This window comes from Luteimonas sp. MC1750 (assembly GCF_016615955.1).
Classification (GTDB): Bacteria; Pseudomonadota; Gammaproteobacteria; order Xanthomonadales; family Xanthomonadaceae; genus Luteimonas.
The window spans coordinates 1,472,519-1,925,383 of the sequence record NZ_CP067113.1 but is presented as its reverse complement, the minus strand read 5'-3'; the positions used below and the strand labels follow the sequence as shown (position 1 = coordinate 1,925,383).

The window sequence follows — 452,865 nt, the reverse complement described above, 5'->3', positions numbered from 1 at the left end:
GTCGACCATCAGCGCGATCAGTACCAGGCCGGAAAAACCGGCCCACAACCAGGGATTGCCTATCGTTTCCATCGTGATGTCCGGACAAGGGGAGAGGACGGCCGCGGACGCAGGCGGCACGGAACCCTTGCTCGGAGATCCGGGGACGCACCTTCGCCATCGCGGCGAAGGTCTTGCTCACAGCCCAGTGGGCTGCCGTGGGACCGGAGCATCGCTGCTCGAACTGACGGCCTGCACGTTGGGAGCTACTCCCCTTCGGCGGGCATTGTGCGGTGACCCGGTCGCGGCGCGCAACCCGCGTGGCCGTGCCGGGCTGCACCGCGCGTTCACGCTGCATCGGCCCTCCGCGGGCCGGACCCGGGAGATCGGCCATGCAGATCACACGACGCAGGTTGCTTGCGGCACCCGCCGCGCTTTCCGCCGCCCTGCTGCCCACCAGCCTGCTGGCCGCGCTCGAGGCCGAGACTCCACCCGCGCCGGACCTCTCCACCTGGGAATCCGTCCGCGCCCAGTTCGCGCTGGACCCGGCCTGGATGCACTTCGCCAGCTTCTTCATCGCCAGCCACCCGGCGCCGGTGCCCGCGCGGCGGAAACGCAGGCCATCGGTTGAGCCGGCTTCCATGTAGGGCACGCGACTGGCGCCGGCGGCACGGGCGGCGAGGGTGCGGTCCAGCGCTGCACCGTGGCCACGGCGCGCGTGGGCAGCACGTTCTCGGCCTGTCCCGCGCTGAGCAGGGTGGGCGTGCAGGTGGTGCGCAGCTCGCGGTCGATCCATGTGGGCGAGGAAGACGACGGGTGCCTTGCCCGCGCCGGGATGGCCACGGTAGCGGAGCATCAACGAGGCGGTGTCGCCCAGCGGCTCGACCGTGACGTCATCGGCGGCGAAACCGGCATGAGGCGCGCTGGCGGCCAGCGGGAGCCTGGACGCGCTGCGATTGGCGCTGGATCAGCGCGCCGCGCCGTTCGCTGCTTCGATGAACCTTGCGGCCAGAACCTCTGCGGGAAGACGCAGCAGCGTGGCGTTGACCTCCATCGCGAACCTGCCGGTATCCGGATGGCCATGCGACAGGACGACGTCCTGCGCGGCAAGGCGTTCGCGCAGGGCAGCGGGGTCCACGCCTGTCGCCGTCATGAAGAAGCGGCTGGTTCCGTTTGGAAGCGTCTCGAACGAGAACCGGCCGTCATCCTGCAGCAGCGCGACCAAGCGGTCCGCCACCTGCCAGGACTTCGCGTAGTCCTCCAGGTAGCCGTCGACGAAGCGCAGGGCGACCGCGGCCGAGGGCCAGGCGTGGGGCAGGGCGCCGCCGAACATGCGGCGCTGGTGGAAAAGGCCTTCGATGAAGCCGGCATCCCCGGCGAGGATCGCGCCGGATCCGGCGTTGAAGTGTTTCCACAGCGAGACGTAGACCGTGTCGAACAGCGCGCCATACGCGTGCAGGCCGTGCCCGGAGTGCAGCGGCAGGTTGAACAGCCGCGCGCCGTCCAGGTGCAGGCGGATGCCGCGTTCGCGGGCGAGGCGGCTGATGCGCGCGAGCGTGTCGAAGTCCACCATCTCGTGGTGGCGTCGCCGCACCGGTGACTCGATGGCGATGACGCCGACGCGGGTCTCGACCCGGCCGCCGTCCGAGCGCCGCAGCCAGCGCTCGACCTCGTCGACCGACGGCGTGCTGGCGCCGTCCGCCAGGGGCACGAGATTCAGCCCGCTCAGGGTCTGCGCGCAGTCGCCGCTGTCGTTGTAGAGGTGGCTTTCCGCTTGCACCAGCACGCGGCGGTCGTTCCCGGCGAGCTTGCGCACCGCCAGATGGTTCGCCAGCGTCCCGGTCGGCAGGTAGATCGCGTCGTCCTTGCCCAACAGGCGCGCGAACCTGGTTTCCAGGGCACGGATGATGCCGCCCTGCGAGTAGTTGTCGGGCTGGAAGTCGCCGTCGGCCACGACCTGCGACAGCACCGCCGCGTACTCGGCGGGGTCAAGCCCGAGACCGTCGGAGGCGAAGTTCACGCGCCTCGACTCCGGCGCGGAGGCGTTCGCTGCGGCCGGCATGCCCAGGCCGGACAACATCGGCGAAGCGACCGCAATGCTGCCTGCGCCGAGGAAACAGCGACGATCCATGTGGAGCCCTCGGGTGGGTCGCTGTCGGGTGCGACGCTTCACGCAGCATGCCCGCAGGCCATGCACGCACGGCCGCGCCTGCAGGCGACCCGGCGTGGTGCCGCCGGGGTGGTACAGCTGCAGGTGCGCGCTGATGCAGCTCGCCTCGAGGGTGGTGCGTTCGCCGTCATCACCGGGGCTCCCGGGTGCCACTGGCATATTTGTTGCTTGCGGTGGGGGGCTCCCGGAGGGAACAGCCCTGCGCGCACGCCGCGCCCGCCCACGCACCTCGAGGCATGCATTCAATGGACATGCTTTTCACCTACGTGATCGGCGGCTTCGGCGCGTGGGCCGCGGCCCTGATGCTGCTGATCGCGGTCCAGGGCGACAGTCTCAATCGCGGCGGGCTGGCGCGCTCCGCCCTGGGCTTCGCGCTGCTGGGCGCCGGCATGGTGACCAGCGGAGTCGCCGAACGCGCCGCGCGATGGCCGCTCCTGGTCCTCGCCCTGACGGCGGTCGTGGGCACGGCGGTGATCTATCGCGCGCTGCGGCCGCTGGTCGGCGCGCGCCCGGTCGCCATCACCCGGCTGGCGCTGGAGATCGGCGTGCCCAGCCTGGCCCTGCTGCTGGCCTGGTTCGCGGGGCCGCGCAGCTTCGCGCTGACCTTCCATGCGCTGTGCCTGGCGGTGTCGCTGGGTATCACCTGGACCATGCGCCGGGCGCTGGTGGCGCCGCGCAACGCGGCCGAGGCCGCGGTGGCGGTGACCCTGCTGGTCTACGCGTGCAGCTGGATCGTGGCGCTGGACGCGGCGATCCGCCACGACGGGCCCGAGCATCGCCACCTGCTTTACGTCGAGGCGCCGCTGCTGCCCGCCTATGCGGTGCTCTATGCGCTGCTGCCCCTGCTGGTGGGCGCGCTGGTGCTCAACCTGGCCAACGCCCGGCTGCACTACCGGCTGCGCCGGTACGCGGACATCGACGAGCTGACCGGGCTGCTGACGCGCCGCGCGCTGCTCGAGCGCGCCGCGGTGTGGCAGGCCGACGTGCTGGCACGTGGACGCCTGCCGGCGGTGCTGCTGCTGGACGTCGACCATTTCAAGCCGATCAACGACACCCACGGCCACGAGCGCGGCGACGAGGTGCTGCGCGCGGTGTCCGGCCGCCTGCGCGGGACGCTGCGCACCGGCACGCCGCTGGCCCGCTGGGGCGGCGAGGAGTTCCTGGTGCTGCTGGACGCGTCCGGCATGGAAGGGGCCGGCGCGGCTGCCGAGCGCATGCGCGCGGCGGTAGGCGGGACGCCGTTCCGATTCGGCGAGTCACGCCTATCGGTCACTGCCAGCATCGGCGTGGCCGCATGGGCGGCGGGCGACGATTTCACCAACGCGGTGGCCGAGGCCGATACCGCGCTGTACAGCGCCAAGCGTGCGGGCCGGGACCAGGCCCATGTGGCCGAGCCGGCATAGCCGCGAAGCGCTTCACCTTGCGGCGAGGCCGCCTGTACGATTCGGCATCGACTTTCCTTCCCCAGTTGCAGGCGATGCATGAGCCGCATCATTCCGCTGCGCTGCCGCTGCGGCCAGGTCCAGGGCGAAGCACGGGCTGCCCGGACCTATGCCCGCGTCAGCTGCCATTGCCGGGACTGCCAGGCCTATGCGCGTTGGCTGGGAACACCGGGGCTGCTCGATGCGTGCGGCGGCACCGACATCGTCGCCATGGCGCCGTCGGGGCTGCGATTCACCGCGGGCAGCGGGCAGATCGCCTGCGGCACGCTGAGCGGCAGGGTGTACCGCTGGTACGCCGCCTGCTGCCGCACGCCGCTGGGAAACACCGCACGCAATCCCCGCGTGCATTACGTGGGCCTGTGCACGGCGTGCCTGCCCGATGCCGCGGCGGTGGACGCGGCCGTGGGACCGGCGGGCAGCTGCGTAGTGCATTCGGCGTCGGCGAACGCGCCGGTGCGTGCGACGCCGCTGGCCTTCCTGTGGGGCGGCCTGTGCATCGCGAAGGGCGTGCTCGGTGCGCGCCTGCGCGGGCAGCGCGAGTCTCCCTTCTTCGATGCTGCAACGGGTCGCCCGATGCAGGAGTCGGAGCGGATTGGCGTCGAAAACTGATCGCCGGCGTGGCGACGCCCTTCCGCACGCGCCATCGTCGCGCCGACGCCGAAGTGGATGCAGGACCCGCGGCGGATGTCGGCGAGGTTCACGCCTCTGCCACCACCGTGCGGTTGCGGCCGCCGCGCTTGGCCGCGTACATCGCGGCATCGGCGCGCGCCAACCATTCGGCAGGCGTCTCGCCGGCGCGGACCGGCGCCGCACCGATGGAGATGGTGACGGGATGTCCCTCGGCCTGGACCTCGCGTTCCACCGCCTGGCGCAGCTTTTCGGCCACGTCGCGCAGCGCCGCGGGGCTGGTGCCGGGAAGGAGGAGTGCGAATTCTTCGCCGCCGAGGCGAAAGAACCGGTCCTGCCTGCGCGTGTTCGCGTGCACCAGGGCAGCGATCCCGCGCAGGACCTGGTCGCCCGCTTCATGGCCGAAGCTGTCGTTCACACGCTTGAAATGGTCGATGTCGAAGACCAGCATTCCCAGCGGCTCGCTGCTGCGCTTGCTCGAAGCCATGGCGATCTCGAGTTCCGCGTCCAGGCCGCGGCGGTTGTTGGCGCCGGTCAGCGGATCGCGCAGGGCGATGGCCTCGAGCTGGGCACGCTGCAGCGCCGTGCGCGACGCGAAGACGAACGCGAACGTGCTCACCATCAGCGCCGTGCCAAGGAAGGTGAGCTGGTCGACGACGGCGGCGAGCTGGACGTTGCCGATCATCACCCCCGCGACCACGCCCGAGGACAGCAGCAGCGCGCGGCTCCGGCTGGCGAGCAGGAAATTGGCCACCAGCACCGGATAGGCCCACAGCGCGCCGGACGGCTGCACCAGGTGCACGATGGCGATGCAGAAGACGCAGTAGATGGCGGCGATGAAGTTCGCGGCGCCCTGGGTACGACCGGTCCGCCAGGCGTAGGCGACGCCGGATGCGATGCAGGCCATGATCAGCAATCCGAAGGTGCCGGCAAGCGCCTCGTCCACGAAGAAGCGGCGGATCGAGAAGGGCAGCACCACCAGAACGGTGATCGTGCCGAACAGCAGGACGATGGCGAGGTGGAAGTCGGCCTTGATCCTGTCCTTCCACGCTTCGGATCCTGTCATGGGTGGCCCTCGTCTCGGCGGTGGTTCGCGGGCTCCGCCGTTGCGGTGCTGGGAATCAGGCAAGACTAGCAATCGCGTCCTGACGTGGCGGTGAGAGCGGCGTGCGCGGCTCACGTCGCCTCCATCGACGGACCTGCATGCTCGTCGGCCCCGCGGTCGGGCACCGCGAGATTCCCCCGGAGGCACCATGCACAAGACCCTCGAGAACCGCCGCGTCGCCATCCTCGCCACCGATGGCTTCGAGCAGGTGGAACTGACCGAACCGCGGAAGGCCGTGGAAGAGGCGGGCGCCAAGGTCAGCCTGCTGTCGATCAAGGCGGGCGAGATCCAGGGCATGCACCACGACAAGCCCGGTGACCGGTTGCAGGTCGATGGCCTGGTGGCCGAGGCCAGCATCGACGACTTCGACGCGCTGATCCTGCCCGGCGGCGTGGCAAACCCGGACACGCTGCGCATGGACGAGGCGGCGGTGGGCTTCGTGCGCGACTTCGCGCGCAGTGGCAAGCCGATCGGGGTGATCTGCCACGGACCCTGGGTGCTGATCGAGGCCGACGTGGTGCGCGGCCGCCGCATGACGTCCTGGCCGAGCGTGCGCACCGACCTGCGCAATGCCGGGGCCGAGGTGGTGGACGAGGAGGTGGTGACCGACCAGGGCTTGGTCTCGAGCCGCAAGCCGGACGACCTGCCGGCGTTCTGCCGCAAGATCGTGGAAGAGTTCGCGGAGGGGCGGCACCCGCCGCGGAGCTGAGCCGGTGTACCCGCACCTGCTCTCACCCCTGAAGGCCGGCGCCGTCGCGCTGCCCAACCGCGTGCTCATGGCGCCGCTGACCCGCTCGCGTGCAGGCCAGCCGGGCGACGTGCCCACCGCCAGGAACGCGGAGTACTACGCACAGCGTGCGGGCGCCGGCCTCATCGTGTCCGAGGCGACGCAGGTCTCGCGCCAGGGCCAGGGCTATGCGCTGACCCCCGGCATCTACAGCGACGCGCAGGAAGCCGGCTGGAAGCAGGTCACCGACGCGGTGCACGCGCGCGGCGGCCGGATCGCGGCGCAGCTGTGGCACGTCGGGCGCATCTCGCATCCGCTCGTGCGGCCGGATGGTGCGGCGCCGGTGGCACCCTCGGCGATCGTCGCCAAGGGCGCGTCCTGCTTCGTCATCCAGCCGGATGGCACGCCGGCCAACCTGCCGGCCGCGCCGCCGCGTGCGCTGGACACCGGGGAAATCCCGGGCGTGGTCGCCGAGTTCGCACAGGCGGCACGGCGCGCCGACCGCGCCGGGTTCGACATGGTCGAGATCCACGCGGCCAACGGCTACCTGCTGCAGCAGTTCCTGGCGACCAACAGCAACACGCGCAGCGACCGCTACGGTGGTGCGCTCGAAAACCGCGCACGCATCACCTTGGACGTGGTGGACGCGGTGATCACCGAACTCGGCGCAGGTCGCGTCGGGGTGCGCATCTCGCCGCACTTCACCGGCCACGACATCGCCGACCGGGAGCCGGAAGACAGCGCGCTCTACCTGGCGCGCGCGTTCGGCCAGCGCGGCATCGCCTACCTGCACATCGCCGAACCGGACTGGGCCGGCGGCCCGAAGCTGGGCGACGGGTTCCGGCGCGCGCTGCGCGAGGCCTTCGCCGGCACGCTGGTGTTCTGTGGCGGCTATACGGCCGAACGGGCCGAAGCCCTGGTCGCCTCGGGCGCGGCGGACGCCGTGGCTTTTGGCCGGCCGTTCATCGCCAACCCCGATCTGGTGCAACGCTTCCGCGCCGGTGCCGGACTCAACACACCGGACCGCTCCACGTTCTATGGCGGCGATGCGCGCGGGTACACCGACTATCCGACGCTCGAGCAGGCGCAGCCGCAGCCGCCGCAGCCGCAGCCGTAGCCACAGCCGCAGGTGCGGCGGCAGGACGGCTGACGCGCGTGCCTAGCGCTTCGCCTGCCCGGGAATGAAGACGGTGATCGACACCAGCGCGGCCAGCGCCATCAGCGCGTTGAAGGCCAGGCCGACCATGCCGGCCTGGCGCACCGCCAGGTTGTCCTGGCGGCCGGTGAACTCGATCGCCGCGCCGACGGCCTCGAGCCCGGACTGCGCGAGTGCGGTGAAGATCGCCGCCGAGATCGCCACGCCGAACGCGGCGCCCAGCGCCGAGGCCATCTTGTAGATGCCCGAGCCCGCACCGGTCTGCGCGTCCGGCAGGTTGGACAGCGCCGCATCCACCGACGGCGTGGCGTAGAACGCCAGGCCGAGCCCGAACAGCGCGTAGGCCACCACCGCCAGCGCGGTGTATTGCCACTGCAGGGTGTGCGTGGCCATGAGCAGGAGGATGGCGGCCAGCACGATCAGGCTGCCCCAGGCCATCGGCTTGCGCGGGCCGTGGCGCTGCAGCAGTTTTTCGCCCACGCGGATGAAGGCGATGATGGCGACGGCATAGCCGATGGTGAGATAGCCCGTCGTTGCCGCGGACATGCCCGCCGCGCCCTGCAGCACCCACAGCGACACCGCCAGCGCGCCGGCGGTGCCGTTGATCAGGAAGTTGGACAGCGCGGCGCCGGTGAACACCGGGTTGCGGAACAGCCTGAAGTCCACCAGCGGACTGGCCGCGTGCCGCTCGGCGTTGACGAAGACGCCCAGGGCGACGAGGAAGACCGCCAGCAGGGCCCAGGTGACCAGGCTGCCCCAGCCGATCGCCGATCCCTGGGTGACCACGACCAGCAGGGCCGCCAGGCCCACGGCGAGGGAAGCGATGCCCGCCCAGTCGGTCTCCGGATCGCGCCCGGCCGCCGGGGCCGACTCCGGGATCCGCCGCACCAGCGCGATGGACGCCAGCGAGACCAGCGCGCTGATGATGAAGATGGCGCGCCATCCCAGCGCGGTCGAGGCCATGAAGCCGCCGAAGACATTGGTCAGGCCGGAGCCGCCCCAGGACCCGATCGACCACATCGAAATGGCGCGCTGGCGCTCGCGGCCGTCCCAGTAGGTCTTCAGCAGGGCCATGGTCGACGGCATGATCGCGCCGGCGGCCAGGCCCTGCAGCACGCGGCCGGCAAGGATCATCGGAGTGGAGGCGGCGCCGAAGGCGAAGGCGATCAGCAGCGAGCCGGCGATGCCCAGGCCATTGCCCACCAGGACCATCCGCACCCGGCCGTACCTGTCGCCGAAGCCGCCCAGGACCACGGTGAACATTCCCGAGAACAGGGCCGCGAGCGAGATCGCGATGTTCATGACCGGCATCGGCATGCCGAGGTCCGCGGCCATCACCGGCCCGATGTTCATCGTGGTCTGGGCGAACAGCCAGAAGGTGACGACGGCCAGCACGATGCCGAGCAGCGCGGCGTCGTCGCCCTTGAACACGGATGCGTTGCGCTCGCGCGGGGAGTGCAGGCTGGAGCCGGTGCCGGGCGGGAGGGTCTGGCTGGACATCGGAGACTCCGGGACGGCCGCGCGGCCTCCGGCGAGTCTAATCGCCTCGCGCGGCGGTTGATCGACGCCACGACGGTACGATCGCGTTCATGACCATCCACACGGATGGTGCTAGGCTGGCGCTCGCCATCCGAAAGCGACCTCTGCCCATGCCAGATCCACGACCGCGACCCGTCGCCGACAGCGAGAAGATCACCATCAACCTCGGCGTCGTCGACCTCGGGCAGATCGACCTGCTGGTGCAGGAGGGCTTCTACGCCAACCGCACCGATCTGATCCGCACCGCCATCCGCAACCAGCTCACCGTGCATGGCGACGCGCTGCGCAACACCGTGTCGCGCCGCACGCTGGTGATGGGACTGCAGGACTACGGGCGGCGCGAACTCGAGGCCGCGCGCGATGCCGGCGAGCGCCTGCGCATCCAGGCCCTGGGGCTGGTGCGCATCGCCGACGACGTCACGCCCGAGCTCGCGCTGGAAGCCATCGAGTCGATCACCGTGCTCGGCGCGCTGCATGCAAGCCCACGGGTGAAAGCCGCATTGGCCGGCCGCATCCACTGACCAGGAACACCATGAACAACGACACCATGCGCCAGGCGATGCGCCTGATGCAGGCCGGCGACCTGCAGGCCGCGACGCGCACGCTCCAGCACCGGCTCACCGGAGGGGTTGGCCGCGGATCCACGGACACTGCACCGGCCGCGGCTGGCCGCACAGGCGCGGGACCGGACGATTGCATCGAGGGCGAATTCCGGATCGTCGACGACGGGCGTGCGACGGATGCCCCGCAGGCGGGCCCTGCTCCACGGCCGACGCCCGCCCCGCGACCCGGAGCGCCGCGCCCGCCCGCCCGGGGGCGCCGCCGGTTCTCCTGCGAGGCCGGGGAGCTCGACTACCGGCTCCATGTTCCCGACGGGCTCGACACCCGGGGTGCGCCCCTGCTGGTGATGCTGCACGGCTGCACCCAGACGCCGGAAGACTTCGCGCGCGGTACGCGCATGGACGTGCTGGCCGGTGCGCAGGGCTACGTGGTCGCCTGGCCCGCCCAGTCGTCCGCGCGCAACCCGAACCGCTGCTGGAACTGGTTCCGCGGCAGCGACCAGCAGCGCGACAGCGGCGAGCCGGCGATCCTCGCGGCGCTGACCCGCGCACTGGTCGCGACCCGCGGCCTCGACGCCGGGCGCGTGTACGTGGCGGGTCTGTCGGCGGGCGGGGCGATGGCGGCGGTGCTGGCCGATACGCATCCCGAGCTGTACGCCGCCATCGGCGTGCACTCCGGACTGCCCACGGGACTGGCCAGCGACATGCCCTCGGCGTTCGCGGCCATGCGCAAGGGTGGCGCCGGCCGGCGCGTCGCGGCCGCGGGCACCACCGTTCCGGCGATCGTCTTCCACGGTGACGGCGACACCACCGTGCATCCCGACAACGCGCGGGGCGTGGTCGAGCAGAGCCTCGGTGGCCGCCCGGTCGCGGAAGTCCGCTCCACATCGAGCACGCGCGAACAGGCTGCGGGCGCAGGCGGACGAAGCGCGACGCGCACCCTGCATCGCGCCGCCGACGGCCGCGTGCTGGCCGAGCACTGGATGATCCATGGCGCGGGCCACGCCTGGTCGGGTGGCGACGCGGCCGGCACCTACACCGATCCGCAGGGGCCGGATGCATCGGCCGGGATGCTGCGCTTCTTCGCCGACTGCCGGCGCGCCGGATGACGCTGCGGAGGCGGTCTGCCAGACTCGTGCGCCTCCGTCCCCGGCGCCGGACCTTCCGCTTCCGATGCTCGCCCACGTCAGCCTGATCGCGTTCCTGGCCGTACTGGCGGCTGCATCCGGCTGCGCCGGCCTGCCGGCGACAGCCGCGCCCGCGCAGGACCGCGCGCTCGTGACCCACGAGACCCGGACCCATCGCACGCACGGCGCCCTGCCGCGCAAGGTCGTGCGCCCCCGCGCGGCCACCGCGGCGCAGGCGCCGCCCGCGGCGGCTCCGGCGTTCGACTACGCCTACGCGCCGCCGCGCTCCGCCGGCCTGCAGGACATCCATGCCCGCGTCCGCGACGCCGACCTGTGGCGCCGCCTGCCGGAAGTGCAGGCAATCGACGGGATGTTCGCGCTGCCACGCGCGCTGCGCTACGTCACCGCGGAATGCGGCGAGTTCGGCGCCTTCTACCGTCCGGCCGGGGCCGAAGTGGTGCTCTGCTACGAGACCCTGCGCACGCTGTACGAGCGCGGCCTCGAGCAGCAGCGCGCCGGCGCGCTGGGCGCCGACTATCCCAACCGCTACGTGCTCGCCAACGTCCGCTTCATCGTGCTGCACGAGACCGGGCACGCCCTGGTGCACCTGCTCGACCTGCCGGTCACCGGCCGCCAGGAGGATGCGGTCGACCAGCTGGCCGCGATCCTGATGCTGCGTTTCGCCGGCCTCGACGAGACGCCCGACGCGGTCGTGGGCAACCTGCGCATGGCGGCGAACTGGCTGCTGTCGCGCAGCACCGGCGCCTACAACCTGCGCGCCTATGCCGACGAGCACGCGCTGGGCGAGCAGCGCTACTTCAACCTGCAGTGCCTGATCTACGGCACCGATCCCGCGGGCTTCGCCGACATGGTCGACGCGGGCGACCTTACGCCCGAACGTGCGCGCGGCTGTCCGCGCGAGACGCGGATGGCCAGCCGCGCCTGGCTGCGCCTGCTGCTGCCGCACCTCGCGCCGGGGCTGGAGCCCTATGAGGAAGAAGCCGCACGCTACCTGGAGCGGCGCGAAGAGGGCCCGGACGGGGGAGTGTCCGGCTAGAGCGCGGCGACCCGTCCGCGCTGACATCCGCGCGCGCGGGCGGTCACCGGGCGACGCACGGGCGATGCGGCATCATGGGGTCTTGGCCGCTCCGGCGGCATCCCGCCATGAGTGGACCCGCAGCAGATGCGCAAGCTTCCCCCGAATCCCGACGACCTCGGGCGCCTCGACCTCGACGACATCCTCGGCACCATCAACGAGGAGGTGCGCAAGCGCTTCGGCGAAGGAAAGGTGGCCGACTACATCCCGATGCTCGCCGAAGTGCCCCTGGACCGCTTCGGCATGGCCCTGGCCATGGTCGATGGCCGGGTGCACGAGGTGGGCGATGCGCGCGAGCGCTTCTCGATCCAGAGCATCTCCAAGGTCTACACGCTGACCCTGGCGCTGGAGGCGATCGGCGATGCGCTGTGGACGCGGGTCGACCGCGAGCCTTCGGGTGATCCGTACAACTCGCTGATCCAGCTCGAGCTCGAGAAGGGCATCCCGCGCAATCCCTTCATGAACGCCGGCGCGCTGGTGACCGCGGACGTGGTGCTGTCGAACTTCGACGACGCCGAACGCACACTGCTGGCGTTCATGCGCGCGCGTTCGGGCAACAGCGAGGTCGGAACCGACGAGGTGGTGGCGAAATCCGAGCGCGAAAGCGGCCACCGCAACGTCGCGCTGGCCAACTTCATCCGCAGCTACGACAACCTGCGCAACGAGGTGCAGGACGTACTCGACTTCTACTACCTGCAGTGCTCGCTGTGCATGGACTGCGTGGACCTGGCGCGCAGCATGCAGTACCTCGCCGACGGCGGTCGCTGCGGGAGCTCCGGCGAGCAGGTGACCACCGCCGAAGGCGCCACCCGCATCAATTCGGTGATGATGACCGCCGGGACCTACGACGCCGCCGGGGACTTCGCGTTCTACGTCGGCCTGCCGGCGAAGAGCGGGGTGGGCGGCGGGATCGTGGCGGTGGTGCCGCGGGTGATGGGCCTCTGCGTCTGGTCGCCGGGCCTGGACGAAAAGGGCAACTCGCTGCTTGGCCGCTATGCGCTGCACCGCTTCACGCGGATGACGGGGCTGTCGGTGTTCTGACCGGCGACCGGGTCACGGAACAGGCTCGGCCGGCGTCATGGAGTGACGGGCCGATGGGGAAGGAGAAGAAGGGAATGCACGCAAGACGCGTACTGCGCGCGAGCGCATGGGCGGTTGCCGCGCTGCTGGGCTTCGTGGTCCTCGCGTACCTGGTGCTGTTGGCAGTGAACTGGAGCGACGAGGCGCCGTCCGCGGACGCGCAGCGGCTCGCCGCACTGGCACACGACCGTCCGGCGCTGGCCGACGCGGCGAACGGATACGTCCACGCGATCACCCTGGCCGGCGACTCGCGCGACACCGATGCGCGCAGCGCGGAGGTCGCGGCGCTGGCCGCGTCCTGCAGCCGCGCCCTGGCGTGCATCGCGGCATCCGAAGCGGATCCCGCGGCGCTTGCGCAGTGGCGCGCGTCGGAGCAGTGGCTGCTGGACGGCTATCGCCGCATGCTCGAGACCGACAGATGGCGGGAAGCCGTTCCGGGCGATGCGTTCACGCCGCTGGCCGACTACCGGCACGCGCTCGGCGGGCAGACGCTGCACCTGCTGGCGGTCCGGGAGAAGGCGCTTGCCGGTGATCCGGCCGCGGTGCGCGAGCTGCTGGAGCGCGACCTGGTGTTCTGGCGCCGGGTGCTCGCCTCGTCGGACCTGCTGCTGACGAAGATGGTCGCAGTCGCCGCGGTCGAGCGGAATCTCGACCACGGCAACCTGGCGCTGCGCGAGCTTGCGCCGGATCTGGTTGCCGCCGCGGTGCCACCGTCCTGGCAGCAGCCGCTGACGACGCAGGAGCGGTCGCTGCTGCGACCACTGGGCGGAGAGTGGGAGATGATCGGTGGCACGCTGCGCAACATGCTGTCACCGGACCCGGCCAAGGGGGGTGCGGGCGAGCGCTGGAGCCGCCGCCTGCAGCGTCCGCTGTTCCAGGAGCAGGCCACGCGCAACCTGTTCGCCACGCGGATGGTACGGATGGGCGAGCTGTCGGAGCTGCCGTATCCGGCGCTGGGGCCGGCCGTGGAGGCGCTTGGGACCGAAGCGGCGCCTGTCCGGTTCCGTCCGTACAACCTGCTTGGCACCGTGCTCGAGGCAACCGGACCGGCCACCGTCTATTCCACCTACGCGTCCCGGATCGCCGATCTGGAGGGCCTGCGCCGCGCCACGCTGCTGGTCGCGACGCTGCGCAGCGAGGGCATCGCGCGCGAGCACGCCGCGGCCGCCGTGGCCACCGCCGCGCTTCGCAATCCTTACGACGACACCGCCTTCGTGTGGGATGCTGCCGACGCCGCGGTGCTGTTCCGCGGCCTGCAGCGCGGGGACCGCGAACCGTACGCCGTCCCCTGGTAACCCGAGGACCGCCACCATGCCGACACCCGACAACGCCCGCCTGGACCGTATCGTCGCCGACGCCCGCCGCGCGGCCGAGCAGCGCGGGCACGGTTACCGCGAGCGCGCGCTCAACATGTATCCGTGGATCTGCGGCCGCTGCGCCCGCGAGTTCACCCGCGCCAACCTGCGCGAGCTCACCGTGCACCATCGCAACCACAACCACGACGACAATCCGGCCGACGGCAGCAACTGGGAGCTGTTGTGCCTGTACTGCCACGACAACGAGCACTCGCGCCAGCTCGACCACACCGGCGTCAGCGCGCTCCACGCGGAGGACGCGCCCGCCGCGGCGACGTCCAATCCCTTTGCCGACCTGAAGTCACTGCTCGGCGCGAAGCACAAGGACGGCTAGGCGGCGGTTGCCGACCGCAGGGCGCCGGCTACACCCGGACTGCACCGCGGGCATGGTTGGATGCGGCCCGCCCCTGGAGACCGTGCATGCGCCGCCAACTGCTTCCCCGTGACCTTGGCTTCGATCTGCTCGAGGGCGACGAGACGTCGCTGTTCAAGTGGTTCCTGGCCAGCTTCCTGTTCGGCAACCGCATCTCGCAGGCGATCGCCGCCGGCACCTGGCGGGTCATCGTCGAAACGCACGGCCGCGACACCCCCGGCAGGCTCTGCGAGTGCAGCCATGCCCAGCTGGTGCGGATGCTGGGCGAGGGCGGCTATCGCCGCTACGACGAATCCACTGCCACCCGGCTCGCGCGCTTGTGCCGGACCCTGGTCGACGACTATGACGGGCGCATCCTGGGCATCGCCGAGGCGGCCGGCAGCCGCGAGGAGTTCGAGCGCCGCCTGCTGGAGTTCCGCGGCGTGGGACCGGTGACGCTGGCCATCTTCATGCGCGAGGCCGGGCCGGCGATCTTCGGCCCGGACTGAGCGCGGCGGGCACTTCGTCCCGGCTTCACGCGTGCGCCCGCATGGCTTCACCGCCGGGCATGACGATGGGCCACCATCCGGTCCCGAGGAAGCCGTCATGTCCACCCTCCCGAAGCCCGCACCCGCCCGCCGCGCCAACCGGTTCCGGACCCTGGTCTGGGGCGGTGCGGCCGGGCTCCTGCTGCTGCCGGCCGTCGCGATGCACCTGGACGCGCCGGGCGTGCACTGGACCGGCAGCGACTTCCTGGTGATGGGGCTGCTGCTCGCGGCGGTCTGCGGGCTGTACGAGTTCGCCACCCGGCGCCGCGCCGGCACGGCCTGGCGCGCCGGCTTCGCGCTGGCGCTCGCCGCCGCCTTCCTGACCGTGTCGGTCAATCTGGCGGTGGGCATGCTGGGAGGCGAGGGCGATCCGCTCAACCTGCTGTTCGTCGCCGTGCTGCTGGTGGCGGCCGTCGGCGCCTTGCGCGCGAAGTTCCGCGCGCGCGGCATGGCCCGGGCGATGGCCCTGACCGCGCTGGCGCAGCTGGTGGCCGCGCTGGCCGGGCTGGGCGTCGGGCTGGCGTCGGCCGACGGGGACGCGGGCCGCCTGTCGCTGCTGCGGGAGATCGTGCTGGTGGCCGCCTTCGCGCTTCCGTGGGGCGCGTCGGCGCTGCTGTTCCGCCGGGCCGACGCCCGGCGTCACCTTGTGCCGCATGACTGAGCCGTTCGCGCCGGGCCCTGCCCTTGGGCCCAGCGACAGGCGGGCCAGGCGCTGGCACGCCTTGTGCGTGCAACCCGTGGTTGATGTCGGCAGGGCGCAGGCTGGAGATGGCGATTTCGGTTGGAAACGTGTTCGCGGCCGCGATGGCTGCGTGTCTGGTGGTGGGCTGCGTCCAGGGCATGCCGGGGGGTGGACCCCAGGCCGGGGTGCTGGACGGGGCCCAGCCGGTGGCCGCGGTGGCGGAACCGGCCCCGGCCCCGGCCCCGGCCGTTCACGCCGCCGAGCCGACCGGTGAGCAGGCGCGCCGCACCGCGCTCATGTACCAGCCACAGCCGATGCGCGCGGTCGCCGCCGCGCTGCGCGCGGGGCAGCGGCAGATGCAGCCCGGCAGGAGCGCAGGCGACCGTGCCCTGGCCAGCCCGGCGCGCTTCACCGGCCCCTGAGGCCGGCGGGCACGTCGCCGCGCCCGCGCCGGTAGACTGCACGCTCCTTCGCCACGCCCGGATTCCATGATCAACAACGACGTCCTGCGCAGCCTCCGTTACATGCTCGACCTGGGCGACCAGCACGTGGTCGAACTGGTCCGGCTGGCCGATCCGGACTTTCCGCTGGAGAAGGACGACGTCCGCGCCTTCCTGCTGCGCGAGGAGGAGCCCGGCTACCAGGCCTGCAGCGACGCGGTGCTGGCCCACGTGCTGGACGGCCTGATCGTCCACCTGCGCGGGCGCGACGCGAGCGTTGCGCCGCGGCCGGTGGAAAAGCGCATCAGCAACAACGTGGTGCTGAAGAAGCTGCGGGTGGCCTTCGAACTCAAGGACGTGGACATGCACCAGGTGTTCGCGGATGCCGGCTTCCCGGTGTCCAGGCCGGAGCTGTCGGCGCTGTTCCGCCAGCCGGGACACAAGAACTACCGCGCCTGCGGCGACCAGCTGCTGCGGAACTTCCTCAAGGGGCTGACGCTGAGGGTCCGGGGCGGGTGATGCGGTTGCGGGGCGGATCGCGGCTGTAGCCGCTCCTACAGGATTGGGTCGGGGCGGGTGGGGGCGGGCTGGTCCAGGGCGTGGTGGATGAGGACCACGCACTGCGAGGCGAACAGCATGGTCGGGCCGAGGCTGATCTTCTTCGCGCCCATGCGCTCGAGGCCGGGAATCACCTTCTTCGGCATCGGGATGTGGTCGGTCAGCAGGAAGCAGGGGTTGTCGCCAAAGGCCTGGGCGTGGATCGGGGCGCCCTTGCGGTCCATCAGGAACAGCTGGTGGCTGTCGGCCAGCTGCTGCACCAGGCGCTCGAAGCTGAGCGTCTGCACGGTGACGCCGGGCTCCACCGGTCGGGTCTCCTCCTTGCCCATGCCCCTGGACGTGTCCAGCGCGTGGGCGATCCTGGCCAGCAGGGTGCGTTCGTCGAAGCCGCCGATATCGCGGATGGCGCTGGACTCGAAGCGGATCGTGCGCGAGAAGTCGCGGGTGCTTTCCAGCACCAGGTAGACGACGACGCCGGGCCGGTGGGACTGCGCCACGAAGATGGCGTTCATCAGCGTGTGCGCGAGGATCTCGGCGTGGGCCGCCTGGCCGACGGAGGCCAGCAGCGCCTGGCTGTCGGTCGGGGCCGCCCGCGCGCGCAGGACGAAGGTCCGCATCGCCGTGCTCAGAAGCGTTCGCCGACGGGCAGGTAGCGCCAGGCACCCTCGGGCATCTTCGCCAGCGCGATCCGGCCGATGCGGATGCGCCGGATCGCCACCACGTCCAGGCCCACCTGGGCGCACATGTCGCGCAGCTGGCCGCCCTGCACGCCCTTGATCGCGAAGCGCAGGCGGATCTCGTTCTGCCAGCTGACCTTGCACGGCGGCAGGGCCCGGCCGCCGTAGGACAGGCCGTGCTGGAGCTTCGCCAGGCCCCAGGGGCCGATCTCGCCGCCGACCTCGACCACGAACTCCTGCTCGATGTCGTCGCGGTCCTCGCTCAGCCGCCGCCAGACGCGGCCGTCCTGGGTGAACACCAGCAGGCCGCTGGCCTCGGCGTCGAGCGGCATCAGCGGGGTCAGCCGATGGAAGTGGCGCTGCAGCAGGCGCACGCCCGAGGGATCGTCGGCCCAGCGGCTGGAGGGGTCGACCAGCGCCGCCGCCGGCCGGGCGCCGCTGATGGCGTCGTAGCCGGCCGGCTTGTGCAGCAGGATCGTCGCCGGCTCGCTGGCTTCCTGCCGCGCCGCGGGATCGAGCACCAGGGTTTCGTTGGTGACCGGGTGCGCGGGGTTCTCGACCGGCTCACCGTCAACCGTCACCCAGCCGCCCTTGATGTACTGCTCGGCGTCGGCGCGCGAGCAGCCGGTGAGGGCGATGAGGCGTTTCGCCAGCCGAACCGGTTCGACCTCCACGCTCACGCCGGGGCGAACGGCTTGGCGGCGTTCTTGTCGCGCTTTTCCGCCTTCTTCTCCTTGGCGGTCTTCAGCGGTTTCTTCTTGGTCTCTTTCTTCTGGTTCAGGCCCTTGCTCATGCTCGTGCTCCTCGCGCTGGCGCGGGATTGCGGGCGCAATCCACGCTTGCAGTATGCGCCCACCGGGCTGGTTAGACTGCATGGATGCACAGCATCGACGACGCCGGCCACGGCGAATACAAGGTCCCCGGCGGCAAGCTGGTGGTGGTCGACCTGGCGCTGGCCGGGGGACGCATCGCCAGCGTGCAGGTCAGCGGGGACTTCTTCCTCGAACCCGCCAGCGCGCTGGACGCCATCAACGCCGCCCTGGTCGGATTTCCCGCCGATGCCGGCGAGGCTGAGCTCAGCGCCGCCGTGACCGCCGCGCTGGACGCGGACACGCAGCTCTACGGCCTCACGCCCGAGGGCGTGGCGGTGGCGGTGCGGCGCGCGCTGGGCGCAGGCGGGGCGATGCGGTCCGGGCAGGCCGGGGCATGAGCGCCGTGGACCGCAGCGCCTGGCAGGACCACGCCTGGCACCTCGTGCACGCGGGTCCGCAGGCGCCCGCGCTGCACATGGCGCTCGACGACGTGATGCTCGACGAGGTGGCCGCGGGCCGCCGCCCGCCGACGCTGCGGGTCTGGGAATGGGCGGGCCCGGCGGTGGTGATGGGCCGCTTCCAGTCGCTGCGCAACGAGGTCGACGCCGCGGCCGCGGCGCGCCACGGGATCGAGGTGGTGCGGCGGATCAGCGGCGGCGGCGCGATGTTCATCGAGCCGGGCAACACCATCACCTATTCGATCGTCGCGCCGGTGTCCCTGGTCGGGGGCATGTCCTTCGAGCAGGCCTATGCCTTCATGGACGAGTGGGTGATCGAGGCGCTGGCCGGGCTGGGCATCGAGGCCTGGTACCAGCCGCTGAACGACATCACCTCGAAGGCCGGCAAGATCGCCGGCGCCGCCCAGACCCGGCGTCGCGGCGCGGTGCTGCACCACGTCACCATGGCCTACGACATCGACGCGGCGAAGATGTTGGAGGTGCTGCGCGTCGGCCGCGAGAAGCTGTCCGACAAGGGCACCACCAGCGCGGCGAAGCGCGTCGACCCGCTGCGCAGCCAGACCGGCCTGTCGCGCGCGGCGGTGATCGATCACATGGTCGACACCTTCCGCCAGCGGCACGGTGGCCTGGTGCGCGACGTGCTGCATCCGGACGAGCTGGGCCGCGCCGAGGCGCTGGCGACGGAGCGCTTCTCGACCGCCGGGTGGACGGCGCTGCTGCCCTAGTGCAGCAGCGTGCAGCCGTCCTGCCGTGCCGCCGCGCCGGCCGCTGACCCGGGGTTCACGATCGAGGCGGCATATGGGATCCAGGCCCGCTGGAGCAGACGCATGACCCACCTTCGCCGCATCACCCTCGTGCTGGTCGCCAGCGTCCTCGCCCTTGCCGGCTGCGCGAGCGGCGGAGGCTACGGCTATCCGGACCAGCGCTACCCGGACCAGCCGCGCTACCCGGACCAGGGCTATCCCGACCAGGGCTATCCCTCGCCGTATGGCGACGGGATCCTCGGCACGGTCGAGCGGCTGGATGCCGGCTACGGCCGCATCCTGCTGCTGGTCGACGACCCGCGCAGCGGCCGCAGGCTGCAGCAGGAGGTGCGCTACGACCAGCGCACGCGTCTCTTCTACCAGGGGCGCGAGAGCGCCGTGGAAGGCCTGGAGCGCGGCGACGTGGTGCGGATCGACGCCGCGGCCTCGGGTCGCGAGACCTGGGCGCGCACCATCGAGGTGGTGCGCAACGTCCGCGAAGGCGGCTTTGGCGGCGGCTACGACGGCGGCCAGGCTGACGGGACCGACCTGCGCGGATCGGTCGCCTACGTGGACACGCGTGCCAGGACGATCCGCCTGGACGCGGACGCCCGGGGCTATCGCGGCGGCGTGCAGGTGGCCTATGACGGGCGCACCACGGTCGAATACCAGGGCCGACGCTATCGCCCCGAAGACCTCGAGCGCGGCGACCTGGTGCGCGTGCAGGCGCGGCAGCTGGGCCGCGACCAGTGGCTGGCGGAGCGCATCATCGTCGAGCGCTCGGTGGGCGACTGAGGGCATGCGGGAAGGGCCGGCGTGACAGGAGGCGATGGCGCCGGCGGCGGGCCTGCAGCCGTGCGTGCCGGGCGTCCTGTGCGGCCCGTGCGCGATGGCATCCCGGCCAGCCGGCTGCAGCTTCCGCCCGGGCCATGGGCCACGGTGCTGGAGGCGCTGTGCGCGCGGTTTCCCCGCGTGCCCGCGGCGACCTGGCATGGGCGCTTCGCGCGCGGACGCGTGCTGGACGCCGACGGCTACGCGCTGGCCGCGTCCGCGGCCTTCAGGGCGGGCGCCGAGGTGCACTACTTCCGCGAGGTGGACGACGAGCCTGCGATTCCGTTCGCCGAGTCCATCGTGCATGTCGATGCGCACCTGGTGGTCGCCGACAAGCCGCATTTCCTTCCGGTCGCGCCCACGGGCGCTTGGGTGCGTGAAACCCTGCTGACCCGCCTGGTGCACCGCCTGGACAACCCGGCGCTGGTGCCGCTGCACCGCCTGGACCGCGAGACCGCCGGGCTGGTGATGTTCTCGGCCGAGCCGGCCAGCCGTGCGCGCTACCAGGCGCTGTTCCGGGAGCGCCGGATCGACAAGGTCTACCACGCGCTGGCGCCGCCGCTTCCGGGCGTCGCCTTCCCGCGCGTGCATCGCAGCCGCCTGGAGCGCGGCGAGCCCTTCTTCCGCATGCGCGAGGTGCCCGACGGGTGCAACAGCGAAACCATGGTCGACGTGCTCGAGCGCGGTGCCGATGTCTGGCTCTACCGCCTGCAGCCGGTGACCGGGCGCAAGCACCAGCTGCGCGTGCACATGGCGGCCCTGGGCGCGCCGATCCTCAATGACCGCCTGTATCCCGACTTGGGCGACCTGGACGCGGACGACCATGCGCGCCCGCTGCAGCTGTTCGCCACGTCGCTCGGCTTCGACGACCCGTTGACCGGCGACCGCCGTTGCTTCCAGTCGGCTTCCGCGTTGCGGATACCGGAGGCCCTGGCCCGCGTCAGGCCGCGTGCATGCCCCGAGCGCCGACCAGGATCATCCTGACCATGGTCGTGAGCGCGTCGATCTGTTCCTGGTCGCGTTCCGGCGGCAGGTCGATCGCGCTCGCGCCGACGGCGAACACGAGCCGGGTGATGGCACGCGCCACGAGCTCCGGGGCATGCAGCGGCCGTGCGGCGGGGTCTGCCGTCCGGGCCAGGTCCACATGCAGTTCCTCCTCGAAGAAGCGCAGCTGCGCGTCCACGGCCTGCTTGTAGGCATCCGAGCCGGCCAGGCCCTCGCGCAGGAGCAGCAGGAGGAACCGGTCGTCGGCGCGCAGCCGGTCGAAGAATGCTTCCACCGATCCGCGCACCACGCCGTGTCCGTTGCTGGCGCGATGGCGCGCCTGGCCGATGACCGCGCGTAGCGAGGTGCCGGCGAGTTCGATCAGCGTCACCGCCAGCTCGTCGATGTCGCGGAAGTGGCGGTAGAAGCTGTTGGGCGCGATGCCCGCCTGCCGGGCCACCTCGCGCAGGCCCAGGGTGGACACGCTGCGGTTGGGGCCGAGCAGCGCCAGCGCGGCGTTGATCAGGTCCTCGCGGGTGATCGACGGCCGGCGGCCGAGCGGTCGGCGCGTGGCTGGAGCGGAGTGGGGCACGTCGGGACTGCATCGGGCGAAGAGGGCCCATGATCGCGCAATCGGAGCGCCAACGCCGCGCCGCGCGCCGCGCGCCGGCGCGACGCGGTGAATCGGACCTGACCACCGCGGCCGCGACGCCGGTGCGCTCACGTCCTGATCGCAGCGCCGTCGATAGCGTGGGCGGCCATGAATACCGCCACCCTGTCCCTGCCGGCACATCCCCGCACCGGCCCGCTGACCCGCAGCTTCCTTGACCACGTCGCCAATCCCGCCTTCCCCTGCGTGGGATCCAAGGCGGCGCTGGCCCGCGACGCCATCGAGACCTTCGAGCTTGGCGCGCTCGGCGACCGGCGCAACGATGTCCCGCTGCTCGACGCGCTGGCGGAGTTCGGCGCCGTGCTGGATGCCTCGGCCGAGGACGACCTGACGGTGCGCGCGTTCGTCGCACTGTTCGACGGCCCCGGCGACACCAGCGAGCAGCGCTTCGAGGCCCTGCTGTGGTCGCAGCTGCAGCGCCTGCATGAGCTGGACGTGGGTCGCGGCGCGCGCTGGTCGTCCGACGTCAGCCGCGATCCAGCCGACCCGCGCTTCAGCCTCAGCCTGGCCGGTCATCCGTTCTTCGTGATCGGGCTGCACGCGGGCGCTTCGCGCACGGCGCGTCGCTTCGAGTCGCCTGCGCTGGTGTTCAACTCGCACCGGCAGTTCGATCGCCTGAAGGGCGACGGCCGCTACGCGAAGATGCAGGCCGCCACCCGCGAGCGCGACATCGCGCTGCAGGGTTCGATCAACCCGAACCTGGCCGACTACGGCGCGGCGTCGGAGGCGCGCCAGTACAGCGGACGCGCCGTCGGCAGCGACTGGACCTGCCCGTTCCGCCCCAAGCCCGCGCGATGAGCGCCGATGCCGCCGGGACCGTGCGCATCCCGCCGTGCTCCGGTCACGCGGTGGAGCTGGCAGCCGGCGATGTGCTGGTGGTGATCGACCCGATGGGCCAGCAGGTCAGCGACCTCACCGCCTTCTGCCGCGACGACCTCGACGAATACCTCTCGTCCGGGCGCTCGATCGACTACGCGTCCAGGCTCTGGCTCAGCACCGGCGACGTGCTGTACTCCAACCGCAGCCGCCCGATGTTCACCATCATCGAGGACACCTGCGGCCGGCACGACTTCACCCTGACGCCGTGCTCGAAGGAGATGTTCGAAAAACTGTACGGTGAGGAGGTCGGGCGCCCCGGCTGCGAGGGCAACCTGGCCGGTGCGCTGGCGCCCTGGGGTATCGGACGCGACCGCGTGCCGGTGGCCTTCAACATCTTCATGAACGTCACCGTGGACGGGCAGAGCGGGGAAGTGGCCGTGCTGCCGCCGCTCAGCCGCGCCGGTGACCACATCAGCCTGCGCGCGGAAATGCCGCTGGTCGTGGCCATGACGGCGTGCTCGGCCGGCCAGTCGAACAACTTCAGCTACAAGCCGATCGACTTCCGCGTCGAGCGCGCCTGACCGCGGATCAGGCGTCCTGGTAGAGCCGCTGGCAGGTGTCGCACCAGAAGGCGCGGCGCTGCGCCTTGCCGAGATGCTTGCGGTAGCTGAGCCGGGTGCCGTCGCGCGGACAGGTCGATTTGGTGTGTACCTGGTAGTTCTTCTTCAGCACGAAATCCTTCTTCCACCGGTAGAAGTCGAAGCTGTATTCGCGCGCCTGGGTGACGAGCTCGCCCAGCTTGCGCGGCGGCAGGGCGCCGACGGCGCTCTCCGGGTGCACGCGGATCCGGTGCAGCACCTCGTTCTTGATGATGTTGCCCACGCCGGCGAACAGGTCCTGGTCGAGCAGGGCATCGGCCGCGAGCGTCGCGGGCTGGGCGCGCAGCTTGCGGCGGGCCGCCTTGGCGTCCCAGGCGGCGTTCATCACGTCGGCGCTCCAGTCGTAATGGGCGTCGAGATCGCCCTCGAGGAAACGCACCGAACACGCGTAGAGGTTGAGCACCTCACCCTTGCTGAATCCCAGCGAGAGCCGGGGCGGGCGGTCGCGCTCCTCGTTGAGGCGCCAGCTGCCGAACAGCAGGAAGTGGATGCGTAGGCTGAAGCCCTTGAACTCCAGCAGGAAGTGCTTGCCCCAGCTGCGCACGGCCAGGACCTTCTGCCCCTGCATGCGCGCGATGTCCTGAGTGCTGTTGCCCGACACCCGCAGCACCTTGCGGCCCGCGAGGCCGGCGGCGGCCTCGCGCAGGATGACGATGGAAGGACCTTCGGGCATGCCGCGAGTATCGGTGCGGCCATCATGAGGCGGGCGTCAAAGCCGGCGTGGCACCCGCTCTGCACGCGGTGCGGACGGCTGGCGGTCCATGCTCGCCCGACCCCACCCTGGAGATCCCTACATGCTCGGACGACTGATCAAACTTGGCGTACTGGCCGGCGCCGGTTACGCGGCCTGGAAGACCATGGCGAAGCGACCCGCGCGGGTCGGCAGCGGCTTCTTCGAGCAGGCGCTGCAGTCCGGCGTGGCCGATGTCGCGGCGGCGCGCTCGGCGCAGCTGCGTGGTGCCTCGGCCGACGTGCGCGCGTTCGCACAGCAGATCGAGCACGACCACGGCGAGCACAACAGCGAACTGGCGCAGGCGTCCGGCCTCGAACTCCCCGAGCCCGACGCCCGGCAGGCCGACGCGCTGCATGCGCTGGACCTGCTGCAGGGCGAAGCCTACGACCGCGCCTGGCTCCAGCACATGGCCAAGTGCCATCGCGATTCCATCCGCGCCTACGAACGCGAGGTTTCGCAGGGCGGCGCCGGTGGCCCGCTCGCCGAGGGCGTGCTGCCGAAGCTGCGCGCTCACGCCGAACGGCTGGCGGAGCTGCAGTCCACCGCGTCGGGCAAGGGCACGTCGGGTACGGAGGCGTCCGCGGATGCGGCGGTTTCGGATGCGGCGGGTTCGACGGGAGGCGAAGAGGGCGCCGCGTCGACCGGCGGTCCCCGCGCGACGATCTAGGCGCTTTCTACGGTGAAACGGTCAGGCCCTGCCAAGGGGCCTGACCCGCAGCGGCGAGTGTTGCCGCGCAGCGTCGGAGAGGTGGTCCGGAGGTCCCATGGACGCTCCGCGATCGATTGGCACGTCCCCTGCTTCCAGGGATGACCGCACGCCAGGAAGGCAGCACGCCGACCGTGCATCATCCATTGAAGGGGACACCATGAAGAACACCAGGCAGGCCGCAGCGACGGTCGCCCTGATCGCATGCGCCATCGGCGGCGCCGCGACGGCACACGCGCAGACCCGGCCGCTCGAGGGCTGGAAGCCGCCGGCCCAGCGCGAAGCCGATCCGGCCAAGCGCATTCCGCCGGTGTCGACGCCGGCACCGGTCGCGCGTGATGCGACGGCACCGCAGGCCCGGGACGCCGCGGCGCCGCGGACCTCCGCCACGGGCAACCCGCCGGCCGCGCCGATGATCCACGCCTACGAGATCCCGGCACCGGCGCCTGCACCGGAGGCACGCCAGGCCCATGTCGAAAGCCGTGGCGGATTCTTCGTTGGCGCCAAGGGCGGCCGTGGCTGGGTCTACGACGACGTCGACCAGTCGACACGCGAACTCAATGCCGGATACCGCTGGCAGGCCGGTTCGGTGACCCTGATCGGCATCGAGCTGGCCCGCGGCGAACTCGGCGCGAAGACCGAGGACGGCTTCTTCGTGGACGACGTCGACTATGCGAGCATCGGCGTCAACGCGCGCTTCAACTTCGGACGGACCAGCCCGGTCTATGCCCTGGTCCGCGCCGGCTACTGGGCCGCGGAAGAGAAGGGCGACGACGCCATGGACGTCGACGGCGGCTACTTTGGCCTGGGCCTCGGCGTCGACGTCAACCGCCACGTCAACCTCGGCCTGACGTACACCAACTACGTCTACTTCGACAGCTACTACTGGGACGCGGGCTACTACGAGGTCAACCGCGCGGACACCCTGATGCTGGGCGCCGAAGTCCGCTTCTGAGTCCAGGCGGCGCACCCCGAACCGGGTGCGCCGCTCCGCTGCACGACCGTGCGCGAAGGTGATCAGGCGGCGGTCAGCCGCGCCAGGAAGACCAGCAGCGTGGCCACCAGCAGCATCATGAAATAGACGTAGCCGACCACCAGGTACTTGAGCAGGGTCAGCCACCACGCCTGCCGGTACACGCGCTTCTGCATCAGCAGCAGGTAGATCGGCATCCAGGCCATCACCGCCGCGAAGCAGGCGCCGAGGGCGAAGCTTCCCAGGGTCGACGAGACCCAGCTGTTGGCGGCCGCCAGCACGAACGCCAGCGTCAGCATGATCAGCAGGAAGACGTGGCTGTACAGCGCCACCACCAGGTGCTCGAGGTAGACCCGGCCGCTGAAAAGGTAGGCGATGCGCAGCAGCACGGCGAACACCGGCACCAGCAGGAACAGCGCCGATGGCGCCGAGGCCATCATCGCCTTCAGCCAGCTGTCGGCGGTGCCCGCCCCCAGCGACTGCATGTTCTTCTCGAGGTTGCCCAGCTTGCGATTGAGCCAGTCGTTGGCGAAGCCGGGCCACCAGCCGACGATGAAGGGGTTGTCCTGCGGGTGCCACTCGCCCCGGTGACCGAGGATGTTGAGCTGCAGACGCGCGGGGCGCACCGATGGCGGAAGCGCGTCATCGACCGGAGCGGCGGCGGGCTTGCCTTCCAGCTCGCGGATGCGGTTCGCGGCGGCGCTCTGGACGCGCACCTCGGCCATCACCAGCGCCGGGTCGACGCCCGGCGTCTCTCCCGCATCGACGCGCGCCTGCTCGATGCCGGCGACCAGCGCGTCGCGTACGCGCTCCACCTCGGCGGGCGTCCGCGCATTGGCGATGTCTGCCACCGCGTCGGGGTCCACGCCACCGTCCTCGACGTGGATGACCACCGCGCCGATGAAGAAGGTCAGCACGCTCAGCACCACGAACAGCCGCAGCGGCGCGATATAGCGCGCGCGGTGGCCGGCCAGGTAGTTGATCGCCACCTTGCCGGGCGACCAGAGGTCGCGCAGGGTGCGGAAGAGGCGGCCGTCGAGGTGCCAGAACGCTTCGAAGAACTCCTCGACGGCGTGGCCGAGATGCCGGATGGGGTTGTGCACCGACTGGCCGCAGGCATGGCAGAAGACGCCATGCAGGGTGGCCGCGCAGTTCTCGCACTGGGCGGGCACGTCATCCGCGACCGCACCGGCTGCCTGCTTGCTCACGTTCGCTCGTCCCCGGGGCCGTGATCTGGGCGGGGCGTAACGATAGCGGTGGGCGCACCCGCGCGCCAGCGTCGGGTGCGCCTTGGGGTCCGGCGAGGGTGCCGTCCCGCGAGGGTCAGGCGCTCTGCGGCGTATCGATCAGCGGCGTCAGGTCGAAGCCCTGCGCGCGGGCGATGGCGAGGTAGTGCTCGCGGGTGGCAGGTTCGATCCGCGGCGTGCGCGCAAGCAGCCACAGGTACTTGCGGTCCGGGCTGCCGACCAGGGCCACGCTGTAGTCCGGCTCGAGGCCGATGATCCAGTAGTCGCCCTTGGTGAAGGGGATCCAGCGCAGGCCTTCGGGCAGGAAGCTCACCTCCAGGCGGCTTGCACTGTCGTCGAGCGCCGTGGCCTCCCCCAGCGCCTCGTCGACCTCGCCGCCACGGCGCATGCGGTTGCAGACCTCGACCTTGCCATCCGCCTTGAGCGAGTAGGTCGCGGTGATGTCGGTCGCATCCTCCGGCTCGTGGCGCATCGGCAGCCGCGCGATCTCGTACCACGTGCCCATGTAGCGCTCGATGTCGACCTTGGGAACGGTGGCGAGTCCGGGGTGCGTGCTCATGGGTGGTCCTTCGTGTTCGAACGTGGGCTGGCAGCTTAGGTCCGCCAGAGTGAACACGTTGTCCAGCGGGGCGACCGTCCGCTGCACGTACACTCGGCGGATCGGGAACCAGGACCGGACATGCACAGACGCGCTTTCATCGGCCACATGGCGCTTGCCGGCCTGCTGCTGCCGCTCGCCGGCGGCCGTGGCGCCATGGCGGCGGGGCAGGAGCGGCTGCTGCCACGCGCGCTGCGCGAAGGCGACACCGTCGCCCTGGTCAGTCCGTCGTCGGCCACCGATGACCGCCTCAACCTGCAGCTTTCGCGGGACGTCATGGAGGCGCTCGGCTTCCGGGTGAAGACCGGGGCGCACCACGCGTCGCGCCGCGGCCACCTGGCCGGCAGCGACGCCGCGCGCGCCGGCGACATCAATGCCGCGTTCGCCGACCCCGAGGTGCGCGCGGTCGTCGCCGTGCGCGGCGGCTCGGGCGCCGCGCGCCTGCTGCCCCTGCTCGACTACGACGCGATCCGCGCCAACCCCAAGGTGCTGCTGGGCTATTCCGACATCTCCGCGCTGCACAGCGGCATCCATGCGCGCACCGGACTGGTGACCTTCCACGGACCCAATGGCACCGGCAGCTGGAACGCCTTCAATGCCGACCAGTTCCGCCGCCTGTTCTTCCAGCGCGAGCTGATGCACTACCGCAACCGGGTGGAGGCGGGCGACGAACTGGTGCCACGCCGCAACCGCACGCTGACCATCACCGGTGGCCGCGCGCAGGGCCAGCTGGTGGGCGGCAACCTGGCGGTGCTGACGGCGCTGGCCGGATCGCCCTACCTGCCGGACTTCCGCGGCAAGGTGCTGTTCCTCGAGGACGTGTCCGAAGCGCCGTACCGGATCGACCGGATGTTCAGCACGCTCCGGCTGATGGGCGCGCTGGACGGACTGGCCGGCTTCATCTTCGGCGAGTGCACCGACTGCGATCCGGGAGACGGCTACGGGTCGCTGACGCTCGACGAGATCCTGGACGACTACATCCGCCCGCTGGGCATCCCGGCCTACCGCGGCGCGATGATCGGGCACATCCGCGAACAGTTCATCGTGCCGGTGGGCGGGCAGGTCGAGATGGATGCCGACGACGGGAGCTTCCGGCTGCTGGGGCCGGTCTTCCAGGACTGAGCCGGCCGCGCTAGCCTGAGGTCCCGCGCCCGAAGGATCCGCCATGGCGATCACCTGTCCGCGCCGCCTGCCCATGCTGGCGCTCGTCTCACTGCTGCTGGCCGTCGGCGGCTGCGGCGGCGTAGGCACCATCGCGTTCGACAGCCCCGCGACCCAGGCCAGCGGAACCGCCGCCGCGACGCTGGGCTCGCCGGCGTTTGCAGACGGGCAGCCGATTCCGGCGCGCCACAGCGCCTACGCCGATGACGTCTCGCTGCCGCTGTCATGGGTGCCGGTCGACGGCGCGGTGTCGTATGCGCTGCTGATGGAAGACCCCGACGCCGACCGTCCCGAGCCTTATGTCCACTGGGTGGCATGGAACATCCCGGCCGGCGCCACCGCGCTGCCCGAAGGGCTGGCCGCCGACGCGCGCCTGGCCGATCCGGCCGGCATGCGCCAGGGCCTGAACGACCGCGGCACCGTGGGCTACTTCGGGCCAAGGCCGCCGGAGGGCAGCGGCCTGCACCATTACCAGCTGCAGCTCTTCGCGCTCGATGCGACGCTGGAGCTTGCCGACGACGCCGACCGCGCCGCCCTGGTGGACGCCATGCGCGGCCATGTCCTGGCCAAGGCGAAGCTGGTGGGCACCTACGCCGCGCCGGGCGGCTGACGCGGGCTCAGCCCCGGGGCGCCGCGACCGCGGTGACTTCCTCGATGACCGAGTAGTGGGAGATGCGCGCACCGTCCCAGTGGTAGTGCAGGTGCGGACCCTGGCGCGCGGGCGAGACCAGGTCGGGGTAGAACACCGCCACGCACTGGCCGCCGTCGCGCCGCGCGCTGTCGTAGACGATGCCGTCGCTGCCGGCCTCGCGCAGCGTGCGCGCCGCGGCCTGGCTCGCCGCGTACGCATCGGGATCGTGCAGCGCGGGCCATCCGCCGCGGATGTCGTGCAGCCGCCCGGTGACGTCGGCCAGGTAGCAGCGCATCTGCAGCACGCAGGGTGGTTCGCCGGTGTGGCGCAGGAACGCCTGGCGGTGATGGATGGTTTCGGCGATGGCGGTATCGCGCTCGCGTGCCGCGTAGTACACGCCCCAGCTGCCGTCCGAGAAGCGCGAACCGTCCGGGTTGGCGTGCAGGAAGGCGGCCATCACCGGGGTGGTGCCGGGCCCGCTGATGCGGCGCCCGCGCGGCACCATGGAGAGGTCGCCGAGCTCCTGGCGCAGGCGCGGGTTGGTCAGGCCCTCGATCTCGAACAGCGCATCGAGGTCGGCCGGCGACGCGATGCGGTCGAACAGGCCCACGGGCGGGAAGCGGCTGGGCACGATCCGGTAGCTCGGGCGCCATGCCACGCGGGCGCGGCCGATGCCGCGCGGCGCGCTCATCCGCGCTGTGCGTCGAGGTACCGGCGCACGCTGTAGAGGTCGGCAACCTGCCCGGCGAGCATGCGCTCGAGCGCGCTCTGGCCGCCGAAGAGCGGGGCGTCGTTGGCCCGCCTGACCCAGGCGTCGGCCTGGCTCGGCTCGGGGAACAGGATCTGCAGCGCCTTCCAGATGCCCAGCAGGTAGCTGATCCGCTCCAGCGTGTCCTGCGACAGCGCACCGTCGAGATCGCGCTTCCAGCGGAAGAACGTCGAACGCCCCGGGTTACCGAGGAGCACGCGCTCCTGGTCGGCGGTGAGCTCCCAGCGGCGGGTGATGTTGAAGAAGGCGCGCAGCGCCGGTCCGGTCAGGTCCCGGCGCGGGGCGCAGGCAGGCAGTGCGACGGCGGCTTTCATGGCTCGAATCTAGTCCCGATCGGGACCAAAGTCAAGGCGAATGGTGCTCCGGGGACTCCCGGTGCCGGGGAACCGCTGGCCACGGTTTAGCATCCACGCCCATGTCCATCGTCCTCACCGATTTCGCCCGCGCGCGGCTGTTTCCGCGCGAACCACGGCGCAACACCATCCAGGACTGCACCCCTGCGCAGTTCGAACGCCATCTCAACGACGTCGCGCCGCTGCAGGTGCTCGAGGGTTACGCGCCGTTCTGCCGGCTGCACGTGCACCGCAACTGGACCTCGACGCGGTGCCTCGCGGTTCCGGTCACCGACGCCAACCGCCACCTGCTGCGTTCGGCCTACGAGGCGCGCACCCGCGAGGAGCTGCCGGTGCTGGTGCGCTGGTTCGAAGGCCTCGAGCCGCCGGTCGCCGACTACCTGGTGGTGATCCTCTACAGCCGCGAGCAGATGGCGAAGGAAGGCACGCCGATCGATGCCGACTGGGGCGTGGTCGGCTGCATGTACACCGCCGAGCCGGTGGAAACGCCGATGGCCCCGATCACCATGATGCGCAACGCGCTGGGCGTGGAGGAGGGCGGCTCGGGCGTGCCGATCGACCGCGATGCCTACCGCCGCGCCGTCGCGTTCTGGGACGCGCACGCCAACTGGCGCGGCTGACCAGCCCCATTGGCACGTAGCGCCCAAGCGGGGGAGCGAGTGCCCCCGATGGCTACTGGCGCAGGTCGCTGGCTTCACGGGCGCTGTCGACGCCTTCCATGCAGTCGCGCAGCGCCTGCTCCTGCAGGCCGGCGCAGCGCGCATCGGGGTTGGCGCTGTCGGCCGGACGCGAGGCGTCGCCGGCCGTACCGGCCGGCTGGATCTCGGTGTCGGCTGCGCGCGATTCGTCGGGCGCATCGGTCACGCGGCGGTCGCAGGCGCCGAGCGCGAGCAGCAGGCAGGCGGCAGCCAGCAGGGACAGCGGGAAGCGGGCGTTCATCGGGAATCTCCGGCGGATCAGTGGCGGCGCCACGTGGATCCCGAGCCTGCGCGTGCGTGCATGAAGCGGGCGCGCCCGTGTGACCGCGGCGCGCGGGCTCGGCTACCCTGCAGCGTCCATCACAGCGGGGAAGCGCGATGCACGAGGCGACGTGGTCCAGGCGGCAGGTGCTGGCAACGCTGGCCGCGGCCGCCGCCAGCGCGGCCCTTCCACGCGCCCGCGCGCGGCGGCCGGCAGCCGGGACAGTCGGGGTGGCCGGGGCAGGCGATGCGGGCGATGCGGGCCTGCTGCTGCGCGACGTGCGCCTGGTCGACGGCAGCGGCGCGCCGGCACGCGCCACCGACGTGCTGGTACGCGGTGACGCGATCGCCGGCATCGGACAGATCCCGGCGCGCGGTGCGCACGGGCTGCGCGTGGTCGAGGGCGGCGGCCGCGTGCTCGCGCCGGGCTTCATCGACCTGCACACCCACGGCGATCCGCTCGAGTCCGCGTTCACGCCCTTCCTGGCGATGGGCGTGACCACGGTGGTGCTGGGCCAGGACGGCGGCAGCCCCGCGCTGGCCGGCGCAGGGCGGGAGGCCGGCAGCCTGCCCGCGTGGATGGGCGCGGTCGCCGCCGCCACGCCCGACATCAATATCGCCACCCTGTCGGGCCACGGCGCGCTGCGCCGCCGGGCCGGGATCGACGACGGGACGCGCAGGCCCTCGGACGCGGAGCTCGAACGGCTGCAGGCGGTGCTCGAGGCCGACCTGCGTGCCGGCGCCTTCGGCCTGTCGACGGGGCTCGAATACGTGCCCGGCCGCTATGCGGAGATGCGCGAACTGGCGGCGCTGGGGCCGGTGGTCGCGCGCTTCGACGGCGTGGCGATGAGCCATATGCGCTCCGAGGACGCCGACGACGTGCGCGCGTCGATCCGCGAACTGGTGGAGGCGGCGGGCCCGGCACGCGCGCACGTCTCGCACCTGAAGATGGTCTATGGCCAGGGCGAAGCCGCCGCCGTGGAGCTGCTGGCCTTCCTGCAGGGACTGCGCGGCCGGGGCAATAGCCCCACCGCCGACGCCTACCCGTACGAGGCCAGCTACACCGGCATCGCCATCCTGTTCCCGGAATGGGCGCTGCCGCCGAACGACTATGCGGCGGTCGTCGCGGCCCGCGGCGACGCGCTGCGCGCGCACCTGCAGGCGCGGATGGCGAAGCGCAATGGCCCCGGCGCACTCCTCTTCGGCACCGGCCCGCACGCCGGACGCCGCCTGGACCAGGTCGCGGAGGCCGAAGGTCGTCCGTTCGTCGAGGTGCTGGTCGAGCTCGGCCCCGGCGGCGGCCAGGCGGCACATTTCGTCATGGACCGCGCGCTGCAGGACCGGCTGCTGCTCGAGCCCTTCGTCGCCATCGCCAGCGACGGCTCGCCCGGCGGCAGCCATCCGCGGGGCGCCGGCACGTTCGCGAAGTGGATCGGGGAGTTCGCCGCGGCGGATGCGCGGGTGCCGCTGGAGGAAGCGGTGCGCAAGGCCACCTCGCTGCCGGCGTCGATCCTGGGACTGCGCGACCGCGGGCTGGTGCGCATCGGCGCGAAAGCCGATCTGGTCCTGTTCGATCCGGGCCGCGTGCAGGCCCGTGCCGATTACATCGATCCCACGGCGCTGGCCGAAGGCTTCGACCTGGTGCTGGTGAACGGCCGGCCCGCCTTCGGGGCCGGCACGGCCGGCGTGCGTGCCGGCCGGCTGCTGCGCAGGGGCCACCAGGTCGCGGGTGCCTGAGGCGCCGCGCGCGACGCGCTTTACATCACCGCCAGCTCCACGTTCGACAGGATGCCGTGGTACTGCTCGCGCAGCCGCACCTTGCGCGCGAAGTCCGCGATGATGTGGCTGCTGAAGTCGACGCCGGTCAGCTCCTCGGCCATGTTGATGCCGCCGGGCGTGTCGACGTTCACCTCCATCAGCTTGTCGCCGACGATGTCGAGGCCGGCGAGGTACATGCCGTCGCGGATCAGCTTGGGCGCCACCGCCTCGGCCAGCCGCAGCGCGTCGGCATCCGGTTCGGCGAGCTCGATCTTGCCGCCGGCGCTGATGTTGCTGCGCGCGTCGCCGCTGTCGTTGTAGCGGCGGAAGCAGGCGTAGCGGCCGTCGACCTGCAGCGGGCGGCCGTTGAGCGTCAGCAGGCGCAGGTCGCCGTCGGCGGCCTTGGGCAGGTATTCCTGGGCGATGGCATAGCCGTCGCGGGTCACCGCCTCGATCATCTGGTTGAGGTTGGCGGCCTCGCCATCCTTGACCACGAACACGCCGTGTCCGCCGGAGCCCTGCAGCGGCTTGATCACGCCGCGGCCGCCGTGGGTGGCGATGAAGGCGCGCAGCTCGTCGGGGTCGCGGCTGATGCAGGTGACCGGGCGCACTTCCTCGGGGAAATGCTGGAAATAGGTCTTGTTCGAAGCGTTGGTGAGATGGAAGGGGTCGTTGAGCACGATCACGCCGCGCCGGGTCACCAGCTGGGCGAACAGCAGCGCGCTGTTCGACGCCCAGGGACGGTCGACCAGTTCCTCGGCCGGGTCGCTGCGCAGCATCAGCACGTCCAGCTCTTCCACGCTGATGCGCTGGGTGGCGGCCTCGTCGCCCTGGATCTCGTCCAGCAGCGCCTGGTCGTCGGCGTAGGCGCTGCCCGACGGCAGGTGCGCCATGGCGCAGACGCTGCCGTTGGCGTCGTAGATGAAGTCCGCCAGTCCGATCAGCGCCACGCTGTGTCCCTGGTTGGCCGCGGTGCGTGCAAGGCGGATGGTGGTGTAGTTGTCCTGCTCGGTGGCGACGTCGTTGACGACGAACCCGAGGCGCAGTGGACGGTCGCTCATGGCGTGGGATCCTGCATGGGAAGGGAAGGGGGATGGGCGTGGTGCAGTGCCTCGAGGGCGGTGCCGCGACAGCGCTCCAGCGACTGCTCGAAGCCCTCGGCCGAGGCGTAGCGGGGCAGGAGCGCCGGCGCGACCACCCAGCCGGCATCGGCCAGCTGTTCGAGGACCACGAGGTGGTCGAGCGCGAACTTGCCCGCGAACAGCAGCTCGAAGCTGCCGCCCGCGCGCAGGTGCTCCAGCAGGTCGCGCAGGCCGCGCAGGTAGACCGCGTCCTTGGTCAGTCCGCCGCCGCGGCAGGCGCGCACCGCGATGTCGAAGGCGTCGGCGGTGGAGAACGCGTGGGTGTCATGCAGGCAGGCGAAGATGGCCGGGATGTCCTCGCCGTGGATCGCCATGTCGGCGGCCACCACGCGCGCGGCCAGGACGCGCAGCCGTTCGCCCGGGAGGTAGCCGGCAAGGAATTCGGCCAGTACGCCCAGGCCTTCCTGCAGCGGGTCGTAGTGGGCAAGGCCCACGGAGAGCTGTCGCAGCGGCTGCTGCAGGCCGTTGTGGCGGGTCAGCACGTGGGTGCCGACCTCGTGCTGCACGAGGGGCTGCAGCCGCGCGCGCGGCAGCCGCAGGCGGGCGTCCAGGTACAGGCGGCCGTGCGAGACCATCATCAGCGAACCGATGTCCGCGTCCACCACCACGTCCAGGCTGAAGCCCGGCGCACGTTCGCGGTACCAGGCGACTTCGTCCTCGATTGCGGCGACCACGGCATCCACGCCGGTGTCGGCTTCCAGCGGCTCGCCGTCACCGACGCCGGCGAGGATCTCGCGGGCGACAGCCAGCAGGCCCGCCTCGACGCCGCCGAAGAGATCGATGCTCGCGCCCACGAAGCCGTCGGTGCCGCGTAGCCGGACCAGTTCGATCATGCGTGCGAGTTCGCGCTGCTTCTCGCCGAGCACGCCGGCCAGCAGGGGTGATTCGATGTCCCCGATCGGCAGCGCCAGCAGGCGCTCGCGCATCACCTCGAGCCCGGCCGGCGGATCGGCGTAGCGCAGCGGCGCGACGCGGGTCCGCCCCGACGCCTCGAAATCGTCCCAGAGTGCGTCGGTGCCGAGCGGCGTGAGCGCGATCAGCCAGTCCAGCCCGGCATCCAGCTCGATGAGCGCGGCGTCGACCTCGGCCGCCACGGGTGGCAGCGGCCGCGGCGACGCGGCTGTTGCGGGGCGCGCGCTCACGACCTGGCCCTGAAGTCGCCGCGGACCGCGTCCACCGCCACCCGCAGCCCGTCGCGCAGGGCATAGAGTGCGGCGATGTCGACCTGGCCGCTGTGCTCGTCCATGAAGATCTTCTTGTACTCGGGCGAGATCGTGCACACCCGTCCGCCCCAGCGCGAGTACACCCACTCCGGGAAATCGCCGCCGGTCGGGAAGCGCACGTTGGCGCGCACGTCGGGCACGCGGCCGCCGATGGGCGTCGCCTGCAGCGCCGAGGTGAAGCGCCTGGCGACATCGCCCCAGCGCTCCGGGTCGGCGGTCGTCAGGCCCAGCTCGATGTCGGGATTGCCGTCCTGCGGCGCGGCCTCGCCATCGGGACCGTCGCGGCGGTGGTTGTAGCTGTGGATGTCGACCAGCAGCACCGCCTCCCAGCGCTCCAGCAGCCGGTCCAGCAGTTCGGCGAACATCGAGCGGAAGCGGTCCCAGCCCGCGAGCGAGCGCGCGATCTCGGCCTCCGGCAACGGCCTGCGCCAGACCTCCAGCCCCCAGCAGTCCTCCGGCCGGGCATAGACCGCGCCCTTGCGCGGGCGGTTGTGGTCGAGTTCGAAGCGCGAGGACGGGACCTGGATGCGCACGTCGCCGACCTCGGTCAGCACGCCGGTCAGCGGGTCCTCCTCGCGGAAGCGTGCCGCGTCGGACAGGGCCAGCAGCGACCGCAGCGCCGGACGGATGTGGTGCCCGTCGTGGATCGCCGTGGCGACGACCGGTCCATCGGCCACCGCGATGTTCCATTCGCGCGCCGCGTCGGAGGGAATCGGCAGCTCGCTGCCGGTGAAATAGCGACCGCGTGCGGCCGTGACGTCTCGCAAAGCCATGGGCGGCGATGCTGGCAGCCCGGCAATGATCATGCCGTGACCATGGGCGGCGCGTGGCGTGCGCGGTGTGGAGCGCCCCACCCGCCGACGTTGTGGACACGCGAACGCTGCGAAGCTCCGCTGATGCCGACACGCACGATGCCCATGCACGCGACGTCCGCCCGCGAAACCTCTACCCGCATCACGTCCGCCCGTCCCAGGGCTCCGCGCACGATGGCCGGCCGTGCCAGGTCCAGGCGCCTGATCGCGATGGTCGTGCTGGCGGCGTTTGCGCAGCTCGCGTGTGGCAGGACGCCGGAGAGCGCGCTGTCGCAGGCTCCGCGGACGCACGCGACGCAGTCGACGCAGATGCCAGCCGCTGCGCTGGAGGTGCGGCGCTGCTCCACCGGTCCCGACGCCCGGGACCTGTCCACGACGGTCGAAGCCCTGCTGGAGGACGCCGATGCGATCGCGTCGCTGCGCGCGGTCGTCGTCGCCCGCAGCGGCGTCGTCCTTGCCGAGCGCGGCTACGACGGCGCGCGTCCGGACACGCCGGCCAACATCAAGTCGGCGTCGAAGACGGTGATGTCCGCGCTGGTCGGCATCGCGATCGACAAGGGACTGCTCGACGGCGTCGACCAGCCCATCGCGCCGCTGCTCAAGTCGGATCTCCCCCGGGATCCCGACCCCCGGCTGGCACGCGTGACCATCGGACACCTGCTGTCGATGCAGGCCGGACTGGAGCGCACGTCGGGACCGTATTACGGCCGCTGGGTGAGCAGCGACAACTGGGTGCGCGATGCGCTCGCGCGCCCCTTCGTCGACGAGCCCGGCGGCGGGATGCTGTACTCGACCGGATCGACCCACCTGCTGTCGGCGATCCTGGCGCGTGCCAGCGGGCGGCCGGTCCGCGAGCTCGCGCGCGAATGGCTGGGCCCGCAGGCCGGCTTCGTCATCGCGTCCTGGGACCGCGACCCGCAGGGCATCCACTTCGGCGGCAACAACATGGCGATGGACACGCGCTCCCTGCTGGCCTTCGGCGAGCTCTACCGCAGCGGCGGCGTGTCGCGCGACGGGCGTCGCCTGCTGTCGCAGGCGTGGATCGATGCATCGTGGCAGCCGCGGACCCGCTCGCGCTTCACCGGCGACGGCTACGGTTACGGTTGGTTCCTGCGCAATATCGCCGGTGAGCCGGTGCGCTACGCCTGGGGCTATGGCGGGCAGATGCTCTACGTCGTTCCGTCGCTGGACCTGGTGCTGGCGATGACGTCGGACGATGGCGTCGCGTCGGCGCGCAGCGGCCATCGCGACGCGCTGCACGCGCTGGCAGGAGCGATCATCGAGGCGGTCGGCTGCAGCCCGTGAAGCGGCCTGGCGGCTGCCGGACGGCCGCCTGCCTGTGCTAATGTCGTTCGATCCTGCGGAGCCGGGGGGGAAAGGGGTCCCGGCCAGACCATGGACGTTCGAACATCTAAGGGGACACCACGATGCTGACGCTGCTCGACCTGATGAGGAAGCTCGCGAGCGATGCCGCGCTCGCCGCGGAGTACGAGAAGGATCCTGACTCGGTGGTGCGGCGCTCCGGCCTCACCGACGAGGAGCAGAAAGCGATGCTGTCCAAGGACTACGCGTCCATCAAGAAGCTCACCGGGCTGACCGACGGACAGTTCGCGACCAACCACATCGTGAAGGCGTACTAGCCGCCGTCCTCGCCGCCGTCCGCTGACGACCGCCAGTCCATGAGCCGGCTGGTCCGCATTGTCGCCATCCTGCTGCTGGTGCTGGCGGGACCGCGCGCGTTCGCCAACGATGCCCTGGAAGCGCAGGTCGCGGAAATCGAGCAGCTGTCGATTTCCGCGCACTGGCGCGAATCCGAGCGCAAGGTCGACGACCTGGCGACGCGTCTGGACGAACTCTCGCCGGAACAGCGCGCGCGGGTCGAGTTCGTGCGCCTGCGCAACCTCGGGCTCGCCGGCAGGGAACCCGCGGCGCTCGAGGGATTCGCCCGGCTGCTGCAGCAGCAGGAGATCTCCCCGGCGCAGCGCGTGCGCGCCTATACCACCGCGATCAGCATCGCCGCCAACGTCGAGGACTGGCCGCGGGCGTTCGGCTGGCTGAGCGAGGGCCTGGAGTACCTGCCGGACGCCCCGGAGAGCGCGCCCGCGCTGCTCGGCGTGGCCAGCTACCTGCACACCCTCGTGGGCGAGATCGGCAAGGCGCGCGACCTGGCGCGCCAGGGACTGGACGCGGTCGAGTCCGGTGGGGACGCGCGTGCGCGCTGCCTGGCCATTGCCGACCTGGCCATGGCCGAGGACCACGCGGGCAACTTCAGCGAGGCCGAGGCCTGGAGGCGCCAGCAGCTCGAGGCCTGCCAGGCGGCCGGCGACCTGGTTTTCGTCGCCAACGCCAAGTACGGCGTGGGCAAGATGGTCGCCGCCCAGGGCCGGCCGGAAGAGGCGCTGGAGTGGTCGCGCCAGGCGCTTGCCGAGTTCGAGGCCGCCGGGTTCACCGCCGGCAGCTGGAGCGCGCGGCTGGAGATGGCCGGCAACCTCATCGCGCTCGACCGCGACCTGCGCCGTGCGGAGAGCCTGCTGCTGGACACGCTGGAGTACTACCGCGGGCAGAAGACCGAACTCGCGGTGGCCGAGACCGAGCGCCTGCTGGCCAGGCTGGCCGAGCAGCGCGGCGACAACGCCGGTGCGCTCACCCACCTGCAGCGCGCGATGGCGGCCCAGGAGGTCGCCGAGCGTGAATCGCGCGAACGCCGGCTGGCCTACCTGCAGGTCGAGTTCGACACGCGGCTGAAGGAGCAGCAGATCGCGCTGCTCGAGGCCGAGAAGGAGCTGGCCGCGCTGCAGGTCACCGCCACGCAGCGCCGGCAGTGGCTGCTGGGCCTGGGCATCTTCGGCCTGATGGCGACCGCGCTGCTGCTCCTGCTGCTGCTGCGCCACAGCTCGCGCGAGCGGGGCCGCTACCGCCGGCAGTCCGAACGCGACGGACTGACCGGCCTGTTCAACTACCAGCAGGTGCGCATGCGCGGGAGCGAAGCCTTCAAGCGCGCGCGCCAGGGCAACCGTCCATTCACCGCGATCATCGCCGACATCGACCTGTTCAAGCAGGTCAACGACCGCCATGGACATGCCGCGGGCGACGAGGCGCTGCGCTGCCTCGGCGGCTGGATCAGCGAGGTGGTCGGCAACGACGGCATCGCCGGACGCAGCGGCGGCGACGAGTTCACCATCCTGCTCGAGGGCAGTGCCGCCGACGCCGACGCGCTGATGCAGCGGCTGCGCGAACGGATCGGGCCGGTCACCGTGTTCGGACAGACCTTCAGCTTCAACCTCAGCGCCGGCGTCTGCCAGTACGACGGCAGCACCAGCACCCTCGAGCAGCTCATCCACAACGCCGACCAGGCGCTCTACCGGGCCAAGCACGGCGGCCGCGACCGCGTGGTCCGCGCGCAGGGCGAAGGCGCGCTGCAGGACGAGGGCCCGCGCGGCTCGCTGGTGGTGGTGGGCAGCGGCATCCAGTTCGGCCGCCACGCGAGCGAGCGCACGCTGTCCGAGATCCGCGAGGCCGAGGTGGTGTTCTGCCTGGTCGATCCCTTCGCCCTGGGCATGATCCTGGGCTTCCGGCCGGACGCGGTGAACCTCGGGATGCATTACGCACCGGGCAAGGACCGGCGCGAGACCTATCGCGAGATCGACGCCGCGATCATGGCCGAGGTCGAGGCCGGCCGGCAGGTCTGCGCGGTGTTCTATGGCCATCCCGGCGTCTTCGCCGACGTGCCGCATGCGGTGGTCCGCAAGACCCGCGAACTCGGCCTGCCGGCGCGGATGGAGCCCGGGATCTCGGCCGAGGCCTGTCTCTACGCCGATCTCGGCGTCGATCCGGGGCTGCGCGGCGTGCAGTCGCTGGAAGCCACGCATTTCCTCATCCACGAGCGCGAGCCCGATACCGCCGCGCTGGTGCTGCTGTGGCAGGTGACGCTGGCGGGCGACCTGTCCTGCACCCGCCTGCATGCGGAGCCGGAAGGCCTCGAGGCCCTGGTGGCCAAGCTGCTGCGCTGGTATCCGGCCGACCACGAGGTGGTGCTGTACGAGGCGGCGCAGCTGCCGATCGACGCGCCGCGCATCGAGCGCCTGCCGCTGTCGGGCCTGCCGACGGCGCACTACGAGGAATACACCACCCTGGTCATCCCGCCACTGCGCGTGCCGCGCAGGGTGCAGGCGACGGGCTGACCGCGCCGCAGCCGACGGCTGTCGGCGAGCGGTCGGCGAGTGCTGCGGGCCTACTTCGGATCGAGCAGCGGCTTGCGCGGCATGCGCTCTTCGCGCATCGCCGCGTGGTACGCAAACGAGGCGACGATCGCCGCGGCCTGCTTCAGGTCCTCGGGCTCGATGTGGTCCCAGGTGTCCAGGTGGGTGTGGTGGACGTTGGTGAAGTAGTCCAGCCGGTCCTGGATGAACTGGAAGCCGGGCAGGCCGACGCGGTCGAAGGCGATGTGGTCGGTGCTGCCGGTGTTGCGGGTCGCGACCGTGGTCGCGCCGACGTCATGGAACGGCTCCAGCCAGGCCTTGAAGACCGGCATCGCCGCCAGGTTCTCCTGGGCGTAGATGCCGCGGAAGCGGCCCGAGCCGTTGTCCATGTTGAAGTAGACCGAGAAGCGCTCGTAGTCGCGCGTCTTCTGCAGCGGGCCGGTCGGCTCGCGCAGCGACGCCGGCAGCGCCTTCTGCGCCGGGTCGGCCGGCTCCGGGTAGGCCGCGAAGTGGCGGGCGACGTAGTCCTGCGAACCGACCAGGCCCTGTTCCTCGCCGCTCCACAGCGCGACGCGGATCGTGCGCTCGGGACGGGCGCCCACGGCCTTGAGGATGCGCATGGCCTCCATCATCACCGCCACGCCGGCGGCGTTGTCCGCCGCGCCGGTGCCGGTGTGCCAGGAATCCAGGTGCGCGCCGATCATCACGATCTCGTTGGCCTTGCGCCCGCGGCCGGGGATCTCGGCGATGGTGTTGTGGCCGGGCTGGTTGGCCTCGTCGGTGAAGCGCGCGTCCACGTTGACGCGCAGGCGCACCGGCTGGCTGGCCTCGAGCGCGCGAACCAGCGGATTGAAGTGCTCGGCGATCATCGCCAGCTCCGGGATTCCGATCGGCTCGCCGGCCTTGCGCGACCCGCCGCCCGCCACGCGGATGATGCCGTTGTCCCAGCTGCTGATGCTGATCGCGGCCAGCGCGCCTTCCTCGGCGAAGAAGCTGTTGACGGCGCGGGTGAGCGCCTGGCGCTCGCCATATTCCTTGACCCGCTTCGCGCGGTCCGCGGCGGCCGACCTGGGCACGGTGAACTCCTGCAGGCCTTCCAGCGAAGTGGCGTCGTGGCGGTGCGAGTCCGGCTCGGTGCCGCGCTTGTACTCGCGCGCCTCGCCCAGCAGCAGGATCTTCCCGCCCAGCGTGCCGCGCAGGGCGTCGATGTCGGACAGCTTCTTGATGTCCACCCGCACCAGTTCGCCCTCGACCGGTCCGTTGGTGCCCGGCGTCCAGGCCTTGGGCAGGGCATGCAGCGGCTGGACGCGCTCGCCCAGCATCTCGACGCTGGCGGCGCTGAACTCCCAGCCGCGGCCGAAGTCGTCGAACGCGTCGTCGTGGACGTTGGCCAGGCCCCATTCGCTGAACTTGCCGCGGGTCCAGGCGTTCGCTTCGGCCATCTGCGGCGAGTTGGTCAGGCGCGGGCCGATGGTTTCGGTGAGGTGGCTGAAGGTCGCCATGACCTGCGAGTTGTGGAAAGCCTCCTGGCGGATCCGGCTGACCATGTCCAGGTCGACGGGCTCGTTGGCCATCGCCAGGCCACTGGCACCGAGGAGCACCGCCACCGCGCAACGCTTCAACATCCTGATTCCTTCCGCGCCGGAACGTGGCGCGCCAAGCCCCGGACTGTAGCGGTGCGGGACCTCGCGATCACCCGCCTTTAGTCACGCACGGGCACCTGCGGCACGCGGCCGCCTGCCAACGCCGCGCGGCGTTTGCTACGCTTCCACATCGTTTCCGGATCCTGCGTCGTGCCCATGATGTCGTTGCTGCGCGCCGCGCTGGTCCTGTCGCTGATCGCCATCCACACCGTGCTGCACGCCGCGCCGCTGCTGCTGCTGGCGCTGTTCAAGGCGCTGCTGCCGTTCGCGGGCGTGCGCAGGGCGCTGGGCCGCGCGCTGTCGGCCATCGCCGAAAGCTGGATCGCCGCCAACACCTGGATGATCGACACCCTGACCGGCACCCGCTTCCACGTGTCGGGCGACGAAGGGCTGATGTACGACGGCCACTACCTGGTGCTGGCCAACCACCAGAGCTGGGTCGACATCGTGGTGCTGCAGAAGGTGTTCAACCGCCGCATCCCGCTGATGCGCTTCTTCCTCAAGCAGCAGCTGTTCTGGGTGCCGGTGCTGGGCCTGGCCTGGTGGGCGCTGGATTTCCCCTTCATGGGCCGCTACAGCCGCGCGCAGATCGCCCGCGATCCGGGCCTGGGGCAGCGCGACATGGAGGCCACGCGCCGGGCCTGCGGGAAATTCCGCGAGATGCCGGTGGCGGTGATGAACTTCGTCGAAGGCACGCGCTTCACGCCCGGCAAGCACGCGCGCCAGGCATCACCCTACCGCCACCTGCTCAAGCCCAAGGCGGGCGGCGTGGCCTTCGTGATCGACGCCATGGGCGATGCGCTGCATGCGCTGCTGGACGTCACCATCGTCTATCCCGCGGGCCGGCCGACGATGGTCGACCTGATGGGCGGGCGCATCCCGGAGGTGCACGTGGTCGTGCGCCAGCGCCCGATTCCCGATGCCGCGGAGATGGGCGGGCGCTACCAGGAGGACCGCGCGACGCGCGCGCGCTTCCAGCAGTGGCTCAACGGGCTCTGGCAGGACAAGGACGCCACGCTCGAGCAGCTGTCGGGCCGCTGACCGGCGCTCAGTCCGGCGCGTGTTCCGGCGTGTCGGGCCGCGGCTCGGTCGCCGCCTTGGCCTCGCGCTCGGCGCGCTTCCTGGCGTCCTTCTCGTCCTGCTTCTTCTTCTTGGCCAGCTCGCGCTGGCGTTTTTCGAATGAGTAGTTGGGCTTTGCCATGGGTCACCGGAGGGGAACAGGACGCCCAGTGTACGAAAACGCGGCTCCGATGCAGCAGCCGCCGGCCGCGCCGGGGTCAGAACATCTGCAACGGTATGTTGCGGGCGTTCCGGTCGGCGTAGTCCTCGCGGATGGCGCGGCAGTAGGGCCCGGCCATGAGGAACCGGCGGCAGACCTCGGGGCGCGCGTCGTAGATCGAGCAGCCGCGGCCGGCCGGATCCACCGCCACGCACCAGCCGAACTCGTCGCGCGCCATGACGTGCAGCCCGGCGTCGGTGTAGTCGGTGAGGTGCTCGGCGATGTCATCGCCGGCCTGCAGCACCACGGTCATGCGGCAGCAGACGGCGTCGCAGCTCGCGCAGCTGATGGTGGCCGCGGGCGCGGGCGGAGCTTCGAGGGCGGGAATGTGGGACATCGTCACGGCGCGTGATAGGCCGTACACCCTACCGCGGCGCGGGTGAACCGCCGCCATGGAGCGGGCTGCCGATAGAATCGGTCCAGGCCTTCCGCGGGGAGGCAACCGGGGAATGGCCATGAAGGTCTGGATGCGCAACGTCGCGGCGGTGCTCGCGGGGCTGGTGGTTGGCAGCGTGGTCAACATGGCGATCATCGCGGTCGGGCCGGCCCTGGCACCGCCGCCGGTGGGCGTGGACACCACCACGGCCGAAGGGCTCAAGGCGGGCATCCACCTGTTCGAGCCCCGGCATTTCCTCGTCCCGTTCCTGGCGCACGCGCTGGGGACGCTGGCCGGCGCCTGCGTCGCCTTCCTGGTCGCCGGCAGCCACAGGGCGGCGTTCGCCTGGACCATCGGCGTGCTGTTCCTGGCCGGCGGGATCGTGGCCGCGGCCATGATCCCGGCCCCGGCGTGGTTTATCGCCGCCGACCTGCTGCTGGCCTACCTGCCGCCCGCGTGGCTGGCGATCGTGCTGGCCAGACGCATCGGCGGGTCCCGACGCGCCATCGCCTGACCGCGCGTGCCCGGGTCCCGTGCTGCTCCCGGGTGCCCGCTCCCCGCTAGCCGACCTCGACCCGCACCGGCCCGGCCCGCGTCTCGCCGATGACCGAGGCCCCGGCGAAGCCCTCGCGGTGGAAGATGTCCAGCACCTCGCCGAGCGCCTGCGGGGCGCATGACACGAGCAGTCCGCCCGAAGTCTGCGGATCGGTGAGCAGGTCGCGCGCGACCGTGTCGAGGTCCGCGCCGAGCTGCACGTGCTCGCCGCAGGCCGCCCAGTTGCGGGCGGACGCGCCGGTGACCACGCCGTCGGCGGCCAGTGCCTGCACGCCCGGCAGCCAGGGCAGGTCGTCGTAGCGCAGGCGCAGGGTGAGGCCCGCGCCGCGCGCCAGTTCGAGCGCATGGCCGAGCAGGCCGAAGCCGGTGACATCGGTCATCGCGTGCACGCCGTCCAGCGCGGCCAGCGCGATGCCCGGGGTGTTGAGACGGGTGGTGGCGTCGATCATGGCGCGATAGCCGGCAGCGTCGAGCCGGCCGCGCTTCAGCGCCGCGGACTGGATCCCCACGCCCAGCGGCTTGCCCAGCACCAGCAGGTCGCCGGGCCGCGCGTCGACGTTGCGGCGGATGCGGTCGGGATGGGCCAGGCCCATCGCGGCCAGGCCGTAGATCGGCTCCACCGAATCGATGCTGTGGCCGCCGGCGACCGGGATGCCCGCGGCGGCGCAGGCATCCTCGCCGCCGCGCAGGATCCCGGCGATCACCGCGTGCGGCAGCACGTTGACCGGCATCCCCACCAGCGCAAGCGCCATCACCGGCGTGCCGCCCATGGCGTAGACGTCGGACAGCGCGTTGGTGGCGGCGATGCGGCCGAAGTCGTAGGGATCGTCGACGATCGGCATGAAGAAGTCGGTGGTGGCGATCAGCGCCTGCTGGTCGTTGAGGCGGTAGACCGCGGCGTCGTCGGCGGTGTCGTTGCCGACCATCAGCTGCGGCCAGGCACGTGCCGGCGCCGAGCGCTTCAGCAGGTCGGCGAGCACGCCGGGCGCGATCTTGCAGCCGCAGCCGCCGCCGTGGGACAGCGAGGTGAGACGCGGAGCTTTGGTCGCGCCGGCGGGCGCAGGGGTATCTGCGGACATGCTGCACTCGGGTCGTTCGCGCGCGCGCGGCGCGGGATGGCGGAAGGCAACAGGAGTCGAACCTGCCTGGGAGCGGCTGACGCCCCCAACCGGGTTTGAAGCCCGGCCACGCCACCGGGCGCGCTTGCCTTCCATCGTGGTGTCCGCGTGACCCGCGGAGCCCGGGTCACGCTATCACAGGGGATCCGCGGCGGTGCCCAGCGCCCGCAGCCAGGCGCTGTCCGCGCGCACGACGTGGCTGTCGCGGACGCGACGGGTCAGGCCGGTGCGGTCGAAATGCTCCAGCAGCTGGATCGCGCGCTTGCGCCCCAGGCCGGTGGCATCGCGGAAGCCGGCGGCCGCCACCGCGCCGTCGTCGCAGGCCAGGCCGACCGCAAGCGCGGCGAGCGCCTGCATCCGCTCGCGGTGGTAGAACAGGTCGCGCACCACCTGGTGCGCCTCGCCCTGCAGGGCCAGCATGCGCAGCAGGCGGCGCACGCGCTCTTCGGGCGCGTCCTCGATGCGCGCGAGGTCGCGCACCCACGGCGGGTCAAAGCCGCCCGCATCCAGCGCTGCGAGCAGGCGCCGGGCCAGCGCGGCGTCGTCGGCATCCATCGCCACCGTATGCCCCGGCAGATGCAGCCAGGGTCCCTTGCGCTGGATGCGTCCGGCCGCCGCCAGCTCATCGAGGACGGCCTCCCAGAGTGCGGCGGACGCCGTGGGCAGGGCGATGCGCCGCAGGCGGGTGGCTTCGGGCCCCGGTTCGTCGGGCGCGTCGCGGTGGAAGTCGGCCAGCGCCTGTTCGATGCGGGCCTGCAGCGCGTGGCGCGGGCCATCGGCGATCGCGATCGGCGCGCCGCCGCGCGGCCTGAGCCAGCGCGCGTCCGGGGGCAGCTCGAGCTGTCCGGGCGGGCGGCTGGCCAGGCGCACCAGGGCCGCCTCGTCGATGCCGTGCGCGGCATCGCGGAGCAGCGCCGCGAGGCCGCCGCCGTCGAGCATCGCGGCGATCCCGTCCAGCCAGGCCAGGCGCTGCGGCGAGCGCCGGCGTCGCGTCGGCGCCTCCGGATCGAGCACGCGCCCGCCGCCGATGGTGCGGCTGGCCTGGGCGTCGCGGAGGATGAAGCGGTCGCCGGGCGCAGCGCACAGCGCCTCGTCGACCACCAGCTGAACGAGGCCCGTCGTCCCGGGGGCCACGCCCGCGTCCGCCAGCGGCACCGCGTGCGCCAGCCGGCGTGCGGTGCCCAGGTGCAGGTGGACCGGCGCCCAGTTGCCCAGCGTGGCAGCGGCGGCATCCAGCAGCTGCAGTTCGACATCGAGGTTGCGCGTGGGCCGGAACGCGCGCGCGTCGGCGATCCAGTCGCCGCGTTCGATCGCGTCGCGCCCGGTGCCGGCAAGGTTCAGCGCGCAGCGCTGGCCGGCGCGCGCCTCGGGGCTCGGCTGGCTCTGGGCATGGATGGACCGCACCCGCACCGGCGTGCCCGCCGGCGCGAGCACCAGCCGTGCGCCCTCGTCACCCGCCTGGGTGCGGCCGCCGAACACCGTCCCGGTGACCATCGTGCCGTGGCCGGGCAGGGTGAAGACGCGGTCCACGGCCAGGCGGAACAGTCCCCCGGCATCACGCCCGGGTGCCGTGCGCGCCTCGTGTTCCAGGTGCCGGCGCAGCGCCGCGACGCCCGGGTCGCCATCCGCCGCGGCGTCGGTGGCGAACATCGGCGCACCGGCCAGCGGTCCGTCCTGCAGCAGCGCGGCGACATCGGCGCGCACCTGGTCGACCCGCCCGGCATCGACCCGGTCCGCCTTGCTGATCGCGACTGCGCCGCGCGCCACGCCCAGCAGCCCGAGGATGGCCAGGTGTTCGCGGGTCTGCGGCATCACGCCGTCGTCGGCGGCCACCACCAGCAGGCCGAAGTCGATGCCGCAGGCGCCGGCGGCCATGGTGTGCACCAGCTTCTCGTGGCCGGGCACGTCGACATAGCCGAGCACCCCGCCGTCCGGCAGGGGCGCATAGGCGTAGCCGAGCTCGATCGAGATGCCGCGCGCCTGCTCCTCCTTCAGCCGGTCGGTCTCGACCCCGGTCAGGGCCCGCACCAGTCGGGTCTTGCCGTGGTCGATATGCCCGGCGGTGCCGACGATCACGCGCGCAGCGCCGCCAGTTGCGCGGCGAAGGCGGCTTCGTCGGACTCCTCCAGGCAGCGCAGGTCGAGCCAGAGCGCATCGTCGGCGATGCGCCCGATCACCGGGCGCGGCAGGCCGCGCAGCGACTGGCCCAGGCCGGCGAGGGCGCGCCCGCGTCCGCGAGCCGCCGCGGGGCGCAGCACCAGGCCGTGGCTGGGCAGCGCTTCGACCGGCATCGCCCCGCTGCCGATCTGGCTCGCCATGGCCGCGTCGCCGACCATCCACGCCGGTCCCAGCGCGGCCTGCAACGGCGCGACCAGGCGCAGCGCCTGGGCGTGCATGGCGGCGGGGCGACGCAGCAGCAGGCGCAGGGTGGTCAGGCGTTCGGGCAGGTGTTCGGGCGCGCGGTACAGGGCCAGCACCGGCTCCAGCGCGGCCAGGGTGAGCTTGCCCACGCGCAGCGCGCGCTTGAGCGGATTCCGGCGGATCTTCCCGACCAGGTCGGCGCTGCCCACGATCAGGCCGGCCTGCGGGCCGCCGAGCAGCTTGTCGCCGCTGAAGGTCACCAGGTCGGCGCCGGCTTCGAGGGTCTCGCGCACGGTCGGCCCGTGCGGCAGGCCCCAGCGCGCCGGATCCACCAGCGAGCCGCTGCCCAGGTCCACGCCAACCGGCAGGCCACGTGCGTGCGCGATCTCCGCCAGGGCCGGCGTGTCCACGCTGCTGGTGAAGCCGGTGATCGCGTAGTTGCTGCAGTGCACCTTCATCAGCATGGCGGTGCGCGGACCGATGGCGCCGGCGTAGTCGCCGGGATGGGTCCGGTTGGTGGTCCCGACCTCGACCAGCTTCGCCCCGGCGCGCGACATGATGTCCGGCACGCGGAAGGCGCCGCCGATCTCGACCAGCTCGCCGCGCGACACCACCACTTCGCGGCGGTTGGCCAGCGAATTGAGCATCAGCAGCACTGCGGCGGCGTTGTTGTTGACCACGGTCGCGGCTTCGGCGCCGGTGAGTTCGCACAGCAGGGCTTCGACCAGGTCGTCGCGGTCGCCGCGCGCGCCGCGCTCGAGGTCGTACTCCAGCGCCATCGGCGAGGACAGGGCCTGGACCACCGACTGCACGGCGACGTCCGGCAGCACGGCGCGGCCGAGGTTGGTGTGCAGCACGGTGCCGGTGAGGTTGTAGACCGCGCGCAGGCGCGGGCGCGCGGCGCGCTCCAGCGTTGCGCCGAGATCTTCGGCGAGCGTGGCGGGCGCCAGCGCGGCGTGCCGGAGCGTCCCCGCCCGCGCCTCGTCGCGCAGCGCCTGCAGTCGTGCGCGCAGCGCCGAGGTCACGCCAGCCAGTCCGTGCGCGGTGGCCAGGGCCGCGATCGCCGGATCCTTCAGCAGGCGGTCGAGCGAGGGAATGTCGCTCGCGCCCGCCGCTGCGTCGTCGTCGGGCACGGTCACGGTCAGTCCCCGCTGTCCTGCCACAGCAGCGGATTGCCGCTGCGGCGCGCATAGGCTTCGTCGCCCATCAGCATGTCGAGCGCCAGGCTGCCGAGGTCATCGGCCACCGGCTCCATGAAGGGATCGGTGTCCTGGTAGAAGATCTTGCGGTAGCTGCGGCAGCCATCGCAGGTCTCGGCCTTGACGCCTTCGCGGCCGCCTTCGATGTAGTGGTAGGCGATGTCCCGGGTGCCGGCGCAGTGCGAGCACTTCACCCGCTCCAGGTGCCATTCGCAGCTGCACAGCGGGCAGCACAGGTAGCGGTAGCCGTCATGCGCGCCGCCGATGCGCACCACGCTCGCCACCGGCGGCGTGCCGCAGGTGGGGCAGAGGCCGAAGGCACCGACCGGCAGCTGCGCCTCCTGCAGCCCCGAGGCCATCGCGGTCCAGTAGACCTGCAGGGCGGCCATGACGAAGGGCGCGGGCGCCACGTCGGCACCCTCGACGCGCCCGGCCAGGAGGCCATCGGCGATCTGCTCGACGCGCTCGGGCATCGCGTCGAGCGCGCGCGCGAGCGCGGTGCAGGCCTCGACCGCCTGCGCCGGCGTCCCGGGGTCGGACGCGACTTCGTCCAGCAGTCCGGCGAGCACGGCCCGCCACGCCGGGTCGCGCGCCAGGCTGGTGGCCGGCAGCGGCGGCATGTCGTGCCTGCGGGCCTCGGCCAGCGCGCCGGCATCGACCTCCGGGGCGATGAACACCTTCAGCGCGCGCTGCTGCGCATCCGCCAGGCGCGCCATCAGCAGCAGGTAGTCGCCGACCGTGCTCGACGCTGCCAGCTGGCGCAGGCGCGTGGCGCGATCGGAGAACACGCCGGCGCGTTCGGGGATGCGCAGGCGCGGGATGCGGGTGTGGTCGAGGTTTTCGATCTCGCCTCGCGGCAGGATGCGCGGCACGGTGCCTCCTTCGGAGCGTGAAAAAAGGACGGCGCGCCGGGGGCGCGCCGGTCTGCCCACGTCGGGGCAGGTTAGGGCATCGGTGCCGGCCGGGGCAAAGGCCGCGGCCGGCCCGCGCTCAGTCCCGCTGGGAGTCGCGGTCGATGTCGCGCAGCCATGCGCGGTGGTGTTTCCAGGCCCAGCCGCGGCTGACCCGGCCGCGGACCATGGCGCCCATCGAACCCTTGACCCAGAACGCCGAATAGGCGTGGAAGATGATCATGCAGATGATCACCGTGGCCAGGATCGCGTGCAGCACCGAGGCGATGCGGACCAGGACGATCGGGAAGGCCGGCGCGAACCACGGCTGCCACATCGCGATGCCGGTCAGCAGCAGCCCGAGCATGCACAGCACCAGGCCCCAGAACAGCAGCTTCTGCCCGGCGTTGTAGCGCCCCACCTCCGGCAGGCGCTCCTCGCGCCCGGCGACCACGTCGTCGATCTGCCGCAGCCACTGGCGGTCGCGCGCGTCGACCCGGTTCGAGCCGCGCATGTGCCAGGCGAAGACGATGAACACCAGGAACATGAAGACGCCGAAGAACGGGTGCAGCACGCGCGTCCACGGCCCACCGCCGAACAGGGCGTAGAGCCACGCCATGGCCGGGTGGTACAGCGCCAGCCCCGACAGGCCGGCCAGCACGAAGCCGATCGCCACCAGCCAGTGGTTGGTGCGCTCGTTGGCGGTGTAGCGCACGACTTCGCGCGGATGCCCGCCCTGGATGCGCTCAGTCATGGCGGTGTGCCTCCTCGCGTGCGCGCTGCAGGCTGCCTGGCGGGTAATCGCCCGCAGGCGGACCGTCGCCCAGCGAGGTCGCAGCCTCCTGCTCGTCCACTTCGCTCACCGTCTGGCGCCCGGTGCGGATGAAGTGGAAGAAGCCGACGAAGGCGGTGAGCGCCATCGCCGCCAGGCCGATCGGCTTGGCCACGCCCTTCCACAGCGCCACCATCGGGCTGATCGTCGGATTCTCCGGCAGGCCGCTGTACAGCCCCGGCCTGTCGGCGTGGTGCAGCACGTACATCACGTGGGTGCCGCCGACGCCCTGCGGGTCGTACAGGCCGGCGTTGTCGAAGCCGCGCGACTTCAGGTCGACGATGCGCCCCGCGGCGTGGTCGGTCATCGCCTCCTTGGTGCCGAACACGATCGCGCCGGTCGGGCAGACCTTGGCGCAGGCCGGGGACTGGCCCACGGCCACGCGGTCCGAGCACAGCGTGCACTTGTAGGCCTTGTTGTCCTTCTTCGAGATGCGCGGGACGTCGAACGGACAGCCGGTGATGCAGTAGCCGCAGCCGATGCAGTTCTCCTCGTGGAAATCCACGATGCCGTTGGCGTACTGGATGATCGCACCCGGCGCCGGGCAGGCCTTGAGGCAGCCCGGGTCCTCGCAGTGCATGCAGCCGTCCTTGCGGATCAGCCACTCGAGGCCGCCGTCGTCGCGCTCGTGCTCGGCGAAGCGCATCACCGTCCACGACTGCGGCGTGAGGTCGGCGGGGTTGTCGTAGGCGCCGATGTTCTCGCCGACCTCGTCGCGCAGGTCGTTCCACTCCATGCACGCCGCCTGGCAGGCCTTGCAGCCGATGCACTTGGAGGTGTCGATCAGCTTGGCGACCGAGCCGCCGGCGTGCGGCTCGCGCGCGCCGGGCGGCTCCCAGGTGGTCGCGGAGCGCCGCTTGATGTCGAGTGATTGCAGTGCCATCGCCGCGCTCCTATGCCTTTTCCACGTTCACGAGGAACGACTTGAACTCGGGTGTCTGCGAGTTGCCGTCGCCCACCGAGGGCGTGAGGGTGTTGGCCAGGTAGCCGGGCTTGGCGACCCCGGTGAAGCCCCAGTGGATCGGGATGCCGACATGGTGCACGGTCTTGCCGTCGACCTTGAGCGCGCGGATGCGCTTGGTGACCACGGCCACCGCCTCGATGTGGCCGCGCATGGACGAGACGCGCACGCGCTCGCCGTTGGCCACGCCGATCTGGTGCGCCAGCCCTTCGCCGATCTCGACGAACTGCTCGGGCTGCAGGATCGCGTTGAGCGGGACGTGCTTGGTCCAGTAGTGGAAGTGCTCGGTCAGGCGGTAGGTGGTGCCGACGAAGGGGAAGTCCTTTACCGTGCCCATGGTCGCGAGGTCGCTCTCGAACACGCGTGCAGCCGGGTTGCTGGTGGCGCCGGGGGTGTCCGGGTTCAGCGGGTTGTAGCCGAGCGGGGTCTCGAACGGCTCGTAGTGCTCGGGGAACGGGCCCTCGGCCATCCCGTCGCGGGCGAAGAAGCGCGCCACGCCCTCGGGATTCATGATGAAGGGCCCCATGCCGCCGGCGGGATCCTCGTCGGCCTTGAAGTCCGGCACGTCGGAGCCGACCCAGGCGGTTCCGTTCCAGGCCACGAGGGCGCGGGTCGGATCGAAGGGCCTGCCCGTGGGGTCGGCGGAGGCGCGGTTGTACAGGATGCGGCGGTTGGCCGGCCAGGCCCAGGCCCACTTGAGGGTCTGGCCGATGCCGGTCGGATCGCTGTTGTCGCGCCGCGCCATCATGTTGCCGTCCTGGGTCCAGCAGCCGGCATAGATCCAGCAGCCGCTGGCGGTGCTGCCGTCGTCGCGCAGCTCGCCGAAGCCGGACACCTGCTCGCCCTTGCGGCGGGTGATGCGGGTCGGGTCGCGCGGGTCGGCCAGGTCCTGGAGCGCGCGGCCGTTGTACTCCATCGCCAGCTCGGTGGCGCTGGGGTGCGCGGGCTGGGCGTAGTTCCAGGCCAGGTTGACGATCGGATCCGGGAACGCGCCGCCCTCGGTGTTGTACAGCTCGCGGATGCGCAGGTGCAGCCCGGCCATGATCTCGATGTCGGGCTTGGCGGTGCCTGGCGGCTCGGCGCCCTTCCAGTGCCACTGCAGCCACCGGCCGGAATTCACCAGCGCGCCTTCCTCTTCCGCGAAGCAGGTGGTCGGCAGGCGGAAGACCTCGGTCTGGATCGCCGAGGAATCGACGTCGTGGTGCTTGCCGTGGTTCTTCCAGAACTCCGAGGTGTCGGTCACCAGCGGGTCCATGATCACCATGAACTTCAGCTTCGACAGCGCCGAGACCATCTTGGCCTTGTTCGGCGCCGCCGCCAGCGGGTTGAAGCCCTGGCAGATGTAGCCGTTGACCTTGCCCTGGTCCATCAGCTCGTAGGTCTGGAGCATGTCGTAGGGCTTGTCGAGCTTGGGCAGGTAGTCGAAGGCCCAGTCGTTCTCCGCCGTCGCCGCGTCGCCCCACCAGGTCTTCATCAGGCTGACGTGGAACTTGGCGTAGTGCTGCCAGTAGCTGAGCTGGTTCTCGCGCAGGGGTTTCAGCGTGCGCGAGGCGATATAGGTGCCGTAGTCCTGCTCGTGCTCGTTGGGCAGGGTCATGTAGCCCGGCAGCAGGTTCGACATCAGCCCGAGGTCGGTGAGTCCCTGGATGTTGGAATGGCCGCGCAGCGCGTTCATGCCGCCGCCGGCCGCGCCGATGTTGCCCAGCAGCAGCTGCAGCATCGCGCCGGTGCGGATGATCTGCGAGCCGATCGAGTGCTGGGTCCAGCCCAGCGCGTAGAGGATCGTCGCCACGCGGTCGGGGCGGGCGGTCGACGCAAGCATGTCCAGGACCGTGTGGAACTGCTCCTGCGTGGTCCCGCAGACCCGCTCGACCATCTCCGGCGTGTAGCGCGCGTAGTGCTTCCTCAGCAGCTGGTAGACGCAGCGCGGGTGCTGCAGCGTGGGATCGGTGACGACGTAGCCGTCGTCGCCGCGCTCGTAGTCCCAGGTCGCCTTGTCGTAGCGCCGGCGGTCGGCGTCATAGCCCGAGTAGATGCCGCCGTCGAAGGCGAAGTCCTCGCGCACGACGAAGGACATGTCCGTGTAGTTGCGGACGTACTCGTGGTGGATCCGGTCAGTCTCGAGCAGGTTGCTGATGGCCGCGCCCAGGAACACGATGTCCGTGCCGGTGCGGATCGGGGCGTAGTAGTCCGCGACCGATGCCGAGCGGTTGAAGCGCGGATCGACCACGATCAGCTTGGCGGCGTTGTGCGCCTTGGCTTCAGTGACCCACTTGAACCCGCAGGGATGGGCCTCGGCTGCATTGCCGCCCATGATCAGGATCACGTCCGCGTTCTTGATGTCGACCCAATGGTTCGTCATCGCTCCACGGCCAAACGTCGGGGCAAGACCTGCCACCGTCGGGCCGTGTCAAACGCGGGCCTGGTTGTCGAATGCGAGAAGGCCGAGGCTGCGCGCGACCTTGTGGGTGATGTAGGCGGTCTCGTTGCTGGTGGCCGAGGCCGCCAGCATGCCGGTGGTGAGCCAGCGGTTGACCGTGCGGCCTTCGGGCGTCTGCGCGACGAAGTTCGCGTCGCGATCGTCCTTCATCAGGCGCGCGATGCGGTCAAGCGCGTCGTTCCAGCTGATCGGCTGCCACGTGTCCGAGCCGGGCGCCCGGTATTCGGGCTGCTTCAGCCGGTTGGGGCTGTGGATGAAGTCGATCAGCCCGGCGCCCTTCGGACACAGCGTGCCGCGGTTCACCGGATGGTCCGGATCGCCCTCGATATGGACGATGGCGGCCGCGGAATTCTTGGCGCCGTCACCCAGCCCGTAGAGGAGCAGGCCGCAGGCAACCGAACAGTAGGGACAGGTGTTCCGGGTCTCGGTCATGCGCGCCAGCTTGAACTGGCGGACTTCGGCCATGGCCGGCGCAGGACTGGCGCCGAGCAGCGCCAGGCTGGAGCCTGCCAGGCCGGTGCCCGAGACCTTGAGGAACTGCCGTCGATTCATGCTGACCATGAAGCGATCCTCGCGTGGTGGTGGCGGGTCGGCCGTGTTTCCGGCCGCCGTGGTGTGCCCTCGTGATGCAGGCAGGCACGGCCCAGCATAGTCCGCGCCGCAGGCCGGGTAAACGCGTGCAGGATCGCGACAATGCGGTGGGCCGCGTCCGGCGCCGCCCATTAAGATGCGGCGAATCCTCTGCGCGCGACGCCATGGCCCAGTCACCCGATCGCGATCCCTATCCCGATGCACTGCGCGCCTGCGCGCTGCTGGTGGTGGTGCTGGGGCACTGGGTCGCGACGCTGCCGCGGCTGGTCGACGGCCGGCTGGTCGAGACCGACCACCTGCTCGGCATCTGGGACGCGGCCGGCGTGTTGACCTGGCTGGTGCAGGTGGTGCCGCTGTTCGTCTTCGTGTCGGCGGCGGTGAGCGCGGGCAGCGTGGAGCGGCGGCTGCGGGACGGACGGCAGGCCCAGTGGTGGGCGGCGCGCGCGCTCGGGCTGGCGCGGCCGACCGTCACCTACCTGGCGGCGCTGGTGCTGCTGGCCGCGCTGTCGCTGTTCACCGGCGGACGCCTGCTGGCCGTCTTCAACCAGTCGCTGACCATCCACCTCTGGTTCCTGCTGATGCTGCTGACGGTGCAGGCGCTGCTGCCCTGGTGCCTGCGCCTGGATGCGCGCTTCGGCCTGCGCGCCGTGCTTGGCCTGGTGGCCGTGGCGGCGGTGCTCGACGTGGTGCGCGCGCAGGCCTGGACGCCGCAGGCGCTGCGCTGGCTGGGCCGCGGCGTTGCCGACAGCGCGGCCGGCATCGCCTGGATCAACATGCTGCTGGTCTGGCTGGTGCCGCAGCAGCTGGGCATCGCGTGGAAGCGCGGGCGCTTCGGCGGCGTGCGCGCAGGCGTGGGCCTGCTGCTGCTGGGCACGGCGTGGCTCGCCCTGGCGATGGCCAGCGGCTATCCGGTGGCGATGGTGGGCGTGGCGCTGGCGGGCAACAACATGCTGCCGCCGACGCTGGCCCTGGTCGGCGTCATGTGGCTGCAGGCCGGCGCGGTGCTCGCCTTCGAACCGCTGGCGCGCCGGCTGCTGGCCGGGCGCGCGCTGGGGCGCGTGATCGCGGTGCTGGGCGCGCTCGGCATGCCGCTGTACCTGTGGCACAAGCTGGCCGAACTCCCGGCCGCCTGGCTGGGCGAGCGCCTGGGCCTGCCGATCGACGCCGGCAGTCCCGGCGAGCCGGGGTTCTGGCTCGGCCGGCTGGGTTGGATCGCGCTGTGCCTGCTGGTCGTGGCACCGCTGGTCGCGCTCGTGGTCCGCTTCGAACTGCGACGCACGCGCGAGGTGCCCGCGGTGGAGGCCCTGCGGCCAACGCTGGCCGGCGGACTCGTGCTGTACCTCGGCCTCGCGTCGGCGCTGGTCTGGGGCGTCTGGCCGGGCGCCGTCGTCGGGCTGGCGTGCGTGGCGCTCGCGTCCCGGCAGCTCCGGAGGCGCGGCAATGGCTGAGTCCGTCCATCGCCAGCGACTGGCCCGCGGGATTTCGATCCTGTGCCATCCCGTGCCCTTGATGGCGGTGGCGTCGGCCGTGGCGACAGGGGCCGGCGCTCCCTCCGGGCTGCAACGCCAGGTGCTGGCCAGCGTCGCGCTCGCAGCAGGCGCGGTGATGCTGTACAGCGTTGCCAAGGCACGCTCGGGGCGCTGGGCGCACATCGATGCTTCGCAGCGGCACGAACGCGCCGAGTTCAACCGCTTCGCGTCATGGCTGTTCTTCGGGCTCGCGCTCGCGCTCGCGGCCGCCGGCGCGCATCGCGACGTGGTGGTCGCGGTCGCCCTGCCGGGCGCGATCGTGCTCGGGGGCCGCCTCCTGCACGGGCGGCTGAAGAGTTCGCTGCATGTCGCGTTTGCCGCATTCGCTGCCGGCATCGCCTGGCCCCACGCCCTGGCATCGGGCCTGCTACTCGCCGCGATGCTGGCGGTGGCATGGTCGCGGTGGGTGCTCGGCCGTCATGTGGCCGCCGAGCTGCTTTCTGGCGCGGGGCTAGGACTGGCGGCGGGCGTCGCCTTCCAGGTCACCACCCGCGCCTAGGGACCGCACTCGCGCTCCGCGCCACCCCACGTCACGCAAGGTGGCGGCGGAACCAGGCGATGCTGCGTTCCCACGCCAACTTCGCCGGGGCCTCGTCGTAGCGCGGGGTCGAGTCGTTGTGGAAGCCGTGCTGGGTGCCGGGATAGACGTGTGCCTCGTAGTCCGTGCCGGCGGCCTTCAGCGCCGCCTCGTAGGCCGGCCAGGTCGCGTTGACGTTGTCGTCGGTCTCGGCGAAGTGGATCAGCAGCGGCGCCTTGATGCGCGGCACGTCCTCCGGCCTGGCCTGGCGGCCGTAGAAGGGCACGGCCGCGGCCAGCTCGGGGTAGGCCACCGCCGCCGCGTGCGACACCCCGCCCCCGTAGCAGAAGCCGGTGATGCCGACGCGGTGGGTCGTGCGCGGATCGGCGAGCAGGAACTCGATGGCGGCGAAGAAGTCGTTCATGAGCTTTTCCGGATCGACGCCGCGCTGCAGCTCGCGGCCGCGCTCGTCGTTGCCGGGATAGCCGCCGACCGAGCTCAGGCCGTCGGGCGCCAGCGCCGCGAAGCCCGCCTTGGCCACGCGCCGCGCGACGTCCTCGATATAGGGATTGAGGCCGCGGTTCTCGTGCACCACCACGACGCCGGGCACCGGGCCCTGGGCGGCGACCGGCAGGACCAGGTAGCCGCGCACCTCGCCGTGGCCGCGCGGCGAGGGATAGCTGATGTACTCCGCGCGGATCTCCGGGTCGGTGAATTGCACCTGCTGGGCGAGCGCGTAGTTCGGGCTCAGCGCGGCCAGGATGCCGACGGCCGTCATGCCGCCGACCGCCAGCAGGCTGGCGCGGTCGAGGAACTGGCGGCGGGTGATCCGCCCGTGCACGTAGCCGTCGTAGAGCTCGAGCAGCTCGGGGGAGAAATCCTTCGCGGTCAGGCGGGGCATGCGGGACTCCTGGGTGCGGTGGTCATGCCCACGATAGCGCAGGACTGGCGGACGCTTGATCCGCATCAAGGACGCGGGCGGGACGCGCCGCCGACCATGGCGACGCCGGGCATGCCGGCGCCATGACCCGGAGATCCCCATGCAGTTCGACATCAACGGCCGGCCGGACGCCGCCACCCTCGCCGCGGCGCTGCGCCCGCTGGACCCCGCGGCCCAGGTCGCGCTCGACGCCGACAGCGGCCGGCTCGACATCGTCACCCGCGCGGGCACCGCGGAGGTGACCGAGGCGCTGCGCCGGGCCGGCTTTGGCGTCACCCCGGTCGTGCAGGAACTGCATGTCAGCGGTGGCAGCACCTGCTGCGGCGGCTGCAGCTGAGGACGCGCCTGCTTCAGCGGGGCTGACCACGGCGCGGGAGTGGCTCACGCTGGCGGCGCAGCCGCTCACGCCGGCGGGACGGTGCGGTTGCCATCATCGCCGCAGTCCATCAGGAGCCGGGTCATGTCCGACAACCCGCTGACCGGAGAGGTCTCCAACAGCAAGCTCGCCGCGGTGTTCGACAGCGCCGCGGCGGCGCGTGACGCAGCTTCCGCGCTGCTGTCCGAGGCCGGCCTGCAGCCCCAGCAGGTCAAAGTGATCTCGCCCGACGAGCCCGATGCCAACATCAAGCTCGAGCCGGAGGGCAAGGGCATCTGGCGCACCATCCTGGTGGCGCACGTGAAGCTGGGCATCCTTGGCGCAATCCTGGGCGCGATCGCGTTCGGCATCATGATGTGGGCCGGGCTGCCGTTCGTGACCCGCTCGCCGGTGGCCGCGGGCCTGGCCACGATCTTCTTCGCCACCATTGGCGGACTGCTCCTCGGCGGCCTGGTGTCGATCCGTCCCGACCACGACCGCTATGTGCACGCCACGCACGAGGCGATGGAAGCGCGCCGCACGACGGTCGTCGTGCATGCGCTGTCGCGCGACGAGCAGCAGCGCGCGAAGGATCTCCTGGCGGGCCGCGGCGGCGAGGTCACGGCAACGCTCTGAGGCTCAGCGCGGCGTGGGAATCCCGGGACGTCCATCCGCGAAGGCATCGGCCAGGTAGTCGATCATCACCCGCACCTTGGCCGGTGGGCGGCGGTCGGGCGGGTAGAGCACGTGGATGCCGCCGAGCGCCACGGTCGGCCGATCCAGCTCCAGCGCCACCAGTTCGCCGCGCGCGAGCGCCGCGTCGACGATGAAACCGGGCTGGTAGATGATCCCCTGGCCGCGCACCGCCGCGGCCAGCAGCGCGTCGCCGTTGTTCGCCAGCAGGTTGCCGCTGGCAGGCACGCGGATGTCGCCATCGATGCCGAAGGCCCAGGTTCCGCGGCCCTGCGTGGCCGACAGGGTGTAGCCCAGGCAGTTGTGCTGCACCAGTTCCGCCACCCGGCGGGGCACGCCGCGGGTATCGAGGTAGTGCGGCGAGGCGCAGACGCGCATCGGGCTGTCACCCAGCCGGCGCGCCTGCAGGGGGCTGTCGGCCAGGCGCCCGATCCGCACCCCCAGGTCCCAGCCGCCCGCGAGGAGGTCGAGCTCGGCGTCGCTCAGCCCCAGCTCCACCGTGACCTCCGGAAAGCGGTGGCAGAACTCCGGGATGAGCGGCGCCACGAAGGCCTGGCCGAATGACAGCGGCACGTTCATGCGCAGCAGGCCGCTGGCCTTGACCCGCTGGGAGGCGGTGGCGGCTTCCGCCTCGTCGATGTCGGGCAGGATCCGCAGGCAGGCCTCGAGATAGTCGCTGCCGGCCTCGGTCAGCGCGAGCCGCCGGGTGCTGCGATGGAGCAGCTTCACGCCGAGGCGGGCCTCCAGGGCATTCACATGCTTGGTGGCCATGGCCGGCGACATGCCGAGGTGCCGGGCCGCGGCCGACAGGCTGCCATCGGTGGCCGCGCGGACGAAGACGCGCATGCTGGTGATCCGGTCCATGCCGCCAATCTAACACTAAGAGTGCGAACTGTTGGCCAGGATTGGCCGATTCCAATCAGAATCGGTAAGGCCGACACTGGTCGCCATGAATATGACCACCGCAAACTCCACAGCCTCCGCCACGGATTCCACCGCCCCGGGCCCCGCCCGGATGCCCGTCTTCTTCGTCCCGCACGGCGCCGGGCCCTGCTTCTTCATGGACTGGAATCCGGCCGACACCTGGGACCGGATGGCCGGCTTCCTCAAGGGCGTTGCCGCCACCCTGCCGGAGCCACCGCGCGCGATCGCGCTGGTGTCCGGGCACTGGCTGGAGCCGGCCTTCGCCGCCACCGGCCAGGCGCGCCCCGGCCTCATCTACGACTACAGCGGTTTCCCGGCGCACACCTACGAGCTGTCCTACCCGGCGCCCGGCGAACCGTCGCTTGCGGCGCGGATCGCCGGGTTGCTGGGGGAGGCCGGGCAGCCTGCGGGCGTTGATCCCTCGCGCGGCTTCGACCATGGCGTCTTCATCCCGCTGAAGCTGATGTTCCCGAAGGCCGACGTGCCGGTGGTGCAGCTCTCGCTGCGCGGCGACCTGGATGTCGCCGCGCACATTGCCGCCGGCCGTGCCCTCGCCGGACTGCGCGATGAAGGCGTGCTGATCGTCGGCAGCGGCATGAGCTTCCACAACATGCGCGGCTACGGTGATCCGCGCTATACCCCGGTGTCGGCGCGCTTCGATGCGTGGCTGACCGCGGCGGTGGAGAGTGACGCGCCGCTGCGCGAGTCGTTGCTGCGCGACTGGGCCGCTGCGCCCGACGCCCGCGCCTGCCATCCGCCGGGCGGCGAGGAGCACCTGCTTCCGCTGCTCGTCGCCGCCGGCGCAGGCGCGGGTTCGCCGGGCCGCAAGGTCTATTCCGAGGAGGTCATGAAGACCACCTTGTCCGCATTCCGTTTCGGCTGAACCACGCCGGACCCCAACAGGAGATTCCCCATGAAGATCGATCTTTCCGGCAAGCGCGCGATCGTCACCGGCTCCACCGGTGGCATCGGCCTGGCCATCGCCACCGGACTGGCGCAGGCCGGCGCCACGGTCACCGTCGTGGGCCGCAGCCAGGCGCGCGTGGATGCCGCGCTGGCGACGCTGCGCGAGGCCGCCGGCGGCACCGACGCCACCGGCGTGGTCGCCGACCTCGGCACCGCGGACGGCTGTGGCGCCCTCGTCGCCGCGCGTCCGGACGCGGACATCCTGGTCAACAACCTCGGCATCTATGGCGCACGCGGGTTCTTCGACATCGACGACGCGCTGTGGGACGAGTACTGGCAGGTCAACGTGATGAGCGGCGTGCGCCTGGCCAGGCATTACGCGTCGGGCATGCGCGAGCGCGGATGGGGCCGGATCCAGTTCGTGTCCAGCGAATCGGCGCTCAACATCCCGACCGGGATGGTGCACTACGGCGTCAGCAAGGCGGCCCTGCAGGGCCTCTCGCGCGGCCTGGCCAAGGCGCTGGCTGGTACCGGCGTCACGGTCAACACCATCCTGCCGGGCCCCACCCGCACCGACGGTGCGGTGGACATGATGGCCGGGCTTGCCGCCGAGCGCGGCGTGTCGCCGTCGGAGATGGAGGCCCTGTTCCTGGCCGAGAACCGGCCCTCGAACCTGCTCGGGCGCTTCGCCACCCCCGAAGAGGTCGCCAACCTCAGCGTCTACGCCGCATCATCGCAGGCCAGCGCCACCACCGGCTCCGCGTTGCGCGTCGATGGCGGCACCGTGGAAACCATCGCCTGAGGAGTCGATCGCATGAAGACCCGCAAACTGGGCCGCAGCGGCCCCGACGTCGCACCGCTGGTGCTGGGTGGCAACGTCTTCGGCTGGACCGCCGACGAGGCGACGTCGTTCGCGCTGCTCGATCGTTTCGTCGAGCGCGGCTTCAACGCCATCGACACCGCCGACGTCTACTCCGCCTGGGCCCCCGGCCTGTCAGGCGGCGAGTCCGAGACCGTGATCGGGCGCTGGCTGGCGGCGCGCGGCCGCCGCGACCGGGTCGTGCTGATGACCAAGGTCGGGAAGTGGGCGCCGCGCACCGGCCTGTCGGCGGCCAATATCGAGGCCGCGGTGGAGGATTCGCTGCGTCGCCTACGCACCGACCATCTCGACGTCTACTTCGCGCACGCGGATGACGCCAGCGTGCCGCTGCAGGAAACCCTCGCCGCGTTTTCCAGGCTGGTGGACGCGGGCAAGGTGCGCACGGTGGGCGCGTCGAACTACGACGCGCCGCGGCTGCGCGAGGCGCTCGCGGTGTCGGAAGACCAGGGGCTGGCGCGCTACGAGGTGCTGCAGCCGGGCTACAACCTGTACGACCGCGCGGGCTACGAGTCGGCGCTGGCCGCGGTGGCCGACGCGCACGCGCTGGGCGTGGTGAGCTATTTCTCGCTGGCGAGCGGCTTCCTGACCGGCAAGTACCGCCGCGTGGAGGACCTGGCGGGCAGTGCCCGCGCGGGATTCCTCGGCGGCTACTTCGACGCGCGCGGGCTGGCCCTGCTGGACGCGCTGCGCGGTGTCGCCGACGCCGTCTCGGCAACCCCGGCGCAGGTCGCGCTCGCCTGGCTCATGGCGCAGCCGCGCGTGACGCCGATCGCCAGCGCCACCCGCCTGGACCAGCTCGAGGACATCATGGCCGCGGCCGACCTGGTGCTGCCGGCGTCCGCGCACGAGGCACTCGACGCCGCGAGCCGTCCTGCCTCATGAGCCGCGGGGTCGACGATCGTCGGCTGCCGATGCATCCTCCAGCCACGACGTCCGCCGACCGCCAGGGAGCCTTCGATGAGCCGTGACACCAGGGAACGCTATGGAACCGTCTCCCGTTTCTTCCACTGGACGGTGGCCCTGCTGGTCATCTGGCAGGCGCTGAAGCTCTTCGACCGCATCGACGACGGCGAACACTGGGTCGGCCAGACGCTGGTGCCCTGGCACATCTCCATCGGCGTGCTGGTGCTGCTGCTGGTGGTTCCACGCATCGTCTGGGCGCTGCGCAACCAGGGGAACCGCCCGCCCGCGCCGCCGCCGCGCGCGCTGGGCCTGCTGGCGAAGGCCGGACACGTGGCGCTGTACGTGGCGCTGCTGCTGATGCCCCTGACCGGCCTCGCGATCATGCTCGGCAATGGCTACGGGCTGACCGTGTTCGGCATGGAGCTGGTGGCCAAGGGCGCGGAAATTCCGTGGCTGGCGAACGTCGGCGGCGCGCTGCACTCGCCCCTGGCGTGGCTGCTGGTCGCCATGGTGCTCGGGCACGCCGGCATGGCCCTGGTGCACCATTTCATCAGGAAGGATGGCGTGCTGCGGCGCATGCTCTGACCCGCATGCCCTGACGGGACGCCCGGGCCGGGAAGCTGTCGCGGCGGCGGAAGCCTGTCAAACTCCGGCTTCCGCCGCCAATGCCATCGCAATGCACACCATCGAACTGCAGCGCAAGGTCTTCCTCTTCCTGTTGCTGGCGGTGACGCTGGCGTTCGGCTGGATCCTGCTGCCGTTCTACGGCGCGGTGTTCTGGGCGGTGATCCTGGCGCTGCTGTTCGCGCCGCTGCACCGCTGGCTGCTGCAGCGGATGCCGGGGCGGCGCAACCTGGCGGCGCTGGCGGCCCTGGGCGTCTGCCTGGTGATCGCGATCCTGCCGGTCAGCCTGATCGCGGTGTCGCTGGTGCAGGAGGCGACGTCGATCTTCCAGCGCGCGCGCGAAGGCGACATCGGGTTCGCGCACTACTTCCAGCAGGTCATGCGCGTGCTGCCCGACTGGGCGAGCAACCTGCTGGATCGCCTGGGCCTGGGTACCGTCGCCGAGCTGCAGGACAAGCTGGCCGACGGTGCCGCCAGCCTCAGCCAGTTCGTCGCGACCCAGGCGCTCAACCTGGGCCAGGGCACGGTGCAGTTCTTCATCGCCTTCGCGATGATGCTCTACCTGCTGTTCTTCCTGTTCCGCGACGGCGCGATGCTGGCCGCGCGCATCCACCGCGCGATCCCGCTCAACGAGGCGCACAAGCGCGCCCTGATCGGCAAGTTCACCACCGTCATCCGCGCCACGGTCAAGGGCAACATCGTCGTGGCCCTGGTGCAGGGCGCGCTCGGTGGCCTGATCTTCTGGATCCTCGGCGTGCAGGGCGTGGTGCTGTGGTCGGTGGTGATGGCCTTCCTGTCGCTGCTGCCGGCGCTGGGCACTTTCCTGGTCTGGGGCCCGGTGGCGATCTATTTCCTCGCGACCGGCTCGGTCGTGCAGGGCCTGGTGCTGATCGGCTACGGCGTGTTCGTGATCGGGCTGGTCGACAACATCCTGCGCCCCATCCTGGTCGGCAAGGACACGCGCATGCCGGACTACGTGGTGCTGGTGTCCACGCTGGGCGGCATGGCGCTGTTCGGGCTCAACGGCTTCGTGATCGGCCCGCTGATCGCCGCGTTGTTCATTTCGGCCTGGGACCTGTTCACGGCGCCGGCGGACGCCGTCGAAGCGGCCAGCGACGCCAGCGCAGGCCCGGAGGTTCCCGCCGCCGGCGCCGCTGTCGTGGTGCACACGGCGCCCGAAGGCACCGCCTGAGTCAGGACGCCGTGGCGGAGTCGAAGATCGGCTCGAAGCCGGCCCACATCATGCGCCGGCCGTCGAAGGGCATCTCCGGCATGTCCTGCATCGCCGGGTCGTCCTGCATGGCCTGTTCGGCCTGGTCGCAGGTGGCGCGGTCGGGCCAGGCGATCCAGCTGAACGCCGGGACCTCGCCGTCGACGGCCTTGGTCGCGCGAAAGAAATCGGTGCGCTTGCCGCGTGGGACGTCCTCGCCCCAGGCCTCGACCACGCCGAGCGCGCCGCGCTGGCCGAAGATCTCCCAGCCCGTGTGCGTCATGGCGGTATAGGCCTCCTTGTTCGCGTCGGGCACCGCCAGGACGAAGCCCTGGTAGTAGGCCGAGCCCATCGGCTCGCCCGCTTCAAGAACCGGCGAGAAGCCGCCGTAGATCATGCGGCTGCCGTCGAAGGGCATGGCGGGCAGTGCGGCCATGGCCTCGTCGGTCTCCATCTTCTGCCACGCGGCATCGCAGGTGTCCCGGTCGGGCCAGGCGATCCAGGAGAACACCACCGTCTCGTCGTCGCCGGCCTCGACCGAGCGGTGGAAGTCGGTGGTGTGGCCGTGCGGGACGTTGACGCCCCAGGTCTCGACCATGCGGGTGGCGCCGTGCGCCGCGAACACCGGCCACGCCGCCGCGGCGTGGTCGATGTACTCCTGCTTGCGGGCCGTGGGAACGGCGGCGACCAGACCGGTGTAGTAGGACATGCGGAACCTCCAGCAGGCGATCGGCGGCCGGCGGGATGCCGTTCCGCGAGGCCAGACAGTAGTCCCCGGGATGTTTTACTGGCGTTATCCGTCGCCATCCCGCCGGGCCCGGAACGCAGACGCCCGCGCCGGACGGGCCGGCGCGGGCGTCTGGCGGTTCCGCGGTGGCCTCAGCCGACGCTGATGCTGCCCTTCATGAGCGCCGCGTGGCCGGGGAAGCTGCAGAAGAACTGGTAGGGGCCGCCGTCCTTGAGCTTGGACACGTCGAAGGTCACCGACGTGCTTTCGCCGCCGCCGATCATCTCGGTCGCGGCGACCACGCGGTCGTCGCCGGCCTTGACGTAACCGGCCGAGGCGCCCGCGCTGATGCCGTCGGCAGCCACGCTGGCCATGTTCGACGCCGCGGTGACCACCACGTTGTGGCCCATCGCGGCCTCGGGCAGGCGGCCGACGTGGGTCAGGTTGATGGTGAACTCGCTGCAGCTCGACGGCACGGTGATCGACGACACGTTGAACTTCATCATGTCGTTGCCTTCGATCGCGACGCTGCAGCCGGTGACCACGGCTTCGCCACCCGCTGCCGCCCCTGCGGAGGTTGCGGCGTCCGTTCCGGCGCCAGCGGTTCCGCCCGCGGCGGTCGGGTCCGTCGCGGCCGGGGCGGTGCCGGTCGCGGGGGTCGTCGTGCCGTCGACGGGCGCGCCGTCGACCGGCGCGGTGTCGACCGGCGCGGTGTCCGCGGGCGTGGCCGGCGCCGGCGCGGGGGCCGCGGTATCGACGGGCTGCTGCGACTCGCCGCCGCAGGCGGACAGGGCGAGCGCGCAGGCGGCGGCGATCAGGGATGCATGGAATTTCATGAAGTCCTCGTGGGGGTTGGAAAACAGGGGGATGATGGCCCGCCGCATGCTGACACGCATGTGAAGGGCGCGTGGGCGACGCGCTTACATTCCGGGCGCAGGAGGCGCAGGCGGCCCGACCGTGCGGCCCTGCGCGTCCACCACCAGGCGGACGCGCCGGCCCTGGTGGTAGAAGCTGGCGCGGTAGAGGCCGGCGTCCTCGCCGGTCCCGCGCTCGCACAGGACGCTGACCTTGCCCGCGGCCATGAGCGCGCGGAAGTCCTCCACGTCGAGCCCGAGCCCGCTGGCCACGAGAGCGCCGTCGACTTCGATGTCGTCGGGGCCTGCGCGGTCGGCGAGTTCGAGCGGGATGGGCTGGCCCATGGCGTCCTCCATTGCGTTGGCACCTGCATACGGTCGCCGGTCGTGGCGGACGCGGCATTGACCTGGATCAGGCCGGCGCCGGACGCCCTATCATGGCCGGCTGCCGCATTCCGGATCCGCCCATGCCCCTCCCGTCCTTCCTGCGCCGACCCAGCCTGGTGACCCAGATCGTCATCGGCCTGCTGGCCGGCATTGTCCTGGCCCTGGTCTCGCCCGCCGCGGGCGCCGCGGTCGGACTGCTCGGCACGATGTTCGTCTCGGCGCTGAAGGCGGTGGCCCCGGTGCTGGTCCTGGTGCTGGTCGCGGCCTCGATCGCCAACCATCGCCAGGGCCAGGACACGCGCATGCGGCCGATCCTCGCGCTGTACCTGGTCGGGACGGTGATGGCCTCGCTGGTGGGGGTGGCGGCGAGCTTCATGTTCCCGACCACGCTCGCGCTGACGATCCCGGCCGAGACCGCGCTGAGCGCGCCCGGCGGCATCGGCGAGGTGCTGCGCACCCTCGTGCTGCAGGTGTTCGACAATCCGCTCAACGCGCTGGTGAAGGCGAACTACATCGGCTTGCTGGCCTGGGGCATCGCCCTGGGCCTGGCGCTGCGGCAGGCGGGCGAGGGAACGCGCCAGGTGCTGTCCGACCTGTCGGAGGCGATCACGCGCGTGGTCCGGCTGGTGATCCGGCTGGCACCGCTGGGCGTGTTCGGCATCGTGGCGTCGATCCTGGCCGAGACCGGCCTGTCGGCGCTGTGGGACTACGCGCACCTGTTGGCGGTGCTGCTCGGCGCGATGCTGTTCGTCGCGCTGGTCGGCAATCCGCTGATCGTGTTCGCGGTGACCCGGCGCAATCCCTATCCGCTGGTACTGCGCTGCCTGCGCGAGAGCGGTATCACCGCGTTCTTCACCCGGTCCTCGGCGGCCAACATCCCGGTCAACATGGAGCTCTGCGGCAAGCTGGGACTGCACAGGGAGACCTGTTCGGTCGCGGTGCCGCTTGGTGCCACGGTCAACATGGCGGGCGCGGCGATCACGATTTCGGTGCTGTCGCTGGCGGCGGTGCACACCCTGGGCATTCCGGTCGACCTGCCCACCGCGCTGCTTCTCAGCGTGGTCGCGGCGATCGGCGCCTGCGGCGCGTCGGGCGTGCCGGGCGGGTCGCTGCTGCTGATCCCGCTGGCCTGCGGGCTGTTCGGGATCAGCGACGACATCGCCATGCAGGTGGTGGCGATCGGCTTCATCGTCGGGGTGGTGCAGGATTCGGCGGAAACCGCGCTCAACTCGTCGACCGACGTGGTCTTCATCGCCGCGGCCTGCGGCGTGACGTCGGGACGTGATGTCGAACAGGAGGTGGACGCGGGAGCCGGGGGCGCGGCGCGCGCGCGTGGCCCGGCAGGCGTCGAGCCGACGTCCTGAGGGGCCGGTCGACCGGGGCGGTCGCCAGCGTGGAGACGGCGCGCCAGGCGCGCCGTCTCCCCGGGGATCAGCCCTTGGCGCCGCCCTTGGCGCCGCCCTTGGCGGCCTTGGGTGCAACCTTGGTGGCCTTGCGCGTGGTGCTGCGGGAGGTGTACGGGCGCAGCGGCGTGTTGCCGAGCACCTCGATGCGGCCGCCCGACTTCTTGAACGCGGCCACGTCGGCGGCGATGCGCTGGCTGGTGAGATGCGCGGCGCTGGCGGCGGCGGAGCTGCTCCGGCGCAGCGGCGCGGAGGCGCGCGGCCGTGCGGCGGCCGGGGCGGCGGCGGTGGCGGGGGTGGCGGTTTTCTTGGTGCTGCTGCGGGACATCTCGACTCCTGTCGTGGGTGGCCGCGTCGCGCGCACGCGGCGGCGGGCGGCCCTGCGGAGGGCGGGCACGGGCAGTGGGGACGATTGCGTCCCGGGGAGGTTGGCGCTGCGCGCCGCGGGATGTCGTACTGCCGGACCGGGACGCGGCGGGTGGCCCGAGGGCACGCGCGTCCTGGGCCCATTGTACCAATCGCGCATTAACAAATTGTTCGCATGCTCTTGACGAGAGCTGCACGGCGTGGCAAACGGCGTACCGTCGCGTGAAGGCGCCTCAGTCACGCGCGGCGCTGGACTGGCGATCCGCGCGGCCGGGAATGGCCTCGAGCATGCGCTTCACGTGCTGCGCCGGGTTCAGGTCCGAATGCACCGCCAGGACGCGGCCATCCTGGCCGATCAGGTAGGACGTGCGGCTCGCCATCTCCGGCTTGCGCTCCAGCGTGGCGGCATAGCTGGCGGCGATCCTGGCGCCGGCGTCGGCGGCCACCGGGAACTTGCCGGCGCAGGTGGCCTTGTCGGCCGAGAACTCGCGCAGCTGCCCCGTGTTGCCGGCGGTCACGCCGATCACCGAGACCCCGCGGGCCTGGAAGTCGTCGACCGCCTGCGAGAACAGCGCGGCCTCGATGTTGCAGCCCGGCGTGTTGGCGGCGGGGAAGAAGTAAAGCACCACCGGTCCGTCACGCAGGGCCTTGGCCAGCGAGTATTCGAACGCCTCGCCGGCAAGCCAGGCCGGCGCGCTGAAGTCCGGTGCGGGATCGCCCGGCTGCAGCGTCGCGCGGGCCTGGAACGAGCAGGCGGAGGCGAGGGCGAGGGCGGCGAGGACAAAGCTGCGCTTGATGGCGTTCATGACGGACTCCAGGGGGTCGGCCGATTCTAGCCCCGTCCGGCTCCCACCCCGCTCAGCGCGGCAGCAGGCGCCGGACCAGGTCCACGAACCCGTCCACGTGCGCCTGCATGAAGGCACGCGTGCCGGCATCGGTGAATTCGCCATCGGCGCCGACGAGGTCGGGCTTGAACTGGATGTAGGCCTCGCCGCCCTGGACCACCGCGCCGAGGATGCCGAGGATCTGCCGCAGGTGCTGCTGGCCCACGGCGGTGCCGATCGCGCCCGGGGTGGTGCCGGTGATCGAAGCCGGCTTGCCGCGCCAGACATTCGCGTCCATCGGCTTGGAACCCCAGTCGATGGCGTTCTTCAGCACGGCCGGCAGCGAGCGGTTGTGCTCGGGCATGACCACGGCCACCGCGTCGGCGGCGGCGATTTCAGCGGTGAAGCGCTCGACCTCGGCCGGGCGCTGGCCTTCGAGGTCCAGGTTGTACATCGGCAGGTCGTCTATGCGCGGCCAGCTGACATCGAAGTCGTCGGGCAGCAGGCGCGCCAGGGCTTCGGCAAGCTTGCGGTTGATGGAGTCGCGGCGATTGCTGCCGACGACGATGGCGAGGCGGTACTGGCCCATGGCGGAGTCCTGTGGATGCGTGGATGCGATGTCCACAGGATGGGGGCGCGGGCGGTCCGCAGCGCGGGTGCCGGGCGCAACGGTCCGTTGCGCGCCGGCGCGCAACGGCCGGGCCCTGGCCTCAGACGCCGAGGCCGGACTCGGGCCCCTTGGCGGCCCTGAGCGCGCGCCTGCGGTCCTCGGCGCTGCGCCAGCGCCGCACGCTGCGCTGAAAGAACAGGCTGTTGGGCACGCGCAGCACGCTGCCGCGCGGCTCGCCGGCGTCGTCCACCTCCTGCAGCGTGGTGTAGACCAGGTTGATGTCGGTGACCCGGCCGCCGAGGCCGGGCTTGTCGCCGCCCTCGAGGATCTCGATGTGGTCGTGCAGCCGGAACGGCCGCGTGGCCAGGATCAGCATCGTGCAGAAGACGTTGGACAGCACGCTCCACGCGGCGAAGAACGCCACCGCGGCCACCGCGGCGAAGCCGGTGAAGGCGGTCCACAGCACGGTTCCGGACACGCCCAGCCGCTGCAGCACCAGCAGCAGCGCCGCGGCGGAGATGAGGAAGGTGATGACGCGCCGCGAGCCGACCACGAGTTCGGGCGGTGCGTCGTAGCGGGCCCAGAGCCGATCGCCGAGGCGCCGCGCGATCACCCGCAGCAGCCACGCGACGAGGACGATCAGCAGGACCTGGCCCAGGGGCACGATCACGCCCAGCCACTCCTGCATCCAGACCGGCAACTGCTGCCCCATGCGGCTCCTGTGTCGCGACGCGCGAAAGATGCGGATTCTCTCAGATCGGGCCAGGGCGCTGGCCACCATGACCACGGTCACGCGTGGCACCGCGAGGCCGGCGGTTAGACTCGCCCCGGGCCCGCGCATCCGCGGGCGCACCGTTCCGCCCCATTCCGCGCCGGAGGTTCCACCTTGAAGATGTCGCTGCTCAGCCTTGCCACCACCCTCGTGCTCACCTGCGGTGCCGTCGCGCCCGCCGTGGCGCATGACCGCTGCCTGGACGAGGCCTGCCACCTGGTGGCCCTGGTCGACGTGGACGCCGCGGGCGCGTCGGGCGGTGCCGTCGCCGCCACCCGCATGGGAACCTGGGGCGTCGACACGGCCGGCATGGACACCTCGGTGTCGCCCGGCGACGACTTCTTCGGCTACGTGAGCGGCACCTGGGCCGCGGACACCGAAATCCCCGCCGACAAGTCGATGTACGGCTCGTTCCTCGCCCTGCGCGACCTGTCCGAGTCGCGCGTGCGCGGGCTGGTGGAGGGCTATGTGGAGCAGGGCGCCGCCGCGACCGGCGACGCGGCCAAGGTCGCCACGCTGTACCGCGGCTTCCTCGACGAGGCCGCGATCGAGGCGCAGGGCGCGAAGCCGCTGGCGCCGCACCTCGACGCCATCCGCGCAGCCGCCGACCGCGACGCGCTGGCCGACCTCATGGGTGCGGCTTCCGGCAGCGTCGGTGCCACGCTGTTCCGCCTCGGCGTCTCCGACGACCAGCGCGATCCGGACCGCTACACGCTGTACATGAGCCAGTCGGGCCTGGGCCTGGGCGACCGGCAGATGTACCTGGACGAGAAGTTCGCGCCGCAGCGCGAGCGCTACGTCGCCTACATCGGCCAGCTGCTCGAGCTGGCCGGCTGGGACGATCCGAAGGGCAACGCGCAGCGCGTCTTCGACTTCGAGAAGGCGGTGGCCGAAGCCCACTGGACCCGCGCCGAGAGCCGCGACCGCAGCCGCACCTACAACCCGGTCGAGCGCGCCGAATTCGCGACCACCGCGCCCGGCTTCGACTGGGAGCGCTTTTTCACCGCCGCGGGCGTCGGCCAGGCCGAGCGTGCGGTGGTCCGCCAGGACAGCGCCATTCCGAAGCTGGCCGCGCTGTTCGCCAAGGCCAACCTCGACACGCTGAAGGCCTGGCAGGCTTTCCACGTCACCGACCAGGCCGCACCGCTGCTGTCCAAGGCCTTCGTCGACGCGCACTTCGACTTCCGTTCGAAGTTCCTGTCCGGCCAGCCGGAGCAGAAGGAGCGCTGGAAGCGCGGCGTGGCGCATGCCGAGGAGGCCATGGGCGAGGCGATCGGCCGCGACTACGTGCAGCTGTACTTCCCGCCGGACGCCAAGGCCAAGATGGACGCGCTGGTCGCCAACGTGAAGGCCGCCATGGGCGCGCGGCTGGACACGCTTGCCTGGATGGGCGAGGACACCAAGACCGAGGCCCGCGCCAAGCTGGCCGGCTTCGGGCTCAAGATCGGCCACCCGGACACCTGGCGCGACTACGCCGCGCTCGAGGTCAGGGAAGGCGACGTGCTCGGCAACGCGCTGCGTTCAGCCGCATTCGAATGGGACTATGACCGCGCGCGCATCGGCCAGCCGGTCGACAAGGCCGAGTGGGGCATGACCCCGCAGACGGTCAACGCCTACTACTCGTCGGTCAAGAACGAGATCGTGTTCCCGGCCGCGATCCTGCAGCCGCCGTTCTTCGATCCCGACGCGGATCCGGCGGTGAACTACGGCGGCATCGGCGGCGTGATCGGCCACGAGATCATCCACGGCTTCGACGACCAGGGGCGCAAGTCCGACGGCGCCGGGCTGCTGCGTGACTGGTGGACGGCGGACGACGCCGCCAAGTTCGAGGCCGAGGCCGCGAAGCTGGGCGCGCAGTACGAGGCCTATGCGTTCCCGCAGCTGCCGGGCATGCACATCAACGGCAAGGTGGCGATGGGCGAGAACATCGGCGACCTCGGCGGCCTGACGATCGCGCTGGAGGCCTACCGCCGCTCGCTCGACGGCAGGGACGCGCCGGAGATCGACGGTTTCACCGGCGAGCAGCGCTTCTTCATGGGCTGGGCCCAGGTGTGGCGCACCCTGTGGCGTGACGATGCGCTGCGCCAGCAGCTGGTCAACGGCACGCATTCGCCGGGGCACATCCGCGCGTTCGCGCCGCTGCGCAACATCGATGCCTGGTACGACGCGTTCGACGTGAGCGAAGGCGACAAGCTGTACATCGCGCCGGAGGATCGCGTCCGGATCTGGTGACGCCGCCGCGTCTCCATGTGCAGGAAGGGGCGGCCATCTGGCCGCCCCTTTTCATTGGCACCCGTTCCGTGGCGTAATCGGGCACCCACGTCGTCCGTCCCACCGAGGTCCGCAGTCCGCACAGCCACAGGAGCCAGCCACGCGATGCATCCGGAAGTGATCAGCGAGGAATACGGGATCCCCGCCGCCCAGGCGAGGGACATCATCGGCCGCGAGACGCGGCGGGCGCTGCTGCAGCGCTGGCAGGCATGGGCATGGCTCACGCTCACGGCGGGACTGGCCACCGCCCTGTACCTGGCGCAGCCCGGCAACGGCCTCTGCGCACTGGCCATCGGCGGCGGCGCACTGCTGGTCTGGTACCAGGTCGGGCGCTTCCTCGCCGAGCCGGCGGTGCATGCCGCCGCGCGGGACCGCTCGGCCGCTTGACCGCGGTCAGGGTCCGGCCCTGCCGGCCATCCTAGGCTTGCACGCTCCCGTCCGATCCGGAGCGCTGCATGTCCGAGCCGTCCATCCTCATCGTCGGTGCCGGCCCCGCCGGCCTGTGCCTGGCGCGCGCGCTGTCGCTGCGCGGGCTGGAGGTCGACGTGATCGAGCGCCAGCCGCGGTCGGCGATCGCCAGCCCGGCGCCTGACGGGCGCGAAATCGCCCTCACCCGTGGCTCGCTGCGCATCCTTCGCGAGCTCGGGGTCCTCGACCGGATCGAGGCCAGCCGCGTGCATCCGCTGGTGCGCGCCAGGGTGGCCGATGGCGATGCCGGCGAGGGCTTCGAGGTCGATGCCGCGCCGTTCGGCCATGAGGCCCTGGGCAACCTGATCGCCAACAGCGACATCCGCGCCGCGGCCTGGGCGATGGTCGAAGCGGATCCGCGCATCCGCGTGCACTTCGATGCGTGCGTGGCATCGGTTACCGCGGGTTCGCGCAGCGCCGCCGTGGTGCTCGAGGACGGGCGGCGCTTCGAAGCGCCGCTGCTGGTGGCGGCCGACAGCCGCTTCTCGGCCACCCGCCGGGCGCTGGGCATTCCCGTGGCCATGCACGACTTCGGCAAGACCATGCTGGTCTGCCGCGTCCGACCGGAACTGGCGCACGGTGGCGTGGCCTGGGAATGGTTCGGCGAGGGCCAGACGCGCGCCCTGCTGCCGCTCGGCGAATGCCTGGCCTCCGCGGTGCTCACCGTCACCGGGGCCGAAGCGGAGCGCCTGGTGGCGCTGGATCCCGCGGAGTTTTCCCGGGAGCTGGAGCAGCGATATCGCGGCCGCTTCGGCCGCATGGTCCTCGAAGGCGAGGTGCACGCCTGGCCGCTGGTCGCGACCTGGGCGCACCGCTTCGTCGGCCAGCGCTTCGCACTCGTCGGCGACGCCGCCGTCGGCATGCATCCGGTCACCGCGCACGGCTTCAACCTCGGCCTGGCCAGCGTCGAACGCCTGGCCTCGATCGTGGCCGAGTCGATGGCGCGCCATGGCGATCCGGCGGAACCCGGCCTGCTGGCGCGCTACCAGCGGCGCCACCGCGCCGGCTGCGCCGCCCTGTTCCTCGGAACCGGGCTGGTGGTGCGTGTGTTCACCGACGACCGCGCGCTGCTGCGGCCGCTGCGCCGCGCGATCATCGGGGCCGGACGCGCGCTGCCGCCGCTGCGCCGCGCGCTGGCCGACGTGCTGCTCGATGACGGACCCGTCGATCCGACGCCGCTGGAGCGCCTGCGTCGTGGCCTGGCGGTGCTGCGGCCCAGGGCCGCCGGCGGCCCGCGGCTACAATGAACGGCCCCACGCACGCTGGAGCCGCCATGCCCGCCATCCCCGCCTGCCCGCAATGCGGACTGGAGAACACCTATGCCGATGGCGCCCTGCTGGTCTGCGCCGACTGCGGCCATGAGTGGGCGCCCGGCGACGGCGCGGCGGGCGATGCCCCGGTGGTGCGCGACGTCAACGGCAATCCGCTGGCGGCCGGCGATACCGTGGTCGTGATCAAGGACCTCAAGGTCAAGGGCTCGTCGATTCCGCTCAAGCAGGGCACGGTGATCCGCAACATCCGCCTGGTCGAGGACGACGCCGAGCACATCGAGGGCCACTCCGACCGGATCAAGGACCTGGTGCTGAAGACCTGCTTCCTGCGCAAGGCCTGATTCCCATGGACGCGGCGTCCGCCCTCGACATGGCCCCGGCACCGGGTCGCCGCGTCGCCGTCGTCGGCGGCGGGCCGGCCGGGCTGTTCGCGGCCGAGCGGCTGCGCGCGGCGGGCTGCGAGGTGCACGTCTTCGAGGCCAAGGGGTCGGTGGGCCGCAAGTTCCTCGTCGCCGGCAAGGGCGGCCTCAACCTCACCCATTCCGATCCGCCCGCGCTGTTCGCCAGCCGCTACCGCGAGCGCGCCGGCGAGGTGGCCGGCTGGCTGGACGCCTTCGACGCCGACGCGCTCCGCGCCTGGGCGCTTGGCCTGGGCGTCGAGACCTTCGTGGGCAGCTCGGGCCGGGTCTTCCCCCGCGACCTGAAGGCCGCACCGCTGCTGCGCGGCTGGGTACGCCGGCTGCGCGCCGAGGGCGTGCAGCTGCACGTGCACCACCGCTGGACAGGCTGGACCGACGGCGGAGGCCTGCGCTTCGAGGCGCCGGGCGGCGAGCGGATCTTCGAGGCCGATGCGACCGTGCTCGCGCTGGGCGGCGGCAGCTGGCCGGAGCTGGGCTCGGACGGCGCGTGGCAGGACCTGCTGCGCAAAGCCGGCATCGACCTCGCGCCGCTGCGACCGGCCAACTGCGGATTCGACGTGGACTGGTCGGCGCATTTCGCGCAGCGCCACGCCGGCGCCCCGCTGAAGCCGGTCATCGCGCACTGGCGCGAGACCGACGACAGCCTGCATGCGCTGCAGGGCGAGTGCGTGGTCTCCGCGCACGGGATCGAGGGCAGCCTGGTCTATGCCATCTCGGCGGCGCTGCGGGACCGGATCGAGCGCGAGGGGCACGCGGTCGTCGAGCTGGACCTCGCCCCCGGTCGCGACAATGCGCGCCTGCGGGGCGAACTCGCGCGCCCGCGCGGCAAGCGCAGCCTGTCCGAACACCTGCGTCGCGCCGCCGGCCTGGACGGCGTCAAGGCGGGCCTGCTGCGCGAGGTGCTCGGCGCCGACGCCCTGCATGATCCGCAGGCCGTGGCCGCCGCGGCCAAGCGGCTGCCGCTGCGCCTGCGCGCGCCCCGGCCCATCGCCGAGGCGATCAGCAGCGCCGGCGGCGTGCGCCTGGAGGCGCTGGATGCGGAGCTGATGCTGCGCGCGCGGCCGGGAACCTTCGCCGCGGGCGAGATGCTCGACTGGGAGGCGCCGACCGGGGGCTACCTGCTGACCGCCTGCTTCGCCAGCGGCCACGTCGCGGCCGGCGGCGTGCTGCGCTGGCTGTCCCGGGCCTGACGCCGTCGGCAGCCCGATGGGGCATGCTGCTCCGTCCAGATCCGAACCGTGAGAGGCAACCATGAAGCGCGGACCCGTCCTGACCTGCCTGCTCGCGGCGCTCGTACTCGGGGGCTGCGAGCGCGCACCATCGGGGCCCGCCGGGCCTGCCGCCGGGGCTCACGTCGCGTCGCCGGTCACGCCCGACGCGACGCCCACGACGGTGCTCCCGCCGGCCTTCGTGGTGTCGACCAACGAGCCGTTCTGGCAGGCCCGCGTGGAAGACAGCGCGGTGGTGCTTGACGGACCCGAAGTCGCGGGCCGGCGCTTCGCGATCGAGCGCGAGGAGCCCGGTGACGGCACGCGCGTGGTCCATGCCCGCGACGGCGCCGGGACGATCGAGGTCCGGCTCGCCCCCGGTCCCTGTCAGGACAGCATGTCGGGCGCGGTTTTTCCCTACTCGGGCGAACTGGTCGTCGACGGCGTGGGCCCGACGCGCGGGTGTGCGCGTCCGGCGGACATGCCGCCGCCGCGGCCGTCGCAAGGCTGAGGCGAGCCGGGCGCGTCGGCGAACGCGCCCGCAGCCTCAGCCGCGAGCCGCAGCCAGGGTGTCGGCGGGGACCGCCCTTGGCGCCACCCGGCCGGGTTCGACCAGGATGGTGTCGCCCCAGTCGCTGGGCAGGATGATCGCCACAGGGCGCCCGCTGGCCGTGGCGTCGCCGAGCGCGACCGCGTGGGCCGCCATGGTCGCCTTGAACCGGCTGTGGAAGACCTCGTCGAACGTCGCGCCGCAGACCTGGAAGCCGGCCGCAAGCTGCTTGATCTCGACCATGGGCGTGCCTCGATGTTGGGGGAGCCCCGGCCCAGCTTCACGACTTGCTCAAGGTCGCGGCCGTTTCCGTTGCTGAGCGGCATCCGTGACCGGTGCAGGGCCGTGCTGCCGGGGCGTCCCAAGCTTGCGCCACCACCGTCCGGTCGCCCGTCGGCGACTTCGCGTTTCCGGGGTAGGAATAATCCGAATCAGCGCGGCGAAGGCTCGACCACGGGCTCGTCTTCGGGAAGCAGGTCTTCGCTCGCGTGGGCCCGCTGCTCGGCCACCAGGTGCGCGTCGAGGTCGCGGTTGACCGACATGTCGGCCGCGGCCTCGCGCGGATGCGGGTGCGGGTGCGGGTGCGGCGCCGGCGCTGCGCCGTCCACGAGCTCGGTCGTGTACTGGATGTTGCGCGGCGTCCGCACGCCCGCGTCGGCCAGGCCCGTGCGCACGGCGTGGATCGCCTCGCTGCGCACCTTGCCGAGGTCGCACTGGCGCTGGTCGACCCAGGCGAAGAAGCGCAGCGTGATGCCGCCGGCGTCATAGGCATCGACGGTCCATGACGGACCGGGATCGCTGGCCACGCCGTCGATCGCACGGATCGCGTCGAGCGCGATCTCCTGCACGTGGCGGATCGATTCCTCGACGTCGAGCGGGATGGTGAACTCGAGGCGCCGCTTCGGATTGCTGGAGAAATTCAGCACCACCGACTTGAACACCAGCGCATTGGGAAGCGTCAGCCGGTTGCCATCGTGGGTCACCAGGACGGTGGCGCGCGAGGTCAGGGCCGCGACCTTGCCTTCGTGCGCATTGTCGATGCGCAGCAGCTCGCCCGGCGCGAACGGACGGCGGATGCTGAGCAGCACGCCGGCGACGTAGTTCTCGGCGATGTCCTTGAAGGCGAAGCCCAGCGCGAGGCCGATCACGCCGGCCGAACCCATCACCGCGCCCACCAGCGCGGTTGCGCCGAGCAGGTCGAGCGCGACCAGCACGCCGCCCAGCAGGACCAGCCACTGCACCAGCTGCTGCACCAGGCTGGCGAAGAACGGATTCTCCGACTGCCAGTTGCGGCGCGCGATGCGGGCGCCCAGGCGACGGCCCAGCCACTTGCCGAACCACCAGGCCAGGGCCACGACGGCGATCGCGACCAGCAGCAGGGGCAGGGCGGCGAGCAGCCGGGTCACCTTGTCCAGTGCCAGTTCCGAGGCGGTGGCGACGCGGTCGGTGAAGCGCGTGCTGAGGACGACGCGGTTGTCGACGCGGGCGATGCCCGGCTGCTGGGCGGCCACCTGCGCGGCACGTTCGCGGTCCTCCGGCGCCAGGACCACGCCCTGGAGCTCGGCCACGCCGTCGCGCACGGTGACCGAAACGTCGGCCAGGCCCGTGTCCTGCAGGCGCTGGGCCAGGCGGCGGCTCTCCAGCAGGTCTCCGGACACGGCTTCAGCCGTGTCGAGAGGATCACCCGCATCGGGCAGTCCAGCCGCATCGGGCAGTCCGGCCGCATCACGCAGGCCGGCCGCATCGGGCAGTCCAGCCGGTGGCGCGGCGTCCTGGGCCGACGCGGCCCCGACGCCCAGGGCGAGTGTGAACAGGAGGGCGGCGAGGGGTCCGGAAAGGCGGGTGCGCATGGATCAATGCTCGCATGCCGCGGTGAAGGCTGCGCCTGCGGGACGTCGCGGCCGGCCTGCCCGGACGCCGCACTTGTGCACGCCATCCACCGCCCCGATAACCGAAGCTGGAGCCACCGTGACGTGCAGGAGCAGACCATGGCCACCGGCTGGGCAGGCGACGGCGCCGTGCAGGACCAGATCGACGCGACGGTGAAGGACGCCATCGAGCGCGCGCGCAGCCGCCTCGGGACCGGTCCGGGGCGCGCCGCGTGCGAGGAGTGCGAGACCCCCATCCCCGAGGCACGCCGCAAGGCGGTGCCCGGCGTGCGGCTGTGCGTGGCCTGCCAGGAGGCGCTCGACGAGGAGGAGGCCGGGCACGCCGGCTACAACCGCCGCGGCAGCAAGGACAGCCAGCTGCGCTGAGGCGGCGCTGCTAGGCTTCGCGTCCGGATGCGACGGGAGAACCGGGTGGCGATCAAGGGACAGGGACCCGGCTGGCTCCAGGGCGTGCTCGCCCGCCTGCGCGGTGGGCCCGCGGTGGATCCGACCGGGCTTCCGCTGCCGCCTGCGCGCCTGCGCCGCCATCGCGGCTACGTCTCGTTGCAGTTCGTGCGCGGCCAGACCCAGAGCCGAATGGCCGCCGGCGATCCCGACCGCCTGCTGGTGGACTACACGCGGAGCATGCTGGCGGCGCTGCTGTGGCAGCCGCGACCGGCGCGGATCGGCATCGTCGGGCTCGGCGGCGGGTCGCAGGTCAAGTTCCTGCATCGCCACGTCGCGCAGGCACGGCTCGAGGTCGTGGAAAACCATCCCGGCGTGATCGCGCTGCGCCGGGACTTCGGCATCCCGGACGACCACGCGCGCCTCGAGGTCGTGCTCGACGATGGCGCCCGCTTCATCGCGGCCAGGCCCGGGCGCTACGAGGTGCTGCTGGTGGACGGCTACGACGCCGCGGGCATTCCACCCGCGCTGTCGACGCCGGCCTTCCACGCCGCCTGTCGCGACGCGCTGGTGCCCGGCGGCGTCATGGCCAGCAACCTGCACGGCGATGACCCGGAGCCGCGCATCCGGCGGCTGCGCGATGCCTTCGGCGCGGACCGGGTGCTGGTCGTCGAGGAGGAGAAGATGAGCAACCGCGTCGCCTTCGCCTGGACCGGGGCGGCTCCCGATGGCGGCGACGCCTGCATCGCCGCCGTCGACGCGGCGCTCACCGGCGAGGCCCGGCGCGAGCTGGCCGTCGCCATCGAACGCATCGCGCAGGCGCTGCGCCGTCGCGGGGCAGGGCCGTGCGCGAACTGATCGCGCTGCCCGCCGGCATGTTCGACGCGCTGCGCGCCGCCTACGCCACGCCCCCGCGCGCCTACCACCATTTCGGCCACGTGGAAGCGCTGCTGGGCCACTTCGACGAGGTCGCCGCCGGTCCGGGCTGGGCGCGTCCGCGCGAGGCCTGGCTGGCGATGCTCTATCACGACGCCGTCTACCAGCCCGGCCGCCGCGACAACGAGGCGCGATCGGCCGAACTGGCGGCGCAGGGCATCGCGCGCTGGCTGCCCGACGCGGGCCTGGACGTGGCACATGTCGTCGACCTGATCGAGCTGACCGCCCGCCATGGCGCGCTGTCGCCGGAGGCGCTCGGCGACGGCCCAGACGGCAACGACCGCCGTAACTTCCTCGACTGCGACATGGCCATCCTCGGCGCCGATGCCGCCGCCTTCGACGCCTACGACCGCGCGATCGCGGAGGAATACCGCGACGCCGTGCCCGGCTGGCTGTACCGGATCAACCGGCGGCGCTTACTGCGCGGCCTGCTGCGCCGTGAACGCATCTATCTCGGCGACTTCTTCCACGCGCGCCTGGACGCCGCGGCCCGCGCCAACCTGCGCCGCGCCCTGGGCGGGCGGGACTGACGAGCGACGACAGGACCGACCTGCGACGCAGGGCTCGCGCGCCTGCCATGGGCCGCGGGTATCCTGTGCACGATGGCGAAGCTCCTGCTCAACATGCGGATGGTGCCCGAGGACGAGGCGGACGAGGTCCGCGGCTTCCTGCGTGCGCACGCCATCGCCTTCCACGAGACCAGGCCCAGCCGCTGGGGCATCTCCTACGGCGGCATCTGGGTGTCCGAGGACGCCGATTACCCGCAGGCGCGGCGACTGATGGACGACTACCAGGCGGCCCGCCAGTCGCGCGCGCGCGCCGAACATGCCCAGGCGGTGGAGGACGGCAGCGCGGACACGTTTGCCGACATGTTCCGCCGCGAGCCGCTGCGGGTGCTTGCGGTACTGCTGGGCATCGTCGGCCTGCTGCTGCTCGTGGCGCTGCCGGTGGTGCTGCTGGGGCGGGCCGGGACGTGAGCCCGAGCCGGCCGGGCAGGACACCCTACTGGCCGGACCGCTCCGCCCTGCGCAGGCGGCGCAACGCAAGACGGGCCTTCTGGCTGCTGGCCGTGCTGGTGCTGGTGCTGCCGTGGTTCGGCTACCAGCATGTGCGCGACTGGCTGCGCCCGGGCGCGGATGCAAACCGTCGTGCAGTCGACGGAGCGGTCGAGAGCATGTCGGCCCAGGTCATTCCGGCCGGGAGCACCGAGGCCGGAGCGCCGCTGGTCGCGAAACCGGCTGGTGATGCGGGCAACCCCGACGGCGACGCGGACAACCCCGACGGCGACGCGGCCGCCGGGCTCGACGCCATCGACCGCGACGCACGGGCCGGCGACGGCGCGGCGGCCGTCGCGCGGCTGGCCGACCTCGGGGCCGAGGTGCATCGCCAGGTCCTTCTGGCCGACCGGGGCAGCGCGATCCGCCGCGAGGCCGCGCGCCGCGACGTCGCCGACATTCCCGGCGTGCGCGCGGCGGGCTGGGTGGACCGCATGACCATGCTGCTGGTGATGGCGTCGCGCGGCACCGGGCACGCGACCATCGCCGAGGCCTGCCGCCGCCTCGGCACGCACGGCGACGTGGCCGGCCTCGCGGTCCGCGTGCAGGAAGTCGCGGGCGACCAGGTCTCGGCCGGCGCGCTGCTGGGCGAGTGCAGGCCGGGTAACGGCGCGTCCGCGGGCGGCGGCCCGATGCAGCCGTTCCCCGGCGCTCCGCTGCGCGCCGCGCAGGGTGGGGCGGAAGCGGACGACGAAGATCCCGAAGCCGCGGACGCGCGGCGCCGGCGCGCCGAAGAGAGCCTGCGCATCCTCAGCGAGACCACGCCCGAACTTCCCACGGCTCCGCAACCCCGGGTCGACCCCTGACGCGCGGTGGTCGCCGAGCGCTTATCATCGGCGCGCACCCGACGCCCCCCGGACTCCCGCTTGGAACTGCTCGACCGCTTCGCCATCGCCGTGCTCGCGCTCGGCTGCCTCGTGTCCGCCGGCTGCGCGCGCGACGACGTGCCCGCCGCCGGCCAGGACCAGCCGCCCGCGACCAGCGCGCCGACGCCGTCGCCGCGCAATTCGCTTGAGCCCGATCCCGGCAAGGCGCCGACCGAGCGCGCCGCGCCGCCCACCCTGCAGCCAGTGGCCATCGGCCGCTTCGTGCCGGCCGACCGCGTCTCCACCGCGATGACCGGCGCGCTGGACATCGGCGACTCGCGGATCACCGGCGAGAACGGCGCGGCCTTCGTCACCGAGCGCATGGCCATCGTGCGCGGTGGCGACGAATACAGCGCCGGCGAGCGCTACGCCGACATGATGAGCATCGACGCCGGCCAGCCGGTGGAGCTGCGGCGCGTGCTGGACGAAGTGCGCGCCGACGGCCAGGGCTTCTGCGGCAGCATGAAGACCGGCTTCCTGGCGCTGGCCAGCTACGAGGAGGCCGGCATCCGCGTCGTCAAGCTGCTCGCGCTGCAGGGCGACGGCATTCCCGCCGCCACCGCCACCGATACCCGGCTGTGCGCCGCGACGAGCTACGAAGCCGCGCGCTGAGTCAGGCCACCGTGCCCGCCGCGTGGCCCGAGGCCCAGGCCCACTGGAAGTTGTAGCCGCCCAGCCAGCCGGTGACGTCGACCACTTCGCCGATGAAATACAGGCCCGGCACGCTGCGCGACATCATCGTCGTCGATGACAGCCCGTCGGTGTCGACGCCGCCGAGCGTGACTTCCGCGGTGCGGTAGCCCTCGGTCCCGCTGGCCACCACCGGCCACGCCGACAGCGCGGCGGCCGCGCGCGCCAGCATCGGCTCGTCGAACTGGCGCAGCGGCCGGTCCCCCAGCCAGTGCTCGCACAGCCGCTGCGCGAAGCGCTTGGGCATGCGTTCGGCCAGCACGGTGCGCAGTTCGCTCGCAGGACGCGCCGCGCGCTGCGCGCGCAGGAATTCCAGGGCGTCCAAGCCGGGCAGCAGGTCGATCGCCAGCGGCTGGCCCGGTTCCCAGTACGAGGACACCTGCAGCATCGCCGGCCCGCTGAGCCCGCGATGGGTGACCAGCATCGCGTTGCGGAAGCACGGGCCGCGCGCGACGGCCTCGACCTCGAGCGCGACGCCACTGAGCCCTTCCAGGCGCTCCGCGTGGCTGCCGGTGAGCACCAGCGGCACCAGGCCTGCGCGCGTCGGTAGCACCGCGTTGCCGAACTGTTTCGCCAGCGCATACCCGAAGCCGCTGCCGCCCAGGCTCGGGATCGACAGTCCGCCGCTCGCCACCACCAGCGACGCCGCCGCGACCCGCCCGCGGGCGGTGTCGACGAGGAAGCCGTCCCCCTCCCGCGTCACCGCGTGCACGTCGCAGCCGGTCTCGATCGAGACCCCGGCATCGCCGCATTCGTCGAGCAGCATGCGCACGATCTGCTTCGAGGACTCGTCGCAGAACAGCTGCCCCAGCTCCTTCTCATGCCACGCGATGCCGTGGCGGTCGACCATGTCGATGAAGTCGGCGGGTCGATACCGCGCCAGCGCCGACTTGCAGAAGTGCGGATTGGCCGAGATGAAGTTGGCGGCCGTGGTGCCGGTATTGGTGAAATTGCAGCGGCCGCCGCCCGACATCAGGATTTTCTTGCCCGGCCTGTTGGCGCGCTCGATGACCCGCACGCCGCGTCCGCGCCGGCCCGCGGTCATCGCACACATGAGCCCGGCGGCGCCGGCCCCGATGACCAGCACATCGCATGAAATCGTCATCGCGACAGGATAGCCCGGCGGTCTCCCGCCACGACGCCCCGATGAGCCCGAAGTAGAATGTCCCGATGCACGATCAGCCAGATCATCCGCCACCTCGCCAGCCCACGCTCCGCGCACAGCGAACGAACGCGCACACAGGGATGCGCCCGTGACCTGGCTGGGCCTGGTCGCGGTCATCATCGGGCTCTACCTGGCGTTCAAGGTCGCCGGCGTCGTGCTCAAGCTCGCGCTGTGGGTGCTGATCGTGGTCGCCGCCTACTGGTGGCTGGCGCCGATGTTCGGCTGGCCGCCACTGGACGAGGTGATCCACGTGCTGGGCCCCTGAGGGCCCAGGCCTTTACTCCGGGCGCGGGCCCTTGCGGTGCGGCGTCCGCGGCGGGAACGGTTTCTTGCCGAAGGTCTTCTTCGCGAAGGGCTTCCGGCCCGGCACCTTGCCGGCCGTGTCCGGCGCATCCCCGTCCCGGGTGATCCGCAGCTGCTGTCCCGCGCACCAGACGCCCTTGAGGTGCGTCATGGTCTCCTGCGGCATGCCGTCAGGCAGGTCGATCAGGCTGTGATCCTCGAAGATCTCGATGCGGCCGATGTGCTTCGCCTCGAGGTTGGCCTCGTTGGCGATGGCGCCGACGATGTTGCCCGGCTTCACCCCGTGGTCGTAGCCGACCTCGACCCGGAACGTCTGCATGCCGGCCTGGGGCGGGCGTGCCGTGCGCTCCTTCTTCGGGAACGCGGGCCGGTCACCGCGGTCGCCGCGCTCGGGGCGCTCGGGACGGCCGGGGCGGTCGCGGAAGCCGCGATCCTCGCCGAACGCCGGCGCCGGCCTCGGGTCGCGCTTGGGCGCCTCCATCAGCAGCGGCACGTCGCCGCGCGCCATCTTCGCCAGCGCCGCGGCGATCTCCACCGCCGGCACGTTGAACTCGCGCTCGTAGTCCTCGACCAGCGACTGGAACAGCGTCAGCCCGCCCGCGGCCAGGGTGTCGGTGATCGACTGCTTGAACTTGCCGATGCGCGCGTCGTTGACGTTCTCCACCGTCGGCAGCTCCATCTGCTCGATCGGCTGGCGGGTGGCGCGCTCGATCGAGCGCAGCATGTTGCGCTCGCGCGGGGCGATGAACAGGATCGCCTCGCCGCTGCGCCCGGCGCGGCCGGTGCGGCCGATGCGGTGGACGTAGCTCTCGGTGTCATAGGGCACGTCGTAGTTCAGCACGTGGCTGATGCGGTCGACGTCCAGCCCGCGCGCGGCGACGTCGGTCGCGACCAGGATGTCGACCTTGCCGTCCTTCAGCTGGGCGATGGTGCGTTCGCGCTGCGCCTGGGCGATGTCGCCGTTGATCGCCGCGGCGGCGAAGCCGCGGGCCTGCAGCTTCTCGGCCAGCTCCTCGGTCGCGATCTTGGTGCGCGTGAACACGATCATGCCGTCGAAGGGTTCGGCCTCGAGGATCCGGGTCACCGCGTCGAGCTTGTTGGTGCCGCTGACCATCCAGTAGCGCTGGCGGATATTGCGCGCGGTGCTGGTGGCGGACTTGATCGCGACCTCGACCGGGTCCTTCAGGTAGGTCTGCGCGATGCGCCGGATCGGCGGCGGCATGGTGGCCGAGAACAGCGCCACCTGGCGCGTCTCCGGCGTGCGCGCGAGCACCGCCTCGACGTCGTCGATGAAGCCCATGCGCAGCATCTCGTCGGCCTCGTCGAGCACCAGCAGGCGCAGCTCGGAGATGTCCAGCGAACCCTTCTCGAGGTGGTCGATGACGCGCCCCGGCGTGCCGACGATCACCTGCACGCCGCGACGCAGCGCCTGCAGCTGCGGCCCGTAGCCTTGGCCGCCGTAGATCGGCAGCACCTGGAAACCAGGCAGGAAGGCGGCGTACTTCTGGAAGGCTTCGGCGACCTGGATCGCCAGTTCGCGCGTCGGCGCCAGCACCAGCACCTGCGGCTTGCGCGCCGTCGGGTCGAGGCGGGCCATGGCCGGCAGCGCGAAGGCCGCGGTCTTGCCGGTGCCGGTCTGCGCCTGGCCAAGGACGTCGCGGCCGGCCAGCAGCGGCGGGATCGTCGCGGCCTGGATCGGCGAAGGGGCTTCGTAGCCCACCGCGGTCAGGGCCTGCAGCAGGGGCTGCGGCAGGCCAAGATCGGTGAACAGAATGGTGGGGGCGTCGGAACTCATCTGCGGCCTCGATGCGGCCGGGACGGCCTTGCGGGCTGCGATTCTACGCCGCGTGGCGCATCCGTGCCGTCACCGCAGGCGCGTCGCGAGCCGCTGGCCGAGGCGGACGGCGGTTTCCGCGCCCAGCCCCGGGGCGAGCGCGGCCACCCCCGGGGGCAGCAGCACGATCACCGTCGAGCCGTAGTTGAAGCGCGCCATTTCCTGGAAGCGCGCGAGTTCGACCGTGGCGCCGCCCATGTAGTCCTTGCTGGCCACGCGATCACCGTAGGCGGGGATTTCCTCGCCGCTCCAGACGGTTTCCACGCCCGAGACCAGCAGGGCGCCGACCATCACCACCGCCATCGGCCCGAAGTCGGTGGCGAAGTGGCAGACCAGGCGCTCGTTGCGTGCGAACAGCCGCGGTACCCGGGCCACCGCGTCCGGTCCGACGCTGAAGAGCCGGCCCGGCACGTGGACGGTACGCAGCAGGCGGCCGTTCCAGGGCATGTGCACGCGGTGGTAGTCGCGCGGCGAGAGATAGACCGTGGCGAACACGCCACCGTCGTAGGGCGCGGCGGCGGTCGCGTCGGCGAGCAGCTCGGCGGCGGTGAACGAGCGGCCCTTGGCCTGGAAGATGCGTCCGTCCTCGATCGGGCCGCACTGGCTGATGCGGCCGTCGGCCGGCATCAGGATCGCGTCCGGATCGGGGTCGGCCACGCGCGCGCCCTCGCGCAGGCCGCGGGTAAAGAAGGCATTGAACGTGGTGTAGGCCGCGGGGTCGGACTGGGCCGCTTCCGACAGGTCCACGCCGAAGCGCCGCACCACGGTGTCGATCAGCCAGGCGCGCAGACGCGGATGGTCCGAATAGGCCAGCCGGCGCGCCGCCCCCGACAGCAGGCGGTGCGGAAGCGCATAGGTCAGCGCGGTGACCAGGCTCACGGCAGCGCCTCGCCGGTGAGCGCGGCCAGGTCGCGCGCGATCGCCGCCGGATCCAGCGGTCCCTGCACCACGCCGGCCATCCGGCCTTCGGCGTCCAGCACCGCGAGCGCGGCGGAATGGTCGATGGTGTAGGCGTCGTCGGGCGCGCCGTCGGGCCCGGGCACCTTCATGAACACCAGCGACAACGAGCGCGCGAAAGCCTCGAGCGCGGGCACGTCGGCGGTCGCGGCCAGGGTGTCGCGGTGGAAGAACGCCGCGTATTCGCCGATGCGGTCCGGGCTGTCGCGCTCGGGATCGACCGAGACGAACAGCACCCGCGGCCGGCGGGCCTCCGGCAGCGCTTCCCACGCCGTCTGCGCGCGCGCCAGGTCGGCCAGCGTGGTCGGACAGACGTCGGGGCAGTGGGTGAAACCGAGGAACACCAGGGTCCAGTGGCCGTGCAGCTCGCCGGGCACCAGCTGGGTGCCATCGGACTGCTGCAGGGTGAACGGCGGCAGTTCGCGTGCCTGCGGGAACAGGCGCACGGTTTCCAGTTCGGGGCCGGCCGGTTGACCGGGGCTGCCGAACCAGCGCTGCGAGGCGACGAGGCCAAGGCCGGCGGCGAGGGCGATCACCAGCACGATCAGGATGCTGCGGTTGAACATGGTGCCTCGTGGCGTCGGGGGCGGGCCATCATAGCGGCCCGCGGGAGGGCAGGGCATCGCTTCCCTATATACTGCGTGGCCCCGGCGGAAAGCGCCGCGAACGCGCACCATGACCACCCACCAGCTCCAGACCATCATCGACCTGATCCGCTACGGTGCCAGCCGCTTCAACGCGGCCGGGCTGACCTTCGGCCACAGCTACGACAACGCGCTGGACGAGGCCACCCAGCTCACCCTGCACGCGCTGCACCTGCCGCACGACCTGAGCCCGGTGTACGGCCAGGCGCGGGTGACCGAGGCCGAGAAGGAGGAGGTGCTGGCGCTCTTCATCCGCCGCATCGAGGAGCGCATCCCGGCCGCCTACCTGTGCGGCGAGGCCTGGTTCGCGGGGCTCAGCTTCAAGAGCGATCCACGCGCGCTGGTTCCGCGCTCGCCGATCGCCGAACTGATCGAGTCGGGCTTCGAGCCCTGGCTGGCGGGCCGCGACGTGCGCCGCGCGCTGGACCTGTGCACGGGTTCGGGCTGCATCGCGATCGCGATGGCGCACTGGAACCCGGACTGGCATGTCGACGGCGTCGACCTGAGCGACGAAGCGCTGGCGCTCGCCGGCGAGAACGAGCGCCGCCTCGACGTGCACAACACCCGCTTCCTCCGGTCGGACCTGTTCTCGGCGCTGCAGGGCGAGCACTACGACCTGATCGTCAGCAACCCGCCCTACGTCACCAACGACGAGACCGACGCGCTGCCGCGCGAGTATTCGTACGAACCCGAGATGGGCCTGCGTGCCGGCGACGACGGCCTCGACCTGGTGCTGGAGATCCTGCGCGACGCGCCGCTGCACCTGTCCGAGGACGGCCTGCTCATCTGCGAGGTCGGCGAGGCCGAGCGCGCGCTGTCGCGCCTGCTGCCGGAGCTGCCGCTGATGTGGGTGGAGTTCAAGGTCGGGCAGATGGGTGTGTTCGTGGTCGAGCGCCACGACCTGGTGACCCACAACGCGCGCATCGCCCAGCTGGCGGCCGAGCGTGGGCGCGGCACGCCCGCGCAGGCGTCCGCCGCGCGGGCCGCATCGCCGACGCCCGCGCCGCCGCATCCGGCAGCCGGCATCGATCCGGACAGCCTGTTCTGATGGGCCTGCCCGCGGGCCTGGCGCGCGGGGCGCGGCCGTGAACAGCTTCGGGCAGCTGCTGCGCGTCACCACCTTCGGTGAATCCCACGGGCCGGCGATCGGCTGCGTGGTCGATGGCTGCCCGCCCGGCATCGCGCTGGCGCCGGGCGACTTCGCGCGCGACCTCGGGCGCCGCGCCACCGGGCGCACCCGGCATACCTCGGCGCGGCGCGAGGACGACGCGATCGAGATCCTGTCCGGCGTCCACGAGGGCCTGACCACCGGCACGCCGATCGCCCTGCTCGTGCGCAACACCGACGCGCGCAGCCGCGACTACGCCGCGATCGGCGCCCGGTTCCGCCCCGGCCATGCCGATTACACCTATTGGCACAAGTACGGCATCCGCGACCCCCGCGGCGGCGGCCGCAGCTCGGCGCGCGAGACCACGATGCGGGTCGCCGCGGGCGTGATCGCCAGGAAGTGGCTGGCCGAGCGCCACGGCGTGACCGTCCGCGGCCATCTCGCGCAGATCGGCGAGGTCACGCCGCGCGGCTTCGACTGGGACGCGGTCGAGGGCAATCCGTTCTTCTGGCCCGATGCCGCGCAGGTGCCGGAGCTCGAGCGCTACATGGACGCGCTGCGCAAGTCCGGCGACTCGGTCGGCGCGCGCGTCACCGTGGTCGCCGACGGCGTGCCGCCGGGCTGGGGCGAGCCGGTCTACGGCAAGCTCGACGCCGGCATCGCCGCGGCGATGATGTCGATCAACGCGGTCAAGGGCGTGGAGATCGGCGACGGCTTCGCCAGCGTCGCGCAGCGCGGCAGCGTGCATCGCGACGCGATGACGCCCGAAGGCTTCCTGTCCAACCACGCCGGCGGCGTCCTGGGCGGCATCAGCAGCGGCCAGCAGGTCACGTGTTCGGTGGCCTTCAAGCCGACGTCGAGCCTGCGCCTGCCGGTGGCGGGCCTGGACGTCGATGGCCAGGTCGTGGACATCGTCACCACCGGCCGCCACGACCCCTGCGTCGGCATCCGCGCGACGCCGATCTGCGAGGCGATGCTGGCCCTGGAGCTGATGGACCAGGCGCTGCGCCACCGCGCCCAGTGCGGCGACGTCGGCGCGGTATCCCCGCGCATCCCGGCGGCGCCGGACGGCGCGCGCCATGGCTGAGACGCGACCCCGCATGCAGCGGCCGCGGGTCTGGGTGTCGCAGCCGCTGTATCCGGATATCGAGTCGCGCCTGGACGCCTGGTTCGACGTCACGCGCACGCCGGTCGTCACCGACCACGCCCCGGCGGCGATCGCGGCGGCGCTGGCTGCGTGCGACGGCGCCCTGGTCACGCTCAACGACCGCATCGGCGAAGCCGAGATCGCCCGCGCTCCGCGGCTGCGCGCCGTGGCCAACGTCGGCGTGGGCTACAACAACCTCGACGTCGCCGCCCTGGCCGCGCGCGGGATCATCGCCACCAATACGCCCGGCGTGCTGACCGAAACCACCGCCGACTTCGGCTTCGCGCTGATGATGGCCGCGGCGCGGCGCATCACCGAAGCCGAAGCCTGGCTGCGCGAGGGCCACTGGCAGGGCTGGGGCTTCCACCAGCTGCTTGGCGCCGGGATCCACGGCAGCACGCTTGGCATCCTCGGCATGGGGCGGATCGGGCAGGCCATCGCGCGGCGCGCCCTGGGCTTCGGCATGCGCGTGCTGTACCACAACCGGACGCGGCTGCCGGATGCCATCGAGCAGGCATGCGCGGCGCGCTGGGTGGCGCGCGACGCGCTGCTGGAAGCAGCGGACCACCTGGTACTGGTGCTGCCGTACTCGGCGCAGACCCACCACATCATCGACGGCGCCGCGCTGGCGCGCATGCGCCCGACCGCGACGCTGACCAACATCGCCCGCGGTGGCCTGGTCGACGAGGACGCGCTCGCCGACGCCCTGCAGTCGGGCCGGCTGGCCGCGGCGGGGCTGGACGTGTTCGAAGGCGAGCCGGCGGTCAATCCGAAGCTGCTTGCGTGCCGCAACGTGGTCCTGACGCCGCATATCGCCAGCGCGAGCCTGTCCACGCGCCGCGCGATGGTGTCGCTGGCGGTGGACAACCTGATTGCCGCGATGGGCTTCGGGCCGGATGCAGGGCGACCGCCGAGCCCCGTGGGCGGGTAGGGCCGGATCGGCCCGCCCCGCGGCAGCACGTAGAATGCGGCGATGTTCACCAGCATCGCCGCCTACCGTTTCGTCGCCATCGACGACCCCGCCGCCGTCGTCGCCCGGGTGCGCGCGCTTGCGGAAGAATTGGCGCTGCTCGGTACCGTGCTGGTCGCGGACGAAGGCATCAACCTGTTCCTGGCCGGCGAGGCCGGCGACGTCCAGGTCTTCCTCGCGCGCTTGGGCGAGGATCCGCGCTTCCATGCGCTCGAGGCCAAGCTGAGCCGGAGCCAGACCCGCCCGTTCGCGCGGCTCAAGGTCAAGCGCAAGCCGGAGATCATCAGCTTCCGCCGCGAGGGTGCGTCGCCGCTGGATGGTCGGGCGCCCGCCGTCGCGCCGCGCGACCTGGCGCGCTGGATCGGGCAGGGCCACGACGATGCCGGCCGCCGGCTGGTGCTGCTCGACACCCGAAACCGCGAGGAGGTCGGCCACGGCAGCTTCGCCGGCGCCCTGACCCTGCCGATCGACAGCTTCACGGCACTTCCCGGCGCGCTGGAAGCGCATCGCGATGCGCTGGCCGATGCCACCGTGGTCGGGTTCTGCACCGGCGGCATCCGCTGCGAGAAGGCGGTCAACTGGATGCGCGGTGCCGGCTATCCCCACGCGCTTCAGCTCGAGGGCGGGATCCTGGGCTGGTTCGAGGCCATGGGCGACTTCGGCTACGAAGGCAGCTGCTTCGTCTTCGACGAGCGCATCGCCCTCGATCCGGCGCTGGGCGCCGCTGCCGACGCCAACGGGCGATAATGACCAGCTGCGCGGCGCCGCCGCGCGAAGACGAAACCGGAGTGGCAATGGGCAGGCAATACAGGGTGGCCGTGGTCGGTGCGACCGGCACGGTGGGCGAAACCATGCTGTCGATCCTGGCCGAGCGCGGCTTCCCGGTCGCGGAGCTGGTCGCCCTGGCCAGCGCCGCATCGGCCGGCTCGACGGTGGCGTTCGGCGACGACGAGGTGCTGGTGCGCGATCTGGCCGGCTTCGATTCCGCGGGCGTGGATATCGCGCTGTTCTCCGCCGGCGGTGCCGTCTCGAAGGAATACGCGGCGAAGTTCGCCGCCGCGGGCGCCGTGGTGATCGACAACTCCTCGGCCTTCCGCATGGATGCCGACGTGCCCCTGGTGGTCGCCGAGGTCAATCCGCAGGCGGCGCGCCAGCGGCCGCGCGGCATCATCGCCAACCCGAACTGCTCGACCATGCAGATGGTGGTCGCGCTGGCGCCGATCCACCGCGCCGCGGGCATCGAGCGCATCAACGTCGCGACCTACCAGTCGGTGTCGGGCGCGGGGCGCCAGGCGCTGGAGGAGCTCGGGCGGCAGACCGCCTCCCTGCTCGGGTTCCAGGGCGCGGAAGCCAACCGCTTCCCGGTACAGATCGCCTTCAACCTGATCCCGCACATCGACGAGTTCATGGACAACGGCTTCACCCGCGAGGAGATGAAGCTGGTCTGGGAGACGCGCAAGATCCTCGGCGACGACGCGATCCAGGTGAATCCGACGGCGGTGCGCGTGCCGGTGTTCTACGGGCACGCCGAGGCCATCCACGTCGAAACCCGCGAGAAGCTCACCGCCGCGCAGGCGCGCGCGCTGCTGGAAGCGGCGCCGGGCGTGGAGGTCGTGGACGAGCGTGTGCCGGGCGGCTATCCGACGCCGGTGACCCACGCCTCGGGCAACGATCCGGTCTATGTGGGCCGCATCCGCGAGGACATTTCGCACCCGCGTGGACTCGACCTGTGGGTGGTCGCCGACAACATCCGCAAGGGTGCGGCCTTGAATGCGGTCCAGGTCGCGGAACTGGTGGCGGGCGAGGGCTGATGGCGCGTCCGCGTTGCCAGCGCAGTGCCGGGGCCGCTAGAGTCCACGCGACATGACGGGGGAAGGCGTGACCACGACACCGCGATTGCAGCGAGCACTGCGCTGGGCGGCCCTGTGCGGGCTGGCACTGGTGCTGTTTGCCGGCCAGGTACTGGCCCTCGGGCTCGGCCGCATCGAGGTCAAGTCGCGTGCCGGCGAGCCGCTGCTGGCCGAGATCCAGGTCGTGTCCAGCGATCCGGCCGAGCTCGACCAGCTGCGCGCCCGCCTGGCGTCGCCGGAGACCTTCCGCCGGATCGGCCTCGCCGCGCCGGATGCGGTGGTGTCCGGGCTCGAGTTCGCGGTGGCGCTGGATGCACGCGGCAACCCGGTCATCCGCGTCACCACGCGCGAGCCGGTGACCCAGCCGGCGCTCACCTTCCTGGTCGAGGTCGACTGGGGTCAGGGCCGCCTGGTGCGCGAGTATTCCGCGCTGGTGGACGCGCCGCAGACCGTCTCCGCGCCGGCCCAGCCGGCGATCGAGGCACCGGTCGCGGTGCCGTCGAACGCGATCGTGCGCACGCCGACCGCAGCCGACGCCGACCCGGCGCCGGCGGACGAGGTCCGCGAGGAGACGGCGGCCGCCGATCCGGCACCGACGCCGGCGCCGCAGGCCGGGGCGGCCGAAGCGGCCCCACAGCGCGCGACCGCGACCCCGGCAACCGCCGCGCCAGCCGCCGCGTCCACGCCTGGCGAATACGGCCCGGTCCGCGCGGGCGAAACGCTCGGCGCGATCGCCGACGGCCTGGCCGGTGACGGGGTCAGCCGCGAACAGGCCATCGTGGCGCTGTTCCGCGCCAATCCTCAGGCCTTCATCGCCGGCAACCTGAACCTGATGCGCCAGGGTGCGGTGCTGCGCATCCCGGATCGCGGCGAAATCGCGGCGCTGGACCCGCGCGAGTCCCGCGCGCTGATGCGCGAGCAGATCGCCGCCTGGCGCGACATGACCCGGCCGGCTCCGCAGCCCGATGCCGCGCAGCCCGGCGCCGACGAGGCGACGGCGGCGGCTCCCGTCGCGCGCCAGGAGGAGCCCGCCGCGGCGACGCCCGCGCAGCGGACCGCGGACGCGCGGCTCGAAATCGTGCCGCCGTCGGCCGGCGACGGCCAGCAGGCAGGCATACGATCCGGCATCCAGGCCGGTGGCGAGGGCGAGATGCTTCGACAGGAACTGCAGCAGGAGCTGCAACAGCGCCAGGAAACCCTGGCCGCACGCGACGCCGAAGTGGCCGAGCTCCGGGCGCGCGTCGCCGACCTCGAGCGCCTGCAGGCCCAGCAGGCGCAGCTGCTGACGATGAAGGACAGCGAGCTTGCCGCGGTCCAGGAGCGTCTGGGCACTCCTCCGGAGACCGCCGTGGCGACTGGACCCGAGGGCTCGGCTGCAGCGGGCCTGCCCTGGGTCTGGATCGGCCTGGGTCTACTGCTCGTGGCCGCCGCCGCCTGGCTGCTGGTCCGCCGCGCGCCGAAGGCGTCTCCGCGCCCGCGCTTCGATACCGCCACCCTGGCCGCGGCCTCGCCGCCGCGCGGCGGCGGCGCCGACGCACCGGCCCCGCCGGTCGCGCCGCCACCGGCTCCGGTCGGTGTCCCGGCATGGCATGCGGACAGCGCCGTCCCGGCGACGCCGTCCGACGCCGTGCCGGCAGCGCGCGACCCCGGCGCGGCCGCGGACGACGCGGCGGCCATCGCGGCGCTCGATCCGGCGCCCGGCGGCAGCGAGCGCATCGAACTGGCCCGGGCCTACCTGGACCTGGGCGATACCGACACCGCCCGCGACCTGCTGCGCGAAGTCGCCGAGGCCGGGGATCCGGCCGCTCGCGCGGAAGCATCGCGCCTGCTGGAAGGCATCGCCTGACGGACGAGCCATGGCCGCGGTCGCCCGCGGCGCGGCCGGTCCGTCGACGCACGCCATGCGCTACGCCCTGGGCATCGAGTACGACGGCGGCGGTTTCCTGGGCTGGCAGCGGCTGACTCCGCACGGCGTCGACAGCGCGGACACCCTGCAGGCGGCGCTGGAAGGGGCACTGTCGAAAGTGGCCGACGCGCCGATCGCCACCACCTGCGCCGGCCGCACCGACGCCGGTGTCCACGCCCGCTGCAACGTGGTGCATTTCGACAGCGCGGCGGCGCGCAGCCCGCGCAACTGGGTCATGGGCACCACGTCGCTGCTGCCACAGGCGATGTCGGTGCGCTGGTGCCAGGAGGTCGGCGACGACTTCAACGCGCGCTTCTCGGCCCGTGCGCGCCGCTACCGCTACAGCATCATCAATCGCCCCGTCCGCCCCGCGCTCGGCCGCCAGTACCTGGCCTGGATGAAGAAGCCGCTGGACGCGGGCGCCATGCACCGCGCCGCGCAGCGTCTGGTGGGCGAGCACGACTTCTCCGCGTTCCGCACCGTCCATTGCCAGGCGCCGCACGCGCGCCGCGACCTGCAGGCGATCCGCGTCTGGCGCGATGGCGACGTGGTGGCGGTGGAGGTGCAGGCCAATGCTTTCCTGCATCATATGGTCCGCAACATCGTCGGTTCCCTGCTCGAAGTCGGTGGCGGATCCAGGCCTGAGGACTGGATCGCCGAGGTCCTCCAGGCGCGCGACCGCCGCCTGGCCGGGCCCACCGCTCCGCCGGGTGGCCTGGTCTTCCTGGCCCCGCTTTACCCGGCCGAGTGCCGCCTTCCCGCCGAGGTCACGCTTGCGCCCCCTGGCGCCGGCATGGACACGGCATCCCCCACGTTCCCGGCGTCCTGACATGCCTCGTACCCTGTACCGCACCCGCATCAAGTTCTGTGGCCTGACCCGCGCCGGCGACGTCCGCCTGGCCAGCGAGCTGGGCGTCGACGCCGTCGGCTTCGTGTTCGCGCACGCCAGTTCGCGTCGCATCCACGCGGCCGAGGCGCGCGCGCTGCGCGAGGCGCTGGCGCCCCTGGTGGACGCGGTGGCGGTGTTCCGCGACAACAGCGCCGACGAGATCCGCGAGGTGGTGAAACAGGTCCGGCCCAGCCTCCTGCAGTTCCACGGCGACGAGGACGATGCGTTCTGCCGCCGCTTCGACGTGCCCTGGATCAAGGCGGTGGGCATGGGCGCGAGCGCCGTGCCCACGGGGCCGGCGCTGGGCGCGTCCTGGCCGGGCGCCGCGGCGTTCCTGTTCGACAGCCACGGCGGCGGGCACGACGGAGGCAGCGGCCGCGCCTTCGACTGGGCCACCCTGCCGCCCGGCCTGACCCGTCCGTTCCTGCTGTCAGGCGGCCTGGGCCCCGATAATGTGAACGCGGCGATCAGCGCGACCCGACCCTGGGGCGTCGACGTCAGCAGCGGCATCGAGTCCGCACCCGGCCGCAAGGACGGCGACCTGATGCGCGCCTTCGTGGAAGAGGTGCGGCGCGCCGACTGCCGCCCCGACGACGACACCGCGAGCCCGCAAGGAGGGGCCCGATGAACGACATGCCAGACGATTTCCATGCTTTCCCGGACGCACGCGGCCACTTCGGCCGCCATGGCGGCCGCTTCGTGGCGGAGACCCTGGCGGGTCCGCTGCAGGAGCTGGCCGCAGCCTATGACGCCGCCCGCGCCGATCCCGCCTTCGTCGCGGCCTTCGACGCCGACCTGGCCGATTACGTCGGCCGGCCGAGCCCGATCTACGAGGCCGTGGGCCTGACCCGCCACGTCGGCGGCGCGCGCATCCTGCTCAAGCGCGAGGACCTGAACCACACCGGCGCGCACAAGATCAACAACACCATCGGCCAGGCGCTGCTGGCCAGCCGCATGGGCAAGACCCGGATCATCGCCGAGACCGGCGCCGGCCAGCACGGCGTCGCCAGCGCCACGGTCGCCGCGCGCCTGGGCCTGGAGTGCGTGGTCTACATGGGCGCGACCGACATCGAACGGCAGAAGATCAACGTCTACCGGATGAAGCTGCTGGGCGCCACGGTGGTGCCGGTGACCAGCGGGTCGGCCACGCTCAAGGACGCGCTCAACGAGGCGATGCGCGACTGGGTGACCAACGTCGCCGACACCTTCTACATCATCGGCACGGTGGCCGGTCCCGACCCGTATCCGCGCATGGTGCGCGATTTCAACGCCGTGGTCGGCAAGGAGGCGAGGGCGCAGATGCTGAAGCGCCACGGCCGCCTGCCGGACGTGGTCACCGCCTGCGTGGGCGGCGGCAGCAATGCCATCGGCATCTTCCACGCCTTCCTCAACGACCGCGACGTGCGCCTGGTCGGCGCCGAGGCGGCGGGCGAGGGCATCGCCAGCGGCCAGCACGCGGCATCGATTTCCGCCGGGCGGATCGGCGTCCTGCACGGCAACCGGACCTATGTGCTGTGCGACGACGACGGCCAGGTGATCGAGACCCACTCGGTGTCGGCCGGCCTGGACTATCCGGGGGTCGGGCCGGAGCACGCCTTCCTCGCCGACAGCGGCCGCGCGCAGTACGTCGGCGTGACCGACGACGAAGCGCTCGAGGCCTTCCACCTGCTGGCGCGCACCGAAGGCATCCTCGCGGCGCTGGAATCGAGCCACGCGGTGGCGCAGGCGATCAAGCTCGCCCGCGACATGCCGAAGGATGCGCTGGTGCTCTGCAACCTGTCCGGGCGCGGCGACAAGGACGTGCACACGATCGCCACGCGCGAAGGGGTCGAGGTATGAGCGCGGCGGTCTCGCCGCGGATCGCGCGCCGCTTCGACGCCCTGCGCGCCGCCGGCCGCAAGGCGCTGGTGCCCTTCATCACCGCGGGCGATCCCGGGCTCGAGGACACGGTGCCGGTCATGCACGCCATGGTCGACGCCGGTGCCGATGCGATCGAACTGGGCGTGCCGTTCTCCGACCCGATGGCCGACGGCCCGACCATCCAGCGCAGCTCCGAGCGCGCCATCGCGCGCGGCGCCGGGATGGCCTGGGTGCTGGAGCGCGTGCGCGAGTTCCGCGAGCGCGACGACCACACCCCGGTCACGCTGATGGGCTACCTCAACCCGATCGAGATCCGCGGCGCAGCGGCCTTCGCCGCGGCTGCGTCGACGGCCGGCGTCGACGGCGTGCTGCTCGTCGACCTGCCGCCGGAGGAGACCCCGGAGTTCCGCGAGGCCTTTTCGGCGCAGGGAATCGCGCTGGTCCTGCTGGCCTCGCCGACGACCGACGAGGCACGCATGGGCATGCTCTGCGATCTCGCCCAGGGTTATCTGTACTACGTGAGCATGGCGGGGGTCACCGGCGATTCCGCGCGCCTGGACACCTCCGCCGCCGCCGCGCACCTGCGCGCCATCCGCGCGCGCAGCCCCGTGCCGGTGGTGGTCGGCTTCGGCATCCACGACGCCGCCAGCGCGGCCGCCATGGCCGTGGACGCCGATGGCGTCGTGGTCGGCAGCGCCCTGGTCAGGGCGATGGAGGCCGCGGGAAGCGGACGCGCCGCCGCCGCCGCGGCCGCCTTCCTGGCCCCCCTCAGGGAGGCGCTCGATGCCGGTCCCCGCGGGGCGGTGGGCTAAACTCCCCGGGTTCGCGGCCCCGTCCGCAGAGGATCACAGCAAACGCATGTCCTGGCTCAAGAAAGTCATGCCCGCCCGCATCCGCACCGAGGGCAGTCCCGCACGCAAGCGCAGCGTGCCCGAGGGACTGTGGGAGAAGTGCGACAGCTGCGGCGCGGTGCTCTACCGCCCCGAGCTCGAGGAGAACCTCGAGGTCTGCCCCAAGTGCGCGCACCACATGCCGATCCGCGCCCGCGCGCGGCTGGCGGCCTTCCTGGACGCCGGCAGCGGCGTGGAGATCGGCGCGCGCCTGGGGCCGACCGACGTCCTGCGCTTCCGCGACCAGAAGAAGTACTCCGACCGCATCAAGGCGGCGCAGAAGTCCACCGGCGAGCGCGACGCGCTGATCGCGATGGAAGGGCGCCTCAAGGGCAGCCCGATCGTCGCGGCCGCCTTCGACTTCGCCTACATGGGCGGCTCGATGGGTTCGGTGGTCGGTGAGCGCTTCACCCTGGGCGCCGAACGCGCGCTGGAGATCGGTTCGCCCTTCGTCAACTTCTCCGCCAGCGGTGGCGCGCGCATGCAGGAGAGCCTGTTCTCGCTGATGCAGATGGCCAAGACCTCGGCCGCGCTCGGCCGCCTGCGCGCGGCCGGACTGCCCTACATCTCGGTGATGACGCATCCGACCACCGGCGGCGTCTCCGCCTCGTTCGCGATGCTGGGCGACATCAACCTCGCCGAGCCGAGGGCGCTGATCGGCTTCGCCGGCCCGCGGGTGATCGAACAGACCGTGCGCGAGACCCTGCCCGAAGGCTTCCAGCGCTCGGAGTTCCTGGTCGAGCACGGGGCCATCGACCAGATCTGCGACCGGCGCGAGCTGCGCGCGCGCATCGCCAGCCTGCTGGCCATGCTGATGCGCCAGCCGGCGCCGCCGGCCGACGAGGCCGCGGCATGAGCGCCGGCAAGCGGCGCTGGTTCGGCACCGACGGCATCCGCGGCCGGGTGGGCGAGGGCCCGATCTCGGCCGACTTCATGCTGCGCCTGGGCAATGCCTATGGCCACGCGCTCACCGCGCGGGTGCGCGAAGGCGACGAGTGGCGCAAGCCGCTGGTCATCATCGGCAAGGACACGCGCATCTCGAACTACATGTTCGAGGCGGCGCTGGAGGCCGGGCTGGTCGCGGCCGGCGTCGACGTGCAGCTGATGGGGCCGATGCCGACCCCGGCGGTCGCGCACCTGACGCATTCGATGCGCGCCGACGGCGGCATCGTGATTTCCGCCTCGCACAACCCGCACCACGACAACGGCATCAAGTTCTTCACCGCCGAAGGCGAGAAGCTCGACGACGCCACCGAACTCGCGATCGAGGCCGCGCTGGACCAGCCGTTCTCGACCGTCGCGTCCGACCGCCTGGGCAAGGCGGTGCGCACGCGCGACGCCGTGGGCCGCTACGTCGAGGCCTGCAAGGGCTCGGTGCCGCGCAGCTTCGACCTGGACGGCATGCGCATCGTCGTCGACTGCGCCCATGGCGCCACCTACCAGATCGGACCGATGGTGCTGCGCGAGCTCGGTGCACGCGTGGACGCGATCGGCGTCGATCCCAACGGCACCAACATCAACGACGGCGTGGGCTCCACCCATCCGGAAGGCCTGGCCGAGCGCGTGCGCGCGACCGGCGCCGAGCTCGGCATCGCCTTCGACGGCGACGGCGACCGGGTGATGTTCGTCGACGGCGAAGGCGTGGTGCGCGACGGCGACGACCTGGTCTACCTGCTGGCCTGCGACTGGCAGGAAAGCGGGCGGCTGCGGGGTCCCGTGGCCGGCACGCTGATGACCAACTTCTCGCTCGAGCAGGCGCTGTCCGCGCGCGGCATCGGCTTCATGCGCACGAAAGTGGGCGACCGCTACGTGCACCAGGCCCTGGTCGAACACGGCGGCATCCTCGGCGGCGAGGCCTCGGGGCATCTGCTGTGCCTGGACCGCGCCACCACCGGCGACGGCATCGTCAGCGCGCTGCAGGTGCTGGAAGTGCTGCACCGTCGCGGCACGTCGCTGGCCGACGCCCTGCGCGACCTGCGCAAGGTGCCGCAACGCACGGTCAACGTGCGCGTGGCCAATGGCGCTCGGCCTGCGGAGGCGGGCAGCGTGCAGGCGGCGCTGGCCGAGGCCCAGCGGGCCGTCGAAGGGCGGGGCAGAGCCTTCCTGCGCCCGTCCGGCACCGAGCCCGTGGTGCGCGTCACGGTCGAGGCCGACGACGAAGCGTTGGTCGCGTCCACCCTGGAGCGGCTGGCCGCCGCGGTCCAGGCCGCCACCTGACCCGCGCCCCTTCCGCTCTTGTAGGAGCGGCTACAGCCGCGATCCCGGGATGCCCGGCAGGGCGATCGCGGCTGTAGCCGCTCCTGCAGGGGGGGGCGGCGGGAGCGAGGCGGTATCATGGTGGGCCAGCGTCTCCGTCCGGGGACGAGCCTGACCGAGTGAGCCATGGCCCCCCGCATCCCGACCCTCGACATCCGCCGCTTCACCCATCCCGCCAGCCCCTCGGATCGCGAAGCCTTTGTCGCCGACCTCGGCGCGGCCTACCGCGAGTGGGGCTTCGCCGGCATCCGCAACCACGGCATCCCGCAGCCGCTGATCGACGGGGCCTACGCCGCCTTCAAGGCCTTCTTCGCGCTGCCGGAAGAAACCAAGAAGACGTACCACGTGCCCGGCGGTGGCGGTGCCCGCGGCTACACGCCGTTCGGCGTGGAGACGGCCAAGGATTCGAAGCACTTCGACCTGAAGGAGTTCTGGCACATCGGCCGCGAGATCCCGGACGATTCGAAGTACCGGGACGTGATGCCGCCGAACCTGTGGCCGGACGAGGTCCCGGAATTCCGCGAAAAGGGCTATGCGCTGTACGAGGCGCTCGACCAGCTCGGTTCGCAGGTGCTGCGCGCGCTGGCGCTGCACATCGACCTGCCCGAGAACTACTTCGCGGACAAGACCGACCACGGCAACTCGATCCTGCGGCCGATCCACTATCCGCCGATCACCGCCGACGACATCCCGAACGTGCGGGCCGGCGCGCACGGTGACATCAACTTCATCACGCTGCTGGTCGGCGCCAGCGCGGCCGGCCTCGAGGTGCAGTCGCGCGAGGGCGAGTGGGTGCCGTTCACTTCGGACGCCGACACCATCGTGGTCAACATCGGCGACATGCTGCAGCGCCTGACCAACCATGTGTATCCGTCGACGATCCACCGCGTGGTCAATCCGCCGGGCGAGCTGGCGCGCCAGCCGCGCTACTCGGTGCCGTTCTTCCTGCACCCGAACCCGGACTTCCTGATCGACGTGCTGCCGTCCTGCGTGACCGCGGACAATCCGAGCCGTTACCCGGAACCGATCACGGCGCATGGCTACCTCGAGGAGCGCCTGCGCGAGATCAAGCTCGCCTGACCGGCGGGCAATGCATGGCCACGCAAGTGGCGTGGCCATGACGGAACGTGCGTGAACGCCTAGAATCACCGCTCCCGCCACACCCGAGGTCAGAAATGCGCACTCGCATCGTCGCCGGCAACTGGAAGCTCAACGGCAACCGCAGCTCCGCCGCGGACCTGCTGCAGCAGATGGCGGCAGGCCTGCCGGCCGATGGCGTCGAGGTCGTGGTGCTGCCGCCAGCCACGCTGCTGGCGGGCCTGGTCGAGGCCTGGGGCGCGCGGGGCATCGCCTTCGGCGGCCAGGACGTGAGTGAGCACGGCGAAGGCGCCTACACCGGCGAGGTGTCGGCCGCGATGCTGGCCGACGCCGGCGCGCGCTTCGCGCTCGTGGGGCACTCGGAGCGCCGCCAGTACCACCGCGAGGACAGCGATCTCGTCGCGCGCAAGTTTGCCGCGGCGCTCGCCGCCGGCCTGCGTCCGATCCTGTGCGTTGGCGAGTCGAAGGACGAGCGCGAGGGCGGCACCACCGAGGCGGTGATCGCCTCCCAGCTGCGCCCGGTCCTGGACCTGGTCGGTGCCGAAGGCCTGGCCAGCGCCGTCGTGGCCTACGAGCCGGTCTGGGCGATCGGCACAGGCCTGACCGCCAGCCCGCAGCAGGCCCAGGACGTGCACGCGTTCATCCGTAGCGAGGTCGCGGCAAGGAGTGCTAAGATTGGAAATTCACTGCCGATCCTCTACGGCGGCAGTGTGAAGCCCGCCAACGCCGCCGAGCTGTTCACCCAGCCCGACGTCGACGGAGGCCTGATCGGCGGTGCATCGCTGGTGGCCACGGACTTCATGGCCATCGTGGCCGCGGCGGTCCGCTGACCGTCGGGCACAAGAGAACTGGAACATGCTGCAGCTCATCCTCAACATCGTCTTCGTGCTCGTCGCCATCTCGATGATCGCGCTGATCCTGATGCAGCGCGGCGCGGGCGCCCAGGCCGGTTCCGGCTTCGGCGGCGGCGCCTCGGCCACCGTGTTCGGTGCGCGTGGTGCCTCCAGCTTCCTGACCAAGTCCACCAAGTGGCTTGCGATCGTGTTCTTCGCGCTGACCCTGTTCATGGCCTGGCAGGCCACGAACATGGCCCGCCAGTCCGGTCCGGCCGCGGTCGACCTGGGCGTGATGTCCGAAGTGCCGGCGGCTCCCGCGGCCCCGGCTGCCGATACCGCGGTTCCCTCGGCGCCGCAAGCCGCGCCGATCGTCCCCGACGCCACGGTCCCGGCCGTGCCGGAGGACCAGCCGCCCGCCGCATCGCCCCCCTCGCAGGGGGAAACGGGACGGGAAGTCCCGCAGGGCGGCTGATAGCGATTACACTATCGCGCTCCCGCAGCCATGCGGGATGAGACAGAAAAACTTGCCCAGGTGGCGGAATTGGTAGACGCACTACCTTGAGGTGGTAGCGGCTTAGGTCGTGGGGGTTCGAGTCCCCCCTTGGGCACCATACAAGCGTCGGCGGGACCGGTCACGGTCCCGCCCGACACCAGCAAGCAAAGGGCCGCCGCGCGGCCCGTAGCCGAGAGAACACCGTGCTGGCCGAATACCTGCCGACCCTGTTGTTTCTTTTCGTCGCCACTGGAATCGGCGTCGCCCTGATCCTCGTCGGCAATGCGCTCGGACCGAAGTTCGAGTTCGCCGACAAGTACACCGCCTTCGAATGCGGCTTCCCCGCGTTCGAGGACTCGCGGATGCAGTTCGACATCCGCTACTACCTGATCGCGATCCAGTTCATCGTCTTCGACCTGGAAATCATCTTCATCGTGCCCTGGGCGACCGTGTTCCGTGAGCTCGGCGTGCTCGGCCTGATCGAGATGGGCATCTTCGTCGGCATGCTGCTGATCGGTTTCATCTACGTGTGGAAGAAGGGAGCGCTCGAATGGGAGTGATCCAGGCTGCGCGCAGCCTTGCGGATGCCGCGAGCAATCCGCTGCCCGAGGGCCGCGTCGACGACATCCTGCGGCCGGAGGGCGACAACCCCCTGCTGGAGCAGGGTTTCGTCACCACGAGCTCGGACATCCTGCTCAACTGGGCACGCACGGGTTCGATGTGGCCGGTGACCTTCGGCCTGGCCTGCTGCGCGGTGGAGATGATGCACGCGGGTGCCGCGCGCATGGATCTCGACCGCTACGGCGTGGTGTTCCGTCCATCGCCGCGCCAGTCCGACGTGATGATCGTGGCCGGCACCCTGGTCAACAAGATGGCGCCGGCGCTGCGCCGCGTCTACGACCAGATGCCCAACCCGAAGTGGGTCATCTCGATGGGCAGCTGCGCGAACGGCGGCGGCTACTACCACTATTCGTATGCGGTGGTGCGCGGCTGCGACCGCGTGGTGCCGGTCGACATCTACGTGCCGGGCTGCCCGCCGACGGCCGAGGCGCTGGTGCACGGCATCCTGCAGCTGCAGCGCAAGATCCGCCGCTCGAGCAACTTCGGCGACGAGAAGACGGGGCAGCGCAATGTCTGAGTCCGCGACCGCGTTCGCCGCGCGCCTGCGCGCGCGCTTCCCGCAGGCCTTCGTCGACGTCACGCTGCCGCGTGGCGAGGTCGGCATCGTGCTGGCGGCGTCGGAATGGCGCGCGTCGTGCGAGGCCCTGCGCGACGAGTTCGGCTTCGAGGTCCTGGTGGACCTGTGCGGCGTCGACCATCTTGGCTATGGCACCGACGAGTGGGACACCAACACCTCGTCCGAGGGCTTCAGCCGTGGCGTCGAGGGTCGTGGTCCGGGCCGATTCCGCTATGGCGAGGCCTTCACCCAGCAGCTCGACCGGCCTGACGGCGAGGGCGCGATCCCGCTGCCCGAGAACCGCTTCTCGGTGGTGGTGCAGCTGCTGTCGATCGCCAACAACCGCCGCCTGCGCGTGACCTGCTTCGCGCCCGACGACGCGCTGCCGGTAGTGGATTCGCTGTGCGACGTCTGGGCCGGCGTGAACTGGTTCGAGCGCGAGGCCTTCGACCTGTTCGGCATCGTGTTCCCGGGGCATCCGGACCTGCGCCGCCTGCTGACCGACTACGGCTTCATCGGCCATCCGTTCCGCAAGGACTTCCCGCTGATCGGCAACGTCGAAGTGCGTTACGACCAGGAGAAGCAGCGCGTGGTGTACGAGCCGGTGACCTCGGTGGAGCCGCGCGTGCTGGTGCCGCGCGTGATCCGCGACGATGCCCGCTACGCGACCACGGCCGGCGAAGACCGCGACCTCAAGGTCGGGACGGTGCGCGGCCACGCCGCCGCAGGAGACACCAAGTGAGCATCCGCCCCCCCAGCGAGCTGCTGGCCAGCAGCCCGGCCGAGGCCCGCCAGGAAATCCGCAACTACACGCTGAACTTCGGTCCCCAGCATCCGGCCGCGCACGGCGTGCTGCGCCTGATCCTGGAGATGGACGGCGAGGTGGTGCAGCGTGCCGACCCGCACGTGGGCCTGCTCCACCGCGGCACCGAGAAGCTGGCCGAGTCCAAGCCGTTCAACCAGTCGATCGGCTACATGGACCGCCTCGACTACGTGTCGATGATGTGCAACGAGCACGCCTACGTCCTGGCCATCGAGACCCTGCTGGGGATCGAGGCGCCGGAGCGTGCGCAGTGGATCCGCACGATGTTCGACGAGATCACGCGGGTGCTGAACCACCTGATGTGGATCGGTTCCAACGGCCTCGACCTCGGCGCGATGGCGGTGATGCTGTACTCGTTCCGCGAGCGCGAGGAGCTGATGGACGTCTACGAGGCGGTCAGCGGCGCGCGCATGCACGCAGCCTACTACCGTCCCGGTGGCGTCTATCGCGACCTGCCCGCGCGCATGCCGCAGTACCGCGAGTCGCCGTGGCGCAAGGGCAACAAGCTCAAGCGTTTCAACGAATGGCGCGAAGGGTCGATGCTCGACTTCCTGGACGCCTTCACCCGGGACTTCCCGTCGCGCATCGACGAGTACGAGACGCTTCTCACCGAGAACCGCATCTGGAAGCAGCGCACCGTCGGCGTGGGCGTCATCCCGCCGGAGCAGGCGATGGCCTGGGGCATGTCGGGCGTGATGCTGCGCGGCTCGGGCATCGAGTGGGACCTGCGCAAGAAGCAGCCGTATGCGCGCTACGACCAGGTCGATTTCCGGATCCCGGTTGGCACCAACGGCGACTGCTACGACCGCTACCTGGTGCGCGTGGCCGAGATGCGCGAATCCAACCGGATCATCGCCCAGTGCGTGGCGTGGCTGCGTGCCAACCCCGGCCTGGTGATGGTCGACAACTTCAAGGTCGCGCCTCCCTCCCGCGAGGAGATGAAGGACGACATGGAAGCCCTGATCCACCACTTCAAGCTGTTCTCCGAGGGCTACTGCGTGCCCGCGGGCGAGACCTACCAGGCCGTCGAGGCGCCCAAGGGCGAGTTCGGCTGCTACTTGGTCTCCGACGGGGCCAACAAGCCCTTCCGCGTGCACCTGCGCGCGCCCGGCTTCGCGCACCTGTCTTCGATGGACACGGTGGTGAAGGGGCACATGCTGTCCGACGTCGTGGCGATGGTCGGCACCTATGACCTCGTGTTCGGAGAAGTGGACCGATGAAAGCAACCGGCAACTTCGAGAACGCCCGCAACGTCGATCCGCTGGCGGTGCTCAGCGACGACACGCGCGCGCATATCGACCATTGGGTGGCCAAGTTCCCGCCCGACCGCAAGCGTTCGGCGGTGATCCAGGGCCTGTTCGCGACCCAGCAGCAGAACGGCGGCTTCCTGACCGACGAGCTGATCGCCGCGGTCGCGAAGTACCTCGGCATCCCGCCGGTCTGGGCCTACGAGGTCGCGACCTTCTATTCGATGTTCGAGACCCGCGAGGTCGGCCGCAACAACGTCGCCTTCTGCACCAACATCAGCTGCTGGCTCAACGGTGCCGAAGACCTGGTCGCGCATGCCGAGAGGAAGCTCGGCTGCAAGCTGGGCGAATCGACCGCCGACGGCCGCGTCTACCTCAAGCGCGAGGAAGAGTGCGTGGCCGCGTGCTGCGGCGCCCCGGTGGTCGTGATCAACGGCCATTACCACGAGAAGCTCGACGCGACCCAGGTCGACGCGCTCCTCGACGGACTGAAGTGAGGCTGGACGCAGGCATGGCGCATCACAATACCCACGTCTCCGAAGGCTACGGCCCCGTCGGCCCCGCGCCGAAGGAGCACCAGGCCGTCTACACCACGCTGCACTTCGACAAGCCGTGGTCGTACGAGAACTATCTCAAGACCGGCGGCTACCAGGCGCTGCGCAAGGTGCTGGCCGAGAAGATCCCCCCGGCCGACATCATCGAGATGGTCAAGCAGTCGGGTCTGCGCGGCCGCGGCGGCGCTGGCTTCCCGACCGGGCTGAAGTGGAGCTTCATGCCCAAGGGCGACGTGCAGAAGTACATCCTCTGCAACTCCGACGAGTCGGAGCCGGGCACCTGCAAGGACCGCGACATCCTGCGCTACAACCCGCATTCGGTGATCGAGGGCATGGCGATCGCCTGCTACGCCACCGGCTCCTCGGTCGCCTACAACTACATGCGCGGCGAGTTCCACCACGAGCCCTTCGAGCACATCGAGGAGGCGCTGGCCGAGGCCTATGCGAACGGCTGGCTGGGCCGTGACATCCTCGGCAGCGGCGTGGACATCGACATCCACAACGCGCTGGGTGCCGGCGCCTACATCTGCGGCGAAGAGACCGCGCTGATGGAGTCGCTGGAAGGCAAGAAGGGACAGCCGCGCTACAAGCCGCCGTTCCCGGCCAATTTCGGCCTGTTCGGCAAGCCGACCACGATCAACAACACCGAGACCTATGCCTCGGTGCCGGCGATCCTCCGCAACGGTCCGGAGTGGTTCGCGCAGCTGGGCAAGCCGAACAACGGCGGCTGCAAGATCTTCTCGGTCTCGGGCCACGTGCAGAAGCCGGGCAACTACGAGATCCGCCTCGGCACCCCGTTCTCCGAGCTGCTGGAAATGGCCGGCGGCCTGCGTCCCGGACGTACGCTGAAAGGCGTCATCCCGGGTGGCTCGTCGATGCCGGTGCTGCCGGGCGAGACGATGATGGGCCTGACGATGGACTACGACGCGCTGCAGAAGGCCGGCTCCGGCCTGGGCTCCGGCGCGGTGATCGTGATGGACGACAGCACCTGCATGGTGCGCGCCTGCCAGCGCATCTCGCGCTTCTACTGGCAGGAATCCTGCGGCCAGTGCACGCCGTGCCGCGAGGGCACCGGCTGGATGCACCGCATGCTCACCCGCATCGTCGAAGGCAAGGCGAACATGGAGGACGTCGAGATGCTGCGCGCGTCCGCCGGCCAGATCGAGGGCCACACCATCTGCGCCTTCGGCGAGGCCGCGGCCTGGCCGGTGCAGGGCTTCCTGCGCCACTTCTGGCACGAATTCGAGTACTACATCGAGCACGGGCGTTCGATCGTCGACGCACGCGCGGAGGCCGCGGCATGAGCGCGCAGCCGGTGAACCCGAACCTGCCGCCCGACCACGTCACCGTCTTCATCGACGGCGTGGAGATGGCCGCGCCCAAGGGCTCGATGATCATCCAGGCCGCCGACAAGGCCGGCATCCCGATCCCGCGCTTCTGCTACCACGACAAGCTCGCCATCGCGGCCAACTGCCGCATGTGCCTGGTCGACATCGAGAAGATGGGCAAGCCCGCGCCGGCCTGCGCCACGCCGGTGATGGACGGCATGCGCGTGCAGACGCGCAGCGAGAAGGCGCTGAAGTCGCAGCGCAACGTGATGGAGTTCCTGCTGATCAACCACCCGCTCGACTGCCCGGTCTGCGACCAGGGCGGCGAGTGCGAGCTGCAGGACCTGTCGATCGGCTACGGCCGGTCGGTGAGCCGCTTCGCCGAGCGCAAGCGCACCGTCGCCGACGAGGACCTCGGTCCGCTGGTCGCCACCGAGATGACGCGCTGCATCCACTGCACGCGCTGCGTCCGCGTCACCGCGGAGATCGCCGGCACCTACGAGCTGGGCGGCATGCAGCGCGGCGAGAACCTGCAGATCGGCACCTACGACGGCAAGCCGCTGACCACCGAGCTGTCCGGCAACGTGATCGACGTCTGCCCGGTCGGCGCGCTGACGAACAAGGTGTTCCGCTTCCGCGCCCGCCCCTGGGAGCTGATCGCGAAGGAATCGCTGGGCTACCACGACGCACTGGGCAGCAACCTGTTCCTGCACGCCCGCCGCGGCGAAGTGATGCGCACCGTGCCCCGTGACAACGAGGCCGTGAACGAGTGCTGGCTGTCCGACCGCGACCGCTATTCACACCAGGGCCTGTACGCCGACGACCGCGCCACGCGGCCGATGGTCCGCGTCGCCTCGAACGGCGACGAGGGCGACTGGCGCGAGGCCAGCTGGGACGAGGCGCTGGCGCGCGCCGCGCAGATCCTGCGCGACAACGCCGCCGACGACCTCGGCGTCCTGGTGCATCCGTCGACCTCCAACGAGGAGGGCGCGCTGATCGCACGCCTCGCCGAAGCCCTTGGCACCGGCAACCTCGACCACCGCATCGCCCAGCACGACCTGTCCGACGGCGCCGTGGCCGAAGCCTTCGGCATGCCGGTCGAGGACATCGAGAAGGCCGATGCCATCGTCATCGTCGGCAGCCACCTGCGCCACGAGCTGCCGCTGGTGCACCAGCGCGTGCGCAAGGCCTGGCGCGCAGGCGCGAAGGTGCACGTGGTCAATCCGGTGGACTTCGAGTTCACCTTCGACATCGCGCACACGTCGATCGTCGCACCGTCGCGGATCGCCGACGCGCTGGCTTCGGCGGAGCTTGCGTCCGCGCTCGACGGCGCCGTGCGACCGGTGGTGATCGTCGGCGCGCTGGCCGAATGCGGCATCCATGCCGCGGCCATCCGCCGCGCCGCCGCCGACTTCGCCGGTCGCGTAAACGCCGCGCTGTGCCGCATCCCGCAGGGCGCCAACGCGGTCGGCCTGGCGCGCATGGGCGTGCTTCCCGCTTCGCGCGATGCCGGCGGCATGCTGGCCCAGCCGCGCGCGGGCTACGTGATCTACGGCATCGAGCCGGGCCTCGACTTCGCCGACCAGGCGAAGGCGATGCAGGCCCTGGGCGGTGCGCAGGTGGTGGCCTTCAGCCACTTCGCCTGCCAGTCGACGCGCCGCATCGCCGACGTGATCCTGCCGATCGGCCTGCTGCCGGAGCTCGATGCCAGCCTGACCAACCTCGATGGCCGCGAGCAGCGCACCGTCGCCGGCGGCAAGCTGCCGGGCGAGGCGCGTCCGGGCTGGAAGGCGCTGCGTGCGCTGGGTGGCCTGCTGGAGCTGGACGGCTTCGACTTCACCGACTTCGCCGGCGCGCGTGCGCTGGTGTCCCCGCGCCGGGTCGAGGTCGCGCGCGGCGCGGCGCCGGCGGCAGGCGAGGGCGGCCTCGAGCTCGCGGTGGCGCAGGCGATCTACCGCGTCGACGGCGTGACCCGCCGGGCGGCGGCGCTGCAGGCGCATCCGCTGAGCGTGGGCGCACGCATCACCCTCAATCCCGATGACGCATCCGCGGCCGGGCTGCGCGACGGCGCGATGGCGCGCGTCGCCAACGGCGCCGGTACCGCGACCCTGCCGGTCGCCACCAGCGAGCGCGTCGCGCGCGGTGCGGCCCTGGTCGAGTCCGGTTACGGCGCCACCGCGGCGCTCGGCGCCGGCGCGGTGCGGGTGGAGGCCGCATGAGCACGACGACGAACAACACCGCCGGCGTGCTGCTCGGCTGGTTCGAACCCCTGCGCAGCTGGCTGGATTCGCTCGGCCCGGTCGGCACCGTCCTGTGGCTGGTGCTGCTGATCCTCGCGATCATGATGCCGGTGATCATCGCCGTGGCGTTCTACGTGGTCTGGGAGCGCAAGCTGATCGCCTGGATGCATGTCCGCCACGGGCCGATGTACGTCGGCTTCGGCGTGCTGCAGGCCTTCGCCGACGTCTTCAAGCTGCTGTTCAAGGAAGTCATCCGGCCGAGCGCCGCGCACAAGGTGCTGTACATCCTGGCGCCGCTCATCACCCTGGCGCCCGCGCTCGCGGCCTGGGCGGTGGTGCCGTTCGACACGCGCATGGTGCTGTCCAACGCCAATGCCGGCCTGCTGTACCTGCTGGCGATGACCTCGCTGGCGGTCTACGGCGTGATCCTGGCGGGCTGGGCCTCCAACTCCAAGTACGCCTTCCTCGGCGCCATGCGCTCGGCGGCCCAGGTGGTGAGCTACGAGATCGCCATGGGCTTCGCCCTGGTCGGCGTCATGGTCGCCTCCGGCAGCCTGAACCTGAGCGAGATCGTGATGGCGCAGTCGGGCGACGCCGGCTTCCTGGAATGGTTCTGGGTGCCGCTCCTGCCGCTGTTCGTCATCTACTACGTGTCGGGCGTGGCCGAGACCAACCGTTCGCCCTTCGACGTGGTCGAGGGCGAGAGCGAGATCGTCGCCGGCCACATGGTCGAGTACTCGGGCGCGGTGTTCGCGCTGTTCTTCCTGGCCGAGTACGCCAACATGATCCTGGTGAGCTTCCTCACCGCGATCTTCTTCCTGGGTGGCTGGCTGTCGCCGATCCCGGTGGCCTGGATCCCGGACATCCCGGTGCTCTCGGTCATCCTGGGTGACGGCTGGTGGTGGCTGTTCGCCAAGGCCTTCTTCTTCGCCAGCTGCTTCGTCTGGTTCCGCGCGACGTTCCCGCGCTACCGCTACGACCAGATCATGCGCCTGGGCTGGAAGGTGTTCATTCCGCTGTCGATCGCGTGGATCGCGGTGACGGCGCTGATGGCGTACTTCGGCGTCTTCGAGGCAGGTGCTTGATGGGCAAGTTCGTTTCCTGGGCCAGGAGCCTGCTGCTGATCGAGATGATCCGCGGCATGGCGCTGACCGTCAGCTACCTGTGGCGCCCGAAGTACACGATGATGTACCCGATGGAGAAGATCCCGCAGTCGCCGCGGTTCCGGGGACTGCATGCGCTGCGTCGCTACCCGAACGGCGAAGAGCGCTGCATCGCCTGCAAGCTGTGCGAGGCGGTCTGCCCGGCGCTGGCGATCACCATCGACTCCGAACAGCGCGAGGACAACACGCGGCGCACCACGCGCTACGAAATCGACCTGTTCAAGTGCATCTTCTGCGGCTTCTGCGAGGAATCGTGCCCGGTGGACTCGATCGTCGAGACCCACATCCACGAGTACCACTTCGAGAACCGCGGCGAGAACATCGTCACCAAGCCGCAGCTGCTGGCCCTGGGCGACCGCCTGGAGGCGGAGATCGCCGAACGCCGCGCCGCCGACGCCGCATACAGGTAAGCCATGGACTTCGTACAGCTCGCATTCTTCGCATTCGCAGCGGTCGCGATCGCCGGCGCCATCGGCGTGATCGGCGCGCGCAACCCGGTGCACTCGGCGCTGTTCCTGGTGCTGACCTTCTTCAGCGTGGCCTGCACCTGGATCATCGCGGGCGCCGAATTCCTCGGGGTCGCGCTGGTGCTGGTCTACGTCGGCGCGGTGATGGTCCTGTTCCTGTTCGTGGTGATGATGCTCGACATCGACCTGGTGCCGATCAACGAGGGCTACGTGCGCTACCTGCCGGTCGGACTGGTCGTGGCGGTGGTGATGCTGCTCGAGCTGCTGTCGCTGATCGGGATCATGGCCTTCGTCGCCACGCCGTTCGCACCCGACGCGGTCGAGGCCGCCGGGGTGTCGAACACGGTGTGGATCGCGCGCCGGCTGTTCACCGACTTCCTGCTGCCGTTCGAGGTCGCCGCGGTGATCCTCACCGTCGCGGTGGTCGCGGCGGTGACGCTCACCCTGCGCCGCCGTCCCGGCACCAAGCACCAGGTCCCGGGCGACCAGGTCCGCACGCGTCCGGGTGACCGCCTGCGCATGGTCGACATGCCCGCATCGGTGCACGTCGCCGACGACGCAGCGCCGGCCACCGATGCCACCGGCGTGGAGGGCAAGTGATGGAATTCCTCGGACAGGGCCTCGCGCTTGGCCACTACCTGACGCTGGCGACCGCGCTGTTCTGCATCAGCGTCGCCGGAATCTTCCTCAACCGGAAGAACGTGATCATCCTGCTGATGTGCATCGAGCTGATGCTGCTCTCGGTGAACATCAATTTCATCGCCTTCTCGCGCGAGTTCGGCGACGCCGCCGGCCAGGTCTTCGTGTTCTTCATCCTCACCGTGGCCGCGGCCGAGGCCGCGATCGGCCTGGCGATCCTGGTCACGCTGTTCCGCAACCGGCGCACGATCAACGTCGCCGAACTCGACACGCTGAAGGGCTGACGGAATGCCTGGCATGGAAATTGTCATCTCGAAGGCGGTGCTGATCGCGATCGTGATCGCGCCGCTCCTTGGCGCGATCATCGCCGGCCTGTTCGGCCGCCAGGTCGGTCGCGTCGGTGCGCAGACGGCCACGATCCTGGGCGTGGCGGTCAGCTGCGCGCTGTCGAGCTTGGTGCTCTGGCAGCTGGTCGGGCAGGGCGCCGCGCCGTTCAACGAGAACCTCTACACCTGGTTCCAGGTCGCCGGCTACGAGATCCACGTCGGCTTCATGGTCGACCGGCTGACCGCGATGATGATGGTGGTGGTGACCTTCGTGTCGCTGCTGGTCCACATCTACACCATCGGCTACATGGCCGACGACCCGGGCTACCAGCGCTTCTTCAGCTATATCAGCCTGTTCACCTTCTCCATGCTGACGCTGGTGATGGCCAACAACTTCTTCCAGCTGTTCTTCGGCTGGGAAGCGGTGGGCGTGGTGTCGTACCTGCTGATCGGCTTCTGGTTCAAGCGTCCGACCGCGGTGTTCGCGAACCTCAAGGCCTTCCTGGTCAACCGCGTGGGTGACTTCGGCATGCTGCTGGGCATTGCCGGCGTCGCCTACTGGTTCGGCACGCTCGACTACGCCACGGTCTTCGCCAATGCCGGGCCGACGATCGGCGGCGGCCAGGTGATCGAGATCATCCCGGGCTATGCCTGGTCGGTGGCGACCCTGATCTGCATCTGCCTCTTCGTCGGTGCCATGGGCAAGTCGGCGCAGGTTCCGCTGCATGTGTGGCTTCCGGACTCGATGGAAGGCCCGACCCCGATCTCGGCGCTGATCCACGCCGCGACCATGGTCACCGCCGGCATCTTCATGGTGGCGCGCATGTCGCCGCTGTTCGAGCTCAGCCAGACCGCGCTGCAGTTCATCCTCTTCATCGGCGCGACCACGGCCTTCTTCACCGGCCTGATCGGCATCGTGCAGAACGACATCAAGCGCGTGGTCGCGTATTCGACGCTGTCGCAGCTCGGCTACATGACCGTGGCGCTGGGCGTGTCGGCGTACTCGGCGGCGGTGTTCCACCTGATGACCCATGCCTTCTTCAAGGCGCTGCTGTTCCTCGGCGCCGGCTCGGTGATCATCGCCATGCACCACGAGCAGGACATGCGCCGCATGGGCGGCCTGCGCCGGTACATGCCGATCACTTTCGCCACCATGCTGATCGGCACCCTGGCCCTGGTCGCGACGCCGTTCTTCAGCGGCTTCTACTCCAAGGACACCATCATCGAAGCGGCGAAGTTCGGCGCCGAGGGGATGGGCTGGGTCGGCACCTATGGCTACTGGGCGGTCCTGCTCGGCGCCTTCGTCACCTCGTTCTACAGCTTCCGCCTGCTGTACATGACCTTCTTCGGGCGCGAGCGCTTCCGCGAGGTCGAGCAGTCGCATCCCGCCGAGGCGCACGGCACGCATGGGGAAGAGACCCGCCACGAGCCCTCGCAGCTCGACGCGCACGGGCATTCCGCGCACGACCACCACCACGGCGTGCACGAGCCGCACGAGTCGCCCTGGGTGGTGACCCTGCCGCTGGTGCTGCTGGCGATTCCCTCGATCGCGATCGGCTTCTTCACCGCCGGCCCGATGCTGTTCGGCACCAGCTGGAGCGGCGGCGCGCAGGTGATGCCGTTCTTCACCGGCGCGATCGACCTGCTGCCGGAGAACGACACCCTCGCGCGCGTGGCGTCCGAGCTGTGGCACGGACCGGTGGCGTTCGCGCTGCACGGTTTCCTGACGCCCGCCTTCTGGCTGACGCTGGCCGGCTTCGTACTCGCCACGGTCATGTACTGGTGGCGTCCCGAGCTCGCGACGAAGGCCCGCAGCATGTTCGCGCTGCCGGTCAACGTGCTCGAGAAGAAGTACTGGGCCGATGATCTCTGGATCGGCGGCTTGGCGGGCGGCAGCCTGCAGCTCGGAAAGGCGTCCAGCGCGGTCGACGGCCGCCTGATCGATGGCGTCATCGTCAACGGCACCGCGCGACTGGTCGGACTGGTGTCGGCCGTCTCGCGCCGGCTGCAGTCGGGCCGCCTCTATGACTATGCATTCGCGATGATCGTCGGCCTGATCCTGCTGTTGGCCGTGCTGATCTACCTCTGGACCTGACGGAAGACGATACGTGTCGAACTGGCCCCTCCTCAGCATCCTCATCTGGCTGCCGATCCTCGGTGGCGCGATGGTGCTCGCGCTCGGCAATCGCGCCAGCGCCGCGCGCTGGCTGTCGCTGGCGATCGCGCTGGTGGTGTTCGCCATCAGCATCCCGCTGTTCACCGGCTACGACGCCTCGGCGGCCGTGGCCACGATGCAGTTCGTCGAGGCCCGGGAGTGGATCCCGGCCTATGACATCCAGTACCACCTGGGTGCGGATGGCATCTCGGTCGCGCTGATCGTGCTCACGACCCTGGTGACGGTGCTGGTGCTGATCGGCGCCTGGGCCTCGATCGACAAGCGCGTGAACCAGTACTTCGCCTCGATGCTGATCCTCGAGGGGCTGATGATCGGCGTGTTCTCGGCCGTGGACGCGATGCTGTTCTACGTGTTCTTCGAGGGCATGCTGATCCCGATGTTCATCATCATCGGCGTGTGGGGCGGCCCGCGCCGCGTGTATGCGTCGGTGAAGTTCTTCCTGTACACCTTCCTCGGCTCGGTGTTCATGCTGGTCGGCCTGGTGTACCTGTACCTCAAGGCAGGCAGCTGGCAGCTGCCCGACCTGTACGCGCTTCCGCTCACCGCCACCGAGCAGATGTGGCTGTTCTTCGCGTTCCTGATCGCGTTCGCGGTCAAGGTGCCGATGTTCCCGGTGCACACCTGGTTGCCGGACGCCCACGTCGAGGCGCCCACCGGCGGCTCGGTCATCCTGGCGGCCATCATGCTGAAGATCGGCGGCTACGGCTTCCTGCGCTTCAGCCTGCCGATCACGCCCGACGCCGGCCACGAATGGGCCTGGCTGCTGATCGCGCTGTCGCTGGTCGCGGTGGTCTACGTCGGCCTGGTGGCCCTGGTCCAGCAGGACATGAAGAAGCTGATCGCGTACTCGTCGGTCTCGCACATGGGCTTCGTGACCCTGGGCATCTTCATCGCCTTCGCCCTGGTGCGAGACACCGGCAACCCCGAGGCCGCGCGCCTGGGCATGCAGGGCGCGATGGTGCAGATGATTTCCCACGGCTTCGTGTCCGGCGCCATGTTCACCTGCGTCGGCGTGCTCTACGACCGCATGCACACGCGCATGATCCGCGACTACGGCGGCGTGGCGAACGTGATGCCGTGGTTCGCCGCGTTCTACGTGCTGTTCGCGTTCGCGAACTCCGGCTTGCCGGGCACCTCGGGCTTCGTTGGCGAGTTCATGGTCATCGTCGCCTCGTTCCAGCACCACCCGCTGATCGCCTTCGTGGCCGCGCTGACCCTGATCCTGGGCGCCGGCTACACGCTGTGGCTGGTGAAGCGAGTGATGTATGGCGAGGTCGGCAACGCCCACGTCGCCGCCATGAAGGACATCAATGGCCGCGAGGCCCTGGTGCTGGGCGTGTTCGCCGCCGGCGTGCTGCTCATCGGCATCTGGCCCAGGCCCCTGACCGACCTGATGGAGCCCTCCATCGCGCAGCTGGCGGACATGCTCGCCAACAGCAAGCTTTGAGGAACGTGACGCGATGATGCCTGGTGAATTGAACCTTCCCGTCCGGACGCTGGCCGATATCGCGCCGCTGGCGCCCGAGCTCGTGGTGGTGATCGGCGCGTTCGCGCTGCTGATGCTGGACCTGTTCCTCGACGAGCGCCGCCGGGTGGTCACCCACTCCCTGGCGATCGCGCTCCTGCTCGGTGCCGCGGCGATGATCGTCGGCGGCGTGGGCGGGCAGGGCATGGTGCTGGCCGACATGTTCGTGCGCGACACCGCCGCCGACGTGCTCAAGGTCTTCATCCTGGTCATCACCGCGATGTCGCTCGGCTATGCCTGGCACTTCATGCGCGAGCGCGGGCTGTACAAGGGCGAGTTGCCGGTGCTGATGCTGTTCGCGACCGTCGGCATGATGCTGCTGGTGTCCGCGCCCAACCTGGCGACGATCTACGTCGGCCTCGAGCTGCTGGCGCTGTGCCAGTACGCGCTGGTGGCGATCGATCGCGACAACCCGGTCGGCTCCGAAGCGGCGATGAAGTACTTCGTGCTCGGATCCCTGGCATCCGGCCTGCTGCTGTTCGGCATGTCGCTGGTCTACGGCGCCACCGGCAGCCTGGATCTCGCCAGCATCGCCAGCGCCGCGGCCACCGTCGACGGCGGCACGCGCACCCTGCTGCTGACCGGCACCGTGTTCCTGGTGGTGGGCGTCTGCTTCAAGTTCGGCGCGGCGCCGTTCCACATGTGGCTTCCCGACGCCTACCACGGCGCGCCGACGCCGATGACGCTGTTCATCGGTTCGGCCCCCAAGCTCGCGGTGTTCGGCATGGCCTACCGCCTGCTCGAATCCGGCGTGGGTCCGCTGCAGGACCAGTGGCAGCTGATGGTAGCGATGATCGCGGCACTGTCGCTGGTGGTCGGCAACATCTTCGCCATCGCCCAGACCAACCTGAAGCGCATGCTGGCCTACTCGACGGTGTCGCACGTCGGCTTCCTGCTGCTCGGCCTCGCCGGCGGCGGTCCCGAGGGCTATGCGGCGGCGATGTTCTACGCGATCAGCTACGCGATCATGTCGGCGGCCGCGTTCGGCGCGATCGTGGTGCTGGCGCGCAACGGCTTCGAAGCCGACCGCATCGAGGACTTCAAGGGCCTCAATGCCCGCAGCCCGTGGATGGCGGCGATGGTGCTGGTGATCATGGCCTCGCTGGCCGGCGTGCCGCCCTTCCTCGGATTCTGGGCCAAGCTGGTGGTGCTGCGCGCGGCGATCCAGGGCGACATGCTGTGGCTTGCGATCGTCGGCATCGTGTTCGCCGTGGTGGGTGCGTTCTACTACCTGCGCGTGATCAAGGTCATGTACTTCGATGAGCCCGAGGGCCGGGTGATCGAGGCGCGCGACAGCATGCCGCTCAAGGCGCTGTTCGCGGTCAACGCGCTGGCGCTGCTGGTGCTGGGTATCGCCTGGAGCCCGGTCATGGCCTGGTGCCAGGCGGCGTTCGCCTGAGGCAAGCCACACGCTTCCGCGCGGCGATGACGCGCGGGAGCTTGCGGAAAAGCAGGTACTCCTGCATAATGTTCGTCTGCTGCGGGGTGGAGCAGTCTGGCAGCTCGTCGGGCTCATAACCCGAAGGTCGTAGGTTCAAATCCTACCCCCGCTACCATACGCAGCACGAACGGCGCTCCTGGAAACAGGGGCGCCGTTCTCTTTTGTGGCTCAGGCCTCCAGCACCATCCGCCGGCGCCCGTCATCGACGATCGCGTGCGGCACGAAGCGCGCGGTGTCACGCGTGATCGGCGATGCATCCTCGCGGATGCCCATGCCGCAGGCCACGTCGCCGACCACCCAGCTGCCGACCAGCGGCCACGCACCGTCGAACGTCGGCAGCAGGTGGAGCGCCTGGCGGATCGCAGGACCCGCATAGGGCCCGGGCTGCTCGATCCGGTCGCCGTCGTGCAGGTGCATCTCGATGTTCGCGCCCTCGCGCGAGAACAGCGGCTTGCGGACCCAGCCCGGGGGCAGGTCGCCGCCGGCGTCGAACTCGGCCGGCAGCAGGTTCGGGTGGCCGCGGTGCCGCTCCCAGAGCAGGGGCAGGACGCCCTTGTTGCTCAGCAGCAGCTTCCACGGCGGCTCCAGCAGGCGCAGGCCCGAGCCGGGCAGGGCCGAAGCGAACGCGTCCGCGAACAGGTCCTCGAGCGGATAGAGCTTGAACAAGCTGGCGATGACCACGTCGTCGCCGGCGGTGAAACGGCCGTCGGCCGAGAGGCCGATCGCCTCCAGCGCAATCGTGCCGGACTCGATCCCGGCCTGCGCTGCGCAGTCGCGCAGGTAGTCGACCGTGCCCTGGTCCTCCGCGCTGTCGCCGGACGCGGAGAAATAGAGCGGCGCCGGAAGCTGCCCGGCGATCGTGACGAAGCGCGCCACCAGGGCCTCGTGGATGGAGTTGAACTGGTCCGCGCCGCCGGGCAATACGCCGCTTTCGCGCTGGCGCTCCAGCCAGTCCCACTGGAAGAACGCCGCCTCGAACAGCGAGGTGGGCGTGTCGTAGTTGTATTCGTACAGCTTGGCCGGCCCGTGGCCGTCATAGGCGAGGTCGATCCGGCCATAGAGGTGCGGATCGCGGCGGCGCCAGCTGTCCGCCACCTGGTCGCGGGCGTCGGGGGGAATCGCCAGCCGCTCCATGAGCTCCTGGCTGCCGGCGGCTTCGGCGGCGAGCTCCATCGCCATGGCGTGGAGCTCCGCGGTGGGGTCCTCGATGTCGTCCTCGACCTGTCGCAGGTCGAAGGCGTAGTAGGCGCGTTCGTCCCAGTAGCGCTCGCCCTCGATGGTATGGAAGGCGAAGCCGCAGTCCGCGGCGCGCTGGCGCCAGTCGGGGCGCTCCTCGATCGCGACCCGGCGCATCAGCCGCCGGCGCTGCGGCCTGCGCCCGAGCGGCCGAAGCCGCCGCGGCTGACGGTCGGGGCGCGGTCGGGCTGCAGGCCGGTGCGGGCCAGCGCCGTCGCCCCGCCTGGGCCCGCCTGCGGCCGCAGCCAGCCGGACTGGTTGGACAGGAAGGCCGGGGTGGCACGGGCGTTGCCGGGAGCCGCCGCGGCGGGTCCGGCACCGGGCGCCGGCGCCATGGCACCGCCCCTGCCGCCCATCATCTGCGACAGCACGAACCCGGCCATCAGCGGGCCGACGAAGCTGCCGCCCGCGTGCTGCCGGGTCGCACACTGGCCTTCGCCGAATTCGGCCTCGCAGTCCTCGCGCGAGGCATAGCGCGGCGCGACTTCGTCGGCCTGGGCCTGGGCGGCGTCGAAGGCCTGGCGGCACATCCCCGGATTCATGGTTTCCGCGGCGCAGGCCTCGACCGTGGTGAACAGGCCTTCGGAGGTCTGCACCTCCGGCTGCTGGGCGCAGGCGACCAGCAGCAGCGGGGCGGAGCCCATGAGGACGAGGGCGGTCTTGCGGGAGCGTTTCATCGAAGCCGGTACCGGATTGCGCGTGGAGAGGCAGAGGTTAACCGATGGTGCGCCACGCGCGCCGTGAGCTTGCGGCACGGGCGCGCGAGGCCTATAATCCAGCGGCTCAGCGGGACCCTGCAGGATGGCATCGGCGCAACAGGCGCCGGCCCCGGCAAACCCGCTGCAAGCTTTTCGCAGTCGACGAAAAGCCTCCGAGGAGGCTTTTTTCGATTGCGGGAGTCGGGCTCGCGCGGTGCGCATCGAGGCGCGCCGGCACCGGATCCAGCAGCATCGGACAAGGGGCCCATCGGGCCCTTTTTCATTTTTCCGCGCCGCGCGGCGCCAGGCGACCAGGACAGAGGAGACATCGTGGCCGACAAGTCGACCGACATCGCTGAGCTCCTGTCGCCGACCGTGTCCGCGATGGGCCTGGACCTGCTCGGCGTCGAGTACCTGCCGTCGCCCGGCGGCGGCGCGCTGCTGCGCCTGTACATCGACCGCCCGGGCGCCGACCCGATGGCCGAAGGGCAGGGCGTGGGCATCGAGGACTGCGAGGCGGTGAGCCGCGAAGTTTCGGCCCAGCTCGACGTCGAGGACCCGATCAGCAGCAACTACACCCTCGAGGTGTCGTCGCCCGGCGTCGACCGCCTGCTGTTCAAGCCGGCGCACTTCGAGCGCTTCCTCGGCGAACAGGCCAAGGTCGCGCTGAAGCTGCCGCAGGACGGACGCCGTCGGCTGCAGGGCCGGATCGCCACGGTCGAGGGCGAGACGATCACCTTCGACGTCGACGGCCGGCCGTTCGCGGTGTCCGCCGGCAACATCGACAAGGCGCGCCTGGTCCCCGACTGGGTCGCGCTGGGCTACGGCCCCGCGAAGGACGCGGCCGGCCGCGATGCCCGGCCCGGCAAGCGCGGAGCGGCCAGCAAATCCAATACCAACAACAAGCCGGCGGCGTCGAAGCCGTCCAGTGCGGAGTGATATAGAAGATGAGCAAGGAACTGTTGCTGGTCGTCGATGCGGTCGCCAACGAGAAGGGCGTGCCCGAGTCGGTGATCCTCGAAGCCCTCGAGGCGGCGCTCGCCACCGCGGCCAAGAAGCGTTACCTCGAGCAGGACGTGGTCACGCGCGTGCAGATCGACTCGAAGGACGGCAGCTACGAGACCTTCCGCCGTTGGGAAGTGGTCGCCGATGACGTGGTCATGGAGTCGCCTGACCGGCAGATCCGCCTGATGGACGCGGTCGACGAGGCCGAGGGCGTCGAGGTCGGCGACTACATCGAGGAACAGATCGAGAACGTCGATTTCGGCCGCATCGCAGCCCAGGCCGCCAAGCAGGTCATCGTCCAGCGCGTGCGCGAGGCCGAGCGCCAGCAGGTCGTGGATGCGTGGAAGGATCGCGTGGGCGAGCTGGTGACCGGCGTGGTCAAGCGCGTCGAGCGCGGCAACGTCTTCGTCGACCTCGGCGGCAATGCCGAAGCCTTCATTCCCAAGGACAAGGCGATCCCGCGCGACGTCGTGCGCGCCGGCGACCGCATCCGCGGCTACCTCTACGACGTGCGCACCGAGCCGCGCGGCCCGCAGCTGTTCATCAGCCGCGCCGCGCCGGAATTCATGATGGAGCTGTTCAAGCTCGAAGTGCCGGAAGTCGGCCAGGGGCTGGTCGAGATCAAGGCCTGCGCGCGCGATCCGGGCGATCGCGCGAAGATCGCGGTGGTCGCCTACGACACCCGCACCGATCCCATCGGCGCCTGCATCGGCATGCGTGGTTCGCGCGTGCAGGCCGTGAGCAACGAGCTCAACGGCGAGCGCGTCGACATCGTGCTGTGGTCGGACAACCCGGCGCAGTTCGTGATCAACGCGATGGCGCCGGCCGAAGTGCAGTCGATCGTCGTCGACGAGGACAAGCACTCGATGGACCTCGCGGTGGCCGAAGACCGCCTCGCGCAGGCCATCGGCAAGGGCGGCCAGAACGTGCGCCTCGCCAGCCGCCTGTCGGGCTGGCAGCTCAACGTCATGACCCAGGACCAGGTCACCGCGAAGTCGGAGGCCGAGCAGGCCACGGCGCGCGCCCTGTTCCAGGAGAAGCTGGAGGTCGACGAGGAGATCGCCGGCATCCTGGTGGCCGAGGGCTTCAGCACGGTCGAGGAAATCGCCTACGTGCCGGTCGGCGAGCTGCTGGCGGTCGAGGGCTTCGACGAGGACATCGTCGAGGAACTGCGCGCCCGCGCCCGCGACGCGCTGCTCAACGACGCGCTTGCGGTCGAGGAGGAGATCGGCGAGAACGTGCCGGCCGACGACCTGCTGGCGCTCGAGGGCATGGACGACGAGACGGCGTTCGCCCTGGCCGCCAACGGCGTACGCACCGCCGAGGACCTCTCCGACCTGGCCGCCGACGAGGTGCTGGAGTTCGGCATCGAGGGCCTGGACGGGGAACGCGCCGCCGCGCTGGTCCTGGCCGCGCGCGCCGGAGAGATCGCGCGCCTCGAGGCCGAAGGCTGACAGGCCGGGGCCGTCCACGGCCCCCGAGAACGGCAAACCACCATGAATTGATCGATCCATAGCGCGCGGCACGAGCCGACGCCCAAGGAACCGGAATCCGAATGTCGCAGCAAACCACCATCCGCAAGCTGGCCGCACTGGTGAACACGCCGGTCGAGAAACTGCTTGAACAGCTGTCCGAAGCGGGCATGAAGTTCAGCGATCCCGACCAGGTCGTGACCAGTACCGAGAAGGTGAAGCTCCTGGGCTTCCTGCGCCGCACCCACGGTCGTGCCGAGAAGGCCGCCGAGGATCCGGTCGCCCCCAAGAAGATCACCCTGCAGCGCAAGAGCACGCTCACCGTGGGCGGCGGCCGCAACAAGCCGACCGTCGACGTCGTGGTGCGCAAGAAGGTCACGCTCAAGCCCGAGGACGCTGCATCCGGCGCCCGCAGCGGCGGTGGCGTCGACGACGAGCGCGCCGAAATCCTGCGCAAGCTCGAGGAGTCGCGCCAGCGCAACCTCGACGAGCAGCAGCGCCTGGCCGAGGCCGACCGCCGCCGCGTCGAGGAAGCCGAAGCCGCCAAGCGGCTGGTTGCCGAGCAGGAAGCCGACCGCGTCCGCAAGGAAGCCGCCGCGACCGCGTCCGCGGTCGAGGAAACCCCGCGCAAGGCGCATGGCCATGGCCATCCCAAGCCGGCCGTGCCGCCGCGCGACGACCGCGCCGCGAACAAGGGCAAGCCCAATCGCGGCTCGCACGCGATGGTCGCCGGCGTCGAGGACGACGACAGCGCCGCGCGCTTTGCCGGCCAGCTGCACCTGTCGCCCGCCGACCGCGCCCGCCGCGGCGCCGGCGCCTCGCGCTCGAAGGGCCGCCAGCAGCAGCGCGGCCGCCAGCCCGACCAGGCGCGGACCGGGACCGGCTTCACCCGCCCGACCGCGCCGGTGGTGCGCGAAGTCGCGATCGGCGAGGCGATCACCGTGGCCGACCTTGCGCAGAAGCTCGCGTTGAAGGGCGGCGACGTGGTCAAGGCGCTGTTCAAGATGGGCGTCATGGCGACCATCACCCAGTCCATCGACCATGACACCGCGGTGCTGGTGACCGAAGAACTCGGCCACACGGCCATCCGCGCCGATGCCGACGATGCGGAAAGCGAGCTGCTCGCCCACGTCGAGGACGTGCAGGGCGACCAGACCCAGCGTCCGCCGGTGGTCACCATCATGGGTCACGTCGACCATGGCAAGACCTCGCTGCTGGACTACATCCGCCGCACCAGGATCGCCACCGGCGAGGCCGGTGGCATCACCCAGCACATCGGCGCGTACCACGTCGAGACCGCCAAGGGCGTCATCAGCTTCCTCGACACCCCGGGCCATGCCGCCTTCACCTCGATGCGCGCGCGCGGCGCCAAGCTCACCGACATCGTGGTGCTGGTGGTCGCGGCCGACGACGGCGTGATGCCGCAGACGGTCGAGGCGATCCAGCACGCGAGGGCGGCCAAGGTGCCGCTGATCGTGGCGATCAACAAGATCGACAAGTCCGAGGCCGACCCGTCGCGGATCAAGAACGAGCTGCTCGCGCACGACATCGTGGCCGAGGACTTCGGCGGTGATACGCAGATGGTCGAGCTGTCGGCCAAGACCGGCGACGGCGTCGACGACCTGCTGGAAGCGATCAGCATCCAGGCCGAGGTGCTCGAACTCAAGGCGATGTCCGAGGGCCGCGCCAGCGGTACGGTCATCGAGTCCTCGCTGGACAAGGGCCGCGGCCCGGTGGCCACGGTGCTGGTGCAGCAGGGCGCGCTCAACAAGGGCGACTTCCTGGTCTGCGGCGTCGAGTACGGCCGCGTGCGCGCACTGTTCGACGAGACCGGCGGCCAGGTGCCGTCGGCCGGGCCGTCGATCCCGGTGCAGGTGCTCGGCCTGTCCGGCGTGCCCGATGCCGGCGACGACTTCGTGGTCGTCGACGATGAGCGCCTGGCCCGTGAAGTCGCGCAGCAGCGCGAGGCCAAGCGCCGCGAAACGCGCCTGGTGCAGGCCGCGGGCAACCGCATGGAAGACATCATGGCGCAGATGGGCGGCGGCCAGCAGCTCGAGCTGCCGCTGGTCATCAAGGCCGACGTGCAAGGTTCGGTGGAGGCGCTGCGCCAGGCGCTGACCGCGCTGTCCAACGACGAGATCCGGATCAACATCATCCGTTCCGGCGTTGGCGGCATCACCGAGTCCGACGCCAATTCGGCGGCGACGTCCAAGGCCACGATCATCGGCTTCAACGTCCGTGCCGATGCGTCGGCACGCAAGGTGGTCGACACGCACGGCCTCGACCTGCGCTATTTCTCGATCATCTATGACGTGATCGACCAGGTGAAGCAGGTGGCGTCCGGCATCCTGGGCGTGGAGATCCGCGAGGAGATCATCGGCACCGCCGAGGTCCGCGAGGTGTTCCGCAGCTCCAAGTTCGGCGCCGTGGCCGGCAGCATGGTCATCGAGGGCGTGGTCCGCAGGAACAAGCCGATCCGCGTGCTGCGCGACGAAGTGGTCATCTTCGAGGGCGAGCTGGAATCGCTGCGCCGCTTCAAGGAGAACGTCGACGAGGTGCGCGTCAACACCGAGTGCGGCATCGGCGTGAAGGCCTACAACGACATCAAGCCGGGCGACAAGATCGAGTGCTTCGAGCGCGTCGAAGTGCAGCGCACCCTCTGATGGCGCAGAAGTCCTTCCATCGCACCGACCGCGTGTCCGCCCAGCTCCGCAGGGAGCTGGGTACGCTGGTCCGCGAGGCGGTGGCCGAGCACGGCCTGCCGTCGGTGAGCGTTTCGGACGTCGAGGTGACCCGCGACATGGCGCACGCCAAGGTCTGGGTCACCGCGCTGCAGTCCGAGCGCGCCCTCGAGGCCGTCAAGGGCCTCAAGGCGGTGGCGCCCGAGGTGCGCTACCGGCTGGCGCGCGCGGTGAAGATGCGCCACGTGCCCGAGCTGCACTTCCATTACGACGACTCCGTCGATCGCGGCGAGCGCATCGACAACCTGCTGCGCGACCTGCCCGACGCGCCGGCCGAAGACTGAGTTCCCGGCCGCCTGGCGGTCCGATGATCCGATGACTGCCCGCGCGCGCACCAGATTCCGCAAGCTCGACGGCATCCTGCTGCTCGACAAGCCGCGGGGCCCGAGCTCCAACCAGGCGCTGCAGCGCGCGCGCCACCTGTTCCGCGCCGAGAAGGGCGGCCATACCGGCAGCCTCGATCCGCTCGCCACCGGCCTCCTGCCGCTGTGCTTCGGTGAAGCGACCAAGATCGCCGGCGGCCTGCTCGGCGCACGCAAGGCCTATGACGCGGTGGCGCGGCTGGGCCAGGTCACCGACACCGACGACGCCGAAGGCGAGGTGCTGCGCGAGCGGCCCGTCCCCCTGCTCGACATCGCCACCATCGATGCGGCCCTTGGCCCGCTCACCGGCCGCATCCAGCAGCGCCCGCCGATCTACTCCGCGCTCAAGCGGGGCGGGGAGCCGCTGTACGCCAAGGCACGCCGGGGCGAGGACGTGGAGGTCGAGCCACGCGAGGTCGAGGTCCACGAATTCAGCCTGCTCTCGGCTGCCGACCTCGTCGACGCCGCCGAAGGCGTGGCCCCCGGCAACATCCTGCGCCTGCGCGTGGAGTGCGGCTCGGGCACCTATGTCCGCAGCCTGGTCCGCGACCTCGGCGAGGCGCTCGGCTGCGGGGCGCATGTGGCCGAGCTGCGCCGGCTCTGGGTCGACCCGTTCAGGAACCCGCGGATGTGGAGCTTCGCCGAGCTCGAGGCGCTGGCCGAGCGCGGCGAGTCCAGCCTGGAGGCCTGCCTGCTGCCGCTGGAATCGGGCATGGCCGCGTGGCCCCGGGTGGAGATCGACGCATCGGCGGCCGCCGGCTTCGCCTACGGGCAGGGGACGGACGGCGCCGCGGGCGCCGCCGGCGAAGTGGCCATATTCGGCCCGGAAGGCCGGGTGCTCGGCCTGGGCCTGCGCGACGGCGAGGGCGGGTTGCGCCCGCGGCGCATGTTCAGCTGGGCCTGCGCCCAGCCCGGCCCGCGGAACCCCCGGGCCGGCTGAGTCCGCCTTGTCCGGCCCGGCCGCGGCGCGTTACAATTCGAAGGCTTATTTCCAAGCAGCCGACGGCCGGGGCACCGGTCGCCACGGCATCCACAGCAAGCGGCGGTTCTCGCGGTGCGTCCTTCCTGCCATGCGCACGAAGGGGTTCCTGCGGTCCACGCATCACCCAGGGCGACAGCATGACCATCGACACCAGCAAGATCATCGAAGACAACAAGCGCGGCGAGAACGACACCGGCTCCACGGAAGTCCAGGTGGCGCTGCTCACCGCGCGCATCGTGCACCTGACCGAGCACTTCAAGGTGCACAAGCAGGACCACCACAGCCGCCGCGGCCTGCTGAAGATGGTCAACCAGCGCCGCAGCCTGCTCGACTACCTGCACCGCAAGGACGTCGGCCGCTACAAGGCGCTGATCGAGAAGCTCGGCCTGCGTCGCTGATCCACACCCCGCCGCGGCGCAGAAATGCGCCGCGGTTCTTTTTCCGGCGCGTTGCAGGCGCGCCACCCGGCCGGGGCAAGGGCCCACGCCGGTTCATCGCAAGACGCACCAAGGAATTCACAACGTGGCAAAAGTTACCAAGAGCTTCCAGTACGGCGAGCGCACCGTCACCATCGAGACCGGCGAGATCGCCCGCCAGGCCGGCGGCGCGGTCATGGTCTCCTGCGACGGCACCGTGCTGCTGGTTTCCGCGGTCGCCAACAAGACCGCCCGTGAAGGGCAGGATTTCTTTCCGCTGACCGTCGACTACCAGGAGAAGTTCTACGCGGGTGGTCGCATCCCCGGCGGCTTCTTCAAGCGTGAAGGACGCCAGACCGAGAAGGAAACGCTGACCTCGCGCCTGATCGACCGCCCGATCCGCCCGCTGTTCCCCGACGGCTTCCGCAACGAAGTCCAGATCATCGCCACCGTGATGTCGATGAATCCGGAGATCGACGGCGACATCCTCGCGCTCATCGGTGCCTCGGCCGCGCTGTCGCTCTCGGGCGCGCCGTTCGACGGCCCGATCGGCGCCGCCAAGGTCGGTTACAAGGGCGGCCAGTACCTGCTCAACCCGACCGTGTCGGAGCTCAAGGAGTCCGACCTCGAACTCGTCGTCGCCGGTACCGCCAACGCGGTGCTGATGGTCGAGTCCGAAGCCAACGTGCTGTCGGAAGAGGTGATGCTGGGTGCCGTGATGTTCGGCCACAAGGCCATGCAGGCCGCCATCGCCACGATCAACGAGCTCGTCGCCGAAGCCGGCAAGCCGAAGTGGGAATGGACCGCTCCGGCCGCCGACGAGGGCCTGGTGTCCGCGCTGCGCACCGCCATCGGCGAGCAGCTCGCGGGCGCCTTCCAGGTGCGTGACAAGCTCGAGCGCCGCGACACCATCTCCAAGGTCAAGAAGGCGATCCTCGACGCCCTGTCGCCGCAGGCCGAGGCCAATGCCTGGACCTCGAGCGCACTCTCCAAGGAGTTCGGCGAGCAGGAATACCAGACCATGCGCGACTCGGTCCTCAAGACCAAGGTCCGCATCGACGGCCGCGCGCTCGACACCGTGCGCCCGATCGCCAGCCGCGTCGGCATCCTGCCGCGCGTGCACGGCTCCTCGCTGTTCACCCGTGGCGAGACCCAGGCGATCGTGGCGGTCACGCTGGGCACCGCCCGCGACGGCCAGGTGATCGACGCCGTCTCCGGCGAGTACAAGGAACACTTCCTGTTCCACTACAACTTCCCCCCGTACTCGGTGGGCGAAGCCGGCCGCATGATGGGCCCGAAGCGCCGCGAGATCGGCCACGGCCGCCTGGCCAAGCGCGGCGTGCTCGCCGTGATGCCGACGATGGAAGAGTTCCCGTACACCATCCGCGTCGTGTCCGAGATCACCGAGTCGAATGGTTCGTCCTCGATGGCGTCGGTCTGCGGTTCGTCGCTGGCGCTGATGGACGCGGGCGTGCCGATCAAGGCGCCGGTCGCGGGCATCGCGATGGGCCTGGTGAAGGAAGGCGACGACTTCGTCGTGCTGTCCGACATCCTCGGCGACGAGGACCACCTGGGCGACATGGACTTCAAGGTGGCCGGTACCGAAGCGGGCATCACCGCCCTGCAGATGGACATCAAGATCCAGGGCATCACCGAAGAGATCATGAAGGTGGCGCTGGAGCAGGCCAAGCATGGCCGCCTGCACATCCTGGGCGAGATGGCCAGCTCGCTGACCACCGCGCGTTCGGAGCTGTCGGACTTCGCGCCGCGCCTGATCACCATCAAGATCCACCCCGACAAGATCCGCGAAGTGATCGGCAAGGGCGGCTCGGTCATCCAGGCGATCACCAAGGAGACCGGCACCCAGATCGACATCCAGGACGACGGCACGATCACCATCGCGTCGGTCGACGCCGCCGCCGGCAAGGCCGCCAAGGACCGCATCGAGCAGATCACCTCCGACGTCGAGCCGGGCCGGATCTACGAGGGCAAGGTCGTCAAGCTGATGGACTTCGGCGCCTTCGTGACCATCTCCCCCGGCAAGGACGGCCTGGTGCACGTCTCGCAGATTTCCAACGAACGCGTCGAGAAGGTCGGCGACGTGCTCAAGGAAGGCGACGTGGTCAAGGTCAAGGTGCTGGAAGTCGACAAGCAGGGCCGCATCCGCCTGTCGATGAAGGCCGTCGAGGAAGGCGAGGGCACCCCGGCCGAGTAAGCCGGAAGTCCGCAGGCGCCATCGCGCCGTGCAGCATCAGGGAAAGCGGGCTTCGGCCCGCTTTTTCTTTGTGTCGGCGGGGACTGCATCGGGACGATCACGGAACGGGCCGGATGGCCCGTTTTCCTTGCCCGGAACACTGAGTGTCCCTCTGGAAGTCGCCGGTGAGAGGCGCTCAGCGACGCCTGCATGTGCGACTTGGCGCAGGGTTCCGGGCCGACATTGCGAGGCCGGCTCACATCCTTCCCGGTGCGCCGCGCCCACGTCCGAAGCGGGCGTGAATGTCGTGTTGACCCTGTCGGCGGCAATGAACAAGGTTGGGTGGCCGGTGCGATCACCGGCAGCGCGAAAGGATTCGCGGCTCGGGGAACCGATGCTTCGAAGCCGACATCAACCAACGAGAAGGAATTTGTGATGAACAACGACAAGATGAAGGTCCTCAGCCTCCAGGAGCTGGAGCAGGTCAGCGGCGGTCGCAAGGGCGACGTCGACGCGGCGGCCTGGAGCACCATGAGCCGTAACTGTGGCGGCGTGGGCGCCAGCGAGTGGAGCACGATCAGTGCGGGCTGTCCCAAGGAAGACCAGGACAGGATGGAGTAATTCGAGCGCGCCCCGGGTATCGCCGGGGCACGGTTGCCAGGGCCCGGTCTTCGGGCCTTGGTGACCGCGACAAGGACTCGTCCCTGCTGCCAGGAGTTGGCGATGCGCGATCTGAATGCACACCCGGATTTCTTCATCCCGTACAGCGCCCGCAAGCCATCCGGCGAGTATTTCGGACGCGTGCAGTCCATCCTGCCGCGCGACTGGCGTCTGAAGCAGGACTACTTCTGGACCCAGGCCATCCGGCCCGTGCCGACGACGGTGGTCCAAGGGTGGAAGATCCACGTGTCGGCGACCAGCGCAACGGCGCTCGCGACGCTGTCGACGGTGGTTCCGCTCTGCATCGAGCACGACACCGAATTCAAGTTCGCAAGCGACGCGAAGATCCTGCGCCACCTGCTCGGCAAGAGTTGCCGTCGTTCGCAGTCCGGCAAGTTCATCACCATCTACCCGCCCGATGACGCGGTGTTCCGCACGCTCCTCGACGTCCTGCACGAGGCCACCCGGGGCAGCGATGGTCCCTATGTGCTGTCGGATCGCCAGTACAGGGATTCAAGCGTCATCTACTACCGCTACGGGGGGTTCATCGACCTGTCGCTGCGATCATCGACAGGCGCGGGCGCATGCATCCTCGATGACCGGTTCCGGCTGATCGAGGACGTCCGCAGCGCAAGCTTCAGCGTGCCGGATTTCGTCGACGAATCCGCGGTCATCGGCGAGGCCCTGGCCGACACGGCCGGGAGTTCGCGCAACGCGCCGCCTGACCTGTTCGGCAGGCGCTTCGAGATCGAGTCGGCGATCAAGTTTTCCAATTTCGGCGGGGTCTATGCAGGCAGGTCGGTTCCGGACGGCGCGCCGGTTGTCATCAAGGAGGCGAGGCCACTCGTGTGCGGTCCATCTGGGCAGTCCGCGGCGGACAGCCTCCGGAAGGAATACCGGCTGCTGACCCTGCTCTCGGGAACGGGCATCGCACCGGAACCGATCAGCCTCTTCCAGGAATGGAGGCATCTCTTCCTCGCGCAGGAGCGGATTCCCGGCTACACCCTGAGGGAGCACCAGGCGCGAAGCAGCAAGCTGGTCCATGCGGGGACCGATGCGTCCGCCATGCGCGAATGGATCGCCAACCTGGCCGTGATCGCGCGCAACCTGCTGCAGGTGGTTGAACGCCTGCATGCGCACGGCATCGTGTTCGGCGACCTGTCGATGAACAACGTGATCGTCGATGCGGACACGCTCGGCGTCAGGCTCATCGACTTCGAGGGCGCGTACGAGCCCGGCGTCGACGCGCCCGTCAACCTCTACACGCCCGGCTATGCGCCGCAGGACCGTTTCGATCGCGAGGGCGCCGATTATCCGGACGATCTGCACGCCCTGGGCAGCATCCTGGTCGCACTGATGATGCCGAACACGGCGATCATGGCGCTCAAGCCTGCGTACGCTCGCGAGCTCCTTGAAGAGCTGCGCCGCGACATCGGTCTGCCTGCGTCCTACGTGGAATCGGCGTTGGGGCTGTTGTCCGGCGAGACGAGCCTCCGCGAGGCCATCCGCATGCTCGAGGGAATGTGCCTCGACCCGGTCCGCGGGTTCGAACAGCCGCGTCATGTCGATGGTGCCGAGCTCTCAGGCTTCTGCGCGGTCGCGACGTCGGGGTTCGCGAGTTTCTGTCTCGCCCACATGGACCTCGGCCGGAGCGAACGCGTCTTTCCGGTAGGCCCTGGGCTTGAGGATCCGCTGTGCGTCGACCAGGGCATGGCCGGAATCGGCTATGCATTCTCGAGGATCACGGGAACACCTCCGGTGGGCCTCGAAGACTGGCTGTCGAAGGGCACCCTCCTGCGCACCGGGAAGGAGCGCGTCGGCCTGCTGGACGGAGCGGCAGGGACGGCCTGGATGCTCGCCGAATTCGGTCGTGACAAGGACGCCAGGCGCGAGCTCGGCAGCGCCGGCTTCCACCGGTCCCTGTTCGAGGACATGTCGCTCGGGCATGGCGCCGCGGGCTACGGCTACGCGAACCTGAAGTTCTGGCTGCGATACCAGGAGCCGCGGTGGCTCGACGAAGCCGAGCGGGTCGCCGAGGTGCTGTGCGCCCGGGCCGTGGAGACCGGGACGGGTCTTTGCTGGACGTCGCCGGACGGGGACGATGGCGCGCCCGTCGGCCTGCACGAAGGCGGAGCAGGAGTAGCGCTGTTCCTCCTGTACCTCCACTGCGTGACCGGCAAGGACACCTACCTCGACGCCGGGACGGCCGCGCTGGCGTCCGATATCGCGTGCGGGCGCATGGCTGACGGTTCCCTGGGCTTCCCGCGGACCAGCACGGGCTCGATCTTGTATCCCTACCTGGCCTTCGGCAGCGCGGGAATCGGCAGCGTGGCACTGCGCTATCACGCCGTCACCGGACGCGCGGAATACGCGGATCTCGTCGCCCGCACCCTTCTGGCCGCATCCAGCCGGTACACCGTCGGTGCGGGGCTCTACCTGGGCCTGGCCGGGTTGGGCAACTACCTGCTCGACGTCGCCCAGTTCCTGGGTGACCGTTCGGCACTCGCGCGCGCGCAACGATGTGCATCCGGCCTCCAGGTGTTCGCGGTCTGTCGGGACGAGGGAATCGCCTTCCCCGATGCAAACGGTCTCAAGCTCAACTGTGACTACGCCAGCGGCTCGGCCGGGATCGCCATGTTCCTGCACAGGCTCGCCCATGGGGGCATGAACTTCGACCTGATGCTCGACGAGGCGCTGGGCGCCGCGGCGCCCGGCCCGCTGTCACCGCTGGCACAGGCCGACGCGATGGGCACGCCGCCAGCGCACCGGTCAGCGATTGCCTGAGCGCAGGCATGGGCGACCTCTTCAGGAAGGAAGTCGAGCGCGCCCGCGGGCCGCGGCTCGAAGGGACCGTGCTGCTGGCTCGACCGGTGTCGTTTGTCTGGGCCGCGTGGTCGATGTTCGCGGCGCTGCTGCTCGCCGTGGTGTTCCTCTGCCTGTCCGACTATTCGAGGAAGGAGCGGGTGCGCGGCGTCATCGAACCGGTCAAGGGGCTGATCAGGGTACGGGTGCCAGGCGGAGGCGTCGTGGAGCAGGTTCCCGTGCGGGAAGGGCAGCGCGTCGTGCCTGGGCAGGCCCTGATCCTGGTGCGGTCCGACAGTTTCGTACCCGAGGTCGGCGACATGAACCAGTCGATGGCGGCGGAGCTCGAGCACGTCCAGGCCGGGCTCCAGGAGCAGATCGACAACGAGCGGATGCGTCATGCAACGCAGTCCGATGCGAACAGTGCGCGCATGTCCCTGGTCGAGCGCCAGTTGCAGGCCATCGCCGAACAGCGGGCCGTGTTCGACCGGCGTGTCGCAATCAACGACGATCTCCTGGAGAAGCTGGTCTCCCTCGGGCAGCGTGGTTATGCCTCGCAGCTCGAGATCAGGCGCCAGGAAGACACCACGCTGGCGCTGTCCCTGCAACGGCAGGAGCTTGTCGGCAGGGAAGTCTCGCTCAGGGACCAGCAGCAGGCGCTCGCCACCGAGCAGGCCATGCTCCCGGGGACGCACCGGGACGCGCTTGCCCGACTCGAGGCCCAGAAGGCCGATATCTCGAACCAGCTCCTGCGGGTGAAAGGCGACCACGCCACCGAGGTGAAGGCATCAATAGGCGGGCGCGTCAGCGGCATCGTGGTCAGGCAGGGCCAGCACCTCAACGGGGCACAGGTGGGGATGAACATCGTGCCCGATGACAGCGCGCTGCATGCCGTGTTGCACCTGCCCGAGAAGGCGGTGGGCTTCGTCGCCGAGGGCCAGCAGGTGCGGATCCGACTTGACGCTTTTCCATACCAGCGCTTCGGGTCGCAGCCCGCGCGCGTGGTGGAGATCGGTGACACCCTCGTGCTTCCGGACCTGACCGAAGGCGCCACTGCCGGCGCCGAGCCTTCGTACCGGGTCCTGGCGGATCTCGGAAACGCCTCGGTGGAAGGCTACGGGCGGGCGTTCGCCTTGCGGCCAGGCATGGAGTTCGAAGCCGATATCATCACCGAACGGCGCTCGCTGCTGCGCTGGCTGTTCGATCCGGTCTTCAGCATCCAGGGCCGCCTGAAGTGAGCGCCGCGGCACCGACCCTCGGCCTGTTCGGGCGCCGCGAGGTCAAGCTGCTGCAGCAGTCGGAGCTTGCCGAGTGTGGGGTCGCCTGCCTCGGCATGGTGGCCGGCTACCACGGGCACCACCTCAGCCTGGTGGAGTTGCGGAGGATGTTCGCCGTCTCGACGGCGGGCACGTCGCTGGCGGACCTCATGGATTTCGCCGACAAGGTGCACCTGGCGGCCCGTCCATTGCGTCTGGGGCTGGACCAGGTGGGAAAGCTCTCGCTGCCGGCGATCCTCCACTGGGACATGAACCACTTCGTGGTGCTGGCGAAAGTCTCGCGGCGGGGCTACCTGGTGTTCGACCCGGCCGCGGACGCGAGGTGGATCGGGCGCGAGGAACTGTCATCGCGCTTCACCGGGGTCGCCCTCGAGCTCACGCCGACCAGCAACTTCGCGACAAAGGCGCCGGGCGAAGTGCTCGGGCTCGCCGACTTCTGCGCCAACGTCGTCGGGCTCAAGCGCTACCTCTCGCTGGTGCTCTGCCTGTCGCTGATGCTCCAGGCACTGGTGATCGCCGGCCCCTACTACATGCAGCTCGTGGTGGACGACGTCCTCATGACATCCGACATGCAGCTGCTGCTTGTGCTTGCCATGGGGTTCGCCCTGCTGCTTGCTTTCGAGGTCATGGCCGACGCGCTGCGCGGACTCGCGCTGCTCCATCTGGGGAGCCTCATGAGCCTGCAGATGACGGTCAATCTCTTCCACCATCTCGTGAGGCTGCCGCTCGCCTTTTTCGAGAAGCGGCACATGGGCGACATCGTCTCCCGGTTCGGCTCGCTGGGCTACGTCAAGGACCTGTTGACCAAGGGGCTGGTGGAGGCGCTGATCGACGGGGTGATGGTGATCGCCGTGGTCGTGGTGCTCTTCCTCTACAGCCGCTTGCTCGCGTGCATCGTCGTCGCCGCAGCCCTGCTCTACGCCCTGGTGAGGCTGGCCATGTACCGCTCGCTGCACGAGGTCTCGCGGCAGGAGATCGCGGCGCGTGCCAGTGAGAACTCAAGCTTCATGGAGACGGTGCGCGGCATCCAGACGATCAAGCTGTTCGGCGCAGAGGCCAAGCGGGAAGGCCTGTGGCGCGAACTGCTCACCGATGCCACCAACAAAAAGATGAAACTTGGCGTATTCAACGTCAGTTACCGCGGCATCAATCGCCTGCTGTTCGGGGCGGAGAACATCATCGTGGTCTACGTCGCCGCCAAGCTGGTGGTGGCTGGCGGCTTCAGCGTCGGCATGCTGTTCGCGTTCATCGCGTACAAATCCCAGTTCATGGGCAAGTTCTCCGCGCTGGTGGAGAAGTACATCGAGTTCCGCATGCTCTCGCTGCACTTCGACCGCGTTGGCGACGTGGCGCTTTCGGACCGGGAGGTGCTCAGCCCGCAGGTGGCGCTGGACCACCGGGTCGAGGGCGCGCTCGCGCTGGACCATGTGTCGTTCCGCTACGCGGAATCCGGCCATGAGTTGGTGTCGGGGCTGTCGATCGCGATCCAGCCCGGGGAGTTCGTGGCGATCGTGGGGCCGTCGGGATGTGGCAAGACGACGGTGATGAAGCTCATGCTGGGACTGCTCCAGCCGTCGGGCGGCGAGGTCCTCGTGGACGGCATTCCCCTTGCCCAGCTTGGACTCGAGCGCTACCGCCGGCAGGTGGCCGCCGTGATGCAGGAGGACCAGCTGCTCTCGGGATCGATCGTGGACAACATCGCGTTCTTCGACGACAAGGTGGACATCGCGCGGGTCGTGTCCTGCGCGCGGATGGCCGCGATGGACGAGGCGATCAAGGCCATGCCCATGGGCTACAACAGCCTGATCGGCGACATGGGATCCTCGCTCTCGGGTGGACAGAAGCAGCGCCTCCTGCTGGCCCGGGCGCTCTACCGGCAACCGGCCATCCTGTTCCTCGACGAGGCCACGAGTCATCTGGACGCCCGCACCGAGTCGGGTATCAACGTCGCGCTGCGCGAGCTGCGGATTACCCGCGTGGTGATCGCGCACCGCAGGGAAACGATCGAGTGCGCCGACCGGGTCATCGACCTGTCGACCATGCGCGGTCGGAGTGCCCGGGGCCTGCGCGATCGCGGAACCGCGCTTGCGGTGTGAGGAGCACTTCTGCTCCACGCATTGCCGCGGTTGTGACCAGGTTCGCGCCCGCAGCTTGATTCCGGGGTTGGTTGCCGCGCAGGGCTTGACTAGCATGGGTGCGGTGTTAGGGAAGACACAGGGGCATCCATGAGGGAGCGATTGCAGGACCGCATCCGCCTGTCGCGGCGGCGCAAGGGGTGGAGCCAGGCGCAGCTCGGCGTCCGGCTCGGTGTGACCGCGAGCGCCGTCGGCCATTGGGAGCGTCCCGCGGGCCACGTGCCCTGCCTTTCGCGGTTGCTGCAGCTGTCGGAACTGTTCGACGTCGAACTCGGCTGGCTGGTCAGTGGCGGCGAGCAGCTCGACGGGAACCGCGTGCGCGAGCGTCTTGGCCCCGCTCCTGCCTGCGACGAACAGTTCGTGCTGGACGCGCTGGGGACGCTTCCACCCGACGCGCGGAGGATGGTGCTCGGAATGCTCCGGGCGGTCTGCGCGACGATGGTGGAGCGACCGCAGTGCTCGCGCCATCAGGCGAACGGCGCGCTGGCGCGCTACCTCGGGCTCGGCTAGCCGGCGTCAGCCCCCGAGGACCCGGATTCGCGTGCGTGGCCCCGGCGGCCTGCCGTAGACCGGCGGCTGGTCCTGGCCCTGGACGATGCCCAGCGGGGCGTAGCCCGCGTACTGCGGAAACACCTGGCCCAGCCGGTTGTTGCCCATGCGGCGGATGAGCAGTTCCGAGAACACCTGGCGATAATCCGTGGTCACCGGCAGGTCTCCGAACCAGGGCGCGAGCACCTCGGGGTCCAGGCCGGGCCAGGTGCCGTAGAAACGGCGGCCGTTGACGGTGTCGCCGAGCACCAGCAGCGGATTGCCGTAGCCGTGGTCGGTGCCGCCGCTGCCGTTCTGGCGCACGCGGCGGCCGAATTCCGACTGCGCCACGACCGTCACCCGCGAGGACTCGCCGCCGGCGGCCATCTCGACGTAGAACGCGGTCAGGGCTTCGGAAAGCTCGCTGATCTTGTTCTGGTAGTAGTGGTAGCCGCTGCCCGCCGTGCCCTGTCCCTCGTGCGTATCCCAGCCGCCCAGGTCCAGGGTGGCGTAGCGCAGGCCGGTGCCGAAACGGATCGCCTGCGCCACGGTCCAGAGCTGGCGGGCGAAGGTGCTGGTCGGCCAGCCCGCCGGCAGCGTCGCCGCGAAGGGCAGCTGGCTGATGCGGCGCAGCGCGGCCTCGGCGGCGCGCGACTGATGCTCCACGGCACTGCGCCCGGCGAGGAAGCCGGCGAGGACATCGTTCACGCCCTGCAGCCCGGCCGGCCCGCCTGGCCGCGCCTCGCGCCATTGCCAGGGTCCGGCGTTGAGCGCGAACTCGGTGGGGTTGGCCATCGACAGGGCATCCGCGGCCCCGAGCAGGCTGGCCGGCTGGCCGCTGGCCACGCCCAGCAGCGGCATGTCGGCGCTGGCGCCGGCGGGATCGCTGTCCCAGGCACGGGCCAGCCAGCCGCTTCCGCCTCCGGCGCGCCCCGGGGTGCCAAGGTCGCAGTACAGCTGGGCGTCGAAGTGGCTGCGGGTCAGCGTGGTGGACATGCCGCAGGCGTGCACGATGGCCAGCCGCGACTCCTGCCACAGCGCGTGCAGGCCGCCGGCCGACGGGTGGAGGCCGAAGCCGGTGCCGGCTCCGCCCTGCAGGGTCAGCGGCAGGGCGCCATAGGCGCCGCTGGCGGCGATCGCCAGCGAGGGGCGTGCTTCCTCGTAGTGGCCGCGGTCATTGCCGCCGACCGGGACCACCAGGTTCAGGCCGTCGATGCCGCCACGCAGGAAGACGTGGACCAGGGTGTCGTGCGGCGTGCCGGCGATGGCTGGCTGAGCGTAGAACATCGACGGGGCAATGCCGGCGATGGCGGCCGTGGCGCAGCAGCCCTTGAGGAAGGCGCGGCGCGAGAGCGGATGGTCGGCCATGTCGGGTCCTCAGCGGGTGGCGAATTCGGGCGACATCAGCAGCAGCGAGACCATGCTGCGCAGGCGGTCGTGGTTGTAGTGCGCGCGCAGGTCGCTGCCGCTCCAGGCATTGCTGTCGGCGATGACATAGGACGCCGCGGCGCCCTGGCCCATGAAGGCCCGCAGCGCCTGCAGCCGGGCCGGCGCGGGCGCGCGCCCCAGCAGCCGCTGGCACCAGTAGTCGACCAGGTTCGGGGCGGTCCAGCTGGCCACCCCGGCGCGGCTGTCCTCGACGATCGGCAGCAGGCGCACGTCCGCATCCGACGTCTCGGCCAGCCAGCCCAGCATCCGCCAGGCCATGCCGAAGCTGTTGGCACCCGACCAGGCATCGGCGTGGTCGGGATAGCCGTTCGGCGCCGGCCAGTCGAAGGGCAGGTGCCCGGTGGCGCCCAGCCGCCACATGAAGTCGTCGCTGCGGCCGTGCTCCGGTCGCAGGGTGAAGGGACTTGCGGCGGCGCGCAGGGTCGCGGCGATGATCTCCGCGGGACGCCGGCGCTTGCCCTGGCGGCCGTCGCGCACGTCCGGCGAGCGCAGGATGTGCCGCAGCACGACGCGGATCTGGTCCGGATCCTGCCAGTGGCTGCGGAAGAGCTGTGCCGCGCTGGCCACCAGGGATGCAGGCGGGTTGTCGCCGGCGAAGTGCCGCACGAGCTTGCGGCAGATGAAGCGTGCCACGCGGGGGTGGCTGGCGATCCGGCCCAGGACGTCGCGGCCGTCCTTCATCGCCGGCTGCGCCGGCGGCAGGTACATGCCGAGCACGGACTTCGGCCCGGCGTCGTGCCAGGCGGCGCGATAGACGAAGTTGCCGTCGTTCTCGCCCGGATACTGCCAGTGGCCGTTGCGCACCGACCAGCCGGTGAACGCCGCCGCGGTCTCGTAGACGTCGACGTCGGTATAGCCGATGGGATACGACGGATCCTCGGGGCAGGGCGGCACCTGCGCGGGACTCATGAAGCCGAGGTAGTTCTCGACGCCGAAGGTATGCAGCTCCAGCAGTTCGCGGGCGAAGTTCTCGTTGGGCCCGGCGATCGTGTTGGAGCGGTTGTCGAGGTAGTAGAGCATCGCCGTGCTGCTGGCCACCGCCTCGAGCATGGCGCGGAAGTTGCCCAGCGCATGCGCGCGGACCACGTCCCGGCTGTGGTGCACGAACACCGGGCCGACGTCGTAGTCGCTGCCGGTGACGTGGAAGTGGTCGTGCCAGAACGTCGTCATGCGCTCGTGCAGCTGCCGCCGCGAGAACGCCGCGCGCATCATCCATGCGCGCTGCGATTCCCAGGCCGGGCGCATGCGGACCTCCCACGCCGGATTGCCCAGGACGTGGTCGGCCCAGAGCTGGGTCAGGCCCTTGCCGAGCGTGCTGTAGCCGCCGGCCTGCAGCCGGTCCTCCAGCGCGGAGTCGTCGATCGCCTCCCATGCCAGCTGCTGCTCGACCAGCGCCTCGTAGCGCGCGACGTCGCTGCCACCGAGGGCGTCGAAGGCCTGCCGCGCGCCCGGGAAGATCCCGTATCCCAGGCGGCTCCACGCACGCACCCAGGCCGGTGCCGGCGGCAGGTGGAGGACGGGGTCGCGCAGGCGACGGTCGCCGTCGCCGGGCGGACCGGGTGGTGGCATGACGGGGGTGGGTCGCCGTGCGGCGCGGTCGAAGTTCCTGCCGTAGCGCTCGCGCAGCACGGCCTCGATCGAAACGCGGCCTGCGGCCGCCCTGTTGCTTGCCATGGTGTCCCCCGACGCGATGGTCCCCTGGGTGGACTATCGCCCAGGCCGGGCGCCGCGAGGTGTGACCGCCGGCAGGGATCGGACGGGCGGTCGTCGGCGTCGGCCGCCCGTCCCGGGCCTCAGACCAGGCCGAAGCCGTAGAACAGCCCGATCACCACGAACACCGCCAGCGTCTTGATGATGGTGATCGCGAAGATGTCCTTGTAGGCCTGGCGATGGGTCAGCCCGGTCACCGCCAGCAGGGTGATCACCGCGCCGTTGTGGGGCAGGGTGTCCATGCCGCCGGACGCCATCGACGCCACGCGGTGCAGGACCTCCATGGGGATCCCGGCCGCGTTCGCGTTGGCGATGAAGGTGTCGGCCATGGCCGCCAGCGCGATCGACATGCCGCCCGAGGCCGAGCCGGTGATGCCGGCCAGGGCGGTGACCGTCACCGCTTCGTTGACCAGCGGGTCCGGGATCGCGCCCAGCGCGTTGGCCACCAGCAGGAAGCCGGGCAGCGCCGCGATCACCGCGCCGAAGCCGTACTCGGACGCGGTGTTCATCGAGGCCAGCAGGGCACCGCCGATCGCCGACTTCGTGCCCTCGGCGAAGTGCGCGAACACCGTCCTCCACGCGAACACCATGACCGTCGCGATGCCGATCAGCAGCGCGCCCATCACCGCCCAGATCGCGGCGATCTTCGCCACTTCCTGGATCACCGGCGCCGGGTTGCCGACGACCGCGGGGATGAAGCTGTGGCTGTCGCCGTACCAGCCCGGGATCAGCCGGGTCAGCACCAGGTTCGACACGCCCACCATCACCAGCGGCAGCAGGGCGACCAGCGGATGCGCGAGGCGTTCGCCGATGAAGGGCGCCGGCTCGTTGAGCAGGGTGGCGGCGTCACCGTAGCCTTCGCCGGCGCGCTGGGCCACGCGGCGGCGCCAGTCGAGGTAGGACAGGCCCAGGGCGAGGATGAAGATGCCGCCGAGCGTGCCCAGCACGGGCGCCGCCCAGGTGTCGGTGCCGAAGAACGCGGTCGGGATGATGTTCTGGATCTGCGGCGTGCCGGGCAGGGCGTCCATGGTGAAGGTGAAGGCGCCGAGCGCGATCGTGCCCGGGATCAGCCGCTTGGGAATGTCACCCTGGCGGAACAGCTCGGCCGCGAACGGATACACCGCGAACACCACCACGAACAGCGACACGCCGCCGTAGGTCAGCAGCGCGCAGACGATCACGATCGACAGCATCGCGCGCTGCGCGCCGACCACCTTGATCGTGGCGGCGACGATGGACTTCGAGAAGCCGGAGATCTCGATCAGCTTGCCGAACACCGCGCCCAGCAGGAACACCGGGAAGTACAGCTTGAGGAAGCCGACCATCTTGTCCATGAAGAGGCCGGTGAACATCGGCGCGACCAGCGACGGGTCGGTCAGCAGCACCGCGCCGAGTGCCGCGATCGGCGCGAACAGGATCACGCTGTGGCCGCGGTAGGCGACGTACATCAGGAAGACCAGCGCGGCGAGCACGATCAGGAACGACATGGGATGTCCTGCGGGACGGAGTGCGGCAGACAGTGTTCCCGCCGCGGGTGCGGCCCTCCCATTGTCCGAAGGTACGATGCCCACCCGCGGGGGCGGCCCCTAGGCTTGCGATCAAGGCGGCATCCGGCCGCACGCACACGCATATCCCGAGGGGAACAAGATGAAGCGAGCCAAGATCCCGCACACCGCCCTGAGCCTGGCGATCGCCCTCGGGCTGTCGTCGCCCATGGCCCTGGCGCAGGACGCCGGCGACGACACCGCGCCGCGCGCCGAAGCCCGCGACGCGACCACGCTGGGCGGCCTCACCGTCACCGCGCGCAAGCGCGAGGAGACGCTGCAGGACGTGCCGGTCGCGGTGACCGCGTTCACCCCCGAGGTGCTGGACCGGCTCAACGTGCAGGACATCGGCGACCTCGACGCGCAGGTGCCGAACCTGACCATCTACGCTGCGCGCGGCTCGAGCAGCGCCGCCACCGCCTACATCCGCGGCGTCGGCCAGTCCGACACCCTGTGGGGCGTCGACCCGGGCGTGGGCATCTATCTCGACGACGTCTACATCGCACGCCCGCAGGGCGCCCTGCTCGACGTGTTCGACGTCGGCCGCGTCGAGGTGCTGCGCGGCCCGCAGGGCACGCTGTACGGCAAGAACACCATCGGCGGCGCGATCAAGTACATCGGCCGCGAGCTGCCCAAGGAACTCGACGGCTACGCCGCGGTCACCGTGGGCAACCACGGGCAGCTGGACGTCAAGGGCGGCATTGGCGGTCCCATCGGCGGCACCGAGGCGCTGCGCGCCCGCCTGTCGGTGGCCAGCATGAACCGCGACGGCTTCGGCACCAACACCTACACCGGCCAGGACGTGAGCGACAAGGAGATCAACGCGTTGCGCTTCCAGCTGGGCGCCTTCGCCAGCGAAGCCTTCGACGTCCAGTTCGCGCTCGACTACCTCGACGACCAGTCCGGCGTGCGCGGCGCGAAGATGCTCGCGCCCAACCCGCTGGCGCCTGCGTATCCGCCGTTCGACGACCGCTACGACATCGGCAGCGCGATGGCCAACGTCAACGACACCGAGATGAAGGGCGCCTCGGCGACCGTCAACTGGCGTCCGAACGCGGACTGGGCGTTCAAGTACGTGATCGCCAAGCGCGAGTCCGACACCGAAACCAACATCGACTTCGACCTGACCCCGCTCAAGCTGGTCGACGTGCGCGCGTTCTATAGCGACAGCCAGGTCAGCCACGAGGTCCAGGCCAACTACGACGCCGGTGGCCGCCACCGCGGCGTGGTGGGCTACTACTACTTCGACGGCGAGGCCGGCGGCCAGGTGCTGAACCACTTCGCGAACCCCCTCCTGGCGCCGTCGCTGACCAACCCGCTGTACGGCGATACCCAGGGCACGGTGTTCACCGAGAGCCACGCGGTGTACGCCAACTGGACGTTCGACCTCACCGACCGCCTCGGCCTCGACGTCGGCGCGCGCTATACCGACGAGGACAAGCACGCGGTGGCGCTGAACCGCTTCTACCTCGATCCCGCCTACACCACGGTGTGGGGCACGGCGGCCAACTTCGACAAGACCGTCAACTTCAAGAACACCTCGCCGCGCGTGTCCCTGGACTACGAGGTGACGCCCGACGTCATGGTCTACGGCTCGGCCTCGCGTGGCTTCAAATCCGGTGGCTTCAACATCCGCGCCAACACCACCTCGATCCCGCGCTCGGGCGAGCCCTTCGACGACGAGCAGGTCGACAGCTTCGAGGTCGGCAGCAAGATGGCCTTCCTCGACCAGCGCCTGTTCCTCAACCTCGCCTATTTCCACAACAAGTACGAGGACATCCAGCTGTCGGTGTTCACGTCCTACACCCTGCCCGACGGCAGCCAGAGCTTCTTCGGCGACTTCACCAACGCCGGCAAGGGCACCGTGCAGGGCGTCGAGGTCGAGTACCAGTACCTGCCGACGCAGAACTGGGTGATCAGCGGCAACCTGGCGTGGCTGGACGCGGAGTACGACGAGTTCCTGAGCGGCGGCGTCGACATCGCCGACACCCAGCACTTCACCAACGCCCCGGAGTTCTCCGGCGCGCTGAACGTCGAGTACCGCACCGACCTCGCGAACGGCGGCAACCTGTCCGCGCGCGTGGGCTACAGCTACCAGTCCGAGGTGTGGCCAACCACCGACCTCAGCCCGGCGATCCGCCAGGACGGCTACGGCCTGGTCGGTGCCGGCGTGATCTGGCGCGTCAACGACACCTGGTCGTTCTCGCTCCAGGGCAGCAACCTCGCCGACAAGGAATACCGCACCACCGGCTACAACATCCCGGCCTATGGCGTGCTGACCGGCTTCTACGGCCCGCCGCGCCAGTACAGCCTGACCGCGCGCTACGACTTCTGATCCGAAGCCATCGTGACTGGCGTGCCAGCGGCCGGGACCTCCCGGCCGCTGTGCGTTTGCGCCCGGCTACTGCCGTATCCTTGCGCCGTGGACAGGGGAGCCCGGCCTTGCCGATGCGCTTGACGACAACCGGACGCCACGGAGTGGCCGCGTGAGCGTCGGCGTGGTGGTCGCCGCCGCGGCGCTGTGGCTCGCCCTGCTGTTCGGCGTCGCCCTCTATGCCGAGCGGCACCCCGGCGCGCTGGCGCGTCACTGGCGCCACGTCTACGCGCTGTCGCTGGCGGTGCACTGCACCTCGTGGACCTTCTACGGCACGGTGACCCAGGCCGCGCGCTACGGCTGGCCGCTGCCGCCGACCTTCTTCGGCGCGATCGTCTTCTACATCATCGCCTTCGGGTTCATGACCCGGCTGGTGCGGCTGGCGCGCGAGGGCAACTCGACCTCGATCGCCGACCTCATCGCGACCCGGCTCGGCAAGGACCCGTGGCTGGCCGCCGTGGTCACCCTGGTCGCGCTGCTGGGCATGGTGCCCTACGTCGCCCTGCAGCTGAAGGCGGTGACGATGAGCTTCGCCACGCTCACCAGCGCCGGCGACGTGGCCGCGGCCGTGCCGCCCTGGCGCGACGGCGCGCTCTACGTCGCGCTGGCGATGGCGGTGTTCGCGATGGCCTTCGGCACGCGCCGCGCCAGCGCCGCGGAGCACAACCGCGGCCTGGTGCTCGCGATGGCCTTCGAGTCGCTGTTCAAGCTGCTCGCGATGCTGGCCCTGGGCCTGCTGGTGTGGTTCGGGCTCGGCGAGATCGACGTCACCGCGCCGCTGTCGCCGCCCGAACCGGTCGGCGGCTTCATCCCGCTGGTGCTGCTGGGCGCGCTGGCGATGTTCATCCTGCCGCACCAGTTCCATGTCGGCGTGGTCGAGTGCCGCGACGAGCGCGACGTACGCACCGCACGCTGGCAGTTCCCGCTGTACCTGGTGCTGATCGCGCTGCCGACGCTGCCGCTGGCGCGCGCCGGCACGGCGATCCTGGGCGACAGCGTGCCCTCGGACATGTATGCGCTGGCGCTGCCCGCGGCGCTCGGCCACGACGGGCTGGCGCTGTTCGCCTTCCTCGGCGGCCTGAGCGCGGCCACCGGCATGGTGGTGGTGAGTACCCTCGCGCTGAGCCTCATGATCGGCAACCACTGGTTCACGCCGGGCCTGCTGCGGGGCGCGTGGGCGGTCGGGCGCGGCGAGGGCGACGACCACCGCGGCGCGCTGCTGGCGCTGCGCCGCGCCGGCATCGTGGCGGTGATGCTGATGGCGTGGGCCTACAGCCGCGTGATCGCCGGCAGCGAGACCCTGGCCGACGTCGGCGCGGTGTCGTTCTCGGCGCTGGCGACGCTGGCCCCGGCGCTGTTCTGCGCGGTGTGGCGCACGCGAACGCCGGCGGCCGCGGCGACGTGGGGCGTGGTCATGGCCTTCCTGGCCTGGGCCTGGGTGATGCTGTCGCCGATGCTGGTCGAGCTGGTGGGTGGCCAGGCCGACTGGCTGCACGCGGGCCCCTGGGGCATCGCCTGGCTGGCGCCGGAAAGCATCTTCGGGCTTACCGGCTGGAGCCGGCTGGGGCGCGCGGTCGGGGTCAGCCTGTTCGTGGGCGCGGCCACCACCCTGGCGCTGTCGGCCTGGCTGTCCGCGCCGGATCGCGACGTGGCCCGCGGCTCGGACCTGCGCACGCTGCGCCAGGCCGGACGGCGCTTCCTGCCGGCGCGCACGGTGGACGAGCTGCTGCGCGGCGCGCCGGCCAGCGGCCCGGTGCCGTCGCTGATCGAGGCGCGCTTCGAGCGCGAACTCGCCGCGGTGCTGGGCAGCGCGTCGGCCCGGCTGCTGCTCGACGCGGCCCGGCGCGAGGCCGGGCCCGACCTCGACACCGTGGCCGAGATCGTCGGCGAGGCCTCGCAGGACCTGCGCTTCAACCAGCGGGTGCTCGAAGCGGCGCTTGAGAACATGAGCCAGGGCATCAGCGTGGTCGACCGGGAGCTGCGCCTGGTGGCCTGGAACCGGCGCTACGCCGAGCTGTTCGGCTATCCGCCGGGGCTGCTGCGGATCGGCGTGCCGGTGGCGGAGCTGGTGGCGCACAACCTCGGCCGCGGGCTGGTCGAAGGCGTCGACGGCCGCATCGATGCCGAGGCCGACAAGCGCCTGCGGCATATGCGCGCCGGCACGCCCTATGTCAGCGAGCGCGTGTTCCCCGACGGCGGCATCGTCGAGATCCGCGGCAACCCGATGCCCGGTGGCGGCTTCGTCGCCACCTTCACCGACGTGACCCAGTTCCGACGCACCGAGGCCGAGCTCAAGCGCAGCAATGAGACCCTCGAGCAGCGCGTGGAGGAGCGCACCGCCAGCCTGGACCTGGCGCGGCAGGAAGCCGAGCGCGCCAACGAGGCCAAGAGCCGCTTTCTGACCGCCGTCGGCCACGACCTGCTGCAGCCGCTGCACGCGGCGCAGCTGTTCACCGACGCGCTGGCCGAGCAGGTGGCGGGCACGCAGCGCGCGTCGCTGGGGCAGATCCGCGGCGCGCTCGATTCGACGACCGACCTGCTCACCGGACTGTTCGACATGGCGCGGCTGGAGGCCGGCGGCCTCGTGCCGCAGCCGCGCGACTTCCCGCTGGCCGAAGTGCTCGAGCCGCTGGCCTCCGAGTTCCGCGCGCTGGCCGGCGACCGCGGCCTGGGCTTCGACCACGTGGCCACCGCGGCCTGGACGCACAGCGACCCGCAGCTGCTGCGCCGGGTGCTGCAGAACTTCCTGGCCAACGCCGTGCGCTACACCCGCGAGGGACGCGTGCTGCTGGGCGTGCGCCGCAGCGCGGGCGGGCTGCGCATCGAGGTGCATGACACCGGTCCCGGGATCGTGCCCGCGCAGCAGACGCTGATCTTCGAGGAGTTCCGCCGTGGCGATGGCGTGGGCGGGCAGGGCCTGGGCCTGGGGCTGGCGATCGCCGAGCGGATCGCGCGCCTGCTCGGTTCGCGCGTCGAGCTGCACAGCCGGCCGGGCGTCGGCACCGTGTTCGCGATCGCGCTGCCCGCGGTGCCGGCGCCGGCACAGGCGGTTCCGGCTGCAGGGCGTGGCGGGCTTGCCGGCGCGCACGTGCTGGTGCTCGACAACGATCCGATGGCCCTGGCATCGCTGTCCGACCTGCTGCAGGCCTGGGGCTGCAGCGTGGACGCCGTGGCCGGCAGCGAGGCCGCCCTGCGCGCGCACGGGCAGCGCGCGGCCGAGCTGTGGCTGCTCGACTACCACCTCGACGATGGCGATACCGGGATCCAGGCCTGGCAGCGGCTGGCGGCGCGCTACGCCGCGGTGCCGACCCTGGTGCTCAGCGCCGATGCCACCGACGCGGTGCGCCGCGAGGTCGCCGAACACGGCCTCGGCCTGCTGCAGAAGCCGGTGCGGCCGCTGGCGCTGAAGTCGATGCTGGGCCGGATGCGCATCACCCGCTCGCCCGCCGGCTGAGCGCGGCACGGACCCTACAATCAGCGTCCGTCCGCTGCCTTCCGTGCCGATGCCCTACACACCGATCCTGGCCACCCTCGGCTACGTCCTGTCGCCCGACCAACGCCGCGTGCTGATGGTCCACCGCAACGCGCGGCCCGGCGACCAGCACTTGGGCAAGTACAACGGCCTCGGCGGGAAACTCGAAGCCGGCGAGGACGCGCTCGCCGGCATGCGGCGCGAGATCCACGAGGAGGCCGCCATCGACTGCACGCGCATCACGCTGCGCGGCACCATCGGCTGGCCGGGCTTCGGCAAGGGCGGCGAGGACTGGTTCGCCTTCGTCTTCCTGGTCACGGACTTCACCGGCACGCCGCCGGGCTCGAACCCGGAAGGCACCCTGGAGTGGGTCGACGTCGACCGGATCCTCGAGCTGCCGCTGTGGGAGGGCGATCGCCACTTCGTGCCGCTGGTGTTCGACGGGGATCCGCGGCCGTTCCACGGCGTGATGCCGTATCGCGACGGGCGCATGCAGTCCTGGGCGTTCTCGCGCTGATCTCGCGCGGACCACTTGGGCGCCGGGACCGGCCGCGTCCCACGCTCAGCCGGCGCTTTCGACCTGGCGCGCCGGGTCGCTGAGTTCGAGCCCGCGCAGGATCACCCCGGCCTGGGTGCGGTTGCGCACGCCGAGCTTCTCGAAGATCGCCGAGAGATGCGCCTTGACCGTGCGCTCCTGCACGTCCAGGCGGTCGGCGATCTGCTTGTTGAGCAGGCCCTCGGCGACCAGCGCCAGCACCCGGAACTGCTGCGCGGTGAGGCTCGCCAGGCGTGCGGCCAGATCCGCGTCGCCCGGAGCGGACGCGGCCCGTGCGACGGCGCCGCGCAGCGCCGGCGGCAGCCATTCCTCGCAGGCCAGCACGGTGCGGATGGCGTCGCGCATCTCGTCCAGGCCGGCGCTCTTGGGGATGTAGCCGGCGGCACCGTGGTCGAGCGCACGGCGCACCACCTGCGGATCCTCGTTGGCGGACACCAGCACCACCGCCACCGCGGGGAAGCGGGCGCGGATCGCGGCCAGGCCGGCGAGCCCGTGGTTGCCGGGCATGTGCAGGTCGAGCAGCACCAGGTCGATGTCGGCGCGCGACTCCAGCGCGGCCAGGGTGTCGTCCAGGGTGCCGGCCTCGAGCACGCCGGTGCCGGCCTCGGCCTCGACCGCGGCGCCGCGCAGGGCGGCACGGAACAGCGGATGGTCGTCGGCGATGAGAAGGGTGGCCATGGCCTGCGGGCGCGCTCGGCGTTACTGCGTGGTCCAGCCGCCGTCGACGGGGAACGACGCGCCGGTGACGTTGTGCGCCTCGCGGCGGCACAGCCAGACCGCCAGCGCGCCGATTTCCGCGGGAAGGGTCATGCGCAGGCTGGGCTGCTTCTCCGCCACCAGGGCGCGCACGCCGTCCTCGCGGCTGCCACCGTTGCGGCGGGCCTCGATCTGCGGCTCGATCAGCGGCGTCTCGACCCAGCCCGGACAGATGCAGTTGACGGTCACGCCGCCGCTGTCGCGGCTGCCGGTGGCGGCGTATTCCAGCGCGGCCACCTTCGACAGCCCGACGATGCCGTGCTTGGCCGCGACGTAGGGCGCCTTGTCCTTCGACGCGACCAGCCCATGCACCGAGGCGATGTTGACCACGCGCCCGAAGCCCCGCCCGGCCATCCCCGGCAGGGCCGCCCGCATCGTGTGGAAGGCGGCGCTGAGGTTGATGGCGATGATGTCGTTCCACTTGCCCACCGGCATCTGCGCGAACGCCGCGGTGTGCTGGATGCCGGCGTTGTTGACCAGCACGTCGACCGGGGACCAGGCGTCGATCCCGGCCATCATCGCGGCGATGGCGTCGGCATCGCGCAGGTCGGCGTCGAAGTGGCGGGCATCGCCACCGCCGGCCTGGCGCACCGCCTCCAGTGCCGCCCCCACCTGCGCCTCGTCGCCGAGTCCGTTGACCGCGACGCGCGCACCGGCCGCTGCAAGCGAGCAGGCGATGGCCAGGCCGATGCCGGAGGTGCTGCCGGTGACCAGCGCGGTGCGGCCGGTGAGGAAGGTGTCGGTCATTGGGGCATGCCTGGCGGGGATGGCCCACGTTAGCAAACCGGGGTGGCCGGCCCCCGCGTACGAAAGTACGATGCCGCGGCTGCGGGTGGCTGCTAGGGTGCGGGCACTCCCGGTAGCCTGAGGTGGCCTACGTGCGCCAGTTTCCGCATTCCAACCCGACCACGCCGCGCGCGCGCCTGGTCGCCACGGCGGCGACGCTGGCCCTGGCCGTGCTGGCCGGCTGCGCCTCGGCCGCCGCACGCGACGCAAGGGAGACGGTGATGTTCGAGCAGCCACGCAGCAGCCTGCATCGCGATGGCGACGACCTGCTGACCGCGGGCCTGGGCCTCGACGGCCTGCGCCAGATGGTGCCGCCGGCGTTCGCCGACGCCGCGGCGCCGACGGCCGCCGAACTGCGCCGCCGCGCGCTCTGGAGCAACTGGCGCGGGATTGCCGACCTTGGCCCCGCCGGTGGCTACGGCACCCTGTACGGCAGCGTGGCCGCGGTTCCCGGTCGCGAATTCTCCGCCTATGCCACCGTCCCCGGCGCGACCCATCCGCACCGCGTGCTGGCGCAGGTGCCCGACGCTTTCGACGCCGCGAAGCGCTGCGTGGTGGTCACCGCATCTTCCGGCTCGCGCGGCATCTACGGCTCGATCGCGGTGGCCGGTGCCTGGGGCCTGCCGCGCGGCTGCGCCGTCGCCTATACCGACAAGGGCGCGGGCAGCGACTACTTCGACCTCGACGCGGGCCTGGGCTTCGGGGCGGATGGACGCGTCGCGGCGCGCGACGCCGGCGACATCGCCTTCGCGCCCGACGCGGCGCAGGGCGCCACCGGGGTGGCCTTCAAGCACGCCCATTCGCAGGACAACCCCGAAGCCGACTGGGGCCGCCACGTGAAGCAGGCCGCCGAGTTCGCGCTGCACGCGCTGGACGAGGCCCTGCCTGCGCAGGCGCCTTTCACCTTCGACAACACGCGCGTGATCGCGGTGGGCATTTCCAACGGCGGCGGCGCGGTGCTGCGCGCGGCCGAGCTGGAAGGCGACTGGCTGGACGCGGTCGTGGCCGGCGAGCCCAATGTGTACGTCGACGCGCCGGGCGCGCGCGCGCTCTACGACTACACCACCGAAGCCGCGCTGCTGATGCCCTGCGCGCTGCTGGCGGTGGACCAGCTGCCGCAGCCGCCGCTGCTCGACCAGGTGCGTCCGCTGTACGCCGCGCGCTGCGCATCGCTGGCCGCGCAGGGGCTGCTGGACGGCGCGGACACCGCGGCGCAGGCCGGACAGGCGCGCGAGCGCCTGGCCGACAGCGGCTGGACCGACGAAGCGCTGCGCGCCGGTGCGCTGTCGGCCGGCTTCGACCTCTGGCGCGCGGTGGCCGCGACCTATGCGAGCGCATACGGCCGCTACGGCGTGGGCGAGGGACCATGCGGACTCTCGTACGCCGCACAGGGCAGCGACTTCCGGCCGCGAGCGGCGACGGCCGCGGAACGTGCCGCCTGGTGGTCCGATGCCAGCGGCATTCCACCGGGTTCCGGCGTGGGCCTGGTGGACGTCGGCCTCGCGCCACCCGACCTGGCGTGGACCGGCCTGCAGTGCCTGCGCGGCCTGTCGACCGGGCAGGGCCCCGACGCCGACCGCGTGCGCGCCGGCATCGCCGCCACGCGCGCGGCACCGCCGCGCGCCGGGCTGCCGGTAGTGGTGGTGCATGGGCTCGACGACGGCCTGATCCCGGTCGCCTTCAGCAGCGCGCCCTACGTCGCCCATGCCCGTGCCGCCGGCCGCGACGTGCGCTACTGGCAGGTGCGCAACGTGCAGCATTTCGACGGCTTCCTCGCATTCCCCGACTATGGCGCGCGCTACCTGCCGCTCCTGCCCTATGTCTACGAGGCGCTGGACCGGGTCGATGCCCACCTCGATGGCGCGGCGCTGCCGGTCGACGCCGTGATCGAAGCGACGCCGCGCGGCGCCGCGGCACTGGGTGTCTCCCACCTCGCGATGCCGCGCTGACGCGGATTTGCCCCGCGCTGACATCGGGTTTGGCATGCTGCAGCCTTCCTTGCGCACATTGGAGCGTCGATGACCCGCCAGCGCCACTTCTCCATGCTCCGCGACTTCCACCTGGCGGACTGGTTCACGCTTGCCAATGCGTTCTGCGGCACCGGCGCGATCTTCGCCGCGATGCGCTACCTGCAGGAGGGCGCTGGAAGCAGCGGCGTCCGTGACCTGCTGCTCGGCATGGCGCTGATCCCGCTGGCCTTTGTCTTCGATGCCTTCGACGGGCGCATCGCGCGTTGGCGCAAGGTGGCCTCGACGCTCGGGCGCGAACTGGACTCGCTGGCCGACGTCATCTCCTTCGGCGTCGCACCCGCCGCGCTGGGCTACGCCTGCGGCCTGCAGGGCGGCTGGGACTGGGTGGTCCTGAGCTGGTTCGTCGGCTGCGGCGTGAGCCGCCTGGCGCGCTACAACGTGACCGCCGAGACGCTGGCCGACGGCGGCGACAAGGTGAAGTATTTCGAAGGCACGCCGATCCCGACCAGCGTCGCGATCGTCGGACTGCTGGCCGTGGCCGCGTGGCAGGGTGCGATCGGCGACAACCTGTGGCTCGGGCAGTGGCAGGTCGGGCCGTGGCAGCTGCATCCGCTGGTGCTGGTGTACGCGCTGTCCGGCTCGCTGATGATCAGCAAGACCCTGCGCATTCCCAAGCCCTGAGCCGGCGCTGGCGCCGCCTTGTGCGGTTGCTATGATCGGGCCACGCGGATGGAGACGGGCAATGCTGGGCAATCCTCAGGGTGATTTCGAGTCGCTGGCGCGACGCTACTGGGCCGCATGGGGCGACGTGCTGCGCGGCGCGGCGCCGGCCGCGGCGACCATTCCCGGGATGGGCGGACCGCAGCTGCCCCCCGGCGTCGAGGCCTGGCAGGAATCGCTGGACCTGTGGACGCGCTTGGCGCACGGGGGCCGCACCGAGGCCAACGACGCGGTCGGGCATTTCAACACCCAGGCCCGCCAGTGGTACGCCCGCATGCAGGAAGTCGCGGCGCGTTTCGCCGGGCAGGAAACCAACGCGGTGGACGTCGCGCGCGCCTGGAAGGAAGCCCTGGGCGCCGCCGGCGAAAATCCCTTCCCCGAGATGCTGCGCAGCCTGCGCGGGCACGGCCTGCAGGGCCTGGAGCAGTGGGTGGAGGATTCTTCGCCCTGGCTGCAGTCGGTGCGCGACGAGGGCACGTCCTGGCTGCGGATGCCGGCCTTCGGCGCCGGCCGCGAGCAGCAGGAGCGGATCCAGCAGCTCGCCGGCCACATGGTCGATTACCAGCAGGCGTCCAGCGCCTATGCCGCACTGATGGCGAAGGCGCAGCAGGAGGCCTTCCTGATCTTCGAAAACCGGCTGATCGACCACGAAGAGCCGGGCCGGCAGCTGCAGTCCGGGCGCGCGCTGTTCGATCTCTGGATCGACGCCGCCGAGGAAGCCTATGCCGACATCGCGCTGTCGCCGGAATTCCGCGACGTCTACGGCCAGCTGGTGAACGCGCAGATGCGCGTGCGCGGCGGCGTGCAGCGCATGGTCGAGGACGCCACCGCGCAGCTGGGCATGCCCACGCGCAGCGAGCTCGACGGCGCGCATCGCAAGCTGGCGCAGCTCGAGCGCGAAGTGCGCCGGCTGCGCGATGCGCTGGGGCGCACGCCGCAGCCAGGCGCCGCGGAGCCGGTTGGGGCCGGCACGACGGCGGCCCCGGCGCGTCGTCGTGGAGCGGCCGCGCCGGCTCCCGCGAAGCGGGGCGGCAGCGCGTCCAGGAAAGCGGCGAAGACGGCGGCCCGTGCCGGTACCTCCGGCGCCGCCGCGAGACGCGCGGCTGCGGCGCCCGCCGCCGCGCCGAAGAAGGCGGCCAGGCGCGCGTCGTCGGCGCGCAGCGGATTCGGCGGCGCGATCTCCGGCTCGGTGCCGCGCGCACCCGAGCCGATCGCGAAGAAGGGCCCGGCGAAGGCAGCCAAGTCGGTCGGGAAGGGCTCCTCCAGGGGCCCCGCTGCGAAGGCGGCAAAGCCGGTGAAGAAGGGGAGGCGCTGACATGTACGGTCCGCTCAACATCACGCCCGCGAGCCTGGCCGAGGAGGCGCTCCGCCTGCAGCAGAAGCTCACCGCCGGACTGCAGGTGCTGCGCGAGGTCGACGACGTCGACTTCGGCGCCACGCGGCGCGAGGAGGTCTGGCGCGATGGCAAGGTGGTGCTCTACCGCTTCATCGGCGAGCGCGAACCCACGGTGCGCGTGCCGCTGTTGATCGCCTACGCCCTGGTCAACCGCCCCTACATGGTCGACCTGCAGGACAACAAGTCGCTGGTGCGCCAGTTGCTCGCGCGCGGGCAGGACGTCTACATCATCGACTGGGGCTACCCCGACCGCTCGGACCGCTTCCTCGACCTCGAGGACTACATCGAGCGCTTCATCGGCGGCGCGGTCGACCACCTGCGCGGCGAGTACGACGTCGACGCGATCAACCTGCTCGGCATCTGCCAGGGCGGTGCGTTCTCGCTGAGCTACGCCGCGCTCAACCCGGAGAAGGTGCGCAACCTCATCACCATGGTCACGCCGGTGGATTTCCACACTCCGGACAACATGCTGTCGAACTGGACCCGCGGGATGGACGTCGACCTGTTCGTCGACACCCTCGGCAACGTCCCGGCCGACCTGATGAACATGTGCTACCTGACGCTGAAGCCGTGGCGCCTGTTCGTGCAGAAGTACGTCGGCATGGCCGACATCCTCGACGACAAGGCGGCGATGGAAGACTTCCTGCGCATGGAGAAGTGGATCTTCGATTCACCGGACCAGGCCGGCGAAGCCTTCCGCCAGTTCATCACCATGTATTACCAGGGCAACGGCTTCGTCGAAGGCGGCATCGAGATCGGCGGCCGCGAGGTGCACCTGGGCATGGTCGAGATGCCGGTGCTCAACATCTTCGCCGAGCAGGACCACCTGGTGCCGCCGTCGGCGTCCAGGCCGCTGCGCGGGCTGGTAGGCACCGACGATTACTCCGAGCTGTCGTTCCGCGGCGGCCACATCGGCATCTACGTTTCGGGCCGGGCGCAGAAGGAAGTGCCGGACGCGATCCACGGTTGGCTGTCGCAGCGATGAGCAGCGTGCGCCCACGGCTGGCACGTCCGCTGGACGACCGCGTGCTCGCGGGCGTGGTCGGCGGGATCGCGCGGCGCTTCGGCTGGAGTTCGACCCTTCTGCGCGTCGTCTACGTGGTCGCCTCGGTGCTGTCGGCGGCCTTCCCCGGCATCCTGGTCTACCTGGTCCTGTGGCTGCTGATGCCCGAGGACGGTTGAGCGCGCACAGGCGCGCGGCACGCCTGACCGTCGGGATCCTGGGCATGGCGTGGGCGCTGCCCAACACCGTGGCCGGACTGGCCGTCGGCCTGGCCGCGCTCCCGTTCGGTGCCCGGATGCGGCTGCGCGCCGGGGATCTCGCGCTGGCCTTCGACGGCGTGCCCTGGGGTCCGGGAGGCGCGCTCACGCTGGGCAACGTGATCCTGCACACCGGCGACAGCCTGGACGGCGACTGCCTGACCTATGCACACAGGGCAGGCCTGTGCGAGCAGCGCACCGTGCGCCTGGCCGACCACGAACGCGCGCACGTGTACCAGTACATGGCGCTGGGGCCGTTTTTCCTGCCCTTGTATTTCCTGTGCGGCGGCATCGGCGTGCGCAACCGCTTCGAGCGGGCCGCCGACCGCTATGCGCTGACGGGGCGCGGCTGGTGGCCCTGGCCAGGTCCGCCGATGGACGGTCGGGTGGATTGACGGTGCGATGGCGATGTCTCCTCGGGTTGACCCGAGGCTGCGACCGGGCCGCGAAGCGCTACTCTGGCGCTTCCCGAGGGGCACGCCATGAACCGAGTCATCCCGCGCGACAGCCGCGACCCGTGGTCGCTTTTCCTGCCCGTGCTGCTGGCGGTCGCGGCGGGCATCCTGGTGGCCGACATCGTGCGGCACCTGGCAGGCGCCGCCTTCGCCGATGACGATGTGCCCGCGGCCGCGATCGCGACCGTGCCGCAGGATCCGGCCGACGGCACGGCGGATGGCGACGCCGCGGCCGATGACGCGGCCAGGGTGACGGTAGGGACGAGCAGCGGGGGCGACGTCGTGCTGCTGCCAGGCCCGGTTGCCGCGATGCGCGACGGCGCGGAGCGGGCCTGCATCAACGACACCATCGCGCTGCGCCGGCCCAACGGCTGGGAGCAGGGCCTGGAGCACAGCGCGCCGCTGCGCTGCCGCGCCAGCTCGCCCTGACGCGTCAGCTGCCCGGCAGCGGAATACGGGCGATGCTCCCGCCGATGGCGCCGCCCCGTGGCCCGAACCGCCGTTCGGCGAACACGATCTGTCGGCGACCCACCAGCACCACGCTGCTGCAGCGCGTCCCGTATTCCACGCCGCTGGAGACGAAGGGCGGTGAAAGCGCGCGTTCCAGCTCCAGTCCGATGCCGGTATCCGGCAGGTCGGCGTCGGGCGCCACCTGCGTGTCGGCCAGGGCTGCGAACAGCGGCTCCAGCACGTCGGCCGTGCAAGGCGGATCCGCGATATCGGCGACGCAGCCCAACCACGTCTCCAGCGCGCGCGTCGCCGCCATGCTCTTGGGCCAGGGCGCGTCGAAGGCGCCGTTGGACATGGCGTGGATGCCCGGCGCCACGTTGCCATGCTGCATGCCCGGATGGTTGCTGGCATGGACCAGCATGGATCCGTCCCAAAGCAGCGCGTTGAAGGCACCGTAGCCGGTTTCCGCGGCCGGTCCGGCGGCGAAGTCGCTGGCGGAGAGATCGCCGCGGACGAAGTCGCGGACCAGCCATCCGCGCGACCGCGGCTGCGCCCAGGCGCCAAGGCCGTCGCGGACGTTGGTGACCGCGGCCAGCCGGCCACGCGCAGAGACCTGCAGCCAGCCGCCGCCCTGGACGAGGTCGCGTCCACCATAGACCGTGGGGTCGTCCGGATCGAGGCCGGCGTCTGCGGTGGGGCGGGCGTGGAATTCGTCGCGATTGGCGGCGATGACCAGCGGCCAGTGGCGATGCTGGCGCCAGGCGAGGGCGATCAGGCACATGGGGCCATGTTAGCCGCGCGGGGTGCCGATGAGGCGAGAGGTATCCGGCCCAGCACCGTGGTCAGTGACCACGGCCATGCATCCCTGTAGGCGGCGCTCCGTCCGTTGGTGCGCTGTGCTGCCGGTGCGGACATGATGCGCGGACACGCGCCAGGCCCGTATCGGCGCTGGCCCCGTTCGAGGGTCAGAAAAATCCTACCGTGGTGCCGGAAGTGGGACTCGAACCCACACGCTTTTAAGGGCGGCGGATTTTGAGTCCGCTGCGTCTACCGATTCCGCCATTCCGGCGCGGGCGCAAAGTATAGCGGCAGCGGAAGCTCATGCAGCCTGGTCGGTGCGCAAGGCGGTGTCGACGCGCAGATACCACTCGCCCGAGGCCTGCTCGAATCGCGAGCACTGCTCCAGCGGTCCCTCGTAGACATGCAGCGAAACGGCGATGGCCCTCGGATCGGCGTTGCGGATGGTGTGGTACTCGTGCGGCGGGATCAGGCTGCCGGCGCTGCCGGGGCCTGCCTGCAGGCCGCCGGCGGAGCGGAAACGGAAGCGGTCGCCGTCGCGCTCGACCAGCTCGAACTGGGTGATCTCGAGTTCGCCTTCCCAGACGCCCTCGACGCACCAGCAGCCGGCATGGTCATGGATCGGCGTGCCCTGTCCGGGACCCCAGGTCATCGCCACCACGCTGTAGCCGTGCGTCGGGCTGCGATAGAGCTCGCGGCGCGCGTAGTGGTCCTCGATCGGGCTGTGCACGCAGTCGGGCAGGCGCACGCCCGGGTCGCGGATCAGCTCGCACATGACGACGCGCAGCGCCGCGGTCACCGCGTGGCAGTCACCGGCCGCCAGGGCCTGGTCGATGCCGGCGACCAGGCGCTCGCGACCGTGGAACGGGACGTCGGGCAGGGCGCCGCCGGCGCCTTCGCTGGACTTGCTCATGGCGAAGAGTGTACGACGGGCCGCCACATCGCCCGCGCCGCGGCGCAGCATGCCGCGGCCCGAACGGACGGCTTCCGGCTCACAGCGCGGCCAGGAAGTCGCCGACCGCGGGAGAGAAACGCGCGAAATCGACCAGGAAGGCATCGTGCCCCTGGGGCGACTCCAGCGGCAGGAACGTCGAGGCCGCGCCGCCTGCGCGCAGGCCATCGGCGATCTCCTCCTGCTGCTGCAGCGGGAACAGGATGTCGGTCTGCACGCCGATCGCCAGCGCGCGCTCGACCTGGATCTTCGCCAGGCCCTGGGCGGTGGTGCCGCCGCAGGATTCGCCGATGTCGAACCAGTCCATGCAGCGGCTCAGGTAGAGGTAGCAGTTCGGGTCGAAGTTGCGCACGAAGCGCCGCGCGTGCGCCTCGAGGTAGCTCTCGACCTCGAACTCGAGCCCGAACGGGTCTTCGTCGTCGCGGCGGTCGGAGTCCAGGCGCACGCGGCCGAAACGTCCGTCCCACTCGAGCGCCGAACGATAGGTGATGACGCCGAGCTTGCGCGCCATGCGCATCCCGCTCTCGGGATAGCGCGCCTCGTCGTACTCGCCGTTGTTCCAGTGCGGGTCCAGGCGAATGGCTTCGCGCTGAAGCGATCGGATCGCGATCGAGAACGGCAGCGCGCGCGCCGCGCCGGACACGTTGACGTGGCTGCGCGAGATGCCGGGATGCCGCGCCAGCAGCGCCAGCGCCGCCATGCCACCCATCGAGTTGCCGACGACGCAGGCCAGCCGACCGATGCCCAGCGCGCGCACCACGTGGGCGGCCGTGTCGGCCACGTCCTCGATGGCGACGTCGGGAAAGGCGAGCCGCCAGGGCTGCCCGGTGGCCGGGTCGACCGACGCCGGGCCGCTGGATCCCTTGCAGCTGCCCAGCGAGTTCACGCAGACCACGTGCCAGCGGTCGGTGTCGATCGCCTTGCCGGGCCCGACCATGGGCTCCCACCAGCCGGGGGAGGGGTCGTGGGCGCTCGCCGCGGCGTGTGCGTCCGGCGATAGTCCGGTGAGGATCAGGATGGAGTTGTCGCCGGCGGCATTGCGCCGGCCCCAGGTCTCGTACGCGATGCGGCCCTGCGGCAGGACGCCGCCGCGCTTCATGGCGAAGCCGGCGGGCAGCTCGATCCAGCGCGTGCCGGGCGGGATGAATTCGGTCATGGGCGCCAGTTTACCGCCGCGGCCGAAGTGTCGAGGCGCCGATCCGCGTGCGCGGACTCACTCCGCGCCGATCACCAGCTCGACCGTGCCCGCGTTGGGCAGGATGACCCGCACCGGAGCGGCTTCCACGTCATCGGCACGGCGTTCGACCGTGCCGCGCGCGGAGATCCGCGCCGAGACGACCGCCGCGTCCAGCTGGGAGAGCAGCTGGGTCGGCATCGGGCTGTCGCCGTCGTCGAGCACGATGTCCAGCGGCAGGGCCGACACCGGGTGGCGCTCGGCGGCGACCGGCATCGGCGGCCCGTCGGGGTGGCGCGCCATGACGAAGACCGTGGCCTCCGGGCCAACCCGCTCGGCCACGCCTGGCGCAAGGCTCAGGCGGATCCGCAGGCCGCCGGCGGCGGTGCCCGCAGCCGTGGAGCCGCGGGCCGCGGTCGCGTCGGACGATGGCGTGGCCATGCCCGCAGCGGGAGCCGTGGCTTGGTCCAGCGGCGGCAGGCCGGCGGCCTCGCGGGCCTGCGCGATCTGTGGCCGCAGGCTGGAAGCGGTGGCTTCGTCGACCTGTGGCAGCAGCCCTTCCCAAGTGGCCGCCGCCTCGGCATCCAGGCCGCGCTGGCGCTGGGCGACGCCCAGGAACCAGCGTGCGCGCTGGTTGCCCGGCTGTAGCGACAGCGCGCGTTGCAGCAGCGCCACCGCGTCGTCGCTGAAGCGGTTCTGCGGATGCGCCTGCGCGCTGGACTGCGCGACCTCGACCATCAGCGCCGGTTCGTCCGGCACCAGCCGCAGCGCCCGGCTGTAGGCGTCGTGCGCGGCCGCATGGTCACCCTGGACCGACATCGAGCGTGCAAGCAGCACCCAGCCTTCGGGCTGCTCCGGATTGCGTTCGAGTTCCGTGCGCAGCTCCGCGATGGCCTGGGCGAACTCCGCCGGATCGACCTGGGTGGCGGCATCGAGTCCATCGGCGACCGGTCTTCTGGCGGCGGGGTCGAGCGCGGCGGGCGTGCCGAGGGTCTGGTACAGGCCCAGCGACAGCACCGGGACCGCCGCCATCACCACCAGCCAGGTGCGCGGCGAGGCACGTCGCAGCGGGGCGGCGACCATGGCGGTGGCCAGCACCGCGACGAGCAGCACGACGAGGAGGAAGACCGCGGTCATCACCACTCCTGTCCGTCGTCGACGGGATCGGTCGCGACGCGGTTGGCCGAGGCACGCCGGCGCACGACGACCACCAGCACCACGGCGCCGGCCAGCAGCACGAGCGCGGGACCGAGCCACAGCAGCAGGGTGCCGCCGCCAAACGGCGGGCGGTAAAGCACGAATTCGCCGTAGCGCTCGACGAGGAAGGTCTTGATCTCGGCATCGCTGCGGCCTTCGCGCATGAGGTTGAACACCTCGCGGCGCAGGTCGTGGGCGATCGGCGCGTCGGAATCGGCCAGTGACTGGTTCTGGCACATCACGCAGCGCAATTCGAGGGTGAGCTGGTGGAAGCGCTGTTCCTCGGCGCGGTCGCGGAATTCCAGTGGCTGGACGTTGCGCACCGCCTGCGCGGCGGCGGACTGCGGTGCGAGCAGGCCGGCCGCGGCCAGCAGTGCGAGCGCGCCGGCGAGCAGGACGGTCTTCGCGGCATGGGCCACGCGCGCGCTCATCCGCCGGACTCCAGCCCGGCGACCATCGGCGCGAGCACATCGTCGACGATCGCGTCGGTCAGCGGGCCGACGTGCTTCCAGCGCACGATGCCCTCGGCGTCGACGAGGAAGGTCTCGGGCGCGCCGTAGATCCCCCACTCGATGGCCGTCTCGCCTTCGTAGTCGGTGATCACCACCCAGTAGGGATTGCCGAACTGCTCCAGCCAGCGCAGCGCGTCGGCGGGCTCGTCCTTCCAGTTGTAGCCGACCACGCGGATCTTCTTGGTTTCCGCGTAGCGCGCCAGGACCGGATGCTCCTCCTGGCAGCCCGGGCACCAGCTGCCCCACACGTTGAGGATGTAGGGCTGGCCGCGCAGGTCCCCGCTGCCGACGCGGTAGCTGGCGTCATGCAGGACCGGCAGCGAGAACTGCGGCGCCGCCTTGCCGATCAGCGGCGAGGGCAGGGACTCGCGGTCGGGGCGGTCGGAGCGGCTCACGCCCCAGGCCAGCAGCACCAGCAGGGCCACGAAGCCCCCGACCAGCAGGACGGCCAGCAGGCGGCGTCCGCCGGTGGGCGGCACTCCGGGCACAGGCGCGCCCGGCAAGGGGGCTCCAGGCGGCAGGGGCGTGTTCATCGCGCATCCTCCTTCTTCAGCGGCAGGCGGAAGCGGCGGTCGAAGGCCACCACCACGGCGCCCAGCGCCATCAGCAGCGCGCCGGCCCAGATCCAGCGCACGAAGGGCTTCACGTGCAGGCGCACCGCCCACGCGTCATTGCCCAGCGGCTCGCCCAGGGCCACGAAGATGTCGGCGCGCAGGCCGGCGTGGATGCCGGCGTCGGTCATCACCTGGCCGCCGCTGGCATAGGCGCGCTTTTCCGGATGCAGCAGCACCAGCGGCCGGTCATCGCGGAACACCTGCACGTGGCCGCGGTCGGCCATGTAGTTGGGACCCTGCACGCGGTCGACGCCGTCGAAGCGGAAGTCGTAGCGGCCGATGGTCTGGGTCTGGCCCGGCAGCATCGGCACCTCGCGCAGCACGTTCTGCGCCTCGACCAGCATCGCGCCGACCACGAACACCGCGATGCCGAGGTGGCCCAGCACCATGCCCAGCATCTCGGGGGTGAAGCTGCGGCCCTTCGCGCGGATGCGGGTCCAGACGAAGCGCAGCGTGCCCAGCGCCACCCAGGCCGCGGCGAACACGCCGAACCCGGTCTTCACCGCGCCCTGCGGCGCCTGGAACCACGCCGCCACGCCCAGCCCCAGCGCGAGCGCCAGCCACGGCGCCAGCATCGCCATCGGCCTCGACGCCTGCTCCTGCTGCCAGCGGGTCAGCGGCCCGAACGGCACCAGCATCACCAGCGGCGCCATCAGCACCAGGAACAGGGTGCCGAAGTAGGGCGGACCAACCGAGACCTTGCCCAGGTCGAGCGCGTCGGCCAGCAGCGGGTACAGGGTGCCGAACAGCACCATCGCACAGGCCGAGGCCAGCAGCAGGTTGTTGACCAGCAGCAGGGTCTCGCGCGAGGACACCGAGAACGGCTTGCCCTGCGCCAGCCGCGGCGCCCGCATCACGTACACCAGCAGCGCGCCACCGATGACCGCGCCGAGGAAGACCAGGATGAAGAGGCCGCGCGACGGGTCGGCGGCGAAGGAGTGCACGCTGGTCAGCACGCCCGAGCGCACCAGGAACGCGCCGAGGAGCGACAGCGAGAACGCCGCGATCGCCAGCAGCATGGTCCAGCTGCCGAAGCTTCCGCGCTTCTCGGTCACCGCCTGCGAATGGATCAGCGCCGCGCCGACCAGCCACGGCATGAAGCTGGCGTTCTCCACCGGATCCCAGAACCACCAGCCGCCCCAGCCGAGTTCGTAATAGGCCCACCAGCTGCCCATGGCGATGCCGACGGTCAGGAACGCCCAGGCGATGTTGGTCCAGGGCCGCGACCAGCGCAGCCAGCGCGCGTCGACCACGCCTTCCAGGAGTGCGGCGAGCGAGAAGGCGAACGGCACCACGAAGCCGATGTAGCCGATGTACAGCAGCGGCGGATGGATGATCATCCCCGGATCCTGCAGCAGCGGGTTCAGGTCATGGCCTTCGACCGCCGCGGGCAGCAGGCGGTCGAACGGATTCGACGTGAACACCATGAACGACAGGAAGCCCACCGCCACCAGTCCGATGATGCCCAGTGCGCGCGCGCGGAAGCTCCACGGAATGCGCCGCGACATCAGCGCGACCGCGGCGTTCCACACCGCCAGCATCAGCGCCCACAGCAGCAGCGAGCCCTCGTGCGAGCCCCAGACCGCGGTGTAGCGGTAGACGAGCGGCAGCAGGCTGTTGGAATTGTCGGCGACGTACCTGACCGAGAAGTCGCCGGTAATGAAGGCCATCGTCAGCAGCACGTACGCGGCCAGCACCAGCACCAGCTGCGCCAGCGCGGCCGGACGGGTCACCGCGGCCAGTTCCTCGCGGCCGCGCGCGGCCCCGGCCAGGCCGGCGATGCCCTGCAGGACCGCGAGCACCAGCGCCAGGGCGAGCGCGGCCTGGCCGATCTCCGGCAGCACTAGCGCGCGCCTTCGTCGGCCGCGGCAGGCATGTCGACGTTGTGCTTCTCGTGCGCCAGGCCCATCTTGTCGGCCACTTCCTTGGGCACGTAGGTCTCGTCGTGCTTGGCCAGCACTTCCTCGGCGACGAAGGTCCCGTCGGCGCGCATGCGCCCGGTGGCGACCACCGACTGGCTCTCGCGGAACAGGTCGGGAAGGATCCCCGAGTACACCACCGGCATCAGCGCGTCGCCGTCGCTGACCTGGAAGCGCGCCTCCATCGAGCCGGGCGTGCGTTCGAAGGAGCCCTTGGCGACCATGCCGCCAAGCCGGAACCGGGTCGCGCCCGAAGCCACGTCGGCACCGGCGCGGCCATCGAGGATCTCCGCCGGCGTGAACAGGTAGGCGACGTTGCGCTGCAGCGCCGCGCCGACCAGCACCGCCACCAGGGCAGCCGCGGCGACGACGGCGAGCACGAACCAGAGGCGCCTGCGGCGGGTGGGATTCATCGACCAAGCTCCGTGGGACGTGTGTTGCCGGCAGGGCGTGCGGCGCGGCGCGCGGCCAGCCTGCGCGCTGCGCGCAGCTGGCGGGCGATGGCGAGGCGCGGGGCGATATAGTCCCAGGCCAGCATCAGGGCGAACACCGCGTAGGCGGCGATGACGTATTCGCGATAGCTCATGGCGTGCTCCCGGCCCCGGCAAGGCGCCGCACCCAGTCCTTGCCCGCCTCGCGCTGCAGGTTGTCGGCGCGCGCACGCGCCAGCAGCGAACCGGCGAACCAGAACTTGGTGCCGATGACCACCCAGACCAGCGGCGGCAGCATGCTCGGGTCCATCGAGGATTCGCCGAACACGCGGATGGTCTGGCCCTGGTGCAGCGAGTTCCACCAGACCACCGAGTAGCGGATGACCGGCAGCATCACCACGCCGACCAGCGCCAGCAGGCCGGCGGCGCGCGCGGCGGTGCGGCGGTCGTCGATGGCGTGGTACAGGCCGATCACGCCCAGGTACAGGAACAGCAGTACCAGCTGGCTGGTCAGGCGCGGGTCCCAGTCCCACCAGGTGCCCCACATCGGCTTGCCCCAGATCGACCCGGTCGCCAGGGTCACCGCGGTGAAGGCGGCGCCGATCGGCGCGCAGGCCATGGCCAGGATCTCGCACAGCTTGATCCGCCAGATGAGCGCGATCGCGGAATACAGCGCCATCAGGCCGAACACGAGCAGGCTCATCCACGCGGCCGGGACGTGGATGTAGAGGATGCGGAAGCTGTCGCCCTGCTGGTAGTCGGCGGGCACCTGGAACAGCGCGCCGTACATGCCCCAGGCCATGACGAGGGCGCCCAGGACATAGCCCCACGGCGCCCAGCGGGCGGCGAAGCGGTCGAAGTAGGGGGGCGACCCCAGCTGGTGGAACCAGCGGAGTACCGGGTTCATGTCGGACATCTGGTTTTCGCTGGCGGCAGGCGTGCAGGCCCGGAAAGGGCCGGCCCAGGACCTGGGCGGGCGTCCGGACCAGCACTGCATTCTTTCAGGTTTGGCCCCGCGGGCCAAGGCGCGGAGCTGGAACACGGTGGCGCGGGTTGGCGGCGTTTCAGGCGCCATGGTGGTTTTTGGCCTCGGCTTCGGGGGGCGCGTGGCGCTGCGGGGTGGGTGGGGACCGGCGCCTCAGCCATCCATGGCTGAAGCGCCTACCGCGCACGTCCCTGTGCGCTGTCCCCACCCACCCCGCAGCGCCACGCTCCTCCACAAAGCCGGCCAACTTGGCTGGCGTGCCCACCAGAACCCTGCAGCCGAACATCGACCTCAGGACAGCGCGATCCGGATCGCGGCGGCCGCGGTGAGCGGGGCGAGGACCAGGGCCGCCACGAGGCCCGCGGCGAGGAGGAGCAGGCCGCCGGCCGGGTCGAAGCCCTGGGTGGCGGCGGTGACGCTGCCGGCGCCGAAGACCAGCACCGGGACGTAGAGCGGCAGGGCCAGCAGCGCCACCAGGATGCCCGAGCGGCGCATGCCGACGGTCAGCGCCGCCACCACCGCGCCCAGCAGCGCCAGCAGCGGCGTGCCGAGCATCAGTGACGCGAAGAGCACCGGCCAGTGCCCGCGCGGCAGCGCCATCAGTTCGGTCAGGAGCGGCATCGCCAGGACCAGCGGCAGCGCCGTGGTCGCCCAGTGCGTGGCGACGCGGACCAGGACCAGCCACGCCAGCGGCACCGGTGCCAGCAGCCATTGCTCCAGCGAACCGTCCTCGGCGTCGCCGCGGAACAGCGTGTCCAGCGCCAGCAGGCCCGAGAGCAGCACGGCCACCCAGAGCGCCCCGGGTGCGACCCGCGCCAGCATCACGCGATCGCTGCCCAGCGCCAGCGCGAACAGCACCAGCACCAGCAGGGCGAACAGCGCCGGCTGCAGGCTGTCGCCGCGCCTGCGCCACAGCATCTGCAGGTCGCGGACCGCGAGTGCCTTGGCGGCGGACCACATCATGATGGACGCTCCAGCACCAGCAGCCGGGTGCGCACCGGCGGCGCGGCGTACGCGCCGTGGGTGGTGACCATGGTGCCGCCGCCCTCGCGCAGGTGGGCCTGGATCATCCGGTTCACCAGCTCGATGCCATCGAGGTCGAGGTTGGCGTAGGGCTCGTCCATCAGCCACAGCGGCGCCGGCGACAGCCACAGCCGGGCCAGCGACAGCCGCTTGCGCTGTCCGGCCGACATCTGCCGCGCCAGCGCATCCTCGTAGCCGGCGAGCCCGACGGTGGCCATCGCGTCTTCCAGCGACATGCCAACTCGGCTGCCGTGCAGGCCGCAGAGGAATCGCAGGTTCTCCAGCGCGCTCAGGTCGGCCTTCTGCGCCGGCAGATGGCCGAGATAGCCGACCACGCGTGCGCGCAGTGCGTCGTCGACCGCACGGCCCTGCAGGCGGATGTCACCCGAATCGGCACGCAGCAGGCCGGCGAGCACCTTGAGCAGCGTGGTCTTGCCGGCACCGTTGTCGCCCTGGACCAGCAAGGCTTCGCCCGACGCGACCTCGAAGTCGACCGGACCGAACACGGGCGTGTCGTTGCGCGTGAAGCGCAGCGCCTGGGCGGAGAGCAGGGGAGGCGTGGGGCTGGCGGGCTCGGGCATCGTGCGACACGGGCCGCGACGGCGACCGGACGGCGGCTATTCTAGCCAGTCGACCTGGGCGTCGTCGGGGAAGCCCGCCGGCTTCGCGGCCTGCATGCGCAGGCGGACCGGCTGGCCACGTTCCCACCACAAGCCGCCGAGCTGGCCGAACTGGCGGCACAGCGCGTCGAGGAGCGCGCTGTCGACGTCGAAGACCACCCAGCCCGGCTCGCGCCAGCTGCGATTGCGCGCCGACGAGAACGACGGGACGCGCACGATGTCGCGCGCGGCCAGTTCGCTTTCCAGCGCGGCGTCCGCGCGCCGGTTGGCGGCGTCATCGCGCGGCTGCGAGACCGGATTCCACGCCGACAGCAGGCCGAAGCAGCGCACGTCGGGATGCAGCAGCTCGAGGCCCGGAACCGGCAGCCCGATGCGGATGTCGTGCCAGTCCCCGTCGCGCGCCCAGCGGTACACCGCGTCGAGATAGGCCGTGGCCAGGCGGTGGACGTCGGCCTCGATGGGGGCGGGGGGCAGGGAGGACATGGGGTGATTTAACGCGATGCCGGCACGCTGCGTAAACTCGCGGATGCTCCGGCACGCGGCCGGGATGGAGGAAGACGCATGCCGGGCACCAAGCTTCCGAAGGTGGGGACGACCATTTTCACGGTGATGTCGCAGCTCGCGGCCGCACACGGCGCGGTCAACCTCGGCCAGGGCTTCCCCGACTTCGACGTGCCGCCGCGGCTGGTGGACGCGCTCGAGCGCGCGATGCGCGCCGGCCACAACCAGTACGCGCCGATGACCGGCGTGGCGGCGCTGCGCGAAGCGATCGCCGACAAGACCGCCTCGCTGTACGGCCACCGCCCCGATCCCGAGGCCGAAGTCACCGTGACCAGCGGCGCCACCGAGGCCATCTTCAACGCGATCCACGCCGTGGTCCGCGCCGGCGACGAGGTCGTAGTCCTGGACCCGGCCTATGACTGCTACGAGCCCGCGATCGACCTGGCCGGGGCGCGTGCGGTGCACGTGCCGCTGGATCCGGCGACGTTCGCGCCGGACTGGGCGCGGGTGCGCGCGGCGATCGGTGCGAAGACCCGCATGCTGATCGTCAACACGCCGCACAACCCGTCGGGTGCGATGCTCTCGGCCGACGACATGGCCGAGCTCGCGTCGATCGTGCAGGACACCGGCGTCTGGCTGATCTCCGACGAGGTCTACGAACACATCGTGTTCGACGGCGCGCGCCACGAGTCGGCGCTGCGCCATCCGGCGCTGCGCGAGCGCGCCTTCGTGATCTCCAGCTTCGGCAAGACCTACCACTGCACGGGGTGGAAAGTGGGCTACTGCATCGCGCCGCCCGGGCTGTCGCTCGAGTTCCGCAAGGTGCACCAGTACAACGTGTTCTGCACGTTCGCGCCGGCCCAGCATGCCTTCGCCGAGATGCTGCGCGAGGAGCCTGGGCACTACCTGGGCCTGGGCGCGTTCTACCAGGCCAAGCGCGACGCGTTCCGCGAACGGCTCATGGGCACGCGCCTGCGCCCGCTGCCGGTGCCGGGCGGCTATTTCCAGCTGGTGGACTACTCCGCAGTGAGCGACCTACAGGACGCCGAATTCTGTCGCTGGCTGACCGTCGAGCACGGCGTGGCCTCGATCCCGCTGTCGCCGTTCTACGAGTCGCCGCCGCCCGGGCAGCGGCTGGCGCGGCTGTGCTTCGCCAAGGCGCAGCCGACCCTGGACGCCGCCATCGCGCGGTTGGCGAACCTCTGACCGATCAGGACGGGAACATGGACAACCTGCGCATCTCCCTGGTCCAGGGCGACACGCTCTGGCACGACCCCGCCGGCAACCGCGAGTACTACGGCGAGCTGATCGGCCCGCTGCGCGGCATCACCGACCTGGTGCTGCTGCCCGAGACCTTCACCAGCGGCTTCAGCAACGACGCCATCGACCAGGCCGAAGACATGGACGGGCCGACGGTGCGCTGGATGCGCGAGCAGGCCGCCGCGCTGGGCGCCGTGGTCAGCGGCAGCGTGCAGCTTCGCGATGGCGCAGGCGTCTACAACCGCATGCTCTGGGTGCGGCCCGACGGCAGCCTCGCGCACTACGACAAGCGCCACCTGTTCACCTATGCGCGCGAACACGAGCGCTATGCCGCGGGACGCGAACGGCTGGTGGTCGAGCTGCGCGGCTGGCGGATCAACCCGCTGGTCTGCTACGACCTGCGCTTCCCCGTGTTCGCGCGCAACACGCTCGACGCCGACGGCCGTCCGGCCTTCGACCTGCAGCTCTACGTGGCCAACTGGCCGGCGGCGCGCGCCCACGCCTGGAAGATCCTGCTGCGCGCGCGCGCGATCGAGAACCTCTGCTACGTCGCCGGATTGAACCGGGTCGGTCGGGATGGCAACGGCCTGGCCTACGCCGGCGACAGCGCGGTCATCGACTTCCTCGGCGCGCCACTGAGCGAATGCACCGACGAGGAAGTGGTGGTCACCACCACCCTGCTGGCCGACGAGCTCGCCGCCCACCGTGCGCGCTTCCCCGCCCTCGGCGACGGGGATGCGTTCACGCTCGACCGGGGCTGATCTCAGGCGCCGCGGCGTCCGCCGCCGCCACCGCCGCGCGGGCCGCCCGGGCCACGCGGACCGGCGCCCTGCGGACGACCGCCGGGACGGCCGCCCGGTGCACCGCCGGGACGGCCACCCGGCCCACCGGCGCCGGGGCGGCCACCGGGGCGTCCGCCGGGCTTGCCGGCGCCGCCAGGCCTGCCGCCGGGACCGCCGGGGCGCGGGCCACGCGGGCGCTCGTGCCCGCCGGGCGTGGCGTGATCGGAGGGAAACACCGGCGCGTTGCCGGGATGGCCATAGGGATGCGCCGCACGGGCGGGCCTGCCGGCGCCACCGGTGCGGGCACCCGCGCCACCACCACCCGGACCGCCGGGGCGGGGGCCGCCGGGCTTGCGTCCGGCCGGCTTGCGCGCGCCACCCGGACCGGCGTTGCGGTGGCCCGAGGGGCCGGTGTCGACGCCGTCGGGCACGTACCAGCTGCGGAACGCGGCCGGGTTGCCTTCGGGCAGGGCGCGGCGGTCCTGGCGCTGCTTCAGCGGCTTGTGCGACTGGCGCGCCGCGGCTTCACCGGTGACCGTCAGGCCACCCGAGGGCTTGCGCGGACCGCCGCGACGGCCGCGGTCCTCGCGCACGTTGTCGAAGCGGCGCAGCTCGCGGCCTTCGTCGGCGGTGGTGGTGTGGCCGCCGACATAGCCGTGGCTGCGGTGCTGGCCGCCCACCTGGACCGTGGACTTGGCTGCCCGGCGCTGGCCGATCACCGGCAGCAGGGTCAGCGCGGCCGGCGTGCCGTCCTCGAGGCCCAGCTGGGTGCGCAGCGCCTGCACCTTCTCGTCGGCCAGCTCCTGCGACTGGCCGCGCAGCAGCGGCTGCGGCAGTTCCACCTGGCCGTAGCGGATGCGCTTGAGGCGGCTGACCTGGCAGCCCTGCGATTCCCACAGCCGGCGCACCTCGCGGTTGCGGCCTTCCTTGACCGTGACCTGGAACCACTCGTGGGAGTCGGTGCCGCCGATGCGCTTGATCTCGTCGAACTTCGCCGGGCCGTCGTCCAGGGCCACGCCGCGCTGCAGCCGGTCGACGATGGCGTCGGGCACGGTCTCCATGCCTTCCGGCGCGCGCACGCGGCAGACGTACTCGCGCTCGACCTCGAACGACGGGTGCATCAGCGCATTGGCGAGTTCGCCGTCGGTGGTCAGCAGCAGCAGGCCGGTGGTGTTGATGTCCAGGCGCCCGATCGCGATCCAGCGCGCGCCCTTGAGCGCGGGCAGGGAATCGAAGATGGTCGGCCGGCCTTCGGGATCCTCGCGCGTGGTGACCTCGCCCTCGGGCTTGTTGTAGAGCAGCACGCGGGCGGGCTCGGTGAGCGCGCTGGCCACGAAGGTCCTGCCGTCGAGTTCGACGCGGTCGCCGCCGCGGATGCTCATGCCCACCTGGGCGGTTTCGCCGTTGACCTTGACCAGGCCGTCGGCGATGCGCTGTTCCAGCGCGCGGCGCGAGCCCAGGCCGGCCTGGGCCAGCACCTTGTGCAGCCGCTCCTCGAGCTTCGGGGCCTCGGTTTCGGTGGTCGCGGCCGGGCCGCGCTTCAGCGACAGCTTGCGCCCGCCGGTCTTGTCTTGCGTCATTCTTCTTCCACTCCAGTGCTGTCGCCGTCGTCGGCGAGGGCATCGTCTTCGTCGGTTGCCGCGGTGTGCGGCGGAACGTCCCCGGCGTCCGTGGCGTCCACGGTGTCGGATCCGGTGTCTGTGTCTTCTGTGTCTGTGTCGTTGTCGGCGTCGGCGCTGCCGGCATCGATGTCGCCCAGCGGCATCGCGTCGCCGGCGTCCTTCGCCTCGGGCTCGAACTGCAGCTGCGGCTCCAGCTCGCCGAAATCCTTGAGCTCCGACAGCGGCGGCAGTTCGTCCAGGCGCTTGAGCCCGAAATAGTCGAGGAAGCCCTTGGTGGTCCCCAGCAGCTCCGGTCGCCCGGGCATGTCGCGGTGGCCGACCACGCGGATCCACTCGCGCTCTTCCAGCGCCTTGATGATGTTGCTGTTGGTCGCCACGCCGCGCACCTGCTCGATTTCGCCGCGGGTGATCGGCTGGCGGTAGGCGATCAGCGCCAGGGTCTCGAGCGTGGCGCGGGTGTACTTCACCTGGCGCTCGGTCCACAGCCGCGCCACCCAGGCGTGGACCTCGGACTTCACCTGGTAGCGCCAGCCGGAGGCGACCTCCACAAGTTCCACGCCGCGGTCGGCGCATTCGGCCTGCAGCGCTTCGAGCGCCTGCCCGATGCCGCCTTCCGGCGCCGGTTCGTCCAGCGGGAACAGCCCGTTGAGCTGCACCACCGTCAGCGGCTGGCTGCTGGCCAGCAGGGCGGCTTCGACGATGCGTTTGATCAGTAGCGGATCCATGCGTGTCCTGTTGCGGGTGGCGACGCGTCAGCGCCCGGCGTCGTCGCCGGCGGCATCATCGATGTCGTCGTCGAATTCGCTGGCGAACTCGAGCGGGGCGTCGCCGGAGTGGTCCACCGCCAGCGACTTGACGTAGATCGGCGCCAGCGGCGCTTCCTGCACGATGTCCAGCAGGCGTTCCTTGGCCAGCTCGAGGATCGAGAGGAAGGTCACCACCACGCCCAGCTTGCCCTCGCGCGCTTCGAACAGCTGCTCGAAGCGGTGGAAGGCGCCGTCCTCCAGCCGCGCGAGCAGTTCGCCCATGCGCTGGCGCACGCTCAGCGCGTCGCGGCGGATCGCGTGGCCGGTGAACAGCTCGGCGCGCTTGAGCACGTCGTGCAGGGCCATCAGCATCTCGCGCAGGTCGACCGGCGGCGGCTCGCGGTGGATCGTGCGTTCCGGCACGAAGGCGCTGGCGACGCTGGTGTCGCGGTCCAGCCGGGGGAGGGTGTCGATGTCCTCGGCGGCCTGCTTGAAGCGCTCGTACTCCTGCAGCCTGCGCACCAGGTCGGCGCGCGGATCGTCCTCGAGGCCTTCGTCGGCCGGCGGACGCGGCAGCAGCATGCGCGACTTGATCTCGGCCAGGATCGCGGCCATCACCAGGTATTCCGCCGCCAGCTCGAAGCGCAGCTCCTGCATCACGTCGATGTAGGAGACGTACTGGCGGGTGATCTCGGCCACCGGGATGTCGAGGATGTCGAGGTTCTGGCGCCGGATCAGGTACAGCAGCAGGTCGAGCGGCCCTTCGAACGCTTCGAGGATCACCTCCAGCGCGTCCGGCGGGATGTAGAGGTCCTGCGGCAGCTGCAGCAGCGGCTGCCCGTGCACCGTGGCCAGCGCGATTTCCTGCTGCATCGGCGCCCGCCCGGGCACGTGGGCGTCCGGCGCGGCTGCGGCAGCGGTGTCAGAACCGGCTTGGGTCATCGGTGTGGCGGCCCCCTCCGGGCCACTCGAACTTGGAAGAACGCATGCGCCAGGCCCCGGACGGGACGCGGTGGCGCCTGTGCGGCCGGCGGCCGCGGGGCACTGCAGCCAGACCACTCCGGCCGGGCGCGACGGCTTCAGCCGTGGCGGCGCGGTGGCAGTGAGGTCGTGGGTGGGCCGGCTGGGGCAGGACGGGCGGACCGCGCCGCCGCTGCGTTCCGGCACTCGGAACCGGGGTTCAGGGTACTGGCAGCGAATGCGGCTTGTCCAGCCCGTACAGATGCGGGGCTTCATCGCGGGTTGCGGCTAGCATGGCGGCCGTTGCCGGCAGATGGAGCAGGACCGATGTGGTACGCGATCGAAGGGCGCGACGGCGCCGGGGTGCTGGACAGGCGCGCGGCGTCGCGCGGCGCGCACCTCGCGCGCCTGCAGCTGCTGCGCGACGAGGGCCGGCTGCTGGTGGCGGGCCCATGCCCGGCCGTCGATGCCGATGACCCCGGGCCGGCTGGATTTTCGGGCAGCATCGTCATCGCCCGCTTCGACTCGCTGGAGGATGCGCGCGCCTGGGCCGATGCCGACCCGTATGTCGCCGCGGGCGTCTATGCCAGCGTCGAGGTCCGTCCGTTCCGCAAGGTGCTGCCCTGAGCAAGGCGGACGGGCGCGTGCACCCGGCGCTCACCAGCATGGGGGTAGATATCGCCGGGCTCGGGGCACGTGCGTTGCGGCTGCGGCTGCAGTCGAGGGAGGGGGCCGGCACAGGGGACGGCAGCCGCTCCATCGTCCAGCAGTGCGTGTCCGCGGAACCCGGCCTGCGCGCCGGCGCCCGCCCCGTGCCCTGACTGGCCCCTGGAGATCGACATGAGCACGCACCCCCAGCGACACCTTCCCGTCCAGCGCTCGCTGCTGGCCGCTGCCTTGGCCACCGGCCTGCTGCTGGGCGCGACGCCTGCGCTCGCCCAGTCGACCGCCGCCACCATCCGCGGCCAGGTCATGCTGGATTCGGCTCCGGCCACCGACGCCGAAGTGACCGCGACCAACCTGGCCACCGGGCTGCGCCGCAGCGTGCGCGCGAGCAACGGCGCCTACAGCCTGGGCGGGCTGCCACCGGGCAGCTATCGCATCGACGTCAGCGCCGGCGGCCGGACCGACAGCCGCGAGATCACCGTGCGCGTGGGCCAGACCGCCACCCTCGACCTGGGCGTGGGCGGGGTCGAGGAAACCGCCACCGCCGGCGACGCGGAGACCCTCGACGCGGTGACCGTGACCGCCCAGGTGCTGGTGGAGACGCGGACCTCCGAGGTGGCGACCTACATCACGCCCCGGCAGATCCAGGCGCTGCCGCAGGGCACGCGCAACTTCCTCGCCTTTGCCGACACCGTGCCCGGCGTGCAGTTCTCGCAGGGCAGCGACGGCTCGACCCGGCTGCGCTCGGGCGCGCAGGACTCCAGCGCGATCAACGTCTTCATCGACGGCGTGGGGCAGAAGAACTACGTGCTGCCCGGCGGCGTCAGCGGCCAGGACTCGACCCGCGGCAATCCGTTCCCGCAGGCCGCGATCGGCGAGTACAAGGTGATCACCTCCAACTACAAGGCCGAATACGACCAGCTCGGCAGCGCGGCGATCACCGCGGTCACGCGCTCGGGCAGCAACGAATTCGGCGGCAGCTTCTTCTGGGACCGCACCTCCACCGACTGGCGCAAGGCGACCGAGAGCGAGGCCGCGGAGGGCCGCAAGGCGGAATTCCGCGAGGAGCAGTACGGCGCGTCCTTCGAAGGCCCGATCATCCGCGACCGGCTGCAGTTCTTCATCGCCTACGAGGCCAAGGAGTACATCTCGCCGCGCGCGGTGACGCCGGGGCAGGGCTTCGCCAGCACGCCGGAACTGCTGCCGCCGGCGCTGCAGCCGCTCATCGGCAGCTTCAGCGCGCCGTTCAAGCAGGACATGTACTTCGGCAAGCTCAGCTGGCTGCCCGGCGACGCGCACCTGGTGGAGCTGACGGCCAAGGTCCGCGAGGAAAGCGAGCTCGGCAACTTCGACGGCACGCGCGCCCGCATGTACGGCAGCGAGAAGGACAACGACGACCGTCGCATCGACCTGCGCTACCAGTACAGCGGCGAGCGCTTCCTCAACGACTTCCACGTCGGCTACGAGGATGCGAGCTGGCGCCCGCGCGCGTTCACGCTGGAACCCGGCTACGTGCTGACCACAGACAACTCGAACGACGTGATCCTGCAGGCCGGTGGCGGGCCGGATTTCCAGGACAAGGGGCAGAAGGGCTGGTCGGTGCAGAACGACCTGACCCTCAACAGCTTCGAGTGGAGCGGCAGCCACACCATCAAGATGGGCGTGAAGTTCAAGGACATCGACATCACGTCGCTGGAGCAGAACCCCTACAACGCCCAGTATTACTACGACATCGGCCAGGACACCTCGATCCCGTACCAGGTCCGCTTCGGTGCGCCGCTGGGCGAGGCGACGGGCGGACTGACCACGTCCGGGAAGCAGTACGGCATCTATGTGCAGGACGACTGGGAGGTCAACGAGCACCTGACGCTAAACCTGGGCCTGCGCTGGGACTACGAGACCAATCCCGCCTATACCGATTACGTGACCCCGGCCGACTACGTGGCCGCCCTGCGTGGCTGGGACAACATCAACGCACCGGGCTCGGGCATCCGCATCGACGACTACATCAGCACCGGGTCGGAGCGCGACGATTTCAAGGACGCGTGGCAGCCGCGGCTTGGCTTCTCCTACGACCTGCTCGGCGACCAGCGGCACGTGATTTTCGGCGGCGCGGGCCGGTCCTACGACCGCAACCTCTTCAGCCAGCTGGCGCTGGAGACCACCAAGTACAGCTTCCCGCCCTACACCTACCAGTTCGATACCGCGGGGCATGACTGCAACGCGTCCAGCCCGACCTGCCTGGCCTGGGACGAGACCTGGTTCGATCCTGCGGCCCTGCAGGCCCTGGTGGCCGCCAATCCGAACCTGGGCTCCGAGCGCTACCTGCTCGACAACGACCTGAAGACCCCTTACTCCGACCAGTTCAGCCTGGGCATGCGCAACCTGTACGGCGCGTGGGTCACCGAGGTGACGCTGTCGCACGTCACCAGCCATGACGGCCTGGTGTTCCACCTCGGCAACCGCAGGCCGGACGGCGAGTTCTTCGCGCCGGGGACGACCTGGGGTCCGCCGTGGGACGACGCCGCGTTCGGCGTGCCGGGCTACGGGCGCCTGATCATCGGCACCAACGGGCTCGAAACCCGCGCCAACAGCCTGGCGCTAAAGGTCGACAAGCCCTATACGCCCGCCTCGCGCTGGGGCATGACGCTGGCCTATACCTTCACCGACGCCGAGCAGAACGCGAACACCACGTCCGGCGGCGCGTTCGACTATCCCGACCTGGCCGGCTTCGGTTGGCTGGCCTCGACCGGCGTGCCGAAGCATCGCCTGGTCGCGACCGGCATCTACGAGGCGCCGTTCGGTCTCACGCTGTCGGGCAAGCTGAGCCTCGCCAGCCCCAGCCCACGCCAGGGCACCAACTGCCTGGCCGGCTGGGACGACTGCATCATCGACTACTACACCCCGGACGGCACGCTGGGCTTCAAGCAGTTCGACCTGGCCGCCCAGCGCACCTGGCAGGCCGGGGAGCGGCTCAGCTTCTATGTCCGCGGCGACGTGCTGAACGTGTTCGACTGGGTGAACTACGATGGTCGCGATGACTGGTTCGGCGCGCCCGGCGAGCCGAATCCCAATCTCGGCCGCCCGACCAGCCAGCTGCTGCCGACGCGGACCTTCAAGCTCTCGATGGGGTTCAACTGGTGACCAGGTTGCGGCAGGAATGATGCGGACGCGGACACGTCCAACCCCGTTCGTCCTGCCGCTGCTCGCCTGCGTGCTGATGCTCGCCGCCTGCGGGCGTGGAGACCAGGCGCAGGAGGTCGAGCCGCCGCGGCCGGGGCCGATCGAGGAGGTGGTGGTGACGGCGCCGCCGCCGGACGCGGCGCCGCCGGGGCCGATGACGCTGCCGCCGCTGTTCCGCGATATCGAGAAGCGCACCTTCCAGTTCTTCTGGGACACCACCGACGAGCGCAACGGCATGACGCCCGACCGCTTCCCGTCACGCCCGTTCGCGAGCGTGGCGGCGATCGGCTTCGCGCTGACGGCCTATCCGATCGGGATCGAGAACGGCTGGATCAGCCGTCGGCAGGCGGTCGACCGCACGCTGCTGACCCTGGAATTCCTGCTCGAGTCGCCGCAGGGGCCGGCGGCCACCGGCACCATCGGCCACCGCGGCTTTTTCTACCACTTCCTCGACATGCGCACCGGCCACCGCTACGAGCCCTGGGTGGAGCTTTCGAGCGTCGACACCGGGCTGATGATGCTGGGCGTGCTGTTCGCGCAGGCCTACTACGACAGCGACGAGCCGCGCGAACAGCGCATCCGCGAGCTGGCCGATGCGCTCTACCGGCGCATCGAGTGGCCCTGGCTGCAGGTCCGGCCGCCACTGGTGTCGATGGGCTGGTACCCGGAAAGCGGCTTCATCGAGCACGACTGGACCGGCTACGACGAGGCGATGCTGGTCTACATCCTCGCGCTCGGATCGCCGACGCACCCGGTCGAGCCGGAGGCCTGGACCACGTGGACGAAGACCTATGACGACAGCTGGGGCATCTACCAGGGCCAGGAATACCTGAGCTTCGCGCCGCACTTCGGCCACCAGTACAGCCACGCCTGGATCGATTTCCGCGGCATCCGCGACGCCTACATGCGCGACCGGGGGATCGACTACTTCGAGAACTCGCGTCGCGCCACCTACGCCCAGCGCTCGTACGCGATCGAGAACCCGATGGGCTGGAAGGGCTACGGGCCGGACATCTGGGGCCTGACCGCCAGCGACGGGCCGCAGCGCACCGACCAGGACTACAACGGGCAGATGCGCGAGTTCCGCCATTACAGCGCCCGCGGCGCGGGGATCGCGGTGGCCTTCGACGACGGCACGATCGCCCCGACCGCGGCGATCGCGTCGCTGCCGTACGCGCCCGAGCTGGTGGTGCCGGCGACCGAAGCGCTGGTCGAGCACCATGGCGAGTACCTGTACTCGAGCTACGGCTTCCTCGATTCCTTCAATCCGAGCTTCGAGTACGACATTCCGCTCAAGACCGGGCGCATCGTGCCCGGCAAGGGCTGGGTCGCCAGCGACTACATCGGCATCGACCAGGGGCCGATCCTGATCGGCATCGCCAACTACCGCAGCGGCTTCGTCTGGGAGGTCATGAAGCGCAGCCCGTACATCCGCAGGGGGCTGGAGCGCGCGGGCTTCACCGGCGGCTGGCTGGCCGAGCTGCAGGCGGGTGACGCGGCCGGGGAGCAGGGCACCGGCGAGGGCGGGGACGATCCGCCCGGTGAGGGCCAGGGCCCGGCTCCCGATGCCGCTGGGGGCGACGGCGCGGACGCACGCGCGCCGGCCGGTGTCACCCGCGAGCCACGGGCGGTGGCCCGACGCCCCGACGGCGCGGCGTCGGCCCGCCTGCCGCGACGCGCGGCCTGACCCGGATGGTCCGGCTCCGCCCGGCGCGAATCCCGGCGGCCGTCCTGGCCTTGCTGTTCCTGCTGGTAGTGACCTCCGTCGGCGGCTGCACGCCGGGCGGCGACGACGCCACCACCACCATCCGCTTCTGGGCGATGGGCCGCGAAGCCGAGGTGGTCGCCGAGCTCCTGCCGGATTTCGAGCGCGAGCATCCCGGCCTGCGCGTCGAGGTCCAGGCCATCCCGTGGACGGCGGCGCACGAGAAGCTGCTGACCGCCTATGCCGCCGACGCGATGCCCGACCTGCTGCAGCTGGGCAATACCTGGATTCCCGAGTTCGCGGCGCTGGACGCGCTGGAGCCGCTGCGGCCGCGCGTCGACGCCTCGGTCGTGGTCGATGCCGGCGATTACTTCCCCGGCATCCTCGACACCAACGTCGTCGATGGCGAGCTGCTGGGCGTGCCCTGGTATGTGGACACCCGGCTGCTGTTCTACCGCAAGGACATCCTGCGCGACGCCGGGGTCGCGACGGCGCCGCGCACCTGGAAGGAGTGGGCGGCGGCGATGGCCGCGGTGCAGCGCGCGGCCGGTCCAGGCCGGCACGCGATCCTGCTGCCGCTCAACGAGTTCGAGCCGCAGCTGTCGCTGGCCCTGCAGCAGGACGATCCGCTGCTGCGCGATGGCGACACCCGCGGCAATTTCGACAGCCCCGGGTTCCGCCGCGCGCTGGCGTTCTATGCGCGGATCTTCGAGGAGGGCTGGGCGCCGGCGCTGTCGGAAACCCAGGTGTCCAATGTCTGGGACGAGTTCTTCCGCGGCTCGTATGCCTTCTACCTGTCGGGGCCGTGGAACATCCGCGAGTTCCGCCGCCGCGCGCCGCCGGCGCTGGCGGATGCCTGGGGCACGATGCCGCTGCCCGGCCCCGACGGCCCGGGCGCCGGCATCGCCGGTGGCACCAGCCTGGTGCTGCCGCGCGGCGGCGCCCACGCCGATGCCGCCTGGCGGCTGGTGGAATACCTGTCGCGCCCGGCGGTGCAGCGCCGCTTCCACGCGCTGAGCGGCAATCTCCCGCCGCGCCGCAGCGCGTGGCAGCACCCCGACCTCGCGGCCGACCCGCTGGCCGCCGCCTTCCGCGACCAGCTGGAGCGCGTGCGCCCGACGCCCAAGGTGCTCGAGTGGGAACGCATCGCGCAGGAGCTGCGGCTGGTGACCGAGCGCGTGGTGCGCGGTGGGCTGGCGCAGGACCAGGCCGTGCGCGAGCTCGATGCCGCCGTCGACGCCATCCTCGCCAAGCGGCGCTGGATCGTGGACCAGGAGGCGCGGTGATGCGCGGTGGAGTCGCCGGCTGGATGTTCGTGGCCCCCGCACTGATCGTGATCGGGCTGTTCTTCGCCCTGCCGGTCGCCTCGGCGCTGCTGCTCAGCCTGACCGACTTCGACCTCTACGCGCTGGCCGATCCCGCGCACCTGCGCTTCGTCGCGCTGGACAACTACCTGGAGCTGCTGCGCACGCCGATCTTCTGGACGGCGCTGTGGAACACCAGCTATTTCGTCCTCGTCGGCGTGCCGCTGTCGATCGGCGTGTCGCTGGCGGCGGCGCTGCTGCTGGACTCGCAGCTCGCGCGCGCCAAGGCCGTGTTCCGAACCGCGCTCTTCGCGCCGGTGGTCACCACCCTGGTGGCGGTGGCGGTGATCTGGCGCTACCTGTTCCACACCAGCTACGGCCTGGTGAACTGGGCGCTGGGCCACGTCGGGATCTCGCCGGTCGACTGGCTGGGTGATCCGCTCTGGGCGATGCCCACGATCATCGGCTTCGCGGTGTGGAAGAACTTCGGCTACAACATGGTGATCCTGCTGGCCGGCCTGCAGGCGATCCCGCGCGAGCTCTACGAGGCCGCGCGCATCGACGGCGCCTCGACCTGGCGGCAGATCCTGCACATCACCCTGCCGGCGCTGGGACCGGTGCTGCTGGTGGTGTCGGTGATCACGGTGTCGGGCTATTTCCAGCTCTTCGCCGAGCCCTACGTGATGACCCGCGGCGATCCGCTGCAGTCCACGGTCAGCGTGCTCTACCTGATGTTCGAGGAGGGCTTCCGCTGGTGGAACCTTGGCCGGGCGTCGGCGGTGGCGTTCATGCTGTTCCTGGTGATCCTGGGCGCGACCACGCTGCTGCTGCGCGCCGGAAGCCGGCGGGACCTGGTATGAGCCGGCCGGTCGGCGGTTCGCGGCTGCAGGCGCTGCTGGTCAACGGCGCGCTGGCGGTATTCGCGCTGCTGGCGCTGGCGCCGCTGGCGTGGATGGTCTCGGTGTCGTTCATGCCGACGGGCGAGGCCTCGGGCTTCCCGCCGCCGCTCCTGCCCAGCGCGGTCACCCTCGACAACTACCGCGAGCTGTTCGCGCGCACCGGCATCGGTCGCGCCTTCGCCAACAGCCTGCTGGTGTCGCTGGGCATCACGTTCGGCTCGCTGGTGGTCAACACCGCGGCCGGCTATGCCTTCGCCAAGCTGCGCTTCCGCGGGCGCGACCGGCTGTTCCAGGTCCTGCTCGCGGCCCTGGTGGTGCCGGCGCAGGTGGCGATGCTGCCGCTGTTCCTGCTGATGAAGGAGCTCGGCCTGGTCAACACGCTTGGCGGCGTGGTGGTGCCGGCGCTGGCCGGCGTGTTCGGCATCTTCCTGGTGCGGCAGTACGCGCGTTCGATCCCGGACGCGCTGCTCGAGGCCGCGCGCATCGACGGCGCCGGCGAGCTGCGGATCTTCGTCCAGGTGGTGCTGCCGATGCTCAAGCCAGTGCTGGTGACCCTGGCGATCTTCAGCTTCATGGCCGCGTGGAACGACTTCATGTGGCCGCTGATCGTGCTCGCCGACCAGGACCGGTACACGCTGCCGGTGGCCCTGGCGGCGCTGTCGCGCGAGCACATCATGGACGTCGAGATGATGATGGCCGGCGCCGTGGTGACCGTGCTGCCGGTGCTGCTGCTGTTCCTGGCGCTGCAGCGCTGGTACATGCAGGGACTGCTGCTGGGCAGCGTCAAGGGCTGAGGAGGCGCGGACGGATGGTGGAGGACACGGGTTTGCAGGGTGCGCGGTGCCGGGTGCAGCGGGTCGCGGGCAGGCGTGGCCGAAGGGGCAGGGCGGCGACGGCCGTGCTGGCCGCGCTGGCGGGATGGCTGGCGGTCGTCGTGCCCGCCGTCGCGCAGGAGGTCCTGTCCACGCAGGTGCTCGACGGCTTCGAAGACCCGCCGGCCTGGAGCGTGGTCGCCTCCGACCAGGTCCGCGCCTCGATCCGCGCGGTCGAAGGCGCGGAGGGACGCGCCCTGTGCCTGGACTACGATTTCAACGGCGTCTCCGGCCACGCGGGCATCCGGCGCGCGCTGCCCCTGGAGTTCCCCGGCAACTACCGCTTCGACCTCCAGCTGCGTGGCGATGCGCCGGCCAACGACCTGCAGTTCAAGCTGGTCGATGCCAGCGGCGACAACGTCTGGTGGGCCAACCGCACGTCGGTCGAGCCGCCGTCGCGCTGGACGCCGCAGCGCTACAAGGCGCGGCACATCGTCAAGGCCTGGGGGCCGGATCCGGACCCGGTGCTGCGCGCCAGCGCCGCGATGGAACTCGTGGTCTACAACCGCGTCGGCGGGCGGGGCTCGGTCTGCTTCGATCAACTGGCCTTCAGCACCCTTGCACCTTCGGACGACGGCCCGCTCGCCGCCACGGCAATGGCTACGGCAGGCGGGGCCGCGGCGGCGGTCGACGCGGACAGGGCCAGCGCCTGGCGCGCGCCGGTGGTCAGGGGCGGCCAGCGGCTCGTGCTCGACCTGGGCAGCGTCCGTGAATTCGGCGGCCTGGTGCTGGACTGGCTGCCGGGCCGGCAGGCCTCGCGCTATCGGGTACAGCTGTCGGAGGACGGAGTCGCCTGGCGCGACCCGCGCACCGTCGAGGGTGGCGATGGCGGGCGCGACTGGATCGCCCTGCCGGAGGCCGAGGCGCGCTGGATCGCGCTCGACCTGCTGGAGGGACCCGGCGCGGAGTTCGCGCTCGCCGAAGCCGCGGTGAAGCCGCTCGCGTTCAGCGCGCATCCCAACGACTTCGTGCGCGCGGTGGCGGCCGACCTGCCGCGTGGCCGCTACCCGCGCGGCTTCAGCGGCGAGCAGCCGTACTGGACCATCCTGGGGCTGGACGGCGGTCTGCAGCAGGGTTTGCTGGGCGAGGATGGCGCGGTGGAAGTGGCGCGCGGCGGCTTCAGCGTCGAGCCCTTCGTCATCGCCGGCGGCCGGCTGGTGAGCTGGGCCGACGTGACGCCGCGCCAGTCGCTGCAGGACGGCTACCTGCCGATTCCCAGCGTGGACTGGCGCCACGACGATTTCTCGCTGCGCATCACCGCGTTCGCCGCCGGCACGCCGGAGCGGTCGCAGCTGGTGCTGCGCTACCGGCTGGCCAATACCAGCGGGCGCGCCCAGGACCTCCAGCTCGCGCTGGCGGCGCGGCCGCTGCAGGTCAATCCGCCGGCCCAGTTCCTCAACACCATCGGCGGGGTCAGCCGGATCGCCGCGATCGGGGTCGATGGCGGCATGGTCACGGTGGCGGGCGTTCCGCGCGTGTTCGCCAAGCAGGTGCCCGACGCCTCGTTCGCATCGGCCTTCGACGCCGGCGACGTCGTCCAGCACCTGGCGGGCGGCAGGCTTCCGGGCACGGTGCGCGTGGCGAACGATCCGACCGGCCTGGCTTCGGCGGCGCTGGTCTGGCGCATGCGCCTGGCACCGGGCGCGGTGCAGAGCGTCGAGGTCATGGTGCCGATGACCGGAAGCAGCGCGCCGGCGCGGCGCTGGTGGGACGCGGACACGCTGCAGCAGGAGGTCGCGGCGCACTGGCGCGGCACGCTCGACCAGGTGCGCCTGGACGTGCCGCCGCAAGGCCAGGCGCTGGCCGACACGCTGCGCACCGCGCTCGCCCACATGCTGGTCTCGCGCGTCGGGCCGCGGCTGCAGCCGGGCACGCGGTCATACTCGCGCAGCTGGATCCGCGACGGCGCGATGATTTCCGAAGGCCTGCTGCGCATGGGCCGGGCCGACGCGGTGCGCGACTACCTCGCGTGGTACGCGCCCTTCCAGTTCGACGACGGCAAGGTGCCGTGCTGCGTCGACGACCGCGGCAGCGACCCGGTTCCCGAGAACGACAGCCACGGCGAGTTGATCTTCAACATCGCCGAGTACTGGCGCCACACCGGCGACGACGCCTTCCTCGAGCGCATGTGGCCGCACGTGCTCGCGGCCTGGGAGTACATGGAAGCGCTGGCGCAGAGCGATCGCACTGCCGCCAACCGCGCGCAGGACCCGGCCTTCTACGGAATGATGCCGGCCTCGATCAGCCACGAAGGCTATTCGGCCAAGCCGATGCATGCGTACTGGGACAACTTCTGGGCGCTGCGCGGATACAAGGACGCGGTGCAGCTGGCCGCGGCGCTGGGCAGGGCGGACGATGCGGCGCGCATGGCGGTCGCGCGCGACCGGTTCCGCGCCGACCTGCTGGCCTCGCTCGATGCCGCCGCGAGCCGCCACGGCATCGACTACCTGCCGGGCGCCGCGGAGCTGGGCGACTTCGACGCCACCTCGACCACCATCGCGCTCGCGCCCGGCGGCGAGCTGGCCAACCTGCCACCCGACCGCCTGCGCAACACCTTCGAGCGCTACTGGCGCGAGTTCGCCGAGCGCCGCGACGGGACGCGCGCGTGGGATGCGTACACGCCCTACGAGTGGCGCAACGTCGGGGCCTTCGTCCGCCTGGGCTGGCGCGACCGCGCCTGGGACGCGGCCCAATGGTTCCTCGACGACCGCGCGCCGCCGGCCTGGAACCAGTGGGCCGAGGTGGTCACGCCGACGCCGCGCACCCCGTTCTTCCTCGGCGACCTGCCGCACGCCTGGGTCGCGTCCGACTTCGTGCGGTCCGCCCTGGACATGTTCGCCTACGTCCGTGAGTCCGACGACAGCGTGGTGCTGGCAGCCGGCGTACCCACGTCGTGGCTGGACGGCAGCGGCGTCGCGCTGGCCGGCATGCGTACGCCGCAGGGGACGCTCGGCTATCGCCTGCGGCGCGAAGGTGCGCAGCTGGTGCTCGAGATCGCGGCGGACGCCGGCCTTCCGCCGGGCGGGCTGGTGCTGCCCTGGCCCTGGGCGGGCGAGCCCGGGGCCGCGACCCTCGATGGCGTGCCGCTGACCTGGGAGGGCCGCGAACTTCGCATCCCGCATGCCGGCGCACGCGTGGTCGTCGACCTGCAGCCCTGACGGCGGCCGGGGCCGCGCCGGACGGATCGGACCGGCTACGCGGTCACGGGCACCAGAGGATCCGGAGCGCGGCGCCCGGCGTGGTGAAGGCGATGCGCACCGGAAACTCCATCGGATCGTCGCCGGCCAGCACCTGGTCCAGCAGCTCGCGCTTGCGCGCGCCGCGGATCAGCAGCAGGCGCGTGCTGGCGGAGGCGAGTCCCGCGGGCGTCAGGCTGATCCGTCGCGTGAAGCGGCCGGCGCCCGGGCAACCCGTGGCGTCGACGGCCACGTAGGGCCGCGGCGAGGCGAGGGCGTCGGCCAGCCCGACCATGCCCGGGAACAGCGAGCCGACATGCCCGTCCTCGCCCATGCCCAGCACCACCACGCTGGCCGGATGCGCGGCGTGCATGTTGGCGATCGTCACCGCCTCGGCGAAGCCGCGCCCCGCGCGGGTGATCGATTCGAAGCGCGTCGCCGCGGCGCATTCGACCAGCAGCGACTCGCGCACCATGCGCGCGTTGCTGTCGGGGTCGTCGGGCAGCAGCCAGCGCTCGTCGACCAGGGCGACGTCCACCCGGTCCCAGGCCAACGGGGCACGCGCGAGTGCGGCGTAGGCGGGGCCCGGCGTGCGCCCCCCGGACAGCAGCAGCCGCGTGCGGCCCTGGGCCTCGAGTGCGCGGCGCAGCGCCGCCGAGAGGATGACCGCCGCGGCCCATGCCCACTGCGTGCGGTCCTGGTACGACTGGAACTCGACGCCGTCGCGGAGCCGCGTGCCGCCATGGGGACCGGTGTGCAGGGAAAGGTCATGCATGCCGGCGCCGGGATCCTCGGATCAGTAGGGAAGCGGATCGGACAGCGTCCGCCCGTTGCTGGCGATCACCCCGGAGTACCAGCGCGCGCTGTCCTTGGGCGTGCGCTCCTGGGTGGCGTAGTTCACATGGACGATACCAAAGCGCTTCGAATACCCGAGTGACCATTCGAGGTTGTCCAGCAGCGACCAGGCCATGTAGCCGCGCACGTCCACACCGGCCGCGATCGCGTCGTGGATGGCGCCCAGGTGCTTGCGCAGGTAGCCGGTGCGCAGCGGGTCACGCACGCGCCCGTCCTCGGCCACCGGCGGATCGAAGAACGCGGCGCCGTTCTCGGTGATGTAGACCGGCAGGTCGCCGTAGGTGTCCTTGAACCACAGCAGCAGGTCGGTGAGCCCCTGCGGGAAGACTTCCCAGCCGGTCTCGGTATAGGTGCCCAGCGGCTGCCGCACCACCGCGGTCCGCTGCGGGTAGCTGTCGCCGGCGGCGGTGACGCTGCGGGTGTAGTAGTTGATGCCGACGAAGTCGAGCGGCTGGCGGATCAGCGCGAAGTCATGCGCCGGCCAGTCCGGCCAGGCATCGCCGAAGATGTCCTTCAGCTCCGGCGGATAATGGCCGAGCAGGGCCGGATGCAGGAACTGCTCGTTCATGTAGGCATGCGCGCGGCGCACGGCCGCGGCGTCTTCGGCCGAGTCGCTGGCCGGATACTTCGGCTCGATGTTCACCACCAGGCCGATCTCGTGCGCGCCCTCGGCGCGGTAGGCCTGCACCGCGGCGCCGTGCGCGCGCATCAGGTTGTGCGCGGCGATCGGCGCCTCGTAGCGGCTGCGGTGGCCGGGGGCCAGCGCGCCGTGCAGGTAGCCGCCGTCGGTGACCACCCAGGGCTCGTTGATCGTCGCCCATTTCTTCACCCGGCCGTCGAGCGCGCGGTACAGCGTGCTGCCGTATTCCGCGAACCAGTCGGCGCAGTCGCGGTTGAGCCAGCCACCGCGATCGTCGAGCGCGGCCGGCAGGTCCCAGTGGAACAGGGTGACCAGCGGTTCGATGCCGTTTTCCAGCAGCTCGTCGACCAGGCGCGAATAGAAGTCCAGGCCCGCCTGGTTGACGCGGCCGGTGCCCTCGGGATGGATGCGCGACCAGGACACGCTGAAGCGGTAGGCCCTGAGCCCCAGTTCGCGCATCAGCGCGACGTCCTGCTTCCAGCGCCGGTAGTGGTCGCAGGCGACATCGCCGGTGTCGCCGTTGAGGGTCATGCCCGGCGTGTGCGCGAAGCGGGTCCAGATGCTGGCGCCGGCGCCATCGGCCAGCGGCGAGCCCTCGATCTGGTGCGCGGCGGTGGCGGCGCCCCAGAGGAAACCGTCGGGAAAGCTGGCGTCCCGGGCACGGGCGGGGGCGTCGGACATGGGCGGTGCTCCAGGGGCGCGGCAATGCGCGAAGATGCGCGGAGATGCGATGAAAGCAGTTACATTGCGAGGATAACGCAGCGACCCCGGCACCGCATGACGGGGAACAACCCCGGGAGTGGCGATGGCGCGGGTCAGGCTCGAACACGTCCGCAAGGTGTATCCCGACGGTTTCGTGGCCGTGCACGACGCCAGCTTCGAAGCCCGCGATGGCGAACTGCTGGTGCTGGTCGGCCCGTCGGGCTGCGGCAAGTCGACGCTGCTGCGAATGATCGCCGGCCTCGAGGCGGTCGACGCCGGCACACTGTCGATCGGCGACCGCGTCGTCAACGACGTCGCGCCGCGCGAGCGCGACATCGCCATGGTGTTCCAGAACTACGCGCTGTACCCGCACATGAGCGTGGCCGGGAACCTGGCCTTCGGCCTGAAGCTGCGCGGCATGGACAAGCCGGCGATCGCCGCGCGCGTGGCGGACGCGGCCAGGACGCTCGGCCTGGAGGACATGCTGGAGCGCAAGCCGGCGGCGCTGTCGGGCGGCCAGCGCCAGCGCGTGGCCCTGGGCCGGGCGCTGGTGCGACAGCCGCAGGTGTTCCTGCTCGACGAGCCGCTGTCCAACCTCGACGCCCGGCTGCGTGCGGCGATGCGCGTGGAGATCGCGCGGCTCCATCGCAGCCTCGGGACCACGATGGTGTACGTGACCCATGACCAGGTCGAGGCGATGACGCTCGGCCAGCGCATCGTGGTGCTCGACGGCGGGCGCATCCAGCAGATCGACACGCCGATGGCCCTGTACGAACGCCCGGCCAACCTGTTCGTGGCGACCTTCCTCGGCAGTCCGGCGATGAACGTGCTGCACGGGCGGCTGGATCTCCGCGGCAGCGCCGCACTGCTCATGGACGATGGAACGCGGCTGCCGCTGCCGGGCCTGCGCGCGCTCCCGGAGTGGGACAGGCGCACGCTGGCGCTGGGGCTGCGGCCGGAGCATCTCCTGCGGGCGGACCGCGCCGCGGATGCCGGCGCGGCGGAGTCTGCGCGAGCGGAGGTTGCGCAGGCGGATGTTGCGCAGGCGGAGGACGGCATCGGTTCCAACGACGCCTTCGCGTTTCAGGCCGTGGTGGAAGTCGTCGAGCCGGTGGGCAGCGAAGTCTTCGTCAACCTGCGGGCAGGCGGACATGCACTGGTGGCGCGGCTGCCGCCGGGCGACCTGCCACGCGTGGGCGACACCCTGCCGCTGCGGGTGGCCGCGCGGCACGTCCACGTCTTCGAGCCCGACGGCGGCGAACGTCTCGATGCCGGGTCCCGGGACTGACCAGGTCCGGGCGTCATGACCCGCGTGACGCGGCAGCGGGTCAGGGGGAGGCCGCCGTCGGCTCGCCGGTTGCGCCAGGCGGCTCCCGCAGCCGCAGGTAGCGCGGGAAGCGCGGCAGTCCGTTCACGGTCAGGCCGCTGTAGCGATAGGTGACCAGGCTCCCGACCGCCGGGGGCGAGGCACGCTCCGCGTCGTCCAGTCCGCTGCCCAGGCGGAAGCGCGAGCCGTCCGCGCGCTCGACCAGCAGGGCACCGACCATCCCGGCGTATTTCCCGCGGCCCGGCAGGTGGCCGACGACCCGCGCCTCGGCATCGTCGTGCGGCTTCAGCTTGAGCAGGTCCGGATGGCGGCCCGCGACGTAGCGGGCGGCGTCGTGGTGCAGCATCAGCCCCTCGCCTCCGGCCGCAAGCACGGCGTCCAGCCGCGCGCGCAGCTGCGCGCCGTCGGCCACCCGCGACTGGGCGACCGGGCGCAGCCAAGGCGCGATCCCTGGACCGGCGAGCCGCCGCATCGCCAGGACCCGCTCCCCGAAGCTTCCGGGATCGCCGGGCAGGTCGAAGACGACGAAGCGCATCGCGCGCCAGGGCGCGTCGTCCGCCGGCGGATTGCGGACCAGGCTGCTGGCCTCCTCGAAGCGGCCCCGGCCCAGCCACAGCTCCCCGTCCATCCGCAGCGCCGGCCAGCCGGCGGTGAACCAGGCCGGGGCGTCCACCGGCAGGCCGCCGCGGGTCCACAGCCTGCGGCCGTCCCACCGCGCCCGCACTCCGTCGAGCTTTTCGCTCACCCAGTACTCGTCAACCGGGCGAGGCGTGGTCAGGCCGTGCGCGCGGGACAGCGAGGCGGCCAGCATCAGCCCCTCGTCGCGCCCCGGCGCCTGCGCCAGGACCGGTCCCGGCGCCGACGCGACGCCCAGGGCCAGGGCAAGGACGGCCACGCGAAGCCCGGTCCGGGGTGTGCCGGGAATTTGCATGCGGGCCGTTGGCAGGGTGTCCATGCCGCGATGCTGGGCGCGCCGGAGGGCGGGCGGCATCGGGGCTCCGGCCCTCCGCGGATCGGGACTTGCCGCGGCCGGGCGGGCCGGGGCCGGGCCCCACGCCTGCCGCTATACTGCGGCGATGCCGGCCCGCCGGGCCGCATTCACGCACCAATCCCGTCACCGACCGCGCCACGGCCTGCCCGTGCGCCGCCGAGGCCACCGACCGCCGCATGCGCCTGTCCACGATCAAGCTCTCCGGATTCAAGTCCTTCGTCGACCCGACCACCCTGCACCTGCCGACCAACATGACCGGCGTGGTGGGTCCGAACGGGTGCGGCAAGTCGAACATCATCGACGCGGTGCGCTGGGTGATGGGCGAGAGTTCGGCCAGCCGCCTCAGGGGCGACTCGCTGACCGACGTGATCTTCTCCGGCTCGACGGCGCGCAAGCCGGTGTCGCAGGCGACCGTCGAGCTGATCTTCGACAACAGCGACCACACCATCACCGGCGAATTCGCGGCCTTCAACGAGATCTCGGTCAAGCGCCTGGTCTCGCGCGACGGCCAGAGCAGCTACTACCTCAACGGCGCCAAGTGCCGCCGGCGCGACATCACCGACCTGTTCCTCGGCACCGGCCTCGGCCCGCGCAGCTACTCGATCATCGAGCAGGGGATGATCAGCCAGATCATCGAAGCCAAGCCCGAAGAGCTGCGCGTGTACCTGGAAGAGGCCGCCGGCATCTCCAAGTACAAGGAGCGCCGCAGGGAAACCGAGACCCGGATCCGCCACACCCGCGAGAACCTCGACCGCCTCGGCGACCTGCGCGAGGAGGTCGGCAAGCAGCTGACCCACCTCGCGCGCCAGGCCCGCCAGGCCGAGCAGTACACCGCCATCCAGGCCGAGCGCCGGGTGCGGGACGCCGAGTGGAAGGCGCTGGAGTTCCGCGCCCTGGACGCCCGCCTGTCGCGCCTGCGCGAAGGCCTTGCACAGGAAGAGACCCGGCTGCAGCAGCTGATCGCCGAGCAGCGCGAGGCCGAGCGCGAGCTCGAGGAAGGCCGCGTGCGACGCGAGGAGGCCATGGAGGCGCTCGGCCGCGCCCAGGCGGCCGGCTACGAGGTCGGCGGTACGCTGGCGCGCATCGAGCAGCAGATCGCCCACCAGCAGGAGCTGTCGCAGCGCCTGGTGCGCGCGCGCGAAGAGGCCGAGGACGCGATCGCCGAGCTGGCCCTGCATATCGGCGGCGACGAGGAGCGGCTGGCGATCCTGGAGGAATCGATCGCCGAGGCCGAACCCGCGCTGGAAGCCCTGCGCGAAAGCGACGAGGTCCGCCAGGACGCGCTGCGCGACGCCGAGGCCGCGCTGGCCGACTGGCAGGAACGCTGGGACGCGCACAGCCGCGAGGCCGGCGAAGCCGCGCGCGCGGCCGACGTCGAGCGCACCCGGGTCGACTATCTCGACCGCCAGTCGCTGGAGTCCGGCCGCCGCCGCGAGGCCCTGTCGGGCGAGCGTTCCGCGCTCGATCTCGATGCGCTGGCCGAGGCCTTCGCCGGCGTGGCCGAGGAACACGAGGCGCAGAAGATCGCGCTGGAAGGTCTCAACGAGAACCTCGACGCGCGCAAGCAGGCCGCGCTCGACCTGCAGGACCAGCAGCGCGCCGCCCAGCAGGAGATCTCCGACGTCCGCAAGCAGGCCCAGGAGGGCCGCGGCCGGCTGTCCTCGCTGGAGACGCTGCAGCATGCGGCGCTGGGCCAGGAGCAGGGCGCGGCGATGGCCTGGCTGCGCCAGCACGACCTGGATTCCTCGACCCGCGTCGGCGAGGCGCTGGAGGTCGAGGCGGGCTGGGAGAACGCGGTCGAGGGTGCGCTCGGCCAGATGATCGAAGGCGTGCTGGTGGACAGCCCGGAAGCACTGGTCGAAGCGCTGGCCGACCTGGGCGACGGGCGCATCGCGCTGGTGTCGTCCGAAACCGGACAGGACGCGTTCGCGCCGACTTCGCTCGCCTCGCGCGTGCGCGGTCCGCTGGCGATCCGCCGCCTGCTGGCACGCCTGCACGTGGCCGACTCGCTGGCCGAGGCGCGCGCGCTGCAGGCAGGGCTCGAGCCTGGCGATTCGGTGATCACCCGCGACGGCGAGCGCCTCGGCGCCGGCTGGCTTCGCGTGCTGCGCTCCGGCGCCGCGCGCCAGGGCGCGCTGCTGCGCGAGCGCGAGATCCAGGGGCTGCGCGAGCGCATCGAGCAGCTGCAGGCGCGCGAGGCGGAGCTCGAAGAGGCGATGGCCAGCGGCCGCGAGCGCCTGCTCGCCGCCGAGCAGGCCCGCGAGGATGTGCAGCGCCAGCTCTACCAGGCGCATCGCAGCGTGTCCGAGCTCGCGGGCCGACTCCAGGGGCAGCAGGGCCGCCTGGACGCGGCGCGCAACCGCATCGAGCGCATCGACGCCGAGCTCGCGCAGCTGGGTGAATCGCTGGCCGGCAGCGGCGACCAGGCGCGTGAGGCGCGTGGACGCCTGGAGGACGCGGTGTCGCGGATGGCCGAACTGGAGGAGACGCGGCGCGCCCTCGAGGCCGAGCGCATCCGCCATGCCACCGCGCGCGACCAGACCCGCGCCGCGGCGCGCGAATCACGCGAGCAGGCGCACGCGCTGGCGCTGCAGCTGGAAACCCAGCGCACGCAGGCCCACGGGCTGCGCCAGTCGCTGCAGCGCATGGGCGGCCAGCGCGGCCAGCTCGACACCCGCCTGGGCGAGATCACCACCCAGCTGGCGGCCGGCGACAGCCCCGTCGACGATCTCGAGCGCCAGCGCCAGGCGGCGCTGGCCCAGCGCGTGCACGCCGAGCAGGCGCTGTCCGGGGCGCGCAGCACGCTGGACGGCATCGATGCCGCGCTGCGCGAGCGCGAGCAGGTGCGCCACCAGCGCGACGAGCAGGCCATCGCCCAGCGCGAGGCCATCGCCCAGCGCAGGCTCGACCAGCAGGCGCTGGTGATCCACGCCGAACAGCTGGGCGCCGCGGTGGTCGAGGCCGGCTTCGTGCTGGACGAGGTGGTCGCCGGCCTGGCCGACGACGCCGAAGCCGGCGCCTGGGGGCGCATGGTCGCCGACTTCGACGCCAAGCTTCGCCGCCTGGAGCCGGTCAACCTGGCCGCGATCCAGGAGCACGCCGAGGCCGCGCAGCGCAAGGACTATCTCGACAGCCAGGATGCCGACCTCAACTCGGCGCTGGAGACGCTGGAGGACGCGATCCGCAAGATCGACCGCGAGACCCGCGGCCGCTTCAAGGACACCTTCGACCGCGTCAACTCCGGCGTGCAGGAAATCTATCCGCGCCTGTTCGGCGGCGGCCATGCCTATCTCGAACTCACCGGCGAGGACCTGCTCGACACCGGCGTGGCGATCATGGCGCGCCCGCCGGGCAAGCGCGTGTCCAACATCTCGCTGCTGTCGGGCGGCGAGAAGGCGATGACCGCGGTGGCGCTGGTGTTCGCGATCTTCCAGCTCAACCCGGCGCCGTTCTGCCTGCTCGACGAGGTCGACGCGCCGCTGGACGAGGCCAACGTCGGCCGCTTCAGCGCGATGGTCACCGAGATGAGCGAGAAGGTGCAGTTCCTGTTCGTGACCCACAACAAGGCGACGATGGAAGCCGCGAGGCAGCTGTCGGGCGTTACCATGCGCGAGCCCGGCGTCAGCCGGCTGGTGTCGGTGGACCTCGCGGAAGCCGCGCGCCTGGCCGGCGCCGCCTGAGCTTCAAGCACCTTTCAAGACGGAGAGCACGATGACTGACACCTGGCTGCTGCGGATCGGGATCCTGGTCGTGGGCGTCCTGCTGTTCGCGGCCATCTGGTACTTCGGCACGCGACCGCGCAGCCCGCAGGGCCGCCGCGTGCCGTCCAGGAGCGCGCCCGCGCCGCGCGACGAGCGGATGGAGCCGACGCTTGGCGCGCAGCTCGAGCGCGAGCTGGGCGAGGGCGCCGCGCCCGCCGGCGAGGACACCGTGCAGGCCGAGATGGAACTGCTCGACGGCGCCGTCGGCGGCACCGCCGGCGCCACGGTCAGCCAGTACGGTCGCCGCGTCAGCGACGAGTTCGACAAGATCGTGACCCTCTACATCGCCGCGCGTGCCGGCAACGTGCTGCGTGGCCCGGACATCGTGGTCGCGGCCGAGAAGGCGGGGCTGACCTATGGCCACCTCAACGTCTTCCATCGCCTGGTCAACGGCCATCCGGAGCGCGGGCCCGTGTTCAGCGTGGCGAACATCCGCAAGCCGGGCAGCTTCGAGATGGAGGGGATCCAGTCGCTGGAGACGCCGGCGATCGCCTTCTTCCTGACCCTGCCGGCCCCGGTACCGGCGCTCGAAGCCTGGGACGCGATGCTGCCCACGGCCGAGCGCATGGCCGACCTGCTTGACGGTGTGCTGCTGGACGAGCACCGCAACGCGCTCGGCCGCCAGCGGATCTCGCACCTGCGCGAGGAACTGCGCACCTACGACCGCGAGCAGGACGTGCCGATCACGCGCAGTCCCGACTGGTGATCCCCTCGTGATCCTGTAGGAGCGGCTGCAGCCGCGATTGGGACGTTCCGGCGCCCCCGATCGCCGCCATGGCGGCTCCCACAAAAGCGCAGCGGAATCGCCGCGATGGCGGCTCCTGCAACAGGCGGCGAACCGCCCGTGTGGCCGCTTCCGCGGATTCGCGGGACAATCCCCGCATGGCCCAGACCCCCCAGCAGCGCGCCGCCGAACTGCGCCGCCTGATCGACGACGCCGACCATCGCTACCACGTGCTCGACGATCCGGCGCTGCCGGACGTGGAGTACGACCGGCTGCTGCGCAAGCTTGCGGAGATCGAGGCCGCCGATCCGTCGCTGCAGACCCCGGATTCGCCGACGCTGCGCGTGGGCGGCGCGCCCTCGGGACGGTTCGCCGAGGTCCGCCATACGGTGCCGATGCTCTCGCTGGGCAATGCCTTCAGCGACGGGGAAGTCGCGGAGTTCGTGGCGCGCATCGTGCGCGAGACGGGCCTGGATGCGCCGGTGTTCTCGGTGGAGCCGAAGTTCGACGGGCTGGCGATCAGCCTGCGCTACGAGGACGGGCTGTTCGTGCGCGGGGCGACCCGTGGCGACGGCGCGTCGGGCGAGGACGTCACCGCCAACCTGCGCACGCTGAAGGCGATTCCGCTGCGCCTGCGGGACACGGGTGGCCCGGGTATCCCGGAGGTGCTCGAGGTGCGCGGCGAGGTTTACATGCCACGCGCGGGCTTCGAGGCTTACAACCAGTGGGCACTGGCGCACGGTGCCAAGCCGCTGGCGAATCCGCGCAACGGCGCCGCCGGTTCGCTGCGCCAGCTCGACCCCGCCATCACCGCGAAGCGGCCGCTGGCGTTCTTCGCCTATGCGCTGGGCGAGGTCGAGGGTGCGCGCGTCCCGGCCACGCACTCCGGCGTGCTGGCCTGGTTGCGCGGGCTCGGCCTGCCGGTGTCGCCGCTGGTGGAGTGCGCCACGGGCCTGGCGGGCGTGCTCGACTACTACCGCCGCATCGGCGAGGCGCGCGACGGGCTGCCCTACGACATCGACGGCGTGGTCTACAAGCTCGACAGCCACGAGCTGCAGGCCGACCTCGGCTTCGTCTCGCGCGCGCCGCGCTGGGCGATCGCGCACAAGTTCCCCGCGCAGGAAGAGTCGACCGTCGTCGAGGCGATCGAGGTCAACGTCGGCCGCACCGGCGCGGTCACGCCGTGGGTGCTGATGCGCCCGGTGCACGTGGGTGGCGTGACCGTCACCCGCGCGACGCTGCACAACGCCGACCAGGTCGCGCGCCTGGACGTGCGCGTGGGCGACACGGTGATCGTGCGCCGCGCGGGCGACGTCATTCCCGAAGTGCTGCGGGTGATCCTGGAGCGGCGCCCCGAGGGCACGAGCGCCTGGCGCATGCCCGGGCATTGCCCAGTCTGCGGCTCGGAGATCGTGCGCGAGGAGGGCGAGGTGGTGGCGCGTTGCAGCGGCGAGCTCGTCTGCCCGGCGCAGCGCGTGCAGGGGCTGTTCCACTTCGCCTCGCGCCGCGCCATGGACATCGACGGCCTGGGCGAGCGCCTGATCCAGGCGCTGGTGGACTTCGATTACGCGACCAGCATCGCCGACCTGTACGGCCTGGGCGTGGACGAGTTCGTCGAGATGCGCCGTCGCGCGGACGAACGCGATGGCACCACGCCGGAGACGGTGAAGTCGGGGAAGGTCGCGACCAGGTGGGCGGAAAACCTCGTGGACGCCATCGCGCGCAGCCGCGAGACCACGCTCGAGCGCTTCCTGTTCGCGCTCGGCATCGAGCACGTTGGCGAGAGCACCGCCAAGGCGCTGGCCGCCTGGTTCGGCGATCTCGACCGCATCCGCCGCACGCCGTGGCCGCTGTTCAAGCGCGTGCCCGACATCGGCGACGAAGTGGCGCGCGCGCTCGGACACTTCCTGGACCAGCCCGGAAACCAGGCGGTAATCGACGGGCTGCTGGCCGCGGGCGTGCATATCGCCGACACCCGGGCGCCTTCGCCGAAGCTGCGCGAAGGCCTCGACCTGCAGACGCTGCTGGCGGACCTGGGCATCGCGCGGCTCACGCCGCTGCGCGCGAAGCAGCTGGCCGACGCGTTCCCGGACGCCGCCACGCTGCTTGACCAGGAGCGCCACAACTTCGTGATCGCGGGCCTGCCTGACGAAGCGGCGAGCGCCGTGGCCGAGTGGCTGTCCGATGATGCCAACGCGCGCCTGCTGCTGGCCGCCGCCGCGATGCAGGCCGAGCTGCTGGGCGCGCTGCCCGAGGACACCGCGGCGGCCGGACCGCTGGAAGGCGTGACCGTGGTGCTGACCGGCACGCTGGAGTCGATGGGCCGCGACGAGGCGAAGCAGAAGCTCGAGGCGCTGGGCGCCAAGGTGTCGGGGAGCGTGTCGAAGAAGACCGGCTTCGTCGTCGCCGGCGCCGAGGCCGGCTCGAAGCTGGCCAAGGCGACCGAGCTCGGCGTCGAGGTCTGGGACGAGGCGCGGCTGCTGGCCTTCCTGGGGGCACAGGCATGAGCCGACTGGATGCACCGCTGTCGCTGCGCAGCGCAGGGCTGGAAGACCTGTCCGCACTGCTCGACATGCTGCGTCGTTTCTACGCCGAGGACCGGATCCCGCTCGATGAAGCCCGCGTGCGCCGCGGGCTGGGCGGCGCGCTGCTGGCCAGCGCGTGCGACTGGGTGCGCCGGCACGGCGCCGAAGTCGCGCGCCTGGAAGTCAACCGCCACAACCCGCGCGCGAAGGCGCTGTACCTGCGCGCCGGCTTCCGCGACGACGATCGCGACATCCTCGGCATCGCGCTCGCGCCGGTGGACGCGTGAACCACGACGCCCTGCGCCTGCGCGCGCGCCTGAATCGCCTGGTGCGCGACTTCTTCGAGGCCCGCGGCGTGCTGGAGGTCGAGACCCCGGTGATGTCGCGCGCCGGCAACACCGATCCCAACATCGCCTCGTTCACCGTCGAGTTCGGCGGCCGCACCGACGGTGCGCCGCGCACGCGCTGGCTGCGCACGTCGGCGGAGTACCCGATGAAGCGCCTGCTCGCCGAAGGCATCGGTGACTGCTACGAGCTGGGCCGCGTGTTCCGCGACGGCGAAGCCGGTGGCCGCCACAACCCCGAGTTCACCATGCTCGAGTGGTATCGCGTGGGCTGGACGCTGGAGCCGCTGATCGACGAGACCGCGAAGCTAGTGCGCGCCGCGCTAGCCCTGGTCGGACGGGAGGCGAGCCTGCGCAAGGCCTCGTTCCGCGAGGTCTATCGCGAAGCGCTCGACCTCGATCCGATGACCGCATCCCTGGCCGAACTGCAGGCGGCGTTCCGCGGCGAAGTCGATCCGGAGGGCCTGACCCGCGACGACTGGCTGGACCTGCTGATGACCCATCACATCCAGCCGGCGTTCCCGGCGGGCCAGCTGCTGGCGATGCATGACTATCCGGCCTCGCAGTGCGCGCTGGCCAGGGTCGTACGCCGCGGCGACGTGGACGTCGCCGAGCGCTTCGAGCTCTACCTCGGCCCGCTCGAGCTGGCCAACGGCTACCACGAGCTCACCGACGCGGACGAGCAGCGCGCCCGCTTCGCGCGCGACCACGCCGTGCGCGGGGCGCGCGGCGACGTGCGTCCGCCGGTCGACGCGGCGCTATTGGCCGCGCTTGCCGCGGGGCTGCCCGCAAGCGCCGGCGTCGCGCTCGGCATCGACCGCCTCTTGATGACGATGCTCGACACCGGCGCCATCGCCGACGTGCTGGCGTACGGGTTCGCGCAGGCCTGAGGGCCACGTCGCCGCAGCCGACGCATCGTCGCCCCGACCTTGGCGCCGCGGCCGAAGCATCGCGGCCCGACCTTGGCGCCGCGACGGCCCGGTAAACTGCGCCGATGGAGACCGCCATCGATTACGCCCGCTACGACCGCATCCGCCCCATCCGCTGGACCGGCGAGGCACTGGAACTGCTCGACCAGCGCAGGCTGCCCTTCGCGACCGAATACGTGACCTGCCGCGACAGCGACGCCGTCGCCGCGGCGATCCATGCACTGGCGGTCCGCGGCGCGCCCGCCATCGGCATCGCCGCCGCGTGGGGCACGGTACTCGCCGCGCGCGCGATCGAGGCCGGCGACGCGGCGCAGGCGGCCCAACGCCTCGAGCCCGCCCTGCAGCGGCTCAACGCCGCGCGGCCCACCGCGGTCAACCTGGCCTGGGCGCTGGCGCGGATGCGCGCCGCGCTGCTGCGTGCGCAGGCGGGCGAGGGCACCGACTGGCGCGGCGCCCTCGAGGCCGAGGCGCGCGCGATCGAGACCGAGGACCTGGCCGCCAACCATGCGATGGGCGTGCTCGGTGCGTCGCTGATCGACGCCGGCAGCGGCGTGCTCACCCACTGCAATACCGGCTCGCTGGCGACCGCCGGCTTCGGCACCGCGCTGGGCGTGATCCGCGCCGGCGTGGCGCAGGGCAGGGTCGAGCGCGTCTACGCCGGCGAGACGCGGCCCTGGAACCAGGGCGCGCGGCTGACCGTGTGGGAGCTGCAGCAGGACGGCATCGAGGCCACGCTGATCGCCGATGCCGCCGCATCGCACCTGATGAAGGGCGGCGGGGTGCAGTGGGTGGTGGTCGGCGCCGACCGCATCTGCGCCAACGGCGACGTCGCCAACAAGATCGGCACCTACCAGCTCGCCATCGCCGCGCGCCACCACGGGGTGAGGTTCATGGTGGTGGCGCCGTCCTCGACCGTTGACATGCACACGTCCTCGGGCGACCTGATCGAAATCGAGGAGCGCGATCCCGCCGAGCTGCTGGCTGCCGGCGGCAGCCGCACGGTGGCCGAGGGCGTGCAGGCCTGGAACCCGGTGTTCGACGTGACGCCCGCCGAACTGATCGACGCGATCGTGACCGAGAAAGGAATCGTCGAACGGCCTGACACCGGGGCCATGCAGGCGCTGTTCGGTCGGTGATGCACAGGCCAGGCGCCGTGCCCTGACCGCGCCGGTCGTGACGACGTCGCACGGATCGTCATGGCGTGGTGGCTCGCTGTCGCGCCTCGCAGTCGCGCTCCAAGGGCCTCGGATCCGGGAGGGAGCGTGTCGCTGCAAGGGGGGTACGGACCGGCACATCAGCCATCCATGGCTGAAGTGCCTACCGCGCACATCCGTGTGCGCTGTCCGTACCCCCCTTGCAGCGCCCCGCGCCGCGAGATCGGGGACCTCGGCTTCGAGGGCGCAAGCCCGGACATCGCGGCCTTCGGTCCGTCCCGTCGGTGCCACGCTCGTGCGTACGAGTCGACCCTGCGCACACGAAACCGACAACGGTCGGGCGGGAGGGGGTTGCCGGGGGGCGTGCGGAGAGTGGGCCATGGATGGCCCACGCCCCGGCCTTCGGACATGGATGTCTGAGGCCGGGCGGAGCACGCCCCCCGGCAACCCCCTCCCGCAGCGGAAACCCTCTCCGGAGCGCACCCGCAAACCACCCGCAAGTGCTTGATTTGAAGCAGGATCGGCCCCGCGTGAATGGCCGCGATGTGATAGAATCAACCGCTTCCGTCCGGCCTTTCGCGCGCCCTCCGCGCGCCTGCCCGTGGCGGATTCCCGAAATACTCTCAAAGGGTCACGATGGCCGAGCTCGCCAAGGAAATCATCCCGGTCAATCTCGAGGACGAGATGCGCCGCAGCTACCTCGATTACGCCATGAGCGTGATCGTCGGGCGCGCGCTTCCCGACGTCCGCGACGGACTGAAGCCGGTGCACCGGCGCGTGCTGTTCGCCATGACCGAGCTCGGCGCCCACAGCAACAAGCCCTACTACAAGTCGGCGCGCATCGTCGGTGACGTGATCGGTAAATACCATCCGCACGGCGACCAGTCGGTGTACGACACCCTGGTGCGCATGGCGCAGCCGTTCTCGCTGCGCTACATGCTGGTCGACGGCCAGGGCAACTTCGGCTCGATCGACGGCGACTCCGCGGCGGCCATGCGTTACACCGAGGCGCGCATGTCGCGCCTCGCGCACGAGCTGATGGCCGACATCGACAAGGAAACCGTCGATTTCCAGCCCAACTACGACGAGAAGGAGCTGGAGCCGACGGTCATGCCGACCCGGTTCCCGAACCTGCTGGTCAACGGCTCCGCCGGCATCGCGGTGGGCATGGCCACCAACATCCCGCCGCACAACCTGGGCGAGGTGATCGACGCGCTGATCGCGCTGATCGACAACCCCGACATCGACATCGACGGCCTGATGGAATACATCCCGGGTCCGGACTTCCCCACCGGCGGCATCATCAACGGCGTGGCCGGCATCCACCTCGGCTACCGCACCGGCCGTGGCCGCGTGCGCATGCGCGCCAAGGCCGACATCGAGATCGCCGACAACGGCCGCGAATCGATCATCGTCACCGAGATCCCCTACCAGGTGAACAAGGCGCGGATGATCGAGAAGATCGCCGACCTGGTGAAGGAGAAGAAGCTCGAGGGCATCAGCGAGCTGCGCGACGAGTCCGACAAGGACGGGATGCGCATCTACATCGAGATCAAGCGCGGCGACTCCGCCGAGGTGGTGCTGAACAACCTGTACCAGCAGACCCAGATGGAGTCGGTGTTCGGCATCAACATGGTGGCGCTGGTCGACGGCCGCCCGCGTCTGCTGAACCTCAAGGACTTCCTCGAGGCCTTCGTGCGCCACCGCCGCGAGGTGGTCACGCGCAGGACGATCTTCGAGCTGCGCAAGGCGCGCAACCGCGCCCACATCCTCGAGGGCCTGACGGTCGCGCTCGCCAACATCGACGAGATGATCGAGCTGATCAAGACCTCCGACAATCCGCAGGTCGCCAAGGAGCGGATGCTGGCCCGGCTGTGGCAGCCCGGCCTGGTCGGTGCGCTGCTGGGGGCCGTCGGTGCCGAGGCCTCGCGTCCCGAGGACCTGCCGCAGGGCGTCGGCCTGCTGGGCGACGGCTACCAGCTGACCGAGGTCCAGGCGCAGCAGATCCTGGAGATGCGCCTGCACCGCCTGACCGGGCTGGAGCAGGAGAAGCTCACCGAGGAGTACAAGCTGCTGCTCGAGACCATCCGCGGCCTGATCGAGATCCTCGAGGATCCGGACGTGCTGCTGGAGGTGATCCGCACCGAGCTGCGCAACGTCAAGGAAGAGTTCGGCGACGCGCGCCGCAGCGAGATCCGCGCCAGCGAGGAAGACCTCGACATCCTCGACCTGATCGAGCCAGAGGACGTGGTGGTGACCGTCTCGCAGGCGGGCTACGCCAAGCGCCAGCCGGTCAGCGCCTATCGCGCGCAGAAGCGCGGCGGGCGTGGCCGCAACGCGGCGGCCACCCGCGACGAGGACTCCATCGCCCAGTTGTGGCTGGTGAACACCCATGACACGCTGCTGGCCTTCACCAGCCTGGGCCGCGTGTTCTGGCTGCCGGTGCACCAGCTGCCGGAAGCCGGCGCGAACGCGCGCGGCCGCCCGCTGGTGAACTGGATCCCGCTGGAGGAAGGCGAGAAGGTGCAGGCCGTCCAGCCGGTGCGCGAGTACCGCGAGGACCAGTACGTGTTCTTCGCCACCCGCCGCGGCACGGTCAAGAAGACTCCGCTGACCGAGTTCGCGTTCCGCCTGGCGCGCGGCAAGATCGCAATCAACCTCGAGGACGGCGATGCCCTGGTCGGCGCCGAGCTCACCGACGGCGGCCGCGACATCCTGCTGTTTGCGAGCAACGGCAAGGCGGTGCGCTTCGACGAGTCGGCCGTGCGCGCCATGGGCCGCACCGCCACCGGCGTGCGCGGCATCCGCCTGGCCGATGGCGAGTCGGTGGTCAGCCTGATCGTGGCCGATCCAGCCGACAGCGCCGAGGAGTTCGAAGGCGACGACGAGGCCGTGGCCATCGACGGCAGCGAACAGCCCGAGGCGGAGCGCGCCGGGGAGCCGGACGCCTATGTCCTGACCGCGACCGTCAACGGCTACGGCAAGCGCACGCGCCTGGCGGAATATCCGCGCAAGGGCCGTGGCACCCAGGGCGTGATCGGCATCCAGACCACCGAGCGCAACGGTGCCCTGGTTGCCGCCGTGCTGCTCAGCCGCGAGGACGAGGTGCTGCTGATCTCCGACGGCGGCACCCTGGTGCGGACCCGTGCCGCCGAGGTCTCGGTGGTCAGCCGCAACACCCAGGGCGTGACGCTGATCCGCCTCGGCGAGGGCGAGCGCCTGCAGGCGATCGAGCGCGTCGACGGTTCGATCGGCGACGACGAGGACCTCGACGGTGCGGAAGCGGACGACGCCGACGGCGGTGTCGAGACCGTCGGGCCCGCGTCGGAGTAGGCCGAACCCGTCCGGTTGGCGAGCGGCCAGGCCATACGCCTGGCCGCTCCTGTTTCCGAGCAGGCCGCTGCGCTGATTCCGACCCCGTTGCGCGCCGCCACGCGTTGTCGACCCGGATGCCGACGCTCCTATACTGCCGGCGACTCCCGGGGATGACGCGATGAAAGGATTCCACCGCTCGACCGGCCTGCGGCTGCTTGCCGTCGGTGCGGTGCTGCTGGCCGCCCTGGCCCTGGGCTGCAAGCGCAACGAGGGCGGGCAGCTGCCGGCACCCAGCGGCGAGGCGATCGTCGGTGAACGCGCCCCGGTGGAGGGCTTCGGCCTGGTGCGCGCCTGGCCCGACGAGTCGGAAGGCTCGCTGGCGCTGGCGGTGGAGTTCTCGCAGCCCCTGGTCGGCACCCAGGACTTCGACCGGCTGCTGACCTTTGCCGAGCCGGTCGCCGACGGCAGCGCCTGGAGCCTGGACGAGGGCGGCACCGTGCTGCGCTTTCCCTTCGTCGAGGCCAACCGCGACTACACCCTGCGCATTCCCGCCGCGCTCACCGCCGCCGACGGCAGCACGCTGGGCCGGGACATCGAGCAGAAGGTCCACACCGGCGAGCTGAAGCCGGCCGCCGGCTTCGCCTCCCAGGGCAGCGTGCTGCCCGCGCGCGAGTCGCGCGGCCTGCCGGTGGTCTCGGTGAACGTGGCCGAGGTCGACGTCGAGTTCCTGCGCGTGCGCGAGTCCGAACTGCCGCGCTTCTTCTCCGAGTACCAGCGCGGCGGCCGCCGCAGCAGCTGGGAGCTGGAGAACCGCTACGGCAGCGCCCGCGGCGTGGCGCGCATGGCCGAGCCGGTCTACGTCAACCGCTTCGTGCTGGCCGGCGAGCGCAACGAGCGCGCGGTGACCTACCTGCCGCTGCAGGACATCGCCGAGCTGCAGCAGCCCGGCCTGTACTTCGCCAGCATGAAGCGCGCCGGCAGCTTCGAGGACATGTACGACACCGCGTTCTTCACCGTCAGCGACATCGGCCTGCACGTGCGCGCCTACGCCGACCAGCTGTTCGTGCACACCGCATCCCTGCAGGACGGCGCGGCCCTGGGCGGGGTCGCGCTGCGCGTGCTGGGCAAGGATGGCGAGCCGGTGTTCAAGGCCGAGACCGACGCCAACGGCAACGCGGTGCTGGGGCACGCGCTCGATGCGGCGCAGGTGCTGGTCGCGACCCGTGGCAGCGACATTTCGATGCTGCCCTTCAACCAGCCGGCGCTCGACCTGTCCGAGTTCGTGGTCGCCGGCCGGAAACAGGCGTGGTTCGACGTCTTCGCCTGGTCGGGCCGCGACCTGTACCGGCCCGGCGAGACCGTGCGCGTCTCGGCCCTGCTGCGCGATGCCGACGGCCGGCCCGTTCCGGCCCCGAAGGACGGCAAGGCGCAGCCGCTGTTCGCGCGGCTGAAGCAGCCCGACGGCAGGACCTTCGTCGAGTCGCGGCTCGAGGCCGGTCCCCAGGGCCATTACCGCTTCGAGAAGGCGATCCCCGCCGAGGCTCCCACCGGCCGCTGGCAGGTCGAATTCCGCACCGATCCCGCCAGCAAGGAGGTCGTGCAGGGCATGGCGCTGCGCGTGGAGGAGTTCCTCCCCGAGCGCATGAAGCTGGAGCTCGACAGCGCGCAGCCGCGCCTGTCCAGGGGCGACCCGCTGCGCCTTGCGGTCACCGGCGCCTATCTCTACGGCGCACCCGCCGCCGGCAACCGGTTCACCGCGCGCCTGGCGGTCGCCGTGGAGCAGCATCCGGTCGAATCGATGCCGGGCTGGTTCTTCGGCGATCCGACGGTGTCGCTGCCGCGCGAGGCCAGCGACGTCGTCGACGCGACCCTGGACGCGTCCGGCAGGCTGGCGCAGACGCTCGCGTTGCCTGCGGAGGTGCGCGGCGACACGCCGGTCTCGGTGGTGGTGGCCGGCAGCCTGTACGAGAGCGGCGGGCGCACGGTCAATCGCAGCCTCGAGCGCGTGCTGTGGCCGGCCGATGCGCTGGTCGGGATCCGCCCGCTGTTCGACGACGCCGAAGGCAGCGACGCCAACGCGCGCGCCGGCTTCGAGATCCTGCGCGTCGACGCCCAGGGCCGGCCCAGGCCGCTGGCCGGCATCGAGCTGACCCTGGTCCGCGAGCACCGCGACTACCACTGGAACTTCGACCAGGACGGCGGCTGGAGCTACAGCCATACCAGCCGACACGAAGTGGTCGACACGCGCACGGTCGACGCCGGCGCGACCGCGCAGCGCATCGACCTGCCGGTGGAGTGGGGCGAGTACCGGCTCGAGGCGCGTGATCCGCAGACCGGCCTGGTGACCCGCTACCCCTTCCGCGCCGGCTGGAGCTGGAACGACGACAACCGCGGCCTCGATGCGCGCCCGGACAAGGTCAAGCTGGCGCTCGACCGCACCGGCTACCGCGCCGGCGACACGCTGGAGGTCACGGTGACGCCGCCGCACGCCGGCAAGGGGCTGCTGCTGGTGGAAAGCGACCGGCTGCTCTACGTGCAGGCGATCGACGCACGCGCCGGGAGCACGTTCAAGGTGCCGGTGACCGCGGACTGGGAGCGCCACGACGTCTACGTGACCGCGCTGGTGTTCCGTGGTGGCAGCTCGGCGAGCAAGGTCACGCCGGCGCGAGCCGTGGGCGTCGCCCATGTGCCGATGGCGCGGGGCGACCGCCGTGTGGCGGTGGGGCTCTCGCTGCCGAAGCAGGCGAAGCCGGACCAGGCCCTGCGCGTCACCGTCGCGGCGCCGGCGCTCGCGGGGAAGACCGCGCACGCGACCGTGTCCGCGGTCGACCTCGGGATCCTCAACATCACCCGCTATCCGGTGCCCGACGCGCACGCGCACTTCTTCGCGCAGCGCCGCCTGGGCGTGGATGCGTACGACGTCTACGGGCGGGTGATCGAAAGCCTCGACGGCGGAACCGCGCGCCTGCGCTTCGGCGGCGACCAGGGGATGCTGGCCCTGCCACAGGCGCGGCGGCCCACCGCGCGCGTGCAGACCGTGGACCTGTTCTCCGGGCCGGTGCAGCTGGATGCCAAGGGCAATGCGACCGTCGAACTGCGGCTGCCGGACTTCAACGGCACGCTGCGGGTCTCGACGCTGGTGTTCGCAGACGCCGCCTACGGCCATCGCGATGCGGAGCTGCTGGTCCGCGCGCCGCTGGTGGCGGAGGCCAGCATGCCGCGGGTGATGGCGCCGGGCGACCGCGCCACGGTGACCCTGGACCTGGCGAACTACACCGGCAAGGCCGGCGACTTCCGCGTGCGCGTCGACGGCGTCGGGCCACTGCGGGTGGAGGAGGGCGTCCGCACCGTCGCGCTCCCCGCCGACGGCCGTTCGACGCTGTCCTTCCCGCTGCAGGCGCTGGACGGCCATGAAGTGGCCAGGGTGCGGGTGCGCGTCGATGGCCCGGGCGTGGCCGTCGACCGCAGCCATGATCTCCCGGTGCGCGCGCCCTGGCCGCAGGTGCTGCGCTCGCGCAGCCGCGTGCTCGACCCGGTGGCGCCCGTGGTGCTCGACCCGGCCCTGGCCGACGGCCTGCTGCCTGGCTCGGTGAACGCCCGGCTGGGCCTGGACGCGTCGCCGCCGATCGCGTTCGCCGCCGCCCTCGACGGTGCGCTGCGCTATCCCTATGGCTGCGCCGAGCAGACCGCGAGCAAGGGCTATGCGGCGCTGGTGCTCGATGCGCCGACGGCTGCCGCCTGGGGCATGTCGCCGCTGCCGGGCGACGAGCGCCAGCGGCGCATGGAAGGGGCGCTGGGACGGCTGGCCGCGCTGCAGACCGGTTCTGGCCACTTCAGCATGTGGGGCGGCAGCGACCGGCCCGAGGCGATGCTGACGCCCTACGTCGCGGAGTTCATGCTCGATGCGCGCGAGGCCGGCTTCGACGTGCCCGAGGCGATGCTGCAGCGCGCGCTGGCGCGCCTGTCGGAAGACCTGCTGTCGGACGCCGAGCAGTTCTACGGGCGGGATCATCGCGCGCACCTGCGCCTGGCCTACAGGGCGCACGCGGGCTACGTGCTGGCACGGGTCAACCGCGCGCCGCTGGGCACCCTGCGCGCGCTGCACGACGGCGAGCGCAAGGCCGCGCAGGGCGCGATGCCGCTGGCGCACCTGGGCCTCGCACTGTCGCTGCAGGGTGACGCCAGGCGCGGCACACAGGCCCTGGACGAGGCCTTCGCCTGGAAGGGCGACCGCCCCGGCTGGCTGGGCGACTACGGCACGCCGCTGCGCGATGCCGCGCTGATGCAGGCCCTGGTGCGCAAGCACGACCTGTCCACGCCGGCACGCACCGCCGGGCTGCGTGGGCTGGGCGCCGAGCTGGACGCGCGGCGCAAGGCACGCTGGTTCCATCTCAGCACGCAGGAGCAGGCCGCGATCGCACGCCTGGGGCGCGAGCTTGGCGGTGGCAGTGGCAGGACCTTCACCGCCACCCTGACCGAGGCCGGCATCGACGAGGCGCTGGGGCCACTGCGCCGCTTCTCGCGCGGCTACGGTCACGCCGCGCTCGCTGCCGGCGTGCGCCTCGCGCCGGTGGGCGAGGCGCCGCTGTACGCGAGCATGGACGTCGCCGGCATCCCGCGCGCGGCGCCGGCCGCCGACGACAGCGTGCTGCGCGTCGAGCGCCGCTGGTACACGACCGACGGCAAGCCCTGGACCCCGCGCGCCCTGCGCGAGGGCGAGGCGCTGGTCGCGCGCGTGACCCTGACCGCCGATCGCGACATGCCCGACGCGCTGCTGACCGACCTGCTGCCGGCCGGGCTCGAGGTGGAAAACATGAACCTCGGCGACGCCTCGACCTGGGCGGATGTCGTGGTCGGTGGCATCCGCCTCGCCGAGCGTGGCGACTCGGCCGACGTGGTGCACGAGGAGTTCCGCGACGACCGCTACGTCGCCGCGCTGCGCCTCGACGCCGGCCGCGCCGCCGACGTCTTCTACCTGGTGCGCGCGGTGACGCCCGGCGAGTACGCCGTGCCGCCGCCGCTCGTGGAGGACATGTACCGCCCCGAACTGCGCGGCGTGGGCCGCGCGCAGCCGGAGCGCCTGACCGTCGTCCAGCCATGACCGCGCCCCGCGCCCTCGCGATCCTGCGCTGGGGCGCGGTCGCGCTGCTGCTCATCCTGCTGGCGCTGGACCTGGCCTTTCCGCCGCCGCTGCCGGCGGCCGGCGACCACGCCACCCTGGTCACGGCCCGCGACGGCAAGCCGCTGCGCGCCTTCGCCGACGCCGGCGGCGTCTGGCGCCATCCGGCCACCGAAGCCAGCGTCTCGCCGCTGTACATCGAGGCCCTGCTGGCCTACGAGGACCGCTGGTTCCGCCACCATCCGGGGGTGAACCCCGTGGCCCTGCTGCGTGCGACGTGGCAGGCGGCGTCGAGCCGCCGCATCGTCTCCGGCGGGTCGACCCTGACCATGCAGGTCGCGCGCATCCTCGAGCCGCACCGGCGCACGCCACTGGGCAAGTTCCGGCAGATCCTGCGCGCGCTGCAGCTCGAGGCGCACCTGTCCAAGGCACAGATCCTCGCCCTGTACCTGGAACGCGCGCCGTTCGGGGGCACCATCGAGGGCGTCGAGGCCGCGAGCTGGGCCTACCTGGGCAAGCCGGCCGCACGCCTGTCGCATGCCGAGGCCGCGCTGCTCGCCGTGCTGCCGCAGGCGCCGACGCGGCTGCGCCCCGACCGCGAGCCGGAGGCCGCGCGGCGCGCGCGCGACAAGGTGCTGGCCCGCATGGCCTCCAGCGGGCGCTGGAGTCGCGCCGAGGTCGACGACGCGCGCATCGAGCCGGTGGTGGCCCGCGCGCTGCAGCCGCCGCTGTCCGCGGCCCTGCTGGCGGAACGCCTGCGCGCACGCGATCCCGGGGCGACGCGCATCGTCTCCAGCATCGATGCCGCCCTGCAGCGCACGCTCGAGGAGCGGCTGAGGGCCCACGTCGGCCCGCTGCCCGAACGCACCTCGGCCGCGCTGCTGGTCGTCGACAACGCCAGCATGGAAGCGCGCGCCTACATCGGCACCGCCGCATTCGGCGACCGCGCGCGCCTGGGCCACGTGGACATGGTGCGGGCCTGGCGTTCGCCGGGCTCGACGCTGAAGCCCTTCGTCTACGGCATGGCGCTCGACGACGGTTTGGTGCACGCGCAGAGCCTGCTGGTCGATGCGCCGCAGTCGTTCGGCGGCTACCGGCCGGGCAACTTCGACGCCGCCTTCAACGGCCCGGTGTCGGTGGCCGACGCGCTGCGCCTGTCGCTCAACGTGCCCGCGGTCGACATCCTCGACCGGGTCGGGCCGGCGCGCTTCGCGGCGCGCCTGGACCACGCCGGAATCGGCCTGCGCTTCCCGCGCGGCAGCCGGCCGAACCTGGCGCTGATCCTCGGCGGCACGGGCGCGCGTCTTGAGGACCTCGTCGGTGCGCACGCGGCGCTGTCACGCGGCGGGACCGCCGGGCGCGTGCGCTACACGCCGGCCGACCCGGTGGTCGAGCGCCGGCTGCTCTCGCCCGGGGCGGCGTGGATCGTGCACGAGGTCCTGGCCGCCAACCCGCGGCCGGGCGAGCGCGACGACACCTTCGATGCCGGCCGGCGCCCGCGCGTGGCCTGGAAGACCGGGACCAGCTACGGCTTCCGCGACGCCTGGGCGCTGGGCACCTCGCGCCGCTACACGGTGGGGGTCTGGGTGGGCCGGCCCGACGGGACGCCGCTGCCGGGCCAGTACGGCGCGGTCACCGCGCTGCCGCTGCTGTTCGAGGTCTTCGACAGCCTGCCCCGGCAGGCCGGCGATGCCGTGGGCCTTCCACAGCCGGCCACGGTCACGGCGCGCGCGGTGTGCTGGCCGCTCGGCACCGCCGCGGACGCACAGCCGGAAGGCGCCTGCCAGCGCCGCCTGGACGCCTGGGTCCTCGACGGGGCGGTGCCGCCCACGCTGCCCGAGCGCGACGTGCGCCGCTGGGGCGCAGGCCTGGAGCGGATCGAGGTGGATGTCGACAGCGGCCAGCGGCTGGGCGCGGACTGCCCCGCGCCCCATCGGCGCGGGGTGCGGCACGTGGCGCGCTGGCCGGCGCTGGCATCGCCCTGGCTGACCGCCAGCGAACGCGCCGCCGCGCGACTGCCGCCGCTCGCGCCCGACTGCGCCGACGATGGTCGCGCGGGCGCCATCGCGATGCACATCGAAGGGGTCAATGACGGTGCGTTGCTGCTGCGCGCGCCCGGATCGCTCCAGGGTCCGCGGCTGGCGCTGCGCGCGGTGGGCGCCGAGGGGGAGGTGCAGTGGCTGCTCAACGGCCGCTGGGTGGGCGCGACCCGCGGCAGCCAGCCGCTGTGGCGCGAGTTCGGCGAACCCGGCCGCCAGCAGCTGACCGCCCTGGCCGAGGGCGGCGCCTGGGCCAGCCTGGCCTTCGATGTCGCCCGAGGGCCCTCAGATTGAGGCGAGGACGTGCTCGGCCGAGGACACCTTGAACTCGCCCGGCGCCTCGACGAACAGCTGGCTGACCACGCCGTCCTCGGCATAGAGGGCGAAGCGCTTGCTGCGCACGCCCATGCCGTAGGCGCTGGCGTCCATCTCCAGGCCGAGTGCGCGGGCGAAGTCGCCGTTGCCGTCGGACAGCATGCGCAGGCCCTGCGGCACGTTCTGGCTCTCGCCCCAGGCCTGCATCACGAACGGATCGTTGACCGCCATGCAGGCGACCTCGATGCCGCGCTCGCGGAAGGCGTCGAAGTGCTCGACGAAGCCGGGCAGGTGGCGCTCGGAGCAGGTGGGCGTGAACGCGCCCGGGACCGCGAACAGCACCACCTTGCGGTGCGCGAACAGGGTCGGGGTATCGATCGTGTGCACGCCGTCGTCGATGTGCTTGAGCGTGACTTCGGGAATGGCGTCGCCGGGCTGGATGGGCATGGGGGCTCCGTATGCGCAGTGGGCGGCGACGGATTCGCGCGCCCTCGCCGCCATGGTGCCACGCCGCGATCCGGGGGGCTTGCCTTGCCGGCCCGGCGCCCCGATCTTGCTACCCTGCCGCGGCCCGGCGTGTCACCGGACGCCGCGCGAACGGAGTACGCATGCAGTTCAAGGATTACTACGCCGTCCTGGGCATCGAACCCAGCGCCGGCGACGCCGAAATCAAGACCGCCTACCGGCGGCTCGCACGCAAGTACCATCCGGACGTCAGCAAGGAGTCCGACGCCGAGGACCGCTTCAAGGCGGTCAACGAAGCCTACGAGGCGCTGCGCGATCCGGAGCGCCGCAAGGCCTACGACCAGCTGCGCGCACGCGGCTACCGTCCCGGCGACGACATCCATCCGCCCCCGGGCGGCTTCGGCGGCCAGGGTGGCGGACCCGGCTTCGACTACGAAGAGGTGTTCGGCGGTGGAGGCGGCAACGGCGGCTTCAGCGACTTCTTCGAAAGCCTGTTCCGGCGCCAGGCGCAGCAGCAGCGCGGTGGCCCCGGCTTCGGTGGCCCGCCGCGCGGCGACACCCGCGCGCGCCTCGTCGTGCCGCTGGACACCGTCCACAAGGGCGGCGCGATGCGCATCGCGGTCAACGGCCGCACGCTCGACGTCAAGGTGCCGAGGGGCATCCGTCCGGGCCAGGTGATCCGCCTGGCGGGGCAGGGCGAACGCGGCGGGCACCTTCTGCTCGAAGTCGAGTACGCGACCGACGCACGCTTCGAGGTCGACGGCCGCAACATCCTCTACGCGCTGGAAGTCGCGCCCTGGGAAGCGGCGCTCGGCGCCAGCGTCAGCGTGCCGACCCTGGGTGGCACGGTGGAGCTGAAGGTGCCGGCGGGCTCCGAGGCGGGCCGGCGGCTGCGGCTGCGTGGCCGCGGGCTGCCGGGCAGCGGCGGGCTGGCCGATGGCGACCAGATCGTGGAGCTCGAGGTGCAGGCACCGGCTCCGCGCGACGAGGCGCAGAAGGCGGCCTACGAGGGCCTGCGCGAGGCGTTTACCCGCTCGCGATCGCCCGGCTGATCGTCTCCGACAGGTCGGTGTCGCTGAAGGGCTTGGTGATGTAGGCGCGCGCGCCCTGGCGCATGCCCCAGACCTTGTCGGTTTCCTGGTCCTTGGTGGTGACCAGCACGACGGGGATGTGCTTCGTTGCCGGGTCCCGGGTGATCGAACGCGTGGCCTGGAAGCCGTTGAGGTTCGGCATCACCACGTCCATCAGGATCAGGTCGGGGAGTTCACGCTTGGCGGCCTCGACGCCCGCGGCGCCGTCCTCCGCGGTCAGCGCTTCGTGGCCAAGGCTCTCCACGATGCGGCGGATGCCCATCAGCTGCGACGGCGAATCGTCGACGATCAGGATGCGCGCCATGTTGTCCCCCATTCAAGTCCGGCGATTGTAGCCGCAGCGACCGGGCCTGCAAACGCCGCCCTGCGCTACAGCCGGACCAGGGTGCGTCCGAGCGAGCCGCCGCCGAGCATGCCCTCGAACACGCCGGGGAGTTCCTCGAGCCCGACTTCGCGGGTGCAGATGCGCTCCAGGTGGCGCGGCTTCCAGTCGCCGCCCAGCCGCGCCCAGACCGCGTCGCGGATGTCGCGCGCGGTGCCGGCCGAGGCCACCCCGAGCAGCGAGACGCCGCGGATGATGAAGGGCATCACGGTCGCTGGCAGGTCGTGGCTGGCGGCGAGGCCCGCGCTGGCGACATTGCCGTAGGGGGCGGTCTGCGCCAGCAGGCTGGCCAGCATCGTCCCGCCGACGTTGTCCAGGCCGCCGCCGAAGCGCGCGGACTCCATCGGCCGCGTGGTGGCCAGGGCGTCGCGCCCGATCACCTCGCTGGCGCCGATGGCGCGCAGGTAGTCCACCTGCTCGGGCTTTCCGCTGACCGCGTGCACCTCGTAGCCGGCGCTGGCGAAGATGTCGACGGCGAGCGAGCCGACGCCGCCGGTGGCGCCGGTGACCGCCAGCGGGCCAAGGCCGGGATGCTGGCGGTTTTCGGTCATGCGCAGCAGGCCCAGCGCGGCGGTGAACCCGGCGGTGCCGAGCACCATCGATTCGCGCAGCGTCAGCCCGGCGGGAAGCCGTACCGCCCAGGCCGACTCCACCCGTGCGTACGCCGAGTACCCGCCGTCGCGGGTCTCGCTGAGTCCGCAGCCGGTGACCAGGACCTCGTCGCCCTCGCGGAAGCCCGGGTCGCGGGATGCGACCACGTGGCCGGCCACGTCGATGCCGCCGACCAGGGGGAAGCGGCGCAGGATCTTGCCCTTGCCGGTGCCGGCCAGCGCGTCCTTGAAGTTGACCGACGAGTACGCCGTGCGCAGCACGATCTCGCCGGGCGCCAGGTCGTCCAGGGCGATGTCCTCGATGCCGGCGCGATAGCCGGCGTCGTCGCTGTGGATGCGAAAGGCAGGGAACGTGTTCGGAACGGTCATGGGATCAGTCTCCTTCGCACGGCGCTCCTGCAATCAAGCCATGGGGTAGGGGGTGGCGGCTCAGCGCAGTTCGCGGGTGCGTTTCTCGTCCAGCCACTTCGAAGCCTGGGCGGGCTGGTAGGCCTGCATCCAGGCCAGCATGTCGTCGATGTCGCGGCCCGTCCACAGGTCCTCGCGCTGGCCGGGATGCAGGAAGCGGTCCTCGACCATGCGGTCCATCATCGCGATCAGCGGGGACCAGTAGCCGTCGACGTCGAGGATCGCGCAGGGCTTGTTGCCGATGCCCAACTGGCGCCAGGTGAGCATCTCGACGATCTCCTCCAGCGTGCCGAAGCCGCCCGGCAGCGCGACGAAGGCGTCGGCGAGGTCGAACATGCGCGACTTGCGCTCGTGCATGGAGCCCACCACCTCGAGCTCCGCGAGCCCCAGGTGCGCCACTTCCATGTCGACCAGCTGCTTCGGGATCACGCCGACCACGTCGCCGCCGGCCGCCAGCACCGCGTCGGCCACCGTGCCCATCAGGCCGATGTTGCCGCCGCCGTAGACCAGGCGGATGCCGTCCCGGGCCATGCGCGTGCCGAGCGCGATCGCGGCCTCGGCGTAGGCGGGGCTGGAACCACTGTTGGAACCGCAATAGACGCAGAGACTCTTCATGCCGTGGAAACCCGTGTGGAGCCGGAAAGGACGACGCCGGGCAGGGCCCGGCGCCGGTGTCGGAGGGTCGGGACGGGCGCCTGCCCGGCGTCCGCCCGCGGCCTCAGTTGGCCTTGTGGATCGCGCGCTTGTCCACCGCCATGGCGGCGTCGTGGATCGCTTCCGAGAGGCTGGGATGCGCATGGCAGATGCGGGCGAGGTCGTCGGCGGAGCCCTTGAACTCCATCGTCAGCACGCCTTCGTGCACGAGTTCGGACACATTCGCGCCGACTAGGTGCATGCCCAGCACGCGATCGGTTTCGGCGTGCGCCAGCACCTTCACGAAGCCCGCCGGCTCGACCATGGCCACCGCGCGGCCGTTGGCGGCGAAGGGGAAGCTGCCGGACTTGTACGGGATGCCCTCGTCCTTCAGCTGCTGCTCGGTCTTGCCGACCCAGGCCAGCTCCGGCTCGGTGTAGATCACCCAGGGGATGGTGTCGAAGTTGACGTGGCCGGGAAGGCCCGCGATCAGCTCGGCCACCGCGATACCTTCCTCGAAGCCCTTGTGCGCCAGCATCGGGCCGCGCACGCAGTCGCCCACGGCCCAGACGCCGTCGACGCCGGTGTGGCAGTGCGCGTCGACTTCGATCTGGCCGCGCTCGGTCAGCTTCACGCCGCTGCCCTCGGCCAGCAGGCCCTTGGACGCGGCCTTGCGGCCCACGGCGACCAGCAGCTTGTCGACGGTGATGGTCTCTTCGCCCTTCTTGTCGGCGAAGGTGACCTGGACTTCCTTCTTCTTGCCCTTGCCGGTGACTTCCGCCTTGGAGACCTTGGCGCCCAGGCGGATGTCCAGGCCCTGCTTCTTGAACTCGCGCGCGGCGACCTTCGACACCTCCGCGTCGGCCGCGGCCAGGAAGTCGGGCAGCGCTTCGAGGATCACGACCTCGGAGCCGAGGCGCTTCCACACGCTGCCGAGCTCCAGGCCGATCACGCCGGCGCCGATGACGGCCATGCGCTTGGGCACTTCGGTGAAGTCGAGCGCGCCGACGTTGTCGACGATGGTGTCGCCGTCGAACTTCGCGAACGGCAGCTCGATGGAATCCGAGCCAGCGGCGATGATCACGTTGGTGCCGGTCAGCTCGATCTCGCCGCCCTCGTGCTGCGCGACCTTGACCAGCCGGTCGGCGTGCAGGGTCGCGAAGCCGTAGTACGGCGTGACCTTGTTGGCCTTGAACAGCTGCGCGATGCCGCCGGTGAACTGCTTCACGATCGCGTCCTTGCGGCCGACCATGGTGCCGACGTCGATCTTCGCGTCCTTGGCGGTGATGCCGTGCTGTCCGAAGACATGCTGCAGGTTGTGGAACTGGCGCGAGGAATCCAGCAGCGCCTTGGACGGGATGCAGCCCACGCGCAGGCAGGTGCCGCCCAGGGCCGGCTTGCCGTCCTTGCCCAGGCCCGCGTCGATGCACGCGACCTTCATGCCCAGCTGGGCGGCGCGGATCGCGGCGTGGTAGCCGGCGGGGCCGGCACCGATGACGACGACGTCGAATTGTTCAGCCATGTCTGTTGCTCTCCTTACATGCCCAGGAGCATGCGGTGCGGGTTCTCGAGCTGGTCCTTGATGTCGACCAGGAACTGCACCGCGTCCTTGCCATCGATGATGCGGTGGTCGTAGCTGAGCGCGATGTACATCATCGGCGCCGCGACGACCTGGCCGTTCTCGACGATCGGGCGCTCCTTGATGGTGTGCATGCCGAGGATCGCGGACTGCGGCGGGTTGACGATCGGCGTCGACATCAGCGAGCCGAAGGTGCCGCCGTTGGTGATGGTGAAAGTGCCGCCCTGCAGGTCGTCCAGCGACAGCTTGCCGTCGCGCGCCTTCACGGCGTAGTCGCCGATCGCCTTCTCGACGTCGGCGAAGCCCATGCGCTCGACGTTGCGCAGCACCGGCGTCACCAGGCCGCGGTCGGTCGAGACCGCGATCGAGATGTCGGCATAGCCGTGATAGATGATGTCGTCGCCGTCGACCGAGGCGTTGACCACCGGGAACTTCTGCAGCGCGTTGGCGGCGGCCTTGGCGAAGAAGCTCATGAAGCCGAGCTTGACGCCGTGCTGCTTCTGGAACGACTCGCCCAGCTCCTTGCGCATGGCCATCACCTTGCCGAGGTTGACCTCGTTGAACGAGGTCAGCATGGCGATGGAGTCCTTGGACTGCATCAGGCGCTCGGCGATGCGCTTGCGGATGCGGGTCATCGGCACGCGCTCTTCCGGACGCGCGCCGCCCGATACGCCGGGCGTCTTGCCGGAGGCGTAGTTGACCAGGTCTTCCTTGGTCACCGCGCCGCGGCGGCCGGTGCCCTCGACCTGCGAAGGATCGATGCCTTGGGTCACGGCGGTGAAGCGCGCGCCCGGGGGCAGCTCGCCGGCGCCGCCGGAGACAGGAGCGGGACGGGTGGAGGCGGGCGCCTTGGCTTCTTCCTTCGCGGCTTCGGCCTTCGGCTGGACCTGCTCGGCCCCGGCGGCCGGGGCGGCCTTCGGGGCGTCGGCGGACTTCGCGGGCGCGGCGCCCGCCTCGATGATCGCGAGCACCTGCTGGCTGGTGACGGTGTCACCCTCGGCGTACTTCAGCTCCTTGATCACGCCCTCGACTGTCGAGGGAACCTCGAGCACGACCTTGTCGGTCTCGAGGTCGACGATGTTCTCGTCGCGCGCGACCGGGTCGCCCACCTTCTTGTGCCAGGTGGCGATGGTGGCGTCGGAAACGGATTCGGGGAGTACCGGTACCTTGATCTCGGTGGCCATGGTCTTGATGCGTCCTGGTCGTAATCGGTGTGGGGTCAGTCGGCGGCGAAGACGCTGCCGACGGGGGATGCAAGCGCGTCGTCGACCAGCTTCTGCTGCTCTTCGACGTGGTCGGCGAACAGGCCGACGGCAGGCGAGGGCGAGCGCGGGCGGCCGGCGTAGTGGAGCTCGAGGCCGGCCGGCACACAGGCCTGCAGGTGGTGGCGGATCTGGTACCACGCACCCTGGTTCTGCGGCTCTTCCTGGCACCAGACCACGTCGGTGGCCTTGCCGTAGCGGGCCAGCTCGGCGACCAGCGCTTCGCGCGGGAAGGGATAGAGCTGCTCGACGCGCACCAGGGCGACGTCGCCGCCGCCGCGCTTGTCGAGTTCCTCCAGCAGGTCGTAATAGACCTTGCCCGAGCACAGGACCACGCGCTTCACCTTCTTCGCGTCCGCCGAGGCGTCGCCGATGAGGTGCTGGAACCCGCCGGTGGCCAGCTCGTCCAGGGTCGACACCGCCAGCTTGTGGCGCAGCAGCGACTTGGGCGACATCACGATCAGCGGCTTGCGCGTGGTCATGCGCATCTGCCGGCGCAGCATGTGGAAGGCCTGGGCGGGCGTGGACGGCACGCAGACCAGCATGTTGTCCAGCGCGCACAGCTGCAGGAAGCGCTCCAGGCGCGCCGAGCTGTGTTCCGGGCCCTGGCCTTCGTAGCCGTGCGGCAGCAGCAGGGTCAGTCCGCTGATGCGGCCCCACTTGGCCTCGCCCGAGGCGATGAACTGGTCGATCACCACCTGCGCGCCGTTGGCGAAGTCGCCGAACTGGCCCTCCCAGATGCACATCGTGCTCGGGTCGGTGGTGGAGAAGCCGTACTCGTAGGCCATCACCGCTTCCTCGCTCAGCAGCGAGTCGATGACGGTGGCGCGCTCGGGTTCGTCCACCAGCGCGCGCAGCGGCAGGTGGTAGGTGTCGGTCTTCTGGTCGTGCAGGATCGCGTGGCGGTGGGTGAAGGTGCCGCGGCCGACGTCCTGGCCGACCAGGCGCAGGCCGAAGCCCTCGTCGAGCAGGGTGGCGTAGGCGAGGTTCTCGGCAAAGCCCCAGTCGGCAGGCGCGTCGCCGGCCGCCATCCTGCGGCGGTCCTCGTACACCTTGGCCACGCGCGCGTGCAGCTGCACGTCGTCGGGGATCGTGGTGATGGCGCGGGCGAGCTCCTTGAGCTTGCCTGCATCGACGGTCGTGTCCGCGCCGTCGGTGAGCTTGCCGGCGACGAGCGTGCCCCAGTCGACGAACAGGCGGCTTTCCGCCGGCGTCTTGCCGACCTCGGCCAGTTCGGTGGTGACCTCGCCCGAGTCGAGCTTGTCGCGGTAGCGGTCGACCAGCGCCTGGCCGCCCTTGTCCTCGAGCACGCCGGCGGCTTCGAGCTGCGTGGCGTAGAGCTCGCGGGTGGTCTTGTGCTTGCGGATCACCTGGTACATCACCGGCTGGGTGATCGCCGGCTCGTCGGCCTCGTTGTGGCCGTGGCGGCGGTAGCAGACCAGGTCGATCACCACGTCCTTGCGGAATTCCTGGCGGAAGTCGTAGGCCAGGCGCGCGGCGAAGGCGACCGCCTCCGGATTGTCGGCGTTCACGTGCAGCACGGGCGCGGCGATCATCTTGGCCACGTCGGTGCAGTACAGGGTGGAGCGGGCGTCCTCGCGGGCGCTGGTGGTGAAGCCGACCTGGTTGTTGACCACCACGTGCACGGTGCCGCCGACGGCGAAGCCGCGCGCCTGCGACATCTGGAACAGCTCCATCACCACGCCCTGGCCGGCGAAGGCCGCGTCGCCGTGGATCAGGATCGGCATCACCTGGCGGCGGTCGGCGTCCTTGCGGCGCTCCTGGCGCGAACGCACGGAACCGGCGACCACGGGATCCACGATCTCGAGGTGCGAGGGGTTGAACGCCAGGGCCAGGTGCACCGGGCCGCCGTCGGTGGCGACGTCGGCCGAGAAGCCCATGTGGTACTTCACGTCGCCGGCGTGGGCCAGCGCGTTGTGCTCGAACTTGCCTTCGAACTCGTCGAACAGCCGGCGCGGGCTCTTGCCGAGCGTGTTGACCAGCACGTTGAGGCGGCCGCGGTGGGCCATGCCGATCACGATGTCCTTCACGCCGTCGCTGCCGGCGCGGCGGATCACGGTGTCGAGCAGCGGGATCAGCGAGTCGCCGCCCTCGAGCGAGAAGCGCTTCTGGCCGACGTACTTGGTGTGCAGGTAGCGCTCGAGACCCTCGGCCGCGGTCAGGCGCTCGAGGATGCGCTGCTGCTCGTCGGCGGTCAGGCTGTAGCGGCCGCCGGCCTGCTCCATGCGCTCGTACATCCAGCGGCGCTGCTCGGCTTGCGGGATGTGCATGAACTCGGCGCCGATCGGGCCGGCATAGGTCGCACGCAGCAGCGCGAGCAGGTCGCGCAGGCGCATGCGCGCGGCGCCGCCGAAGGTGCTGGTGCCGCCGCCGGGTCCGGTGGCGAACTCGGTGTCGAGGTCGGCGTCGGACAGGCCGTGGAAGGGCAGTTCGAGGTCCGGCGCGTCGATCTTCTCGGCCATGCCCAGCGGATCGGTGTCCGCCTGCAGGTGGCCGCGCGAGCGGTAGGCGGTGATCAGCTTGAGCACCGAGCCCTGCTTGCGCTGGGCCTCGAGGTCGCCGCCACTGGCCCCGCCGGTGGTGACCACGCCCGCCTTCGCCTCGCGGCCGGCGCGCGCGACCGCGTCCATGACCACCGAGTGGGGAACGTCACCCGCTTCGCGGCCCTTGAAGCCGTCGAACCAGGCTTTCCACGTGGCGCCGACGCTGTCGGAGTCCACGAGGTACTGCTCGTACAGGTCCTCGATATAGGCGGCATTGGCGCCGAGTTCGGAAGACTGCGCAAACTGCTTCAATAGATTGGCCACGATGGCGTCGAAGAGCTCAGGAAGGAGGGGGAGGGAAGCCGTGCCCGCCGTGCGGCACTGGCGCGTTGCCTGTTCAGGCGATGGATCCGCTCAATTATAGCCCCGACCGCGCGACGAAGCGGCGCGCATCAGATGCCGAGCACGCGGAATTCGCTGCAGGCGCGCGCGCGCTCCCAGAACGGATCGAAGACGCCGCGCAGGTGCCGCGCGCGGCCCGGCCCGTCCAGCCGCGTCTCGCCTTCCCAGCGGTTGCCCAGCGGGCGGAACAGGTGGCCGCCGCCGTCATTGGCGATGAAGGCCGACGGAAAGGCGCGGTCGACCTGCTCCTCGATGGCGCGGAAGGCGATCGCGCTGGGCAGGCGCTGGCCGAGCGCGACCAGCGGCGCCAGCGCCCGGCGCGGCGCGGCCGGATCCTGCAGCAGGATGCGGATGTTGCACTGCCCGCGCGTTGCCACCTGGCGCAGGGCGTCGACCACATCGGCCTGGTCGAGCAGTCCGGGGTCGAGTTCGCGCGTATAGATGTCGAGCTGGCGCCGCGCGCCGCCGACCACGCCGAGGGTGGCGGCGATCGCCGCGGCGCGCGATTCGACCAGGTTGAGCGCGTCGATCAGCAGCCGCATCCCCTGGTGCTCGATGCCGGCTTCCTGGAAGCGCTCGCCGACCGGCAGGAAGCCGGCCCGGGCGTAGAAGCCGATCGCGCTGGCCTGGGCGTGCAGCGAGACCTCGCGCCAGCCGAGGCTGCGCGCCTGGTCGACCAGTGCCGCAAGCAGCGCTTCGCCGACGCCGCGGCCGCGCCACCCGGGCAGCACCGCCATCCGGCCGATGGTTCGCGTGGGCGTCAGCCGGCCAGTGCCGATCGGCGCGCCGTCGGCGTCGCGGGCGATGACGTGGTGGCAGGCCGGATCCAGTTCGTCCCATTCCAGGGCCAGGGGCACGCCCTGTTCCTCGACGAAGACGGCTTCGCGCACGCGGCGCAGCTCGGGCAGGCCCTGCGCGTAGTCGCAGGACTGGATCCGGAACGCCTCGCCGTCGCGCATGTCAGTCTCCCCGGTCGTCCGGATCGCGTGTGTCGGTGTCTTCCAGGCGGTAATGGCCCTCGGCCATCAGGCCCGCCACGCAGTCGCGGCCGGCGGCCGACAGGCTGGTCCACGCGGCCGCGTCCAGCAGCTCGGTGGCCGCCAGGCGCCGGGCATCGGCCACCGGCAGGCGCCAGGACTGGCCGGCCACGTACAGGCTGGCGCCCTTGGCCGCGCGCCGCCAGGCCACCCGGGTCCAGGGGTAGCGGGCGAGCACGAGGCCGTCGTCCAGGGCCTGGCCGAGCTGGCCGGGGTCGGGCACCCCGCCCTCGGCGCGATCGGCGCCCGGGCCGGTGCCCGGGCCGGCCGCGGCGCGGTAGACGGTGATGAAGCGGCCGAACCAGTCGCCCAGGGCGTCGGCGTCGGCCATGCGCACCGCGTTGAGGGCCTCGACCACGCGCGCCATTGCCGCGGCGTCGATCTCCCAGGGATCCTTCGCCGCCTCCAGGGCCGGGTCGGCGTAGCGCAGCGCCTCGTCGGCCTCGGCGGCCAGGGTGTCGACGTAGTCGCCCATGAGCTCGGCCACCGAGGGTGCGCGCATGCCCAGCGAGAAGGTCAGGCAGGGGTCCTCGGCGACGCCGTGGTGCGGGACCAGCGGCGGCAGGTACAGCATGTCGCCCGGCTCCAGCACCCAGTCGTGGGTCGGCGAGAAGTCGCGCAGCAGCTTGATCTCGGCGTCGTCGCGGAAATCCAGCGCGGGCGTGCCGCGGCCCATCGCGTCGGAGGCATCGATCTGCCAGCGGCGGTGGCCCATGGCCTGCAGCAGGAAGACGTCGTAGTGGTCGACGTGCGCGCCCACCGACCCGCCGGTGGCGGCGAAGCTGACCATCACGTCGTCCACGCGCCAGCGCGGCAGGAAGTTGAAGGCCGGCAGCAGGGCGGCGATGTCCGGATCCCACTTGTCCATGTCCTGCACCAGCAGGGTCCAGTCGCGGTCGCCCAGCCCCGGGAAGAGCTCTTCCGGGAACGGGCCGCTGCGCACGGTCCAGGCGTCGCGGGCGCGGTCATGCTGGATCAGGCGCGCGAGCACGCCCTCCTCGCAGGCCAGCCCGGCCAGGTCCTCCGGCTCCACCGGCGAGACATAGCCCGGGAAGGCACCGCGGACCAGCAGCGGGCGCTTGTGCCAGTAGTCGCGCAGGAAGGCGCGCGGGGCCATGCCCAGCGGCTGGCCGGCGCGGGCCTGGACCTCGAAGGGAAGGGAGGAGGGGCGCTTGGCCATGTCGGGGTCCTGTCGTGGGGCGGTCAGACGGCGCGGGCCTGGGCTTCCGCCAGGCCGGTATAGCCGCCGGGAGTGAGCTCGAGCAGGCGCTGGCGCTCGGCTTCGGGCAGTTCGAGGCCGGTGATGAAGGCGCGCATGGAGGCGGCATCGATGCCCTGGCCGCGGGTCAGCGCCTTGAGCTGTTCATAGGGGCTGGGCAGGCCATGGCGGCGCATCACCGTCTGCACGGCTTCGGCCAGCACTTCCCAGGCCGCGTCGAGGTCGGCGGCCAGGCGCTCGTGGTTGGCACTGAGCTTGCCGAGCCCGCGGCCCAGCGCGTCGAAGCCGATCAGGGCGTGGCCGAAGGCGGTGCCGACCGCGCGCAGCACGGTGGAATCGGTGAGGTCGCGCTGCCAGCGGCTGACCGGCAGCTTGGTGGCGAAGTGCTCGAACAGCGCGACCGCGATGCCGAAGTTGCCCTCGGCGTTCTCGAAGTCGATCGGGTTGACCTTGTGCGGCATGGTCGAGCTGCCGACTTCGCCGGCCTTGACCGCCTGGCGGAAGTAGCCCAGCGAGATGTAGCCCCAGACGTCGCGGCACAGGTCGATGCAGATGGTCGCGATGCGCTTCATCACGTCGGCGATCTCGGCCACGCAGTCGTGCGGTTCGATCTGGGTGGTGTAGGAATTGAAGTCCAGGCCCAGCGATTCGACGAAGCGGCGCGAGAACGCGGGCCAGTCGACGTCGGGATAGGCCGCCACGTGGGCGTTGTAGTTGCCGACGGCGCCATTGGCCTTGCCGGTCAGCGACACCGCCACCAGCTGGGCGCGCTGGCGCTCGAGGCGCGCGACGACGTTGGCGATCTCCTTGCCGACGGTGGTCGGCGAGGCGGTCTGGCCGTGGGTGCGCGAGAGCATCGGCACGCCGGCCAGTCCGTGGGCCATGCCGCGCAGGGTGGCGGTGACGGCGTCCAGCGCGGGCAGCATGACGTCGCGGCGGGCGGCGTCGAGCATCAGGCCGTAGGCCAGGTTGTTGATGTCCTCGCTGGTGCAGGCGAAGTGGACGAATTCCAGCGCGGGCCCCAGCTCGGCGTCGTCGGCCAGACGTTCCTTGATGAGGTACTCGACCGCCTTGACGTCGTGGTTGGTGGTGCGCTCGATCTCCTTCACCCGGGCGGCATCGGCGGAGGTGAAGCCATCGGCCAGTGCCCGCAGGCGCGCCGCGGCGGCGTCGCCGAAGGCGGGCAGCTCGGGAACGCCGGGTTCGGCGGCAAGGGCCAGCAGCCATTCGATCTCGACGCGCACGCGAGCGTGGATCAGGCCGAACTCGGAGAACACCGGTCGCAGGGCCTCCACCTTGCCGGCATAGCGGCCATCGAGCGGGGACAGGGCGAGCAGGGGGTCGAGGGCGGGCATGGCGGGCGGTCTGGGGGGGAGGCCGTTCATTCTAACCGGGTGGGGTCGGGCCTCTCCGGGTCGGCTTCGTGCGGACGCGTGCCGCTGCGGGGTCGGGATGGACCGGCGCATCAGCCATCCATGGCTGAAGCGCCTTCCGCGCACATCCATGTGCGCTGTCCATCCCGACCCCGCAGCGTCCCGCTCTCGCGGGCGCCGGCATTTCGGCTTCGGTGAGAGGTGGTACGGGCGGCGGCGTATCCTGCGGGGAAAACCCGTTGGAGGATGCCGTGGGCAGCAAGGAGTTCCGGATCGAGCGCGACAGCATGGGCGAACTGCAGGTGCCGGCCGATGCGCTGTGGGGCGCGTCGACCCAGCGCGCGGTGGAGAATTTCCCGGTCAGCGGGCGGCCGATGCCGCGTGGCTTCATCCGCGCCCTGGGGCTGGTGAAGGCGGCCGCGGCCGAGGCGAACGCGGGCTTCGGCTTGCTGCCCAAGGGCTTGGCGGCGTCGATCCGCAAGGCGGCGCGCGAGGTCGCAGCCGGCCAGCACGACGCGCACTTCCCCGTCGACGTCTACCAGACCGGGTCGGGCACCTCATCGAACATGAACGCCAACGAGGTGATCGCCACGCTGGCGACCCGCGCGGGGCGCAAGCCGGTGCAACCGAACGACCACGTGAACCTGGGGCAGAGCTCCAACGACGTGGTGCCGACGGCGCTGCGCGTGTCGGCGCAACTCGCGGTGGTCGAGGAGCTGCTGCCGGCCCTGAAGCAGCTGCGCGGCAGCATCGACCGCAAGGGCCGGTCGCTGGCCAAGGTGGTCAAGACCGGGCGCACGCACCTGATGGATGCGATGCCGCTGACCTTCGCCCAGGAGTTCGGTGCCTGGTCGGCGCAGCTGGCGTCGGCCGAGGCGCGCTTCGCCGATACGCTCAAGCGGCTGCGGCGGCTGCCGATCGGCGGGACGGCGATCGGGACCGGGATCAACGCCGATCCGCGCTTCGGCCAGGCGGTGGCCCAGGCCCTGTCCGACGCGACCGGCACGCGCTTCGAGTCCGCCGCGGACAAGTTCGAAGGCATCGCCTCGCAGGACGATGCGGTGGAGCTGTCGGGCCAGCTCAATGCGCTGGCGGTGGCGCTGATCAAGATCGCCAACGACCTGCGCTGGATGAACGCCGGGCCGCTCGCCGGCCTGGGCGAGGTGGAGCTGCCGGCGCTGCAGCCGGGCAGCTCGATCATGCCGGGCAAGGTCAATCCGGTGATCCCGGAGGCGACGGTCATGGCCTGCGCCCAGGTCATGGGGCACCACGTGGCGGTCACGGTCGCCGGCCAGACCGGCAACTTCCAGCTCAACGTGGCGCTGCCGCTGATCGCCAGCAACCTGCTGGAGTCGGTGGGCCTGCTGTCGGCGGTGTCGCGGCTGCTGGCGGACCGGGTCATCGACGGCCTGACGGTGCGCCGCGACGTGGTGGAGGCCGCTCTCGGGCGCAATCCGATCCTGGTGACCGCGCTCAACCCGGTGATCGGCTACGAGAAGGCGGCGGCGATCGCGAAGCAGGCCTACCGCGAAGGCCGGCCGGTGCTGGACGTGGCGGTCGAAGCCACCGGGCTGCCGGAGGCCAGGCTGCGCGCGCTGCTCGATCCGCTGGCGCTGACCCGCGGCGGCATCCGCGGCGACTGAGCGCGACGCCGCGTCCGTCGCCCCCTGCCGGGGCGGCGGTCACGCGTCCCGGCGGGCCTTCGGCTCCGGCACCAGGATGGTGTCGCAGGGGCTCGCGTCGAGGATTCCGCGCGCGACGCTGCCGATCAGCAGGTGGAACAGCGCGCCGCGGCCCTCGCAGGCCGCCACCACGAGGTCGGCGTCGACGGCCAGCGCGTGCTCGGCCAGGCGCACCGCGGCGTCGCCGTGGGCGGTGGCGGCGGGCAGGTCGGCGTGGCCCGCCGCGTCCAGGAACCGGCGCGCCGCGTCCAGCGTCGCATCACGCGCATCGTCGACGCCCCCATCGCGGTCCCCGTCGCGCAGGCCCAGGTAGGGCACGTCGAAGGCGGTGAACAGGCTGGCGGCGGTATCGGGAAACAGCGCGCGGGCGACGTCCAGGGCGCGTGCCGACGGCGGGCTCAGGTCGCTCGCCACCAGCACCCGCGCGTAGGGCGCGTGCGCGCGATCGCGCACCACCAGCAGCGGCAGGCCGCCGTGCCGGACCAGCCAGTCCACGGTGCTGCCGAGCAGGTGGCGACCGAAGAAGGCGTCGTGGGCCACGCCGGTGACCAGCAGGCTGCAGCCGGTCTCGTCGGCCACCGCATCGATGCATTCGCCGACCCGGCCTTCGCGGACCAGCAGTTCAAGGTCCAGGCCCTCCGCGGCGGGGCCGATGTCGCGGCGCAGGCGGGCCGCGGCGCGCAGCGCGACCTCGCTGGCCTGCACCGGCAGCGCCTGGCCTGGCTGCAGCGGCGGCGCCGGGGGCGGCTCGACCACGGTCAGCACGACCAGCCTGGCCGCCCAGTCCCGCGCGAGTGCGACGGCCCGGTCGAGCGCGCGGTCGCAGCGCCCGTCGAGGTCGGTGGCGAGCAGGATGGCGCGCGGCGCGCCGGGCTTCCAGACGATGTCGCGCATGCAGTCCCCGGATCGGTCGCCACGCCGCCGGCTGCGGCATGGCCTCGCCCGAGTCTAGCGGCAGCCGCGGAGCCTTGCCCGTGGGAGCCGCCGCGCCCACTGTGGCCGCGATGGCCGCATCGCCTGCATCGCTCGCAGCGGCGTCAGCGCTTGCGCGGCAGGTCGGCCTGGCCGGAAACGCCCGCATGGTCGACCGAGCCGCTGCCCACCGCGCGCACGCGCAGGTTGCCGCCCACGCCATGGATGTCGACGTCACCGGAGCCGATCGAGCCCACGCTGACGTTGCCGCCGACGCGTTCGAGTGCGATGTCACCCGAGCCCAGCGAGCCCACGTCCACGTTCCCGGTGACGTCCGCCAGTTCGACGTCGCCCGAGCCGACGCTGCCCACGCGCGCATCGCCGCGCACGCCGCGGACGGTGACGTCGCCCGAGCCCACCGAACCGAGGTCGAGGCTGCCGATGTCGGCGAGCCCGATGTCGCCGGAACCCACGCGGGCGTCGACCGGCCCGCGGATGCGGCGCGCGTCGGCATCGCCGGAGCCGACGGTCAGGCCGAGACCGGCCAGGCCCGTGGCCTGCAGATCGCCCGAGCCGAGCTGGACCTCGACGGGCAGGCCGTCAGGCACGCGGCCGGCGAGGTCGAGCCAGGCGTAGCGGTTGCCGAGGTTCCATCCGCTGCGCTCCTCGCGGACCAGGCGCACCACCAGGGCGTCGCCTTCGCGCGACTGCTCCACGCGAAGCCGGGCGAGTTCCGCGGCGCTCGAGCCGCAGGCGCGGCCCTGCAGGCTGCCGGCCTGGCCGGGCTGGCCGTCCAGGCGCAGCCGGCCGTTGCCGACGTGGAAGCGGACGCTGCGGGCGTCGCCGATGTCGAGCACCAGGGACTGCGGTGCACTGTGGCTGCAGGCGCGGTCGTCGTCGGCGCGTGCGACGGGCGCGGCGGCCAGTGCGAGCGCCAGCAGCGGGAAGAAGAGGGGAGTCACGGTCGGTCGCATCGGAACCTCGCTCAGGCGTGGAGACGGGTGGTCGGTGGGTGGCGGCGCGCGCGCGATCAGGCCCGGGTGCCGCCGTCGGTGGCCGCGTCTTGGACCTCGTTGCTGCAGTCCTCCACGTCCTGCGGCGTCATCGTCGCGTAGGGCGCGAATGCCGGCAGCGCGGCGGCCAGGGCCTGCTGGCTGTCGTACAGGGGCGGGAGCAGGGTGCACAGGCGCATGGCCTCGTCCTTGATCCGACCGGCCTCGGCTTCCATCCTGGCCTCGAAGGCACGGCGGCCTTCCTCGCCGCCGAACACCGCCTCGCCAAGCCCGCCCAGGGCGGTGCCGGCGATGTCGGCACCCTGGGCGCCGATCGCCATGCCCGCCAGGGCCACGTCCTCGAGATGGCGGCGGTGCGCGAGCAGCAGCGCGCGCTGCGCGGTCGAGGCCTCCACCGGCTCACCCGCGATCAGGAGGTCGCCCGAGGGGGTGATCTCGGCCTTCGGCAGGTCGCTGTCCGCGGGGGTGCTGCCGTAGTTGCGCCCGTTGATGCTGATGCGCGTGCCCTGGCCGACCTGGATGTTGCCGGCGCGCAGCTTCTGCCCCGCCTGCTCGATTGCTTCGGCGGCCTTGCGCCCGATGAAGCTCCGGTCGGCGTCGGTCTTCGCCTCGGCAACCGCCGGCGCGGCGGCGGGCGGCGGGTCCTGGGCGCGCTCGCAGCCAGCGGCGACGAGCACGGACAGGGCGGAGGCCAGCAGGATGGACGGGCGGGTCAGTGGCGTCATGGTGGATCCTCCTCGAAGTCGCATGGGTTCAGCCCTCGTCGCGCCAGCGGCGCAGCCGGGTGGCCAGCAGCAGCATCACGATGCCGACCGCCGCGCCGATCCAGGTCTCGGCCTGGAACAGGTTGGACCAGACCGCGGACGGCTCGATCAGCGCCACCATCGAATCCTGGCCGGCATCGAGGCCGCCGATTCGATGGATGTCGTGCCGGGTCAGCGGCACCACGCCCAGCAGCAGGCGGGCCACGATGTGGCTCCAGAACCACTCGGCGCCCAGGTCGAACAGGCGCATCACGCTGAACATGCTGACGAAGAGACCGGACAGGATCGGGACCAGCAGCGCCCACAGGAAGGGCACGCTGCGCGCCCAGGCCGAGCACAGCATCAGCCAGCCGACGGTGGGCAGGGCCCACACCGCGTAGACCGGGATCGCGGCCAGCACATAGGCGGAGACCTGCAGCGGATTGCCGGGGTCCCAGATGAGCTCCCAGGGGTTGCCGCCATGGGCCATGACCATGACGCTCAGCAGCAGCAGGAAGGCGAACATGGTCACGATCGCGGCCAGCGTCGCCAGCAACGGGATCACCAGGGTCGCGCTGACCACCTTGGACAGCACGGTCTCGCCGTCCGACAGCGGCAGCGACTTCCAGAACAGCACGCTGCGGTCCTTGCGCTCGTCATACAGGGCGCCCAGGCAGTAGAAGAACATCACGAACACCATGACGATGTACGGCCAGACCGAGGCCATCAGCATGGTCATGTCGATGCCGCTGGCCAGCTGCGCCTTGTCCTCGGCGCTCAGCCGCTCGGCCAGGGCGCCGAGGTCGAGGCCGTTGATCGTCATCGTGCGGCCGTCATCGAGGTGGAAGGCCGCGTCGCTCTGCGCGTTGCGGATGCCGATCGCGGCGATGACGAAGAACACCGCGGTCAGCAGCAGCGAGATCGCGCCAGCGATCACCGGCGCCCAGAGGAAGCCGCCGCGGTGCTCCCAGTATTCGCGCCGCAGCAGCATCTGGAAGCGGTGGGTGGCATGGGCCGGGGCCTTCGCCACCGGCAGGGTTTCGGCTGTGGCGTTCATGCGTAGGTTCCCTTCATGGTGGCGACGAAGAGGTCGGCGAGGCCCGGGGTGCGGGTTTCGCCGTAGGGGGCGAGGGCGCTGCGCTCGACGCCGTCGAACAGCATCACGGTCTTGCCGAAGGGCAGGCTGCGCTCGTCGATCGGCACCAGCGCGCGGGCCGCGTCGGCCTGGCCGGCGTCGACCAGCACCTCGGTGAAGCGCTGCGCGAGGTCGTCCATCGGCGCGTCGAGCACGATCTTCCCGTCGCGGATGAACAAGGCGTCGGTGAGGATGTGCTCGACCTCCTCGACCTGGTGGGTGGTGATGACGATGGTCTTCCCGTCATCGAAGTAGTCCTCCAGCAGGCGCTGGTAGAACTCCTTGCGGTACAGCACGTCGAGGCCGAGCGTCGGCTCGTCGAGCACCAGCAGGCGCGCATCGATGGCCATCACCAGGGCCAGGTGCAGCTGCACGATCATGCCCTTGGACATCTCGCGCACGCGCATCTTCGGGGTCAGCTTGGTATTGGCCAGGAAGCGCTCGCAGCGCGCGCGGTCGAAGCGCGGATGCACGCCCTCGACGAAGGCGATCGCCTCGCGCACCCGCATCCAGCGCGGCAGCACGGCAACGTCGGCGATGAAGCAGACGTCGTTCATCAGCTCGTTGCGCTGGCTGCGCGGGTCGCGTCCCAGCACCGACAGGTCGCCCTGGAAGGGGACCAGGCCGAGCACCGCCTTGAGCGCGGTGGTCTTGCCGGCGCCGTTGGGGCCGACCAGGCCGACGATCCGGCCGGCCTCGATGCGGAAGCTGGCGCCGTCCAGCGCGGGCTTGCCCTTGTAGGCCTTGCGCAGGCCACGGGCGTCGATGACGGCGGTGTCTTGGCGGTTCATGCGGAATCCCCTTCGCGCAGAAGTTCTTCGGGTGAGAGGCCGAGCAGGCGGATGCGTTCCAGCACCTGCGGCCACTCTTCGGTCAGGAAGCGCTCGCGTTCGTTGCCGAGCAGCTTCTTCGAGGCCTGGTCGGTCACGAACATGCCCAGGCCCCGGCGCTTCTCCACCAGGGCCTCGTCGGCCAGCTCCTGGTAGGCGCGCGACACGGTGATCGGGTTCAGCTGGTACTCGGCGGCGACCTGGCGCACGGAGGGCAGGGCGTCGCCGGGCTTGAGCTGGCCATCGAGCATCATCGCGATGACCCGCTCCTTCAGCTGGCGGTAGATGGGAGCGCCATCGCTCCATTGGATGCCGGACATGGTTTCAGCCTCCGATGCGACGGACGCCGCGGGCAAACGAGAAGTAGGGCATGGCCAGTCCGCGGCGGTTGAGGGCGGTTCCACGGCGTTCGCGGATGCCCGGGTCCGCGTCGCCGACCGCCGCCGCGGCCGGGAGGCCGGCGTCGTCGGTTGGCGCGAAGCTGGGCGTCGCGAACAGCGCGATGGCGGTCAGGGCGAGGCCGCTGGCAGCCAGGGCGATCAGTGTGTTGTCGAGCTTGCGGTTCATGGTGGCCGTCCTGCTCTGCATGACTGGTGTTGTATGCAACTATAACACCACCACACACCCGGTCAAGTCCCCGGCAGCCCAACTGATGGCACGGGGTGCCGCGGTCATTGCCGGGGCCGCGCCGGCCCGCGACAATAGGCCCAGACGCCGCGGATCGCGGCCCGAGTCCAGGAGCACCCCCCTGATGAAGTCCCTGCTGCGCGGCCTGGCCGCGTTGTCCGTCGCCGCGGCCCTGTCGCTGGCACCCGCCATTGCCCAGGAGAATGCCGTGCCGTCCAGCGAGCGCGAGAAGAACAGCTACATGATTGGAATGGATGTCGGCCGCTCGATCGAGGCAGTCGGCCCGGACCTCGACCGCGCGGCCTTCCTGCGCGCCGTGCGCAACGCGTTCGACGGCGGCAAGCCGCTGCTGTCGGAAGCCGAGGCGGCCGAGATCGGGCCTGCGCTGATGCAGCGCGTCGGCGTGCGCAGCGGCCAGTCGATGCCCGGGATGGCGCCCGGCAGCGAGCCGCCGCCGGTGGCCAAGGACAAGGTCGGCCTGCTGGTCGGCGCCGACGTCGGCCGTTCGCTGGCGCCGCTGAAGGACGAGGTGGACCTGGCGGTGTTCGGCCGCGGCGTGGCCACGGTGCTCGACGGCAGCCAGCCGCTGCTGGCCGAGGCCGAGCTGGCCTCGCTGCGCGAGACGTTCACCGCCCGCATCCAGGAGCGCATGCGCCAGGAGAGCGAGGCGGCCGCGCGCGAGAACACGGCCGCGGGCGCGGAATTCCTCGCCACCAACCGCACGGCCAAGGGCGTCGTGACCACCGGGTCGGGCCTGCAGTACATGGTGCTGCGCCAGGGCTCGGGCCCGCGTCCGCCCAACGGCACCGCGCAGGTGCGCGTGCACTACGAAGGCCGCCTGCTCGACGGCACCGTCTTCGACAGCTCCTACGCCCGCAACGACCCGGCGACCTTCGGCCTCGGCCAGGTGATCGCCGGCTGGACCGAGGGCCTCCAGCTGATGCCGGTGGGCGCCAAGTACCGCTTCTGGATCCCCTCCGCGCTGGCCTATGGCCGCAACGGCTCGCCGGGCAGCATCCCGCCGAACGCCACCCTCGTCTTCGACGTCGAACTCCTGCAGCTGCCGTGATCGCAGCTCGTCCCACTTTCCGAGGTCTCCCGATGAACACGCTCGCACGCGCCACCGCGACCAGCCTGCTGGCCGCTTCGCTCCTCCTCGCCCTGGGCGCCTGCAAGAAGATCGACCCCGATGCGCCCAAGCCCGCCAAGGCCGGCGCCACGCCGTCCTCGCTCGAGATCGAGGGCCTGGCCACCGAAGAGGAGCAGGCCGGCTACGCCATCGGCCTGCAGATCGGCTCCACGCTGGCCGAGATCAAGGACGACGTCGATTTCGACGCCATCGTCAAGGCCATGCGCACCTCGATGGACGGCGAAGCGCCGCTGATGGACGAGGCCCAGGCCCGCCAGGCCTTCGAGGCCTTCGGCCAGCGCATGCAGGCGCGCATGGCCTCGGGCAACCGCGAGGCCGGCGAGGCCTTCCTCGCGACCAATGCCAAGCAGGAAGGCGTGCAGGTCACCGCCTCGGGCCTGCAGTACAAGGTTCTGACCGAAGGCACCGGCCCGAAGCCGGGCCCCGAAAGCCGGGTCAGCGTGCACTACAAGGGCTCGCTGCTCGACGGCACGGTCTTCGACAGCTCCTACGAACGCGAGGAACCGGCGGTGTTCACCCTGTCGAGCGTGGTGCCGGGCTGGCAGGAAGGGCTGCAGCTGATGCCGGCGGGCAGCAAGTACATGCTCTGGCTGCCGAGCGGGCTGGGCTATGGCGACGTCGGCACGCCGGGCGGTCCGATCGCCCCGGGCAGCGCGCTGGTGTTCGAGGTCGAGCTGCTGGACGTCCTCGCGGATCCGGCGGAGTAGGCCATGCGCGTCAGCATCTTCGGCACCGGCTACGTCGGCCTGGTCACCGGGACCTGCCTGGCCGAGGTCGGCCATGACGTGCTGTGCGTGGATGTGGACGCGGGCAAGGTCGAGCGCCTGCACCAGGGCGTCATCCCGATCTACGAGCCGGGCCTGGAGCCGATGGTCAAGGCCAACCACGCGGCCGGCCGGCTGGACTTCACCACGGATGCCGCGCGCGCCGTCGCGCACGCCGAGGTGGTGTTCATCGCGGTCGGCACGCCGCCCGACGAGGACGGCAGCGCCGACCTGCAGTACGTGCTGCAGGTCGCGCGCACCATCGGCGAGCACCTCGAGCGCCCGGCCATCGTCGTCGACAAGTCGACCGTGCCGGTGGGCACCGCCGACCGGGTGCGCGACACCATCGCCGCCGCGCTCGCGGCGCGCGGCGTCGACGTGGCCTTCGACGTGGTGTCCAACCCCGAGTTCCTGAAGGAGGGCGCCGCGGTCGAGGACTGCATGCGCCCGGACCGCATCGTGCTGGGCGTGGAGAGTCCGCACGCCGAGGACAGGCTCAGGCGCCTGTACGCCCCGTTCAACCGCAACCGCGACCGCTTCGTGGTCATGGACGTGCGCTCGGCCGAGCTGACCAAGTACGCGGCCAACGCGATGCTGGCGACCAAGATCAGCTTCATGAACGAGATCGCCAACATTGCCGAGCGGGTGGGCGCGGACGTGGAGATGGTGCGCAAGGGCATCGGCTCGGATCCGCGCATCGGCTGGCACTTCATCTATCCCGGCGCGGGCTATGGTGGCTCGTGCTTCCCGAAGGACGTCCAGGCGCTTGCGCGCACGGCCCAGCAGGTGGGGCACCCGCCGCTGCTGCTGGACGCGGTGGAGGCGGTGAACGAACGCCAGAAGGGCCACCTGCACGAGCTGGTGATGCGCCACTACGGCGACGGCGGCATCGCCGGCAAGACCTTCGCGGTCTGGGGCCTGGCCTTCAAGCCGGACACCGACGACATGCGCGAGGCCTCGAGCCGGCGGCTGCTGGCCCAGCTCTGGGAGTCGGGCGCGCGCGTGCAGGCCTATGACCCGGAGGCGCGGGACGAGGCCGGCCGGATCTTCGGCGAGCGCGACGACCTGGTCCTCTGCGACTCGGCCGCCGACGCGCTGGACGGCGCCGACGCCCTGGTCGTGGTCACCGAGTGGAAGCAGTTCCGCAGCGTGGACCTGGAGCAGGTCCGGTCGAAGCTGGGCGACGCGGTGGTCTTCGACGGGCGCAACATCTACCGCCCCGAAGACGCCGAGGACGCCGGCCTGGCCTACTACGGCATCGGCCGCGGGCGCTCGGTCCGGGCGCGCCAATGAGCGCGACCGGCATCGAGGCGCGCGTGGTCGAGCTGGAGACCCGGCTCGCCTTCCAGGAGCAGGCCATGGCCGAGCTGAGCGATGCCCTGGCCGAGGCGCGGCTGGAGCTGTCGCGCAACGACGTCCTGCTGCGGCGCGCCCTGGACGAACTGCAGTCCAGCCGCCCCGGCGTCACCGGCGATCCCGCCGACGAACCCCCACCGCCGCATTACTGAAGACCGATGAGCGATACGTTGCGCGACCAGCTGCTGGGACTCGGCTTCAAGCCGGCGCCGGTGGCAGACAAGCCGAAGGGACCCCGACGCCAGGACGGCGAGGGCGGACAGCAGCGCGCGGGCAACCCGCGTGGCGGCAAGGGCGCGCGACCGGGCCAGGTCGATCGTCGCCGCGAAGGCCAGCCGCCCCGCGACGGCCGAGGCGCTGCGACAGCGCAGCGCGGCTCGCCGGGCGCAGCCGCGCCGCAGGGCCAGGCACCGTCGAAGGGTGCGGCCAGGCGTGCCCGCGCCCCGCGCCCGACGGGCGACATCGATCTCGCCAAGGCCTACGCGATCCGCGCCCAGCGCGAAAAGGACGAGCGCATCGAGGCCGAGCGGGCGAAGCAGGAAGCCGCACGCCTGCGCCGCGAAGCCCAGACCAGGCTGGCCACGATGCTGGAAGGCAAGGCCCTGAACGCCACCGACGCCGACCACGTCCGCCACTTCGAATACGGCGGCAGGATCAAGCGCGTGCACGTGACCGCCGACCAGCTGCGCGCCCTCAACGCCGGCGAGCTCGGCGTGGTCCAGCTCAACGGCCGCTATCTCCTCGTGACCGCCGACACCCTGGCGGAAGCCGAATCCATCTTCCCCGCCTCCGTCGCCCTGACGATCGACCCGAACGCCGCGCCCGGCGACGACCCGTACTCCGACCCGAAATACCAGGTGCCGGACGATCTTGTCTGGTGAGGGAGTCGAAAGCTTTTTTGCCGCGGATGACGCGGATCACGCGGATTCGCGCGGATAGGGCAGGAGCTTTGAGGCGGGGTGACCCCGTCGTCGTCAGGTCCAGGCTGCCCACGCGACCTCTTGTGCGCGCCGAAAGGAACCGCGGCAACACCCTGATCAAAGAAAGCTTCACTCTTGCCTCGGCCAGATCTGCGTAAATCCGCGTGATCCGCGTCATCCGTGGCAAAAAAAATGCTCCTGCTTTTTCCCGCCAGTCGCCTTATCCGCGGCTATCCGTGGCCAGGCTTCCGTCCCCGCCAGTGCGCCGACGCGGCACCACCCAGGTCCAGGTGATGAGGCAGCCGAGGAGGGCGAAGGCGCCGGCGGCGAGGAAGGCGGCGCGACCGTCGCCCAAGGGCCAGAGCTGGCCGGCGATCAGGGCGCCGAGGACGCCGCCGAGGCCGGAGGAGAAGCCGTAGAACAGGCCCTGCGCGTGGCCGTTGAGCGGGCCCGGGAAGTGCCGGGCGAGGAGCTGCATGGCCGCGGCGAAGAAGGCGGCGAAGCTCAGCGCATGGGTGGCCTGGGCCACCAGCATGACCGGCATGTTTTCCGGCCAGAGCGCGGTGGCCCACCAGCGCAGCACCGCGCTGGCCATCGACACCAGCAGCAGCCAGCTCGGGTCCCAGCGGCGGAAGATCCGCGAGATGGTGAAGAACACCGCGACCTCGAACACCACGCCCACCGTCCACAGCAGACCCAGGGTCGAGGTCGAATAGCCGAGGCCGTCCATGTAGACCGAGAAGAAGGTGTAGTAGGGGCCGAAGGACAGCTGTTCGAGGAAGGCCGCGACCAGGAACGCGGCGACCCGCGGCTGCCGCACGATCGTCCAGAAGCCGGCGCCGGCCTTGCCGCGCGGCCCCACGTGTCCGGCGTCGCGGTTGGCGAAGGCGCTCACCGCCATCAGCGCGAACAGTGGCAGCATCGCCCAGGGCAGGATGCCGGCGCCGTGGCGTTCGATCAGCCAGCCGAAGCCGGTCGTGACCAGGATGAAGCCGATCGAGCCCCAGACCCGGATCGCGCCGTAGCGGTGCGCGTCGGCGCCGAGGTGGCCGAGCGTGATCGCCTCGAACTGCGGCATCACCGCGTTGTAGAAGAAGCAGAAGGCGATCATCGCCGCGAACAGCGTCCACTCCGGCTGCTCCGGCAGGAAGCAGGCGAAGCTCGCCACCGTCAGCACGCAGCCGATGCGCAGCCAGCGGATCGGCCGCGGCGAGGCCGCCGCGATCGTCGCCCACGCGGTCGGTGCGACCACGCGCGTCGCATACCACAGGCTCATCATCACGCTGATCGCGGTGATGCCCATGCCGCGCGACTGCAGGTGCATCGCCCAGTAGGGCGTGAACGCGCCCAGCGCCGCGTAGTAGGTGAAGTAGAAGCTCGACAGCCGCACCACCGGTGCCGCCGCCGCGATGCGGGCGTGCTCGATCATCGACGTGCCGGTGCCGTGCTCAGTCGGGATCGTAGTCGAGGTTGGAGGCCAGCCACTGCTCGACCTGCGCCAGCGGCACGCCGCGGCGCTTCGCGTAGTCCGCGGCCTGGTCCTTGCCCACGCGGCCGACCACGAAGTACTGGCTCCCGGGGTGGCTGAAGTAGTAGCCGGACACGGCCGCGGTCGGCAGCATCGCGAAGCCTTCGGTCAGCTCCATGCCGGCATTGGCCGTGGCGTCCAGCACGCTGAACAGCTGCTGCTTCGGACTGTGGTCGGGGCAGGCCGGGTAGCCGGGCGCCGGGCGGATGCCGCGGTAGGCCTCGGCGATCAGGGCCTGGTTGTCGAGCGCCTCGCCCGCCGCATAGCCCCAGAACTCCGTGCGCACGCGCCGGTGCAGGTGCTCGGCCAGGGCCTCGGCGAGGCGGTCGGCCAGGGCCTTGAGCAGGATCCCGCGGTAGTCGTCGTGATCGGCGCGGAAGCGCTCCAGGTGCGGTTCGATGCCGATGCCGGCGGTGACCGCGAACATGCCCATCCAGTCGGGTACGCCGCTGTCCTTCGGTGCGATGAAGTCGGCCAGGCAGAAGTCCGGGCGCTCGACCGGCTTGTCGACCTGCTGGCGCAGGAAGGGCACGGTGACGCTTTCGCCGGGCGCGACCTGGAGTTCCACGTCGTCGCCGACCGCTGCCGCCGGGAACAGGCCGAACACCGCCTTCGCGGTGAGCCACTTCTCGCGGATGATCGTGTCGAGCATGGCGCGCGCGTCGCGGTAGAGCTCGCTGGCCGCCGGTCCGACCACCGCGTCCTCGAGGATCGCCGGATAGCGCCCGGCCAGCTCCCAGGCTTGGAAGAACGGCGTCCAGTCGATGGTCTCGACCAGGTCGGCGAGCGGGTAGTCATGGAAGGTGGTGATGCCGGGCCTGGCCGGCGTTGGAGGCGTGTAGCCGTCCCAGCCGCCATCGAAGCGCTGCCCGCGCGCCTTCTGCAGGGCCACCAGCCGCTTGGCATCGCCGCGGTTGCGATGGCGCTCGCGGATCCCGGCGTAGTCCGATTCGCAGGCGGCGACGAACGGCCCGCGCAGCTCGGGCGAGACCAGCGACTGGGCCACGCCGACCGCGCGCGAGGCGTCCTTCACCCACACCGTCGGAGACCGGTAGTGCGGATCGATCTTGAGCGCGGTGTGCGCGCGCGACGTGGTGGCGCCGCCGATCATCAGCGGGATGGTGAGGCCCTGGCGCTGCATCTCGCGCGCGACATGGCCCATCTCCTCCAGCGACGGGGTGATCAGGCCGGACACCCCCACCAGGTCGGCGTTCTCCGCCACGGCGGTGTCGATGATCGTCTGCGCCGACACCATCACGCCGAGGTCGATGACCTCGAAGTTGTTGCAGGCCAGCACCACGCCGACGATGTTCTTGCCGATGTCGTGGACGTCACCCTTGACGGTGGCCATCACCACCTTGCCGTTGTTGCTGGCGGTGTCGCCGGTGCGCAGCTTCTCGGCCTCGATGTAGGGCAACAGGTGCGCCACCGCCTTCTTCATCACCCGCGCCGACTTCACCACCTGCGGCAGGAACATCTTGCCGGCGCCGAACAGGTCACCGACCACGTTCATGCCGTCCATCAGCGGACCTTCGATCACGTCCAGCGGGCGCGTGGACAGCAGGCGCGCCTCCTCGGCGTCCTCGACAACGTACTGGTCGATGCCGTGCACCAGCGCATGGCTCAGGCGCGCGCGCACGTCCTTGCCGCGCCAGGCGAGGTCCTCGGTCTTTGCCTGCCCCTTGCTGCCCTTGTAGCGCTCGGCCAGCGCCAGCAGGCGTTCGGTGGCGTCCGCGCGGCGGTTGAGGATCACGTCCTCGACGTGGTCGCGCAGCTCCGGGTCGAGGTCGTCGTAGATCGGCATGGCGCCGGCGTTGACGATGCCCATGTCCATGCCCGCAGCGATCGCGTGGTACAGGAACACCGAGTGGATCGCCTGGCGCACGGTCTCGTTGCCGCGGAAGGAGAACGAGACGTTGGAGACGCCGCCCGAGACATGGCAGTGCGGCAGCGTCGCCCTGATGACACGCGTGGCCTCGATGAAGTCCACCGCGTAGTTGTTGTGTTCGTCCAGCCCGGTGGCGACCGCGAAGATGTTCGGGTCGAAGATGATGTCCTCGGGCGGGAACCCGACCCCGTCGACCAGGATGCGGTAGGCGCGGGTGCAGATCGCGACCTTGCGTTCCGCGGTGTCCGCCTGGCCGTCTTCGTCGAAGGCCATGACCACCGCCGCGGCGCCGTAGCGCAGCACCTTGCGCGCCTGTTCGACGAAGGCCTCCTCGCCTTCCTTGAGCGAGATCGAGTTCACCACGCCCTTGCCCTGCAGGCACTTCAGCCCGGCCTCGATCACCTCCCACTTCGAGGAATCGACCATCACCGGGATGCGCGCGATGTCCGGCTCCGACGCGATCAGGGTCAGGAAGCGGGTCATCGCCTTCGCCGAATCGATCAGCCCCTCGTCCATGTTGACGTCGAGAATCTGGGCGCCGCTGGCGACCTGCTGCCGCGCGACCTCGACCGCCTCCTCGAAGCGGTCCTCCTTGATCAGCTTCCGGAACTGCGCGCTGCCGGTCACGTTGGTGCGTTCGCCGACGTTGACGAACAGCAGCTCAGGCGTGATCACCAGCGGTTCGAGCCCGGACAGCCGCGTGGACCTGGGGACGTTCATCGCGGGACCTCGGGGAAGGACAGCACTCACGCCCCAGCCCCCCACGAAGCCGGCACCCGCGGAGGGATGCCGTGCACGGCGTCGGCGATGGCCGCGATGTGCTCCGGCGTGGTTCCGCAGCAGCCGCCGACCAGGTTGAGCAGGCCGGAGCGGGCGAACTCCTGCAGGGTGTCGGCCATCTCCTCCGGGGTCTCGTCGTATTCGGCGAAGGCGTTGGGCAGCCCGGCATTCGGATGGGCGCTGACCGGGCAATCGGCGACGCGCGCCAGGGTCTCGACGTGCGGACGCAGCTCCTTCGCCCCCAGCGCGCAGTTCAGCCCGACCGACAGCGGGCGGGCGTGCGACACCGAGATCCAGAAGGCCTCCGCGGTCTGGCCGGACAGCGTGCGGCCCGAGGCATCGGTGATGGTCCCGGAGATCATCACCGGCAGGCGCGCGCCGCGCCCCTCGAATGCCTCTTCGATCGCGTACAGCGCGGCCTTGGCGTTGAGCGTGTCGAAGATCGTCTCGACCATGAGGATGTCGGCGCCGCCATCGATCAACCCGTCGATCGCCACGCGATAGTCGTCGCGCAGGGCGTCGAAGCTGGTGTTGCGGTAGCCGGGATCGCTGACGTCGGGGCTGATCGACGCGGTGCGGCTGGTGGGCCCGATCACGCCCGCGACGAAGCGCGGACGGTGCGGCGCAAGGGCCTCGGCGGCATCGCAGCACCCGCGTGCCAGGCGCGCGCCTTCCAGGTTCAGTTCGCGCACCAGGTGCGGCAGGCGGTAATCGGCCTGGCTGACGGCGGTGGCGTTGAAGGTATTGGTTTCAAGGATGTCGGCGCCGGCCGCGAGGTAGGCCTCGTGCACGCCGGCGATGACGTCGGGGCGGGTCAGGGTGAGCAGGTCGTTGTTGCCCTTGAGGTCATGCGACGCGGCGGCACCCGGCTGCAGGCTGTCGAAGCCCCCGGCGAAGCGTTCGCCGCGGTAGTCGGCTTCCTCCAGGCGGTGGCGCTGGATCATCGTGCCCATCGCGCCGTCGATGACCAGGATGCGCTCGGCCAGCGCGGCCTCGAGACGCGCCACGCGGTCGTGATGGAGCCAGGGAAGGCGGATCATGGCTTGCCCGCGATCAGGGAGACGACTTCGAAATGCGGCGGGCGTTTCTCGCGGGTGACCGTCTCGCAGGACTGCAGCGCGAGGCCGGCCTTGTCGACGAAGCGCCGCAGCTCCTTGTCGGTGAAGCCCAGGTTGACGTGGCCGAAGGCCTCAACCGCGGCGCGGTGACCGTGGCGGGCGAGGCTGGTGAGCAGCAGGCGGCCGCCGGGCCGCAGCACGCGCGCCGCCTCGGTGACCGAGAGCGCCGGCTTGGCCGCGTAGGTCAGCGCATGCATCAGCACCACCAGGTCGAAGCTGCCGTCGTCGAAGGGCAGGGCATGCATGTCGGCCTCGCGCACCTCGACGTTGCGGTAGCGCTTCAGCCGCTCCTGCGCGGCGGCCACCACGCGCGGGCTGGCGTCGATGCAGACGTAGCGCTGCGCATGCGGGGCGAGCAGCTCGGCCAGCACGCCGTCGCCGGACGCGATGTCGAGCACATCGCCGGTCTCGAGCAGCGGCAGTGCCGAACGCGCCATCGCTTCCCACGTGCGGCCGGGCGAGTAGTGGCGCTCCATGTCGCCGGCCACCGAGTCGGCCCAGTTCTGGTCGGCGGCGCGCATCGCGAGCACGCCGGCGACGCGCTCGGCATCCTGGCGCAGCAGCGGGTCGTCGCTGCCTTCGCGGAGGGTCTGCCACAGCGCACGCTGCGCCGGATCCAGGCGGTCCTCGTCGAAGCGGTAATAGGCCGAGACGCCGGCGCGCCGGTCACGCACCAGCCCGGCGTCCTTCAGCCGCGCCAGGTGGGTGGACACGCGCGGCTGGGCCAGCCGGGTGATCGCCGACAGCTCGGCGACCGTGAGTTCTTCGCCGTCGAGCAGCGCCAGCAGGCGCACCCGGGTGGCGTCGGCAAGCACCTTGAGGTGACTCGACCAGGCTTCGAGATCCATTGATATATCTTCGCATCGCGATATAGCGATGCATTGTTCAACGCCGTCCGCGCCCGGTCAAGGCCGCGCGCGGCTGCCCGCGGCGCCCCGGCGCCCGCCGAGTGTCGATGCCGGACGGCGGGCAGGCTAGAATGGCGCTCTTGTTTTCAGGCCGTCGCAGGCGCGGCGCATACAGGAGCAGCGCGTGGATTTCAGCTTCACCGAAGAACAGTTGATGATCCAGGACGTGGCCCGCCGCATCGCGCAGGAGAAGATCGCGCCGAGCGCCGAGCACCACGACCGCACCGGCGAATTCCCGCTCGACAATATCCGCCTGCTGGGCGAGAACGGGCTGATGGGCATCGAGGTGCCGGCGGAGTACGGCGGCGCGGGCATGGATCCGGTGGCCTACGTGCTGGCCATGGTCGAGGTGGCTGCAGCCGACGCCGCGCATTCCACGATCATGTCGGTCAACAACTCGCTGTTCTGCAACGGCATCCTGACCCACGGCACCGAGGAGCAGAAGACGCTCTACGTCTCGGCCATCGCCGAGGGCCGCGAGATCGGCGCCTTCGCGCTGACCGAGCCGCAGTCCGGATCGGACGCCACCGCCATGCGCTGCCGCGCCGTCAGGCAGGCCGACGGCAGCTACGTCGTCAACGGCAAGAAGAGCTGGATCACCTCCGGCCCGGTGGCGAAGTACATCGTGCTGTTCGCCATGACCGACCCGGACAAGGGCGCGCGCGGCATCACCGCCTTCGCGATCGACACCACGCGCCAGGGCTTCGCCCGCGGCAAGACCGAGCCCAAGCTCGGGATCCGCGCCTCGGCCACCTGCGAGATCGAGTTCGACGGCTACGTGGTCAAGCCCGATGAAGTGCTGGGCAAGGAAGGCGAGGGCTTCAGGATCGCCATGGGCGTGCTCGACGCCGGTCGCATCGGCATCGCCTCCCAGGCCATCGGCATCGCCCGCGCGGCCTACGAGGCGACGCTCGAGTACGTCAGGGAGCGCAAGGCCTTTGGTGCGCCGATCGGCACCTTCCAGATGACCCAGGCCAAGATCGCCGACATGAAGTGCAAGCTCGACGCGGCCCTGCTGCTGACGCTGCGCGCGGCGTGGGTGAAGGGCCAGGGCCAGCGCTTCAGCAACGAGGCCGCGATCGCCAAGCTCGCCGCGTCCGAAGCGGCCATGTGGATCACCCACCAGGCGCTGCAGATCCACGGCGGAATGGGCTATTCGAAGGAAATGCCGATCGAACGCTATTTCCGCGATGCCAAGATCACCGAGATCTACGAGGGCACCAGCGAGATCCAGCGGCTGGTGATCGCCCGGCATGAGACCGGGCTGCGCTGACGCATCGACGACCGTGCAGCCCGTGCGCAAACCCTGCCATTGCCCGCGTCCCGTGCCGATCCCGATCCCGGGCCGCGGCGCGGCGGCGCGACGCCGTTCCTGACGAACCGACTCCCTTGGCCCGTGCCTGTGCGCGGGCCTCATTGCATCCGGATACCGACATGAGTACTGCATCGAAGAAGGCTCCTGCCCGCCCCGCAAAAGCCACCACCGGCGACCGCCGCGCGGCGGCGCGCGACAGCCGGTTGCTCGAACCCGTGCTGGCCGCCGTGCGCAAGCGCGCGGGCAAGTCCGGTGGCGACGACGCCGCCACCTTTGCCGCGGCCTTCTACCAGCGCATGGGCGAGGACGAGATCAGCCTCCACGAGGCTGACGGCTGGGCCGCGCTCTCGACCGACTTCCTCGCCTCGATCGGCAAGCGCAAGGCCGGCAGCGCCAGCGTGCGCCTGTTCAATCCGACCCTGGCCTCGCACGGCTGGGAGACCCAGCACACGGTGCTGCAGATCGCCAACGACGACATGCCGTTCCTCGTCGACTCGGTGACCATGGCGCTGTCCGAACTCGGGATCGGCGTGCACGTGCTCGGTCACCCGGTGGTGCAGCTCGGGCGCGACCGCGCCGGCAAGCTGACCGGCGTCGGCCAGGGCACGCCCGAATCGCTGATGCACCTGGAGATCGACCGCCAGACGCCCGAAGGCTGCGCGCGCGTCGAGGCCGCGGTGCGCGGCGTGCTCGAGGACGTGCGCCTGATCGTGGGCGACTGGCAGGCGATGCGCACGCGCATGGAAGAGGTCGCCGAGGGCCTGTCGGGCGCGGCGCTGCCGGTTTCCGAGGCCGAGCGCGCGGAAATCCAGGCCTTCCTGCGCTGGGCCGCCGACAACCACTTCACCTTCTTCGGCTACCGCGAGTACGAGGTGGTCAGGAAGGGCCGCGACGACGTGCTGCAGGCGGTCGAAGGCAGCGGCCTGGGCCTGCTGCGCTGCCGCGACGTCGGCAAGCCGCGCCTGCTCAGCACCGTGGGCGCGCAGCGCACCGAGCGCACCATCGAGCCGCTGATCCTGACCAAGACCAACGCGCGGTCCACCATCCACCGTCCCGGCTACATGGACTACATCGGCCTGCTCGGCTTCGACGCCAAGGGCACCCGCGCGGTCACCGAGAAGCGCTTCCTCGGGCTCTACACCTCGAGCGCCTACAACCGCCGTCCCTGGGACATCCCGATCGTGCGCGAGCGCTACGAGCAGGTGATGGGCTCCTCCGGCCTGGCCGACACCGGCCACAGCGGCAAGGCGCTCAAGCACATCCTCGAATCGCTGCCGCGCGACGAGCTGTTCCAGGCCTCCAGCGGCGAGCTGCAGCGCGTGGCCAGCGGCATCCTCGGCCTGCAGGAGCGCGTGCGCAGCCGCGTCTTCCTGCGCCGCGACCACTATGGCCGCTTCTACTCGGTGCTCGGCTACGTGCCGCGCGACCGCTACAACACCGAGGTCCGCCTGCGTGTCGAGGCGATGCTCAAGGAGGTCCTGGGCGCCGACCACGTCGACACCAATGTCACCCTGGGCGAATCGCCGCTGGCCCAGCTGCACATGCTGGTGCGCCCGCGCACCGGCGAGGCGGTCGAGGTCGACGAGGCCGCGCTGCAGGCGCGCCTGGCCGCGATCGTGCGCAACTGGCAGGACGACCTGCGCGAGGCCCTGATCGGAAGCGAGGGCGAGGCGCGCGGCCTGGCGCTGGCGTCCACCTGGGGGCGCGCGCTGCCGGCACCGTACATCGAACGCGCGACCCCGGCCGTGGCGGCCGGCGACGTCGCCCGGCTCGACGCGCTGACCGGGCCGGAGGACCTCCGCCTCAGCCTGCAGCGCGCCGTGCTGCACCGCCCGGGCGAGAGCGTGCTGCGCCTCAAGCTGTACCGGGCCGGCGGCGACATCGCGCTGTCGGAAGTGCTGCCGATGATGGAGAACATGGGCCTGCGGGTCATCGCCGAGCATCCGCACCGGCTCGAGGTCGCGGCGGCCGACGGCGGCGCGCCGCGCGTGGCCTATATCCAGGACTTCGAGGTCGAGGTGGCCGGCGGGGTCGAGCCCGATGCCGCCCGCTTCGAGGACGGCTTCGCCAGCATCTGGCGCGGCGACGCCGAGAACGACGGCTTCAACCGGCTGGTCGCGTCGGCCGGCCTGGGCTGGCGCCAGGTGTCGATGCTGCGCGCCTACTGCAAGTACCTGCTGCAGGTCGGCGTGCCGTTCTCGCAGGCCTACGTCGAGGAGACCCTGGTCCGCAATCCGAAGCTCGCGGCCAAGCTGGTCGAGCTGTTCGAGGCGCGCTTCGATCCCGCCGTGGCCGACAAGGCCCGCCGCGCCGCCATCGATGTCGCGCACGCCGGGATCCGCGAGCTGCTGGAGGGCGTGGCCAGCCTCGACGAGGACCGCATCGTGCGCAGCTACGTCGGCGTGATCGACGCGACGCTGCGCAACAACTATTACCAGCTCGACGGCGAGGGACGGCCGAAGGACTACATCGCCTTCAAGTTCGACTCGGCCCGCGTTCCCGACCTGCCCAAGCCGCGTCCCTACCGCGAGATCTTCGTCTGCGGTCCGCGCGTCGAGGGCACCCACCTGCGCTTCGGCCCGGTGGCGCGTGGCGGCCTGCGCTGGTCCGACCGCCGCGAGGACTTCCGCACCGAGGTGCTGGGCCTGGTCAAGGCGCAGATGGTGAAGAACACGGTGATCGTTCCGGTCGGCTCCAAGGGCGGCTTCATCGTCAAGCGTCCGCCGGTTGGCGGCGACCGCGACGCCCAGCAGGCCGAGGGCATCGCCTGCTACAGGCGCTTCATCAGCGGCCTGCTCGACCTGACCGACAACCTGACCGTCGACGGCGCCATCGTGCCGCCGAAGGACGTGGTGCGCCACGACGATCCGGATCCCTACATGGTGGTGGCGGCCGACAAGGGCACCGCGACCTTCTCCGACATCGCCAACGGCATCTCCCGCGAGTACGGCTACTGGCTCGACGATGCCTTCGCCTCGGGCGGCTCGGTCGGCTATGACCACAAGGGCATGGGCATCACCGCGCGCGGCGCCTGGGAGTCGGTCAAGCGCCACTTCCGCGCGATGGGCATCGACTGCCAGAAGCAGGACTTCACCGCGGTCGGCATCGGCGACATGTCCGGCGACGTGTTCGGCAACGGCATGCTGCTGTCGAAGCACATCCGCCTGGTGGCGGCCATGGACCACCGCCACATCTTCGTCGACCCCGATCCGGACGCGGCGATCTCGTACCGGGAGCGCCAGCGGCTGTTCCAGGTGCCGCGCTCGAGCTGGGACGACTACGACAAGTCGCTCATCAGCCAGGGCGGCGGCGTGTTCGCGCGCAGCCTGAAGTCGATCCCGGTGTCCCCGGAGATGCGCGAGGCCCTGGGTCTTGCCGACGGCACCACCGCGATGAGCCCGAACGAGCTGATGTCGGCGGTGCTGAAGGCGCCGGTCGACCTGCTGTGGAACGGCGGCATCGGCACCTACGTCAAGGGCGCGGGCGAAACCCACGCCGACGTGGGTGACCGCGCCAACAACGCCATCCGCGTCAACGGCGGCGAGCTGCGCTGCCGCATCGTGGGCGAGGGCGGCAACCTGGGCATGACCCAGTGCGGCCGCATCGAGGCCGCGCAGGCCGGCGTCCTGCTCAACACCGACTTCATCGACAACTCCGCCGGCGTGGACACCTCCGACCACGAGGTGAACATCAAGATCCTGCTCAACGCGCAGGTGCAGGCCGGCAAGCTGAAGCTCGCCGACCGCAATGCGCTGCTCAAGGCGATGACCGACGAGGTCGCCGGCCTGGTGCTCAACGACAACTACCGCCAGAACCAGGCGATCAGCCTGATGGAGCGGATGAGCGTGTCGCGGCTGGGCTCCAAGCAGCACTTCATCCAGACCCTGGAATCGCAGGGCCTGCTCGACCGCCAGATCGAGTACCTGCCCAGCGACGCCGAGCTCGCCGAGCGCAAGGCGCGCGAGCAGGGCCTGACGCGTCCGGAGCTGGCCGTGCTGCTGTCGTACTCGAAGCTGGTCGCGTTCGAGCAGCTGCTCAACTCGGACATACCCGAGGATCCCTACCTGTCGCGCGAGCTGCAGCGCTACTTCCCGCAGCCGCTGCAGGCGAAGTACGCCAAGGCGATGGAGCAGCACCGGCTGAAGCGCGAGATCATCGCCACCGCGGTGACCAACTCGACCATCAACCGCATGGGCGCGACCTTCCTGCTGCGCATGCAGGAAGACAGCGGGCGCACGCCGGCCGAGGTGGCCAAGGCGTTCACGGTCACCCGCGAGACCATCGAGGCGCGCACGCTGTGGGCGCAGATCGATGCGCTCGACGGCAAGGTGCACGAGTCGGTGCAGATCGACGCCCTGCAGGTGATCTGGGCGCTGCAGCGCTCCTTCACCCGCTGGCTGCTGGCGCGTCCCGGCGCGCTGCCGACCATCACCAGCGCGGTGGAGCGTTACCACGACGGCTTCCAGGCGATCTATGCCGGCGAGGACATCCTGACCGCTGCGCAGCGCCCCGCCTACGAGCAGTCGCTCGTCGACTGGCGCGCCAAGGGCGTGCCGGACGGGCTGGCCAGCCAGCTGGCGGCCCTGCCGTACCTCGAGGCCAGCCCCGACATCATCGAGCTGGCGCGCGAGCGCAAGCGCAAGCCGGTCGAGGTGGCGCGGGTGTACTTCCGCCTGGCCGACGCGCTCAACCTGCCGTGGCTGGTGCGCCAGATCGACCAGCTCGCGGTCGACGGGCGCTGGCATGCGGTCGCCCGCGGGGCGCTGCGTGACGAGCTCGCCGCGCAGCAGCGCGCCCTGGTCGGGCAGGTGCTGTCGATGCCGGGTCGCGACGCGGACGCCAAGGTGGCGCAGTGGATCGGTCGCGACGATGCCGCGCTGCGCTTCACCCTCGGCATGCTGGCCGAGCTCGCCGCGCAGACCACGCTGGACTACCCGACCGCCTCGGTCGCGGTGCGGCGCCTGGCGCAGCTCGCCAGCGCGGGCTGAGCCAGCGGCCCGCCCTCCCTCCGCGCCGCGGGGGAGGGCGGGGCTTTACCGGCCAGGGGCCCGCGGTATGCTGCGGGCATGACCGGATCGCCGCGCATCGCCTTCCTCGCCAGTCCCGCCGCCGACGCGCAGGCCGCGCTGGCCCGCTTCACCGCCCGCCACGGCCAGTGCGCCCCGGACGCGTCCGACATCATCTGCGCCCTGGGCGGCGACGGGTTCATGCTGCAGACGCTGCATCGCCACGGTGCGCTGGGCAAGCCGGTCTACGGGCTCAAGCTCGGAACCGTCGGCTTCCTGATGAACCATTACCAGGGCGAGGCCGGCAGCGTGCCGGACCTGATGTCGCGGCTGGAAGGGGCCGAGCCGGCCGTGCTGCGGCCGCTGGAGATGGTGGCGGCCACCGAATCCGGCGCCAGCGTCGGATCGCTCGCCTACAACGAAGTGTCGCTGCTGCGCCAGACGCGCCAGGCGGCGCATGTCTCGATCGAACTCAACGGCCAGGTGCGGCTTGACGAGCTGGTCTGCGACGGCGTGATGCTGGCCACGCCCGCGGGCAGCACCGCGTACAACTATTCCGCGCACGGTCCGATCCTGCCGCTGGGCAGCAGCGTCGTGGCGCTCACCCCGATCGCCGCGTTCCGCCCGCGGCGCTGGCGCGGCGCGCTGCTGAAGGCCGACACGGTGGTGCGCTTCCGCGTGCTCGATCCCTACAAGCGGCCGGTGAGCGCGACGGCCGATTCGCACGAGGTGCGCGACGTGGTCGAGGTGACCATCCAGGAGTCGCGAGACCGCACGGTGACCCTGCTGTTCGACCCGGAGCACAACCTGGAAGAACGCATCCTCAGCGAGCAGTTCGAGACCTGAGGCGTCTCGCCCCCTGCGACCGGCATCACGCATACTCGCGCCATGCCATCCGACGTCCTTCCGCCGCTGATCGTCGCCATCTCGTCCAGGGCGCTGTTCGACCTCGAGGACAGCCACGCGCTGTTCGAGCGCGACGGCATCGAGGCCTATGCCGAACACCAGCGCATCAACGAGGACGAGATCCTCGAGCCGGGCATCGCCTTCCCGCTGGTGCGCAAGCTGCTCGCGCTCAACGAGGGTGCGTCGCCCGAGGCGCCGCGGGTGGAAGTCATCCTGCTGTCGCGCAACTCGGCCGACACCGGCCTGCGCATCTTCAACGCCATCCAGCACCACGGCCTGGCCATCTCGCGCGCGACCTTCACTTCGGGCGAGCCGACCTGGCCCTACATCCGCCCCTTCGGCGCCCAGCTGTTCCTGTCGGCCAACCCGGAGTCGGTGCGCGCCGCGCTGGTGAACGGCGTGGCGGCCGCGACCATCCTGCCGGCCAAGGCGCCGGCGCACCGGCATGACCAGCTGCGCATCGCCTTCGACGGCGACGCGGTGATCTTCGGCGACGAGGGCGAGCGGGTCTCGCGCGAGTCCGGCATCGAGGCCTTCCACCGCCACGAGATCGAGCGGGCGCGCGAGCCGCTGTCCGGAGGGCCGTTCCGCGGCTTCCTCGACGCGCTGCACCACCTGCAGGCGGCCTATCCGCCCGGCGAGGCCTCGCCGATCCGCACCGCGCTGGTGACCGCGCGCTCGGCGCCTGCGCACGAGCGGGTGATCCGCACCCTCCGCGAGTGGGGCGTGCGCCTGGACGAGGCGCTGTTCCTGGGCGGGCGCGCGAAGGGGCCCTTCCTCGACGTCTTCGGCGCCGACATCTTCTTCGACGATTCGCAGCACAACATCGACTCGGCGCGCCAGCACGTGACCACCGGCCACGTGCCCCACGGAGTGTCGAACCCGGTCTGAGGCCGAGCGCCCGGGTCCGTGTTAATATTCGCCGGCGTTCTGCGAAATTTGCCGCGAATCACTTCGTTTTGACGAAGTTCGCGCGCTGCCGCTGCCACCAGGCAGGGCCCGTGGACGTCCATGCCCGGGTTTGGCAGGAACGGAGCCAGGCTCCGGTCGGCAGTCCGACACCACTTCCAGCAATCCATCGGGCGGCCCGCCGCAGGCGGGCTTCCGTGCGCCCGCCGGCCCTCGCGTCGACCCCCGGCTGGCGCGTCCGCGCTTATGCGCCTGGCGACGACCCTCCGGGGTGCGCGCCACGAACAGGAGACCCGAATCCATGACCCAACGCATCGCCGTCCTCGGCGCCGGCCCCAGCGGCCTGGCCCAGCTTCGTGCCTTTGACGCCGCCCGCCGCGCCGGCGCCGACGTCCCCGAGATCGTCTGCTTCGAGAAGCAGTCCGACCTCGGCGGGATGTGGAACTACACCTGGCGCACCGGCCTGGACCAGCACGGCGAGCCGGTGCACGCCAGCATGTACCGCTACCTCTGGTCGAACGGACCCAAGGAGTGCCTGGAGTTCGCCGACTACAGCTTCGAGGAGCATTTCGGTCGCCCGATCGCCTCGTATCCGCCGCGGCCCGTGCTGCGCGACTACATCATGGGCCGGATCGAGCGCAGCAACCTGCGCCACCAGATCCGTTTCAACACCGCGGTGCATTCGGTCGAGTACAGCGAGGACACCGGCAAGTTCACCGTGACCGTGCGCGAGCTCGAGGACGACCGCATGGTGAGCGAGGAGTTCGACTGGGTGGTGGTCGCGACCGGCCATTTCTCCACGCCCAACGCGCCCGCCTTCGAAGGCCTGTCGCAGTTCCCCGGCCGCGTGCTGCACGCGCATGACTTCCGCGACGCCTGCGAGTTCACCGGCAAGGACCTGCTGCTGGTGGGCAGCAGCTATTCGGCCGAGGACATCGGCACCCAGTGCCACAAGTACGGCGCGAAGTCGGTGACCTTCAGCTACCGCAGCGCACCGATGGGCTACGACTGGCCGGAGGCCTTCAGCGAGCGTCCGCTGCTGCTGCGCGTGGAGGGCAACACCGCGCACTTCGCCGACGGCAGCTGCCAGGAGGTGGACGCGATCATCCTGTGCACCGGCTACCAGCACCACTTCCCGTTCCTGCCCGACGGGCTGACCCTGCGCACCAGCAACCGCCTGTATCCGCAGGAGCTGTACAAGGGCGTGTTCTGGATCGACAACCCGAAGCTCGTCTACCTGGGCATGCAGGACCAGTACTACACCTTCAACATGTTCGACGCGCAGGCCTGGTTCGCGCGCGACGTGATCCTGGGCCGCACCGCGCTGCCAGGGACCGACGCCATGCGCGCCGACAGCGAGGCCTGGTTCGCGCGCGAGAACGCCTGCGCCGGCAGTGACGACGACATCGACTTCCAGGCCGCCTACGTGCGCGACCTGGTCGATCGCAGCGACTATCCCGAGTTCGCGATCGAAGAGGTGGCGGGCATGCTCAAGCAGTGGCAGCGCGACAAGAAGGCCGGGATCCTCGACTATCGCGACCGGAGCTACCGCTCGACGATCACCGGGACTCTTGCGCCACGGCACCACACCCGCTGGATGGAGGCGATGGACGATTCGCTGGACGCCTTCCTGCGCAAGGACGCGCAGCCCGGGACCGTGCCGGTGGAAGCCGCCGGAGGTCCGGCCTTGCGCGTGCAGCCGGCGCCCACGCGCGCTACAGCCCCCGCGCCGGAGCCCGAGCTGGCCTGATCAGGGCAGGGTGGCCCCCGGCGCATCGGCCGGGGGCAGGCGGATCTCGGACAGACGCCAGCGCAGGCCCTGGCGCGTCAGCACCAGCGTGAGTGCACTGCCGTCATCGAGCGTCACGATGGCCGAGCTGCGGGAGAGCGATTCATAACGCAGGCGTGGCGCTGTTGCAGATGCGGCCGCTGCGTCGGCCCGTGCGCTGCCTGTGGCGCCGGTGCCGGTAACTGCGCGCGAACGCGGCGGCTCGTTGCTGGCGCGCTCCCAGACTTTGCGGCCTTCCATCAGTGCGGCCAGGCCGGTGGGCGTGACCATGGCGTCGACCAGCCCGCCCGCCAGCCCGGTGGCCACGGTCAGCCCGAAGGCCGCGAACGGTCCCGTCTGCGCCTCTACGCCGGCGGCGCGGACGATGCGGTCCTGCACCTGCGGCTTGAGGCTGGCGCGCAGCGCGGGAAAGTCGACGTACCGCGCCAGTGCGCGGGCGTCGCCGGCGTCCACCGCCTGGCGGATGCCGGCCACCGCCCGCCAGGGCCCGCTGGCGGTCCAGGCAAGCAGCGCAAGCAGCACCGCCGCCACGATCCAGCCGGCGAGCCTGAGCCTGCGGGTATCGGTCATCTCAGAACTCCAGGTCGAGTGCCGCGCACAGATAGTCGACGAAGGGCGCGAGGTCGCGCAGGTCCTTCGCCAGCACCTGGCGCAGTCGCGGGCCGGTGACCGTGTCGTCGTCCAGCGGACGCCAGGCGACGAAGCTGCGGTGGCGCAGGTCGTCGATGAAGGCGAAGTCGGCCGGGAAGCCGCGCGGCGGGCGCACCAGCCGGTCCTCGTCGTCGAGCGTGTAGCGGCGGCGGAACGCGGGCGCGTGCGCGGCGGCCTGCCAGCCGGCGGGGTTGTCGACGATGAACTGGCGGATGGTGCGCAGGTTCGGTGATTCGGGGCGCCAGATGCCGGCGCCGACGAAGCAGCCGCCGGGCTGGATGTGCAGGTAGTACAGCGGCGTCGCCAGCTCCTGCCGGCGCGCGTGGAACAGCCGCGCGCCCTGCCAGGTCTTGTACGGGCTCTTGTCGTTGGCGAAGCGGGTATCGCGCTGGATCCGGTAGAGCGAGCCGCCGACGGCGCGCGGGTCCGCGCGGAACTGGAGGCTGACGGCCGCGAGGTCGGGCTGGAGGTCGGTGATGAGCCGCTGCAGCGGGTCGCGCACGTGCGCGTCGTACTCGTGCTTGTGCGCGTGGAACCAGGCGCGCTCGTTGTGACGCGCCAGCGCGCGCAGGAAGCGGAAGGTGTGGGGGGTGAAGTAGCTGGTCATGGCGTCGCGTTTGCGTGGTCGGGGCCATCGGCTCCAGCAGTGCCGGCGGTCGCGTCGCCGCCCGTGGGCAGGCCGGCCGCGAGCTCGCGACCCCACCGCTCCAGGCGGTCGAGCAGGGCCCGGCGCCCGGCGTCGCCCGTCGTCTCCGCGCGCAGCCGCGCGATATCGGCGAAGTAGGCTTCGAAGGTGCATTCGGACAGTCCGGCGTCGGCATGCAGACGTTGGCGGCGATAGTCGTCCCAGCGCGCGCGGTCCGCGGCGTCGAGCGTATCGGGCCAGTTGCGGGCGCGGTAGCGGAACAGCAATTCGCCAAGTCGCGGATCCTGGAAACCGAAATCGCCCGCGCCGAGCTGCCCGGGCGGGGTCGCACGCACCCGGGCCATGCGCGCCTTGTCGCCGTCGCCGATGAAGCCGTCGTAGAGCGCGGCGTCGACGTCGGGCCGTGCGCGCGCGTCCTGGTCGCGGGCGAAGACGCGGCGGACCTTTTCCGCGAGGATCGGGCCGTGCGCGCGGATGCGCTCGGCGCGCGCCTCGGCCACCGCGCGGTCGATGCCCATGCGTTCGAAATCGGCCGGCCTGAGGTGGTTCCACTGCACCAGCGCGGGGCACCGGTTGGTGTGCACTTCCTTCAGCGGAACCCGCGACACGCCCGGCGGCAGGTCGGCCGCACGTACGTACAGCCGCGCGGCGATCGCCTCCGGCGAGAGCGACAGCAGCTCGTCGGGCTCGCTGTCCAGGTCGTAGACGATCACCCGGCTGGCGATCTGCGGATGCACCGCCACCGGCACCACCGCCGCCGCGCACATGCGCGCGGCCGGATAGCGCTGCGATACGTGCAGGACGGGCGTCATCGCGATCGGATCGAGCAGCCCGGCCACGTGGCGCTTGCCGCGCAGCGCCAGCGCGTACTGCCACAGGCGCGGCTGGGCGGTGCGGAACAGGCGCGCCAGGCCGATCAGCGCGCGCACGTCCGACAGCGCCTCATGGGCATCGCCGATGCGCACGCCGTTGGCTTCGGCCAGGTGCTCGAGGCGGAAGGACGTGGCGCCGTCCTCGCGCAGCGGCCATTGCAGCCCCTCGGGCCGCAGCGCGTGGGCCAGGCGCATGACGTCGAGCAGGTCCCAGCGGCAGTTGCCGTTGCGCCATTCGCGCTCGTAGGGATCGTGGAAGTTGCGGAACAGCCCGTGGCGGACGAACTCGTCGTCGAAGCGCAGCGAGTTGTAGCCGAGCGTGCAGGTGCCCGGTCGCGACATCTCCTCGGCGATGCGGGTGAAAGCCTCGGCCTCGGTGAGCCCCGCAAGCGCGTCCTGTGGCGCCAGGCCGGTGACCATGGACGCGCCCGGGGAGGGCAGCAGGTCGTCGGCCGGGCGCACGAGGAATTCGATCGGCTCGCCCAGCTCGCGCAGCTCGGTATCGGTGCGAATCGCGGCAAACTGCGCGATGCGCGTGCGCCGCGGATCCGTGCCCCAGGTCTCGAGGTCGTAGAACAGGAAACTGTCGGTCACGGGTGCGTGATCCGAACGCGAAAGCGATCGCGGCTGTAGCCGCTCCTACAGAACAGGTGCGCGCTCATGGGCCGGCGTCCAGCGGCGCCAGCGCCTGCTCGATCGCGCCGTCCAGCGCGGGAATGTCGATCCCGGCCAGCGAGGCGCGGCCGCGGGTCGCGTCCTCGAGGATCCGCCGCTGGATTTCGCTGCGCTCGAGCGCGAGCGAGTAGGGGATGCGCATGAAGGTCACCATCGCGTAGTGCGGGATGAAGCGCGTCGGGTGGCGCGCCTGCAGCGCCAGCTCGAGCTCGCGCTGCAGCAGGAAGCCCGGATCGTCGACCAGGTCGCGCATCTCGATGTAGTTGTCGAGCGCCATCTTCTGGATGGCGGTCGCATCGGGCATGCGCTGGGCCTCGAAGGCGGCGTAGGCCGTGGCCAGGTCGGGCGTCGCGTCGAGGTGCCCCGCCAGCGCCACGCAGTCCTCGAAGGCGCAGTTCATGCCCTGGCCGTGGAAGGGCACCATCGCGTGGGCGGCATCGCCGATCAGCACCGCGTCGCCGCCAAGGTGCCAGCGGTCCAGGTACAGCGTGCCCAGCGTGCCGATCGGGTTGGCCTCGAAGTCGTGCACGAGCTCGGGGATGAGCGGCAGCGCATCGGCGAAATCGCGCTCGAACAGCGCGAGCGCGGCCGCGGCATCCGGCACGGTCTCGAAGCTCGGGTCGCCGTCGCCCTGGTCCTCGAGCGCCATGAACAGGGTCACGGTGAAGGTGCGCTCGTCGTTGGGCAGCGCGATGCACATGTAGCGGCCGCGCGGCCAGATGTGCAGCGCGTTGGGCTCGATGCGAAAGCCGCCGTCCGCGGCCGGCGGGATCTCCAGCTCCTTGTAGCCGTGTCCGAGCCACTCGGTGCGTTCGCCAAGCCCGGTCCGTGCATGCATCTGCGCGCGCAGGCTGGAGCCAGCACCGTCGCAGCCGATGAGCGTGCTGAAGCCGACCCGGTGCAGTTCGCCGCCGCCGCGGTAGAAGGCACGCTTTGCCGGAAAGTCCACCGCCTCGAGGCGACGGTCGAAATGGATCGTCGCACCGGCCGCCTCGGCGGCGTTGATCAGGGTCACGTTGAGTTCGCCGCGGCTCACCGACCAGATCACCTCGCGGTCGTCGCGGCCATAGCGCTGCAGCTGCGGCGTGCCCGCGCGCGGATGCACCATGCGGCCGCGCATCATCACCGCCTGCGCCAGCACGTCGCGGTCGGCGTCCGCCGCGCGCAGCGCGTGCAGGCCACGCTCGGCCAGGGCCAGGTTGATCGAGCGCCCGCCGGCGAAGCCGTGCAGCCGCGGGTCGCCGCGGCTTTCGTAGACCTCGACCGTCCAGCCGCGCTGCGCGAGCAGGGTGGCCATCAGCGCGCCCGCCAGGCCTGCGCCGATGATGGTCGCTTCGCGATCGCCGGTGGCGCCGGTGGCCGCGGTTGCGCGGGGGGAGGCGGTGCCGGTCACGCCCGGCCCTCGCGCCAGGCTTCGGTGGCGCGCACGAAACGCAGCACGTCGGCGTGGCTGTTGTACATCGGCACCGGCGAGATGCGGATCACGTCGGGCTCGCGCCAGTCCCCGAGCACGCCCTGCGCCGACAGCGATTCGAACAGCGAGCGTCCGGCCTCGCGCCCGCTCAGGCCGCGCCCCTCGAGCACGCGCAGCGACAGCTGTGCTCCGCGTTGCGCCGGATCACGCGGCGTGGCGATGCGCAGCGTGCCCGCCAGGCGCTGCCCGATGAGGGTCTCGAGATAGCCCGTGAGCGAGCGCGACTTCGCGCGCAGCGTCTCCATGCCCACGCGGTCGAACAGCTCCAGCGAGGCGCGCAGCGGTGCCAGCCCGAGGATCGGCGGATTGCTCATCTGCCAGCCGTCGGCGCCCGGCGTGGGCTCGAACTCGGGTGCCATGCGGAAGCGCGTCGCCTCGTCGTGCCCCCACCAGCCGGCGAACCGGGGACGATCGGTGCGCGCATGGCGCGCGTGCACGAAGCATCCCCCGACCGCACCGGGCCCGGCGTTGAGGTATTTGTAGTGGCACCACACCGCGAAGTCGGGGCCATCGTCGTGCAGGCGCAGCGCGAGGTTGCCCGCGGCGTGCGCCAGGTCGAAGCCCACCAGCGCGCCGGCGGCGTGCGCGAGCCGCGTGATCTCCCCGATGTCGAAGGCCTGCCCGCTGCGGTACTGCACGCCGGGCCACAGCACCAGCGCCAGGCGCGGCCCGTGCTCTTCGATCGCGCGCGCGATGGCCTCCATCGAGAACGTGCCCTCGGGCAGGTCGGGCTGCAGCTCGATCAGGTCGGTGGCCGGATCGAAGCCATGGAAGCGCAGCTGCGACTCCAGCGCGTAGCGGTCCGACGGAAACGCGCCGGCTTCCATCAGGATCGCCGGCCGTTCGCGCGTCGGACGGTAGAAGCTCACCAGCATGAAGTGCAGGTTGGCGGTCAGCGAGTTCATCGCCACCACCTCCGCAGGCTCCGCTCCCATCACCCGCGCCAGCGGATCGCGCAGCAGCGCGTGGTAGGGCATCCACTGCGTGGTCCCTGTGAAGTGCGCTTCCACCGCCTCGGCCGCCCACTTGTCGAGCACGTCCTCCACGTGCGCCCGCGCCGCCTTCGGCTGGAGCCCCAGCGAGTTGCCGACGAAGTACGCCTGCTCGCCGTCGCCGTGGCGCGGGACGTGGAACTCGGCGCGTATCCCGCGCAGCGGATCGGCGTCGTCAAGGGTTGCAGCGTGCCGGTCGGTGTACAGGTCTGTCATGGAAGAAGCCTTTGCCACGGATTTGCGCGGATGCGCACGGATTTACACGGATGGAGCCAGAGAACCAGATGGGGAGAGTGCCCTTGAATCTGCTTTCGCGTGATCCGCGTGAATTCGTGCGCATGCGCGTAGATCCGTGGCAGAAAGCTCCTCACGTAAACCTTGACATCGGCAGGCCCAGCCATTCCAGCGCAGTGCCGTGGTAGAGGCGGGCCTGGGCGGCGGGGTCGAGGTGGAGGGCGTCGATGCCGGCGCCGGGGTGCTGCTCGCCGAGCGGGAAGGGGTAGTCGGTGCCGAGCATCACGCGGTCGACCCCGCAGGTGTCGAGCAGGTACTGCAGGGCGCGGTCGTCGGCCACCCAGGAGTCGAAGTAGAGGCGCGACAGGTACTCGCGCGGGTTGCGCGGGTTGTCGGTGGCCACCAGGTCCGGGCGCATGTTGAAGCCGTGCTCGATGCGGCCGATGGTGTAGGGGAAGCTGCCGCCGCCGTGCGCCATGCAGATCTTCAGCTTCGGCAGGCGTTCCAGCACGCCGCCGAAGACCAGCGAGCAGGCCGCGCGCGACTGCTCAGCCGGCATGCCCACCAACCACGGCAGCCAGTACTTCGGCATGGTGGCGGTGCCCATCATGTCCCAGGGATGCACCAGGATCGCGGCCCCCAGGTCGGCGGCGGCCTCGAAGAACGGGAACAGTTCCGGCGCGTCCAGGTTCCAGTGGATGTCGGGCGAGACCTGCACGTGCGAGCCGATCTGCACGCCCTGCAGGCCGAGCTGGTCCATGCAGCGCTCGAGTTCCTGCACCGCCAGCCGCGGCGACTGCAGCGGCACGGTGCCGATGCCGGCGTAGTGGCGCGGATGCGCGCGGCATGTTTCGGCCATGTGGTCGTTGAGCGCCTGGTGCAGCTCCAGCGCCTGGTGCGGCCGGGCCCAGTAGCTGAACATCACCGGCACCGTGCTGATCACCTGCACCTGGACGCCGAAGCGCGCGTAGTCGTCGATGCGTTCCTGCGCGTCCCAGGTCTTGGACCAGATCTCGCGGAAGAAGCGCCCGTCCTTGTAGATGCGGTGGCGGCCGTCCTCGGTGTGGTGGATCACCGGGAAGCGCTCGTCGCCGTACTTGCGCGCGAGGTCGGGCCAGTCGCGCGGCAGGTAGTGGGCGTGGATGTCGATCTTCAGCATGTCAGGTGATGTCGGCCTGCGAGTCGGCCTGCATCTCGTAGCGCGTCGGCCGCGGGTTGAGGTGGCCGCAGGCCTTGCAGGTGCGCAGGCCTTCATCGCGGTAGAAGGTTTCGAAGACGCGGAAGAAGTCCTGCTCGATGTCTTCGAGGTGGAAGAACTCCTCGTAGAGCTTCGCGTTGCACTGCACGCAGAACCACATCAGGCCGTCGTCCTCGTGCGCCAGGCGCCGGCGTTCGATCACCAGCCCGATCGAGCCTTCGGCGCGCTGCGGGGAGTGGGGCACGCGCGGCGGCAGCAGGAAGGTCTCGCCGGCGCGGATCGGGACGTCGCGTACCTGGCCCTCGTCCTGGATGCGCAGCACCATCTCGCCCTCGAGCTGGTAGAACCATTCAGGCCCTTCCTCGAAGTGGTAGTCGGTGCGGGCGTTGGGTCCGCCGACCACCATCACGATGAACTCGCCGTCGTAGATGCACTTGTTGCCGACGGGTGGCTTGAGCAGGTGGCGGTTGTCGTCGATCCATTTCTGGAAGTTCAGCGGGGCGGGAATCATGGTCGGTCTCCGGTGGAGGCTCAGGCGCGCGCCGCCGGCAGCGCGGCAACGCACTTCAGCTCGATCGCGATCGGCGTCGGCAGCGCGGTGATGCCGAGCGTGGTCCGGCACGGGGCGGTGGCCGGGTCCGGGAAGTGCTCCGCCCACACCGCGTTGTAGGCCTTGAAGTCGCGCGCCATGTCGGTGAGATAGACGGTCACGTCCACCAGGTCCTCCCAGCGCGCGCCGCTGGCCTCGAGCACGGCGCGGACGTTGGCGAACACCGCGCGCGCCTGCGCGGCGATGTCGTAGCTGCGCACGCGGCCATCCGCGAAATAGACGTTGCCGGGGATCGCATCGCTGGCCGGGTCGCGCGGCCCGATGCCCGACAGGAACAGCAGGTCGCCCACGCGCCGCGCATGCGGATAGGCACCGACCGGCTTGGGTGCGGTGTCGGCCTGGACCGCGGTGCTAGCCACGTCAGCGGTCCTCGCGGTCTTCGCTGATGCGCTGCAGCGCAGGCTCGTACTGCTCGGGCAGCGCGTTCGGGCAATCGATCGACAGTCCGAGGTCATGCACCCGGCCGTCGCGCAGCGAGTAGACCCAGGCGTGCACGGCGAGCTGCTGCCCGCGCGCCCAGGCTTCGCGCACCACCGTGGTCTCGCAGACGTTGATCATCTGCTCCAAGGCGTTGAGCTCGCACAGGCGATCGTGGCGGATCTCGTCGCTGTCGAGCGCCTCGATGATCGCGCGGTGCTTGTGCTTCACGTCCTTGACGTGGCGGATCCAGTTGTCGGCCAGGCCCACGCGCTGGCTGGTGAGCGCGGCGCCCACGCCGCCACAGCCGTAGTGCCCGACGACCAGGATGTGCTCGACCTTGAGCACGTCGATCGCGTACTGGATCACCGACAGGCAGTTGAGGTCGGTGTGCACCACGACATTGGCGATGTTGCGGTGGACGAAGACCTCGCCCGGGTTCATGTCGATGATCTGGTTGGCCGGCACGCGCGAGTCGGAGCAGCCGATCCACAGGTATCTGGGGTGCTGCAACCCGGACAGGCGGCTGAAGAAGCCGGGATCCTCGGCGCGGGCGCGCTCGGCCCAGATGCGGTTGCGTTCGAGGAGGTCGTGCATTCGGTACATGGGGGTTCCGTGTGGTGCGAAAGGGGGTGCGGGCTCAGGTCGCGATGCAGACGTTGCGCGGCTCGGTGAAGAAGCGCATCGCCTCCAGTCCGCCCTCGCGACCCAGGCCGGACTGGCCCATGCCGCCGAAGGGCGTGCGCAGGTCGCGCAGCAGCCAGGTATTGATCCAGACGATGCCGCAGCGCAGCTGCGCGCCAAAGCGGTGGGCGCGGGCGAGGTCGCGCGTCCACACCGAAGCGGCCAGGCCATGGTCGCCGGCGTTGGCCAGCACCAGCGCGTGGTCGTCGTCGTCGAAGGGCTGCAGCGTGGCGACCGGCCCGAAGATCTCCTCGCGGTTGCTGGCGCAATCCGGCCCCAGGCCCTCGATCACCGTGGGCGGCACGAACCAGCCCGGACGCTCGAGCGCGCTGCCGCCGCAGAGCACCGTGCCGCCCTCGTCGCGCGCCCGCGCGATCGCCGCCACGACCTTGTCGAAGTGCGCCTGCGAGACCAGCGGGCCGAGGTTGGCATCGCTGTCCATGGGATCGCCCGGGCGCAGGGTCAGCGCGGCCTGGACGAAGGCGTCGCGGAATTCCACGTACACCTTGCGCTCGACCAGGATGCGCGAGCCGCACAGGCAGATCTGCCCGCTGTTCTGGAAGGCCGAGCGGACGAGGATGCCGAGCTGGTCGCGCCAGTCGCTGTCGGCGAAGACCAGGGTCGGATTCTTGCCGCCCAGCTCCAGCGAGACCTTCTTCAGCAGCGGCCCGGCAATGCCGGCGATGCGCTGGCCCACCGCGGTGCTGCCGGTGAACGAGATCGCGCGCACGTCGTCGTGGCGCACCAGGGCCTCGCCAACGTCCGGCCCGCTGCCGTGCACCACGTTGAGCACGCCTTGCGGCAGGCCGGCCTCCAGCGCCAGCTGGCCGAACAGGGTGGCGGTCGCGGGCGTCACTTCCGACGGCTTCGCGACCACGGTATTGCCTGCCGCGAGCGCTGGCGCGAGCTTCCAGGTGAACAGGTACAGCGGCAGGTTCCAGGGCGAGATGGTGCCGACAACCCCCAGCGGCTGGCGCAGGGTGTAGTTGAGGCCGGCTTCGCCGTGGTGCGATTCGCTGCTGAACTGGGTGGCCGCGTGGGCGAAGAAGCGCAGGTTGGACACCGCGCGCGGGATTTCCGCGTCGCGCGCCAGCGCATAGGGCTTGCCGCCGTCACGGGCCTCGGCGTGGGCGAAGTCCTCCGCCCGCGCCTCCAGGGCGTCGGCGAGGCGCTCCAGGTGGCGGGCACGCTCGCTGTTGCGCAGGCCCGACCAGGCGGGGAAGGCCGCGCCCGCCGCCGCGACCGCCGCGTCGATGTCGGCGGCATCGCCATCCGCGACCTCGGCATAGGGGCGGCCCAGGGCCGGGTCGCACACCTCGCGCCAGCGACTGCTGGCGGCGTCGCGCGTCCCGCTGCCGATGACGTGTGCGTAGCGTCGCATCCCGCAAGCTTACCCGCGCCGGACCGGGCCGTCAGGCTGGCAGGCCGGGCAGAGGTAGAGCCGGCGCGATCCGACGCTCATGCGCTCGATCGCGGTGCCGCAGGCGGGGCAGGGCTGGCCGCCGCGCCCGAAGACCTGGAAGCGGAAGGCGTCCGGCGTGTCGGTGAGGTAGTCATCGCGCATGCGGTCGGCGGGTGCGATGCCGCGGGTGGCGTAGCTCAGGCGGGGGATGGCGAGCAGCGCCCGTGCGAGGCGTGCCGTCGCTTCCGGCTCCAGGTCCTTCGGCCGCCGCTCCGGCCGCAGCCCCGCGCTGAACAGCACCTCCGAGCGCAGGTAGTTGCCCATGCCCGCAAGGAAGCCCTGGTCGAGCAGCAGGCTGCCGAGTGCTCGGCCGCGGTAGGGCGCGGACCGCAGCCGCGCGGCAACGGCGGTCGCGTCCAGAGCGGTATCGAGCACGTCGGGTCCAAGGCCCTGCAGGAACGGATGCGATTCGACTTCGTCGCTGCGCCACATCGACACATCCGATGCGGAGTACAGCAGGATCGCGCCGCGCGGGGTCTCGAAGGCAACGCGCAGCGACCGCTGCGTCTCCGGCTGCTCACCCGGCGCGGCCACTTTCCAGACGCCGTACAGCTGGTTGTGGCTGTACATCGTCCAGTCGTGGTCGAAGCGGATCAGCATCGCCTTGCCGCGCGAGGTGATCGATTCGATGCGGCGGCCGACCAGGCCGGCTTCGAAGCGCTTCAGTGCGGTGAATGCGAACCAGGCGCGGACCAGCGGCTCGCCCGCCACCGCCTCGGCAAGGCGGTCGGCGGCGCGGCGGATCTCCGGGCCTTCGGGCACGGCCTCAGATCGAGGCCATGCGCCCGCCGTCGACCGCGAGGCTGACGCCGTTGACGTAGGACCCGGCCGGCGAGCACAGGAAGGCGATCACGCCGCCGGTCTCGTCGGCGGTGGCGAAGCGTCGGGCCGGGATCGCGGCCTCCATCTCGCGGCGGATGTCGTCTTCGCTGCGGCCTTCCTTCTTCGCACGGTCGCCGATGATCTGGCGGATGCGCCCGGTCTCGGTGAAGCCGGGCAGCACGTTGTTGACCGTGATGCCCTCGGGCGCCAGTTCGCGCGACAGCGTCTTGGCCCATGAGGCCACCGCGCCGCGGATGGTGTTTGACACGCCCAGTCCGACGATCGGTTCCCGCACCGAGGTCGAGACCACGTTGACCACGCGGCCCCAGCGCGCTTCACGCATGCCCGGCAGCACAGCCTGCAGCAGCACCTGGTTGGCGAGCAGGTGGCGGCGGAAGGCGGCTTCGAAGGCGTCCAGCGGCGCGTCGGCCGCGGGCCCACCGGGCGGCCCGCCGGTGTTGTTGACCAGGATGTGCACGGGGCGCCGCGCGACCACGGAGGCCACGGCCTTGGCCAGGCCGTCGGTGTCTGCGCTGTCGGCCGCCACGAGGGCGTGCTCGCGGCCCGCACCACTCGCCAGCGTCGACACCACCTCGCGTAGCGCATCCTCGCGGCGGGAGAGCACCGTGACGCTGGCGCCCAGCGCGGCCAGTTCAATCGCGGTGGCGCGACCGATGCCTTCGGACGCACCGCAGACCAGTGCGTGGCGTCCGGTGAGGTCGAGGTCCATGGCTGTCTCCTTGCTGGTCTGGGGCGGGAGCCCCGGTCAGGCGTTGCCGCCGAAGGTCTGGATCATGCCGGCCTGCAGCACGCCCTCATCGTCGCCTTGTGGCGGCGTGAGCTCGCCGGGGAGGAAGCCGCGCTCGGCGGCATCGGCGTCGTCGAGGCCGTCGAAGGCCACGTATTCGGCATCCATCAGCATGGCGCGCGCGGTGTCCTCGCTGTCGTAGCCCAGGGTGTTGCCGTCGCTGTCGAGCACCTCGGCGGTGCCGCCCTCGCGCACGCGCAACCGGGCCCAGATGACCATGCGTCCAAGCGTGGCCAGCCACCATTCGTCACGCTGGCGACCGTCGTCGAAACCGGTCATGACAGCGCCACCGACCAGAGCCACAGGATCGCGGCGCCGGACAGCCCGAAGATCACCGTCGACAGCGCCACGCGGGCCGGCGTCGCCAGGCCGGTGAACGCAGGATCGCGGGTCTCGCGGTAGCCGCCGGACAGCAGCCACCACATCACCCGCGGCTTGAGGAACGCGCCTTCACCCAGGCGCTCGCGCACGGCGGGATGGAGGTCGCGCAGCTGCACCAGCGACAGCGGCCAGAAGATGATGTACGCGCTCGCACCGGCGATGGCGACGCCGACGAAACACAGGGCGAAGAACAGCAGCACGGCCTCAGTACTCCGCCGTGCCGGGCGCGCGCGGGTAGGGGATGGCGTCGCGGATGTTGGACAGCCCGCAGATGTAGACGATCAGGCGCTCGAAGCCGAGGCCGAAGCCGGCGTGCGGCACCGTGCCGTAGCGGCGGAAGTCGCGGTACCAGCCATAGAGCTCGCGATCGAGGCCGAACTGGTCCATGCGCGCGTCGAGCACGTCGAGCCGCTCCTCGCGCTGCGAGCCGCCGATGATCTCGCCGATGCCCGGGGCCAGCACGTCCATCGCGGCGACGGTCCTGCCGTCGTCGTTGAGGCGCATGTAGAAGGCCTTGATGTGCTCGGGATAGTTGGTCACCACCACCGGCCGGCCGACGTGCTGCTCGGTCAGCCAGCGCTCGTGCTCGGTCTGCAGGTCCAGGCCCCATTCCACCGGGAAGTCGAACCTGTGGCCGGACTTCTGCAGCAGTTCCACCGCATCGGTGTACTCGATGCGCTCGAACGGTGCGTTGATGAACGACTCCAGCCGCGTGATCGCGTCCTTCTGCACGCGCTCGGCGATGAAGGCCATGTCGTCGCCGCGCTCGTCGAGCACCGCCTTGAACAGGTACTTGAGGAACTCCTCGGAGATGCGTGCGGTCTCGGCCAGGTCGGCGAAGGCGATCTCCGGCTCGATCATCCAGAACTCGGCCAGGTGGCGCGTGGTGTGACTGTTCTCGGCGCGGAAGGTCGGACCGAAGGTGTAGACCTTGCTCATCGCGAGCGCGAAGGCCTCGACGTTGAGCTGGCCCGAGACGGTGAGGAAGGTTTCCTTGCCGAAGAAGTCGCGGTCGAAGTCCACGCTGCCGTCCTTGTCGCGCGGCAGGTTGGCGAGATCGAGCGTGGACACGCGGAACATCTGGCCCGCGCCCTCGGCGTCGGAGGTGGTGATGATCGGCGTGTTGACCCAGTAGTAGCCGTTCTCGTGGAAATAGCGGTGCGCGGCCTGCGCCAGGCAGTGGCGGATGCGGGTGACCGCGCCGAACAGGTTGGTGCGCGGACGCAGGTGGGCGACCTCGCGCAGGAACTCGAGCGAATGCGCCTTGGGCTGGATCGGATAGGTTTCCGGATCCTCCACCCAGCCGACGACCTCGATCGACTCCGCCTGGATCTCGAAGCTCTGGCCCTGGCCCTGCGACGCCACCAGGGTGCCGGTGGCGATCACCGAACAGCCGGCGGTCAGGCGCTTCACCTCGGCCTCGTAGTTGGCAAGCGTGGACGGCGCGACCACCTGGATCGGCGCGAAGCACGAGCCATCGCTGACGTTGACGAAGCTCAGCCCGGCCTTGGAATCGCGCCGGGTGCGCACCCAGCCGCGGACCGTGACTTCGCCGCCGGCGGCGACCTTGCCCGCGAGCGCGTGTTCGACGCTGACAACCGTCATGCCTTGAATCCTTGAATGGAGGGACCGATACAGGGAGTGTGAGTTTACCGGACCCATCGCCGCGCGGATGCCGGATCCGCGCCGGCCCCACGGAGTAGAATGACGCCATGGCCATCACCCTTGCACCCGCCGCCCTCGAACGCGTGAAGGGCTACCTCGCATCCGCTCCCGCGGCCCTCGGCCTGCGCTTCGGCGTCAACCGCACCGGCTGCTCCGGCTGGGGCTATGCGGTCGATCTCGCACGCGACGAGCGCCCCGGCGACACGGTGTTCGAGCAGGACGGCGTGCGCATCTTCGTCGACGCCGACAGCCTGCCCCTGGTCGACGGAACCGAAATGGACTTCCTCAAGCAGGGCCTGAACGAGCAGTTCACCTTCAGCAACCCGAAGGCCGCCGCCGCCTGCGGCTGCGGCGAGAGCTTCACCACCGACGCCGACAAGGTCGCCTGAGCGCCGCGTCAACTTGCGCGGCCGTCGCGCCGCCTGCAATAATGTCCGGCTCCCGGTCCGCCGGGAGTCCCTTGCCCCACGGCGTCCTCCAGGGACCGTCCGGGGGCTGTCCCGGCCAGCGGCGTTCCGCCCGCGGCCGATATCCACGAGGAAACAACATGCGTCACTACGAGATCGTGTTCCTGGTCCATCCGGACCAGAGTGAACAGGTGCCGGCCATGGTCGAGCGCTACAAGACCCTGATCGAAGGTTCCGAAGGCAAGATCCACCGCCTGGAGGACTGGGGTCGTCGCCAGCTGGCGTATCCGATCGACAACCTGGTCAAGGCCCACTACGTGCTCATGAACATCGAGGCCGGCCAGTCCGTGCTCGACGAGCTGATCGAGGGCTTCCGCTTCAACGACGCCATCCTCCGCCACCTCGTGGTCCGCCGCGAAGAGGCCGATACCGAGCAGTCGCTGATCATGAAGAACAAGGACGAGAAGCCGGAGAAGCCCGACCGTCCGGAGCGTGGCGAGCGCCGCCGCCGTGACGACGAGGAAGGCGAGGGCGAGAAGCCCGCCGCCGACACCGACGACAACTCCGAAGCCGCCTGAGGATCACCGACATGTCCAAGTTCTTCCGCCGCCGCAAGTTCTGCAAGTTCACCGCCGAGGGCGTCAAGGAGATCGATTACAAGGATCTCAACACCCTGCGCCAGAACCTGACCGAGAACGGCAAGATCGTTCCCAGCCGCATCACCGGCACCAAGTCGAAGTACCAGCGCCAGCTCGCCACCGCCGTCAAGCGCGCGCGTTTCCTGGCCCTGATCCCGTACACCGACAACCACAACGTCTGATCCCGCGCCGCCCCAGGGCGGCCCGGCCACCGTCCATTCGGACAGCAACGGTTGCGGCGCGCGTGGGTGCGCCGCTAACGAATACGGAGTACACCCCATGGATCTGATCCTCCTGCAGAAGGTCGTCAACCTCGGCAACCTTGGCGACAAGGTCAGCGTGAAGCCCGGCTACGGCCGCAACTTCCTCGTGCCGCAGGGCAAGGCCGTCCCGGCCACCGCCGCCAACCTGGCCGGTTTCGAGACGCGCCGCGCCGAGTACGAGGCCAAGGCACAGTCGAGCCTGGACGAGGCCAACACGCGCGTCGCCGCGCTCGAAGGCGCCAGCGTCACCGTCTACGCCAATGCGTCGACCGAGGGCAAGCTGTACGGCTCGGTCGGTCCGCGCGACATCGCCGAGGCCCTGACCAAGGCCGGCACCCCGGTCGAGAAGTCCGAAGTGGTGATGGGCGAGGGCGCCTTCCGCACCGTCGGCGAGTACGAGGTCGTCGTGCACCTGCACGCCGACGTCGAGACCACCGTCAAGGTCGTGGTCGAACCCGAAGCCGCCTGAGCCATCACGGTCGGGACTGGAACGGGCGCCTCTCGGGGCGCCCGTTTCCGTTTCCGGCGTCCGCGGTCGCGGTTCCTGCGATACCCACCGGTTATCCACAGGGTTGTCTGCAACGCTTCCCGGCCGGGGGCCTTTACGATGTCAGTCCGACACAGCACCAGGGGCCGCGGCGACGGTCCCACCAGGGGAGTCCCGATAGTGACGAGCGTGCAGCGATGAGCGCCAGACCCGGCTTCAAGCGTGACGGCCGCGACCCGCACGGGCGTGGCGATGCCCGGGTCGAACACCTGCGCCTTCCGCCCCAGTCGGTCGAGGCCGAGCAGGCCGTCATCGGCGGGCTGATGCTGTCGCCCGAGGCCTATGACCGCGTCGGCGACCAGCTCGACGAGGTCGACTTCTACCGCCGCGACCACCAGCTGATCTTCCGCGCCATCAAGGAACTGGCCGAGCGCAACCGTCCGTTCGACGCGGTGACGCTCGGCGAGTGGTTCGAATCGCAGGGCCAGTCCGAGCTGGTGGCCGGCGGCGCCTACCTGGTGGAGCTCGCCACCACCACGCCGTCGGCCGCGAACATCGTGGCCTATGCCGAAATCGTCCGCGACAAGGCGGTGCTGCGGCAGCTGATCGAGGTCGGTACCGGCATCGTCAACGACGGCTTCCAGCCGGAGGGCCGCGAGAGCTCCGAGATCCTGGCCAAGGCCGAGCAGGACGTGTTCGCGATCGCCGAGGCCGGCAACCGCGGCCGCAAGGACTTCACCGCGGTCAACGACGCCATGAAGGACGCCTTCGACGTCCTGCAGACGCGCTATGCCGCCGGCGGCTCGATCACCGGCCTGCCCACCGGCTACGTCGAGTTCGACGAGATGACCGCCGGCCTGCAGCCCACCGACCTGATCATCCTGGCCGCGCGCCCGGCCATGGGCAAGACCACGCTGGCGCTCAACATCGCCGAATACGCGGCGATGAAGACGCGCAAGCCGGTGGCCGTGTTCTCGATGGAAATGTCGGCCAGCCAGCTCGCGCTGCGCCTGATCTCCTCGGTCGGCCGCGTCAATGCCGCGCGCCTGCGCACCGGCCAGCTCGAGGACGAGGACTGGAGCCGCATCTCGAGCGCGATCCGGCTGCTGAAGGAAACCAAGATCTTCATCGACGACACGCCCGCGCTGTCGCCCGACGCCCTACGCGCCAAGGCGCGCCGGCTCAAGCGCGAGCACGGCCTGGGCATGATCATGATCGACTACCTGCAGCTGATGCAGGTGCCGGGCAACAGCGAGAACCGCGCCACCGAGATCTCCGAGATCAGCCGCTCGCTGAAGGCGCTGGCGAAGGAGCTCAACGTGCCGGTGATGGCGCTGTCGCAGCTCAACCGCTCGCTGGAAACGCGCACGGACAAGCGCCCGGTGATGGCGGACCTGCGCGAGTCCGGCGCGATCGAGCAGGACGCCGACCTGATCGTCTTCATCTACCGCGACGACTACTACAACAAGGAAAACTCGCCGGACAAGGGCCTGGCCGAAGTGATCATCGGCAAGCATCGCAATGGCCCGACCGGCGCGGTGAAGCTCAAGTTCTTCGGCGAGTACACCCGCTTCGACAACCTGGCCCACGACTCGGTCGGAAGCTTCGAGTAGATCCCGTGAGCCTGCCCGTTTCCGAACGCCCGACCCGCGCGCTGGTCGACCTGGACCGCATCGCGGGCAACCTGCACGCGATCCGCGCGCACGTCGGCGTGCCGGTGATGGCCATCGTCAAGGCCAATGCCTACGGCCACGGCCTGGTGCCGGTGGCGCGCCACCTGCAGTCGGTGGGCGTCGAGCACCTGGGCGTCGCATTTCCCGAAGAGGGCATCGCGCTGCGCCGCGCCGGCATCACCGTGCCGATCCTGGTGCTCGGCGGCGTGTTCGCGCAGCAGGTCGCGCAGTACATCGCGCACGACCTGCAGATCACCGTCTCCTCGCTGGAGAAGCTGCACCAGGTCGAAGCGACGGCCGAGGCCATGGGCCAGCGCGCCACCGTGCACCTCAAGGTCGACACCGGCATGCAGCGCATCGGCGTGCACGCGTGGAGCGCCGGCCCCTTCATCGAGGCGGCGGTGGCGTCGCGCTGGATCACCCTGGCCGGCATCTTCTCCCACCTGGCCTGCGCGGACGAGCCGGACTCGCCGATGACCGCGCTGCAGCTCGAGCGCTTCGACGAGGCCTGCGCCCACTTCACGCGGATCGGTGCGCCGATGCCACCCCGGCACATCGCCAACTCGGGCGGCGTGCTGCACTTCCCGCAGGCGCGCCTGGACATGGTGCGGCCCGGGATCATGCTCTACGGCGTGCTGCCGGGCGCGGCCTGCCGGCCGACGGTGGCGGTGGAGCCGGCGATGAGCCTGGTGTCGCGGGTGGTGTACTTCAAGGTGGTCGAGGCCGGGCACACGGTCAGCTACGGTGGCAGCTGGGCGCCGACGCGCGACACCCGCGTGCTGACCATCCCGATCGGCTATGGCGACGGCTTTCCGCGCGCGTTGTCCTCGCGGGGTTCGGTGCTGATCCGCGGGCAGCGCTTCCCGATCGTCGGCCGGGTGTGCATGGACCAGTTCATGGTCGACATCGGAGACCAGAGCGCCTGGAACGACGACGAGGTCGTGTTGATCGGCCGGCAGGGCGGCGGGGAACTGCGCGTCGAGCAGGTCGCCGAGGCGGCGGGCATGATTCCCTACGAGGTCCTGGTGGGCCTGAACGACCGGATCCCCAGGCTGTACAGCGGCGGAGACTATCCGGCTGCTGAATAGGGGTGGCGCCCATCACTGCACGCGGACGCATCCGCGGTTAGCGTGGCCCCGTTCATCCAACAGGGCGCCCGCCGCCCGCCACAGGAGCCTCCCCCATGCGCACGTCGCCCCGTATCCTCGTCGTCTCGCTCGCCGCCAGCGCGGTCCTGCTCACCAGCTGCGCCAGCTACACCGGCCAGACGAGTGATCCCAACGATCCGAACAAGACCCGTCGCGGCGCGCTGATCGGCGCCGGCATCGGCGCGGTGGCCGGGCTGCTGAGCGGCTCCGACGCCACCGAGCGTCGCCAGCGCGCGCTGGTGGGCGCCGGCGTGGGCGGCATCACCGGCGGCGCCGTCGGCGCCTACCAGGATCGCCAGGAGGCCGAACTGCGCCGCCAGACCGCCGGCACCGGCATCGTGGTCGACCGCGACGGCGACGTCATCAAGCTCAACCTGCCCGATGGCGTGACCTTCGATTTCAACAAGACCGACCTCAAGCCGCAGTTCTACCCGGCGCTCAACAACGTCGCGCGCACGCTGTCCGAGTACAACCAGACCATCGTGGAAGTCGCCGGTCACACCGACAATGTCGGTGGCGATGCGGTCAACCAGCGCATTTCCGAGCAGCGCGCCTCCTCGGTGGCCAACTACCTGATCGGCCAGGGCCTGATGCGCGAGCGCTTCGAGGTCGTGGGCTTCGGCAAGTCGATGCCGATCGCCGACAATGCGACCGAGCAGGGCCGCGCCCTGAACCGCCGCGTCGAGATCCGCGTGGTGCCGCTGCAGGGCTGACGCGACGCGCGACGCGCGCCCCCATGCGCAACGCGCACGCATGTCCGCATGAAAGGCCGCCGCAAGGCGGCCTTTCATTTTGGTTGTTCCGGCGGGACGCTTGGCGGTGCTGCGATGCGATGCCTGCTGCCGCTCATGTCCCCCGGCTCCGGCCTGCGGCCGAAGCCTCCTCCTTGACTTCCCCTCAGCAGGCCATGCGTCAAAGCGCCTCGGCGCCGCTCCCCGGCGCCTTCCTCAGTTCCGGGATGAACGTTTTCATTTGCGTCTGCGTAATCCCTGCACAGTCCGCCGCCGTTACATACGGTTACAAACCGTTACCGCCCGCTGCCCGTGCGCGCGTGGCGGCTGAATAGAGTGGCTGGCATCGCGCCGCAGGAGCCGCCCATGTTCCACAACGCCATGTCCAGCCAGTCCGCCGCCCGCGGCCAGGCAGGTGACTGGTCCTCCGACCGCCAGCAGCACGCGGCGCCGGCGCTTGAATCGCTGCTGCTGCGCTGGCCGCCGCGGGTGCACCGGATGGAGCCGCGCCAGGCGCTGTTCCATGCCGGCCAGCCGCGCCACTCGCTCTATTACGTGCGCAGCGGCTGCTTCAAGACCAGCGTGCTGAGCGAGGACGGCCGAGAGAAGATCACTGGCTTCCGCATGCGCGGCGACCTGCTGGGCCTCGACTCGGTGGACATGCCGGCCCATGCCTGCGATGCGGTGGCGCTGGACGGGGCCGAAGTCTGGGAGCTGCCCTGCGCGCGCCTGCAGGACATGCTGCCGGAGATCCAGTCGCGGGTGACCGCCATGCTCGCCGGCGAAATCCGCCGCGACTGGCGCTGGATGCTGGCCATCGGCACGCTGGGCGCCGACCAGCGCGTGGTCGCGTTCCTGCTCGACCTGTCGGCGCGCTTTGCCACCCTGGCCCTCGACCCTGAGCTGCTGCAGCTGCGCATGACCCGCGCCGAGCTCGGCAACTTCCTCTCGCTGACCCTGGAAACCGTGACCCGCGCGCTGTCGCGCATGCAGGCCCGCGGCATGATCGAAGTCAGCGGCCGACGCATCCGCATCGTTGACGAGGGGGGCCTGCGCGCGGTGCTCGCCGGCGAGGACGAGCGCTGCCACTAGCGCGCGAGTTCGTCGCGCACGGCCTCCACCAGCACCTCGCGTCGCCAGGGCTTGCGCAACAGCCGCAGGCCCGAGGTGGCCGCCGCGTCCGCGGCGTGTTCCTCGTCGCCCGAGGTCAGCAGCACCGGCAGGCCCGGTCGCAGCCCGCGGGCGGCGACCGCCAGGCGCTTGCCGTCCATGCCGGGGCCCAGCATCACGTCGGTGAAGAGCAGGGCGAAGCCGTCATCCTCGCGCAGGCGCACCAGGGCCGCCTCGGCGTCGGCGACCGCCTCGACGGCGTAGCCGCCCGTGCGCAGGAAGGCGACGGTGATCGCGCGCACCGCAGGGTCATCCTCGACCACCAGTACGCGCTCGCCGCTGCCCGATGACGACGCGGCGGACACAGGCGTTGCCGGCGCGTCATTCGCGCCGGCGCCACCCAGCGGGAGGTACAGCCGGGCCTCGGTGCCCACGCCCGGGCTGCTGTCGATCTCCAGGTCGCCGCCGCTCTGGCGCGCGAAGCCATGCACCATGCTGAGGCCCAGGCCGCTGCCGCGCTCGCGGCCCTTGGTCGTGAAGAACGGCTCCATGGCGCGCGCCAGCACGTCCGCCGGCATGCCGCGTCCGGTGTCGCGCACCGAGAGCCGCAGGTAGCGCCCTGCGGGCAGGCCGGGCCGGGGCCGCTTGACGCTTTCCTCGCCGGCCCCGAGCACGATCTCGCCGCCCTGCGGCAGCGCATCGCGCGCGTTGAGCACCAGGTTGAGCAGCGCGGCTTCCAGCTGGCCGGCGTCGATGCAGGCGGACGAGACGCCGTCCTCGACCTCGAGCCGCAGCCGCACGGCGTCCCCCAGCGTGCTCCGCAGCACCCGCTCGACGTCGTGCAGCAGCGCCGGGACGTCGACCTCGCGCGGCAGCAGGCGCTGGCGGCGCGCGAAGGCCAGCAGCTTGGCGGTGAGCTCGGCACCGCGGCCGACCGTGCGCAGGGCGCTGGCCAGCAGTTCGCGTCCCGAGTCGCTGGCGACCTCCGTCTCCAGCAGCTGCAGGCTGCCCGACATCACCGTCAGCAGGTTGTTGAAGTCATGCGCCACGCCGCCGGTCAGCTGGCCGATCGCGTCCAGGCGGTGGGCATGCGCGAGCTGTTCCTCGGCGCGGCGCTGCTGCACGAATGCGCCGAGCGTGGCAGCCGCGGACTGCAGGAGGTGGCGCGTGTCGTGGTCGAAGCGGCGTGGTTCGCGGGCGCTGGCCAGCAGGGCGCCGGCCACGCGGTGGCGTTCGAGCACCGGGACCATGACCGCGCTGCCCGAGGGCGGCAGCGGCAGCGGGAACAGGGCGGCTGCCGACGGATCGACGGCGACGTCGTCGATGATCCAGGCCTCGCGGTGCTGGCCGGCGAAGGGCCGCGGCGTGGTGCCGGCGACGCTCCACGCCGGGCCGATGGCCGCGCGGACTCCCGCCGGGTGGGCATCGTGCGGGGCCGCCAGGATCGCCACCGAGTCGACGCCGAGGGCCTCGGCCAGCAGGCCGGGCAGCAGCTCGAGCAATTCCGCCTCGGTGCCGGTCTCCAGCGCCAGCTGTCCGATGCGCGCGGCGATGGCGTCGTAGCGCGCCCGCGCCAGCGCCTGGCGCACGCGCTGGGTGCCGGAGATGTCGCGCACCGACGCCAGGTAGCGCGGGCCGGCGGTCGATTGCAGCGGACTCAGCGCGATCTCGACCGCGAATTCGCTGCCGTCGCTGCGCAGTCCGGTCAGGGTCTGACCGGTCGCGCCCATGGGCCGCACGTGCGGCTGGCCCATGTAGCGGTCGCGGTAGTCGCGGTGGCGCGCGCGCGCCGCGGCCGGCAGCAGGTCCTCGATCTCACGGCCTTCGAGGCTGCCGCGCGGGTGGCCGAACAGCGCTTCCGCCTGGCCGTTGGCGTGCAGGATGCGGCCGTCGGGACCGATCACCACCAGCGCGTCGGGCACGGCTTCGAACAGTCCCGGGATGGCGTGAACGGGCAGTGCGCCGTCGCTCATGCCGGCCGCACCTCGGCGGCAAGCAGGTAGCCGAGGCCGCGCACCGAGCGGATGAGGTCCGGGTTCGCCGGGTCCGGCTCCACCTTGCGCCGCAGGCGCGCGACGCCGACGTCGATCGCGCGGTCGAAGGGCCCGGCTTCGCGGCCGTACAGGCTGGTCATCAGCTCGTCGCGGCTGCGGACCTCGTTGGGCCGCTCGAGCAGGGCGCGCAGCAGGTCGAATTCACCGGTGGTGAGCGGGATCTCGGTGCCGGCGGCGTCATGCATCCGCCGCGCCGCCAGGTCGACGACCAGGTGCGCGAACGCCAACCGGCGCGGCGTGCCGGCCACCGGCTGCGCCTCGACCGGCGCGGCGCGGCGCAGCACCGAACGGATGCGCGCCAGCAGCTCGCGGAAGTCGAAAGGCTTGGCGACGTAATCGTCGGCGCCCAGCTCGAGCCCGACCACGCGCTCCACCGCGCCGCCGCGGCCGCTGACCACGATCACCGGCCCCTGCCAGTGGGTGCGCAACTGCTGAAGCAGCGAGAGGCCGTCGACGTCGGGCAGGCCGAGGTCGAGCAGGACGACGTCGGGCGCGGCCGCGGCCAGGGCGAGGTGCATGTCGGCGCCGGTGTGCGCGGCGCGGACGGCGAAGCCATGTGCGCCCAGGTAGCGGTCGATGAGGTCGACGATGTCGGTGTCGTCGTCGACGACCAGGACGTCGGGACGCCCCGTGGTCAAGGCTGCAGCCGGGTTGGCGTCGGACGTCATGCTGGGTGGTGCGGGCGCGCTCGGCGGGACCGACAGGATCGCACAGGGCACCGCGGAAGGCGCCCGCCCGACGCCGCACGCGGACCCGCCGCGTGGTTGACGCTACGGCGGCTCCGGCGCCGCCGGGGACGCGTGCGGGAGGCTGGCCAGCAGCGCCTGGCCCGTGGCGGTCAGCTGCACCAGGGTGCGCGTGCCGTCATCGCGCGTGCGCACCCAGCCGGGTGCGGCGTGGTCGCCGATCGGATCCTCGCCGATCCACGCCAGCATGCGCAGCAGCACGCTCATGCGCAGCCCCAGGCGCTTGCACAGGCGCGCGCTCGACACCCCGTCGGGATGCCCGGCCAGTTCGGCCAGGAGCGCGTGGAGCAGGGCCGCGTCAGCCGACAACGGCGGCGGGGATGTCGCGCTGGCGCGCCGCGGCGCCGTCGGGACGGTGGGGAGCCAGCACGACCGGGACCGACTTGGAGGTGGGCGTGCGCGAGCCTTCGGCGAAGCTCGACAGCGGCACCAGCGGATTGGTCTCGGGGTAGTAAGCCGCCAGGCAGCCGCGCGGGATGTCGTAGGCGACCAGCAGGAAGCCCCTGGCCTGCCGGCGCACGCCGTCGTCGGCCAGGCTCTCCAGATCGACCCGGTCGCCGGCCTGCATGCCGAGTGCGGCGATGTCGTCGGCGTGGGTGAAGAGCACCCGCCGCTCGCCGAAAACGCCGCGGTAGCGGTCATCCAGTCCGTAGATGGTGGTGTTGTACTGGTCGTGGGAGCGCATGGTCGCCAGCAGGAACACCGGCGGCGCGTCCAGGGCGGCGCCCGCCGCGCGCGCGCGGTGGATCGGGTTGTCGACCGGCACCGCGGCCGCGATGAAGGCCGCCTTGCCGCTCGCGGTGTCCCAGCGCCGCTCGCGGGCGCCGTTGGGCAGGCGGAAGCCTCCCGGCACGCGCACGCGTGCGTTGAAGTCGTGGAAGTCGTCGAACACGCGCGCGACCAGGTCGCGGATGCGGTCGTAGTCCTCGACCAGCCAGGACCAGTCGACCGTCGACTGCTCGCCCAGCGTGGCCTGCGCCAAGCGCGCGATGATCGAGGGCTCCGACAGCAGGGTGGCCGATGCCGGCGGCCGGATGCCTGCCGACAGGTGCACCATGCTCATCGAGTCCTCCACCGTGACGGCCTGCGGTCCGCTCGCCTGCAGGTCGATTTCGGTCCGGCCGAGGCAGGGCAGGATCAGCGCCTCGCGCCCGTGCACCAGGTGGCTGCGGTTGAGCTTGGTGGCCACGTGCACGGTGAGCGCGCAGGTGCGCAGGCCGCGCGCGGTGGCCCCGGTGTCGGGGGTGGCGGCGGCGAAGTTGCCGCCCATGGCGAAGAACACCCGCGCGCGGCCGTCGAGCATGGCCTCGATCGCCGCCACGGTGTCGTAGCCTTCCGCGCGCGGCGGTTCGAAGCCGAACACCTCGCGCAGGCGGTCGAGGAAGGCGGCAGGCGGCCTCTCCCAGATCATCATCGTGCGGTCGCCCTGCACGTTGCTGTGGCCGCGCACCGGGCACAGCCCGGCGCCCGGGCGGCCGAGGTTGCCGCGCAGCAGCATCAGGTTGGCGATCATCCGGATGGTCGCGACCGAGTGCCGGTGCTGGGTGATGCCCATGCCCCAGCAGGCGATCACGCGCTCGGACTGCAGGTAGAGATCACCCGCCTGGCGCAGGCGGGCCGGGTCGAGTCCCGACTCGGCGGCGATCGTGTCCCAGGACTCCGCGCGCACATCGGCGGCGAAGGCCTCGAAGCCGGTGGTGTGTTCGGCGATGAAGGCGCGGTCGAGGAGCGAAGGCCGGCCCTGCGCCAGGGCCTCGTCGTCGCGCTCGAGCACGTGCTTGACCATGCCCTTCACCGCGGCCAGGTCGCCACCGATCTTCAGCTGGAAGTAGTCCGACGCGATCCGGGTCGAGCCGCCGCGCAGCATCTCCAGCTTGTCCTGCGGGTCGGCAAAGCGCTCCAGTCCGCGCTCGCGCAGCGGATTGAACGCGGCGATCCTGCAGCCGCGCCTGGCCGCGTCGCGCAGCTCGCCGAGCATGCGCGGGTGGTTGGTGCCCGGGTTCTGGCCGAACACCAGGATGCAGTCGGCCTGCTCGAAGTCCTGCAGCGAGACAGTGCCCTTGCCGACGCCGACCTGCGGCTTGAGCGCGGTGCCCGAGGACTCGTGGCACATGTTCGAGCAGTCGGGGAAATTGTTGGTCCCGTACTCCCGTACGAACAGCTGGTACAGGAAGGCGGCCTCGTTCGACGTGCGGCCCGAGGTATAGAAGATCGCCTGGTCGGGCGAGGGCAGGGCCCTGAGATGGCCTGCGATCAGCGCGAAGGCCTCGTCCCAGGTCGCAGGGACGTAGTGGCCGGTCGCCGCGTCGTAGCGCATCGGCGTGGTGAGCCGGCCCTGGGATTCGAGCCAGTGGTCGCTGTATTCCGACAGCCGCGCGACGCTGTGGCGGGCGAACAGCTCCGGCCCGGCGCGGTGGCGCGTGGCCTCGGCGGCAACGGCCTTGGCGCCGTTCTCGCAGAACTCGAAGGTGGAGGTGTGGTCGCGGTCGGGCCAGGCGCAGCCGGGACAGTCGAAGCCGTCCGGCTGGTTGGCGTGGAGCAGGGCGCGGGCGCCACCGAGGCCGACGTCCTCCCTGACCAGCTGGCGGGCGACGCTCCTGAGCGCGTCCCAGCCGCCGGCCGGGCCGTCGTACCTGCGGATCGGGCCGTCGCTCATGGCGGCGTACCTGCGCTGGCCCCGGTGTCGCCGGACGCAGCTGGCCGGTCGGCAAGCAGCCGCCGGGGATGCGTGTAGACCGCCTGGCCGTCGTCGCGGGCGAAGCCCAGCAGGGTCAGGTCCGCATGCTCGGCCAGCGAGATCGCGAGTGCGGTCGGCGCCGAGATCGCGGCCATGAAGGAGATGCCGGCGCTGGCCGCCTTCATGGCCATTTCGTAGCTGGCGCGGCTGGTGACCACGAGGAAGCCGGCTTCGGGCTGATGGCCGGCGGCGGCCATGGCGCCGATCAGCTTGTCGAGGGCGTTGTGGCGGCCGACGTCCTCGCGCGCCAGCAGCAGGCTGCCGTCCACTGCCATCCAGCCTGCGGCATGCGCCGCGCCGGTGAGCGCGGTGAGCGCCTGCGCGGCGCGCAGTTCGCCCAGGGCGCGGCGCAGCGCGGCGGTGGTCACCCGCACGTCGGATGCGACCGGCGGCGGGTAGCGCAGGGCCGCCTCCAGCAGCTCGCTGCCGCAGACCCCGCAGCCGCTGCGGCCGGCCATGCTGCGCCGGCGCCGGGCCAGTGCCTGCGCGCGCGCAGCGGGAATGCGCAGCCGCACTTCGATGCCTTCGATGAAGGTCTCGATGTGCTCGACCGACACGTCCGCCAGGCGCTCCACGATGCCCTCGCTGAGCGCGAAGCCGGTGGCGAAATCGGCGATGTCGGCGGGCGTGGCCATCATCACCGCGAAGGGCTGGTCGTTGTAGACGAAGGCCACCGGGACCTCCTCGGCGACATGGTCCTCGACGTGCCGGACCTCGCCGCCGCGCCAGCGCTCGACCCCGCGCAGCACGCTGCCGGCGCCTGGAGCGGCCGCATGCGTGGCGGCAACGCCGGAGTTCGCAATGGGAGCGGGTGCGCGTGACATGCGCCTAGGATGCCGCAAGCGCGCCCCGGAGGCAGGTTTCCGGGGCCCGGACAGCAGGAAGCCCGCATCGCGGCGGGCTTCCTGGTCCTGCGTTGGTGGAGGTGGCGGGAATTGAACCCGCGTCCGAAGGCACTCCATCCCCGGCCCTACATGCTTAGCCCACCGTTGGATCTCGTCACCCGGCAGCACGGTGTGCGAAGCGCGCCGGATGACCAGCCTGTCAGTTCAACCGCGGAAGACAGGCAACCTCCGCGGCTGGATTCCCGTGATAATGACCCTACATCCACGAGCACAGGCACAAGTGGGTTCGGGGCTTACGCCTTAAGCGGCGAGAGCGTAGTTGTCGTCGTTGGCAACTAGAAGTTTGCCGCTGGATTTACGAGGAAAGCTGCCCCCTCGGCATGCACCAGGCGATTTCGCGACCCCCGTCGAAGCCAGTACACCCCCGTATCCGGGACAGCTGGCGTCTGCCGGGTGGCAGAGAACGCGCTTGACGTCCCCAGTATAGGGGCGCATCGGCGGGCCGCAAGGGACGCGACGTTGGACGAAGACCGGCGTTCAGCCCCGCCCGCGGGGGCAAAGCGCGGCGCACGCGCTATTCTGGCCGCGGATGAGCACTCGCGACGACATCTCCGCCGGCGAACCGATGCCGGCCCGCCAGGGCTACATGCTGGCCACCCTGGTCCTGGTCGCCTCGCTCAGCCTGGTGGTGATCTATGCGATGGGCGCCGGGAACCGCGAACGCGCGCTGGCCGAGGCGCGGCTGGCCGTCGAGGCCGAGCAGGTGGTCGCCGGGCTGCGCCAGCAGCTGCTGACCTACGAGCTCATCACCCGCGGCGGCGTGTCCCTGCTCGCCGCCGTGGACCGGCCCAGTCCGCGCCAGTGGCGCAATTACGCCGAGGGCCTGGATCTTCCGAGGCGCTTCCCGGCGATGCTCGGCCTCTGCTATGCGGCCGCCATGTCGCCGGCGCAGCTGCAGGATTTCCAGCTTGAACAGCGCCAGGCCACGCGCCTGCTGTTCCGCGTGGATCCGCCGGGTGCGCGCGCGGAATACGGGCCGATCGTGCTGCTCGAGCCCCAGGTCGTCGCCACGGCCGACGCGGTCGGCTTCGACATGCTGACCGAGCCGGTGCAGGCGGCCGCGATGTCGGCGGCGCGGGCCAGCGCCTCGGCACGCATCACCGCGCCGATGCCCGCGGTGCAGCAGGGCGCGGGGCCCGGGCTGGTGATCTATGCGCCGGTGTACCGCAGCGGCATCGTGCCGGCCAATGCCTCGGCGCGCACGGCGGCGCTGGCGGGCTGGGTCTGCGCGCCGTTCCGCCTGGACCTCTTCGTCGCCAATGCGCTGCCGGAAGGCCGCGAAGGCTTTTCGATGCGGATCGTCGACATCGGCGAGGCCGACGGTCCCACGGTCGAGGCCACAGAGGCCGAACTGCCGGTGTTTCCGGTCGACGGCGCCGCGCCTGTCGCGGGCACGGTCGAGGGCGCGAGCCACAGCGTGGTCGAGGAGGTCTACGGCCGACGCTGGCGACTGGACTTCCACCAGGATCCGGGGCCGGACGACGATGCCGGCCTGCTCGGGCCGACGGGAACCATCTACGTCGGCATGCTGGCGTCCCTGCTGCTGTTCGCGCTGGCGATGATCCTGGCGCGGACCCAGTCGCGCGCGCAGCAGATCGCGGTGCGCATGAGCGAGTCCTACCGGCGCAGCGAGCAGCGCTTCCGCGCGGCGATGCGCTTCTCGGCGATCGGCAAGGCCCTGCTGGATCGCGACGGCCGGATCATCGACAGCAACCTGGCCCTGGCCAACATCCTGCGCGCTTCGCCGGAAGAGCTGCTGGGCCGCGACTTCGAAGGTCTGTTCACCGGCTTCGACAGCGCGGCGGAAACGCGCGCGCGCGAAGCCACCGGCAGCGCCTACCGCGTCACCCGCGAACTGCGCCGGGAAGACGGCGACCTGCGCCACGTGCACCTGACCTATGCCCAGGTGCCGGGCGAGGAGGGCCAGGGCATCGCCAGCCTGGTGCAGGTCGAGGACATCAGCGACCGCCTGCGCGCCGAGGCCCGGGTGCTGGCGCTCAACCGCACCCTCGAGGCGCGCGTCGTGCTTCGCACGCGCGAGCTGACGCGCGCCAACGAGGAGCTGGAGTCGTTCGCGTACACCATCTCGCACGACCTGCGCGCCCCGCTGCGCGCCATCGACGGGTTCAGCCGCATGGTCGTCGACCGCCATGGCGACGCCTTCGACGAAACCGGCCGCGCCTACATCGCCCGCGTGCGCGCCGCCACCGCGCGCATGGGCGAGCTGATCGATGCACTGCTGAAGATGTCGCGCGTCTCGCGCGGTGAGCTGAAGCGCGAGCCGCTGGATCTTTCGGCGATGGCTGACGACCTCGTCGCCGAGCTTCGACAGGCCGAGCCGGGGCGCGAGGTCGATGTCCGGATCGAGCCGGGGCTGCACGCGTCGGGCGACAGCGCGCTGGTGCGCAACCTGCTGGGGAACCTGTTGGCGAACGCCTGGAAGTTCACCCGCGACGCCACCGGCGCGCGCATCGGATTCCACCGGGTGTCGGAGGGCGGGCACGACTGGTTCGAGATCGCCGACAACGGCGTCGGCTTCGACCAGGCCTATGCCAACAAGCTGTTCCGCCCGTTCCAGCGCCTGCACGCGGCCGACGCGTTCAGCGGCGAAGGCATCGGCCTGGCCTCGGTCAAGCGCATCATCGAACGCCATGGCGGCACCATCACCGGCGCCGGCGTGCCGGGGCAGGGCGCGCGTTTCCGCTTCACGCTGCCCGACGATCCGGGCTAGCGCAGGGCTCAGGCGTCGCGGTTGTGGCGGCGCATCACGCGCTGCTTGTCGCGCTGCCAGTCGCGGTCCTTGGCGACGTCGCGCTTGTCGTGGTCCTGCTTGCCCTTGGCCAGGGCGATCTCGGCCTTGACCTTGTTGCCCTTCCAGTAGAGCGCAGTGGGCACGATGGTGTAACCCTCGCGCTGCACCAGGCCGACCAGCTTGTCGATCTCGTGCCGGTGCAGCAGCAGCTTGCGCGTGCGCCGCTCCTCGGCGACCACGTGGGTCGAGGCCTGGATCAGCGGCGTGACCTGGGCACCGAACAGGAACAGCTCGCCGCCGCGGACCACGGCGTAGCTTTCGCCGATGTTGGCGCGGCCGGCACGGATCGATTTCAGCTCCCAGCCCTGCAGCGCAAGGCCCGCCTCGTAGCGCTCGCCGAGCGCGTACTCGAAGCGCGCGCGCTTGTTGAGCGCGATCGTGCCCCCGTCCCTGGCCTTTCCCTTATCCTTTGCGTTCTTGCCCATCGCGCCATTCTCCCACACCGCCCATGCCCACGATCACCCGGTCCGCACTGGTCGAGCACTCCGCCGCGCGGATGTTCCAGCTGGTCAACGACGTCGAAGCCTATCCGCGTCGCTTCGCCTGGTGCAGCGGTGCCGAAGTGGTCGAGGCGGGACCGGATCGGGTGCTGGGACGGCTCGAACTGGGCATCGGCGGCATCAGCACCTGGTTCACCACCGAGAACCGGCTGCAGCCGCCGCACCGCATCGACATGGCGCTGCGTGACGGTCCGTTCCGCAGGCTCGAAGGGCGCTGGGATTTCCACGCGCTCGACGAGTCGGCCTGCAAGGTCACCCTGGTCCTCGATTTCGAGCCGCGCAGCCGGTTGCTGGTGCCCGCGCTGAAGCTCGGGCTGCAGGGGCTGGCCGACCGCATGGTCGACGATTTCGTGCGCGTGGCCGACGCGGCGGACTGAGCCATGCGCGTGGAGGTGGTGCTGGCACTGCCGCGCGCGCACCACGCCGTCGTGGTCGAGCTGGATGCCGATGCCACGCTCGGCGAGGCGGTGGCCGCGAGCGGACTGCCGCTCGCCGGCGTCGACGGCTATGCGGTGTTCGGCGTGCGCGCCGGCGAGGAGACCCGGCTCGGCGACGGTGACCGCGTGGAACTGCTGCGGCCGCTGCAGGTCGATCCCAAGGATGCGCGCCGGCGCAGGGCCGCCCGCGGTGCGCGCTGACGCGGACTAGCGTCCGGCGCCGCGCTTGGCCGGGCGGGCGAGGTTGGGGCCGAACTGGCGGCGCACGTCCTGGATCAGCTGCTGGTTGCGCTCGGGGAAATAGTCGCCTTCCCAACGGGCCACCGAGTCGCCTTCGAAATGCACGACGAAGTTGCGCTTCTCGGTCTTCGAGCCGCGGCCCACGCGCTCGGTGGCGGTGTAGTCCCAGCGGTTCTGGTGGAACGGATCCTGGATCGACGGCGTGCCCAGCAACGCCTCGACCTGCTGGCGGCTCATGCCCACCTGCAGCTGCTCGACGTTGGCCGGCGAGATCAGCGTGCCCTGGTAGACCGGCTGCTTGTAGATGATTCCGCAGCCCGCGGTGAGGCAGGCGGCGAGGGCGGTGACGATCAGCTTGTGCATCGGGAACCAGGTCGGGGCGGACATGCCGCGATGATACACTCGCCGGGCCACGGCAACCGGTCGACGGCGGCTGGCGCCCCCCAACCGCCTCACTGACGGGAGACGCATGGAAACCAACGAGTTGCGCAGGGCCGGACTGAAGGTCACCCATCCGCGCATGCGCATCCTGCAGCTGCTCGAGCAGGAGTCCTCGCGCCACCACATGACGGCCGAGGAGATCTATCGCCAGCTGCTGGATTCCGGCGACGAGATCGGCCTGGCGACGGTCTACCGCGTGCTGACCCAGTTCGAGGCCGCGGGCCTGGTGCTCAAGCACAACTTCGAAGGCGGCACGGCCGTCTACGAGATCGACCGCGGTGGTCACCACGACCACATGGTCGAGGTCGACACCGGCCGGATCATCGAGTTCGAAAGCCCCGAAATCGAGGCGCTGCAGCACGCGGTGGCCGAGAAGTACGGCTACATCCTCGAGGAGCACTCGCTGGTGCTCTACGTCCGCAAGAAGCGCTGAGTCCGGCCTCAGGCGACCGGCGACCCCTCCGCCTCGCTCAGCAGGCGCCTGGCTGCGGCCCGCGCCTCGCTGCTGACCTCGATCCCGCCCAGCATCCGCGCCAGCTCCTCCTGGCGGCCGGCGTCGTCGAGCAGGCGCACCGCGCTCTGGGTCATGCCCGCACGCTCGGCCTTGCTCACCCGGTAATGCGCGTGGCCCTGGGCCGCGACCTGCGGCAGGTGGGTCACGCAGAGCACCTGGCGGCGGCTGCCCAGGTCGCGCAGCTTGCGCCCGACGATGCCGGCGACGTTGCCGCCGATGCCCGAGTCGACCTCGTCGAAGACCATGGTCTGGACCGCGTCCAGGCCGAGCGCGGCGACTTCGATCGCCAGCGAGATGCGCGAGAGCTCGCCGCCCGAGGCGACCTTGCGCAGCGGGCGCGGCGGCTGGCCGGCGTTGGCGGTGACCAGGAACTCGGCGCGCTCGGCGCCCTGCGCGTCGGGTGCGTCGGCCGCGATGGGTTCGAGCGCGATCTCGAAGCGGCCCCCGCCCATGCCCAGCTCGCCCACCAGGGCGGTGGTCGCCTTGCCCAGCGCGGTCGCGGCCCGGGCGCGAGCCTTGCCGAGCTTCGCCGCGGCCGTGCGCCACGCCGCCGCCGCGCCGGTGATCTCGGCGCCCAGGCCTTCCAGCCGCCTGGCGGAAGTGGCCAGCATCTCGAGTTCCGCGGCCAGCGCATCGCGGTGGCTCGCCAGGTCCTCGACCGGCACCCGATGCTTGCGCGAGAGTTCGTGCAGGCGCGAAAGCCGCGCGTCGTGCGCCTGCATCCGCGCGGGATCGATGTCGAGGTCGGCGCGGATGCGGTCGAGCAGCACCGCGGCCTCGTCAAGCTGGATCGCGGCGCCCTCGAGCAGGGCGTCCACGTCCCCGAGCCGTGCCTCGTGCGCGCGCATGCGCCCGAGCAGGGCGCGCAGCTGCTGCACCGCGGCGGGCAGGGCGTCGCTGTCGCCGCCCAGGCGTTCGAGCGCGGCGTCGCAGGCCTCCACGAGCTCGGCGCCATGCGCCTGGCGCCGGTGCGCGACCACCAGCTCGGCGATCGAGTCCGGCTCCAGCGCCTCGCGCTCCAGCTCGCCGAGCTGGTGGCCCAGGAAGTCGATCCGGTCCGAGACGTCGCCGGCCGCGTTGAGGCGCTCGTGCTCGCGCAGCAGCGCCGACCAGGCGCGTGCCGCCTGCGCGACGGCCGCCAGTTCCGCCTCGTGGCGGCCGTAGGCATCGAGCAGGGCCAGCTGGCTGCCGCGCGACAGCAGGGCCTGGTGTTCGTGCTGGCCGTGGATCTCCACCAGCAGCGCGGCCAGCGCGCCCAGCTGGGAGAGGGTGGCCGGACGGCCGTTGATCCAGGCCCGCGAGCCGCCGTCGGCGCGCAGGGTGCGCCGCAGCTGGCAGGCGGCGCCGTCGTCGAATTCCTGCTCGCGCAGCCAGCCCAGCGCCGCGGGTGAGTCGTCGAGCGTGAACTCGGCGTCGAGTTCGGCGCGCTGCGCGCCATGGCGGACCATGCCGCTGTCGGCGCGCAGCCCGGACAGGAAGCCCAGCGCGTCGACGATCAGCGACTTGCCGGCGCCGGTCTCGCCGGACACGACCGTGAGTCCCGGCCCGAATTCCAGTTCGGTGGCGGAGACGACGGCGAAATCCTTGATCGACAGGCGCTTGAGCATGGCGTGCGAATTGTGCCGCGGAGACGCGCAGCCTGTCATCGGCGAATCTCGCCGCTTGCGACGGGCGCCCGGCGGACGTATACCCGCGGCATGTCCCGACGCCCTGACGATCCCCTCGATGCACGCAGTCGCCAGCTGCTGCGCACCCTCATCGCGCGCCATATCCGCGATGGCGAGCCGGTCGGTTCGCAGACCCTGGCGCGCCATGCCGGACTGGACGTCAGTCCGGCGACGATCCGCAACATCCTGTCCGACCTCGAGGAGGTCGGCCTGCTGTCGGCACCGCATACCTCCGCCGGGCGCGTGCCCACCGCACGCGGCTACCGGGTCTTCGTCGACTCGCTGCTGCAGCTCAGCCCGCTCGAGGACGCCGAGTTCGACCGCCTGCGCGGCGGCCTGGCGCCCGGCGGCGGCACCCAGTCGCTGCTGGGCAATGCCTCGGAGCTGGTCTCGGCGATGACCCGCTTCGTCGGCGTGGTCAGCGTGCCGGGCCGGGAGCAGTTCGCTTTCCGCCAGATCGACTTCGTGCCCCTGGATGGCCAGCGGGTGATGGCGATCGTGGTCTTCGCCGACAACGAAGTGCAGAACCGCATCGTCCAGACCCGCCGCGCCTACGATGGCGCCGAGCTCGAGCGGGTGGCGAACTACCTCAACGCGAACTTCGCCGGCCAGCCGCTGCCGGCCATCCGCGCCGGCCTGCTGCGCGAGCTGAAGAGCGCGCGCAGCGAGCTCGAGGGGCTGCTGCGCGCCACCACCGAGCTCGCCGAGCAGGCGCTGGCGCCCGCCGGCGAGGACATGGTGGTGGCCGGCCAGGCCCGGCTGCTGGGGCTGCAGGACCTGGCCGATCTCGACCGTTTGCGCGAGCTGTTCGAGGCGTTTTCGGAAAAGCGCGAGATCCTGCAGCTCCTCGAGCGCACGGTGAAGGCCCAGGGCGTGCGGGTGTTCTTCGGCGAGGAAACCGGGGTCGCGCCGCTGGCGGGGATGTCGCTGGTGACCGCGCCCTACGGCGCCGGTGGCCGCGTGCTGGGCGTGCTCGGGGTGATCGGGCCGACCCGGATGGCCTACGACCGGGTCATCCCGGTGGTGCAGGCGACCGCCGAGGCGCTCGGTGCCGCCTTGAATCCCGACGCGGCATCCCCACTCAGTCCGGACCGAGCCATTCCGGACCCACGAGAGCGATGACCACCGAACAGACGCCCGACCACGCCGCCGAGGCGCCCGCAGACGACCTTCCGCTGGAAGACGTGATCGAAACCCTCCGCGCCGAGCTCGAGCAGGTGCGCGCGCAGTCGCTGGTCGACCGCGCCGACCTCGAGAACCAGCGCCGCCGGATGGAGCGCGACGTGCAGAACGCCTGCCGTTTCGCCAACAAGCAGCTGCTGGGCGACCTGCTGCCGGTGTTCGACAGCCTGGACGCCGCCCTCGTCGCCGCCGGCGGCTCCGGGCCACTGCACGATGGCGTCGAGCTGACGCTCCGCGAGCTGCGCCGGGTCACCGGCAACCAGGGTCTGGTGCAGATCGCCCCCGCCGCGGGCGAGGCCTTCAATCCCGAGCTGCACCAGGCCATGAGCGTGGTGGAGGCGGCCGGCGTCGAGCCCGGCGCCGTGGCCCAGCTGTTCCAGAAGGGCTACCGGCTCAACGAGCAGCTGCTGCGCCCGGCCATGGTGGCCGTGGCCAATTCCGACTGAAACAAGGCCTTTCCGGATGGCGGGCGGCGCTTGAAGGCGCCACCGCCACCCCCAGATAGCAGTCATCGGCGGCTCCGCCGCCCCCCAGACCAAGTTGCAAGAGGCTAGAGACCCATGGCAAAGATCATCGGCATCGACCTGGGCACGACCAATTCGTGCGTGGCGATCATGGACGGCGGCAAGGCCCGCGTCATCGAGAACAGCGAAGGCGATCGCACCACGCCTTCCGTCGTCGCCTACACCAAGGACGGCGAAGTGCTGGTCGGCGCGTCCGCCAAGCGCCAGGCCGTCACCAATCCCAAGAACACCTTCTACGCGGTGAAGCGCCTGATCGGCCGCAAGTTCAGCGACGCCGAAGTCAAGAAGGACCTCGACCTGGTGCCGTATGCCATCGTCGGGCACGACAACGGCGACGCCTGGGTCGAGACGAGCGACGGCAAGAAGCTGTCGGCGCAGGAAGTCTCCGCGCGCATCCTGGAAAAGATGAAGAAGACCGCCGAGGACTACCTGGGCGAGAAGGTCACGGAGGCCGTGATCACGGTGCCTGCCTACTTCAACGATTCGCAGCGCCAGGCGACCAAGGACGCCGGCCGGATTGCCGGCCTCGACGTCAAGCGCATCATCAACGAGCCCACCGCGGCCGCGCTGGCCTATGGCCTCGACAAGGACGGCGGCGACCGCAAGATCGCCGTGTACGACCTCGGCGGCGGTACCTTCGACATGTCGATCATCGAGATCGCCGAAGTCGACGGCGAGAAGCAGTTCGAGGTGCTGGCCACCAACGGCGACACCTTCCTGGGTGGCGAAGACTTCGACAAGCGCGTCATCGATTACCTGGTGGAGGAGTTCCAGAAGGACCAGGGCATCGACCTGCGCAAGGATCCGCTGGCCCTGCAGCGCCTGAAGGACGCCGCCGAGCGCGCCAAGATCGAACTCTCGACCGCGCAGCAGACGGAAGTGAACCTGCCTTACGTGACCGCGGACGCTTCGGGCCCGAAGCACCTCAACATCAAGCTGACCCGGGCCAAGCTCGAGGCGCTGGTCGAGGACCTGGTCAAGAAGACGATCGAGCCCTGCCGCACGGCGCTCAACGACGCCGGCCTGCGCGCGAGCGACATCAACGAAGTGATCCTGGTCGGCGGCCAGACCCGCATGCCCAAGGTGCAGCAGGCCGTGGCCGAGTTCTTCGGCAAGGACCCGCGCAAGGACGTGAACCCCGACGAGGCCGTCGCCATCGGCGCGGCGGTGCAGGGCGGCGTGCTGGCCGGCGACGTCAAGGACGTGCTGCTGCTCGACGTGACCCCGCTGTCGCTCGGCATCGAGACCCTGGGTGGCGTGTTCACCAAGATCATCGAGAAGAACACCACCATCCCGACCAAGGCCTCGCAGACGTTCAGCACCGCCGAGGACAACCAGTCCGCCGTCACCGTGCACGTGCTGCAGGGCGAGCGCGAGCAGGCCCGCTACAACAAGTCGCTGGCCAAGTTCGACCTCAGCGGCATCGACGCCGCGCCGCGCGGCATGCCGCAGGTGGAAGTGTCGTTCGACATCGATGCCAACGGCATCGTGCACGTGACCGCCAAGGACAAGAAGACCGGCAAGGAGCAGAAGGTCGAGATCAAGGCCGGTTCGGGCCTGTCGGACGACGAGATCCAGCGGATGGTCGCCGACGCCGAGGCGCACCGCGAGGACGACAAGAAGTTCCACGAGCTGGTCGGCGCCCGCAACCAGGCCGATGCGCTGGTGCACGGCACCCGCAGCGCGATCAAGGACAACGGCGACAAGGTCCCCGGTGACGTGATCGGCCGCGTGGAGTCCGCGATCGCCGAGGTCGAGACCGCGATGAAGGGCGACGACAAGGGCCAGATCGAGGCCAAGACCAAGGCCCTGGAAGAAGTCGCGCAGGCGCTGTTCGCGGCGGCGGCAGCGGCCGGGCAGGGCGGTGACGGCGAGGCCCCCGGCCAGGCCGACGCCGGCCAGGCCGATGACGTGGTCGACGCCGAGTTCACCGAAGTCAAGGACGACGACCGCAAGGCCTGATTCCCCGGGCGATTGTAGGAGCGGCCATGGCCGCGATCGCGACACCCGAGGCGGGGACCGGAATCGACACCCGGTTCCCGCCGCGTATCCGGACCCCGCACACCGGCGGGTCCACCAGGCAGCACGGACCTGATCGATGAGCAAGCGCGACTATTACGAAGTCCTCGGCGTTGCACGCAGCGCCAGCGAGGAGGAACTGAAGAAGGCCTATCGCCGCTGCGCGATGAAGCACCACCCTGACCGCAACCCCGGCGATGCCAAGGCCGAGGCCGCGTTCAAGGAGTGCAAGGAGGCCTACGAGGTCCTCTCCGACGGCGGCAAGCGCCGCATGTACGACCAGCACGGCCACGCCGCGTTCGAGCACGGCATGGGCGGCGGCAACGCCGGTCCCGGGTTCGGCGGCGCGGACATGGGCGACATCTTCGGCGACATCTTCGGCAACATCTTCGGCGGGGGCGGCGGTCCGCGTGGCCCGCGTCGCGGGGCCGACGTCGGCTACGTGATGGAGCTCGACCTGGAGGACGCCGTCGGTGGGGTCGAGCGCCGCATCGAGCTGCCGACGCTGGTGGAGTGCGAGCCCTGCAAGGGCACCGGCTCCGAGGACGGCCAGCTCGAGACCTGCGACACCTGCCATGGCCACGGCCAGGTGCGGTTCCAGCGCGGCATCTTCTCGATGCAGCAGCCATGCCCCTCGTGCCACGGGCGCGGCAAGACCTTCAAGAGCCCGTGCCCCTCCTGCCGCGGCAACGGCCGCGTGGAAGAGGAGAAGGTGCTGCAGGTGAAGGTTCCTGCCGGCGTCGACAACGGCGACCGCATCCGCCTGTCCGGCGAGGGCGAGGCCGGCCCGTCCGGCACCCAGCCGGGCGACCTCTACGTCGAAGTCCGCGTGCGCCCGCACCCGATCTTCGAGCGCGACGGCGACGACCTGCATTGCGAAGTGCCGATCCGCATCTCCCAGGCGGCACTGGGCGACACCGTGCGCGTGCCGACCCTCGGCGGCGAAGCCGAGATCCGCATCCCGGCCGAGACCCAGACCGGCCGGGTCTTCCGCCTGCGCGACAAGGGCGTCAAGTCGGTGCGCAGCCGGACGCAGGGCGACCTCTACTGCAAGGTCGTGCTGGAGACCCCGGTCAACCTGACCACGGAGCAGCGCGAACTGCTGGAGCAGTTCGAGGCCACCTTCATCGGCGAGGGCGCGCGCCGCCATTCGCCCAAGTCGAGCACCTTCGTCGACGGGGTGAAGGGCTTCTGGGAACGGATGACGTCCTGAGCGGCTTGTGGCCGCCCGGGCGCGTCGCTAGCCTTGGTGCATGGCCGATTCCGTCAAACTCCTGATCCACGGTGCCAGCGGCCGCATGGGGCGGGCGCTGCTGCGGCTGTGCGCCGATGGCGTCGTCGCCTGCACGGTGGTGGCCGCGGTCTCGCGGCGTCCCGCGCAGCGCGTGGTCGACGGCGTGCCGCAGTTCGCGGCCAGCGAGCTGGCGGGCGTGCCCGCGTTCGATGTCGCCATCGACTTCAGCCTGCCGGAGGGTTTCAGTCCGCTGCTGGCGCTGTGCCGCCAGCGCAGGGCGGGGCTGGTTTCCGGAACGACCGGGCTGTCGGATGCCCAGCGCCAGGCCATGGCCGAGGCCGCCGGCGAGATCCCGCTGCTCTGGGCGGCGAATTTCAGCCTCGGGGTCGCCGTGCTGGAGGAACTGGTCGAGCGCGCCGCGTCGGCGCTCGACGGCTGGGACTGCGACATCGTCGAGACCCACCACGTGAACAAGCAGGACGCGCCCTCCGGCACCGCGCTGGCGCTGGGGGCCGCGGCCGCACGTGGCGGCGCCACGCCGCGCTACGCCAGCCTGCGCGCCGGCGACGTGGTCGGCGAGCACCTGGTCCAGCTCACCGCGGCCGGGGAGCGGATCGAGCTGATCCACCGCGCCACCAACCGCGACGTGTTCGCGCGCGGCGCCCTGCACGCGGCTTCGCGGCTGCGCGGCCGGCAGCCGGGGGCCTGGCGCCTGCGCGACCTGCTCTGACGGGCCCGCAGGCCGCCCTCGCGCTGGCGCAGCGGGACGCTCGCCGGTATCATTCCCGCTCGCCTGATCCTCTTGCCTCCGGGCCGGCCGCTGCCGGGCCGGCGGTGTCTTGCAACCCCACGTAGGCGACCGCCAGTGACATCACCCGCAATCCTCGCGCTCGAAGACGGCACCGTCTTCGCAGGCGTATCCGTAGGCGCGCCCGGCCTTTCGGTCGGCGAAGTCGTGTTCAACACCGCGATGACCGGCTACCAGGAGGTCCTGACCGACCCCTCGTACGCGCGGCAGATCGTGACCCTGACCTATCCCCACATCGGCAACACCGGCTGCACCGGCCAGGACGACGAGTCCGGCCGGGTCTGGTCGGCGGGCCTGGTGGTGCGCGACGTGCCGCGCCGGCCGAGCAGCTGGCGCAGCCGCGCCGCGCTCCCCGAGTGGCTGGCCGATCGCGGCGTGGTCGCGATCGCCGGCATCGACACCCGCCGCCTGACCCGCCTGCTGCGCGAGCGCGGCTCGCAGAACGGCGCGGTGATGGCCGGCGACATCGACGTCGACCGGGCCATCGAGGCCGCGCGCAAGTTCCCCGGCCTCAAGGGCATGGACCTGGCCCAGGTGGTCAGCACCGACAGCCGCTACCAGTGGAACGAGGGCGACCTCGACCTCGACGCCGGCAGCTTCCGTACCGTGGCGCCGCGCTTCCGCGTGGTGGCGTGGGACTACGGCGTGAAGCGCAACATCCTGCGCATGCTTGCCGACCGCGGCTGCGACGTCACCGTGGTGCCCGCGCGCACCAGCGCCGCCGAGGTGTTGGCGCTGAAGCCCGACGGGGTGTTCCTGTCCAACGGTCCCGGCGATCCGGAGCCCTGCGACTACGCGATCGCGGCGATCCGCGACGTGCTGGCCGCGAAGGTGCCGACTTTCGGCATCTGCCTGGGCCACCAGCTGCTGGGCCTGGCCGTGGGCGCGCGCACGCTGAAGATGGCCAACGGCCACCACGGCGCCAACCATCCGGTGCAGGACCTGGAAACGGGCCGGGTGATGATCACCTCGCAGAACCATGGCTTCGCGATCGACGAGGCCACGCTGCCGGACACCGTGCGCGTGACCCATCGCTCGCTGTTCGACGGCACCAACCAGGGCATCGCGCTCACCGACGCGCCGGCCTTCAGCTTCCAGGGCCACCCGGAAGCCGCGCCCGGCCCGCAGGACGTGACCCCGCTCTTCGACCGCTTCGTCGCGCTGATGGAGGCGCAGCACTGATGCCCAGGCGCACCGACCTCAAGACCATCCTCATCATCGGCGCCGGCCCGATCGTCATCGGCCAGGCCTGCGAGTTCGACTACTCCGGCGCGCAGGCCTGCAAGGCGCTGCGCGAGGAGGGCTACCGCGTGGTGCTGGTGAACTCCAACCCGGCCACGATCATGACCGACCCGGACACGGCGGACGCGGTCTACATCGAGCCGATCACCTGGCAGATGGTCGAGAAGATCATCGAGAAGGAGCGCCCCGACGCGCTGCTGCCGACCATGGGTGGCCAGACCGCGCTCAACTGCGCGCTGGATCTCGCCGACAACGGCGTGCTCGAGAAGTATGGCGTCGAGCTGATCGGCGCGAAGCGCGAGGCCATCATGATGGCCGAGGACCGCGAGCTGTTCCGCGTGGCGATGGGCGAGATCGGACTGGAGTGCCCCAAGGCCGAAGTGGCGAAGACCTTCGAGCAGGCGGTCGAGATCCAGGCCAAGGTCGGCTATCCCACCATCATCCGCCCGAGCTTCACCCTCGGCGGCAGCGGCGGCGGCATCGCCTACAACCGCGAGGAGTTCGAGGAGATCGCCAAGCGCGGCCTGGAGCTGTCGCCGGTGGGCGAGATCCTGGTCGAGGAGTCGGTGCTGGGCTGGAAGGAGTTCGAGATGGAAGTGGTCCGTGATACCGCGGACAACTGCATCATCGTCTGCTCGATCGAGAACCTCGATGCCATGGGCGTGCACACCGGTGACTCGATCACGGTCGCGCCGGCGCAGACCCTGACCGACCGCGAGTACCAGCGCCTGCGCCAGGCGTCCATCGACGTGCTGCGCAAGATCGGCGTCGACACCGGCGGCTCCAACGTGCAGTTCGGCATCAACGCCGAGACCGGGCGCGTGGTGGTGATCGAGATGAACCCGCGCGTGTCGCGCTCGTCGGCGCTGGCGTCGAAGGCTACCGGCTTCCCGATCGCCAAGGTCGCGGCCAAGCTCGCGATCGGCTACACCCTCGACGAGCTGAAGAACGAGATCACCGGCGGCCGTACCCCGGCCTCGTTCGAGCCCTCGATCGACTACGTCGTCACCAAGATCCCGCGCTTCGCCTTCGAAAAGTTTCCGCAGGCCGATTCGCGCCTGACCACCCAGATGAAGTCGGTGGGCGAGGTGATGGCGATCGGCCGCAGCTTCCAGGAGTCGCTGCAGAAGGCCCTGCGTGGCCTCGAGACCGGCAAGGTCGGTCTCGACCCCACGGGGCTGGACCTCGAGTCCGACGATGGCCTGGCCGCGCTGCGGCGCGAACTGCGCGAACCCAAGCCCGATCGCCTGTTCCACGTCGCCGACGCCTTCCGCGCCGGCATGACCGTGGACGAGGTGTTCGCGCTGTCGTGGATCGATCCCTGGTTCCTCGACCAGATCGAGGACATCGTCGCCGCCGAGCGCGAGGTCGAGGCCGCGGGCGTCGATGCGCTCGACGCCGTGCGCCTGCGCGAACTCAAGCGCATGGGCTTCTCGGATGCGCGCCTGGCGCAGCTGGTCGGCGTCGAGGAGAAGGCCGTGCGCGCGCTGCGCCGCGCCTTCGGCATCCGGCCGGTCTACAAGCGCGTGGATTCCTGCGCCGCGGAGTTCGCGACGACCACCGCCTATCTCTACTCGACCTACGAGGAAGAGTGCGAGGCCGAACCCACCGGCCGCGACAAGATCATGGTGCTTGGCGGCGGTCCCAACCGCATCGGCCAGGGCATCGAGTTCGACTACTGCTGCGTGCACGCGGCGCTCGCCCTGCGCGAGGACGGGTACGAGACCATCATGGTCAACTGCAACCCGGAAACCGTGTCCACCGACTACGACACTTCCGACCGCCTGTACTTCGAGCCGGTGACCCTGGAAGACGTGCTGGAGATCGTCGAGCTCGAGAAGCCCAAGGGCGTGATCGTGCACTACGGCGGCCAGACGCCGCTCAAGCTCGCGCGCGCGCTCGAAGCCAACGGCGTGCCGATCATCGGCACCTCGCCGGATTCGATCGACCTTGCCGAGGACCGCGAGCGCTTCCAGAAGCTGGTCGACGGCCTGGGGCTGAAGCAGCCCCCCAACCGCACCGCGCGCAGCGCGGAGGAAGCCCTGGTGCTGGCGCGCGAGGTCGGCTATCCGCTGGTGGTGCGCCCGAGCTACGTGCTCGGCGGCCGCGCGATGGAAGTGGTGCACGCCGATGCCGACCTCGAGCGCTACATGCGCGAGGCGGTGAAGGTGTCGAACGATTCGCCGGTGCTGCTGGACCGCTTCCTCGACAACGCGATCGAGGTGGACATCGACGTCATCGCCGACGCCGACGGCCAGGTGCTGGTGGGCGGGCTGATGGAGCACATCGAGGAGGCCGGCGTGCATTCGGGCGACTCGTCCTGCTCGTTGCCGCCGTACTCGCTGTCGGACGACACGAAAGCGCGCCTGCGCGAGCAGGTGGCCGCGCTCGCCCGCGAGCTCAAGGTCGTGGGCCTGATGAACACCCAGTTCGCGGTGCAGACCAGCGACGAGGGCGAGGACACGATCTTCCTGCTCGAGGTCAATCCGCGCGCCTCGCGCACGGTGCCTTTCGTGTCCAAGGCCACCGGCGTGCCGCTGGCCAAGATCGCGGCGCGCTGCATGGCCGGCCGCACGCTGGCCGAGCAGGGCGCGGTCGAGGAAGTGGTGCCCGGGTACTACTCGGTGAAGGAGGCGATCTTCCCTTTCGCCAAGTTCCAGGGCGTGGATCCGATCCTGGGCCCGGAAATGCGCTCCACCGGCGAGGTGATGGGCGTGGGCCGCGACTTCGGCGCGGCCTTCGCGCGCGCGCAGGAGGCGGCGGGCATCCGCGCGCCGCAGCCGGGCAAGGCCTTCGTCTCGGTGCGCGATCCGGACAAGAAGCGCGTGCTGCCGGTGGCGCGCGCGCTGGTGGGACACGGCTTCACGCTGGTCGCGACCTCGGGCACGGCCAGCTGGCTGCGCGCCAACGGTTTCGACTGCGAGCAGGTCAACAAGGTCGCCGAAGGCCGGCCGCACATCGTCGACCTGATCAAGAACGGCGAGATCGCCTACATCGTCAACACCACCGAAGGGCGCCAGGCGATCGCGGACTCGTTCTCGATCCGCCGCGAGGCGCTGCAGCAGCGGGTGACCTATTCGACCACGATTGCCGGTGCGAAGGCCCTGCTGCATTCTCTGGATTATCGCGGCAGCGGCCCGGTGTGGGCGCTGCACGAACTGCATGAGGAGTTGAAGCGGACATGAGACCACCGATCACGGCACAGGGGGCGCAGCGGCTGCGCGCGGAGCTGGACGAGCTGAAGAGCGTCCAGCGACCTGCCGTCATCAACGCGATCGCCGAGGCGCGTGCGCACGGCGACCTGAAGGAGAACGCCGAGTACCACGCGGCGCGCGAGCAGCAGGGCTTCATCGAGGGCCGCATCAAGCAGCTCGAAAGCGAGCTGTCGCATGCCCAGGTGATCGACGTGACCTCGCTCAACGTCGGCGACAAGGTCGTGTTCGGCGCCAGGGTGCTGCTGGCCGACGAAGAGACCGGCAACGAGACCCGCTACCAGATCGTCGGTGACCTCGAGGCCGACATCAAGCTGGGCCTGATCGCGATCTCGTCGCCGGTGGCGCGCGCGCTCATCGGCAAGCATGCCGGCGACGTCGTCACCATCGAGGCCCCGGGCGGCAGCAGCGAGGTCGAGATCGTCGAGGTCAGCTACGGCTGATCCGGCGATGCCGGACCTCGATTCCAGCGTGATCCTGCTGCTCCCGGCCGCCGCGCGGCTAGGGCGCCAGCGCCTGTCCGCGACCAGCGCCAGGCGCCTGGGCCGTGGTGGCGACCTGCCCGCCGGCGAGGCGGGCAGGCGGGCGCAGCTGCTGCGGCATTTCCCGCTGCGTGGCGAAGACTGGCCGATCGCGGCGCTGTCGCGCCAGGCCGAGGCGGGCGATGCCGAAGGCGCGTCGTGGCTGCGCGCGGACCCGGTGTGGCTGCGCCCGGACATCAACGGCGTGCGCCTGCTCGCGCACGGCGATGCGCTGGGGCTGACCCGCGCCGATTGCGACGCGCTGCTGCCGGCGCTGCGTCCGCTGTTCGGCGATGCAGGATTCATCCTCGACGCGCCGGACCCGGCGCGCTGGTACCTCCGGCTGCCGGCCGAAGCACGCCTGCCGGTGTTCTCCGATCCCGGCGACGCACTGGGCGAGGACATCTTCGAGCACCTCGACATCAGTCCCGAGGCGCGGCGCTGGCGAACGCTGGCCAGCGAGGCGCAGGTGACGCTGCACAACCACCCGCTCAATGCGCGGCGCGCGGCACGCGGCCAGTCGCCGGTGAACGCGCTGTGGTTCTGGGGCGGCGGGCGCCTCCCCGCGGCGACCGTCGCCCATGGCCTCACCGGCTACAGCAGCGACGACACCGCGCGTGCCCTGGCGGCCGCCGGTGGACGCGCGGCCGGCCTCCCGGAGCGGTTCGAGGCTGCGCCCGGCGTCTACGACCTGGAAGGCACGCGCGACCTGGCGTGGATCGAGCGCGAGTGGCTGGTCCCGGCACTGGAAGCGCTGCGCGCCGGGCGGATCGCGACGCTGGGCCTGGACGATGGCGATGGCTGGCGCTGGGAGCTGCGGCGTCGGCAGGCGCTGCGCGTGTGGCGCCGCCCGCTCGCGTGGCCGGCGACGTGACACCGCTGCGCAGGATCCGGCGCCGGACGTGGGCGGAGGCGATGCCGGCCGCTGCGTGGCCGACCGATATCCCGCCGCTGCTGCGGCGCATCTATGCCGCGCGTGGCGCCAACCATGCCGACGCCGCGCGCCCGCGGCTGGCCGGCCTGCTGCCGCCCGACGGCATGCTCGACCTCGACCGCGCCACGGGCCTGCTGGCCGACGCGATCGCGCACGGCCGGCGCATCCTGGTGGTCGGCGATTTCGACGCCGACGGCGCCACCGCCTGCGCGCTCGCGGTGCGCGGCCTGCGCATGCTCGGGGCGGGCGACGTGATGCACGCGGTGCCCAACCGCATGGTGCACGGCTATGGGCTGTCGCCGGCACTGGTCGCCGAACTGGCGCCGCTGCGGCCCAACCTGCTGGTCACGGTGGACCACGGCATCGCCTGCCATGCCGGCATCGACGCGGCCAAGGCGCTGGGGTGGCAGGTGCTGGTCACAGACCACCACCTGCCCGGCGAGCGCCTTCCGGCGGCGGATGCCATCGTCAACCCGAACCGGGTGGGCGACGGCTTCGCCGGCAAATCGCTGGCAGGCGTCGGCGTCATGTTCTACGTGCTGCTCGCGCTGCGCGCGCGCCTGCGCGCCGAGGGCCGGCTGGAGGGGAAGGGTCCCGACCTCGGCCAGCTGCTCGACCTGGTGGCCGTGGGCACGGTCGCCGACCTCGCGCCGCTGGACGCGAACAACCGCGCCCTGGTGGCGGCCGGCCTGCGTCGCCTGCGCGCGCGGCAGGGCTGCGCCGGCCTCATGGCCCTGGTCGAGGTCGCGGGCCGCCGCGCCGAATCACTGGTCGCCGCGGACATCGGCTTCGCCATCGGCCCGCGGCTCAACGCTGCCGGGCGGCTTGAGGACATGGCGCTCGGCATCGAATGCCTGCTGTGCGACGACCCGGCGCGCGCGCGCGAACTGGCGCAGCGGCTCGACGCGATCAACCGTGAGCGCCGGGACGTGCAGCAATCGATGCTGGACGAGGCCGAGCAGGCACTCTCGGCGCAGATGCTGGAGGCCTTCGGCCGGGGCGGCGAGGGCATGGCGTCGATCTGCGCCTTCGACGCCGGCTGGCACCCGGGCGTGGTTGGCCTGGTCGCATCGAAGCTCAAGGAGCGGCTGCACCGCCCGGTGGTGGCCTTTGCGCCGTCGGAGCCGGGCAGCGCCAGCCTGCGCGGCTCGGCGCGTTCGATCCCGGGATTCCACGTGCGCGACGCGCTGGCTGCGATCGACGCGCGCCACCCGGGGCTGATCGAGCGCTTCGGCGGCCATGCGATGGCCGCGGGACTGTCGCTGGATGCGTCGCGGCTGGAGGCGTTCGAGGCCGCGTTCCACGCCCATGCCGGCAGCGTGCTCGACGCGGCCACGCTGCAGGCGACCCTCGACAGCGATGGCGCGCTGGCTCCGCACGAGTTCGATCGCGTGCACGCCGAGGCATTGCGCGATGGCGGCCCATGGGGCCAGGGTTTCCCGGAGCCGCTGTTCGACGGCGAGTTCGACGTTGCCGGCTGGCGCGTGGTCGGCGAGCGGCACCTGCGGCTCGACCTGCGCGCCGACGGGGTCCAGGCCCGGCTCGCGGCGATCCACTTTGGCGCATGGCGCGGTGATCCGCCGCCGGGACGCGCCAGGCTGGCCTACCGGCTGGTGCCCGACGACTACCGCGGCGGCGATGCGATCCAGCTGGTGGTCGAGCACCTCGAAGCCTGCTGAGCCGGCGCCCCCATTCAGGGGGCTATCGCATGCCCGGCGTCGCGCCTGATAATCGCGCACCGCCTGCGCGTCCGCGTCGGCACTTCGACCAGAAGGATCGACGCATGCCTGTCCGCAACACCGCGCTCGCGATGGCGGTCCTCGCCGCCAGTGCCACCGCCTCGGCCGCGACGCCGACACCGACGCCGCTGGCGCTCGACCAGCCGGTGCGCGGCGAGATCACCAGCGCCGACACGATCAACTGGCGCGATGGCAGCCGCAGCGAGCTGTACGCCATGCGCCTGGACGAAGGGCAGGGCGTCCGCTTCGAGGTCGGGGGACCGCTCCAGGCCCAGCTGACGCTGTTCCGCGACGGCGACCTCGTCCAGGCCTCGGGTGACGCGCGCGACGCAGCCAGCCTGGCCATCCGCGCACCACGCGCCGGCCGCTACGTGCTCGCCGTGAGCGGGCGCGATGCCTCCGCGTACGGCCCCTTCACCCTCACCGCGACCGCGATGCAGGTCTACGGCGGCGATGCGCTGGAGGTCGGATCGACCATCACCGACTGGGCGCAGGGTCCGCGCACGATCCCGCTGCGCATCGCCGAAGATGGCGTGTACCGCATCCGCATGGCCTCGGATGACTTCGACACCGTGCTGTCGCTGGAGGGGAACGGGATCTCGCTGCGCAGCGACGATGCCGAAGGCAGCAACTCGATGCTGACCATGCCGCTCGCGGCGGGTTCCTACACCCTGCTGGCGTCGGGATTCCAGGACACCATGGGCGGGCAGTACGAGCTGTCGGTGGCCGCGCATGCGCTGCCGGCCGGCGTGGAACCGGCCGCCGACGGCGAGCTGGTCCCGGGCCGCGACATCAGCGCGCTCTACCAGGGACAGCCGGTGCGCTACAGCCTGCGTGTCGACGGCCGCCGGTTGCTGCGGCTCGACCTGCGCAGCAGCGAGATCGACCCGGCTCTCCGGCTCGAGGGCAATGGCGTCTCCCTCGAGGACGACGACTCGGGCGAGATGCTCGATGCGCGCATCACCACCGTGCTGCAGCCGGGCGACTACACCGTGCACTCCTCGGCCTTCGATTCCGGCGCGGGGGTATACACCCTGTCGGCGGCGCTGTCGGAGGTGCCGGCCGATGCCGGCGGCGGTCCGCTCCAGGTCGGCCAGGCGCGAACGGCGCGCCTGATGTCGGGCGCGACGGACCGCTACAGCTTCAGCATCCCGCGCGCCGGCAGCCATCTGGTCGAAATGTCCTCGGAAGACGGCGTCGACAGCCTGTTGCGCCTGTTTCGCGACGGCGAGGAAGTCGCGATGGACGACGACAGCGGCGGCGGTCTCGACGCGCGCATCGAGCAGGCGCTGCAGCCGGGCGACTACACGCTCGAGGCGTCCTCCGCCGTTGGCGGCGAGGGTGGCCGCTACCGCATCGGCGTGCGCCGGCGCTGAGCGGCGCAAACGCCGCGGAACGTGCCGGGTCGCGATCGCGGCGCGCCGCGCCGCGCCGCGCCGCGGCTCGACGCCCGGCCCCGCGGCGGAAATTGCTAGAATCCGCCTCTTTCCAAGCGGATCGACCGGCAGATGATGGAGCTCAATCCCGTCCGCCAGCGCATCGCCGACCTCAAGGGTCGGCTGGATGCGCTGAGGGGGTTTCTTTGACTACGACACCAGGCGCGAGCGGCTCGAGGAAGTAGAGCGTGAGCTCGAGAATCCGGCCATCTGGAACGATCCGGAGCGGGCGCAGGCGCTGGGGCGCGAGCGCTCGATGCTCGACAAGACCGTCAATGGCATCCGCGACCTGACCGACGGGCTGGTCGGGGCCGCCGAGCTGCTGGAGCTGGCCGAGGCCGAGGACGACGCCGAGACCGCCGACGCGGTCGAATCCGACGTCGAACGGCTCGCCAGCCAGGTCGAGAAGCTCGAGTTCCAGCGCATGTTCTCCGGCAAGATGGATTCGTCCAACGCCTTCCTCGACATCCAGGCCGGTGCCGGCGGCACCGAAGCCCAGGACTGGGCGGAGATCCTGCTGCGCATGTACCTGCGCTGGGCGGAGAACCGCGGCTGGAAGGCCGAGATCATGGAAGCCAGCGGCGGCGACGTCGCCGGCATCAAGTCGGCGACCGTGCGCATCGAGGGCGAGTACGCCTACGGCTGGCTGAAGACCGAGATCGGCGTCCATCGCCTGGTGCGCAAGTCGCCGTTCGACTCCGACAACCGCCGGCATACCAGCTTCACCTCGGTGTTCGTGTCGCCGGAAGTCGACGACGACATCGACATCCAGATCAACCCGGCCGATCTGCGCACCGACGTGTACCGGTCTTCCGGCGCCGGCGGCCAGCACGTCAACAAGACCGAATCCGCGGTGCGCATCACGCATATCCCGACCAATACCGTGGTCGCCTGCCAGAACGGGCGCAGCCAGCACCAGAACCGCGACACCGCGATGAAGATGCTGGCGGCGAAGCTCTACGAACTTGAAGTGCAGAAGCGCAACGTCGAGAAGGACGCGCTGGAAGCCACCAAGTCCGACATCGGCTGGGGCAGCCAGATCCGCAACTACGTGCTCGACCAGAGCCGCATCAAGGACCTGCGCACCGGCATCGAGCGCTCGGACACGCAGAACGTGCTGGACGGTGACCTGGATGAATTCATCGAGGCGAGCCTGAAGTCGGGGCTCGAAGCCGGTTCGAAGCGGATTGATGCGGTTTGATTTCGCGCTGGCCGGAGGTCGCAGCTACAGCTGCGATGCCGGCCACCATCCCGTTCGCCCCCACGCCCACGCATACCCAGAGACCGACATGACCACCCCCGCCCAGCCCCAGCCTCCCGCCGACGAAAACAGCCTCATCGCCGAGCGCCGCGGCAAGCTGGCTGCGCTGCGCGGGCAGGGCGTCGCCTTCCCCAATGACTTCCGCCGCACCGACCACGCCGGTGACTTGCAGGCGGAGTACGCCGACGCGGAGGCCTGGAGCGTCGAGGCCCTCGAGGCTACCGGCCGCAGGGTCGCGGTGGCGGGCCGCATGCTCGCCAAGCGGGTGATGGGCAAGGCGGCGTTCGCGCAGGTCCAGGACGTCAGCGGGCGGATCCAGCTGTTCCTGCAGTCGAATGCGCTGGGCGAGACCTATGACGCGTTCAAGGGCTGGGACGTGGGCGACATCGTCGCCGCCGAAGGCGTGCTCACGCGCACCCGCACCGGCGAGCTGTCGGTCAGGGTCGATGCGCTGCGCCTGCTCACCAAGTCGCTGCGCCCGCTGCCGGACAAGTGGCATGGCCTGGCCGACGTCGAGCAGCGCTACCGCCAGCGCTACGTCGACCTGATCGTGAACCCCGAGGCCCGCGACGTGTTCGTGGTGCGTTCGAAGGTGGTCGCGGCCATGCGCCGCTGGCTGGACGCGCGCCGCTTCCTGGAAGTGGAGACGCCGATGATGCATTACATCGCCGGCGGTGCCACCGCGCGCCCGTTCACCACCCACCACAACGCGCTCGATCTCGAGCTCTACCTGCGAGTGGCGCCCGAGCTCTACCTCAAGCGGCTGGTCGTCGGCGGCTTCGAACGCGTGTACGAGATCAACCGCAACTTCCGCAACGAGGGCGTCAGCACGCGGCACAACCCGGAGTTCACGATGCTCGAGCTGTACGAGGCCTACGCCACGTATACCGGGATCATGGACCTGACCGAGCAGATGATCCGCGACGTCGCCATGGAGGCCACCGGCGCCACGCGCTTCGCATGGGACGGCCACGACATCGACCTGGCGCCAGCCTTTCGCCGCTGGAGGATGGACGACGCGGTGCGCGAGCTCAATCCGGGCATCAGTGCCGCCGACTGCCGCGACCGCGACGCGCTGGCCGCGCACTGCCAGCGCCTGGGCATCCGGGTCAATCCCGCCTGGGGCTGGGGCAAGCTGCTGCTGGAGCTGTTCGAGGCCACGGTCGAGGACGGGCTGGTGCAGCCGACCTACATCACCCATTACCCGGTGGAGGTCTCGCCGCTGGCGCGCGAGTCGGATGGCGAGCCGGGCATCACCGACCGCTTCGAGCTCTTCATCGGCGGCAAGGAGCTGGCCAACGGGTTCTCCGAACTCAACGATCCCGAGGACCAGGCCGCGCGCTTCCGCGCCCAGGTCGAGGCGAAGGCCGGCGGCGACGACGAGGCCATGCACTACGACGCCGATTACATCCGCGCGCTCGAAGTGGGCATGCCGCCGACCGGCGGGCTGGGGGTCGGCATCGACCGCCTGGTGATGCTGCTGACGGGGTCGTCCTCGATCCGCGACGTGCTGCTGTTTCCCTACATGCGGCCGCAGGTGCCGTCGGAGTGACGCCCGCCGGCCGGAAGCGCCCGGTCGGGGCCGGTTCTGACGTATCCTCGGTCGCCATGGCCCCGGATCCGGGGCCGCGGAAGCGCACGCGGGCCGAGGGAACCTGAACCGGTGAATATCGTCATCGTCGACGACCAGACCTCGGCACGCACGATGCTGCGGCACATCCTCGAGGACATCAGTCCCGAGCTGGAAGTACTCGATTTCAGCGATCCTCAGGAAGCCCTGCGCTGGTGCGAGGACAACCGTCCCGACCTGCTGCTGCTCGACTACCGCATGCCGGTGATGGACGGGCTGGAGTTCGCGCGCCGCTTCCGGCGTCCGCTGCGCCACCGCGACGTGCCGATCGTGCTGGTGACCGTGGTCGGCGACGAGCCGATCCGCCAGGCCGCGCTGGACGCGGGGGTCATCGACTTCCTGGTCAAGCCGGTGCGTCCGCGCGAGCTGCGTGCGCGCTGCCGCAACCTGTTGCAGCTGCGCCAGCAGGCCGAGTCGGTCAAGCAGCGCGCGTTGTCGCTGGAGCAGCGCCTGCTGTCGAGCATGCACGAGGTCGAGGAGCGCGAGCGCGAGACCCTGACCCGGCTGGCGCGCGCGATCGCCTACCGCGACGCGGGCACCAGCGCCAACCTCGCGCGCCTGGCCGCGGTGGCCGGCATCATCGCCGAGGGGCTTGGCCTGTCCGAGGACGACGTCCGCACCATCGAGCTGGCGGCGCCGCTGCACGACATCGGCAAGATCGCCATCCCCGACGCGGTGCTGCTCAAGCCCGGACCACTCGACGCGGACGAGCTCGAGGTCATGCGCAGGCACCCGGAGATCGGCCACGAGCTGCTCAAGGGCAGCCAGAACCGTTTCGTGCAGATGGGCGCGACGATCGCGCTGCGCCACCAGGAGCGCTACGACGGCAGCGGCTACCCCGGCGGGCTGCGCGGTGACGAGATCCCGCTCGAGGCGCGCGTGGTTGCGGTGGCCGACGTGTTCGATGCGCTGCTGTCCGCCCGGCCGTACAAGCGGGCGTGGAGCATGGACGAGACCATCGACTACATCCGCGACGAAAGCGGACGCCTGTTCGATCCACGCTGCGTCGACGCGCTGGTGGCCAATCGCGGCCGGGTGGAGGAGCTCTGCGCCCGCTACGCGGCCGAGGCCGCTGAAGCCGCCGAGGCCGCCGAAGCGGCTGGCAAGGCCGGTACGGCCGGGGCTGCCGTGAACGCCGGCGCCGGCGACGCGGACAGCGGGCCGGCGGGGACCTAGGCCATGCCGCCGGTCCTGCAGTGGATCAGGGGCCGGCTGGCCAACAGGCCCGACTCCGAGCACGGCCAGGCGCTGGTGCGCATGGCGATGCTGGTGCTGGTCGTGGCCTACCTGCAGGTGGTGGTCAGCGGCTACCCGCACGTGGCCCGCGAGCTGCGGATGTCGCAGCTGCTGCTCGCCGTCGAGTTCGGCATCGGCCTGGCGATCCTGGGCTGGCTGCTGGCGCGCCCGGGCGTGTCCTACCCGCGCCGCGTGCTCGGGATGCTCGCCGACTACAGCCTGATGGGTGTCGGCCTGTACCTCCTGGGCGACCTGCTGGCGTGGATGTACGTGGTGATCATGTGGGTCACGGTCGGCAACGGCCTGCGTTACGGGCCGCGCTGGCTGTACCTGGCGATCGGCTTCGCGACGGTGTCCTTCGGCGCGGCGCTGGCGGTCACGCCGTACTGGCAGCAGAACCTGTGGCTGGGCACCGGGCTGTTGATCGGCCTGGCGGCGGTGCCGCTGTACCTGAGTTCGCTGCTGCGGCAGCTGGTGCAGGCCAAGGAGGCCGCCCAGGCGGCCAACCGTGCCAAGAGCCGCTTCCTCGCCAACATCAGCCACGAGCTGCGCACGCCGCTCAACGGCATCCTCGGCATGTCCGAACTGCTGGCGGCGACGCCGCTCAGCACCGAGCAGCGCGACAGCGCGGAGGTGATCCGCACGTCGGCGCGCGCGCTGCAGATGCTGGTGGACGAGGTGCTCGATCTGTCGAGCCTCGAGGCGGGCAAGTTCCGCCGCAACGACGCCGACTTTTCGCTGGCCGAGCTGGTGCGCGGCATCGGCCTGATGCTGCAGCCGGGTGCCCATGCCAAGGGGCTGGCCTTCCATACGCGGCTGGGCGAGGGCGTTCCGGCGCATCTGCACGGCGACGGCAACCACCTGCGCCACGTGCTGGTGAACCTGGTTTCCAACGCCATCAAGTTCACCGATGCCGGGCAGGTCTCGCTGGAGGTCGAACGGCTGCCGCGCACCGATGCCCATGCCTGGCTGCGATTTTCCGTGCGCGACAGCGGCATCGGCATCCCGGCGTCGGCCCAGGCGCGGATCTTCGAGGCGTTCGAACAAGCCGATGGGGGCCTGGAGCGCCGGCATGGAGGATCCGGGCTGGGCACGACGATCGCCAAGGCCCTGGTGGAGCAGCTCGGCGGCAGCATCGGCCTGGAGAGCCATCCCGGCACCGGCTCGCATTTCTGGGTGGACCTGCCGTTCGCGGCCGCCAGGCCGGCGGCGGAGGGCGAGGGCGGCAACGTCATCGCCTTCAGCGATCCCTTCGTCCGCCATCGCGCGCGCGTGCGTCCGATGCGGGTGCTCGTGGCCGACGACCAGGCCGCCAACCTGATGGTCATGCGCCGGCTGCTGGAGAAGGCCGGCCATCGGCCGCAGGTGGTGGACGACGGCGACGAGGTGCTGTCCGTGCTCGAGGCCCAGGCCTTTGATGTCGTCATCATCGACCTGCACATGCCCGGCGCCAGCGGACTGGAGGTGCTCAAGCAGGCGCGCTTCATGGAGGCCGGCCGCAAGCGTACGCCGTTCATCGTGCTGACCGCCGATGCCACGCCGGAGGCGCGCGCGGAATGCGAGCGCGCGGGGGCGTATGCCTTCATGACCAAGCCGGTGGTGGTCGACCGCCTGCTGGAGCGCCTGGCCGCGCTCGCCGACGGCGAAGCCCCGGCGTCGCACGGTGACGCCGCCGCGCATTCGGCATCCGGCACCGGCGAAGAGCCGGGCGACGCCAGCGTCATTTCGCAGCACATCCTCGACGAACTGCGCGAAATGGGCCTGGGCGACGCATTCGTGCAGAGATTCCTCGGCGAGTGCGCGCGCGATGCACGCAAGTCGCTGGCCGACCTGGAGACGGCGGGAGGACTGGCCCAGTGGGAGGGCTTCCGCGACGCCTGCCATGCGCTGAAGGGCGCGGCCGGCAACATGGGCGCGGTGCGGCTGTCGGAGACGGCGTCGGAAGGCATGCGCATGCCCACCGACGGCCTGGTGCGCGAGTGGCCCGGCATGGTCCGCCTGTTGCGGCAGCAGCTCGAGCAGGCGCTGGCCGCGCTGCGCGCGCGCGGCGACCTGGCCCGGGGCGATGCCGCCGCCGGGCCCGACAGCGCCTGAAGTCCCGCGCTAGCGGCGCGCGGTCGCCGGAGCGGACAGTGCGACGGGACGCTGCAGCTGAGCGCGGACGAGGCGTTCCATCATCCTGAGCTGGCGGTCACCCAGCTGCAGCGCGGTGTCGACCCAGATCCGGGTGGTGTCCATCAGTTCGGCGTGGGGGATCGGGTCGATCGACTCGCGCACGCGGTGGAGCGCGAGGCGGGCGGCGGCCATGCGCCCGTTCTGGCGGATCAGCTCGTTGACCGCGCGCACGCCCTCGCCGGGCTCCGCGAGCACGTCGACGATGCCCATGTCGTGCAGCGCCTCGCTGCTGTACATCACCCCGTCGAGCATCATCGCCTCGGCGCGCCGGGCGCCGATCCGGCGCGACAGCAGCGAGTAGGCGCCCATGCCCGGGAACAGGCCGAACAGCACTTCCGGGAAGCCCATCTGCACGCCGCGTTCGGCGACGATGGTCTGGCAGGCGAGGGCGAGTTCGAAGCCGCCGCCGAGTGCGTCGCCCTGGACCAGCGCCACCGTGTGGGCGTCCGGGTGCAGGCGGGTGTGCAGCAGGTGGATGCTGTCCACGCATTCGGTCGCGTAGCGCAGCAGGCCGTCGCGGTCGCGCTGGCGGATCAGGCCGGCGAACAGGTCGAGGTCGCCGCCGAGGTTGAAGACGTGGGCGTCGGAGCCGATGACGATGTGCGACAGGGCCGGGGCGGGGCCGTCGGCGGCGGCGGAGGCCGCCTGGCAGCCTTCGATCGCCTCGCGGGCGAACAGCCGGAGCTCACGCAGGAGCCGCGGGGAGAAGCAGGGCCGGTAGGCGGCGTCGCTGAAGGCCTGGCTGGCGTGCATGTGGCACCAGTGCGAGGCATTGGACGGATCGTGGGTGATGCGGAGCGTAGCCAGGTCCGTGGCCGTGCTGCGGTGGAGAAATTCGACGTTCATGTGGAGGTCCCCTGACAAGCAGGACGCCTCCGGCCGGGCCCGCCGGCGGAGTCCTGGAAAGATGATGAATGCCCGTTGCGGGGCATCTATGCGCCCATTTGGTCGCTTGGGCAAGCCGGGATGCCGGGTTGGGGCAGGGGCCCGGCCTTGTCAGGGCAGGAGTGTGAACTCGGTCACATTACGGCGTAACCGTTTCGTCCCGCAGCTCCCGGCGCAGGATCTTGCCCACATTTGTCTTGGGCAGCTCGTCACGGAACTCGATGTAGCGCGGCTGCTTGTAGCCGGTGAGCTCGGTCCTGGCGTGGGCCTTGACCTGCTCGGCGGTCAGCGACGGGTCCTTCTTGACGATCACCAGCTTGACCGCCTCGCCGGACTTCTCGTCGGGCACCCCGACCGCGGCGACCTCGAGCACCCCGGGCATCATCGCGATCACGTCCTCGATCTCGTTGGGGTACACGTTGAAGCCCGAGACCAGGATCATGTCCTTCTTGCGGTCGACGATGTAGAAGAAGCCGCCCTCGTCCATCCGCGCCATGTCGCCGGTGTGCAGCCAGCCGTCGGCATCGATCGCCGCGGCGGTGTCCTCGGGGCGGTTCCAGTAGCCGCGCATGACCTGCGGGCCCTTGATGCACAGCTCGCCGACCTCGCCGACCGGCAGCATGCGGCCCTCCTCGTCCTTGAGGCAGGCGTCGGTGGACGGGATCGGCAGGCCGATCGCGCCGTTGTATTCGGCCAGGTCCATCGGGTTGATGCAGGCCGCGGGCGAAGTCTCGGTCAGTCCGTAGGCCTCGACCAGGGTCACGCCGGTCGCCTTCTTCCAGCGCTCGGCCACCGAACGCTGCACGGCCATGCCGCCTCCCAGCGTGAGGCGCAGCTGCGAGAAATCGACGTCCTCGAAGCCGGGCGTGTTGAGCAGTCCGTTGAACAGCGTGTTGACGCCGGTGATGGCGGTGAAGGGCTCGCGCTTGAGCTCCTTGACGAAGCCCGGCATGTCGCGCGGGTTGGTGATCAGGATGTTCTTGGCGCCGAACTTGGTGAACACCAGTCCGTTCGCCGTCAACGCGAAGATGTGGTACAGCGGCAGCGCGGTGACGATCACCTCCTGCCCGGGCTTGGCCTGCTGGCCGACCCACGCGGAGGCCTGCTGCATGTTCGCCACCAGGTTGCGGTGGGTCAGCATGGCGCCCTTGGCCACGCCGGTGGTGCCGCCGGTGTACTGCAGGAACGCGATGTCCTCGCGGTCGATGTCCACTTCGCCCGGCGTGTGCCGGGCGCCGGCCTTGAGCGCGTCGCGGAAGCGGATCGTGCCGGCGATCGTGTAGTCCGGCACCATCTTCTTCACGTGCTTGACGACGAGGTTGACGATCGCGCCCTTGGGGAAGCCCAACAGGTCGCCCAGCGCGGTGGTGATGACCTTTTCGACCTTGCTCTCGGCCAGCACCTTCTGCACCACGTGGCCGAAGTTGTCGAGCACCAGGATCGCGCGCGCGCCGGAGTCGACCAGCTGGTGGCGCAGCTCGCGCGCGGTGTACATCGGATTGGTGTTGACCACCGCCAGGCCCGCGCGCAGCGCGCCGAAGGTGGCGATCGGATACTGCAGGCAGTTGGGCATCATGATCGCGATGCGGTCGCCCTTCTTGAGCTTCAGCTCCTCGAGGAGGTAGGCGGCGAACTGCCGGCTCAGCGTGTCCAGCTCACCATAGGTGATGGACACGCCCATGTTGGAGAACGCGGGCTGGTCGCGGTACTTGTCGATCGCTTCCTGCAGCAGCGCGGGAATCGAGGGGTACTCGTCGGCGTCGATCTGCGCGGGAATCCCCTGCGGATAGTTCGCCAGCCACGGCCGTTCAATGCTGCTCATTCACTTCCCCCTCGGGCGGTAGGCGCCAGGTTCCGTGCCCCGGCGTATCGACTCGATTGGATCACACGCCTCCGCGGCGCGGCAAGGCGCAGTGCAGCTATGCTGGGGCGCATCGGAATGCGGGAGCTGCGGCGGCATGGAGGGACGTAGGTACTTCGTTGCCGGACTGGCGTGGCGCTTCGCCGCCATCCTGCTGATCGTGGTTGCGCTGGCCGCCTGCAGGAAGACGGCGCCGGAAGAGGCGCTGCGACAGGCGCTCGCCGACGCGCAGACGGCGATCGAATCGCGGGACGCGGGCGCGCTGTCGGAGCATCTCGCCGAGGATTTCATCGGTCCGGGCGGACTCGATCGCGACGGTGCGCGACGCCTCGCGGCCGTGCATTTCCTGCGCCATGGCGAGGTGGGCGTGCTCTCCGGACCGCCGGACATCCAGCTCGAGGGCGAGCATGCACGCGTGCGCCTCGCCGTCGCGCTGTCCGGCCGCAGCGGTCGCCTGCTGCCGGACAGCGCCGAGGCCTGGCAGGTCGACACCGGCTGGCGCCTGGTCGACGGCGACTGGCGGATGACCAGCGCGGACTGGTCACCCGCCTTGCGCTGAGGCGGGTCTTCAGGCCGCCGGACGCTGCCCCGCCAGCTGCCTCAGCACGTAGTGCAGCAGGCCGCCATTGCGGAAGTACTCGACCTCCTTCGGCGTCAGCAGCATCACCGAAACCTCGAAGCTCTTTTCACTGCCGTCGGTGGACGTCGCGGTGACCGTCGCACGCTTCGCCGCGCCGTCCCTGAGTCCGGTGATGGCATAGGTCTCGGTGCCGTCCAGGCCCAGCGAGTCGGCGTTCTGGCCATCGAGGAACTGCAGCGGCAGCACGCCCATGCCGACCAGGTTCGAGCGGTGGATGCGCTCGAAGCTCTCGGTGATCACCGCCTTGACGCCGAGCAGGTTGGTGCCCTTGGCCGCCCAGTCGCGCGAGGAGCCGGTCCCGTACTCCTTGCCGGCAATCACCACCAGCGGCGTTCCCGCGGCCCTGTACTTCATCGCCGCGTCGTAGATCGGCATCTTCGCAGGCTCGCCCTGGCCATCGCCGAAGTACAGCGTGTTGCCGCCTTCCTCGCCGCCGAAGAACCTGTTCTTGATGCGGATGTTGGCGAAGGTTCCGCGCACCATGACGTCGTCGTTGCCGCGGCGCGAGCCATAGCTGTTGAAGTCCGCCGGCTGCACGCCGCGCGACTGCAGGAACAGGCCCGCGGGCGAGTCCTTTTTGATCGCGCCGGCGGGCGAGATGTGGTCGGTGGTGATCGAGTCGCCGAACAGACCCAGCACGCGCGCGCCGTGGATGTCCTCGATGCCGCCGACCTCCATCGTCATGTCGTCGAAGTAGGGCGGGTTCTTGATGTAGGTCGAGGCCTCGTCCCAGGGGTAGAGCTCGCTCTCGGGCGACTCCATCGAGTTCCAGCGCGCATCGCCCTTGAACACGTCGGCATAGTTCTGCGCGAACAGCTCCGGGCCCACGGTCGCGGCGATCATGTCGCCGATCTCCTTGTTGCTCGGCCAGATGTCGCGCAGGTAGACGTCCTTGCCGTCCTGGTCCTGGCCCAGCGGCTGGCTGGTCAGGTCGATGTCGACGGTACCGGCGATGGCATAGGCGACCACCAGCGGCGGCGAGGCCAGGTAGTTCATCTTCACCTCGGCATGGATGCGGCCCTCGAAGTTGCGGTTGCCGGAAAGCACCGCGGCCACGGCGAGGTCGTTCTCGGCGATGCCCTTCGACACAGCCTCCGGCAGCGGGCCGGAGTTGCCGATGCAGGTCGTGCAGCCGTAGCCGACGACGTAGAAGCCCAGCTTCTCGAGGTCGTCCATCACCCCGGCCTTCTTGAGGTAGTCGGTCACCACCAGCGAACCCGGGCCCAGCGAGGTCTTGACCCACGGCGCAGCCTTCAGCCCCTTGGCCACCGCATTGCGTGCCACGAGGCCCGCGCCCAGCATCACCGCCGGGTTGGAGGTGTTGGTGCAGGAGGTGATGGCCGCGATCACCACCGAGCCGTCGGTGATCTGGTGCTGGCAGTCGTCCATGCTGATGGTCGAGGCCGGCTTGGCGGCAAGGCGCTCGGCCTGCGGCTGGCCCCCGCCTTCCTTCTCGTAGCGGTTGACCTGCCAGTCGCGTGACTTCTCGCGCTGCGCGGTGAACGGACCGACGTTGTCGTTGAAGTTCTGCTGCATGTCGCCCAGCAGCACGCGGTCCTGCGGACGCTTCGGGCCGGCCAGCGACGGCTGCACCGTGCCCATGTCGAGTTCGAGCACCGCGGAGTAGGTGGCCTCCTGCTGGCCCGGCTCGTGCCACATGCCCTGCGCGCGGGCATAGGCCTCGACCAGCGCGATCTGCTCCTCGCTGCGGCCGGACAGGCGCAGGTAGCGCAGCGCCTCGCCATCGATCGGGAAGATGCCGCAGGTGGCGCCGTACTCGGGTGCCATGTTGCCGATGGTGGCGCGATCGGCCAGCGGCAGGTGCTGCAGGCCCTCGCCGAAGAACTCGACGAACTTGCCCACCACGCCGTGGCTGCGCAGCATCTGGGTGACGGTGAGCACCAGGTCGGTGGCGGTCGCGCCTTCGGGCATCCGGCCGGTCAGCTTGAAGCCGACCACCTGGGGGATCAGCATCGACGAAGGCTGGCCAAGCATGGCCGCCTCGGCCTCGATGCCGCCGACGCCCCAGCCGAGCACGCCGATGCCGTTGATCATCGTCGTGTGGCTGTCGGTACCGAAGACGGTGTCCGGGAAGGCCCAGGTCTCGCCGTCGACCTCGCGTTCCATGACCACGCGGGCCAGGTGCTCGAGGTTCACCTGGTGGACGATGCCGGTGTTGGGCGGCACCACCTTGAAGTTGCCGAAGGCGTTCTGGCCCCAGCGCAGGAAGCCGTAGCGCTCCTTGTTGCGCTCGAACTCGATGCGGCCGTTGAGGTCCAGCGCATCGCTGCGCCCGAACACGTCGACCTGCACCGAGTGGTCGATCACCAGCTCGGACGGGATCAGCGGATTGATCTGTTCCGGCCGGCCGCCCAGGCGCGCCACCGCGTCGCGCATCGCGGCCAGGTCGACCACGCAGGGCACGCCGGTGAAGTCCTGCAGCACCACGCGCGCCGGCATGAAGGCGATCTCGGTGTCCGGCTCGGCGCTGGCATCCCAGCGCGCGACCGCCTCGATGTGCTCCTTGCCCACCGTGACCCCGTCTTCGTGCCGGAGCAGGTTCTCCAGGAGGATCTTCATCGAATAGGGCAGGCGCGCGAGGTCGAACCGCTGTCCGAGCCGGGTCAGGCTTGCATAGGTATAGGACCTGCCGTTGACCTCGAAGCGGTCGCGGGTGGAGAAGGAATCGGCCATGGCGGAGCTCCTGTGCTGAAGGCGTGGCGTGTGGGCAGGCCGACAGTCTACGGACGGATGTGTAAGCGGTGCGTTGCACGCTCCCTGCAGTATGCGGGCTTCAGTACGTATTCCAAGGTATGTATAATGGGCGCATACCGCTTGCCTGTAGCGGACGCCGGGAGACGCCCATGGAAGCCACCGTTGCCGAGCGCGGCCAGATCACCCTGCCCAAGGCCGTGCGCGATGCGCTGGGGCTGACCAAGGGCACCCTGCTGAAGGTCGAGCTGGAAGGCGGCCGCATCATCCTGCGCAAGAACGTGGACGATGCGATCTCCCGCGCGCGCGGCCGCTTCAAGCTGCCCGAGGGCGTGAGCACCGACGACGTCATGCGCGAACTGCGCGGACGCGCGCCCGGCGATCCGGTCGAGCGCTGAGCGCCTGCGCCGGATGATCGCGATCGACACCTCCGTGCTGATCGACCTGCTGGGCGACGACCCCGGCAGGGCGGACGCGGCCGAGCGCTGCGTGCGCGACGCGCTGGCGCAGGGCCCGGTCGTGCTCTGCGACGTGGTCGTCAGCGAGATCACCGCCGGCCTGGGCCACGGCACCGACATCATGGACGTGGTCGAGGAGATGGGCATGCGCTATGTGCCGGTCGAACGCCGCTCCGCCATCCGCGCCGGCGAGATGCAGCGCCGCTTCAACCAGCGGGTGCGGGCAGCCGGCGGTGACGCGCCGCCCTCGCCGCGCACGGGGCCAGACTTCATCGTCGGCGCGCATGCGCTGCTGCAGTGCGCCGGGCTCATCACCCGCGACGCGGGTTTTTTCCGCGACTACTTCAAGGGCCTGAAGATCATCGTTCCCAAGGCGCCCTGAACGATTCCGAGTTCCGCCGCGATTACAAACTATCCACCGCGACATTCCTGGAGTACCCCATGTTGGAAGCCTATCGCCACCACGTGGCCGAACGCGCTGCGCTCGGCATCCCCGCGCTGCCGCTCACGCCGCAGCAGACCGCCGAGGTCATCGAGCTGCTGAAGCAGCCGCCGGCGGGCGAGGACGCGTTCCTGGTCGACCTGCTGACCCACCGCGTGCCTGCCGGCGTGGACGATGCCGCCAAGGTCAAGGCGTCCTATCTGGCGGCGCTGGCCTTTGGCAGCGAGCAGAACCCGCTGATCAGCCGCGAGCGCGCCACCGGACTGCTGGGCACCATGCTCGGCGGCTACAACGTCGCGCCGCTGGTCGAGCTGCTGGACGACCCCACGCTGGGCGCGGTCGCCGCCGACGGCCTGAAGCACACCCTGCTGGTGTTCGACGCCTTCCATGACGTCGAGGAAAAGGCCAGGGCCGGCAACCCGCATGCGCAGGCCGTGCTGCAGAGCTGGGCCGATGCCGAATGGTTCACCTCGAAGCCGGAAGTGCCGGAGTCGCTGACCATCACCGTGTTCAAGGTGCCAGGCGAGACCAATACCGACGACCTGTCGCCGGCGCCCGACGCGACCACGCGCCCGGACATCCCGATGCATGCGCTGGCGATGCTGAAGAACGCGCGTCCCGACGCGCCCTTCGTGCCCGAGGAGGACGGCAGGCGCGGTCCGATCCAGGCCATCCTTGACCTGAAGGCCAAGGGGCACCTGGTCGCCTACGTCGGCGACGTGGTCGGCACCGGCTCCAGCCGCAAGTCGGCAACCAACAGCGTGCTGTGGTGGACCGGCGAGGACATCCCCTTTATCCCGAACAAGCGCTTCGGCGGTGTCTGCCTGGGTTCGAAGATCGCGCCGATCTTCTACAACACCATGGAAGACGCCGGCGCGCTGCCGATCGAGCTCGATGTGTCGAAGATGGAGCATGGTGATGTCGTCGAGCTGCGTCCGTACGATGGCAAGGCGCTGAAGAATGGCGACGTGATCGCCGGGTTCCAGGTCAAGTCCGACGTGCTGTTCGACGAAGTGCGCGCCGGTGGCCGCATCCCGCTGATCATCGGCCGTGGCCTGACCGCCAAGGCGCGCGAGTCGCTTGGCCTGCCCGCCGCCACGCTGTTCCGCCAGCCGGCGGCGCCTGCCGACACCGGTCGCGGCTTCACGCTCGCGCAGAAGATGGTCGGCCGCGCCTGCGGCCTGGCCGAGGGGCAGGGCGTGCGCCCGGGCACCTACTGCGAGCCGAAGATGACCACCGTCGGCTCCCAGGACACCACCGGTCCGATGACCCGCGACGAACTGAAGGACCTGGCCTGCCTGGGCTTCTCGTCGGATCTCGTGATGCAGTCCTTCTGCCACACCGCGGCCTACCCGAAGCCGGTGGACGTGAAGACGCACCACACGCTGCCGGAGTTCATCTCCACCCGCGGCGGCGTCTCGCTGCGTCCGGGCGACGGCATCATCCACAGCTGGCTCAACCGCATGCTGCTGCCCGACACCGTCGGCACCGGCGGTGACTCGCACACCCGCTTCCCGATCGGCATCTCGTTCCCGGCCGGCTCCGGCCTTGTCGCGTTCGCCGCCGCCACTGGAGTCATGCCGCTGGACATGCCGGAGTCGGTGCTGGTGCGCTTCAAGGGCCAGATGCAGCCAGGCGTGACGCTGCGCGACCTGGTGCACGCGATCCCGCTGTACGCGATCAAGGCGGGCCTCTTGACGGTTGCCAAGCAGGGCAAGAAGAACATCTTCTCCGGCCGCATCCTCGAGATCGAAGGCCTGCCGGAGCTGAAGATCGAGCAGGCCTTCGAGCTCGCCGACGCATCGGCCGAGCGCTCCGCCGCAGGCTGCACCGTGCGCCTGGACAAGGCGCCGATCATCGAATACCTCACCAGCAACATCACGCTGCTGAAGTGGATGATCGCCGAAGGCTATGCCGACGCCCGCACCCTGCAGCGCCGCATCGCGAAGATGGAGCAGTGGCTGGCCGACCCGCAGCTGCTCGAGCCCGATGCCGACGCCGAGTACGCGGCGGTGATCGAGATCGACCTGGCCGAGATCGTCGAGCCGATCGTGTGCTGCCCAAACGACCCGGACGATGCCAAGACCCTGTCCGACGTTGCCGGCAACACCATCGATGAAGTGTTCATCGGTTCCTGCATGACCAACATCGGCCACTTCCGTGCCGCCGCGAAGCTGCTGGAAGGCAAGCGCGACATTCCCACGCGCCTGTGGGTCGCGCCGCCGACCAAGATGGATGCCAGCGAGCTGACCAAGGAAGGCCATTACGGCACCTTCGGCGCAGCAGGCGCGCGCATGGAGATGCCGGGCTGCTCGCTGTGCATGGGCAACCAGGCGCAGATCCGCGAAGGTGCCACCGCGATGTCGACCTCGACCCGCAACTTCCCCAATCGCCTGGGCCGCAACACCGATGTCTACCTTGGCTCCGCGGAACTGGCGGCGATCTGCTCGCGCCTGGGCCGCATCCCGACACGCGCGGAGTACATGGAAGGCGTCGGCGTCATCAGCGACAAGGGCGCCGAGATCTACCGCTACATGAACTTCGACCAGATCGAGGAGTACCGCGAGGTCGCGGAGGCCGTGCCGGCGGCCTGATCCAGACCGCCGTTGCAGCATGAAGAAACGCCCGGCATCGCCGGGCGTTTCCCTTCAGGCCCCTGCTTTTGTAGGAGCGGCTACAGCCGCGATTGCCCCACCCAACCCGGACCACCCATGCATCCAGTACCACGCCCCCTGTCACCGACCGGCAGGCTCTTCTCCATCGTCGCCCTGATCGAAGCCTTCACCTGGGCAGGGCTGCTGATCGGCATGTACCTCAAATACGTCAGCGGGACGACCGAGCTCGGGGTCTGGCTGTTCGGTCGCCTGCATGGCGGCGCGTTCCTGCTCTACGTCGTTGTCACGTTCGTCGCCGGCGCCAGGCTGCGCTGGCCGATGTGGGCCTTGCTGGTGGCGGTGCTGGCGGCGATCCCGCCGCTGGTCACGCTGCCGCTCGAGGCCTGGTTCCGTCGCCGCGGCCTGCTGTCGGCGACGTCTGCTTCGGGATGAAGATCGTCACCGAGATCAGCGCGGCGATCGCCATCAGCGCATTGAACGCCAGGCCCACCATGCCGGCTTCGCGCACCGCCAGGTTGTCCTGGCGCCCCGAGAATTCGACCACCGTGCCGACGATCTCCAGGCCGCTGGTCGACAGCGCGGTGAAGATCGCGGCCGATGCCGCCACGCCGAAGGCCGCGCCCAGCGAGGAGGCCATCTTGTAGATGCCCGAGCCCGCGCCGGCCTGGTCGCCCGGCAGGTTGGTCAGGGCGGCATCCGTCGACGGGGTGGCATAGAAGGCCAGCCCAAGGCCGAACAGCGAATAGGCCACCGCCGCGAGGATCGAGTACTGCCACTGCATCGTGTGGGTGGCCATCAGCAGCGCGATCGAGAGCAGCACGATCATGCAGCCCCACAGCATCGGCTTGCGCGGGCCGAAACGCTGCAGCAGCTTCTCGCCCACGCGGATGAAGGCGATGATGAAGACCGCGTAGCCGATCGTCAGGTAGCCGGCGGTGGCGGCCGACATGCCGGCCGCGCCCTGCAGCACCCACAGCGACACGGTCAGCGCGCCGGCGGTGCCGTTGATCAGGAAGTTCGAGATCGTCGCGCCGGTGAACACCGTGTTGCGGAACAGCTTGAAGTCGACGAGCGGGTAGGGCGCCTTGAGCTCGGCGTTGACGAAGATGCCGAAGGCCACCAGGAAGACCGCGAACAGCCCCCAGGTGAGCAGGTTGGCCCAGCCGATGCTCGAGCCCTGGGTCACCACGATCAGCAGCGCCGCGAGGCCCACGGCCATCGAGATGATGCCGGCCCAGTCGGTCTTGCCGGGCCGCCCGGCCAGCGGCGCCGACTCGGGGATCTGCCGCATCAGCGCGATCGAGGCCACCGAGACCAGCGCGCAGATGACGAAGATCGAGCGCCAGCCCAGCACGGTCGACGCCATGAAGCCGCCAAAGATCGCCGTGAGGCCCGATCCGCCCCAGGAGCCGATCGACCACATCGACACCGCGCGCTGGCGGTCCGCACCGTCCCAGTAGACCTTCAGCAGGGCCATGGTCGACGGCATGATCGCGCCGGCGGCCAGGCCCTGCAGGATGCGCCCGAGCAGGATCATCGGCGTTGCCAGCGCGCCCTCGATCGCGAACGCGATCAGCAGCGAGCCGGCGATATTGAGCAGGTTGCCGAAGAAGACCACCCGGACGCGACCGAAGCGGTCCCCCAGGCCGCCCAGCACCACGATGAACATGCCCGAGAACAGCGCCGACAGCGAGATGGCGATGTTCATCACCGGCATCGGCATGCCGACGTCGTCGGCCATCATCGGCCCGATGTTCATCGTCGTCTGGGCGAACAGCCAGAAGGTGACGACGGCCAGCACGATGCCGAGCAGGGCCGAGTCGTTGCCCTTGAAGCCGGCGGCGCCGGCAGTGGAACGGTCAATGGTCGCCATTACCGGTCTCCATCAGCCAGGGCGAGGCGGCGACGATGATCGCCTCGATACCACGGTCGAGCGTGGGCTGGATGTCGGGCGCGAAGAACGGCGAATGGTTGCCCGGCGCGTTCTTCCAGTCCGCGAATCCGCCCAGGCCCCAGTAGGTGTAGGGGCAGCCGAAGGCGTCCGGGATGACCGAGAAGTCCTCCGACGCCGGCACCGGCGACATGTCGACCGAGTCCTCGCCGAACCAGGCGTCGAAGGCCGCGCGCACCCGCACGGTGGGCGCGTCGTGGTTGTCGGTCAGCGGGTACTGGTCGTAATAGCGGAACTCCGGCGGCTTCGGCGAGCGCGCCGCCTCGCACTCGGCACGGACGATGCGCTCGATGGCCTCGTGCAGGTGCTTCTCCACCTCCTTGTCGAAGGCGCGGGTATTGAGCTGCAGCACCGCGGAGTCGGGGATGATGTTGGACTTGGTGCCGGCGTGGAAGCTGCCGACGGTGACCACGGCGGTCTCGCGCGGCGCCACCTCGCGCGCGACGATGGTCTGCAGCCGGGTGACGATGGCGGCGCCCAGCACGATCGGATCCACGCCCAGGTTCGGCATCGAACCGTGCGAGCCCTTGCCGTGGAGCGTGATCCCGATCGAGGCCGCGGCCGAGAACAGCGGACCGCTGCGAATGCCCACGGCCCCGCCAGGCAGCGAGCCGAGCACGTGCTGGCCCAGGTAGACATCGGGCTTAGGCACCTGGTCGACGATTCCGGCGGACACCATGGCCTTCGCGCCCGCGGCATTTTCCTCGCCCGGCTGGAACACGGCCACGAAGGTGCCGGACCAGAGTCCGCGGTGCGCGTGGAGCAGCTCGGTCGCCCCCAGCAGCGAGACGATGTGCACGTCGTGGCCGCAGGTATGCGCCACCGGCGTCTCGAGGCCGGTGGCCTCGTCGACCTGGGTGACGCCTTCGGCCGCGTAGTCCAGGCCGGTGCGTTCGGCCATCGGCAGGCCGTCGGTATCGCCGCGCATGGCCACCACCGGCCCGCCGCCGTTGCGCAGGATCGCGACCAGGCCGGTCCTGCCGATCTTCAGGACCTCGTCGACACCACAGGCGCGCAGCTCGGCCTCGATGCGTTCGGCCGTGCGGTATTCCTGCAGCGACAGCTCGGGGTTCAGGTGGAAGTGCTTGTACAGCGCCTCGCGCCGGTCCCGGCTCGAGGCGAGGTCGGACAGGATGGTCTGGATCGACATGCGGATCTCCGCTGGCGGGACATGGTGGCCGCGGGCCGGGAGGGCGCGTGGCGGACCGGTCCTGTCGATCCTAGCCGAGCAGCTCCTCGACCGCGCGTCCCATCGCCCCGCGCTGGAACAGGAAGTCCCACGGGCTGCCGCCGGACTGCCGCCACAGCACCGCCGAGCGCAGCGCCGCCAGCAGCATCGCGCGGATCTCGGCCACGATCGCCGCCTGGCCCAGGTAGTGCGGATTGCCCTGGACCAGCACGCGCGGGCGCAGGTGGCTGACGGTGTCCGCGTAGAGCGCGCCGAGCCGGGTCAGCACTTCGGGATGCGCGTTGCCCAGGCGCTCGGCCTCGTGGCGCGCGGCCAGGATGCCTTCGTGCACGCGGCCGGACACCTCGTCGTCCTGGATGAAGCGACGCTCGAGCTGGGTCACCGCAAGCGCCAGCTTCGGCAGCAGCGGATCCTGGCCCTTGTTGCCCAGGTAGTCGCGCAGCAGCATCAGGCCCGGGCGCACGTTCGGCACGCCGCCGTAGACATCGGCCGCGGTGCTGGCGTCGATGCGGAAGACGCTGCCGAGCGCGGTCTCGAGCACGGTGCCTTCGGCCTGTCCGGTCTCGGCCACCCGGCGCACCTGGCGCAGGGCCTGCGCCAGGCCGGCCAGCGCCATCACCCGGTCGTGCATGTCGCTCATGCGTCGGCCCCCGGCATCGGCGCGTCGGTGGAGGCGATCACGGCGCCGCCGAGGCAGGCCTCGCCCTGGTAGAGCACCACGGACTGGCCGGGGGTCACGGCCCGCTGGGGGCGCTGGAAGGCGACCCGCAGGGTCCCGGTATCGTCAACGGTCACTTCGCATGGCTCCTCTGGCTGCCGGTAGCGCGTCTGCGCCGTGCAGCTGAAACGGGTGGAGGGCGGCGCGCCGGCGATCCAGTGTGCGGTCTCGCTGCGCAGGCCCTGTGACATCAGCCAGGGGCTGTCGTGGCCCTGGTCGACCGTCAGCACGTTGGTGGCGACATTCTTGCCGACCACGTACCACGGCTTGTCGTCGAAGCCGCGCCGGCCGCCGATCTGCAGGCCTTCGCGCTGGCCCAGGGTGTAGTAGAACACGCCCGGGTGCTCGCCCACGGCCTGGCCATCGGGCGTGCGGATCTCGCCCGCGCGCGCCGGCAGGTACTGGCCGAGGAACTCGCGGAAGTCGCGCTCGCCGACGAAGCAGATGCCGGTGGAATCCTTCTTCGCCGCGGTCGGCAATCCCGCGGCGGCGGCCATCGCCCGGACCTCGTCCTTGCGCAGCGCGCCCAGCGGGAACACGGTGGCGGCCAGCTGGGCCTGTCCGAGCTGGTGCAGGAAGTAGCTCTGGTCCTTGCCGCGGTCGGCGGCGCGCAGCAGCCGCCAGTGGCGTCCGGCGTGGTCGACGCGGGCGTAGTGGCCGGTGGCGATGCGCGAGGCACCGAGGTCGCGTGCGGCGTCCAGGAAGTGCCGGAACTTGATCTCGCGGTTGCACAGCACGTCCGGGTTCGGCGTGCGGCCGGCGGCGTATTCCGCCAGGAAGTGCTCGAAGACGCCGGCCCAGTACTCGCGCGAGAAGTCGCGGAAATGGATCGACAGCCCGAGCCGCCCGCAGACCGCCACCGCGTCGCGCCGGTCCTCGTCGGCGCGGCAGTGGCCGCTGCCGTCGTCGGCCCAGTTGTCCATGAACAGGCCGGCGACGGCTTCGCCGGCATCGCGCAGCAGCAATCCGGCGACCGACGAGTCCACGCCGCCGGACATGCCGACGATGATCTCCGGCGCGGCCATCAGCGCACCGAGCGCAGCAGCGACAAGGGCTGCCGGCTTCCGGCGAGGTGGTCGGCGACGACCTGCCAGACCAGGGGGCTCCGGTGGCGCGCGGCGTCGGCGTGCAGTTCGCCGGGGGTCAGCCAGACGGCGCGCACGATGCCTTCATCCAGCGCCCGCGCCGGGTCGTGCGACAGCGGTCGCGCCGCGAAGGCGAAGCGAAGGTAATGCCGCCCCGGGCTGCCATCGGGCAGTGCCGGCGAGGTCCACTGGTAGGCCCCGATGAAGGCGGTGGGCTCCACTGTCCAGCCGGACTCCTCGAGGGTTTCGCGCACCGCGGCGTCGACCAGGTCCTCGTCGGGCTCCAGGTGCCCGGCAGGCTGGTTGAGCACGATGCGTCCGCCGGAATGCTCCTCGACGCAGAGCACGCGGCCGCCGTCCACCACCACGGTGGCGACGGTGACATCCGGCTGCCAGAACCGACCCTGCCGATAGGTCATGGACGGCACCGCCCGCCGGCCCGCCCGCATTGGGCGGCAGGGTGGAGGTCGGTCGAAGGCGGGCGGGAAGGGGACATGCGCGAACCGGTCTGGAGGCGGCCATTTTCGCCCGGGCGGCGGGGGCCGTCCACCGGGTGCCCCGGTATAATCACGGGCATGAGCAGCCACCCAGGACATGAGCGCGACCATGGCGTCGCCGTCGAAGCCGGCCGTCCCGAGCTGGCGCGCCCGCCGCTGTACTCGGTCCTGCTGCTGAACGACGACTACACGCCGATGGACTTCGTGGTCGAGGTGCTGGTGCGCTTTTTCGGCCTGGACATCGAACGGGCCACCCAGGTGATGCTGCATGTGCATACCCGCGGCCGCGGCGTGTGCGGGGTGTTCACCCGCGACGTGGCCGAGTCGAAGGTCGCTCAGGTCAACGAGTACGCCCGGCTCAACCAGCATCCGCTGCTGGCGACGTTCGAGAAGGCCTGACCGGAGCGGCCGCGCCTGCACGCGGCCCTGACGCGCGCTGCCGGAATACTGCGAAGTGCGGATGGCCCTTGCCAACCGCGCGGGCGAGGGCCTACAAGGACCCTGACGCGGGATGGAAAAGCCTCCCGGGCGACCCCATCCTCCAGGTAGTGAATCGAGGAGGCACGCGCCCCATGTTCAGCAAGGATCTCGAGTACAGCATCGGCCAGTGCTACAAGCGCGCCCGCGAGGCACGCGACGAGTACATGACGGTCGAGCACCTGCTGCTGTCGCTGCTCGACAACCCGTCCGCGGAAACCGTGCTCAAGGCCTGCGGGGCGGATTTCCATCGCCTGCGTTCGGACCTCGAGCAGGCCATCGCCAGTTCCGTGTCGCGGCTTGCCGAGGATGACGGCCGCGATACCCAGCCGACGCTGGGCTTCCAGCGCGTGCTGCAGCGCGCGGTCTACCACGTGCAGTCATCGGGCAAGAAGGAGGTCAGCGGCGCCAACGTGCTGGTGGCCATCTTCGGCGAGAAGGACTCGCACGCGGTCTACTTCCTCAACCAGCAGGACGTGACCCGGCTGGACGTCGTGAACTACCTGTCGCACGGCATCGCGCGCACAGGCGACGAGCCGTCGCCCGGCTCCGGCGACCCCGAGGCCAAGGCCGAGGGCGGCGAGGGCGAGGGCAAGGCGGACGCGCTGGCCGAGTTCGCCACCGACCTCAACGCGATGGCCCGCCAGGGCAAGATCGACCCGCTGGTGGGGCGCGCGGACGAGATCGAGCGCACCATCCAGGTGCTGTGCCGGCGTCGCAAGAACAACCCGCTCTACGTGGGCGAGGCCGGCGTGGGCAAGACCGCGATCGCCGAGGGCCTGGCCAAGCGCATCGTCGACGGCGAGGTGCCCGAGGTGCTGTCGCAGGCGACCATCTACTCGCTCGACCTGGGCGCGCTGGTCGCGGGCACCAAATACCGCGGCGACTTCGAGAAGCGCCTGAAGGCTGTCCTGGCCGCGGTCGGCAAGCACGAGGGCGCGATCCTCTTCATCGACGAGATCCACACCATCATCGGCGCCGGTTCCGCGTCGGGCGGCACGATGGACGCGTCGAACCTGATCAAGCCCGCGCTGGCGTCGGGCGAGCTGCGCTGCATCGGCTCGACCACGTTCCAGGAATACCGCGGCATCTTCGAGAAGGACCGCGCGCTTGCACGTCGCTTCCAGAAGATCGACATCGTCGAGCCCACCGTCGGCGAGACCTACGAGATCCTCCAGGGGCTCAAGCCCCGCTACGAGGCGCACCACGACGTGACCTACGCCGACGACGCCCTGCGCGCCGCGGTCGACCTTTCGGTGAAGCACATCGGCGACCGGCTGCTGCCGGACAAGGCGATCGACGTCATCGACGAGGCCGGTGCCCGCCAGCGGCTGCTGCCAGCCGACGTGCGCAAGTCGCTGATCGACGTCGAGGAGGTCGAGGCGATCGTGGCGCGGATGGCGCGGATCCCGGCCAAGCAGGTCAGCGCGTCGGACAAGGACGTGCTGCAGCATCTGGAGCGCAACCTGAAGATGGTGATCTTCGGCCAGGATCCGGCGATCGGAACCCTGACCAGCGCGATCAAGCTGGCGCGTTCCGGGCTGGGCAATCCCGACAAGCCGATCGGCAACTTCCTGTTCGCCGGCCCGACCGGCGTGGGCAAGACCGAGGTCACGCGCCAGCTCGCGCTGCAGCTGGGCATCGAGCTGGTGCGCTTCGACATGTCGGAGTACATGGAGCCGCATTCGGTGAGCCGGCTGATCGGCGCGCCCCCCGGTTACGTCGGCTTCGACCAGGGTGGCCTCCTGACCGAGAAGATCGTCAAGACGCCGCACTGCGTGCTGCTGCTCGACGAGGTCGAGAAGGCGCATCCGGACATCTTCAACATCCTGCTGCAGGTGATGGACCGCGGCATCCTGACCGACACCAACGGGCGCGAAGCGAACTTCCGCAACGTGGTGCTGGTGATGACGACCAACGCGGGCGCGGCGCAGGCCGCGCGGCGGACCATCGGCTTCACCCGCCAGGACCACAGCACCGATGCGATGGAGGTGATCCGCAAGGCCTTCACCCCCGAGTTCCGCAACCGCCTGGATGCGATCGTGCAGTTCCAGCCGCTGGGCTTCGAGCACATCCTGCGCGTGGTCGACAAGTTCATCATCGAGCTGGAAGAGCAGCTGCACGAGAAGGGCGTGGGCCTGGCGGCGACGCAGTCCGCGCGCGAATGGCTGGCCCAGCACGGCTTCGATCCGCTGATGGGCGCACGTCCCATGGCCCGGGTGATCCAGGACCAGGTGAAGCGGCCGCTGGCCGACGAGCTGCTGTTCGGGAAGCTGGTGGGCGGTGGCCGGGTGGCGATCGACGCCGTGGATGGCGAGCTGGTGCTCGACGTGCATGCGGAGCCGGAAAAGCTGCTGCCGGCGACCGTGGAATAGCCATTGTAGGAGCCGCTATAGCGGCGATCACGACGATCGCGGCTATGCCGCTCCCACAGCGATAGTCGCACCACGAAAAAGGCGGCCTTCGGGCCGCCTTTCCTGTTCGCGTCGAGCGCGAATTACTTCATGCGATAGGTGATGCGACCCTTAGTGAGGTCGTAGGGGGTCATTTCGACCTTGACCCTGTCGCCGGTGAGGATGCGGATGTAGTTCTTGCGCATGCGCCCGGAGATGTGGGCGATGATCTCGTGCCCGTTCTCAAGCTTCACGCGGAACATCGTGTTCGGAAGGGTTTCCGACACCGCTCCCTCGAATTCAATGACGTCGTCTTTCGCCATGCGTCCTGTACTGACCATTGCTGTGGGTCGGGCGCGAAGCCCGCAAGAGGGCAATTGTCGCACGGACACCCGTCCCGCGCAAAAGTTCCGTCAGTCGGCCGCCATGGGCGTCGGCTCCGCGGGCCGGCCCAGCGTTGCAGCGGGCAACTGGCCAAACGCCGCGGTCCAAGAGCCCGGCCGGCCGGGCAGGGCGGTGAGGCGACGCACCTCGGCCAGGAAACGGGACCTGGGCCAGGCGCGCGCGCCCATCGCGACCAGGTGCGGGTTCTCGACCTGGGCATCGAGCAGCGGCCAGCCCCAGCCGCGGAGCACATGGGCCAGCGCCGCAAGGGCGACCTTGGAGCCGCCGCTGCGGGCGCTGAACATGCTTTCGCCGAAGAACATCCGGCCCAGCGCCACGCCGTACATGCCGCCGGCCAGGCGGCCTTCGCCGTCGTGCACCTCGATAGAATGCGCGTGCCCCAGCAGGTGCAGCCGCGAGTAGGCCGCGCGCATCGGACCGGTGATCCAGGTGCCGTGCTGGCCGCCGCGGGGCGCCGTGGCGCAGGCGAGCACCACCGCGTCGAAGGCCTGGTCGGCGACCACGCTCCAGTCGCTGCCGCGCAGCTGGCGGCGAAAGCGCGAGGACAGGTGCACGCCGTCGGTGGCGAAGACGGTGCGCGGATCGGGCGACCACCACAGCAGCGGCTGGCCCTCCGAAGACCATGGAAAAATCCCGCTGGCATAGGCGGCGAGCAGGCGCCGAGGCTCCAGGTCGCCGCCGATCGCCAGCAGGCCATCCGGCTCGCGCAGCGCGGTGGCCGGATCGGGGAAGGGCGAGGCGGGATCGCGGCCGAGCAGGGCGGGCAGGGCGCGGCTCATGTCGCGTCGGAGGTCGCGCGGAACGGACTGCGCCCGGCCAGTGCGCGGGCCGTGGCGTCGACGACTTCCGACTCTTCGCGACACCAGGCCTCCAGCGCCGCGTGGAAGCCGTCGTGTGCGATCCAGTGGCGGCTGCGCACCGGCGTGGGCAGGAAGCCGCGCGCGATCTTGTGCTCGCCCTGGGCGCCCGGTTCGAAGCGGGCCAGTCCTTCGCGCAGGCAGTACTCGATGCCCTGGTAGTAGCAGGTCTCGAAGTGCAGGCCGGGCACCTGGCGCAGGGCGCCCCAGTAGCGTCCGTACAGCGTGTCGCGGCCGCGCAGGCAGAGCGCGCCGGCGATCGCCCCGCCGTCGAGGTCGGCCAGCACCAGGACCAGGGCGCGCGGCATCGTGCGCGCCAGGTGATGCAGGAACTCGAGCGTCAGCGCGGGCGCGTTGCCGTAATCGCTGAACGTTTCGAAGTAGAAGGCATGCATGGCGGCGAGGTCGTCGTCGGTGGCCTCGTCACCGTGGAGCACCCTGAAGGTGGCGCCGGCACGTGCCACTTTGGCGCGCTCCTGGCGGATGTTCTTGCGGTGGCGATGGTCCATGTCGCCAAGGAACGCGGCGAAATCCGGCCAGCCCGCGGTGTTGTGCCACTGGTACTGGATGTCCTGGCGCGGGAGCCAGCGCCCGTCGAACGCCGCGTCCTCCGCGGCGGTATGGAAATTGACGTGTGCCGACGACAGTCCCAGCGCCCGCGCATCGTCGACGATGGCCTCGAGGAGGCGGCGCCGCGCGGCGGCGTCGCGTGCCAGCAGGCGCGGCCCGGTGACCGGCGAGTAGGGCACGGCGCCCAGCCACTTCGGGAAGTAGTCGAGGCCGTGGCGCGCATGGGCGTGTGCCCAGGCATGGTCGAAGACGAATTCGCCGTGAGAGTTCTGCTTCAGGTATCCGGGCGCGGCGGCCACCAGCGTGCCGCCGTCCCACACCGTGACGTGGCGCGGCGTCCAGCCCCACTGCGGCCGCAGGCAGCCGCAGGATTCCAGGCCCTCGAGGAAGGCATGCGCGAGGAAGGGATTGCCGCCGTCATGCAGCGCGTCCCAGGCCGCGGCCGGGACCTCGGCCAGCGAATCGTGCGTGCGCGCGACGGACATGCGCCGACTCAGCCGGCCGCCGTCGCGCGCCGCGGCTCAGGCATCCTTGTCGAGGAAGCGTTCCGCATCCAGCGCGGCCATGCAGCCGAAGCCCGCCGAGGTGATCGCCTGGCGGTAGACCTGGTCGGCGACGTCACCGGCGGCGAACACGCCCGGGACCGAGGTCTCGGTGGCGCCGCCCGACAGGCCCGAGCGGATGTCGAGGTAGCCGTTGTTCATCGCCAGCTGGCCCTCGAAGAGCGAGGTGTTGGGCGTGTGGCCGATGGCGACGAAGAAGCCGTGCACGGCGATCTCGCGCGTGCTGTCGTCCTGCACCGACTTCAGGCGCAGTCCGGTGACGCCGGCCTCGTTGCCCAGCACCTCGTCGACGACGTGGTGCCACACCGGCACGATCTTCCCGGCGTCGATCTTCGCCTGCAGCTTGTCCTGCATGATCTTCTCGGCGCGCAGGGTGTCGCGGCGATGCACCAGGTAGACGGTGCGCGCGATGTTGGACAGGTACAGCGCTTCCTCGACCGCGGTGTTGCCGCCGCCGACCACGGCCACGTCCTGGTCCTTGTAGAAGAAGCCGTCGCAGGTGGCGCAGGCGGACACGCCGCGGCCCTTGAAGGCCTCTTCCGACGGCAGCCCGAGGTACTTCGCCGTGGCCCCGGTGGCGATGATCAGCGCATCGGCGGTGTAGTCGCCGTTGTCGCCCTTCAGGCGGAACGGGCGCTGCGACAGGTCGGCGCTGTGGATGTGGTCGAAGATCGTCTCGGTCTCGAAGCGCTCGGCATGCGCCTGCATGCGGTTCATCAGGTCGGGGCCCATCAGTCCGTGGGCATCGCCCGGCCAGTTGTCGACCTCGGTGGTGGTCATCAGCTGGCCGCCCATCTGCAGGCCGGTGACGACCACGGGCTTGAGGTTGGCGCGCGCGGCGTAGACGGCGGCGGTCCAGCCGGCGGGGCCGGAACCGAGGATCAGCAGGCGGCAGTGCTTGGAAGTGCTCATGTATACTCGCGGGCCATGGAATCACGGCGTTGGGAAGCCCATAGCTTGGCGGCGCCGACGCGGCAAGACAAGGCGCAGGCGTGCGCGATGCGCGCAACGCAGGGTTCCCGATAGCACCTCGATGAAACGCCGCGCCTGCGGCGTTTTTTGTGCGGCACTGGAGAGCGGGACCGAAAACGGAGAAGGGCGATGCGCATCGGTGTTCCGAAGGAAACCAAGCCGCAGGAAGGGCGCGTCGCGCTGGTCCCGGCTGCCGCGGGTGACCTGGTCAGGCGCGGACACGAGGTCTGGCTCGAGCACGATGCCGGTGCGAAGTCCGGCTTCACCGACGCGGACTACAGCGCGCTTGGCGTCGGGATCGCGCCGGACGCCGCCGCGCTGTATGCGGCCGGCGAGCTGATCGTCAAGGTCAAGGAGCCCATCGCCGGCGACCTCGCGCACCTGCGCCGCGACCACCTGCTGTTCTGCTACCTGCACCTGGCCGCGGAGCCCGCGCTGACCCGCCGGTTGCTGGACATCGGGCTGACGGCGGTCGCCTTCGAAACCGTCGAACTTCCCAACGGCGACCTGCCGCTGCTGGCGCCGATGTCGGTGATCGCCGGGCGCATCGGCGTCCAGGTCGGCACCCAGCTGCTGCACACGCCGATGGGTGGCAAGGGCACGCTGCTCGGCGGCCTGCCATCGACGGGGCGCGGCAGCGTCGTAGTCTTCGGCGCCGGCCGTGCGGGCGGAGCCGCCGCGGCGCTGGCCGCGGCCGGTGGCGCCAACGTCACCGTGTTCGAGATGCGCCCTGATCGCATGGACCAGATGATGCAGCTGGGCAACAACGTCACCGCGCTGTACCCGTACCAGGACGTTGTGGCGCGCGCGGTGTCGCGCGCCGACCTGGTGGTGGGCGCGGTGCTGGTCACCGGTGCCAAGGCGCCCAAGGTGCTGACCCGCGGGATGGTCGCCGGCATGGAGCCGGGCAGCGTGCTGGTCGACATCGCGATCGACCAGGGCGGCTGCTTCGAGACCTCGCGCGCGACGACCTGGGAAGCGCCGACCTATGTGGAGGAGGGCGTGACCCACTTCTGCGTGACCAACATGCCGGGTGCCGTGCCGCGCACGTCGTCGCAGGCGATCTGCGCGGCGATCCTGCCCTGGCTGGACCGCCTGGCGAGCGGCCGCGACCCGGCGGACGATCCGGCCTTGGCGCGCGGCGTGAATGTCGCCGATGGCAGACTGGTGCATCCCGCCCTGCTCGACATGGCCCGCTGAGCACGCACTCGGGCGGAATGTGAGTAGAATCATCCCATTGCGAGCATTTCTTAAGGTCTGATCACACGTGGCAGCACGCCCCGCAATGGAACGCGGCACCCGCCGCAAGCGCAAGGCGGCGCCAACGGCGGCCGCAGCGGCCCCCAATCCCCGCCGCCAGAAGCTGCTGCGCGACATCGCGCTGATCGCGATCGCCCCGCTGCTGGTCTACCTGCTGGCGTGCATGGTGACCTACTCGCCGAGCGATCCCGGCTGGAGCAATGCCGGCAGCCTGACCGCGCCGCTCAACAACGCCGGCGGCCGCGTCGGCGCCTGGATCGCCGACGTGATGCTGGGCCTGTTCGGCCACGTGGCCTTCGTGCTGCCGCTGATCCTCGGTGCCGTGGCGTGGATCGCGCTGTTCGGCATGGACACCGACGGCGACGGGCAGGCCGACCTCGGACCCGCGCTGCGCCTGGTCGGCATCGTCGGTTTCATCGTGTCCTCGACCGGTCTGCTGTACCTGCGCATCGGCGCGGTGGAAGGCTATTCGGCGGGCAGCGGCGGCATCCTCGGGCGACTGGTGGGCAACTCGCTGTACTCGGCCTTCGGTCCGGTGGGCGGCAACCTGTTCCTGCTGGCGCTGCTGCTGGTGTCGGTGACCCTGGCGACGGGCCTGTCCTGGTTCCGGGTGATGGACATCCTCGGCGGCTGGGTGATGAAGCTGCCGGCGCTGTTCCGCCGCGGCAGCAAGCAGGCCAGCGAGTGGCAGGAAGCACGCGCGCACCGCGAGGAGCGCACCGAGGTCCGCAAGATCGACACCGAGCTGCGCGCCAAGCGCGAGAAGGTGCGCATCGAGCCGCCACCGGCGCCGGTGGTGGAGAAGAGCGAGCGTGCGAAGCGCGAGCAGCAGATCCCGCTGTTCAACGTCGGCGACGGCACCGGCATCCCGCCGCTGGCGCTGCTGGACGATCCCAAGCCGCAGCCCAAGGGCTACGACGAAGGCACGCTGGAAACGCTGTCGCGCCAGATCGAGTTCAAGCTCAAGGACTTCCGCATCGACGCCCAGGTGGTCGGCGCCTATCCGGGTCCGGTGATCACCCGCTTCGAGATCGAGCCGGCGCCGGGCATCAAGGTCAGCCAGATCAGCTCGCTGGACAAGGACATCGCGCGCGGGCTGAGCGTGAAGTCGGTGCGCGTGGTCGACGTGATCCCGGGCAAGTCGGTGATCGGGCTCGAGACCCCGAACACCCACCGCGAGATGATCTACCTGTCGGAACTCCTGCGCTCCAAGGAGTACGACAAGGCTTCGAGCCTGCTGACGCTCGCGCTGGGCAAGGACATCGCCGGCCGGCCGACGGTCGCCGACCTCGCGCGCATGCCGCACCTGCTGGTCGCCGGTACCACCGGCTCCGGCAAGTCGGTCGCGGTGAACGCGATGGTGCTGAGCCTGCTGTACAAGGCCTCGGCCAAGGACCTGCGGATGCTGATGATCGACCCGAAGATGCTGGAGCTCAGCGTCTACCAGGGGATCCCGCACCTGCTGGCGCCGGTGGTCACCGACATGAAGGAGGCCGCCAACGGCCTGCGCTGGTGCGTGGCCGAGATGGAGCGCCGCTACAAGCTGATGAGCGCGGTGGGCGTGCGCAACCTGGCCGGCTTCAACAAGAAGGTGAAGGACGCGCAGGACGCGGGCCAGCCGCTGCTCGATCCGCTGTTCAAGAGCAACCCGGAATCCGGCGAGGTCGCCCAGCCGCTGGACACGATGCCGTTCATCGTCATCTTCATCGACGAATTCGCCGACATGATGATGATCGTCGGCAAGAAGGTGGAAGAGCTGATCGCGCGCCTGGCGCAGAAGGCCCGCGCGGCCGGCATCCACCTGATCCTGGCGACGCAGCGGCCGTCGGTCGACGTGATCACCGGCCTGATCAAGGCCAACATCCCGACGCGCATCGCGTTCCAGGTCTCGAGCAAGATCGACTCGCGCACCATCCTCGACCAGTCCGGCGCGGAAACCCTGCTCGGCCACGGCGACATGCTCTATCTGCCGCCGGGCACCGCGCTTCCGGAGCGCGTGCACGGTGCATTCGTGTCCGACGAAGAGGTGCATCGCGTCGTCGAGAACCTCAGGCAGTCCAGCGGCGGCCCCGACTACATCGAGGGCGTGCTGGAGGAAGTGCAGGCCATGGGCGACGGCGTGGTGGTCGGCGCGACCGGCCTGCCGGAATCGACCAGCAGCGGCGACGAGAGCGATCCGCTGTACGACGAAGCGGTGCGCGTGGTGACCGAGACGCGTCGCGCCTCGATCTCCGGCGTGCAGCGCCGGCTCAAGATCGGCTACAACCGCGCCGCGCGCCTGGTCGAGGCGATGGAGGCCGCGGGCGTGGTCTCGCCGCCCGAGCACAACGGCGACCGCAGCGTGCTGGCACCGCCTCCGCCGCAGTAGTGCGGTCCACTGTGGGGGCAACGCGATGACCGCGATCGCGGCTGTAGCCGCTCCCACAGCGGCCGTCCCACTGCGGCTGTTCCCGCGTCGGCTGTTCCCTGTGGGAGCCGCGATAGCGGCGATGGACCTGCGCTGTGCGTGATCCCGCATTCAGTCGACAGGCCGCACACTCGCGACGCATTCCGAGGAGAGTCACCGATGATCCGCATGCGCAACTGGCTGGCCGCGCTGGCCCTGCTGTCCACCGTCGCCGGCACCGCGTTCGCGGGCCCGCGCGACGACCTCGCCGCCTTCAGCGACGGGCTCAAGGGCCTGGACGGACGCTTTGAACAGAAGCTCTACGACCTCGACGGGCGCCTGAAGGAAACCTCCAGGGGCCGGGTCGCGCTGTCGGCACCGCGACTGTTCCGCTGGGAGTACGCCACGCCCTACGAGCAGCTGATCGTGGCCGACGGCAAGAAGGTCTGGGTGTTCGATCCCGACCTCGAGCAGGTCACGGTGCGTCCGCAGGGTCCGGAGGAGCAGAACAGCCCGCTGGCCGCCCTGGTCGACCCGGCCAAGCTGGAACGCGATTTCAACGTCCGCGAGGGCGGCGAGTCCGAGGGGCTGTCGTGGCTCCTGCTGTCGCCGAAGGATGCCCAGCAGGCCAGCTTCAGCAGCGCCCGCCTCGGGTTCCGCGGCCCGTCGCTGGCACGCATGGAGGTGGTCGACACCCTGGGCCAGCGCACCGAGGTCGTGTTCAGCGGCTGGAAGCGCAATCCGGTGTTCGAGCGCTCGACCTTCCGCTTCGTTCCGCCCGCGGGCGTGGACGTGGTCGGCGAGGGCTGAAGCCGGCGCTGCACGCGGCAGGCGAGGCGGTCGGACCAGGAACGGCGCGGCGGGTGGCCCCCTCCGCGCCGTTCCTGCGTTCAATCGAAGGTATCTGCTTCGAGCACCACGTCCATGCCGGCAGTCCACCGCGCCCCGCTGCTGCTCCTGGCCATGCTGTCCGTCATCGTCGCCCCGTGCGCGCTGGCGGACATCGGGGAGGGCAGGGCCAAGGGTGGGGGGGCTGCCGACACCATTTCGATCCCGGTGCCCGCCGGCGAGCAGGCCCAGGCCGCGGTCGCCGCGGTGCTGGTGACCACCCTGGGCGAGCGCTTCGACGACCCCGCTCTGGAGGTGCGCCTGGATCCGGCGGAGATCAGCGCCAGTGGTCCGCGCGACCAGGTCGTGCAGGGCCAGGGCCAGCTGAAACTGACCGGTAGCGGGGAGCAGGACTGGCTCGCCTTCCGCTACCGCAGCCGCTACGACGCGCTGTTCGGCACCGCCGGCTTTGCCGAAATCACCCTGGGCGGTGACGGCGAGGGCGAAAGCGAGCGCTTCGTTCCCAATGACGCACGCCTCCTGGTCGACCTGGAGACGCGGGTTGCCACGGAGTTCGAATCCTGGCCGGACGCCGGGCGCGTGTTCCTGCAGCTCGACGACATCAGCAGCCTGCAGTCGGGCCAGCGCTTCCTGCGCATCGAGGCCAGCGGCATCGCCGACTTCGGACCCGGCGGCAGCACCGCCGCCCACGTCGATGCGATCTACGACCTGCAGGCGGACCGCTGGCTCAGCATCGAGCACGAACTGGCGCCGAACATCGTCGCCCACGACGACGGCGGCACCGCGGGCTACTGAGCGGACGACCCGGCTTGGTATCGTGTCCGTCCCCCATCGCGTGGATGTGACGTGCCCCGCAAGCCAGCCCCGGACGCCGGCGGTCCCGGACTCCTGCCTCCCGATCCCGACGCGCTCGCGCTGCGCCCGCTGGCCGAGCGCATGCGCCCGCGCACGCTCGACGACATGGTCGGGCAGCAGCGCCTGCTCGCGCCCGGCTCGGCGCTGCGGCGCGCGGTCGAGTCCGGACGCGTGCATTCGATGGTGCTCTGGGGGCCGCCCGGCTGCGGCAAGACGACGCTCGCGCTGCTGCTGGCCGAATACGCCGATGCCGAATACCGCGCGATCTCGGCGGTCCTGACCGGCTTGCCCGACGTGCGCAAGGTGCTGGCCGAGGCCGACCACACCTTCGCCGGCGGCCGCCGCACCGTGCTCTTCGTCGACGAGGTGCACCGCTTCAACAAGGTCCAGCAGGATGCGTTCCTGCCGCACATCGAACGCGGGACGATCATCTTCGTCGGCGCCACCACGGAGAACCCTTCGTTCGAACTGAACTCGGCGCTGCTGTCGCGCTGCCGCGTGCACGTGCTCGAGGCGGTGTCGGTCGAAGACATCGAAACCGCGCTGCGGCGCGCGCTGGCCGACGATCAGCGCGGCCTTGGCGGCCGCGGCATCGACATCGGCGACGGGCAGCTGAGGCTGGTGGCCACGGCGGCCGACGGCGACGTGCGCCGCGCGCTGACCCTGCTCGAGATCGCCGCCGAGCTCGCCGGCGACGGCGGCAGGATCACCGACCAGACCCTGGCCCAGGTGCTGGCCGACCGCAGCCGCCGCTTCGACAAGGGCGGTGACCACTTCTACGACCAGATCTCCGCGCTGCACAAGTCGGTGCGCAGTTCGAACCCGGACGCGGCGCTGTACTGGCTTGCACGGATGCTCGACGGCGGCGCGGATCCGGGCTACCTGGCGCGGAGGCTGACGCGGATGGCGGTCGAGGACATCGGGCTGGCCGATCCGCGCGCCCTGGCCATGGCCCTCGAGGCCTGGGACGCCTACGACCGGCTCGGCAGCCCCGAGGGCGACCTCGCGCTCGGCCAACTGGCGATCTATCTCGCCAGCACCGCCAAGTCGAACGCCGCCTACAAGGCCCTTGGCGAGGCGAAGCGCGACGTCGCGGAATACGGCAGCGCCGAAGTGCCGATGCACCTGCGCAACGCACCGACGAAGCTCATGAAGCAGCTCGGCCACGGCACGGGCTACCAGTACGACCACGACGCCGAGGGCGGCGTGGCGCTGGGCCAGACCGGATTCCCCGACGCCATGGGCGAGCGCGTCTACTACCGCCCGGTCGAACGCGGCCTGGAAATCAAGCTGCGCGAAAAACTCGAACGCCTGCGCGCCGCCCGCACGCTCACGTAGACGCGACGTCAGAGCGACTGTAGGAGCGGCTATAGCCGCGATCGAGGGGCTGCGGCGCGCGTCCAGAATCGCGGCTGAGGCTGCGGCGCGCGTCCAGAATCGCGGCTATAGCCGCTCCAACAGGGCAGGTCTGAAGCCGTTGCAACAGTCGTGCGTCGCGCCTCAGGGTGGCGGCAGGCAGCCCAGCGCCGCCAGTGGCCCGGCCAGCGCGGGGATGTGCATCAGCCAGGGCGCCGCGATGGTCAGGAGCCCAGCCGCCAGCACCACCCCCCCGATCGCCATCCGCCATGGTCCACGCTGCAGCCACTGCCCGAGGCGCGCGCCCGACCAGGTCAGCGAGACCATCAGCGGCAGCGTGCCCAGGCCGAAGGCGGCCATGGTCAGCGCGCCGTTGCGGGCGTCGGCCTGCAGCCAGGCGGCGGCCAGCATCGTCGTGCTGAGGCCGCAGGGCATCCAGCCCCAGAGCACGCCCAGCGCGATGCGCTTGCCGGGGGTGTTGGCCGGCAGCAGCGGCCTCTGCAGCACCCGCAGCCGCTGCCACAGCGTGGCCCCGGGACGGCCGAGGAAGGCCAGGCGACCGCCGCGGTCGAGCAGGCGCAACGCCACCAGCACCAGGACCACGCCCACCAGCATGCGGGCACCGAAGGCCAGCCACGGGCTGCGCGCGGCCGCCAGGATCCCGCCGCCGATGCCGCCTGCGAGCGCGCCGGCGAGCACGTAGCCGCCGACGCGTCCGAGATTGGGCTGCATCGCCATCCACCAGCCGCGGCGTCCGCCCATGGCCGAAAAGCCGGTGGCGATGCCGCCGCACATCGCGGCGCAGTGCACCCCGCCCATCAGCCCGGTCAGCAGCGCCGCACCGATCGCGAGCCAGTCAGTCGGCATCGGTCCGGTCGCCCTGCGGCCGCCTTGTGGACTCGTTCTTGGGCATCGCTCCCGCCGGCGTGGCGGCGGCAGGCGGCTGGTCCGCGCTGTCGTCGCGCAGGATGTCGATGGCTGCGGCGTCGAGGTTCTCGAACTGGCCCTTCCGCACCGCCCAGCGGAACGCCCAGATCGCCACCAGCAGCAGCACCAGGCTCACCGGGATGAGGAACAGCAGGATGTTCATGCGGCGGGAATCCGCGCCAGGCGCAGCGCATTGACGGTGACGATCAGCGAAGACAGCGCCATGCCGAGCGCCGCGACCCAGGGCGTCACCAACCCGGCGGCCGCCAGCGGGATCGCCACCAGGTTGTAGCCCAGCGCCCAGGCCAGGTTCTGGCGCACGATGGCGCGCGTGCGCCGGGCCAGCGCGACCGCCGCGGGAATCCGCAGCAGCGACGGCGCGGTCAGCACCAGGCTGGCGGAGCGGTGGGCGAGGGCGGCGCCGCTGCCGATCGCGATCGAGACGTCGGCCCCGGCCAGCACCGGCGCGTCGTTGAGCCCGTCGCCGACCATGGCCACCACGCGCTCGCGGCCCTGCAGTGCACGCACGCTGCCGAGCTTGTCCTCCGGCGACTGCCGCGAGGCCGCACGGTCGATGCCGAGCTGGTCGGCGAAGGCGGTGACCGGTGCGGCGGCATCGCCGCTGGAGAGGTGCACCTCGATCCCCTGGCCGCGGATCCTGGCGATCGCCTCGGCGGCGTCGGCACGCGGCGACTCCTCGAGCACGAAGCGGGCGGCCGCCTCGGTGCCGTTGCCCAGCCACAGCGCGCCGTCATCGGCGCGGCCGACGGCGAACTCCGCGCGGCCCAGGCACCAGCGACGTCCGTCGACGGTTCCCGCGATGCCCTGGCCCGGATGCTCCTCCACGCCGTCCACGTCCAGGCCGGCATCCTGGCCCTCGAACGCACGCGCGATCGGATGCAGGCTGTCGCGCTCCAGCGCCGCGGCGATGCCGAGCACGTCCTCGATGTCGAAGCCGCCGAGGGCCTCGATGCGGGCCAGCGTCGGGCGGCCGCTGCCCAGCGTGCCGGTCTTGTCGAAGACCATGTCGGTGGCCCCGGCGAGCGAACCCAGCGCATCGGCGTCGTTGGCCAGCACGCCAAGCCTGGCCAGCGCGCCGTGGGCGACGGTGATGGCGGTCGGGACCGCCAGCGACAGCGCGCAGGGACAGCTGATCACCAGCAGCGCCAGCGTGACCTCCAGCGCCCGCGAGGGATCGTGGATGCGCCAGGCGATATGTACCAGCACCGCGACCACCAGGATGGCGGCGACGAAACGCCCCGAGACCGCGTCGGCCAGCTGCGCCACCCGCGGGCGGTGCGACTGCGCGCGGTCGACCAGGGTCTCGAGTTCGGACAGGCGCGTGCCCGCGCCCACGCGCTCGACGCGGATGCGCGCGGGCGCCTCGCGGCAGACCGTGCCGGCGTAGATCGTGTCGCCGGGCTGGTGCATGACCGGATGCGCCTCGCCGGTGAGCAGTGCCTCCTCGAAGCGGGCCGGGGCGTCCAGCAGCCGCCCGTCCGCGGGGACCGTATCGCCCGCCGCGATGCAGGCGATGTCGCCGGCCGCCAGCGCGGCGGTCGGGACCACCTCGCGGCTGCCGTCGGCGCGTTCGCGCGTGGCCAGCGCTGGCCGTGCCCGTGCCAGGGTGTCCACCTGGGCCACGGCGATGCGTCGCGCGCGCTGCTCCAGCATGCGCGCGCCCAGCAGCAGGAAGACGAACATCACCGCCGCGTCGTACCAGACATGGGCCCCGCCGCGCACGGTCTCGTAGACGCTGGCGAAGTAGGCCAGCAGGGTGGAGCTGGCGATCAGGGTGTCCATGCCCAGGTGGCGGTTGCGCAGCTCGCGCAGCATGCCGGCGATGAACGGCCAGCCGCACCAGAACACCACCGGCGTCGAGACCAGGAAGGTGATCCAGCGCAGGAAGTCGCGCGTGGGGACCGGCATCTGCTGGTAGACGTCGAGGTACAGCGCCTCGGCGAACATCATCGCCTGGATCGAGGCCAGGCCGGCGATGCCGATGCGCAGCAGGTCGCGGTTGCGCTGCGCGCCACGCTCGCGCTCGCGGTCGGTGCCGGTGGCCAGGTAGGGCACGTAGCCGAGCGCGGCCAGGCGGCGCAGCGGGGTCGACAGCGTCGCGCGCGCCGGGTCCCAGGTGATGCGCACGCGGCCGGTCACCGCGTTGGCCACCACCTCGCGCACGCCCGGCTCGCGGGCCACGGCGCGGTCGATCAGCCAGGCGCAGGCCGCGCAGCGCATGCCGTCGGTGAGCACGGTGATCTCGCGGCCGCCATCGACGTCGCGCACGTGCCCGGACTGGATGTCGTCGCGGTCGAAGGCCGCGAGCTGCGCTTCGAGGTCGACCGCCGCGCGGCCGGCCGGTTCCGAGCGGAGCCGGTAGTAGTCGACGAGGTTGGCGTCGCGGATCCATTGGGCGGCGGCGGCGCAACCATCGCAGCAGAAGCTGCGGACCTGGCCATCGACCTGGGCGGTCGCCGCTGCGGCGGGCAGGGTCTCGCTGCAGTGGAAGCAGCCGCCATGCACGCCCTGCGCGTCGCGCACGGCGGCGGCCGTGGCGACCGCGCCCGCGTTCACCTCACTCCCGCTCGCCGGAGATGGCCGGCTTCACGTGGGCCGCGCGCTGGCCTGCGGGCAGTCGGCCCTGCAGCCGCCAGGGCATGCCTTCGGGCATCAGCTCCAGCTTCCAGTCGTGGCCGAGGGCAAGTTCGGTCTCCGCGCGCCAGCCGTTGCCGGCGGGATCGGCGCGCAGCTCGAGGTCGGAGGCGGCCAGGGTGGGGTGGCGCAGCACCAGGCGCAGCGGCTGCTGGCGCTGGAACTCGCCGGTCACCGGCAGCACCTCGAGGAAGCCTTCGTCCACGCGCACGATCGCGCTCAGGCGCAGGTCGCGGGCGCGTGCATCCGGGCTGAGGTCGGACACCTGGATCTGGGCGGTGCGCGTCACCACGTCGCCCACCGAATCGCTGGAGTCGCGCGCCGCCAGGCTGACCAGGATCACCCCGGCGACCACGGAGGCCGCGGGCAGGCCCAGCACGAGCCACATCATCGGCTCGCGCCAGAACGGTCTTTTCTTGTCGTCGTCGGTCATCACATGGGTCCGAAGAAGCTGCTGTCGACCGTCTCGCTGGCACCGCCGTCGCCGGTTTCGACGCGGAAGGTGAGCGGGTGGCGGCCCTTGAGGGAGTCAGGCGCGGCGACGATGACCGGAACGCTGATCACCTGCTGCGGAGCCGCGCGCACGGCATCGAGGCGCGCACCGCGCAGTTCGATGCCGGACGCCGCACCCTCGATCACGATGCGGTAGGTGACCGCGTCGTCGCTCTTGTTCACGACCTTGATCGTGTAGTCGTTCTGGACCTCGCCGCCGCCGACCACGCGGTACAGGGCGTTGCGGTCGCGCAGCACCTCGACGATCAGCGGGCTGCGCGTGTTCACGCCGACCACCCACGCCACGGCCAGCACGAGCAGCAGGGCGCCGTAGATGAAGACCCGCGGCCGCGCCACGCGCGTGGGCTTGCTGTCGATCGCATTCTGGGTGCTGTAGCGGATCAGCCCGCGCTCGAAGCCCATCTTGTCCATCACTGAGTCGCAGGCGTCGATGCAGGCGCCGCAGGCGATGCACTCGTACTGCAGCCCGTTGCGGATGTCGATGCCGGTGGGGCAGACCTGCACGCACATGGTGCAGTCGATGCAGTCGCCGAGTTCATCGGGCGAGAACTTCGGCAGCGGCTCGGCGACCTCGCCGACCGCGCCCAGGGTGATCGAGCCCGCCGCCTGCACGCGATTGTCGGCCGCGGTCGGATGCAGGGCGGAACGGAACACGTAGTCGTAGGCGGTGACCTGGTCGAGCAGGGCGCGGCCACGTTCGGCGATGCTGCCCAGGCCGCGCTTGCGCGGGCCGCGCGGCTCGCCGCGCATCGGGTCGTAGGCGATGATCAGGGTGTTGCGGTCGAACATCGCGCTCTGGAAGCGCGCGTAGGGACACATGTACTTGCAGACCTGCTCGCGCAGGAAGCCGGCATTGCCCCAGGTGGCCAGGGCGTAGAACAGCACCCAGAAGGTCTCCCAGCCGCCCCATTCGAACGGCACCAGTCGCGCGCCCAGGTCGGTGATCGGGGTGAAGAAGCCGACGAAGGTGAAGCCGGTCCAGAGCGCGAACACTGCCCACAGCGCGTGCTTGGCGCCCTTGCGCAGCAGCTTCTCGCGCGTCCACGGGCCGGCGTCGAGCTTCATCCGCTTGTTGCGGTCGCCCTCGGTCCAGCGCTCCATCCACAGGAAGACTTCGGTCCACACCGTCTGCGGACAGGCATAGCCGCAGAACAGCCGTCCGGCGAGCGCGGTGAAGAAGAACAGCGCAAGCGCGGCGATGATCAGCAGCAGCGCCAGGAACAGGAAGTCCTGCGGCCAGAAGGTCAGCCCGAAGACGTGGAACTTGCGCGCCGGCAGGTCGAACAGCACCGCCTGGCGGCCGTCCCAGCGCAGCCACGGGAAGACATAGAACATGCCCAGCAGCCAGAAGACCGCCGCGACGCGCAGGGTGTTCAGGCGGCCGGACACGTCGCGCGGATAGACCTTGCGCTCGCTGACGTACATCGAGCCGCCAGTGTCCTCGGCGAGCTCCAGGGGAATGCGACGGCTCACTGCTTGTCCGGGGGAAGTGCCCTGTTGAAGCGGCTCGAGGGCCGCAGGAGGATCCAGGTGAACAGGCTCGAGGCCGCGGTCGCGACCCAGAACATGAAGAAGGCGATCGAGTATCCCAGGCTGCGGCTGATCGCGATCTCCGGGAAGGTGATGTCGCGCAGCGCGAGCGGATCGACGAAGGCCGAGAAGACCATCGTGGCCACGCACGCCGAGAAGAAGCTCGGCCACAGGATGGCGCCGACCCGCTGCGCCATGGGGCGCGGCGGGTGGTCGAAGCCCGGGCCGGGGGCGGCGCTCACTGGGCCTCCGGGGACCGCTCCGGATTCGCGCTGCCGCTGGACAGCGACCAGACGTACGACGCCACCAGGCGCGAGCGGGTTTCGCCCAGCAGGTCGCGGTGCGCCGGCATGACGCCATGGCGGCCGTTGTTGATGGTGTCCATGATCGACTCCACCGAGTTGCCGTACATGGTGTAGCCGTCGGTCAGGTCGGGCGCGCCCAGCTCCTGGTTGCCCTTGCCCTCGATGCCGTGGCAGGCCACGCAGACGCCTTCGTACAGGCCCTTGCCCTGGGCGGCGAAGAAGTCGTTCTCAGGGACTTCGCCGGCCAGCGAACGGACATAGGTGGCTACCGAGAGCACGGCGTTGTCGCCGCCCATGCCGGTGAGCACTGTGCCCCACTCGGGCATCACGCCCTGGCGGCCGTCGAGCACGCTCTGCAGGACCTGGTCCTCGGAGCCACCCCAGTGCCAGATGTCGTCGGTGAGGTTGGGATAGCCCACCGCGCCCTGCGCGGACGAGCCGTGGCAGGTGGCGCAGGTGTTGGCGAAGATCGCCCGGCCCAGTTCCACCGCGCGCGCGTCGCCGGCCAGCTGGGAGATCGGCTGGCCGTCGTAGGGACGGAAGGTCTCGGACAGGATCGCGTCCTGCCTGGCCTTGTCGGCGTCATGTTCGGACGCCGAGCTCCAGTTGCCGAAGCCCTTGAAGTTGCCCAGGCCCGGATACCACAGCAGGTAGCCGACCGAGTACACCATGGTCAGGTAGAAACCGATGATCCACCAGCGCGGCAGCGGCTTGTTGTATTCGGTGATGTCGCCATCCCAGACGTGGCTGGTGTCCTCGGGCTTGGGATCGCCCGGGCGGCGCCGGCTGGTCCAGGCCAGCAGGGCCCACAGGCCCAGCAGGTTCAGCACCACCAGCACGATGACGAAAATGCTCCAACCGGTGCTCATTCCCGCGACTCCTCGGCGTCGTCCTCAAGGGGCAGCCTGGCGGCTGCGTCGAACATGGCCTTGTGCGAAGGCCTCCAGATGAATGCCCAGCCGCCGACGAACAGCAGCAGCAGGAACAGGGTGATGATCCCTCCGGTCATTGCGCGGACCCCGCGGCAGTCGTTGCGGCCGCGGTGGCGGCGGTCGGCGCATGCCGGCCCAGGCCCTGCAGGTAGGCGACCATGGCGTCGAGTTCGGTCTTGCCCTCGACCGCCGCGGCCACGCCGGCGAGGTCCTCGTCGGTGTAGGGGTCGCCGAGGCGCTGCAGGTTGCGCATGTTGCGCGCGACCTTGGCGGGATCGACCTTCGCCTCGGCCAGCCACGGGAACGACGGCATGTTGGATTCCGGCACGACCGCGCGCGGATCGATCAGGTGCACGCGGTGCCAGTCGTCGGAGTAGCGGCCGCCGACGCGGGCGAGGTCCGGACCGGTGCGCTTGGAGCCCCACTGGAACGGACGGTCGTACACCGACTCGCCGGCGAGCGAGTAGTGGCCGTAGCGTTCGGACTCGAAGCGCAGCGTGCGCACCATCTGCGAATGGCAGTTGTAGCAGCCCTCGCGGACGTAGACGTCGCGACCGGCGAGCTCGAGCGCGGGGTAGGGCTTGACGCCGTCGAGCGGCTCGATCGCCTCGGCCTGGTACATCAGCGGCACGATCTCGGCCAGGCCGCCGAAGGACACGGCGACCGCGATCAGGATCATCATCAGGCCGACGTTCTTCTCGACCTTCTCATGGGCGTTGGGCGGCGGATTGGTCTTGTTGTCACTCATGTCAGGCTGCCTGGGTCGAAGCGCGGGCGCTGGAGGGGTCGGGCGGCATCACCGGATGCGCGACGGGGGCCTTGGCCATCTGGAAGGTCTTCCAGGTGTTGACCGCCATCAGGACCATGCCGGCGAGCACCAGCAGGCCGCCGCCGAGGCGCACGAGGTAGTAGGGATAGGTGGTGTTGAGCGCCTCGACGAAGCTGTAGGTCAGCGTGCCGTCGGCGTTGGTGGCGCGCCACATCAGGCCCTGCATGACGCCGGCGATCCACATCGAGACGATGTAGAGCACCACGCCCACGGTGTGCAGCCAGAAGTGCACGTCGATCCACTTGACCGAATGCATCTCCTTCAGGCCGAGCACGCGCGGCATCAGCGAATAGATCGAGCCGACGGTGATCATGGCGACCCAGCCCAGCGCGCCGGCGTGCACGTGGCCGACGGTCCAGTCGGTGTAGTGCGACAGCGAGTTGACGGTCTTGATCGACATCATCGGACCTTCGAAGGTCGCGATCATGTAGAACGACAGCGCCACGATCAGGAACTTCAGGATCGGGTCGGTGCGCAGTTTGTACCAGACGCCCGAGAGGGTCATGATCCCGTTGATCGCGCCGCCCCAGCTCGGGGCCAGCAGGATCAGCGAGAACACCATGCCCACCGACTGCACCCAGTCGGGCAGCGCGGTGTAGTGCAGGTGGTGCGGACCGGCCCACATGTAGACCGCGATCAGGGCCCAGAAGTGCACGATCGACAGGCGGTAGGAGTAGATCGGGCGCTCGGCCTGCTTGGGCACGAAGTAGTACATCATGCCGAGGAAGGCGGTGGTCAGCAGGAAGCCCACGGCGTTGTGGCCGTACCACCACTGCACCATGGCATCCACCGCACCGCTGTACACCGGGTAGGACTTGTCCAGGCCCGAGGGGATGGCGATGTTGTTGACGATGTGCAGCAGCGCGATGGTGATGATGTACGCGCCGAAGAACCAGTTGGCGACGTAGATGTGGCTCACCCGGCGCTTGGCGATGGTGCCGAAGAACAGCACCGCATAGGCCACCCAGACGATGGTGATCGCCCAGTCGATGGGCCACTCGAGCTCGGCGTATTCCTTGCCCTGGGTCATGCCCAGCGGCAGGGTGATCACCGCGGCCACCAGGATCGCCTGCCAGCCCCAGAACACGAAGGACGCCAGCTTGTCGGAGATCAGCCGGACGTGGCAGGTCCGCTGGACCACGTACAGGCTGGTCGCGAACAGCGCCGAGACGCCGAAGGCGAAGATCACGCCGTTGGTGTGCAGCGGGCGGAGGCGGCCGTAGGAGAGCCACGGAATGCCTTCGCCAAGGGTGGGCCAGTACAGCTGGGCGGCGATCAGCACGCCGACAGCCATGCCGACGATGCCCCAGAACACGGTCGCGATCGTGAACTGGCGCACCACCTTGTCGTTGTAATAGCCGGACCTGGCGTCACCCTGGACGCTGGGGGCGGCCGAAGCCACGGTGGCTGGGGTCGAGGACATGGATTGATGACCTTGGTTTGCGTGTGTGGATTCTCCCGCCCCGGAGCGGACCCTGGATTGATCGCAGTCAATTCCGGGGAAGGCGCATGCCGCTGGCGCCCTCTGAGCGGGCGCACGGCCGGTTCGGCCGGAGGAGGGAGGTGATGTTGCGGTGAACATTATAGGCCCGTGCACGCAAAAGGGCGCGCCGGAGCGCGCCCTGCAGCGTCCCACGCCGCACCGTGTGCGGCGCGCCCGGGTCAGGGAGTGACGACCAGCTTGCCCTTCATCAGCGCGGCGTGGCCGGGGAAGGAGCAGAAGAAGGTGTAGTCGCCACCGGCCTTGAGCTTGCTGCCCGCGAACGAGGCCTTGGTGCTTGCGCCGCCGCCGATCATGTCGGTGGCCGCGAGGACCTTGGCATCGCCCTGCGGCAGGTAGCCAGCGGCGGCACCGGCCTTGGCGCCGGCGGTGTTGATCGCCTGAACGTCCGGCGTTGCGGACACGACAACGTTGTGTCCCATCGCCGCCGCCGGAAGCTTGCCGGTGTGCTCGAGCTCGATGCTGATGGTCTTGCACGCGGCCGAGACGGTGATTTCCTTCTGGTCGAACTGCATGCGGTCGTCGCCCTTGAGCTTGATCGTGCAGTTGGACGCCACAGCGGTGCCGCCGAAGGCGAGCAGGCCGAGGCCCAGGGTGGCGATGATGAGCTGCTTCATGGTGTATCTCCTTGGGGGCTGATCGGGTGGACCGGCGGTGCCGCCGATCCATGCGCAACAGTATCGACCCGGCTCGCCGGCGCGGCCATGACCTGGGTCAAGCGGCTCCCATGAGCCAGAGCAGGCCGGCCGGGTGATGCGTCCGCGCGATGGAGTAGACGAAGCCGAACACCAGGAGGGCCGCGACGTAGGCCGCCAGCCGTACGCGCGCCGACCGGCCACGCTTCAGCGCCAGCGAGCCGAGCACCACATAGGCGACCAGCAGGACCAGCTTGGCCGCCAGCCAGCCGTTGGCGAACAGCGCGCCCGGCAGGATCGTGAGCAGCATGAGGGCCGCGGTCAGCAGGGTGGTGTCGATGGCGTAGCTCAGGTAGCGCACCGGCGCGGCCATGGCCCAGCGCGCCTGGCCCGCCTGCACCAGCAGCCCGCGGAGCAGGAACAGCAGGCCGCTGGCGACCGCCGTCGCAACGTGCACGGACTTGATCTGGGGATAGAACTCGATCACCGGCTCACCCCGGCTTTCCGTCCGCGCGCGGGATGAGGTAGATCCTGCCCAGGCGGATCGCCCAGGGCGCCAGCGCCACCAGCCAGCCGAACGCCGCGACCGCCCACCAGAAGCCGGCATCGGCCGAGACATCGGCCAGGATGCGCACGACGGTCACCAGCTGGATCGCCGCGAACGCGAACCAGGCCACGCCCGGCATCTCGATCCTGCGACCCGAATGCCCCTGGGTGACCCGCGTGACCATGGCCACCAGCAGGCTGCCGAAGAAGCCCACGAACAGTGCGTGGGCCGGGGCGCGGCCGAGGATGAAGCCTTCGCCGGCCAGCCAGGCCAGGCTCTGCGCCGAGTACAGCGCGAAGGTCACCGGCAGCCAGCCCAGGCCGATGAACAGCACGGCCAGGATCCCCGGCTTCGGTCCGCGCGGCCACCAGCGCCACACGGCGAGCAGGGACAGCGCCAGCAGCGGCAGGTCGGCCACCCACAGCCAGGCATAGGCGTGCATGAGCTCCAGGCCCAGGTGCAGCATGCACAGGGCCCAGAACGCGGCCAGCAGCCACAGCGGCCGCCACGACACGTAGCCGGCCACCACGTTGGCGGCGAAGAACGGGAACATCCGGTGCGCCACCGTGAGGTACACCGGCAGCAGCAGGCCGAAGGTGCCGATCTTGATGCTGGCGAAGATCCAGGTGGGCGCGCCCCCGAGCAGGGCGGCCCCGAAGGCCGCCAGCCCGACCCAGCCCAGCACCAGGGCGGCGAAGCAGGAACGGGCATGCCAGGTCCGGTTGCGGTCGCGCAGCACCAGGTCGCCGAGGAAGAACAGCCCGGCCATCCACCCGGCCAGGGTCATCGCCACGCCCACCTCGATGCCGGCCGGTGCGCCCAGCGCCCCGAGCAGCACCGCGATCTGCCCGCCGAACATGCCCAGGCCCACCGGCACGTAGTGCCAGCGGGCCGCGTCGGGCAGGCCCATCCAGCGCGGGAAGGTGGTCAGCAGGAAGCCGAAGATGAAGCTCGGCAGCATCTGGTACTGCATGACGATCGCATGCAGCCAGCCGGCGTAGGGCTCGGGCTGCGGCATCGCCAGCACCCCGGGCCAGCGGTTGGCCACCAGCCAGGCCGTCCACCACGCCATCGCCAGCAGCACGTTGCCGGTGCCGACGAAGAACATCAGCCGGTGCGGCGCGGCGGCGAGCTGCACGAACGGCGCCGAAGCGCCGCCGTGCCGGCCATGTCCCATGCCCGTGGCCATGTCAGGCCTGTTCCTTCGCCTCGACGCCCACGACGGGCTCGCGCCGCGGCACGACCCAGAGCCGCAGCACGAACCAGGCGAGGGCGACCGCGCCGATGCTGAAGATGGTGTCGCCGGGCACGCGCATCCACACCAGCAGGTCGACGATCGGCTGCTGCATGAACTCCGCCGAACGTGCGTAGGCATAGCCGTGCTCGATCGCCGCCAGCAGCTGCATGGTGCCCAGCGGCAGCAGGGTCAGCAGCGCCATCAGCGCCAGGCCGATGTTGAGGGCCCAGAACGACAGCTTCAGCGCGGCGGTATCCCAGACCATCTGGCCGCGCAGCCCGCGCAGGCAGAACAGCACCAGGGCGATGCCCAGCATCCCGTAGACCCCGAACATCGCCGTGTGGCCATGCAGCGGCGTCAGGTTCAGGCCCTGCATGTAGTAGAGCGACAGCGGCGGGTTGATCAGGAAGCCGAACAGGCCCGCGCCCACCAGGTTCCAGAACGAGACCGCGATGAAGAACATCACCGGCCAGCGGTAGCGCGCCATCCACGGCGTGGCCTTGCCGTACTTCCAGGTCTGGTAGGCCTCGAAACCGATGTAGGCCAGCGGCACCACTTCCAGCGCCGAGAAGCTCGCGCCCAGCGCCACTACCGCGGTCGGCGTGCCGACGAAGTACAGGTGGTGCAGGGTGCCCAGCACGCCGCCGGACATGAAGATGATCGTGGCGAACAGCACCGCGACCGTGGCCACCGAGACCTTGATCAGGCCCAGGCGGGTGAAGATCAGCGCCATCACCGCGGTCGCGAACACTTCGAAGAAGCCTTCGACCCACAGGTGCACCAGCCACCAGCGCCAGTACTCGACCTCGGAGATGTGCGTGTGCTCGCCCCACATCAGCGCCGAGGCGAAGAACATGCCGATCGCGGCCGTGGCCATGAACAGCAGGGCCACGATGTGGCGGGTCTCGTTCTTCCGGTCGCGCAGCACCGGCCACAGCGCCCGGCCCACCAGCGCGACCCACAGCAGCAGGCCGACGAACAGGTACCACTGCCAGAAGCGGCCCATGTCGGCGTATTCCCAGCCCTGGTGGCCCCACCAGAAGTTGTGCTCGAGGCCGAGCTTCTGCATCACCGCCAGCCACTGGCCGGCGAACGAGCCGACCACGATGATGATCAGCGAGACGAACAGGAAGTTGACCCCGAACCGCTGGAACCGGGGCTCGTGCCCGGACAGCATCGGCGCGATGTACAGGCCCGTGCCCAGCCAGGCGACCGCGATCCACAGCACCGCCAGCTGGGTATGCCAGGTGCGCGAGAGCGAGTAGGGCAGGACCTCGGACAGCGCGAAGCCGTAGGCGTCCTGGCCCTCGACCTGGTAGTGGGCGGTGATCGCACCCAGCAGGATCTGCACCAGGAACAGCGCCAGCACCAGCCAGAAGTACTTGGCGACCGCGCGCATCGACGGCGTGAGCCGGGTGAGGGCGAACGGATCGCTGGCCGGGATGGCGTGGCCGCGGTCCTCGCCGTCATGCTCGCGCGCGTGGTGCCAGCCGAGCAGGCCGATGCCGGCGATCAGGAACAGCACGCTGAACGCCGACCAGACCCACAGCGGCGCCGCCGGGCGGTTGCCCACCAGCGGCTCGCTCGGCCAGTTGTTGGTGTAGGTGACCTGCTGCGGCACCACGCCGGCCTTGTCCGGGACCATGCCGTCGCCGGATTCCCGCGGGCGTTCGGTGGTGGCGGCCCAGGCGGTCCACCAGAAGAACGCGGTCATCGCCTGCCGGTGTTCCGGGGCGGCGATGGTGTCGTTCTTCATCGCATACGCTTCGCGCAGCTCCGCGGTGTCAGGCTCGCTGCCGAACAGGCTGACGTAGTGCGCGCCGACCTCGCGGATCGCCGTGACGCGGTCCGCGTGCAGGGTCACCGTGCCGGTGCCGGCGTCGTAGGTATTGGCCCGCATCATGTCCTGCAGGCGGCCCTGCATCTGCGCGCGTTCGCCCGCGCCCATCGAGGCCCAGCTTTCGGCGCCGGCTTCGCGCGCCCAGGCGTCGAGGATCGCCACCGCTTCGCGGTGCAGCCAGTCGGCGCTCCAGTCGGGAGCGACGTAGCCGCCGTGGCCCCAGATCGAGCCGAGCTGCATGCCGCCGATCGACTGCCAGACCTGCCGCCCGCGCTCGATGTCGGCGCGGGTGTAGACGACGCTGCCGTCTTCGGAGACCACCTGTTCCGGCACCGGCGGCGCGGCGCGGAAGATTTCCCCGCCTGCCCAGAGCAGGACGGCGAAGGATGACACGAGCAGAACGGCCAGGCCGATCCACAGCTTTCGATAGTTCCCCATGACGGGCTCCCGGTTTCGGTGCGCGCATGTTCCGTGAATGGATCCCCGGCCCTCCATGACGCAAGTCAAGCCGGCCACAGGCAGGCGTGCCGACGGGCGCTTACTGGTTCCAGAGCACCGGGGTGGCGAGCGCGGTGAGCCGCGGCTGGTCGGCGATCTCGAGCTCCCTGCGGTCGACGCGCAGCAGGCCGTCGGCCTGGAAGCGCTTCAGCACGCGGCTGACGGTCTCGGGCGCGAGCCGCAGGTAGTTGGCGATGTCGGTGCGCGCCATCGTCAGCTGGAAGCGATCGGGCGAGAAGCCGCGCGCGGCGAGCCGCCGCGACATCATCACCAGGAAGGCGGCCAGGCGCTCGTCGGCGGTCCAGTCGCCCGAAAGCAGGGCGGCGCGGCCGATGTCGCGGCTGAGCAGGCGGAACAGGTGCTGCTGCAGGCCGGGCAGGCGGCCGGCGAGGATCGAGATCTTGGGGAACGAGAACCGGCACAGCATCACCGTGTCCAGCGCCACGGCGTTGCAGGGATAGGTGTCGCCGTCGATGCCGTCGAGCCCGATCACTTCGCCCGGAAAATGGAAGCCGAGCACGTGCTCGCGGCCGCTGGGGTCGATGACATAGGTCTTGACCGTGCCGGCGCGCACCGCCGCGATCGCCTCGAAGGGATCGCCGACGCGGAACACGTGGTCGCCCGCGCGCAGGGGGCCGACGTGCTCGACCAGCATGTGCAGCTCGCCCAGCGCGGCCTTGTCCATGCCCTGGGACATGCAGGCCTGCGAGAACGCGCAGGTCGAACAGAAATGGAAGGCGTCGCCGTCGTCGGCCAGGATGCTGGGATCGACGCGCGGGAACGCGATCTTGTCTACCACGGGCGGGCCTCCCCAGGCGTCAGATGGCGCGGGAGAAGCGGGGCCGGCTGTCGGAATCGGCGGGGACGGGGGCGAGGTAGCGGTCGAAGCACATGGCAATGTTACGCAAGAGCAGCCGTCCGCGCGCGGTCACGCGGATCCGGTCGTGCTCGACGCGCACCAGGCCGTCCGCCTCGAGCGGCCGCAGCTTCTCCAGTCCCTCGGCGAAATAGTCCTTGAAGGTGATGGCGTGGCGCCGCTCCAGCGCGTGCATCGGGACCTCGCCCTGGCACATCAGCTGCTGGATCAGGTCGGCGCGGATCACGTCGTCCTCGTCGAGCTGCATGCCGCGGAACACCGGCAGGCGGCCCTCGTCGATCGCGAACTGCCAGGAGGGCAGGTCGCGCGGGTTCTGGCTGAAGGTGTCGCCGATGTGGCTGATCGCGCTCACGCCCATCCCGATCAGGTCGCTGTCGGCGTGGGTGGTGTAGCCCATGAAGTTGCGGTGCAGGCTGCCGCGCGCCTGGGCCATGGCCAGGGCATCGTCGGGGAGGGCGAAATGGTCCATGCCGATGTACTCGTAGCCACCCGCGGAGAGCCTGGTGATCGCCAGCTCCAGCAGGCCGAGCTTCTGCTCCGCGCTCGGCAGGTCCTCGGCCCTGATCTGGTTCTGCGGGCGGAAGACCTCGGGCAGGTGCGCGTAGCCGTAGACCGCCAGGCGATCGGGGCGCATCTCCAGCACCGTGTCGAGCGTACGCGCGAAGCCCTCCGGGTTCTGCTTCGGCAGGCCGTAGATCAGGTCGACGTTGACCGAGCGGAAGCCGTTCGCGCGGCAGGCCTCGACCACCGCGCGGGTTTCCTCCACCGACTGGATGCGGTTCACCGCCTCCTGCACCACCGGGTCGAAGTCCTGCACGCCGAAGCTGGCGCGGTTGAAGCCGATGCGGCCCAGCTCGGCGATGTCGGCGGGCGAGACGAAGCGCGGGTCGAGTTCGATCGAGATGTCGCTCTCTTCCGGGCGCGCGAAGTGGAACTGGCGGCGCAGGGCGTCGACCAGCTCGCCGATCTGCGCGGGATCCATGAAGTTCGGCGTGCCGCCGCCCAGGTGCAGCTGCACCACCTCGCGGTCGCGGTCGAACAGCGCCGCGGTCATGTCGATCTCGCGGTACAGGCGCGCCAGGTAGGTCTCGGCGCGCGACTTGTCGCGGGTGATGATGCGGTTGCAGCCACAGTAGAAGCAGGGGCTGACGCAGAACGGGACATGGACGTAAAGCGACAGCCGGCGCGGAATCGGATCGCCGTTGCTGGCGGCCGCCGCCTCGCGCAGCTGCACCTCGCCGAATCCGTTGCTGAACTGCGGCGCGGTGGGGTAGGAGGTGTAGCGCGGCCCCGGCCGGTCGTAACGGCGGAGCAGTTCGGCGTTGAAGGGCAGGGAAGCGTCCATGGGCAGGAATACTGCAACAGCTGCGCCAGGCACGCCTTGACTCGCGTCAAGGCCTGCCGTGCCCGGGAGGTTCCCGACATGGGGGCGTCCGTCGGCCCGATGCCCCGGGCGTGCGGACCCGCACCCGCGTGCGTGCGCTGGCCTGATATTCGGGATTGCACCCGCGATCCAGGATGCCGGCTCCGCATCGCTGGCGCGCGGGAAACCGAGGGGGGAGGGCGGATGGAAACGCGTTCGAGGTGGAAGCCGGGCCGGGATGTGTTGGCGGTGGTTTTCTGCCTGATGTGCTGCGGCGCTCCCGCTGCCGCGCAGACGGTGCAGAAGTGCGTGGGTAGCGATGGACACGTGACCTTGACCAGTGAGGCCTGCGGGGCTGGCCAGCGGCTGGCCGCGCGCTATGACGCGGTCCCGGAACCGATGCCTGCCGCGGCATCGGCGGCCGCCGGTCGGCAGGAGACGGACCGCCAGGGGCGGAGGGGCGTGCAAAGGACAGTCGCGAGGCGTGGCACCGGTCGTGCGACGGCAGGTTCACGTCCCGGCGCGGATCGCTGCGAAGCGGCCCGCGCGCGGCGGGAGCGGACGCTGCAGCGCGTCGGTCTGAAGCGCACCTTCGACCTGCTGCGCAAGCTCGACGACGAGGTCCGGGCAGCCTGCCGCTGATGCGGTTGGCCGTGGACGCGCATCCCGACGCCGGGGTTCGCCTGCCTGGTTGTTGCCTCGTCGCCTAGAACTTCCACGTCGCCCGCAGGTAGACGTCGTCGTCCCGGCGAGGGCCGGCGGCGCTGGCCGGCAGGTCGATCTCCTCGCGTCGACGGATACGCGCGTCGAACTGCCAGGCCTTGGATGCCTGCCAGACCCATCTCGCCTCGAGCAGTTCCTCGTTCGGCCGGAAGTCGCTGGACAGCAGCCAGCCATCGGCGACCCGGCCGTAGACGATCCCGACGTCGTGGTCGGGCCGCACGTCCATCAGGCTGAGGGAGGCCTGCCAGGACAGCGCATCGGCGGCACCGGTGCCGGAATTGACCGCTTCCCGGCGCGGCGTGTCCGGCGCCCAGCCGACCTCGCCACCCAGCCGCAACTTCGTGCCGCCCTGGCCCAGCGGCCATTCTGCGGTGGCCTTGGCGGTCATCGCCAGGTAGTCCTCGAGCGCCGGGTCGGCGAGGCCGTTCGTGCGCAGGGCCGAAGGCAGCCAGGTCATCGTGACTATTCGCTGCACCAGGGGACCGACGGCGGTCTTCGATTCGACCGCCACGAACAGACCCGCACGCGAACTGTCGTCCGCGAAGTCCAGCGGTCGCCGCAGCGCCCCGGTGGGACCGCGGCGATCGTTGTGGCGCGCGATCACGTGCGTGGTCCAGTCATTGCCGCGCCATTGCCACCAGATGCCGTCGGTCCAGGTGATGTCGAAGTTGGTGCTGTCGTTCTGGTCCAGCGACTTCTTCATGATGTCGTCGAGGCCGAATGCCGCCTGGAAGCGGCCGAGGCGCAGGCTCCAGGGCGACTCCGCCGGCCGGTATTCGAGGTAGGCCTCGTCGATGGTCGCCTGGCCGTCCTCGAGCCCCGCGGGGCCGGGAGCCCAGGTCCGCATCCAGAACTCCTCGTCGTCCTGTTCGCTGTCCAGGCGCGCGGCCACGCGGCCGCTGGCGTGCCAGCCGCCGCCGAGCGCGCCAGCCACGCGCAAGCGCGCCCGTGCGCGGACGCTGTCCGCGTCGGTGGTGGCGCCGCTGCGGGCGCGCGTTTCAGAGGCGACGTAGCCGAAGCGGATGTCGCCGCTGGTCTGCCTCGCGTCGCTGGCCTGTACGCCGGCGGCGACCACCATCAGGGCGGCTGCCAAAGGAAGGCGGATGGCGTTGGCACGCAGGGTGTGCGTCAAGCGGATGCCGGGAACAGTGCGCATCGGATCTCTCCGTCACCGGTTGCGGAGTGCGGGATTCACGCGGTTACGGTGCCTCAGGTGCCGGTGGGAATACCTTGATGCAGGTCAACGCAGGGGTCTGGTGTGATCCTGTCCAGTTGGGGATGGTGGGGATAAGCATGAGGACGGCAGGTACCGACAGCGCCAGATCCCGCCATCGACGCCACTGGCAACCAGCCTCTGAATTACATAATGTGCATTATGCGAAGTTCCATTTCTGGGCTGGAGCCCGGGAGTCACCATCGATTTGCACGGCTGATCCCCATCGCGCACATTCAGAAGACTCGAGATGTTTCCCGCAAGCAACCCGCTGCAACCGGAGGCCTACACGCCTTGAGCATCCACAGCCCCTTCCGCGTCAGCCGCTTCGAGACCGGCGCGTGGCCGACAAGCCGAACTGCGGCCGCTGCGGCGCTCCGCTGTTCACCGCCGGGCCTCTGTTGCTCGATGCGGGCAACTTCGACCTGCACGCCACGGCGCTCGGACCTGCCGCTGCTGGTGGATTTCTGGGCACCCTGGTGCGGGCCGTGCCGGATGATGGCGCCGCACTTCGAGGCCGCCGCCGCGCAGCTGGAACCACGGATGCGCCTGGGCAAGCTCGATACCGAAGCCGAACCCGCGCTGGGCACGCGCTTCGGCATCCGCAGCATTCCCACGCTGGCGCTGTTCCAGGGCGGCCGCGAGATCGCGCGTACGTCCGGTGCGACGCAGGCGGCGGACATCGTGCGTTGGGCCACTACGCAGCAGGCGCGCCCTTGAAGCACCTCGCCATCCCCGGTGCCGGCCCGCCCTCCCCCGCTCAGGTCGCTTGCGAGCCACCTTGTCCATCGCTTGCTGCAGCGGCATCCGGCGGAAGCAGATCCTCAAGGAAAAATGCCGACATCTCCGAGCGGCCGGCGAGCCCGGACTTCGCGTAGACCGCGCTGGACTGCACCCGCGCGGTCTTCTCGGTCGTGTGGCGTGCAGATGCAATTTCCTTGAGGCTCAGGCCCTTGAGCAGCAGGAAGGCGACTTCCTTTTCCGCCGGGGTCAGTTGCCACTGGTCCAGTTGCAGGCTGATCGAGCGCGACAATCCGTCGACGTACTTCTTCGACCCCGTGCGCCATGCTTCCGCCCGTTGCCGGAAGGCCGAGAAATCACGGCGTTGCGCATCCAGGCGTCTTCGCAGCAGCCACGCGCTGCGCAAGAGGTGGAACGCGCCGAAGCACGCCGCGACCGCCACCGTCGCCTCGGCCACGACGTGCCACAGCGTCACGCCTTCGCGCAGATCCACGACCAGATCGAGGGTCGCCAGCAATGTGATCAGGGCGAGTACGCCCGCGATGACGGTGCGCTCGCTTGCATGCAGCGCACCGCCACTCGAACCTGCCCGCCCATCTTCCCTGGTCCTGGCCCCCGGCTGGGTGTCGGGCTTGTCAGTCACGGTGGCGTCGGTCGCCGTCGGTGTCGCCGGACTCATGGTCGTCCTCGTGCTCGCCCAACTGCATGGTGGTCCCGAACAGGTCCAGGGTGCGCGCCTGCGCATCATAGTGCTGCAGCAGGTAGCCCATGGACAGGCCGGTCAGGACGACGAAGACGAGGCCGGCGACAGGGGCGGGGCGCACCGATTCCTCATCGACGGGCAAAGCCTGCTTCCGGCCGGTGACCATGCTGGTTGCCAGGTGGTCGCGGTGCCGCAGCACATGCGCCAGCACGCCGCCGACATGCAGCAGCGCGACGGCCAGGAACGCATTGGCCATCAGTTCGTGCGCGTCCTTCAGCGAGTCGCCTCCCGCGCCGGTGGCCATGAGGTAGCCGGTTGCACCCAAGCCGAGGCCCAGCCCCACCATCGCCACCGCCGCCAAGCTTGAAGCCGGGTTGTGGCCGACCCAACGCCGGCCGCCCGAAGTGAACATGTCCTTGAAGTAGGCGATCAGCTGCGCCGGGTTCAAGGCCAGGTCGCCGAGTCGCGCATGACGGGTACCCACCAGGGACCAGGCCAGCCGCAGGACGATCACGGACACCATGCCAAGTCCGGCCAGCATGTGCAGCGGGAAGCGGGCCGAGTCGTCGTCGACCAGGTTTGAAATGGCGAACGCCGCGATGAAGAAGCCGGCGAACAGCACGTGGAAAAGACGGGTGGGAAGGTCGTAGACCAGTGTCGCGCGCATGAGCGATTCCTCGGGGGGCGGTGTCCGAAGTCTCGGCCCGGCCCCGCGCCGGGGCCATAAGGCGAATGACCTAGCCGCGGAAAATCAAGAGCTTGGCCTGGTCGCGAACCCGGTTCCGGGAGCCTGAGCGGTCACCGCGCACCAAGGACAACCACCGCCAATGCGATGTACCGCCCCACCTTGGCGATCGTGACCAGCACCAGGAAGTTTGGCAGGGGCTCGCGCATGACACCAGCGACGACCGTCAGTGGATCACCCACCACCGGCACCCAGCTGAGGAGCAGCGACCATTTCCCGTAACGCCGGTACCAGCCCCGCGCCCGGTCGAGCTGGGTCTCGTTCGCCGGAAACCAGCGCCGATGCCTGAAGCGCTCCACCTGGCGCCCGATGCCCCAGTTCACGGTGGAGCCCAGCACGTTGCCGACGCCCGCAGTGGCGATCAGCAACGCTGGCGCGTAATCCGCCATCAACAGTCCGGTGAGGAGGGCCTCCGACTGGAGCGGCAGCAGCGTCGCGGCCCCGAACGCGACGAAAAACAGCGCGGCATGGACAGCTAGATCCGACATCAGTCGAGCCGTGGGTCAGTCCCGCCGCGTCTTCTCATTGCCGCGGCTCGGAGGTCATGCGCCGCATCGCCGCGCCGATGATGGGCGGCATGGTCACAGTGACGGGTCGATCAGATACTTCTCGCCAGTCGACTTCCGTTCGTAAGCGGCCAGGATGTCCGGCTGAAGTGCATCGGCGAGGCTGATGGTCTTCGTATAGTGGCTGGCGAACGTCGTCCTGAGCTCGTTCACGACGCGTTGACGCATCCGCCCCACGACTTCCCTGCCCGCGTTCTGCAGGAACGGGGAAAGCAGCCATCCGCCAACGTTCCAGGCAAAGCCGAACGTCCGATTGATCATGGTCGGTCCCGTGTCCAGGGCACCGTAGATATAGACCTGCTTGGGCACGTCCGATCCGTAAGGGCTGTAGGTAGCGCCGCTGCGGCTGGCGGCTGTCTCCATCGCCTGGAGGATCTGGCCGGCCAGCTTTCCGCCACCAATGGCGTCGAAGCCGATCGTGGCGCCCGTTTCAGCGATCGCTTCCGTCAGCTCGGCCTGGAAGCCGGGCGACGTGCTGTCCACGATGTGGCGAGCGCCGATCCCGCGGAGAATCGCCGCCTGCGCGCTGCTGCGCACGATGTTGACGAGCCCGATTCCGTCCGCAAGGCAGATCCTGTTGAGCATCTGGCCCAGGTTCGAAGCGGCGGCGGTGTGCACGATGGCCTTGTGCCCTTCGGCCTTCATCGTCTCGGTGAAGCCAAGCGCAGTCAGCGGATTGACGAACATCGACGCTCCTTCCGCCACATCCACGTCATCGGGCAGCAGGATGCAGTCCTGCGCCCGCAGTTTGCGCAGCTGCGTGTACATTCCGCCGCCCAGCATGCCGACCTTTTTCCCGAGGAAGTGCTGCACATCGCGGCCCGCCTTGACGACGGTGCCTGCGCCTTCGTTCCCGACCGGCAGCGACCGATCCAGCCGGGCGCGGATGGCCGCGAGGCGCTGCTGCGGAATCTCGGCGACCAGGACCGGTCGCTCCGGCGTGCCTTCGGCGCGGACGGTCGATACTTCGGCAGGCCCGAGCAGAAGCCCGAGGTCCGACGGATTGATGGGCGTGGCCTCGACCCGCACCACCAGTTCCTCCGGGCCGGGCTTATCGAGGGTGACAGTCTCCAGGCTCAGGCGGAGCTGTCCGCCGGATGTCGCCAGCGCTCGCAATTCCAGTCCACTCATCTCTTTATCCATCTCGGGCCCTCATGTGGGTTGTTTGATGTTGAACACCTGCAGCGTCGACGTGGCCGTCTCACAGAGGTGGCCGTCGCCGTCACGCAGCGTCGCCTCGGCGACCGCGTAGCGGGCGCCAGTGCGGCGTTTCGAGGGTCTAGAGCTGGAACCAAACCGTCGTGAAGCACTCAGCGACGAACGTTTCGCACATCGCATGCGTTGGCCTGCAAGGCGGCACTGCGCTGAGATTGTTCAATCGAGGAATTTCCACGTATCTGCACCATCGAAGCGCCTTACGGCCACTGACGCAAGGACTGTCGGCTCGAAGTTGCGCAGGTTGACCCCATGTCGGGCGCCAGGCGTGGCGTCAACTGGCTCCCAGTGAGTGAATACGCCGCACACCTTGCACCGCACGTTCCTCATGGTCCGGTCACCCCAGACATAGTCATCCGTGTTCTCTGGATGGCCTTGAATGGACACCGTGCCCAGCTCGTAATAGGCGCATATGACTCCTGATCGACGACAGAGCGAGCAGTTGCAGCTCGTGGCCTCGCTCGGCGCGAATGGGAGGGTGAGTCGAACTGCGCCGCAGTGACAGGAGCCTTCAAGCGATGGTGTTAACGGTTCCCCACTCATCTACGGCAGCCTCGTGCGAGGTGGCACTGCGCGATCCGGCACGCAGAGCGCGACCTCCCGGCCAACGCGCAGCTCGACGCTCTGAAGGTCCTCGAAGCTGATGGTTCCCGCGTCCCTCTCTCCCATCGCCCCACCACCGCCACGGCCACTGCACGCCCGACGTGATCCGCTGTGCGCTCCAACGGAGCCTGCAATGAACAGCCCCAGTCCGAACATGCCGTATGCCGCCAGCATGCCGGCGGGCCCGATCCGGTGCTCGAAGCCAGGGCTGAGCCGCCGGGAGACGACGTGATAGTCGACGACGTACGCCCCCAGGGCCACGGCCGCCGCGCGCAGCGCACGGCCGCGGGGTCCGGCGCGGCGCGGCTGCAGGCTTTCGTACACGCCGCCCCACAGCAGCGAACTGGCGTGATGTACGCCGTAGCCGGCCACGGTGTAGCGCAGCGAGGGCTCGTCGACATGGCGGGCACGCGGATACCAGAACCACTGGCTGGCCGCGTTGGTGCCGGCGGCGGCGTGTCCGCTGCGCCGCCGGCTGAAGACCGACACGGCCACGGTGGACAGCAGGCTGGCCAGGCTGCCCGAGGCCAGCATGCGTCGCGCGAAGCGGGCGGGCTCCGGGTGCTGGTGCTGGGTGGTGGCCTGGTTGGCGGCGCCCTGGCTGGGCAACTTGCGCTGCGGGGTCATGGCGTCCTCCTGGCGACGCGCAGTGGCCGCGCGCGGGACGGCCTGGGTGCAATCGCGCTGGACCTCACCGCCCTGCCCGGCGAAACCGCCCTGCTCGAAGCGCTGCGCGGCGTCGACGTGGTGGTGAACACCGTCGGCATCTTCCTCGAGTCAGGACAGCAGGGCTTCGATGCAGTCCACGTGAACGGTCCACGCGTCCTGCTCGAGGCGGCCCGGGCTGCCGGAGTCCGTCGCTGGATCCAGCTGTCGGCCCTGGGTGCCGATGCGGGATCGGCCCTGCCCTATTTCGCCAGCAAGGGGAAGATGGACGCCCTGCTGCTGTCGACCCAAGGCGTGGAGACCGCGGTGGTGCGTCCTTCGCTGGTGTTCGCCCCGGAGGGCACCAGTACGCGCTGGTTCGCACAGCTGGCCAGCCTGCCGGTGACGCCACTCCCGGGCGCCGGCAACCAGCTCGTCCAGCCGCTGCACCTGGATGACCTGCTGGGGGCGCTGGTCGCCATCGTCGAACGCGACCAGGTGCCCGTGATGTTGGATGCGGTAGGTCCCCGCCCACTTCCGCTGCGCGACTACCTGCAGGTGTTCAAGCGCGCGATGCGCACCGGCGGGACATTCCTGCATATGCCCATGGCCCCGCTGCGCCGGTTGGCCGCGCTTGCACCGCGTCTGGGGCCCGCCCCGTTCGACGCCGACGCGATGTCGATGCTGGAGGCAGGTAACACCGCCGATCCTGCGCCGTTCCATCACTGGCTCGGGCGCACCCCTCGCGATCCTGATTCCTTCGTGCCGCCAGCCCAGGGCAGCGCCATGGCGAACCGCGCGATCTTGGGGTGGACGATCCCCGCGATGCGCGTGGCGCTGGCGGCGATGTGGCTGGCCACGGCGGTGGTTTCGCTGTGGGTCTATCCGCGCGCCGACAGCCTGGCGATGCTGGCCCAGGTCGGGCTGCACGGCGCGGTGGCAGTGGCGGCCCTGTGGGCCGGAGCGCTGGCCGACCTGGCGCTGGGCATCGGCATGCTCGTGCGCCGATTCCGCACCCTGGCCTACGCCGGCCAGCTGCTGCTGGTGGCGGCCTACACGCTGATCATCAGCATCTGGCTGCCGGAGCAGTGGGCCCATCCCTTCGGTCCGGTGCTGAAGAACCTGCCGCTCCTGGCCATGATCCTCGCCCTCCTGATGCTGGACCGGACCCATGGACCTGATCCTCGTTAAATACCTGCACGTGCTGTCGTCGACGCTGCTCTTCGGCACCGGCGTCGGCACCGCGTTCTACCTGCTGTTCGTCAGTCTGACGCGGGACGTGCATGCGATCGCGGTGGTCGCGCGCTACGTGGTGGTCGCGGACTGGATCTTCACCGCGACGACGATCGTCATCCAGCCGGTGACCGGGTTCTGGCTCGCCCACCAGATCGGCTACCCGCTGACCGAGCCCTGGCTGCTGTGGTCCACCGTCGCCTTCGTGCTCGCCGCGCTGTGCTGGCTGCCGGTGGTCTGGCTGCAGATGCGGCTGCGCGACATCGCCGTCGAGGCGGACGCGAGCGGCACGCCGCTTCCGCGGGGCTACGGCAGGATCCTGGCGATCTGGGTCGCGCTGGGCGTGCCGGCCCTGGTCTCGTTCCTGGCGATCTTCTACATGATGGTGGCCCGGCAGCTGCCCTTCGCCGGGTGACACGTCCCCGGTGAGCGGAGCCGCGCGCGCAGGCGCGGCGCTTTTGGCCAATACTCGCCGCATGCTTCCTCCCGATTTCCAGGGCTCGCTCGAGTTCCACCGCACCCTGGTGCTGGTGCTGGACCTCTTCGGCACCTTCGCCTTCGCGGTCAGCGGCGCCACGGCGGCGGTGCGCCGGCGCCTGGACCTGTTCGGCGTGCTGGTGGTGTCGTTCGCAGCCTCGACCTTCGGCGGCATCAGCCGCGACGTGCTGATCGGCGACACCCCACCGGCGGCCTTCGAGGACTGGCGCTATCTCGCGGTGGCGCTAGCCGCCGGCGTGGTGGCCTTCTACTGGTCGGCGTTGATCGAGCGCCTGCGCAATCCGGTGCGCCTGCTCGACGCCATCGGCCTGGCGTTCTTCGCGGTGGCCGGCACGCAGAAGGCCCTGGCGTTCGGGCTCAGTCCGGTCATGGCCGCGTTGATGGGCATGTTGACCGGCATCGGCGGCGGCATGGCGCGTGACATCCTGCTGGCCGACGTCCCGGCGGTGCTGCGCTCCGAACTCTATGCCGTCGCGGCCCTGGCCGGCGCCGGCATCGTGGTGGCCGGGCACCTGCTGGGGCTGCCCGTGCTCGCCAGCGCGCTGGTGGCCGGACTGACCTGCTTCGGGCTGCGCATGGCGGCGCTGCGCTGGGGCTGGCGGCTGCCGGTGGCGCGCAGCCCTCAGTCATCTTCGGACGACGGTCCGAAGTAGAATTGCGGCATCGTGATACGTGCCCTGCCCCTGCGGATCCTGCTGATCCTCGCCCTGATGCTGGATGGCATCGGCGGCGCCGTGGCCGGCGTGCTGGCCTCCCTTCCGGCGGAACCCGCGGCACTGTCGATGGCCGTCGGAGTCGACGAAGCGGTCGGCACGGCGGGCCAGGCGGGCACGGACGGTTGCCCCGGGCACGCGGTCGCTGCCCTGCCCCCGCACCAGCCCCCCCCGTCGTCAGACCACGTTGGCCATGCCGGGGATGAAGAACCCTGCGACCAGAGCGCCGAATGCCGGCAGGCATGCATGCACGCCGCGGCGGCCGTCCCGGCGGCGCTCGCCCTCGGTGCCGCCCCGGCGCATGCGAGCCTGATCCTGCATCCGCTGGCCATCGGCCATCCGTCGCCGTCCCTGTCCAGTCCGATCCGGCCACCCATCGCCTGAAGGCCGCGCCCTCCGGCGCCGTTGCTGCGCCCCCTCCCCGGGGGCGATCCGATGACCTCCGACGCCTGCGCTGCCGTGGCGTTGGCCCTGTGACCAGGATCTTCCATGCACGTTTCCCGCTTTCCGCGCTCCGGCGCGTCCATTCCGCGCCGGCGCTTTGTCCAGGGACTGGCCGGCGGCGGCGCCCTGGCGGCACTTGGCCTTGGCAGCCGGTCCGCGCTCGCGGTGCAGCCGCCGGTGCCCGTGCTGGCAGGCAGCCGTCTCGACCTGTCGATCGGCCGCTCGCCGGCTGATTTCACCGGCCGCCCGCGCCTGGCCACCACGGTCAACGGCAGCCTCCCCGGTCCCACGCTGCGGATGCGCGAGGGCGACAACGTCCTGCTGCGCGTGGCCAACCGGCTGCGCCACGACTGGACGTCGATCCACTGGCATGGCCTGCTGCTGCCGGCCAACATGGACGGCGTGCCGGGCCTCAGCTTCGACGGCATCGCGCCGGGCGAAGCCTGGGAGTACCGCTTCGACGTCCGCCAGTCGGGGACCTACTGGTACCACAGCCATTCGATGTTCCAGGAGCAGGCGGGCCTGTACGGCGCGCTGGTCATCGACCCGATCCAACCACCGCCCTACCACTTCGACCGCGAGCACGTGGTCCTGCTGTCGGACTGGACGGACATGGACCCGACGGCGCTGTTCCGGCGCATGAAGAAGGACGCGGGCTACGACAACTGGTACCGGCCGACGGTCGGTGACCTGGTGCGCCACGCCCGCGCGAACGGGGTCGGGCCGGCGCTGCGCGAGCGCGCGATGTGGGACCGGATGCGGATGACGCCCAGCGACATCTCCGACATCAACGGCCACACCTATACCTACCTGCTCAACGGCACCGCGCCCGCCGGAAACTGGACCGGCCTGTTCAGGCCCGGCGAACGCGTGCTGCTGCGCTTCATCAACGCGTCCGCAATGACCTATTTCGACGTGCGGATCCCGGGACTCGAGCTGACCGTCGTCGCGGCCGATGGCCAGTACATCCATCCGGTCACCGTGGACGAATTCCGGATCGCGGCGGCGGAGACCTTCGACGTGCTGGTCGAGCCCGCGGGCGCCGATGCCTTCGCCATCTTCGCCCAGGACTCCGGGCGGACGGGCTACGCCCGCGGGACGCTGGCGGTACGCCACGGCCTCGTGCCGCCGGTACCTGCCCTGGATCCACGCCCGCTGCTGACGATGGACGACATGGGGCACGGCGGGATGGACCATGGCGGGATGGACCATGGCGCGATGGATCACGGCGGAATGCAGCATGCGTCGACGGGATCCGCGCCGATGGATCACGCCGGGATGGACCACGGCGGAATGGATCACGCTGGAATGGATCACGCCGGAATGGATCACGTCGCCATGGGCCACGGCCCTGGCAAGCAGCCCGCTGACTCCTCCGCGCACGGCATGCAGCGCCACCCCGACAGTGAACGCGGCAATCCCCTCGTCGACATGCAGGCGATGTCGCTGGCACCGCGGCTCGAGGATCCCGGAGTCGGCCTTCGCGGCAACGGGCGCACCGTGCTCACCTATGGCGCGATGCGCAGCCTGTTCGACGATCCCGATGGCCGCGATCCGGGCCGCGAGGTGGAGTTGCACCTCACCGGCCACATGGAGAAGTTCGCCTGGTCCTTCGACGGCCTGTCGTTCATGGACGCCGAACCGCTGCGCATGCGCTACGGCGAGCGCCTGCGCGTCACCCTGGTCAATGACACGATGATGTCCCATCCCATCCACCTCCACGGCATGTGGAGCGACGTCGAGGACGCGGACGGCCGCTTCCAGCTGCGCAAGCACACCGTCGACATGCCGCCGGGCACCCGGCGCAGCTTCCGCGTGCGCGCCGATGCCCTCGGCCGCTGGGCCTTCCATTGCCACCTGCTCTACCACATGGAGGCGGGAATGATGCGCGAGGTGCGGGTGGAGGAAGGCGCATGAGCACCGGCCATCGCACGATCCTTGCGGCAGCGCTCGCACTCGCGCTGGCCGTTGTTCCGACCGGGCAGGTGGCAGCTCAGGTGCAGGGCTCCGACGCCGAACATGCGGCCCACGAGCACCACGCGGCGCACGACCACCATGTGCCGCACGACCACCATGCGCCGGACGACTACCATGCGCCGGACGACTACCACGCGGCGCCAACTCCGCCAGCCGGAAATGCGGGGCACGCAGGGCACGCGGGACATGCGGGACATGCGGGACAGGCTGGGCAAGCCGCGCACGGAGGGCGCGCAGGTCATGGCGGACATGCCACACACGCCGCACACGCCGCACACGCCGCACACGCCGCACATGCCGGACATGCAGGACATGCGGACATGTCCCCGCTGACCCCGATCCCCGCCCTCACCGATGCCGACCGCGCCGCGGCCTTCCCCGCGGTGAGTCATCCGATGAGCCACGGCCCCGGCACGAACCACCTGCTGCTGTTCGAACGCCTCGAAGCCTGGGATGGCGACCACGGCGGCGGCCAGGCCTGGGAGGCCGAGGGCTGGATCGGTGGCGATACCCGCAGGCTGTGGCTGCGCTCGGAAGGTGAGCGCTCGGGTGGGCGCACCGGGGCGGCCAGCCTGGACCTGATGTACGGCCGCAGCGTGACCCCGTGGTGGGACCTGCTCGCGGGCGTCCGCCATGACTTTGCGCCCGGAGACGCGCAGGACTGGCTGGGCGTCGGCATCCAGGGCCTGGCGCCCTACCTGGTCGAGGTTTCGGCCACCGCCTGGTTCGGCGGATCGGGGCGCAGCATGCTCGAGCTCGAAGCCGGCTACGACCTGCTTCTGACCAACCGGCTCATACTCGAGACCTCCCTGGAGGCCACCGTCCATGGCAGGACCGACCCGGGCCGCGACGTCGGTTCAGGGCTGTCGACCGTCGAGGCCGGGCTGCGGCTGCGCTACGAGCTCCACCGCCGCTTCGCGCCGTATGTGGGCGTGACCCACGAACGCGATTTCGGCCAGACCGCACGGCTCGCCCGGGCCCGGGATGGTGCGAGTCGCGAGACCCACGTGGTCGCCGGCATCCGATTCTGGTTCTGATTCAATACATTGGAGAACATTCTTCATGAATTACAACAACAGCTTCCGCTCGCTGCTGGTCCTGGCCACCCTGTCGGGACTGCTGGCCTGCTCCCCCGCCACCAGTGCGCCGGCGGCGTCCGCAGACACCGCCGCCTCCGCAGACACCGTCACTCCCCGAACGCAACAGGGTCCGGGTGCGGCAGCTCCGGCAGCCCCGGCGCAGAGTCCCGTCCCGGCGAACGGGGACGCCCGCTCCCTGCTCGTCGTCCACAAGCACCCCAGCTGCGGCTGCTGCGGCCTGTGGATCGAGCACATGCGCGAAGCCGGCTTCCAGGTCCAGGTGCACGACCACGAGGACATGGGTCCGATCAAGGAGCGGGTCGGCGTGCCCTACGCGAAGGGCTCCTGCCACACCGCGGAAATCGACGGCTACTTCGTCGAGGGCCATGTGCCGGCGGCCGACGTGAAGCGCCTGCTCGCCGAGCGCCCCGAGGCGCGTGGACTCACCGTGCCGGGCATGCCGGCGGGTTCGCCCGGCATGGAGATGCCCGACGGCACGGTGCACCCCTACGCGGTTGAGCTGGTGGGCAACGACGGCAGCACCAGCGAGTACGCGCGCCACGGCGACTGAGGCGGCGCGTCCGTCGCGCGCCGACAGCGGTCAGTACATGTGCTGGCCGCCGTTGACCGCGATGTTGGCACCCGTCACGTAGCCGGCGCCTTCGCTGCAGAGGAAGGCGACGACGGCTGCGATCTCCTCCGGCCTGCCCAGGCGCCCCATCGGAACCTGGGCCACGATCGACTCGACGATCTCGGGCTTCATCGACGTCACCAGCGTGGTGCCGACGTAGCCGGGCGAAACGGCATTGACGGTCACGCCCTTGCGCGCCATCTCCTGCGCGAGCGCCTTGGTGAATCCCTGCACGCCGGCCTTCGCCGCCGAATAGTTGGTCTGTCCGAACTGCCCCTTGGTGCCGTTGACCGACGAGATGTTGACGATGCGTCCCCAGCCACGCGCGGCCATGCCCTCGACGAAGGGCTTGCTGACGTTGAACATCGAATCGAGGTCGGTGCGCAGCACCGCGTCCCATTGCGCCTTATCCATCTTGCGGAACGTCGCATCACGGGTGATGCCGGCATCGTTGACCAGGATGTCGACGCCGATGCCGGCGTCGTGCAGGCGCGACGCCATCGCCTGGCAGCTGTCGTAGTCGCCCACGTCGACCGGTTCGACCCGGAAATCGCGACCTGCCGCCGACTGCGCCGTGCGCCACGCGGCCGGGTCCTCGACGCCGGCGTGGCAGGTCACCACGACGCGATGCCCCGCTTCGTGCAGCGCGATCGCGATGGCTTCGCCGATGCCGCTGGTGCCGCCGGTGACGAGCGCGGTTCGCGGGGTCTGGGTGTGGGTCATTCGGGGCTCCGGTTGGACGATGAAGCCGCGCAGTATCGCGTGCCGTGCACGGCCGCGAAAAATTCCCGTCGCAATGTGTTGACGTCGCCGCGAAGGCTGCCTACAATTTCCAGCTCGCAACACGTGGGGCCATAGCTCAGCTGGGAGAGCGCCTGCATGGCATGCAGGAGGTCGGCGGTTCGATCCCGCCTGGCTCCACCACTCTACGAACCAGGCCGTTCGTGAGTGCGGACAGATCCAAGTCCCCATCGTCTAGAGGCCTAGGACACCACCCTTTCACGGTGGACACCGGGGTTCGAATCCCCGTGGGGACGCCACACACGAAAGCCCGCCTTCATGGCGGGCTTTTTCTTTCCTGCCGCAGCGTGGCGACGCCGTGGCCGCGCTCGGCCAGGTATTGCAGCCACTTGCCGAGGAAGGTGTTCATGCGCATCCGGTGCCCGAGCACCGCGGCCGGCGGCGGGAACATGCCGATCGCATCCTGCCAGCGGCGGCCGACATAGCAGTGCGTGGCTTCGACCTGCCGGGCATCGCGATAGAAGCGCAGGTAGACCGAGGGGTCGGGTTCGCCGGTCACCGGGTCGGGGAGCGCCACGTAGGCCATCCGCAGCTCGCTGGTATAGGCGTGGCGTTCGATCACGTCCAGGCGCAGGTCCAGCCCGTCGCCGACGCTCGAGACGTAGCTGCCGGCGGCGAGGTCGCCCGGTTCGAACAGGCGCACCAGGCGGGCGTGGTTCTCGGCGTACAGCGCCATCAGCCAGCCGAGGCGGCTGAGGCCGGGAAGTCGTGCGCGTCGGGCGAGCAGTTGCGACATGACCCGATGCTACACGCTCAGAACATGCCGCGGCGGATGCCCAAAGTGCTCATCACCTTGCTTGAAATCTCCTCGATCGAGGTATGCGTCGTGCTCAGCACCGGGATGCGCTCGGCGCGGAACAGGGACTCCGCCGCGGCCACCTCGCGCCGGCAGGTCTCCGGCTCGGCGTAGCGCGAGTTCGGCCGCCGCTCCTGGCGGATCTGCTGCAGCCGCACCGGATCGATGGTCAGCCCGAACAGCTTCGCCCGGTGCGCGCGCAGCCGCGGTGGCAGGCGGTCGTGCTCGAGGTCTTCCTCGGTCAGCGGATAGTTGGCGGCGGCGATGCCATGGTGCAGGGCGAGGTAGACGCAGGTGGGGGTCTTGCCCGCGCGCGACACCGCCACCAGGATCACGTCGGCATCGTCGTAGTTGATCGACATGCCGTCGTCGTGGGTCAGCGCATAGTTCATCGCGTTGATGCGCTTGTGGTAGGCGTCGAAGTCGACCATGCCGTGGGCCTGGCCCACGCGTGGCTGGCGGGTCTCGCCCAGCTCGGCCTCGAGCGCGGTCATGAACGGCTCGAGCACGTCGAGGACCAGCGCGCCGCTGCCCCGGATCGCCGTGGTCAGCTCGCCGTTGATGCAGGAATTCACCACCACCGGCCGCAGGCCGCTGGCCTCCCCCGCCTCGCGGATGCGCCCGGCGATCTCGTGCGCGCGCTCCACGCTGTCCACGAACGGGATCCGCTCGGTGGCGAAGGCACTGTCGCGGAACTGGGTGAGGAGGCTGTGGCCGACCGTTTCGGCGGTGATTCCGGTGCCGTCGGAGACGTAGAAGACCGGGCGCGGGCTCGACATGCGTGTTTTCCTGCTTGGCCGCGGGCCCCGCGGCGGGATGGCTTGCTAAAATAGCCGTTCCCGTCGTCCAGCGCCGCAGGCCCAGGACGGCTCTCCCGCGACCCCATGCCTTCCCTCCGGAGCCAGCCTTGAGCGCCAACATCCTGTGGCTTGACGACCTTCGCCTGACCGACCTCGCGCAGGTCGGCGGCAAGAATTCCTCGCTTGGCGAGATGATCGGCAACCTGGCCAGGCTCGGCGTCTCGGTCCCCGGCGGCTTTGCCACCACCGCCGACGCGTTCAAGGACTTCGTCGCTCACAACACGCTGCACCAGCGCATCTTCGACCGCCTGGCCACGCTGGACGTGGAAGACGTTCCGGCGCTGAACAGCGCCGGCGCCGAGATCCGCGGCTGGGTGATCGATGCACCGCTGCAGCCGGCGCTCGAGGCCGACATCCGCAGCGCCTACGCCAAGCTCTGCGCCGACAACGGCGGTGGCGACGTCGCCGTGGCCGTGCGCTCCTCGGCCACCGCGGAAGACCTCCCGGACGCCAGCTTCGCCGGCCAGCAGGAAACCTTCCTCAATGTCACCGGCGCCGACGACGTGGTGGTCAAGGTCAAGGAGGTGTTCGCCAGCCTCTACAACGACCGCGCCATCGCCTACCGCGTGCACCACGGCTTCAAGCACGAGGACGTGTTCCTGTCGGCCGGCGTGCAGCTGATGGTGCGCTCGGACTGCGGAAGCTCCGGCGTGCTGTTCACGCTCGACACCGAGTCCGGCTTCCGCGACGTGGTCTTCGTCACCTCGAGCTACGGCCTGGGCGAGAACGTCGTGCAGGGCGCGGTCAACCCCGACGAGTTCTACGTCTACAAGCCCACGCTGCGCCAGGGCCGTCCTGCGATCCTGCGCCGCTCGCTCGGCGCCAAGCAGATCCGCATGGTGTATTCCGATGCGCCCGGCGAGCGCGTGCGCAACGAGGACACGCCGGCCGAGCTGCGCGCCACGTTCTCGATCACCGACGCCGACGTGCAGGAGCTGTCGCGCCAGGCGCTGACGATCGAGGAGCACTATGGCCGCCCGATGGACATCGAGTGGGCCAAGGACGGCATCACCGGCAAGCTGTTCATCGTGCAGGCGCGCCCGGAGACGGTGAAGTCGCGCGCCAAGGCCACCCAGATCGAGCGCTTCATGCTCGGCGCGCGCGGGCCCGTGGTCTGCGAGGGCCGCGCCATCGGCCAGAAGATCGGCTCGGGCGTGGCGCGCGTGGTGCGTTCGCTCGACGACATGGCCCGCGTGCAGCCCGGTGACGTGCTGGTGGCCGACATGACCGATCCCGACTGGGAACCGGTGATGAAGCGCGCCGCCGCCATCGTCACCAACCGCGGCGGCCGCACCTGCCACGCCGCGATCATCGCGCGCGAGCTCGGTGTCCCGGCCGTGGTCGGCACCGGCAACGCGCTGGACGCGATCGAGGACGGCGCGACGGTCACCATCAGCTGCGCCGAGGGCGATACCGGCTTCATCTACGCCGGCGCCCTGCCCTTCGAGCGCATCACCACCGACCTGACCTCGATGCCCGAGGCGCCGCTCAAGATCATGATGAACGTCGCCAACCCGGAGCGCGCGTTCGATTTCGGCCAGCTGCCCAACGCCGGCATCGGCCTGGCGCGGCTGGAGATGATCATCGCCGCGCACATCGGCGTGCATCCGAACGCGCTGCTGGAGTACGCCAGGCAGGACGCCGAGACGAAGAAGAAGATCGACGAGCGCGCCGCCGGCTACGCCGACCCGGTGAGCTTCTACGTCGACCGCCTCGCCGAGGGCATCGCCACCCTGACCGCGTCGGTGGCGCCGAATCCGGTGATCGTGCGCATGTCGGACTTCAAGTCCAACGAGTACGCCAACCTCATCGGCGGCCAGCGCTACGAGCCCGAGGAAGAGAACCCGATGATCGGCTTCCGCGGCGCCAGCCGCTACGTCGATCCGGCCTTCGCCCAGGCCTTCGCGCTGGAGTGCCGCGCGGTGCTGAAGGTGCGCGAGACCATGGGCCTGGAGAACCTCTGGGTCATGATCCCGTTCGTGCGCACCCTCGACGAGGGCCGCCGCGTGCTCGAGGTGCTGGCCGCAAACGGCCTGCGCCGCGGGGTCAACGGCCTCAAGGTGATCATGATGTGCGAGGTGCCGTCGAACGCGCTCATGGCCGACGAGTTCCTCGAGATGTTCGACGGCTTCTCGATCGGCTCCAACGACCTGACGCAGCTGACGCTGGGCCTCGACCGCGATTCGGCCGTCGTCGCGCACCTGTTCGACGAGCGCGATCCGGCGGTGAAGAAGCTGCTGTCGATGGCGATCCAGGCCGCCAAGGCCAAGGGCAAGTACATCGGCATCTGCGGCCAGGGCCCGAGCGACCATCCGGACCTCGCCGAGTGGCTGATGCAGCAGGGCATCGAATCGGTCTCGCTCAACCCCGACACCGTCGTCGACACCTGGCTGAAGCTCGCCAAATCCAAGGCCGCGGGCTGACGCACCACCCCCATGTAGGAGCGGCTACAGCCGCGATCGCACTGCGCGAAGGCCGGGCTTCTTACCCGGCCTTCCTTTTTTTGCCACGGATCTACGCGGATAAGGCGGATTTACACGGATAGAGCTGTGATTGCCGCGGGAATGGCCAGTGTGCACGGCTGTAGCACTTTGCGGCGGTCCGGGTTCAGCGAGCGTGCGCGGCGGGAGGCGCCGCGCCGCTGAAAGAAAATCCGTGCAAATCCATGCAAATCCGCTCTATCCGCGTAAATCCGTGGCAAAAACTCGCTCTTCTTTCCGCGCCCGCGGCCTTACTCGTGCGGAGCGAAGGTCCCCATGCCGGTCCGGTAGTGGCGGAGTTCGGCGATCGAGTCGTGCACGTCGCTCAGGGCGGTGTGCGCCGCCTGCTTGCGCAGGCCGGCGTAGAGCTCGGGCGCCCAGCGGCGGGCGAGTTCCTTCAGCGTGCTGACGTCCAGGTTGCGGTAGTGGAACCAGCGCTCCAGCGCGGGCATGCGGCGGTGGAGGAAGCGGCGGTCCTGGCAGATCGAGTTTCCGCACATCGGCGACCGGCCCGCCGGGACCCACTGCTCGAGGAACTCCAGGGTGCGGGCCTCGGCCTCGGCCATCGGCACGCCTTCCTCCAGCACCCGCCGCCAGAGGCCGGAGCGTCCGTGCTGGTTGCGGTTCCACTCGTCCATCGCCTCCAGCGTCGCCAGCGGCTGGGCGACGGCCAGTTCGGGGCCTTCGGCCAGCACCCGCAGCTGCGCGTCGGTGACCACGGTGGCGATCTCGAGGATGGTGTCGTTGTCGGTGTCCAGACCGGTCATTTCCAGGTCGATCCACACCAGCCGTTCTTCTCCGTTGCCCACCCTCGCTCCTTCGTGATCCGTCGTGACCCACATGGTAACGCCGCGCTCAGGCCGGCGGCAGGCCGCGCTTGGCGCGGAAGTAGTTCCTCAGGCGGGCACCGGCCTCTTCGCCCAGCACGCCCCCCAGTACCTCGACCCGGTGGTTGTGGCGCGGATCGGCCAGCAGGTCGAAGACGCTGCCCGCGGCGCCGGTCTTGGGATCGCCGGCGCCGTAGACCACGCGCGCGACGCGGGCATGCACCATCGCCATCGCGCACATCGCACAGGGCTCGAGGGTGACGTACAGGGTGCACCCGACCAGGCGGTGGTTGCCGAGCGCCCTGCCCGCTTCGCGCATGGCGACGATTTCCGCGTGCGCACTCGGGTCGTGGTCACCGATGTTGCGGTTCCAGCCTTCGCCCACGAGGCGGCCGTCTGCATCCACCACCACCGCGCCGACCGGGATCTCGTCGTGCTCGCGCTCGGCGCGCCCGGCCAGCGCCAGCGCATGGCGCATCCAGGCGATGTCCGCGTCGGCCAGGTTCGATCCGGGGTTGCTCGGCTGCTGCTGCATGGCCGGCATTCTAGTGGTCGGAGGCCTAGAATCGGGACATGCAAGCACATGATCCAGGGGCGCGCGCCGCGGCGCCGGGCGCCCATCCTTCACTCCAGCCGATGCAGATGGACGTGGTCTCGGTGCAGTCCCAGGTGGTCTATGGCCAGGTGGGCAACACCATCGCCGTCCCCACCTTCCAGTCGCTGGGCCTGCGCGTCGCCGCAGTACCGACGGTAGTGCTGAGCAATACCCCGCACCATCCCAGCATCCATGGCGGTCCGGTGCCGACCGGGTGGTTCCAGGGCTATCTCGACGACCTGGTGGCGCGCGATGCCGTGCGCGAACTGCGGGCGGTGGTGGTGGGCTATCTCGGTGGACCGGAGCAGGCCGGGGTGCTGGCGCGCTGGATCGAAGCGCGCCTGCGCGAACGCCCCGGGCTTTCGGTCTTCATCGACCCGGTGATCGGCGACGAGGACGTGGGGATCTATGTCGATCCGCGCATGATCGACGCGCACTGCGGCCAGCTGGTCGGGCTCGCCGATGGTCTGGTGCCCAACGGCTTCGAGCTCGGCGTGCTGACCGGGATGCCGGTGGCCGACACCGCCGACGTGGTCCATGCAGCACGCAGCCTCCTCGTCGGACGCACCCGATGGGTGGTGGTGACCAGCGCCGCCCCTGCGGCCTGGGGCGATGGCGGGATGAAGGTGCTGGTGGTCCAGCGCGACGCCGAGTGCGTGATCCGCCACCGCCGGCTGGACGCCACGCCCAAGGGCACCGGCGATCTGTTCAGCGCCACCCTCGCCGCCCACCTGCTGCGCGGCGCCCCTGTGGAGGACGCGGCGCGGCTCGCCTGCGACCGTGTCCTTGCCGTCCTGGACGCCAGTCAGGCGGCCGGTAGCGCCGAAATGCTGGTGTTCCCCGAACCCGGCTGAACCGCGGCGCCGGCGGGGTTCCCGGCCAGTCGCCGGCGCGCCATGCCGGTGGTGCAGCCGAACGCATGCTTGAACGCGCGGCAGAACGCACTCTCGCTTTCGAAGCCCAGGCTGCCGGCGATCTCGCAGACCGGCATCGCGGTGTCGCAGACCAGCTCCCAGGCGCGCTGGCAGCGCAGGCGCGAGGCGTACTCCGTGGGCGTCTCGCCGAAGACGTGCCGGTGCACGCGGATCAGGTGGCACGGCGAATAGTTGGCGCTGGCCGCCAGCCGCGACAGCGCGATGTGGTCGTCCAGGTGGCAGCGGATCAGGTGCTGGACGCGCAACAGGCGCAGCAGCGTCTGCCGTCGGCGTAGCCGGGTGCGGCCACTGCAGCGGCCCATGCGGCCCTGGAGTTCCGCCTGGTGTTCGGCCAGCGCCTGGCGCAGGTCGGCCACGAGGTCGGTCGCGAGGCGGCCGGCCGGGAACTCGGCCGCGTGCGCACGCCTCGCCAGTCGCACGATCGGGCGCAGCACCGTGCGCGGGCAACCGGCCTCCCACGGCAGGAGGTCGGCGCCGGGGATGCGAGCATCCGGCGTCCAGGTGGCCGGCGGCGCTGTCACCAGCAGCCACCAGCACTGGCCATGCGCGGCGCAGCGCAGGCTTCCCTCCAGCCACAGCTGATAGCGACCCTGGGCCAGCATCCAGTTGGCGTCGTGGGACTCCAGTACCAGCGCGCCGGACAGCACGACGCACAGGGTGATCCAGCCCGGAGGCACCTGCAGCGCGCTGCCCCGGCCGCGCGCCCGCACCACGTTCAGGCAGTGCGAATCCAGCTGGCCTGCGGGAAGCGACTGGGCACCGCGCAGCGGATGCAAGCGGGTCTGCAAGGGCGCCTCCTCGGGATCCGGCGATCGTCCGGGCATCGGATGTGCAGGCCGCGTGAAGGCACGCCGCGTCCGGTTGTGTCCTGGTCCACGCGGGAGGATAGTCCGGCCTTGCCCAGGTGTGCCGGAACGGAGGCGTGGATGGCCGATGGCGAGCTGGCAAGCCTGGTCCACGGTGAGCAGCTCCTCGCCCGGGGCGAGATCGCGTCCGCACTGAAGCTGGCAACCCTGGCGCTCGCCGCGGAAGCGACACGTCCGGCGTGGCACCGCCTCCGTGGCCTTGCCCTGGCCGCGTCCGGCCGCGCGTCGGAAGCGCGTCCGCACCTCCAGCGCTATGCCGAGCTGGAGCCGCGCGAGGCCGAAGCCTGGACCAACCTCGGCAACGCCTGCCTGGACGCCGGTGACGCCGCCGCTGCGGTCGACGCGTTCCGCGTGGGCGGTGACGCAGGCGCGTCCGGCCTGCCCTACCTGCTTGGCCGGGGATCGGCGCTGCTCGGGACCGGCTGCTGCAGCGAAGCGCTCCCCTGGTTGCAGCGCGCGCTCGCCCTGGAGCCCGACGCCGCCGATGTGCGGCTTGCGCTGGGACAGTGCCTTGCCGAGCTCGAGCGGTTCGAGGCGCTCGACGCCTGCCTGGCCGGAGTGGATGCCGACGCCCTGGACTTCGGACAGCGCACCGCGTTCGCCTGGCTGTCGGCGCTGGCCGGACGTGACGAAGCGGCGGTCACGCTCTACTCCAGGCTGATCGCGGAGCAGCCCGAGGCGCGGCGCCCCAAGGTCGAGCTGGCGCTGCTGCTGGAGCGCATGAACCGGGTGCAGGAGGCGGCCCGGCTGCTTGGCGACGGGGCCGGCGATCCGACTCCGGCGGCAACAGATGCGATGGACGTCCTTGCGCGTGCACGCCTGGCACGACGCCTGGGACGGACGGCCGGTGCTGCCGATGCGCTTGCCCGGGCAGCGGAAGCCGAGCGCGACCCGGCAATGGCGGCCCAGCTCGGCTACGAGCTGGCGCGCTGGCACGACCCGCAGGATCCCGATGCGGCCATGGCCGCGCTGTCGCAGGCCCACGCGAATGCCGCCGCCGCACTGCGGCAGCGCCATCCGGACCTGCGAGCCGAAGGCGTGCTCGACTGGCTTCGCGAGCGCCTGTGCCATCCGCTGCCCGCGCCGCACGTGGCGGCCGCCGGCGACCCGCCGGATCCGGTCTTCCTGGTGGGGTTCCCGCGCTCGGGCACCACGATGCTGGAGCAGATGCTGGAGCGGCACCCTGCACTTCAGGTGCTCGACGAGCGGCCTGCCGTGGAACGCGTCATCCATGCCATGCGCACGTCCGCGGGATGGAACGGTGGGGACCTGGACGCGGCCCTGGCGGGTCTCGACTTCGGCCACTGGAGCAGCCTGCGCGCGCGGTACCGCACCGAGGTCGCGCGATACCGCGTGCCTGCGGGCCGCCTGGTCGACAAGTACCCGCTGTACCTGACCCGGGTGCCGTACATCCAGCGGCTGTTTCCCCGGAGCGACTGGCTGCTGCTGCTCCGCCACCCCTGCGACTGCGTGCTGAGCTGCCATTTCCAGGCGTTCGGGCTCAACGGTGGCGCACTCGCCTTCGCCTCGCTGGAGTCGACCGCCCGCACCTATGCCGCGGTGATGGGCTACTGGGAGGAGCAGCGTGTCCTCGCCCGGCCCCGCGTCCACGTCCTGCGCTACGAGGAACTTGTGGGCGGGCCGGAGCCCGCGCTCCGGCAGCTGATGGACGCCCTGCAGTTGCCCATGGATCCGTCGCAACTGGCGTTTCCGGCCGCCGTGGCCGCGCGAACCCGCCGCATCAACACGCCCAGCTACGCGCAGGTCGCCGAGCCGGTCAACGCCAATGCCGTGGGGCGCTGGCGGCGGTACCGCGCCCATTTCAGCGATGCGGTCCTGGAGCCGCTCGCGCCCTTCGCGCAGCGCTACGGCTATGCGCTGGACTGAGGCGCGCTGGACTGAGGCGCGCCCTGCCCGGTACCGGGCTGCACGAACCTCAGGTAGGTCGACAGGATGTACTTGTCCTGGGTCGGCGACGGCTGGCCCTGGTGCGCGTACAGCCAGTACGGCGGGAACATCAGCAGGCGGCCGGCCCTGGGGGCCACGCCGGTCTGCAGGCCGGGGAACCAGGTGCAGCCGCCCTCGGACACGTCGTTGAGGTACCAGAGGAAGACCAGGTAGCGGTCGCAGACCTCGTTGATCGAATCGAAGTGGGTCTGGAATTTCTCGTCGCTCCCGGCGCGGTAGCGCTTCAGGATCAGCGGACTCAGCAGCGGGCTGTCCGGCACGGGGATCGGCAGGCCGACGTCGGCGTTGTAGCGCTGCAGCTGGCGGCTGACCAGCTGCCTGAAGTAGGACAGGAAGGGCGCGTCGGACAGGCGGCTGACGTCGAGCTCGGTCCAGGCGCTGTCCTCGAGTCCGGCGCGCACGCCGCGCCCGTTCACCGTCTGGAACCTCGCCAGCGCGGTGAACGAGTCGACCAGCTTGCGGCACATCCCCGGATCGAGCACGTCGTCATAGACGCGGATGTAGTGCCGCAGCGCCGCGTCCGGGGCTGCCGCCGCGGCCTGGGCCGCGACGGCAGGGGTCACCGCCGGATCAGAAGCGGGCAGTCCAGCGCATCCAGAAGAAACGGCCGATGGCATCGTAGGTCCGCATGTCGGTGGAAGCATTGAAGCCGGAGTAGATCAGCGGCGGCTGGCGGTCGGTCAGGTTGCGCACACCGAGCTGGATCGAGCTGTTGTTGAAGTCCGCGATACGGTAGCCCACCTGCAGGTCGGTCTGGGTGTAGGACGGAACGCGCCGCTTGGCGACGTAGCCCGGGTCGGTGACGTCGGCCACGTCCGGGGCCTCGTAGACGTGGTGGACGTAGCGCGTGGTCACGCTGGCGCTGAAGTTGCCGCGCGTCCAGCTGATGTCGTTCAGCCCGCGCCAGCGCGCCATGTTGCCGAAGCCGGACGACGCGCTGTCGACGAACGTGCCCGCCAGGCCGCTGCTCTCCGGGATGCCCGGGAAGGCCCCGACGTTGCTGCTGGGATCGCCGGACAGCAGTTGTACGTCGTATTCGGCCAGGTAGCTCGTATCCAGGTTCCAGCGGAACTGGCCCCAGCCGGATTCCGGGAACAGGTAGCGCAGGCCGACGTCGACGCCCGAGGTCTTCAGGCTGCCGAAGTTGCCGATGACGTTGGTCATCTGGGCCACGTCGCCGCTGTCGTCGCGGATGAAGGTGTCGCAGAAGCGGCCGAAGTCGTAGCACTGGTTGAGCAGCACGTTCTCGGGCAGGTTGGTGATGAACTGGTCCAGCTCCACCCGCCAGTAGTCGGCCGTGACCGAGAAGCCGTCGAACCAGCCCGGGCTGTAGACGAAGCCCCAGGTGAGCACGTCGCCCTCTTCCGGCTGCAGGTCCGGGTTCGCGACCTGGAACGAGGTCACCTGGTTGTTGCTCTGGCGGAAGGAGCCGTCGGTGGGCACGCCGCCGCAGGCGCGCGGATCGGCCGTGGCCTGGCCCGCATAGCCGTTGCAGGGGTCGGTATAGGTGTTGGCGCTGGGCACCGTCGGCGCGAACAGGTCGCCGATGGTCGGCGCGCGGAACACGTCGGCGAACGTGGCACGCACCAGCAGGTCGGCGAACGGCTTCCATTCCAGGCCGATCTTCGAGTTCGTGGTGCCGCCGAAGTTGGAATAGTCGGAATAGCGCGTGCCCAGCGAGATGCTGAGCCGCTCGGCGAACGGCACGTTGGCGAGCAGCGGCAGCAGCGCCTCGGCATAGATCTCGTTGACGTCGAACTCGCCGCTGATGTCGCCGAACGTGCAGGCTTCCTGGGTGATCAGGCAGACCGTCTCGCCCGGCGGGATGATGGTCAGGAAATCGCTGCTCGAGCTTGCGCTCTCCTCGCGCCGCTCGACGCCCAGGGCCAGCGACGCGGTGCCGGCGTCCCACTGGAAGAGGTCGCCGGTGATGTTCGCGTTGAACACCTTCAGGTCGTTCTCGTTGGTGTTGTGGATCGTCGGGTTGATCAGCTCCAGCGCCGCCAGCTGCGCCTGCCCGGCGGGCGTCGACGGATCCGGCGGCGGGCCCATGAAATTGACCGGCAGGCAGCCGTCGATCACCGACGTCGGGTCACCCGGGGTCCGGACGCAGATCGGGTCCCCGGTGGAGGGATCGATCATCGACGGGCCCAGCGCGTCGGTCAGGCCCGGGCTGTAGAGGTAGCCGCGCACCGACGAGGACTGCGGCGTGCGCCCGTAGCCATAGGAGGCGTCCCAGCTCCAGCTGCTGTCGCCGAACACACCGCGCAGGCCTCCGGTGATCTGGTAGGTCTCGGTCTCGAAGCGCGTGGTCCGGGTCGGGATGAAGTCGCGCAGGCGCAGGCGCGCATCCGCGATGTCGACCCCGAAGGGGTTGTACAGGCTGTCGCCGCTGATCGGCACGTTGTCGACCGCGGCGCGGCCGTCGAAGGGCAGCGGCGCGATGAAGAACGAGGATTCCGTGCGCAGCCAGGATCCGAGCAGGAAGGCCTCGACGTCGTCGCTGATGTCGTAGCTGCCGGCCATGAACAGCGCCGTGCGCTCCTGCGGCGTCAGGTTGAGGTTGCCGTCGGCCTGGAAGTTGTAGACGTCGTTGGTGTTGTCGAAGCAGCGGAAGTCGGAGGGCGAGGTGCCGGGGCGGCCCTCGATGCGGGTCAGGACCACGTTGGCACCGCCGCCGCAGTTGGGGTCGGCCAGGTTCACGCCGGTCGCCGCCGCGCGCGGCAGCACGTAGCGCCCGGTCAGGATGCGGCTGGTCCCCCCGATCCCCTTCTCGCCAGCGTAGAGCTGGTAGGGCTGGCTGGAATAGGCGCGGTTGGCGGCGCTGACCGAGCCTTCCTCGTCGTAGCTCGCGCCGAGCATCAGCCGCCCCTTGTCGCCGACCAGGCCGTAGACCGCGTCGTACCGCTCCGTCTGGGCGTCGCCGCGCGAGGACACGCCGTAGTAGGCGCTGGCTTCCAGTCCGTCGAAATCCTTGCGCAGGATGAAGTTGACCACGCCGCCGATCGCGTCCGAGCCGTAGATGGCCGAGGCGCCGTCCTTGAGGACCTCGACCCGCTCGATCAGCGCCATCGGGATCGAGTTCACGTCCACGGCGCCGTTGGCGTTGGAGATGGTGCCGATCCAGCGCTTGCCGTCGACCAGCACCAGCGAGCGGTTCACGCCCAGCCCGCGCAGGTCGACCGTGGCCGCGCCGGCACCGCCGCCGTTGTTGACCTGCGGATTGGTCGCGGCACCGGCGATCGCCGGGGTGCGCTGGAGGAACTCACCGACCGTGACGGCGCCGGAGGCTTCGATGTTCTGGCGATCGATGACGAAGACCGGGCTGGCGGTCTCCATGTCGGCGCGTTTGATGCGGGTGCCGGTGACTTCGATCCGGTCGAGCGTGGTGGCCTCCTCGCGGGGAGGTTCCTGCGCCGCCGCGGTGGAGGCCGCGAGCGCAAGGGCGAGGGTCGAAAGGGGCAGGCAGACCAGGCGGGGGGCGTGGCGGAATGACGGGGTGGTCACGGGGGACTCCACTTCGAGCGTTGAAGGGAGTCGTGAAATTACGAAACGTTAACGGGATTGGATGTGCCGCGCAGGCAGGAGAACATGTGCCGGAATTGATATTCCAGCGCCAGGCCGCGGCCTCAGGCCGGGGTGCCGCGCCTGCGGTGCATCAGGATCCCGGCGATGCTCACCCCCACCGCCACCAGCACGACGATGATCGTCGCCAGGGCGTTGATCTCCGGAGTGACGCCCAGCTTGACCTTGGAATACACCACCATCGGCAGCGTGCTCGAGCCCGGGCCCGAGGTGAAGCTGGCGATGACCAGGTCGTCGAGCGACAGGGTGAAGGCGAGCAGCCAGCCGGCCAGCAGCGCCGGCGCGATCAGCGGCAGCGTGATCACGAAGAAGACCCGCCAAGGCCGGGCCCCGAGGTCCATGGCGGCCTCCTCCAGGCTGTCGTCCATGCCGGCCATGCGCGAGCGCACCACCACGGTCACGTAGCAGGCGGTCAGCGTGATGTGCGCCAGGGTGATCGTGACCATGCCGCGGTCGGGCCAGCCAAAGGCCTGCTGCAGGGTGACGAACAGCAGCAGCGAGGACAGGCCCATCATCACGTCGGGCATGACCATCGGCGCCGAGTTCATCAGGCTGAGCAGCCCACGCCCCGGAAACCTGCCGAAGCGCGACAGTGCAAGCCCGCAGGCGGTGCCGAGGAACACCGCCGCGGTGGCGGTGAGCGCGGCGATCAGGAAGCTCCGCTGCACCGCATCCAGCAGCTGCTGGTTCTCCATGAGCGCGACGTACCAGCGCGTGGAGAACCCCCCCCACACCGTGGCCACGCGCGAGGCGTTGAACGAATACACCACCACCGACAGGATCGGGAGGTAGAGGAAGGCGTAGCCCAGCGCCATCGCGGTGTAGAGGAACGTCGGATTGCGCCTCATGCCTGCGCCTCGCGTTCGGCGCGACGGTTCTCGACGTACTCGAACAGCAGCGTCGGCAGCACGATCAGCACCAGCATCGCGATCGTGACGGCGGCCGCCAGCGGCCAGTCGCGATTGGTGAAGAACTCGATCCACAGCACCCGCCCGATGGTCAGTGCATCCGGCCCGCCGAGGATGTCGGGGATCACGAACTCGCCGACCGCCGGAATGAACACCAGGAGTGCGCCTGCGATGATGCCGGGCATCGACAGCGGCAGGGTCACCCGGACAAAGGCCTGCCAGGGCTTGGCGCCCAGGTCCTCGGCCGCTTCCAGCAGCGTGAAGTCCAGCCGCATCAGCGTGGCGGTCAGCGGCAGGATCATGAAAGGCAGGTAGTTGTAGACGATGCCGATGTAGACCGCGGTGTCGGTATGCAGCAGCGCGAAGTCCGGCCCCGCCAGTCCCAGGGCCCACAGCGCCTGGGCCAGCAGCCCGTTGGCCTTGAGGATCCCGATCAGCGCATAGGTGCGCAGCAGCGAACTGGTCCAGAACGGCAGGATCACCAGCACCAGCAGCAGCAGCCGCTTCACCGGCGAGGCGCGCGCGATGCCGTAGGCGATGGGGTAGCCCAGCAGCAGGCAGGCCACCGTGGACACCGAGGCGAACAGCAGCGACTTCAGGTACGCCGCGACGTACAGCGGGTCGGACAGCAGCATCGCGTAGTTGGACGTGTGCAGCCGCAACGATGCCGCGCCGTCGGCGGCATGCTCGATCAGCGCGGTATAGGGCGGCGCCTGGCCGAACACGGCCTGGGCGAAGCTGATCTTGAGCACGATCAGGAACGGCACCAGGAAGAACAGGCCCAGCCACAGCATCGGCAGCGCGGTCACCAGGAAGCGTCCGCGCCGCGTGCGGAACTCGCGCCCCACGGCCCGGAACCAGCCGAACAGGTTGCGCACCACGTCGAACCAGAAGTCCCACAGGCCGGCATTGCGCCCCGCGGTGTTCATGCCGTCAGCACCACCGCGCTGGCCGCTTCCCAGCTGAGCCAGAGGGTGTCGTCCCAGTCGTAGTGCGGCTCCGAACTGCGCGCGACGTGGGTTTCCTGCACGCGCACGATCGCCCCGCCCTCGGTCTCGACCTGGTAGATCGAGACGTCGCCGAGGTAGGCGATGTCGCGCACCTTGCCCACCACCACGTTCTCGGTGGCGACCGTGCCGCGGTGGGGCGGCGCCTCGTGCACGTCGATCTTCTCCGGGCGCACGGCCACGCTGACCGACGTGCCCTCGGGAAGCGGATCGGTATGCCGGGCCAGCAGCTCGGCATCCAGCGCATCGCACTGGATGCGGGCCTGGCCCGTGGCCTCGTCCATCCCGAGCACGCGACCCTCGAACAGGTTGATGCCGCCGATGAACTCGGCGACGAAGCGCGTGGCCGGGTACTCGTACAACACCGCCGGCGTCGACACCTGGACGATGCGGCCGGTGTCCATGACCGCGATCCGCGACGACATCGTCATCGCCTCCTCCTGGTCGTGGGTGACCATGATGAAGGTGGTGCCGACGCGCTCCTGGATGTTCACCAGTTCGAACTGGGTGTGCTCGCGCAGGCGCCGGTCGAGCGCGCCCAGCGGCTCGTCCAGCAGCAGCAGCTTGGGTTGCTTGGCCAGCGCGCGCGCAAGCGCCACGCGCTGGCGCTGTCCGCCCGACAGCTGGTGCGGCTTGCGGTTGGCCAGCTGCGGCATGCGCACCAGCTCCAGCATCGCCTGCACGCGGTCGCGGATCTCGCTTGCGGGCAGCCGGTCCTGGCGCAGCCCGAAGCCGATGTTCTGCGCCACCGTCATGTGCGGGAACAGCGCGTAGTTCTGGAACATCATGTTCACCGGCCGCTGGTAGGGCGGCAGGTCGGTCACGTCCAGGCCGTCGATCAGGATGCGCCCCTGGTCCGGCGCCTCCAGCCCGGCCAGGATCCGCAGCAGCGTGCTCTTGCCCGAGCCCGAGCCGCCCAGCAGGGCGAAGAACTCGCCGCGGTAGATGTCCAGGGTCACGTCGTCGCAGGCGTAGACCTTGCCGAAGGTCTTCGTCACCCCCTCGATGCGCACGAAGGGCTGCGCCGCCGGGTCACGCCAGGGCTCGGACGCGACGCTCCGCGCGGGGGCCGGCATCGCCTAGCGGCCGCTCTTGATCGTGGTCCAGGCGCGCACGCGCTGGCGCTGCACGTCCTCGGGCAGCGACGCCGGATCGACCAGGCGCGCGCGCACGTCGTCCGGCGGATAGACGCCGGCGTCGGCGGCGATCGCCGGATCGACCAGCGGCGTGGCCGCCAGGTTGGCATTCGCATAGGCGACGTGGTCGGTCACCGCGGCGATCACCTCGGGCTGCATCAGGTAGTCGACGAAGGCGTGGGCGTTGCCCGGGTGGCGCGCATCCTTCGGGATCGCGACCACGTCCATCCAGCGGATCGCACCCTCCTTCGGGATGACGTAGCGGATGTCGGGCGTGGGCTTGCCGGTGGCCTCGGCGGCCTCGCCGGCGACGTCGCGCGCCTGGCCGATGTCGCCGGAGTAGCCCATCACCAGGCAGGCGTCGCCGTTGGCCAGCGCATCCTTGTACTCGGCGTTGTTGAAGGTGCGGATGTGCGGACGGATGGCGGCGTAGACCTGCTTCACCGCGTCGATCTCGTCGGCGGCGCCGGCATTGGGGTCACGGCCGAGCCAGATCAGGGCGGCACCAAAGACCTCCTGGTCGTCGTCGAGCACGTGGATGCCGCAGGACGCGAGTCTGGCCGCGTTCGCGGGATCGAACAGCAGCGCCCAGCTGTCCAGGGGCGCGTCGGGCCCGAGCGCGGCAGTGACCTTCTCCACGTTGACGCCCAGGCCGGTGGTTCCCCACATGTGGGGCACGACGTGGGCGTTGCCCGGATCGATGTCGGTCAGGCCCTGCATGATCGCCGGGTCCAGGTGCTGGCGGTTGGGCAGCTTCGACGCGTCCAGTTCCGCGAACAGGCCCGCGCGGATCTGCCGCTGTGCGAACGGCCGCGCGGAGGGGAAGACCACGTCGTAGCCCGACCCGCCCGCGGTCAGCTTGGTCTCGAGCGTCTCGTTCTCCGCGTAGACGTCGTAGTTGACCCGGATGCCGGTGGCCGCCTCGAAGTTGGCGATGGTGTCCTCGGCGACATAGTCCGACCAGTTGAAGACGTTGAGGACCTTCTCCTCCGCGCCGCCCGCCGCCCCGGCGTCGCCGCCATCCGGCTGGCTGCCACCGCAGGCGGCAAGGATCAGGGCGCAGGCAAGCGGGGCGAGGCGCAGGGACACGGCAGTTCTCCGGGACGGGTGGCCAGTGGAAGTATATATTGACGGGTTTCCCCACGAGACCCGCAATGACGAAGCTCCCCCTGCGCGCAGCGCTCACCGCCGCGCTTGCCCTCGCCGCCCTGCCCGCGCTGGCCCAGGACGGCGCAGGCGATCCGGCCTGGACCTTCGGCGGCGAGGCCATCGTAGCCAGCGACTATGTCTGGCGCGGCGTGTCCCAGACCATGGGGGACCCGGCGCTGCAGCTGGAGGGCTCGATCGGGCACGAAAGCGGCTTCTACGCCGGCGCATTCGCCTCGACCGTCGACTTCGGCGACCCGGACGACGGCATCGACTACGAGCTCGAGACCTACATCGGCTGGGCCGGCGCGCTGGGCGACGGCGCGCTGGGCGAGAGCACGGAGCTCGACGTGTTCGTCTCGCGCATCGCCTACCCCGGCCACAACGGCGCCGACTACGACATCGACTACACCGAAGTCCAGGCCAGGCTGACCTTCGTCGAGACCTGGTACGTCGGCAGCGCCTACTCGCCGGACATCTTCAACCTCGGCGGCAAGGGCTGGTACTGGTACGCCGGCGCCGACCTGCCGCTGGGTGACAGCGGCTTCACCCTGGGCGCGCAGGCCGGCCACTACGACCTCGATGACGCGGTCGGCGACAGCTACAGCGACTGGCTGGTCTCGCTCGGCCGCGACTTCGGCCCCGTCAACGCCAGGCTGCAGTACAGCGACACGTCCGGCTACAGCGAACTGCTGGCGGAATCGGTCGGCGACTCGCGGCTGGCCGACGGCCGCGCGGCGTTGCTGCTGACCTGGGCGTTCTGAGGGCCGCCGCGCGGTCCACTCAGAACAGGTACGTCCAGGTCTGGCCCTCGCCGCCGTGGCTGCGCACGCGCCACACCGAGCGTGACAGGCGCTCGGTGCCGCGGCTCCGGCTGACCAGGACATCGCCCATCTTCACCGTGGTGATGCTTTCCACGGTCGCCTTGCGGCGGCCGGGCTCGATGCGGATGGAGCGCACGTCCACGTTGACGTCGAAGGTCAGCAGGCCTCGGCTCTGGCTGCTCAGGCGGCGCATCCCGTCGAGCATCTCCCGGGTCATCCGACAGGTGCTTTCACCGTCGAACGCCGCCTCCTCCGTCCGCTGGCCGTCGACATACGACGTGGCCTCCAGGCTGAAATCGCCGGCAATGTCCTTGCACATCGACTCATGGTCGAAATTGCGGATCGCGTCCACCTGCCCCTGGTAATAGCGGTGCACGTGCGACTCGTCGATCCTCCAGCCGGTATCCCAGGCGACAACGGCCACGGCCGCCAACACGACAAGCACAAGCAGTCTCACGACCATCGGTCTCTCCCTCCCCGGAGCACCCATGGACGCCGGCTGGATGGCCGGCGCCGCCGTCACTTCCGTCCGATCACCAGCGGAAGTACCCGGTCAGGTCCTGCAAGGGCGTCCTGCCGTGGCAGGCGGGAGTCTAGCAGCACGCGCTACTCCCACTCGATCGTGGCCGGTGGCTTGCCGCTGATGTCGTAGACCACGCGCGAGACGCCGCGCACCTCGTTGATGATGCGGTTCGAGACCCGGCCGAGGAAGTCGTAGGGGAGGTGCGCCCAGTGCGCGGTCATGAAGTCGATGGTCTCGACCGCGCGCAGCGCGATCACCCATTCGTAGGCGCGCGCGTCGCCGACCACGCCAACCGACTTCACCGGCAGGAAGACGGCGAAGGCCTGGCTGGTCTTGTCGTACAACCCCGCCTTGCGCAGCTCTTCGATGAACACCGCGTCCGCGCGCGCCAGGATGTCGGCGTACTCGGGCCTCACCTCGCCCAGGATGCGCACGCCCAGGCCCGGGCCCGGGAACGGATGCCGATAGACCATTTCGTGCGGCAGGCCCAACGCCACGCCGATGCGGCGCACCTCGTCCTTGAAGAGTTCGCGCAGCGGCTCGACCAGGCCCATCTTCATGTGCTCGGGCAGGCCGCCGACGTTGTGGTGGCTCTTGATGACGTGCGCCTTGCCGGTCTTGCTGCCGGCCGATTCGATCACGTCGGGATAGATCGTGCCCTGCGCCAGCCACTTGGCGTTGGCCAGCCGCCCCGCCTCCTCGTCGAAGATCTCGACGAACAGGTTGCCGATGATCTTGCGCTTGGCTTCGGGATCGGTGACGCCGGCGAGCGCGCTGAAGTAACGCTCGCGCGCATCGACCCGGATCACGCGGATGCCGAGGCCGTGGGAATCGGAGGCGTCGGCGAAGGTCGCCATCACCTGCTCGCCTTCCTGCCAGCGCAGCAGGCCGGTATCGACGAAGACGCAGGTCAACTGGTCGCCGATCGCCCGGTGCAGGAGCGCGGCGACCACGGAGGAGTCGACGCCACCCGAGAGCCCGAGGATGACCTCGTCGGTCCCCACCTGCTCGCGCACGCGCGCGATCTGGTCCTCGATGATCTGCTCGGCCGTCCACAGCGTCTCGCAGCCACAGATGTCGACGACAAAGCGGCGCAGCAAGGCCTGGCCCGACTTCGTGTGCGTGACCTCGGGGTGGAACTGCACGCCGTACCAGCGCCGGTCCTCGTCGGCGAAGGCGGCGACGGGCACGCGGTCGGTCTTCGCGGTCACGGTGAAGCCGGGCGGCGCCTTCGCGACATGGTCGCCGTGGCTCATCCACACGTCCAGGCGCGGTGGCAGGCCGAGATGGTCGCGCAGGTCGCCGAACAGGCTGTCCGCGGCCACCAGGGTGACCTCGGCATGGCCGTACTCGCGCGCATCCGCGGCTTCGGTCTCGCCGCCGAGCTGCTTGGCCATGGTCTGCATGCCGTAGCAGATGCCCAGCAGCGGCAGGCCGCTGTCGAACACCTCCTGCGGGGCGACCGGGGCGCCATCGGCCGTGGTCGACTCCGGCCCGCCGGACAGGATGATGCCGCGGGCGCCGTAGGCGGCGATCTCCGACGGGTCGTGGTCCCAGGCCCAGATCTCGCAATAGACGCCGAGCTCGCGCACGCGGCGCGCGATCAGCTGCGTGTACTGCGCGCCGAAGTCGAGGATCAGGATCTTGTCGCGGTGCAGGTCGGTCATGGCGTGGATTCGGGGGGCGACTGCTCGGGCAGCGCCAGGCGGAAGGTGCACTGCTCGAGCTCCGCGTTCCACTCGCCGCCGTTGCCGGTGCAGGAATCGCGCAGCTGCCAGCCGCGGTAGAAGGTGTAGCCGTACAGCGCGATCGCCACCAGCAGCGCGACCGCGATGCCGCGCAGCAGGATGCGCCGCGCGGGCGAGCTCGAATGCGATGGACGACGGCGCGCCACGGTCAGCCCGCCCGGTAGTTCGGCGGTTCCTTGGTGATCTGCACGTCGTGGACGTGGCTCTCGCGCTGGCCGGCGCCGGTGATCTTCACGAACTGCGGCTTGCTGCGCATCTCGTCCACGTTCGCGCAGCCGACGTAGCCCATGGTCGCGCGCAGGCCGCCGAGCAGCTGGTGGATCACGCCGCTCAGCGGGCCGCGATACGGCACCCGGCCCTCGATGCCCTCGGGCACCAGCTTGTCGGCGGTGGCGGCATCCTGGAAGTAGCGGTCACTCGACCCCTTCTCCATCGCCGCCAGGCTGCCCATGCCGCGATAGCTCTTGTAGCTGCGGCCCTGGTAGAGCTCGGTCTCGCCCGGGGTCTCCTCGGTGCCGGCGAACAGGCCGCCGATCATCACCGTGGACGCACCGGCGGCCAGCGCCTTGCCGATGTCGCCCGAGTAGCGGATGCCGCCATCGGCGATCAGCGGGATGCGGTCCTGCAGCGCCTCGGCGACCATGTCGACCGCGGTGATCTGCGGCACGCCCACGCCCGCGACCACGCGCGTGGTGCAGATCGAGCCGGGACCCACCCCGACCTTGACCGCGTCGGCGCCGGCGTCCATCAGCGCCAGCGCGGCGTCGCCGGTGACGATGTTGCCACCGACCACCTGCAGCTTCGGATAGTGCTTCTTGGCCCAGGCCACGCGGTCGAGCACGCCCTGCGAATGGCCGTGCGCGGTGTCGACGATGATGACGTCGACGCCCGCGGCCGCCAGACGCTCGATGCGTTCCTCGGTGTCGCCGCCGACGCCGACCGCGGCGCCGACCAGCAGGCTTTCGGACGCGTCCTTGGCCGAATCCGGATTGTCCTGCGCCTTCTGGATGTCCTTCACCGTGATCAGGCCGCGCAGCTGGAAGTCGTCGTTGACCACCAGCACCTTCTCGATGCGGTGCTTGTGCAGCAGCTGGATGACCTCGTCGTCGCTGGCGCCCTCCTTCACCGTGACCAGCTTGTCCTTGCGGGTCATGATGTTGCGCACCGGATCGTCGAGCTTCTTCTCGAAGCGCATGTCGCGCCCGGTGACGATGCCGACCAGCTGGTCGCCGTCGACCACCGGAACGCCTGAGATGTTGCGCGCGCGGGTGAAGCGCAGCACTTCGCCGATGGAGGTCTGCGGGCTGACCGTGAACGGTTCGCGGATCACTCCGGCCTCGAAGTTCTTCACCTGCAGCACCTGCGCGGCCTGGCGTTCGGCCGACATGTTCTTGTGCACGATGCCGATGCCGCCGAGCTGGGCCATGGCGATCGCGAGGCGGGCCTCGGTCACGGTGTCCATGGCGGCGGACACGATCGGCATGTTCAGGCGCAGGTCGCGCGTGAGCCGGGTGGCGAGGGAGACGTCCTTCGGCAGGACCGTGGAATGCGCCGGGACGAGCGAGATGTCGTCGTAGGTCAGTGCTTCAGCCTGGATGCGCAGCATGGCGGTGCCGGTTGGGGTGAAGCACGCAATTGTACCGCGCCGTGGCAGTCGCGGTGCGCCGCGCGGCGGGACGCGCCGTCCCGCTCAGCCTGCGGCGGCGTCGCCGTCCAGGGCGTCGCCGTCCAGGGCGTCGGCGGCCTCCAGCGTGTTCTCCATCAGCGTGGCCACGGTCATCGGCCCCACCCCGCCCGGCACCGGGGTGATCCAGCTCGCCCGCCGGGCCGCTTCGGTGAACTGCACATCGCCCACCAGTCGGCCATCGTCGAGGCGGTTGATGCCGACGTCGATCACCACCGCGCCGGGCTTGATCCAGTCGCCCGGAATCATCCCCGGGATGCCCACGGCGACGACCAGGATGTCGGCTTCGCCAACGTGGCGCCGCAGCACCTCCGGCGGCGTGAACTTGTGGCAGGCGGTCACCGTGCAGCCGGCGATCATCAGCTCCAGCACCATCGGCCGGCCGACGTGGTTGCTGACCCCGACAATCGTCGCGCTCTGGCCGCGCACCGGGCGATCGGTCCAGGCCAGCAGCGTGGTGATGCCGCGCGGCGTGCAGGGACGCAGGCCGAACTGGCGCAGCGCCAGGTGGCCGACGTTCTCCGGGTGGAAGCCGTCGACGTCCTTGCGCGGGTCGATGCGGTGGATCAGGCGGGTGGCGTCGGGAATCCCGGGCAGCGGGAGCTGCACCAGGATGCCGTGCACCCCGGGATCGGCGTTGAGCCGGTCGATGAGCGCCAGCAGCTCGGCTTCCGAGGTGCCCTCGGGCAGGTCGAAATCCAGCGCGCGGATGCCGACGATGCCGGCCGCGCGGCGCTTGTTGCGCACGTACGAGCGCGACGCGGGATTGTCACCGACCAGGACCACCGCCAGCCCGGGCGGCGCGTGGCCGGCGGCGACGCGCGCCTCGACGCGGACGCGGAGCGAATCCAGCAGCTGGTCGGCAATGCCCTTGCCATCGAGGATGCGGGCCGTGGATGGGGTCTCGGACATGCCTGCCTGATCGTGCGCGGGAACGCGGCATTGTCGCCGATCGCGGCCGCGGCATGCGAACCGCCGCGCCAACGCGGACGCTCAGCGACCTTGCGGCAGCGCCCCGGCAGGACAGCGCGGCACGCCCGAACCGACGACGCAGTGGACGCAGCACTGGGGCGAGACGGGCGCCGCCGCCGGCCCCTGCAGCGGCGGTGGCGGTGCCAGGCGCGCGAGTTCGGCCTGCGGGCGCAGCTGCAGCAGCGCCGCCCAGTCCTGTCGGTTGGCACTGCAGGCGGCCGGCGCGTCGGGACTGCAGGCGGCGCCGCTCTCGAGGCGGGTCGGCAGGTCCGCGAAGTGGCCACCCGCCGTCAGCGGCAGCAGGCGCATGGTCACGCCATCGAGCACGTTGCCGCCGACCAGGCGCGCCGTGCGGTCGCCGCCCTCGCCCGCTCCGACCACGACGTCGCAGTGCATGCCAAGGCCGCCGCCTTCGCTGCTGAGCAGGGTCGCCAGGCCGCCGAAGCCGAAGTTCCGTCCGGGAACGCGCACATAGCAGAGCAGGTCGCCGCGCGAAGGCCGGCCTGCGCGCGGGTCGGCGATGCGGTAGGCGCTGGACTCGGGATCGCGATAGGCCGCGCGGACATAGTCGACGTGGCTTGCGGAGGCGCCGAATCCCGGCAGCGCGGCGCGACGCATCACCCACGAGACGAAGGCCGCCGACCAGGGCGTGTCGAGGATGAAGCTCCGGCACCCCGGCGCCGACTGCGGCGCCGCGGTGCTGGCGCAGTCCACGGCGCCCGTCCGCTGCATGACCTGACCCAGCAGGCCACTGCCGCGCCAGTAATCGGCGACGCGCTGCCACGCCGGCTGGCCGTTGGCGAGCAGCGCCGACTCCGCCTCGCGCACCACCGAGCCGGCCAGGCGTCCGTCGACGTCGATGAAGGGGCGATGCCAGGCCTGGTGCTCCTCGCAGGCCGCCGCGGCGATGCGCGTGGCGGCATCGGGCGCGGACTGCTGCGCCCGCAGCAGCGGACAGGGGTCGGCGGCCAACGCCGGCGACATCGGCAGGAGCCCGCACGCGAGCCCCAGAGCCGCCAGCCACAGCCATGCACGCAACCTTGCCCCCATGCCGGTCTCCTTGCCCCTGGAGCGGGAAGACTAGCCGAGGCCCGGGCGCGCCACGCTCACGCGCAGGACACGCCCTCAGCCGGCGCAGAACGCCGCGTAGTCGATGTAGCCGGGGAACTCGATGCCGGGCGCGCACACCGGGCATGCCGGATCCGGCGTCAGCCGGGTCTCGCGGAACTGCATGCGCAGCGCGTCGAAGTGCAGCAGCCGGCCGCGCAGCGGCTCGCCGATGTGCAGCAGCAGCTTCAGCGCCTCGGTGGCCTGCAGCATCCCCACCACGCCCGGCAGCACGCCGAGCACGCCGGCCTCGCTGCAGTTGGGCGCGGCCTCGGCCGGCGGCGGTTCCGGAAACAGGCAGCGATAGCACGGCGCCGTGCCGCGGTGGCGTCCGGCGTCGAACACGCTCACCTGGCCTTCGAACCGGTGCACGGCGCCATGGACCAGGGGCACGGCGTGGCGCACGCAGGCGTCGTTGAGCAGGTAGCGCACGGGGAAGTTGTCGGCGCCGTCGACCACCACGTCGACACCCTCCATCAGCCGATCGACGTTGGCCGACGTGACCCGCTCCGGAACCGCATCGATCTTCAGGCGGGGATTGAGCGCGGACAGCCGCACCTCGGCCGAGTCGACCTTGCGCATGCCGATGTCGGCGTCGGCATGCAGGATCTGGCGCTGCAGGTTGCTGCGTTCGACCACGTCGTCGTCGGCGATGCGCAGCTCGCCCACGCCGGCCGCGGCCAGGTAGAAGGCCGCCGGCGAGCCCAGCCCGCCGGCGCCCAGCATGAGCACGCGCGACGCCTGCAGGCGCTTCTGCCCGCGCATGCCGATCTCCGGCAGCAGCAGGTGGCGCGAGTAGCGCTGGTGGAAGTCCTCGTCGCGCGGTGCGGCCGACGGGTCCGGGCGCGCCATCGGCAGGCCGTCGGCGATCCAGCGCAGGGTGCCGCCGCGCACCGACGCCACGTTGCGGTAGCCCTGGCGCTGCAGTGCCTCCACCGCCAGCATCGAGCGCCCGCCGGTCTGGCAGATCAGCACCAGCTCCTGCTCGCGGTCGTGGAAGTGGAAGGCAGGCTCGCGCTCGAGCTCGTCGCGCGCGATGCCGCGGGCGCCCTCGGCCATGCCGGTCTCGCGCTCGTGGTCCTCGCGCACGTCGACCAGCACGGTGCCGGTACCTTCGAGGCGTCGATGCGCTTCGCGCGGAGTGATTTCTGTTGCAGGCATGCCGCGATTATCCGCCACCACCCGATTCCCGCCGACTGTGGCCAACCCGAGGTGGCCCTACCCTACGCCAAGGGGACCGGGCCCGCCCGTCGTGAAGCCGGCGGCGGCGAGATCGTCCGGGGTGTTGAGGTTGCCGAAGCGCAGGCCGGCAAAGCGCACGCCGCGCATGTGGAGTCGGCTTTGCAGGGTACGGACCGACAGATCGCCGGAGTCCAGCGACGCCGGCAAGGCTCGTCGCAGGCCCGCCACGTCCCACAGCGCCACCAGCGGCTGGCGGCCGTCGTCGTCCTCGGCCCAGGCGCCGGCCTCGCCCGCGGCGCGCAGGCTGCGCAGCAGGCAGTCGTTGACCGAGACCAGGTCCACCGGGAGCGTGAGCAGCCAGGGCGTGGCGCAGGCCTGGGCGAGCGCGTCGAGCCCGCCGAGCGGGCCGAGATCGGTGCGACGGTCAGGCACGGCCGCCAGCGCGTGTTCCGCGTAACGCTCCAGTTCGCGATTGGCCGAGACGAGGACGGCGTCGACTTCGTCGCTGACCCGCGCGGCCAGGCGCAGGACCTGCGGCACCCCGCCGCGCTGCAGCCAGGCCTTGTCGAGGCCGCCCAGGCGCGTCGCGCGCCCGCCAGCCAGCAGCCCGAGCGTGGTCGCCCCGCCGTTCACTTCCCGCGCTTGGCGTGGCGGATCAGGCGCTTCTTCTTGGCCACCTGGCGCTGGGACAGCACGTTGACCTTGTCCTTGTAGGGATTCTCGCCTTCCTTGAAGACGAAGCGCACCGGCGTTCCCACCAGCTTGAAGCGCTTGCGGAAGAAGTTCTCGAGATAGCGCTTGTAGCTGTCCGACAGCGTGCGCAGCCGGGTGCCGTGCACGATCATCGTCGGCGGACTTTCGCCGCCCGGGTGCGCGAAGCGCAGCTTGGCGGCGTGGCCACGGACCACCGGAGGCGGGTTGGCCTCGACCGCGATCTCGATCGCGCGGGTGACGTCCGCGGTGCTGAAGCTGCGGGTGGCCGAGCCATGCGCGCGGTGGATGGCCTTGAACAGTTCGCGCAGCCCGGAGCCGTGCAGCGCGCTGATGCGCACCGCCTCCGCCCACGGCACGAAGGCCAGCTTGCGCGACAGCAGCGCCTCGACCTGCTCGCGCTGGTAGGTGTCCAGGCCGTCCCACTTGTTGACGGCGATGACCAGCGCACGGCCGGCGTCGAGCACGGCGCCGAGCACGCTGGCGTCCTGGTCGGTCACGCCTTCGCGGGCGTCGATCATCACCACCGCGACCTGGCAATGTTCGATCGACTCCAGGGTCTGGATGATCGAGAACGTCTCCACCGCCTCGTCGACCCGCGACTTGCGGCGGATGCCGGCGGTGTCCACCAGCCGGTACAGGCGCCCGTCGCGTTCCAGGTCGGCGGAAATCGAGTCGCGCGTGGTCCCGGCAACCTCGGAAGCGATCATCCGCTCCTCACCGAGGATCCGGTTGACCAGGGTCGACTTGCCGACGTTCGGGCGCCCCACGAAGGCGATGCGGATGCGGTCGGGATCGTTGTCGAGCGCCTCGGTCGCCCCCTGTTCGGGCAGCCGCCCGAGGACCTCGTCGACCAGGTCGTCGATGCCCTGGCGGTGCGCCGAGGACACCGGCACCACGTCGCGGATGCCGTAGTGGGCGAACTCCGCGAGCGCGGCCCGGGCGTCGACGCCGTCCGTCTTGTTCACCACCAGGAACACGGGCTTGTCGGACTTGCGCAGCCAGGCCAGGATCTCGTCGTCGACCGTCGAGGGTCCCTCGCGGCCGTCGACCACGAACAGCACCAGGTCGGCCTCGTCCGCGCCTGCGCGGGCCTGGCGCGCGGTGGCGCCGGCCAGGTTGCCGGCGACCAGGTGCACGCCGCCATCGGCGATGCCGCCGGTATCGACCAGGGCAAAGGGCCGGTCCTCGGCGAGCCGGCAGACGCCGTAATGACGGTCGCGGGTGACGCCGGGCTGGTCGTGCACCAGCGCGTCACGCGTGCGCGTGAGCGCATTGAAGAGCGTCGACTTGCCGACGTTGGGACGGCCCACCAGGGCGACCAGGGGAAGCATGCGATGTGGTGCCCTGGAACTCAGTCGATGCGCCAGGCGCTGAGGTCGCCGTCGACGTTCTGGACCACCAGCACGCCGTCGGCCACCACCGGATGCCCAGCGATCGCCGAGCGCCCGGCGCGCGTGCGCGCGGCGAACTCGCCATCGAGCAGGCGCATCCAGTGCAGGTAGCCATCGAGGTCGCCGACCACGGCATAGGCGCCCTGCACCACCGCCGGGCTCAGGATGCGGCGCGCCAGAGCCGGCTGCTGCCAGTAGGACGTGCCGACGTACTTGTCGATCGCCCACACGGTGCCGGCGGCATCGCTGACCACGACGCGGTCGTCGGCCACGCCGACGCTGCCTGCACCGCCACTCTCGGCGGCCCAGAGCGGCCGGCCGGACGGACCTTCGAAGGCCATCGTGCGGTTCCGGTAGCTGCTGGCGATGACCGCCGGGCCGTCGACCACCGGCGCGCCGTCGATGTCCGCCATGCGCTCGAGCTCGGTGCGGCCTTCCGGCAGGGCGACCGGCTGTTCCCAGAGCAGGCGACCGTCGGCAAGCGACAGCGCCACCAGGTCACCCTCGTCGGTGCCGACGAAGGCGTAGCCCGGGGCGAGCGTGACCGCGGCATTGCCGCGCACGGTCAGGGTGGGAAGTTCCTCGGTCCAGAACCAGCGGCGCGCGCCCGAGGCCGCGTCGAACGCGGTGACGCGGCCGTCGTTAGAGCGCACCACCACCAGGCCCTGGCCGACCGCAGGGCGCGCGATGACCTCGTTGGGCACGTTCGCGGTCCAGCGCGGGGCGCCGGTGGCGGCGTCCAGGGCCACCACTTCGCCGTCCAGCGAGCCGGCCACGACCAGGCCGTCGCCGGCGCCAGGGCCGCCCGCCAGGCGCAGGTCCGACTCGTGGCGCCAGAGGCTGCGACCGCTCTGCAGGTCGAACGCGCGCACGCCGCCTTCGACCGACGCGGCGTAGACCACGCCGTCGGCGATGAACGGACCCTGGCGCACGCCGGTGCTGCCGTCGCCCTTGCCGGCGCTGGCGGTCCACAGGCGCTGAGGCGTGGCCGAGGCCTGGAACTCGACCAGCTTGGCCGGGCCGGTGTCGACCTTGTCCTTGCCGGAGAACCATCCGCGCACGGTGCCGCAGCCGGTCAGCGCGGCCAGGCAGGCGAGCACCACCACGGCGCGCAAGGCGATCTGGGCGGGACGGCGGGATTCGGACATGTGTGCGGTCATCGGGCTTGCTCCCCGTCGTCGCCGGCAGGCGTGCCGCCGGCATCGATCAGCTTGATCTGCAGCAGGCCGCGCTGCGGCGCGGCTTCGTCGAGCGCCGCGAGCGCGGCCGTATACGCCTCGCGTGCCTGCTCCAGGCGACCCGCGGCGCGTTCCGCGTCGCCCCGGATCTCGAGGCTGCCGGCATCACGTGCGTCGCCAAGCGCCGCCAGGGCCTCGTCGGTGCGGCCCGCATCGACCAGCAGCACGGCCAGGCGGCGCGCGATCACCGGACCGAGCGCGGGGTCGGCTTCGCGGGCGTCGGACAGGGTCGCGATTGCCGCTTCAGTGTCGCCGGCACCGACCTGGGCGGCCGCGAGGTCCAGCGGCACGAGGCTGGCGTAGACGCCCTCCTCGAGCCCGGCCGAACCGGCCAGCGCGCGCGCCTCTTCCAGGTCACCCGCGGCCACGCGCTCGTTGAAGGTGGCATAGGCCGCGCCGGTCTCGATGCGCTTGCCCTGCAGATGGTCCTGCCACCTGCCCCAGCCGTAGACGAGGACCAGCGCGACGGCGATGCCCCCGACGACCCCGAGGGCGTTCTCACGGATCCACTGGCGTACGCGTTCGCCCTGTTCGTGCTCGTCGAGCAACTCGTCTACTGCCATGTTCTTCCGATCATGCTGGGCGCCGCGCCGCCGGGTGGCGGGCGGACACCGGAAAGGGAACGGCCCGCGAGCGGGCCGCCGGTTTCACGCGCGGGGCCCCGTGAGGGGCCATCGCAGCCGCTGCGCCGGGCTCAGTGGCCGGCGGGCGCGAGCGAACCGTCAGAGGATACCGTAAACCGGGCGACGTTCGCCCGCAGGTAGGGCGCCAGGTCCTGCTCGACGCCATGGGTGCGCACGTCGACGGCGCCGGCATTGCCGAGCACGACCGCACCCACCTCGCCCGCGGCGAAGCCGCGGATCTCGCCCGCAGGCAGCAGGCTCTGTTCGAGCACCCGGCCATCGGGGGTCATCACTTCGACCCAGCTGTCGGCCGACAGCTGGAGTTCCAGCGCCGGCGCTGCTGCGGTGTGTGCCGGCAGCGGCTGCGCCGGCTGGCGCTGGCTGACCGGCGCCATCGAGGCCACCAGCGCGGTCGGGCCGCGGGCGGCTTCCGGCGCGCCCTGGATCCCGACCGGGACGTCGAGCGAGCCGGAGACGGTGTCCTGCGGCGCCAGGTGCGGCTGGGTCGCCAGCCACACCGGCAGCGCGATCGCCGCGGTGATCACCACGTAGACCAGGCGCCTGGCGGCCTGCTCGGCCACGATGCGCATGCGCGGTACATAGGTGCGCGGCGTGAGTTCCACCGGGCGCACCGGCGCGACGCCGGAGGCCTCGTGGACCATCGCCGTGGCGAGTCCCAGCAGGCGCCCGTAGCTGCGCAGCTGTCCGCGGATGAAGACCGGCGCGCCGAGCCGGCTCCAGTCCTCCGCCTCGAGCGATTCGACCACGCGCACCGGCATCTTCAGCCGGCTGGCGACGTCCTGGATGGAAAGGCCCGCGGCCTCACGGGCCGCACGGAGACGCGTGCCGCAGCCATGATTGGCGTCGGTCGTGGTGTGGTCTGACGGCATCATCGTGAAGTGCTGTCCCCGGGCAGCCTTGCTGGCGCGTGCGGAAATTCCGTCCGCAGACGCTGAACATAACGAGCGGCGGCAGCCTTGTCGCCGAGCTTTTCCTCGATCTGTGACGCAATTCGTATCGCGGCCGGCGAGGCCGGCCCCGCATCGAGGCGGCGCTGAGAGAACGCGCGCGCCTCGAAGTACTCCCCCTGTGCATAAAGATGCCGCGAGAGCGCCTCGAGCGCAACGGCATTCACCGGATCGAGGCCGAGCGCCGCGCGCAGGTCGCGTTCGGCCCGACCCGGCTGGCCGCCCTCGACCGCGCAGGCGCCCGCATTGGCGAGCGCGGACGCGGGGCTGGCATAGCTACGGTCGGCCAGCGCGCGGTCGAACCAGCCCATCGCTTCGGTTGCCCGTCCGTTGAGGCAGAGCCAGCTGCCGTAGTTGTTCAATGCGGCACCCGACGTCGGCGCCAGTTCGGCGGCGCGGGCGTAGTGCTCACCGGCGTCGGCCGTGCGGCCCTGGCGGTCCAGGGACAGCGCCAGCAGGGTGTAGGCGAGCTCGCTCCGGCCATCGATCCGCAGCGCCTTGCGCGCTTCGGCTTCGGCGTCGGCGGCCCGGCCCTCGCGCAGCGCCTGCTCGCCGCGCAGCAGGTGGGCGCGCGGGTTTTCGCCGGAGCGCGCGCTAGCGCCCTTGCCGCTCACGTCGTAGGACGGCGCCACCTGTTCGGACTTGCCGCGCTCGGCGCTCGGTTTGATGAAGCTCAATCGCGAGCAACCCGTGGCGGGCAGCAGCACGGACGCGGCCAGCAGGCACGCGACCAGCCTAGCGACGGACATGGACGCCCTCCCCGCTCGCATCGAGGCTGCGGCGGAACTCGGCCTGGCGGCGGGTGCGGTCGGCGACCTGGCCCTTGAGCTGGCCGCAGGCGGCATCGATGTCGTCCCCGCGCGTGCGACGCACCGGCGCGATCATCCCGGCGCTGTTGAGCAGCTTCTGGAACGTGCGGATCGATGCGTCGTCCGGGCGCTCGTAACGCGTGCCCGGGAACGGGTTGAACGGGATCAGGTTGATCTTGGCGGCGTCCTTCATCTGCACCGCGCGGTCGAACGCGCGCAGCAGCTGGACCAGTTCGAGCGCATGCTCCGGCTGGTCGTTGACGCCCTTCATCAGGGTGTACTCAAAGGTGACCGACTCGCCCTTCTTGCGCAGCGCATAGCGCACGCAGGCCTCCATCAGCTGGGCGATCGGGTACTTCTTGTTGAGCGGCACCAGCGTGGTGCGCAGCGCATCGTTGGGCGCATGCAGCGACACCGCCAGCGACACGTCGCTCTCTTCGGCCAGGCGGTCGATCATCGGCACCATGCCGGCGGTCGAAAGGGTCACGCGCTTGTTGGCCAGGCCATAGCCCAGGTCGTCGCGCATCACGCTCATGGCGCGCACGACGTTGTCGAAGTTCGCCAGCGGCTCGCCCATGCCCATCATCACCACGTTGGTGAGGCGGCGCTGCTTGTGGGGAATGTTGCCGAGGTGCTTCGCCGCCACCCAGACCTGGCCGATGATCTCGGCGGTCGACAGGTTGCGGTTGAAGCCCTGGGTCGCGGTGGAGCAGAAGGTGCAGTTGAGCGCGCAGCCCACCTGCGACGAGACGCACAGCGTGCCGCGCCCCTTGTCGGGGATGTAGACCGTCTCGATGGCGTTCTTGCCATCCATGCCCAGCAGCCACTTGTGGGTGCCGTCCTCGGACTCCTTGTCGAAGTGCACATGGGGCACGACGACCTCGGCCCGCTCCTGCAGCTTGGCGCGCAGCGCCTTGCCGAGGTCGGTCATCTCGTCGAAATCGGTGACGTGGCGATGGTGGATCCACTTCATCACCTGGTGCGCGCGGAAGCGCTTCTCGCCGAGCACGTCGGCGAAAAAGTCCTCCAGCCCCGTGCGGTCGAGGTCCAGGAGATTCTGCTTGGTGGTGGCTTCGGTCACGGGCCTTCTGGGGTCAGGATCAACAGCATTTGCCACGGATCACACGGATCAAAGAGCATATTTACGCGGATAGAGCAGGAAGCAGTTGGGAACCACAAAGCCATCCCACCTGCTTCCTTTTCTTGCCTTATCCGCGTCTGTCCGCGCAAATCCGTGGCAGGAAAATCAACGGGCGTAGACGTCCGTCGACGGGAAGAAGTACGCGATCTCGACGGCGGCGGTCTCGGCGGCGTCGGAGCCGTGCACGGCGTTGGCATCGATCGAGTCGGCGAAGTCGGCGCGGATCGTGCCGGCCTCGGCGTCCTTCGGGTTGGTCGCACCCATCAGTTCACGGTTCTTGAGGACGGCGCCTTCGCCTTCCAGGACCTGGATCATCACCGGGCCGCTGATCATGAACTCCACCAGGGCGTTGAAGAACGGACGCTCGCGGTGCACGGCGTAGAAGCCTTCGGCCTCGGCGCGCGAGAGCTGCTTCATCTTCGCGGCGGCGACCTTCAGGCCGGCCTTCTCGAAGCGGGAGTAGATTTCACCGACGACGTTCTTGGCGACGGCATCGGGCTTGATGATGGACAGGGTGCGCTCGAGCGCCATGGGGAGGTCTCCGGGATGAGGTGCCGGCCTTCCAGGCAGGCACACGGTAACATGGAAAAACCCACGCCGGGGCGCGGGTTTAGCCGACAAGGCTGGAGTGATTCTACCGGATCGCATGCGCCGCCTGCACGCGGCGCGCCGAACTTTTTTCGGGTTGACCGTCCGCCCCGCCCACGCCTAGTATCCAAACAAGCGTTTGATTCAGGCAGGCCGTCCCGCCCCATGGCAAGCACCCAGTTTTCGACCAAGGACCGGATCCTCGGCGCCGCCGAGGAGCTGTTCGCCCTGCACGGCTTCCTGGGCACGTCGCTCCGCCAGGTCACCAGCCGCGCCGACGTGAACATCGCGGCGGTCAACTACCACTTCGGCAGCAAGGAAAACCTCATCAACGAGGTCTTCCGTCGGCGCATGGACGACATGAGCCGGCAGCGCCTGGGCCAGCTGGAGCAGGCCTGCAAGAGCCAGCCGCCGGAACTCGAGGCGATCCTCGCGGCCTTCGTCGAGCCGGCCCTGGCCGTTGCCCGCGACCGCCAGGGAGGGGCGGCGTTCATCCGCGTGGTCGCCCGCGCCTACGCCGAGAAGAACGACGGCCTGCGCCAGTTCCTGTCCGAGCAGTACGGCCATGTGCCGCGCGAATTCGCCCGGGCCATCGCCCAGGCGGTTCCGCACCTGGACAAGGAACAGCTCTACTGGCGGCTGGACTTCCTGTCGGGTGCCCTGACCTACGCCATGTCCGATTTCGGGCTGATCAAGCGGCCGGCGGGCGTCAGCGAGGCGGCCCACCGCAAGCGTGCCGCGGACGAGCTGATCCGCTTCGCCGCTGCCGGCATCAGAAGCTAACCACCATTCCAATCAAGGAGTTGCACGATATGCCTGAGAAACTGCTTGTGCGCCGCGCCGCGGTCCTCGGTGCGGGCGTGATGGGCGCCCAGATCGCGGCGCACCTCACCAACGCCGGCGTCGAGACGGTCCTGTTCGACCTGCCCGCCAAAGAGGGCGACCCCAATGGCATCGTCAACCGCGCCATCGCCAGCCTGGGCAAGCTGAGCCCGGCGCCGCTGGCGTCGAAATCCCTGGCCGCGGCGATCATTCCCGCCAACTACGAGCTCGGCCTGAAGCGACTGAAGGACTGCGACCTGATCATCGAGGCCATCGCCGAGCGCATGGACTGGAAGAAGGACCTGTACGAGAAGATCGCGCCCTTCGTCGCCGACCACGCCGTCCTCGCCAGCAACACCTCCGGGCTCGGCATCAACAAGCTGGCCGAGGCGCTGCCGGAGAAGCTGCGCCCGCGCTTCTGTGGCGTGCACTTCTTCAATCCGCCGCGCTACATGCACCTGGCCGAACTGATCCCGGCGCGCACGACCGACAAGTCGGTGCTGCAGGGGCTGGAGACCTTCCTGACCAGCACGCTCGGCAAGGGCGTGGTCTACGCGCGCGACACCCCGAACTTCATCGGCAACCGAATCGGCGTGTTCTCGATCCTGGCGACCATCCACCACACCCAGGACTGCGGCCTGGGCTTCGACGAGGTCGACGCCCTGACCGGTCCGCTGGTCGGGCGGCCGAAGTCGGCGACCTACCGCACCTCCGATGTCGTCGGCCTGGACACCATGGGGCACGTCATCAAGACGATGGCCGACACCCTGCCTGACGATCCGTGGCACAAGTACTTCAAGTCGCCGAAGTGGTTGGCCGCGCTGGTCGAGAAGGGTGCGCTGGGCCAGAAGGCCGGCGCCGGCATCTTCCGCAAGGTCGGCAAGGACATCATGGTCCTGGACCTGGAGAAGCAGGACTATCGGGCAGCCGACCGCGCTGCCGCGCCGGAAGTCGTCGAGATCCTGAAGACGAAGGACCCGGTCGCGAAGTTCGCCGCCCTGCGCGCCAGCGAGCACCCGCAGGCGAAGTTCCTGTGGGCCGTGTTCCGCGACCTCTTCCATTACTCGGCCTACCACCTCGCCGACATCGCCGAGACCGCGCGTGACGTCGACCTTGCGATCCGCTGGGGCTACGGCTGGTCGCTGGGGCCGTTCGAGACCTGGCAGGCCGCCGGCTGGAAGCAGGTGGCGCAGTGGATCGCCGATGACATCGTCGCGGGCAAGGCCATGAGCGACGCGCCGCTTCCCGACTGGGTGTTCGACGGGCGCGACGGCGTGCATTCCGCCGAGGGCAGCTACAGCCCCGGGAAGAACGCCCGCCTGCCCCGCTCCGGCCTGCCCGTCTACCGGCGCCAGCGCTTCCCCGACCCGCTGCTGGGCGAGTCCTTCGCCCAGGGCGAGACGGTGTTCGAGAACGATGGCATCCGCCTGTGGACCGACGGAGACGACATCGCCGTGGCCTCGTTCAAGACCAAGCTGCATACCGTTTCCGACCAGGTGCTCGACGGCCTGCAGGAAGCCGTGGCGCGCGCCGAGCGCGACTTCGCCGGCCTGGTGATCTGGCAGCCGAAGGAGCCCTTCTCCGCGGGTGCCGATCTGGCCGGCGCGCTGGGCCTGCTGCAGGCCGGCAAGGTCGATGCCTTCGAGGCGATGGTCGCCAACTTCCAGGCCACCAGCCAGCGCATCAAGTATTCGCTGGTGCCGGTGGTGGCCGCGGTGCGCGGCCTGGCGCTGGGCGGCGGCTGCGAGTTCCAGATGCACTCGGCGCGGACCGTCGCGCACCTCGAGAGCTACATCGGCCTGGTCGAGGCCGGCGTGGGCCTGCTGCCGGCCGGCGGTGGCCTGAAGGAGTTCGCGGTGCGCGCCTCCGACGCCGCGGGCCCGAACGGGGACGTCTTCGCCGAACTCAAGGCGGTGTTCGAGGCCGTCGCCATGGCCAAGGTCTCGACCTCCGCGGTCGAGGCGAAGGAACTCGGCCTGATGCGCGCGCAGGACAAGGTCGTGTTCAACGCCCATGAACTGCTGCACATCGCCAGGCAGGAAGCGCGTGGCCTGGCCGAGACCGGCTACCGCCCGCCCCTGCCCGCGCGGCGCATCCGCGTGGCCGGCGACGTCGGCGTCGCCACCTTCCGCATGCTGCTGGAGAACATGCTCGAGGGCCGCTTCATCAGCGAGTACGACTACGAGATCGCCACCCGCATCGCGACCATCGTCAGCGGCGGCGACGTGGACCGCAACGCCGTGGTCGACGAGGACTGGCTGCTGCGGCTCGAGCGCCAGCACTTCGTCGAGCTCGCGCAGCAGGAGAAGACCCAGGCGCGCATCGCGCACATGCTCAAGACCGGCAAGCCGCTGCGCAACTGACGCGACCGACGAAGAGGACAAGACAATGAGCAAGCAGATCCAGGACGCCTACATCGTCGCCGCCACCCGCACCCCGGTGGGCAAGGCGCCCAAGGGCGTGTTCCGCAACACCCGACCCGATGACATGCTCGCCCACGTGCTGAAGGCCGTGGTCGCGCAGGCGCCGGGCATCGACGTCAACCGCATCGACGACGCCATCATCGGCTGCGCGATGCCCGAGGGCGAGCAGGGCATGAACGTGGCACGCATTGGCGTGCTGCTGGCCGGCCTGCCCGACACGGTGGCCGCGCAGACCATCAACCGCTTCTGCTCGTCCGGCCTGCAGGCCGTGGCGCTCGCCGCCGACCAGATCCGCCTCGGCAACGCCGACCTGGTGCTGGCCGGCGGCACCGAGAGCATGAGCATGGTGCCGATGATGGGCAACAAGGTCGCGCTGTCGCCGGCCGTGTTCCGCGACGACCACGTCGCCATCGCCTACGGCATGGGCATCACCGCCGAGAAGGTGGCCGAGGAGTGGAAGGTCTCGCGCGAGGACCAGGACGCCTTTGCCCTCGCCTCGCACCAGAAGGCGCTGGCCGCGCAGAAGGCCGGCGAGTTCCGCGATGAGATCTCCGCGCTGGAGGTCGTCTCACGCCAGCCGGACCTGGGCGGCAACGCCGTGCGCCTGAAGAAGCTGCTGGTCGAGCAGGACGAAGGCCCGCGTGCAGACACCTCGATCGAAGGCCTGGCCAAGCTGCGCCCGGTGTTCCGCAACGGCCAGTTCGGTGGAACCGTGACCGCGGGCAACTCGTCGCAGATGAGCGATGGCGCCGGCGCCGTGCTGGTGGCGTCCGAGCAGGCGATCAGGGATTACGGCCTGACGCCGCTCGCCCGCTTCGTGTCGTACTCCGTTGCCGGCGTGCGCCCGGAGGTGATGGGCATCGGGCCGATCGCAGCCATCCCGAAGGCGCTCAGGCAGGCCGGCCTGACGAAGGACCAGCTCGACTGGATCGAGCTCAACGAGGCCTTCGCCGCCCAGGCACTGGCCGTGATCCGTGACTCGGAACTCGACCCCGACAAGGTCAACCCGCTCGGCGGCGCCATCGCGCTGGGCCATCCGCTCGGCGCCACCGGCGCGGTGCGCACGGCCACGATCGTCCACGGCATGCGCCGCAGGAAGCAGAAGTACGGCATGGTGACCATGTGCATCGGCACCGGCATGGGCGCGGCGGGAATCTTCGAAGCGCTGTGATCCACACGGATCAAAGGGACGCCGCTGGCGTCCCTTCGATCCGGTCACATGTGCAACGCGCGGGCGGGGATGGCTGCGCTCAGCGTGCGCGCCCGTAGATCTCGACGCGCGTGGACCCGTCCTCGGCCTGGGTGCGTGACACGATGGAATTCGGCATCGAGCCGCCCACGCTGGACATGTACATCATCACCCAGTCCTCGGCCTGGCTCCGCGTTTCGAACGCGCCGTCCACGCGACACATGCTGCTGCGGCAGTCCACCGAGAGGCTGGTTGGCTTGGCGCCGGCCTGCGCAAACGCCTCGTTGGACGCGATCCCGGTCAGCTGGCTCTCCTTCTGCGGTGCCCAGGCCGCATCCACCTGCTCGCTGGCATAGCGCGCGGCGGACTGCTCCCTGAGTTCACGCGTGCGCGCGGCGTGCTGCGCCCGTGACTCGACGCGACGGTCGAGCTGGGTCGCGACCTGCTGCTCGAGCGATTCGCCCGATGCGCGTGCGGGCCGCGCATCCCGGTTCGCCGGCGCGGGCGCCTGCGCCACGGGATCCGCGGCAGCGACTGCGATCGACTGCGGGACGTTCGCGGGGCCGGGAGCCTCGCCACGCCGCAGGATGAACGTGCCGGCGATGACGGCCACCACCACGACGGCGGCGACAACGAGCGGAAGTCTGGTGCCTGGATTCATGTGCACAGCCGAGATATTTGCGAAGCCCCAGTGTGCGCGATCGCAGAGGGCAAAAAAAAGGTGCCGGTTTCCCGGCACCCGTTTCGACAGGAACTCAGACCGGAGCTACTTCTTCGACCCAGTACACGTAGCTGTCATTGATGCCCACGCCCGGCGGCAGGTAGCAGTTGATCATGACCAGGCCGGTGCTCATGCCACCGCCCTCGAAGTCGTCCGCGTACCAGAACAGGTTGGCGTCTTCGCCGGTGGCGCCGGGGGCCAGCTCGAGGGTGAGACCGACGTACTCGTTTTCGCCGCCTTCGTAGCCGGTGACGCCCGAGCAGTTCAACGTCTGCGCGGTGCTGGAATAGTTGGTGAAGTAGGCATCGACCAGTGTCGCCATGCCGCCGGCCGCGTAGCCGGAGTCGAACTCGAAGCCGCAGGTGACCCACGCACCGGTGTCGACGCTGTCATTCTGGATCGTGAGCGGGCGCTTTCGGATCGCGAGTTCCGACATCGGCAGCGAGGCCTGGCAACGCGCAGCAGGCGCCGAGGAGTTGGAGTGCATTTCCAGTTCCTGGGCAGCAGTGGGCACGCTGTATGCAGCGGCCATGGCGAGCGTCAGGCCCGCGAAAGTTGTTGCAAGCTTCATGAAGCGGTCTCTCCCTTGGTGGTGTGCTGTCAAGCGATCATGAGGCCTCTCACCCCATTCCTGACCTCCGGAATATACCCCTGCTTTCCGCAGGATGTCACCCGGACCACCGATGGCACCAATCAGGAGTCGACCACGCCCAGTTCAGCCAGCGCGTCGCGCATGAAGCCCTGTGCCGCCTCGCTGAGCGCCTCGTGGTCCAGTGCATGGCGGATGGTCGCCTCGATGAGGCCGAGGTGGGTCCCGCAGTCGAATCGCGTGCCCTGGAAGCGGTACGCGAGCACCGGTTCCTCGGCCAGCAGGGCCGAGATCGCGTCGGTCAGCTGGATCTCGCCACCGGCGCCGGGAGCCGTGGCCTCCAGCAGGGCGAAGATGCGCGGCGACAGCACATAGCGCCCGACCACGGCGAGGTTGCTGGGCGCGTCGCCCGGCCTGGGCTTCTCCACGATCGCGGTGATCCGCCCACGGCGGTCGCTGAATTCATCCGTCGCGACAATGCCGTAGCTCGAGACCTGTTCAGGTGCGACCGCCTGGGTGGCGATCACGCTTGAACCGGTCGCTTCGGCGACATCGGCCATCTGGCTCAGCGCACCGGGGCCGCGGTTCCAGATCAGGTCGTCGGGCAGGATCACCGCGAAAGGCTCGTCGCCCACGACCGGCTTCGCGCAGAGCACCGCATGGCCCAGGCCCAGGGCCTCGGCCTGGGTCACGAAGACGGCGCGCACGTTGGGCGGCAGCACGTTGCGGATCACCTCGAGCAGCTCGACCTTGCCGGCCGCCTCGAGCTTCTGCTCCAGCTCGTAGGCCTTGTCGAAATAGTCGGCGACCGCGTGCTTGTAGCGGTTGGTGACGAACACCATCGTGTCGCAGCCGGCGTCGACTGCTTCGTCCACGGCGTACTGGATGAGCGGCCGGTCGACGATCGGCAGCATCTCCTTGGGCACCGTCTTGGTGGCCGGGAGGAAGCGGGTCCCGAGTCCGGCGACCGGGAAGACCGCCTTGCGGATGCGTCTGTTCATGTGCGTCTGGCGTTCCTTGCGGGAAAAGCGACCACCGTGGCGGCTGCGGGTTCGTCATCGCGCACCAGCGGCGCGAATTCCGGGACGGCGTCACGCAGGGCCTGGTCCAGGGTTTCGAGGTCGTAGCTCGACACCGCGTCGCGCAGGCGCGCCATGGCGGCGGTGATCCGTTCGCTGGAGACGCCGCGCGCCTCCGCCTGGAGGATCTTCGGGTGCGCCGTCGGGCGGTAGCGTTCGTCGGCGTGGAACAGGGTTTCGTGCAGCTTCTCGCCCGGGCGCAGGCCGGTATAGACGATCGCGATGTCGCGTCCCGGCTGCTTGCCCGCCAGGGTGATCATCTGCTCCGCCAGCAGGCGGATCGACACCGGTTCGCCCATGTCCAGCGTGTAGACCGCCTGCCGGGCGCCAATCGCCACGGCCTGCAGGATCAGCTGGCAGGCCTCGGGGATGGTCATGAAATAGCGGGTGACCTCCGGATCGGTCACCGTGACCGGCCCGCCGCTGCGGATCTGCGCGCGGAACAGCGGCACCACGCTGCCGGCGGAATCGAGCACGTTGCCGAAGCGCACGGTCACGAAGCGCGTGCCCTCGAGCCCGTTCATCGCCTGGCAGACCATTTCCGCCAGGCGCTTGCTGGCGCCCAGCACGTTGACCGGATCCACGGCCTTGTCGGTCGAGATCAGCACGAAGGTGCCGACGCCGGCCGCCTGCGCCTCGCGGGCAACGGTCGCGGTGGCCAGCACGTTGTTGCGCACCGCCTCGCGCAGCTGCGCCTCGAGGACGGGCACCTGCTTGTAGGCCGCGGCGTGGAACACCGCCTCGGGCTGTGAGAGCGTCAGCGCGTGGCGGATCACCGCCGGATCGCCGCAGTCGCCAAGCACCGGCAGGCACTCGATCTGCGGGAAGTCCCGGCGCAGCTCGTTCTGCATGGTCAGCAGCGCCAGCTCGTCGATCTCGATCAGGATGATCTGGCGCGCGCCGTGGCGGGCGCACTGGCGACACAGTTCGGCCCCGATCGAGCCGCCGGCGCCGGTGACCAGCACGCTGCGCCCACCCAGCCAGCCGCGGATCGCCTTCCAGTCCGGCGTGACCGGCTTGCGGCCGAGGAGGTCCTCGATCGCGACCTCCTTGAGTTCGCCCGGCAGCGAGCGGCCTTCCAGCAGGTCGTTGAGGCGGGGCACGGTGCGGAAGGGCAGCCCGGTGCGCTCGCAGGCCGCGACCACGCGGCGCATGGCGGTCGCGTCCAGCGAAGGCATCGCGATCACCAGCAGGCGGGCCGCGGTTTCCGGCGCGATCTCGCCCACGTCCTCGATCTTTCCGAGCACCGGCAGGCCCTGCACATGGCTGCCGCGCAGCTTGGCCGCGTCGTCCAGGAATCCGACCGGCTGGTAGGCACCGACCCTGCGCAGGTCGCGCACCAGCGCCTCGCCCGCCTGCCCCGCGCCCAGGATCAGCACGCGCAGCGCCGCCTTGTCGGTGCGCTCGTTGCCGTGGTCCTTCCAGGCCCGGTACAGCAGCCGCGGCATGCCCAGCAGCGCCGACAGCACGACCGGATAGGCCAGCATCACCGTCCGCGGCACCTGTCCGGCGCGGTCGAACACGAAGAACAGCAGGGGCAGGATCGCGAGCAGGCCGAACAGGCTGGCCTTCACGATGTTCACCAGGTCCGGGATGCTCGCGAAGCGCCAGACGCCCCGATACAGGCCGACTTGCCAGAAGATCAGGCCCTGCACGATCAGGATCAGCAGCATCTCCGGCGACAGCAGCGGCGTGGACGACACCTGGTCCATCGCCGACTGGCGGAAGTGGTTCAGGCCAGCCCAGGTCAGCCAGACCATGAACACGTCGTGCAGCACCACCGAGGCCCGCGGCAGGCTGGTCCGGATGCGGTCGTTCAGGCTGGTCATCCTCTGGGCCTATCCTTCTGCTCTCGTGCACCCGCGCCACGCGCGGCGCGCCATGCAAGGGTTCCGGCGGCCAAGATGCCCGCGCAAACCGCTAGTCTAGCGGCGAAGCCGCCGGCAGAGGCCGCTCCCGCCACGATGGCCACGAGGATGGTCCACCCCGCATAGGCCAGCGTCACCGGGACATGCGACCCGACCCGGCCCGCCAGGCGCTGGTATGCATGGCTGACGTGGGGCGTCCACCACTGCTCGCGACGCACCATGCGCCCGCCGAGCGTCAAAGCCGCGTCAATCAGGAAGGCCGACAACGGAAGGACGGCCAGCACAAGCATTCCCGCTGCCTGACCCGGCCCGGCTCCCTGGAGCAGCAGCAGCACGACCACGGCCAGCGCGACGCCCAGCGTGCCACTGCCGACATCGCCCAGGAAGATGCGTGCCCTGGGGAAGTTGAACGGCAGGAATCCGATGCAGGCTGCCGCCAGCACCAGCGCCGGCGCCAGGGCCGGCGGCAGGCCGCCGCCGGCGTGCGGCGAGAGCATGGCCAGCCCCGCCAGCCCGAGCGCGGCCAGCGCGGCCTGGCTGGCGGCGATGCCGTCGATCCCGTCCATGAAGTTCCACACGTTCACCAGCACCGGCACCGCGGCGATGGCCGCCAGGGCCAGCCAGGGCGCACCGTGGACGGCGAGCACGCCCGCCGCGAGCACGATCCCGGCGCCCACGTGCGCCGCCAGCCGCCACCAGGGCGAAAGCGGACGGTGGTCGTCGACGTAGCCGGCCGCCGCCACCAGGAAACTGGCCCCGGCGGTGGCGAGCGCCAGCGCGATCGGGATCCGTCCCGACACTCCGAAGAGGCCGCAGGACAGGATCCAGGCCAGGGTGATGCCGATTCCGCCACCCCGTGGCGTCGGCACGCTGTGGCTGCGGCGTTCACCCGGAAGGTCCATCAGCCCACGGCGCAGGGCGTAGGCGCGCGCCAGCCAGGCGCCAGCCGCGGCGATTGCCGCGACCACCGCCAGCCACGGCAGCAGGCCGTTCCAGTCCGCGCCGCCCATGCGCTCAGACCACGGCGTAGTTGAGCAGCGGCTTGATGCTGCCCCACTCCTTGCAGGACGGGCACTGCCAGTGGTGGCTGCGCGCGCCGAAGCCGCAGCGGTTGCAGCGGTAGGCGGGGTTGCGGACCAGCAGCTGGTCGGTGATGTGGCGAAGCTCGTGCAGGGTCGCGGCCTCGTTGCCGCCTTCGGCCAGGGTGAGTTCGATCAGGGCCGCTTCGCCGCGCACGGAAGGCCGGTCCTTGAGCTGCTGGGCGAGGAAGCGGCGGGCGGCAGGCACGCCCTCCTCCGCCTCCACCAGGTGGGTGAGCGCGAGCACCGGCGCCACGCCCCGGTAGTGCTCGCTCATCTCGGTGAGGAAGGCGCGGGCACCGGGCAGGTCGCCGACGCGGTCGTAGGCCGAGCGCAGCGGCGGCAGGATCTCCGGCAGGAAGTCGGCGTCATGGCGGGCCGCGCGCTCGTAGGCGCGGATGGCGGCGGCGTCGTTGCCGGCGTCGAGCTCCAGCCGGCCCTCGAGCATGCCGGCGCGCACCGAACTCGAATCCGCGGCATAGGCGCGCGCGACAGCGGCGCGGGCACCCTCGCGGTCCCCGGCCACGCGCAGCCGCTCGGCGAGCTCGCATTCGAACTGGCCGATCAGCTTGCCCATGGGCTCACCGGTGACCTGCTCGTAGCGGGTCGCGTTCTCGATCGCCTTGGGCCAGTCGCGCTCGGCCTGGTAGATGCCGATCAGGTGCTTGAGCGCCTGCGGTGCGCGCTGGTCGAGCGCGGCCAGCTCGGTGAACACCGTCTCGGCACGGTCGAGGAGACCCGAGCGCATGTAGTCCTCGCCCAGCGCGAGCAGGGCCTGGACCTTCTGCTGGTCGTTGAGGTCGGGCCGCTGCACCAGTCCCTGGTGCAGGCGGATCGCGCGGTCGACCTCGCCGCGCCGACGGAACAGGTGGCCCAGCGCGATCTGGGTCTCGAAGGTGTCCTTGTCGAGCTCGGCGATGTGCAGGAACAGTTCGATGGCCTTGTCCGGCTCTTCGCTGAGCAGGTAGTTCAGGCCACGGAAATAGGTGGTGGAGAGCTTGCTGACCTGGCTGTCACTGTGCCGCTCGCCGCCACGGCGGCCGATCACCCAGCCCGACAGGGCCGCGATCGGCAACAGCAGGAAAAACCAGAACCACTCGGTGATGAAGGCCATCAGTTCGCATCCGGTGCGTGGGGGGTGGGCGCCTGCCTGCGCCTGCGCAGGGACGGCACGATGGAGGCCATCGTCGCCAGCCCGCCGACCAGTGCGCCTGCGAGCAGCGTGCCCAGCAATGCCAGGCCCAGCGTCGGCCGGAACACGGCAAGGCCGAGGTCGAGTTCGACCGTCTGGGGATTGAGTGCACCGACCGCGACGCCTGCAACGAGGCACAGCATGCCGATGAGGATGCGGATCGGACGCATGGGCGGCTAGCTTAGCCGGCCACGGGCCCGCAGTCAGCCGCGGATGAGGCCCATCAGTCGTCGACCGGGAGCGGCATGACGTCGCTGACGCGTTCGCGCAGCTCCTTGCCCGGCTTGAAATGGGGAACGTGCTTGCCGGGCAGGGCCACGGCCTCGCCGGTCTTCGGATTGCGCCCGGTACGGGGCGGACGGTAGTGCAGCGAGAAGCTGCCGAAACCGCGGACTTCGATGCGTTCGCCGTTGGCCAGCGCACCACCCATCATCTCCAGCAGCGACTTCACCGCCAGGTCGACGTCGTCGGCCTTGAGGTGCCCCTGGCGCTGGGACAGGATCTCGATGAGTTCGGACTTGGTCATGTGCCCCCTGGCCACCCTCGAACAAGCCAACGGCGACCCGGCTCGCACCGGGTCGCCGCTGGATACTTCAGGTATTACTCGGACTTGCTGTCCAGCTGCTCGCGCAGCAGCGCGCCCAGCTTGGTGGTGCCGCTGGAAGCATCCGCCGAAGCACGGTTGTACTCGGCCAGGGTCTCGGCCACCTCGGCCTCGTCCTTCGCCTTGATCGACAGCTGCAGGGTGCGGCCCTTGCGGTCCATGCCGGTGAACTTGGCCTCGATGGCCTGGCCCACCTTCAGGAACTGCGTGGCGTCATCGACGCGCTCGTCGGCGATGTCGCGGGCGGCGACGTAGCCTTCCACGCCATCGGCCACTTCGATCACGGCGCCCTTGGCGTCGACTTCCTTGACGGTGCCGGTGATCTTGGAGCCGCGCGGATGGTTGGCCATGAACTGGCCGAACGGATCCTGCTCGAGCTGCTTGACGCCCAGGCTGATGCGCTCGCGCTCCGGGTCCACCGCCAGCACCACGGCCTCGAGGGTGTCGCCCTTCTTGAGCTCGCGGGCCACGTCTTCGCCGCTGGTGTTCCAGCTCATGTCCGACAGGTGGATCAGGCCGTCGATGCCGCCGTCCAGGCCGATGAAGATGCCGAAGTCGGTGATCGACTTGATCTGGCCTTCGACCTTGTCGCCCTTCTTGTGGATGGCCGCGAAGGTCTCCCACGGGTTGGACGTGACCTGCTTGATGCCCAGCGAGATGCGGCGACGCTCCTCGTCGACGTCCAGCACCATGACCTCGAGCTCGTCACCGACCTGTACCACCTTGGCCGGGTTGACGTTCTTGTTGGTCCAGTCCATCTCGGACACGTGCACCAGGCCCTCGACGCCCGGCTCGATCTCGACGAACGCGCCGTAATCGGTGACGTTGGAGACCTTGCCGAACACGCGGGTGTTGGACGGATAGCGGCGGGCGATGTTGTCCCACGGATCCTCGCCCAGCTGCTTGAGGCCCAGGCTGACGCGGTTGCGCTCGCGGTCGTACTTGAGCACGCGGACGTCGAGCTCCTGGCCCACTTCCACGACTTCGGACGGATGGCGCACGCGCTTCCAGGCCATGTCGGTGATGTGCAGCAGGCCGTCGATGCCGCCGAGGTCGACGAACGCGCCGTAGTCGGTGAGGTTCTTGACGACGCCCTTCAGCACGGCGCCCTCGACCAGCTTCTCCATCAGCTGCTCGCGCTCTTCCGAATGCTCGCTCTCGACCACCGCACGGCGGGAGACGACCACGTTGTTGCGCTTGCGGTCGAGCTTGATGAGCTTGAACTCGAGTTCCTTGCCTTCCAGGTACACCGGGTCGCGCACGGGGCGCACATCGACCAGCGAACCGGGCAGGAACGCGCGGACGTCCTTGATGTCGACGGTGAAGCCGCCCTTGACCTTGCCGCTGATCTTGCCGGTGACGGTCTCGTTCTTCTCGAGGGCTTCCTCGAGCTCGTCCCACACCATGGCGCGCTTGGCCTTCTCGCGCGACAGCACGGTCTCGCCGAAGCCGTTCTCGAGGGAATCGAGCGCGACCTTGACGATGTCGCCCTCGGCGACGTCGATCTCGCCGGCGTCGTTACGGAACTGTTCGATCGGCACGATGCCTTCGGACTTGAGGCCGGCGTTGATGACGACGACGTCGGTGCGCACCTGGATCACGGTGCCGGTGACGATCGAGCCGGGCTTCAGCTTGGCGAGGTTCGCCTGGCTGGCTTCGAACAGTTCTGCGAATGATTCGGTCATTGGAAAAATACTCTGTTGATGAAACAGACCGGATGCGCGCAGCGCGCCTGACCGGTCCACCCGTTGTCGGCGTGCGCGGGATTGCGCCTTGCCGTGAGTGCTGGTTGGAAACGGAAAATCCGCGCGGCGTCTGCCACGCGGGGCCATCTGCGGCGGGGTTCAGTCCACGAGGCCGGGCACGAGGGCCAGGACGCGTTCGACCACGACATCGATGCCCTGGCCGGTGGTGTCGATGCGCACGGCGTCTTCGGCCGGTCGCAACGGTGCCACCGCGCGGCTGGCATCGCGCGCGTCGCGGGCCAGGATCTCCCGCAGCAGACCGTCCAAGGTAACCGAAACCCCCTTGTCCTTCAACTGCTTATAGCGCCTTTCGGCACGCTCCTCGGCACTCGCGGTGAGGAACACCTTCCAGGCGGCATCGGGGAAGATGACCGTACCCATGTCGCGCCCGTCGGCGACCAGTCCGGGGGGCTGGCGGAAGGCGCGCTGGCGCTCCTTGAGCGCCGACCGGACCTCCGGGATCGCGGCGATGGCCGAAGCGGCGGCGCCGGCGGTCTCCGTCCTCAGCTCGTCGGTCGCGTCATGGCCGTTGACCAGCACCCGGGGTTCCCCGTGGGGGTCGTCGCGGAAGCCGATTTCGGTGTCGAAGGCGCAGCGCACCAGGGCGCCGGCATCGTCCAGGTCAAGGTCGGCCCATCCGGCGGCCACCCCGACCGCCCGGTACAGGGCACCCGAGTCCAGGTAGTGCCAGCCCAGGCGCGCGGCCACGGCACGGCTGATCGTGCCCTTGCCGGAGCCGGAGGGGCCGTCGATGGTCAATACCGGGATGGCGGGCTGGGTCATGATGGTCTCCGTGGGGGGTGGCCATTCTAGACCGGCCCGCACGGCGCGCCCTGCAAGTACTTGATCCCGGGCCACCGGGCCCGCTAGAATTGCCGGCTTGTTTGCCCCACCCATATTCAGAGGTTCGTCATGAAGGTCCTGTCCTCCCTGAAGTCGGCGAAGGCCCGTCACCGCGACTGCAAGGTCGTTCGTCGCCGTGGCAAGATCTTCGTCATCTGCAAGTCCAACCCGCGTTTCAAGGCCCGCCAGCGCTGAGCAGGCTGCCAGGGCGGCTGCGCGTGCATCGCATGCGGCAGCCACCAGCGACGCCCGGAAGGCCGCAGCGATGCGGCCTTCCGCGTTTTCGCCGCCGTCGGTTCGCGTGACCGGGCGCCCGGTTCGGCCAGGCATCCACGACCGGACACGCGCGATCTGTTAAAACGCTGCGGCTGCAAGCGATGCAGCCTCCGGGGAGACCAAGATGCGCCTGACGATTGCACTGACCACCGCCGCCCTGCTCGCCGCTGCCGGCGCAGCGCGTGCCGACACCCTGCTCATCGAGCGCGTCCAGCACGAGGCGGCCGTCGCCATGCCCGCGCGCGGCATGACCATGTCGCAGGTCGAGGCCCGCTTCGGCGCGCCTGCCCAGCGCATGGATCCCCGCGGCGGCCAGAAGCGCCAGTGGCCGACCATCCACCGCTGGGGCTATCCCGCGTTCACCGTGTACTTCGAGAACAGCCGCGTGATCGACGCGGTCGCCAACCAGGCCACAGCCGGCGAGACCGGTCCCAAGCCGCCGATCCGCTGAGCGAATGACCTTGCAGACCCTGCGTTTCCCCGCGGAGTGGGAGCCCCAGTCCGCGATCCTCCTCGCGTGGCCGCACGCCGGCACCGACTGGGCCGAGCGCCTGGGCGACGTCGAGGAAACCTATATCGCCCACGTCGCGGCCATCACCCGGTTCCAGCCGGTGCTGGTCTGCGTGGCCGACGAGGACGTCGAGGCCTATGCGCGCGCGCGGCTGGCCTCCAACCGCATCGACATGGCCCGGGTCGGGTTCATCACCCTGCCCTATGACGACACCTGGCTGCGCGACACCGGGCCGGTCACCCTGGTCGGGGCGGAGGAGTTCTCGCTTCTGGATTTCCGCTTCACCGGCTGGGGCGGGAAGTTCGAGGCCAGCGAGGACGACCAGCTGGTGCAGCGCCTCCACGAAGCTGGAATCTTCCGCAGGAGTTCGGTGCAATCGATTGATTTTGCACTGGAAGGTGGAGCGATCGAAACCGACGGGGCGGGCAGCCTGCTGACCACCTGGCGCTGCCTGCAAGAGCGGCACCCGTCCTCCAGCCGGGAGGACCTGGAGCAGCGCCTGCGGGCATGGCTGCGGCAGGAGCGCGTGCTCTGGCTGGAGCACGGCTACCTGGAGGGCGACGACACCGACGCCCACGTCGACACCCTCGCCCGCTTCGCCCCCGACGACGCCATCGTGTTCCAGGCCTGCGACGACCCGGCCGATCCGCACCATGCCGAGCTGTCGGCGATGGCGGCCGAGATCGCGGCGCTGCGCACCGTCGACGGTCGTCGCTACCGCCTGTTCCCGCTGCCCTGGCCGCAGCCGGTCCTCGACGGCGGCCGGCGCCTCGCCGCGAGCTACGCGAACTACCTGATCATCAACGGCGCGGTCCTGATGCCGGCCTATGGCGACCCGGCCGATGACACGGCGGCCGCCGTGCTGGCCCGGGCCCATCCCGGGCGCGAGATCGTCCAGGTGCCCTGCCGCGCGCTGATCTGGCAGAACGGCAGCCTGCACTGCATCTCGATGCAGCTGCCCGCCGGCCTTACCTGAGGGACAGGCGGGCCGGCCTACAATGGCCGGCTCACCTGCATCATCGCCACAGGGGCCCTGCCATGACCACGAAGACCCTTCCCGTCGCGCTCGTCCAGGAGCGCAACCACGGCAGCGCCGCGGAGAACCTCGAGGTGATCGAGGCCCGCGTCGCCGAAGCCGCGCGCCAGGGCGCGAAGCTGGTGCTGCTGCAGGAGCTGCACAACGGCGCCTATTTCTGCCAGCACGAGTGCGTGGACGCGTTCGACCTCGCCGAGACCATCCCCGGCCCCAGCACCGAGCGCCTGGGCGCGCTGGCGAAGCAGCATGGCGTGGTGCTGGTCAGCTCGCTGTTCGAGAAGCGCGCCACCGGCCTGTACCACAACACGGCCGTGGTCTTCGACGCCGACGGCTCGACCGCGGGCCGCTACCGCAAGATGCACATCCCCGACGACCCGGGCTTCTACGAGAAGTTCTACTTCACCCCGGGCGACCTCGGCTTCGAGCCGATCGACACCTCGGTCGGCCGGCTCGGCGTGCTCGTGTGCTGGGACCAGTGGTATCCCGAGGCGGCACGCCTGATGGCGCTGGCCGGCGCCGAACTGCTGCTCTACCCCACGGCCATCGGCTGGGATCCGGATGACGACCAGGCAGAGAAGGACCGCCAGCGCGACGCCTGGATCCTGAGCCACCGCGGCCACGCCGTCGCCAACGGCCTGCCGGTCCTGAGCTGCAACCGCGTCGGCCACGAGCCGTCGCCGGTCGGCGCGTCGGGCATCGACTTCTGGGGCAACAGCCACGTGCTGGGACCGCAGGGCGAGTTCCTGGCCGAGGCCGGCGGCGATGCCACCGTGCTCACCTGCGAGGTCGACCTGGGCCGCAGCGAGCACGTGCGCCGCATCTGGCCCTTCCTGCGCGACCGCCGCATCGACGCCTACGGCGACCTGCTGCGCCGCTACCGCGACTGACGCGCCTGCGCGCGACCACGGACTTCCATGACCGACACTCCCGCCCTGCCTGACGCAGGGCCCGGCCCCGCCGCCCCACGCGCCGACGCCTCCGGACCTGCCGGCGCGGGCTTCGACCTTGCCAGCCAGCCGCACACCATCGTCGAGCGCGACGGCGTGCGCTACACCCTGCTCGGCACCGCCCACGTCTCGCGCGCCAGCGTCGATGCAGTGCGCGCGGCGATCGCCACCGGCGCCTATGACACGGTCGCGGTCGAGCTGGACGAGCAGCGGCTGCAGGCCATGACCGATCCCGAGGCGCTGGGACGGATGGACCTGGTCAAGGTGCTGCGCGAGGGCAAGACCCCCCTGTTCGCCGCGAACCTGGCGCTGGCCGCCTACCAGCGCCGCCTGGCCGAGCAGATGGGCGTCGAACCCGGCGCGGAGCTCAAGGCCGCGGCCGCCGACGCCAACGCGCGCGGCCTGTCGCTCCAGCTCATCGACCGCAACGTCGGCCTGACCTTCAAGCGCGCCATGCAGCGCCTGGGCTGGTGGGGCCACGCCAAGGTCAGCGCCAGCCTGCTGATGGGGCTGCTGTCCAGCGACGAGGTCGGCGAGGACGAGATCGAGCGGCTCAAGCAGGGCGACGTGCTGGAGTCGAGCTTCAGCGAGTTCGCCGGCGAGACCCCCGAGCTCTACGAGGTGATCATCGCCGAGCGCGACCGCTACATGGCCGCACGCCTGCGCGAGGTGCCGGCAGGCGCGCGCGAGGTGCTGGCCGTGGTCGGCGCGGGACACCTCAAGGGCCTGGCCAACCACCTGCGCGACGACGTGGCGCCGCCCGCGCAGGTGCGCGAGTCACTGGAAGAGGTGAAGCCGAAGTCGCGCGTTCCGTGGATGGAGCTGGTGATCGCCACCGTGGTGATCGGCGGCTTCGCCTGGGGCTTCTGGCAGGGCGGCCTGGACGTGGGCACGGACCTGATGCTGCAGTGGGTGCTGGTCACCGGCACGCTGGGTGCGCTCGGCTGCGCGATCGCGGGCGGCCACCCGCTGAGCATCCTGTCGGCCTTCGTGGCCTCGCCGCTGACGCCCCTGCATCCGGCGCTGGCGTCGGGCACGGTCAGCGCGGTGGTCGAGGCGGCGCTCCGCAAGCCGACCTACGCCGATTTCATGGCGCTGCGCGAGGACGTGAACACCGCGCGCGGCTGGTGGCGCAACCGCGTCGCGCGGGTGCTGCTCAACTTCTTCCTGACCAGCCTGGGCACCGCGATCGGCGTGTGGACGGGCGGGCTGAGGATCCTGGGCAAGGTGTTCGCCTGAGGCCAGCCCGATCGCGGCTGTAGCCGCTCCTACAGCGGGGCGCCGGGTCGGGGTCGCCGGTGTCGCTGCCCGGTGAGCCGCTCCTGCAGGAGCGGCTACAGCCGCGATCGCTTCAGGCCGCCGCGTCCGCCACCCGCCCTTCCCTGCCTGGCCCACGCGCCCGCCGCAGCAGGCGCGAGGTCCCGTTGGCCAGGTCGTCGAGGATCGCGTAGATCGTCGGCAGGAACAGCAGGCTGACCACGGTCGAGAACGCCAGGCCGCCAGCCACCGCGCGCGCCATCGGCGAATACGCAAGGCCGCCCAGCACCACCGTCTCGCTGAGCGAGATCGGCACCATCGCCAGGATCGCCGTGCCCATGGTCATCAGGATCGGGCGCAGGCGTTCGCGGCTGCCTTCGACCAGCGCATCGGTGCGCGACAGGCCACGGCGGCGCAGGTTGTTGATGTGCTCGACCATCACGATGCCGTTGTTCACCACCACGCCCATCAGCACCAGGATGCCGATGAAGGCCATGATCGTGAACGAGGTGCCGGTGATCCAGAACAGCCAGAACACCCCGAGGATCGAGAACACCACGCAACTCATGATCGCCGACGGGAACAGCAGCGACTCGAACACCGCCGCCATCACCACGTAGATCATCACCAGCGCCAGCACGAAGTTGAACAGCATCTGCTGCACCGCCTGCTCGCTTTCCTCGAAGCCGCTGCCGGAGAACGAGTGGCCATAGCCCGGCGGCAGGGACACCGAACCCAGCACGGCTTCCATGGCCTTGCGCGCCTCCTCCATGGTCGCCTCGCCTTCCAGGTTGGCCTGCACGCCGAGCGCGGTCTGGCGGTCGTGGCGCGTGATCTGGGTCGCCGAAGGCGTCACCTCCAGGTCGACCATCGCCGACAGCGGCACCTGGCGCCCGTCCGGCGAGCGCACCATGAACCCGGCGATGTCGGCCGGCCCGTACTCCTGCGCGCCGCTGAAGCGCACCCAGACCGGCACCTCGGTTTCTTCCCGCCGGTACTCGCGCAGCTGGGTGCCACGCAGTGCCATCGACACGAACGACGACACCTGCTGCGCGCTGAAGCCGAACGCCGCGGCGCGGTCGCGGTCGACGCGTACCGCCAGTTCGTCGGTGCTGGCGCCGCCATCGATGCGCACGTCGCGCAGCTCCGGCCGCGCCTCGAGCATGGGGACCAGCCCATCGCCCAGTTCGCGCAGCACCGATGCGCTGTCGCCCACCAGCTGCACGCTGACGTTCTGGCCCATGCCACCCCCGCCACCGCCCTGCCCGCCCGGACCCGAGACGCCGACCTCGGCGCGTGCCGACTTCGGCAGCTCCTTGCTGATCGCCTCCGACAGCGGCCGCACGTCGGCGATGCCATCCTCGAAGGTGATCAACGTTCCGGCGTCGTCGCCTTCGCTGAAGTACGAATAGACCTGGGTGATGCGGAAGCGCTCGCGGTTGTCCTCGAGGAAGGCTTCGACCCGCGCCACCTCCTCCGACATCTGCGGCAGCGTGTAGCCGCCGTTCCACTTGTAGTAGAGCTGGATCTCGCCCTGGTCGCCGCCGCCGAACATGTCGAAGGTGGTGCCCTTGATCGGCACCAGGCTCAGCGCGACCACCAGCACGATGCCCGCCACGCTCCAGCCGCGGTGCACCAGGGTCCAGCGCAGCAGTCGCGCGTAGCGGTCCTGCAGCCGGCGGATCGCGCCGCCCTTCTCCACCAGCGCCGGCGGCGTGCGCATGCGCGCCGAGAGCATCGGGATCAGGCTGACCGCGACCAGCCACGAGGCCAGCAGCGACACCGAGATGGTGATCGCGATCTGGGCCATGAAGATGCTGATGTCGTTGACCTCGCCCAGCAGGTTGGGCAGGAACACGATGCAGTGGCACAGGGTGCCCGCCGAAAGCGCGATGGCGACGTGCTTCGTCCCGGCCAGCGAGGCCCGCACCGGGTTGCCCGGATCGCGCTCGCGCTCCTGGTAGATGCTCTCCACCACCACCACCGCGTTGTCGACCAGCATGCCGACCGCGAGCAGCAGGCCCATCAGGCTCAGCACGTTGAGGGTGACACCGAAGAAATGCATGAACCCGAGGGTCATGATGAAACAGATCGGGATCGCCAGCGTCACCATCAGCGTCGACGGCCAGTGGCGCAGGAAGAAGAACAACACAGCGATCGAGAGCAGCAGCCCGACGGCACCGGCTTCCGCCAGCTCGATCAGCGAGCTGGTCACGGTGTCGCCCATGTCCTGCATCACCTTGAAGTCGATGCCTTCCAGCCCCGGCTCGTCCGCCGCGGCACGCAGCTCGGCCAGCGCCCCGCGCGAAACCTCCACGAGGTTCGCATCGCGCTCCTTGAACACCTCCAGGCCCACCGCCTTGCGCCCGTCGAGACGGCGCGCGTACTCCATGCGCGCAGGCTTCAGGTGCACCTCGGCGACGTCGCCCAGGCGCAGCCCGGCCTGGTCGATGACCAGTTCACGCAGCTGGTCGAGCGAGGCGATCTCGCCCTGCGGCTGCACGCGCAGGCGCACGCCGCCGTCCTCGAGCATGCCGGCCGAGACCGAGAAATTGACCGTGCGCAGGCGCTCGGCCAGCGTGTTCAGCGCCACGCCGTGCGCGTTGAGCCGGTCCGGATCGATCGCGATCTCGACCTCGTTGGCGGGCGCGCCGTTGATCTCCACCCGGGCGACACCGGGCACGCGCTCGATGCGCCGCTTGAGCAGCCGGTCCAGCAGGTCGTAGGACGCCGACAGGTCGACGTCGCCGGCCAGGCGCACGCGCAGGATCGCCTGGTCGCCGCTCGACCACTTGAAGACGAAGTAGCGGCGGAAGTCGTCGGGAAGCTCGTCGCGGATCGCATCCAGGCGCTCGCGCGCCTCGGACGCGGTGATCGCGATGTCCCGGTCCCAGTCGCGGAACTCCAGGAACACGCCGGCGCCGTTGGCATCGGCCTGGCCGCGCATCCGTTTGATGCCGGTCATCGTGGCCAGCGCCTCTTCGGCCGGACGCAGCAGGTTGCGCTCCACTTCCTCCGGCGACGACCCCTCGTAGGGCAGCTGCACGAACAGGAACGGCGCCGACACGTCGGGCAGCGCCTCCAGCGGCAGGCGGAAGGCCGCGATCAGCCCGACCACCACCAGCGACACGAACAGCATCACCGTGGTGACCGGCCGCCGCAGGCTGAACTCGGCGACGGTCATGCCGGCAGCCCGCCGGATTCGCGATCGGCATCGGTGTCGTTGCCGGCGGCGATGCGCGCGCGGCGGCCACGCTCGAGGTACCAGGCGTCGCCGCGGCGGTCGAGCAGGTCGTAGACCACCGGGATCACCAGCAGGGTCAGCAGGGTCGACACCAGCAGGCCGCCGATCACCGTGATCGCCATCGGCGAGCGCACCTCCGCGCCCTCGCCGAAGGCCAGGGCCAGCGGCATGAAGCCGAACAGCGTCGACAGCGTGGTCATCACGATCGGCCGCAGGCGCGAGCGCGCGCCCTCCACCAGGGCATCGCGCTTGGCCACCCCGGCCTCGCGCAGCTGGTTGACCTTGTCGATCAGGATGATCGCGTTCTTGACCACCAGGCCCACCATCAGGATCAGGCCGATGAACACCACGACCGAGATCGTGTTGCCGGTCATGAGCAGCGCCAGCACCGCGCCGACCATCGCCAGCGGGATGGTGAACAGGATCACGAACGGGTGCAGCAGCGACTCGAACTGCGAGGCCATCACCAGGTAGACCATGAAGATCGCCAGGCCGAAGGCGAACAGCAGCGAGGACATCGACTCCGCCAGCTCCTCGCCCTGGCCGCCGATGTGCATCCCGATGCCGGCGCCCAGCGGATTGGCGGCCACCAGCGCTTCGACGTCCTGCACCGCGGCACCCAGGTCGATGTCGCGCAGGTTGGCCGAGACCACGGCGACCCGGCCCAGGTCGGCGCGATGGATCTCGCTCGGGCCGGTGGTCGCGACCACGTCGGCGACGGTCGACAGACGCACCGGGCGCGCCGCGCCGGGGTTGATGATCAGGTCGCGGATGGCGCGCACCGAATCACGTTCGGACTCGCGCGCCCGCACCAGCACGTCGATCTTGCGGTCGCGGAAGTCGTAGCGTGTGGCCACTTCGCCGCGCACCGAGTTGACCACCGCGTCGGCCACCTGGCGCGTGGTCAGGCCCATGGCCCCGGCGCGTTCCTGGTCGAAGACGATGCGGATCTCGGGCGCGCCCTGCTCCACCGTCGATTTCACGTCGGCGTAGTGCGGGCTTTGCCGCAGCAGCTCGGCCAGGCGGCCGCCGGCGGCGGCGAGCTGGTCGAGATCGTGGCCGCGCAGCTCGATCTCCAGAGGGCTGGAGAAGCTGAAGAGCGCCGGACGGCTGAAGTCCACCTGCGCGCCGGCCTGGCCCTGCATCGTGTCGCGCAGGCCCTCGGTCAGCCGCGCTTCCACGGCTTCGCTGCCACCGCCCTCCATCACCACCGACAGCTTGCCGACGTTCTCGCCGCTGTCGGTGGGGTTGGCGTCCAGGCGCGTGCCGGTGCCGCTGACGCCGAAGAGCACGGACACGCCCTCGTCGTCCGCGTGCGCCTGCTGCACGCGACGCATCATGGCGTCGGTCTCGCGCAGCGGTGTGCCGGGCGGCAGGCGCATCGTCATCTCGAACCGGTCCTGCGCCAGCTGCGGGATCAGGTCGGTGCCCAGCGTCGGCACGATCGCCATGCTGAGGACGAAGGCGGCAGCCGCCACGCCCAGCACCAGGCGTGGCCGCGCGAGCGCACCCGGCAGCACGCGCAGGTAGCCTCGCTCGGCGCGGTCGTAGGGCGCCATCGCCATCCGGCTGGCCGCGCCCATCGGCCGGCCGACCACCGTCGACAGCAGCCGTCCGGCGCGGATCAGCACCCAGGAGATGCCGAACGCGGCGCCACGCGCGAAGCGGCCCGTCCAGCGCGACGCCGCCGCGAACGGACGCTGCCAGCGCGACGTCGGACGCCACGGCGGATGCGGCTCTTCTTCCTGGAATGCCATCGGCGCCGGCGACTTCAGCGCGCTCAGCATCGGGATCAGGGTCATCGCCACCACCAGCGAGATGCCGACCGCCAGCGCGATGGTCAGTGCCTGGTCGCGGAACAGCTGGCCGGCGATGCCCTCGACGAACACCAGCGGCAGGAACACCGCGATGATCGTCAGCGTGGACGCCACCACGGCCATGCCGACCTCGCGCGTCCCGGCGATGGCCGCGTCGATGATGCCCAGCCCGCGCTCGCGCGCCTTGGCGATGCTCTCCAGCACCACGATAGAGTCGTCGACCACCAGGCCGGTGGCCAGCGCAAGGCCGCCCAGCGACATGACGTTGAGGCTCAGGCCCATCTGGTCCATGAAGAAGAAGGTGGTGATGATCGAGACCGGCAGCGAGATGCCGACCACGAAGGTGCTCCAGCCGCTGCGCAGGAACAGGAAGATCACCAGGATCGCCAGCGTGCCGCCGAACAGCGCGTCGGTGCGCACGTCGGAGATCGCGGCGCGGATGAAGCGCGCCTGGTCGTCGACCACGTCCAGCGCCACGCCGGGCGGCAGTTCCTTGCGGATCCGTTGCAGGCGCTCGTCGACCGCCGCCGCCGTGGCCACGGTGTTGGCGTCGCCCTCCTTGTAGATCGCGAGCTCCACCGCCTCGCGCCCGTCCAGGCGGATGATCGCCTCGCGTTCCTTCCAGCCCTGGCGGACCTCGGCGACGTCGCCCAGGCGCACGGCGCGGCCGTCCGCCACGACCCGGTTGGAGGCCGCGGCCGCGTTCTGTGCCGACATCGCCGCGGCCATCACCGAAGCGTCGCCCGAGGCGGCCGCGATGCGCGCCACCTCGTCCGCGCCGCCGGCACCGCCGCCACCCGACTGGGTGGCGACCAGCATCCCGCGGATCTCGTCCACGGTCGCGAACTGGTTGATGGTGCGCACCAGGTAGCGCTGGGTGCCCTGCTCGAGGCGCCCGCCGGACAGGTTGATGTTCTCCTCGCGCAGGCGCTGGACCACGGCATCCGGCGCAAGGCCGATGCGTGCCAGCGCCTGCAGGTCGAGCTCGACCTGGATCTCGTCCTCGAGACCGCCGCCGATCTTGATCGCGGCGACGCCGGTCACCGGCTCCAGCTTCTTCTTGAGATCGTCGTCGGCGTAGCGGCGCAGCAGGGTGAGCTGTCGCGACGCATCGCCGTCGCCCTCGCCCGCGCTCAGCGCCAGGCGCAGGATCGGCTCGGTGGACGGGTTGAAGCGCAGCAGCACCGGCGGCTCGACCTCGAGCGGCAGTGCCAGCGTGTCGAGCTTGTCGCGCACCTCGAGGCTGGCCTGGTCCATGTCGGTGCCCCAGGCGAACTCGAGCACCACGTCGCTCTGCCCGGTGCGCGAGACCGAGCGCAGCTTGCGCACGCCCTTGACCACGCCTAGGGCCTCTTCGACCGGCTCGCTGACCAGGGTCTCGATTTCCTGCGGCGCGGCGCCGGTGTATTCGGTGCGCACGGTCAGCGTCGGATAGCTGATGTCCGGCAGCAGGTTGACCTTGAGGTTGCCGAGCGCGATCAGTCCGAACAGCAGCATGCTGACCGTCACCATCGCCACCGTCACCCGGCGCCGTACCGAGAATCCGACCAGGCCGTCGGCGCGCACGGTTCCGTCGACGCCCCCGGCAGCCGCCCCCTCGGCAGAGTGTTCCATCCCGTTCCCCTGCTGGGTCGACATCACTGCGCGCCTTCAGCCTTCGCGTCGCCCTCGGCCGCGGCGACCGCGACCGGCGCATCACCGATCACCTGCACCGCGCTGCCGTCGCGCAGCGCGACCTTGCCGGCGGTGACCACGCGCTCGCCCTCGACCAGTCCCTCGCGTACTTCGATGAAGGCGCCGTCGACATAGCCGGTGGTGATGGCGGTGCGCACGGCCTTGCCGTCGCGCACCACGTACACGGCCGGCTCGCCGTCGTCCTCCAGCAGCGCCGTGCGCGGGATCGCCAGCGCCGCGGCGCGGCTGTCGTAGTCGATGCCGATGCGCGCGAACATGCCCGGCTGCAGTGCGCCGTCGTCGTCGGGATCGAAGGCGCAGACCACGCGGAACGTGCCGCTGCCCGAGTCCACCACCGGCGCGATGCGGTCCACCACGCCCTGGAAGGTCCGGCCCTGCAGCGCGTCGACCTGCATGCGCACGGGCAGGCCCTCGCGCAGCGTGGTCAGGTCGCGCTCGGGCACGTTGAGCGTGGCCTCCAGGCGCGAGTTGTCGACGATGCGGATGATCGGGGTGTTGATCTGGACGAAGTTGCCCGGCTTGATCGAGCGCGAGGCGACCACGCCGGAGATCGGCGCGGTGACGCTGGTGTACGACAGTTCCAGCTGGGCCATCCGCAGCATCGCCCGCGCGTTCTCGAGGTCGTAGCGCAGCTGGTCGTGGTCGCCCACGCTGACCATCTGCTGCTTGACCAGCTCGCTGGCGCGGCGGAAGTTGGCCTCGAGCTTCTTCACCTGCACGTCGGCCTGGGCCAGGTTGAGCCGCGCGCGGTCGGCATCGATGCGAACCAGCGGCTGGCCGGCGCGCACCAGGTCGCCCTCCTCCACCAGCACCTGCAGCGCGACGCCGGAGGTCTTGGCGACCACCTGGGCTTCGGCGCGCGCCTCGAGCGAGGCGCTGCCGCTGTAGCTGGCGGCCATCGCGCGCGGCTCGGCGGCCACGGCCTCCACGGTCACCGGCGGCGGGGCTTCATCCTCCTTCTTGCCGTCCTCGCCGGCACTGTTGCCGCAGCCTGCAAGCAGCAGCATGGAGGCCAGGAACAGGGCGGCGGGACCGGCGATACGACGTCGGACGACAGGGCGGATAGCGTGCATGGTGAGGGCGAGCCAGAATGGTGTGGTAGCAAGGTACATCACTGCCCCACCGGCGCCTATCGGCCGAAGGTCATGCTGCCGCCCGGTCGCGATTCTTCCAGACCCCGGCCGCCGCGTGTGCACCGGCACCGTTAACAGGTCCCGAACCGCTCGCTATACTCCGGCGACGGTCTGCGACGGGGAGAGATGTCGTGGGCACCAGCCAACCACACAGCCACAGGAAGCGGAACCCGACATGATGCGACCGTTGCAGATCGCCGCCTGCCTTGCCCTCGCCTTTGCCACGCACTCGCCCGCCGCCTCCGCGCAGCAGGCCGCCGGCAATCCCGAGACGGGCCGCGGACTCACCTATACCTGCGTGGGCTGCCACGGCATCGAGGGCTACAAGAACGCCTACCCGCACTACCACGTGCCGATGATCGGCGGCCAGTCGCCCGAGTACCTGGTCAATGCCCTCACCGAGTACCGCAACGGCACGCGCAAGCATCCGACCATGGAGGTCCAGGCCCAGAGCTTCTCCGACCAGGACATCGCCGATATCGCCGCCTTCCTTTCGGGCCTGACGCAGTGAGCCGCTCCATGAAGACTTCCGCACTCGGCCTCGCCGTGGCACTCGGCGCCAGCCTCGTCCTGTCGGCCTGCGGCGGCGCGCCCGCCGAACCGGGAACCACGCGCGCGACCACGGTCAACGCCCTGCCCCAGGGCCGGGTCGCCGAAGGCGAAACCCGCGCCAACACCAAGGGTGCGGCCACCGGCCAGTCCTGCGTGGACTGTCATGGCGCCGACGGCAACACGCCGCTGGACCCGACCTATCCGCGGATCGGCGGGCAGTACCGTGACTACCTCGCCCACGCGCTGCAGGCCTACCGCTCCGGCGACCGCGAGCATGCGCTGATGTCCAACCAGGCCGCCGACCTCGACGACCAGCAGATCGCCGACCTCGCGGCGTGGTTCAGCTCGCGCCCGACCCAGCTGCGCGACCTGCACGGCGTCCACAGCATCAACTGACCGTCGCCGGCCCAGCCGGCTCCAGCGGCAAGCATGAAGCCCGCCCAGCGCGGGCTTCATGCCGTCTGGCTGCCGCAGCGGCTCAGGACTGCGGCGGCGGAGGCCCCAACGCTTCCTGGTCCTCGATCAGCTCGCGCTTGAACGGCACGTCCGGCGGCTTGCGCGCACGCGCGGGCTGCTCCTGCAGGTTCGGGTCGACGATGTCGCAGGCGCCACCGAGGGCCAGCATCACGGTCATGCAGCGGATCGTCTTGGTGGTTCCCGGGATGGGAATGCGCACCTCGGTGACGCTCTTGCGCACCCACTCCTCGAGCAGCGTCTCGCTGGGCATCCAGAAGCGGTCGAAGGACGTCGGTTCGTAGTCGTAGGGCGGACGCTTGAGCCAGGTGCCGTGGCGGTCGATGTTCTCGAAGTCCTCGGTGATGGTGCCCGGCGGCAGCCCGCCGCCAACGCGGCCTCCGTCGGCAAGCCGCGGCCGGCCCTCGCCGTCGAACAGTCCGGCCGCGCCCGGCGTGCCGACCTGGCCACCCGGAGCGTTGCGGCTCGAGTCGCCCCAATCGTCGGCCGTAGTGCGTGAGGGCAGCGCCCCGGGCGGCTGGCCGGCGCGGACGCCGGCGCCGGCCGAGGTGGCCGGGCTGCGCGCGCCGCGGTCGGTGTCCGGGCGTCCGCTCGAGACCGCCGCCGCTTGCGCATCGGCCGTGCCGTCACGCGCGTCCGCCGCGGCACGCGCCGCCCCCTCTGCGCCGGCAGCCGGCGCCGGCGGCGTCGCGGGCATCGGCACGTCGCGGCTCGGGACCGCTGGCGCATCGACGCGTGCTTCACGGGTCGCGGGACCGGATGCGGTGGGCACGCGACGAAGCTGCACCTGTGGCGTCTCCACCAGCACGACCTCGCGCTCGGCCACCGCCACGCCGCGTGGCGACGCCTCCGGAACCGCAACCGGGACCGCGGGCGCGCGCGCCGCCGGTGCCTGGATGGCAACGGGAGCGACCACTTCGACATTACGGCTGCGCACCGCGACCTCGGCGGGCCGGGTGTCGGGCGCGCGCATCTCCACCTCGCGCGGAGGCGGCACCACGTGGCGGCTGTCGGCGACTTCGACCTCGGTGACCTGGAGCGCCTGCGGCGCGGGCAGTGCGGGCGCGCGCAGCTCGGGCACCTCGATCGCCACGGGGCGCTCCGGGAGCGGCGGAGGCGTGGTCGCGGTGGGCGGCTGCGCGGTCTCCGGCTCGGGCCGGGGCTCAGGCGGCGACGGCTGGGGCACAGGCTCCGGTCGGGGAACCCGCGGCGCGGCCGAAGCCGCGGCCGCCTGCAGCTCGCGCGGGGTCGGGGGTGCGTCGGCGGCCCCGCCGCCCGTGGCGTCGGCAGGCGTACCCTCGCCGATGTACTCGACCTGCAGGACATGCGTCTCGCCCTCGCGAGCGGCCGCCTCCTCGAACCGGGCGAACGGTGGCCGGAACACCATGAGCCACACGAGCGCCGCGCCGAACAGCAGGTGCAGCAGCAGGCTGCCCGACATCGCCGCGACCCGCGTCGAGCGCTCGTCGCGGCTCGCCGGCTGCCAGTCCTGACGCCACAGGGAGGCGAACGCACGCCAGCGTCCGAGCTGTTCGACGATGCCGGGCGGCGGGAGCGGTTCGCGCGCGGCGACCACCGCGATCACGTCGTCGGGCCGCGCCCCGCTCACCGAGCCGGGGCGCAGGGCCATCGCGTCGAACCAGTCGCGCCAGCCCGGCGGGAACTCGCCAGGCGGGGGCGGCGGACGCAGTGAGCGCCGCATGCGGCGGCGAAGGGCTTCGATCAGTTCGGCGGAAGAGAACATCCGTCGGCGTCGAAGCGGGACCGGGGATCAGGCCGTCGCGCGCGGGATGTACGGGGCCGCACCGGTGTCATGGTCGGTCGCGTCGCGCACCGCGGTCACGCCCGGCACCTGGTCCATCAGGGTCTTCTCGATGCCCTGCTTCAGGGTGACGTCGGCCATGCCGCAGCCGTGGCAGCCGCCGCCGAAGCGCAGCAGGACCACGCCCTCGGCGCTGACCTCCTGCACCGCGACGTGGCCGCCGTGCGAGGCCAGCTGCGGATTGACCACGTGCTCGATCGTCCAGCGCACGCGTTCGACCAGGGAGGCCTCGCCGTCGGGCTTCACCCCCTTGATGCGCGGCGCGCGGATCTGCAGCTGGCCGCCGGTCGCGAGCGCGGCGTAGTCGATCTCCGCACCCTCGAGGAAGGGCACGCTGTCGGCGTCGAGCCACAGCGTGAACCCGTCGCAGTCCACCGCCCATTCGTCGCCGCGCAGCTCGTCGGGCGCGGCGAACTCGAGGCGCACGTCCGCCTGCGGCGTGCCGGCACGGCTGGCCGCGAGGCGCACGCCCATGCCCGGCACGGCCTCGCGCTCGACCAGCTTGCGGAAGTGGGTCTGCGCGGAATCGGAGATCTGGATCATCCGGGTATTCTAGCGAACCCGCCGGGGTTTGCCGGCCCGCGCCGCCGAGACCGCGCGGCATGACACGCCGCGTTCAGCCCCGCCGCCTCCAGGAGCCCGACATGTCCGACCTCATTCCCCTCGACCGCGCCCACTGCCTGCCGCGCCGCGGCGCCGAACATCGCCTAGCGGAAGCCCGCGTCCGCGAACTGCTGCCCGAAGTGCCCGAATGGCGGCTGGCCGAGGACGGCAAGGCCCTGGTGCGGACTTTTCGCTTCCCCGACTACCGCCACACGATGTCGTTCGTGAACGCGCTGGCGCACATGGCCAACCGCGAGGACCACCACCCCGACCTGGGCGTGCACTACGACCGCTGCGAGGTGCGCTGGTCGACCCACGACGTGGGCGGACTCAGCGAAAACGACTTCATCTGCGCCGCGCGGACGGACGAGCTGGCGTCCTGAGCCCGCCTCCCGCTCAGGCCAGCCGGTCCAGCGCCTCGACCAGGTCCGGCGCCAGGGGCGCGGTGAGCACGTAGGGCACGCGTCCGCCGTCGAGCGCGAATTCCAGCGACGCCGCGTGCAGGAACAGCCGGCGCAGCCCGATCCGGTCGCGCAGGCGGCGGTTGGCCTCGGCGTCCCCGTACTTGTCGTCGCCGGCCACGGCATGGCCGATGTGCCGCGCGTGCACGCGGATCTGGTGGGTGCGACCGGTCTCGATCCGGACCTCGCAATAGGACTGCCCCCCGCGCCGCTCGAGCACGCGGAAGTGGCTGAGCGAAGGCTTGCCTGCGGGATCGACCTGGACGTGGCGCTCGCCGCCCTGGCGCAGGCCGACGTGCAGCGCGGCATCGACGCTCATGACGCCGTCCGGCATCCGCCCGAGCAGCAGGGCCAGGTACCGCTTGCGCAGCCCCGCCCCGGCATCCTCGCGCAGCAGGGCCTGGAGCTCGGAGAGGGCCGAACGCTTCTTGGCCACCACCATCAGGCCGGAGGTGTCGCGATCAAGCCGGTGCACCAGCTCCAGCTCCTGGTTGGGCCGCAGCGCCCGCAGGGTCTCGATCACCCCGAAGCTGATGCCGCTGCCGCCGTGGCTGGCCACGCCCGACGGCTTGTTGATGGCCAGCAGCCGGGCGTCCTCGAACACGATGCTGGCCGCCATGGCCTCCATCAGGCCCGGCGCCGGACTGCCCTTGTCCGCGGGATCCTCGATCCGCACCGGCGGGATGCGGATCTCGTCACCGCCCTCGAGGCGCCGGTCGGCGCGCACGCGGCCCCCGTTCACGCGCACCTGGCCGCTGCGCACGATCTTGTAGACCAGCGAGCGTGGCGCCCCCTTCAGGTACCCGAGCAGGAAGTTGTCCAGCCTCTGGCCATCGCGGTCCTCGGCGATCCGGACCGTGCGTACGCCGCCGGTGGCTGGGGTCTTGCCTGCATCGGTCATCTGGAGCTCCTGGTGCGGCGGAGTGCCCTCTGGGGCATCCGACCTGAATTCTTTTTCTGCTACACTCGGCGAGCGAGATAAGGTCCTGATTTCGCTGGAAGTTCGCCGGCCAAAAGCCGCTCTTCCGCGAGTCCCTCCAGAGCGCGGCCACTGCCCCCGGGGCAGCCATGTTAGCGGTTGGACGGCAGGTCCTGTGATCGCCCGGTGCCTGGCACCGGCGCTGAACATGTCCCGCGCGGCGCGCAGGCCAGTCCCTATCCGGACCGGCATGCGCAGCCGCCGGCCCGAAACAGACTGCAATATGGAACAAGCGCTCCCGCGGTCCGCCGTGGTGTGCAGCGCTGGAAGCAACCAGGGCCGCCTGGCGCTCACGCGCCGGCGGCGGGCCACATCCAGGCGAAACGCCCCGGCGTTCCGCGTGCGAGAGCGCGCGAGGACGCAACAATGAAGCGAATGCTGATCAACGCGACGCAGGCCGAGGAGCTGCGCGTTGCCATCGTCGACGGCCAGAACCTGTACGACATCGACATCGAGCAACCGTCGAAGGAACAGAAGAAGTCCAACATCTACAAGGGCCGCATCACCCGCATCGAGCCCTCCCTTGAAGCCGCCTTCATCGAATACGGCGCCGAACGCCATGGCTTCCTGCCGCTGAAGGAAATCTCCCGCGACTACTTCGCCTCCGGCGTCGACCACAACAAGGCCGGCATCAAGGAGCTCCTGCGCGAAGGCCAGGAAGTCGTGGTCCAGGTGGACAAGGACGAGCGCGGCAACAAGGGCGCGGCGCTGACCACGTTCATCTCGCTGGCCGGCCGCTACATGGTGCTGATGCCGAACTCGCCCACCGCCGGCGGCGTCTCGCGCCGGATCGAGGGCGAGGACCGGGCCGAGCTCAAGCGCGCGATGGACGCGCTGCAGATCCCCGACGACATGGGCGTGATCATCCGCACCGCCGGCGTCGGCCGTGACGCGGAAGAGCTGCAGTGGGACCTCGACTACCTGCTGTCGGTCTGGAAGGCGGTGGCCGAGGCGGCGCTGTCGAAGCCGGCCCCGTTCCTGATCTACCAGGAATCGCGCCTGATCATCCGGGCGCTGCGTGACTACATGCGCGCCGATGTCGGCGAGATCCTCGTCGATACGCCGGAGATGTACGAGGAGGCGAAGGAATTCGTCGAGCAGGTGATGCCGCACAACCTGCGCAAGCTCAAGCACTACACCGACGACGTGCCGCTGTTCAACCGCTTCCAGATCGAGTCGCAGATCGAGAACGCGTACGAGCGCACCATCCGCCTGCCCTCGGGCGGCGCGCTGGTGATCGACCAGACCGAGGCGCTGACCGCGGTCGACGTGAACTCGGCGCGCGCCACCAAGGGCGGCGACATCGAGGAAACCGCGTTCCACACCAACCTCGAGGCGGCCGATGAAGTCGCCCGCCAGCTGCGCCTGCGCGACCTCGGCGGCCTGGTGGTGATCGATTTCATCGACATGTCGTCGAACAAGCACCAGCGCGACGTCGAGAACCGCCTGCAGAACGCGCTCAAGTATGACCGTGCGCGCGTTCAGCTCGGCCGTATCTCGCGCTTCGGGCTGCTCGAAATGAGCCGCCAGCGCCTGCGCGCGAGCCTGGGCGAGTCGAGCCAGATCGTCTGCCCGCGCTGCGAGGGCCATGGCCGCATGCGCAGCGTCGAATCGCTGGCGCTGGCGATCATCCGCCTCGCCGAAGAGCACGCGATGAAGGACAACACCGGACAGGTGCTGGTGCAGGCCCCGGTCGAGATCGCCAACTACCTGCTCAACGAGAAGCGCAGCGCGCTGCGCGAGATCGAGTCGCGCCACAAGGCGCCGATCGTGATCGTGGCCGACGAGCTGCTGCATACGCCGCACTACGAAGTGACCCGTCTGCGCGCAAACGAGCTCGACGAGGAGTCGGCCAAGCCGAGCTACCGTCGCGGCACGCCGCGCAAGGTCGCGACCATCGCGCTCACCAAGGCCAACCTGAACGTGCCGGCGGCCGCCGTCACCAAGGTCCAGCATGCGAGGCCGGCCCCCGTGCGCGAGCCCCGCCCGGAGCCCGTGGCGGCCCCGGAGCCGGCGCCTGCGCCTGCACCGGTCGCCGCGGCACCCGTCGCGGCGCCGCTGGCTGCCAGCGGTGGCATCGTCGGCTGGCTGAAGGCGCTGTTCGTCGGCCAACCCGGTGCGGACAGCCCGAAGCCGGCGGCCGCCGCCTCCGGCGAGCCGCGTCGCGGTGAGCGCGGCGATCGCGGCCCGCGCCAGGAGCGCGACGGCCGTGGCAACCGCAGCGCCGGCGAGCGCCGCGACGGCGGCCGCCGTGATGGCCGCCGTGGTGGCGGCGAGCAGGGCCAGGCCCAGGGCGGCAGGCAGAAGGCCTCCGGCCAGAACGGCCAGGGTGCGCAGTCCGCGTCCGGTGGCCAGAACGGCCAGTCCAGCGCGCCGAAGCCGCCGCGCGAGAAGCAACCGCGCGAGAAGCCGGTGCGCGAGACGCGCGAGCGCGGCGACGGCGAGCGCAACGGCCAGGGCCGCGGGCGTCGCGGCGAGCAGGGCCAGGGCAAGGCTGAGGGTTCGTCGCAGGACGCCGTCGAGACGCTGGCGACGTCCGCCCTCGCGGCGACGCCCGCCGCCGCCGCGGCCGCCGCAACTTCGGCAGCCGATGAGCAGGCGGTGGTGCGTCCCGTGCCGGTGGCCGAAGCGCCCCGCCAGGCGACGCCCGCCAGTGACGACGTCGCCAACCCGCGCGTGCGTCCCACGGACGATGCCCTGGACACCGGCGACGATGCCGGCCATGACGAGGACAGCGGTGACGAGTCGGGTGATGGCGCGCAGAAGCGCCGCCGTGGCCGCCGTGGTGGCCGTCGCCGCCGTCGCGGTGGTGCCGAGGGTGCGGCAGCCGACGCCGTTTCGACGGTGGATGGCGAGTCGGCCGAAGATGCCGCGGACGTGCCGGTTGCCCGCAGCTCGCAGCCGGAGTTCGATTTCTCCGACGACGAGGGCCAGGCGCGCCCGGCGCCCCGGCGCAGCGATCGGGCGACGCCGGCGGCTGCCGCCACGGTCGCCGTCTCCGCGGCGGATGACACCACGCCTTCGCAGCGGGTGATGCCGCGCGCGGACGCAGCCGCCGTGACCGAGGAGTCGAAAGACGCGCCGCAGGCACTCGAGGCCTCGCCGACGCGTTCCGACGCGCCGGTCCAGGTCGACGCGATCGCCGCCGGCACCGTGGATGTGGCCGACGCCGCCGCCACGGCGGCAGCGGCTGCTCCGCCTGCGCCGGTGGCGGCGGAGACGGCAGCAGCACCTTCGACGGCCCCCGCAGATGTCCGCCATGCAGCGGATCGCCAGGACGCGGTCGCTGCGAAGGACGCGGTTGCCGAGAAGGACGCGACAGATGCCAACGCAACGCCCGCCCTTGCTGCAGCGGAGGTCGCAGCGCCGGCTCCTGCCGTGGCGGAAGTTGCGACGCCGGCTCCTGCAGCGGCAGAAGTTGCAGCGCCGGCTCCTGCAGCTCCAGCCGTAGTCGCGGCATCGGACGTGGGCGCCACGAGCGCCGCGGCCCCCGCCCGTGGTGCGGACGCCGCCGCCAAGTCGAACGCTGACGCCGCTGCCGAACGCAGCAGCGCAGCCGCCGACGAGCCACCGCCGGCCCCGCGGCCGTCACGCGGCCTGTTCGATGGCCCCGAAACGGCCGGTGCCGACGACGCGCCCGCCAGCGCCGATGCGGCGGTCGACGGGAGCGCGGTGCAGGAATCGCCGGCCGCCACGGCCGCGGTCCAGGCGTCGGACGCCAGCCGTTCCGCCGGCACGGATACGGATGCCGATGGAAGCGATCAGGAGGACCAGGCGCCGACCGGCGCCTGATCCCGGGCCACCCCCGCGCCGCTAGACGATGGCGTGCGCGGGGTCGGCCATGCCGTACTGGCTGGCCAGGCGGGCGAGCGCGATGCTGTCGTGCACCCGCAGCTTCTCGAACAGTCGCGTCTTGTGCGTGTTGATGGTCTTCGCGCTCAGGCTCAGCCTGCGCGCGATTTCCTCCTGGCGCATGCCCTGGATCAGCAGCATCGCCACTTCGGTTTCACGCGGCGACAGTGCGTCGAACGGCGACTCGCTCGCGTCCAGGCCTGACAGGGCCAGCGACTGCGCCACCCGGCTTGCGAGGAACCGGCGCCCCGACGCCACTTCGCGCACCGCGCGCAGCAGTTCACGCGCATCGCCACCCTTCCCGACGTAGCCGGCCGCGCCCGCGGCGATCATGCGCTTGGGCATGGGGCCGTCCTCGAGCACCGACACCACAATCACTTTCGGCCCGTATTCGCCGCGCACGATGCGCTCGGTGATTTCGAGCCCACTGACGCCTGGCAGGTGCAGGTCGCAGAGCACAATGTCGGGCTTCAACGCACGGATCTCCGGCAAGGCCTCCTCGCCGCTCTCCGCTTCACCCACCACTTCGATGTCGGCCTCGGCCGACAGGATCATGCGCATCCCTGCGCGAACCAGTGCGTGGTCATCCACCACGTAGACCCTGATGGTCATCCTTGTCCCCTCGTGAGACGTTCTTGGATCCCCCAGCGCGAGGCTAACCGTGACGTCGGGGGGGCCGCAAGCGTGGGAGCCATCGCATTCATGGCGGAAGAGGTGGGATTCGAACCCACGAATGGTTGCCCATTGCCGGTTTTCAAGACCGGTGCCTTCAACCGCTCGGCCACTCTTCCGGGAACGCGTCGCGGCGTTGCCCGACGCCAGGCCGGACAGCGGTCCGACGTGCGCGGGCAGCGCCGCGGGATTGTCGCATGCGCCGCGACGCAGGGCGCGCCATCGCGGCGCGCCCGCTGCGTCTACGCGGCCTTTGCCGGGCTCGGATCCGCGGCGTCGCGACCGGTGCCCTGGCAATCCAGGCGCGAAGCCTCGATCAGCGGCGGCAGGCGTTCGGCGAGGAAGTCGATGAACACGCGCACCGCCGGCAGCAGGCCGCGCCGTGATGCGAACACCAGGTGCGCGATGCCCTGTGGCAGGCGCCATTCCGGCAGCACGACTTCCAGTTCGCCGCTGCGCACGGCGTCGGCGCACAGCGTCTCCGGCAGCATGGTGATGCCGAGGCCCTGCCGGGCCAGGGCCATCAGCATCGGGAAGTCGAAGCCGGCCACGCGCGGCTTGAGCTCGATGCGGCGGGTCTCGCCGTCGGCACCCTGGAGCTCCCACCGCTGCCGCACTTCGTCCTCGCCCATGGTCATGGTGGTGTGGTCGTTGAGCTCCTCCGGCGTGGAGGGCCGCCCCGCGCGATCGAGGTAGGTCGGGCTCGCCACCAGCAGCTCCTGGATCTGGCCGAAGCTGCGCATGACCAGGCTGCCGTCGTCATCGAGCTTGTTGCGCACGCGGATGGCGACGTCGAAGCCCTCGTTGATCACGTCGACGCGGCGGTTGGAGACATGCATCTGCACGCGGACCTGCGGATAGCGCGCGAGGAACTCCGGCAGCAGCTGCGGCATCTGCTGCTGCGCGAGGCCCACCGGAACGCTGGCGCGCACCACGCCGCGGGGCTCGGCGCTCAGGCGGTCGACCACTTCGCGCGCAGCGGTCGCTTCGGCCAGCATCGACTGTGCGTGGCGGTAAACACTCTGCCCGACGTCGGTGACGGCGAAGCGGCGGGTCGAACGCTGCAGCAGGCGGACGCCAAGCTCGGTCTCGAGCTGGCTGATGCGCCGCGACAGCCGCGACTTGGGAATGCCCAGGGCGCGTTCGGCAGCTGCGAAGCCGCTGTGGTCGACGACCATGGCGAAGTAATAGAGATCGTTCAGATCCTGCATCGCGACCACTCCGATAGAACAATGGAGCCATATTTGACCATTTTTCGGCCTGTTTCGCAACGAACGGGCCGGAAACGGGCTAACAGCTGCCCCGGGAGGCGGCCATTACGACCCGTCAAGGATGGCCGCGCCGCCGCCGGCTCAGGAAATCGACGCGAGCCCGCCCATATAGGGCCGAAGCACCTCGGGCACCGTGATCGAACCGTCGGCCTGCTGGCCGTTCTCCATCACCGCGACCAGCGCACGCCCGACCGCCACGCCCGAACCGTTGAGCGTGTGCACCAGCTCGGGCTTCGCACCGGCTTCGGCACGCCAGCGCGCCAGCATGCGGCGGGCCTGGAAGTCGCCGCAGTTCGAGCAGGATGAAATCTCGCGCCAGGTCTGCTGCGACGGCAGCCACACCTCGAGGTCGTAGGTCTTGCGCGCGGCGAAGCCCATGTCGCCGGTGCACAGCAGCATGCGCCGGTACGGCAGTCCAAGCCGCTCCAGCACGGTCTCCGCGCAGCGGGTCATGCGCTCGTGCTCGGCGTCGCTGTCCTCGGGCCGGGTGACCGAGACCAGCTCGACCTTCTCGAACTGGTGCTGGCGGATCATGCCGCGGGTGTCGCGGCCATGGGCGCCGGCCTCGGCGCGGAAGCACATCGAGTGCGCCGCCATGCGCAGCGGCAGCCCGGTGGCCTCGATGATCGAGTCGGCCACGAGGTTGGTCAGCGGCACCTCGGCGGTCGGGACCAGGTAGCGCCGGGAGGCGGACTCGCCCTCGCCCACCACGGTCGAGAACAGGTCGTCCTCGAATTTCGGAAGCTGTCCCGTGCCGCGCATGGACGCGGCGTTGACCAGCACCGGGACGCTGGTCTCGGCGTAGCCGTGTTCGTCCACGTGCAGGTCGAGCATGAACTGCGCCAGCGCGCGATGCAGGCGCGCGAGCTGCCCGCGCAGCACGGTGAAGCGCGCGCCGGACAGCTTCGCCGCGGCCTCGCCGTCGAGCCAGCCGTTGCGGGCACCCAGGTCGACGTGGTCGCGGACCTCGAAATCGAACTCGCGCGGGGTGCCCCAGCGGTGCTGCTCGACGTTGCCGGACTCGTCCACGCCATGCGGCACGCTCGCGTCGGGCAGGTTCGGCAGGCCCAGCGCGACGGCCTCGAGTTCGCCGCGGATGCGTTCGAGCTCGACCTCGGACGCCTTGAGCTCCTCGCCGAAGCCGGCCACTTCGGCCTTGAGCGCGTCCGCGCGCGCGCGATTTGCGTCCGCCTGCTCCAGCTCGCCGGCGGCGGTCAGCCGGGTCAGCGATCCCATCAGCTTGCCGATGTCCTTGCTGCGCGTGTTGCGCAGGTTCTGCAGCTCCTGGGTGCGGACCTGCAGCGACTTGCGCTCGGCCTCCAGGCGTTCCAGCGCGACGGCATCCAGCGCGAAGCCGCGGCTTTCGCCCAGGCGTGCGGCCAGGGCGGCAGGGTCTTGGCGCAGCAGGTTGGGATCGAGCATCGCGTCGCTTCGTGAGTGTCGGGCCGGCCATTATCGCGCGTCACCGCGGGGTTTGCTCCGCGGCCCCATGGCAGAATCGGGCCAACGCGATGCCAAGGTCCCGCATGTCCCAGACGCCCCCGCGCAGAAGCCTGCCCCTTCCCACCCTCCGTGGCTGGTGGCTCGTGGCCGCTGGCCTGGCTGCTGGCCTGATCGTGTTCCTGCTCCTGTGGATGGGGCAGCGCGGCGACACGCCCTACCGCCCCGACGAGCAGCCTCCGGCCGCGGCTGCGCCGCTCTTCCGCCCGCTGCCGGCACCACCGGCGTCCGGCACCGCAGCGACATCGCCGCCGCCCCTGCCTGATGCCACTGGATCCGGTGACCGCATCGAAGAGCCTGCCGCGCCGGATCCCGATGCCCGAGCCGCCGCCGAAGCCGCCCCCGCACCGGTGGCCGCGCCCGTCGAGCTGTCCGCAAGCTCACCGGTGCCGATCGAGTCGCCGAGCCCGCGCTACCCGACGCGCGCACTCCGGCGCGGCGAGTCCGGGGAAGTGCTGCTGCGGATCCAGGTGGACGCGCGTGGCGTGCCCGCGCAGGTCGACGTGGCGTCGAGCAGCGGCTCGAGGGACCTCGACCGCGCGGCCGTGGCCGCCGCGCAGCGCTGGCGCTTCCGGCCGGCGATGCGCGATGGCGCGCCCGTGGCCGGGGTGGTCAACGTGCCGATCGCCTTCAACAGGGCACGCTGAGGCCAGGCGCGCGGCGCACACGCGCCGTCAACTCCGTATGTGGAAGCCTCGGGCCACCGACGCCGCCCGAGGAGCGCGCCATGGCCAATCCCGATCCGCAGACCCCGCCCCCGTCGCGACCGCCGGAGGAACCCCGGCGCAGGACCGCCGCGCCCCTGCTCTGGTTCGTGCTGCTGCTGGCCCTGCTGGCCTTCGGCTGGTTCATTTACAACCAGCGCTCGGGCATGGGTCCGGCGCCGGAAGCCCTGCCCCCACCGCCCGTGGCCATCGGTGACGGACAGGATGCCGCGGCCGAACGCGAGCGCGCCCAGGACGACGCGCGACGCGCCAGCCGCGAGGCGCGCGCCGCCGACGAGCGTGACCGAGCCCGGACGACTGCCCCGGCGCCCGCATCGGCAGGGCCGGATCGCGAGGCGTCGCCATTGGCCCGGGTCGAACCCGAGTATCCGGTCGAGGCCTATCGCAGGCGCGAAGAGGGCACGGTGCTGGTCGGCGCGAACGTCGGCGCGGACGGCAGGCCCGCAAGCGTCGAGGTGATCCGCCGCAGCGGCTCGCGCGCGCTCGACCAGGCCGCGGTGGACGCCGTGCGCCAATGGACCTTCGAGCCTGCCGTGCGCGGCGGCCGCACGGTGGCCGCCGACGTCCAGGTCCCGGTGACCTTCCGCATCGACCGCTGAGGCGGCTTCCCGTCGGGGCGCGCCGGTCCCGCGCGAGTCACTCCGGCGCGAGGGGACGCAGGCCGAATCCCGCCGCCTGCGCGAGCGCCTCGAATCCCGGAAACGACGTGGCGACGTTCGCGACGTCCGCGATCCGCACCTCGCCCGTGGCCATCTGCGCGGCGACGGCAAAGGCCATGGCAATGCGATGGTCCCCACGGCTGTCGACCCGCCCGCCACGCAGCGCGCCGCCTTCGATCACCAGGCCATCCGGTGTCTCGTCCACGCGCGCGCCGAGCGCCTGCAGCCCCGCCGCCATTGCGCTGATGCGGTCGGATTCCTTGACCCGCAGTTCGGCGGCACCCGAGACCCGCGTGCGGCCCCGGGCACAGGCCGCCGCCACCGCGAAGACCGGGAATTCGTCGATCATGTCGGGGACCAGGGCAACCGGCAGGTCGATGCCGCGCAGGGGCGCATGCTGCACGGAGATGTCGGCCACCGGTCCGCACAGCCCTTCGCGGCGTCCGGTCTCGCGGATGTCCGCGCCCATGCCGCGTAGCGCCTCCAACAGCCCCGTGCGTCGCGGGTCGACGCCCACCGCACGCAGCAGCAGCGACGAGCCCGGCACCAGGCAGGCCGCGACGATGAGGAACGCCGCCGAGGAGAAGTCGCCCGGCACCGCGATGTCCCGCGCCACCAGGCGATGTCCGCCGGACAGCCGCGCCTCGCCGGGCGACCAGGCCACCGGCCAGCCGAAGGCGGCGAGCATGCGCTCGGTGTAGTCGCGCGTTGGATGCGGCTCGCGCACGCTGGTCTCGCCGCGGGCATAGAGGCCCGCCAGCAGCACGGCCGACTTCACCTGCGCGCTCGCCACCGGTGATTCGAACCCGATCCCGTGCAGCGCGCGCGGGCCGCTGATCCGCAGCGGCGGCCGCTCGCCGTCGTCGGAGGCGATGTGCGCGCCCATGCGGCGCAGCGGCGACATCACCCGCAGCATCGGCCGCGCGGACAGCGAGGCATCGCCGGCAAGCACGGTGTCGAACGCCTGCCCCGCCAGCAGGCCCGCCAGCAGGCGCATCGCGGTACCGGAATTGCCGCAGTCGAGCACGCCCGCGGGCGCATGCAGGCCGTCGAGTCCGACCCCGTGGACGATGCGGCACGCGGACGACGGCGCTTCGATGCGCACGCCCATCCGCGAGAAGATCGCCGCCGTGGCGCGGGTGTCCTCGCCTTCGAGGAAGCCGTCGATGCGCGAGCAGCCGTCGGCCAGCGCGGCGAACATCACCGCCCGGTGGGAAACCGACTTGTCACCGGGCACTTCGAAGCCGCCCGACAGCGCGCGACCCGGCGATGCCAGCCAGTCCTGGCGCAACCCGTCCTCAGCCATGGCGGCGCTGGAAGTCCTGCATGTGGTCGACCAGCGCCTGCACGCCTTCCAGCGGCATCGGGTTGTAGATCGACGCGCGCATGCCGCCGGTGACCCGGTGGCCCTTCAGTCCGATGAGTCCGGCCTCGCGCGCCTGCGCCAGGAAGGCTTCGTCGAGCGCCGGGTCGTGCAGGAAGAACGGCACGTTCATGCGCGAGCGCACCGCGCGGTCGACCTCGTTGCGGTAGAAGCCGCCGGAGCCGTCGATCGCGGCATACAGCAGCCCGGCCTTGTCGTCGCTGCGGCGTGCAAAGGCCTCGACGCCGCCCTGCTCGAGCATCCAGCGGAAGGTCAGGCCGGCCACGTACCAGTTCCAGGTCGGCGGCGTGTTGAGCATCGAGTCGGCGGCCAGCTGCAGCCGGTAGTCGAAGATGTCGGCACGCGGCTGCCCGGCGCGCGCCAGCAGGTCCCTGCGCACGATCACCACGCCGATGCCCACCGGGCCCAGGTTCTTCTGCGCGCCGGCATAGATGGCACCGAAGCGCGGGATATCGACCGGCTCGGACGCGATGCTGGAGCTGAAGTCGGCGAACAGCGGCACGTCGCCGGTATCGGGGAACGCATGCCCACCCGGCTTCGAAGGACGGAACTCCACGCCGTGGATGGTCTCGTTGGCGGTGACGTGCACGTAGGCCGCGTCCTTCGACAGCTTCCACTGGTCCACCGGCGGGATGCTGCGGTAGCCGTCGGCCTCGCTGCTCGCCGCCACGTTGAGGTCGACGTACGGCGCCGCCTGCCGGGTCGCGGTCGCGCCCCAGTGGCCGGTGAGCACGTAGTCGGCGCGCTGGCCGGGCGCGGCGAAGTTCAGCGGCAGCAGCGCCTGCTGGGTCGTGGCGCCACCGGGGAGGAACAGCACCGCATAGTCGGCCGGAATCGCGAGCAGCTCGCGCAGGTCGGCCTCGGCGCGCGCGGCGATGTCGATGAACTCGGCGCCGCGATGGCTGATCTCGACGATCGAGGCGCCGGCGTCGCCATATTCCAGCATGGTGGCACGCGCTTCGAGCAGCACGGATTCGGGCAGCATCGCGGGGCCGGGGCTGAAATTGTAGGCGCGCGCCATGGCGGATCCTCGGGTCACGGGGGACGATCCAGTATGCCGCAACGCAACACCGGGCATGCACCGGCGGCGCGCGACCGCGCATGCACGGGTCCGCGCGTAGGATGAATCCCCTGCACAGTCCCGCGAGGAATATCCGATGGCCCGCAGCCGCCTTCCGCCCGTGCCGGAGTCCGCGATCACCGGCGAGGCGGTCTACCGCGACCGCCGCCGGTTGCTGAAAGCCCTCGCGCTGGCACCGGCGCTGACGGTCGCCGGCTGCCGAGGCGAGCCACCGCCGCCGGTCGACGTCCCCCGCGCCACGGCCGCCGCGCGCAGCGGAGGCTTCGGCACCGACGAGGCCCGGACCCGCTACGAGGACGCCACCTCGTACAACAACTTCTACGAATTCGGCAGCGGCAAGGCCGATCCCTCGCGTGCGGCGAAGACCCTGGTCACCTCGCCCTGGTCGGTCGCGGTCGGCGGCGCATGCGCGAAGCCCGGCACCGTCCCGCTGGAGACCCTGCTCAAGGGCCTGGTGCCCGAGGAGCGCGTCTACCGGATGCGCTGCGTGGAAGGCTGGTCGATGGTCATTCCCTGGCTGGGCGTGCCGCTGGCCGACGTGCTCAGGCGCTTCGAGCCGACCTCGGACGCGAAGTTCGTCGCCTTCACCACCCTCGCCGACCCGCGCCAGATGCCCGGCATCCGCGCGCCGATCATCGACTGGCCGTATCGCGAAGGGCTGCGCATCGACGAGGCCATGCATCCGCTGACCCTGCTCGCGACCGGCATGTACGGCCGCGCGCTGCCGCAGCAGAACGGCGCGCCGCTGCGCCTGGTCGTGCCCTGGAAGTACGGCTTCAAGGGCATCAAGTCGATCGTGGCCATCGAGTTCCTGCGCAAGGCGCCGCCGACCTCGTGGAACGACATGCAGCCGCGCGAGTACGGCTTCTTCGCCAACGTGAACCCGGCGGTGGACCACCCACGCTGGAGCCAGGCGACCGAGCGCCGCATCGCCGGCGACGCCAACCGCCTGTTCGCCGACCGCATCCCCACCCGGCCGTTCAACGGTTATGCCGACCAGGTCGCCTCGCTTTACCAGGGCATGGACCTTGCGCGCTGGTACTGAGCGGAAGGCTTCCGACGCGTGGGGAATGGCCGTCGCCAAGGCGGTCGTGCACGCGCTGGCGCTCGCGCCGCTCGCCCTGCTCGGCTGGAAGGCCTGGCAGGTCGGAGGCGGCAGTGACATCGACGCGCTCGGCGCGGATCCGGTCGCCGCCATCGAACACGAACTCGGACTGTGGGCGCTGCGGCTGCTGCTGGTGACGCTGGCGATCTCGCCGCTGCGCCAGTGGCTGGGGCGCCCGGAGCTGTTGCGCTTCCGCCGCCTGCTCGGGCTCTGGGCCTTCGCCTATGCCAGCCTGCATTTCAGCGCGTGGCTGGTGCTGGACCTGCGCGGCTGGTGGAGCCAGGTCTTCGTGGAGATCGCCGAGCGGCCCTATATCACCGTCGGCTTCGCGGCATGGCTGCTGCTGCTTCCGCTGGCCGTGACCTCGACCCGCGGATGGATGCGCCGCCTGGGCCGCAACTGGGGCCGCCTGCACCGCCTGGTCTACGCCATCGCGGTGCTCGCGGTGCTGCACTTCTGGTGGGTGGTGAAGTCGGATGTCCGCGAACCGCTGCTGTACGCGGCGATCCTTGCCGTCCTCCTCGGATGGCGCCTGCTCCGCCGGCGCAGCCGGACGACGCGACCGGTCGTCCCCGCGTCAGCCCGTACCGAACAGCAGTAGCAGGGCCAGCAGTCCCGCCAGCAGGGCCGCCGCAAGCACCAGCCACGGCAGGTGCATCACGCCGCGGGTGCGTCCCACGGACGCCTCCGCGCCCGCATCGTCCCCATCGTGGGTCGGCGTAGCCGTGGGTCCGGCCGGCGCCTCGAGCACGAAGCGGTGGTGGGCATCGAACACCACCTGGTCGCCCGGCTTCAGCACCGCGTCGCGCACCGGTTCGCCATTGACCAGGCTGCCGTCGGCCGAGCCGAGGTCGCGCAGCACCACGTCGCCGCGCAGCAGCTCCAGGCGGGCGTGGCGCTCGGCGAAGGCGGGTTCGTCGATGCGGATGTCGGCCTCGTGCGCACGTCCGACCAGGCGCGGCCGCTCGAGCGTGAAACAGCGGCCGTGGTAGCGGCCGCCCACGCCGCGCAGCACGATGCGCACGTCGCCGGGCTCGCCGGTGCTGTCGCCGAAGCCACCCGTGGGCTGCGCCGGTGCCCGCGAGGACACCAGGCGGATGCCGCTGCCATCGACGAAGATCGCGTCGCCGACCCGCAGCATCGCCATGCGCAGCACCGGCCTGCCGTTGACGTGCACGCCACGCGTGCCGTCCGGCACGGTCAGCCACACACCGCGGCGGTCGACGCAGAAATTCACGATCGGCGACGCCTCGACCGGCTCCAGGCCGGCGCCGTCGCGCGACCGGCCCACGCCGTGCACGCCCGCGGAAAGCGGATGGTCGTTGCCAGCGGTGTCGAAGCGCAGCCTGAGGGTGTCCATGCGCGGGGGAATCTATCACGCGCGGGCACTTGGATCGCCGACCCCGCGCCGCCAGAATGGCGTCCCCTTGCATACGGACGCGCCATGGCCGACATCGACATCCAGCACCCGCACCAGCTGCCCCTGCCGGGCGCGCGCGCCGCCGTGCAGCAGGTGGCCGACAAGCTGGTGGAGCGCTTCGGCGTCGAATGCCGCTGGCAGGACGATGCGCTGCACTTCAACCGCACCGGCGTCGATGGCCGCATCGCGCTGCTGCCGGGCGTGGTGCACGTGCAGGCCGAACTGGGCTTCCTGCTCGCGGCCATGCAGGGTCCGATCGAGTCCGAGATCCGGCGGGTGCTGGCCAAGCACTTCGGCTGAACCCGCGGCGCGGCGGGCCGCCTCGGCCGCGCTTGCGTCTATGCTGCGCAACGAAAAGGACATGGGGGAAACGCATGCTGCAATGGCTCCTGGCGATCGTGGCCACGCTGGCGGTGGGCGGTGCCGCGACCTGGTTCGCGCACGGCCCGCTGCGCCGTCGGCACGAGACGGATGCCGGCCTCGCCGCGCTGTCGGCGATGTCCTGGCGTGCCTTCATCGGGATCGTGCTGGAGGCGCTGCGCCGCCGCGGCTACGAACGCGTGGTCGACCGCGAGTCGCCGGCCGGCGACGATGACGACATCCTGGTCCGCGACGGCGGGCAGTGGCTGCTGAGGGTCAAGCATGGCAGCGCCTTCGTGCTGGGCCCGCCTGCGGTGAACGAGCTGGCCGCCACCATGGGCGTGGCCGGCGCGGCCGGCGGGCTGCTGGTCACCCAGGGGCGGATCGACGGCGATGCCCGCCGCGCCGCGCGCGGACAGCCGATCGAGCTGCTGGACGGCAACGCACTGTGGCCGGAGCTGCGCCCGCTGCTGCCGGCGACGGTGGTCGCGCCGATCAGCGAGGCCGCCCGCAAGCGCGCGCGCGAACGCAGCCTTGCCGGCTGGCTGGCGGCGCTGGTCGTCGGGGTCGCGGTGTTCTCGCTGTTGCCGGCAGCCCGTCCGGCATCGCGCACGGGCGGCACCCCCTTGCCGGCCGCGACGGCCCCGCAGGCCGACAACGCGACGGGGACCCGCCCGGCCGGACCGGTGGCCAACCCCGATCCCGCGACCCTCGAACTGCAGCGGCGCGAGCTCGCCGCGGCCGTCGCCACCCTGCCGATGGTGGCCAGGGCGCTCTGGAGCACCGCCTCCACGCTCGAGGTGATCCTGGCCGACTCCGGTGACGATCCGGTGGCCGCGATCTGCCCGCTGGTGGAGCGCTATCCCGCCCTGGCCTCGTCGCGGATCCAGCTCACGCCGCCGCCCGGCAGCGAGCGGCCGGTGCGTTTCCGCCAGTGCCGGAGTTATTGAAGGCAGGCGTCTGTCATGCAGCCGTCACCGCAGCGACATCGTGGAGTCACCACCGCGGGGTGAAATGCCTGCCGCGGCCACCTGCGGGCGTCCACACGCGTCCCGGGCCGGTCGAAAGATCCTCTCCTCCTCTCGCTGGAACGCTCCATTTCGGGCCCCTCCGGGGCCCTTTTTTCGTCGGCTCGCATGGTGCCCCGGGCCCCGTGCGGAACCTGCCGTCATGAAGCTGTCATAAAAACATCATCCAATGTGGGCTTGCCGCATCGCCCTTCGCCCACATCGGAACCTGTCATGACCCTCCCCAAGTTGCGCATCGCTTCGCTCGCCCTCGCTTCGGCGCTGTTCGCCGTGGCCTGCCAGCCCTCGGGCGACGCATCGTCGAACGGCGCCGCGAATGCCGCCGGCGAGCGCGTCGCCAGCCAGGTGTCCGGCGCGGGCGCCTCCTTCATCTATCCGCTGGTCTCGAAGTGGTCGGCCGACTACAACGCGGCCACCGGCCAGCAGGTCAACTACCAGTCCATCGGCTCGGGCGGTGGTATCGCCCAGGTCAAGGCCGGCACCGTCGACTTCGGTTCGAGCGACAAGCCGCTGGCGAGCGAGGAGCTCGCCGAAGCCAACCTTGGCCAGTTCCCCTCCGCGATCGGCGGCGTGGTGCCGGTGGTCAACATCGAAGGCCTCGCGCCCGGCGCGCTGAAGCTGACCGGCCCGCTGCTCGCCGACATCTTCCTGGGCAAGGTCGCCACCTGGAACGCGCCCGAGATCGCCGCGCTCAACCCCGGCCTGGCGCTGCCCGACGGCAAGATCAGCATCGTGCACCGCTCCGACGGTTCGGGCACCAGCTTCAACTTCACCAACTACCTGTCGAAGGTCAGCCCCGACTGGAAGACCAGGGTCGGCGAAGGCACTTCGGTGTCCTGGCCGCTCGGCGTGGGCGGCAAGGGCAACGAGGGCGTCGCGTCCTACGTGCAGCAGATCCAGGGCGCGATCGGCTATGTCGAGCTCGCCTATGCGCTGCAGAACACCATGCCCTACGCCTCGCTGCAGAACGCCGAAGGCCAGTTCGTCGAGCCCAGCGCGGACAGCTTCGCCGCCGCGGCCCGCACCGCCGACTGGGCCTCGGCCACCGACTTCAACCTGGTGATCACCAACGCACCGGGCGCGGACTCCTGGCCGATCACCGCCACCAACTTCATGCTGATGCCCAAGCAGCCCAAGGATCCGGCGCGCAGCCGGGCCGCGCTGGAGTTCTTCAAGTGGGCGTTCGAGGACGGCCAGGCGCAGGCCAGCGAGCTGCACTACGTCCCGCTGCCCGCCGAGCTCGTCCAGCAGGTCGAAGCCTACTGGGCCACCGAGTTCCAGCACGGCCAGTAAGGCCGGACAGGCTCGTGCCCGCCGCATGCGCGGCGGGCTTCCTCCATCCCCCGGACGCCGATGAACGTGACCGCCCTGCCCGCCCCCGCATCCGGCCGCCGCGACGTCAACGACGCGCGCGCCGACCGCTGGTTCCGCTACGCCCTGGTCGGCACGGTGGCCTTCGTGCTGATCGCACTCGCCAGCGCGATGCTGTCGATGCTCTGGGGCGGCCGCGAGGCGCTGCAGTCGCAGGGCCTGTCGTTCTTCATGTCGGCCGAATGGAATCCGGTCGAGAACCGCTACGGCGCGCTGGCGCCGATCTACGGCACCGTGGTCACCGCGATCATCGCCATGCTGCTGGCGGTGCCCGTGAGCTTCGGCATCGCGGTCTTCCTGACCGAGGTCGCGCCGCGCTGGATGCGCGGCCCGGTGGGTGCGGCGATCGAACTGCTGGCCGGCATCCCGTCGATCATCTACGGCATGTGGGGCCTGTTCGTGCTGGTGCCGGTGATGACCCGCTCGGTCACGCCCTGGCTCAACGAGCACCTGGGCACGATTCCCGGCCTCGGCATCCTGTTCCAGGGCCCACCGCTGGGCATCGGCGTCCTTACCGCTGGCCTGGTCCTGGCGATCATGGTCGTGCCCTTCATCTCGTCGGTGATGCGCGAGGTCTTCCTGACCGTGCCCACCCGCCTGAAGGAGTCGGCCTATGCGCTCGGCGCGACGCGCTGGGAGGTCTGCTGGGACGTCGTGCTGCCCTACACGCGCTCGGCGGTGATCGGCGGGGTGTTCCTCGGCCTCGGTCGCGCGCTGGGCGAGACCATGGCGGTCGCCTTCGTGGTCGGCAACAGCGTGCGCCTGACACCGTCGCTGCTCGAGCCGGGTACGACGATCGCCGCCCTGATCGCCAACGACTTCGGCGAAGCCACCGAGACCTACCGCTCGGCGCTGCTGCTGCTCGGCTTCGTGCTGTTCATCGTGACCTTCGTGGTGCTGGCGCTGGCGCGGCTGATGCTTTCGCGCCTGGCGCGCCGGGAGGGCAACTGATGTCCGCCGCCGCCATCGACCGGCTGTACCTGCGCCGGCGGATCACCAACGTCATCGCCCTCTCGCTGTCCTGCGTGGCCGCGGTGGTGGGCCTGTTGTTCCTCGCCTGGATCCTGTGGACGCTGGTGTCCAAGGGCATCTCCGGCATCAACTGGCAGCTGTTCACCCAGGACACACCGCCGCCGATGGCCGAGGGCGGCCTGCGCAACGCGCTGTTCGGCTCGGCGGTGATGTGCGGCCTGGCGATCCTGATCGGCGCGCCGCTCGGCGTGGCCGCCGGCACCTGGCTGGCCGAGTACGGCGCCGCCAGCCGCACGGCGACGGTGGTGCGCTTCGTCAACGACATCCTGCTGTCGGCGCCGTCCATCGTGCTCGGCCTGTTCGTCTACACCCTGCTGGTGATGCACGGCGGCGGCAACTTCTCCGCCGTCGCCGGCGCGGTGGCACTGGCCTTCATCGTGCTGCCGGTGGTCCTGCGCACAACCGACGAGATGCTGCGGCTGGTGCCGACGCAGATGCGCGAGGCCGCCCTGTCGCTGGGCGTGCCGCAGTGGAAGGTGATCGTGCAGGTGCTGTACCGCAGCGCTTCGGCGGGCATCGTCACCGGCATCCTGCTGTCGCTCGCGCGCATCAGCGGCGAGACCGCGCCGCTGCTGTTCACCGCGTTCGGCAACCTGTACTGGAACAGCGACATCGGCCAACCCATGGCCAGCGTGCCGGTGGTGATGTACCAGTTCGCCGGCAGCCCCTACGAGAGCTGGCAGCAGCTGGCCTGGGCCGGCGCGCTGGTGCTCACCACCTTCGTCTTCCTGATCAGCCTTGGCGCACGTGCCCTGCTGCTGCGCAATCGTGTGACCCATGACTGACTCGACCCATTCCTGGACCCTTCCGATGAACGACGCACCCGCCGCCGCAGCCACCGAGTACGGTCGCGCCACGCTGACCACCGCCATGCCGCGCCGCACCACGACCGGGCCGGCACCGGTGAAGCTGTCGGTGCGCGGACTGGATTTCCACTACGGCAAGTTCCAGGCGATCCACGGCGTGGCCATGGACATCCCCGAAAAGCGCGTCACCGCCCTGATCGGCCCGTCCGGCTGCGGCAAGTCGACCCTGCTGCGGATCTTCAACCGGATCTACGCGCTGTACCCGGGCCAGGTGGCGAGCGGCAGCATCCTGCTCGACGGCGAGGACATCCTGTCGCCGAAGTACCCGATGAACCGCCTGCGCTCCAAGGTCGGCATGGTGTTCCAGAAGCCGGTGCCGTTCCCGATGACGATCTACGAGAACATCGCCTACGCCATCCGCCACCACGAGAAGCTGTCCAAGGCCGAGATGGACGTGCGCGTCGAGGCGGCGCTGCGCCAGGGCGCGATCTGGGACGAGGTCAAGGACAAGCTGGGCCAGAGCGCGCTGGGCCTGTCCGGCGGCCAGCAGCAGCGCCTGTGCATCGCCCGCGCCGTGGCGCTGAAGCCCGAGGTGCTGCTGCTCGACGAGCCCACCTCGGCGCTGGACCCGATCTCGACCAGCCGCATCGAGCAGCTGATCGAGGAACTGAAAGTCGACTACACGATCGTCATCGTGACCCACAACATGCAGCAGGCCGCGCGCGTCTCCGACTACACCGCCTTCATGTACCTCGGCGACCTGATCGAACACGATTCGACCGAGACCATCTTCTCCAATCCCTCGAAGCAGCAGACCGAGGACTACATCACCGGACGGTTCGGATGAACAACATTCCCAATGACCATATCGTCCGCAGCCACGACGAAGAGCGCCAGCGCCTGATCGCCGAGATCCTGCGCATGGGCGAGCTCGCCGTGGCCCAGCTCGAGGCTGCGCTGGACGTGGTGGAGCGTCGCGACGACCGCGCCGCCGGCCATATCGTCGCCAACGACGAGGCCATCGACGCCCTGGAACGCGAAGTCAGCCACGACGCCATGAAGCTGTCGCTGCGCGGCCCGCTGGCGCGCGACCTGCGCGAGATCCTGGCCGCGCTGCGCATCGTGTCCGACATCGAGCGCATCGGCGACTATGCCGCCAACATCGCCAAGCGCTCGATCGCGCTCAACCAGGCGCCGGCGCTGCCGGTGGCGCGCGGGCTGAAGCACGTGGGCGAGCTGGCCGTGCGCCAGGTGCGCGACGTGCTGGCGGCGTATGCGGCCCATGACCCGGAGACCGCGCAGGCGGTCCGCGACCGCGACGCCGAACTCGACGCCGAGTACACCCGGCTGTTCCGCGAGCTGCTGACCTACATGATGGAGGACGCGCGCGCGATCACCGGCTGCACCCACCTGCTGTTCATGGCCAAGAACCTCGAGCGAATCGGCGACCACGCCACCAACATCGCCGAGAACATCTGGTTCATGGTTCGCGGCGAGGACAACCTGCCGCCGCGCGAGAAGGCGGACGGCACCAACACCACGACCTGAGGCCCGGCCCCGCGGCGTCGACGCCGCGTGAACGGTGCTGCTGCATACTGGCGCCCCCGCGGCCCGAGCCGCCCCCGAGGATCGCCAAGATGTCGAAGTCAACCGCCAAGCCCGTCGCCCTGGCCGTGGCCACCGCCCTCGGCGGCATCGCGCTTTCGGGCGCAGCCTTCTCGATGGCGCCGCTCGCCGGCGGCTACATGCTCGCCGCGCAGGACGCCGCCACCGCCGACGTGCCGGTCGCCGCCAAGGATGCCGAGGGCCGCTGCGGCATGGACCGCGCCGACAGCGATGGCGACGGCCGCATCTCCGCCGAGGAATTCGCCACCGCCCATCCCGAGAAGGATCCGTCCTACTTCGCCGGCATCGATGCCAACGGCGACGGCTTCGTCGACAAGGCCGAGCACGATGCCCACCACGCAGCCAGCAAGGCTTCGGGCGACCACGCCGACAAGGCCGCGCAGGAAGGCAAGTGTGGTGAAGGCAAGTGCGGGGGCTCCGGCACCTGCGGCGGCGCCGCCTGAGGCGATGAAGGACGTGGCGCGCAGCCTGCCGCGCCACGGCCAGTCACGACCGTGACTCCACTGCCGCCACGCGCAGTGGGCCTGGGCCTGCGGCGGGCCCTGCTTGGTGACCTGCGCGCGGCGCCCGCGGGGCGCTTCGACTTCCTCGAGGCGGCGCCGGAAAACTGGATCGGCGTCGGCGGCGCGCCGGGCGAGGCCTTCGCCGAACTCGCCTCGAAGCATCCGCTCGCCTGCCACGGACTGTCGCTTTCGCTGGGCGGCCCGGCGGCGCTCGACGACACCTTCCTGGTCAGGCTGCGGCGCTTCCTCGACGACCACGGCGCCGCGGTCTACAGCGAACACCTCAGCGCCTGCGGCGACAGCCTGGGCCACCTCTACGACCTGCTGCCCCTGCCCTTCAGCGATGAAGCGGTGCACCACGTGTCCGCGCGCATCCGCCAGGCGCAGGACGCGCTGGGGCGCAGGATCGCGGTGGAGAACATCTCCTACTACGCCACGGTGCCGGGCGCCGCTGGCGAGGCGCCGCCGCTGACCGAGCTCGAGTTCGTCAACGCCGTGCTCGCCGAAGCCGACTGCGACCTGTTGCTCGACGTCAACAACATCATCGTCAACGCCACCAACCACGGCTACGACGCCAGCACCTTCCTGCGCGGCCTGCCGGGCGCGCGCGTGGCCTACATCCACGTCGCCGGGCACCGCGACGAGGCCCCCGACCTGAAGATCGATACCCACGGGGCGGCAGTGTCGGATCCGGTCTGGGCGCTGCTGGCCGAGGCCTACGCCCTGCTCGGGCCGCGCCCGACCCTGCTCGAACGCGACTTCGATTTCCCGCCGTTCGACGAATTGCTGGGCGAACTCGACGTGGTGCGCGGCCACCTGGCCGGCGCGCCGGCACGCAGCCTGGCGGCCTGAGATGCACGCGGAGCAGGAGGCATTCGCCGCGCACATCCGCGACCCCGACCGGCATCCGTCGCCGCCCGGCGTCGATCCGCGCCGCATGCAGGTCTACCGCGACCTGTTCTTCAACAATGTCTCCCGGCTGCTGGCCGGCAACTTCCCGGTGATCCGCCGCATCCGCGGGGATGCCTGGCCGGCGATGGTGCGCCGGTTCTACCGCGACCACGGCTGTCGCACTCCGCTGTTCCCGGAGATTCCGCGGGAATTCCTGCGCTGGCTCGAAGACAGCGACGGCCACGAGCCCTGGCTCGCCGAGCTGGCGCATTACGAATGGGTCGAGCTGGCCCTGCAGGTCAGCGAGGCCACGGCGGACGACGTCGCGCATGACCGCCTGGACGCGCCAGGCCTCGACGTGGCCGCCGCGCTGCTGGATGGCCGCCCCCTGCTCTCGCCACTGGCCTGGCCGCTGGCCTATGCCTGGCCGGTTCAGCGCATCGGTCCCGATTTCCTGCCCGAGGCCCCGCCCGCCGCGCCGACCCTGCTGCTGCTCCACCGCGCCGAGGATGGCCGCGTGCGCTTCCACGCACCCAGCCCGCTGGCCTGGCGGCTGCTGCAGCGCCTGGACGAGGCGGGCGAGCTCGGCGGGCGCGCGCAGCTCGAGGCCCTGGCCGCGGAGGCGGGCGTTGCCGCCGATGCCGGCTTCCTCCAGCAGGGCGCTGCGATGCTGCTGCGCTGGCACCGGGACGGCATCGTTCCCGGTATCCGGCGCTGAGCCCGGACTGGACCGGCACCACGCTCGGCTAGACTAGCGCCGGTGACCAGTCCGCTCCCGCCCCCGGCCCCCGAGGCCACGCCCGCCTTCGCGCCGATGTCCGCCCGCTTCCGCGGCTACCTGCCGGTGGTCGTGGACGTGGAAACCGGCGGCTTCGACTGGAACCGGCACGCGCTGCTGGAAATCGCGGTGCTGCCGATCGACCTCGACGCCGAGGGCCGCTACGTGGCTGGCGAGGGCGCAAGCGCGCACCTGGTCCCGGCACCTGGCACCGAGATCGACCCGAAGTCGCTGCAGATCACCGGCATCGACCTCGATCATCCCTTCCGCTTCGCCAAGGCGGAGAAGGACGCGCTGGAACACGTGTTCACCGCGGTGCGCACCGCGGTGAAGAAGCATGGCTGCCAGCGCGCGATCCTGGTCGGGCACAACGCGCACTTCGACCTCAACTTCCTCAACGCCGCGGTCGCGCGCAGCGGCCACAAGCGCAACCCCTTCCATCCCTTCAGCGTGTTCGACACGGTGACCATGGCCGGCCTGGCCTATGGCCAGACCGTACTCGCCCGCGCCGTGCAGGCCGCGGGCCTGGACTGGAACAGCGAAGACGCCCACTCGGCCGTCTACGACACCGAGCGCACCGCCCAGCTCTTCTGCATCATCGCCAACGCCATGGGCCGGCACGCGGCGCCGCCGACATCGCCTTGAGGCGAACACGTTCTTGAAAAGCTTTGCCACGGATCACGCGGATTACGCGGATTCACGCGGATAAGGCGAAGAACATCCAGCGGCATGGAAGCCCCCCGGCGAACGGCGAATGCCACTGACTGTCTTCGCCTTCGCCTTCGCCTTCGCCGTTCGCCTGGAAGCTCTTCCGCCGAATCGTTCCTGCTCTATCCGCGTAAATCCGCGTAATCCGCGTCATCCGTGGCAAAGAGCTCTTGCCCCCACGCCCGGCTACGTCGTCAGAGGCGCTGGCGCACGGCTTCGAACAGGCAGATGCCCGCCGCCACCGAGACGTTGAGACTCTCGACGCCGGCTTCGACGGCACCTGGCATCGGCAGGGCAACCAGCTGGTCGCAGTGCTCGCGGGTGAGCCGGCGCAGGCCTTCGGCCTCGCCGCCCAGGACCAGGGCGACGTTTCCGCGCAGGTCGACGGCGTACAGCGAGGCGGTGGAATCGCCGGCCAGGCCATAGATCCACACGCCCTGCTTCTGCAGCTCGCGCAGGCTGCGCGACAGGTTGGTGACGCGCACCACCGGGATCGCATCGGCGGCGCCGGCCGACGTCTTGCGCACCGTGGCGTTGACCTGCACGGCCTTGTCCTTGGGGATCACGACCGCGGTCACGCCGGCCGCCGCGGCGCTGCGCAGGCAGGCGCCGAGGTTGTGCGGATCCTGCACGCCGTCCAGCACCAGCAGCAGCGCACGGCCCTCCGCCGCCTCCACGAGGCCCTGGAGGTCGTCCTCGTCATGCGTCTTCGCCGCGGCATAGCGGGCGACCGCGCCCTGGTGGCGCAGGCCGCCCGCGACGCCGTCCAGCGCCTGCTGCGACACCCGCCTCACCTCGATGCCGCGACGCCGCGCATCCTCCTCGATCGCGGAAATGCGCGGGTTCTTCGCGCCCGCTTCGAGCAGGATCTCGCGCACGTTGTCGGCGTCGTGCTCGACGGCCGAACCGACGGCATTGATGCCGACGATCCACTGGTTCTGCTTGTTGCCCATCGGACCCTCTTGGTCAGTGCTTCTGCTTGCCGCGCTTCGCGGAAGGTCCGCGGGCCGCCGGCGGCCTGGTCTCGCCCTTCGCGTGCTGGCCGTCCTCGACCAGGCGGAAGTCGATCTTGAGCTCCTCCACGCTGGCCTTCAGCACCACGATCCGTACCTGGTCACCCAGCCGGTGCTCGCGCCCGGAGCGCTGGCCGGTCAGGGTCTTGCGGATGGGATCGAACTGGTAGAAGTCGTTGGGCAGCTGGGTCACGTGCACCAGGCCATTGACCTTCGATTCGGCCAGCTCCACGAACAGGCCGAAGCTGGTGACGCCGCTGACCACGCCGTCGAACTCGCGGCCCACGTGCTCTTCCATCCACGCCGCGCGGTAGCGCTCGTCGACCTCGCGCTGGGCCTCGTCGGCGCGGCGCGAGCGTTCGGAACACTGCAGCGACAGCGTCGCCATCTCGTGCGCGGAATAGGTGTAGGTGGCGGCGCGGCCGCCGGTGAGCGCGTGCTTGATCGCGCGATGCACCAGCAGGTCGGCATAGCGGCGGATCGGCGAGGTGAAGTGCGCATAGGCTTCCAGCGCCAGGCCGAAGTGCCCGATGTTGTCCGGCGCGTACACCGCCAGCGACTGGCTGCGCAGCAGCACCGATTCCAGCAGCGCCGCGTCGGGGCGCTCGCGGACCGTCTCCAGCAGCTTGCGGAAATCCTTGGGCCGGACCTTGGCCCACGGCGGCAGGCGCAGCTGGAACTCCTTCAGGAACTCCAGCAGGTCGGCGTACTTGCCTTCCGGCGGGCGGTCGTGGTCGCGGAACGGCGCCGGGACGCCGACTTCCAGCAGCGCGTGCGCGGCCGCGACGTTGGCCGAGATCATGCACTCCTCGATCAGCTTGTGGGCATCGTTGCGCTGGATCATCCCGGCCTGGGTGACTTCGCCCTGCGGGCCGAGCACGAAGCGCACTTCCGAGGTTTCGAAGTCGATCGCGCCGCGCTGGGCGCGTGCCTTCTCGAACACCTTGTAGAGCTGGTGCAGCTGGCGGACCTGCTGCATCTGCGGACCGATGAAGGCCTGCGCCGCATCGCGGTCGGCCTCCGGCACGCCATCGCCCACCGCGTTCCACACCTGGGTATAGGTCAGGCGCGCATGCGAATGCATCACCGCCTCGTGGAACGCGTACGACACCACGTGGCCGCGGCGGTCCACCTGCATGTCGCAGGCGAAGCACAGCCGGTCGACCCTGGGCTTCAGCGAGCAGATGCCGTTGGACAGCGTCTCCGGCAGCATCGGCACGACGAAGCCGGGGAAATACACCGAAGTCGCGCGCTTCTGCGCCTCCACGTCCAGCGGCTCGGACGGGCGCACGTAGTGCGAGACGTCGGCAATGGCCACGATCAGGCGGAAGCCGTCGCGGTTGGGCTCGCAGTACACGGCGTCGTCGAAATCCTTCGCGTCCTCGCCGTCGATGGTCACCAGCGGCAGCTTGCGCAGGTCGAGGCGGCCCGGGACCTCCGCCGCCTGCACGTCCACCGGCACGGCCGCCGCCGCATCCAGCACTTCGGCGGGGAACTCGTGCGGGATGTCGTGGCCATGGATCGCGGCCTCGACCGCGATCGAGGCGGTCAGCCGGTCACCCAGCACCGCCAGCACGCGTCCGATCGGCGGCCGGTGGTTGTCGGGCGGGGTCACGATCTCGCACACGACGAGCTGGCCGTCGCGCGCGTCCAGGCGCGCATCGGTCGGGACCTGCACGTTGCGCTGGATGCGGCGGTCGTCCGGCACCACGTAGCTGATGCCGGAGTCGAGCGTGAACCGTCCGATCAGGCGCGTGACGCGGCGCTCCAGCACTTCGACGATCGAACCCTCGCGACGGCCGCGGCGGTCGACGCCGGTGACGCTGCCGAGCACGCGATCGCCATGCATGACCTTGCGCATCTCGAACGGCGGCAGGAACAGGTCGTCGCCGACGCCGCTCTCGGGGCGCAGGAAGCCGAAGCCCTCGGGGTTGGCGATGATCGTGCCCGGCACCAGGTCGGCGCGCGCGGCCGGCACGAAGCCGCCGCGGCGGTTCTTCAGCACCTGGCCGTCGCGCAGCATCGCGGCCATGCGCTTGTCGAGCGCAGCGGCCTGGTCGGGGTCGTCGAGTCCCAGCACCTGCTGCACGCGCTCCGCGTCGAGCGGGCCGTCGGCGTCCGACAGCACCTGCAGGATCGCCTCGCGGCTGGGGATCGGGTTCTCGTAGCGGCCTGCCTCGCGGGCGGCCTGCGGATCCACGAAGCCCGCGCCGGCACGGCCGCGCGATGCGGCACGCGGGGCCGGGGGCGTGGTGCGGGCAGCGGGCGCTGCAACATCCGTCGCGCCCGCGGGCCGGACGGAAGCCGGCGCCGCATCCGTGGGATCGCGCGGCTTCATCGCGCGCAGCAGTCCTGGATCGGGCATCCAGGCCGGCGGCGCGGCGCCGCCCCTGGGCTTGCCGCCGACCGCGGCGGGCCTGGCGGTCTTCTTCGCGGCGGGCGGGCTGCCCTTGCGTGCCTTGCTGGTGGTGGTCCCGTCCGCGCCCGCCTTAGCGGCATTCCTGTTGCGGCCGGAGCCGCCCTTGCCTGTGGTTTTCGTCATCAGGCGATTGTACGCGTGCGTCGTGGCGGTCCGTGCACGTCAACCGTTGACAGACTCGTCGATGCGCTGCACCATACGCGCCCACCTGCCCAGGTGGCGGAATTGGTAGACGCACTAGTTTCAGGTACTAGCGGGTAAAACCGTGGAGGTTCGAGTCCTCTCCTGGGCACCAGCTACAGCAGAAAACCCGCGCTCCGGCGCGGGTTTTTTGTTTTCCGCGCGATCAGCTGCGCTCGCGTGCCGCGAACGGCAACGCGTTGTGCATGTGGGTCGCGGCGATCGCGGCCTGCCCCACCGCGACCGAGATCTGGTTCAGCCCGCTGACCACGTCGCCGATGGCATAGAGCCCCGGCAGCCGCGTCTGCTGGTCGCGGTCGACGATGATCTCGCCGGTGTCATCGAGCTCCGCACCGGCGGCGCGGGCCAGCCCCGCACAGGTGTCGAAGCCGAGGTAGGCATAGACCGTGTCGAAGGCGACCGGCTCGGCCCCGGGCGTGGTCCACGTGCAGCGCCGTCCGTCGAAGCCCAGGCGTCCGCCTGCCGGCAGCCAGCTCGCACCGGCATCGCGCGATGCGTTGCCCGTCTCGCCGCCGTCGCCGGCGTCAAGCGGAAGCACATGGATGGACGGCGAGTAGCTGCGCAGGAACAGGGCGTGGCTGCCCACGGCTTCGCTGGGCCCGAGCACGCCGATCGACAGGTCGCTGGCCTCGTAGGCGTCGCAGATCGAACACAGCCGGAGCGCGTGGCAGGCCACCGCGGCCTCCACCCAGGGTTCGTCCGGCAGGCGGTCGCGCACGCCGGTCGCAAGGATCACGCGCCGCGCCTGCCAGCTGCGTCCATCCGCACGCACCTCGAACCCGTCGCCGTGCGGGGCGATGGCGTCCACCGTGGCCTCCTCGATCGGCACGTCCACGGTCGCCGCCTGCTCGCGCATGCGCCGCAGCAGGCCGTCGCCCGAAACGCCCTGCGGGAAGCCGGGGCAATTGTTGCTTTCCGGGATCCACCGCGCGCGGCTGTCGCCGGCGTCGATGAGCAGGCACGCGCGATGGAAGCGCCGGAGGTAGGTGGCGGCGGTCAGCCCGGCCGGCCCGCCGCCCACGATGATGACGTCGATCATCCGGCGGTATCGGGTTCGGGCGGCGCCTTGCGCTGGGTGCCGCCTTCGTGGCGCGGCATCGGATCCTTGCGCGTGGGCGAGAAGGCATTGCGGTCGCCGCTGCCGTGCGGATATTCGCGCCGCTCGCGCTCGGGCGGCGTCGGGTCGGGCGATGGCTGCCCGGGCGAGGCCTGGTCCGGCGGGGGCGGATCGCGGTGCGGGTCGCGGGACATGGCGCATCTCCTGGATCGCGCGCGGGGCGGCGCGGCGATCCGGACACTGCGGCCGATGGCGGCAAGGCCGCGTGATCGCAGTCGCCGTCCGTTGCGACGCGGTCGGGTTTCATCGCCAGATCACCGCGCGCCCGTAGCGTGCCGCCATGGCCACCACCCCCGACCCCGGCGCCGCCGACGCGCAATCCGCCGAATCCCTCGAAGCCGCCGACGCCGGGCTGCTCTACGTCAGCGACCAGGACCCGGGCATCCGCCGCCTGCGCTGCGGGCGGGGCTTCCGCTACTGCGATCCCGAGGGCAAGGCGGTACGTGACGCGGCCACGCTCGAGCGGATCCGCGCCTTGGCCATCCCGCCGGCCTATCGCGACGTGTGGATCTGCCGCTCCGGGCGCGGACACCTGCAGGCGACGGGACGCGACGCGCGCGGGCGCAAGCAGTACCGCTACCACGCGCACTGGCGCAGCAGTCGCGACACGGGCAAGTTCGATCGCCTGCCCGGCTTCGCCGAGGCGCTGCCGCGCCTGCGCCGGGCCCTGCGCAACGACCTGGCCCTGCCGGGCTTCCCGCGCGAGAAGGTGCTGGCCCTGGTCGTGGCGACCATGGCGGCGACCCTGGTGCGCGTGGGCAACGACGCGTACGCGCGCGCGAACCGCTCCTATGGCCTCACCACCCTGCGCAGCCACCACGCGCGTTTTCCCCGCGGCGCGCTGCGCTTGCAGTTCACCGGCAAGGGCGGCAAGCGGCACGACGTGGAGGTCGACGACCGCCGCCTGGCGCGGATGCTGCGCGCGATGCACCAGCTGCCGGGGCAGCGCCTGTTCCAGTACACCGGCGAGGATGGCGAACCGCACCCGGTCGACTCCAGCATGGTCAACGCCTACCTGCGCGAGCGCATGGGCGCGGACTTCACCGCCAAGG

At 70.8% G+C, this 452,865-nt stretch carries 408 protein-coding genes, 8 tRNA genes, 1 other RNA gene and 8 pseudogenes (2 of these 425 only partly in view); 222 read left to right on the top strand and 203 right to left on the bottom strand.

Going from position 1 to position 452,865, the window contains the following annotated elements:
• Positions 1-72, bottom strand: a pseudogene (locus JGR68_RS09000) (TerC family protein) (it extends 894 nt beyond the left edge of the window).
• Positions 73-371: 299 nt separating this feature from the next.
• Here JGR68_RS09000 and JGR68_RS08995 point away from each other — a divergent pair.
• Positions 372-626: a hypothetical protein gene (locus JGR68_RS08995; protein ID WP_199361780.1), complete on the top strand. Its 255-nt coding sequence runs from the start codon at positions 372-374 to the stop codon at positions 624-626.
• 320 nt (positions 627-946) lie between these two features.
• On the opposite strand, the gene JGR68_RS08990 is transcribed toward JGR68_RS08995, so the two are convergent.
• Entirely contained in the window at positions 947-1,999 is a 1,053-nt protein-coding gene (locus JGR68_RS08990; protein WP_199361781.1) for a beta-eliminating lyase-related protein, read from the bottom strand.
• 401 nt (positions 2,000-2,400) lie between these two features.
• Here JGR68_RS08990 and JGR68_RS08985 point away from each other — a divergent pair, with 401 nt between their 5' ends.
• Both JGR68_RS08985 and JGR68_RS08980 read left to right on the top strand, forming a co-directional pair.
• Entirely contained in the window at positions 2,401-3,552 is a 1,152-nt protein-coding gene (locus tag JGR68_RS08985) for a GGDEF domain-containing protein (RefSeq protein ID WP_199361782.1), read from the top strand.
• A gap of 78 nt (positions 3,553-3,630) precedes the next feature.
• A complete protein-coding gene (locus tag JGR68_RS08980) occupies positions 3,631-4,200 on the top strand; it encodes a DUF6151 family protein (RefSeq protein WP_199361783.1) in 570 nt (189 codons plus the stop codon).
• Positions 4,201-4,288: 88 nt separating this feature from the next.
• On the opposite strand, the gene JGR68_RS08975 is transcribed toward JGR68_RS08980, so the two are convergent.
• Complete coding sequence (locus tag JGR68_RS08975) at positions 4,289-5,284, bottom strand: GGDEF domain-containing protein (protein ID WP_199361784.1); 996 nt, start codon at positions 5,282-5,284, stop codon at positions 4,289-4,291.
• 187 nt (positions 5,285-5,471) lie between these two features.
• On the opposite strand from JGR68_RS08975, the gene JGR68_RS08970 reads away from it, so the two are divergent.
• Entirely contained in the window at positions 5,472-6,032 is a 561-nt protein-coding gene (locus tag JGR68_RS08970; RefSeq protein ID WP_199361785.1) for a type 1 glutamine amidotransferase domain-containing protein, read from the top strand.
• 4 nt (positions 6,033-6,036) lie between these two features.
• Positions 6,037-7,167 (top strand): alkene reductase, encoded by a 1,131-nt coding sequence (locus JGR68_RS08965; RefSeq protein WP_199361786.1) that lies wholly within the window; start codon positions 6,037-6,039, stop codon positions 7,165-7,167.
• A gap of 42 nt (positions 7,168-7,209) precedes the next feature.
• Here the strand turns inward: JGR68_RS08965 and JGR68_RS08960 are convergent, their stop codons facing one another.
• A complete protein-coding gene (locus JGR68_RS08960) occupies positions 7,210-8,706 on the bottom strand; it encodes an MFS transporter (protein ID WP_199361787.1) in 1,497 nt (498 codons plus the stop codon).
• A gap of 149 nt (positions 8,707-8,855) precedes the next feature.
• On the opposite strand from JGR68_RS08960, the gene JGR68_RS08955 reads away from it, so the two are divergent.
• The 10 genes from JGR68_RS08955 (at position 8,856) to JGR68_RS08910 (ending at position 16,504) form a co-directional block, all read left to right on the top strand.
• Positions 8,856-9,266: a hypothetical protein gene (locus JGR68_RS08955; RefSeq protein WP_199361788.1), complete on the top strand. Its 411-nt coding sequence runs from the start codon at positions 8,856-8,858 to the stop codon at positions 9,264-9,266.
• A gap of 11 nt (positions 9,267-9,277) precedes the next feature.
• Entirely contained in the window at positions 9,278-10,414 is a 1,137-nt protein-coding gene (locus JGR68_RS08950; RefSeq protein ID WP_199361789.1) for a PHB depolymerase family esterase, read from the top strand.
• Between the two features lie 64 nt (positions 10,415-10,478).
• Positions 10,479-11,489, top strand: a complete 1,011-nt coding sequence (locus JGR68_RS08945; RefSeq protein ID WP_199361790.1) for a DUF4344 domain-containing metallopeptidase — start codon at positions 10,479-10,481, stop codon at positions 11,487-11,489.
• 126 nt (positions 11,490-11,615) lie between these two features.
• A complete protein-coding gene (locus JGR68_RS08940; protein WP_199361791.1) occupies positions 11,616-12,569 on the top strand; it encodes a glutaminase in 954 nt (317 codons plus the stop codon).
• A 74-nt stretch (positions 12,570-12,643) separates the two neighbouring features.
• On the top strand, positions 12,644-13,903 hold the full coding sequence (locus tag JGR68_RS08935) for a hypothetical protein (protein WP_199361792.1): 1,260 nt from the start codon (positions 12,644-12,646) through the stop codon (positions 13,901-13,903).
• A gap of 16 nt (positions 13,904-13,919) precedes the next feature.
• Positions 13,920-14,297, top strand: a complete 378-nt coding sequence (locus JGR68_RS08930; protein ID WP_199361793.1) for a YajD family HNH nuclease — start codon at positions 13,920-13,922, stop codon at positions 14,295-14,297.
• An 86-nt stretch (positions 14,298-14,383) separates the two neighbouring features.
• Complete coding sequence (locus JGR68_RS08925) at positions 14,384-14,824, top strand: DNA methylase (RefSeq protein ID WP_199361794.1); 441 nt, start codon at positions 14,384-14,386, stop codon at positions 14,822-14,824.
• Positions 14,825-14,921: 97 nt separating this feature from the next.
• The gene (locus tag JGR68_RS08920; RefSeq protein WP_199361795.1) at positions 14,922-15,524 is read left to right on the top strand and encodes a hypothetical protein; all 603 of its coding nucleotides are present in this window, start codon (positions 14,922-14,924) and stop codon (positions 15,522-15,524) included.
• Between the two features lie 107 nt (positions 15,525-15,631).
• A complete protein-coding gene (locus JGR68_RS08915) occupies positions 15,632-15,967 on the top strand; it encodes a hypothetical protein (RefSeq protein WP_199361796.1) in 336 nt (111 codons plus the stop codon).
• A gap of 66 nt (positions 15,968-16,033) precedes the next feature.
• On the top strand, positions 16,034-16,504 hold the full coding sequence (locus JGR68_RS08910) for a DUF1456 family protein (RefSeq protein WP_199361797.1): 471 nt from the start codon (positions 16,034-16,036) through the stop codon (positions 16,502-16,504).
• 35 nt (positions 16,505-16,539) lie between these two features.
• Here JGR68_RS08910 and trmY read toward each other — a convergent pair whose 3' ends face one another.
• Positions 16,540-17,160, bottom strand: a complete 621-nt coding sequence (trmY, locus tag JGR68_RS08905; RefSeq protein ID WP_199361798.1) for a tRNA (pseudouridine(54)-N(1))-methyltransferase TrmY — start codon at positions 17,158-17,160, stop codon at positions 16,540-16,542.
• Positions 17,161-17,168: 8 nt separating this feature from the next.
• Complete coding sequence (locus JGR68_RS08900; protein ID WP_199361799.1) at positions 17,169-17,894, bottom strand: rRNA pseudouridine synthase; 726 nt, start codon at positions 17,892-17,894, stop codon at positions 17,169-17,171.
• A 203-nt stretch (positions 17,895-18,097) separates the two neighbouring features.
• Here JGR68_RS08900 and JGR68_RS08895 point away from each other — a divergent pair, with 203 nt between their 5' ends.
• From JGR68_RS08895 to JGR68_RS08880, 4 genes are all read left to right on the top strand, one after another.
• The gene (locus tag JGR68_RS08895; protein ID WP_199361800.1) at positions 18,098-18,430 is read left to right on the top strand and encodes a biotin--protein ligase; all 333 of its coding nucleotides are present in this window, start codon (positions 18,098-18,100) and stop codon (positions 18,428-18,430) included.
• Complete coding sequence (locus JGR68_RS08890; protein WP_207750152.1) at positions 18,427-19,215, top strand: biotin/lipoate A/B protein ligase family protein; 789 nt, start codon at positions 18,427-18,429, stop codon at positions 19,213-19,215. Before JGR68_RS08895 ends, JGR68_RS08890 begins: the two co-directional genes overlap by 4 nt.
• Positions 19,216-19,317: 102 nt before the next feature.
• Entirely contained in the window at positions 19,318-20,028 is a 711-nt protein-coding gene (locus tag JGR68_RS08885) for a DUF5666 domain-containing protein (RefSeq protein ID WP_199361801.1), read from the top strand.
• 87 nt (positions 20,029-20,115) lie between these two features.
• The gene (locus JGR68_RS08880) at positions 20,116-21,048 is read left to right on the top strand and encodes a pseudouridine synthase (protein WP_199361802.1); all 933 of its coding nucleotides are present in this window, start codon (positions 20,116-20,118) and stop codon (positions 21,046-21,048) included.
• On the opposite strand, the gene fabR is transcribed toward JGR68_RS08880, so the two are convergent.
• Positions 21,005-21,640, bottom strand: coding sequence for an HTH-type transcriptional repressor FabR (gene fabR / locus JGR68_RS08875; RefSeq protein ID WP_234446474.1), 636 nt, complete (start codon positions 21,638-21,640; stop codon positions 21,005-21,007). The genes JGR68_RS08880 and fabR overlap by 44 nt on opposite strands.
• A gap of 168 nt (positions 21,641-21,808) precedes the next feature.
• On the opposite strand from fabR, the gene gntA reads away from it, so the two are divergent.
• A complete protein-coding gene (gene gntA / locus JGR68_RS08870; protein ID WP_199361804.1) occupies positions 21,809-22,516 on the top strand; it encodes a guanitoxin biosynthesis heme-dependent pre-guanitoxin N-hydroxylase GntA in 708 nt (235 codons plus the stop codon).
• Entirely contained in the window at positions 22,513-23,118 is a 606-nt protein-coding gene (locus tag JGR68_RS08865) for an urea carboxylase-associated family protein (RefSeq protein WP_199361805.1), read from the top strand. The genes gntA and JGR68_RS08865 overlap by 4 nt, the downstream gene beginning before the upstream one ends.
• Before the next feature lie 7 nt (positions 23,119-23,125).
• On the opposite strand, the gene JGR68_RS08860 is transcribed toward JGR68_RS08865, so the two are convergent.
• Positions 23,126-23,869, bottom strand: coding sequence for a DNA-formamidopyrimidine glycosylase family protein (locus JGR68_RS08860; RefSeq protein ID WP_199361806.1), 744 nt, complete (start codon positions 23,867-23,869; stop codon positions 23,126-23,128).
• 121 nt (positions 23,870-23,990) lie between these two features.
• Here JGR68_RS08860 and JGR68_RS08855 point away from each other — a divergent pair, with 121 nt between their 5' ends.
• Both JGR68_RS08855 and JGR68_RS08850 read left to right on the top strand, forming a co-directional pair.
• Positions 23,991-24,596 (top strand): DUF4142 domain-containing protein, encoded by a 606-nt coding sequence (locus JGR68_RS08855; protein ID WP_199361807.1) that lies wholly within the window; start codon positions 23,991-23,993, stop codon positions 24,594-24,596.
• Between the two features lie 199 nt (positions 24,597-24,795).
• Positions 24,796-25,590: an outer membrane beta-barrel protein gene (locus tag JGR68_RS08850; RefSeq protein WP_199361808.1), complete on the top strand. Its 795-nt coding sequence runs from the start codon at positions 24,796-24,798 to the stop codon at positions 25,588-25,590.
• Between the two features lie 62 nt (positions 25,591-25,652).
• Here JGR68_RS08850 and JGR68_RS08845 read toward each other — a convergent pair whose 3' ends face one another.
• Both JGR68_RS08845 and JGR68_RS08840 read right to left on the bottom strand, forming a co-directional pair.
• Positions 25,653-26,816 carry a DUF3667 domain-containing protein gene (locus JGR68_RS08845; RefSeq protein ID WP_199361809.1) on the bottom strand — a complete coding sequence of 388 codons (1,164 nt, stop codon included), beginning with the start codon at positions 26,814-26,816 and terminating at the stop codon, positions 25,653-25,655.
• Between the two features lie 115 nt (positions 26,817-26,931).
• Complete coding sequence (locus JGR68_RS08840) at positions 26,932-27,414, bottom strand: lipocalin family protein (RefSeq protein WP_199361810.1); 483 nt, start codon at positions 27,412-27,414, stop codon at positions 26,932-26,934.
• A 120-nt stretch (positions 27,415-27,534) separates the two neighbouring features.
• Between JGR68_RS08840 and JGR68_RS08835 the strand changes: the two genes are divergently transcribed.
• Together JGR68_RS08835 and JGR68_RS08830 are read left to right on the top strand one after the other, a co-directional pair.
• A complete protein-coding gene (locus JGR68_RS08835; protein ID WP_199361811.1) occupies positions 27,535-28,575 on the top strand; it encodes an LD-carboxypeptidase in 1,041 nt (346 codons plus the stop codon).
• Positions 28,576-28,618: 43 nt separating this feature from the next.
• The gene (locus JGR68_RS08830) at positions 28,619-29,224 is read left to right on the top strand and encodes a YbhB/YbcL family Raf kinase inhibitor-like protein (RefSeq protein ID WP_199361812.1); all 606 of its coding nucleotides are present in this window, start codon (positions 28,619-28,621) and stop codon (positions 29,222-29,224) included.
• 7 nt (positions 29,225-29,231) lie between these two features.
• Here JGR68_RS08830 and JGR68_RS08825 read toward each other — a convergent pair whose 3' ends face one another.
• Both JGR68_RS08825 and JGR68_RS08820 read right to left on the bottom strand, forming a co-directional pair.
• Positions 29,232-29,936 (bottom strand): RES family NAD+ phosphorylase, encoded by a 705-nt coding sequence (locus tag JGR68_RS08825; protein WP_199361813.1) that lies wholly within the window; start codon positions 29,934-29,936, stop codon positions 29,232-29,234.
• Positions 29,933-30,328, bottom strand: a complete 396-nt coding sequence (locus tag JGR68_RS08820) for an MbcA/ParS/Xre antitoxin family protein (protein WP_199361814.1) — start codon at positions 30,326-30,328, stop codon at positions 29,933-29,935. Before JGR68_RS08820 ends, JGR68_RS08825 begins: the two co-directional genes overlap by 4 nt.
• A gap of 101 nt (positions 30,329-30,429) precedes the next feature.
• Here JGR68_RS08820 and JGR68_RS08815 point away from each other — a divergent pair, with 101 nt between their 5' ends.
• Complete coding sequence (locus JGR68_RS08815; RefSeq protein ID WP_199361815.1) at positions 30,430-30,987, top strand: DUF3228 family protein; 558 nt, start codon at positions 30,430-30,432, stop codon at positions 30,985-30,987.
• A gap of 52 nt (positions 30,988-31,039) precedes the next feature.
• Here the strand turns inward: JGR68_RS08815 and JGR68_RS08810 are convergent, their stop codons facing one another.
• Positions 31,040-31,306: a hypothetical protein gene (locus tag JGR68_RS08810; RefSeq protein WP_199361816.1), complete on the bottom strand. Its 267-nt coding sequence runs from the start codon at positions 31,304-31,306 to the stop codon at positions 31,040-31,042.
• 137 nt (positions 31,307-31,443) lie between these two features.
• Between JGR68_RS08810 and JGR68_RS08805 the strand changes: the two genes are divergently transcribed.
• Positions 31,444-33,063: an amidohydrolase family protein gene (locus tag JGR68_RS08805; RefSeq protein WP_200672687.1), complete on the top strand. Its 1,620-nt coding sequence runs from the start codon at positions 31,444-31,446 to the stop codon at positions 33,061-33,063.
• A gap of 20 nt (positions 33,064-33,083) precedes the next feature.
• Here JGR68_RS08805 and JGR68_RS08800 read toward each other — a convergent pair whose 3' ends face one another.
• Genes JGR68_RS08800 through JGR68_RS08790 form a run of 3 tightly spaced genes read right to left on the bottom strand, consistent with a single transcriptional unit; the run spans position 33,084 to position 36,222 of the window.
• Positions 33,084-34,145, bottom strand: a complete 1,062-nt coding sequence (locus JGR68_RS08800; RefSeq protein WP_199361818.1) for a hypothetical protein — start codon at positions 34,143-34,145, stop codon at positions 33,084-33,086.
• Positions 34,142-35,368: a tyrosine/phenylalanine carboxypeptidase domain-containing protein gene (locus tag JGR68_RS08795; protein WP_199361819.1), complete on the bottom strand. Its 1,227-nt coding sequence runs from the start codon at positions 35,366-35,368 to the stop codon at positions 34,142-34,144. The genes JGR68_RS08800 and JGR68_RS08795 overlap by 4 nt, the downstream gene beginning before the upstream one ends.
• The gene (locus JGR68_RS08790; RefSeq protein ID WP_199361820.1) at positions 35,365-36,222 is read right to left on the bottom strand and encodes an N-formylglutamate amidohydrolase; all 858 of its coding nucleotides are present in this window, start codon (positions 36,220-36,222) and stop codon (positions 35,365-35,367) included. The genes JGR68_RS08795 and JGR68_RS08790 overlap by 4 nt, the downstream gene beginning before the upstream one ends.
• 213 nt (positions 36,223-36,435) lie before the next feature.
• Here JGR68_RS08790 and JGR68_RS08785 point away from each other — a divergent pair, with 213 nt between their 5' ends.
• The 3 genes from JGR68_RS08785 (at position 36,436) to JGR68_RS08775 (ending at position 40,442) form a co-directional block, all read left to right on the top strand.
• Positions 36,436-37,566: a serine hydrolase gene (locus JGR68_RS08785; protein ID WP_199361821.1), complete on the top strand. Its 1,131-nt coding sequence runs from the start codon at positions 36,436-36,438 to the stop codon at positions 37,564-37,566.
• Between the two features lie 122 nt (positions 37,567-37,688).
• Positions 37,689-37,901: a hypothetical protein gene (locus tag JGR68_RS08780; RefSeq protein ID WP_199361822.1), complete on the top strand. Its 213-nt coding sequence runs from the start codon at positions 37,689-37,691 to the stop codon at positions 37,899-37,901.
• 39 nt (positions 37,902-37,940) lie between these two features.
• Complete coding sequence (locus JGR68_RS08775; protein ID WP_199361823.1) at positions 37,941-40,442, top strand: diguanylate cyclase; 2,502 nt, start codon at positions 37,941-37,943, stop codon at positions 40,440-40,442.
• Positions 40,443-40,492: 50 nt separating this feature from the next.
• Here JGR68_RS08775 and JGR68_RS08770 read toward each other — a convergent pair whose 3' ends face one another.
• On the bottom strand, positions 40,493-42,085 hold the full coding sequence (locus tag JGR68_RS08770; RefSeq protein WP_199361824.1) for a M28 family metallopeptidase: 1,593 nt from the start codon (positions 42,083-42,085) through the stop codon (positions 40,493-40,495).
• 174 nt (positions 42,086-42,259) lie between these two features.
• On the opposite strand from JGR68_RS08770, the gene JGR68_RS08765 reads away from it, so the two are divergent.
• Positions 42,260-43,144, top strand: a complete 885-nt coding sequence (locus JGR68_RS08765) for an acyltransferase (RefSeq protein ID WP_343225121.1) — start codon at positions 42,260-42,262, stop codon at positions 43,142-43,144.
• 7 nt (positions 43,145-43,151) lie between these two features.
• Here the strand turns inward: JGR68_RS08765 and JGR68_RS08760 are convergent, their stop codons facing one another.
• Entirely contained in the window at positions 43,152-43,304 is a 153-nt protein-coding gene (locus JGR68_RS08760; RefSeq protein ID WP_199361825.1) for a hypothetical protein, read from the bottom strand.
• Between the two features lie 76 nt (positions 43,305-43,380).
• A complete protein-coding gene (locus JGR68_RS08755; protein WP_199361826.1) occupies positions 43,381-43,719 on the bottom strand; it encodes a YkgJ family cysteine cluster protein in 339 nt (112 codons plus the stop codon).
• 118 nt (positions 43,720-43,837) lie between these two features.
• On the opposite strand from JGR68_RS08755, the gene JGR68_RS08750 reads away from it, so the two are divergent.
• Positions 43,838-44,272 carry a hypothetical protein gene (locus tag JGR68_RS08750; protein ID WP_199392323.1) on the top strand — a complete coding sequence of 145 codons (435 nt, stop codon included), beginning with the start codon at positions 43,838-43,840 and terminating at the stop codon, positions 44,270-44,272.
• Positions 44,273-44,318: 46 nt separating this feature from the next.
• Here the strand turns inward: JGR68_RS08750 and selD are convergent, their stop codons facing one another.
• The 8 genes from selD to fdnG form a co-directional block, all read right to left on the bottom strand.
• Positions 44,319-45,392 (bottom strand): selenide, water dikinase SelD, encoded by a 1,074-nt coding sequence (selD, locus tag JGR68_RS08745; RefSeq protein WP_199361828.1) that lies wholly within the window; start codon positions 45,390-45,392, stop codon positions 44,319-44,321.
• Positions 45,393-45,429: 37 nt separating this feature from the next.
• A tRNA-Sec gene (locus JGR68_RS08740) sits at positions 45,430-45,525 on the bottom strand.
• Between the two features lie 41 nt (positions 45,526-45,566).
• The gene (selB, locus tag JGR68_RS08735) at positions 45,567-47,507 is read right to left on the bottom strand and encodes a selenocysteine-specific translation elongation factor (protein WP_199361829.1); all 1,941 of its coding nucleotides are present in this window, start codon (positions 47,505-47,507) and stop codon (positions 45,567-45,569) included.
• On the bottom strand, positions 47,504-48,931 hold the full coding sequence (selA, locus tag JGR68_RS08730) for an L-seryl-tRNA(Sec) selenium transferase (RefSeq protein ID WP_234446473.1): 1,428 nt from the start codon (positions 48,929-48,931) through the stop codon (positions 47,504-47,506). The genes selB and selA overlap by 4 nt, the downstream gene beginning before the upstream one ends.
• Before the next feature lie 2 nt (positions 48,932-48,933).
• Positions 48,934-49,863, bottom strand: coding sequence for a formate dehydrogenase accessory protein FdhE (fdhE, locus tag JGR68_RS08725; protein WP_199361830.1), 930 nt, complete (start codon positions 49,861-49,863; stop codon positions 48,934-48,936).
• A gap of 118 nt (positions 49,864-49,981) precedes the next feature.
• Positions 49,982-50,635: a formate dehydrogenase subunit gamma gene (locus JGR68_RS08720; protein ID WP_199361831.1), complete on the bottom strand. Its 654-nt coding sequence runs from the start codon at positions 50,633-50,635 to the stop codon at positions 49,982-49,984.
• Positions 50,628-51,596, bottom strand: coding sequence for a formate dehydrogenase subunit beta (fdxH, locus tag JGR68_RS08715; protein WP_199361832.1), 969 nt, complete (start codon positions 51,594-51,596; stop codon positions 50,628-50,630). Before fdxH ends, JGR68_RS08720 begins: the two co-directional genes overlap by 8 nt.
• Positions 51,597-51,606: 10 nt before the next feature.
• Entirely contained in the window at positions 51,607-54,675 is a 3,069-nt protein-coding gene (gene fdnG / locus JGR68_RS08710; RefSeq protein ID WP_199361833.1) for a formate dehydrogenase-N subunit alpha, read from the bottom strand.
• 194 nt (positions 54,676-54,869) lie between these two features.
• Between fdnG and JGR68_RS08705 the strand changes: the two genes are divergently transcribed.
• Both JGR68_RS08705 and JGR68_RS08700 read left to right on the top strand, forming a co-directional pair.
• Complete coding sequence (locus JGR68_RS08705; protein WP_199361834.1) at positions 54,870-56,153, top strand: acyltransferase family protein; 1,284 nt, start codon at positions 54,870-54,872, stop codon at positions 56,151-56,153.
• On the top strand, positions 56,146-56,733 hold the full coding sequence (locus tag JGR68_RS08700; RefSeq protein ID WP_199361835.1) for a hypothetical protein: 588 nt from the start codon (positions 56,146-56,148) through the stop codon (positions 56,731-56,733). Before JGR68_RS08705 ends, JGR68_RS08700 begins: the two co-directional genes overlap by 8 nt.
• 31 nt (positions 56,734-56,764) lie before the next feature.
• On the opposite strand, the gene yghX is transcribed toward JGR68_RS08700, so the two are convergent.
• Complete coding sequence (yghX, locus tag JGR68_RS08695; protein WP_199361836.1) at positions 56,765-57,652, bottom strand: YghX family hydrolase; 888 nt, start codon at positions 57,650-57,652, stop codon at positions 56,765-56,767.
• Positions 57,653-57,791: 139 nt separating this feature from the next.
• On the opposite strand from yghX, the gene JGR68_RS08690 reads away from it, so the two are divergent.
• Complete coding sequence (locus JGR68_RS08690) at positions 57,792-58,028, top strand: hypothetical protein (RefSeq protein ID WP_199361837.1); 237 nt, start codon at positions 57,792-57,794, stop codon at positions 58,026-58,028.
• 123 nt (positions 58,029-58,151) lie between these two features.
• Positions 58,152-58,682 (top strand): hypothetical protein, encoded by a 531-nt coding sequence (locus tag JGR68_RS08685; RefSeq protein WP_199361838.1) that lies wholly within the window; start codon positions 58,152-58,154, stop codon positions 58,680-58,682.
• A 3-nt stretch (positions 58,683-58,685) separates the two neighbouring features.
• Here JGR68_RS08685 and JGR68_RS08680 read toward each other — a convergent pair whose 3' ends face one another.
• The gene (locus JGR68_RS08680) at positions 58,686-59,585 is read right to left on the bottom strand and encodes a LysR family transcriptional regulator (protein ID WP_199392315.1); all 900 of its coding nucleotides are present in this window, start codon (positions 59,583-59,585) and stop codon (positions 58,686-58,688) included.
• 169 nt (positions 59,586-59,754) lie between these two features.
• Between JGR68_RS08680 and JGR68_RS08675 the strand changes: the two genes are divergently transcribed.
• The 5 genes from JGR68_RS08675 (at position 59,755) to JGR68_RS08655 (ending at position 64,168) form a co-directional block, all read left to right on the top strand.
• Positions 59,755-60,546 (top strand): class III extradiol ring-cleavage dioxygenase, encoded by a 792-nt coding sequence (locus JGR68_RS08675; protein ID WP_234446472.1) that lies wholly within the window; start codon positions 59,755-59,757, stop codon positions 60,544-60,546.
• A gap of 30 nt (positions 60,547-60,576) precedes the next feature.
• Positions 60,577-61,371 (top strand): SDR family oxidoreductase, encoded by a 795-nt coding sequence (locus JGR68_RS08670; RefSeq protein ID WP_199361840.1) that lies wholly within the window; start codon positions 60,577-60,579, stop codon positions 61,369-61,371.
• Positions 61,372-61,383: 12 nt separating this feature from the next.
• On the top strand, positions 61,384-62,331 hold the full coding sequence (locus tag JGR68_RS08665; protein WP_199361841.1) for an aldo/keto reductase: 948 nt from the start codon (positions 61,384-61,386) through the stop codon (positions 62,329-62,331).
• 75 nt (positions 62,332-62,406) lie between these two features.
• Positions 62,407-62,937, top strand: coding sequence for a cytochrome b (locus tag JGR68_RS08660; RefSeq protein ID WP_199361842.1), 531 nt, complete (start codon positions 62,407-62,409; stop codon positions 62,935-62,937).
• Positions 62,938-63,028: 91 nt separating this feature from the next.
• Positions 63,029-64,168 (top strand): AI-2E family transporter, encoded by a 1,140-nt coding sequence (locus JGR68_RS08655; protein ID WP_199361843.1) that lies wholly within the window; start codon positions 63,029-63,031, stop codon positions 64,166-64,168.
• 1 nt (position 64,169) lies between these two features.
• Here JGR68_RS08655 and JGR68_RS08650 read toward each other — a convergent pair whose 3' ends face one another.
• The 4 genes and pseudogenes from JGR68_RS08650 to JGR68_RS08635 all read right to left on the bottom strand — a co-directional run bounded on the left by JGR68_RS08650 (position 64,170) and on the right by JGR68_RS08635 (position 66,112).
• Complete coding sequence (locus JGR68_RS08650; protein WP_199362242.1) at positions 64,170-64,538, bottom strand: DUF1428 domain-containing protein; 369 nt, start codon at positions 64,536-64,538, stop codon at positions 64,170-64,172.
• Between the two features lie 12 nt (positions 64,539-64,550).
• Positions 64,551-64,895 (bottom strand): annotated as a pseudogene (locus JGR68_RS08645) (DUF1428 domain-containing protein); the annotation flags it as partial.
• A 170-nt stretch (positions 64,896-65,065) separates the two neighbouring features.
• On the bottom strand, positions 65,066-65,749 hold the full coding sequence (gene azu / locus JGR68_RS08640; RefSeq protein WP_199361844.1) for an azurin: 684 nt from the start codon (positions 65,747-65,749) through the stop codon (positions 65,066-65,068).
• An 84-nt stretch (positions 65,750-65,833) separates the two neighbouring features.
• Entirely contained in the window at positions 65,834-66,112 is a 279-nt protein-coding gene (locus JGR68_RS08635; protein WP_199361845.1) for a DUF6522 family protein, read from the bottom strand.
• A 122-nt stretch (positions 66,113-66,234) separates the two neighbouring features.
• Here JGR68_RS08635 and sstT point away from each other — a divergent pair, with 122 nt between their 5' ends.
• A complete protein-coding gene (gene sstT / locus JGR68_RS08630; protein WP_199361846.1) occupies positions 66,235-67,518 on the top strand; it encodes a serine/threonine transporter SstT in 1,284 nt (427 codons plus the stop codon).
• Between the two features lie 67 nt (positions 67,519-67,585).
• On the opposite strand, the gene JGR68_RS14025 is transcribed toward sstT, so the two are convergent.
• From JGR68_RS14025 to JGR68_RS08610, 4 genes are all read right to left on the bottom strand, one after another.
• Entirely contained in the window at positions 67,586-67,801 is a 216-nt protein-coding gene (locus JGR68_RS14025) for a hypothetical protein (RefSeq protein ID WP_343225122.1), read from the bottom strand.
• A 355-nt stretch (positions 67,802-68,156) separates the two neighbouring features.
• A complete protein-coding gene (locus JGR68_RS08620; protein ID WP_199361847.1) occupies positions 68,157-68,729 on the bottom strand; it encodes a peroxiredoxin in 573 nt (190 codons plus the stop codon).
• Positions 68,730-68,781: 52 nt separating this feature from the next.
• Positions 68,782-69,336, bottom strand: coding sequence for an NADPH-dependent FMN reductase (locus JGR68_RS08615; protein ID WP_199361848.1), 555 nt, complete (start codon positions 69,334-69,336; stop codon positions 68,782-68,784).
• 121 nt (positions 69,337-69,457) lie between these two features.
• Entirely contained in the window at positions 69,458-70,069 is a 612-nt protein-coding gene (locus tag JGR68_RS08610; protein ID WP_199361849.1) for a mechanosensitive ion channel family protein, read from the bottom strand.
• Positions 70,070-70,249: 180 nt separating this feature from the next.
• On the opposite strand from JGR68_RS08610, the gene JGR68_RS08605 reads away from it, so the two are divergent.
• From JGR68_RS08605 to JGR68_RS08580, 6 genes are all read left to right on the top strand, one after another.
• Positions 70,250-72,361, top strand: coding sequence for a M13-type metalloendopeptidase (locus tag JGR68_RS08605; RefSeq protein ID WP_199362243.1), 2,112 nt, complete (start codon positions 70,250-70,252; stop codon positions 72,359-72,361).
• Between the two features lie 144 nt (positions 72,362-72,505).
• Complete coding sequence (locus JGR68_RS08600) at positions 72,506-72,787, top strand: hypothetical protein (protein ID WP_199361850.1); 282 nt, start codon at positions 72,506-72,508, stop codon at positions 72,785-72,787.
• A gap of 68 nt (positions 72,788-72,855) precedes the next feature.
• On the top strand, positions 72,856-74,115 hold the full coding sequence (gene ubiM, locus JGR68_RS08595; protein WP_199361851.1) for a 5-demethoxyubiquinol-8 5-hydroxylase UbiM: 1,260 nt from the start codon (positions 72,856-72,858) through the stop codon (positions 74,113-74,115).
• 26 nt (positions 74,116-74,141) lie between these two features.
• Positions 74,142-74,480 carry a zinc ribbon domain-containing protein YjdM gene (locus tag JGR68_RS08590; RefSeq protein WP_199361852.1) on the top strand — a complete coding sequence of 113 codons (339 nt, stop codon included), beginning with the start codon at positions 74,142-74,144 and terminating at the stop codon, positions 74,478-74,480.
• A 5-nt stretch (positions 74,481-74,485) separates the two neighbouring features.
• Positions 74,486-75,748, top strand: a complete 1,263-nt coding sequence (locus tag JGR68_RS08585; protein ID WP_199361853.1) for a TIGR03862 family flavoprotein — start codon at positions 74,486-74,488, stop codon at positions 75,746-75,748.
• A gap of 61 nt (positions 75,749-75,809) precedes the next feature.
• Positions 75,810-76,277, top strand: coding sequence for a hypothetical protein (locus tag JGR68_RS08580; protein WP_199361854.1), 468 nt, complete (start codon positions 75,810-75,812; stop codon positions 76,275-76,277).
• Positions 76,278-76,313: 36 nt separating this feature from the next.
• On the opposite strand, the gene JGR68_RS08575 is transcribed toward JGR68_RS08580, so the two are convergent.
• Positions 76,314-76,559 (bottom strand): hypothetical protein, encoded by a 246-nt coding sequence (locus JGR68_RS08575; protein WP_199361855.1) that lies wholly within the window; start codon positions 76,557-76,559, stop codon positions 76,314-76,316.
• Between the two features lie 188 nt (positions 76,560-76,747).
• Entirely contained in the window at positions 76,748-78,166 is a 1,419-nt protein-coding gene (locus JGR68_RS08570) for a mechanosensitive ion channel domain-containing protein (protein WP_199361856.1), read from the bottom strand.
• Positions 78,167-78,304: 138 nt separating this feature from the next.
• On the opposite strand from JGR68_RS08570, the gene JGR68_RS08565 reads away from it, so the two are divergent.
• The 6 genes from JGR68_RS08565 to JGR68_RS08540 all read left to right on the top strand — a co-directional run bounded on the left by JGR68_RS08565 (position 78,305) and on the right by JGR68_RS08540 (position 82,058).
• A complete protein-coding gene (locus JGR68_RS08565) occupies positions 78,305-78,571 on the top strand; it encodes a DksA/TraR family C4-type zinc finger protein (protein WP_199361857.1) in 267 nt (88 codons plus the stop codon).
• Positions 78,572-78,598: 27 nt separating this feature from the next.
• Positions 78,599-79,447, top strand: a complete 849-nt coding sequence (locus JGR68_RS08560; protein WP_199361858.1) for a transferase — start codon at positions 78,599-78,601, stop codon at positions 79,445-79,447.
• Positions 79,448-79,464: 17 nt separating this feature from the next.
• Positions 79,465-80,055 (top strand): hypothetical protein, encoded by a 591-nt coding sequence (locus JGR68_RS08555; RefSeq protein ID WP_199362244.1) that lies wholly within the window; start codon positions 79,465-79,467, stop codon positions 80,053-80,055.
• Between the two features lie 72 nt (positions 80,056-80,127).
• On the top strand, positions 80,128-80,502 hold the full coding sequence (locus tag JGR68_RS08550) for a DUF6164 family protein (RefSeq protein ID WP_199361859.1): 375 nt from the start codon (positions 80,128-80,130) through the stop codon (positions 80,500-80,502).
• On the top strand, positions 80,499-81,386 hold the full coding sequence (locus JGR68_RS08545) for a hypothetical protein (RefSeq protein ID WP_199361860.1): 888 nt from the start codon (positions 80,499-80,501) through the stop codon (positions 81,384-81,386). The genes JGR68_RS08550 and JGR68_RS08545 overlap by 4 nt, the downstream gene beginning before the upstream one ends.
• 60 nt (positions 81,387-81,446) lie before the next feature.
• A complete protein-coding gene (locus JGR68_RS08540; protein ID WP_199361861.1) occupies positions 81,447-82,058 on the top strand; it encodes a hypothetical protein in 612 nt (203 codons plus the stop codon).
• A gap of 1 nt (position 82,059) precedes the next feature.
• Here the strand turns inward: JGR68_RS08540 and JGR68_RS08535 are convergent, their stop codons facing one another.
• Complete coding sequence (locus JGR68_RS08535; protein WP_199361862.1) at positions 82,060-83,241, bottom strand: NAD(P)/FAD-dependent oxidoreductase; 1,182 nt, start codon at positions 83,239-83,241, stop codon at positions 82,060-82,062.
• Between the two features lie 148 nt (positions 83,242-83,389).
• Between JGR68_RS08535 and JGR68_RS08530 the strand changes: the two genes are divergently transcribed.
• Positions 83,390-83,566, top strand: coding sequence for a hypothetical protein (locus tag JGR68_RS08530; protein ID WP_199361863.1), 177 nt, complete (start codon positions 83,390-83,392; stop codon positions 83,564-83,566).
• Positions 83,567-83,578: 12 nt separating this feature from the next.
• Here the strand turns inward: JGR68_RS08530 and JGR68_RS08525 are convergent, their stop codons facing one another.
• The 3 genes from JGR68_RS08525 to JGR68_RS08515 all read right to left on the bottom strand — a co-directional run bounded on the left by JGR68_RS08525 (position 83,579) and on the right by JGR68_RS08515 (position 86,961).
• On the bottom strand, positions 83,579-85,399 hold the full coding sequence (locus JGR68_RS08525) for a DEAD/DEAH box helicase (protein ID WP_199361864.1): 1,821 nt from the start codon (positions 85,397-85,399) through the stop codon (positions 83,579-83,581).
• A 69-nt stretch (positions 85,400-85,468) separates the two neighbouring features.
• Positions 85,469-86,317 (bottom strand): archaetidylserine decarboxylase, encoded by an 849-nt coding sequence (asd, locus tag JGR68_RS08520; RefSeq protein WP_199361865.1) that lies wholly within the window; start codon positions 86,315-86,317, stop codon positions 85,469-85,471.
• Positions 86,314-86,961, bottom strand: coding sequence for an SCO family protein (locus JGR68_RS08515; protein WP_199361866.1), 648 nt, complete (start codon positions 86,959-86,961; stop codon positions 86,314-86,316). Before JGR68_RS08515 ends, asd begins: the two co-directional genes overlap by 4 nt.
• A gap of 109 nt (positions 86,962-87,070) precedes the next feature.
• Between JGR68_RS08515 and prmB the strand changes: the two are divergent.
• From prmB to JGR68_RS08360, 31 genes and pseudogenes are all read left to right on the top strand, one after another.
• Positions 87,071-87,985 (top strand): annotated as a pseudogene (gene prmB / locus JGR68_RS08510) (50S ribosomal protein L3 N(5)-glutamine methyltransferase); the annotation flags it as partial.
• 139 nt (positions 87,986-88,124) lie between these two features.
• Entirely contained in the window at positions 88,125-89,234 is a 1,110-nt protein-coding gene (gene aroC / locus JGR68_RS08505; RefSeq protein ID WP_199361868.1) for a chorismate synthase, read from the top strand.
• Positions 89,227-90,225, top strand: coding sequence for a D-glycerate dehydrogenase (locus tag JGR68_RS08500; protein WP_199361869.1), 999 nt, complete (start codon positions 89,227-89,229; stop codon positions 90,223-90,225). Before aroC ends, JGR68_RS08500 begins: the two co-directional genes overlap by 8 nt.
• Positions 90,226-90,267: 42 nt before the next feature.
• A complete protein-coding gene (locus JGR68_RS08495) occupies positions 90,268-91,011 on the top strand; it encodes a rhodanese-like domain-containing protein (protein WP_199361870.1) in 744 nt (247 codons plus the stop codon).
• Positions 91,012-91,058: 47 nt separating this feature from the next.
• Entirely contained in the window at positions 91,059-92,075 is a 1,017-nt protein-coding gene (locus JGR68_RS08490) for an aspartate-semialdehyde dehydrogenase (RefSeq protein ID WP_199361871.1), read from the top strand.
• A gap of 67 nt (positions 92,076-92,142) precedes the next feature.
• Positions 92,143-93,960, top strand: a complete 1,818-nt coding sequence (locus JGR68_RS08485; protein WP_234446470.1) for a FimV/HubP family polar landmark protein — start codon at positions 92,143-92,145, stop codon at positions 93,958-93,960.
• Between the two features lie 55 nt (positions 93,961-94,015).
• Entirely contained in the window at positions 94,016-94,849 is an 834-nt protein-coding gene (gene truA / locus JGR68_RS08480) for a tRNA pseudouridine(38-40) synthase TruA (RefSeq protein WP_199362245.1), read from the top strand.
• A gap of 1 nt (position 94,850) precedes the next feature.
• Positions 94,851-95,537 carry a phosphoribosylanthranilate isomerase gene (locus JGR68_RS08475; RefSeq protein WP_199361873.1) on the top strand — a complete coding sequence of 229 codons (687 nt, stop codon included), beginning with the start codon at positions 94,851-94,853 and terminating at the stop codon, positions 95,535-95,537.
• Positions 95,534-96,748: a tryptophan synthase subunit beta gene (gene trpB, locus JGR68_RS08470; protein ID WP_199361874.1), complete on the top strand. Its 1,215-nt coding sequence runs from the start codon at positions 95,534-95,536 to the stop codon at positions 96,746-96,748. Before JGR68_RS08475 ends, trpB begins: the two co-directional genes overlap by 4 nt.
• A complete protein-coding gene (trpA, locus tag JGR68_RS08465) occupies positions 96,745-97,581 on the top strand; it encodes a tryptophan synthase subunit alpha (protein WP_199361875.1) in 837 nt (278 codons plus the stop codon). The genes trpB and trpA overlap by 4 nt, the downstream gene beginning before the upstream one ends.
• A 46-nt stretch (positions 97,582-97,627) precedes the next feature.
• Complete coding sequence (gene accD, locus JGR68_RS08460; RefSeq protein ID WP_199361876.1) at positions 97,628-98,515, top strand: acetyl-CoA carboxylase, carboxyltransferase subunit beta; 888 nt, start codon at positions 97,628-97,630, stop codon at positions 98,513-98,515.
• Positions 98,512-99,876 carry a phosphoglucosamine mutase gene (gene glmM, locus JGR68_RS08455; protein ID WP_199361877.1) on the top strand — a complete coding sequence of 455 codons (1,365 nt, stop codon included), beginning with the start codon at positions 98,512-98,514 and terminating at the stop codon, positions 99,874-99,876. Before accD ends, glmM begins: the two co-directional genes overlap by 4 nt.
• A gap of 165 nt (positions 99,877-100,041) precedes the next feature.
• Complete coding sequence (locus JGR68_RS08450; RefSeq protein WP_199361878.1) at positions 100,042-100,995, top strand: isopenicillin N synthase family oxygenase; 954 nt, start codon at positions 100,042-100,044, stop codon at positions 100,993-100,995.
• A 95-nt stretch (positions 100,996-101,090) separates the two neighbouring features.
• Positions 101,091-101,843 carry a triose-phosphate isomerase gene (gene tpiA, locus JGR68_RS08445; RefSeq protein ID WP_199361879.1) on the top strand — a complete coding sequence of 251 codons (753 nt, stop codon included), beginning with the start codon at positions 101,091-101,093 and terminating at the stop codon, positions 101,841-101,843.
• A 25-nt stretch (positions 101,844-101,868) separates the two neighbouring features.
• A complete protein-coding gene (secG, locus tag JGR68_RS08440; protein ID WP_199361880.1) occupies positions 101,869-102,321 on the top strand; it encodes a preprotein translocase subunit SecG in 453 nt (150 codons plus the stop codon).
• A 54-nt stretch (positions 102,322-102,375) separates the two neighbouring features.
• Positions 102,376-102,460, top strand: a tRNA-Leu gene (locus JGR68_RS08435).
• A gap of 85 nt (positions 102,461-102,545) precedes the next feature.
• A complete protein-coding gene (gene ndhC, locus JGR68_RS08430) occupies positions 102,546-102,902 on the top strand; it encodes an NADH-quinone oxidoreductase subunit A (protein ID WP_199361881.1) in 357 nt (118 codons plus the stop codon).
• A complete protein-coding gene (locus JGR68_RS08425) occupies positions 102,893-103,480 on the top strand; it encodes an NADH-quinone oxidoreductase subunit B (RefSeq protein WP_199361882.1) in 588 nt (195 codons plus the stop codon). Before ndhC ends, JGR68_RS08425 begins: the two co-directional genes overlap by 10 nt.
• A complete protein-coding gene (locus tag JGR68_RS08420) occupies positions 103,473-104,261 on the top strand; it encodes an NADH-quinone oxidoreductase subunit C (RefSeq protein WP_199361883.1) in 789 nt (262 codons plus the stop codon). Before JGR68_RS08425 ends, JGR68_RS08420 begins: the two co-directional genes overlap by 8 nt.
• Positions 104,258-105,562: an NADH-quinone oxidoreductase subunit D gene (locus JGR68_RS08415; protein WP_199361884.1), complete on the top strand. Its 1,305-nt coding sequence runs from the start codon at positions 104,258-104,260 to the stop codon at positions 105,560-105,562. The genes JGR68_RS08420 and JGR68_RS08415 overlap by 4 nt, the downstream gene beginning before the upstream one ends.
• A complete protein-coding gene (gene nuoE, locus JGR68_RS08410; RefSeq protein WP_199361885.1) occupies positions 105,559-106,086 on the top strand; it encodes an NADH-quinone oxidoreductase subunit NuoE in 528 nt (175 codons plus the stop codon). Before JGR68_RS08415 ends, nuoE begins: the two co-directional genes overlap by 4 nt.
• A 14-nt stretch (positions 106,087-106,100) precedes the next feature.
• Positions 106,101-107,447 (top strand): NADH-quinone oxidoreductase subunit NuoF, encoded by a 1,347-nt coding sequence (gene nuoF / locus JGR68_RS08405; protein ID WP_199361886.1) that lies wholly within the window; start codon positions 106,101-106,103, stop codon positions 107,445-107,447.
• On the top strand, positions 107,444-109,690 hold the full coding sequence (gene nuoG, locus JGR68_RS08400) for an NADH-quinone oxidoreductase subunit NuoG (protein WP_199361887.1): 2,247 nt from the start codon (positions 107,444-107,446) through the stop codon (positions 109,688-109,690). Before nuoF ends, nuoG begins: the two co-directional genes overlap by 4 nt.
• Entirely contained in the window at positions 109,687-110,796 is a 1,110-nt protein-coding gene (nuoH, locus tag JGR68_RS08395) for an NADH-quinone oxidoreductase subunit NuoH (protein WP_199361888.1), read from the top strand. Before nuoG ends, nuoH begins: the two co-directional genes overlap by 4 nt.
• A complete protein-coding gene (gene nuoI / locus JGR68_RS08390) occupies positions 110,796-111,284 on the top strand; it encodes an NADH-quinone oxidoreductase subunit NuoI (protein WP_199361889.1) in 489 nt (162 codons plus the stop codon). Before nuoH ends, nuoI begins: the two co-directional genes overlap by 1 nt.
• A gap of 3 nt (positions 111,285-111,287) precedes the next feature.
• On the top strand, positions 111,288-111,941 hold the full coding sequence (locus JGR68_RS08385; RefSeq protein ID WP_199361890.1) for an NADH-quinone oxidoreductase subunit J: 654 nt from the start codon (positions 111,288-111,290) through the stop codon (positions 111,939-111,941).
• Positions 111,941-112,264, top strand: coding sequence for an NADH-quinone oxidoreductase subunit NuoK (nuoK, locus tag JGR68_RS08380; protein WP_199361891.1), 324 nt, complete (start codon positions 111,941-111,943; stop codon positions 112,262-112,264). Before JGR68_RS08385 ends, nuoK begins: the two co-directional genes overlap by 1 nt.
• Positions 112,265-112,277: 13 nt before the next feature.
• The gene (gene nuoL, locus JGR68_RS08375) at positions 112,278-114,401 is read left to right on the top strand and encodes an NADH-quinone oxidoreductase subunit L (RefSeq protein ID WP_199361892.1); all 2,124 of its coding nucleotides are present in this window, start codon (positions 112,278-112,280) and stop codon (positions 114,399-114,401) included.
• A 13-nt stretch (positions 114,402-114,414) separates the two neighbouring features.
• The gene (locus JGR68_RS08370; RefSeq protein WP_199361893.1) at positions 114,415-115,929 is read left to right on the top strand and encodes an NADH-quinone oxidoreductase subunit M; all 1,515 of its coding nucleotides are present in this window, start codon (positions 114,415-114,417) and stop codon (positions 115,927-115,929) included.
• A gap of 28 nt (positions 115,930-115,957) precedes the next feature.
• The gene (gene nuoN / locus JGR68_RS08365) at positions 115,958-117,406 is read left to right on the top strand and encodes an NADH-quinone oxidoreductase subunit NuoN (protein ID WP_234446469.1); all 1,449 of its coding nucleotides are present in this window, start codon (positions 115,958-115,960) and stop codon (positions 117,404-117,406) included.
• 80 nt (positions 117,407-117,486) lie between these two features.
• Positions 117,487-117,563, top strand: a tRNA-Met gene (locus JGR68_RS08360).
• Positions 117,564-117,616: 53 nt separating this feature from the next.
• Here JGR68_RS08360 and JGR68_RS08355 read toward each other — a convergent pair.
• Together JGR68_RS08355 and JGR68_RS08350 are read right to left on the bottom strand one after the other, a co-directional pair.
• On the bottom strand, positions 117,617-118,801 hold the full coding sequence (locus JGR68_RS08355; RefSeq protein WP_199361894.1) for a glutathionylspermidine synthase family protein: 1,185 nt from the start codon (positions 118,799-118,801) through the stop codon (positions 117,617-117,619).
• On the bottom strand, positions 118,801-119,361 hold the full coding sequence (locus tag JGR68_RS08350; RefSeq protein ID WP_199361895.1) for a DUF1190 domain-containing protein: 561 nt from the start codon (positions 119,359-119,361) through the stop codon (positions 118,801-118,803). Before JGR68_RS08350 ends, JGR68_RS08355 begins: the two co-directional genes overlap by 1 nt.
• A gap of 351 nt (positions 119,362-119,712) precedes the next feature.
• Between JGR68_RS08350 and rimP the strand changes: the two genes are divergently transcribed.
• From rimP to JGR68_RS08290, 12 genes are all read left to right on the top strand, one after another.
• Positions 119,713-120,321: a ribosome maturation factor RimP gene (rimP, locus tag JGR68_RS08345; protein ID WP_199361896.1), complete on the top strand. Its 609-nt coding sequence runs from the start codon at positions 119,713-119,715 to the stop codon at positions 120,319-120,321.
• 8 nt (positions 120,322-120,329) lie between these two features.
• Complete coding sequence (gene nusA / locus JGR68_RS08340; RefSeq protein WP_199361897.1) at positions 120,330-121,841, top strand: transcription termination factor NusA; 1,512 nt, start codon at positions 120,330-120,332, stop codon at positions 121,839-121,841.
• Positions 121,842-121,942: 101 nt separating this feature from the next.
• The gene (infB, locus tag JGR68_RS08335) at positions 121,943-124,522 is read left to right on the top strand and encodes a translation initiation factor IF-2 (protein ID WP_199361898.1); all 2,580 of its coding nucleotides are present in this window, start codon (positions 121,943-121,945) and stop codon (positions 124,520-124,522) included.
• A complete protein-coding gene (gene rbfA, locus JGR68_RS08330) occupies positions 124,522-124,884 on the top strand; it encodes a 30S ribosome-binding factor RbfA (protein WP_199361899.1) in 363 nt (120 codons plus the stop codon). The genes infB and rbfA overlap by 1 nt, the downstream gene beginning before the upstream one ends.
• Before the next feature lie 31 nt (positions 124,885-124,915).
• Entirely contained in the window at positions 124,916-125,902 is a 987-nt protein-coding gene (gene truB, locus JGR68_RS08325; protein ID WP_199361900.1) for a tRNA pseudouridine(55) synthase TruB, read from the top strand.
• Positions 125,903-126,081: 179 nt separating this feature from the next.
• Positions 126,082-126,342 (top strand): 30S ribosomal protein S15, encoded by a 261-nt coding sequence (rpsO, locus tag JGR68_RS08320; RefSeq protein ID WP_199361901.1) that lies wholly within the window; start codon positions 126,082-126,084, stop codon positions 126,340-126,342.
• A gap of 124 nt (positions 126,343-126,466) precedes the next feature.
• Positions 126,467-128,575 carry a polyribonucleotide nucleotidyltransferase gene (pnp, locus tag JGR68_RS08315; protein WP_199361902.1) on the top strand — a complete coding sequence of 703 codons (2,109 nt, stop codon included), beginning with the start codon at positions 126,467-126,469 and terminating at the stop codon, positions 128,573-128,575.
• A gap of 414 nt (positions 128,576-128,989) precedes the next feature.
• Positions 128,990-129,175 carry a hypothetical protein gene (locus tag JGR68_RS08310; RefSeq protein ID WP_199361903.1) on the top strand — a complete coding sequence of 62 codons (186 nt, stop codon included), beginning with the start codon at positions 128,990-128,992 and terminating at the stop codon, positions 129,173-129,175.
• A gap of 102 nt (positions 129,176-129,277) precedes the next feature.
• A complete protein-coding gene (gene lanKC / locus JGR68_RS08305) occupies positions 129,278-131,998 on the top strand; it encodes a class III lanthionine synthetase LanKC (protein WP_199361904.1) in 2,721 nt (906 codons plus the stop codon).
• Positions 131,999-132,006: 8 nt separating this feature from the next.
• Positions 132,007-133,254, top strand: coding sequence for an efflux RND transporter periplasmic adaptor subunit (locus JGR68_RS08300; RefSeq protein WP_199361905.1), 1,248 nt, complete (start codon positions 132,007-132,009; stop codon positions 133,252-133,254).
• Positions 133,251-135,389 carry a peptidase domain-containing ABC transporter gene (locus JGR68_RS08295; protein WP_199361906.1) on the top strand — a complete coding sequence of 713 codons (2,139 nt, stop codon included), beginning with the start codon at positions 133,251-133,253 and terminating at the stop codon, positions 135,387-135,389. Before JGR68_RS08300 ends, JGR68_RS08295 begins: the two co-directional genes overlap by 4 nt.
• Before the next feature lie 129 nt (positions 135,390-135,518).
• Positions 135,519-135,938, top strand: a complete 420-nt coding sequence (locus JGR68_RS08290; protein WP_199361907.1) for a helix-turn-helix transcriptional regulator — start codon at positions 135,519-135,521, stop codon at positions 135,936-135,938.
• Between the two features lie 6 nt (positions 135,939-135,944).
• Here JGR68_RS08290 and JGR68_RS08285 read toward each other — a convergent pair whose 3' ends face one another.
• From JGR68_RS08285 to JGR68_RS08275, 3 genes are all read right to left on the bottom strand, one after another.
• Positions 135,945-137,324: a DUF1501 domain-containing protein gene (locus tag JGR68_RS08285; protein ID WP_199362247.1), complete on the bottom strand. Its 1,380-nt coding sequence runs from the start codon at positions 137,322-137,324 to the stop codon at positions 135,945-135,947.
• Positions 137,325-137,333: 9 nt separating this feature from the next.
• Positions 137,334-139,079: a DUF1800 domain-containing protein gene (locus tag JGR68_RS08280; protein WP_199361908.1), complete on the bottom strand. Its 1,746-nt coding sequence runs from the start codon at positions 139,077-139,079 to the stop codon at positions 137,334-137,336.
• A 119-nt stretch (positions 139,080-139,198) separates the two neighbouring features.
• A complete protein-coding gene (locus tag JGR68_RS08275; protein ID WP_199361909.1) occupies positions 139,199-140,602 on the bottom strand; it encodes a GntP family permease in 1,404 nt (467 codons plus the stop codon).
• Between the two features lie 160 nt (positions 140,603-140,762).
• On the opposite strand from JGR68_RS08275, the gene JGR68_RS08270 reads away from it, so the two are divergent.
• From JGR68_RS08270 to JGR68_RS08260, 3 genes are all read left to right on the top strand, one after another.
• The gene (locus tag JGR68_RS08270) at positions 140,763-142,994 is read left to right on the top strand and encodes a TonB-dependent receptor (RefSeq protein WP_199361910.1); all 2,232 of its coding nucleotides are present in this window, start codon (positions 140,763-140,765) and stop codon (positions 142,992-142,994) included.
• A gap of 151 nt (positions 142,995-143,145) precedes the next feature.
• Positions 143,146-146,487: a PAS-domain containing protein gene (locus tag JGR68_RS08265; RefSeq protein WP_199361911.1), complete on the top strand. Its 3,342-nt coding sequence runs from the start codon at positions 143,146-143,148 to the stop codon at positions 146,485-146,487.
• 49 nt (positions 146,488-146,536) lie between these two features.
• Positions 146,537-147,022, top strand: a complete 486-nt coding sequence (locus JGR68_RS08260) for an 8-oxo-dGTP diphosphatase (RefSeq protein ID WP_199361912.1) — start codon at positions 146,537-146,539, stop codon at positions 147,020-147,022.
• Between the two features lie 45 nt (positions 147,023-147,067).
• On the opposite strand, the gene JGR68_RS08255 is transcribed toward JGR68_RS08260, so the two are convergent.
• Both JGR68_RS08255 and JGR68_RS08250 read right to left on the bottom strand, forming a co-directional pair.
• The gene (locus tag JGR68_RS08255; RefSeq protein WP_199361913.1) at positions 147,068-147,739 is read right to left on the bottom strand and encodes a response regulator transcription factor; all 672 of its coding nucleotides are present in this window, start codon (positions 147,737-147,739) and stop codon (positions 147,068-147,070) included.
• Positions 147,740-147,760: 21 nt separating this feature from the next.
• The gene (locus JGR68_RS08250) at positions 147,761-148,564 is read right to left on the bottom strand and encodes a 3-hydroxybutyrate dehydrogenase (RefSeq protein ID WP_199361914.1); all 804 of its coding nucleotides are present in this window, start codon (positions 148,562-148,564) and stop codon (positions 147,761-147,763) included.
• Positions 148,565-148,695: 131 nt separating this feature from the next.
• On the opposite strand from JGR68_RS08250, the gene JGR68_RS08245 reads away from it, so the two are divergent.
• The 7 genes from JGR68_RS08245 to JGR68_RS08215 all read left to right on the top strand — a co-directional run bounded on the left by JGR68_RS08245 (position 148,696) and on the right by JGR68_RS08215 (position 154,833).
• Complete coding sequence (locus tag JGR68_RS08245) at positions 148,696-150,552, top strand: D-(-)-3-hydroxybutyrate oligomer hydrolase (RefSeq protein WP_234446468.1); 1,857 nt, start codon at positions 148,696-148,698, stop codon at positions 150,550-150,552.
• 69 nt (positions 150,553-150,621) lie between these two features.
• Complete coding sequence (locus JGR68_RS08240) at positions 150,622-151,254, top strand: CDP-alcohol phosphatidyltransferase family protein (protein ID WP_199361915.1); 633 nt, start codon at positions 150,622-150,624, stop codon at positions 151,252-151,254.
• 61 nt (positions 151,255-151,315) lie between these two features.
• Positions 151,316-152,608, top strand: a complete 1,293-nt coding sequence (gene phaE, locus JGR68_RS08235) for a class III poly(R)-hydroxyalkanoic acid synthase subunit PhaE (RefSeq protein ID WP_199361916.1) — start codon at positions 151,316-151,318, stop codon at positions 152,606-152,608.
• 1 nt (position 152,609) lies between these two features.
• Positions 152,610-153,674 carry a class III poly(R)-hydroxyalkanoic acid synthase subunit PhaC gene (phaC, locus tag JGR68_RS08230; protein WP_199361917.1) on the top strand — a complete coding sequence of 355 codons (1,065 nt, stop codon included), beginning with the start codon at positions 152,610-152,612 and terminating at the stop codon, positions 153,672-153,674.
• Positions 153,671-153,871, top strand: a complete 201-nt coding sequence (locus tag JGR68_RS08225) for a PspC domain-containing protein (protein ID WP_199361918.1) — start codon at positions 153,671-153,673, stop codon at positions 153,869-153,871. The genes phaC and JGR68_RS08225 overlap by 4 nt, the downstream gene beginning before the upstream one ends.
• A gap of 44 nt (positions 153,872-153,915) precedes the next feature.
• Positions 153,916-154,344 carry a hypothetical protein gene (locus JGR68_RS08220; protein ID WP_199362249.1) on the top strand — a complete coding sequence of 143 codons (429 nt, stop codon included), beginning with the start codon at positions 153,916-153,918 and terminating at the stop codon, positions 154,342-154,344.
• Between the two features lie 87 nt (positions 154,345-154,431).
• Positions 154,432-154,833 (top strand): hypothetical protein, encoded by a 402-nt coding sequence (locus tag JGR68_RS08215; RefSeq protein ID WP_199361919.1) that lies wholly within the window; start codon positions 154,432-154,434, stop codon positions 154,831-154,833.
• A gap of 4 nt (positions 154,834-154,837) precedes the next feature.
• Here the strand turns inward: JGR68_RS08215 and JGR68_RS08210 are convergent, their stop codons facing one another.
• The 14 genes from JGR68_RS08210 to JGR68_RS08145 all read right to left on the bottom strand — a co-directional run bounded on the left by JGR68_RS08210 (position 154,838) and on the right by JGR68_RS08145 (position 165,562).
• Complete coding sequence (locus JGR68_RS08210; RefSeq protein ID WP_199361920.1) at positions 154,838-155,635, bottom strand: NRDE family protein; 798 nt, start codon at positions 155,633-155,635, stop codon at positions 154,838-154,840.
• Positions 155,636-155,836: 201 nt separating this feature from the next.
• Positions 155,837-155,923, bottom strand: a tRNA-Leu gene (locus tag JGR68_RS08205).
• Between the two features lie 30 nt (positions 155,924-155,953).
• Positions 155,954-156,565: a cysteine dioxygenase family protein gene (locus JGR68_RS08200; protein WP_199361921.1), complete on the bottom strand. Its 612-nt coding sequence runs from the start codon at positions 156,563-156,565 to the stop codon at positions 155,954-155,956.
• A 79-nt stretch (positions 156,566-156,644) separates the two neighbouring features.
• Positions 156,645-157,760 carry a homoserine O-acetyltransferase gene (locus JGR68_RS08195; RefSeq protein ID WP_199361922.1) on the bottom strand — a complete coding sequence of 372 codons (1,116 nt, stop codon included), beginning with the start codon at positions 157,758-157,760 and terminating at the stop codon, positions 156,645-156,647.
• Positions 157,761-157,817: 57 nt separating this feature from the next.
• Entirely contained in the window at positions 157,818-158,915 is a 1,098-nt protein-coding gene (locus tag JGR68_RS08190; RefSeq protein WP_199361923.1) for a tetratricopeptide repeat protein, read from the bottom strand.
• Positions 158,915-159,406, bottom strand: coding sequence for a cytochrome c-type biogenesis protein (locus JGR68_RS08185; protein ID WP_199361924.1), 492 nt, complete (start codon positions 159,404-159,406; stop codon positions 158,915-158,917). Before JGR68_RS08185 ends, JGR68_RS08190 begins: the two co-directional genes overlap by 1 nt.
• Positions 159,403-160,020: a DsbE family thiol:disulfide interchange protein gene (locus tag JGR68_RS08180; RefSeq protein WP_199361925.1), complete on the bottom strand. Its 618-nt coding sequence runs from the start codon at positions 160,018-160,020 to the stop codon at positions 159,403-159,405. The genes JGR68_RS08185 and JGR68_RS08180 overlap by 4 nt, the downstream gene beginning before the upstream one ends.
• Positions 160,017-161,945, bottom strand: a complete 1,929-nt coding sequence (locus JGR68_RS08175; protein WP_199361926.1) for a heme lyase CcmF/NrfE family subunit — start codon at positions 161,943-161,945, stop codon at positions 160,017-160,019. The genes JGR68_RS08180 and JGR68_RS08175 overlap by 4 nt, the downstream gene beginning before the upstream one ends.
• Positions 161,945-162,433, bottom strand: coding sequence for a cytochrome c maturation protein CcmE (ccmE, locus tag JGR68_RS08170; protein ID WP_199361927.1), 489 nt, complete (start codon positions 162,431-162,433; stop codon positions 161,945-161,947). The genes JGR68_RS08175 and ccmE overlap by 1 nt, the downstream gene beginning before the upstream one ends.
• Positions 162,430-162,606, bottom strand: a complete 177-nt coding sequence (gene ccmD / locus JGR68_RS08165) for a heme exporter protein CcmD (protein WP_199361928.1) — start codon at positions 162,604-162,606, stop codon at positions 162,430-162,432. The genes ccmE and ccmD overlap by 4 nt, the downstream gene beginning before the upstream one ends.
• A complete protein-coding gene (gene ccmC / locus JGR68_RS08160) occupies positions 162,603-163,358 on the bottom strand; it encodes a heme ABC transporter permease CcmC (protein WP_199361929.1) in 756 nt (251 codons plus the stop codon). Before ccmC ends, ccmD begins: the two co-directional genes overlap by 4 nt.
• A 369-nt stretch (positions 163,359-163,727) precedes the next feature.
• Positions 163,728-164,399 (bottom strand): heme exporter protein CcmB, encoded by a 672-nt coding sequence (ccmB, locus tag JGR68_RS08155; RefSeq protein ID WP_199361930.1) that lies wholly within the window; start codon positions 164,397-164,399, stop codon positions 163,728-163,730.
• The gene (gene ccmA, locus JGR68_RS08150) at positions 164,396-165,040 is read right to left on the bottom strand and encodes a heme ABC exporter ATP-binding protein CcmA (protein WP_199361931.1); all 645 of its coding nucleotides are present in this window, start codon (positions 165,038-165,040) and stop codon (positions 164,396-164,398) included. The genes ccmB and ccmA overlap by 4 nt, the downstream gene beginning before the upstream one ends.
• Before the next feature lie 36 nt (positions 165,041-165,076).
• Complete coding sequence (locus JGR68_RS08145) at positions 165,077-165,562, bottom strand: DUF3293 domain-containing protein (protein ID WP_199361932.1); 486 nt, start codon at positions 165,560-165,562, stop codon at positions 165,077-165,079.
• Positions 165,563-165,640: 78 nt separating this feature from the next.
• Here JGR68_RS08145 and JGR68_RS08140 point away from each other — a divergent pair, with 78 nt between their 5' ends.
• Both JGR68_RS08140 and JGR68_RS08135 read left to right on the top strand, forming a co-directional pair.
• The gene (locus JGR68_RS08140; protein ID WP_199361933.1) at positions 165,641-166,786 is read left to right on the top strand and encodes a pyridoxal phosphate-dependent aminotransferase; all 1,146 of its coding nucleotides are present in this window, start codon (positions 165,641-165,643) and stop codon (positions 166,784-166,786) included.
• 17 nt (positions 166,787-166,803) lie between these two features.
• Positions 166,804-167,601, top strand: a complete 798-nt coding sequence (locus JGR68_RS08135) for an amidohydrolase (protein WP_199361934.1) — start codon at positions 166,804-166,806, stop codon at positions 167,599-167,601.
• A 2-nt stretch (positions 167,602-167,603) separates the two neighbouring features.
• Here the strand turns inward: JGR68_RS08135 and JGR68_RS08130 are convergent, their stop codons facing one another.
• Genes JGR68_RS08130 through JGR68_RS08120 form a run of 3 tightly spaced genes read right to left on the bottom strand, consistent with a single transcriptional unit; the run spans position 167,604 to position 170,863 of the window.
• Positions 167,604-169,202: a pseudouridine synthase gene (locus JGR68_RS08130; RefSeq protein WP_199361935.1), complete on the bottom strand. Its 1,599-nt coding sequence runs from the start codon at positions 169,200-169,202 to the stop codon at positions 167,604-167,606.
• On the bottom strand, positions 169,199-169,969 hold the full coding sequence (gene scpB, locus JGR68_RS08125; RefSeq protein ID WP_199361936.1) for an SMC-Scp complex subunit ScpB: 771 nt from the start codon (positions 169,967-169,969) through the stop codon (positions 169,199-169,201). The genes JGR68_RS08130 and scpB overlap by 4 nt, the downstream gene beginning before the upstream one ends.
• A 27-nt stretch (positions 169,970-169,996) precedes the next feature.
• Entirely contained in the window at positions 169,997-170,863 is an 867-nt protein-coding gene (locus JGR68_RS08120) for a ScpA family protein (protein WP_234446467.1), read from the bottom strand.
• 414 nt (positions 170,864-171,277) lie between these two features.
• Here JGR68_RS08120 and JGR68_RS08115 point away from each other — a divergent pair, with 414 nt between their 5' ends.
• The 7 genes from JGR68_RS08115 to JGR68_RS08085 all read left to right on the top strand — a co-directional run bounded on the left by JGR68_RS08115 (position 171,278) and on the right by JGR68_RS08085 (position 182,737).
• The gene (locus tag JGR68_RS08115; RefSeq protein WP_199361938.1) at positions 171,278-171,577 is read left to right on the top strand and encodes a YciI family protein; all 300 of its coding nucleotides are present in this window, start codon (positions 171,278-171,280) and stop codon (positions 171,575-171,577) included.
• 213 nt (positions 171,578-171,790) lie between these two features.
• Positions 171,791-174,760: a TonB-dependent receptor gene (locus JGR68_RS08110; RefSeq protein ID WP_199361939.1), complete on the top strand. Its 2,970-nt coding sequence runs from the start codon at positions 171,791-171,793 to the stop codon at positions 174,758-174,760.
• 19 nt (positions 174,761-174,779) lie between these two features.
• A complete protein-coding gene (locus JGR68_RS08105) occupies positions 174,780-176,486 on the top strand; it encodes a glucoamylase family protein (protein WP_199362250.1) in 1,707 nt (568 codons plus the stop codon).
• 5 nt (positions 176,487-176,491) lie between these two features.
• Complete coding sequence (locus JGR68_RS08100; RefSeq protein ID WP_199361940.1) at positions 176,492-177,790, top strand: sugar ABC transporter substrate-binding protein; 1,299 nt, start codon at positions 176,492-176,494, stop codon at positions 177,788-177,790.
• Entirely contained in the window at positions 177,790-178,668 is an 879-nt protein-coding gene (locus JGR68_RS08095; RefSeq protein WP_199361941.1) for a sugar ABC transporter permease, read from the top strand. Before JGR68_RS08100 ends, JGR68_RS08095 begins: the two co-directional genes overlap by 1 nt.
• A complete protein-coding gene (locus tag JGR68_RS08090; RefSeq protein WP_199361942.1) occupies positions 178,665-179,501 on the top strand; it encodes a carbohydrate ABC transporter permease in 837 nt (278 codons plus the stop codon). The genes JGR68_RS08095 and JGR68_RS08090 overlap by 4 nt, the downstream gene beginning before the upstream one ends.
• Before the next feature lie 140 nt (positions 179,502-179,641).
• Positions 179,642-182,737 carry a discoidin domain-containing protein gene (locus JGR68_RS08085; RefSeq protein WP_234446636.1) on the top strand — a complete coding sequence of 1,032 codons (3,096 nt, stop codon included), beginning with the start codon at positions 179,642-179,644 and terminating at the stop codon, positions 182,735-182,737.
• Between the two features lie 43 nt (positions 182,738-182,780).
• Here JGR68_RS08085 and pgl read toward each other — a convergent pair whose 3' ends face one another.
• Positions 182,781-183,530 (bottom strand): 6-phosphogluconolactonase, encoded by a 750-nt coding sequence (pgl, locus tag JGR68_RS08080; protein ID WP_199361944.1) that lies wholly within the window; start codon positions 183,528-183,530, stop codon positions 182,781-182,783.
• Positions 183,531-183,551: 21 nt separating this feature from the next.
• A complete protein-coding gene (locus JGR68_RS08075) occupies positions 183,552-184,931 on the bottom strand; it encodes a GH1 family beta-glucosidase (RefSeq protein ID WP_199361945.1) in 1,380 nt (459 codons plus the stop codon).
• Between the two features lie 124 nt (positions 184,932-185,055).
• On the opposite strand from JGR68_RS08075, the gene ugpC reads away from it, so the two are divergent.
• On the top strand, positions 185,056-186,240 hold the full coding sequence (gene ugpC / locus JGR68_RS08070; RefSeq protein WP_199361946.1) for a sn-glycerol-3-phosphate ABC transporter ATP-binding protein UgpC: 1,185 nt from the start codon (positions 185,056-185,058) through the stop codon (positions 186,238-186,240).
• Positions 186,241-186,280: 40 nt separating this feature from the next.
• Here the strand turns inward: ugpC and JGR68_RS08065 are convergent, their stop codons facing one another.
• A complete protein-coding gene (locus JGR68_RS08065; RefSeq protein ID WP_234446466.1) occupies positions 186,281-187,174 on the bottom strand; it encodes a DNA ligase in 894 nt (297 codons plus the stop codon).
• A gap of 272 nt (positions 187,175-187,446) precedes the next feature.
• Here JGR68_RS08065 and smc point away from each other — a divergent pair, with 272 nt between their 5' ends.
• From smc to pbpC, 9 genes are all read left to right on the top strand, one after another.
• Positions 187,447-190,950, top strand: coding sequence for a chromosome segregation protein SMC (gene smc, locus JGR68_RS08060; RefSeq protein WP_199361947.1), 3,504 nt, complete (start codon positions 187,447-187,449; stop codon positions 190,948-190,950).
• Positions 190,951-190,981: 31 nt separating this feature from the next.
• Positions 190,982-191,737, top strand: a complete 756-nt coding sequence (gene zipA, locus JGR68_RS08055) for a cell division protein ZipA (RefSeq protein WP_199361948.1) — start codon at positions 190,982-190,984, stop codon at positions 191,735-191,737.
• A gap of 176 nt (positions 191,738-191,913) precedes the next feature.
• A complete protein-coding gene (ligA, locus tag JGR68_RS08050; RefSeq protein WP_199361949.1) occupies positions 191,914-194,262 on the top strand; it encodes an NAD-dependent DNA ligase LigA in 2,349 nt (782 codons plus the stop codon).
• Positions 194,259-194,567 carry a GNAT family N-acetyltransferase gene (locus tag JGR68_RS08045; protein WP_199361950.1) on the top strand — a complete coding sequence of 103 codons (309 nt, stop codon included), beginning with the start codon at positions 194,259-194,261 and terminating at the stop codon, positions 194,565-194,567. The genes ligA and JGR68_RS08045 overlap by 4 nt, the downstream gene beginning before the upstream one ends.
• The gene (gene epmA, locus JGR68_RS08040) at positions 194,564-195,514 is read left to right on the top strand and encodes an EF-P lysine aminoacylase EpmA (RefSeq protein ID WP_199361951.1); all 951 of its coding nucleotides are present in this window, start codon (positions 194,564-194,566) and stop codon (positions 195,512-195,514) included. Before JGR68_RS08045 ends, epmA begins: the two co-directional genes overlap by 4 nt.
• 104 nt (positions 195,515-195,618) lie before the next feature.
• Positions 195,619-196,689: an S-methyl-5-thioribose-1-phosphate isomerase gene (gene mtnA / locus JGR68_RS08035; RefSeq protein WP_199361952.1), complete on the top strand. Its 1,071-nt coding sequence runs from the start codon at positions 195,619-195,621 to the stop codon at positions 196,687-196,689.
• 654 nt (positions 196,690-197,343) lie between these two features.
• On the top strand, positions 197,344-200,040 hold the full coding sequence (gene gyrA / locus JGR68_RS08030) for a DNA gyrase subunit A (protein ID WP_199361953.1): 2,697 nt from the start codon (positions 197,344-197,346) through the stop codon (positions 200,038-200,040).
• A gap of 160 nt (positions 200,041-200,200) precedes the next feature.
• Positions 200,201-205,123, top strand: coding sequence for an alpha-2-macroglobulin (locus tag JGR68_RS08025; protein WP_199361954.1), 4,923 nt, complete (start codon positions 200,201-200,203; stop codon positions 205,121-205,123).
• Entirely contained in the window at positions 205,120-207,474 is a 2,355-nt protein-coding gene (pbpC, locus tag JGR68_RS08020) for a penicillin-binding protein 1C (protein WP_199361955.1), read from the top strand. The genes JGR68_RS08025 and pbpC overlap by 4 nt, the downstream gene beginning before the upstream one ends.
• Here the strand turns inward: pbpC and JGR68_RS08015 are convergent.
• Positions 207,466-207,942: a peroxiredoxin gene (locus JGR68_RS08015; protein ID WP_199361956.1), complete on the bottom strand. Its 477-nt coding sequence runs from the start codon at positions 207,940-207,942 to the stop codon at positions 207,466-207,468. The two genes, pbpC and JGR68_RS08015, sit on opposite strands and share 9 nt — an antisense overlap.
• Before the next feature lie 161 nt (positions 207,943-208,103).
• Here JGR68_RS08015 and JGR68_RS08010 point away from each other — a divergent pair, with 161 nt between their 5' ends.
• A complete protein-coding gene (locus JGR68_RS08010; protein WP_199361957.1) occupies positions 208,104-209,012 on the top strand; it encodes a DnaJ C-terminal domain-containing protein in 909 nt (302 codons plus the stop codon).
• On the opposite strand, the gene pilH is transcribed toward JGR68_RS08010, so the two are convergent.
• The 9 genes from pilH to purB form a co-directional block, all read right to left on the bottom strand.
• Positions 208,987-209,355, bottom strand: coding sequence for a twitching motility response regulator PilH (gene pilH, locus JGR68_RS08005; RefSeq protein WP_199362252.1), 369 nt, complete (start codon positions 209,353-209,355; stop codon positions 208,987-208,989). The genes JGR68_RS08010 and pilH overlap by 26 nt on opposite strands.
• A gap of 65 nt (positions 209,356-209,420) precedes the next feature.
• Complete coding sequence (locus JGR68_RS08000) at positions 209,421-210,413, bottom strand: YhdH/YhfP family quinone oxidoreductase (RefSeq protein ID WP_199361958.1); 993 nt, start codon at positions 210,411-210,413, stop codon at positions 209,421-209,423.
• Positions 210,414-210,473: 60 nt separating this feature from the next.
• Positions 210,474-211,067: a TIGR00730 family Rossman fold protein gene (locus tag JGR68_RS07995; RefSeq protein WP_199361959.1), complete on the bottom strand. Its 594-nt coding sequence runs from the start codon at positions 211,065-211,067 to the stop codon at positions 210,474-210,476.
• A 103-nt stretch (positions 211,068-211,170) separates the two neighbouring features.
• On the bottom strand, positions 211,171-212,607 hold the full coding sequence (lpdA, locus tag JGR68_RS07990; protein WP_199361960.1) for a dihydrolipoyl dehydrogenase: 1,437 nt from the start codon (positions 212,605-212,607) through the stop codon (positions 211,171-211,173).
• A 14-nt stretch (positions 212,608-212,621) separates the two neighbouring features.
• A complete protein-coding gene (sucB, locus tag JGR68_RS07985) occupies positions 212,622-213,848 on the bottom strand; it encodes a dihydrolipoyllysine-residue succinyltransferase (protein ID WP_199361961.1) in 1,227 nt (408 codons plus the stop codon).
• Positions 213,849-213,883: 35 nt separating this feature from the next.
• On the bottom strand, positions 213,884-216,754 hold the full coding sequence (locus tag JGR68_RS07980) for a 2-oxoglutarate dehydrogenase E1 component (RefSeq protein WP_199361962.1): 2,871 nt from the start codon (positions 216,752-216,754) through the stop codon (positions 213,884-213,886).
• 128 nt (positions 216,755-216,882) lie between these two features.
• Positions 216,883-217,791, bottom strand: a complete 909-nt coding sequence (locus JGR68_RS07975) for a GNAT family N-acetyltransferase (protein WP_199361963.1) — start codon at positions 217,789-217,791, stop codon at positions 216,883-216,885.
• Between the two features lies 1 nt (position 217,792).
• On the bottom strand, positions 217,793-219,049 hold the full coding sequence (locus JGR68_RS07970) for a cupin domain-containing protein (RefSeq protein ID WP_199361964.1): 1,257 nt from the start codon (positions 219,047-219,049) through the stop codon (positions 217,793-217,795).
• Between the two features lie 23 nt (positions 219,050-219,072).
• Positions 219,073-220,443: an adenylosuccinate lyase gene (gene purB / locus JGR68_RS07965; RefSeq protein ID WP_199361965.1), complete on the bottom strand. Its 1,371-nt coding sequence runs from the start codon at positions 220,441-220,443 to the stop codon at positions 219,073-219,075.
• Positions 220,444-220,748: 305 nt separating this feature from the next.
• Between purB and JGR68_RS07960 the strand changes: the two genes are divergently transcribed.
• Positions 220,749-222,104, top strand: coding sequence for a class II fumarate hydratase (locus JGR68_RS07960; protein ID WP_199362253.1), 1,356 nt, complete (start codon positions 220,749-220,751; stop codon positions 222,102-222,104).
• 39 nt (positions 222,105-222,143) lie between these two features.
• On the opposite strand, the gene JGR68_RS07955 is transcribed toward JGR68_RS07960, so the two are convergent.
• The 7 genes from JGR68_RS07955 to JGR68_RS07925 form a co-directional block, all read right to left on the bottom strand.
• Positions 222,144-223,037, bottom strand: coding sequence for a universal stress protein (locus tag JGR68_RS07955; protein WP_199361966.1), 894 nt, complete (start codon positions 223,035-223,037; stop codon positions 222,144-222,146).
• Between the two features lie 143 nt (positions 223,038-223,180).
• Positions 223,181-224,017 (bottom strand): hypothetical protein, encoded by an 837-nt coding sequence (locus JGR68_RS07950; protein ID WP_234446465.1) that lies wholly within the window; start codon positions 224,015-224,017, stop codon positions 223,181-223,183.
• Positions 224,018-224,085: 68 nt separating this feature from the next.
• Complete coding sequence (locus JGR68_RS07945) at positions 224,086-224,793, bottom strand: hypothetical protein (RefSeq protein ID WP_199361967.1); 708 nt, start codon at positions 224,791-224,793, stop codon at positions 224,086-224,088.
• Positions 224,794-224,821: 28 nt separating this feature from the next.
• Complete coding sequence (locus JGR68_RS07940) at positions 224,822-225,868, bottom strand: hypothetical protein (protein WP_234446464.1); 1,047 nt, start codon at positions 225,866-225,868, stop codon at positions 224,822-224,824.
• The gene (locus JGR68_RS07935) at positions 225,865-226,737 is read right to left on the bottom strand and encodes an ABC transporter ATP-binding protein (RefSeq protein ID WP_199361968.1); all 873 of its coding nucleotides are present in this window, start codon (positions 226,735-226,737) and stop codon (positions 225,865-225,867) included. Before JGR68_RS07935 ends, JGR68_RS07940 begins: the two co-directional genes overlap by 4 nt.
• Positions 226,734-227,096 carry a GntR family transcriptional regulator gene (locus JGR68_RS07930; RefSeq protein ID WP_199361969.1) on the bottom strand — a complete coding sequence of 121 codons (363 nt, stop codon included), beginning with the start codon at positions 227,094-227,096 and terminating at the stop codon, positions 226,734-226,736. The genes JGR68_RS07935 and JGR68_RS07930 overlap by 4 nt, the downstream gene beginning before the upstream one ends.
• A gap of 4 nt (positions 227,097-227,100) precedes the next feature.
• On the bottom strand, positions 227,101-227,343 hold the full coding sequence (locus JGR68_RS07925; RefSeq protein ID WP_199361970.1) for a hypothetical protein: 243 nt from the start codon (positions 227,341-227,343) through the stop codon (positions 227,101-227,103).
• A 184-nt stretch (positions 227,344-227,527) separates the two neighbouring features.
• Here JGR68_RS07925 and JGR68_RS07920 point away from each other — a divergent pair, with 184 nt between their 5' ends.
• The 5 genes from JGR68_RS07920 to JGR68_RS07900 are packed head-to-tail and all read left to right on the top strand — an operon-like array spanning position 227,528 to position 231,554.
• Positions 227,528-228,472 carry an FKBP-type peptidyl-prolyl cis-trans isomerase gene (locus JGR68_RS07920; RefSeq protein ID WP_199361971.1) on the top strand — a complete coding sequence of 315 codons (945 nt, stop codon included), beginning with the start codon at positions 227,528-227,530 and terminating at the stop codon, positions 228,470-228,472.
• A gap of 32 nt (positions 228,473-228,504) precedes the next feature.
• Entirely contained in the window at positions 228,505-229,260 is a 756-nt protein-coding gene (locus JGR68_RS07915; protein WP_199361972.1) for an FKBP-type peptidyl-prolyl cis-trans isomerase, read from the top strand.
• A 3-nt stretch (positions 229,261-229,263) separates the two neighbouring features.
• On the top strand, positions 229,264-230,610 hold the full coding sequence (locus JGR68_RS07910) for a UDP-glucose/GDP-mannose dehydrogenase family protein (protein WP_199361973.1): 1,347 nt from the start codon (positions 229,264-229,266) through the stop codon (positions 230,608-230,610).
• Positions 230,607-230,825, top strand: a complete 219-nt coding sequence (locus JGR68_RS07905; protein WP_199361974.1) for a SlyX family protein — start codon at positions 230,607-230,609, stop codon at positions 230,823-230,825. The genes JGR68_RS07910 and JGR68_RS07905 overlap by 4 nt, the downstream gene beginning before the upstream one ends.
• 6 nt (positions 230,826-230,831) lie before the next feature.
• A complete protein-coding gene (locus JGR68_RS07900) occupies positions 230,832-231,554 on the top strand; it encodes a DUF2058 family protein (RefSeq protein WP_199361975.1) in 723 nt (240 codons plus the stop codon).
• Between the two features lie 259 nt (positions 231,555-231,813).
• Here the strand turns inward: JGR68_RS07900 and JGR68_RS07895 are convergent, their stop codons facing one another.
• Genes JGR68_RS07895 through JGR68_RS07880 form a run of 4 tightly spaced genes read right to left on the bottom strand, consistent with a single transcriptional unit; the run spans position 231,814 to position 237,755 of the window.
• Positions 231,814-233,022 carry an MFS transporter gene (locus tag JGR68_RS07895; RefSeq protein ID WP_199361976.1) on the bottom strand — a complete coding sequence of 403 codons (1,209 nt, stop codon included), beginning with the start codon at positions 233,020-233,022 and terminating at the stop codon, positions 231,814-231,816.
• Between the two features lie 19 nt (positions 233,023-233,041).
• On the bottom strand, positions 233,042-235,729 hold the full coding sequence (gene metH, locus JGR68_RS07890) for a methionine synthase (protein ID WP_199361977.1): 2,688 nt from the start codon (positions 235,727-235,729) through the stop codon (positions 233,042-233,044).
• A gap of 26 nt (positions 235,730-235,755) precedes the next feature.
• Complete coding sequence (locus tag JGR68_RS07885; protein WP_199361978.1) at positions 235,756-236,829, bottom strand: homocysteine S-methyltransferase family protein; 1,074 nt, start codon at positions 236,827-236,829, stop codon at positions 235,756-235,758.
• A complete protein-coding gene (locus JGR68_RS07880) occupies positions 236,826-237,755 on the bottom strand; it encodes a metalloregulator ArsR/SmtB family transcription factor (RefSeq protein WP_199361979.1) in 930 nt (309 codons plus the stop codon). Before JGR68_RS07880 ends, JGR68_RS07885 begins: the two co-directional genes overlap by 4 nt.
• 184 nt (positions 237,756-237,939) lie before the next feature.
• Between JGR68_RS07880 and JGR68_RS07875 the strand changes: the two genes are divergently transcribed.
• From JGR68_RS07875 to JGR68_RS07855, 5 genes are all read left to right on the top strand, one after another.
• Positions 237,940-239,088 (top strand): acyl-CoA dehydrogenase family protein, encoded by a 1,149-nt coding sequence (locus JGR68_RS07875; RefSeq protein ID WP_199361980.1) that lies wholly within the window; start codon positions 237,940-237,942, stop codon positions 239,086-239,088.
• A 161-nt stretch (positions 239,089-239,249) separates the two neighbouring features.
• Complete coding sequence (locus JGR68_RS07870; RefSeq protein WP_199361981.1) at positions 239,250-244,118, top strand: NAD-glutamate dehydrogenase domain-containing protein; 4,869 nt, start codon at positions 239,250-239,252, stop codon at positions 244,116-244,118.
• 78 nt (positions 244,119-244,196) lie between these two features.
• Complete coding sequence (locus JGR68_RS07865; protein ID WP_199361982.1) at positions 244,197-244,982, top strand: NAD kinase; 786 nt, start codon at positions 244,197-244,199, stop codon at positions 244,980-244,982.
• 42 nt (positions 244,983-245,024) lie between these two features.
• Positions 245,025-245,933 carry a 5'-nucleotidase gene (locus tag JGR68_RS07860; protein WP_199361983.1) on the top strand — a complete coding sequence of 303 codons (909 nt, stop codon included), beginning with the start codon at positions 245,025-245,027 and terminating at the stop codon, positions 245,931-245,933.
• Positions 245,934-246,252: 319 nt separating this feature from the next.
• Positions 246,253-247,701, top strand: a complete 1,449-nt coding sequence (locus tag JGR68_RS07855; RefSeq protein WP_199361984.1) for an NAD(P)/FAD-dependent oxidoreductase — start codon at positions 246,253-246,255, stop codon at positions 247,699-247,701.
• On the opposite strand, the gene JGR68_RS07850 is transcribed toward JGR68_RS07855, so the two are convergent.
• The 15 genes and pseudogenes from JGR68_RS07850 to asnS form a co-directional block, all read right to left on the bottom strand.
• Entirely contained in the window at positions 247,702-248,310 is a 609-nt protein-coding gene (locus JGR68_RS07850; RefSeq protein WP_199361985.1) for a DUF2939 domain-containing protein, read from the bottom strand.
• Between the two features lies 1 nt (position 248,311).
• Entirely contained in the window at positions 248,312-248,998 is a 687-nt protein-coding gene (locus JGR68_RS07845) for a DUF2461 domain-containing protein (protein WP_199361986.1), read from the bottom strand.
• 68 nt (positions 248,999-249,066) lie between these two features.
• Positions 249,067-250,503, bottom strand: a pseudogene (gene sbcB, locus JGR68_RS07840) (exodeoxyribonuclease I); the annotation flags it as partial.
• A gap of 64 nt (positions 250,504-250,567) precedes the next feature.
• Positions 250,568-251,911 carry an NAD(P)/FAD-dependent oxidoreductase gene (locus JGR68_RS07835; RefSeq protein ID WP_199362256.1) on the bottom strand — a complete coding sequence of 448 codons (1,344 nt, stop codon included), beginning with the start codon at positions 251,909-251,911 and terminating at the stop codon, positions 250,568-250,570.
• A 62-nt stretch (positions 251,912-251,973) separates the two neighbouring features.
• Positions 251,974-253,266 (bottom strand): kynureninase, encoded by a 1,293-nt coding sequence (gene kynU / locus JGR68_RS07830; protein ID WP_199361988.1) that lies wholly within the window; start codon positions 253,264-253,266, stop codon positions 251,974-251,976.
• 151 nt (positions 253,267-253,417) lie between these two features.
• On the bottom strand, positions 253,418-254,443 hold the full coding sequence (locus JGR68_RS07825) for an amidohydrolase family protein (RefSeq protein ID WP_199361989.1): 1,026 nt from the start codon (positions 254,441-254,443) through the stop codon (positions 253,418-253,420).
• Position 254,444: 1 nt separating this feature from the next.
• On the bottom strand, positions 254,445-254,993 hold the full coding sequence (locus JGR68_RS07820; protein WP_199361990.1) for a 3-hydroxyanthranilate 3,4-dioxygenase: 549 nt from the start codon (positions 254,991-254,993) through the stop codon (positions 254,445-254,447).
• A 20-nt stretch (positions 254,994-255,013) separates the two neighbouring features.
• On the bottom strand, positions 255,014-255,451 hold the full coding sequence (locus JGR68_RS07815; RefSeq protein ID WP_234446463.1) for a RidA family protein: 438 nt from the start codon (positions 255,449-255,451) through the stop codon (positions 255,014-255,016).
• A gap of 1 nt (position 255,452) precedes the next feature.
• Positions 255,453-256,115, bottom strand: coding sequence for a carbonate dehydratase (gene can / locus JGR68_RS07810; protein ID WP_199361992.1), 663 nt, complete (start codon positions 256,113-256,115; stop codon positions 255,453-255,455).
• Between the two features lie 34 nt (positions 256,116-256,149).
• Entirely contained in the window at positions 256,150-257,574 is a 1,425-nt protein-coding gene (locus tag JGR68_RS07805; protein ID WP_199361993.1) for an aldehyde dehydrogenase, read from the bottom strand.
• A 9-nt stretch (positions 257,575-257,583) separates the two neighbouring features.
• Positions 257,584-258,417, bottom strand: a complete 834-nt coding sequence (gene nei / locus JGR68_RS07800) for an endonuclease VIII (protein WP_199361994.1) — start codon at positions 258,415-258,417, stop codon at positions 257,584-257,586.
• 4 nt (positions 258,418-258,421) lie between these two features.
• Entirely contained in the window at positions 258,422-259,207 is a 786-nt protein-coding gene (locus JGR68_RS07795) for an SDR family oxidoreductase (protein WP_199361995.1), read from the bottom strand.
• 36 nt (positions 259,208-259,243) lie between these two features.
• Entirely contained in the window at positions 259,244-259,564 is a 321-nt protein-coding gene (locus tag JGR68_RS07790) for a hypothetical protein (protein WP_199361996.1), read from the bottom strand.
• A complete protein-coding gene (locus tag JGR68_RS07785; RefSeq protein WP_199361997.1) occupies positions 259,561-259,866 on the bottom strand; it encodes a hypothetical protein in 306 nt (101 codons plus the stop codon). Before JGR68_RS07785 ends, JGR68_RS07790 begins: the two co-directional genes overlap by 4 nt.
• 4 nt (positions 259,867-259,870) lie before the next feature.
• Positions 259,871-261,271: an asparagine--tRNA ligase gene (gene asnS, locus JGR68_RS07780; protein WP_199361998.1), complete on the bottom strand. Its 1,401-nt coding sequence runs from the start codon at positions 261,269-261,271 to the stop codon at positions 259,871-259,873.
• Between the two features lie 107 nt (positions 261,272-261,378).
• Here asnS and JGR68_RS07775 point away from each other — a divergent pair, with 107 nt between their 5' ends.
• From JGR68_RS07775 to JGR68_RS07740, 8 genes are all read left to right on the top strand, one after another.
• Complete coding sequence (locus tag JGR68_RS07775) at positions 261,379-261,720, top strand: iron-sulfur cluster assembly accessory protein (RefSeq protein ID WP_199361999.1); 342 nt, start codon at positions 261,379-261,381, stop codon at positions 261,718-261,720.
• Positions 261,721-261,878: 158 nt separating this feature from the next.
• Positions 261,879-262,316, top strand: a complete 438-nt coding sequence (rpsF, locus tag JGR68_RS07770) for a 30S ribosomal protein S6 (protein ID WP_199362000.1) — start codon at positions 261,879-261,881, stop codon at positions 262,314-262,316.
• A gap of 11 nt (positions 262,317-262,327) precedes the next feature.
• Positions 262,328-262,558, top strand: a complete 231-nt coding sequence (gene rpsR, locus JGR68_RS07765; RefSeq protein ID WP_055247656.1) for a 30S ribosomal protein S18 — start codon at positions 262,328-262,330, stop codon at positions 262,556-262,558.
• Positions 262,559-262,655: 97 nt separating this feature from the next.
• Entirely contained in the window at positions 262,656-263,108 is a 453-nt protein-coding gene (rplI, locus tag JGR68_RS07760; RefSeq protein WP_199362001.1) for a 50S ribosomal protein L9, read from the top strand.
• Between the two features lie 215 nt (positions 263,109-263,323).
• Positions 263,324-264,739 (top strand): replicative DNA helicase, encoded by a 1,416-nt coding sequence (locus JGR68_RS07755; RefSeq protein WP_199362002.1) that lies wholly within the window; start codon positions 263,324-263,326, stop codon positions 264,737-264,739.
• Between the two features lie 5 nt (positions 264,740-264,744).
• The gene (gene alr / locus JGR68_RS07750) at positions 264,745-265,887 is read left to right on the top strand and encodes an alanine racemase (RefSeq protein WP_199362003.1); all 1,143 of its coding nucleotides are present in this window, start codon (positions 264,745-264,747) and stop codon (positions 265,885-265,887) included.
• A gap of 95 nt (positions 265,888-265,982) precedes the next feature.
• Complete coding sequence (locus tag JGR68_RS07745) at positions 265,983-266,660, top strand: OmpA family protein (protein ID WP_199362004.1); 678 nt, start codon at positions 265,983-265,985, stop codon at positions 266,658-266,660.
• Positions 266,661-267,044: 384 nt separating this feature from the next.
• Positions 267,045-267,770 carry a helix-turn-helix domain-containing protein gene (locus JGR68_RS07740; protein WP_199362005.1) on the top strand — a complete coding sequence of 242 codons (726 nt, stop codon included), beginning with the start codon at positions 267,045-267,047 and terminating at the stop codon, positions 267,768-267,770.
• Here JGR68_RS07740 and JGR68_RS07735 read toward each other — a convergent pair.
• The 6 genes from JGR68_RS07735 to ssrA form a co-directional block, all read right to left on the bottom strand.
• Positions 267,767-269,761: an ATP-binding protein gene (locus tag JGR68_RS07735; protein ID WP_199362006.1), complete on the bottom strand. Its 1,995-nt coding sequence runs from the start codon at positions 269,759-269,761 to the stop codon at positions 267,767-267,769. The genes JGR68_RS07740 and JGR68_RS07735 overlap by 4 nt on opposite strands.
• Complete coding sequence (locus JGR68_RS07730) at positions 269,758-270,510, bottom strand: response regulator transcription factor (RefSeq protein WP_199362007.1); 753 nt, start codon at positions 270,508-270,510, stop codon at positions 269,758-269,760. Before JGR68_RS07730 ends, JGR68_RS07735 begins: the two co-directional genes overlap by 4 nt.
• 102 nt (positions 270,511-270,612) lie before the next feature.
• Positions 270,613-270,897, bottom strand: coding sequence for a hypothetical protein (locus tag JGR68_RS07725; protein WP_199362008.1), 285 nt, complete (start codon positions 270,895-270,897; stop codon positions 270,613-270,615).
• Positions 270,887-273,244 carry an FdhF/YdeP family oxidoreductase gene (locus JGR68_RS07720; protein ID WP_199362009.1) on the bottom strand — a complete coding sequence of 786 codons (2,358 nt, stop codon included), beginning with the start codon at positions 273,242-273,244 and terminating at the stop codon, positions 270,887-270,889. The genes JGR68_RS07725 and JGR68_RS07720 overlap by 11 nt, the downstream gene beginning before the upstream one ends.
• Positions 273,241-274,074, bottom strand: coding sequence for a formate dehydrogenase accessory sulfurtransferase FdhD (gene fdhD, locus JGR68_RS07715; protein ID WP_234446635.1), 834 nt, complete (start codon positions 274,072-274,074; stop codon positions 273,241-273,243). The genes JGR68_RS07720 and fdhD overlap by 4 nt, the downstream gene beginning before the upstream one ends.
• Before the next feature lie 168 nt (positions 274,075-274,242).
• Positions 274,243-274,596, bottom strand: a transfer-messenger RNA (tmRNA) gene (ssrA, locus tag JGR68_RS07710).
• Between the two features lie 163 nt (positions 274,597-274,759).
• On the opposite strand from ssrA, the gene JGR68_RS07705 reads away from it, so the two are divergent.
• Positions 274,760-276,961: a CHASE domain-containing protein gene (locus tag JGR68_RS07705; RefSeq protein WP_199362011.1), complete on the top strand. Its 2,202-nt coding sequence runs from the start codon at positions 274,760-274,762 to the stop codon at positions 276,959-276,961.
• Between the two features lie 8 nt (positions 276,962-276,969).
• On the opposite strand, the gene smpB is transcribed toward JGR68_RS07705, so the two are convergent.
• Positions 276,970-277,467, bottom strand: a complete 498-nt coding sequence (gene smpB, locus JGR68_RS07700; protein WP_199362012.1) for an SsrA-binding protein SmpB — start codon at positions 277,465-277,467, stop codon at positions 276,970-276,972.
• Positions 277,468-277,490: 23 nt separating this feature from the next.
• Between smpB and JGR68_RS07695 the strand changes: the two genes are divergently transcribed.
• Both JGR68_RS07695 and JGR68_RS07690 read left to right on the top strand, forming a co-directional pair.
• Positions 277,491-277,919 (top strand): type II toxin-antitoxin system RatA family toxin, encoded by a 429-nt coding sequence (locus tag JGR68_RS07695; RefSeq protein ID WP_199362013.1) that lies wholly within the window; start codon positions 277,491-277,493, stop codon positions 277,917-277,919.
• A 3-nt stretch (positions 277,920-277,922) separates the two neighbouring features.
• A complete protein-coding gene (locus JGR68_RS07690) occupies positions 277,923-278,180 on the top strand; it encodes an RnfH family protein (RefSeq protein ID WP_199362014.1) in 258 nt (85 codons plus the stop codon).
• 6 nt (positions 278,181-278,186) lie between these two features.
• Here the strand turns inward: JGR68_RS07690 and bamE are convergent, their stop codons facing one another.
• Complete coding sequence (bamE, locus tag JGR68_RS07685) at positions 278,187-278,582, bottom strand: outer membrane protein assembly factor BamE (protein ID WP_199362257.1); 396 nt, start codon at positions 278,580-278,582, stop codon at positions 278,187-278,189.
• Positions 278,583-278,688: 106 nt separating this feature from the next.
• On the opposite strand from bamE, the gene fur reads away from it, so the two are divergent.
• Complete coding sequence (fur, locus tag JGR68_RS07680) at positions 278,689-279,093, top strand: ferric iron uptake transcriptional regulator (RefSeq protein WP_199362015.1); 405 nt, start codon at positions 278,689-278,691, stop codon at positions 279,091-279,093.
• Between the two features lie 8 nt (positions 279,094-279,101).
• Here fur and recN read toward each other — a convergent pair whose 3' ends face one another.
• On the bottom strand, positions 279,102-280,781 hold the full coding sequence (gene recN, locus JGR68_RS07675; protein ID WP_199362016.1) for a DNA repair protein RecN: 1,680 nt from the start codon (positions 280,779-280,781) through the stop codon (positions 279,102-279,104).
• A 90-nt stretch (positions 280,782-280,871) separates the two neighbouring features.
• On the opposite strand from recN, the gene hrcA reads away from it, so the two are divergent.
• The 15 genes and pseudogenes from hrcA (at position 280,872) to JGR68_RS07600 (ending at position 301,913) form a co-directional block, all read left to right on the top strand.
• Positions 280,872-281,963 carry a heat-inducible transcriptional repressor HrcA gene (gene hrcA / locus JGR68_RS07670; RefSeq protein WP_199362017.1) on the top strand — a complete coding sequence of 364 codons (1,092 nt, stop codon included), beginning with the start codon at positions 280,872-280,874 and terminating at the stop codon, positions 281,961-281,963.
• Positions 281,960-282,469: a nucleotide exchange factor GrpE gene (grpE, locus tag JGR68_RS07665; RefSeq protein WP_199362018.1), complete on the top strand. Its 510-nt coding sequence runs from the start codon at positions 281,960-281,962 to the stop codon at positions 282,467-282,469. The genes hrcA and grpE overlap by 4 nt, the downstream gene beginning before the upstream one ends.
• A 114-nt stretch (positions 282,470-282,583) precedes the next feature.
• On the top strand, positions 282,584-284,509 hold the full coding sequence (dnaK, locus tag JGR68_RS07660; protein WP_199362019.1) for a molecular chaperone DnaK: 1,926 nt from the start codon (positions 282,584-282,586) through the stop codon (positions 284,507-284,509).
• A gap of 136 nt (positions 284,510-284,645) precedes the next feature.
• Positions 284,646-285,779, top strand: a complete 1,134-nt coding sequence (gene dnaJ / locus JGR68_RS07655) for a molecular chaperone DnaJ (protein ID WP_199362020.1) — start codon at positions 284,646-284,648, stop codon at positions 285,777-285,779.
• A 40-nt stretch (positions 285,780-285,819) separates the two neighbouring features.
• A complete protein-coding gene (gene dapB / locus JGR68_RS07650; protein WP_199362021.1) occupies positions 285,820-286,530 on the top strand; it encodes a 4-hydroxy-tetrahydrodipicolinate reductase in 711 nt (236 codons plus the stop codon).
• Positions 286,531-286,665: 135 nt separating this feature from the next.
• Positions 286,666-287,790 (top strand): glutamine-hydrolyzing carbamoyl-phosphate synthase small subunit, encoded by a 1,125-nt coding sequence (carA, locus tag JGR68_RS07645; protein WP_199362022.1) that lies wholly within the window; start codon positions 286,666-286,668, stop codon positions 287,788-287,790.
• Positions 287,790-291,035 carry a carbamoyl-phosphate synthase large subunit gene (gene carB / locus JGR68_RS07640; RefSeq protein WP_199362023.1) on the top strand — a complete coding sequence of 1,082 codons (3,246 nt, stop codon included), beginning with the start codon at positions 287,790-287,792 and terminating at the stop codon, positions 291,033-291,035. The genes carA and carB overlap by 1 nt, the downstream gene beginning before the upstream one ends.
• Positions 291,036-291,043: 8 nt before the next feature.
• Positions 291,044-291,505 (top strand): transcription elongation factor GreA, encoded by a 462-nt coding sequence (gene greA, locus JGR68_RS07635; RefSeq protein ID WP_199362258.1) that lies wholly within the window; start codon positions 291,044-291,046, stop codon positions 291,503-291,505.
• 7 nt (positions 291,506-291,512) lie between these two features.
• A complete protein-coding gene (locus tag JGR68_RS07630; RefSeq protein WP_199362024.1) occupies positions 291,513-292,457 on the top strand; it encodes a phosphoglycerate mutase in 945 nt (314 codons plus the stop codon).
• A gap of 41 nt (positions 292,458-292,498) precedes the next feature.
• Complete coding sequence (gene recJ, locus JGR68_RS07625; RefSeq protein WP_199362025.1) at positions 292,499-294,196, top strand: single-stranded-DNA-specific exonuclease RecJ; 1,698 nt, start codon at positions 292,499-292,501, stop codon at positions 294,194-294,196.
• 104 nt (positions 294,197-294,300) lie between these two features.
• Positions 294,301-295,632, top strand: coding sequence for a hypothetical protein (locus JGR68_RS07620; RefSeq protein WP_199362026.1), 1,332 nt, complete (start codon positions 294,301-294,303; stop codon positions 295,630-295,632).
• A gap of 132 nt (positions 295,633-295,764) precedes the next feature.
• Positions 295,765-296,893, top strand: a protein-coding gene (prfB, locus tag JGR68_RS07615) for a peptide chain release factor 2 (protein WP_199362027.1) whose coding sequence is annotated in 2 segments (ribosomal slippage) — positions 295,765-295,839 and positions 295,841-296,893 — 1,128 coding nt in all. Because the reading frame shifts where the segments join, the coding sequence is not laid out codon by codon here.
• 88 nt (positions 296,894-296,981) lie between these two features.
• Positions 296,982-298,505, top strand: a complete 1,524-nt coding sequence (lysS, locus tag JGR68_RS07610) for a lysine--tRNA ligase (protein WP_199362028.1) — start codon at positions 296,982-296,984, stop codon at positions 298,503-298,505.
• Between the two features lie 111 nt (positions 298,506-298,616).
• Positions 298,617-299,645, top strand: a pseudogene (locus JGR68_RS07605) (two-component system response regulator); the annotation flags it as partial.
• A 117-nt stretch (positions 299,646-299,762) separates the two neighbouring features.
• Positions 299,763-301,913, top strand: coding sequence for an ATP-binding protein (locus JGR68_RS07600; RefSeq protein WP_199362030.1), 2,151 nt, complete (start codon positions 299,763-299,765; stop codon positions 301,911-301,913).
• A gap of 9 nt (positions 301,914-301,922) precedes the next feature.
• On the opposite strand, the gene JGR68_RS07595 is transcribed toward JGR68_RS07600, so the two are convergent.
• On the bottom strand, positions 301,923-302,840 hold the full coding sequence (locus tag JGR68_RS07595; RefSeq protein WP_199362031.1) for a crotonase/enoyl-CoA hydratase family protein: 918 nt from the start codon (positions 302,838-302,840) through the stop codon (positions 301,923-301,925).
• 178 nt (positions 302,841-303,018) lie between these two features.
• The gene (locus tag JGR68_RS07590; protein WP_199362032.1) at positions 303,019-304,701 is read right to left on the bottom strand and encodes a long-chain fatty acid--CoA ligase; all 1,683 of its coding nucleotides are present in this window, start codon (positions 304,699-304,701) and stop codon (positions 303,019-303,021) included.
• Positions 304,702-304,837: 136 nt separating this feature from the next.
• Here JGR68_RS07590 and JGR68_RS07585 point away from each other — a divergent pair, with 136 nt between their 5' ends.
• Positions 304,838-305,299 carry a nuclear transport factor 2 family protein gene (locus tag JGR68_RS07585; protein ID WP_199362033.1) on the top strand — a complete coding sequence of 154 codons (462 nt, stop codon included), beginning with the start codon at positions 304,838-304,840 and terminating at the stop codon, positions 305,297-305,299.
• A 9-nt stretch (positions 305,300-305,308) separates the two neighbouring features.
• On the opposite strand, the gene acnA is transcribed toward JGR68_RS07585, so the two are convergent.
• On the bottom strand, positions 305,309-308,074 hold the full coding sequence (gene acnA / locus JGR68_RS07580; RefSeq protein ID WP_199362034.1) for an aconitate hydratase AcnA: 2,766 nt from the start codon (positions 308,072-308,074) through the stop codon (positions 305,309-305,311).
• A gap of 170 nt (positions 308,075-308,244) precedes the next feature.
• Here acnA and JGR68_RS07575 point away from each other — a divergent pair, with 170 nt between their 5' ends.
• The 4 genes from JGR68_RS07575 (at position 308,245) to JGR68_RS07560 (ending at position 312,039) form a co-directional block, all read left to right on the top strand.
• Positions 308,245-308,490, top strand: coding sequence for an AbrB/MazE/SpoVT family DNA-binding domain-containing protein (locus tag JGR68_RS07575; RefSeq protein ID WP_199362035.1), 246 nt, complete (start codon positions 308,245-308,247; stop codon positions 308,488-308,490).
• 13 nt (positions 308,491-308,503) lie between these two features.
• Complete coding sequence (locus JGR68_RS07570; protein WP_199362036.1) at positions 308,504-308,932, top strand: type II toxin-antitoxin system VapC family toxin; 429 nt, start codon at positions 308,504-308,506, stop codon at positions 308,930-308,932.
• Positions 308,933-308,991: 59 nt separating this feature from the next.
• Positions 308,992-311,586, top strand: a complete 2,595-nt coding sequence (gene acnB, locus JGR68_RS07565) for a bifunctional aconitate hydratase 2/2-methylisocitrate dehydratase (RefSeq protein ID WP_199362037.1) — start codon at positions 308,992-308,994, stop codon at positions 311,584-311,586.
• 117 nt (positions 311,587-311,703) lie between these two features.
• A complete protein-coding gene (locus tag JGR68_RS07560) occupies positions 311,704-312,039 on the top strand; it encodes a DUF3817 domain-containing protein (RefSeq protein ID WP_199362038.1) in 336 nt (111 codons plus the stop codon).
• Here the strand turns inward: JGR68_RS07560 and JGR68_RS07555 are convergent.
• The 5 genes from JGR68_RS07555 to JGR68_RS07535 form a co-directional block, all read right to left on the bottom strand.
• The gene (locus JGR68_RS07555; RefSeq protein ID WP_199362039.1) at positions 311,972-313,480 is read right to left on the bottom strand and encodes an MFS transporter; all 1,509 of its coding nucleotides are present in this window, start codon (positions 313,478-313,480) and stop codon (positions 311,972-311,974) included. The two genes, JGR68_RS07560 and JGR68_RS07555, sit on opposite strands and share 68 nt — an antisense overlap.
• A complete protein-coding gene (locus tag JGR68_RS07550) occupies positions 313,467-314,708 on the bottom strand; it encodes an amidohydrolase (RefSeq protein WP_199362040.1) in 1,242 nt (413 codons plus the stop codon). The genes JGR68_RS07555 and JGR68_RS07550 overlap by 14 nt, the downstream gene beginning before the upstream one ends.
• Before the next feature lie 70 nt (positions 314,709-314,778).
• Entirely contained in the window at positions 314,779-315,387 is a 609-nt protein-coding gene (gene hflD, locus JGR68_RS07545) for a high frequency lysogenization protein HflD (protein WP_199362041.1), read from the bottom strand.
• Complete coding sequence (mnmA, locus tag JGR68_RS07540; RefSeq protein WP_199362042.1) at positions 315,384-316,490, bottom strand: tRNA 2-thiouridine(34) synthase MnmA; 1,107 nt, start codon at positions 316,488-316,490, stop codon at positions 315,384-315,386. Before mnmA ends, hflD begins: the two co-directional genes overlap by 4 nt.
• Positions 316,490-316,969: an NUDIX hydrolase gene (locus tag JGR68_RS07535; RefSeq protein WP_199362043.1), complete on the bottom strand. Its 480-nt coding sequence runs from the start codon at positions 316,967-316,969 to the stop codon at positions 316,490-316,492. The genes mnmA and JGR68_RS07535 overlap by 1 nt, the downstream gene beginning before the upstream one ends.
• Before the next feature lie 156 nt (positions 316,970-317,125).
• Here JGR68_RS07535 and clpS point away from each other — a divergent pair, with 156 nt between their 5' ends.
• Both clpS and clpA read left to right on the top strand, forming a co-directional pair.
• Complete coding sequence (gene clpS / locus JGR68_RS07530) at positions 317,126-317,446, top strand: ATP-dependent Clp protease adapter ClpS (protein WP_199362044.1); 321 nt, start codon at positions 317,126-317,128, stop codon at positions 317,444-317,446.
• Positions 317,447-317,619: 173 nt separating this feature from the next.
• Positions 317,620-319,899 carry an ATP-dependent Clp protease ATP-binding subunit ClpA gene (clpA, locus tag JGR68_RS07525; RefSeq protein ID WP_199362045.1) on the top strand — a complete coding sequence of 760 codons (2,280 nt, stop codon included), beginning with the start codon at positions 317,620-317,622 and terminating at the stop codon, positions 319,897-319,899.
• 122 nt (positions 319,900-320,021) lie between these two features.
• On the opposite strand, the gene infA is transcribed toward clpA, so the two are convergent.
• The 4 genes from infA to trxB form a co-directional block, all read right to left on the bottom strand.
• Complete coding sequence (infA, locus tag JGR68_RS07520) at positions 320,022-320,240, bottom strand: translation initiation factor IF-1 (RefSeq protein WP_055248081.1); 219 nt, start codon at positions 320,238-320,240, stop codon at positions 320,022-320,024.
• A 90-nt stretch (positions 320,241-320,330) separates the two neighbouring features.
• Complete coding sequence (gene aat / locus JGR68_RS07515) at positions 320,331-321,101, bottom strand: leucyl/phenylalanyl-tRNA--protein transferase (protein ID WP_199362046.1); 771 nt, start codon at positions 321,099-321,101, stop codon at positions 320,331-320,333.
• Positions 321,098-322,234, bottom strand: coding sequence for a GNAT family N-acetyltransferase (locus JGR68_RS07510; protein WP_199362047.1), 1,137 nt, complete (start codon positions 322,232-322,234; stop codon positions 321,098-321,100). The genes aat and JGR68_RS07510 overlap by 4 nt, the downstream gene beginning before the upstream one ends.
• Before the next feature lie 36 nt (positions 322,235-322,270).
• Positions 322,271-323,224 (bottom strand): thioredoxin-disulfide reductase, encoded by a 954-nt coding sequence (gene trxB / locus JGR68_RS07505; RefSeq protein ID WP_199362048.1) that lies wholly within the window; start codon positions 323,222-323,224, stop codon positions 322,271-322,273.
• 189 nt (positions 323,225-323,413) lie between these two features.
• Between trxB and ald the strand changes: the two genes are divergently transcribed.
• The 5 genes from ald (at position 323,414) to JGR68_RS07480 (ending at position 329,972) form a co-directional block, all read left to right on the top strand.
• A complete protein-coding gene (gene ald, locus JGR68_RS07500; RefSeq protein WP_199362049.1) occupies positions 323,414-324,484 on the top strand; it encodes an alanine dehydrogenase in 1,071 nt (356 codons plus the stop codon).
• An 85-nt stretch (positions 324,485-324,569) separates the two neighbouring features.
• Complete coding sequence (locus JGR68_RS07495) at positions 324,570-326,912, top strand: DNA translocase FtsK (protein WP_199362050.1); 2,343 nt, start codon at positions 324,570-324,572, stop codon at positions 326,910-326,912.
• A gap of 198 nt (positions 326,913-327,110) precedes the next feature.
• Complete coding sequence (lolA, locus tag JGR68_RS07490; protein ID WP_199362051.1) at positions 327,111-327,740, top strand: outer membrane lipoprotein chaperone LolA; 630 nt, start codon at positions 327,111-327,113, stop codon at positions 327,738-327,740.
• Between the two features lie 114 nt (positions 327,741-327,854).
• Positions 327,855-328,574, top strand: a complete 720-nt coding sequence (locus JGR68_RS07485; RefSeq protein ID WP_199362052.1) for a hypothetical protein — start codon at positions 327,855-327,857, stop codon at positions 328,572-328,574.
• A 141-nt stretch (positions 328,575-328,715) separates the two neighbouring features.
• Entirely contained in the window at positions 328,716-329,972 is a 1,257-nt protein-coding gene (locus JGR68_RS07480) for a replication-associated recombination protein A (protein WP_199362259.1), read from the top strand.
• Between the two features lie 162 nt (positions 329,973-330,134).
• Here JGR68_RS07480 and JGR68_RS07475 read toward each other — a convergent pair whose 3' ends face one another.
• The 16 genes from JGR68_RS07475 to hemN form a co-directional block, all read right to left on the bottom strand.
• The gene (locus JGR68_RS07475; RefSeq protein ID WP_199362053.1) at positions 330,135-330,857 is read right to left on the bottom strand and encodes a sulfite exporter TauE/SafE family protein; all 723 of its coding nucleotides are present in this window, start codon (positions 330,855-330,857) and stop codon (positions 330,135-330,137) included.
• A complete protein-coding gene (ccoS, locus tag JGR68_RS07470) occupies positions 330,847-331,080 on the bottom strand; it encodes a cbb3-type cytochrome oxidase assembly protein CcoS (protein ID WP_199362054.1) in 234 nt (77 codons plus the stop codon). Before ccoS ends, JGR68_RS07475 begins: the two co-directional genes overlap by 11 nt.
• Positions 331,077-333,494 (bottom strand): heavy metal translocating P-type ATPase, encoded by a 2,418-nt coding sequence (locus JGR68_RS07465; protein WP_234446462.1) that lies wholly within the window; start codon positions 333,492-333,494, stop codon positions 331,077-331,079. Before JGR68_RS07465 ends, ccoS begins: the two co-directional genes overlap by 4 nt.
• Before the next feature lies 1 nt (position 333,495).
• Entirely contained in the window at positions 333,496-334,005 is a 510-nt protein-coding gene (locus JGR68_RS07460; RefSeq protein WP_199362055.1) for a FixH family protein, read from the bottom strand.
• Complete coding sequence (locus tag JGR68_RS07455; RefSeq protein ID WP_234446461.1) at positions 334,005-335,558, bottom strand: 4Fe-4S dicluster domain-containing protein; 1,554 nt, start codon at positions 335,556-335,558, stop codon at positions 334,005-334,007. The genes JGR68_RS07460 and JGR68_RS07455 overlap by 1 nt, the downstream gene beginning before the upstream one ends.
• Positions 335,555-335,812 (bottom strand): hypothetical protein, encoded by a 258-nt coding sequence (locus tag JGR68_RS07450; protein ID WP_199362262.1) that lies wholly within the window; start codon positions 335,810-335,812, stop codon positions 335,555-335,557. Before JGR68_RS07450 ends, JGR68_RS07455 begins: the two co-directional genes overlap by 4 nt.
• A gap of 41 nt (positions 335,813-335,853) precedes the next feature.
• On the bottom strand, positions 335,854-336,789 hold the full coding sequence (gene ccoP, locus JGR68_RS07445; RefSeq protein ID WP_199362056.1) for a cytochrome-c oxidase, cbb3-type subunit III: 936 nt from the start codon (positions 336,787-336,789) through the stop codon (positions 335,854-335,856).
• Complete coding sequence (locus JGR68_RS07440) at positions 336,786-336,929, bottom strand: cbb3-type cytochrome c oxidase subunit 3 (RefSeq protein ID WP_199362057.1); 144 nt, start codon at positions 336,927-336,929, stop codon at positions 336,786-336,788. Before JGR68_RS07440 ends, ccoP begins: the two co-directional genes overlap by 4 nt.
• Positions 336,926-337,600: a cytochrome-c oxidase, cbb3-type subunit II gene (ccoO, locus tag JGR68_RS07435; protein ID WP_199362058.1), complete on the bottom strand. Its 675-nt coding sequence runs from the start codon at positions 337,598-337,600 to the stop codon at positions 336,926-336,928. Before ccoO ends, JGR68_RS07440 begins: the two co-directional genes overlap by 4 nt.
• Before the next feature lies 1 nt (position 337,601).
• Positions 337,602-339,104: a cytochrome-c oxidase, cbb3-type subunit I gene (gene ccoN / locus JGR68_RS07430; protein ID WP_199362059.1), complete on the bottom strand. Its 1,503-nt coding sequence runs from the start codon at positions 339,102-339,104 to the stop codon at positions 337,602-337,604.
• 239 nt (positions 339,105-339,343) lie between these two features.
• Positions 339,344-339,799: an azurin gene (gene azu / locus JGR68_RS07425; RefSeq protein ID WP_199362060.1), complete on the bottom strand. Its 456-nt coding sequence runs from the start codon at positions 339,797-339,799 to the stop codon at positions 339,344-339,346.
• A gap of 97 nt (positions 339,800-339,896) precedes the next feature.
• Positions 339,897-340,304, bottom strand: coding sequence for a SirB2 family protein (locus tag JGR68_RS07420; RefSeq protein WP_199362061.1), 408 nt, complete (start codon positions 340,302-340,304; stop codon positions 339,897-339,899).
• 4 nt (positions 340,305-340,308) lie between these two features.
• Positions 340,309-341,553: an NnrS family protein gene (locus JGR68_RS07415; RefSeq protein ID WP_199362062.1), complete on the bottom strand. Its 1,245-nt coding sequence runs from the start codon at positions 341,551-341,553 to the stop codon at positions 340,309-340,311.
• 1 nt (position 341,554) lies between these two features.
• A complete protein-coding gene (locus JGR68_RS07410) occupies positions 341,555-343,879 on the bottom strand; it encodes a nitric-oxide reductase large subunit (protein WP_199362063.1) in 2,325 nt (774 codons plus the stop codon).
• A 100-nt stretch (positions 343,880-343,979) separates the two neighbouring features.
• Positions 343,980-344,738 (bottom strand): helix-turn-helix domain-containing protein, encoded by a 759-nt coding sequence (locus JGR68_RS07405; RefSeq protein ID WP_234446460.1) that lies wholly within the window; start codon positions 344,736-344,738, stop codon positions 343,980-343,982.
• Positions 344,739-344,757: 19 nt separating this feature from the next.
• On the bottom strand, positions 344,758-346,161 hold the full coding sequence (hemN, locus tag JGR68_RS07400; protein WP_199362064.1) for an oxygen-independent coproporphyrinogen III oxidase: 1,404 nt from the start codon (positions 346,159-346,161) through the stop codon (positions 344,758-344,760).
• A 222-nt stretch (positions 346,162-346,383) separates the two neighbouring features.
• On the opposite strand from hemN, the gene JGR68_RS07395 reads away from it, so the two are divergent.
• Positions 346,384-346,821, top strand: a complete 438-nt coding sequence (locus JGR68_RS07395) for a DUF4124 domain-containing protein (protein ID WP_199362065.1) — start codon at positions 346,384-346,386, stop codon at positions 346,819-346,821.
• Positions 346,822-346,885: 64 nt separating this feature from the next.
• On the opposite strand, the gene JGR68_RS07390 is transcribed toward JGR68_RS07395, so the two are convergent.
• Positions 346,886-348,058, bottom strand: coding sequence for a porin (locus JGR68_RS07390; RefSeq protein WP_199362066.1), 1,173 nt, complete (start codon positions 348,056-348,058; stop codon positions 346,886-346,888).
• Positions 348,059-348,456: 398 nt separating this feature from the next.
• Between JGR68_RS07390 and trxA the strand changes: the two are divergent.
• Positions 348,457-348,835, top strand: a pseudogene (gene trxA / locus JGR68_RS14020) (thioredoxin).
• Positions 348,836-348,875: 40 nt separating this feature from the next.
• Here trxA and JGR68_RS07380 read toward each other — a convergent pair.
• The 5 genes from JGR68_RS07380 to JGR68_RS07360 form a co-directional block, all read right to left on the bottom strand.
• Complete coding sequence (locus JGR68_RS07380) at positions 348,876-349,499, bottom strand: helix-turn-helix transcriptional regulator (RefSeq protein WP_199362067.1); 624 nt, start codon at positions 349,497-349,499, stop codon at positions 348,876-348,878.
• A complete protein-coding gene (locus tag JGR68_RS07375) occupies positions 349,492-350,226 on the bottom strand; it encodes a cytochrome b/b6 domain-containing protein (protein WP_199362068.1) in 735 nt (244 codons plus the stop codon). Before JGR68_RS07375 ends, JGR68_RS07380 begins: the two co-directional genes overlap by 8 nt.
• Positions 350,227-350,357: 131 nt before the next feature.
• The gene (locus tag JGR68_RS07370) at positions 350,358-350,792 is read right to left on the bottom strand and encodes a YqaA family protein (RefSeq protein ID WP_199362069.1); all 435 of its coding nucleotides are present in this window, start codon (positions 350,790-350,792) and stop codon (positions 350,358-350,360) included.
• Positions 350,793-350,885: 93 nt separating this feature from the next.
• Positions 350,886-352,001, bottom strand: a complete 1,116-nt coding sequence (locus JGR68_RS07365; RefSeq protein WP_199362070.1) for a zinc-binding dehydrogenase — start codon at positions 351,999-352,001, stop codon at positions 350,886-350,888.
• A gap of 627 nt (positions 352,002-352,628) precedes the next feature.
• A complete protein-coding gene (locus tag JGR68_RS07360) occupies positions 352,629-353,315 on the bottom strand; it encodes a hypothetical protein (RefSeq protein WP_199362071.1) in 687 nt (228 codons plus the stop codon).
• Here JGR68_RS07360 and JGR68_RS07355 point away from each other — a divergent pair.
• The 7 genes from JGR68_RS07355 to JGR68_RS07325 all read left to right on the top strand — a co-directional run bounded on the left by JGR68_RS07355 (position 353,256) and on the right by JGR68_RS07325 (position 359,848).
• Positions 353,256-354,524, top strand: a complete 1,269-nt coding sequence (locus JGR68_RS07355; RefSeq protein ID WP_234446459.1) for an SDR family oxidoreductase — start codon at positions 353,256-353,258, stop codon at positions 354,522-354,524. The two genes, JGR68_RS07360 and JGR68_RS07355, sit on opposite strands and share 60 nt — an antisense overlap.
• Positions 354,505-354,981, top strand: coding sequence for a DUF2269 domain-containing protein (locus JGR68_RS07350; protein ID WP_199362073.1), 477 nt, complete (start codon positions 354,505-354,507; stop codon positions 354,979-354,981). Before JGR68_RS07355 ends, JGR68_RS07350 begins: the two co-directional genes overlap by 20 nt.
• Positions 354,982-355,042: 61 nt before the next feature.
• Complete coding sequence (locus JGR68_RS07345) at positions 355,043-355,717, top strand: trimeric intracellular cation channel family protein (RefSeq protein ID WP_199362074.1); 675 nt, start codon at positions 355,043-355,045, stop codon at positions 355,715-355,717.
• Positions 355,718-355,729: 12 nt separating this feature from the next.
• Positions 355,730-356,161: a CopL family metal-binding regulatory protein gene (locus JGR68_RS07340; protein ID WP_199362075.1), complete on the top strand. Its 432-nt coding sequence runs from the start codon at positions 355,730-355,732 to the stop codon at positions 356,159-356,161.
• Between the two features lie 105 nt (positions 356,162-356,266).
• Positions 356,267-358,138, top strand: a complete 1,872-nt coding sequence (locus tag JGR68_RS07335; RefSeq protein WP_199362076.1) for a copper resistance system multicopper oxidase — start codon at positions 356,267-356,269, stop codon at positions 358,136-358,138.
• Positions 358,139-358,518: 380 nt separating this feature from the next.
• Positions 358,519-359,235 (top strand): copper resistance protein B, encoded by a 717-nt coding sequence (locus JGR68_RS07330; protein ID WP_234446458.1) that lies wholly within the window; start codon positions 358,519-358,521, stop codon positions 359,233-359,235.
• 25 nt (positions 359,236-359,260) lie between these two features.
• Positions 359,261-359,848, top strand: a complete 588-nt coding sequence (locus JGR68_RS07325) for a DUF411 domain-containing protein (protein WP_199362078.1) — start codon at positions 359,261-359,263, stop codon at positions 359,846-359,848.
• Positions 359,849-359,878: 30 nt separating this feature from the next.
• Here the strand turns inward: JGR68_RS07325 and phbB are convergent, their stop codons facing one another.
• Positions 359,879-360,631 carry an acetoacetyl-CoA reductase gene (phbB, locus tag JGR68_RS07320; RefSeq protein ID WP_199362079.1) on the bottom strand — a complete coding sequence of 251 codons (753 nt, stop codon included), beginning with the start codon at positions 360,629-360,631 and terminating at the stop codon, positions 359,879-359,881.
• 125 nt (positions 360,632-360,756) lie between these two features.
• Between phbB and JGR68_RS07315 the strand changes: the two genes are divergently transcribed.
• Positions 360,757-360,832 (top strand) — tRNA-Ala (locus JGR68_RS07315).
• 40 nt (positions 360,833-360,872) lie between these two features.
• A tRNA-Glu gene (locus JGR68_RS07310) sits at positions 360,873-360,948 on the top strand.
• A gap of 17 nt (positions 360,949-360,965) precedes the next feature.
• Here the strand turns inward: JGR68_RS07310 and JGR68_RS07305 are convergent.
• Both JGR68_RS07305 and JGR68_RS07300 read right to left on the bottom strand, forming a co-directional pair.
• The gene (locus tag JGR68_RS07305; RefSeq protein ID WP_199362080.1) at positions 360,966-361,445 is read right to left on the bottom strand and encodes a DUF1249 domain-containing protein; all 480 of its coding nucleotides are present in this window, start codon (positions 361,443-361,445) and stop codon (positions 360,966-360,968) included.
• A gap of 17 nt (positions 361,446-361,462) precedes the next feature.
• The gene (locus JGR68_RS07300) at positions 361,463-362,284 is read right to left on the bottom strand and encodes a pyruvate, water dikinase regulatory protein (RefSeq protein ID WP_199362081.1); all 822 of its coding nucleotides are present in this window, start codon (positions 362,282-362,284) and stop codon (positions 361,463-361,465) included.
• A gap of 128 nt (positions 362,285-362,412) precedes the next feature.
• On the opposite strand from JGR68_RS07300, the gene ppsA reads away from it, so the two are divergent.
• Entirely contained in the window at positions 362,413-364,788 is a 2,376-nt protein-coding gene (gene ppsA, locus JGR68_RS07295; RefSeq protein ID WP_199362082.1) for a phosphoenolpyruvate synthase, read from the top strand.
• Between the two features lie 308 nt (positions 364,789-365,096).
• Here the strand turns inward: ppsA and orn are convergent, their stop codons facing one another.
• Both orn and tadA read right to left on the bottom strand, forming a co-directional pair.
• Positions 365,097-365,654 (bottom strand): oligoribonuclease, encoded by a 558-nt coding sequence (orn, locus tag JGR68_RS07290; protein ID WP_255531824.1) that lies wholly within the window; start codon positions 365,652-365,654, stop codon positions 365,097-365,099.
• Between the two features lie 46 nt (positions 365,655-365,700).
• Positions 365,701-366,207, bottom strand: a complete 507-nt coding sequence (gene tadA / locus JGR68_RS07285; protein ID WP_199362084.1) for a tRNA adenosine(34) deaminase TadA — start codon at positions 366,205-366,207, stop codon at positions 365,701-365,703.
• Positions 366,208-366,245: 38 nt separating this feature from the next.
• Here tadA and pdxK point away from each other — a divergent pair, with 38 nt between their 5' ends.
• Positions 366,246-367,121 (top strand): pyridoxine/pyridoxal/pyridoxamine kinase, encoded by an 876-nt coding sequence (gene pdxK, locus JGR68_RS07280; RefSeq protein ID WP_199362085.1) that lies wholly within the window; start codon positions 366,246-366,248, stop codon positions 367,119-367,121.
• Here the strand turns inward: pdxK and JGR68_RS07275 are convergent.
• A complete protein-coding gene (locus tag JGR68_RS07275; RefSeq protein ID WP_199362086.1) occupies positions 367,073-367,990 on the bottom strand; it encodes an AraC family transcriptional regulator in 918 nt (305 codons plus the stop codon). The two genes, pdxK and JGR68_RS07275, sit on opposite strands and share 49 nt — an antisense overlap.
• A 138-nt stretch (positions 367,991-368,128) precedes the next feature.
• Between JGR68_RS07275 and JGR68_RS07270 the strand changes: the two genes are divergently transcribed.
• Positions 368,129-369,955 (top strand): sulfotransferase, encoded by a 1,827-nt coding sequence (locus tag JGR68_RS07270; RefSeq protein WP_199362087.1) that lies wholly within the window; start codon positions 368,129-368,131, stop codon positions 369,953-369,955.
• Here JGR68_RS07270 and JGR68_RS07265 read toward each other — a convergent pair.
• The 6 genes from JGR68_RS07265 to JGR68_RS07240 form a co-directional block, all read right to left on the bottom strand.
• Positions 369,940-370,599, bottom strand: a complete 660-nt coding sequence (locus JGR68_RS07265) for a 2OG-Fe(II) oxygenase (RefSeq protein WP_234446457.1) — start codon at positions 370,597-370,599, stop codon at positions 369,940-369,942. The genes JGR68_RS07270 and JGR68_RS07265 overlap by 16 nt on opposite strands.
• Positions 370,600-370,606: 7 nt before the next feature.
• On the bottom strand, positions 370,607-373,543 hold the full coding sequence (locus JGR68_RS07260; RefSeq protein WP_199362089.1) for a TonB-dependent receptor: 2,937 nt from the start codon (positions 373,541-373,543) through the stop codon (positions 370,607-370,609).
• Between the two features lie 122 nt (positions 373,544-373,665).
• The gene (locus JGR68_RS07255; RefSeq protein ID WP_199362090.1) at positions 373,666-374,469 is read right to left on the bottom strand and encodes an ABC transporter permease subunit; all 804 of its coding nucleotides are present in this window, start codon (positions 374,467-374,469) and stop codon (positions 373,666-373,668) included.
• Positions 374,466-375,323: an ABC transporter permease subunit gene (locus tag JGR68_RS07250; protein ID WP_234446632.1), complete on the bottom strand. Its 858-nt coding sequence runs from the start codon at positions 375,321-375,323 to the stop codon at positions 374,466-374,468. Before JGR68_RS07250 ends, JGR68_RS07255 begins: the two co-directional genes overlap by 4 nt.
• A gap of 131 nt (positions 375,324-375,454) precedes the next feature.
• Positions 375,455-376,612, bottom strand: coding sequence for an ABC transporter ATP-binding protein (locus JGR68_RS07245; RefSeq protein ID WP_199362092.1), 1,158 nt, complete (start codon positions 376,610-376,612; stop codon positions 375,455-375,457).
• Positions 376,613-376,615: 3 nt separating this feature from the next.
• Positions 376,616-377,761, bottom strand: coding sequence for a polyamine ABC transporter substrate-binding protein (locus tag JGR68_RS07240; protein WP_199362093.1), 1,146 nt, complete (start codon positions 377,759-377,761; stop codon positions 376,616-376,618).
• Positions 377,762-377,826: 65 nt separating this feature from the next.
• Here JGR68_RS07240 and JGR68_RS07235 point away from each other — a divergent pair, with 65 nt between their 5' ends.
• Complete coding sequence (locus JGR68_RS07235; RefSeq protein ID WP_199362094.1) at positions 377,827-378,582, top strand: TorF family putative porin; 756 nt, start codon at positions 377,827-377,829, stop codon at positions 378,580-378,582.
• A gap of 19 nt (positions 378,583-378,601) precedes the next feature.
• On the opposite strand, the gene JGR68_RS07230 is transcribed toward JGR68_RS07235, so the two are convergent.
• From JGR68_RS07230 to ndk, 15 genes are all read right to left on the bottom strand, one after another.
• Complete coding sequence (locus tag JGR68_RS07230; RefSeq protein ID WP_199362095.1) at positions 378,602-379,105, bottom strand: hypothetical protein; 504 nt, start codon at positions 379,103-379,105, stop codon at positions 378,602-378,604.
• Between the two features lie 143 nt (positions 379,106-379,248).
• Entirely contained in the window at positions 379,249-380,832 is a 1,584-nt protein-coding gene (guaA, locus tag JGR68_RS07225) for a glutamine-hydrolyzing GMP synthase (RefSeq protein ID WP_199362096.1), read from the bottom strand.
• Positions 380,829-381,059 (bottom strand): hypothetical protein, encoded by a 231-nt coding sequence (locus JGR68_RS07220; RefSeq protein WP_199362097.1) that lies wholly within the window; start codon positions 381,057-381,059, stop codon positions 380,829-380,831. The genes guaA and JGR68_RS07220 overlap by 4 nt, the downstream gene beginning before the upstream one ends.
• Positions 381,060-381,061: 2 nt before the next feature.
• Complete coding sequence (gene guaB / locus JGR68_RS07215) at positions 381,062-382,519, bottom strand: IMP dehydrogenase (RefSeq protein ID WP_199362098.1); 1,458 nt, start codon at positions 382,517-382,519, stop codon at positions 381,062-381,064.
• Between the two features lie 84 nt (positions 382,520-382,603).
• A complete protein-coding gene (gene folD / locus JGR68_RS07210) occupies positions 382,604-383,509 on the bottom strand; it encodes a bifunctional methylenetetrahydrofolate dehydrogenase/methenyltetrahydrofolate cyclohydrolase FolD (protein WP_199362099.1) in 906 nt (301 codons plus the stop codon).
• Positions 383,510-383,590: 81 nt separating this feature from the next.
• On the bottom strand, positions 383,591-384,619 hold the full coding sequence (locus JGR68_RS07205) for a DUF2272 domain-containing protein (protein WP_199362100.1): 1,029 nt from the start codon (positions 384,617-384,619) through the stop codon (positions 383,591-383,593).
• Positions 384,620-384,694: 75 nt separating this feature from the next.
• Positions 384,695-385,837 (bottom strand): molybdopterin-synthase adenylyltransferase MoeB, encoded by a 1,143-nt coding sequence (moeB, locus tag JGR68_RS07200; protein ID WP_199362101.1) that lies wholly within the window; start codon positions 385,835-385,837, stop codon positions 384,695-384,697.
• Positions 385,838-385,894: 57 nt separating this feature from the next.
• On the bottom strand, positions 385,895-386,491 hold the full coding sequence (locus JGR68_RS07195) for an NTP transferase domain-containing protein (protein WP_199362102.1): 597 nt from the start codon (positions 386,489-386,491) through the stop codon (positions 385,895-385,897).
• Entirely contained in the window at positions 386,488-387,903 is a 1,416-nt protein-coding gene (gene der, locus JGR68_RS07190) for a ribosome biogenesis GTPase Der (RefSeq protein ID WP_199362103.1), read from the bottom strand. Before der ends, JGR68_RS07195 begins: the two co-directional genes overlap by 4 nt.
• Before the next feature lie 20 nt (positions 387,904-387,923).
• Entirely contained in the window at positions 387,924-389,111 is a 1,188-nt protein-coding gene (gene bamB / locus JGR68_RS07185; RefSeq protein WP_199362104.1) for an outer membrane protein assembly factor BamB, read from the bottom strand.
• Between the two features lie 8 nt (positions 389,112-389,119).
• Complete coding sequence (locus JGR68_RS07180) at positions 389,120-389,764, bottom strand: tetratricopeptide repeat protein (RefSeq protein ID WP_199362105.1); 645 nt, start codon at positions 389,762-389,764, stop codon at positions 389,120-389,122.
• A gap of 131 nt (positions 389,765-389,895) precedes the next feature.
• The gene (locus tag JGR68_RS07175; RefSeq protein ID WP_199362106.1) at positions 389,896-390,717 is read right to left on the bottom strand and encodes a RodZ domain-containing protein; all 822 of its coding nucleotides are present in this window, start codon (positions 390,715-390,717) and stop codon (positions 389,896-389,898) included.
• On the bottom strand, positions 390,714-391,541 hold the full coding sequence (locus JGR68_RS07170; protein ID WP_234446456.1) for a tetratricopeptide repeat protein: 828 nt from the start codon (positions 391,539-391,541) through the stop codon (positions 390,714-390,716). Before JGR68_RS07170 ends, JGR68_RS07175 begins: the two co-directional genes overlap by 4 nt.
• Positions 391,528-392,682 (bottom strand): 23S rRNA (adenine(2503)-C(2))-methyltransferase RlmN, encoded by a 1,155-nt coding sequence (rlmN, locus tag JGR68_RS07165; protein ID WP_234446455.1) that lies wholly within the window; start codon positions 392,680-392,682, stop codon positions 391,528-391,530. The genes JGR68_RS07170 and rlmN overlap by 14 nt, the downstream gene beginning before the upstream one ends.
• Positions 392,683-392,847: 165 nt before the next feature.
• Positions 392,848-393,273, bottom strand: a complete 426-nt coding sequence (gene ndk / locus JGR68_RS07160) for a nucleoside-diphosphate kinase (RefSeq protein ID WP_199362109.1) — start codon at positions 393,271-393,273, stop codon at positions 392,848-392,850.
• A gap of 222 nt (positions 393,274-393,495) precedes the next feature.
• Here ndk and JGR68_RS07155 point away from each other — a divergent pair, with 222 nt between their 5' ends.
• From JGR68_RS07155 to JGR68_RS07145, 3 genes are read left to right on the top strand one after another with little or no spacing between them, the layout of a single operon-like run.
• Complete coding sequence (locus JGR68_RS07155; RefSeq protein WP_199362110.1) at positions 393,496-394,113, top strand: TetR/AcrR family transcriptional regulator; 618 nt, start codon at positions 393,496-393,498, stop codon at positions 394,111-394,113.
• Between the two features lie 29 nt (positions 394,114-394,142).
• Positions 394,143-396,515, top strand: coding sequence for a 3-hydroxyacyl-CoA dehydrogenase/enoyl-CoA hydratase family protein (locus JGR68_RS07150; protein ID WP_199362111.1), 2,373 nt, complete (start codon positions 394,143-394,145; stop codon positions 396,513-396,515).
• 25 nt (positions 396,516-396,540) lie between these two features.
• Positions 396,541-397,746, top strand: coding sequence for an acetyl-CoA C-acyltransferase (locus JGR68_RS07145; RefSeq protein ID WP_199362112.1), 1,206 nt, complete (start codon positions 396,541-396,543; stop codon positions 397,744-397,746).
• Between the two features lie 79 nt (positions 397,747-397,825).
• On the opposite strand, the gene JGR68_RS07140 is transcribed toward JGR68_RS07145, so the two are convergent.
• From JGR68_RS07140 to cmk, 10 genes are all read right to left on the bottom strand, one after another.
• Complete coding sequence (locus JGR68_RS07140; protein WP_199362113.1) at positions 397,826-398,425, bottom strand: hypothetical protein; 600 nt, start codon at positions 398,423-398,425, stop codon at positions 397,826-397,828.
• Positions 398,426-398,519: 94 nt separating this feature from the next.
• The gene (locus tag JGR68_RS07135; protein WP_199391402.1) at positions 398,520-398,972 is read right to left on the bottom strand and encodes a hypothetical protein; all 453 of its coding nucleotides are present in this window, start codon (positions 398,970-398,972) and stop codon (positions 398,520-398,522) included.
• Positions 398,973-399,178: 206 nt separating this feature from the next.
• Positions 399,179-400,075, bottom strand: coding sequence for a UTP--glucose-1-phosphate uridylyltransferase GalU (gene galU / locus JGR68_RS07130; protein ID WP_199362115.1), 897 nt, complete (start codon positions 400,073-400,075; stop codon positions 399,179-399,181).
• Entirely contained in the window at positions 400,072-401,982 is a 1,911-nt protein-coding gene (locus JGR68_RS07125; protein WP_199362116.1) for a nucleoside-diphosphate sugar epimerase/dehydratase, read from the bottom strand. The genes galU and JGR68_RS07125 overlap by 4 nt, the downstream gene beginning before the upstream one ends.
• The gene (locus tag JGR68_RS07120) at positions 401,979-403,031 is read right to left on the bottom strand and encodes a glycosyl transferase (protein ID WP_199362117.1); all 1,053 of its coding nucleotides are present in this window, start codon (positions 403,029-403,031) and stop codon (positions 401,979-401,981) included. Before JGR68_RS07120 ends, JGR68_RS07125 begins: the two co-directional genes overlap by 4 nt.
• Positions 403,032-403,035: 4 nt before the next feature.
• The gene (gene lapB / locus JGR68_RS07115) at positions 403,036-404,214 is read right to left on the bottom strand and encodes a lipopolysaccharide assembly protein LapB (protein ID WP_199362118.1); all 1,179 of its coding nucleotides are present in this window, start codon (positions 404,212-404,214) and stop codon (positions 403,036-403,038) included.
• Entirely contained in the window at positions 404,214-404,462 is a 249-nt protein-coding gene (locus tag JGR68_RS07110; protein WP_199362119.1) for a lipopolysaccharide assembly protein LapA domain-containing protein, read from the bottom strand. Before JGR68_RS07110 ends, lapB begins: the two co-directional genes overlap by 1 nt.
• Positions 404,463-404,515: 53 nt before the next feature.
• Complete coding sequence (locus tag JGR68_RS07105) at positions 404,516-404,833, bottom strand: integration host factor subunit beta (protein WP_255531823.1); 318 nt, start codon at positions 404,831-404,833, stop codon at positions 404,516-404,518.
• A 59-nt stretch (positions 404,834-404,892) separates the two neighbouring features.
• Positions 404,893-406,581: a 30S ribosomal protein S1 gene (rpsA, locus tag JGR68_RS07100; RefSeq protein ID WP_199362121.1), complete on the bottom strand. Its 1,689-nt coding sequence runs from the start codon at positions 406,579-406,581 to the stop codon at positions 404,893-404,895.
• Between the two features lie 159 nt (positions 406,582-406,740).
• Complete coding sequence (gene cmk / locus JGR68_RS07095; RefSeq protein WP_199362122.1) at positions 406,741-407,424, bottom strand: (d)CMP kinase; 684 nt, start codon at positions 407,422-407,424, stop codon at positions 406,741-406,743.
• Between the two features lie 129 nt (positions 407,425-407,553).
• Here cmk and ykgO point away from each other — a divergent pair, with 129 nt between their 5' ends.
• The 5 genes from ykgO to JGR68_RS07070 all read left to right on the top strand — a co-directional run bounded on the left by ykgO (position 407,554) and on the right by JGR68_RS07070 (position 411,493).
• A complete protein-coding gene (ykgO, locus tag JGR68_RS07090) occupies positions 407,554-407,679 on the top strand; it encodes a type B 50S ribosomal protein L36 (RefSeq protein ID WP_005409283.1) in 126 nt (41 codons plus the stop codon).
• A 205-nt stretch (positions 407,680-407,884) separates the two neighbouring features.
• Positions 407,885-408,211, top strand: a complete 327-nt coding sequence (locus JGR68_RS07085; protein ID WP_199362123.1) for a hypothetical protein — start codon at positions 407,885-407,887, stop codon at positions 408,209-408,211.
• Positions 408,212-408,215: 4 nt separating this feature from the next.
• On the top strand, positions 408,216-409,247 hold the full coding sequence (locus JGR68_RS07080; protein ID WP_199362124.1) for an agmatine deiminase family protein: 1,032 nt from the start codon (positions 408,216-408,218) through the stop codon (positions 409,245-409,247).
• Positions 409,248-409,309: 62 nt separating this feature from the next.
• Positions 409,310-410,194 (top strand): carbon-nitrogen hydrolase, encoded by an 885-nt coding sequence (locus JGR68_RS07075; RefSeq protein ID WP_199362125.1) that lies wholly within the window; start codon positions 409,310-409,312, stop codon positions 410,192-410,194.
• Positions 410,195-410,221: 27 nt separating this feature from the next.
• Positions 410,222-411,493: a TraB/GumN family protein gene (locus JGR68_RS07070; RefSeq protein ID WP_199362126.1), complete on the top strand. Its 1,272-nt coding sequence runs from the start codon at positions 410,222-410,224 to the stop codon at positions 411,491-411,493.
• Positions 411,494-411,605: 112 nt separating this feature from the next.
• On the opposite strand, the gene JGR68_RS07065 is transcribed toward JGR68_RS07070, so the two are convergent.
• From JGR68_RS07065 to JGR68_RS07055, 3 genes and pseudogenes are all read right to left on the bottom strand, one after another.
• Positions 411,606-414,695 carry an efflux RND transporter permease subunit gene (locus JGR68_RS07065; RefSeq protein WP_199362127.1) on the bottom strand — a complete coding sequence of 1,030 codons (3,090 nt, stop codon included), beginning with the start codon at positions 414,693-414,695 and terminating at the stop codon, positions 411,606-411,608.
• Positions 414,692-418,126, bottom strand: a pseudogene (locus JGR68_RS07060) (efflux RND transporter permease subunit); the annotation flags it as partial. The gene JGR68_RS07065 and the pseudogene JGR68_RS07060, both read right to left, overlap by 4 nt.
• Before the next feature lie 83 nt (positions 418,127-418,209).
• Positions 418,210-419,340, bottom strand: coding sequence for an efflux RND transporter periplasmic adaptor subunit (locus JGR68_RS07055; RefSeq protein ID WP_199362129.1), 1,131 nt, complete (start codon positions 419,338-419,340; stop codon positions 418,210-418,212).
• A gap of 238 nt (positions 419,341-419,578) precedes the next feature.
• Between JGR68_RS07055 and JGR68_RS07050 the strand changes: the two genes are divergently transcribed.
• Entirely contained in the window at positions 419,579-419,911 is a 333-nt protein-coding gene (locus tag JGR68_RS07050) for a c-type cytochrome (protein WP_199362264.1), read from the top strand.
• Between the two features lie 8 nt (positions 419,912-419,919).
• Complete coding sequence (locus JGR68_RS07045; RefSeq protein WP_199362130.1) at positions 419,920-420,348, top strand: cytochrome c; 429 nt, start codon at positions 419,920-419,922, stop codon at positions 420,346-420,348.
• 82 nt (positions 420,349-420,430) lie between these two features.
• Here JGR68_RS07045 and JGR68_RS07040 read toward each other — a convergent pair whose 3' ends face one another.
• Positions 420,431-422,170, bottom strand: a complete 1,740-nt coding sequence (locus tag JGR68_RS07040) for a hypothetical protein (RefSeq protein ID WP_199362131.1) — start codon at positions 422,168-422,170, stop codon at positions 420,431-420,433.
• Between the two features lie 27 nt (positions 422,171-422,197).
• Positions 422,198-422,791, bottom strand: coding sequence for an NfuA family Fe-S biogenesis protein (locus JGR68_RS07035; protein WP_199362132.1), 594 nt, complete (start codon positions 422,789-422,791; stop codon positions 422,198-422,200).
• A 101-nt stretch (positions 422,792-422,892) separates the two neighbouring features.
• On the opposite strand from JGR68_RS07035, the gene JGR68_RS07030 reads away from it, so the two are divergent.
• On the top strand, positions 422,893-423,234 hold the full coding sequence (locus tag JGR68_RS07030; protein ID WP_199362133.1) for a 4a-hydroxytetrahydrobiopterin dehydratase: 342 nt from the start codon (positions 422,893-422,895) through the stop codon (positions 423,232-423,234).
• Positions 423,235-423,247: 13 nt separating this feature from the next.
• Here the strand turns inward: JGR68_RS07030 and JGR68_RS07025 are convergent, their stop codons facing one another.
• Entirely contained in the window at positions 423,248-424,213 is a 966-nt protein-coding gene (locus JGR68_RS07025; RefSeq protein ID WP_199362134.1) for an RluA family pseudouridine synthase, read from the bottom strand.
• Between the two features lie 444 nt (positions 424,214-424,657).
• Between JGR68_RS07025 and JGR68_RS07020 the strand changes: the two genes are divergently transcribed.
• Positions 424,658-428,083 (top strand): Rne/Rng family ribonuclease, encoded by a 3,426-nt coding sequence (locus JGR68_RS07020; protein ID WP_199362135.1) that lies wholly within the window; start codon positions 424,658-424,660, stop codon positions 428,081-428,083.
• 21 nt (positions 428,084-428,104) lie between these two features.
• On the opposite strand, the gene JGR68_RS07015 is transcribed toward JGR68_RS07020, so the two are convergent.
• The 4 genes from JGR68_RS07015 to serS form a co-directional block, all read right to left on the bottom strand.
• On the bottom strand, positions 428,105-428,755 hold the full coding sequence (locus tag JGR68_RS07015) for a response regulator (protein ID WP_199362136.1): 651 nt from the start codon (positions 428,753-428,755) through the stop codon (positions 428,105-428,107).
• A 91-nt stretch (positions 428,756-428,846) separates the two neighbouring features.
• Positions 428,847-428,934: transfer RNA gene (locus JGR68_RS07010), tRNA-Ser, on the bottom strand.
• 123 nt (positions 428,935-429,057) lie between these two features.
• Positions 429,058-430,041 carry a LysR family transcriptional regulator gene (locus JGR68_RS07005; RefSeq protein ID WP_199362265.1) on the bottom strand — a complete coding sequence of 328 codons (984 nt, stop codon included), beginning with the start codon at positions 430,039-430,041 and terminating at the stop codon, positions 429,058-429,060.
• A gap of 126 nt (positions 430,042-430,167) precedes the next feature.
• On the bottom strand, positions 430,168-431,508 hold the full coding sequence (gene serS, locus JGR68_RS07000) for a serine--tRNA ligase (protein WP_199362137.1): 1,341 nt from the start codon (positions 431,506-431,508) through the stop codon (positions 430,168-430,170).
• Between the two features lie 104 nt (positions 431,509-431,612).
• Between serS and JGR68_RS06995 the strand changes: the two genes are divergently transcribed.
• Positions 431,613-432,233: an energy transducer TonB gene (locus JGR68_RS06995; protein WP_199362138.1), complete on the top strand. Its 621-nt coding sequence runs from the start codon at positions 431,613-431,615 to the stop codon at positions 432,231-432,233.
• 80 nt (positions 432,234-432,313) lie between these two features.
• On the top strand, positions 432,314-432,910 hold the full coding sequence (locus tag JGR68_RS06990; RefSeq protein WP_199362139.1) for an energy transducer TonB: 597 nt from the start codon (positions 432,314-432,316) through the stop codon (positions 432,908-432,910).
• 37 nt (positions 432,911-432,947) lie between these two features.
• Here JGR68_RS06990 and aroA read toward each other — a convergent pair.
• Positions 432,948-434,336 (bottom strand): annotated as a pseudogene (gene aroA / locus JGR68_RS06985) (3-phosphoshikimate 1-carboxyvinyltransferase); the annotation flags it as partial.
• On the bottom strand, positions 434,269-435,375 hold the full coding sequence (serC, locus tag JGR68_RS06980; protein ID WP_199362141.1) for a 3-phosphoserine/phosphohydroxythreonine transaminase: 1,107 nt from the start codon (positions 435,373-435,375) through the stop codon (positions 434,269-434,271). The pseudogene aroA and the gene serC, both read right to left, overlap by 68 nt.
• A gap of 136 nt (positions 435,376-435,511) precedes the next feature.
• Here serC and msrP point away from each other — a divergent pair, with 136 nt between their 5' ends.
• Together msrP and JGR68_RS06970 are read left to right on the top strand one after the other, a co-directional pair.
• Complete coding sequence (gene msrP, locus JGR68_RS06975) at positions 435,512-436,480, top strand: protein-methionine-sulfoxide reductase catalytic subunit MsrP (protein WP_199362142.1); 969 nt, start codon at positions 435,512-435,514, stop codon at positions 436,478-436,480.
• A 25-nt stretch (positions 436,481-436,505) separates the two neighbouring features.
• A complete protein-coding gene (locus JGR68_RS06970; RefSeq protein WP_199362143.1) occupies positions 436,506-437,141 on the top strand; it encodes a protein-methionine-sulfoxide reductase heme-binding subunit MsrQ in 636 nt (211 codons plus the stop codon).
• Here the strand turns inward: JGR68_RS06970 and JGR68_RS06965 are convergent.
• Positions 437,118-437,900 carry an FHA domain-containing protein gene (locus tag JGR68_RS06965; RefSeq protein WP_199362144.1) on the bottom strand — a complete coding sequence of 261 codons (783 nt, stop codon included), beginning with the start codon at positions 437,898-437,900 and terminating at the stop codon, positions 437,118-437,120. The genes JGR68_RS06970 and JGR68_RS06965 overlap by 24 nt on opposite strands.
• Before the next feature lie 84 nt (positions 437,901-437,984).
• On the opposite strand from JGR68_RS06965, the gene JGR68_RS06960 reads away from it, so the two are divergent.
• The 11 genes from JGR68_RS06960 (at position 437,985) to rnt (ending at position 447,000) form a co-directional block, all read left to right on the top strand.
• A complete protein-coding gene (locus tag JGR68_RS06960) occupies positions 437,985-438,260 on the top strand; it encodes a polyhydroxyalkanoic acid system family protein (RefSeq protein WP_199362145.1) in 276 nt (91 codons plus the stop codon).
• Positions 438,261-438,334: 74 nt separating this feature from the next.
• On the top strand, positions 438,335-439,270 hold the full coding sequence (locus JGR68_RS06955; RefSeq protein WP_199362146.1) for a restriction endonuclease: 936 nt from the start codon (positions 438,335-438,337) through the stop codon (positions 439,268-439,270).
• A gap of 291 nt (positions 439,271-439,561) precedes the next feature.
• A complete protein-coding gene (pstS, locus tag JGR68_RS06950; RefSeq protein ID WP_199362147.1) occupies positions 439,562-440,641 on the top strand; it encodes a phosphate ABC transporter substrate-binding protein PstS in 1,080 nt (359 codons plus the stop codon).
• Between the two features lie 60 nt (positions 440,642-440,701).
• The gene (gene pstC / locus JGR68_RS06945; protein ID WP_199362148.1) at positions 440,702-441,670 is read left to right on the top strand and encodes a phosphate ABC transporter permease subunit PstC; all 969 of its coding nucleotides are present in this window, start codon (positions 440,702-440,704) and stop codon (positions 441,668-441,670) included.
• Entirely contained in the window at positions 441,670-442,536 is an 867-nt protein-coding gene (pstA, locus tag JGR68_RS06940; protein ID WP_199362149.1) for a phosphate ABC transporter permease PstA, read from the top strand. The genes pstC and pstA overlap by 1 nt, the downstream gene beginning before the upstream one ends.
• An 85-nt stretch (positions 442,537-442,621) precedes the next feature.
• Positions 442,622-443,404 carry a phosphate ABC transporter ATP-binding protein PstB gene (pstB, locus tag JGR68_RS06935; RefSeq protein ID WP_199362266.1) on the top strand — a complete coding sequence of 261 codons (783 nt, stop codon included), beginning with the start codon at positions 442,622-442,624 and terminating at the stop codon, positions 443,402-443,404.
• Complete coding sequence (gene phoU, locus JGR68_RS06930; RefSeq protein ID WP_199362150.1) at positions 443,401-444,105, top strand: phosphate signaling complex protein PhoU; 705 nt, start codon at positions 443,401-443,403, stop codon at positions 444,103-444,105. The genes pstB and phoU overlap by 4 nt, the downstream gene beginning before the upstream one ends.
• An 89-nt stretch (positions 444,106-444,194) precedes the next feature.
• The gene (locus tag JGR68_RS06925) at positions 444,195-444,626 is read left to right on the top strand and encodes a hypothetical protein (protein WP_199362151.1); all 432 of its coding nucleotides are present in this window, start codon (positions 444,195-444,197) and stop codon (positions 444,624-444,626) included.
• A gap of 51 nt (positions 444,627-444,677) precedes the next feature.
• Positions 444,678-445,538 (top strand): DUF692 domain-containing protein, encoded by an 861-nt coding sequence (locus tag JGR68_RS06920; RefSeq protein WP_234446617.1) that lies wholly within the window; start codon positions 444,678-444,680, stop codon positions 445,536-445,538.
• Between the two features lies 1 nt (position 445,539).
• Positions 445,540-446,295 carry a putative DNA-binding domain-containing protein gene (locus tag JGR68_RS06915; protein ID WP_199362152.1) on the top strand — a complete coding sequence of 252 codons (756 nt, stop codon included), beginning with the start codon at positions 445,540-445,542 and terminating at the stop codon, positions 446,293-446,295.
• Between the two features lie 96 nt (positions 446,296-446,391).
• On the top strand, positions 446,392-447,000 hold the full coding sequence (gene rnt, locus JGR68_RS06910) for a ribonuclease T (protein WP_199362268.1): 609 nt from the start codon (positions 446,392-446,394) through the stop codon (positions 446,998-447,000).
• Between the two features lie 257 nt (positions 447,001-447,257).
• On the opposite strand, the gene rlmB is transcribed toward rnt, so the two are convergent.
• Both rlmB and rnr read right to left on the bottom strand, forming a co-directional pair.
• Positions 447,258-448,016: a 23S rRNA (guanosine(2251)-2'-O)-methyltransferase RlmB gene (rlmB, locus tag JGR68_RS06905; RefSeq protein ID WP_199362153.1), complete on the bottom strand. Its 759-nt coding sequence runs from the start codon at positions 448,014-448,016 to the stop codon at positions 447,258-447,260.
• Between the two features lie 13 nt (positions 448,017-448,029).
• A complete protein-coding gene (gene rnr, locus JGR68_RS06900) occupies positions 448,030-450,618 on the bottom strand; it encodes a ribonuclease R (RefSeq protein ID WP_199362154.1) in 2,589 nt (862 codons plus the stop codon).
• Between the two features lie 87 nt (positions 450,619-450,705).
• On the opposite strand from rnr, the gene JGR68_RS06895 reads away from it, so the two are divergent.
• A tRNA-Leu gene (locus tag JGR68_RS06895) sits at positions 450,706-450,790 on the top strand.
• A 51-nt stretch (positions 450,791-450,841) separates the two neighbouring features.
• Here JGR68_RS06895 and JGR68_RS06890 read toward each other — a convergent pair.
• Both JGR68_RS06890 and JGR68_RS06885 read right to left on the bottom strand, forming a co-directional pair.
• Positions 450,842-451,735, bottom strand: a complete 894-nt coding sequence (locus tag JGR68_RS06890) for an NAD(P)/FAD-dependent oxidoreductase (RefSeq protein WP_199362155.1) — start codon at positions 451,733-451,735, stop codon at positions 450,842-450,844.
• Complete coding sequence (locus JGR68_RS06885; RefSeq protein WP_199362156.1) at positions 451,732-451,947, bottom strand: hypothetical protein; 216 nt, start codon at positions 451,945-451,947, stop codon at positions 451,732-451,734. The genes JGR68_RS06890 and JGR68_RS06885 overlap by 4 nt, the downstream gene beginning before the upstream one ends.
• Before the next feature lie 146 nt (positions 451,948-452,093).
• On the opposite strand from JGR68_RS06885, the gene JGR68_RS06880 reads away from it, so the two are divergent.
• On the top strand, positions 452,094-452,865 hold the 5' portion of the coding sequence (locus JGR68_RS06880) for a DNA topoisomerase IB (protein WP_199362157.1). The gene runs 329 nt beyond the window's last position; only the first 772 of its 1,101 coding nucleotides appear in the window; its start codon is at positions 452,094-452,096; its stop codon lies beyond the right edge, outside the window.

Coding starts and splice junctions, on each gene's coding strand:
- JGR68_RS08995 (WP_199361780.1), top strand. CDS start 372: ATGCAGATCACACGACGCAGGTTGCTTGCGGCACCCGCCGCGCTTTCC.
- JGR68_RS08985 (WP_199361782.1), top strand. CDS start 2,401: ATGCTTTTCACCTACGTGATCGGCGGCTTCGGCGCGTGGGCCGCGGCC.
- JGR68_RS08980 (WP_199361783.1), top strand. CDS start 3,631: ATGAGCCGCATCATTCCGCTGCGCTGCCGCTGCGGCCAGGTCCAGGGC.
- JGR68_RS08975 (WP_199361784.1), bottom strand. CDS start 5,284: ATGACAGGATCCGAAGCGTGGAAGGACAGGATCAAGGCCGACTTCCAC.
- JGR68_RS08970 (WP_199361785.1), top strand. CDS start 5,472: ATGCACAAGACCCTCGAGAACCGCCGCGTCGCCATCCTCGCCACCGAT.
- JGR68_RS08960 (WP_199361787.1), bottom strand. CDS start 8,706: ATGTCCAGCCAGACCCTCCCGCCCGGCACCGGCTCCAGCCTGCACTCC.
- JGR68_RS08955 (WP_199361788.1), top strand. CDS start 8,856: ATGCCAGATCCACGACCGCGACCCGTCGCCGACAGCGAGAAGATCACC.
- JGR68_RS08950 (WP_199361789.1), top strand. CDS start 9,278: ATGAACAACGACACCATGCGCCAGGCGATGCGCCTGATGCAGGCCGGC.
- JGR68_RS08945 (WP_199361790.1), top strand. CDS start 10,479: ATGCTCGCCCACGTCAGCCTGATCGCGTTCCTGGCCGTACTGGCGGCT.
- JGR68_RS08940 (WP_199361791.1), top strand. CDS start 11,616: ATGCGCAAGCTTCCCCCGAATCCCGACGACCTCGGGCGCCTCGACCTC.
- JGR68_RS08935 (WP_199361792.1), top strand. CDS start 12,644: ATGCACGCAAGACGCGTACTGCGCGCGAGCGCATGGGCGGTTGCCGCG.
- JGR68_RS08930 (WP_199361793.1), top strand. CDS start 13,920: ATGCCGACACCCGACAACGCCCGCCTGGACCGTATCGTCGCCGACGCC.
- JGR68_RS08925 (WP_199361794.1), top strand. CDS start 14,384: ATGCGCCGCCAACTGCTTCCCCGTGACCTTGGCTTCGATCTGCTCGAG.
- JGR68_RS08920 (WP_199361795.1), top strand. CDS start 14,922: ATGTCCACCCTCCCGAAGCCCGCACCCGCCCGCCGCGCCAACCGGTTC.
- JGR68_RS08915 (WP_199361796.1), top strand. CDS start 15,632: ATGGCGATTTCGGTTGGAAACGTGTTCGCGGCCGCGATGGCTGCGTGT.
- JGR68_RS08910 (WP_199361797.1), top strand. CDS start 16,034: ATGATCAACAACGACGTCCTGCGCAGCCTCCGTTACATGCTCGACCTG.
- trmY (WP_199361798.1), bottom strand. CDS start 17,160: ATGCGGACCTTCGTCCTGCGCGCGCGGGCGGCCCCGACCGACAGCCAG.
- JGR68_RS08895 (WP_199361800.1), top strand. CDS start 18,098: ATGCACAGCATCGACGACGCCGGCCACGGCGAATACAAGGTCCCCGGC.
- JGR68_RS08890 (WP_207750152.1), top strand. CDS start 18,427: ATGAGCGCCGTGGACCGCAGCGCCTGGCAGGACCACGCCTGGCACCTC.
- JGR68_RS08885 (WP_199361801.1), top strand. CDS start 19,318: ATGACCCACCTTCGCCGCATCACCCTCGTGCTGGTCGCCAGCGTCCTC.
- gntA (WP_199361804.1), top strand. CDS start 21,809: ATGAATACCGCCACCCTGTCCCTGCCGGCACATCCCCGCACCGGCCCG.
- JGR68_RS08865 (WP_199361805.1), top strand. CDS start 22,513: ATGAGCGCCGATGCCGCCGGGACCGTGCGCATCCCGCCGTGCTCCGGT.
- JGR68_RS08860 (WP_199361806.1), bottom strand. CDS start 23,869: ATGCCCGAAGGTCCTTCCATCGTCATCCTGCGCGAGGCCGCCGCCGGC.
- JGR68_RS08855 (WP_199361807.1), top strand. CDS start 23,991: ATGCTCGGACGACTGATCAAACTTGGCGTACTGGCCGGCGCCGGTTAC.
- JGR68_RS08850 (WP_199361808.1), top strand. CDS start 24,796: ATGAAGAACACCAGGCAGGCCGCAGCGACGGTCGCCCTGATCGCATGC.
- JGR68_RS08840 (WP_199361810.1), bottom strand. CDS start 27,414: ATGAGCACGCACCCCGGACTCGCCACCGTTCCCAAGGTCGACATCGAG.
- JGR68_RS08835 (WP_199361811.1), top strand. CDS start 27,535: ATGCACAGACGCGCTTTCATCGGCCACATGGCGCTTGCCGGCCTGCTG.
- JGR68_RS08830 (WP_199361812.1), top strand. CDS start 28,619: ATGGCGATCACCTGTCCGCGCCGCCTGCCCATGCTGGCGCTCGTCTCA.
- JGR68_RS08825 (WP_199361813.1), bottom strand. CDS start 29,936: ATGAGCGCGCCGCGCGGCATCGGCCGCGCCCGCGTGGCATGGCGCCCG.
- JGR68_RS08820 (WP_199361814.1), bottom strand. CDS start 30,328: ATGAAAGCCGCCGTCGCACTGCCTGCCTGCGCCCCGCGCCGGGACCTG.
- JGR68_RS08815 (WP_199361815.1), top strand. CDS start 30,430: ATGTCCATCGTCCTCACCGATTTCGCCCGCGCGCGGCTGTTTCCGCGC.
- JGR68_RS08810 (WP_199361816.1), bottom strand. CDS start 31,306: ATGAACGCCCGCTTCCCGCTGTCCCTGCTGGCTGCCGCCTGCCTGCTG.
- JGR68_RS08805 (WP_200672687.1), top strand. CDS start 31,444: ATGCACGAGGCGACGTGGTCCAGGCGGCAGGTGCTGGCAACGCTGGCC.
- JGR68_RS08800 (WP_199361818.1), bottom strand. CDS start 34,145: ATGAGCGACCGTCCACTGCGCCTCGGGTTCGTCGTCAACGACGTCGCC.
- JGR68_RS08790 (WP_199361820.1), bottom strand. CDS start 36,222: ATGGCTTTGCGAGACGTCACGGCCGCACGCGGTCGCTATTTCACCGGC.
- JGR68_RS08785 (WP_199361821.1), top strand. CDS start 36,436: ATGGCCGGCCGTGCCAGGTCCAGGCGCCTGATCGCGATGGTCGTGCTG.
- JGR68_RS08780 (WP_199361822.1), top strand. CDS start 37,689: ATGCTGACGCTGCTCGACCTGATGAGGAAGCTCGCGAGCGATGCCGCG.
- JGR68_RS08775 (WP_199361823.1), top strand. CDS start 37,941: ATGAGCCGGCTGGTCCGCATTGTCGCCATCCTGCTGCTGGTGCTGGCG.
- JGR68_RS08770 (WP_199361824.1), bottom strand. CDS start 42,085: ATGTTGAAGCGTTGCGCGGTGGCGGTGCTCCTCGGTGCCAGTGGCCTG.
- JGR68_RS08765 (WP_343225121.1), top strand. CDS start 42,260: ATGATGTCGTTGCTGCGCGCCGCGCTGGTCCTGTCGCTGATCGCCATC.
- JGR68_RS08760 (WP_199361825.1), bottom strand. CDS start 43,304: ATGGCAAAGCCCAACTACTCATTCGAAAAACGCCAGCGCGAGCTGGCC.
- JGR68_RS08755 (WP_199361826.1), bottom strand. CDS start 43,719: ATGTCCCACATTCCCGCCCTCGAAGCTCCGCCCGCGCCCGCGGCCACC.
- JGR68_RS08750 (WP_199392323.1), top strand. CDS start 43,838: ATGAAGGTCTGGATGCGCAACGTCGCGGCGGTGCTCGCGGGGCTGGTG.
- selD (WP_199361828.1), bottom strand. CDS start 45,392: ATGTCCGCAGATACCCCTGCGCCCGCCGGCGCGACCAAAGCTCCGCGT.
- JGR68_RS08720 (WP_199361831.1), bottom strand. CDS start 50,635: ATGACTGAGCGCATCCAGGGCGGGCATCCGCGCGAAGTCGTGCGCTAC.
- fdxH (WP_199361832.1), bottom strand. CDS start 51,596: ATGGCACTGCAATCACTCGACATCAAGCGGCGCTCCGCGACCACCTGG.
- JGR68_RS08705 (WP_199361834.1), top strand. CDS start 54,870: ATGGCCCAGTCACCCGATCGCGATCCCTATCCCGATGCACTGCGCGCC.
- JGR68_RS08700 (WP_199361835.1), top strand. CDS start 56,146: ATGGCTGAGTCCGTCCATCGCCAGCGACTGGCCCGCGGGATTTCGATC.
- yghX (WP_199361836.1), bottom strand. CDS start 57,652: ATGCCCCGCCTGACCGCGAAGGATTTCTCCCCCGAGCTGCTCGAGCTC.
- JGR68_RS08690 (WP_199361837.1), top strand. CDS start 57,792: ATGCAGTTCGACATCAACGGCCGGCCGGACGCCGCCACCCTCGCCGCG.
- JGR68_RS08685 (WP_199361838.1), top strand. CDS start 58,152: ATGTCCGACAACCCGCTGACCGGAGAGGTCTCCAACAGCAAGCTCGCC.
- JGR68_RS08680 (WP_199392315.1), bottom strand. CDS start 59,585: ATGCGCGTCTTCGTCCGCGCGGCCACCGATGGCAGCCTGTCGGCCGCG.
- JGR68_RS08675 (WP_234446472.1), top strand. CDS start 59,755: ATGCCCGTCTTCTTCGTCCCGCACGGCGCCGGGCCCTGCTTCTTCATG.
- JGR68_RS08670 (WP_199361840.1), top strand. CDS start 60,577: ATGAAGATCGATCTTTCCGGCAAGCGCGCGATCGTCACCGGCTCCACC.
- JGR68_RS08665 (WP_199361841.1), top strand. CDS start 61,384: ATGAAGACCCGCAAACTGGGCCGCAGCGGCCCCGACGTCGCACCGCTG.
- JGR68_RS08660 (WP_199361842.1), top strand. CDS start 62,407: ATGAGCCGTGACACCAGGGAACGCTATGGAACCGTCTCCCGTTTCTTC.
- JGR68_RS08655 (WP_199361843.1), top strand. CDS start 63,029: ATGCACACCATCGAACTGCAGCGCAAGGTCTTCCTCTTCCTGTTGCTG.
- JGR68_RS08650 (WP_199362242.1), bottom strand. CDS start 64,538: ATGGGCTCGGCCTACTACCAGGGCTTCGTCCTGGCGGTGCCCGACGCG.
- azu (WP_199361844.1), bottom strand. CDS start 65,749: ATGAAATTCCATGCATCCCTGATCGCCGCCGCCTGCGCGCTCGCCCTG.
- JGR68_RS08635 (WP_199361845.1), bottom strand. CDS start 66,112: ATGGGCCAGCCCATCCCGCTCGAACTCGCCGACCGCGCAGGCCCCGAC.
- sstT (WP_199361846.1), top strand. CDS start 66,235: ATGCCCCTCCCGTCCTTCCTGCGCCGACCCAGCCTGGTGACCCAGATC.
- JGR68_RS08620 (WP_199361847.1), bottom strand. CDS start 68,729: ATGAACGCCATCAAGCGCAGCTTTGTCCTCGCCGCCCTCGCCCTCGCC.
- JGR68_RS08615 (WP_199361848.1), bottom strand. CDS start 69,336: ATGGGCCAGTACCGCCTCGCCATCGTCGTCGGCAGCAATCGCCGCGAC.
- JGR68_RS08610 (WP_199361849.1), bottom strand. CDS start 70,069: ATGGGGCAGCAGTTGCCGGTCTGGATGCAGGAGTGGCTGGGCGTGATC.
- JGR68_RS08605 (WP_199362243.1), top strand. CDS start 70,250: ATGTCGCTGCTCAGCCTTGCCACCACCCTCGTGCTCACCTGCGGTGCC.
- JGR68_RS08600 (WP_199361850.1), top strand. CDS start 72,506: ATGCATCCGGAAGTGATCAGCGAGGAATACGGGATCCCCGCCGCCCAG.
- ubiM (WP_199361851.1), top strand. CDS start 72,856: ATGTCCGAGCCGTCCATCCTCATCGTCGGTGCCGGCCCCGCCGGCCTG.
- JGR68_RS08590 (WP_199361852.1), top strand. CDS start 74,142: ATGCCCGCCATCCCCGCCTGCCCGCAATGCGGACTGGAGAACACCTAT.
- JGR68_RS08585 (WP_199361853.1), top strand. CDS start 74,486: ATGGACGCGGCGTCCGCCCTCGACATGGCCCCGGCACCGGGTCGCCGC.
- JGR68_RS08580 (WP_199361854.1), top strand. CDS start 75,810: ATGAAGCGCGGACCCGTCCTGACCTGCCTGCTCGCGGCGCTCGTACTC.
- JGR68_RS08575 (WP_199361855.1), bottom strand. CDS start 76,559: ATGGTCGAGATCAAGCAGCTTGCGGCCGGCTTCCAGGTCTGCGGCGCG.
- JGR68_RS08570 (WP_199361856.1), bottom strand. CDS start 78,166: ATGCGCACCCGCCTTTCCGGACCCCTCGCCGCCCTCCTGTTCACACTC.
- JGR68_RS08565 (WP_199361857.1), top strand. CDS start 78,305: ATGGCCACCGGCTGGGCAGGCGACGGCGCCGTGCAGGACCAGATCGAC.
- JGR68_RS08560 (WP_199361858.1), top strand. CDS start 78,599: ATGCGACGGGAGAACCGGGTGGCGATCAAGGGACAGGGACCCGGCTGG.
- JGR68_RS08555 (WP_199362244.1), top strand. CDS start 79,465: ATGTTCGACGCGCTGCGCGCCGCCTACGCCACGCCCCCGCGCGCCTAC.
- JGR68_RS08550 (WP_199361859.1), top strand. CDS start 80,128: ATGGCGAAGCTCCTGCTCAACATGCGGATGGTGCCCGAGGACGAGGCG.
- JGR68_RS08535 (WP_199361862.1), bottom strand. CDS start 83,241: ATGACGATTTCATGCGATGTGCTGGTCATCGGGGCCGGCGCCGCCGGG.
- JGR68_RS08525 (WP_199361864.1), bottom strand. CDS start 85,399: ATGAGTTCCGACGCCCCCACCATTCTGTTCACCGATCTTGGCCTGCCG.
- JGR68_RS08515 (WP_199361866.1), bottom strand. CDS start 86,961: ATGTTCAACCGCAGCATCCTGATCGTGCTGGTGATCGCCCTCGCCGCC.
- JGR68_RS08500 (WP_199361869.1), top strand. CDS start 89,227: ATGGCTGAGACGCGACCCCGCATGCAGCGGCCGCGGGTCTGGGTGTCG.
- JGR68_RS08495 (WP_199361870.1), top strand. CDS start 90,268: ATGTTCACCAGCATCGCCGCCTACCGTTTCGTCGCCATCGACGACCCC.
- JGR68_RS08490 (WP_199361871.1), top strand. CDS start 91,059: ATGGGCAGGCAATACAGGGTGGCCGTGGTCGGTGCGACCGGCACGGTG.
- truA (WP_199362245.1), top strand. CDS start 94,016: ATGCGCTACGCCCTGGGCATCGAGTACGACGGCGGCGGTTTCCTGGGC.
- JGR68_RS08475 (WP_199361873.1), top strand. CDS start 94,851: ATGCCTCGTACCCTGTACCGCACCCGCATCAAGTTCTGTGGCCTGACC.
- trpB (WP_199361874.1), top strand. CDS start 95,534: ATGAACGACATGCCAGACGATTTCCATGCTTTCCCGGACGCACGCGGC.
- trpA (WP_199361875.1), top strand. CDS start 96,745: ATGAGCGCGGCGGTCTCGCCGCGGATCGCGCGCCGCTTCGACGCCCTG.
- accD (WP_199361876.1), top strand. CDS start 97,628: ATGTCCTGGCTCAAGAAAGTCATGCCCGCCCGCATCCGCACCGAGGGC.
- glmM (WP_199361877.1), top strand. CDS start 98,512: ATGAGCGCCGGCAAGCGGCGCTGGTTCGGCACCGACGGCATCCGCGGC.
- JGR68_RS08450 (WP_199361878.1), top strand. CDS start 100,042: ATGGCCCCCCGCATCCCGACCCTCGACATCCGCCGCTTCACCCATCCC.
- tpiA (WP_199361879.1), top strand. CDS start 101,091: ATGCGCACTCGCATCGTCGCCGGCAACTGGAAGCTCAACGGCAACCGC.
- secG (WP_199361880.1), top strand. CDS start 101,869: ATGCTGCAGCTCATCCTCAACATCGTCTTCGTGCTCGTCGCCATCTCG.
- JGR68_RS08425 (WP_199361882.1), top strand. CDS start 102,893: ATGGGAGTGATCCAGGCTGCGCGCAGCCTTGCGGATGCCGCGAGCAAT.
- JGR68_RS08420 (WP_199361883.1), top strand. CDS start 103,473: ATGTCTGAGTCCGCGACCGCGTTCGCCGCGCGCCTGCGCGCGCGCTTC.
- nuoE (WP_199361885.1), top strand. CDS start 105,559: ATGAAAGCAACCGGCAACTTCGAGAACGCCCGCAACGTCGATCCGCTG.
- nuoF (WP_199361886.1), top strand. CDS start 106,101: ATGGCGCATCACAATACCCACGTCTCCGAAGGCTACGGCCCCGTCGGC.
- nuoG (WP_199361887.1), top strand. CDS start 107,444: ATGAGCGCGCAGCCGGTGAACCCGAACCTGCCGCCCGACCACGTCACC.
- nuoH (WP_199361888.1), top strand. CDS start 109,687: ATGAGCACGACGACGAACAACACCGCCGGCGTGCTGCTCGGCTGGTTC.
- nuoI (WP_199361889.1), top strand. CDS start 110,796: ATGGGCAAGTTCGTTTCCTGGGCCAGGAGCCTGCTGCTGATCGAGATG.
- JGR68_RS08385 (WP_199361890.1), top strand. CDS start 111,288: ATGGACTTCGTACAGCTCGCATTCTTCGCATTCGCAGCGGTCGCGATC.
- nuoK (WP_199361891.1), top strand. CDS start 111,941: ATGGAATTCCTCGGACAGGGCCTCGCGCTTGGCCACTACCTGACGCTG.
- nuoL (WP_199361892.1), top strand. CDS start 112,278: ATGGAAATTGTCATCTCGAAGGCGGTGCTGATCGCGATCGTGATCGCG.
- JGR68_RS08355 (WP_199361894.1), bottom strand. CDS start 118,801: ATGCGCCGGGTCGCGATCGAGGAGCGCCCCGACTGGCGCCAGCGCGCC.
- JGR68_RS08350 (WP_199361895.1), bottom strand. CDS start 119,361: ATGAAACGCTCCCGCAAGACCGCCCTCGTCCTCATGGGCTCCGCCCCG.
- nusA (WP_199361897.1), top strand. CDS start 120,330: ATGAGCAAGGAACTGTTGCTGGTCGTCGATGCGGTCGCCAACGAGAAG.
- infB (WP_199361898.1), top strand. CDS start 121,943: ATGTCGCAGCAAACCACCATCCGCAAGCTGGCCGCACTGGTGAACACG.
- rbfA (WP_199361899.1), top strand. CDS start 124,522: ATGGCGCAGAAGTCCTTCCATCGCACCGACCGCGTGTCCGCCCAGCTC.
- truB (WP_199361900.1), top strand. CDS start 124,916: ATGACTGCCCGCGCGCGCACCAGATTCCGCAAGCTCGACGGCATCCTG.
- rpsO (WP_199361901.1), top strand. CDS start 126,082: ATGACCATCGACACCAGCAAGATCATCGAAGACAACAAGCGCGGCGAG.
- JGR68_RS08310 (WP_199361903.1), top strand. CDS start 128,990: ATGAACAACGACAAGATGAAGGTCCTCAGCCTCCAGGAGCTGGAGCAG.
- lanKC (WP_199361904.1), top strand. CDS start 129,278: ATGCGCGATCTGAATGCACACCCGGATTTCTTCATCCCGTACAGCGCC.
- JGR68_RS08300 (WP_199361905.1), top strand. CDS start 132,007: ATGGGCGACCTCTTCAGGAAGGAAGTCGAGCGCGCCCGCGGGCCGCGG.
- JGR68_RS08290 (WP_199361907.1), top strand. CDS start 135,519: ATGAGGGAGCGATTGCAGGACCGCATCCGCCTGTCGCGGCGGCGCAAG.
- JGR68_RS08285 (WP_199362247.1), bottom strand. CDS start 137,324: ATGGCCGACCATCCGCTCTCGCGCCGCGCCTTCCTCAAGGGCTGCTGC.
- JGR68_RS08280 (WP_199361908.1), bottom strand. CDS start 139,079: ATGGCAAGCAACAGGGCGGCCGCAGGCCGCGTTTCGATCGAGGCCGTG.
- JGR68_RS08275 (WP_199361909.1), bottom strand. CDS start 140,602: ATGTCGTTCCTGATCGTGCTCGCCGCGCTGGTCTTCCTGATGTACGTC.
- JGR68_RS08270 (WP_199361910.1), top strand. CDS start 140,763: ATGAAGCGAGCCAAGATCCCGCACACCGCCCTGAGCCTGGCGATCGCC.
- JGR68_RS08260 (WP_199361912.1), top strand. CDS start 146,537: ATGCCCTACACACCGATCCTGGCCACCCTCGGCTACGTCCTGTCGCCC.
- JGR68_RS08255 (WP_199361913.1), bottom strand. CDS start 147,739: ATGGCCACCCTTCTCATCGCCGACGACCATCCGCTGTTCCGTGCCGCC.
- JGR68_RS08250 (WP_199361914.1), bottom strand. CDS start 148,564: ATGACCGACACCTTCCTCACCGGCCGCACCGCGCTGGTCACCGGCAGC.
- JGR68_RS08240 (WP_199361915.1), top strand. CDS start 150,622: ATGACCCGCCAGCGCCACTTCTCCATGCTCCGCGACTTCCACCTGGCG.
- phaE (WP_199361916.1), top strand. CDS start 151,316: ATGCTGGGCAATCCTCAGGGTGATTTCGAGTCGCTGGCGCGACGCTAC.
- phaC (WP_199361917.1), top strand. CDS start 152,610: ATGTACGGTCCGCTCAACATCACGCCCGCGAGCCTGGCCGAGGAGGCG.
- JGR68_RS08225 (WP_199361918.1), top strand. CDS start 153,671: ATGAGCAGCGTGCGCCCACGGCTGGCACGTCCGCTGGACGACCGCGTG.
- JGR68_RS08220 (WP_199362249.1), top strand. CDS start 153,916: ATGGCGTGGGCGCTGCCCAACACCGTGGCCGGACTGGCCGTCGGCCTG.
- JGR68_RS08215 (WP_199361919.1), top strand. CDS start 154,432: ATGAACCGAGTCATCCCGCGCGACAGCCGCGACCCGTGGTCGCTTTTC.
- JGR68_RS08210 (WP_199361920.1), bottom strand. CDS start 155,635: ATGTGCCTGATCGCCCTCGCCTGGCGCCAGCATCGCCACTGGCCGCTG.
- JGR68_RS08200 (WP_199361921.1), bottom strand. CDS start 156,565: ATGAGCAAGTCCAGCGAAGGCGCCGGCGGCGCCCTGCCCGACGTCCCG.
- JGR68_RS08195 (WP_199361922.1), bottom strand. CDS start 157,760: ATGACCGAATTCATCCCGCCCGGCACGCGCTGGATCGAGCTGCCCGCC.
- JGR68_RS08190 (WP_199361923.1), bottom strand. CDS start 158,915: ATGACCGCGGTCTTCCTCCTCGTCGTGCTGCTCGTCGCGGTGCTGGCC.
- JGR68_RS08185 (WP_199361924.1), bottom strand. CDS start 159,406: ATGAGCGCGCGCGTGGCCCATGCCGCGAAGACCGTCCTGCTCGCCGGC.
- JGR68_RS08180 (WP_199361925.1), bottom strand. CDS start 160,020: ATGAACACGCCCCTGCCGCCTGGAGCCCCCTTGCCGGGCGCGCCTGTG.
- ccmE (WP_199361927.1), bottom strand. CDS start 162,433: ATGAATCCCACCCGCCGCAGGCGCCTCTGGTTCGTGCTCGCCGTCGTC.
- ccmD (WP_199361928.1), bottom strand. CDS start 162,606: ATGAGCTATCGCGAATACGTCATCGCCGCCTACGCGGTGTTCGCCCTG.
- ccmC (WP_199361929.1), bottom strand. CDS start 163,358: ATGAACCCGGTACTCCGCTGGTTCCACCAGCTGGGGTCGCCCCCCTAC.
- ccmB (WP_199361930.1), bottom strand. CDS start 164,399: ATGATGTGGTCCGCCGCCAAGGCACTCGCGGTCCGCGACCTGCAGATG.
- ccmA (WP_199361931.1), bottom strand. CDS start 165,040: ATGCCCGAGCCCGCCAGCCCCACGCCTCCCCTGCTCTCCGCCCAGGCG.
- JGR68_RS08145 (WP_199361932.1), bottom strand. CDS start 165,562: ATGTCCTCCCTGCCCCCCGCCCCCATCGAGGCCGACGTCCACCGCCTG.
- JGR68_RS08140 (WP_199361933.1), top strand. CDS start 165,641: ATGCCGGGCACCAAGCTTCCGAAGGTGGGGACGACCATTTTCACGGTG.
- JGR68_RS08135 (WP_199361934.1), top strand. CDS start 166,804: ATGGACAACCTGCGCATCTCCCTGGTCCAGGGCGACACGCTCTGGCAC.
- JGR68_RS08130 (WP_199361935.1), bottom strand. CDS start 169,202: ATGACGCAAGACAAGACCGGCGGGCGCAAGCTGTCGCTGAAGCGCGGC.
- scpB (WP_199361936.1), bottom strand. CDS start 169,969: ATGGATCCGCTACTGATCAAACGCATCGTCGAAGCCGCCCTGCTGGCC.
- JGR68_RS08120 (WP_234446467.1), bottom strand. CDS start 170,863: ATGCAGCAGGAAATCGCGCTGGCCACGGTGCACGGGCAGCCGCTGCTG.
- JGR68_RS08115 (WP_199361938.1), top strand. CDS start 171,278: ATGTGGTACGCGATCGAAGGGCGCGACGGCGCCGGGGTGCTGGACAGG.
- JGR68_RS08110 (WP_199361939.1), top strand. CDS start 171,791: ATGAGCACGCACCCCCAGCGACACCTTCCCGTCCAGCGCTCGCTGCTG.
- JGR68_RS08105 (WP_199362250.1), top strand. CDS start 174,780: ATGCGGACGCGGACACGTCCAACCCCGTTCGTCCTGCCGCTGCTCGCC.
- JGR68_RS08100 (WP_199361940.1), top strand. CDS start 176,492: ATGGTCCGGCTCCGCCCGGCGCGAATCCCGGCGGCCGTCCTGGCCTTG.
- JGR68_RS08095 (WP_199361941.1), top strand. CDS start 177,790: ATGCGCGGTGGAGTCGCCGGCTGGATGTTCGTGGCCCCCGCACTGATC.
- JGR68_RS08090 (WP_199361942.1), top strand. CDS start 178,665: ATGAGCCGGCCGGTCGGCGGTTCGCGGCTGCAGGCGCTGCTGGTCAAC.
- pgl (WP_199361944.1), bottom strand. CDS start 183,530: ATGCATGACCTTTCCCTGCACACCGGTCCCCATGGCGGCACGCGGCTC.
- JGR68_RS08075 (WP_199361945.1), bottom strand. CDS start 184,931: ATGTCCGACGCCCCCGCCCGTGCCCGGGACGCCAGCTTTCCCGACGGT.
- ugpC (WP_199361946.1), top strand. CDS start 185,056: ATGGCGCGGGTCAGGCTCGAACACGTCCGCAAGGTGTATCCCGACGGT.
- smc (WP_199361947.1), top strand. CDS start 187,447: ATGCGCCTGTCCACGATCAAGCTCTCCGGATTCAAGTCCTTCGTCGAC.
- zipA (WP_199361948.1), top strand. CDS start 190,982: ATGACTGACACCTGGCTGCTGCGGATCGGGATCCTGGTCGTGGGCGTC.
- ligA (WP_199361949.1), top strand. CDS start 191,914: ATGGCCCAGACCCCCCAGCAGCGCGCCGCCGAACTGCGCCGCCTGATC.
- JGR68_RS08045 (WP_199361950.1), top strand. CDS start 194,259: ATGAGCCGACTGGATGCACCGCTGTCGCTGCGCAGCGCAGGGCTGGAA.
- mtnA (WP_199361952.1), top strand. CDS start 195,619: ATGGAGACCGCCATCGATTACGCCCGCTACGACCGCATCCGCCCCATC.
- gyrA (WP_199361953.1), top strand. CDS start 197,344: ATGGCCGAGCTCGCCAAGGAAATCATCCCGGTCAATCTCGAGGACGAG.
- JGR68_RS08025 (WP_199361954.1), top strand. CDS start 200,201: ATGAAAGGATTCCACCGCTCGACCGGCCTGCGGCTGCTTGCCGTCGGT.
- pbpC (WP_199361955.1), top strand. CDS start 205,120: ATGACCGCGCCCCGCGCCCTCGCGATCCTGCGCTGGGGCGCGGTCGCG.
- JGR68_RS08015 (WP_199361956.1), bottom strand. CDS start 207,942: ATGCCCATCCAGCCCGGCGACGCCATTCCCGAAGTCACGCTCAAGCAC.
- JGR68_RS08010 (WP_199361957.1), top strand. CDS start 208,104: ATGCAGTTCAAGGATTACTACGCCGTCCTGGGCATCGAACCCAGCGCC.
- pilH (WP_199362252.1), bottom strand. CDS start 209,355: ATGGCGCGCATCCTGATCGTCGACGATTCGCCGTCGCAGCTGATGGGC.
- JGR68_RS08000 (WP_199361958.1), bottom strand. CDS start 210,413: ATGACCGTTCCGAACACGTTCCCTGCCTTTCGCATCCACAGCGACGAC.
- JGR68_RS07995 (WP_199361959.1), bottom strand. CDS start 211,067: ATGAAGAGTCTCTGCGTCTATTGCGGTTCCAACAGTGGTTCCAGCCCC.
- lpdA (WP_199361960.1), bottom strand. CDS start 212,607: ATGGCTGAACAATTCGACGTCGTCGTCATCGGTGCCGGCCCCGCCGGC.
- sucB (WP_199361961.1), bottom strand. CDS start 213,848: ATGGCCACCGAGATCAAGGTACCGGTACTCCCCGAATCCGTTTCCGAC.
- JGR68_RS07975 (WP_199361963.1), bottom strand. CDS start 217,791: ATGCGCGACGGCGAGGCGTTCCGGATCCAGTCCTGCGACTACGCGCAG.
- JGR68_RS07970 (WP_199361964.1), bottom strand. CDS start 219,049: ATGGCCAAGCGCCCCTCCTCCCTTCCCTTCGAGGTCCAGGCCCGCGCC.
- purB (WP_199361965.1), bottom strand. CDS start 220,443: ATGCCCGCCCTCGACCCCCTGCTCGCCCTGTCCCCGCTCGATGGCCGC.
- JGR68_RS07960 (WP_199362253.1), top strand. CDS start 220,749: ATGGGCGAACTGCAGGTGCCGGCCGATGCGCTGTGGGGCGCGTCGACC.
- JGR68_RS07955 (WP_199361966.1), bottom strand. CDS start 223,037: ATGCGCGACATCGTCTGGAAGCCCGGCGCGCCGCGCGCCATCCTGCTC.
- JGR68_RS07945 (WP_199361967.1), bottom strand. CDS start 224,793: ATGACGCCACTGACCCGCCCGTCCATCCTGCTGGCCTCCGCCCTGTCC.
- JGR68_RS07940 (WP_234446464.1), bottom strand. CDS start 225,868: ATGAACGCCACAGCCGAAACCCTGCCGGTGGCGAAGGCCCCGGCCCAT.
- JGR68_RS07935 (WP_199361968.1), bottom strand. CDS start 226,737: ATGAACCGCCAAGACACCGCCGTCATCGACGCCCGTGGCCTGCGCAAG.
- JGR68_RS07930 (WP_199361969.1), bottom strand. CDS start 227,096: ATGTCCGGCATCCAATGGAGCGATGGCGCTCCCATCTACCGCCAGCTG.
- JGR68_RS07925 (WP_199361970.1), bottom strand. CDS start 227,343: ATGAACCGCAAGCTCGACAACACACTGATCGCCCTGGCTGCCAGCGGC.
- JGR68_RS07920 (WP_199361971.1), top strand. CDS start 227,528: ATGAAGTCCCTGCTGCGCGGCCTGGCCGCGTTGTCCGTCGCCGCGGCC.
- JGR68_RS07915 (WP_199361972.1), top strand. CDS start 228,505: ATGAACACGCTCGCACGCGCCACCGCGACCAGCCTGCTGGCCGCTTCG.
- JGR68_RS07910 (WP_199361973.1), top strand. CDS start 229,264: ATGCGCGTCAGCATCTTCGGCACCGGCTACGTCGGCCTGGTCACCGGG.
- JGR68_RS07905 (WP_199361974.1), top strand. CDS start 230,607: ATGAGCGCGACCGGCATCGAGGCGCGCGTGGTCGAGCTGGAGACCCGG.
- JGR68_RS07900 (WP_199361975.1), top strand. CDS start 230,832: ATGAGCGATACGTTGCGCGACCAGCTGCTGGGACTCGGCTTCAAGCCG.
- JGR68_RS07895 (WP_199361976.1), bottom strand. CDS start 233,022: ATGATCGAGCACGCCCGCATCGCGGCGGCGGCACCGGTGGTGCGGCTG.
- metH (WP_199361977.1), bottom strand. CDS start 235,729: ATGAACGTCCCCAGGTCCACGCGGCTGTCCGGGCTCGAACCGCTGGTG.
- JGR68_RS07885 (WP_199361978.1), bottom strand. CDS start 236,829: ATGATCCGCCTTCCCTGGCTCCATCACGACCGCGTGGCGCGTCTCGAG.
- JGR68_RS07880 (WP_199361979.1), bottom strand. CDS start 237,755: ATGGATCTCGAAGCCTGGTCGAGTCACCTCAAGGTGCTTGCCGACGCC.
- JGR68_RS07870 (WP_199361981.1), top strand. CDS start 239,250: ATGAGTACTGCATCGAAGAAGGCTCCTGCCCGCCCCGCAAAAGCCACC.
- JGR68_RS07865 (WP_199361982.1), top strand. CDS start 244,197: ATGACCGGATCGCCGCGCATCGCCTTCCTCGCCAGTCCCGCCGCCGAC.
- JGR68_RS07860 (WP_199361983.1), top strand. CDS start 245,025: ATGCCATCCGACGTCCTTCCGCCGCTGATCGTCGCCATCTCGTCCAGG.
- JGR68_RS07855 (WP_199361984.1), top strand. CDS start 246,253: ATGACCCAACGCATCGCCGTCCTCGGCGCCGGCCCCAGCGGCCTGGCC.
- JGR68_RS07850 (WP_199361985.1), bottom strand. CDS start 248,310: ATGACCGATACCCGCAGGCTCAGGCTCGCCGGCTGGATCGTGGCGGCG.
- JGR68_RS07845 (WP_199361986.1), bottom strand. CDS start 248,998: ATGACCAGCTACTTCACCCCCCACACCTTCCGCTTCCTGCGCGCGCTG.
- kynU (WP_199361988.1), bottom strand. CDS start 253,266: ATGACAGACCTGTACACCGACCGGCACGCTGCAACCCTTGACGACGCC.
- JGR68_RS07825 (WP_199361989.1), bottom strand. CDS start 254,443: ATGCTGAAGATCGACATCCACGCCCACTACCTGCCGCGCGACTGGCCC.
- JGR68_RS07820 (WP_199361990.1), bottom strand. CDS start 254,993: ATGATTCCCGCCCCGCTGAACTTCCAGAAATGGATCGACGACAACCGC.
- can (WP_199361992.1), bottom strand. CDS start 256,115: ATGTACCGAATGCACGACCTCCTCGAACGCAACCGCATCTGGGCCGAG.
- JGR68_RS07805 (WP_199361993.1), bottom strand. CDS start 257,574: ATGCGACGCTACGCACACGTCATCGGCAGCGGGACGCGCGACGCCGCC.
- JGR68_RS07795 (WP_199361995.1), bottom strand. CDS start 259,207: ATGGACCTCGACCTCACCGGACGCCACGCACTGGTCTGCGGTGCGTCC.
- JGR68_RS07790 (WP_199361996.1), bottom strand. CDS start 259,564: ATGACCGGTTTCGACGACGGTCGCCAGCGTGACGAATGGTGGCTGGCC.
- asnS (WP_199361998.1), bottom strand. CDS start 261,271: ATGACGGTTGTCAGCGTCGAACACGCGCTCGCGGGCAAGGTCGCCGCC.
- JGR68_RS07775 (WP_199361999.1), top strand. CDS start 261,379: ATGGCCATCACCCTTGCACCCGCCGCCCTCGAACGCGTGAAGGGCTAC.
- rpsF (WP_199362000.1), top strand. CDS start 261,879: ATGCGTCACTACGAGATCGTGTTCCTGGTCCATCCGGACCAGAGTGAA.
- rpsR (WP_055247656.1), top strand. CDS start 262,328: ATGTCCAAGTTCTTCCGCCGCCGCAAGTTCTGCAAGTTCACCGCCGAG.
- rplI (WP_199362001.1), top strand. CDS start 262,656: ATGGATCTGATCCTCCTGCAGAAGGTCGTCAACCTCGGCAACCTTGGC.
- JGR68_RS07755 (WP_199362002.1), top strand. CDS start 263,324: ATGAGCGCCAGACCCGGCTTCAAGCGTGACGGCCGCGACCCGCACGGG.
- JGR68_RS07745 (WP_199362004.1), top strand. CDS start 265,983: ATGCGCACGTCGCCCCGTATCCTCGTCGTCTCGCTCGCCGCCAGCGCG.
- JGR68_RS07740 (WP_199362005.1), top strand. CDS start 267,045: ATGTTCCACAACGCCATGTCCAGCCAGTCCGCCGCCCGCGGCCAGGCA.
- JGR68_RS07735 (WP_199362006.1), bottom strand. CDS start 269,761: ATGAGCGACGGCGCACTGCCCGTTCACGCCATCCCGGGACTGTTCGAA.
- JGR68_RS07730 (WP_199362007.1), bottom strand. CDS start 270,510: ATGACGTCCGACGCCAACCCGGCTGCAGCCTTGACCACGGGGCGTCCC.
- JGR68_RS07720 (WP_199362009.1), bottom strand. CDS start 273,244: ATGAGCGACGGCCCGATCCGCAGGTACGACGGCCCGGCCGGCGGCTGG.
- JGR68_RS07705 (WP_199362011.1), top strand. CDS start 274,760: ATGAGCACTCGCGACGACATCTCCGCCGGCGAACCGATGCCGGCCCGC.
- smpB (WP_199362012.1), bottom strand. CDS start 277,467: ATGGGCAAGAACGCAAAGGATAAGGGAAAGGCCAGGGACGGGGGCACG.
- JGR68_RS07695 (WP_199362013.1), top strand. CDS start 277,491: ATGCCCACGATCACCCGGTCCGCACTGGTCGAGCACTCCGCCGCGCGG.
- JGR68_RS07690 (WP_199362014.1), top strand. CDS start 277,923: ATGCGCGTGGAGGTGGTGCTGGCACTGCCGCGCGCGCACCACGCCGTC.
- bamE (WP_199362257.1), bottom strand. CDS start 278,582: ATGCACAAGCTGATCGTCACCGCCCTCGCCGCCTGCCTCACCGCGGGC.
- fur (WP_199362015.1), top strand. CDS start 278,689: ATGGAAACCAACGAGTTGCGCAGGGCCGGACTGAAGGTCACCCATCCG.
- recN (WP_199362016.1), bottom strand. CDS start 280,781: ATGCTCAAGCGCCTGTCGATCAAGGATTTCGCCGTCGTCTCCGCCACC.
- hrcA (WP_199362017.1), top strand. CDS start 280,872: ATGTCCCGACGCCCTGACGATCCCCTCGATGCACGCAGTCGCCAGCTG.
- grpE (WP_199362018.1), top strand. CDS start 281,960: ATGACCACCGAACAGACGCCCGACCACGCCGCCGAGGCGCCCGCAGAC.
- dnaK (WP_199362019.1), top strand. CDS start 282,584: ATGGCAAAGATCATCGGCATCGACCTGGGCACGACCAATTCGTGCGTG.
- dnaJ (WP_199362020.1), top strand. CDS start 284,646: ATGAGCAAGCGCGACTATTACGAAGTCCTCGGCGTTGCACGCAGCGCC.
- dapB (WP_199362021.1), top strand. CDS start 285,820: ATGGCCGATTCCGTCAAACTCCTGATCCACGGTGCCAGCGGCCGCATG.
- carB (WP_199362023.1), top strand. CDS start 287,790: ATGCCCAGGCGCACCGACCTCAAGACCATCCTCATCATCGGCGCCGGC.
- JGR68_RS07630 (WP_199362024.1), top strand. CDS start 291,513: ATGCCGGACCTCGATTCCAGCGTGATCCTGCTGCTCCCGGCCGCCGCG.
- recJ (WP_199362025.1), top strand. CDS start 292,499: ATGCCGGCCGCTGCGTGGCCGACCGATATCCCGCCGCTGCTGCGGCGC.
- JGR68_RS07620 (WP_199362026.1), top strand. CDS start 294,301: ATGCCTGTCCGCAACACCGCGCTCGCGATGGCGGTCCTCGCCGCCAGT.
- lysS (WP_199362028.1), top strand. CDS start 296,982: ATGACCACCCCCGCCCAGCCCCAGCCTCCCGCCGACGAAAACAGCCTC.
- JGR68_RS07600 (WP_199362030.1), top strand. CDS start 299,763: ATGCCGCCGGTCCTGCAGTGGATCAGGGGCCGGCTGGCCAACAGGCCC.
- JGR68_RS07595 (WP_199362031.1), bottom strand. CDS start 302,840: ATGAACGTCGAATTTCTCCACCGCAGCACGGCCACGGACCTGGCTACG.
- JGR68_RS07590 (WP_199362032.1), bottom strand. CDS start 304,701: ATGAGCAGCATTGAACGGCCGTGGCTGGCGAACTATCCGCAGGGGATT.
- JGR68_RS07585 (WP_199362033.1), top strand. CDS start 304,838: ATGGAGGGACGTAGGTACTTCGTTGCCGGACTGGCGTGGCGCTTCGCC.
- acnA (WP_199362034.1), bottom strand. CDS start 308,074: ATGGCCGATTCCTTCTCCACCCGCGACCGCTTCGAGGTCAACGGCAGG.
- JGR68_RS07575 (WP_199362035.1), top strand. CDS start 308,245: ATGGAAGCCACCGTTGCCGAGCGCGGCCAGATCACCCTGCCCAAGGCC.
- JGR68_RS07570 (WP_199362036.1), top strand. CDS start 308,504: ATGATCGCGATCGACACCTCCGTGCTGATCGACCTGCTGGGCGACGAC.
- acnB (WP_199362037.1), top strand. CDS start 308,992: ATGTTGGAAGCCTATCGCCACCACGTGGCCGAACGCGCTGCGCTCGGC.
- JGR68_RS07560 (WP_199362038.1), top strand. CDS start 311,704: ATGCATCCAGTACCACGCCCCCTGTCACCGACCGGCAGGCTCTTCTCC.
- JGR68_RS07555 (WP_199362039.1), bottom strand. CDS start 313,480: ATGGCGACCATTGACCGTTCCACTGCCGGCGCCGCCGGCTTCAAGGGC.
- JGR68_RS07550 (WP_199362040.1), bottom strand. CDS start 314,708: ATGTCGATCCAGACCATCCTGTCCGACCTCGCCTCGAGCCGGGACCGG.
- hflD (WP_199362041.1), bottom strand. CDS start 315,387: ATGAGCGACATGCACGACCGGGTGATGGCGCTGGCCGGCCTGGCGCAG.
- mnmA (WP_199362042.1), bottom strand. CDS start 316,490: ATGGCCGCGCCGGAGATCATCGTCGGCATGTCCGGCGGCGTGGACTCG.
- JGR68_RS07535 (WP_199362043.1), bottom strand. CDS start 316,969: ATGACCTATCGGCAGGGTCGGTTCTGGCAGCCGGATGTCACCGTCGCC.
- clpS (WP_199362044.1), top strand. CDS start 317,126: ATGAGCAGCCACCCAGGACATGAGCGCGACCATGGCGTCGCCGTCGAA.
- clpA (WP_199362045.1), top strand. CDS start 317,620: ATGTTCAGCAAGGATCTCGAGTACAGCATCGGCCAGTGCTACAAGCGC.
- infA (WP_055248081.1), bottom strand. CDS start 320,240: ATGGCGAAAGACGACGTCATTGAATTCGAGGGAGCGGTGTCGGAAACC.
- aat (WP_199362046.1), bottom strand. CDS start 321,101: ATGAGCCGCGCCCTGCCCGCCCTGCTCGGCCGCGATCCCGCCTCGCCC.
- JGR68_RS07510 (WP_199362047.1), bottom strand. CDS start 322,234: ATGTCCGTCGCGCGCACGCACGATTCGCTGGCCGAGGTCCCGGCCGCG.
- trxB (WP_199362048.1), bottom strand. CDS start 323,224: ATGAGCACTTCCAAGCACTGCCGCCTGCTGATCCTCGGTTCCGGCCCC.
- ald (WP_199362049.1), top strand. CDS start 323,414: ATGCGCATCGGTGTTCCGAAGGAAACCAAGCCGCAGGAAGGGCGCGTC.
- JGR68_RS07495 (WP_199362050.1), top strand. CDS start 324,570: ATGGAACGCGGCACCCGCCGCAAGCGCAAGGCGGCGCCAACGGCGGCC.
- lolA (WP_199362051.1), top strand. CDS start 327,111: ATGATCCGCATGCGCAACTGGCTGGCCGCGCTGGCCCTGCTGTCCACC.
- JGR68_RS07485 (WP_199362052.1), top strand. CDS start 327,855: ATGCCGGCAGTCCACCGCGCCCCGCTGCTGCTCCTGGCCATGCTGTCC.
- JGR68_RS07480 (WP_199362259.1), top strand. CDS start 328,716: ATGCGCCCGCGCACGCTCGACGACATGGTCGGGCAGCAGCGCCTGCTC.
- JGR68_RS07475 (WP_199362053.1), bottom strand. CDS start 330,857: ATGCCGACTGACTGGCTCGCGATCGGTGCGGCGCTGCTGACCGGGCTG.
- ccoS (WP_199362054.1), bottom strand. CDS start 331,080: ATGAACATCCTGCTGTTCCTCATCCCGGTGAGCCTGGTGCTGCTGCTG.
- JGR68_RS07460 (WP_199362055.1), bottom strand. CDS start 334,005: ATGACCGACGACGACAAGAAAAGACCGTTCTGGCGCGAGCCGATGATG.
- JGR68_RS07450 (WP_199362262.1), bottom strand. CDS start 335,812: ATGGCGCAGCGGGTCGGCGCCATCCTGTGGCCGAGCTTCTTCTCGGCG.
- ccoP (WP_199362056.1), bottom strand. CDS start 336,789: ATGAGCACCGGTTGGAGCATTTTCGTCATCGTGCTGGTGGTGCTGAAC.
- JGR68_RS07440 (WP_199362057.1), bottom strand. CDS start 336,929: ATGACCGGAGGGATCATCACCCTGTTCCTGCTGCTGCTGTTCGTCGGC.
- ccoO (WP_199362058.1), bottom strand. CDS start 337,600: ATGAGTGACAACAAGACCAATCCGCCGCCCAACGCCCATGAGAAGGTC.
- ccoN (WP_199362059.1), bottom strand. CDS start 339,104: ATGTCCTCGACCCCAGCCACCGTGGCTTCGGCCGCCCCCAGCGTCCAG.
- azu (WP_199362060.1), bottom strand. CDS start 339,799: ATGAAGCAGCTCATCATCGCCACCCTGGGCCTCGGCCTGCTCGCCTTC.
- JGR68_RS07415 (WP_199362062.1), bottom strand. CDS start 341,553: ATGGCCACGGGCATGGGACATGGCCGGCACGGCGGCGCTTCGGCGCCG.
- JGR68_RS07410 (WP_199362063.1), bottom strand. CDS start 343,879: ATGGGGAACTATCGAAAGCTGTGGATCGGCCTGGCCGTTCTGCTCGTG.
- hemN (WP_199362064.1), bottom strand. CDS start 346,161: ATGGACGCTTCCCTGCCCTTCAACGCCGAACTGCTCCGCCGTTACGAC.
- JGR68_RS07395 (WP_199362065.1), top strand. CDS start 346,384: ATGGAAACGCGTTCGAGGTGGAAGCCGGGCCGGGATGTGTTGGCGGTG.
- JGR68_RS07390 (WP_199362066.1), bottom strand. CDS start 348,058: ATGCGCACTGTTCCCGGCATCCGCTTGACGCACACCCTGCGTGCCAAC.
- JGR68_RS07375 (WP_199362068.1), bottom strand. CDS start 350,226: ATGCGCGCGACACTGGTCTACGACCTTCCCACCCGTCTTTTCCACGTG.
- JGR68_RS07370 (WP_199362069.1), bottom strand. CDS start 350,792: ATGTCGGATCTAGCTGTCCATGCCGCGCTGTTTTTCGTCGCGTTCGGG.
- JGR68_RS07365 (WP_199362070.1), bottom strand. CDS start 352,001: ATGAGTGGACTGGAATTGCGAGCGCTGGCGACATCCGGCGGACAGCTC.
- JGR68_RS07360 (WP_199362071.1), bottom strand. CDS start 353,315: ATGACCCCGCAGCGCAAGTTGCCCAGCCAGGGCGCCGCCAACCAGGCC.
- JGR68_RS07350 (WP_199362073.1), top strand. CDS start 354,505: ATGGACCTGATCCTCGTTAAATACCTGCACGTGCTGTCGTCGACGCTG.
- JGR68_RS07345 (WP_199362074.1), top strand. CDS start 355,043: ATGCTTCCTCCCGATTTCCAGGGCTCGCTCGAGTTCCACCGCACCCTG.
- JGR68_RS07335 (WP_199362076.1), top strand. CDS start 356,267: ATGCACGTTTCCCGCTTTCCGCGCTCCGGCGCGTCCATTCCGCGCCGG.
- JGR68_RS07330 (WP_234446458.1), top strand. CDS start 358,519: ATGTCCCCGCTGACCCCGATCCCCGCCCTCACCGATGCCGACCGCGCC.
- JGR68_RS07325 (WP_199362078.1), top strand. CDS start 359,261: ATGAATTACAACAACAGCTTCCGCTCGCTGCTGGTCCTGGCCACCCTG.
- phbB (WP_199362079.1), bottom strand. CDS start 360,631: ATGACCCACACCCAGACCCCGCGAACCGCGCTCGTCACCGGCGGCACC.
- JGR68_RS07305 (WP_199362080.1), bottom strand. CDS start 361,445: ATGTCGCAACTGCTCGCCCGACGCGCACGACTTCCCGGCCTCAGCCGC.
- JGR68_RS07300 (WP_199362081.1), bottom strand. CDS start 362,284: ATGTCGAGCCCGCGCCCGGTCTTCTACGTCTCCGACGGCACCGGAATC.
- tadA (WP_199362084.1), bottom strand. CDS start 366,207: ATGCAGCAGCAGCCGAGCAACCCCGGATCGAACCTGGCCGACGCGGAC.
- pdxK (WP_199362085.1), top strand. CDS start 366,246: ATGCAAGCACATGATCCAGGGGCGCGCGCCGCGGCGCCGGGCGCCCAT.
- JGR68_RS07270 (WP_199362087.1), top strand. CDS start 368,129: ATGGCCGATGGCGAGCTGGCAAGCCTGGTCCACGGTGAGCAGCTCCTC.
- JGR68_RS07255 (WP_199362090.1), bottom strand. CDS start 374,469: ATGAGGCGCAATCCGACGTTCCTCTACACCGCGATGGCGCTGGGCTAC.
- JGR68_RS07250 (WP_234446632.1), bottom strand. CDS start 375,323: ATGCTGTGGCTGGGCCTGTTCTTCCTGGTGCCGTTCCTGATCGTGCTC.
- JGR68_RS07245 (WP_199362092.1), bottom strand. CDS start 376,612: ATGCCGGCCCCCGCGCGGAGCGTCGCGTCCGAGCCCTGGCGTGACCCG.
- JGR68_RS07235 (WP_199362094.1), top strand. CDS start 377,827: ATGACGAAGCTCCCCCTGCGCGCAGCGCTCACCGCCGCGCTTGCCCTC.
- JGR68_RS07230 (WP_199362095.1), bottom strand. CDS start 379,105: ATGGTCGTGAGACTGCTTGTGCTTGTCGTGTTGGCGGCCGTGGCCGTT.
- guaA (WP_199362096.1), bottom strand. CDS start 380,832: ATGACCGACCTGCACCGCGACAAGATCCTGATCCTCGACTTCGGCGCG.
- guaB (WP_199362098.1), bottom strand. CDS start 382,519: ATGCTGCGCATCCAGGCTGAAGCACTGACCTACGACGACATCTCGCTC.
- folD (WP_199362099.1), bottom strand. CDS start 383,509: ATGTCCGAGACCCCATCCACGGCCCGCATCCTCGATGGCAAGGGCATT.
- JGR68_RS07205 (WP_199362100.1), bottom strand. CDS start 384,619: ATGGGGGCAAGGTTGCGTGCATGGCTGTGGCTGGCGGCTCTGGGGCTC.
- moeB (WP_199362101.1), bottom strand. CDS start 385,837: ATGCCTGCAACAGAAATCACTCCGCGCGAAGCGCATCGACGCCTCGAA.
- der (WP_199362103.1), bottom strand. CDS start 387,903: ATGCTTCCCCTGGTCGCCCTGGTGGGCCGTCCCAACGTCGGCAAGTCG.
- bamB (WP_199362104.1), bottom strand. CDS start 389,111: ATGTCCGAATCCCGCCGTCCCGCCCAGATCGCCTTGCGCGCCGTGGTG.
- JGR68_RS07180 (WP_199362105.1), bottom strand. CDS start 389,764: ATGGCAGTAGACGAGTTGCTCGACGAGCACGAACAGGGCGAACGCGTA.
- JGR68_RS07175 (WP_199362106.1), bottom strand. CDS start 390,717: ATGATGCCGTCAGACCACACCACGACCGACGCCAATCATGGCTGCGGC.
- JGR68_RS07170 (WP_234446456.1), bottom strand. CDS start 391,541: ATGTCCGTCGCTAGGCTGGTCGCGTGCCTGCTGGCCGCGTCCGTGCTG.
- ndk (WP_199362109.1), bottom strand. CDS start 393,273: ATGGCGCTCGAGCGCACCCTGTCCATCATCAAGCCCGATGCCGTCGCC.
- JGR68_RS07155 (WP_199362110.1), top strand. CDS start 393,496: ATGGCAAGCACCCAGTTTTCGACCAAGGACCGGATCCTCGGCGCCGCC.
- JGR68_RS07150 (WP_199362111.1), top strand. CDS start 394,143: ATGCCTGAGAAACTGCTTGTGCGCCGCGCCGCGGTCCTCGGTGCGGGC.
- JGR68_RS07145 (WP_199362112.1), top strand. CDS start 396,541: ATGAGCAAGCAGATCCAGGACGCCTACATCGTCGCCGCCACCCGCACC.
- JGR68_RS07140 (WP_199362113.1), bottom strand. CDS start 398,425: ATGAATCCAGGCACCAGACTTCCGCTCGTTGTCGCCGCCGTCGTGGTG.
- JGR68_RS07135 (WP_199391402.1), bottom strand. CDS start 398,972: ATGCACTCCAACTCCTCGGCGCCTGCTGCGCGTTGCCAGGCCTCGCTG.
- galU (WP_199362115.1), bottom strand. CDS start 400,075: ATGAACAGACGCATCCGCAAGGCGGTCTTCCCGGTCGCCGGACTCGGG.
- JGR68_RS07125 (WP_199362116.1), bottom strand. CDS start 401,982: ATGACCAGCCTGAACGACCGCATCCGGACCAGCCTGCCGCGGGCCTCG.
- JGR68_RS07120 (WP_199362117.1), bottom strand. CDS start 403,031: ATGGGCGGCGCGGACTGGAACGGCCTGCTGCCGTGGCTGGCGGTGGTC.
- lapB (WP_199362118.1), bottom strand. CDS start 404,214: ATGGCCTTCATCACCGAGTGGTTCTGGTTTTTCCTGCTGTTGCCGATC.
- JGR68_RS07110 (WP_199362119.1), bottom strand. CDS start 404,462: ATGCGTCCGATCCGCATCCTCATCGGCATGCTGTGCCTCGTTGCAGGC.
- rpsA (WP_199362121.1), bottom strand. CDS start 406,581: ATGACCGAATCATTCGCAGAACTGTTCGAAGCCAGCCAGGCGAACCTC.
- cmk (WP_199362122.1), bottom strand. CDS start 407,424: ATGACCCAGCCCGCCATCCCGGTATTGACCATCGACGGCCCCTCCGGC.
- ykgO (WP_005409283.1), top strand. CDS start 407,554: ATGAAGGTCCTGTCCTCCCTGAAGTCGGCGAAGGCCCGTCACCGCGAC.
- JGR68_RS07085 (WP_199362123.1), top strand. CDS start 407,885: ATGCGCCTGACGATTGCACTGACCACCGCCGCCCTGCTCGCCGCTGCC.
- JGR68_RS07080 (WP_199362124.1), top strand. CDS start 408,216: ATGACCTTGCAGACCCTGCGTTTCCCCGCGGAGTGGGAGCCCCAGTCC.
- JGR68_RS07075 (WP_199362125.1), top strand. CDS start 409,310: ATGACCACGAAGACCCTTCCCGTCGCGCTCGTCCAGGAGCGCAACCAC.
- JGR68_RS07070 (WP_199362126.1), top strand. CDS start 410,222: ATGACCGACACTCCCGCCCTGCCTGACGCAGGGCCCGGCCCCGCCGCC.
- JGR68_RS07065 (WP_199362127.1), bottom strand. CDS start 414,695: ATGACCGTCGCCGAGTTCAGCCTGCGGCGGCCGGTCACCACGGTGATG.
- JGR68_RS07055 (WP_199362129.1), bottom strand. CDS start 419,340: ATGCACGCTATCCGCCCTGTCGTCCGACGTCGTATCGCCGGTCCCGCC.
- JGR68_RS07050 (WP_199362264.1), top strand. CDS start 419,579: ATGCGACCGTTGCAGATCGCCGCCTGCCTTGCCCTCGCCTTTGCCACG.
- JGR68_RS07045 (WP_199362130.1), top strand. CDS start 419,920: ATGAAGACTTCCGCACTCGGCCTCGCCGTGGCACTCGGCGCCAGCCTC.
- JGR68_RS07040 (WP_199362131.1), bottom strand. CDS start 422,170: ATGTTCTCTTCCGCCGAACTGATCGAAGCCCTTCGCCGCCGCATGCGG.
- JGR68_RS07035 (WP_199362132.1), bottom strand. CDS start 422,791: ATGATCCAGATCTCCGATTCCGCGCAGACCCACTTCCGCAAGCTGGTC.
- JGR68_RS07030 (WP_199362133.1), top strand. CDS start 422,893: ATGTCCGACCTCATTCCCCTCGACCGCGCCCACTGCCTGCCGCGCCGC.
- JGR68_RS07025 (WP_199362134.1), bottom strand. CDS start 424,213: ATGACCGATGCAGGCAAGACCCCAGCCACCGGCGGCGTACGCACGGTC.
- JGR68_RS07020 (WP_199362135.1), top strand. CDS start 424,658: ATGAAGCGAATGCTGATCAACGCGACGCAGGCCGAGGAGCTGCGCGTT.
- JGR68_RS07015 (WP_199362136.1), bottom strand. CDS start 428,755: ATGACCATCAGGGTCTACGTGGTGGATGACCACGCACTGGTTCGCGCA.
- serS (WP_199362137.1), bottom strand. CDS start 431,508: ATGCTCGATCCCAACCTGCTGCGCCAAGACCCTGCCGCCCTGGCCGCA.
- JGR68_RS06995 (WP_199362138.1), top strand. CDS start 431,613: ATGTCCCAGACGCCCCCGCGCAGAAGCCTGCCCCTTCCCACCCTCCGT.
- JGR68_RS06990 (WP_199362139.1), top strand. CDS start 432,314: ATGGCCAATCCCGATCCGCAGACCCCGCCCCCGTCGCGACCGCCGGAG.
- serC (WP_199362141.1), bottom strand. CDS start 435,375: ATGGCGCGCGCCTACAATTTCAGCCCCGGCCCCGCGATGCTGCCCGAA.
- msrP (WP_199362142.1), top strand. CDS start 435,512: ATGGCCCGCAGCCGCCTTCCGCCCGTGCCGGAGTCCGCGATCACCGGC.
- JGR68_RS06970 (WP_199362143.1), top strand. CDS start 436,506: ATGGCCGTCGCCAAGGCGGTCGTGCACGCGCTGGCGCTCGCGCCGCTC.
- JGR68_RS06965 (WP_199362144.1), bottom strand. CDS start 437,900: ATGGACACCCTCAGGCTGCGCTTCGACACCGCTGGCAACGACCATCCG.
- JGR68_RS06960 (WP_199362145.1), top strand. CDS start 437,985: ATGGCCGACATCGACATCCAGCACCCGCACCAGCTGCCCCTGCCGGGC.
- JGR68_RS06955 (WP_199362146.1), top strand. CDS start 438,335: ATGCTGCAATGGCTCCTGGCGATCGTGGCCACGCTGGCGGTGGGCGGT.
- pstS (WP_199362147.1), top strand. CDS start 439,562: ATGACCCTCCCCAAGTTGCGCATCGCTTCGCTCGCCCTCGCTTCGGCG.
- pstC (WP_199362148.1), top strand. CDS start 440,702: ATGAACGTGACCGCCCTGCCCGCCCCCGCATCCGGCCGCCGCGACGTC.
- pstA (WP_199362149.1), top strand. CDS start 441,670: ATGTCCGCCGCCGCCATCGACCGGCTGTACCTGCGCCGGCGGATCACC.
- pstB (WP_199362266.1), top strand. CDS start 442,622: ATGCCGCGCCGCACCACGACCGGGCCGGCACCGGTGAAGCTGTCGGTG.
- phoU (WP_199362150.1), top strand. CDS start 443,401: ATGAACAACATTCCCAATGACCATATCGTCCGCAGCCACGACGAAGAG.
- JGR68_RS06925 (WP_199362151.1), top strand. CDS start 444,195: ATGTCGAAGTCAACCGCCAAGCCCGTCGCCCTGGCCGTGGCCACCGCC.
- JGR68_RS06915 (WP_199362152.1), top strand. CDS start 445,540: ATGCACGCGGAGCAGGAGGCATTCGCCGCGCACATCCGCGACCCCGAC.
- rnt (WP_199362268.1), top strand. CDS start 446,392: ATGTCCGCCCGCTTCCGCGGCTACCTGCCGGTGGTCGTGGACGTGGAA.
- rlmB (WP_199362153.1), bottom strand. CDS start 448,016: ATGGGCAACAAGCAGAACCAGTGGATCGTCGGCATCAATGCCGTCGGT.
- rnr (WP_199362154.1), bottom strand. CDS start 450,618: ATGACGAAAACCACAGGCAAGGGCGGCTCCGGCCGCAACAGGAATGCC.
- JGR68_RS06890 (WP_199362155.1), bottom strand. CDS start 451,735: ATGATCGACGTCATCATCGTGGGCGGCGGGCCGGCCGGGCTGACCGCC.
- JGR68_RS06885 (WP_199362156.1), bottom strand. CDS start 451,947: ATGTCCCGCGACCCGCACCGCGATCCGCCCCCGCCGGACCAGGCCTCG.